The 461,373-nt window shown below is 60.3% G+C and carries 376 protein-coding genes, 4 tRNA genes, 1 other RNA gene and 7 pseudogenes (1 of these 388 only partly in view); 212 read left to right on the top strand and 176 right to left on the bottom strand.

Features of this window, described 5'->3' with window-relative positions:
* Positions 1-275 precede the first annotated feature (275 nt).
* The gene (gene hisC, locus ROSERS_RS19945) at positions 276-1,388 is read right to left on the bottom strand and encodes a histidinol-phosphate transaminase (protein WP_011958565.1); all 1,113 of its coding nucleotides are present in this window, start codon (positions 1,386-1,388) and stop codon (positions 276-278) included.
* A 90-nt stretch (positions 1,389-1,478) separates the two neighbouring features.
* Complete coding sequence (locus tag ROSERS_RS24410; RefSeq protein WP_011958564.1) at positions 1,479-4,958, bottom strand: LamG-like jellyroll fold domain-containing protein; 3,480 nt, start codon at positions 4,956-4,958, stop codon at positions 1,479-1,481.
* A 316-nt stretch (positions 4,959-5,274) separates the two neighbouring features.
* On the opposite strand from ROSERS_RS24410, the gene ROSERS_RS19935 reads away from it, so the two are divergent.
* The 5 genes from ROSERS_RS19935 (at position 5,275) to ROSERS_RS19915 (ending at position 11,613) form a co-directional block, all read left to right on the top strand.
* Positions 5,275-6,048 (top strand): glycosyltransferase family 2 protein, encoded by a 774-nt coding sequence (locus ROSERS_RS19935; RefSeq protein WP_011958563.1) that lies wholly within the window; start codon positions 5,275-5,277, stop codon positions 6,046-6,048.
* 45 nt (positions 6,049-6,093) lie between these two features.
* Positions 6,094-7,101: an NAD-dependent epimerase/dehydratase family protein gene (locus tag ROSERS_RS19930; RefSeq protein ID WP_011958562.1), complete on the top strand. Its 1,008-nt coding sequence runs from the start codon at positions 6,094-6,096 to the stop codon at positions 7,099-7,101.
* 31 nt (positions 7,102-7,132) lie between these two features.
* The gene (locus tag ROSERS_RS19925) at positions 7,133-8,251 is read left to right on the top strand and encodes a DegT/DnrJ/EryC1/StrS family aminotransferase (protein ID WP_011958561.1); all 1,119 of its coding nucleotides are present in this window, start codon (positions 7,133-7,135) and stop codon (positions 8,249-8,251) included.
* A 16-nt stretch (positions 8,252-8,267) separates the two neighbouring features.
* The gene (locus ROSERS_RS19920; RefSeq protein ID WP_157041166.1) at positions 8,268-10,463 is read left to right on the top strand and encodes a glycosyltransferase family 87 protein; all 2,196 of its coding nucleotides are present in this window, start codon (positions 8,268-8,270) and stop codon (positions 10,461-10,463) included.
* 622 nt (positions 10,464-11,085) lie between these two features.
* Positions 11,086-11,613, top strand: coding sequence for an OsmC family protein (locus ROSERS_RS19915; RefSeq protein ID WP_011958558.1), 528 nt, complete (start codon positions 11,086-11,088; stop codon positions 11,611-11,613).
* A 179-nt stretch (positions 11,614-11,792) separates the two neighbouring features.
* Here ROSERS_RS19915 and ROSERS_RS19910 read toward each other — a convergent pair whose 3' ends face one another.
* Complete coding sequence (locus ROSERS_RS19910) at positions 11,793-12,842, bottom strand: D-TA family PLP-dependent enzyme (protein WP_011958557.1); 1,050 nt, start codon at positions 12,840-12,842, stop codon at positions 11,793-11,795.
* Between the two features lie 267 nt (positions 12,843-13,109).
* Here ROSERS_RS19910 and ROSERS_RS19905 point away from each other — a divergent pair, with 267 nt between their 5' ends.
* Positions 13,110-18,236 carry a LamG-like jellyroll fold domain-containing protein gene (locus tag ROSERS_RS19905; protein WP_011958556.1) on the top strand — a complete coding sequence of 1,709 codons (5,127 nt, stop codon included), beginning with the start codon at positions 13,110-13,112 and terminating at the stop codon, positions 18,234-18,236.
* Between the two features lie 60 nt (positions 18,237-18,296).
* Here the strand turns inward: ROSERS_RS19905 and ROSERS_RS19900 are convergent, their stop codons facing one another.
* Genes ROSERS_RS19900 through ROSERS_RS19890 form a run of 3 tightly spaced genes read right to left on the bottom strand, consistent with a single transcriptional unit; the run spans position 18,297 to position 20,799 of the window.
* Positions 18,297-19,100, bottom strand: a complete 804-nt coding sequence (locus ROSERS_RS19900; protein ID WP_011958555.1) for a TlyA family RNA methyltransferase — start codon at positions 19,098-19,100, stop codon at positions 18,297-18,299.
* Positions 19,100-19,588, bottom strand: a complete 489-nt coding sequence (locus tag ROSERS_RS19895) for a hypothetical protein (protein WP_011958554.1) — start codon at positions 19,586-19,588, stop codon at positions 19,100-19,102. Before ROSERS_RS19895 ends, ROSERS_RS19900 begins: the two co-directional genes overlap by 1 nt.
* A 20-nt stretch (positions 19,589-19,608) precedes the next feature.
* A complete protein-coding gene (locus tag ROSERS_RS19890; RefSeq protein ID WP_011958553.1) occupies positions 19,609-20,799 on the bottom strand; it encodes a CaiB/BaiF CoA transferase family protein in 1,191 nt (396 codons plus the stop codon).
* Positions 20,800-20,938: 139 nt separating this feature from the next.
* Between ROSERS_RS19890 and ROSERS_RS19885 the strand changes: the two genes are divergently transcribed.
* From ROSERS_RS19885 to ROSERS_RS19875, 3 genes are all read left to right on the top strand, one after another.
* Entirely contained in the window at positions 20,939-22,453 is a 1,515-nt protein-coding gene (locus tag ROSERS_RS19885) for an acyl-CoA synthetase (RefSeq protein WP_011958552.1), read from the top strand.
* A 108-nt stretch (positions 22,454-22,561) separates the two neighbouring features.
* Complete coding sequence (locus ROSERS_RS19880) at positions 22,562-25,498, top strand: FAD-binding and (Fe-S)-binding domain-containing protein (RefSeq protein ID WP_011958551.1); 2,937 nt, start codon at positions 22,562-22,564, stop codon at positions 25,496-25,498.
* 266 nt (positions 25,499-25,764) lie between these two features.
* Complete coding sequence (locus ROSERS_RS19875) at positions 25,765-27,609, top strand: APC family permease (RefSeq protein WP_011958550.1); 1,845 nt, start codon at positions 25,765-25,767, stop codon at positions 27,607-27,609.
* Positions 27,610-28,184: 575 nt separating this feature from the next.
* On the opposite strand, the gene ROSERS_RS19870 is transcribed toward ROSERS_RS19875, so the two are convergent.
* Both ROSERS_RS19870 and ROSERS_RS19865 read right to left on the bottom strand, forming a co-directional pair.
* The gene (locus ROSERS_RS19870; protein WP_011958549.1) at positions 28,185-28,478 is read right to left on the bottom strand and encodes a hypothetical protein; all 294 of its coding nucleotides are present in this window, start codon (positions 28,476-28,478) and stop codon (positions 28,185-28,187) included.
* Positions 28,479-28,483: 5 nt separating this feature from the next.
* Positions 28,484-29,554, bottom strand: a complete 1,071-nt coding sequence (locus ROSERS_RS19865) for an SPFH domain-containing protein (RefSeq protein ID WP_157041165.1) — start codon at positions 29,552-29,554, stop codon at positions 28,484-28,486.
* Between the two features lie 365 nt (positions 29,555-29,919).
* Between ROSERS_RS19865 and ROSERS_RS19860 the strand changes: the two genes are divergently transcribed.
* From ROSERS_RS19860 to uvrA, 7 genes and pseudogenes are all read left to right on the top strand, one after another.
* A complete protein-coding gene (locus ROSERS_RS19860; RefSeq protein ID WP_011958547.1) occupies positions 29,920-31,506 on the top strand; it encodes a proton-conducting transporter transmembrane domain-containing protein in 1,587 nt (528 codons plus the stop codon).
* A gap of 37 nt (positions 31,507-31,543) precedes the next feature.
* The gene (locus tag ROSERS_RS19855) at positions 31,544-34,054 is read left to right on the top strand and encodes a YbcC family protein (RefSeq protein ID WP_083763382.1); all 2,511 of its coding nucleotides are present in this window, start codon (positions 31,544-31,546) and stop codon (positions 34,052-34,054) included.
* A gap of 6 nt (positions 34,055-34,060) precedes the next feature.
* Positions 34,061-34,432: a DsrE family protein gene (locus tag ROSERS_RS19850; protein WP_011958545.1), complete on the top strand. Its 372-nt coding sequence runs from the start codon at positions 34,061-34,063 to the stop codon at positions 34,430-34,432.
* A gap of 75 nt (positions 34,433-34,507) precedes the next feature.
* A complete protein-coding gene (locus ROSERS_RS19845; protein ID WP_232282685.1) occupies positions 34,508-35,863 on the top strand; it encodes a winged helix-turn-helix domain-containing protein in 1,356 nt (451 codons plus the stop codon).
* A 105-nt stretch (positions 35,864-35,968) separates the two neighbouring features.
* Positions 35,969-37,002, top strand: a pseudogene (locus ROSERS_RS19840) (sodium-dependent bicarbonate transport family permease).
* A 36-nt stretch (positions 37,003-37,038) separates the two neighbouring features.
* Positions 37,039-37,341, top strand: coding sequence for a P-II family nitrogen regulator (locus ROSERS_RS19835; RefSeq protein WP_011958543.1), 303 nt, complete (start codon positions 37,039-37,041; stop codon positions 37,339-37,341).
* Positions 37,342-37,410: 69 nt separating this feature from the next.
* Positions 37,411-40,338, top strand: a complete 2,928-nt coding sequence (gene uvrA, locus ROSERS_RS19830) for an excinuclease ABC subunit UvrA (protein ID WP_011958542.1) — start codon at positions 37,411-37,413, stop codon at positions 40,336-40,338.
* Between the two features lie 38 nt (positions 40,339-40,376).
* Here uvrA and ROSERS_RS19825 read toward each other — a convergent pair whose 3' ends face one another.
* A complete protein-coding gene (locus ROSERS_RS19825) occupies positions 40,377-40,760 on the bottom strand; it encodes a HEPN domain-containing protein (protein ID WP_011958541.1) in 384 nt (127 codons plus the stop codon).
* Positions 40,747-41,112, bottom strand: a complete 366-nt coding sequence (locus ROSERS_RS19820) for a nucleotidyltransferase domain-containing protein (RefSeq protein WP_011958540.1) — start codon at positions 41,110-41,112, stop codon at positions 40,747-40,749. The genes ROSERS_RS19825 and ROSERS_RS19820 overlap by 14 nt, the downstream gene beginning before the upstream one ends.
* 120 nt (positions 41,113-41,232) lie before the next feature.
* Here ROSERS_RS19820 and ROSERS_RS19815 point away from each other — a divergent pair, with 120 nt between their 5' ends.
* From ROSERS_RS19815 to ROSERS_RS19795, 6 genes are all read left to right on the top strand, one after another.
* The gene (locus ROSERS_RS19815) at positions 41,233-42,828 is read left to right on the top strand and encodes a serine/threonine-protein kinase (protein ID WP_011958539.1); all 1,596 of its coding nucleotides are present in this window, start codon (positions 41,233-41,235) and stop codon (positions 42,826-42,828) included.
* A 9-nt stretch (positions 42,829-42,837) separates the two neighbouring features.
* Positions 42,838-44,169, top strand: coding sequence for an FtsW/RodA/SpoVE family cell cycle protein (locus ROSERS_RS19810; RefSeq protein ID WP_011958538.1), 1,332 nt, complete (start codon positions 42,838-42,840; stop codon positions 44,167-44,169).
* A 676-nt stretch (positions 44,170-44,845) separates the two neighbouring features.
* Positions 44,846-45,229, top strand: a complete 384-nt coding sequence (locus ROSERS_RS25290; RefSeq protein ID WP_011958536.1) for a nucleotidyltransferase domain-containing protein — start codon at positions 44,846-44,848, stop codon at positions 45,227-45,229.
* Complete coding sequence (locus ROSERS_RS19805) at positions 45,174-45,584, top strand: HEPN domain-containing protein (RefSeq protein ID WP_041334151.1); 411 nt, start codon at positions 45,174-45,176, stop codon at positions 45,582-45,584. The genes ROSERS_RS25290 and ROSERS_RS19805 overlap by 56 nt, the downstream gene beginning before the upstream one ends.
* Before the next feature lie 559 nt (positions 45,585-46,143).
* Positions 46,144-47,877, top strand: a complete 1,734-nt coding sequence (locus tag ROSERS_RS19800) for a peptidoglycan D,D-transpeptidase FtsI family protein (RefSeq protein WP_011958534.1) — start codon at positions 46,144-46,146, stop codon at positions 47,875-47,877.
* Positions 47,874-48,854: a tetratricopeptide repeat protein gene (locus tag ROSERS_RS19795; RefSeq protein WP_011958533.1), complete on the top strand. Its 981-nt coding sequence runs from the start codon at positions 47,874-47,876 to the stop codon at positions 48,852-48,854. Before ROSERS_RS19800 ends, ROSERS_RS19795 begins: the two co-directional genes overlap by 4 nt.
* Positions 48,855-48,895: 41 nt before the next feature.
* Here the strand turns inward: ROSERS_RS19795 and ROSERS_RS19790 are convergent, their stop codons facing one another.
* Together ROSERS_RS19790 and ROSERS_RS19785 are read right to left on the bottom strand one after the other, a co-directional pair.
* On the bottom strand, positions 48,896-49,705 hold the full coding sequence (locus ROSERS_RS19790) for a GNAT family N-acetyltransferase (protein WP_011958532.1): 810 nt from the start codon (positions 49,703-49,705) through the stop codon (positions 48,896-48,898).
* 141 nt (positions 49,706-49,846) lie between these two features.
* Complete coding sequence (locus ROSERS_RS19785) at positions 49,847-50,347, bottom strand: GNAT family N-acetyltransferase (protein WP_011958531.1); 501 nt, start codon at positions 50,345-50,347, stop codon at positions 49,847-49,849.
* Between the two features lie 427 nt (positions 50,348-50,774).
* On the opposite strand from ROSERS_RS19785, the gene phnX reads away from it, so the two are divergent.
* The 3 genes from phnX to ROSERS_RS19770 all read left to right on the top strand — a co-directional run bounded on the left by phnX (position 50,775) and on the right by ROSERS_RS19770 (position 52,814).
* The gene (phnX, locus tag ROSERS_RS19780) at positions 50,775-51,608 is read left to right on the top strand and encodes a phosphonoacetaldehyde hydrolase (protein WP_011958530.1); all 834 of its coding nucleotides are present in this window, start codon (positions 50,775-50,777) and stop codon (positions 51,606-51,608) included.
* A 345-nt stretch (positions 51,609-51,953) separates the two neighbouring features.
* Positions 51,954-52,160, top strand: coding sequence for a hypothetical protein (locus tag ROSERS_RS19775; protein ID WP_011958529.1), 207 nt, complete (start codon positions 51,954-51,956; stop codon positions 52,158-52,160).
* Between the two features lie 3 nt (positions 52,161-52,163).
* Positions 52,164-52,814: a TetR/AcrR family transcriptional regulator gene (locus tag ROSERS_RS19770; protein WP_011958528.1), complete on the top strand. Its 651-nt coding sequence runs from the start codon at positions 52,164-52,166 to the stop codon at positions 52,812-52,814.
* Positions 52,815-52,827: 13 nt separating this feature from the next.
* Here the strand turns inward: ROSERS_RS19770 and ROSERS_RS25285 are convergent.
* Positions 52,828-53,885, bottom strand: a protein-coding gene (locus ROSERS_RS25285; RefSeq protein ID WP_085979421.1) for an IS5-like element ISRfsp3 family transposase whose coding sequence is annotated in 2 segments (ribosomal slippage) — positions 52,828-53,354 and positions 53,354-53,885 — 1,059 coding nt in all. Because the reading frame shifts where the segments join, the coding sequence is not laid out codon by codon here.
* Positions 53,886-53,946: 61 nt separating this feature from the next.
* On the opposite strand from ROSERS_RS25285, the gene ROSERS_RS19755 reads away from it, so the two are divergent.
* The 8 genes from ROSERS_RS19755 to ROSERS_RS19720 are packed head-to-tail and all read left to right on the top strand — an operon-like array spanning position 53,947 to position 60,931.
* Positions 53,947-54,798 carry an ABC transporter ATP-binding protein gene (locus tag ROSERS_RS19755; protein WP_011958527.1) on the top strand — a complete coding sequence of 284 codons (852 nt, stop codon included), beginning with the start codon at positions 53,947-53,949 and terminating at the stop codon, positions 54,796-54,798.
* Positions 54,795-55,505 (top strand): ABC transporter permease, encoded by a 711-nt coding sequence (locus ROSERS_RS19750; RefSeq protein WP_011958526.1) that lies wholly within the window; start codon positions 54,795-54,797, stop codon positions 55,503-55,505. The genes ROSERS_RS19755 and ROSERS_RS19750 overlap by 4 nt, the downstream gene beginning before the upstream one ends.
* Positions 55,502-56,242 (top strand): hypothetical protein, encoded by a 741-nt coding sequence (locus tag ROSERS_RS19745; protein WP_011958525.1) that lies wholly within the window; start codon positions 55,502-55,504, stop codon positions 56,240-56,242. The genes ROSERS_RS19750 and ROSERS_RS19745 overlap by 4 nt, the downstream gene beginning before the upstream one ends.
* A 4-nt stretch (positions 56,243-56,246) precedes the next feature.
* A complete protein-coding gene (locus ROSERS_RS19740) occupies positions 56,247-56,834 on the top strand; it encodes an HD domain-containing protein (RefSeq protein ID WP_011958524.1) in 588 nt (195 codons plus the stop codon).
* 34 nt (positions 56,835-56,868) lie between these two features.
* Positions 56,869-57,894 (top strand): galactose-1-phosphate uridylyltransferase, encoded by a 1,026-nt coding sequence (locus ROSERS_RS19735; RefSeq protein WP_011958523.1) that lies wholly within the window; start codon positions 56,869-56,871, stop codon positions 57,892-57,894.
* Entirely contained in the window at positions 57,881-59,488 is a 1,608-nt protein-coding gene (locus ROSERS_RS19730) for a carboxyl transferase domain-containing protein (RefSeq protein WP_011958522.1), read from the top strand. Before ROSERS_RS19735 ends, ROSERS_RS19730 begins: the two co-directional genes overlap by 14 nt.
* Positions 59,489-59,498: 10 nt before the next feature.
* The gene (locus ROSERS_RS19725) at positions 59,499-60,164 is read left to right on the top strand and encodes a hypothetical protein (protein WP_011958521.1); all 666 of its coding nucleotides are present in this window, start codon (positions 59,499-59,501) and stop codon (positions 60,162-60,164) included.
* On the top strand, positions 60,161-60,931 hold the full coding sequence (locus ROSERS_RS19720; RefSeq protein ID WP_011958520.1) for an enoyl-CoA hydratase-related protein: 771 nt from the start codon (positions 60,161-60,163) through the stop codon (positions 60,929-60,931). Before ROSERS_RS19725 ends, ROSERS_RS19720 begins: the two co-directional genes overlap by 4 nt.
* A gap of 238 nt (positions 60,932-61,169) precedes the next feature.
* Here ROSERS_RS19720 and ROSERS_RS19715 read toward each other — a convergent pair whose 3' ends face one another.
* The gene (locus ROSERS_RS19715; protein WP_011958519.1) at positions 61,170-61,409 is read right to left on the bottom strand and encodes a DUF2283 domain-containing protein; all 240 of its coding nucleotides are present in this window, start codon (positions 61,407-61,409) and stop codon (positions 61,170-61,172) included.
* Positions 61,410-61,806: 397 nt separating this feature from the next.
* Here ROSERS_RS19715 and ROSERS_RS19710 point away from each other — a divergent pair, with 397 nt between their 5' ends.
* Positions 61,807-62,682, top strand: coding sequence for an alpha/beta fold hydrolase (locus ROSERS_RS19710; protein ID WP_011958517.1), 876 nt, complete (start codon positions 61,807-61,809; stop codon positions 62,680-62,682).
* Between the two features lie 8 nt (positions 62,683-62,690).
* On the opposite strand, the gene ROSERS_RS19705 is transcribed toward ROSERS_RS19710, so the two are convergent.
* Both ROSERS_RS19705 and ROSERS_RS19700 read right to left on the bottom strand, forming a co-directional pair.
* Complete coding sequence (locus ROSERS_RS19705; protein ID WP_011958516.1) at positions 62,691-65,552, bottom strand: hypothetical protein; 2,862 nt, start codon at positions 65,550-65,552, stop codon at positions 62,691-62,693.
* 164 nt (positions 65,553-65,716) lie between these two features.
* Complete coding sequence (locus tag ROSERS_RS19700) at positions 65,717-67,954, bottom strand: cellulose biosynthesis cyclic di-GMP-binding regulatory protein BcsB (RefSeq protein WP_011958515.1); 2,238 nt, start codon at positions 67,952-67,954, stop codon at positions 65,717-65,719.
* 234 nt (positions 67,955-68,188) lie between these two features.
* Here ROSERS_RS19700 and galK point away from each other — a divergent pair, with 234 nt between their 5' ends.
* From galK to ROSERS_RS19680, 4 genes are all read left to right on the top strand, one after another.
* Positions 68,189-69,364 carry a galactokinase gene (galK, locus tag ROSERS_RS19695; RefSeq protein ID WP_011958514.1) on the top strand — a complete coding sequence of 392 codons (1,176 nt, stop codon included), beginning with the start codon at positions 68,189-68,191 and terminating at the stop codon, positions 69,362-69,364.
* 95 nt (positions 69,365-69,459) lie between these two features.
* Positions 69,460-70,146 carry a response regulator transcription factor gene (locus ROSERS_RS19690; RefSeq protein ID WP_041334149.1) on the top strand — a complete coding sequence of 229 codons (687 nt, stop codon included), beginning with the start codon at positions 69,460-69,462 and terminating at the stop codon, positions 70,144-70,146.
* Between the two features lie 32 nt (positions 70,147-70,178).
* Complete coding sequence (locus ROSERS_RS19685) at positions 70,179-71,357, top strand: sensor histidine kinase (RefSeq protein ID WP_011958512.1); 1,179 nt, start codon at positions 70,179-70,181, stop codon at positions 71,355-71,357.
* 89 nt (positions 71,358-71,446) lie between these two features.
* Positions 71,447-73,840 carry a sensor domain-containing diguanylate cyclase gene (locus ROSERS_RS19680; RefSeq protein WP_011958511.1) on the top strand — a complete coding sequence of 798 codons (2,394 nt, stop codon included), beginning with the start codon at positions 71,447-71,449 and terminating at the stop codon, positions 73,838-73,840.
* Between the two features lie 536 nt (positions 73,841-74,376).
* On the opposite strand, the gene lon is transcribed toward ROSERS_RS19680, so the two are convergent.
* Positions 74,377-76,728 (bottom strand): endopeptidase La, encoded by a 2,352-nt coding sequence (lon, locus tag ROSERS_RS19675; RefSeq protein WP_011958510.1) that lies wholly within the window; start codon positions 76,726-76,728, stop codon positions 74,377-74,379.
* Between the two features lie 358 nt (positions 76,729-77,086).
* On the opposite strand from lon, the gene ROSERS_RS19670 reads away from it, so the two are divergent.
* Positions 77,087-77,470, top strand: a complete 384-nt coding sequence (locus ROSERS_RS19670; RefSeq protein ID WP_011958509.1) for a response regulator transcription factor — start codon at positions 77,087-77,089, stop codon at positions 77,468-77,470.
* 1,375 nt (positions 77,471-78,845) lie between these two features.
* Here ROSERS_RS19670 and tpiA read toward each other — a convergent pair.
* Genes tpiA through ROSERS_RS19655 form a run of 3 tightly spaced genes read right to left on the bottom strand, consistent with a single transcriptional unit; the run spans position 78,846 to position 80,976 of the window.
* Positions 78,846-79,610, bottom strand: a complete 765-nt coding sequence (gene tpiA / locus ROSERS_RS19665) for a triose-phosphate isomerase (RefSeq protein ID WP_011958508.1) — start codon at positions 79,608-79,610, stop codon at positions 78,846-78,848.
* A gap of 10 nt (positions 79,611-79,620) precedes the next feature.
* On the bottom strand, positions 79,621-80,295 hold the full coding sequence (locus ROSERS_RS19660) for a site-2 protease family protein (protein ID WP_011958507.1): 675 nt from the start codon (positions 80,293-80,295) through the stop codon (positions 79,621-79,623).
* 24 nt (positions 80,296-80,319) lie between these two features.
* Positions 80,320-80,976: a protein-L-isoaspartate(D-aspartate) O-methyltransferase gene (locus ROSERS_RS19655; RefSeq protein ID WP_011958506.1), complete on the bottom strand. Its 657-nt coding sequence runs from the start codon at positions 80,974-80,976 to the stop codon at positions 80,320-80,322.
* 141 nt (positions 80,977-81,117) lie between these two features.
* Here ROSERS_RS19655 and ROSERS_RS19650 point away from each other — a divergent pair, with 141 nt between their 5' ends.
* Together ROSERS_RS19650 and plsY are read left to right on the top strand one after the other, a co-directional pair.
* Positions 81,118-81,684, top strand: coding sequence for a sigma-70 family RNA polymerase sigma factor (locus tag ROSERS_RS19650; RefSeq protein ID WP_011958505.1), 567 nt, complete (start codon positions 81,118-81,120; stop codon positions 81,682-81,684).
* A 315-nt stretch (positions 81,685-81,999) separates the two neighbouring features.
* Positions 82,000-82,611 (top strand): glycerol-3-phosphate 1-O-acyltransferase PlsY, encoded by a 612-nt coding sequence (gene plsY, locus ROSERS_RS19645; protein WP_011958504.1) that lies wholly within the window; start codon positions 82,000-82,002, stop codon positions 82,609-82,611.
* On the opposite strand, the gene ROSERS_RS19640 is transcribed toward plsY, so the two are convergent.
* The 3 genes from ROSERS_RS19640 to ROSERS_RS19630 form a co-directional block, all read right to left on the bottom strand.
* Positions 82,608-83,765 carry an NAD(P)/FAD-dependent oxidoreductase gene (locus ROSERS_RS19640; protein ID WP_011958503.1) on the bottom strand — a complete coding sequence of 386 codons (1,158 nt, stop codon included), beginning with the start codon at positions 83,763-83,765 and terminating at the stop codon, positions 82,608-82,610. The two genes, plsY and ROSERS_RS19640, sit on opposite strands and share 4 nt — an antisense overlap.
* Before the next feature lie 24 nt (positions 83,766-83,789).
* Positions 83,790-85,307, bottom strand: a complete 1,518-nt coding sequence (locus ROSERS_RS19635; protein ID WP_011958502.1) for a replication-associated recombination protein A — start codon at positions 85,305-85,307, stop codon at positions 83,790-83,792.
* Positions 85,308-86,142: 835 nt separating this feature from the next.
* Positions 86,143-86,403, bottom strand: coding sequence for a GlsB/YeaQ/YmgE family stress response membrane protein (locus ROSERS_RS19630; protein WP_011958501.1), 261 nt, complete (start codon positions 86,401-86,403; stop codon positions 86,143-86,145).
* A gap of 79 nt (positions 86,404-86,482) precedes the next feature.
* On the opposite strand from ROSERS_RS19630, the gene ROSERS_RS19625 reads away from it, so the two are divergent.
* A complete protein-coding gene (locus tag ROSERS_RS19625; protein ID WP_011958500.1) occupies positions 86,483-87,523 on the top strand; it encodes a histone deacetylase family protein in 1,041 nt (346 codons plus the stop codon).
* Positions 87,524-87,528: 5 nt separating this feature from the next.
* Positions 87,529-88,110: a thymidine kinase gene (locus ROSERS_RS19620; RefSeq protein ID WP_011958499.1), complete on the top strand. Its 582-nt coding sequence runs from the start codon at positions 87,529-87,531 to the stop codon at positions 88,108-88,110.
* Between the two features lie 38 nt (positions 88,111-88,148).
* Here the strand turns inward: ROSERS_RS19620 and ROSERS_RS19615 are convergent, their stop codons facing one another.
* On the bottom strand, positions 88,149-89,111 hold the full coding sequence (locus tag ROSERS_RS19615) for an IS110-like element ISRfsp2 family transposase (protein WP_011954873.1): 963 nt from the start codon (positions 89,109-89,111) through the stop codon (positions 88,149-88,151).
* A 435-nt stretch (positions 89,112-89,546) separates the two neighbouring features.
* On the opposite strand from ROSERS_RS19615, the gene ROSERS_RS19610 reads away from it, so the two are divergent.
* Both ROSERS_RS19610 and ROSERS_RS19605 read left to right on the top strand, forming a co-directional pair.
* A complete protein-coding gene (locus ROSERS_RS19610) occupies positions 89,547-90,608 on the top strand; it encodes a type I phosphomannose isomerase catalytic subunit (RefSeq protein WP_011958498.1) in 1,062 nt (353 codons plus the stop codon).
* A gap of 190 nt (positions 90,609-90,798) precedes the next feature.
* On the top strand, positions 90,799-91,767 hold the full coding sequence (locus tag ROSERS_RS19605; protein WP_011958497.1) for a stage II sporulation protein M: 969 nt from the start codon (positions 90,799-90,801) through the stop codon (positions 91,765-91,767).
* Here ROSERS_RS19605 and ROSERS_RS24400 read toward each other — a convergent pair.
* The gene (locus ROSERS_RS24400; protein ID WP_011958496.1) at positions 91,764-93,056 is read right to left on the bottom strand and encodes a PAS domain S-box protein; all 1,293 of its coding nucleotides are present in this window, start codon (positions 93,054-93,056) and stop codon (positions 91,764-91,766) included. The genes ROSERS_RS19605 and ROSERS_RS24400 overlap by 4 nt on opposite strands.
* Before the next feature lie 243 nt (positions 93,057-93,299).
* Between ROSERS_RS24400 and ROSERS_RS19595 the strand changes: the two genes are divergently transcribed.
* Together ROSERS_RS19595 and ROSERS_RS19590 are read left to right on the top strand one after the other, a co-directional pair.
* Positions 93,300-94,094 carry a DUF4058 family protein gene (locus tag ROSERS_RS19595; protein WP_011958495.1) on the top strand — a complete coding sequence of 265 codons (795 nt, stop codon included), beginning with the start codon at positions 93,300-93,302 and terminating at the stop codon, positions 94,092-94,094.
* A 261-nt stretch (positions 94,095-94,355) separates the two neighbouring features.
* Entirely contained in the window at positions 94,356-95,150 is a 795-nt protein-coding gene (locus ROSERS_RS19590; RefSeq protein ID WP_011958494.1) for a DUF4058 family protein, read from the top strand.
* 102 nt (positions 95,151-95,252) lie between these two features.
* Here ROSERS_RS19590 and ROSERS_RS19585 read toward each other — a convergent pair whose 3' ends face one another.
* Positions 95,253-96,638: an MFS transporter gene (locus ROSERS_RS19585; protein ID WP_011958493.1), complete on the bottom strand. Its 1,386-nt coding sequence runs from the start codon at positions 96,636-96,638 to the stop codon at positions 95,253-95,255.
* Positions 96,639-96,835: 197 nt separating this feature from the next.
* Between ROSERS_RS19585 and ROSERS_RS19580 the strand changes: the two genes are divergently transcribed.
* The gene (locus ROSERS_RS19580; RefSeq protein WP_011958492.1) at positions 96,836-99,403 is read left to right on the top strand and encodes an eCIS core domain-containing protein; all 2,568 of its coding nucleotides are present in this window, start codon (positions 96,836-96,838) and stop codon (positions 99,401-99,403) included.
* 276 nt (positions 99,404-99,679) lie between these two features.
* Positions 99,680-100,432 carry a type I methionyl aminopeptidase gene (gene map, locus ROSERS_RS19575; RefSeq protein ID WP_011958491.1) on the top strand — a complete coding sequence of 251 codons (753 nt, stop codon included), beginning with the start codon at positions 99,680-99,682 and terminating at the stop codon, positions 100,430-100,432.
* 4 nt (positions 100,433-100,436) lie between these two features.
* On the opposite strand, the gene ftsZ is transcribed toward map, so the two are convergent.
* The 18 genes from ftsZ to mraZ all read right to left on the bottom strand — a co-directional run bounded on the left by ftsZ (position 100,437) and on the right by mraZ (position 120,381).
* The gene (gene ftsZ, locus ROSERS_RS19570) at positions 100,437-101,612 is read right to left on the bottom strand and encodes a cell division protein FtsZ (protein ID WP_011958490.1); all 1,176 of its coding nucleotides are present in this window, start codon (positions 101,610-101,612) and stop codon (positions 100,437-100,439) included.
* 26 nt (positions 101,613-101,638) lie between these two features.
* The gene (ftsA, locus tag ROSERS_RS19565) at positions 101,639-102,886 is read right to left on the bottom strand and encodes a cell division protein FtsA (protein WP_011958489.1); all 1,248 of its coding nucleotides are present in this window, start codon (positions 102,884-102,886) and stop codon (positions 101,639-101,641) included.
* A 2-nt stretch (positions 102,887-102,888) separates the two neighbouring features.
* Positions 102,889-103,722: a cell division protein FtsQ/DivIB gene (locus tag ROSERS_RS19560; protein ID WP_011958488.1), complete on the bottom strand. Its 834-nt coding sequence runs from the start codon at positions 103,720-103,722 to the stop codon at positions 102,889-102,891.
* The gene (locus ROSERS_RS19555) at positions 103,719-104,831 is read right to left on the bottom strand and encodes a D-alanine--D-alanine ligase family protein (RefSeq protein ID WP_011958487.1); all 1,113 of its coding nucleotides are present in this window, start codon (positions 104,829-104,831) and stop codon (positions 103,719-103,721) included. The genes ROSERS_RS19560 and ROSERS_RS19555 overlap by 4 nt, the downstream gene beginning before the upstream one ends.
* Positions 104,832-104,862: 31 nt before the next feature.
* Positions 104,863-105,750 carry a UDP-N-acetylmuramate dehydrogenase gene (gene murB, locus ROSERS_RS19550; protein ID WP_011958486.1) on the bottom strand — a complete coding sequence of 296 codons (888 nt, stop codon included), beginning with the start codon at positions 105,748-105,750 and terminating at the stop codon, positions 104,863-104,865.
* 4 nt (positions 105,751-105,754) lie between these two features.
* Positions 105,755-107,032 (bottom strand): tetratricopeptide repeat protein, encoded by a 1,278-nt coding sequence (locus ROSERS_RS19545; protein ID WP_011958485.1) that lies wholly within the window; start codon positions 107,030-107,032, stop codon positions 105,755-105,757.
* A gap of 7 nt (positions 107,033-107,039) precedes the next feature.
* Complete coding sequence (gene murC / locus ROSERS_RS19540; protein ID WP_011958484.1) at positions 107,040-108,446, bottom strand: UDP-N-acetylmuramate--L-alanine ligase; 1,407 nt, start codon at positions 108,444-108,446, stop codon at positions 107,040-107,042.
* A gap of 18 nt (positions 108,447-108,464) precedes the next feature.
* Positions 108,465-109,127 carry a hypothetical protein gene (locus tag ROSERS_RS19535; RefSeq protein WP_011958483.1) on the bottom strand — a complete coding sequence of 221 codons (663 nt, stop codon included), beginning with the start codon at positions 109,125-109,127 and terminating at the stop codon, positions 108,465-108,467.
* Positions 109,124-110,407: a glycosyltransferase gene (locus ROSERS_RS19530; protein ID WP_083763381.1), complete on the bottom strand. Its 1,284-nt coding sequence runs from the start codon at positions 110,405-110,407 to the stop codon at positions 109,124-109,126. Before ROSERS_RS19530 ends, ROSERS_RS19535 begins: the two co-directional genes overlap by 4 nt.
* Positions 110,295-111,566 (bottom strand): putative lipid II flippase FtsW, encoded by a 1,272-nt coding sequence (gene ftsW, locus ROSERS_RS25275; RefSeq protein WP_011958481.1) that lies wholly within the window; start codon positions 111,564-111,566, stop codon positions 110,295-110,297. Before ftsW ends, ROSERS_RS19530 begins: the two co-directional genes overlap by 113 nt.
* 83 nt (positions 111,567-111,649) lie before the next feature.
* A complete protein-coding gene (locus ROSERS_RS19520) occupies positions 111,650-112,501 on the bottom strand; it encodes a rhomboid family intramembrane serine protease (protein WP_011958480.1) in 852 nt (283 codons plus the stop codon).
* A complete protein-coding gene (gene murD, locus ROSERS_RS19515; protein ID WP_011958479.1) occupies positions 112,498-113,898 on the bottom strand; it encodes a UDP-N-acetylmuramoyl-L-alanine--D-glutamate ligase in 1,401 nt (466 codons plus the stop codon). The genes ROSERS_RS19520 and murD overlap by 4 nt, the downstream gene beginning before the upstream one ends.
* A gap of 6 nt (positions 113,899-113,904) precedes the next feature.
* Positions 113,905-114,960, bottom strand: coding sequence for a phospho-N-acetylmuramoyl-pentapeptide-transferase (gene mraY, locus ROSERS_RS19510; protein ID WP_232282859.1), 1,056 nt, complete (start codon positions 114,958-114,960; stop codon positions 113,905-113,907).
* 101 nt (positions 114,961-115,061) lie between these two features.
* Positions 115,062-116,519, bottom strand: a complete 1,458-nt coding sequence (locus tag ROSERS_RS19505) for a UDP-N-acetylmuramoyl-tripeptide--D-alanyl-D-alanine ligase (RefSeq protein ID WP_041335844.1) — start codon at positions 116,517-116,519, stop codon at positions 115,062-115,064.
* Between the two features lie 94 nt (positions 116,520-116,613).
* Positions 116,614-118,470, bottom strand: coding sequence for a peptidoglycan D,D-transpeptidase FtsI family protein (locus ROSERS_RS19500; protein ID WP_011958476.1), 1,857 nt, complete (start codon positions 118,468-118,470; stop codon positions 116,614-116,616).
* Positions 118,471-118,482: 12 nt separating this feature from the next.
* A complete protein-coding gene (locus tag ROSERS_RS19495; RefSeq protein WP_198136326.1) occupies positions 118,483-118,881 on the bottom strand; it encodes a hypothetical protein in 399 nt (132 codons plus the stop codon).
* Between the two features lie 51 nt (positions 118,882-118,932).
* A complete protein-coding gene (gene rsmH / locus ROSERS_RS19490; protein WP_041335841.1) occupies positions 118,933-119,820 on the bottom strand; it encodes a 16S rRNA (cytosine(1402)-N(4))-methyltransferase RsmH in 888 nt (295 codons plus the stop codon).
* Positions 119,821-119,949: 129 nt separating this feature from the next.
* On the bottom strand, positions 119,950-120,381 hold the full coding sequence (gene mraZ, locus ROSERS_RS19485; protein ID WP_011958473.1) for a division/cell wall cluster transcriptional repressor MraZ: 432 nt from the start codon (positions 120,379-120,381) through the stop codon (positions 119,950-119,952).
* Between the two features lie 518 nt (positions 120,382-120,899).
* Here mraZ and ROSERS_RS24395 point away from each other — a divergent pair.
* Positions 120,900-122,564 (top strand): S1 family peptidase, encoded by a 1,665-nt coding sequence (locus ROSERS_RS24395; protein ID WP_011958472.1) that lies wholly within the window; start codon positions 120,900-120,902, stop codon positions 122,562-122,564.
* A 92-nt stretch (positions 122,565-122,656) separates the two neighbouring features.
* Here the strand turns inward: ROSERS_RS24395 and ROSERS_RS19475 are convergent, their stop codons facing one another.
* Positions 122,657-123,823 carry an acyl-CoA dehydrogenase family protein gene (locus tag ROSERS_RS19475; RefSeq protein WP_011958471.1) on the bottom strand — a complete coding sequence of 389 codons (1,167 nt, stop codon included), beginning with the start codon at positions 123,821-123,823 and terminating at the stop codon, positions 122,657-122,659.
* Between the two features lie 156 nt (positions 123,824-123,979).
* Between ROSERS_RS19475 and ROSERS_RS19470 the strand changes: the two genes are divergently transcribed.
* The 12 genes from ROSERS_RS19470 (at position 123,980) to ROSERS_RS26230 (ending at position 139,219) form a co-directional block, all read left to right on the top strand.
* Complete coding sequence (locus tag ROSERS_RS19470) at positions 123,980-126,637, top strand: heavy metal translocating P-type ATPase (protein WP_011958470.1); 2,658 nt, start codon at positions 123,980-123,982, stop codon at positions 126,635-126,637.
* Positions 126,638-126,683: 46 nt separating this feature from the next.
* Entirely contained in the window at positions 126,684-127,169 is a 486-nt protein-coding gene (locus tag ROSERS_RS19465; protein WP_011958469.1) for an NUDIX domain-containing protein, read from the top strand.
* Complete coding sequence (gene ruvA / locus ROSERS_RS19460) at positions 127,166-127,759, top strand: Holliday junction branch migration protein RuvA (RefSeq protein WP_011958468.1); 594 nt, start codon at positions 127,166-127,168, stop codon at positions 127,757-127,759. Before ROSERS_RS19465 ends, ruvA begins: the two co-directional genes overlap by 4 nt.
* A 157-nt stretch (positions 127,760-127,916) precedes the next feature.
* A complete protein-coding gene (locus ROSERS_RS19455; RefSeq protein WP_011958467.1) occupies positions 127,917-131,036 on the top strand; it encodes a PAS domain S-box protein in 3,120 nt (1,039 codons plus the stop codon).
* Positions 131,029-132,204: a PP2C family protein-serine/threonine phosphatase gene (locus tag ROSERS_RS19450; protein WP_011958466.1), complete on the top strand. Its 1,176-nt coding sequence runs from the start codon at positions 131,029-131,031 to the stop codon at positions 132,202-132,204. Before ROSERS_RS19455 ends, ROSERS_RS19450 begins: the two co-directional genes overlap by 8 nt.
* 60 nt (positions 132,205-132,264) lie before the next feature.
* Positions 132,265-134,421 (top strand): cellulose biosynthesis cyclic di-GMP-binding regulatory protein BcsB, encoded by a 2,157-nt coding sequence (locus ROSERS_RS19445; RefSeq protein ID WP_011958465.1) that lies wholly within the window; start codon positions 132,265-132,267, stop codon positions 134,419-134,421.
* Positions 134,418-136,451 (top strand): glycosyltransferase, encoded by a 2,034-nt coding sequence (locus ROSERS_RS19440; protein ID WP_011958464.1) that lies wholly within the window; start codon positions 134,418-134,420, stop codon positions 136,449-136,451. The genes ROSERS_RS19445 and ROSERS_RS19440 overlap by 4 nt, the downstream gene beginning before the upstream one ends.
* A gap of 128 nt (positions 136,452-136,579) precedes the next feature.
* The gene (locus ROSERS_RS19435; protein WP_011958463.1) at positions 136,580-136,933 is read left to right on the top strand and encodes an STAS domain-containing protein; all 354 of its coding nucleotides are present in this window, start codon (positions 136,580-136,582) and stop codon (positions 136,931-136,933) included.
* A 22-nt stretch (positions 136,934-136,955) separates the two neighbouring features.
* A complete protein-coding gene (locus ROSERS_RS19430) occupies positions 136,956-137,375 on the top strand; it encodes an ATP-binding protein (protein ID WP_232282682.1) in 420 nt (139 codons plus the stop codon).
* A gap of 133 nt (positions 137,376-137,508) precedes the next feature.
* Positions 137,509-138,291, top strand: a complete 783-nt coding sequence (locus ROSERS_RS19425) for a hypothetical protein (protein ID WP_011958461.1) — start codon at positions 137,509-137,511, stop codon at positions 138,289-138,291.
* On the top strand, positions 138,288-138,986 hold the full coding sequence (locus ROSERS_RS19420) for an HAD family hydrolase (RefSeq protein ID WP_011958460.1): 699 nt from the start codon (positions 138,288-138,290) through the stop codon (positions 138,984-138,986). Before ROSERS_RS19425 ends, ROSERS_RS19420 begins: the two co-directional genes overlap by 4 nt.
* A gap of 14 nt (positions 138,987-139,000) precedes the next feature.
* On the top strand, positions 139,001-139,219 hold the full coding sequence (locus ROSERS_RS26230) for a hypothetical protein (RefSeq protein WP_157041164.1): 219 nt from the start codon (positions 139,001-139,003) through the stop codon (positions 139,217-139,219).
* A 1,596-nt stretch (positions 139,220-140,815) separates the two neighbouring features.
* Here ROSERS_RS26230 and ROSERS_RS19410 read toward each other — a convergent pair.
* The 3 genes from ROSERS_RS19410 to ROSERS_RS19400 form a co-directional block, all read right to left on the bottom strand.
* Entirely contained in the window at positions 140,816-140,974 is a 159-nt protein-coding gene (locus tag ROSERS_RS19410) for a Flp family type IVb pilin (RefSeq protein WP_041334137.1), read from the bottom strand.
* Positions 140,975-141,235: 261 nt separating this feature from the next.
* Positions 141,236-142,306 carry a sensor histidine kinase gene (locus tag ROSERS_RS19405; protein ID WP_041335822.1) on the bottom strand — a complete coding sequence of 357 codons (1,071 nt, stop codon included), beginning with the start codon at positions 142,304-142,306 and terminating at the stop codon, positions 141,236-141,238.
* Positions 142,307-142,387: 81 nt separating this feature from the next.
* Positions 142,388-143,143, bottom strand: coding sequence for a polyprenol monophosphomannose synthase (locus tag ROSERS_RS19400; RefSeq protein ID WP_011958457.1), 756 nt, complete (start codon positions 143,141-143,143; stop codon positions 142,388-142,390).
* A gap of 229 nt (positions 143,144-143,372) precedes the next feature.
* Between ROSERS_RS19400 and ROSERS_RS19395 the strand changes: the two genes are divergently transcribed.
* The 3 genes from ROSERS_RS19395 to ROSERS_RS19385 all read left to right on the top strand — a co-directional run bounded on the left by ROSERS_RS19395 (position 143,373) and on the right by ROSERS_RS19385 (position 146,783).
* On the top strand, positions 143,373-144,890 hold the full coding sequence (locus ROSERS_RS19395) for a hypothetical protein (protein ID WP_198136325.1): 1,518 nt from the start codon (positions 143,373-143,375) through the stop codon (positions 144,888-144,890).
* Positions 144,891-144,900: 10 nt separating this feature from the next.
* The gene (locus tag ROSERS_RS19390) at positions 144,901-146,400 is read left to right on the top strand and encodes a hypothetical protein (protein WP_011958455.1); all 1,500 of its coding nucleotides are present in this window, start codon (positions 144,901-144,903) and stop codon (positions 146,398-146,400) included.
* A gap of 74 nt (positions 146,401-146,474) precedes the next feature.
* Positions 146,475-146,783 carry a hypothetical protein gene (locus ROSERS_RS19385; protein WP_157041163.1) on the top strand — a complete coding sequence of 103 codons (309 nt, stop codon included), beginning with the start codon at positions 146,475-146,477 and terminating at the stop codon, positions 146,781-146,783.
* A 496-nt stretch (positions 146,784-147,279) separates the two neighbouring features.
* Here ROSERS_RS19385 and ROSERS_RS19380 read toward each other — a convergent pair whose 3' ends face one another.
* The 10 genes from ROSERS_RS19380 to ROSERS_RS19335 form a co-directional block, all read right to left on the bottom strand.
* Entirely contained in the window at positions 147,280-148,524 is a 1,245-nt protein-coding gene (locus tag ROSERS_RS19380) for an ABC transporter permease (protein WP_011958453.1), read from the bottom strand.
* Between the two features lie 24 nt (positions 148,525-148,548).
* Complete coding sequence (locus ROSERS_RS19375; protein WP_011958452.1) at positions 148,549-149,481, bottom strand: bifunctional riboflavin kinase/FAD synthetase; 933 nt, start codon at positions 149,479-149,481, stop codon at positions 148,549-148,551.
* Positions 149,478-150,380 (bottom strand): tRNA pseudouridine(55) synthase TruB, encoded by a 903-nt coding sequence (truB, locus tag ROSERS_RS19370; RefSeq protein ID WP_011958451.1) that lies wholly within the window; start codon positions 150,378-150,380, stop codon positions 149,478-149,480. Before truB ends, ROSERS_RS19375 begins: the two co-directional genes overlap by 4 nt.
* 14 nt (positions 150,381-150,394) lie before the next feature.
* Positions 150,395-151,396: a DHH family phosphoesterase gene (locus ROSERS_RS19365; protein WP_011958450.1), complete on the bottom strand. Its 1,002-nt coding sequence runs from the start codon at positions 151,394-151,396 to the stop codon at positions 150,395-150,397.
* Positions 151,393-151,989: a class I SAM-dependent methyltransferase gene (locus ROSERS_RS19360; RefSeq protein WP_011958449.1), complete on the bottom strand. Its 597-nt coding sequence runs from the start codon at positions 151,987-151,989 to the stop codon at positions 151,393-151,395. Before ROSERS_RS19360 ends, ROSERS_RS19365 begins: the two co-directional genes overlap by 4 nt.
* 42 nt (positions 151,990-152,031) lie before the next feature.
* Entirely contained in the window at positions 152,032-152,424 is a 393-nt protein-coding gene (gene rbfA, locus ROSERS_RS19355; protein WP_011958448.1) for a 30S ribosome-binding factor RbfA, read from the bottom strand.
* The gene (infB, locus tag ROSERS_RS19350) at positions 152,421-154,601 is read right to left on the bottom strand and encodes a translation initiation factor IF-2 (RefSeq protein WP_442969657.1); all 2,181 of its coding nucleotides are present in this window, start codon (positions 154,599-154,601) and stop codon (positions 152,421-152,423) included. Before infB ends, rbfA begins: the two co-directional genes overlap by 4 nt.
* Before the next feature lie 109 nt (positions 154,602-154,710).
* Positions 154,711-155,031 (bottom strand): RNase P modulator RnpM, encoded by a 321-nt coding sequence (rnpM, locus tag ROSERS_RS19345; RefSeq protein ID WP_041335816.1) that lies wholly within the window; start codon positions 155,029-155,031, stop codon positions 154,711-154,713.
* A 48-nt stretch (positions 155,032-155,079) separates the two neighbouring features.
* Complete coding sequence (gene nusA, locus ROSERS_RS19340) at positions 155,080-156,408, bottom strand: transcription termination factor NusA (protein WP_011958445.1); 1,329 nt, start codon at positions 156,406-156,408, stop codon at positions 155,080-155,082.
* Between the two features lie 154 nt (positions 156,409-156,562).
* Positions 156,563-156,745: a hypothetical protein gene (locus tag ROSERS_RS19335; protein WP_157041162.1), complete on the bottom strand. Its 183-nt coding sequence runs from the start codon at positions 156,743-156,745 to the stop codon at positions 156,563-156,565.
* A gap of 182 nt (positions 156,746-156,927) precedes the next feature.
* Here ROSERS_RS19335 and ROSERS_RS19330 point away from each other — a divergent pair, with 182 nt between their 5' ends.
* Positions 156,928-158,445, top strand: coding sequence for a YifB family Mg chelatase-like AAA ATPase (locus tag ROSERS_RS19330; protein ID WP_011958444.1), 1,518 nt, complete (start codon positions 156,928-156,930; stop codon positions 158,443-158,445).
* A gap of 55 nt (positions 158,446-158,500) precedes the next feature.
* Here ROSERS_RS19330 and ROSERS_RS19325 read toward each other — a convergent pair whose 3' ends face one another.
* The 5 genes from ROSERS_RS19325 to purF all read right to left on the bottom strand — a co-directional run bounded on the left by ROSERS_RS19325 (position 158,501) and on the right by purF (position 164,087).
* Positions 158,501-159,166, bottom strand: coding sequence for a type II CAAX endopeptidase family protein (locus ROSERS_RS19325; RefSeq protein WP_011958443.1), 666 nt, complete (start codon positions 159,164-159,166; stop codon positions 158,501-158,503).
* Between the two features lie 340 nt (positions 159,167-159,506).
* Positions 159,507-160,472, bottom strand: coding sequence for a Uma2 family endonuclease (locus ROSERS_RS19320; protein ID WP_011958442.1), 966 nt, complete (start codon positions 160,470-160,472; stop codon positions 159,507-159,509).
* A gap of 33 nt (positions 160,473-160,505) precedes the next feature.
* Positions 160,506-161,495 carry an NAD(P)H-quinone oxidoreductase gene (locus ROSERS_RS19315; protein WP_011958441.1) on the bottom strand — a complete coding sequence of 330 codons (990 nt, stop codon included), beginning with the start codon at positions 161,493-161,495 and terminating at the stop codon, positions 160,506-160,508.
* Positions 161,492-162,508 (bottom strand): small ribosomal subunit Rsm22 family protein, encoded by a 1,017-nt coding sequence (locus ROSERS_RS19310; protein WP_011958440.1) that lies wholly within the window; start codon positions 162,506-162,508, stop codon positions 161,492-161,494. The genes ROSERS_RS19315 and ROSERS_RS19310 overlap by 4 nt, the downstream gene beginning before the upstream one ends.
* Positions 162,509-162,686: 178 nt before the next feature.
* A complete protein-coding gene (gene purF / locus ROSERS_RS19305) occupies positions 162,687-164,087 on the bottom strand; it encodes an amidophosphoribosyltransferase (RefSeq protein ID WP_011958439.1) in 1,401 nt (466 codons plus the stop codon).
* 237 nt (positions 164,088-164,324) lie between these two features.
* Between purF and ROSERS_RS19300 the strand changes: the two genes are divergently transcribed.
* The 3 genes from ROSERS_RS19300 (at position 164,325) to ROSERS_RS19290 (ending at position 167,757) form a co-directional block, all read left to right on the top strand.
* On the top strand, positions 164,325-165,347 hold the full coding sequence (locus ROSERS_RS19300; RefSeq protein WP_232282681.1) for an ABC transporter ATP-binding protein: 1,023 nt from the start codon (positions 164,325-164,327) through the stop codon (positions 165,345-165,347).
* The gene (locus ROSERS_RS19295; RefSeq protein ID WP_011958437.1) at positions 165,340-166,911 is read left to right on the top strand and encodes an ABC transporter permease; all 1,572 of its coding nucleotides are present in this window, start codon (positions 165,340-165,342) and stop codon (positions 166,909-166,911) included. Before ROSERS_RS19300 ends, ROSERS_RS19295 begins: the two co-directional genes overlap by 8 nt.
* Before the next feature lie 153 nt (positions 166,912-167,064).
* A complete protein-coding gene (locus ROSERS_RS19290; RefSeq protein ID WP_011958436.1) occupies positions 167,065-167,757 on the top strand; it encodes a zinc metallopeptidase in 693 nt (230 codons plus the stop codon).
* Positions 167,758-167,813: 56 nt separating this feature from the next.
* Here the strand turns inward: ROSERS_RS19290 and ROSERS_RS19285 are convergent, their stop codons facing one another.
* A complete protein-coding gene (locus tag ROSERS_RS19285) occupies positions 167,814-170,132 on the bottom strand; it encodes a putative bifunctional diguanylate cyclase/phosphodiesterase (protein ID WP_232282680.1) in 2,319 nt (772 codons plus the stop codon).
* Positions 170,133-170,409: 277 nt separating this feature from the next.
* Positions 170,410-170,485, bottom strand: a tRNA-Arg gene (locus tag ROSERS_RS19280).
* A 169-nt stretch (positions 170,486-170,654) separates the two neighbouring features.
* Here ROSERS_RS19280 and ROSERS_RS19275 point away from each other — a divergent pair.
* The 4 genes from ROSERS_RS19275 to ROSERS_RS19260 all read left to right on the top strand — a co-directional run bounded on the left by ROSERS_RS19275 (position 170,655) and on the right by ROSERS_RS19260 (position 173,884).
* Positions 170,655-171,215, top strand: a complete 561-nt coding sequence (locus tag ROSERS_RS19275) for a hypothetical protein (protein ID WP_011958434.1) — start codon at positions 170,655-170,657, stop codon at positions 171,213-171,215.
* A gap of 155 nt (positions 171,216-171,370) precedes the next feature.
* Positions 171,371-172,066: a response regulator transcription factor gene (locus ROSERS_RS19270; protein ID WP_011958433.1), complete on the top strand. Its 696-nt coding sequence runs from the start codon at positions 171,371-171,373 to the stop codon at positions 172,064-172,066.
* Positions 172,063-173,514, top strand: a complete 1,452-nt coding sequence (locus tag ROSERS_RS19265; protein ID WP_011958432.1) for a sensor histidine kinase — start codon at positions 172,063-172,065, stop codon at positions 173,512-173,514. Before ROSERS_RS19270 ends, ROSERS_RS19265 begins: the two co-directional genes overlap by 4 nt.
* A 28-nt stretch (positions 173,515-173,542) precedes the next feature.
* Positions 173,543-173,884, top strand: a complete 342-nt coding sequence (locus ROSERS_RS19260; RefSeq protein ID WP_011958431.1) for a rhodanese-like domain-containing protein — start codon at positions 173,543-173,545, stop codon at positions 173,882-173,884.
* 247 nt (positions 173,885-174,131) lie between these two features.
* Here ROSERS_RS19260 and ROSERS_RS19255 read toward each other — a convergent pair whose 3' ends face one another.
* The 4 genes from ROSERS_RS19255 to ROSERS_RS19240 are packed head-to-tail and all read right to left on the bottom strand — an operon-like array spanning position 174,132 to position 178,068.
* Positions 174,132-175,667 carry a glycoside hydrolase family 57 protein gene (locus tag ROSERS_RS19255; protein WP_011958430.1) on the bottom strand — a complete coding sequence of 512 codons (1,536 nt, stop codon included), beginning with the start codon at positions 175,665-175,667 and terminating at the stop codon, positions 174,132-174,134.
* Positions 175,664-176,659 (bottom strand): phosphotransferase, encoded by a 996-nt coding sequence (locus tag ROSERS_RS19250; RefSeq protein ID WP_011958429.1) that lies wholly within the window; start codon positions 176,657-176,659, stop codon positions 175,664-175,666. The genes ROSERS_RS19255 and ROSERS_RS19250 overlap by 4 nt, the downstream gene beginning before the upstream one ends.
* A gap of 35 nt (positions 176,660-176,694) precedes the next feature.
* Positions 176,695-177,552 (bottom strand): amidohydrolase family protein, encoded by an 858-nt coding sequence (locus ROSERS_RS19245; protein ID WP_011958428.1) that lies wholly within the window; start codon positions 177,550-177,552, stop codon positions 176,695-176,697.
* Positions 177,553-177,564: 12 nt separating this feature from the next.
* A complete protein-coding gene (locus ROSERS_RS19240; protein ID WP_011958427.1) occupies positions 177,565-178,068 on the bottom strand; it encodes a hypothetical protein in 504 nt (167 codons plus the stop codon).
* A 146-nt stretch (positions 178,069-178,214) separates the two neighbouring features.
* Here ROSERS_RS19240 and ggt point away from each other — a divergent pair, with 146 nt between their 5' ends.
* Positions 178,215-179,843, top strand: coding sequence for a gamma-glutamyltransferase (ggt, locus tag ROSERS_RS19235; RefSeq protein ID WP_011958426.1), 1,629 nt, complete (start codon positions 178,215-178,217; stop codon positions 179,841-179,843).
* A 24-nt stretch (positions 179,844-179,867) separates the two neighbouring features.
* On the opposite strand, the gene ROSERS_RS19230 is transcribed toward ggt, so the two are convergent.
* On the bottom strand, positions 179,868-181,049 hold the full coding sequence (locus ROSERS_RS19230; protein WP_011958425.1) for a putative DNA modification/repair radical SAM protein: 1,182 nt from the start codon (positions 181,047-181,049) through the stop codon (positions 179,868-179,870).
* 251 nt (positions 181,050-181,300) lie between these two features.
* Between ROSERS_RS19230 and ROSERS_RS19225 the strand changes: the two genes are divergently transcribed.
* A complete protein-coding gene (locus ROSERS_RS19225) occupies positions 181,301-182,035 on the top strand; it encodes a class F sortase (protein ID WP_011958424.1) in 735 nt (244 codons plus the stop codon).
* 190 nt (positions 182,036-182,225) lie between these two features.
* On the opposite strand, the gene ROSERS_RS19220 is transcribed toward ROSERS_RS19225, so the two are convergent.
* Positions 182,226-182,729, bottom strand: coding sequence for a Crp/Fnr family transcriptional regulator (locus tag ROSERS_RS19220; protein ID WP_011958423.1), 504 nt, complete (start codon positions 182,727-182,729; stop codon positions 182,226-182,228).
* 161 nt (positions 182,730-182,890) lie between these two features.
* On the opposite strand from ROSERS_RS19220, the gene ROSERS_RS19215 reads away from it, so the two are divergent.
* Positions 182,891-183,466 (top strand): hypothetical protein, encoded by a 576-nt coding sequence (locus ROSERS_RS19215; RefSeq protein ID WP_011958422.1) that lies wholly within the window; start codon positions 182,891-182,893, stop codon positions 183,464-183,466.
* A 3-nt stretch (positions 183,467-183,469) separates the two neighbouring features.
* On the opposite strand, the gene ROSERS_RS19210 is transcribed toward ROSERS_RS19215, so the two are convergent.
* The 3 genes from ROSERS_RS19210 to ROSERS_RS19200 all read right to left on the bottom strand — a co-directional run bounded on the left by ROSERS_RS19210 (position 183,470) and on the right by ROSERS_RS19200 (position 186,127).
* Entirely contained in the window at positions 183,470-184,081 is a 612-nt protein-coding gene (locus ROSERS_RS19210) for a hypothetical protein (protein WP_011958421.1), read from the bottom strand.
* A gap of 102 nt (positions 184,082-184,183) precedes the next feature.
* The gene (locus ROSERS_RS19205) at positions 184,184-185,053 is read right to left on the bottom strand and encodes a hypothetical protein (RefSeq protein WP_011958420.1); all 870 of its coding nucleotides are present in this window, start codon (positions 185,051-185,053) and stop codon (positions 184,184-184,186) included.
* Positions 185,054-185,293: 240 nt separating this feature from the next.
* The gene (locus ROSERS_RS19200; protein WP_011958419.1) at positions 185,294-186,127 is read right to left on the bottom strand and encodes an SDR family oxidoreductase; all 834 of its coding nucleotides are present in this window, start codon (positions 186,125-186,127) and stop codon (positions 185,294-185,296) included.
* A gap of 211 nt (positions 186,128-186,338) precedes the next feature.
* On the opposite strand from ROSERS_RS19200, the gene ROSERS_RS19195 reads away from it, so the two are divergent.
* The 5 genes from ROSERS_RS19195 to ROSERS_RS19175 all read left to right on the top strand — a co-directional run bounded on the left by ROSERS_RS19195 (position 186,339) and on the right by ROSERS_RS19175 (position 190,814).
* The gene (locus ROSERS_RS19195; RefSeq protein WP_011958418.1) at positions 186,339-188,279 is read left to right on the top strand and encodes an alpha-amylase family glycosyl hydrolase; all 1,941 of its coding nucleotides are present in this window, start codon (positions 186,339-186,341) and stop codon (positions 188,277-188,279) included.
* An 8-nt stretch (positions 188,280-188,287) separates the two neighbouring features.
* Complete coding sequence (locus tag ROSERS_RS19190; protein WP_041334126.1) at positions 188,288-188,683, top strand: HEAT repeat domain-containing protein; 396 nt, start codon at positions 188,288-188,290, stop codon at positions 188,681-188,683.
* Between the two features lie 103 nt (positions 188,684-188,786).
* Positions 188,787-189,278: a peptidylprolyl isomerase gene (locus ROSERS_RS19185; protein ID WP_011958416.1), complete on the top strand. Its 492-nt coding sequence runs from the start codon at positions 188,787-188,789 to the stop codon at positions 189,276-189,278.
* A gap of 60 nt (positions 189,279-189,338) precedes the next feature.
* Positions 189,339-189,914: an acyltransferase gene (locus ROSERS_RS19180; RefSeq protein WP_011958415.1), complete on the top strand. Its 576-nt coding sequence runs from the start codon at positions 189,339-189,341 to the stop codon at positions 189,912-189,914.
* Between the two features lie 273 nt (positions 189,915-190,187).
* Complete coding sequence (locus ROSERS_RS19175; RefSeq protein WP_011958414.1) at positions 190,188-190,814, top strand: DUF1405 domain-containing protein; 627 nt, start codon at positions 190,188-190,190, stop codon at positions 190,812-190,814.
* A 628-nt stretch (positions 190,815-191,442) separates the two neighbouring features.
* On the opposite strand, the gene ROSERS_RS19170 is transcribed toward ROSERS_RS19175, so the two are convergent.
* Together ROSERS_RS19170 and ROSERS_RS19165 are read right to left on the bottom strand one after the other, a co-directional pair.
* Positions 191,443-191,532 (bottom strand) — tRNA-Ser (locus tag ROSERS_RS19170).
* A gap of 58 nt (positions 191,533-191,590) precedes the next feature.
* Positions 191,591-191,667: transfer RNA gene (locus ROSERS_RS19165), tRNA-Arg, on the bottom strand.
* Between the two features lie 307 nt (positions 191,668-191,974).
* On the opposite strand from ROSERS_RS19165, the gene ppk1 reads away from it, so the two are divergent.
* The 9 genes from ppk1 to ROSERS_RS19120 all read left to right on the top strand — a co-directional run bounded on the left by ppk1 (position 191,975) and on the right by ROSERS_RS19120 (position 204,736).
* Positions 191,975-194,101 carry a polyphosphate kinase 1 gene (ppk1, locus tag ROSERS_RS19160; protein WP_011958413.1) on the top strand — a complete coding sequence of 709 codons (2,127 nt, stop codon included), beginning with the start codon at positions 191,975-191,977 and terminating at the stop codon, positions 194,099-194,101.
* A 266-nt stretch (positions 194,102-194,367) separates the two neighbouring features.
* The gene (gene thpR / locus ROSERS_RS19155) at positions 194,368-194,964 is read left to right on the top strand and encodes an RNA 2',3'-cyclic phosphodiesterase (protein ID WP_232282679.1); all 597 of its coding nucleotides are present in this window, start codon (positions 194,368-194,370) and stop codon (positions 194,962-194,964) included.
* An 89-nt stretch (positions 194,965-195,053) separates the two neighbouring features.
* Entirely contained in the window at positions 195,054-196,292 is a 1,239-nt protein-coding gene (locus ROSERS_RS19150; protein WP_011958411.1) for an AI-2E family transporter, read from the top strand.
* A 196-nt stretch (positions 196,293-196,488) separates the two neighbouring features.
* On the top strand, positions 196,489-197,673 hold the full coding sequence (locus ROSERS_RS19145; protein ID WP_232282678.1) for a S1C family serine protease: 1,185 nt from the start codon (positions 196,489-196,491) through the stop codon (positions 197,671-197,673).
* Between the two features lie 132 nt (positions 197,674-197,805).
* The gene (locus tag ROSERS_RS19140; protein WP_011958409.1) at positions 197,806-199,611 is read left to right on the top strand and encodes a cellulase family glycosylhydrolase; all 1,806 of its coding nucleotides are present in this window, start codon (positions 197,806-197,808) and stop codon (positions 199,609-199,611) included.
* 145 nt (positions 199,612-199,756) lie between these two features.
* Complete coding sequence (locus ROSERS_RS19135) at positions 199,757-201,550, top strand: cellulase family glycosylhydrolase (protein WP_011958408.1); 1,794 nt, start codon at positions 199,757-199,759, stop codon at positions 201,548-201,550.
* Between the two features lie 73 nt (positions 201,551-201,623).
* Positions 201,624-202,622: a Uma2 family endonuclease gene (locus ROSERS_RS19130; protein ID WP_011958407.1), complete on the top strand. Its 999-nt coding sequence runs from the start codon at positions 201,624-201,626 to the stop codon at positions 202,620-202,622.
* Between the two features lie 94 nt (positions 202,623-202,716).
* Entirely contained in the window at positions 202,717-203,709 is a 993-nt protein-coding gene (locus ROSERS_RS19125; protein ID WP_011958406.1) for a Uma2 family endonuclease, read from the top strand.
* Between the two features lie 67 nt (positions 203,710-203,776).
* Positions 203,777-204,736, top strand: coding sequence for a Uma2 family endonuclease (locus ROSERS_RS19120; protein ID WP_011958405.1), 960 nt, complete (start codon positions 203,777-203,779; stop codon positions 204,734-204,736).
* 25 nt (positions 204,737-204,761) lie between these two features.
* On the opposite strand, the gene ygfZ is transcribed toward ROSERS_RS19120, so the two are convergent.
* Positions 204,762-205,724: a CAF17-like 4Fe-4S cluster assembly/insertion protein YgfZ gene (ygfZ, locus tag ROSERS_RS19115; RefSeq protein ID WP_157041161.1), complete on the bottom strand. Its 963-nt coding sequence runs from the start codon at positions 205,722-205,724 to the stop codon at positions 204,762-204,764.
* A gap of 129 nt (positions 205,725-205,853) precedes the next feature.
* Between ygfZ and ROSERS_RS19110 the strand changes: the two genes are divergently transcribed.
* Complete coding sequence (locus ROSERS_RS19110) at positions 205,854-206,333, top strand: methyltransferase family protein (protein ID WP_011958403.1); 480 nt, start codon at positions 205,854-205,856, stop codon at positions 206,331-206,333.
* 6 nt (positions 206,334-206,339) lie between these two features.
* Here ROSERS_RS19110 and mutS read toward each other — a convergent pair whose 3' ends face one another.
* Positions 206,340-209,597 carry a DNA mismatch repair protein MutS gene (mutS, locus tag ROSERS_RS19105; protein WP_011958402.1) on the bottom strand — a complete coding sequence of 1,086 codons (3,258 nt, stop codon included), beginning with the start codon at positions 209,595-209,597 and terminating at the stop codon, positions 206,340-206,342.
* A gap of 1,615 nt (positions 209,598-211,212) precedes the next feature.
* Between mutS and uvrB the strand changes: the two genes are divergently transcribed.
* Both uvrB and ROSERS_RS19095 read left to right on the top strand, forming a co-directional pair.
* Positions 211,213-213,225, top strand: coding sequence for an excinuclease ABC subunit UvrB (uvrB, locus tag ROSERS_RS19100; RefSeq protein ID WP_011958401.1), 2,013 nt, complete (start codon positions 211,213-211,215; stop codon positions 213,223-213,225).
* A 129-nt stretch (positions 213,226-213,354) separates the two neighbouring features.
* Complete coding sequence (locus tag ROSERS_RS19095; RefSeq protein WP_011958400.1) at positions 213,355-215,079, top strand: NAD-dependent malic enzyme; 1,725 nt, start codon at positions 213,355-213,357, stop codon at positions 215,077-215,079.
* 114 nt (positions 215,080-215,193) lie between these two features.
* Here ROSERS_RS19095 and ROSERS_RS19090 read toward each other — a convergent pair whose 3' ends face one another.
* From ROSERS_RS19090 to ROSERS_RS19080, 3 genes are all read right to left on the bottom strand, one after another.
* Positions 215,194-216,156: an IS110-like element ISRfsp2 family transposase gene (locus ROSERS_RS19090; protein WP_011958399.1), complete on the bottom strand. Its 963-nt coding sequence runs from the start codon at positions 216,154-216,156 to the stop codon at positions 215,194-215,196.
* Positions 216,157-217,425: 1,269 nt separating this feature from the next.
* Positions 217,426-217,758, bottom strand: a complete 333-nt coding sequence (locus ROSERS_RS26225; RefSeq protein WP_232282677.1) for a hypothetical protein — start codon at positions 217,756-217,758, stop codon at positions 217,426-217,428.
* 330 nt (positions 217,759-218,088) lie between these two features.
* Positions 218,089-219,492 (bottom strand): DEAD/DEAH box helicase, encoded by a 1,404-nt coding sequence (locus tag ROSERS_RS19080; protein ID WP_011958398.1) that lies wholly within the window; start codon positions 219,490-219,492, stop codon positions 218,089-218,091.
* A 169-nt stretch (positions 219,493-219,661) separates the two neighbouring features.
* Between ROSERS_RS19080 and hisN the strand changes: the two genes are divergently transcribed.
* The 4 genes from hisN (at position 219,662) to ROSERS_RS19060 (ending at position 223,662) form a co-directional block, all read left to right on the top strand.
* Positions 219,662-220,438 carry a histidinol-phosphatase gene (gene hisN, locus ROSERS_RS19075; protein WP_011958397.1) on the top strand — a complete coding sequence of 259 codons (777 nt, stop codon included), beginning with the start codon at positions 219,662-219,664 and terminating at the stop codon, positions 220,436-220,438.
* A gap of 171 nt (positions 220,439-220,609) precedes the next feature.
* Entirely contained in the window at positions 220,610-221,863 is a 1,254-nt protein-coding gene (locus ROSERS_RS19070) for a glucose-1-phosphate adenylyltransferase (RefSeq protein WP_011958396.1), read from the top strand.
* A gap of 8 nt (positions 221,864-221,871) precedes the next feature.
* On the top strand, positions 221,872-223,119 hold the full coding sequence (locus ROSERS_RS19065) for a glucose-1-phosphate adenylyltransferase family protein (RefSeq protein ID WP_011958395.1): 1,248 nt from the start codon (positions 221,872-221,874) through the stop codon (positions 223,117-223,119).
* 18 nt (positions 223,120-223,137) lie between these two features.
* Positions 223,138-223,662, top strand: coding sequence for a PH domain-containing protein (locus tag ROSERS_RS19060; RefSeq protein ID WP_011958394.1), 525 nt, complete (start codon positions 223,138-223,140; stop codon positions 223,660-223,662).
* A gap of 46 nt (positions 223,663-223,708) precedes the next feature.
* Here the strand turns inward: ROSERS_RS19060 and ROSERS_RS19055 are convergent, their stop codons facing one another.
* A complete protein-coding gene (locus ROSERS_RS19055) occupies positions 223,709-224,614 on the bottom strand; it encodes a sugar kinase (protein WP_011958393.1) in 906 nt (301 codons plus the stop codon).
* A 135-nt stretch (positions 224,615-224,749) separates the two neighbouring features.
* On the opposite strand from ROSERS_RS19055, the gene ROSERS_RS19050 reads away from it, so the two are divergent.
* From ROSERS_RS19050 to ROSERS_RS19010, 8 genes are all read left to right on the top strand, one after another.
* Entirely contained in the window at positions 224,750-226,366 is a 1,617-nt protein-coding gene (locus ROSERS_RS19050) for an acyl-CoA carboxylase subunit beta (protein WP_011958392.1), read from the top strand.
* Between the two features lie 138 nt (positions 226,367-226,504).
* Positions 226,505-226,849 carry an OadG family protein gene (locus ROSERS_RS19045; RefSeq protein ID WP_011958391.1) on the top strand — a complete coding sequence of 115 codons (345 nt, stop codon included), beginning with the start codon at positions 226,505-226,507 and terminating at the stop codon, positions 226,847-226,849.
* Entirely contained in the window at positions 226,846-227,307 is a 462-nt protein-coding gene (locus ROSERS_RS19040; protein ID WP_011958390.1) for a biotin/lipoyl-containing protein, read from the top strand. The genes ROSERS_RS19045 and ROSERS_RS19040 overlap by 4 nt, the downstream gene beginning before the upstream one ends.
* A gap of 15 nt (positions 227,308-227,322) precedes the next feature.
* Positions 227,323-228,453, top strand: coding sequence for a sodium ion-translocating decarboxylase subunit beta (locus ROSERS_RS19035; protein ID WP_011958389.1), 1,131 nt, complete (start codon positions 227,323-227,325; stop codon positions 228,451-228,453).
* Positions 228,454-229,206: 753 nt separating this feature from the next.
* A complete protein-coding gene (locus ROSERS_RS19025) occupies positions 229,207-230,067 on the top strand; it encodes a DNA methyltransferase (RefSeq protein ID WP_232282676.1) in 861 nt (286 codons plus the stop codon).
* 36 nt (positions 230,068-230,103) lie between these two features.
* Complete coding sequence (locus ROSERS_RS19020) at positions 230,104-230,928, top strand: IS5 family transposase (protein WP_011958387.1); 825 nt, start codon at positions 230,104-230,106, stop codon at positions 230,926-230,928.
* A gap of 78 nt (positions 230,929-231,006) precedes the next feature.
* Complete coding sequence (locus tag ROSERS_RS19015) at positions 231,007-231,345, top strand: HepT-like ribonuclease domain-containing protein (protein WP_157041159.1); 339 nt, start codon at positions 231,007-231,009, stop codon at positions 231,343-231,345.
* A gap of 570 nt (positions 231,346-231,915) precedes the next feature.
* Positions 231,916-232,146: a type II toxin-antitoxin system HicB family antitoxin gene (locus ROSERS_RS19010; protein ID WP_011958385.1), complete on the top strand. Its 231-nt coding sequence runs from the start codon at positions 231,916-231,918 to the stop codon at positions 232,144-232,146.
* A gap of 276 nt (positions 232,147-232,422) precedes the next feature.
* Here the strand turns inward: ROSERS_RS19010 and ROSERS_RS19005 are convergent, their stop codons facing one another.
* Entirely contained in the window at positions 232,423-232,920 is a 498-nt protein-coding gene (locus ROSERS_RS19005) for a beta-class carbonic anhydrase (protein ID WP_041334119.1), read from the bottom strand.
* A gap of 137 nt (positions 232,921-233,057) precedes the next feature.
* On the opposite strand from ROSERS_RS19005, the gene trmD reads away from it, so the two are divergent.
* From trmD to ROSERS_RS18990, 3 genes are all read left to right on the top strand, one after another.
* Positions 233,058-233,849 (top strand): tRNA (guanosine(37)-N1)-methyltransferase TrmD, encoded by a 792-nt coding sequence (gene trmD / locus ROSERS_RS19000; RefSeq protein ID WP_041334117.1) that lies wholly within the window; start codon positions 233,058-233,060, stop codon positions 233,847-233,849.
* A gap of 134 nt (positions 233,850-233,983) precedes the next feature.
* Complete coding sequence (locus ROSERS_RS18995) at positions 233,984-234,415, top strand: bactofilin family protein (RefSeq protein WP_011958382.1); 432 nt, start codon at positions 233,984-233,986, stop codon at positions 234,413-234,415.
* 90 nt (positions 234,416-234,505) lie between these two features.
* Positions 234,506-234,952, top strand: a complete 447-nt coding sequence (locus ROSERS_RS18990; protein WP_011958381.1) for an FtsB family cell division protein — start codon at positions 234,506-234,508, stop codon at positions 234,950-234,952.
* A 57-nt stretch (positions 234,953-235,009) separates the two neighbouring features.
* Here the strand turns inward: ROSERS_RS18990 and ROSERS_RS18985 are convergent, their stop codons facing one another.
* On the bottom strand, positions 235,010-235,468 hold the full coding sequence (locus tag ROSERS_RS18985; protein WP_011958380.1) for a hypothetical protein: 459 nt from the start codon (positions 235,466-235,468) through the stop codon (positions 235,010-235,012).
* Between the two features lie 81 nt (positions 235,469-235,549).
* Here ROSERS_RS18985 and ROSERS_RS18980 point away from each other — a divergent pair, with 81 nt between their 5' ends.
* The 11 genes from ROSERS_RS18980 (at position 235,550) to ROSERS_RS18930 (ending at position 245,814) form a co-directional block, all read left to right on the top strand.
* On the top strand, positions 235,550-236,542 hold the full coding sequence (locus tag ROSERS_RS18980) for a glycosyltransferase family 2 protein (protein ID WP_011958379.1): 993 nt from the start codon (positions 235,550-235,552) through the stop codon (positions 236,540-236,542).
* Positions 236,543-236,619: 77 nt separating this feature from the next.
* Positions 236,620-237,390 carry a hypothetical protein gene (locus ROSERS_RS18975; RefSeq protein ID WP_011958378.1) on the top strand — a complete coding sequence of 257 codons (771 nt, stop codon included), beginning with the start codon at positions 236,620-236,622 and terminating at the stop codon, positions 237,388-237,390.
* Positions 237,391-237,423: 33 nt separating this feature from the next.
* The gene (locus ROSERS_RS18970; RefSeq protein ID WP_011958377.1) at positions 237,424-238,680 is read left to right on the top strand and encodes an LPXTG cell wall anchor domain-containing protein; all 1,257 of its coding nucleotides are present in this window, start codon (positions 237,424-237,426) and stop codon (positions 238,678-238,680) included.
* A gap of 1 nt (position 238,681) precedes the next feature.
* Positions 238,682-239,209 carry a methylated-DNA--[protein]-cysteine S-methyltransferase gene (locus tag ROSERS_RS18965; RefSeq protein ID WP_011958376.1) on the top strand — a complete coding sequence of 176 codons (528 nt, stop codon included), beginning with the start codon at positions 238,682-238,684 and terminating at the stop codon, positions 239,207-239,209.
* 115 nt (positions 239,210-239,324) lie between these two features.
* Entirely contained in the window at positions 239,325-239,681 is a 357-nt protein-coding gene (locus tag ROSERS_RS18960; RefSeq protein ID WP_011958375.1) for an NADH-quinone oxidoreductase subunit A, read from the top strand.
* Positions 239,672-240,175, top strand: a complete 504-nt coding sequence (locus ROSERS_RS18955; protein WP_011958374.1) for an NADH-quinone oxidoreductase subunit B — start codon at positions 239,672-239,674, stop codon at positions 240,173-240,175. The genes ROSERS_RS18960 and ROSERS_RS18955 overlap by 10 nt, the downstream gene beginning before the upstream one ends.
* Before the next feature lie 38 nt (positions 240,176-240,213).
* Positions 240,214-240,738 (top strand): NADH-quinone oxidoreductase subunit C, encoded by a 525-nt coding sequence (locus ROSERS_RS18950; RefSeq protein WP_011958373.1) that lies wholly within the window; start codon positions 240,214-240,216, stop codon positions 240,736-240,738.
* Between the two features lie 6 nt (positions 240,739-240,744).
* On the top strand, positions 240,745-241,998 hold the full coding sequence (gene nuoD, locus ROSERS_RS18945; RefSeq protein WP_011958372.1) for an NADH dehydrogenase (quinone) subunit D: 1,254 nt from the start codon (positions 240,745-240,747) through the stop codon (positions 241,996-241,998).
* Between the two features lie 18 nt (positions 241,999-242,016).
* Positions 242,017-242,541, top strand: a complete 525-nt coding sequence (locus ROSERS_RS18940; protein ID WP_011958371.1) for a complex I 24 kDa subunit family protein — start codon at positions 242,017-242,019, stop codon at positions 242,539-242,541.
* A gap of 19 nt (positions 242,542-242,560) precedes the next feature.
* Positions 242,561-245,350, top strand: a complete 2,790-nt coding sequence (locus ROSERS_RS18935) for a cation-translocating P-type ATPase (RefSeq protein ID WP_011958370.1) — start codon at positions 242,561-242,563, stop codon at positions 245,348-245,350.
* 17 nt (positions 245,351-245,367) lie between these two features.
* The gene (locus ROSERS_RS18930; RefSeq protein ID WP_011958369.1) at positions 245,368-245,814 is read left to right on the top strand and encodes a universal stress protein; all 447 of its coding nucleotides are present in this window, start codon (positions 245,368-245,370) and stop codon (positions 245,812-245,814) included.
* Positions 245,815-246,024: 210 nt separating this feature from the next.
* Here ROSERS_RS18930 and ROSERS_RS18925 read toward each other — a convergent pair whose 3' ends face one another.
* From ROSERS_RS18925 to ssrA, 3 genes are all read right to left on the bottom strand, one after another.
* Positions 246,025-247,539, bottom strand: a complete 1,515-nt coding sequence (locus tag ROSERS_RS18925; protein ID WP_011958368.1) for a Swt1 family HEPN domain-containing protein — start codon at positions 247,537-247,539, stop codon at positions 246,025-246,027.
* 7 nt (positions 247,540-247,546) lie between these two features.
* Positions 247,547-252,214, bottom strand: a complete 4,668-nt coding sequence (locus ROSERS_RS18920) for a tetratricopeptide repeat protein (protein ID WP_011958367.1) — start codon at positions 252,212-252,214, stop codon at positions 247,547-247,549.
* Positions 252,215-252,830: 616 nt separating this feature from the next.
* Positions 252,831-253,198, bottom strand: a transfer-messenger RNA (tmRNA) gene (gene ssrA, locus ROSERS_RS25260).
* Positions 253,199-253,439: 241 nt separating this feature from the next.
* Between ssrA and ROSERS_RS26220 the strand changes: the two genes are divergently transcribed.
* From ROSERS_RS26220 to ROSERS_RS27440, 7 genes and pseudogenes are all read left to right on the top strand, one after another.
* Positions 253,440-253,592 (top strand): hypothetical protein, encoded by a 153-nt coding sequence (locus tag ROSERS_RS26220; protein ID WP_157041158.1) that lies wholly within the window; start codon positions 253,440-253,442, stop codon positions 253,590-253,592.
* A 99-nt stretch (positions 253,593-253,691) separates the two neighbouring features.
* Positions 253,692-254,210 carry a UbiA family prenyltransferase gene (locus tag ROSERS_RS18915; RefSeq protein WP_232282674.1) on the top strand — a complete coding sequence of 173 codons (519 nt, stop codon included), beginning with the start codon at positions 253,692-253,694 and terminating at the stop codon, positions 254,208-254,210.
* A 21-nt stretch (positions 254,211-254,231) separates the two neighbouring features.
* On the top strand, positions 254,232-254,741 hold the full coding sequence (locus ROSERS_RS18910; protein WP_011958365.1) for an MGMT family protein: 510 nt from the start codon (positions 254,232-254,234) through the stop codon (positions 254,739-254,741).
* A gap of 432 nt (positions 254,742-255,173) precedes the next feature.
* The gene (locus ROSERS_RS18905) at positions 255,174-255,866 is read left to right on the top strand and encodes a hypothetical protein (protein ID WP_011958364.1); all 693 of its coding nucleotides are present in this window, start codon (positions 255,174-255,176) and stop codon (positions 255,864-255,866) included.
* A complete protein-coding gene (locus ROSERS_RS18900; protein WP_157041157.1) occupies positions 255,832-256,533 on the top strand; it encodes a CPBP family intramembrane glutamic endopeptidase in 702 nt (233 codons plus the stop codon). Before ROSERS_RS18905 ends, ROSERS_RS18900 begins: the two co-directional genes overlap by 35 nt.
* 28 nt (positions 256,534-256,561) lie before the next feature.
* Positions 256,562-257,635, top strand: a complete 1,074-nt coding sequence (locus ROSERS_RS18895; protein ID WP_011958362.1) for a serine hydrolase domain-containing protein — start codon at positions 256,562-256,564, stop codon at positions 257,633-257,635.
* Positions 257,636-257,909: 274 nt separating this feature from the next.
* Positions 257,910-258,005 (top strand): annotated as a pseudogene (locus tag ROSERS_RS27440) (transcriptional regulator); the annotation flags it as partial.
* A 1,661-nt stretch (positions 258,006-259,666) separates the two neighbouring features.
* Here ROSERS_RS27440 and mtnP read toward each other — a convergent pair.
* The 4 genes from mtnP to tig are packed head-to-tail and all read right to left on the bottom strand — an operon-like array spanning position 259,667 to position 264,193.
* On the bottom strand, positions 259,667-260,563 hold the full coding sequence (gene mtnP / locus ROSERS_RS18885; protein WP_011958361.1) for an S-methyl-5'-thioadenosine phosphorylase: 897 nt from the start codon (positions 260,561-260,563) through the stop codon (positions 259,667-259,669).
* Between the two features lie 18 nt (positions 260,564-260,581).
* Positions 260,582-261,892, bottom strand: coding sequence for an ATP-dependent Clp protease ATP-binding subunit ClpX (clpX, locus tag ROSERS_RS18880; RefSeq protein WP_011958360.1), 1,311 nt, complete (start codon positions 261,890-261,892; stop codon positions 260,582-260,584).
* Between the two features lie 18 nt (positions 261,893-261,910).
* Positions 261,911-262,570, bottom strand: a complete 660-nt coding sequence (locus tag ROSERS_RS18875; protein ID WP_011958359.1) for an ATP-dependent Clp protease proteolytic subunit — start codon at positions 262,568-262,570, stop codon at positions 261,911-261,913.
* A 3-nt stretch (positions 262,571-262,573) separates the two neighbouring features.
* Positions 262,574-264,193 (bottom strand): trigger factor, encoded by a 1,620-nt coding sequence (gene tig, locus ROSERS_RS18870; protein WP_011958358.1) that lies wholly within the window; start codon positions 264,191-264,193, stop codon positions 262,574-262,576.
* A 244-nt stretch (positions 264,194-264,437) separates the two neighbouring features.
* On the opposite strand from tig, the gene mfd reads away from it, so the two are divergent.
* Positions 264,438-268,235, top strand: coding sequence for a transcription-repair coupling factor (gene mfd, locus ROSERS_RS18865; RefSeq protein ID WP_011958357.1), 3,798 nt, complete (start codon positions 264,438-264,440; stop codon positions 268,233-268,235).
* A 30-nt stretch (positions 268,236-268,265) separates the two neighbouring features.
* Here mfd and ROSERS_RS27200 read toward each other — a convergent pair whose 3' ends face one another.
* Positions 268,266-270,065 carry a serine/threonine-protein kinase gene (locus tag ROSERS_RS27200; RefSeq protein WP_011958356.1) on the bottom strand — a complete coding sequence of 600 codons (1,800 nt, stop codon included), beginning with the start codon at positions 270,063-270,065 and terminating at the stop codon, positions 268,266-268,268.
* Positions 270,066-270,232: 167 nt separating this feature from the next.
* On the opposite strand from ROSERS_RS27200, the gene ROSERS_RS18855 reads away from it, so the two are divergent.
* The 3 genes from ROSERS_RS18855 (at position 270,233) to ROSERS_RS24390 (ending at position 272,815) form a co-directional block, all read left to right on the top strand.
* Positions 270,233-270,895: a winged helix-turn-helix domain-containing protein gene (locus ROSERS_RS18855; RefSeq protein WP_011958355.1), complete on the top strand. Its 663-nt coding sequence runs from the start codon at positions 270,233-270,235 to the stop codon at positions 270,893-270,895.
* Positions 270,896-270,922: 27 nt separating this feature from the next.
* On the top strand, positions 270,923-272,224 hold the full coding sequence (aroA, locus tag ROSERS_RS18850; RefSeq protein ID WP_011958354.1) for a 3-phosphoshikimate 1-carboxyvinyltransferase: 1,302 nt from the start codon (positions 270,923-270,925) through the stop codon (positions 272,222-272,224).
* Between the two features lie 231 nt (positions 272,225-272,455).
* Positions 272,456-272,815, top strand: a complete 360-nt coding sequence (locus ROSERS_RS24390) for a hypothetical protein (protein ID WP_011958353.1) — start codon at positions 272,456-272,458, stop codon at positions 272,813-272,815.
* 776 nt (positions 272,816-273,591) lie between these two features.
* Here ROSERS_RS24390 and ROSERS_RS18835 read toward each other — a convergent pair.
* From ROSERS_RS18835 to ROSERS_RS26210, 21 genes are all read right to left on the bottom strand, one after another.
* The gene (locus ROSERS_RS18835) at positions 273,592-274,557 is read right to left on the bottom strand and encodes a GDP-mannose 4,6-dehydratase (protein ID WP_011958352.1); all 966 of its coding nucleotides are present in this window, start codon (positions 274,555-274,557) and stop codon (positions 273,592-273,594) included.
* A gap of 383 nt (positions 274,558-274,940) precedes the next feature.
* Positions 274,941-276,911, bottom strand: a complete 1,971-nt coding sequence (locus ROSERS_RS18830; protein ID WP_011958351.1) for a polysaccharide biosynthesis protein — start codon at positions 276,909-276,911, stop codon at positions 274,941-274,943.
* Positions 276,912-276,954: 43 nt separating this feature from the next.
* Positions 276,955-277,530 carry a YdcF family protein gene (locus tag ROSERS_RS18825; protein ID WP_011958350.1) on the bottom strand — a complete coding sequence of 192 codons (576 nt, stop codon included), beginning with the start codon at positions 277,528-277,530 and terminating at the stop codon, positions 276,955-276,957.
* A 92-nt stretch (positions 277,531-277,622) separates the two neighbouring features.
* Positions 277,623-278,834 (bottom strand): DegT/DnrJ/EryC1/StrS family aminotransferase, encoded by a 1,212-nt coding sequence (locus ROSERS_RS18820; protein ID WP_011958349.1) that lies wholly within the window; start codon positions 278,832-278,834, stop codon positions 277,623-277,625.
* A gap of 86 nt (positions 278,835-278,920) precedes the next feature.
* Positions 278,921-280,012: a lipid II:glycine glycyltransferase FemX gene (locus ROSERS_RS18815; RefSeq protein ID WP_011958348.1), complete on the bottom strand. Its 1,092-nt coding sequence runs from the start codon at positions 280,010-280,012 to the stop codon at positions 278,921-278,923.
* Positions 280,009-281,046: an NAD(+) synthase gene (gene nadE / locus ROSERS_RS18810; protein ID WP_011958347.1), complete on the bottom strand. Its 1,038-nt coding sequence runs from the start codon at positions 281,044-281,046 to the stop codon at positions 280,009-280,011. Before nadE ends, ROSERS_RS18815 begins: the two co-directional genes overlap by 4 nt.
* The gene (gene asnB, locus ROSERS_RS18805; protein ID WP_011958346.1) at positions 281,043-283,037 is read right to left on the bottom strand and encodes an asparagine synthase (glutamine-hydrolyzing); all 1,995 of its coding nucleotides are present in this window, start codon (positions 283,035-283,037) and stop codon (positions 281,043-281,045) included. The genes nadE and asnB overlap by 4 nt, the downstream gene beginning before the upstream one ends.
* Before the next feature lie 13 nt (positions 283,038-283,050).
* Complete coding sequence (locus ROSERS_RS18800; RefSeq protein ID WP_011958345.1) at positions 283,051-284,610, bottom strand: class I adenylate-forming enzyme family protein; 1,560 nt, start codon at positions 284,608-284,610, stop codon at positions 283,051-283,053.
* Positions 284,597-284,920: an acyl carrier protein gene (locus ROSERS_RS18795; RefSeq protein WP_011958344.1), complete on the bottom strand. Its 324-nt coding sequence runs from the start codon at positions 284,918-284,920 to the stop codon at positions 284,597-284,599. Before ROSERS_RS18795 ends, ROSERS_RS18800 begins: the two co-directional genes overlap by 14 nt.
* A gap of 15 nt (positions 284,921-284,935) precedes the next feature.
* Positions 284,936-285,601, bottom strand: a complete 666-nt coding sequence (locus ROSERS_RS18790; protein WP_011958343.1) for a PIG-L deacetylase family protein — start codon at positions 285,599-285,601, stop codon at positions 284,936-284,938.
* A gap of 19 nt (positions 285,602-285,620) precedes the next feature.
* Positions 285,621-286,517 (bottom strand): GNAT family N-acetyltransferase, encoded by an 897-nt coding sequence (locus tag ROSERS_RS18785; RefSeq protein WP_011958342.1) that lies wholly within the window; start codon positions 286,515-286,517, stop codon positions 285,621-285,623.
* A 2-nt stretch (positions 286,518-286,519) separates the two neighbouring features.
* Positions 286,520-287,173: a sugar transferase gene (locus ROSERS_RS18780; RefSeq protein WP_011958341.1), complete on the bottom strand. Its 654-nt coding sequence runs from the start codon at positions 287,171-287,173 to the stop codon at positions 286,520-286,522.
* 13 nt (positions 287,174-287,186) lie between these two features.
* On the bottom strand, positions 287,187-288,350 hold the full coding sequence (locus ROSERS_RS18775) for a glycosyltransferase (RefSeq protein ID WP_011958340.1): 1,164 nt from the start codon (positions 288,348-288,350) through the stop codon (positions 287,187-287,189).
* Between the two features lie 3 nt (positions 288,351-288,353).
* Positions 288,354-289,589: a glycosyltransferase gene (locus tag ROSERS_RS18770; RefSeq protein ID WP_011958339.1), complete on the bottom strand. Its 1,236-nt coding sequence runs from the start codon at positions 289,587-289,589 to the stop codon at positions 288,354-288,356.
* A 25-nt stretch (positions 289,590-289,614) separates the two neighbouring features.
* Entirely contained in the window at positions 289,615-291,111 is a 1,497-nt protein-coding gene (locus tag ROSERS_RS18765) for a hypothetical protein (protein WP_011958338.1), read from the bottom strand.
* Between the two features lie 10 nt (positions 291,112-291,121).
* Positions 291,122-292,444 (bottom strand): lipopolysaccharide biosynthesis protein, encoded by a 1,323-nt coding sequence (locus ROSERS_RS18760; protein ID WP_011958337.1) that lies wholly within the window; start codon positions 292,442-292,444, stop codon positions 291,122-291,124.
* Between the two features lie 27 nt (positions 292,445-292,471).
* The gene (locus ROSERS_RS18755) at positions 292,472-295,021 is read right to left on the bottom strand and encodes a hypothetical protein (protein WP_232282672.1); all 2,550 of its coding nucleotides are present in this window, start codon (positions 295,019-295,021) and stop codon (positions 292,472-292,474) included.
* A gap of 138 nt (positions 295,022-295,159) precedes the next feature.
* Positions 295,160-296,671: an HlyD family secretion protein gene (locus tag ROSERS_RS18750; RefSeq protein ID WP_011958335.1), complete on the bottom strand. Its 1,512-nt coding sequence runs from the start codon at positions 296,669-296,671 to the stop codon at positions 295,160-295,162.
* 91 nt (positions 296,672-296,762) lie between these two features.
* Positions 296,763-298,205, bottom strand: coding sequence for a polysaccharide biosynthesis tyrosine autokinase (locus ROSERS_RS18745; protein ID WP_011958334.1), 1,443 nt, complete (start codon positions 298,203-298,205; stop codon positions 296,763-296,765).
* A gap of 828 nt (positions 298,206-299,033) precedes the next feature.
* The gene (locus tag ROSERS_RS26215) at positions 299,034-299,171 is read right to left on the bottom strand and encodes a hypothetical protein (RefSeq protein ID WP_157040978.1); all 138 of its coding nucleotides are present in this window, start codon (positions 299,169-299,171) and stop codon (positions 299,034-299,036) included.
* Positions 299,172-299,293: 122 nt separating this feature from the next.
* A complete protein-coding gene (locus ROSERS_RS26210) occupies positions 299,294-299,431 on the bottom strand; it encodes a hypothetical protein (protein WP_157041140.1) in 138 nt (45 codons plus the stop codon).
* Between the two features lie 186 nt (positions 299,432-299,617).
* Between ROSERS_RS26210 and ROSERS_RS18740 the strand changes: the two genes are divergently transcribed.
* Positions 299,618-301,405, top strand: a complete 1,788-nt coding sequence (locus ROSERS_RS18740; RefSeq protein WP_011958333.1) for a hypothetical protein — start codon at positions 299,618-299,620, stop codon at positions 301,403-301,405.
* Positions 301,405-302,475 (top strand): hypothetical protein, encoded by a 1,071-nt coding sequence (locus ROSERS_RS18735; RefSeq protein WP_011958332.1) that lies wholly within the window; start codon positions 301,405-301,407, stop codon positions 302,473-302,475. Before ROSERS_RS18740 ends, ROSERS_RS18735 begins: the two co-directional genes overlap by 1 nt.
* On the opposite strand, the gene ROSERS_RS18730 is transcribed toward ROSERS_RS18735, so the two are convergent.
* Complete coding sequence (locus ROSERS_RS18730) at positions 302,381-303,175, bottom strand: CBS domain-containing protein (protein WP_041334106.1); 795 nt, start codon at positions 303,173-303,175, stop codon at positions 302,381-302,383. The genes ROSERS_RS18735 and ROSERS_RS18730 overlap by 95 nt on opposite strands.
* A 796-nt stretch (positions 303,176-303,971) precedes the next feature.
* Between ROSERS_RS18730 and ROSERS_RS18720 the strand changes: the two genes are divergently transcribed.
* The gene (locus ROSERS_RS18720) at positions 303,972-304,934 is read left to right on the top strand and encodes an IS110 family transposase (RefSeq protein ID WP_011958330.1); all 963 of its coding nucleotides are present in this window, start codon (positions 303,972-303,974) and stop codon (positions 304,932-304,934) included.
* 281 nt (positions 304,935-305,215) lie between these two features.
* Here ROSERS_RS18720 and ROSERS_RS18715 read toward each other — a convergent pair whose 3' ends face one another.
* Positions 305,216-305,614, bottom strand: coding sequence for a VOC family protein (locus ROSERS_RS18715; protein WP_011958329.1), 399 nt, complete (start codon positions 305,612-305,614; stop codon positions 305,216-305,218).
* Positions 305,615-305,852: 238 nt separating this feature from the next.
* Here ROSERS_RS18715 and ROSERS_RS18710 point away from each other — a divergent pair, with 238 nt between their 5' ends.
* Together ROSERS_RS18710 and ROSERS_RS18705 are read left to right on the top strand one after the other, a co-directional pair.
* Positions 305,853-306,977, top strand: coding sequence for a cytochrome c peroxidase (locus tag ROSERS_RS18710; RefSeq protein WP_232282671.1), 1,125 nt, complete (start codon positions 305,853-305,855; stop codon positions 306,975-306,977).
* Between the two features lie 23 nt (positions 306,978-307,000).
* Positions 307,001-309,823 carry an SdrD B-like domain-containing protein gene (locus ROSERS_RS18705; RefSeq protein WP_011958327.1) on the top strand — a complete coding sequence of 941 codons (2,823 nt, stop codon included), beginning with the start codon at positions 307,001-307,003 and terminating at the stop codon, positions 309,821-309,823.
* 327 nt (positions 309,824-310,150) lie between these two features.
* Here ROSERS_RS18705 and ROSERS_RS18700 read toward each other — a convergent pair whose 3' ends face one another.
* Positions 310,151-310,363 carry a DUF433 domain-containing protein gene (locus ROSERS_RS18700; RefSeq protein ID WP_049767546.1) on the bottom strand — a complete coding sequence of 71 codons (213 nt, stop codon included), beginning with the start codon at positions 310,361-310,363 and terminating at the stop codon, positions 310,151-310,153.
* 83 nt (positions 310,364-310,446) lie between these two features.
* Here ROSERS_RS18700 and ROSERS_RS18695 point away from each other — a divergent pair, with 83 nt between their 5' ends.
* Positions 310,447-311,064 (top strand): glucosaminidase domain-containing protein, encoded by a 618-nt coding sequence (locus ROSERS_RS18695; RefSeq protein WP_011958325.1) that lies wholly within the window; start codon positions 310,447-310,449, stop codon positions 311,062-311,064.
* Here the strand turns inward: ROSERS_RS18695 and ROSERS_RS18690 are convergent, their stop codons facing one another.
* The gene (locus ROSERS_RS18690; RefSeq protein WP_041334102.1) at positions 311,065-313,872 is read right to left on the bottom strand and encodes a transglycosylase domain-containing protein; all 2,808 of its coding nucleotides are present in this window, start codon (positions 313,870-313,872) and stop codon (positions 311,065-311,067) included.
* Between the two features lie 52 nt (positions 313,873-313,924).
* Between ROSERS_RS18690 and ROSERS_RS18685 the strand changes: the two genes are divergently transcribed.
* From ROSERS_RS18685 to ROSERS_RS18620, 14 genes are all read left to right on the top strand, one after another.
* Complete coding sequence (locus ROSERS_RS18685) at positions 313,925-315,835, top strand: mannosyltransferase family protein (RefSeq protein ID WP_011958323.1); 1,911 nt, start codon at positions 313,925-313,927, stop codon at positions 315,833-315,835.
* A 10-nt stretch (positions 315,836-315,845) separates the two neighbouring features.
* Positions 315,846-317,843: a serine/threonine-protein kinase gene (locus ROSERS_RS18680; RefSeq protein WP_011958322.1), complete on the top strand. Its 1,998-nt coding sequence runs from the start codon at positions 315,846-315,848 to the stop codon at positions 317,841-317,843.
* 21 nt (positions 317,844-317,864) lie between these two features.
* The gene (locus ROSERS_RS18675; RefSeq protein ID WP_011958321.1) at positions 317,865-318,179 is read left to right on the top strand and encodes an MGMT family protein; all 315 of its coding nucleotides are present in this window, start codon (positions 317,865-317,867) and stop codon (positions 318,177-318,179) included.
* Between the two features lie 73 nt (positions 318,180-318,252).
* Entirely contained in the window at positions 318,253-319,260 is a 1,008-nt protein-coding gene (locus ROSERS_RS18670; RefSeq protein ID WP_011958320.1) for a LacI family DNA-binding transcriptional regulator, read from the top strand.
* 151 nt (positions 319,261-319,411) lie between these two features.
* Positions 319,412-320,680 carry an outer membrane protein assembly factor BamB family protein gene (locus ROSERS_RS18665; RefSeq protein ID WP_011958319.1) on the top strand — a complete coding sequence of 423 codons (1,269 nt, stop codon included), beginning with the start codon at positions 319,412-319,414 and terminating at the stop codon, positions 320,678-320,680.
* 64 nt (positions 320,681-320,744) lie between these two features.
* Positions 320,745-321,752, top strand: a complete 1,008-nt coding sequence (locus tag ROSERS_RS18660) for a carbohydrate ABC transporter permease (RefSeq protein ID WP_011958318.1) — start codon at positions 320,745-320,747, stop codon at positions 321,750-321,752.
* A gap of 39 nt (positions 321,753-321,791) precedes the next feature.
* Positions 321,792-322,700 (top strand): carbohydrate ABC transporter permease, encoded by a 909-nt coding sequence (locus ROSERS_RS18655; protein ID WP_011958317.1) that lies wholly within the window; start codon positions 321,792-321,794, stop codon positions 322,698-322,700.
* A gap of 302 nt (positions 322,701-323,002) precedes the next feature.
* Positions 323,003-324,469, top strand: a complete 1,467-nt coding sequence (locus ROSERS_RS18650; protein WP_011958316.1) for an ABC transporter substrate-binding protein — start codon at positions 323,003-323,005, stop codon at positions 324,467-324,469.
* Between the two features lie 147 nt (positions 324,470-324,616).
* Complete coding sequence (locus ROSERS_RS18645) at positions 324,617-327,124, top strand: fused MFS/spermidine synthase (protein WP_011958315.1); 2,508 nt, start codon at positions 324,617-324,619, stop codon at positions 327,122-327,124.
* Positions 327,125-327,399: 275 nt separating this feature from the next.
* Positions 327,400-328,440, top strand: a complete 1,041-nt coding sequence (locus ROSERS_RS18640; RefSeq protein WP_011958314.1) for a Gfo/Idh/MocA family protein — start codon at positions 327,400-327,402, stop codon at positions 328,438-328,440.
* Between the two features lie 72 nt (positions 328,441-328,512).
* Positions 328,513-330,372 (top strand): glycoside hydrolase family 20 zincin-like fold domain-containing protein, encoded by a 1,860-nt coding sequence (locus ROSERS_RS18635; protein WP_011958313.1) that lies wholly within the window; start codon positions 328,513-328,515, stop codon positions 330,370-330,372.
* The gene (locus ROSERS_RS18630) at positions 330,369-331,622 is read left to right on the top strand and encodes a Gfo/Idh/MocA family protein (protein WP_011958312.1); all 1,254 of its coding nucleotides are present in this window, start codon (positions 330,369-330,371) and stop codon (positions 331,620-331,622) included. The genes ROSERS_RS18635 and ROSERS_RS18630 overlap by 4 nt, the downstream gene beginning before the upstream one ends.
* Positions 331,623-331,672: 50 nt before the next feature.
* Positions 331,673-333,019 carry a GH1 family beta-glucosidase gene (locus ROSERS_RS18625; RefSeq protein WP_011958311.1) on the top strand — a complete coding sequence of 449 codons (1,347 nt, stop codon included), beginning with the start codon at positions 331,673-331,675 and terminating at the stop codon, positions 333,017-333,019.
* A 419-nt stretch (positions 333,020-333,438) separates the two neighbouring features.
* On the top strand, positions 333,439-333,702 hold the full coding sequence (locus tag ROSERS_RS18620; RefSeq protein ID WP_011958310.1) for a hypothetical protein: 264 nt from the start codon (positions 333,439-333,441) through the stop codon (positions 333,700-333,702).
* A gap of 94 nt (positions 333,703-333,796) precedes the next feature.
* Here the strand turns inward: ROSERS_RS18620 and ROSERS_RS18615 are convergent, their stop codons facing one another.
* The 4 genes from ROSERS_RS18615 to ROSERS_RS18600 form a co-directional block, all read right to left on the bottom strand.
* Positions 333,797-334,183, bottom strand: a complete 387-nt coding sequence (locus ROSERS_RS18615; protein WP_011958309.1) for a response regulator — start codon at positions 334,181-334,183, stop codon at positions 333,797-333,799.
* A gap of 13 nt (positions 334,184-334,196) precedes the next feature.
* The gene (locus tag ROSERS_RS18610) at positions 334,197-335,930 is read right to left on the bottom strand and encodes a sensor histidine kinase (RefSeq protein WP_011958308.1); all 1,734 of its coding nucleotides are present in this window, start codon (positions 335,928-335,930) and stop codon (positions 334,197-334,199) included.
* On the bottom strand, positions 335,927-337,057 hold the full coding sequence (locus ROSERS_RS18605; RefSeq protein ID WP_011958307.1) for a PstS family phosphate ABC transporter substrate-binding protein: 1,131 nt from the start codon (positions 337,055-337,057) through the stop codon (positions 335,927-335,929). Before ROSERS_RS18605 ends, ROSERS_RS18610 begins: the two co-directional genes overlap by 4 nt.
* Before the next feature lie 291 nt (positions 337,058-337,348).
* Positions 337,349-338,359: a sodium:calcium antiporter gene (locus tag ROSERS_RS18600; RefSeq protein WP_011958306.1), complete on the bottom strand. Its 1,011-nt coding sequence runs from the start codon at positions 338,357-338,359 to the stop codon at positions 337,349-337,351.
* Positions 338,360-338,845: 486 nt separating this feature from the next.
* On the opposite strand from ROSERS_RS18600, the gene ROSERS_RS18595 reads away from it, so the two are divergent.
* The 4 genes from ROSERS_RS18595 (at position 338,846) to ROSERS_RS18580 (ending at position 343,225) form a co-directional block, all read left to right on the top strand.
* The gene (locus ROSERS_RS18595) at positions 338,846-339,529 is read left to right on the top strand and encodes a response regulator transcription factor (protein ID WP_011958305.1); all 684 of its coding nucleotides are present in this window, start codon (positions 338,846-338,848) and stop codon (positions 339,527-339,529) included.
* Positions 339,530-339,881: 352 nt separating this feature from the next.
* The gene (locus ROSERS_RS18590; protein WP_011958304.1) at positions 339,882-341,219 is read left to right on the top strand and encodes a (Fe-S)-binding protein; all 1,338 of its coding nucleotides are present in this window, start codon (positions 339,882-339,884) and stop codon (positions 341,217-341,219) included.
* 51 nt (positions 341,220-341,270) lie between these two features.
* Positions 341,271-341,987: an HAD family hydrolase gene (locus ROSERS_RS18585; protein ID WP_011958303.1), complete on the top strand. Its 717-nt coding sequence runs from the start codon at positions 341,271-341,273 to the stop codon at positions 341,985-341,987.
* A 20-nt stretch (positions 341,988-342,007) separates the two neighbouring features.
* Complete coding sequence (locus tag ROSERS_RS18580) at positions 342,008-343,225, top strand: glycosyltransferase family 4 protein (RefSeq protein WP_011958302.1); 1,218 nt, start codon at positions 342,008-342,010, stop codon at positions 343,223-343,225.
* Between the two features lie 708 nt (positions 343,226-343,933).
* On the opposite strand, the gene ROSERS_RS18575 is transcribed toward ROSERS_RS18580, so the two are convergent.
* Genes ROSERS_RS18575 through ROSERS_RS18565 form a run of 3 tightly spaced genes read right to left on the bottom strand, consistent with a single transcriptional unit; the run spans position 343,934 to position 346,880 of the window.
* Complete coding sequence (locus ROSERS_RS18575) at positions 343,934-344,812, bottom strand: dihydrodipicolinate synthase family protein (RefSeq protein WP_011958301.1); 879 nt, start codon at positions 344,810-344,812, stop codon at positions 343,934-343,936.
* Between the two features lie 7 nt (positions 344,813-344,819).
* Positions 344,820-346,592, bottom strand: coding sequence for an acetyl-CoA carboxylase biotin carboxylase subunit (gene accC, locus ROSERS_RS18570; protein WP_011958300.1), 1,773 nt, complete (start codon positions 346,590-346,592; stop codon positions 344,820-344,822).
* A 21-nt stretch (positions 346,593-346,613) separates the two neighbouring features.
* On the bottom strand, positions 346,614-346,880 hold the full coding sequence (locus ROSERS_RS18565) for a hypothetical protein (RefSeq protein ID WP_011958299.1): 267 nt from the start codon (positions 346,878-346,880) through the stop codon (positions 346,614-346,616).
* 489 nt (positions 346,881-347,369) lie between these two features.
* Here ROSERS_RS18565 and ROSERS_RS18560 point away from each other — a divergent pair, with 489 nt between their 5' ends.
* Positions 347,370-347,600, top strand: a complete 231-nt coding sequence (locus tag ROSERS_RS18560) for a hypothetical protein (protein WP_011958298.1) — start codon at positions 347,370-347,372, stop codon at positions 347,598-347,600.
* Positions 347,601-347,683: 83 nt separating this feature from the next.
* Here ROSERS_RS18560 and ROSERS_RS18555 read toward each other — a convergent pair whose 3' ends face one another.
* A complete protein-coding gene (locus ROSERS_RS18555; protein ID WP_011958297.1) occupies positions 347,684-349,435 on the bottom strand; it encodes an Rqc2 family fibronectin-binding protein in 1,752 nt (583 codons plus the stop codon).
* A gap of 42 nt (positions 349,436-349,477) precedes the next feature.
* Here ROSERS_RS18555 and ROSERS_RS18550 point away from each other — a divergent pair, with 42 nt between their 5' ends.
* The 7 genes from ROSERS_RS18550 to ROSERS_RS18520 all read left to right on the top strand — a co-directional run bounded on the left by ROSERS_RS18550 (position 349,478) and on the right by ROSERS_RS18520 (position 356,763).
* Complete coding sequence (locus ROSERS_RS18550) at positions 349,478-350,110, top strand: guanylate kinase (protein WP_011958296.1); 633 nt, start codon at positions 349,478-349,480, stop codon at positions 350,108-350,110.
* A 31-nt stretch (positions 350,111-350,141) separates the two neighbouring features.
* Positions 350,142-350,663 carry a GatB/YqeY domain-containing protein gene (locus tag ROSERS_RS18545; RefSeq protein ID WP_011958295.1) on the top strand — a complete coding sequence of 174 codons (522 nt, stop codon included), beginning with the start codon at positions 350,142-350,144 and terminating at the stop codon, positions 350,661-350,663.
* A gap of 33 nt (positions 350,664-350,696) precedes the next feature.
* Positions 350,697-352,898, top strand: coding sequence for an HD family phosphohydrolase (locus tag ROSERS_RS18540; RefSeq protein WP_011958294.1), 2,202 nt, complete (start codon positions 350,697-350,699; stop codon positions 352,896-352,898).
* A gap of 223 nt (positions 352,899-353,121) precedes the next feature.
* The gene (ybeY, locus tag ROSERS_RS18535) at positions 353,122-353,604 is read left to right on the top strand and encodes an rRNA maturation RNase YbeY (protein WP_011958293.1); all 483 of its coding nucleotides are present in this window, start codon (positions 353,122-353,124) and stop codon (positions 353,602-353,604) included.
* A 2-nt stretch (positions 353,605-353,606) separates the two neighbouring features.
* Positions 353,607-354,092 carry a diacylglycerol kinase family protein gene (locus tag ROSERS_RS18530; protein WP_232282670.1) on the top strand — a complete coding sequence of 162 codons (486 nt, stop codon included), beginning with the start codon at positions 353,607-353,609 and terminating at the stop codon, positions 354,090-354,092.
* 8 nt (positions 354,093-354,100) lie between these two features.
* Entirely contained in the window at positions 354,101-355,366 is a 1,266-nt protein-coding gene (locus ROSERS_RS18525; RefSeq protein WP_011958291.1) for a glycosyltransferase family 4 protein, read from the top strand.
* A gap of 335 nt (positions 355,367-355,701) precedes the next feature.
* Positions 355,702-356,763 carry a phospholipase D-like domain-containing protein gene (locus ROSERS_RS18520; RefSeq protein ID WP_232282669.1) on the top strand — a complete coding sequence of 354 codons (1,062 nt, stop codon included), beginning with the start codon at positions 355,702-355,704 and terminating at the stop codon, positions 356,761-356,763.
* On the opposite strand, the gene ROSERS_RS18515 is transcribed toward ROSERS_RS18520, so the two are convergent.
* Positions 356,760-357,146, bottom strand: coding sequence for a hypothetical protein (locus ROSERS_RS18515; protein ID WP_011958289.1), 387 nt, complete (start codon positions 357,144-357,146; stop codon positions 356,760-356,762). The genes ROSERS_RS18520 and ROSERS_RS18515 overlap by 4 nt on opposite strands.
* A gap of 493 nt (positions 357,147-357,639) precedes the next feature.
* Here ROSERS_RS18515 and ROSERS_RS18510 point away from each other — a divergent pair, with 493 nt between their 5' ends.
* Positions 357,640-358,500, top strand: coding sequence for an undecaprenyl-diphosphate phosphatase (locus ROSERS_RS18510; RefSeq protein WP_011958288.1), 861 nt, complete (start codon positions 357,640-357,642; stop codon positions 358,498-358,500).
* Between the two features lie 41 nt (positions 358,501-358,541).
* Positions 358,542-359,981, top strand: a complete 1,440-nt coding sequence (fabF, locus tag ROSERS_RS18505) for a beta-ketoacyl-ACP synthase II (RefSeq protein ID WP_011958287.1) — start codon at positions 358,542-358,544, stop codon at positions 359,979-359,981.
* A gap of 350 nt (positions 359,982-360,331) precedes the next feature.
* Here the strand turns inward: fabF and ROSERS_RS18500 are convergent, their stop codons facing one another.
* Positions 360,332-360,712 (bottom strand): response regulator, encoded by a 381-nt coding sequence (locus tag ROSERS_RS18500; protein WP_011958286.1) that lies wholly within the window; start codon positions 360,710-360,712, stop codon positions 360,332-360,334.
* 80 nt (positions 360,713-360,792) lie between these two features.
* Between ROSERS_RS18500 and holB the strand changes: the two genes are divergently transcribed.
* From holB to ROSERS_RS26205, 3 genes and pseudogenes are all read left to right on the top strand, one after another.
* The gene (holB, locus tag ROSERS_RS18495; RefSeq protein WP_011958285.1) at positions 360,793-361,848 is read left to right on the top strand and encodes a DNA polymerase III subunit delta'; all 1,056 of its coding nucleotides are present in this window, start codon (positions 360,793-360,795) and stop codon (positions 361,846-361,848) included.
* Positions 361,733-362,371 (top strand): annotated as a pseudogene (locus ROSERS_RS25255) (tetratricopeptide repeat protein); the annotation flags it as partial. The gene holB and the pseudogene ROSERS_RS25255, both read left to right, overlap by 116 nt.
* A gap of 85 nt (positions 362,372-362,456) precedes the next feature.
* A complete protein-coding gene (locus ROSERS_RS26205; protein ID WP_011958284.1) occupies positions 362,457-362,840 on the top strand; it encodes a hypothetical protein in 384 nt (127 codons plus the stop codon).
* A 372-nt stretch (positions 362,841-363,212) separates the two neighbouring features.
* On the opposite strand, the gene ROSERS_RS18480 is transcribed toward ROSERS_RS26205, so the two are convergent.
* From ROSERS_RS18480 to tatA, 10 genes are all read right to left on the bottom strand, one after another.
* On the bottom strand, positions 363,213-364,697 hold the full coding sequence (locus tag ROSERS_RS18480; RefSeq protein ID WP_011958283.1) for a gluconokinase: 1,485 nt from the start codon (positions 364,695-364,697) through the stop codon (positions 363,213-363,215).
* Between the two features lie 23 nt (positions 364,698-364,720).
* The gene (locus tag ROSERS_RS18475; protein WP_041334089.1) at positions 364,721-365,350 is read right to left on the bottom strand and encodes a phosphatase PAP2 family protein; all 630 of its coding nucleotides are present in this window, start codon (positions 365,348-365,350) and stop codon (positions 364,721-364,723) included.
* Positions 365,289-366,515: a glycosyltransferase family 4 protein gene (locus ROSERS_RS18470; RefSeq protein ID WP_011958281.1), complete on the bottom strand. Its 1,227-nt coding sequence runs from the start codon at positions 366,513-366,515 to the stop codon at positions 365,289-365,291. Before ROSERS_RS18470 ends, ROSERS_RS18475 begins: the two co-directional genes overlap by 62 nt.
* Before the next feature lie 17 nt (positions 366,516-366,532).
* Positions 366,533-367,606, bottom strand: a complete 1,074-nt coding sequence (locus tag ROSERS_RS18465) for a lysylphosphatidylglycerol synthase transmembrane domain-containing protein (RefSeq protein ID WP_041334086.1) — start codon at positions 367,604-367,606, stop codon at positions 366,533-366,535.
* Positions 367,607-367,658: 52 nt separating this feature from the next.
* Positions 367,659-368,612: an NAD-dependent epimerase/dehydratase family protein gene (locus ROSERS_RS18460; RefSeq protein ID WP_011958279.1), complete on the bottom strand. Its 954-nt coding sequence runs from the start codon at positions 368,610-368,612 to the stop codon at positions 367,659-367,661.
* Positions 368,564-370,057, bottom strand: coding sequence for an O-antigen ligase family protein (locus ROSERS_RS18455; RefSeq protein WP_232282668.1), 1,494 nt, complete (start codon positions 370,055-370,057; stop codon positions 368,564-368,566). The genes ROSERS_RS18460 and ROSERS_RS18455 overlap by 49 nt, the downstream gene beginning before the upstream one ends.
* A gap of 65 nt (positions 370,058-370,122) precedes the next feature.
* Positions 370,123-371,076, bottom strand: coding sequence for a UDP-glucuronic acid decarboxylase family protein (locus ROSERS_RS18450; RefSeq protein ID WP_011958277.1), 954 nt, complete (start codon positions 371,074-371,076; stop codon positions 370,123-370,125).
* 142 nt (positions 371,077-371,218) lie between these two features.
* Positions 371,219-372,727, bottom strand: a complete 1,509-nt coding sequence (locus ROSERS_RS18445) for a sugar transferase (protein WP_232282666.1) — start codon at positions 372,725-372,727, stop codon at positions 371,219-371,221.
* Positions 372,728-372,790: 63 nt separating this feature from the next.
* Positions 372,791-374,110: a GTPase ObgE gene (gene obgE / locus ROSERS_RS18440; RefSeq protein WP_011958275.1), complete on the bottom strand. Its 1,320-nt coding sequence runs from the start codon at positions 374,108-374,110 to the stop codon at positions 372,791-372,793.
* A 120-nt stretch (positions 374,111-374,230) separates the two neighbouring features.
* The gene (gene tatA, locus ROSERS_RS18435; RefSeq protein WP_011958274.1) at positions 374,231-374,434 is read right to left on the bottom strand and encodes a twin-arginine translocase TatA/TatE family subunit; all 204 of its coding nucleotides are present in this window, start codon (positions 374,432-374,434) and stop codon (positions 374,231-374,233) included.
* A 195-nt stretch (positions 374,435-374,629) separates the two neighbouring features.
* Here tatA and ROSERS_RS26965 point away from each other — a divergent pair, with 195 nt between their 5' ends.
* Together ROSERS_RS26965 and ROSERS_RS24380 are read left to right on the top strand one after the other, a co-directional pair.
* Positions 374,630-375,214, top strand: coding sequence for a cytochrome P450 (locus ROSERS_RS26965; protein ID WP_232282665.1), 585 nt, complete (start codon positions 374,630-374,632; stop codon positions 375,212-375,214).
* The gene (locus ROSERS_RS24380) at positions 375,121-375,819 is read left to right on the top strand and encodes a cytochrome P450 (protein ID WP_083763322.1); all 699 of its coding nucleotides are present in this window, start codon (positions 375,121-375,123) and stop codon (positions 375,817-375,819) included. Before ROSERS_RS26965 ends, ROSERS_RS24380 begins: the two co-directional genes overlap by 94 nt.
* A 1-nt stretch (position 375,820) precedes the next feature.
* On the opposite strand, the gene ROSERS_RS18425 is transcribed toward ROSERS_RS24380, so the two are convergent.
* The 20 genes and pseudogenes from ROSERS_RS18425 to ROSERS_RS26950 all read right to left on the bottom strand — a co-directional run.
* Entirely contained in the window at positions 375,821-376,540 is a 720-nt protein-coding gene (locus ROSERS_RS18425) for a metal-dependent transcriptional regulator (RefSeq protein ID WP_011958273.1), read from the bottom strand.
* 3 nt (positions 376,541-376,543) lie between these two features.
* Positions 376,544-377,059 carry a hypothetical protein gene (locus ROSERS_RS18420; RefSeq protein WP_157041149.1) on the bottom strand — a complete coding sequence of 172 codons (516 nt, stop codon included), beginning with the start codon at positions 377,057-377,059 and terminating at the stop codon, positions 376,544-376,546.
* A 2-nt stretch (positions 377,060-377,061) separates the two neighbouring features.
* Entirely contained in the window at positions 377,062-377,445 is a 384-nt protein-coding gene (locus tag ROSERS_RS18415) for a hypothetical protein (protein WP_011958271.1), read from the bottom strand.
* A 100-nt stretch (positions 377,446-377,545) separates the two neighbouring features.
* Complete coding sequence (locus ROSERS_RS18410) at positions 377,546-378,505, bottom strand: iron chelate uptake ABC transporter family permease subunit (RefSeq protein ID WP_011958270.1); 960 nt, start codon at positions 378,503-378,505, stop codon at positions 377,546-377,548.
* Between the two features lie 44 nt (positions 378,506-378,549).
* Entirely contained in the window at positions 378,550-378,909 is a 360-nt protein-coding gene (locus tag ROSERS_RS18405; protein ID WP_011958269.1) for an antibiotic biosynthesis monooxygenase family protein, read from the bottom strand.
* On the bottom strand, positions 378,906-379,253 hold the full coding sequence (locus ROSERS_RS18400; RefSeq protein ID WP_011958268.1) for a hypothetical protein: 348 nt from the start codon (positions 379,251-379,253) through the stop codon (positions 378,906-378,908). Before ROSERS_RS18400 ends, ROSERS_RS18405 begins: the two co-directional genes overlap by 4 nt.
* On the bottom strand, positions 379,250-380,215 hold the full coding sequence (locus ROSERS_RS18395) for a cytochrome c biogenesis protein (RefSeq protein WP_011958267.1): 966 nt from the start codon (positions 380,213-380,215) through the stop codon (positions 379,250-379,252). Before ROSERS_RS18395 ends, ROSERS_RS18400 begins: the two co-directional genes overlap by 4 nt.
* Before the next feature lie 24 nt (positions 380,216-380,239).
* On the bottom strand, positions 380,240-380,611 hold the full coding sequence (locus ROSERS_RS18390; RefSeq protein ID WP_232282664.1) for a hypothetical protein: 372 nt from the start codon (positions 380,609-380,611) through the stop codon (positions 380,240-380,242).
* A 28-nt stretch (positions 380,612-380,639) separates the two neighbouring features.
* Positions 380,640-381,704: a FecCD family ABC transporter permease gene (locus ROSERS_RS18385; RefSeq protein WP_011958265.1), complete on the bottom strand. Its 1,065-nt coding sequence runs from the start codon at positions 381,702-381,704 to the stop codon at positions 380,640-380,642.
* The gene (locus ROSERS_RS18380; protein WP_011958264.1) at positions 381,701-382,783 is read right to left on the bottom strand and encodes a heme/hemin ABC transporter substrate-binding protein; all 1,083 of its coding nucleotides are present in this window, start codon (positions 382,781-382,783) and stop codon (positions 381,701-381,703) included. The genes ROSERS_RS18385 and ROSERS_RS18380 overlap by 4 nt, the downstream gene beginning before the upstream one ends.
* Positions 382,764-383,588 carry a heme ABC transporter ATP-binding protein gene (locus ROSERS_RS18375; protein ID WP_011958263.1) on the bottom strand — a complete coding sequence of 275 codons (825 nt, stop codon included), beginning with the start codon at positions 383,586-383,588 and terminating at the stop codon, positions 382,764-382,766. The genes ROSERS_RS18380 and ROSERS_RS18375 overlap by 20 nt, the downstream gene beginning before the upstream one ends.
* A gap of 1,076 nt (positions 383,589-384,664) precedes the next feature.
* The gene (locus ROSERS_RS18370) at positions 384,665-388,033 is read right to left on the bottom strand and encodes a Swt1 family HEPN domain-containing protein (RefSeq protein ID WP_011958262.1); all 3,369 of its coding nucleotides are present in this window, start codon (positions 388,031-388,033) and stop codon (positions 384,665-384,667) included.
* Between the two features lie 505 nt (positions 388,034-388,538).
* Positions 388,539-389,903: pseudogene (locus tag ROSERS_RS18365) on the bottom strand (DUF1156 domain-containing protein); the annotation flags it as partial.
* Positions 389,904-389,936: 33 nt separating this feature from the next.
* Positions 389,937-390,762: pseudogene (locus ROSERS_RS27435) on the bottom strand (IS5 family transposase).
* Positions 390,763-390,873: 111 nt separating this feature from the next.
* Positions 390,874-391,371: a hypothetical protein gene (locus ROSERS_RS18355; RefSeq protein WP_157041148.1), complete on the bottom strand. Its 498-nt coding sequence runs from the start codon at positions 391,369-391,371 to the stop codon at positions 390,874-390,876.
* Positions 391,359-391,796, bottom strand: coding sequence for a hypothetical protein (locus tag ROSERS_RS18350; protein WP_011958258.1), 438 nt, complete (start codon positions 391,794-391,796; stop codon positions 391,359-391,361). The genes ROSERS_RS18355 and ROSERS_RS18350 overlap by 13 nt, the downstream gene beginning before the upstream one ends.
* Complete coding sequence (locus tag ROSERS_RS18345) at positions 391,793-392,146, bottom strand: HepT-like ribonuclease domain-containing protein (RefSeq protein ID WP_011958257.1); 354 nt, start codon at positions 392,144-392,146, stop codon at positions 391,793-391,795. Before ROSERS_RS18345 ends, ROSERS_RS18350 begins: the two co-directional genes overlap by 4 nt.
* A complete protein-coding gene (locus ROSERS_RS26510; RefSeq protein WP_198136322.1) occupies positions 392,143-392,946 on the bottom strand; it encodes a nucleotidyltransferase family protein in 804 nt (267 codons plus the stop codon). Before ROSERS_RS26510 ends, ROSERS_RS18345 begins: the two co-directional genes overlap by 4 nt.
* A 242-nt stretch (positions 392,947-393,188) precedes the next feature.
* Positions 393,189-393,770, bottom strand: coding sequence for a hypothetical protein (locus ROSERS_RS18335; RefSeq protein ID WP_011958255.1), 582 nt, complete (start codon positions 393,768-393,770; stop codon positions 393,189-393,191).
* Between the two features lie 43 nt (positions 393,771-393,813).
* Positions 393,814-393,935: pseudogene (locus ROSERS_RS26950) on the bottom strand (IS5-like element ISRfsp3 family transposase); the annotation flags it as partial.
* A gap of 748 nt (positions 393,936-394,683) precedes the next feature.
* Between ROSERS_RS26950 and bcp the strand changes: the two are divergent.
* Complete coding sequence (gene bcp, locus ROSERS_RS18330; protein ID WP_011958254.1) at positions 394,684-395,160, top strand: thioredoxin-dependent thiol peroxidase; 477 nt, start codon at positions 394,684-394,686, stop codon at positions 395,158-395,160.
* A 450-nt stretch (positions 395,161-395,610) separates the two neighbouring features.
* Here bcp and ROSERS_RS18325 read toward each other — a convergent pair whose 3' ends face one another.
* The 5 genes and pseudogenes from ROSERS_RS18325 to ROSERS_RS18310 form a co-directional block, all read right to left on the bottom strand.
* Entirely contained in the window at positions 395,611-396,222 is a 612-nt protein-coding gene (locus tag ROSERS_RS18325) for a Uma2 family endonuclease (protein ID WP_011958253.1), read from the bottom strand.
* A gap of 56 nt (positions 396,223-396,278) precedes the next feature.
* Entirely contained in the window at positions 396,279-396,890 is a 612-nt protein-coding gene (locus tag ROSERS_RS18320) for a Uma2 family endonuclease (RefSeq protein WP_041335739.1), read from the bottom strand.
* A 41-nt stretch (positions 396,891-396,931) separates the two neighbouring features.
* Positions 396,932-397,249, bottom strand: a complete 318-nt coding sequence (locus tag ROSERS_RS18315) for a nucleotidyltransferase domain-containing protein (protein ID WP_049767540.1) — start codon at positions 397,247-397,249, stop codon at positions 396,932-396,934.
* A 176-nt stretch (positions 397,250-397,425) separates the two neighbouring features.
* Positions 397,426-397,551: pseudogene (locus tag ROSERS_RS26200) on the bottom strand (Uma2 family endonuclease); the annotation flags it as partial.
* Between the two features lie 96 nt (positions 397,552-397,647).
* Entirely contained in the window at positions 397,648-398,586 is a 939-nt protein-coding gene (locus tag ROSERS_RS18310) for an acetamidase/formamidase family protein (protein WP_011958251.1), read from the bottom strand.
* A 391-nt stretch (positions 398,587-398,977) separates the two neighbouring features.
* On the opposite strand from ROSERS_RS18310, the gene ROSERS_RS18305 reads away from it, so the two are divergent.
* Complete coding sequence (locus ROSERS_RS18305; protein WP_011958250.1) at positions 398,978-400,225, top strand: NAD(P)/FAD-dependent oxidoreductase; 1,248 nt, start codon at positions 398,978-398,980, stop codon at positions 400,223-400,225.
* On the opposite strand, the gene pdeM is transcribed toward ROSERS_RS18305, so the two are convergent.
* Positions 400,146-400,862 (bottom strand): ligase-associated DNA damage response endonuclease PdeM, encoded by a 717-nt coding sequence (gene pdeM, locus ROSERS_RS18300; RefSeq protein ID WP_157041376.1) that lies wholly within the window; start codon positions 400,860-400,862, stop codon positions 400,146-400,148. The two genes, ROSERS_RS18305 and pdeM, sit on opposite strands and share 80 nt — an antisense overlap.
* 128 nt (positions 400,863-400,990) lie before the next feature.
* Here pdeM and ROSERS_RS18295 point away from each other — a divergent pair, with 128 nt between their 5' ends.
* From ROSERS_RS18295 to ROSERS_RS18280, 4 genes are all read left to right on the top strand, one after another.
* Positions 400,991-401,557, top strand: coding sequence for a Uma2 family endonuclease (locus tag ROSERS_RS18295; protein ID WP_011958248.1), 567 nt, complete (start codon positions 400,991-400,993; stop codon positions 401,555-401,557).
* Positions 401,554-401,994, top strand: coding sequence for a phage holin family protein (locus ROSERS_RS18290; RefSeq protein WP_011958247.1), 441 nt, complete (start codon positions 401,554-401,556; stop codon positions 401,992-401,994). Before ROSERS_RS18295 ends, ROSERS_RS18290 begins: the two co-directional genes overlap by 4 nt.
* Positions 401,995-402,069: 75 nt before the next feature.
* Entirely contained in the window at positions 402,070-402,780 is a 711-nt protein-coding gene (locus ROSERS_RS18285) for a VOC family protein (protein WP_011958246.1), read from the top strand.
* Positions 402,781-403,086: 306 nt separating this feature from the next.
* The gene (locus ROSERS_RS18280; RefSeq protein WP_011958245.1) at positions 403,087-405,078 is read left to right on the top strand and encodes a beta-L-arabinofuranosidase domain-containing protein; all 1,992 of its coding nucleotides are present in this window, start codon (positions 403,087-403,089) and stop codon (positions 405,076-405,078) included.
* A gap of 18 nt (positions 405,079-405,096) precedes the next feature.
* Here ROSERS_RS18280 and ROSERS_RS18275 read toward each other — a convergent pair whose 3' ends face one another.
* Positions 405,097-407,997 carry a VWA domain-containing protein gene (locus ROSERS_RS18275; RefSeq protein ID WP_011958244.1) on the bottom strand — a complete coding sequence of 967 codons (2,901 nt, stop codon included), beginning with the start codon at positions 407,995-407,997 and terminating at the stop codon, positions 405,097-405,099.
* Positions 407,998-408,145: 148 nt separating this feature from the next.
* Between ROSERS_RS18275 and hoxE the strand changes: the two genes are divergently transcribed.
* The 9 genes from hoxE to ROSERS_RS18230 all read left to right on the top strand — a co-directional run bounded on the left by hoxE (position 408,146) and on the right by ROSERS_RS18230 (position 418,212).
* Complete coding sequence (gene hoxE / locus ROSERS_RS18270; RefSeq protein ID WP_011958243.1) at positions 408,146-408,682, top strand: bidirectional hydrogenase complex protein HoxE; 537 nt, start codon at positions 408,146-408,148, stop codon at positions 408,680-408,682.
* A gap of 232 nt (positions 408,683-408,914) precedes the next feature.
* Positions 408,915-410,528 (top strand): NADH-quinone oxidoreductase subunit NuoF, encoded by a 1,614-nt coding sequence (gene nuoF / locus ROSERS_RS18265; RefSeq protein ID WP_011958242.1) that lies wholly within the window; start codon positions 408,915-408,917, stop codon positions 410,526-410,528.
* Between the two features lie 20 nt (positions 410,529-410,548).
* Positions 410,549-411,256, top strand: coding sequence for a bidirectional hydrogenase complex protein HoxU (gene hoxU / locus ROSERS_RS18260; protein WP_011958241.1), 708 nt, complete (start codon positions 410,549-410,551; stop codon positions 411,254-411,256).
* A gap of 15 nt (positions 411,257-411,271) precedes the next feature.
* The gene (locus tag ROSERS_RS18255) at positions 411,272-411,817 is read left to right on the top strand and encodes an oxidoreductase (RefSeq protein WP_011958240.1); all 546 of its coding nucleotides are present in this window, start codon (positions 411,272-411,274) and stop codon (positions 411,815-411,817) included.
* Positions 411,818-411,834: 17 nt separating this feature from the next.
* Positions 411,835-413,259 carry a Ni/Fe hydrogenase subunit alpha gene (locus ROSERS_RS18250; RefSeq protein WP_011958239.1) on the top strand — a complete coding sequence of 475 codons (1,425 nt, stop codon included), beginning with the start codon at positions 411,835-411,837 and terminating at the stop codon, positions 413,257-413,259.
* A gap of 57 nt (positions 413,260-413,316) precedes the next feature.
* Positions 413,317-413,775, top strand: a complete 459-nt coding sequence (locus ROSERS_RS18245; protein WP_011958238.1) for a hydrogenase maturation protease — start codon at positions 413,317-413,319, stop codon at positions 413,773-413,775.
* Between the two features lie 97 nt (positions 413,776-413,872).
* Complete coding sequence (locus ROSERS_RS24365; RefSeq protein ID WP_157041147.1) at positions 413,873-414,673, top strand: DsbA family protein; 801 nt, start codon at positions 413,873-413,875, stop codon at positions 414,671-414,673.
* 204 nt (positions 414,674-414,877) lie between these two features.
* The gene (locus ROSERS_RS18235) at positions 414,878-416,839 is read left to right on the top strand and encodes a PAS domain S-box protein (protein ID WP_011958236.1); all 1,962 of its coding nucleotides are present in this window, start codon (positions 414,878-414,880) and stop codon (positions 416,837-416,839) included.
* A gap of 1,151 nt (positions 416,840-417,990) precedes the next feature.
* Positions 417,991-418,212, top strand: coding sequence for a DUF2905 domain-containing protein (locus tag ROSERS_RS18230; RefSeq protein ID WP_011958235.1), 222 nt, complete (start codon positions 417,991-417,993; stop codon positions 418,210-418,212).
* A gap of 393 nt (positions 418,213-418,605) precedes the next feature.
* Here the strand turns inward: ROSERS_RS18230 and ROSERS_RS18225 are convergent.
* Positions 418,606-418,681, bottom strand: a tRNA-Thr gene (locus ROSERS_RS18225).
* Between the two features lie 98 nt (positions 418,682-418,779).
* Between ROSERS_RS18225 and ROSERS_RS18220 the strand changes: the two genes are divergently transcribed.
* From ROSERS_RS18220 to ROSERS_RS18170, 11 genes are all read left to right on the top strand, one after another.
* Positions 418,780-419,121: a hypothetical protein gene (locus ROSERS_RS18220; protein ID WP_011958234.1), complete on the top strand. Its 342-nt coding sequence runs from the start codon at positions 418,780-418,782 to the stop codon at positions 419,119-419,121.
* 102 nt (positions 419,122-419,223) lie between these two features.
* Positions 419,224-421,317 carry a S9 family peptidase gene (locus tag ROSERS_RS18215; RefSeq protein ID WP_011958233.1) on the top strand — a complete coding sequence of 698 codons (2,094 nt, stop codon included), beginning with the start codon at positions 419,224-419,226 and terminating at the stop codon, positions 421,315-421,317.
* Positions 421,310-421,570, top strand: a complete 261-nt coding sequence (locus ROSERS_RS18210; protein ID WP_041334078.1) for a hypothetical protein — start codon at positions 421,310-421,312, stop codon at positions 421,568-421,570. Before ROSERS_RS18215 ends, ROSERS_RS18210 begins: the two co-directional genes overlap by 8 nt.
* Before the next feature lie 12 nt (positions 421,571-421,582).
* Positions 421,583-423,340 carry a dynamin family protein gene (locus ROSERS_RS18205; RefSeq protein WP_011958231.1) on the top strand — a complete coding sequence of 586 codons (1,758 nt, stop codon included), beginning with the start codon at positions 421,583-421,585 and terminating at the stop codon, positions 423,338-423,340.
* A gap of 11 nt (positions 423,341-423,351) precedes the next feature.
* A complete protein-coding gene (locus ROSERS_RS18200) occupies positions 423,352-424,182 on the top strand; it encodes an SAM hydrolase/SAM-dependent halogenase family protein (protein ID WP_011958230.1) in 831 nt (276 codons plus the stop codon).
* A 349-nt stretch (positions 424,183-424,531) separates the two neighbouring features.
* Positions 424,532-426,610, top strand: a complete 2,079-nt coding sequence (locus ROSERS_RS18195; protein WP_011958229.1) for a PrkA family serine protein kinase — start codon at positions 424,532-424,534, stop codon at positions 426,608-426,610.
* 131 nt (positions 426,611-426,741) lie between these two features.
* Entirely contained in the window at positions 426,742-427,851 is a 1,110-nt protein-coding gene (locus ROSERS_RS18190) for a DUF444 family protein (RefSeq protein WP_011958228.1), read from the top strand.
* 26 nt (positions 427,852-427,877) lie between these two features.
* Complete coding sequence (locus ROSERS_RS18185) at positions 427,878-429,374, top strand: SpoVR family protein (protein ID WP_041334072.1); 1,497 nt, start codon at positions 427,878-427,880, stop codon at positions 429,372-429,374.
* Positions 429,375-429,391: 17 nt separating this feature from the next.
* Positions 429,392-429,928, top strand: a complete 537-nt coding sequence (locus ROSERS_RS18180) for a hypothetical protein (protein WP_232282661.1) — start codon at positions 429,392-429,394, stop codon at positions 429,926-429,928.
* Positions 429,929-429,930: 2 nt separating this feature from the next.
* A complete protein-coding gene (gene prmC, locus ROSERS_RS18175) occupies positions 429,931-430,788 on the top strand; it encodes a peptide chain release factor N(5)-glutamine methyltransferase (RefSeq protein ID WP_011958225.1) in 858 nt (285 codons plus the stop codon).
* The gene (locus ROSERS_RS18170) at positions 430,773-431,588 is read left to right on the top strand and encodes a Cof-type HAD-IIB family hydrolase (RefSeq protein WP_011958224.1); all 816 of its coding nucleotides are present in this window, start codon (positions 430,773-430,775) and stop codon (positions 431,586-431,588) included. The genes prmC and ROSERS_RS18170 overlap by 16 nt, the downstream gene beginning before the upstream one ends.
* A gap of 100 nt (positions 431,589-431,688) precedes the next feature.
* On the opposite strand, the gene ROSERS_RS18165 is transcribed toward ROSERS_RS18170, so the two are convergent.
* Positions 431,689-431,895 carry a large ribosomal subunit protein bL28 gene (locus tag ROSERS_RS18165; RefSeq protein ID WP_011958223.1) on the bottom strand — a complete coding sequence of 69 codons (207 nt, stop codon included), beginning with the start codon at positions 431,893-431,895 and terminating at the stop codon, positions 431,689-431,691.
* Between the two features lie 117 nt (positions 431,896-432,012).
* On the opposite strand from ROSERS_RS18165, the gene ROSERS_RS18160 reads away from it, so the two are divergent.
* The 15 genes from ROSERS_RS18160 (at position 432,013) to ROSERS_RS24360 (ending at position 449,217) form a co-directional block, all read left to right on the top strand.
* Positions 432,013-432,369, top strand: coding sequence for an Asp23/Gls24 family envelope stress response protein (locus ROSERS_RS18160; RefSeq protein ID WP_041334069.1), 357 nt, complete (start codon positions 432,013-432,015; stop codon positions 432,367-432,369).
* Entirely contained in the window at positions 432,366-433,919 is a 1,554-nt protein-coding gene (locus ROSERS_RS18155) for a DAK2 domain-containing protein (protein WP_011958221.1), read from the top strand. Before ROSERS_RS18160 ends, ROSERS_RS18155 begins: the two co-directional genes overlap by 4 nt.
* Positions 433,920-433,967: 48 nt before the next feature.
* On the top strand, positions 433,968-434,816 hold the full coding sequence (locus tag ROSERS_RS18150; protein WP_011958220.1) for a DegV family protein: 849 nt from the start codon (positions 433,968-433,970) through the stop codon (positions 434,814-434,816).
* A gap of 3 nt (positions 434,817-434,819) precedes the next feature.
* Positions 434,820-435,665, top strand: a complete 846-nt coding sequence (locus ROSERS_RS18145) for a DegV family protein (RefSeq protein WP_011958219.1) — start codon at positions 434,820-434,822, stop codon at positions 435,663-435,665.
* A 12-nt stretch (positions 435,666-435,677) separates the two neighbouring features.
* Positions 435,678-438,206, top strand: a complete 2,529-nt coding sequence (gene recG / locus ROSERS_RS18140; RefSeq protein WP_011958218.1) for an ATP-dependent DNA helicase RecG — start codon at positions 435,678-435,680, stop codon at positions 438,204-438,206.
* Between the two features lie 218 nt (positions 438,207-438,424).
* A complete protein-coding gene (locus ROSERS_RS18135) occupies positions 438,425-438,805 on the top strand; it encodes a nucleotidyltransferase family protein (protein ID WP_011958217.1) in 381 nt (126 codons plus the stop codon).
* Positions 438,806-438,808: 3 nt separating this feature from the next.
* A complete protein-coding gene (locus ROSERS_RS18130) occupies positions 438,809-439,315 on the top strand; it encodes a hypothetical protein (RefSeq protein ID WP_011958216.1) in 507 nt (168 codons plus the stop codon).
* A gap of 93 nt (positions 439,316-439,408) precedes the next feature.
* On the top strand, positions 439,409-440,083 hold the full coding sequence (locus ROSERS_RS18125; protein WP_011958215.1) for a haloacid dehalogenase type II: 675 nt from the start codon (positions 439,409-439,411) through the stop codon (positions 440,081-440,083).
* 405 nt (positions 440,084-440,488) lie between these two features.
* Positions 440,489-441,988, top strand: coding sequence for an alpha-N-arabinofuranosidase (locus tag ROSERS_RS18120; protein ID WP_011958214.1), 1,500 nt, complete (start codon positions 440,489-440,491; stop codon positions 441,986-441,988).
* A 705-nt stretch (positions 441,989-442,693) separates the two neighbouring features.
* Complete coding sequence (locus ROSERS_RS18115) at positions 442,694-443,083, top strand: hypothetical protein (protein ID WP_041334067.1); 390 nt, start codon at positions 442,694-442,696, stop codon at positions 443,081-443,083.
* Positions 443,084-443,561: 478 nt separating this feature from the next.
* Positions 443,562-444,812, top strand: coding sequence for a hypothetical protein (locus ROSERS_RS18110; protein ID WP_041334064.1), 1,251 nt, complete (start codon positions 443,562-443,564; stop codon positions 444,810-444,812).
* A gap of 162 nt (positions 444,813-444,974) precedes the next feature.
* Positions 444,975-446,069, top strand: a complete 1,095-nt coding sequence (locus tag ROSERS_RS18105; RefSeq protein WP_011958211.1) for a serine hydrolase domain-containing protein — start codon at positions 444,975-444,977, stop codon at positions 446,067-446,069.
* 195 nt (positions 446,070-446,264) lie between these two features.
* Positions 446,265-447,113 carry an SAM-dependent methyltransferase gene (locus ROSERS_RS18100; protein WP_011958210.1) on the top strand — a complete coding sequence of 283 codons (849 nt, stop codon included), beginning with the start codon at positions 446,265-446,267 and terminating at the stop codon, positions 447,111-447,113.
* Positions 447,114-447,144: 31 nt separating this feature from the next.
* On the top strand, positions 447,145-448,125 hold the full coding sequence (locus ROSERS_RS18095; protein WP_011958209.1) for a terpene synthase family protein: 981 nt from the start codon (positions 447,145-447,147) through the stop codon (positions 448,123-448,125).
* A gap of 12 nt (positions 448,126-448,137) precedes the next feature.
* Positions 448,138-449,217: an STAS domain-containing protein gene (locus tag ROSERS_RS24360; RefSeq protein ID WP_011958208.1), complete on the top strand. Its 1,080-nt coding sequence runs from the start codon at positions 448,138-448,140 to the stop codon at positions 449,215-449,217.
* A 377-nt stretch (positions 449,218-449,594) separates the two neighbouring features.
* Here ROSERS_RS24360 and ROSERS_RS18085 read toward each other — a convergent pair whose 3' ends face one another.
* The gene (locus tag ROSERS_RS18085; protein WP_011958207.1) at positions 449,595-450,629 is read right to left on the bottom strand and encodes a DMT family transporter; all 1,035 of its coding nucleotides are present in this window, start codon (positions 450,627-450,629) and stop codon (positions 449,595-449,597) included.
* A gap of 217 nt (positions 450,630-450,846) precedes the next feature.
* On the opposite strand from ROSERS_RS18085, the gene ROSERS_RS18080 reads away from it, so the two are divergent.
* Positions 450,847-451,272: a nucleotidyltransferase substrate binding protein gene (locus ROSERS_RS18080; RefSeq protein WP_011958206.1), complete on the top strand. Its 426-nt coding sequence runs from the start codon at positions 450,847-450,849 to the stop codon at positions 451,270-451,272.
* Positions 451,265-451,612, top strand: coding sequence for a nucleotidyltransferase family protein (locus tag ROSERS_RS18075; protein ID WP_011958205.1), 348 nt, complete (start codon positions 451,265-451,267; stop codon positions 451,610-451,612). Before ROSERS_RS18080 ends, ROSERS_RS18075 begins: the two co-directional genes overlap by 8 nt.
* A 55-nt stretch (positions 451,613-451,667) precedes the next feature.
* Here ROSERS_RS18075 and ROSERS_RS18070 read toward each other — a convergent pair whose 3' ends face one another.
* The 9 genes from ROSERS_RS18070 to ROSERS_RS18030 form a co-directional block, all read right to left on the bottom strand.
* Entirely contained in the window at positions 451,668-452,663 is a 996-nt protein-coding gene (locus ROSERS_RS18070; protein ID WP_011958204.1) for a CAP domain-containing protein, read from the bottom strand.
* A gap of 92 nt (positions 452,664-452,755) precedes the next feature.
* Entirely contained in the window at positions 452,756-453,013 is a 258-nt protein-coding gene (locus ROSERS_RS18065) for a hypothetical protein (RefSeq protein ID WP_157041146.1), read from the bottom strand.
* Between the two features lie 201 nt (positions 453,014-453,214).
* Complete coding sequence (locus ROSERS_RS18060) at positions 453,215-454,054, bottom strand: WXG100 family type VII secretion target (RefSeq protein WP_011958202.1); 840 nt, start codon at positions 454,052-454,054, stop codon at positions 453,215-453,217.
* 54 nt (positions 454,055-454,108) lie between these two features.
* Positions 454,109-455,143 carry a WXG100 family type VII secretion target gene (locus tag ROSERS_RS18055; protein WP_011958201.1) on the bottom strand — a complete coding sequence of 345 codons (1,035 nt, stop codon included), beginning with the start codon at positions 455,141-455,143 and terminating at the stop codon, positions 454,109-454,111.
* Positions 455,144-455,196: 53 nt separating this feature from the next.
* The gene (locus tag ROSERS_RS18050) at positions 455,197-456,501 is read right to left on the bottom strand and encodes a hypothetical protein (RefSeq protein WP_011958200.1); all 1,305 of its coding nucleotides are present in this window, start codon (positions 456,499-456,501) and stop codon (positions 455,197-455,199) included.
* A gap of 49 nt (positions 456,502-456,550) precedes the next feature.
* Positions 456,551-458,302, bottom strand: coding sequence for a protein phosphatase 2C domain-containing protein (locus ROSERS_RS18045; RefSeq protein WP_011958199.1), 1,752 nt, complete (start codon positions 458,300-458,302; stop codon positions 456,551-456,553).
* Positions 458,303-458,326: 24 nt separating this feature from the next.
* A complete protein-coding gene (locus ROSERS_RS18040) occupies positions 458,327-459,706 on the bottom strand; it encodes a serine/threonine protein kinase (protein ID WP_011958198.1) in 1,380 nt (459 codons plus the stop codon).
* Between the two features lie 16 nt (positions 459,707-459,722).
* Positions 459,723-460,949 (bottom strand): vWA domain-containing protein, encoded by a 1,227-nt coding sequence (locus ROSERS_RS18035; protein ID WP_011958197.1) that lies wholly within the window; start codon positions 460,947-460,949, stop codon positions 459,723-459,725.
* Positions 460,946-461,373, bottom strand: the 3' portion of a protein-coding gene (locus ROSERS_RS18030) for an FHA domain-containing protein (RefSeq protein WP_011958196.1). The gene runs 424 nt beyond the window's last position; the window shows 428 of its 852 coding nt (coding positions 425-852); the start codon falls outside the window, past its right edge; its stop codon occupies positions 460,946-460,948. Before ROSERS_RS18030 ends, ROSERS_RS18035 begins: the two co-directional genes overlap by 4 nt.

The following is a 461,373-nucleotide window of genomic DNA, read 5'->3' as shown; positions in this document are numbered from 1 at the left end:
CGCAGCGCCGCGCCCCATCACCGGAGCGCAAGCGCGACGCCCTCTCGTCGTTCTATAGCGATTCTCACGGATGACCGAAATAATGGAGATTGAGAATTTATTCCGCTATACCGCGCTAGCCGTGGGGCTGAAGCCCTCGGCTAGCCAAGGCGAAGCCCGCCTGCGCGGGCTGTAGCGGATTATTTCTTCAAAGACCATAATTTCGGTCTACCCTCCGCTGAACGCGCGCGTCGCGCCCGCACGCAGCGCTGCGCCCCAGGAGCGCGGGCGCAACGCTACACCAGTTCCCTCAGAGCGTGCAACAGCGCATCGTTCTGCTCAGGACGCCCGACGCTGATACGAATACAATCATCGAGACCAGGGCGATTGAAGTAGCGAATGAGAATACCGCGCTGCGCCAGACCGTCGCAAATGGTGCGCGCACGCGCAGCGCCGCCCGTTATCCGGCAGAGCAGAAAATTCGCGGCGCTGGGATAGACGCGAAAGCCAGGCAGCGCCGCAAGCGCCGCCGCCAGACGCTCGCGTTCGGCGACAATGCGCGCAACGGTCGCCATGCGCTCCTCCAGGTCGTCGAGCGAGGCGATCGCAGCAACTTCGGCAGCGACATTCACATTGTACGGTTGTTTGATCTTCCATACATATGCAGCCACATCCTCATGCATCGCCGCGTAGCCGATGCGCAGCCCCGCAAGCCCGGCCCATTTGCTGAAGGTGCGCAGAACGACCAGGTTCGGGCAGGCGCCAACCATATCGACAACGCTCGTTCCGGCAAACTCGGCATACGCTTCATCAATCGCCAGGATGATCGGCAGGTCGAGCAGGCGCTCGACATCACTTCGCGCAAGCGGCGTACCGGTCGGATTGTTCGGCGCCGCCAGGAAGAGCAGTTTCGCACCCTCGCGCTCGACCGCCTCCGCTACCCCTTCGATATCGACATCGAACTGGTCGGTGCGCGGAACCGGAACCACCCGCGCGCCGTACAACGCAGCGTCGAAACTGTACATCGCAAAGGTTGGCGGGCAATCGATCATCGTGTCTCCAGGGCGAAGCGTCGCACGCATGAGCAGGTCGATCAACTCATCGGATCCTGCGCCGCAGATGATCCGCTCTGGCGGTTGACCGATGTACCGGCTGAGCGCCGCCCGCAGACGGACGTGATCCGGGTCGGGGTAGATGGCGTAGCGATGCGGCGCGTCACGCTCGACGGCGGCAAGCGCCGCGAGCGCGTGCGGAGATGGACCATACGGATTCTCGTTAGCATCGAGTTTGATGATGCGTTCGACCGGCAACCCCAGGCGTTCGGCGAGGGTCTCAAGCGGCACAATTGGCGTGTACGGCTCGAGCGCGGCAATGTCGGGGCGCAGTAACCCGGTGATCGATGCTGGCATGTCTCTCTTCCCAATCGTCCTGAACGTGGATTGTCTTGCCTGCTATCGTACCACACTTCGCCTGCGCTCTGCGGCAAACATATGCTGCTTTTATCTGCCCGGCGCACTCGATACAACGCGCTGCGGATCGGCGCTGTCCACGCCAGCGCTTCGTCCAAGCGTCAGATGATACCCGTTCCCCGACGCATCATACGCCGTCTGCCCGCTCCCTTCATCGAAGAGGTAGAGCGCGATAGTATTGGCATCCGCTGGCAGCGGCATCGATGGTGGTGTGAAGCTGCCCGTGTACCGCACGATCCGCGAGATGCGGACGTCGTCGATCTGACCGGCAAAGAAGCCGTAGCTAGTCAATCCGCCCAGGCGCAGGACCGGCATGTGACTCACTGCGCCAACCGTCCCTGATGTTCCCGCAACGCCGTTGACAAACACGCGCGCATTGCCGTTTTCATACGTTGCTGCAATGTGGTACCACTGATTGGCTTGCAACACGACACTATCATTGCGAACAAACGACCAGGCGCCTGCGTTGTTTGCAACCCACAGTGTTGCACGACCATCGTTGAGTTCCAGTGACCAGCCGCGTGACCCATCACCGGTGACGATCACAATCGAGTTCTGATTGCCGCTCGAAGGACGCACCCAGGCTTCGACCGTAAATCCGCCGCTCATCGAAAATGCCGTGTTGCCCGCTTCGTCATCGACGCCGTCAAACGCCAGTGCACCGTTGGCGCTGGCAGTGGGCGACGGTGTGGAGGTTGCAGTCGGTGATGCCGGGGTCTGTGTCGCCGTTGGCGGCACGGGAGTGTTCGTCGCCGTTGGCGGAACGGACGTGCTCGTTGGCGTTGCAGTTGGCGACACAGGACCGAAGGCAAAATCGTCAGCGTACACCGTTGCATTCAGGCTGGACACATTCATTTCGACCCGCGCCTGCACGGCGCCAGCTGGCGCAGTATAGACGCCGCGTGCCATCTCCCATCCACTGATGCTGCCAGTGAAACTGCGCGCTGTATCGGTGCGAATGATCGTACTGTCGGACCGCAGCCAGCGCACACGCACATTGAACGTGAACGTGTCACTGGTGGGGGGAATGGTGACGTAACCGACAAGGACGTAGTTCGTCCCCGCAGTTACGCCCGCAACGGTCTGCGAAATAGTATAGTTTGCGTTATCAGTCGCGTAGTGCCGCATGGCATAACTGCCGCTACGCACCACTGCTGCGCTTCTGGTCACGCGCGTATTCGACGTCCAGTTATCGGGGCGTGTATCGCCGTTGGCGTCGAGTTCGAATCCGCCGTTCCGCAACAGATTTTCTGCCGGACCTTCGCCTGTGGGTGTTAGCGTGGGCGTCGGCGGCACAGGCGTGTTGGTCGCCGTCGGCAGTGGCGTACTGGTCGCCGTCGGCAGCACGGGCGTATTGGTCGCCGTCGGCGGCACAGGCGTGTTGGTCGCCGTCGGCGGCACGGGCGTATTGGTCGCCGTCGGCAGCGACGTATTGGTCGCCGTCGGCGGCACAGGCGTGTTGGTCGCCGTCGGCGGCACGGGCGTATTGGTCGCCGTCGGCAGTGGCGTATTGGTCGCCGTCGGCGGCGGCGCAATCGGTGCGGTTGACGCCACCCACGTCGGATCGGCGCTGTCAGCATTCACCGTTGTGCCGAGGGTCAGGTGATACCCGTTCCCCGAAGCATCTGCTGTGGTTTGCCCGCTCCCTTCATCAAGCCGGTAAAGCGCGCGCGTGTTCGCATCCGCCGGATGTGCTGTTGAAGGCGGTGTAAACGTGCTGGTGTAGCGCACGACATTCGAGATGCGCACGTCATCGATGTCGCCGTTGAAGAAGCCGTACCCTGCCAGCCCACCGATACGCAGGAACGGTCCCTGCGTGATCGCGCCGATGGTCACCGCCGACCCGGATGAACCATTAACGAACACCCGCGCGGTTGCGCCGTCGTAGGTCACGGCGATGTGGTACCAGGTATTGGCGAGCAGCGCCGTCGGGTGTTGCGCCGCGCGCCAGCCGGCGGTCGAAGCGACCCACCAGGTGGCGCGACCGCCGTTCAGTTCCAGCGCCCAACCAGAATCGTCGTCGCCATGGGCGATGATGACGCTATCCTGCCCGCCGGTCGCCGGACGCACCCAGAGTTCGATGGTCTGCACGCCGCCCAGTCCGGCGAGCAGTCCGCCGCGCACCTCATCATTCGCCCCGTCGAAGCGCAGCGCATTGTTTGACGGCAGCAGCGGCGTGTTCGTCGCCGTCGGCAGCGGCGTATTGGTCGCCGTCGGCGGCACAGGCGTATTCGTCGCCGTCGGCGGCACGGGCGTGTTCGTCGCCGTCGGCAGCGGCGTATTGGTCGCCGTCGGCGGCACGGGCGTGTTCGTCGCCGTTGGCAGCGGTGTATGCGTTGCCGTGGGAGGAACCGGCGTGGCAGTGGGCGTATTCGTCACTGTTGGCGGCACGGGCGTATTTGTCGCCGTCGGCGGCACAGGCGTATCGGTCGCCGTCGGCGGCACGGGCGTGTTCGTCGCCGTTGGCGGCACGGGCGTGTTCGTCGCCATCGGCGGCACAGGCGTATTCGTCGCCATCGGCGGCACAGGCGTATTCGTCGCCGTCGGCGGCACGGGCGTGTTCGTCGCCGTCGGCACGGGCGTATCGGTCGCCGTCGGTGCGGGCGTGCTGGTTGGTGGATTTCCTGTCCAGGGTGGCGTTTCTGCAGACCATGCAGGACCGCCTGACAGTGGATCAACAAAGAGAGTTCCGTTGGCAGGTCCATCAACCGCGCCGGATGTATCATTGACAATCAATCCGGCGCCTTCATCGAAATGGTAGAGTGCAGCCGTCAACGCATCGGGTGTAAACGGTTGCGTTGGACGGGCAAATGATACAGTATATCGCAGCGTATTTGAAATGCGCACCTCGTCGATCCAGCCATTGAATGATGGATAGGCGACGCGGTCGTAGTCATGTTTTTCGGCGCCGATGACCAGGTACGGCTCATTGGGCCATTGCGCGGCGCGTCCATCCCGGTAACTGATATTGCCAACCGGACCGGGCGCCTGTCCATCAAGTACTCCATCCACAAAAATGCTCAACTGTCCATCGCTGGAGCGCCGTGTTACGGCAATATGATGCCATTGCCCATCGGCGACATTCGTCGCACCACAGATTGTCCGGCTCGCAGTCGATGTCGCAACGCCGAACGCGATGCGCCCGCCATAGAGTGAAATGCCATAGTCTCCGTAATCGCCTGTGCCGAAGATATCACGGTCGAACATGATGTTGCCGTTGATCCACGTGTCCTGTCCGGCAACGCAGGGACCGCTGGCATTGGCGCCCGGCAGCGCTCGCATCCAGAACTCGACTGTAAAATCAGTCGCACCAACATCGACAGAACGATGCGGGGCGTCCAGCGGAATCTTGACACGATCCACATCGCGAGCGCCGGTTCCGTAGAAACGCAGCGAGTATCCCTGCTGCGCCGCAACGTTGCCCGGCAGCAGCAACGTCACACCTATGAGGGATGCAATGGCGACGACCAGCACGATGACTGAGGCAACTGGCAACCTTACGAAGCGCATAGGTTCGTTCTCCAGAACGCTCCGACGGATAACGAAGACGGGCGAAAACGCTCTCGATACTTATCACGACACTCCTGGCAGAACGCGCGACGTTGCCGCATCACTCGAGGTACGCACTACGCTGAGTATAGGCGAAGGAACGATCCGACTCCAATTACGATCTTTTCACACGTGTGCACATTGATGCTATCGGTTATCGTAGTGTGACCCGAACGCGACGCACCGATCGCAGCGAAGGCGCCATCGGCGCCTGAGAATCGATATGCTATAATTTCCCGGCTTTCACTCGCGCGCACGGAATACGACAAGGAAAGCAATGAGACAGGAGCAGCGACGACCTAGCATCTCGGCATTCTTTCCGGCGTACAACGACGGCGGCACCATCGGAAGTCTGGTTGTCACCACAATTCGCACGCTCGAAGAACTGACCGACGATTATGAAGTGATTGTGGTGGAAAACGGCAGCACCGATTACACTGTCGAGGTGCTGGAAGAGTTGGCGCGGCGGTTTGATCGCTTTCGCTACTATTCCTACCGTGAGCCGCTTGGCTACGGCGGGGCGCTGCGCGCCGGATTCGCCGCCTGCACCAAAGACCTGATCTTCTACACCGACGGCGATGCGCAGTATGATCCGCGCGAACTCAAACTGTTGCTCCCTGCGATGGAAGATCATGTCGATATTGTCAACGGCTGGAAAATCGACCGGAGTGATCCGCTGCACCGCAAGATCATCGGGCGGATCTACCATCACACGGTTAAGTTTCTCTTCGGCTTCAAACTGCGTGATGTCGATTGTGATTTTCGCCTGATCCGGCGGCATGTGTTCGATACGATCGACCTGGAATCCGACAGCGGCACCATTTGCCTGGAACTGGTGAAGAAATTACAGGACGCTGGCTACCGCTTCGCCGAAGTGCCGGTTCATCACTACCATCGCACCTATGGGAAGAGCCAGTTCTTCAATTTTCCCCGCCTCTGGCGCACCGGTATTCAACTGCTCGGTCTCTGGTGGAAACTGGTGGTCAGACGCGACCATATGCGGCGGATCAAGATACGGCGCAAGCAGCAGGAACTGCCGGTCGAACACTGAACGGCGGGATGTGATGCGGACATGCAGGCAAGGAGGGCATTGCGCATGCCGGGCATACAGGAGTACGCTGGCGCATATCGCGGATCACGGGTGCTGATCACCGGTGGCATGGGATTCATCGGCTCGAACCTGGCGCATCGCCTGGTTGAACTCGACGCTCAGGTGACGCTCGTCGATTCGCTGATCCCAATCTATGGCGGCAACCAGCGCAACATTGCCGGCATCGAGCATCGTGTGCGCGTCAATATCGCCGATGTGCGCGACGAATATTCGATGAACTATCTGGTGCAGGGGCAGGATTATCTCTTCAACCTCGCCGGTCAGACCTCGCACCTCGACTCGATGACCGATCCCTACACCGATCTGGAGATCAACTGCCGGGCGCAACTGTCGATCCTGGAAGCCTGCCGCAAGCATAATCCCAACCTGAAACTGGTGTACGCCTCAACGCGCCAGATCTACGGCAAACCGGATTATCTGCCGGTCGATGAGCGCCACCTGCTCCATCCGGTTGATGTCAATGGCGTCAACAAGATGGCGGGTGAGTGGTACCACATTCTCTACAACAATGTCTACGGCATTCGCGCCTGCGCGCTGCGCCTGACCAACACCTACGGTCCGCGTATGCGCGTGAAGGATGCCCGTCAAACCTTCCTCGGCATCTGGATCAAACGCCTGATTGACGAGGAACCTATCCAGGTCTTCGGCGACGGTTCGCAGATCCGTGATTTCAACTATGTAGACGATGTGGTTGAGGCGTTGCTGCTGGCAGGCGCTTCGTCGGCGGCAGACGGCGGCATCTTCAACCTGGGCAGCGATGAGACGATCAATCTGCGTGATCTGGCAGCATTACTGATTGACATCAACGGCGGCGGCAGTTTTGAGATCGTGCCGTTCCCGCCGGATCGGAAAGCGATTGATATTGGCGATTACTACGCTGACTATCGTCTGATCCAGGGGCGGCTGGGATGGCGACCGAAAGTGCCATTGCGCGAGGGATTGCGCCGCACGCTTGAGTTCTACCGGCGCGAGCGCGAATACTACTGGTCATGAGTGTGTCCGATCACGAGAAATGAGGTGAACGATGCACCTGCACGTTCCATTTGGCGACCTGAAACGTCAGCATGACACTATCCGCGCCGAACTCGATGCGGCAGTCACCCGCGTGATCGACAGTGGTTGGTATATCCTGGGACCAGAAGTGTGCGCTTTCGAGGAGGCGTTTGCTGCATTCTGCGCTGCGCGCTACTGCATCGGCGTCGCCAACGGCACCGAGGCGCTGCAACTGGCGCTTACTGCGCTTGGCGTCGGTCCTGGCGACGAGGTGATCACCGTTGCGAATGCCAGCGTGTATCAGGCAATCACGATTATGGCGGTCGGGGCGCGTCCCGTTTTTGTGGACGTAGACGAGCGCAGCCATACGATGGATCCGGCGGCGCTTGCGGCGGCGATCACACCGCGTACCAGGGCAATTATGCCAGTGCATCTCTACGGTCGTATGGCGGATATGGACGCGATTATGGCGGTTGCCGACCGCTACGGCATTCCGGTCATCGAAGACTGCGCTCAGGCGCATGGGGCGACCTGGCGTGGAAAGCCTGCCGGTAGCATCGGCGCACTGGGGTGCTTCAGTTTCTACCCCACCAAGAACCTCGGTGCTCTTGGCGATGGCGGCGCGATCACCACAAACGACGAGACGCTGGCGGAGAAGGTTCGGCGGTTGCGGCAGTATGGCTGGGAACGCAAATACTATACCCGCGACGCAGGGGGACTCAACTCGCGCCTCGATGAACTTCAGGCGGCGATCCTGACAGTCAAACTGCGGCATCTGCCCGCCTGGAATGCCCGCCGCCGCACGATTGCCGGGATGTACAACGACCTCCTGGCGGACACCGGACTTATGCTGCCCGAAGCGCCGCCGGAAGGTGATCACGTGTTTCACCTGTATGTCATTCGCACTGCAGAGCGTGATGCGGTTCAGACGCACTTGCGCGAACAGGGCATCGGAACCGATATTCACTATCCGCTGCCAACCCACCGGCAACCGGTCTATGCCCCATTTGCGCCACCCGGCGGTCTCCCCACAACCGAACGCCTGGCGCAGGAAATCCTCTCGCTGCCGATGTTCCCTGAGTTGACCGATGATGAGGTGCGCGCGGTTGCAACGGCGGTGAGACGCGCGACGCGAGGGAGGGAAGGTTGAAGGTTGAATGCTTCAGATGAATCATAATCGTCTCTATCGCGATGTCGCACACGCTCTGGTTGCAGCGCTCTGCGCCCTTCTGACGATAAGTATCGCCAACGCGTCCGTCTGGCCCCTGGTTATCGATATCGGCGGGCGTGATGCACGCTTTGCGCATGGCTTCCATGACCCGGAAACCGACGTCGATGCAGCAATACGCTTTCGCTGGAGCGATGGCGACTCGACGGTTGCTCTGCCACGACCACCGGCGCTGACGCCTTCGTCACTGATCCTTCGACTGCCAAATGGTCGTCCAACCGATGCTCCGCTTCCTCACGTAACATTGACAACCGATGGGCGTGAACTGGTCTCCTTCACTCCTCCTGATTATCGTCCCCGCATCTACCGTCTGATCCTTCCACCCGATGAACACCTCGACTGGGCGCTACGGATCGGGATGATCAGTGACGCGATCAGCACGCCGACCGATACACGTGCATTGGGGATCGTCGTCGATACCGTCATACTGGCGCCGTTGCGAACACCTGTGATCCTGCCTTCCCTGTGGGTTGCGCTCTGTGCATTATTCATCGGCGGGCTGGGATATACACAGCCGCGTGTTCTTGGTCTGGCATGGCGTAGCGCCCTGGCTGTCAGTCTGGGGCTTTCAGCGCTGATTGCGCTTATCATAGTCCTTCGCCCTCTTGAAACACTCCCCTTCCTGCAGCGTTTCGCATTTATACTGGCTGCCGGATGCACCGGCGGATTGCTGCTCCACCTGTTTATTCCGCTCACCAACGAGCGTGACCAGAGCGCCCCGCGCCTCTCTGGCGCCCATATCCCGACTCTCCTGGCGACCGCGTGGTGGATGCTGCCGCTGGCGCAGGGTTTGATCAGCAATGATGGCGCACCGCTTATCTTTCCGCCACGACCGGTGATATGGATCGGGGCTGGAACAATCGTAATGCTGCTGATCGTCCACCTCGTTATGCACCAACGCCCACGGGACCACGTATATGCCGCTGTTCTTATCGTTCTCTCGCTCGGCGCCTTTGCACATCTCATGTACAGTATTTCGTTCGCCTACACCCGCCAGGCGCCCGACTTCTGGATCCTGTTCCGCGGTGCGCGTGAGTGGACCCGCGGTGGCTCGATGTACGACATCGAAGCGGTGCTGACCAACCACTTTGGTCATGTCTTCAAGGTGCCGCCCTTCTACGGTATGCTGTTCGTTCCTTTTGTGACGATGGACGGGTTGACGGTGCTCCTGGGGCACCGGATCATGAATACGCTCCTGATCGTTGCCACTGCGCTGATCTGGCTGCGGATGTGGCGTATACCCTTCGTATCGCTGAGCGCCGCCGGTCTGCTGATCGTGTTCAATTTTCGTCCGCTGGCGGATACGCTGGCGTATGGGCAGATCGATCTGGTGTTGCTGTTCCTGCTCACGCTGGCGTTGTGGGCATTGCGCAGCGGGCGCGATACCGCCGCTGGCGCGCTGGTGGCGCTGGGAACACTGTTCAAGATTTATCCGATCCTGCTGCTGGCGTTCTTTGTGGTGAAGGGACACTGGCGCGCGCTCATTGGCTTTGTCGTGGGGATGGCAGTGTGCAACAGCATTGCTGTCGCCGTCATTGGCTGGGATGAACATCTGACCTACCTGACCCGGGTGCTGCCGAACATCGGCGGTACGACTTCGTGGGTCGAAAACCAGACCATTTCCGGGTTTCTTGCGCGCCTGACCGACTCACCGCGTAGCGCAACCATTTATCAGAATGAAATGGTGCGGTTGCTGGGAACATTCCTCTCTGCTGTTGTATCGCTCGCGGTCTGTATGCTGGCGCTGCGTCCGACATCGCGCGACAGCACCGGATATGCGCTCCAGTACAGTATGTTCCTGCTCCTCATGGTGCTGGCATCACCGGCTGCCTGGATGCACTATGAGACACTCCTGGTTGTGCCATTCGGCGCGCTGGTTCTCCATCTGCACGAACGCAGCGTGTCACTACCGTATGCCACGCTGCTGGCGCTCAGTTTTGCGCTCATCGCCTATGGCAACCAGTGGAGTTTTTACGATGGCACGATCCACGGCATTCTGACGATTGCGGGCGTATCGTACAAGTTCTACGGCATGCTGCTGCTCGGCGGCGTGCTGGCATTTGAAGCGCTGCGCGAGCCTGCGCCAGCTCTCCTGCCGCACCTGGCGCGGTTGATCGCCCGATCCGGGCAGTAATGCAATGAGGCGAGAGGGGTGAGGCGAGAGGGGAGGGGCGCGAGGGGTTGAAGGTTGGAAGGTTGAACATTGAACGTCGCCTGTAGAAACGTTGCATTGCACCGTCTTGAATGGTTGCCCGTACAGGTGTCAGGTGCGAGGGGAGAGGGGCGAGGCGAGCGGCGACGGAGGGGCGCAGCGGCGCTGCGCCTGTACCGGGGCAGGGTCTATGGCGGGGGCGCGCGGCGCGCGGCGCGAGGGGTTGAAGGTTGGGAGGTTGAACGTTGAACGTCGCCCGTAGCAACGTTGCATCGCACCGTCTCGAATGGTTGCCCGTACAGGTGTCAGGTGCGAGGGGAGAGGGGCGAGGCGAGCGGCGACGGAGGGGCGCAGCGGCGCTGCGCCTGTACCAGGGCAGGGTCTATGGCGGGGGCGCGCGGCGCGCGGCGCGAGGGGTTGAAGGTTGGGAGGTTGAACGTTGAACGTCGCCCGTAGAAACGTTGCATCGCACCGTCTCGAATGGTTGCCCGTACAGATGTCAGGTGCGAGGGGAGAGGGGCGCGGCGAGCGGCGACGTAGGCGCAGCGTTGCGGCGCCCGGACCGGCTGACAAGAACCGGTATCCTGGATCAAACGGAGGATCTATGACAACCCTTCCCGAGTATTTGAACTTCAAGGCGCAACGGATGGCCGCGCTGCGCGAGAAGCTGGCAGCGCCCGATGCTGCACCCGCACCGCTGCGCGCAGTGGCGCGCGTCGCTGGCGGTTCAGGGGTACGCCCGGTGAGTATCCGCGAGTTTACCATCGTCACCGACTCGGCGCCGGCGCTGGCAGGGTACAATCTGGGACCAACCGCACCGGAACTGTTGCTCGCATCACTGGCGAGTTGCCTGGCGCATACGTATCTGATCGTCGCTGCCAATCGCGGAGCGCAGTTTGAAACGCTCGAAGTCGAAGTCACCGCGCAGATCGACTTCCGAGGCGTTCTGGAAGTCACCCCCGACGCACCGATTGCCCCATCCGGTCTGGCGTATGTCGCCCGGGTGTCGGGAGATGTGTCCGACGACGCCTTGCACCAGATCCGGGCGGAAGTGGAGCGCCTCTGCCCTGTGTTCCGCGCACTGGTCGAGCCTGTGCCGGTCAGCGGGTGCGTGGAACGAACTGCGTCATGAGGAGATAGCTGGCAAAGAGCGGGCGCTGCATTATTCGAAAGACGATGCTTCCTCGCTTTTGCGTGCAGGACGGGCGTAGCGCGCATTGAGCGGCGCTTCGACTCGGATCATCGGCGTCCTACAGCGCTTCGAGCCGCGCACCATTGTGAGCGTGCCACGCAGCGACCTGCATCCCCGTCCTACCGCACCATTCCCCGCGCTGCGACGCGCCAGATGACTTCGACCTCGCCGCGTCGGACACCAACCATCTCATCGAACAGATTACTCACCACGCAACAGTGATTCGGGATCACGCTCACCCGCTCGCCCACCGCCGGGCGTTGCGCGCACCGGCTGAAATCGACGACGCCGTGTTCTTCCGAGAGACTGACAATGCGCGCGTCCGGGTACTCCAGGATCAAACCGTACCCCTCCAGCCCCAGCAGATCGGAGGAAAATGTTTTACTCCCGCCGTCGATAACCCCGCGATCCGGCGTCGGGCGACTGACGACGGTGGTGATGATGGTCAATGCGCACTCCTCCAATTGCATCGCGCCCGCGCGCAGGGTATATCGGTCGCCATAGATGTACATACCGGCGCGGTATTCGGTGATCTGCGGGTGCTCGTGGGCGCGCCACATCCCCGCAGTTCCGCCGCCGCTGACCCGTTCGACGGCGATCCCCCGATCACGCAGGAGACGCACGGCTTCGTGCATAAACGGACCGATCTCCGGGCTTGAGGGGTAGGTCATCAAGCCGCCAAACCGCAGACCCGGCGTCCGTGTGATGAGCAGCGCCAGTTCAACAGCCTCGGCGGGAGTCTGCACTCCGCAACGCCCCATGCCGGTATCACATTCAACCAGCACCGTCAGTTCAAGACCGGTTCCAGCCATGGCGTTCCCCAACCCGGTAATGACAGCAACCGAGTCGGCTGCAACGCTCAACCGCACCCGACGGGCAAGGGCGGTCAGGCGCTCCAGTTTGGCGGCGCCGATGATGTTGTACGGGATGAAGATGTCGTCGATACCGGCATCCGCCATCACTTCCGCCTCGCCGAGTTTCTGGCACGTGATGCCAACTGCGCCGGCAGCCATCTGCATCCGGGCGATCTGCGGGATTTTATGGGTTTTGATGTGCGGGCGATTGGCGATGCCGTGCTGGCTGAGGTATGTCTGAAACCGTGCAATGTTCCTCTCCAGGCGATCAAGATCAATGATGGCTACAGGAGTGTCAAGATCGTCAATGCGCATCGTCGGTGCCTTTCTTGCGGGAAGGTGAGCGACACTATTGTATCAGACCGCTGCGCCGGGGATGCAGGGCGTTGCAACGCCTGCGTCTGGCTATGCGCTACCTGATAAGTTGTGTACCTGCACGCACCTTTCCTGTCATCACTTCGTCATAATTGCAACCTATACTCTCTATCAGAAAGCGTCCTGTCCTGCCTGTCCCATTGCACTTCTCTCGCGCGCCGGGCAGCATGCCTGTATGTGTGCCATAACGTTCAGGATTGGTGAACCATGCGGATTCAGATGTGGGTTGGCGGGATCTTTGGCGTGCTGATTGTGCTGATTGCGCTGGCAGCGCCATCTGCGAGTCAGGCGACGATCCCCAATCGCCAGACATGGGCGCATTCGCCGGGAACGTGCGGACCGGCGCTGGAAGGAGCGGTGTTCGGGCGTGCCGGAGACAACTGCGGCGGAGGTGGCACAACATTCGATAGCAACAACGTCGAAGGTCCGGTCATTCTGCGCGACATCGCCACGGCTGCGGCACCCTGTCCCGGCATCGCCGAAGGGGCGACGTGTTATCGCATGTGGTATACCGGCTTCGACACCGGCGGCGTCCGGCGCATCGGATACGCCGTTTCGCCAGATGGAACAACCTGGACGCGCGTGCCGGGAAGCGCCGGCGGTGGTGCAGTCCTCGGTCTGGGACCGGCGGGGAACTTCGATAGCGCCGGGGTATCGTTCCCCTATGTCGTCCGCAACGGCGCGACCTTCGAAATGTGGTACAACGGCTTCAACGGCTCGGTCTTTACGATTGGCTTCGCCACCTCGACCGATGGGCTGAACTGGACGCGCGTGACAGGACCGTTGTCCCAGGGCGCGGTGCTGCGTCCAACCGGCGCAGCCACGTTCGACCAGTCGATTGTCGCTGCTCCCAGCGTGATCCGCGATGAATCCTCTGCGCAACTCCCCTGCGAAAATGGACGCACCACCGGCATCTGTTACCGCATGTGGTATCAGGGAACCGATGCGGCGAATGTCTTTCGCATCGGGTATGCACTCTCGCCGGATGGCGTGAACTGGACGCGCGCCGCTGGCGGTAACGCAGTGCTCGGCACAGGCGCTGGCGGCACATGGGATGCCGGCAGCGTCGGCGCACCGGTGGTGGTGAAGGATGGCGCACTGTTCCGCATGTGGTACAACAGCCAGGCATCCAACCAGAGCATCGGGCATGTCGTCTCGACCGATGGGGTGACGTGGGTGCGGCCTGAGCCAAACCAGGCAGTGTACCGCGGCGCTGACGACCCCGGCGCCCTTTCACCCGACAACGTGTGGACGCCGTTCGTCATCAAGGAAGGCGCTTCCTTCCGCATGTGGTACACCATCAGCAGCCGCCCCAATGCCATACGCATCGGGCATGCGACCATGACCCCCGGAACGCTGCTGCCTGCGCCTGGATTGACCCGTAATCTCGGCGAATACACCCTCTCGCTGACGACCCAGGCGATTCCGGCAGGCGGCAGTGTCTTGCTGACATTGCCGGCCAGCATTCCATTCACCGAAGTGACAGCAGGCGCGATTGACGGCTTTGGCGCAAATGCGACATTCGCGGCTGAAGCGACGGCGTTGACCGATGCTGCGGCGCAGGGGACGGCGCGCGGCGCGCTCGTCATCCGGTTGCCTGACGGCGCTCCCGCTGGTCCGAAGACGATCACCTTCACCCTGGCAAACCCGCCATCGAGTGCGGCGCTGATGACCGTGCAGACTTTCGATATACGCGAAGTGCTGGAATATGCAACGGTTGATCTGTCGCAGGCAACGGATGTCGGACCGACTCCGACGCCGACGCCCGTTCCGCCCTCGCCCACGCCGGTGACGCCCACCCCGACCGCCACCGAAGGTCCGACGGCGACGCCAACGCCCGTTCCGCCGTCTCCCACGCCGGTGACGCCCACCCCGACCGCCACCGAAGGTCCGACGGCGACGCCGACAAATACGCCACAGCCGCCAACGGCAACCAGTACGCCAACGGCAACCAGTACACCCCAACCGCCGACGGCAACCAGTACGCCGACGGCAACGAGTGCGCCAACTGCGACGCCTGCACTAACTGCCGATCCGTCGAACCGCCAACCGTGGTTGCACATTCCCGGAACCTGCCCGGCATCTGCCCAGGGCGCAGTATTTACGATTGCCGGGCAGAACTGCGGCGGTGCGGGAACGAGTTTTGACACGTCGGAGATCTTCCCGCCGATGGTGCTGCGCGATAACGCCACCCCATCGCTGCCGTGCGAGAATGGGCGCACCAGCGGCATCTGCTACCGCATGTGGTACGTTGGTGTGGACGGCAGCGGCACGCGCCGTATCGGGCATGCCCTGTCGCCGGACGGCATCACCTGGACGCGCTACATCGGCTCAGGAGTCGGCGGAAGCGTCTTCGGACCGTCGGGCGTTGCCGGCGACTTCGATAGCAATGGCGTCACGACGATGTATGTCGTGCGTGACGGGAATACGTTCCGCATGTGGTACAGCGGCTTCAGCAACACCGGTGCGATTGAGGGCATCGGGTATGCAACGTCGCCGGATGGCATCACCTGGACGCGGGTGCCGGGCACTGCCGGAACCGCTCCGCCGAACCGCAACGCCGTTCTCGTCGAACGCGGCGGCGCCGGTGATTTCGATCAGGATTACATTGTCGCGCCCTCCGTGCTGATCGATGAAGCAACCCCGGCCCTGCCCTGCGAAAATGGGCGCACCAGCGGTCGCTGCTACCGGATGTGGTACGAGGGTGTCAATAATGTTGGCGCCTATACGTTCGCCATCGGGTATGCCGTGTCGCCCGACGGGATCAACTGGACGCGGGTGCCCGGCAGCAGTGGCGGCGGCGCCGTCTTTGCGCGCATCAACAACTTCACCGACTTCGACAGCAACAGTGTCGGCGTTCCTACCGTGATCAAGGACGGCGCGTTCTTCCGCATGTGGTATGAGGCGAAATCATACGCGAGGCCCGATTTCTCGACCGGGTATGTTGTCTCAACCGATGGCATCAACTGGGTGCGCCCGATACCGAACGATCCGGTCTTCACCGGCGCCAATGATCCCGGCACATTCTCGCCGGACGGCGTGTGGGCGGCACGGGCGCTCAAACTGGGCAGCAGTTACCGTAAGTATTACACGGTCAGCACACGACCGAACGCTCAACGCTTTGGGCTGGCGCAAATGACCCCCGGCGCGCCGCTTGGCTCGATTGCGCTGAATGCGTCTGGCGATCTGTATACGCTCAGTTTTACGACCGCATCCTTCATTCCGGCTGGCGGCAGCGTTCTGATCACCCTCCCCCCGGAGGTCGATTTCGCACAGGTGACTCCTGGTGCAATCAGCGGTTTCGGTGCGGGCGCAACGCTGGAGGCGGACCCGGCGGCAGTCACCGATGCGGCATCCGGCGGCGCGGCGCGCGGTGCGCTCCTCGTTCGCCTGCCCAACGGCGCGCCTGTGGGTCCAAAGACGGTGCAGTTCAGCCTCACCACGCCGCCTCCTTCGACCGCGCCGCTGCTGGTGCAGACGTTCGATCTGCGTGAGGTGCTGGAGTATGGCGAGGTGATGATGAACGGCACGCCGCCGCCTGCCACCCCAACCGCCACGCCGCTGCCGCCCACCAGCACCCCGACCGCCACGCCGGTCCCGCCCACCAGCACGCCGGTCTCGCCGTCGGCGACCGCAGGATCAACCGCCACGCCGGTCCCGCCTACCAGCACGCCGACTGCCACGCCGGTCCCGCCCACCAGCACCCCGACCGCCACGCCGGTCCCGCCGTCGAACAGCGCGCTGCGCTTCGACGGGGCGAATGATGAGGTGCGCGGCGGGCAGATCGCCGGATTGGGCGGCGCGCAGACCATCGAACTCTGGGTGCGTCCGGCGACCGGCGGGCAGGATAGCGTCATCCTCGCCACCACCGATGATGTCATCGGCTGGGCGCTGGAACTGAACGGCGGGCGCGCCACCTGGTGGGTCGCGTCGACCGCTGGCTGGCGCGCGGCGCAACACCCGACGGCGCTGCTCGCCAATACCTGGCACCACGTCGCCGTGACCTACGACGGGACAACCGCGCGGGTGTTCGTCAACGGCGCCCCCGGACCGGCGGCGACCATCGGCGCGATCACCCAGGGACCGTCCTTCCGCATCGGCGGCTTTCCCGGCTACGGCTTCTTCAACGGCGATGTCGATGATGTGCGCATCTCGAATATCGTGCGCTACACCAGCACGTTTACGCCGCCATCAGCAGCACACCCGACGGACGCAAATACGCGCGCGCTTTATCGGTTGGACGAAGGGAGCGGGCAGACAACGGCGGACGCTTCCGGGAATGGCTACAACCTGACGCTCGGCACAACGGCGAATGCTGACAGCGCCGACCCGCAGTGGGTGGCGTCGACCGCGCCGATTGCGCCGCCGCCGACGGCAACGCCAACGGCAGTCCCGCCCACCAGCACCCCAACCGCCACGCCAGCGCCGCCCACCAATACGCCAACCGCCACGCCGGTCCCGCCCACCAGCACGCCGGTCCCGCCGTCGGCGACCACGGAACCAACCGCCACGCCGCTTCCGCCGACCAGTACGCCGACCGCAGGACCAACCGCCACGCCAGCGCCGCCCACCAGTACGCCGACCGCCACGCCGGTCCCGCCCACCAGCACGCCGACTGCCACGCCGGTCCCGCCCACCAGTACACCGACTGCCACGCCGGTCCCGCCCACCAGCACCCCGACCGCCACGCCGGTCCCGCCGTCGAACAGCGCGCTGCGCTTTGACGGGGCGAATGATGAGGTGCGCGGCGGGCAGATCGCCGGATTGGGCGGCGCGCAGACCATCGAACTCTGGGTGCGCCCGACGACCGGCGGGCAGGATAGCGTCATCCTCGCCACCACCGATGATGTCATCGGCTGGGCGCTGGAACTGAACGGCGGGCGCGCCACCTGGTGGGTCGCCTCGACCGCTGGCTGGCGCGCGGCGCAACACCCGACGGCGCTGCTCGCCAATACCTGGCACCACGTCGCCGTGACCTACGACGGGACAACCGCGCGGGTGTTCGTCAACGGCGCCCCCGGACCGGCGGCGACCATCGGCGCGATCACCCAGGGACCGTCCTTCCGCATCGGCGGCTTTCCCGGCTACGGCTTCTTCAACGGCGATGTCGATGATGTGCGCATCTCGAATATCGTGCGCTACACCAGCACGTTTACGCCACCGTCGTCTACAAGCCTGACGACTGACGCAAATACGCGCGCGTTCTACCGCTTCAACGAGGGGAGCGGGCAGACCACGGTTGATGCTTCCGGGAATGGCTACAACCTGACGCTTGGCACGACGGCGAACGCCGACAGCGCCGATCCGACGTGGGTGGCGTCAACCGCGCCATAAGCACATTCACGCTCCCGCAGATGCGGCAATCTACGGGAGCGTGTTCGTCATTTCGACAGGTTATGGTTTCTCAAGCACTGCTGCAATCGCTCGCTCGATATCGAGGTCTGGTCCTGTACCGCCAAGCCACGCCAGAAACTCGACGTTCCCTGCCGGTCCCAGGATGGGTGAGCGCGTGAGACCATGCGGTTGCACGCCAATCGCAGCAGAGAACGTCAACACCTGACGCAGCACGTCGGCATGCACCGATGGATCGCGCACGACGCCGCCCTTCCCGACCTGCGCCGGTCCTGCTTCGAACTGCGGTTTGATCAGTGCGACGATCCAGGCATCCGGGCGGATCAGGCGCTGCACAGCGGGGAGTACCAGTTTCAGTGAGATGAACGATACATCGATTGTGGCACAATCGGCGAAGACCGGGTCAGACGAGCCTTCGAGGGGGGGTAACGCTTCCAGGTAGCGAATGTTGGTGCGTTCGATCACAACCACCCGCGGATCCTGGCGTAACCGCACATCGATCAAGCCATACCCGACATCCACTGCATACACACGCGCCGCGCCGCGCTGCAACAGCACATCGGTGAAGCCGCCGGTCGAAGCGCCGACGTCGAGTGCAGTGAAATTCGCCGGAGAAAGATTAAAGGCATCGAGCGCGTGCGCCAGTTTGTACCCGCCGCGACTGACATACGGCAGTTTGCCAGCAAGTTCAATCCCGGCATCCTCAGGTACGAGTTCGCCGGCCTTAAGGCGGACGACGCCATCTACCCGCACCTCACCGGCAAGGATCAACGCCTGCGCGCGGGCGCGCGTCTCTGCCAGCCCACGTTGCACCAGCAGATGATCAAGCCGGACCTTCTTTGCCACTACGCCTCACGCTCCAGACGACGCAGTTCCGCCTCCATTTGCGCAATGTAGGCGTGCAACCAGGCAGGCGCATCCTTCCCGGCTTCGTCCCGCCGGGCTTTCAGGCGCGCAAGATCCGCGCGGCGCTTCGCCAGGTCCGCCTTGGGGCGGGGCGGCGGCGGCGCAGGCGGCGGCACGGGCAGGGTTGCCAGGTGATCGGCGACGATGCGCGAAACCAGCGCGGAAAGTGTGGTTTTATGCGTGGCAAGGTAGGTCTCGAATGCCTGCCGCTGTTCGGGAGTGAGATAGATGCGCATATGGATCGGTTCTCCATCCGCGCCGTCCGTATCCGACGACAACTGCGAGAGGGGGTGTTCCGCGAGGATCTGCGAAACAACATCGGGGGGATTGCTGCGACGCTCCCGCACCAGGTGTTCCAGGCGCGCCCGATTCTCAGGCGAAAGGTACAGGCTGGTCTGCACGGTGAACAGTCCCTGTCGCTCGGTCATCGTCCTCTCCTTTCGATACGCTATGCGACCACGCCGATCGAACGGAGCGTCGCAATCTCGTGCTGTTCGTAGCCAATTTCCGCCAGGATCTCGTCGGTATGCTGCCCCAACAGCGGCGGCGGACGACGGATCGCAGGCGGGGTCGCTGAGAAGTGGTAAGGTGGAGCAACGACCCGGATCGCGCCAGCGGTCGGGTGCTCGATGGTCACGACGCTCCCCAGCGCCTGCACCTGCGGGTCGGTGAACACCTGCGCCAGGTCGTGCACCGCGCCGCACGGCACACCGGCGGCATTCAATCTTTGCTCGATGTCGGCAACGCGCAACGACGCAAACACCGGTTCGAGCAGCGCATTCAGTTCGGCGCGATGCGCCAGGCGCGCCACATTCGTGCGGAAACGGGGATGATCACGCAGGTCGGCAAGATCGAGCGCATCACAGAAGCGCAGCCACAGATCATCGGTGCCGACGCCGAGCGTAAAATAGCCATCGGCGGCGCGATACACCCCATACGGCACGATCGATGGATGCTGATTGCCCGGTCGTTCCGGTGCGCGACCGGTGGCGAAATAGTTGCCCGCCTGATAGGTCAGCATCGCCAGTTGCCCTTCCAGGAGCGACGTATCCACCCGTTGCCCTTCGCCGGTGCGCGCGCGGTGGTAGAGCGCCGCCAGAATGGCATATGCCGCGAACATTCCTGCCATAATATCGGTGATTGCAATCCCAACCCGCATCGGCGGTCCTCCGGGTTCACCGATCAGGCTCATCAGGCCGCCCAACCCCTGCGCAATCTGATCATACGCGGCGCGCTCTCGGTCCGGTCCGACCTGACCGAAACCGGAGATCGAGCAGTACACCAGATCAGGACGAATGGCGCGGCACGCATCGTAACCGAACCCGCGCCGGTCCAGTGTGCCGGGAACGAAGTTTTCCAGCAGCACGTCACTGCTGGCGATCAGGCGGCGAAGAACTGCAGCGCCGCGCTCGTCGCGAAAGTCGAGCGCCAGACTGCGCTTGTTGCGATTGACACTGAGAAAGTAGGTGCTCTCACCGCCTTCGAATGGCGGTCCCCAGGCGCGTGTGTGGTCGCCGATACCCGGTTGTTCGACTTTGATCACATCGGCGCCAAGGTCGCCGAGCATCATGGAACAGAAAGGACCCGCAAGTGCGCGGCTCAGATCGAGGACGCGCAATCCTTCGAGCGGCAGGGGCATATGTTCCCCACAAGCGCAACCATGGCGCAGTTTCTGGCGATGTCTCTTGTTGCGTAGTATTATACCATGCCGCATGGTACGCAACCTGACAGTCCGTTCACGGACACCCGGAACCTGATCGTTTCAGCGCGAGTGGTGTATGACAGAAATCTTAACAACCATCGCGGCGTTGCAACGGGCGGTGGCGCATGCGCCGCACCGTCCATTTCTGCTGTTTGAAGGGCGCGCTTACCCCTATGCTACCGTTGCCGCAGCCGCTTCCCGCTGGGCGACCCGCCTGCGCGCCGCTGGGGTTGAACGCGGTGACCGCGTCGCACTCTACCTGGAGAACAGCCCGGCGTTCGTGGCTGCATACCTGGGCGCTCATATGATCGGCGCAATTGTGGTATTGATCAACACGCAGTATCGTCACACCGAACTGCGCCATATCCTGAGCGACTCCCAGGCGCGCGTGATCATTGTCGGCGATCAGGCCCACGCCGATCTGGTCTGCCAGGCGCAGGAAAACGCCCAAACCATTCGCGCCGACGCGGTTGTGCTGGAGGAAACGGGCGATATGCCGGATTGGGCGTCTGCGCCCGCACCGCACGATATTGCGCTCCTTGGGTATACATCGGGCACAACCGGACGATCCAAGGGAGCGATGCTCACCCACGCCAACCTGATGGCGAATAGTGCGGCGGTTACACGCGCCTGGCATTGGACCGAACAGGATCGGCTGCTGCTGACACTGCCACTGTTCCACATTCATGGTCTTGGGGTGGGGTTGAACGGCGCCCTCTTCACTGCCAGCACGGTCGATCTGCGGCGCGGTTTCGATGCGACCGACGTGATCGACACCCTGACGCGCGGCGAAACGACCATGTTCTTTGGCGTACCGACCATGTATACCCGCCTGATCGCCGAGGCGCGGCGGCGACTGGCAGAAGGAGCGCCGTTTCGCGTCGATACGGTTCGCCTGTTCGTCTCCGGTTCGGCGCCGCTCACCCCGCAAACCTTCGCCGAATTCGAGGAACTGTTCGGTCAACGCATCCTGGAACGCTACGGGATGACCGAAACCATTATGAATCTGACCAACCCCTACGATGGCGAACGTCGCCCCGGAACAGTCGGCATGCCGTTTCCGGGTCAGGAAGCGCGGATTGTCGATGTGCGCACCCGTCAACCGATCCCCGATGGCGTCATTGGCGAAATTCAGGTGCGCGGTCCGAATGTGTTCGCCGGATACTGGCGCAACCCGCAGGCGACCGCCGAAGCGTTCGATGCCGATGGGTGGTTCAACACCGGCGACCTGGGCTGGCGAGGCGCCGATGGCTATTTTGTCATCACCGGGCGCGCCCGTGAACTGATCATCAGTGGCGGGTACAATATCTATCCGCGCGAGGTCGAGGAAGTGCTGCTCGACCACCCCGCCGTCGCCGAAGTCGCCGTTGTCGGGTTGCCCGACCCGGAGTTTGGTGAACAGGTGGTGGCGGTGGTTGTGCCGACAGCGCAACCGCGCGACGGGCTGGAACAGGAGTTGATCGACTGGTGCCGCGCGCGCCTGGCGAGTTACAAAAAACCGCGTCGGGTCATTTTTGCTGCAACGCTGCCGCGCAACGCACTTGGCAAGGTGCAAAAACATCTTCTGCAACAGCAACTTCAGGAAGCGTGATGCGTCGATGCACGCTCGCCGCGCACAGCGCGGCACATCTGTCGCCCCATCGACGCCTCTGGCGATCCTGAACAGTTTGCCGGGCATAACCGGAAAGGATGCTCCCTGATGAATTACGCCGATCTGGCTGCTGAATTGCGTGAATGCGTCAAGGGTGATGTGCACACCGATGCGATCTCGCGCGCTATCTATGCGACCGATGCCAGCATCTATCAGATCGAGCCGCTGGGGGTGGTGCTACCCAGGGACGAAGAGGACGTTGCAGCGGTCGTGCGCCTGGCGCGCCTCCGTCGCCTCCCGATCCTGCCGCGCGGCGGCGGTACGAGCCTGGCGGGGCAGGCGGTGGGGCGCGCCATCCACCTCGATTTTACTCGCTATATGAACCGCCTGCTGGAGGTCAACGTCGCCGAACAGTGGGCTTGGGTCGAGCCGGGGATCATCCTCGATCAGTTGAATGCAGAAGTGGCGCCGCACGGTTTGATGTTTGCACCCGATGTTTCGCCGTCGAACCGCGCAACCATCGGCGGGATGATCGCCAACAACTCGTCCGGTATGTATTCACTCGTCTACGGCAAAACCATCGACCACGTGCTGGAACTGAAGGTGATGCTGTCCGATGGCAGTATCACCACCTTCCGACCGCTCGATGAAACGGAATTGCGTGCCAGGCTGAGCAACCCCGAACTCGAAGGACGGATCTACCGCGCAGTTGCGCGTCTGGCGCACGACCATGCCGACGAGATTGCGCGTCGCTATCCCAAAGTGCTGCGGCGCGTCGGCGGCTACAATCTCGATGCGTTCGTGCCAGTCGTCGAAGAGGGACAGACCCGCTACGGTATTATGTTCGGTTCGCGTTCCCCCGACCGACGGTTCAACATGGCGAACATGATCGTCGGCTCGGAGGGCACGCTGGCAATCGTGCTGGCGGCGCGGCTGCGCCTCGTTCCCCGTCCCAAACATACCGCGATTGCGATTCTGGAGTTTGCCACGCTCGACGCTGCGCTCGATGCAGTGGTTCCCTGCCTGGAGTGCGAACCTGCCGCCGTCGAATTGATGGACGATATTCTGCTCGACCTGACGCGCAAGTCGCACGAATACGCGCAGTATCTGGCGATGTTCGTGCAGGGAACGCCGGGTGCGCTGTTGCAGGTGGAGTTCTTCGGCGAGACCGGCGATGACGTGCGCGCGCATCTGGATCGCCTGGAACAGCGTCTGCGGGGGCATTACCAGGCAATGACCCCTGTGCTCACTGCTGAGCGCAAACGCGCAGTACTGGCAGTGCGCAAGGCGGGGCTGCCGCTGCTCCAGTCGCTCTCACCCGACCTGAAACCCGAAACGTTTGTCGAAGACTCCGCGGTTCCGCCAGAGAGATTGAACATCTACCTGCGCCGGTTCCGCGACATCTGCCACGCGCACGGGGTGCGGGTCGCCTTTTACGGGCACGCCAGCGTTGGCGTCATTCACGCCCGCCCGCTCCTCAACCTGAAGGACGCGGGGGATGTGCGCAAGATGCGCGCAATTGCCGAACAGATCAAAGACCTGGTGATCGAATTCGGCGGGGCGCTCTCCGGCGAGCATGGCGACGGGATGCTGCGGGCTGAGTTCAACCGCGAGTTATTCGGCGATACCCTCTACGAAGCCTTTCGCGAGATCAAGCATACGTTCGACCCTTACGACATTCTCAACCCCGGCAAGATCGTCGAAGCGCCGCCGATGGATGCCAGCCTGCGGTATGGCGCATCGTATCATCCGATCCAGTTGCATACCCACTTTCGCTTCAGCGACACCGGCGGCATTGTCGGTGCGGTCGAGTTGTGCAACGGCAACGGTCTGTGCCGCAAAGTGGCGGGTGGCACGATGTGCCCCAGTTACATGGTGACGCGCGACGAAGAACACTCGACCCGCGGGCGTGCCAACGCGCTGCGGATGGTCTTCTCCGGAGCGCTTCCGCTCGATGCGCTCACCAGCGCACGCATGAAAGAAGTGATGGACCTGTGTCTGGAGTGCAAAGGGTGCACCGGCGAATGCCCGTCACGGGTCAATATGACCCGTCTGAAGTCCGAGTGGCTCTCGATCTACTATGATCGCCACGGCATTCCGCTGCGATCACGACTGTTCGGCAGCATTCGCACCATCAATGAACTCGGCAGTCGGATTGCGCCGCTGGCGAACCGCGCACTGGCGCTGCCATTCGTCCCCTGGCTCACCGAACGGCTGATCGGCGTCAGCCGCCACCGTCGTCTGCCGCCATTCGCCGATCAGCCGTTCCATCGCTGGTTCGAGAAACGACCGACGCCGGTCGGCGCCGATCGTCCTTCGGTCGTCCTCTTCCCTGACACATTCGCCGACTATAACGACCCGCACGTTGCGCAGGCTGCGGTGCACGTGCTGGAGGCGGCAGGGTACCGCGTACTCCTGCCGACGCGCCGCGTCTGCTGCGGGCGTCCGCAGATCTCGAAGGGGTTGCTGAAGGAAGCACGGGCGCTGGCGCAGCGTCAGATCGACGCCCTGGGACCGTATGCCGCCGCCGGGATTCCGATCATCGGTCTTGAACCGAGTTGCATCCTGACCTTCCGCGATGAGTATCCCGACCTGCTGGACGATCCCCGCACTGCAACACTGGCGCAGATGTCGTTCCTGTTCGACGAATTCCTGGCGCGTGAGGTTCGCACCGGTCGCGCGACGCTGCGTTTCAAGCAACCGGATCAGGCGCCGCGCCGGTATCTGTTCCACGGTCATTGCCACCAAAAGGCGTTGATCGGCAGCCAGCACGCGCTGGCGCTCCTCCGCATGATCCCCGGCGCGGAGGTGCATGAAGTCGATAGCGGATGCTGCGGCATGGCGGGTTCATTCGGCTACGAAGTGGAACATTACGTCATTTCACAGAAGATCGGCGAGCGCGCGCTCTTCCCGGCTATCCGTTCGCTGCCTGCCGACGCGACGATTGTGGCGATGGGAACCAGTTGCCGCCAGCAGATCGCCGATGGAACCGGAAGACGCGCCGATCACCTTGCCGGGGTGTTGGCTGACGTTCTCGAAGAGTAGCGATACCAACACTGCGCAGGATCTGTTTCCACTCTTGATAGGGAGCGTCCTGCGTGCTATGATTCTGGCGCTATCATAAAACATTGAAGCGAGGAAGCAACCTTCGGCGTCCCTGACGCCCAAACCAGTATTCGGAAAGTAAACAGCGCGGTCGGCGCGCGGTGATCGGCGACGATAGATCCCCGCAGCGCAGACCGTTTTTATTTGACAACTCACGTCGGAACCCAATCCCATCGCACTCCGTAGCGAAGGGCAACAAAAAGTATATGATTGCCGAACTCAAACGTCTGGTCGTTGGCCAGCCGCTCGCCAACGAACAGTTAGTCCACGAACGATTGCCCAAGCGCCTGGCGCTTGCGGTTTTCTCTTCCGATGCGCTCTCATCGACGGCATACGCCACCGAAGCGATCCTGATCGTGCTTTCGGCGGCCGGTGCAGCCGCGCTCTGGCTTGCCACACCGATTGCGCTCGGCATTGCCGTCCTGCTGATGACGGTCGCATTTTCCTACATGCAGACGATCAAAGCGTACCCGCAGGGAGGCGGCACCTACATCGTCGCGCGTGAGAACCTGGGAACGATCCCGTCGCTCACCGCAGCCTCGGCGCTCCTGATCGACTATATTCTCACCGTCGCAGTGAGTATGTCGGCGGGCGTGGCGGCGATTACATCAGCCTGGCCCATGCTTGAACCATACCGCGTCGAACTGGCAGTCGGACTGATCGGACTGGTCAGCCTGGCAAACCTGCGCGGCGTCAAGGAATCGGGCGCGATGTTCGCCATTCCGACATACACCTTCGTTGCCAGCATGTTCCTTCTGATTGGCACAGGGCTGTTCAACATCGTCACCGGGCATGTGACCCCCGCGCCGCCGCCAGCGACGCCGCACCTGGCTGACGGCGTCGGAGCGCTCTCCCTGTTTCTGATACTGCGCGCATTTGCCGCCGGATGCACGGCGCTGACCGGCATTGAAGCCATTGCCGACGGCGTCCCTGCCTTCAAAAAACCAGAAGCGCGCAACGCTGCGATCACCCTTGCAATCATGGCGGCGCTGCTGATCGCTATGTTTCTCGGCATCACCGTGCTGGCGAATGCGTACCACATCATTCCCGACGGCAGCAGCGAGCCGGAAACGGCAAACTCGCAACTGGCGCGCGCAATCTTCGGCGCCGGCTCTCCGTTCTACTTCCTGCTCCAGATCGCAACCATGGCGATCCTGGTGCTGGCGTCGAACACCGCATTCGCCGATTTCCCGCGGCTGGCATACTTCCTTGCCCGTGATCGCTACTTCCCGCGCCAGTTCACCCAGCGCGGCGACCGACTGGTCTTCTCCAACGGCATCGTTGTGCTTGGACTGATCGCATCGATCCTGGTAGTCGCATTCCACGCGCGCGAACAGGCTTTGTTGCCGCTCTACGCCGTCGGCGTGTTTATTTCCTTCACCATCTCACAAACAGGCATGGTGCGCCGCTGGTGGCGACTCCGGACGCCAGGCTGGCGCCGCAGCGCGCTGATCAACGGCGCTGGCGCCGTGATGACCGGCATCGTGATGCTGGTGCTGGCAATCACGAAGTTCCGCGAAGGCGCCTGGGCAGTGCTGCTGCTGATCCCGCTGATGGTGACAGTGCTGCTGAACATTCACCAACACTATCAGGCGGTCGCCCGGCAACTCTCGCTGGCGGACGCGCCCCGTCCATCGCCGGTACGCCGTCACACCGCGCTGGTGCTCATCAGCGGCGTCCATCGCGGCATGCTTCCGGCGCTCCAGTACGCGCTGTCGATCGCGCCCGACAATGTGACGGCGGTGTATGTCGATCTCGATCCCGAAAACACCGAAAAAATCAGGCGCAAGTGGAACGAGTGGGGATGCGGCATTCCGCTGGTCATTCTGCCATCGCCGTACCGCTCACTGATGCAACCGCTGCTCCAGTACATCGATGAGGTTGAGGCGCGCTACGACGACGATGTGCTGACGATCATCCTGCCGGAATTCGTACCGTCGAAATGGTGGCAGTACATCCTGCACAATCAAACCGGGCTACAACTCAAAGCTGCGCTCTTCTTCAGCCGAGGCAAGGTTGTGACCAGCGTGCCCTACCATCTGGAGCACTGACGCCGCGCGAAGGAGCGGGCTGATGGAGATTGAGCATTTATAGCAATTATGCGCCTTTTGCCGTCGGGCTAAAGCCCTCGGCTATCCAGGGCGAAGCCCGCCTGCGCGGGCTATGACGGATTATTTCTGCAAAGACCATAAGCCCTCTTCCAGGCGAGGCACAGCCTGCCTGCGCGTAATGCGAACTCCAACGGTGACCCTATCGCCCATCGCCTATCGCCTGTGCCTATCGCCTACGATAAGCCCTCGGCTATCCAGGGCGAAGCCCGCTTGCCGTGTCGCGCGAGGCGCCCGTTTCCGGCAGAGCGTAGACCGACATTCATTTCGGTCGCTGTGGGGGGAGCGCGATTCTGGGAGCGTTCAACCTTGTCCAATTGGTTCAACCTCTGTGGGAACTGCTCTAAATATGAGACACACCGCATCCTTTCGATAGGACACGATGACTAAGCTTTGTCGAACATGTCGGGGCACGGCATGACGTGCCCCGACTCTGTCTGATTCGTCATCGAAACAACGATATCACTCTGGATCGTGCTCAAGAAATGGACGGCAGCATGCACATCACCAGCACCCAATCAATCATCAGGCGTGGGCGGGTTGCCTCGCCCCACCCGCCGACTCACAGCGCCTGACTGCGCCTGACTCATCAGGACGAAGAGCGACGCGCCGATGACTGCACCCAGAGCGCCCGGCAGCGTCACCGTATGATCGGCGTGGACGATGCCGCTGCCGATGATGCCGCCGAGGAGTGCGCCAAAGACGCCTGCCAGCGTCGATGGAGCGATGTTCCCGTACATAGAGTGCGACAGCGCCGCGCCGAGCAGCGCCGCCACCAGCACGCCTGTGATTGTCCAGATCAGATATGCCATGGCACTTACGGCGTCGTCGCTGGCGCCGATGGTTGCTCAGGCGACGCTGGCTGGGATGGCGTCGGTTGCGGCGAGGTGCGCTGCCCCGACGACGGGTTGGGCACGACTGTTGTGCCGGTCGCCATCTGATTCAGCAACAGGGTGAGGTTGGTATTCGGGTCGATGAACCAGACATTGCCGCTCTTCAACATTTCGACCATCAATTCACGGATGCGCAGTTCAAACAGTTCTGGATTCTCGCGCCAGTAGCGTCCCTGGATCGCGCGCACCTGCGCCTCGCGGTTCGCCTCCTCGAGTGCGGCTGCCGTCTTTCCCTTCTCGCGGGTCAGCGCCACCCGCGCTTCCTGCTCGGCCTGGAACAGATTGTTCGCCTGTTCCGCCTCGATCTGCTGGCGACGACGCTCCTCAGTTTCGATCTTCACCTCCAGATTCGCCTTTTCGGAAAGCAGACGGGCGTACTCCTCACTGACCTTGATATCGAGCACCTTGACTGCCTCGATCACAACGAACAGTTGATCGGCAGGACTCTCCTGCCCCGGACCCGGCGGCGTCGTCAGATTGGCGCGAATGCGCTGCGCAAAACCGCCACGGTCAGAGAGCGCCTGGTCGAGCGAGAACTGCGTGCTGGCGCTCTTGAGCGCATCGGCGATGAATCCGTCGAGTTGTGTCCGGAGCAGGTCGTCGCTGGTGCCGATCCGTGCATACATCTGCCGCAGCAACGCCGGATCGGTTTTGCGGCTGTAATCGACCTGGATGTCGATATCGTACAACTGTTTGTCGCTACTGGCGACATTCTGGCTCAGTGTCACCGTCTGACGACGGACATTGACAATTTCGACACGGGTGAAGGGCGCAAAGGGACGGAAAAAGATCCCTGGCTCCTGTATCCCCTCAACGGCGCCGCTGGTCACGATGATGCCACGCTGCCCTTCGTCAACCTGCACAAACCGCGCGGTTGCCGCACCCAACCCGGCGATGATCAGCAGCACAAACACGATAGCAACAGTTCGTCCTGCGATGTTCACTCCTGTTCCTCCTTGTGTTGGCGGCTGGCTCTGACGCTTTCGATCAGACATATCGACGCTCCGGCGCGATGCGCCCTGCATATTCCTTCGTCCCATTATACGAAGAGATGTACGGGTTGTCACTACGCACGTAGAACATTACTCATCGCTCCCACGAACGCCACCCTTGCGAAGAGGGGACGTTCCCCGCCATAGGTCGGGGAACATCCGCCAAAAAAAGAGTTTTTTGGATGTCAATATGTCTTTATATTGACATTTACGATAATTTCTGATATTTTCATCTCCAGACTGTTGAGCGCAATGCACCTCTCGCAGATCACGCCACAGGAACACACCCGGCGACTTCCGCCAGGGAGCGCCGTTTCGTTTCAGGCTACCGACAAGAGTGAAAAGACAGGAGGGAGGGACTACTTCGTATGGACGGTTTGATGATCGGCAATCTGGCGCTTATCGCGTATCTTGCGCCGCTATCACTGTTCGTGGTGGCGCTCATGGCTTCGATCAACCTGGTACGGTCGGTTGATCTGACCTTCCAACTCGGGCGTGCTGTCAGCGCAGGTTCGTTCTTGCTGTTGATTGCAATCGGGATCGTTGTTTTCACGTCCGGTCCAATTGTCAGCCCGCTGATCGGCGTCGGCGAAGCGGGCATTGCGCTGCGCCTGGATGCGCTGAGTGTCATGATGTCGTGGCTGGTGACATTGCTGGGAACATTGCTGATCCAGTTCAGCCGCAACTATCTTGATGGCGATCCGCGCCAGAAACTCTTTTTCATCCGCCTCTACCTGACCGTCGGCGCCGTCCTGCTGATGGTGTTGTCCGGCAATCTCTGGCAATTAGTGCTGGCGTGGATCGGCATGAGCCTCGCGCTGCACGAACTCCTGGTGTTCTATCCTGAGCGCCCGCGTGCGATCCGGGCCGCCCGCAAGAAGTTTATCGCCGCCCGGATTGGCGATGCATGTCTGATCGTCGCTGCGGTGTTGCTGGTGCAGGCATTTGGCACTGCCGATCTGGGCATGATCCGTGCAGCAGCGGCTGCAGCGCTTGCGGATGGAAACGTTCCCGCCAGCGTTGCTGCTGCCGCAATACTGATCGTGGTGACCGCTTCACTGAAATCGGCGATGTTCCCATTTCACGGCTGGTTGCTCGAAGTGATGGAAACGCCAACCCCGGTGTCGGCGCTGCTACACGCCGGTCTGCTCAACGCAGGCATCTTTCTGGTGGTGCGGTTCGGCGAACTGGTCTTTCTGTCGACCCCGGCGCTGATCATGCTGATTGTGATCGGCGGTTTCACTGCCATCTTCGCCTCGTCATCAATGATCACCCAGAGCAGCGTCAAAGTCTCGCTTGCCTATTCGAGCGCTGCGCACATGGGTTTTATGTTGATGTTGTGCGGGTTCGGCGCGCACACGGTCGCCATGATGCATCTCATCGCCCATTCCTGCTACAAGGCGCACGCCTTCCTGTCATCCGGCAGCATCATCGAGTATGTGCGGAATACCGGCGCCCAGAAACTGGACACACCGCCGCATCCGCTCAGTTTCCTGGTGAATATGGCGGCAGCGGTCGCGATCTTTCTGGCAGTTGCGACTGCGCTCGGCATCGACATCACCAAGCGTCCGGGTGAGACTGCGATGATCACGATATTCATGATCGCTGTCGCCTATTTGCTGGTGAAGGGCAACACTGCCAGGGCGCCTCTTCCTGTGATCGGTCGCACGATGCTGATGGCGGCGCTGGTGACCCTCGCCTTCTTCGCCCTTGAAGTGACCGCAGAAGCGTTGCTCGGCGGAGCAGTGGCGGTCTACCCGCCGCTCAATATGGCAACGATGATCGCAATCGTGGTGGCAGTCGTCATCTTCGGCATCGTGATGGCGTTCAGCGCCTGGCTGCCCGCGCTGGTCAACCGCCCCGTCTGGCAGGCGCTCTATGTTCACCTTAAGAACGGCTTCTACGCCAACGCTCTGTTCGACCGGTTCATGGACGCAGTTCGACTGGCTCGCTGATTGATGAAATGATTATCTGGAGGAAGCACCCATGAATATGCAAATGGCTGACGTTCAGACCCGACCTGCACGCACCGCGCCGACATACGCTCCGGCTATTGACACGATCAAAGAGGCGGTGCGGCGCGCCGAACAACGCATCGCTCCCCTGTGGCCCCTGCGCTATTTTGTCGCCGTCAATCCATACCTGGGATTGATCGATCATTCCTTCGAGTCTGCCGCTTACATCCTGGCACGGCGGGCGGGTGCGCGGATGACGGCCCCGCGCTCCTTCTACGCGCAGGCGATCCGGAGCGGCCGCATCACCGATGCGGATCTCGAAGCGGCATTAGCCGGGGGAAGCCCATTTCCCGGCGCTCCCGCAAACGTGGCGGCGCTCAAGGCGTTCGCCCTGGGCGATGAGCCGGAGCCGACGTTCCCGATCCTGCCGACGGTCGCCGATGCAGCCCGCAAGGTGACCGGCATCAACTGGGCTGATGTCGTAACCGACCTGATCTCAACCTGGGCTGGCGCTTATTTCGACCTGGGTCAGTCCTACTGGCGGTCGCCGTGGAAACATCTGCCGCCGTATGCTGCGTGGCGCGCCGAGGCTGCGCACGACCGCACACCACAGACGCGCGGCGTGCATGGCTTTCGTCAGGCGTTGCGCGAAATGCCGGAATCGGCAATGGAGACCATTGTCGCCGCAGTGGAGAAGTTGAACATTCCGATCAATGGGCTTGAAGCATATCTGCACCGACTCCTGTTGAGCATTCACGGATGGGCGGCGTATGCCCGCTATCTTCGCTGGGACGCCGAACTCTACGGCGGTGAAGACCACACGCTGACCGATCTGCTGGCGATCCGGCTGGTCTGGGAAGTGGCGCTCTGGCACAGCTTCGCGCGCAAGGGAGTGGCTGACGTATGGCGCTCAATGGCAGGCGAATATGTCAACGATCGCCCTGACCCGGCGCTCCAGCGCGCGCTCGCCGGTGATCTCCTGCTCCAGCGAGCCTTTGAGAAAGCCTATCAGCGTCAGTTTTTTGCACAGCTCGGCGCAACGACGCCGGCCAGAGTCGCTGCACGCAAGCGGGTGCAGGCGGCATTTTGCATCGATGTGCGCTCTGAAATTTTCCGGCGCGCGCTTGAGACGGTGACCGACGAGATTGAGACGATCGGTTTCGCAGGGTTCTTCGGCTTCCCGATCGAGTATGTGCCGCTGGCAGAGACCCGCGGCGGCGCGCAGTGCCCGGTTCTGTTGACGCCGCAGTTCGTTATTGCCGAATCGGTCGACGGCGCGTCTGAGCGCGACGTGAACGCCGCTATCGAGAAACGCGCACAGAACCAGCGGGTTGCCAAAGCCTGGCGAATGTTCAAGTTCGCACCAATCTCCTGCTTCGGGTTCGTCGGTCCGGTCGGTCTGGCATACGTGCGGAAGCTGGCGCTGGATACGTTGGGGATCACCCGTCCTGTGCCACATCCGGCAACGTTTGGGCTGGATGCGCACACGCGCGAGCGCGTCGCGCCCAGTCTCGAACCGCGTACCCTTGGAGGGCGCACAACCGGCATGACGCTGGAACAGCGGGTGGCAGCCGCCGAAGGGGCGCTCAAAGCGATGTCGCTGACGAACAACTTCGCACGTCTGGTGTTGCTGACCGGGCATGGCTCAACGACCGTCAACAACCCCCATGCAACCGGTCTGGACTGCGGTGCATGCGGCGGACATACCGGCGAGGCGAATGTGCGGGTGGCGGTGCGGATTCTGAACGATCCCGCCGTGCGTGCCGGCTTGAAAGAGCGTGGTCTCATCATCCCCGATGACACCGTGTTCCTGGCCGGTCTGCACGACACCACCACCGATGATGTGACGATTTTCGACAAAGCCCATATTCCGGCGAGTCATACTGCCGACCTCAAGCGGCTCGAAGCTGATCTTGCCGCAGCCGGACGGCTGGCGCGCGCGGAGCGATCAATGCTCTTGAAAATCGGCACAAAGACGGATATCGATAGCGCGGTTCGTCGCCGGAGCAAAGACTGGTCGCAGGTGCGCCCGGAATGGGGGCTGGCAGGGTGTGCAGCGTTTATCGTCGCCCCGCGCGATCGTAATGCAGGGGTGGTGATGAATGGACGTTCCTTCCTGCATTCCTACGAATGGCGGCAGGACGAAGGCTTCGGCGTGCTGGAACTCATCATGACGGCGCCGATGATCGTCGCCAGCTGGATCAATCTCCAGTACTACGGTTCGACGGTGGATAACCGGGTCTTCGGCAGCGGCAACAAGACGCTGCACAATGTCGTCGGAACGCTCGGCGTGCTCGAAGGCAACGCTGGCGATCTGCGCGTCGGACTGCCGTGGCAATCGGTGCACGACGGCGAAAAGTATGTGCACGAGCCGATGCGGCTGCACGTTATGATCGAAGCGCCGATCGACGCTATGACCGCAATTATTGCCAGGCACGAGCAGGTGCGGCAGTTGCTCGACAACGGCTGGCTCTACCTGTTTGCGCTCGACGCGAGCGGTAAGGTGACGCACAGGTATATTGGCGGTTTGCAATGGGAGGAATGCTGATCCGATATGACGACCGCGCCGCGACTGGTCATCATCATCACCCATGCCGGGCGTGATCCCGGCGCCGTCACCCTGGGATTTCTGACGGCAAGCGCCGCGCTGACTGCTGGACGTCACGCAGCAGTACTACTGCGCGGTGAAGGAGTGTTGTGTGCAACGGCGGAAGGTTGGGCTGCCACTCTGCACGAAGCAGGATACCCGCCGTTGCGCGAAGTGCGCGATGCGTATCGTAAAGCAGGCGGAACGTTGTACCTGTCGCAGCCATGCCTCCAGCGCTACTGGCTCAGCGTCGATCAGGGTCTGCTCCCAGGCGTGCGTGTGCTGAGCATCGCAGAAATGGCGGATTTCTGCATCGGCGCAACAACGCTGGTCTTCTGAAGTCGATATATCGACACGCCTGCGTGAAGTGTGGTATAGTTATTGTCAGCAATGTCGCAGAACGCAGGCGTGCGTATGAACCCATTCGGCAACCGCAAACCGGTGATCGATCCTCGTCTCTTTATCGGGCGGCGCAGTCTCATCGACGCAGTCTGCGAGCGTCTGACGGCTGCGCCGCCGCAGTGCTGCGCCGTGGTTGGCGATGCGCGGAGCGGGAAGACTTCGCTGCTCTACTACCTGCGCAGTTCGACGGCAGCACGCCCAATCTGCGCCGACGCGACACGGTTTGTCTTCCCCTACGTCAACGCGGGTCCCTATGCCGATCTCGGCGCTTCTCAGAGCCACGGCGCCCTCTATTTCTGGCGTGATCTGGCGCGCGCCACAGCGCAGGCGCTCGCCCTGCCCGACGATCTCCCCACCCTTCCCGATCAGGGCATCGCCGAAGCGGCCATTGTTGATACGGTGTATGCTCTTAAGTGCACGGTCGAAGACATCATCCGTCGCACGGGGGATCACACCTTCATTTTCCTGATTGACAATGTGGAAGGCATCGCGCGCCTGCCGCGCCACACGGCAAGTTTCCTGCGCTCGCTGACGCAGGACCCCGACATTGGCGATCGTGTCGCTTATGTCGTCACTTCCAGTACACCATTGAGTCGTCTCTACCCGGTGAGCGAGTTACGCGAGCCGTCCTCCTTCTGGGGGTTGTTCGCCAGCGAGCTGTTCATTGGGGGGCTTGATGACGCCGACATTGCTGCGCTGCTCGGACGTGCGCCAGAGTTGAATGACGCTGATCGCGCCTGGATCCGACGGCTTGGCGGCGCCAATCTGACGTTGATCCTGATCGCCGCCGCGCACGTGTACGAGTGGCGGCTCCATCCGACCGGCAGCCCCGATGACGTCGAACGCGCCGCCATCGAAGAGGCGCGCCCGCTCTGCCGCTCCTGGTGGCGCGAGTTGACCGAGACGCATACAGCGTCCGTCGACGCGCGCCAGTCGCTGATCGATCAGAACCGTGCGCCAACCCCCGACGAGGCTGCGATCTTCGAGGCGCTCCACGCCCGTGGGCTGGCGCAGCGCGACCGGCACGGCTGGCGTATCGCTTCGACCATCTTCGCCCAGGCGCTGTCGGATCAACCGGACAGGCCCTCGACGTCGCTTCCACCGCCGCCCGCCGCAGCGCCGGCAACGCCGCCCGCCTTTACCCACCTCGAAGGGGAGGTCTATGCGTTCCTGCGCGAAAACGCCGGGCGCGTCTGCACCCGCGATGAAGTCAAACGCGCTATCTGGCCCGTCTCCCCGCCGTCTGACAGTGCGCTGCAGAAGATTATCGAGCGCATCCGCGACAAGATCGAACCCGACCCCAAACATCCCCGCAAATTGATCGCCGTGCGTGGCCAGGGATATATGCTGCGCCGCGATACCGATTGATGCCTCCCCGTCATTCGATGGAACCTGATCCGTTAAAGGTATAGTCTTTTTATATCTTTGTAATCTCTATATTGACGCAAATAGCGCTTTTTGATATATTCTGAGATGTCCGTTTTATCTTTATATATCTTTGAGGGGAGTATGGATACGGTCGAGATCATCCGCAGCAACCTGCTGTCGCCGCTGGTGCTGGCATTCGTGTTGGGCATTGTTGCAACGCTGATCAGGAGCGAAGTCGAGATTCCCGAACCGGTCATCAAGGCCATTTCGGTCTATCTCCTGTTCTCAATCGGCTTGAATGGCGGTGTCGAACTGGCAGGAACACCGCTGTCCGCGTTCATCCTGCCAGCGCTGGCAACGATCGCTCTGGCAATCGCCGTGCCGACCTGGTGCTTCTGATCCTGCGCGGTCCCGGCAGGTTCGACATTCCCAACGCCGCCGGCATTGCAGCGCATTACGGTTCGGTCTCATCGGTCACCTTTGTTGCTGGAATCTCGTTTGTCGAGCGTCTGCCGGAAGGGCAGAACACATTCGAGGCGTTCATCCCGGCGCTGGCGGCGCTGATGGAGTGGGGCATCATTGTGGCGCTCTTCATCGGCCGCTGGCGCCTGGGGGTGAGTCAGGCGCAACAGAGCGATCTTGGTCGGGTCATCCGTGATACGCTCACCGGGCGCAGTGTGGTGTTGCTGCTTGGCGGGCTGCTGATCGGCATGATTATCGGCGAGCAGGGGTTTGCGCGCATCAAGCCGCTCTACGGCGATCTCTTCCGCGGTGTGCTGGTCTTCTTCCTGATCGAAATGGGCATGCTCGCCGGTCGGCAGTTGCGCGATTTTGTCAAAGTCGGTCCGTTTATGGCGGTCTTTGGAACGGTCATGCCGCTGATCCACGGTATTATCGGCGTGTCGCTCGGTCTGCTTGCGGGGCTTTCTCCTAACGGCGCCTTCATTCTGGGAGTCATTACCGCAAGTTCATCGTACATCGACGCTCCAGCCGCCGTGCGCGCCACGTTCCCGCAGGCGAATCCGAGCATTTATCTGACATCATCGCTTGGCATTACCCTCCCGGTGAATCTCATTCTTGGCTTGCCGTTGTATTATGAATATGCACGCTGGCTGGGCGCGACGCTCGGACGGATGTGATGCGGCACGATGGAGTGCATTGAAAGGAGCGAGTGTATGAAACTGACGACAGTACGATTGGTGACGATCATCGCCGAACCGGTGCTGAAGGATCGGTTGATCCACGAAATCCATGCGCTTGGCGCGCATGGCTACACCATCTCCGAGGTGCACGGCGAGGGTACGCGCGGGATTCACGCCAGTCAGTGGCAGGGCGGCAATATCAAGATCGAAACGCTGGTCTCGCCTGAAGTCGCCGACCGCATTATGGATGCGATGGCAGACCATTATTTTCCCAACTATGCCGTCATTGCCTATGTAAGCGATGTGCAGGTGGTGCGTGGCGAAAAGTTCGCCTAGGCGGCATTGATCGCTGCGCGGTTCCGTGCTACCATCCCACGTCTGATCCTGTGTCTTGGCGCGAGTGCTATGTCTGCTGATCGGATCGTGGTGCGCGGGGCGCGCGTCCATAATCTTAAGAATATCACGGTCGCCATGCCGCGCAATGCGCTGGTGGTGATCACCGGTCTCTCCGGCTCCGGCAAGTCGTCGCTGGCGTTCGATACGATTTTTGCCGAAGGTCAGCGTCGCTATGTCGAATCGCTTTCCGCCTATGCCCGCCAGTTCCTTGGTCAGATCGACAAGCCGGACGTTGACGCCATCGAAGGATTGTCGCCTGCCATTGCCATCGATCAGAAAGGGCTGGCGCGCAATCCGCGCTCAACCGTCGGCACCATTACCGAAATCTACGATTATCTGCGACTGCTGTTTGCCCGGATTGGACGACCGCACTGCATCCACTGCGGTCGTCCGCTCACGCGCCAGTCGGCGCAACAGATGATCGATACGATCCTCGGTCTGCCGGGTGGCAGCCGCGTGCTGCTGCTTGCGCCCCTCGTTCGCGATCAGAAGGGCGACCATCAGACCCTCTTCGATCAGGTGCGCAAGCAGGGGTTCGTCCGTGTGCGCGTCGATGGCGAGGTGCGCGATCTTGGCGACGACCTGCGCCTTGACCGTCATCGTCCGCATACGATCGAGGTCGTTGTGGACCGGCTGGTCATTCCATCAGCCGATCCCTCGCAGCAACAGACGCAGTTTCGCGTGCGCGTCGCCGATTCGGTCGAAACGGCGCTGCGGGTCGGCGGCGGCGTGGTGATCGTCCAGATCGTCGGCGGTGATGAACTCACTCTGTCGCAGCGTTACGCCTGCCCGGTGCACGGACCGGCTTCCATCGGGGCGCTCGAACCGCGCGATTTTTCATTCAACAATCCATCGGGCGCCTGCCCTGCCTGTGATGGTCTGGGAAGCGTGCTGGAGTTCGACCCTGAACTGGTGATCCCCGACCGATCCCGTTCACTTGCGGAAGGCGCCGTCGCGCCCTGGTCGAACGTCAGTCGCGCGCAGCGCCGCTACTTCGACGATCTGCTGACATCACTCGCCGGGCACCTCGGTTTTTCACTGCACACACCAGTGCGCGATCTGCGCCCGGAGGTGATCGCTACGCTGCTCTACGGTTCTAACGGCGATGTGATGCCACTCCGTTACCACATACGCGGCGAAGAGCGCATGGTTGAGGCGCCGTTCGAGGGGGTTATCCCCGGTCTGCGCCGTCGTCTGGCGGAATGCACCGATGAAACCGAACGCGCACAGATTGAGCAGTTTATGACCCCGCGCACATGCCCGGCATGCAACGGCGCGCGACTGCGTCCCGAACTGCTCGCCGTCACCGTCGCCGGATACACGATTGCGCAGGTGGCGGCGCTCCCTGTCGCTGAAGCGTGGTCGTGGGCGAAAACACTGGCTGCCGACGTTGACGAGGTGGTCGCCCGCTGGCGTGAGACGCGCGAAAGCGACCTGCGCTCGTCCATCTATGCTCTTACGGTGCGCGAATGTCAGATCGCGGCGCCAATCCTGAATGACATCTGCGCCCGACTCCGGTTTCTAAATGAAGTCGGGCTGGGGTATCTCACGCTTGACCGCACTGCGACGACCCTTGCTGGCGGCGAGGCGCAGCGCATTCGCCTGGCGACGCAGATCGGCGCCGGGCTGAGCGGTGCGCTCTATGTGCTGGACGAGCCGAGCATCGGGTTACACCCACGTGATACGGCGCGCCTGCTCAACACGTTGCGTCAACTGCGCGACCTGGGCAACAGCGTGCTGGTTGTTGAACACGACGAAGAGATCATTCGCGCAGCCGACTGGATCGTTGACATTGGTCCCGGTGCGGGAGAGCGCGGCGGCGAGGTGATCGTCAGCGGTCCGCTCGATGCAGTGCTGGCAGAGCCGCGCTCACTTACCGGACAGTACCTCTCCGGCAAACGCACGATTGCCGTGCCACGCCGCCGACGACCCGGCAACGGCGCATTCCTGATGATCAGGGGAGCGCGCGAGCACAACCTGAAGAACATCGACGTCGCCATCCCGCTGGGATGTCTGGTGGCAGTCACCGGCGTCAGCGGGTCTGGCAAATCGACCCTGATCAACGACACCCTCTACCCGCGGCTGGCGCAGGCGCTCCATGGCGCGCGCGCGCGCCCCGGCGCCCACGACGCAATCTATGGCATCGAACAGATCGATAAGGTGATCGACATCGACCAGTCGCCCATCGGGCGCACGCCACGCTCCAACCCGGTCACCTACACCAAGGCGTTCGACCCGATCCGCAAATTGTTCGCGCAAACGCCTGAAGCGCGCGCGCGCGGCTATGATGCCAGTCGTTTCTCGTTCAACATTCCCGGAGGACGGTGCGAGCACTGCAACGGCGAAGGATTGATGCAGATCGAAATGCAGTTCCTTCCCGATCTGTACGTCACCTGCGATGTCTGTCACGGCGCGCGCTACAACCGTGAAACGCTCGACATTCGTTACCGGGGCAAGAACATCGCCGAAGTGCTCGACATGACGGTTGAAGAAGCGGCGGCATTTTTCGAGCGTGTCCCATCCATCGCCGAAAAGTTGCAAACCCTGATCGACGTCGGGTTAGGGTATATTCGCCTGGGTCAACCTGCGACCACCCTCTCCGGCGGTGAGGCGCAACGCATCAAACTGGCGACCGAACTGAGTCGGCGCGCCACCGGGCGCACCCTCTACATCCTCGATGAACCGACGACCGGCCTGCACGTCGCTGATGTTGACCGGTTGCTGCGCGTCTTGCAGCGCCTGGTGGACGCGGGAAACACCGTTCTGGTGATCGAACACCATCTCGATGTGATCAAATGCGCCGATTGGGTGATCGACCTGGGACCGGAGGGAGGCGAGGAGGGCGGGCGTGTTGTCGCCGTCGGCACGCCTGAACAGGTCGCGCGAACGCCAGGATCGTACACCGGTCAGTGCCTGGCGCGGGTGGTTGAAGGTTGAACGTTCAACGTTCAACCTTCAACGTTCAACGTTGTATATTATTTCACCCCCAACCGGCGGCGCGCGAATGCACGAACGCTTCTGGCGATGGCAATGGCTTCGCGAGCCTCTTCGAACGAGGGTTCCCTGCCTGGATAACGCGCAAGCACAGCAAATCCCGAGAGAAATTCGAGCTGTTGTGCATCAAAATTGGTCGAAACGCCATTACTCAAGCAAAGATGATTCAAGATGATCAAGTCGTGTGTTCGCGGAAATGCAACACCTCCGGCGACTAACAGAGCTTTGAAATACTTTTCAGCGCATTGTTGCGCGTGGAACACTGCCGCATCGGTGCGTTTGATCTTGCCGCGCAATGCACGACGCGCCATATCGAGGTCACTTTCAGCCTTCGCCGCCCAATCCAGCGGGTTACTTTCGTTCATACAGACAGATTCCCCGCGTGTAAATCTCTTGCAGGAAAGGAGAACATGTTTGCAACGCTTCGTCGATCTCCTCCGGCGTCTTTACGATCAGATCGAGAGGAAAAAGGCGCGGATATAGCGCCATTGCTACGCGCATATAGCGTGTACGATATGGTTCATCGGATCGCACAACAACCAGCAGGTCTACGTCGCTATCGGGCGTGGGGCGACCATACGCATACGAACCGAACAGAATGATCTTCTCCGGGTTGATCTCACGAATCAGTCGCTCAATCGCGGGCGGCAACGTCTCCGCCACCGGCGGAAGACCACGCGGCGCAACGTCGGTTGGAAGCGAGAAGACGGCACGCACCGGCGCGCTCCTTTCGTGCTTAACCAAAGCGTATCAAAATTGTAACAGAAGCGCAGCGCTGTGTCGTTCTTTCCATGGTAAAGTGAGAGCGTACAGGCGCATTTCATCATGTCGTAATGTATGACCACACCGCTCGACCTGATCGGAACAACCATCGGCAACTATGAGATTCAGGCGCTGATCGGCAGAGGCGGGATGGCGACCGTCTACCGTGGGATCGATCACAACCTGGGGCGCGCTGTAGCGATCAAAATCCTGTCGGAAGAGGCGCGCGCCCATCCTGGCTTCGTTGAGCGGTTCCGGCAGGAAGCGCGCCTGATCGCCAATCTGCGCCACCCCAATATCGTCCAGATCTACGATTTTGGCGTCCACAGCGGAACACCGTACATGGTTCAGGAACTGTTGCCGGGACCGACGCTCGAACAGCGGATCGTTGACGCTGTGCGCAGCGGTCAACCTCTTCCGCCCGACGACGTGGTTGCAATCACCCGTCAACTCGCCGCTGCCCTGGACGCTGCGCATGCCGCCGGGGTCATCCACCGCGATGTAAAGCCTGCCAACGCCATGTGGAACGCGCTTGGAGCACTGGTATTGACCGATTTCGGCATTGCCCGCAGCACCCTGGCGCCGTCTCAACAGACGCAGGTCGGGATGGTCGTGGGCACGCCGGGGTATCTGTCGCCTGAACAGGCGCAGGGGTTGCCGGTGACGCCCGCCAGCGATCTGTACAGCCTGGGGGTGGTGGTGTTCGAGATGCTGGCGGGGCGGCTTCCGTTCGATGGCGATACGCCAATGAGTATCGCTATCCAGCATATTCAGACGCCGCCGCCGCCCCTGCGCGCGCTGCGTCCCGACATCCCGCCCGCCGTCGAAGCGGTGGTGCTGCGCGCGCTGGCGAAAGACCCGACGGCGCGGTTCGAGCGGGCGGAGCAGTTCGCCAATGCACTGGAACGCGCATTCGCGAGCGCAAATGCAGCAGCGCTGCGCTCTTCACCGGTTGCCACCACCGACATCCATCGCCAGGCAACGGTTGCGTGGCAACCCGGCGCTGCAACGCCGCAACCTGCATCCGGGTCGCACCACGACGATCCGCTGCTGCCGGATTCTACCGGCGCATCTGGGAAAGCAACGCGCGGTCGCAGCATATCGCTGCTGCCGCTGCTGGGCGGGCTGTTCGCGTTCCTGCTGATCGTCGGCGCCATCCTGGCGATGCGCAGCGGCGCATCTCCCGCCGGGCAGGACGGCGTCGCCGCGCCGATGACGCCTGTTGTCGCCGCGACGCCATCCGCCGCAGGTGATGAGAGCGCCGCGCTCCCCGCGCCGACAGCCGCCCCTGCTACCGCCATAGCGCCGACGGAAGCGCCTCCGATAGCCCCGCCGACCGCACCCGCCCCCACCGACGCGCCGCCGCCGCCGCCACCAGCGCCGCCAGCAGCTACAGGCGATGCACTCGTCAACCTGCGCGCCCTGCTGCAACCGATGACGGGTGACCGACGCACCGGAAAAGATGCACAGAAGTGGCTCCGCACCCTGGACGAGTTCGAACGCGAGATCGGCAAAGGCAACAGTCGGCGCGCGCGCGACAAATTGCGCGAACTTCGGCGCGATCTGACCGAAGCGGAACGGAGCGGCAAACTGCCATCGGAGTTGACTCGTGAGGCGCTGCGACAGATCGACGCAATTGCAGCCGCCTACGGCATTGAACTGGAGAGATAGGGACCGGCAATGGCGACGATCACACGCCTGCGCACGCGGCTCGGCAGTCGGGTGCGCGAACTCGAACTCCTGATCACCGCATTTCTATTCGTTGCGGTCAGCCTGGGCGCACTGATCGCAACCGCCAGCGGTCGGGTGCGCTGGGTCGATCTGACGATCATCTGCGCTTTCGCCGGTCTTTTTCTCACCATCAGTCTGGCGCTTGCGCTGCGCGACTGGGGCGAGGATCAGATGGTCTTGCCGATCGCTGCACTGCTGGCAGGCATCGGCATGATCATGGCGCGTCGCCTGGAACCGGACCTGGTACAGCGCTACGGCGAGGTGTACAGCGGCATTGCCCTCAAACAGGTGATCTGGATCTTTGGCGGCGCAGCCGTGCTCACGCTGGCAAGTTTCGTTCCCTGGCGCCTGCAATGGCTCAAGCACTACCGCTACACCTGGCTCTTCCTGGGTCTGGCGCTGGTGGCGATCACTGCGCTCTTCGGCGTGGAACGCAACGGCGCGCGTCTCTGGCTCAGCCTGGGGTTCTTCCAGTTGCAACCGGTTGAATTGCTGAAGGTGCTGCTGGTGATCTACCTGGCCACCTACCTCGATGACCACCGCGAACTGATCGGGCGCGGCGTCTACTGGCTTGGTCCGCTGAAACTGCCGCCACTCCCGTACCTGGCGCCAATTGTGATCATGTGGGGGGCGACGATTGGTTTGATCATCGTCCAGAAGGACCTGGGCGCAGCGCTGCTCTTCTTCGTGATCTTTCTGGCGATGCTCTACGTCGTCAGCGGACAGGCGCGCTACGCCGCTGTCGGACTGTTCGCATTCGCGCTTGGGGCAGCAGCGCTCTACCCGCTCTTCAGTCATGTGCGCGTGCGTCTGAATGCCTGGATCGATCCCTGGTCCGATCCGTTCGGCATCGGTTTCCAGATGGTGCGCGCGTTGCACGCGCTGGCGAACGGCGGTTGGGCGGGAACTGGCATCGGCGCGGGCGACCCGACCATGGTTCCTGAGAGTCACACCGACTTTGTTTTTGTGGCAATCGGCGAGGAATTGGGGCTGGCGGGCACATTCGCCCTGACGGTGTGCTACGCGATCTTCGCGCTCAAAGGGTACCTGATCGCAATGCAGGCGCGTGATGGGTTCCAGCAACTGCTTGCCGTTGGACTGACGACCGCCATCGCTGCACAGGCGTTCATCATCATGGCCGGCGCGACGCACCTTATTCCGCTCACCGGCATTACGTTGCCGTTCGTCAGTTACGGCGGCTCATCGACGCTGATCAACTTTGCGATGGTCGGGCTGCTGCTGCGTATTTCCGCCGCGCGAAAACCTCCGCAGACGTTGTGACGTTGAGGGTGAAGGCGGAAGACATACCCGTAGCGCAACAAAGGGGTGAACCCACGAACGACTTTTCCCATCCCCAGGCATAACCGGCATCTGGCAACGTCTGCGCACATATGTCAGGAAGCCAGACCTCGCGGAAGCCCGCGTGGCGATTCTGCGCGTATCAACCGCATACCGTTCAACCGGGTGCATGGCGCAGGGCATGCAGACGACCCGGCGGCAGGATCGCCTGATCCTTTGCATCTCTGCCCTGGCGCGTGATGAGGTGATGCTGGTCACCGCCAAACGCCACAGGCGTCGCTTCGGCGAGCGGAGCGCGCTGTTTCGGTGCGGATCGAGGAGAGGTTGCAGCGGAGCGCGCTGCACATCTGATCGGGTTTGGCGACTGACTGGGGGTGACATATGTGGAAATCCCTTGACATCACCTGTGAGTTGGGATATGCTCCCTTATCACCAGAGACTGCGCGACTCCCGCAAAAGATGTGGTCTCGTCACACCCAATGCTTCAGAACATGCGGTGTCACGGTCTCAACCCGTCCCGGCGATCACTGGCGGACAACGGAACGCGGAACACGCCACGGCGTGATACCCGGAGTGAGCTGTCCGTCTCTCATAGCACAGGCAGGAATGGGCGGACAACGATCCGTTTACTATGGCACACGCGGGAAGATGCGGACAAATGGCGGTCGAACCCTTGAGAACAATAAACGAAGATTTACTCCAAGAGATAACACGACGACTGGTTGAACTGTTTCAACCGGAGCAGGTCATCCTGTTTGGGTCATATGTCTGGGGAACGCCAACAGCAGACAGTGACGTGGACGTGATGGTGATTGTCACACAGAGCGACTTGTCGGACTACGAACGCGCTGTGCTGGGACACCGCTGCTTGAGTGGACTCAATATCGCCAAAGACGTTATCGTGAAGACTCGGGCCGAGTTCGATTTCTTACGAGATGTACGCGCTTCTTTGGAATACAAAATCGCTCGTCAAGGAAAGGTCCTGTATGACCGACGCCAAAGCTCAACTCGTGCGGGGTTGGCTCACCAAAGCGCAGCATGACCTGGCTTCGGCGCGTGTCCTGGCAGCGAATGCCCCGCCTTTGCTGGACACCGCGATTTATCACTGTCAGCAAGCAGCGGAGAAAGCTGTCAAAGGCTATCTGGTTTTCTGTGACCAGGAGTTTGAGCGTGTCCATGACATCGAAATGTTGATACGGGCTGCGATGTCGTGTGCTCCTGAGTTTGTAGATTGGATTGACGCGGGAATAGAATTGACGCCGTATGCTCGCATCTATCGTTACCCTGGACACGCCACAGAGCCAAGCCGAGAGCAGTTTGACCAGGCGCTGTCAGCGGCAGAGGGGCTGTACAGGTTTGTCGTTTCGTTGTTGCCGCCAGAAATGCGACTTGAATGAACGCTGCTTTGCCGAGCCGGACATTGGCGCCCAACCCGCGCATCCACCTGACGCCGTTCTGCACAATGTGCGCTCGGGCAGGTAAGTGATGAGCGGCATATGCCTGTGCTTGAGCGCATGCCAGCCAGCGACCGATGTACAGGTTTTGAGCGCTATGATCTGGAACACGCTTTCCAGGTCGCCCGCGAACGCAAAGCTCTTGAACCCCGATGCATGAATAACGAATACGTTCTCACAACCGGCACATGCCGCCTATTCGTTGAGCGTTCCCGCTCTCAGTTCTCAGTTCTCGGTTCTCGGCTCTCAGTTCTCAGTTCTCAGTTCTTGGTTCTCGGTTCCTGGTTCTCGGTTCTCAGTTCTCGGCTCTCAGTTCTCGGTTCTCAGTTCTTGGTTCTCGGTTCCTGGTTCTCAGTTCTCGGCTCTCAGTTCTCGGTTCTCAGTTCCCGGCTCTCGGTTCTCGGTTCCTGGTTCTCGGTTCCTGGTTCTCAGTTCTCAGTTCTCGGTTCTCGGTTCTCAGTTCTCAGTTCTTGGTTCTTGGTTCTTAGTTCTCGGTTCTACTATGCCTGATCGGGTTCGCACCATCATAGCCTGGATCGCTGGCGTCCTGGGCATCATCGTGATCGGCAGCGGTCTGTTCATTCCCGACGCCAATCTCTGGCGGTTGCACCTCCTGACCGGACTCTGGTTGATCTCGCTGCCGGTACGCCGCGTGATGAAGAACCAGGGCGACATATCCGCTCGCACCCTGCGCGGACTGATGCTGATCGCGGTTCTCGGCTTTGCCGCCGTTGGGTTGCACCTGGTTCGCTATCAGGTGACGCAGGCGGAAGCAACCCGGCGCGCCGTGGCGTCGCTGACGCAGCCCGGTGCGCAACAACCAACTCCCGTCATCGCCGAGCCTGATCCTGCCGAACGCACCTCGTTGGGGAGCGGGCGTACATTCCCGGTGGCGATCAGTCCCGGCGTGCGTGGGCGCATCCTCGACCGCAACGGCGCCGTGCTTGCGGAAACGGTCGATGGACGGCGCACCTATCCCAACCCAGAGATCGGCAACCTGATCGGCTTCCAGAGCCGTCTCTACGGCACAACCGGGCTGGAAGCGCGCTTCGACGCGCAACTATCGGGCGTGGCTACCCTCTCGCCGACCGCCATTCTCGAAGCGCGCCTGTTGGGATTGCCGGTTGAGCAAACCCCCGCCGACCTGATCCTCACCCTGGATAGTCGCCTGCAAGCAGCGGCGCAGCAGGCCCTCGGCGAGCGCGCGGGCGCCGTGGTGCTGATCGACGTGCCAACCGGCGCGATCCTGGCGATGGTTACCTACCCGCGCTTCGATCCCAATCAGCTGGTGCTTCCCGAACCGGCGACACAGGCGGATGTTGAGCGGGTGCAGGCTGCATGGGCTGAATTGAGTACGCGTTCGGATGCCCCTTTGCTCAACCGGGCGACCCAGGGACGCTACCCGCCTGGATCGGTGATCAAAACGTTGACCGCCGCCGCTGCACTCGATAGCGGCGTGCTGGGGGACCCATCGGCGACCGTCACCTGCCCAAACCTGCTGCCGACCGAAGCGGGCGCGCCGCCGGTGCGCAATGCCGTGGACAATCTCTTCCGGCGCACCGGTGACCCCTCCGATCTGGTGCGCGTCTACGCCTTCTCGTGCAATACCGCATTCGCGCAGATCGGGCTGGCGCTGGGCGCCGACCGCTTCCTTGAGTATGCACGCCGTTTCGGGTTGCAGACGACCGACACGCGCTCAGGGACCCCCGATCTCCGTGATATTCCGGCAGAAATTGGCACAATTGCGAATGAAGCGGCGTTTTTGCAACGTCCTGCGGCACTGGCGGACACCGCATTCGGTCAGGGGCAGGCGCTCGTCACCCCGCTCGACATGGCGCAACTCGCAGCCTCGATTGCAAACGAAGGACGCCTGATGCGTCCGTACCTGGTCGCGGAGGCGCGCACCGGCGACCGCATCATCTATCAGGCGCAACCGGAGATGGTGCGCCAGGTCGTTTCGCCGGAAACCTCCCGGCGCATGCTCGACATCATGCGCACATCGGTCGAAATCGGGTATGCGCAGCCGATTGCGCTGCCGGGAGTTGCTGTTGGCGCAAAGACCGGCACTGCCGAAACACCGCGCGGCGTGCCGCACTCCTGGATCATGGCGGTTGCGCCGACGGATCAACCACGATATGCGATTGCCGTCATTGTGGAATACGGCGGCGAGGGGAGCCGGTCGGCGTTGCCGGTGGCGCGCCAGGTGCTGGCTGCGGCATTGGAGGTGACGCCGTGAACGGTCGTGTGATCAGGCGGGTGTCGGTAGCGAAGCGGGTCGTGGCATGCGTGGCGCTCGCCATACTCCTCACGGCATGCGCCGAACCGCTGGTCGAACCGCGTCCGCCGCGCACGCCGACAGCGGTGATCGACCGGTACAACGCCATCGTTGCGACTGCTGAGGCGGGCGATGATCTGTTGGCGCGCGCCACAGCCTACTATGAGCGCGGCAACGTCTGGTTCGATCAGCAGAACTACACCGCCGCCATTGCCGACTACGATCGGGCGCTCGCGCTCGACCCCTCTCTGTCGCGCGCTGTTCACAATCGTGGTCTGGCGTATGCACTGTTGGGGGACGACAACGCCGCGCTGCGGGATTATGCCGAGGCTATTCGTCTCGATCCCGCCTACCGGCGCGCCTACGAGAATCGGGTGCGCCTGCTGGAACAACTTGTCGTTGAGAGGACAGACGAGACGCTGCTGCAACAACTGGCGGACGACTACGGCAAACTCGCGGAACTGATACCTGAAGCAGAAGCGATGTACCGGTATCGACAGGGGGTAATCCTGGCGCGGCTGGGTGACCGATTGGCGGCGCGTGAAGCGTTCGACGCTGCACTCCGCGCCCGACCGCAGCACGTCGATGCGCTCTACGAACGCGCACTGTTGCACTACGCCGACGGCGACCTGAATGCCGCCCTCGCTGACCTCGACGCCGCGCTGCGTCTGAGTCCCCGCGCTGCCAACGCCTACTATGTGCGCGGATTGATCCGCCACGCTCAGGGAGACATACGCAGCGCAATCGCCGATTTCGGTCAGGCGCTGGTGCTCCAGCCCGAATACCCCGAAGCGCTCATTGCACGGGCAGCGGCATACGCGGCGCAGGGCAACACCGCTGCCGCCCGCGCCGACCTCCAGCGCCTCGATGGATTGACGCTTGACCCGACGCTTCAGCAGGCACGCGAGGCGCTGCGGGTGCAGACAGATTCGCCCTGACCCAACACTGGAGGAAATTGATCTGCGCTTTGATATGATTTTCAACAATTACCAGAGAATGGCTTCAAGCGCACCATGTATTCCTCATATTCGGCGACAAACGCAAACCCCAGACGCCGGTAGCAGGCAATCGCAGCGACATTATCGGCGCGAACGTTCAACCCGATCAGATCAACCGTTTGCAGCAACGACCGGCAGAGCGCCGCTGTGGCTACAGTCGCCAGCCCACGCCCACGCGCGGCAGGCGCAGTCGTGATATTGCCCAGAGCGGCGACCCGCTGCTCCGCAGAGTACACATGCACGCCAGCAACGCTCAGAAGATTGCCGTTTTCGCCACGAATCCCCACATACTGCCCCGTTTCGACCATCCGCGGATCGAACCAGTTGCCCGGATAACTATGCGCATAGAACGCCAGCAACTCATCGGTTGCAGCCGGCGTCAATCGTTCGACCCCTGAAATATCGATATCATTGAGCCGCCCCGGATCACGCAGCGCCATTTTGAAGTGCAGCCCACGCGGTTCCAGCAGACAGGCAGCGGCAAGTGCGTCACGCGCTTCAGGGGAGAGGTGGGCATAAAAGCGCTGCGGCAGCAGATGCACTGTTCTGCTGAGCAGGGTCGCAAGTGCAGTCGCCGGCTGGCGCGCCGTTGCCAGGAGCGTCGGCAGATCGCCGCCTGTGTAGAGCAACGCGACCGCCAGAAGGTTCTCGCCTTCCTTCAAACCATACCAGACCGTCGAGGACCAGAAGAAATCGTCGAGATCGCCAATAGCGTACAGGTGAAGCGCAGGATCACGCCACAGATAGGCGCCGATCTCTTGTTTATCGTGAAGAATGGCAACGTTGCTCATCAACATCTTCCCAGCACTGAAACGCTTTTGCGCTACGAAAGAAAGACAGCCCGGGCATCACTGCCAGCATCGCCGCATGTCTCGCCGCTTAATACAGAACAGCGCGCCTGGCATCGCCCCGCCGAACCCGCCTCATTCGTTCTAACGCGCGAGCCGCTGCACCAATCGCCGATCCAGCGCCTCCAGCGCGATCGAGCAGAAGAAACGACGGTGACGCTCAAAACCGAGACGCTCATACCACGTCCGGGCGCGATCATTCTCCCAGCCGACTTCCAGTTCGACCACGCGGCAATGATGGGATTGCGCATACGGGATCAGACTCGCAAGCAGCGCGCGCGCCAGACCTTGCCCACGCCACGCAGGCGAGACGTACAGCTCATCGACCAGCAAAAACCGCCCGCCGGCCTCAATCGAAAGCCCCAGCGAACCGACAATATAGCCAGCGATGGTTTCCCCAACCACAGCGACATGGACAACCCCATACTCCGGGTGACTCAGCACCAATTGCAGGGCATCGACGGTGCGTTGCGGATCGAACGGATCGCCATCGCCGGTGTGCAACGCCTCAACCAGCGGCAACAGCGCATCAAGATCATCCAGCGTCAAAGGGCGAACCACAAAAGCGTCAGTCTGCATCGTCATTTACCACACAAGTGTGCTTTCTTCACAGAGCGGAGACGTTTACGTCGGTCATCATACCACAGCAGGATGCTTACAAGAGCGACGTGGAGAATTATCGAACCGCATGCGCACCTGGTGCGCGGGCGTCCCCGCCCGCATGGGCGCACTTATAGCAGTTCCCATAGAGATTGAACCAATTGGACAAGGTTGAACACTCCCAGTATTGTGCTCCCCACATAGTGACCGAAATGAATTTCGGTCTACGCTCTGCCGCAAGCGGGCGCCTCGCGCGACACGGCAGACCCGGACAAGGGTCAACATATCTGAGAACTGCTATAAATTACAGCTCCAGAACATCCGGCAGACCGGATAACAACCCACCCAGGGTGTGGTATCATTACACCCGATACCGTCCAGACCACAACTGCCGCACCAGGAGATACCAGCATTGCCCACTATCGCTCGCCGCTATCGTGGCGCCATTGGCGCCATCATTCTCGACTGGGCAGGCACTGCCGTCGATTACGGCTCGTTTGCGCCGATCGCAGTGTTTCTACGCCTGTTTGCCGGTCATGGTGTTGTGATAACACCGGAAGATGCGCGGGCAGGCATGGGATTGATGAAAAAAGACCACCTGCGCACCATCCTCGCCCGCCCGACGGTCAGATCTGCGTGGCAATCGGTGCATGGCGCACCACCCTCGGAACCTGACATCGATGGACTGTTCGAACAGTTTATTCCGCTGCAAACATCGGTCCTGAAAGAGTACGCCGAACCAATCCCCGGCATGATCGAAGCCACAGTAGAATTGCGCAAACGCGGAATCAAGATCGGCTCGACAACCGGCTACCTGCGCGTCATGATGGCGACCCTCGCCCCGATTGCTGCTGCGCACGGCTATCACCCCGATTGCATCGTCTGCCCCGATGATGTTCCTGCCGGACGCCCTGCGCCATGGATGTGCTTTATGAACGCCATGCGCCTGGGAGTGTACCCCATGGCTGCGCTGATCAAGGTCGGCGATACGCCTGTGGACATCGAAGAGGGATTGAACGCAGGAATGTGGACGGTAGGAGTGACGCTCACCGGGAGTCTGTTGGGAAAGACGCGCTCCGATGTGGAAGCGCTCTCCCCGCAGCAACGAGCGAGTATCCATGCGCAGATCGGTGAGCAACTCCTGGCAGCCGGAGCGCACCTGGTGATCGAAGGCGTTTGGGATCTGCCCTGTGCCGTGCAACAGATCGAAGAGCGCATGCTGCATGGGGAAACGCCGCTGGCGTGACCATCGCCATTGCGCGCTGGCGACCGCCTCGACAGCGCGCCTGCCGATCAAGTATTGTTCCTGATGTGAATTCAGGCTTGTTTTCTCCAGTCAGCCCCAGAATCTCCCCGCCGTCCTATCGTGTTCACTGGTAGCGCATACGTGAATATATTGCCAATATTCTGCGACACCACTCCGAATCGAGGACCTCTTGCGATAACTCCGACGCTTGACTGCACCTGTGAGCGCCATAATGCCCGAACCGCATCTCGAAAGAATGGCAGTTGACATGTCTGGAAAGCGGAGTATAATCATGACCGAATGGTCATATGACCATTCGGTCACTTTAGAAGAAAGGCGCCACGAATGAACGCGCTGCATATCTTTGCCGCCATTCTGATCCTGTACGGTCTCCTGTGCCTGGCAACGGCGCTGGCAAAACCCGTCGCCATCTGGCGCACGGGCAAACTGCAAGGTTTTGTGCAACTCCTCGGCGAGCGCGGCACAGTCATCCTGCTAAACGCGGCAGGTCTCATCGCCCTGGTTGCCGGGATCATGCTGCTGTTGAGGTAGCCGATGCCAACCGAAACATTTTTCAACCTGCCAGAGGAGAAGCGATCTCGTTTGCTCGACGTGCTGCTCGACGAATTTTCGCAGAACGACTACGACAATGTTTCTATTGCACGGATCACCGAACGCGCCGGGATCGCCAAAGGCAGTTTCTACCAGTACTTTGCCGATAAGAAAGATTGCTATCTGTACCTCATGCAACTGGCAATCGAGGAAAAGACCAACTTCCTGCGTCAACCGCCGCCTGAACCGCCTGTTGACACGTTTGCGCATCTGCGCTGGCTGGTAGACGCGGGGATGCAATTTCAGTTCCATAATCCGCGACTGGCGCACATCGCGTACAAAGCTCTGTTCGATGATGTACCCCTGCCGGAGGAGACGCTGACCATGATCCGACGTGGAGGTTATGCCTACTTCCGGGATCTGGTGCAATCCGGCATCGTCGACGGAACATTCGATCCTCAGATCGATGTCGATACTGCTGCGTTTGTGCTCAATGCCGTCTTCACGGAACTTGGCCAATACCTGATGCAGCGGTTTGACATCTCTCCGTCACAACTGCTCGCCAGAGGTGCGGATGCTCTCAACCAGGACGAAATTCGTCAGATCATCCTTCAGGTCATCACGATCCTGGAAACAGGACTGCGAAAGAAGTAACCTATAGACTTCATCAAGATTCGTTTTGATTTTTGGACTGCTTTTTGCGTTTCAGCCAAATTCGGAAGTTATGCAGCCCGCAACATGTTTCCATGACCATATCCCGAAATTCGGAACAACTGAAGCGGATAATGTCGTGAATGATTCGATACCGCTTGATATCGCCGATAACATGTTCAATACGAACGCGAACGGATGAGATACGCCGGTTTTCCTCCTTTTCCTGCGGCGTGAGGGTTCCATTGCGCGGCTTCTTCTTTGGCTGCATAATCTGGACGCCAGGCAGGGTAAATCCTTGAAATCCGGCGTCTTGATAGAGAATGCTCGCGTTTGGAAGGGTGTATCCCGCTTCATCCGCAATACATTTATCGTGGACCCTTCCTTCGTAGGTGTCACTCAAAAAGTGAATAGAGCCAAACTCATCAATGATGAGAACGTTCTTAAGCGTATGTCGTTTCTTCTTACCGCTGTAATACAACTCCCGGTCGACTTTGTCGCTTGGACGGCGAATGGGACGTTCTACGCCGTCATGGATAAAAAGGGGGGCGCTTTTGTCGCATGCGACGGTTCTTCACACGACGGTTCTTCACACGACGGTTCTTCACACGACGGTTCTTCACACGACGGTTCTTCACACGACGGTTCTTCACACGACGGTTCTTCACACGACGGTTCTTCCTGCAATCGCCTCGCCAGGTCGTCGGCAGTGCGCGCAGGCAGGAGATTTTGCTGTGAAAGCGCATAGTTCAGCGCTCCGTGCAAAAGATGCACCCATTTGCTTACGTTTGATTGGCTCATTTGAAAGAGGTGTCCGTGCATCACTTGCGTTGGGTTTTGTTTTAAGTAGGTCAAAATAAAGAGCAATTTATCTTCTGTTGTCGGAAGCGGCGAGTTTGCATACGAGACGTAGCGACGACAATATCGGACGCGGCCATCAATCGTGCGACGTTTCATATACGCTTCAAATGCGGCGTGGAAGATCGGAACCAGCGCGTGGAACTCTTCAACGGTCAGTCCGGTCATAGAGCGTAATTTCTCCGGATTTTCGATAATGGATCGATACTTACACATCGTTTTTCTCCATTTTCAGATTGTACAAAAATAGTATATCACTAAATCTTGATGATGTCTTATGATCACCGTCGAACATCTGAGTTTCACCTACACCGGCGCTGACACGCCCGCCATTCGAGATCTGAGTTTTGACGTTCAGGCAGGCGAGATCTTCGGTTTTCTCGGACCCAGTGGCGCGGGAAAATCCACAACGCAGAAGATTCTCATCCGCCTGTTGCGCAACTTTTCGGGCAGGGTTGACGTTCTCGGACGAGACCTGCGCACCTGGAACAATGATTTCTACGAGTATGTCGGCGTCAGCTTCGAACTGCCCAACCACTATGGCAAATTGACCGCACTCGAAAATCTGCGGTATTTTAGCCGTCTCTATCGTAATCCGACCGTTCCGCCAGAACAATTGCTGGAGATGGTGGGATTGGAAGAAGATGGCAACCTGCTGGTCTCACAGTTTTCCAAGGGCATGAAAATCCGTCTGAACCTGGCGCGGGCGCTGCTGCACAATCCGAAACTCCTCTTTCTCGATGAGCCGACCGCCGGTCTCGATCCGGTCAACGCTCGCCGCATCAAAGACCTGATCAAGGCGCAGCAGGCCGCCGGGCGAACGATCTTCCTGACAACGCACGATATGGCGATTGCCGATGAACTGTGTGACCGGGTGGCATTCATCGTAGACGGGCGCATTAGCCTGATCGATTCGCCGCGCGCCCTCAAACTGCGCTACGGGCGCAAAGAGGTGCGGGTGGAATATCTGGTGAACGGTCGCACTGCAACCTGTGATTTTCCCATCGATGGGTTGGCGGATAACCCCGATTTCCTCGCCACCCTGCGTTGTCCGGTGCAGACGATTCATACCCAGGAGGCGACCCTGGAGCATATCTTCATTCAGGTGACGGGACGGAGTCTCGCATGAAACGCTTCGCTCATACCCTGTACTGGGACATGGTTCGCCAGTACCGTAACGGCTTCTATCTGGTCTCGGCTTTTGTCGTGGTACTGATGGCGCTTGTGTTGCGTCAAATCGGTGAAGTGGACTGGTCGATCTGGTGGCCGCCCCTTCTGCTTGAAAACCTGGTGATCAACGCCTTCTACTTTATGGCAGGCATCGTTCTGCTCGAAAAAAGTGAAGGCGTGCTCGAAGCCCAAATTGTGACCCCTCTGCGCGATCAGGAGTACCTGCTTGCCAAAGTCGTCAGTCTGTTCGTGCTTTCGGTGATTGAGTCGCTGGCGCTGATCCTGATCGTCAGCGGACCCGCGTTCAACTGGTTCTGGATGCTGCTGGGTATTGCCGGTTTCGTGGCGCTCTATGCGTTCTACGGCTTTTTCGTCGTCTCACGCTACGACTCCATCACGGAATTCTTGATGCCTTCCGCGCTGTGGACGCTGGGATTCTCGCTGCCCCTGCTCTCCTATTTCGATCTGTGGCGACACTGGAGTCTCTATCTGCACCCGTTGCAGGCGCCGCTGTTGCTGATCCACGCCGCCTATACGCCCCTGCCTGCCTGGCAGATGGCGTATGCTATCCTGTACACTGCTCTATGGGTCGGCATTGGCGCTATTGCCGGTCAGCGCGCTTTTTATCGCTTCGTGATAGCGAAGGAAGGAGTTCGAAAACCATGAGCATCATTCAGACATTGCGCGCTCTGGGTCCGATAGATACGCGCGGCGTGCGCCGCGATGGTCTTCTATCGTGGATGATCGTCATACCGATGATCGGGGCGCTTGTGTTGCGCTGGGGGTTGCCGCCCCTCACTGCGCGCCTGATCGAGCGATATGCCTTCGATCTGACGCTGTACTACCCGGCGCTGCTGGCGTATTTCTTCGTTGTGATGACACCGGTTATCTTCGGCACGGTGATCGGATTTTTGCTGCTCGACGAAAAAGACGATCAGACGCTGATCGCTCTCCAGGTGACTCCGCTCTCCACAAACCAGTATCTCGCCTACCGCATCGCTATCCCGGTTGTGTTAACGTCCGTCATGATCCTCGTGATCTTCCCGCTTTCCGGGTTGAGCGCGCTGCCGCTGACGCATATCCTGATCATCGGCATCGTTGCCGCCCCGCTTGCACCGTTGTTCGCCCTCTATCTGGCGGCATTCGCCCAGAACAAGGTTCAAGGCTTTGCGCTGATCAAACTTTCCGGCATTGTGCTGCTGCTCCCGACCTTCGCCTTTTTCATTCAGTCGCCCTGGGAACTGGCATTTGGGTTGCTTCCGACCTACTGGCTCATGAAAGTCTACTGGCTTCTAGAGTCCGGACAGTCTGACGTGTGGATGTACGCGCTGGTCGCCTTGATCTATCAGTCAGTCGGCATCGGGGCGCTGGTGCGCCGGTTCGACGCGGTGATGCACCGGTAAGGCTATGAGTAGTGCCGCCTTTTCCCCAAAGTACGAACAGGCGCTCCAGTTCGCCGCCCTTGCCCACCGACAGCAGGTGCGCAAAGGGACCGATATTCCCTACATCGTGCACGCGGTGCACGTTTCGGTCATTCTGCTGCGTCATGGATTCGACGAAGACGTGGTGATCGCCGGATTGCTGCACGATGTGATCGAGGATTGCGGCGTCTCACCCCAACAACTGGAGACATTGTTTGGCACAGAGGTGGCGCGCCTGGTCGAAGCAGTCTCGGAGCGAAAGCGGATCGGCGGCGTCGAACGCTCGTGGGAAGAACGCAAGACCGAAGCAATCGCTCATCTCCAGACCGGCGGACCACACGTTGCCGCGCTCAAAGCGGCGGATGCGCTGCACAATATCCGGTCGATCAGCGCCGATCTTGCGCTGGTTGGTCCGGCGGTCTGGCAACGCTTCAAGCGCGGTCCCGATCCGACGTTGTGGTACTACCGCGAAATCCTTGCCGCTGTGACGATCAGCCTGGGCGATCATCCGATCGTCGTGGAACTTGCCCGTGCATTGTCTGATCTCGAACGCCGGGTTCAAGGGTATAATTGATGCGAGCAAGCGATGTTCGGTCGCAGGGAGCGTCATGCCCGAGATCCGACAGAATCTGGCAACACGCGAGTGGGTTATCATTGCGACTGAGCGGGCACGTCGGCCAGAACAGTTCATTTTGCCATCACGCGGGAGCATCCTCGACCGTCCCGAACACGATCCGAACTGTCCGTTCTGCCCCGGCAATGAAGAACTGGACCTTGAGCGGTTCCGTATGCCAGCCACTGGCGACTGGCAGGTGCGCGTGGTGCGCAACCGCTATCCGGCGCTGCTGGAGAATGACCGGTATCAGCGTCACTTTCACGGCATCAATCGGGCGCTGGCGGGGTTCGGCTATCACGACATTGTGGTCGAATCACGCCGCCATAACACCTGCGCCGCGCTGGAACCGGTCGAGGGGTTGATCAATACGCTCGTCGCGTTTCAAATGTGCGCTACGATCTATCGCGGCGACCCGCGCATCGAGCACATCGTGTTCTTCAAGAACCACGGCGCGACGGCTGGCACCTCCCTGCTCCACCCCCACGCGCAGGCAGTCGCGTTGCCGGTCGTCCCGCACGACATCCGGGTGCGCAACGAAGAGGCGCGGCGCTACTTCGACGATTACGGCGAGTGCGTCCTCTGCCGTATGCGCGAAGACGAGGAGCAGCAACAGGATCGGGTGATCGTCTCCAGCCGGCACTTTACCGCCTTCATTCCATACGCTGCCTATTCGCCCTTCCACCTCTGGATCGTGCCGCGCCGTCACGCCACCCACTTCCTCGATGCCACCATCGAAGAGATCGAAGACCTGGCGCATGTCCTGCGCGATGTGTTGCGCCGTATCTACTACGGGTTGAACGATCCAGACTATAATTACATTGTTCGTTCGGCGCCGGAGAGTGAGCGTATGGCGCGCCATCTCCACTGGTATGTGACGGTCATCCCGCGGGTGACGCAGACCGCCGGGTTCGAGATGGGCACCGGCATGTTCATCAATACGGCGCTGCCTGAAGAAAGCGCGCGCTTCCTGCGTAACGTCGTTTTGCCCGACGAGTCGACCAACCATGACAGTGATTAAGTCGTTCGTTGATACCCGCTCGCCGACCTTTCGCGCCAACGCTGAGGCATATGCCGTACTGCTCGATGATCTGCGCGCCCGCCTGGAACAGGCGCGCGCTGGCGGTCCTCCAGAAGCGCGGGAGCGTCACGTTTCACGTGGCAAATTGCTGGTGCGCGAACGGATTGAACGCCTGATCGATCCGGCGACCCCCTTTCTCGAAATTGGCGCCCTGGCGGCGCACGAGGTCTACGATGAACCGGTTCCTTCCGCTGGCATCGTCACCGGCATCGGGCGCGTCGCCGGGCGCGAGGTCATGATCGTCGCCAATGATGCAACGGTCAAAGGCGGCACATACTATCCGTTGACGGTGAAAAAGCACCTGCGCGCTCAGGAAATCGCCGAACAGAACCATCTCCCCTGCATCTATCTGGTCGATAGCGGCGGCGCGTTCCTGCCGCTCCAGGCGGACGTCTTCCCCGACCGCGACCACTTCGGGCGCATTTTTTACAATCAGGCGCGGATGTCTGCCAAAGGCATTACTCAGATTGCGGCGGTGATGGGATCGTGCACGGCTGGCGGCGCGTATGTGCCAGCGATGAGTGACGAGGTGGTGATCGTTCGCGGCGCCGGCACAATCTTTCTCGGTGGTCCGCCGCTGGTCAAGGCAGCGACCGGGGAAGAAGTCAGCGCCGAGGAACTCGGCGGCGCCGTGGTGCACACCCATACCTCCGGCGTTGCCGACTACCTGGCAGAGAATGATCTTCACGCTCTGGCAATTGTGCGCTCGATCGTGGCGAACCTTGGTCCGCGGCGTCCCGCGCCGTGGGAGTGGCGCGAACCGGAAGAACCGCTCTACGATCCGCGCGAATTGTACGGCATTATTCCACACGACCCGCGCGCCAGTTACGATGTGCGCGAAGTGATTGCCCGCATTGTCGATGGCAGCCGCATGCACGAGTTCAAGCCAACCTACGGCGAGACGCTGGTGTGTGGCTTTGCCCATATCGCCGGTGCACCGGTGGGGATTATTGCCAACAATGGCGTGCTGTTCTCCGAAAGCGCCCTCAAGGGAACGCACTTTATCGAGTTGTGTTGCGCGCGCGGCATTCCGCTCGTCTTCCTGCAAAACATTACTGGCTTCATGGTCGGCAAAGAGTACGAACAGCGCGGCATCGCCAAGGATGGCGCCAAAATGGTCATGGCGGTGGCAAATGCGCGTGTGCCGAAGTTCACCGTCGTGATCGGCGGATCATTCGGCGCCGGAAATTATGCCATGTGCGGGCGCGCCTATGAGCCGCGACAACTCTGGATGTGGCCCAACGCTCGCATCTCGGTGATGGGCGGGCAGCAGGCAGCCAGCGTGCTGCTGACGGTGCGCCTCGATGCGTTGCGCGCACGCGGCATCGATATGAGCAGCGCCGAGCGCGAGGCGTTTGTGGCGCCAATCCTGGCAACCTATGAACGCGAAGGCAGCCCCTACTACGCCACGGCGCGCTTGTGGGACGATGGGGTGATCGACCCCGCCGACACGCGCACGGTGCTGGCGCTTGGTCTTGCCGCCGCAGCCAACGCCCCGGTTGAAACAACACAGTTTGGCGTGTTCCGCATGTGACAGGTGCAGCATGACAGACGCACATCCGATACCGCATGATGCCGTCCAATCCGCGCTGACGCAGTTGACCGGACTGGCAGACCGTGCAGATCTGCCCGCACTGGTCGAGCGCGCACCGATCATTCTCAGCGATGATTTCTTTGCCGCTGCTCAGGCAGCCGCCGCCGATCCCGCCGCCGCCATCCTGCGTGAGCGCCTGCAATGGCTGGCAGAACTCCGTCAGCAGGCAGAGCAGGATGTCCCGGCTGCACTCCAGGCAGTAGTGGCAGCGACCACTCTTGACGAATTGCGGCAGGTTGTCGATCACTGGCCACTGACGCTGACCGACGCCTTTGCCGAAGCGGTTGAACATCTGGCGCAACAGTTCGCCGACGCCGGGCACGCAGAGATTGCTGATGGATTGCGTCAGCGCCTGGTCGGTCTGGCGCAACTGCGCGTCTACCGCGAAACGTGGACCGAAACGCCGCAGGGGAAGGCGATCTTTGCGTTTCTGAACGCCGAAGATGACGCAGCAGCGTTGAGCGTCTTCCACACCCACCGCGATCTGCTTGACCACCCCGAAGCGCAACGAACCCTCGATGACGTCTTGCACGGCGGCGACCCGGAAAGCCAGCAGCGACTGGAGCGGCGTCGTGCGTTGCTGCGCTACCTGCGCGGCGAGGAGCAACCACAATGACCCTTCACATCACGCATAACGGACCGATCGCTACGGTCACGCTTGATCGTCCTGAAGTACATAACGCCTTCGATGCCGCCATGATCGTGGAGATGCGGGCAGCGTTCGACGCCCTCTCCGGTGACGAACATGTGCGTGTCATCGTCCTGACCGGCGCAGGCGAGTCGTTCTGCGCTGGCGGCGATATGCGCTGGATGCAGAGCGCGATGGAGCTGACCTTCGAGGACAATATGGCGGACGCCAGCGCGCTGGCGGCGATGTTCGAGACTATCTGGACATGCCCGAAGGTGGTGCTTGGTCGGATCAACGGTGCCGCCATCGGCGGCGGCGCAGGACTGGCCGCCTGCTGCGACCTGGCGATAGCCGCCGACACGGCGCGTTTCGGTTTCGGCGAAGTCAAAATCGGACTGGTACCGGCGGTCATCGCGCAGTACGTTGTTCCCAAGATCGGCGTCAGCCAGGCGCGCGCGCTCTTCGTCTCCGGCGAACGCTTCAGCGCCGAACGCGCCTTCGAGATCGGGTTGATCCACGGCGTCGTGCCGCCGGAAGAACTCGACGCCACGGTGATGGAGATCGCACAGCGCTGCCTGACGAGCGCACCCGACGCCATCACAACCATCAAGCGGGTGGTAGACGTGGTATGGGAGAGCGAACGCCTTGCCGCACAGCGTTTCGTCGTCGAAATGCTGGCACGGGTGCGCACCGGCAACGAGGCACGCGAGGGAATCGCCGCCTTCAAAGCGCGGCGGCGACCGCCGTGGGCGTGAGAGATGCGTCGCGGCGCTTAGCATGACACGAGGGGCTGTCACTCCGGGCGACGCGAAGGGTCTCAACGCGGACAAGACGTGGCATTGCGCTCAGCATAAGGAGAAGCGGTTCTGAACTACGAAGTTCAGATACTGACGACGAACACGACGGCATGAAGATCATATTCGACCAGGGGACGCCTGTTCTGTTGCAGCGCTACGTGCGCAGACACACCATGACGACCGTGTATGAGCAATGTCAAGCAGTCGGCGCTCTGGACAGTTGCAGCAACTTCGCCTGCACCGTCTCGAGGATGACATCCCGCAGAAATGCGCGGGCATTCATGATTTCAATGCCGATCAACTCACCCTGTTCATTGAGTTCTGCGGTGATGTGCGGACTGATTTCGACGCATCCAGCTTCTGGCTCTGCCGAAAGCGTCAGGTGCAGAATATCCTCCTGCTCGAAATACACCATGCGTAGAAGGTTATTGTTCATAGACGAATCTCCCTGTTCTGAGACGGAAATTGATTTGCTGACGAGTAGTAGTATGGACTGTGATGGGTGTTATTGTGCTTTCGCTCATTTCGTACGGCACTATAACCAGTAGATGATCGTGGCGTCCCACCGCAACCCGACGACCGGTGGCGATATCGAAGTATTGTTCTGGGGAATGCCTCACGATGTCTTCAATCCTGGCAAGATCAAAACCGCGCAGTCCGGCTCTGTATCGCATGTACTCTGTCCATACGATGGTGCGCGATGTCGCCATGAACTGACGTTCCCGTGCATACTGTCCGCTTGTACGGCGCAGTGTGCCGCACACGCCATTCACCTGCCAGTATACATCATGCCGTATATTGCGCAACATCCAGGCAGTAGTCCGGGATGAAATATGTTTCACGGTTTTCAACCCTTCCGTATTCAGACGCAGGGTGCGACGATCAACGGCGTGCACGGCGGCTCTGGTCCGCCGCTCCTGCTCCTCCACGGATATCCGCAGACCCATCTGATGTGGCGGGCGGTTGCGCCCCGACTGGCTGACGAGTTCACTATCGTCGCCGCCGATCTACGCGGCTACGGCGACAGCAGCAAGCCTCCTGGCGGCGATGATCACGCGGCGTACAGCAAGCGCGCAATGGCGCAGGATATGGTCGAGGTGATGCAGACGCTCGGCTTCCCACGCTTCATGGTCGCCGGACATGATCGCGGCGCACGCGTTGTGCATCGACTCTGCCGCGATCACCCACACGCCGTCATCCGCGCAGCCGTGCTCGACATCGCACCAACGCATTACATGTACGCCACCACGGATCGCATCTTTGCCGAGGCGTACTACCACTGGTTCTTGCTCATTCAGCCCTGCGATCTACCAGAGCGATTGATCGGCGCCGACCCGGAGTATTACCTGCGCAAGAAACTTGCCCACTGGGGGCGCACGTCGTCAGCTTTCGAGCCGGAAGTGATTGCGGAATATGTGCGTTGCTTCAGTAACCCGGAGACAATTCACGCGACCTGCGAAGATTATCGGGCGGCAGCCAGCATCGATCTGCAGCATGATGAAGCCGATCAGCACACGCCGATCACCTGCCCGCTGCTGGTGCTCTGGGGAGCGCAGGGATTCGTGGGGCGGCACTACGATCTGCTGACAGTCTGGCGACAGTACGCGGTCGATGTGCGCGGACACGTGGTTCCCGGCGGACATTTTCTTCCCGAAGAGGCGCCGGACGAAACATACGCCGCGTTACGGGCGTTTTTCGCTGGCGCGTAGCACTCCACTCAACGCCCAACCCCCAACGCATCCGGCGTCGCGCCCTGCCCGATCACTTCGATTTCGCTGAGCGCCGCCGACGCCGGTGCGCCACGCTGCGTCCCGCGCACCGCAGTGACGGTGAACTCGACCCGGTCGGCAGCGATGGGTTGCGCCAGACGCATAAGCGTTCCGCCACGCGAGAGGGGCGCAACCGCCTCGACGGTTCTGGCGGCGACGGCGACTTCCTGCCCGCGCAGGTAGAAACGCAGTTCGCCGCTGACCTGGTAGTCATCGCTGCGTCCTTCCTGACCCGGTTCCGCTCCCACCAGACGAACTTCGAGGATCGCCATCGGGAATTGCCATTCTAACCGGATCCACTGCCCCGCCCCGCCCTTCGCCGTCCACGGCGGCGTCCGGTCGATCAAGGTTCCATTCGGCGCGGCAACATACCCGCGACGGTCGTTGATCCGTGTCGGACTGCCATTCTCCACTGATGAAGAGGCGGCAATGGATGCCGCCGGAGCAATGTTCGTCCAGCCCAGTTCCGCGAGTTGCCGGTTGACAATCGAGCCGCTGGCGTGCCCCATGTGACAGCCGACACAGAACATCGGCTGTCCGGGACGCCCGGCTGAGTTGCCCTGGGCGATGCTGAGGGTATGGCGGTTGCCGCCGCGCACAATGCGCCCGTTCCGGTCGCGCAGCACAATGAAGGTGGGCACATCGGCGGGCGCAGAGGCGATAAACGACCCGTCCGGGTTCACCGGCACCGTCAACCATTTGACCGCGCGCGCCTGGTCGTCCGGGTTCGGCGCGCGCGACGTCGCCCCGCCGAACTGATTGGCATCGATATAGATATCGGCGAACGCCACGCTTCCCGGCGGCGGCGAATTATTGATAAACGGGAATTCAAGCGGTGGATTGGCGTAGACATTCGCATTGCGCACCGCAACCAGTTCCACGCTCTGGATGCTGCGGCGGCTCCAGGTGTACGCCGGGTTGCCAGACGTGTCGAGCAACCCAAACGGCACATTACTCTGCAACGGATCGTCGCTGACCGGCGGCGGTGTACCACGCGGTAGTCGCCACATGCCGGGTCCGTCTCCCACCGGACGCACAACAATTGGTCTGGCTTCCATGGCGTCATACTCATCGGATAGTCCGGGGAGCGGCACGCTCTCGTTCTGTGCGCCGTTGGGGTAGATGGTGCGCAATTCGTAGCGCAGTGACGACGATTGCAACCGCAGGGTGATGGTGCGACCATTGCGAGTCTCTGTGTAGACGCCGGTGCGTGCAGGCGCCGTCGTTGCCGCCGTCTGCGAGAAGATGATCCGACCGTCGGGCAATCCGGCGGGCGCAAGCGCATAGGGCGGGCGAAAACTGGTTCCGTCATCCCAGCGATACCCGGCGATCGACTCGGTCGTGTTCAGCGCCATGTTCTCGATACCGGGGCGTGCGACACGGATGCCGGTGTACAACGTCGAATGCGCCATCGTCTGATCGCGCTGCGTGGTGTACGCCACCAGCAATTCACCACCGAACTGCACCACCGCCGGTTGCACTGCATTGTACGTATCAAGACCGCCATCATTCGTCAGCGCCGATGGGTAGCGCGGCGTCCAGGCAAAACGGCTCATGCCGCTGCCATCGGCTTCAACCGCCATCAGATGCCAGGTGTTGGGCGCGTCGCGGATGGGGAAGCCATCCGCCAGACGCCCACGCGCCGGGTTGAAGGTCGCATTCGTGTTCGAATAGACCAGCGTGCCATCCGGCAGGCGATACCCGGTAACCGGTTGCTCAACGATAATCGTGCGACTTGCGCCACCCTGCGACGCAGGAACGGGCGTCGCGGTCGGGCGGACGCGCGGCGTTGGCGTTGGCGGTGCCGGCGTTTTGGTCAGGCGAACGATGCTGCCGGTCGCCGGGTCGATCTTTTCGACAAAGGAAGGCAAACGCATGGTTGGTGTCGGCGGGGGTGCAGCAGGTTGCGGCGGTTGTGCCGGTTGCGCTGTTGCAGTGACCTGGATGCGCCGTTCGACAACAATCGGACGCCCGCTCTGATCCCGGGCGATTTCATTGCCGGCGCGATTGTCGATCCGGTTATAGATGCCGCGTTCGCTGGGCTGGTTGAAGTTGACCCACCAGCGACTGAACACGATCCTGCCATCGGGGAGCGGCGCCGGATGGAATGCAGCGGTGCGTTCGGTCGTGAGACGCCGCATATTGCCGCCATCCCCGTCGATGATGTACAGATTGAACGCCCGTCGACCGTCGTAGGGGGAACGCGCCGGATAGCGCGACGAACTGAACACGATCCTGCCGTCTGCCAGATATGCCGGGAAAAGATCATCGTAGAACGCATACGCCTCGGCGTTCCCCGGACCATCAGGGATGGTGATCTCGCGGTCGGAGCGAGTCAACTGGCGCAGACCGCGACCATCGACGCCGATCTCGAACAATCGCCACGAATAGGCGGGACGACCATTGGGCTGATTGCGGAACGTTTCTGGTCCGAACGTTCCCGCGAAGACGACGCGGCGCGCATCGAACGACACATCGGGCGACTGAACATCACGCAGTCCCAGCGGGTTCAGCGGATCGCCAGCCGGTCGCGCGGTATCGACGAGCACGCGCAATTGCCCGCTCTGATCGCGGATGAGCAATTTCGAGCCGGGAGCGAATTTTGTGATACCGGTAATCATGTGCCCCGCCGGACCGACATCGCGGGGGAAGAGGTAATCGCCGGTCGCCAGACGACTACGCGCCACAAACACCAGCGGCGGGAGCGGGGTCTGCGCCTGCGCCGATTGCACTGCCAGCACAGGCGCGAGGAGCAGCATTAGGCTCAGAATAAACTGCAAGACTCTGGCAAACGCGCGACGCATCAGCATAGCCAAGAGTATACGCCAGAATCGGCGGTATTGTCCATAGCATGTAATCAGAAACGATGCACTCAATGGGTCTCCTGCAAACAGGAATGCAGAAAACCGCTCATTTCCTCCGGAACTCTTCCACCGAGAGGCGAGCCTGACCACGCCGACTGCCGATCACACGCTCAGGTTCCTGGCGGACGTCGCCATGGTGCGCGCCAAAGGATCAACGCGCTCGCACCGATGACAGCAACAATAATAACAACCGGCACAAGCCACGAGTTGTTCGACGACGCATTCCTGGAGGGTGCAGGCGTTGGTTGAACCGTCTGCGGCGTCGGTTGCGTCGGTTGAACGGCAACCGGCGTGACTGTCGCAACCGGCGTCGGCGCAGATCCCGTGAGAACCGCGCGACCGTTGCCCAGGGTCACCCGCTGCTGCGGATCGACAATCGCCAGCGTCCCGGTCAGACGCGCACGTTGACGCGGATCGATCAGCATAGTTGTCGCCTGTTCAATACCCGAATCATCGCTCCCCAGCGCAGCAACAACCACCCGCTCTGGATTCCACGGCGCAGCGACCATTTGCAGATAGGCGACGCTGGCGTCAGGCGGCACGCGATACACAACGGGCGTATCAACTGATCGCGGCACATCGCTGCCAGCATCGAACGGCGCTGGCAGCGCATCGCCGAGTTCGACCAGAATCGGCAGGGTGCCCGGTCGTCCGATCACCAGCAGATGATACGATTCGCGCACATCCGTCGGTACATTGTCGGCGAAAACTGCAAGCGGTTGCAGGATGGCATCACGGGTCTGCCGTCCCATCTGGAAGGCCAGTAAAGCAGCGGCATTCCAGGCGGCAGGAGCGCGTTGTGGAACGACGAATGCAGTCGTGGCGAGCGATGGATTCAGGGTAAATGGCAGCGGGTAACTGCTGAGATTGAAGGTGCGACGCGGTTCGGCAGTCACCGGTTTCATCGGCAGATGCAGCGCCGACTCGGGCCAGATCGTCACCCACAGGTCGGTATTGCGAACATCGGTGCACAACGAGCGCGGCACAAGGTTCGTCTGAATTGTTAGCACATTCGCACCAGAACGGGTTGCGGAAGGCGGAATAGTGATCCGACCGGTTGTCACGCGCGTCGTTTCGTCGCTAAAGCGCACGCTGCCAATCGGGATGCCGTTCAACCCGACCGAGAGACTTGACTGACCGAAATCGACCGTTGCGGCATGGTTGAATGTCAGATCAAAGTACGCTCCCTCATCGATTTGCTGCCCCGGCGGAAGGGTGAACCTCAGATCGAATGTTCCCGTGCGATCCCGAATGACGCGTGGTTCCAATCCCAGATCGCTCAGGCGTTGATCGATTGCCAGCGCCACATCCGCTGGCGCCTCCGGCAGGTCACGAACCACCGCGACATTCGGGCGATTGTTAATCCGCACAGGCACGGCGCTCAACGCGCGAGCCGCCTTCACAACCGCCGCCTCCGATGCACCGCTCACCACCAGAACGACACGCTCCGAGTTCCAGGGCGATACGATCATCTGGAGAATGCCGTCGTCGGGTGTGGCGCCGGGAGCAGCAAAACCATTCTCCCGTAGCGTTGCGGGCAGATCCAGATTGCGCGCCAGCGGTGCAAGCCCCGTGTGACTGCCAACCAGAATGAGATGACGGCCGGTGCGCGCCTGTGGCGACAGCCGCTGCACGGTCGTCAGATCGATCTGCAAACGCCCTTCGGTCAACCGCCCAAAACTGGCGGCAACGGTCAGCGCTGCCTGAAGATCGCTGATCGACGGAGTATCAGGGATGACGATCGTCGCCTGATCGGGTTCGAATGAACCCTGAAAAATGGGGCGCGGCAGATTGCGCAGATCGGTATCGAGCGGCGCCAGCGTGTGCGGCAGAACAAAGCGCGATGTCGAACGGATGACAACTGCCGTGCGCTCACTTGGAGCAACATCACACCCCGTTGGATTGTCCAACGCCACTTCAAACTCATGACGACCATCGCTGCGTACCGGTGTGAGCGCCCGATCAGGAATATCAAAGACAACACGCCGGTCACCCGGTTGGGTCAGTTCAACCGTGCCGATCAACACCCGATTGAAGCGCGCTTCCAGAAATCCCCCCAACCGTTGCTGTGCACTGCCCACCGGAAAGAAAACTGACAGATCGAGTTGCGCCTGCGCCCCCGATGCCAGTCGCCAGTTCGCAGGAATGTTGAACAGATAACGTGTTCCGTCAAAGACGCCGCTCAGCGTCTGATCGGTTACTCCCAGGCGTTCAAACGCAACAACATTTTGATCATCCGGTTGTGGCGGCTCAGTACTCTGCGCATGCGCCACACCCATGCTTCCGATCATCAGCGTGACCACCAGCGCCCAGGAAAACAGACGCGCAAACAATATCATCAGATGCATAACGACACATTCTCCTCGCAATCCTCATCATTCATCATAGCACAACGATGGGCGATAGCACGGGACTCTCGAAAGGAACCGCTGCAACCGGACAAAAGTCACGTTACTCGCAGCACCCCTTATAGAACAACGTGCCAGCGGAGCATGTTTACCATTTGAGGGAACGCTCCCACATGGTATAATGCCGGGCGGCGACATTGCGATACGACCAACACGGGAGTCAACGGGCCACGTATGCTTGATACCGGAGAACTGCGCGAGCGTTTTCAGCAGCATTACGGGATACATCCGCATGTCATCGTTCGTGCGCCAGGGCGCGTTAACCTCATTGGCGAACATACTGATTACAATGACGGGTTTGTGTTTCCGGTCGCTATTGATCGCGCCACCTGCGTCGCGGCCCGTCCGCGCACTGATCGAATAGTGCGCGTCATGGCGGCGGATCTCCATGATGAGGATCTCTTTTCAATCGACCAGATCGAACGCAGCAACCGGGCATGGCACAACTATATTCGTGGCGTCGTGCTGGCGCTGCGCACCGCGGGGCATACGCTGTCGGGCGCCGACATGTTGATCGCCAGCGATGTGCCGCGCGGCGCCGGGCTTTCGTCATCGGCAGCGCTTGAGGTGGCCGTCGCATACACGTTTCAGGTGCTCAACCGGCTCAACATTCTCGGCGAAGAACTGGCGCTGCTGGCGCAGGGCGCCGAAAATACCTTCGTCGGTGTGCAGTGCGGCATTATGGATCAGTTGATCGCTGTGTTCGGGCGCGCCGATCATGCGTTGCTGATCGATTGCCGCGACCTGACGTATCGCGCAGTTCCTCTGCCGCCATCGGTTGCAGTCGTTGTCTGTGACAGTCATATCGCGCGAACGCTGGCGGCATCGGCGTACAATCAGCGCCGTCAGGAGTGCGATGCCGCAGTTCGGGCGCTGCAACAGTGGTATCCCGGCATCCGCGCGCTGCGTGACGTGAGCGAAGATCAACTGGCAGCGCATCAGCACGAACTTCCTGAACCACTGCGCGCTCGCGCACGGCACGTCGTCAGCGAAAACCGGCGCGCGCTCCAGGGCGCTGCGGCGCTCGAAGCCGGCGACATAGCCACATTTGGGCGACTGATGAATGAATCACACGCCAGCCTGCGTGATGATTATCAGGTCAGCCTGCCAGACATTGATTTTCTCGTTACAACAGCGCAGAGTCTGGCAGGATGTTACGGATCGCGGTTGACCGGCGCCGGGTTTGGCGGATGCACTGTCAGCCTGGTCGAGCGGAGCAGTGTGGAAACGTTTCGCCACGACCTGGCACAGGCTTACCACGATGCGACCGGTCGAACGGCAACCATCTATGTATGTCGCGCCAGCGACGGAGTTGGGCGCGTCATGGACAATGCACGTCCACAGGAATGAGAGCATGGCATGCCAGATGCATTCAGCATATCATCTTCTTCTGACATGCCAACAATTGCGCACGGAGCTTCTGAACTGTGAGTAACGACATGCATATGTCCACCATTCTGCTGGTAGAGGATGATCCGATCCTTTCAGAAACGTTACGCTACAATCTGGAACGGGAAGGGTACGCGGTCATCAACGCTCCTGACGGCGTTGTCGGTCTGGAACGGGCGCGACGCGATCAACCCGATATGGTCATTCTCGATGTGATGCTCCCCCGTCTGGATGGATTTTCCGTCTGTCGCATTCTGCGCCAGGAGAGCGAAGTTCCCATCCTGATCCTGACGGCGCGACAGGACGAGATTGATCGCATCGCAGGGCTGGAGTTGGGCGCCGATGATTACGTTGCCAAGCCATTCAGCCTCGGAGAACTGCTGGCGCGGGTGCGGGCGATTATGCGCCGCTCAGATCGCCGCATCAGTGCGCTGCGTGAGGTGCTCGACGCTGGCGCGATCCGGTTGGATACCGGCTCACGGCGCGCCTGGCGCGATGATGTCGAACTGAACCTGTCCCAGAAAGAGTTCGATCTGCTGGCATGCCTGATGCGCAACCGCGGCATCGCGTTGTCGCGTGATGTCCTGCTCGAGCGCGTCTGGGGGTACGACTTCCTCGGCGATAGCCGGACGGTCGATGTGCACATTCGCTGGTTGCGCGAGAAGGTTGAACCCGACCCCGGCAAGCCGACCTATATTCAGACGGTTCGCGGCATTGGCTATCGTTTCGAGGCGCCAGACTGATGATCCGGCGCTGAGCAAGGGCGAGCGCTTCGATGGAATGGATCATTGCCACCCTCGTGATTGCGCTCGGACTGTCGATCGTCTGGGGATGGCGTCAGCGGCAGATTGCATTACAATCGCCGCCGCCCCCTCCACAGCATGATTCATTTTCTCCGCTTTTTCACGCCGCCGCCCATGCGTTCGATGATGGAGTTGTGCTGGTCGATGCAGATCGTCGCGTTCGCTACATTAACCGGCAGGCCGAAGAATTGTTGAACCTCAGTCATACCATCAGCATCGGGCAGGGACTGATCACGCTTGCGCGTGATTACCAGGTCGATGCTATGGTCGAAGAGGCGATTGCGTCCGCCGAACCCCGCGAAAGTATCTTTCAACCGCTTGGGCGCCAGCGAACGCTGCGCCTGCGCGCAATTCCGCTCGACGACGGCGCACGCGGCGCGTTGCTGCTGGTGCGCGATGTGACGCAACTGAGCCTGCTGGAACGCGCGCGGCGCGATCTGGTCGCCAACGTCTCTCACGAACTCCGCACACCGCTGGCGTCGATGAAACTCCTGGTCGAAACGCTGCAATCAGACCCGCCGCCGCCGGTGGCGAAACGCATGCTGGATCAGATCGCGCAGGAAGTTGATGCCATTACCCAACTTGTCGAGGAGCTGCACGAACTGGCGCAGATCGAGTCAGGGCGCGTGGCACTCCAGTTAGTACCCGCGCCGCTGGCACCGCTGGTAGCGCGCACCATTGAGCGCATCCGCCCGCAAATGGACCGAAAACATTTACAGATGACGACGGATGTCCCTGATGATCTGCCCCAGGCGCTGATCGATTGCAATCGTGTTGGTCAGGTGCTGCTCAATCTGCTTCACAACGCCTCGAAATTCACCCCCGAAGGCGGGTGCGTATCGATTGCCGCCCGAGTGATTACGGTCGGCGACGGTTCCCCCCCGCCGCCTGGACTACCACCATCGCATGCCCCAGGTCAGTGGCTGCTCCTGTCAGTCACCGATAACGGCATCGGCATTCCAGCAACCGACCTCTCGCGGATTTTCGAGCGCTTCTACAAGGTTGATCGTGCGCGAACGCGCAATGCTGGCGGCACAGGGTTAGGACTGGCAATCGCCAAACATCTGGTCGAAGGGCACGGCGGGCGCATCTGGGCGACCAGCATCGAAGGCGAGGGCAGCACGTTTTACCTGACATTGCCGGTTGCATAGCCGTGTCACTGTTTCGTGTATGATAACAGGTAGCGTGTTGTGCGCATTCCCAGGCGAATGCCGGAAAGCCAGTTGTGTGGCCGCATAATATGACGTTCCTCGCGCATGATGAACACACCGTTGCACTGCTGCAAGCCGTGATCGAGACGACCTCCGAAGCTGTGCTGGTCACCGATGGCACAGGAAAGATCCTGCTGCTGAATCAACGATTCGAGGATCTGTGGCGATTGACGCCAGGGTGGTTGGAGACGATCACCTCGCGTGACCGCATGCAGCATCTGGCAACCCTGGTCAGCGATGGAGAACAGTTTCTCGTCCGCGTCGAAGAACTGTACGCCGATCCCAATCTCGAGGTGATTGACTGGCTGACGTTACGCGACGGTCGGATCATCGAGCGCTACACCTGCGGAATGCGCCTCGATCCGCAACGCACCGTCCGGATCTGGCTGTTTCGCGACATCACCTCACGGGAGCGCGCGCAACACGAACTCAAGGTGATGAAGAGCGTCCTTGAGGCGCTCAATCGGATCATTGAACCGCAGCGTCAATTACAGGCTGGATTACGTGCGTTGGTTCGAGAAACGGGCGCGCGCGCGGCGTGGCTCTGGGGAGTGGAGGGAAGCGATTCTGCCCGCCTGCTGGCGCACGAGGGCGCACGTGAACTCCAGATCGACCTCACGCCGCGCGCCCCCGGCGATCCGTGCGAGTGTCTGCAGCGCCTGATCCATCACGAGTTCCCTTCGGCTGCCCATCCGATCACCTGCCCTCGTCTCGCGCATCTGCACGACGCAGATCAGGAACCTGCGCAGCATATCAGCATCCCGATCTATAGCCGTGATCGCCCACTGGCGATACTGAACCTGGTCATGCCTGCTGGCAGTTCGTTTGGGGTTGTTGAGCAACGCATGTTTGCCGCCATCGCCAATCAATTCAGCGTGGCGATCGAGCGCGCGCGCCTCTTCGAGTCGGTGCGTGAAGAACAGCGCACCGCCGAGGTGTTGCGGCAGGCATCGGCAACACTGAGCGCTCTGCTGGATGTCGAACAGGTGCTCGATCACGTCCTCGATCAGATCGTCGCCCTCATGCCGTGTGATGGCGCCTCGGTCATGCTGGTCGAAGGAATGCAGGCGCGTGTGGTGCGGGTGTATGGCTACGAAAAACTGAGCGATGAGACAGGACGCGCGCTCCACCAGGTGACCTTCGAGATTGCGCGTACACCAACACTGCGACGTCTGATCGAGACCGGTCAGCCCTGGATCATCCACGAAACGCTCAATAATCCAGCCTGGGTGCGTATCGAGCAGGCATTCCCGATCCGTTCATGGCTCGGCGCGCCGGTCATTGTACGCCAGCAGACCGTCGCCTTCATTTGCGTCGATAGTTTTACCCCTTATTCCTTCCGCCCTGAACACGCGCGTCGATTGGCGACGCTGGCATCGGGCGTTTCGCTTGCGCTGCAAAACGCACAGTTGTACGCCCAGGCGTACGAGGCGCTGGAACGTGAGCGTCGTCTGGGCGATCTGACGCGCACAATCAGCAGTGCGCTCGACATCGACGTCATTCTCGATAGTGTTGTGCGTTTGTCGGTTGAACTGGTCGGCGCCGATGCCGCCGCGCTGGGGTTGCTCTCCCCAGATCACCGAATCCTTGCCAGAACACACACCTTCAACATGCCAGAGGCGTTGATGACGCTCAAGCAAGGTATCGAGCCGGTATGGGAAGCAATCGAGCGGCAGCGGATCATCATCCGGCATCGTGTGGTTTATGCGCATGCCGGTGAAATCAAATCGATCCCGTCCGTTCTGGGAGCGCCGGTCGTTGCTGGCGACCGGATGCTCGGCGTGCTGGCAGTCTATCATCTGCACGACCACAGCCACTTTAGCGAACGAGACGGCGCTATGCTCGAGATCGTCGGGCGTCAGACCGGGATTGCCATCACGAACGCGCAACTTTTTACCGAAACGCAGCGCCTGGCAACCACCGATCAACTCACCGGTCTGTTCAATCGCTACCACTTCTTTGCACTTGCGCCGCGCGAGTTGGAACGGGCGCGGCGCTACCGGCACGATGTCGCGCTGCTGATCATCGATGTCGATCATTTCAAAACCATCAACGACACCTACGGGCATGTCGCTGGCGATACGGTGTTGCAGCACATCGCCGATCACATGCGGCGTGAACTGCGTGACGCCGACATTCTGGCGCGCTTCGGCGGCGAGGAATTCATCGCACTTCTGCCCGAAACGAACCTGACCGGTGCGTTGCGGGTCGCCGGGAGGTTACGCGCAACAATCGAAGCCAACCCTGTGCCTTTGAACGGGCAATCCATTCGTGCGACCATCAGCGTCGGATGCGCTTCGCTCCATCCTGCCACCAGAGATGAACATCTGGATACGCTAATCCAGCGCGCCGATCGCGCACTCTACACCGCCAAAGCGGGTGGTCGGAATCAGGTGGCGTCAGATGCGTCATATGGAGATTGAGAAATAAATCCGGTATACCGCGCTAGCCGTGGGGCTGATGGAGATTGAAAATTAAATCCGCTATACTGCGCTAGCCGTGGGGCTGAAGCCCTCGGCTAGCCAAGGCGAAGCCCGCCTGCGCGGGCTATACCGGATTATTTCTTCAAAGACCATAAGCCCTCGGCTATGCAAGGCGAAGCCCGCCTGCGCGGGCTCTACCAGAATAATTATTCAAAGACCATGTAACGCCGGAATGAAGTGACATAGGGAATAATCGAGCCACATGCATGCCGGGTGCATGGGCGTTATACGCGCACGCTACGAGCGTTCCCGCCGGTGTATAGCAGTTCTCACAAAGGTTGGACCTGTATTGATATGCGTCGCTACGCTACGCTACGCCAGAAACAGCGAAGCCATCTCCCTTCCAGGGGATGGCTTCGCTTCTCAGAACGATCCTGGCGCATGATGCAGGGGAAGGCGCCTGCCGTATCTGCTCTGAACGTGCCCGTATACCGTGCGAATGACTGCCAGCGCAACCGGCAGGCGCAACCGTGGCGCTAGTGCGCGAGTGCAATCTTCAGCACCTCGTCCATCGACGAAACCGGGATCAACTGCAACTCCTCGCGCACCTTCTTCGGCAACTCGGCGATATCCTTGGCATTATCCTTCGGCAGAATGAAGGTGCGAATACCGGCGCGATGCGCCGCCAGCGTCTTTTCCTTCAAGCCGCCAATAGGCAACACCTTGCCGCGCAGCGTAATTTCACCGGTCATCGCCACATCCCGCCGAACCGGTTTACCGGTCATCGCCGAGATCAGGGCGGTCGTCAAGGTGATCCCGGCGGACGGACCATCCTTCGGCACCGCTCCTTCCGGCACGTGAATATGGATGTTATGCTCGTCGAAGTAACTTGGATCGATGCCAAACTGCTCAGCGCGGAAACGCGCATAACTCATCGCAGCCTGAGCGCTCTCCTTCATCACCTCGCCGAGTTGTCCGGTCAACTGGAGACCGCCTTTGCCCCGCACCGGCAGCACCTCAATCGAGAGCACATCCCCACCAGTCGGCGACCAGGTCACGCCAGTCGCCACGCCCACCTCGTCCTTTTCCTCCGCCAGACCGAAAGTGTACCGTTCAGGACCGAGGTAGTTCGGGATGTCGGGCGCATCAATGACAATCGGGAACTCAATCGGCTCGCCATCGCTGGCTGCCGCCACTTTACGCGCCGTCTTACGGCACAGGCTGGCGATTTCGCGCTCCAGGTTGCGCACACCGGCTTCGCGCGTGTACTCGCGCACCAGTTTGATAATCGCATCGTCGGTGATTATCAACTGATCCGGCGTCAACCCGTGGAACTCACGCTGCTTGCGCACCAGGAACCCCTGCGCAATACCCAGTTTCTCGTCCTCCGTATACCCGCCAATCTCAATAATCTCCATACGGTCGCGCAACGGACTGGGGATCGTATCGAGTTGGTTGGCGGTTGCGATAAACACCACCTGCGAGAGATCGAACGGAATCTCCAGGTAGTGATCGGAGAACGCATTATTCTGCTCAGGATCGAGCACCTCCAGCAGCGCCGAGGTCGGATCGCCGCGGAAATCCTGCCCGACCTTATCGATCTCATCGAGCACATATACCGGGTAGCGCGACTTTGCCGTCTTCATCCCCTGAATAATTCGACCCGGCAACGCCCCAATATAGGTGCGGCGGTGACCGCGGATCTCAGCCTCGTCACGAATGCCGCCCAGGCTGGTGCGTACAAACTTGCGTCCCAGGGCGCGCGCAATCGAGCGACCGAGCGATGTCTTCCCGACGCCAGGCGGACCGACGAAGCACAGGATGGGGGAACGCATCCGATTCCCGGCAAGTTTGCGCACTGCCAGGTACTCCAGGATGCGCTCCTTCACCTTCTCAAGCCCGTAGTGATCCTCATCGAGCACCTTTTGCGCTTCGTGGAGGCTGATCTCAGGCAACTCCTCCTCCGCCCAGGGCAGGTTCAGGATCCAGTCGAGGTACGTGCGGATGACCCCTGCCTCCGGGCTATTCATCCCCTGCTGCGCCAGGCGCTTCAATTCGTGCATCGCCTGTTCTTTGACATAGTCCGGCGCGTCGAGTTGCGCAATCTTGCGCTTCAACTCATCGATGGGATCATCGATATCGTCGTCTTCGCCTAACTCGCGGCGAATCACGCGCATCTGCTCACGCAAGAAGTACTCGCGCTGACTCTGATCCAGCACCTCTTTAGTATCCTGCTGGATCTTCTGGCGCAGCTTCAGCAACTCGAGCTGGCGCGCCAGCAGGCGATGCGCACGCCGCAACCGCTCAACCGGGTCGAGTTCGTTCAAAATATCCAGGCGCTCTTCAAACTCAAATGCCGGCGCCCACGTCACAATATCCGCCAAATGCCCCGGCCTGTCGATGCGATGGACGAACGCAACAGCGTCCTGCGGCACTTCACCCAGATGATCGACAAACTCATCGATCTGCTGTTTGACCGAGTCCATCAAGGCTTCGATCTCGATTCCCTTTGGCTCCGGGTCGCTGATCGCATGGCAGCGTACCCGATAGAACGGCTCACTCTGCAACAACGTCTGCACCAGCGCGCGGCTGATGCCTTCCAGAATAATGCGCGCCGTACCGTCGGGCAACCTCACAAACTCTTCCAGACGCGCGATCACGCCGACCGGCGGCAACTGCTGCGGCTGGCTGCTCTTGTAGGTCTCGATCTCGCTTTCAGATACAAAAATCAATAAGACGAGATGGTCGCGATCCCATGCATGCTCCATCGCACGGTACGACTTTCCCTGCCCCACCTGCAGCGGCACCGTCATGTGCGGCATGATCACCATCTCTCCCAGAATGACCAGCGGGAGGTCATAATCGGAGGTCTCAATCGTTTTTCCCATAGGTCTTTCCTCAATCTGTCCGCAAATGTTATTCTGCGGGACTGACGCACTTCTGCGCCGCTCAAGATATGTTATGTGCGCTTCAAGGCGCACGCTCGACTATTTCTCGTTTGCATTCATGGTACCACAAATCCTACCACATGGTATATGAACGGTGACTGAGAGTCAGACGGACGAACCCTGGAGGCTTATCCATAGTATACAACGAATGAATCCCTTCGAAGTTGCGCCTGCACTGTCTTCTGTTACAGATACGCCAACATTTCGATCACATCTTGCATGCCACGATTCGCCATTCAGCGGGTATGATCGTCTCACGGAAAGGCGGCGCCGCCGCCCCAGCGATAAGCAGGCATGCATGATGGCGCAACACACCATTCTCATCGTCGATGATGAAGCCAATCAGCGACTCATGCTCACACAGGCGCTGCGAACGAACGATGAGCGTGAGATTGCTACTGCTGCTTCAGTATCAGAAGCAGTCGAGTGGCTCGATACACACAACGCCGATCTGATCATCACCGATTACAACATGCCGTCGGCAAACGGACTGGCGCTGATTGCGCATGTGCGTCAACGGGCTCTGCCCGCACGCATTATTTTGATTACGGCATATTATTCGCCGGAGTTACAGGAAGCAGCGCAGAACCTGGGGGTCGATCATTTTCTGACCAAGCCTGTTCCGCTGTCGCTGTTGCGTCGCCTGGCGAACGACCTGGGCAATCCCTCCGCCAGTTCATAATCTTCTCCGCATCGCTCGATAATCGTGTGAAACCGGCGCCAGGATTGCGCGGAGAACAGAAGGCTACAGCGCTGCCGGTCGATAGGCGCTGCAGCAGTGTGTCATTGAAATGGCATTGCACGAGAGGCGAGAGGTGAGAGGTGAGAGGCGAGAGGCGAGAGGGTCATCGTTGGAGTTCGCGCTACGCGCAGGCGGGCTTCGCATTCCATAGCCGATAGCTGATAGCCGATAGCCAATAACCGATAAGAGAGCTTGCCGTGGGGCTGAGGAATAGCCGATAGACAATAACCCATAGGAGAACGCCTCCGGCGGGCTGATGGTCTTCGAACAAATAATCCGCTCTCGCCCGCGCAGGCGGGCGTCGCCTCGCATAGCCGAGGGTGTATGGTCTTTGAATACATAATCCGCTCTCGCCCGCGCAGGCGAGCGTCGCCTCGCATAGCCGAGGGTGTATGGTCTTTGAATACATAATCCGCCATAGCCTGCGCAGGCGAGCGTCGCCTCGCATAGCCGAGGGTGTATGGTCTTTGAATACATAATCCGCCATAGCCTGCGCAGGCGGGCGTCGCCTCGCATAGCCGAGGGTGTATGGTCTTTGAATACATAATCCGCCATAGCCCGCGCAGGCGGGCGTCGCCTCGCATAGCCGAGGGTGTATGGTCTTTGAATACATAATCCGCCATAGCCCGCGCAGGCGGGCTTTGCCCTGGTTAGCCGAGGGCTTTAGCCCGACGGCTAGCGCAGTATAGCGGATTTAATTTTCAATCTCCATCAGCCCCACGGCTAGCGCGGCATAGCGGAATAAATTCTCAATCTCCATCAGCCCCACGGCAAGGGCGCATACCGGATTATATTCTCAATCTCCGTTAGCCCGCACGAGCAGAGTCGCGCCCGACGACGGATGATGGCGGATGGCTTCTCTCCGACCGCCACGCACGGCGGTCGCCGCATTGAGAGGGAGAGCGTGACTGCGCTTGTCTGAGGAGGTTCAACCTCTATGAGAACCGCTATAATGCTCAATCTCCATCAGCCCCACGGCAAGGGCGAATACCGGTTTATACTCCTGACCTTTATATGTTTCAGGCTTCAGGACGCCCAAACTCCCCCTTCTCCCCTTGTGGGAAAAGGGGGTTGCTCACAGGGGTAGATGTTTTGGCAAGCCCCTGCGTGCCATCTCCCGTTTCAGCCATCAGAACACCCCATCTCTTCCTTCTCCCCTTGTGGGAAAAGGGGGTTGGGGGGATGAGGGGTAAAAGCGCACGAGAACACAAAACACTCAGCACGCTCTTCGCGCTGGTGTCATTTCAGTTCTTGGGGATGAGGGCACAAGCGCACGGGAACTCAGAATACTGTTGATTTCACCCTTGCACGGGTCTCATCCCTGGATCGGGAGAAAATGGACGATGCGCAGGAAACTGTCGGCTTTGAGGGAAGCGCCGCCAACCAGTGCTCCATCGATATCGGGTTGCGCCATCAGGTCATCGATATTGTCGGGCTTGACACTGCCGCCGTACAGGATGTTGATCGCATCCGCCACATCGGACCCTGCCAGTTCGCCAAGCGTCTGCCGGATCGTCACATGCATCGCCTGTGCATCGGCAGGAGTGGCAGTATCGCCGGTGCCGATCGCCCAGACCGGCTCATAGGCAATGACAATTCGAGCGATCTGATCCGGTGTCATACCGGCAAGCGCCGCGCGCACCTGCGCCACAACGATTGTCTCGGCTTCACCGGCGTCACGCTGCGGTTTGGTCTCGCCGACACACAGGATGGGCGTGAGATCATGCGCCAGCGCGGCGCGGACCTTCTTTCCGATCAGTTCGTCACCTTCGCCAAAAATGGCGCGTCGTTCACTGTGACCGACAATCACATACGTGCATCCAAGATCGCGCAGCATCACCGGTGAAATCGCGCCGGTAAAGGCGCCCTGCGGCTCGATGTAGACATCCTGCGCCCCCAGAGCAATCGGCGTGCCCTGCACCAGATCACGCACCGTGTGCAGCGCAGTGAACGGCGGGCAAACCAGGACCTTTCGGTCGCTGACATCACCAAGCCCGTGCAACAATCCCTCGACCAGTTCGCGTGCCTCACCGGTTGTTTTGTACATCTTCCAGTTGCCTGCAAGGAGTGGCGTGCGCATGGAACCTCCTCTAGCTGCCGAGCAGCCTCAAAACAAAGAGCCAGATAGTGAGCAGATTACCGGGGAGCACAAATGCCAGCAGAATACCGATGCCGACAGTCACGCCAAAAACGACTGGACTCCACGCCAGTACTTTTGCGCCGTCAAATGGACCGGCGGGGATCATGTTGAACAGCCCCAACCAGGCGTTGAGCGCAACACCGGTGTAGAACAGTCCAACAATCCAGTTGTCGCGCAAACCGACGAGGAACACGAACGGCGCTGCAATCAGGAAGATCACCGCAAGCGCCATGTTGGTCGCTGGTCCGGCGAGTGCGATCAGCCCGCTCTGGCGCGGCGTCAGGTAGCCGCGATGCCAGACGGCGCCAGGCGCGGCGAAGAACAAACCAAGCGGCAGAAATGCAACCACAATAGAGATCGCCAGCATCTGCACATTGGCGACGAAATGCGCCTGCGCGCCAAATCGCCGCGCCACGATACGGTGCGCCAGTTCGTGCAGCACAAACCCCAGACCGCACACCACCGCAGCAATGAACAGGTTGACCAGAAACCGACTGCTCGCCAGATTGGCGGCGCCGGTTTGAAAGACCGCAAAGGCGACGGTTGTGCCGCCCCATGCCTTGAGCAACTCGATTGTATCGTTGCTGCGCCCCGCAAAAATACCTTCATCGGGCGTCGAAAACATACAGACTCCATCTCGCACAACAGGTCAACGTTCAGGGTACCGCTCCGCCGTCCAGGCGTGCCCGCCAATCAACGGCACAAAGCGCACATCGCAGAGTCGTTCGGTGCGCAATGTATCGCCTTCGCGCCGCAAGCGCAGCAGGATCTGCGCCTGACGCCCGCCGACCGGGATCACCAGGCGACCTGATGATGCCAGTTGCTCACGGAGTGGCGCTGGCACCCAGGGTGAGGCCGCCGATACCAGAATCGCATCGAACGGTGCATAATCCGGCAACCCCTGCGTCCCATCACCAATGTGGACGGTGATATTGGTATACCCCAGCGCCTGGATCAGTGCAACTGCACGCTCCGCCAGCGCCTCACGACATTCGACAGTATGAACCTTTGCGACAATCCGGCTCAATACTGCCGCCGCATAACCGGAACCGGCGCCGACTTCCAGAACGCGATCGGTCGGAGCAAGCTGGAGCGCCTCGACCATCAGCGCCACCATGTAGGGCTGAGATATTGTCTGCCCTTCTCCTATCGGCAGCGCCTGATCGCTGTAGGCAAACGATCGCTCGTTCTCCGGCACAAACGCATGACGCGGCACCTGCGCCATTGCATCCAGAACTCGCCGGTCGCGAATGCCGCGTTGCACCAGGAGATCGATCATGGCACGGCGCTCGTTGGCAAAATCCATGATTGCCGCTCCTTTCCGCCCTTATTATACCCGTTTTCACACGGTCGGGCACACTGGTTATGCCATGGTAGCAGGCGCCTGATACACTGCATCCGGGTTGATTGACGGCGCGGTCACGCGCGATGCACAGGAAGCACGACCATGCACGCTTCTCCCGATCCCAATCCGGCATCCTCCGACCGTGAACTGATTGAACGCGCCCGCAATGGCGATCATGCGGCATTCGCGCAGATCTATGATCGCTATGCAAAGCCGCTGTACCGTTACATCTACTTTCGGGTCGGCGACGCCGATCTTGCCGAAGATTTGCGGTCCGAAGTGTTTCTGCGCGCCCTGGAAAGCCTTGATCGCTATGAAGATCGCGGATGGCCCTTCTCTGCCTGGCTCTACCGGATTGCACGCGACCGGACAATCGATATGCTGCGCCGTCGCCGCTTCCGACAGACCGTGCCGCTGGAGAGTTGGAGCGGCGCCTGTGAAGGTCCTGATCGCGAAGTCGCAGCGCGCCTCGATTGCGAAGAATTGCGTCGCCATTTGTGCAATCTTACCGACGATCAACGGCAGGTGATCTATCTGCGGTTTATGGCTGACCTCTCGGTGCAGGAAGTGGCGCTGCGGCTTGGGCGTTCTGAAGGCGCAGTGAAAGCGCTGCAACATCGCGGATTGCAGTCGCTGGCGCGGCGTCTTGCCGTCTGTGAGTGCGTATAACACGCTGCTCTGGCGAATCAGAGGGCGTGATGCTGCACTGGTAACTGTTCACGCATGGGGTAATACACGCGCCTGAGAGCAAGGGCGTTCCACCCTCGTCGCGTCTACGAGGGCGAGATACCCTCGCTCCCAGGAGACATGTGAACACGTACTCCACCGCGTGTTTCACCGAGAGTCGTTTCTCCATCCAGATACTTCCTCTCTGATCCATATCCGGCGTTTCCTGCACCGGAGTGCTGGACGAGCAATCTGCGCTTTCCGGGCGGGTTCACCTGTGGTACGATGGTCGGCACAGTCATTGTTGACGGAGGACCAATGATGCCGACGATCGCGTCTATCGCCCTTGTGCTTCTCGCCTATCTGTCCGGTTCGATCCCCTTCAGTCTGCTGGTTGCGCGCGCCTGGGGCGTCGATCTGCGCGTGTCCGGCAGCGGCAATGTCGGCGCTGCGAATGTCTGGCGCACCTGCGGATTCAGCGCATTTGCACTTGCCATGGGCGGCGACATGCTGAAAGGCGCTCTGCCAACCATTGCTGCACAGGCGCTCGGTCTTTCACCGCTTGCGGTGGTGATCGTCGGCACGGCGGCAATGCTGGGTCACACGCGCTCGATCTTTCTGGGTTTTCGCGGAGGTAAAGCGGTGGCAACTGGCGGTGGCGTGGTGCTGACACTGGCGCCACTCGTGGCGCTGCCCGGTCTGGCAGCGTGGGCGGTAACGTTTGGCATCACGCGCATTTCGGCGGTCGCGTCGCTGACGGCAGCTGCAGTGTGCGGCATTGCTGCTGCCGTGCTGCTGGCGCTGGGCATGCTACCGCCTGCATATGCCATCTTTGTGTGGGGAGCGGTTGCTGCAATCGTGTTTCTGCATCGCTCGAATATTCATCGCCTGCGCACCGGAACCGAGAATCGCTTCGAGAAACTGTTCTAGATGACATTCAATTCGCGCTTGAGGACGCCGCGAAAACGGTTGATGCGCAACGGATCGATATCAATCGTATGGGCGCGACCATCGAGGATCTCTTCGGCGATAAGCAAACCGGTGGCCGGTGCGTGCATAACGCCATGACCGCTAAACCCGCTGGCATCAACATACCCTTCCAGTTCAGGATGCCGTCCCAGGATGGGCATGTGGTCCGGCGTAATCTCATACGCACCTGCCCAGCAGAGCTTTTCCGCCAGACCGGCGCGCTCCAGGATCGGGAAGCGTCGCAACCCCGCTTCGAGAACAACATCGAGCCACTCCCAATCGACCGCCAGGTTGTACCCCGGCGGTTCGGCATAGTTCGATTTGCCAAACAACACATTCTCGTGCTCCTTGCGCATATAGAACCCCGTGCCTACATCGACGGTCAGCGGAATAGGACCGGGGATCAGCGGGAATGGTTCTGTGACATAGACGCAGCGGCGGTATGGACGCACCGGAATCTCCAGTCCGGCAAGCATGCCGACCTCGCCAGCCCAGGGACCGGCGGCGTTGACCACAACCGGGCAGTTGATCACCCCAACCGGCGTCTCGACGCCTGCCACATGATCCCCGACGACCCGGATGCCAACGACGGGCGTGGCGCGCTCCAGGCGGACACCCAGGTCACGCGCGCGGTTCAGATACCCGATGGCGATGCCGTGTGGATCGCAAAACCCATCGTCGGGACCGAACGTGGCGCCGATCAGGTCATCGATGCGCATACCGGGAATGAACTGCGCGGCGTCTTCAGGCGCGAGAAGTTCGACGCGCACGCCGAGACTGCGCTGCAAGGCAACATTTGCGCGATAGGTTTCCCAGTCAGCCTGATTGTCGATCAGGAAAAGATAGCCGCTCTGTTGCAACCCGGCATGGCCGCCGACCTCTTCGTGAAAACGTTTCAGGCGCTCGATGCTGTAGAGCGAGAGACGAATGTTGACTTCGGTGGAGAACTGATGGCGCACCCCTGCTACCGACCGGGCAGTCGAGCCGCTGATCTCGGTCTCTTCTTTCTCCAGTATCACGACATTGGTGCACCCACGCACTGCCAGGTGGTACGCGATCGAAGCGCCGATGATCCCGGCGCCGATAATCACAACATCAGCGGTTTGCGGTAGCATATGTGTGTCTCGCTGTCTCAGATATTATTTTGATCGACGACGTGACGGCGGACGGGCGACCTGAGATATTTCGGCGGCATCGTCTGCCGGAATCTGCGGTTCTTCGCCGGCAAGCGCCTGTGGATCAATTGCCGGGGATGCGTTGCCCTGCGGCGTATCTGTACTGCTGCGCGCACTTCCCATGACCCTCGACGCGCGCGGATCGGATGAACGGGTATCACGCCAGGCGAGACGCTCGCGCACCGTTGCTTCGAAGCCACGCCCGGTTGGCTCATAGTAGCGCCTTCCTTGCAGATTGGGCGGGAAGTGTTCCTGATCCACCCGCGCATCGTCGTCATCGTGCGCATACTGATAGCCGCGCCCATACCCAAGCCCTTTCATCAATGGCGTGGGCGCATTGCGCAGATGGAGCGGCACCGGCTCATTGCGCGTTTCTGCCACGTCCTTCAGTGCTGCTGCGTATGCGGTATAGACCGCATTGCTCTTCGGCGCCTGCGCCAGATACACAACCGCCTGCGCCAGCGCCAGATCGCCTTCGGGTTGACCCAGAAAATGAACCGCCTGCTGCGCCGCAATTGTCAACGGCAGGGCCTGCGGGTCGGCCAGTCCAATATCTTCGATTGCCATGCGCACCACTCGTCGCGCAATATAGAGCGGATCCTCACCGCCGTCGAGCATGCGACCAAGCCAGTAGAGCGCTGCATCGGGATCACTGTCACGGACGCTCTTATGAAGCGCGGAGATCGCATCATAGTGCAGTTCGCCATTCTTATCATACCGCACTGCGCGACTCTGGAGCGCGTCACGAATATCCTCGACGGTGATCAGACGTTTCCCGCCGACGCCGGGCGGCTTGGCAAGCGCTGCGGCTTCCAGTGCGTTAAGCGCCGTGCGCGCGTCGCCATTCGACATATTGATCAGATAGCCGCGTGCATCGGCGGCGAGCAGCACGTTGAGCTCGCCAAGCCCACGTTCTGTGTCGCTCAACGCCCGATCAACAATGACGCCGATCTGATCGTCGGTCAGCGCTTCGAGAACAAATACCCGCGCACGCGAGCGCAATGCCGGGTTCACCTCAAACGACGGGTTTTCGGTCGTCGCGCCGATCAGGATGATTGTTCCATCTTCGACATACGGCAGAATCGCGTCCTGTTGGGCTTTGTTGAATCGATGAATCTCATCGATAAACACAATCGTGCGCTGCTGGAACATGCCGAGACGATCCTGCGCCTCCTTCACCACCCGCCGCAGGTCGGCAACCCCGGCGGAGACGGCGGAGAGTTGCTCAAAGTGAGCATTGGTTGTGTCGGCGATAATCCGCGCCAGTGTCGTCTTGCCGGAGCCGGGCGGTCCCCAGAGGATGATCGAAAAGAGCGCATCGTTGCTGATAGCGCGTCGCAGGACCTTCCCCTCGCCGATAATATGATCCTGCCCGACAAATTCATCGAGGGTGCGCGGACGCATGCGCGCGGCGAGCGGCGCCTGTCGGTTCAACGCCTCTTCGCGCTGCGTGTCGAACAGAGTTTTCTGGTTCCTGGGCATCGAGAACAGTGTGGGTGTTGTCCATTCGGTTTGCGTGCATGATACCAGAAAATTGACGGTCGGATGAGCCGTGCCTCCAGTACGCTGGCAGAGTATAGTCATTCTAAATATGTTTGCGCCATCTCTCTCACTCTGATCCCGTGCCCAGGGTCGGGGCACGGCATGCCGTGCCCCGACCTCGATGGCTCCGTTGCGGCGCGGCTCCCCGTGCTCCGACCTCGATGGCTCCGCTGCGGCGCGGCATGCCGTGCCCCGACGTTTCCGCTGCGGCACGGCATGCCGTGCCCCGACCTCTCCGCTGCGGCGCGGCATGCCGCGCCCCGACGTCTCCGCTGCGGCAGCGCGATCATTGCCCGGGGTCGGGGCGTAGCATGCCGTGCCCCGACGTTTCCACTGCGGCAGCGCGATCATTGCCCGGGGTCGGGGCGTAGCATGCCGTGCCCCGACGTTTCCGCTGCGGCACGGCAACGGGTTTTATGCGTTCGTCGAAATGCCTATATCTATGTGCTGTGGCGCTCTTCGCCGAACAGAAAATCGGCGGGCAGGTCATCCTTTCCTCTGGTACTTCGACGCCAAAAGGGGCATATGCAAATGGGATGTTGGTGCTATTGCAGCGACCCTCGCCATCGCGTATGCTTAGAAGCAGAAAAGGTGCTGTCCAGAGGAAACATACCGGCTCCCTTCCCTGGTACTCTTCCCGTTTACTTCCTCTGGTTCCTCCAAATCCCTCTCGCTTCCTCTGGTGTGCGAGCCGGGGCGCTGGACAGAAACCTGGGTCTAAAGACGGAGGCAGGCGATACACCGCCTGCCTCCGGTTCTTTAATCCAACTCGTTGTCAACGCCGTTGCTTGCGCGTGCGCCCGGTAATTGCTAAAAGCACAATTGCGCCAAGTACTGCCACACCAAAACTGCGCACATCCCATCCAAAATTCGTCCCGCCGAAGCCCAGCAGATCCATGATCAAGCCGCCAACAAACGCCCCCAGAATGCCGATGATGATGTTCATCAGGCATCCCTGCCGTTCCTCAACGCCAACCAGCAGACTTGCCACCCAACCCGCCAGTGCGCCGAATATGATCCATGAAATCGGTCCCATCGCCTCGCTTCCTTTCCGATCTGAAACAGGGCACGCTTCGTCCGTATGGTATGCTATACTTCGCTGCCAGGAAATGCGTATGATCGTTATTGCTTCCGACACCCACCTGCAGCACAATCCGCCGCACGAGTTTCTCGATGGCGCGCTGGTTCCGATCTTCGAGACACCCGCACGCGTTGCGATTATTCGCGCTGCGCTCGAACGTGCCGCCATCGGACCGATCGTTGCACCGCGATCGTTCGGGATCGAACCGGTGCGCGCCGTTCACGACGACGGATATCTGACCTATCTTGAGACGATCTACGACCGCTGGGTTGTTGCAGGCGGCGCGCCTGAGGCCGTCATTCCCGGCACACTGGCGGTGCGCTGGATGACCCGACCGCATACTCATCCGCTTGCTGCTCCGGGGTATTATACGTTCGATACATGCGCGCCAATCGTGGCGGGCACCTATGCAGCAGCACGCGCTGCGGCGGATATCGCGCTCACCGGCGCCGATCGATTGCTGGCAGGAGAACGTTGCGTGTATGCGCTCTGCCGCCCACCGGGGCACCATGCCGGACGCGATCTCTGCGGCGGGTACTGTTTTCTGAACAATGCCGCAATTGCTGCCGAATATCTCATCCGCAACGCCGCAGGCGCAACCTGTGCGATCCTCGATATCGATGTTCACCACGGCAATGGCACCCAGCAGATCTTTTACGAACGCAACGATGTGCTGTTCGTGTCGATCCATGCGTCGCCGGATTACCAGTACCCCTTTTTCCTGGGCTATGCTGACGAGCGCGGTGCAGGCGCTGGAGAGGGGTATAATCTGAACCTGCCACTGGCGGCTGGCGTGGGTAACCGCGAGTATCTGTTGGCGCTCGACCAGGCGTTGCGCGCGATTGCGGATTTTGCACCACGTTTCCTGGTGCTCTCGGCAGGGTTCGATACCTTTGCAGGCGATCCGGTCGCCGGGCACGGCGGCGGCTTTGCGCTCAGTATGGCAGTGTATCCGCAGATCGGGCGCCACATCGCTGCGCTCAACCTGCCGACGCTGGTCGTTCAGGAGGGAGGGTACGCTATTGAAGCGCTCGGCGACAACGTCGTCGGGCTGTTGCAGGGTCTTGAGGAGTGATCCGTATGACACGCCTGTTGGGGGGCCGCATTGAGGTGATCTGCGGCTGTATGTTCAGCGGTAAGACCGAAGAACTGATCCGCCGTCTCAACCATGTCCGGCTTGCACGTCAGCGCCTGATCGCCTTTACGCCACGCCGCGATACGCGCTACCGGCTCGGCAGCCTGGTGAGTCACAATGGTCTCTCGGTCGAAGCGCGCGTGATCGACTCGATCCGCGATATTCCGGCGTACCTTGATAGCGATGTCGATGTGGTGGCGGTCGATGAACTGCACCTGCTCGATGATCCGCCCGATGCGGCGCGCGAGGTCTGCCAGCAACTGGCAGACCGTGGCTTGCGGGTCATCGTCGCCGGGCTGGATCAGGACTTTCGCGCGCAGCCGTTCCCGGCAATGGCACAGTTGATGGCAGTGGCTGAACAGGTCGACAAGTTGTACGCAATCTGCGTGCGGTGCGGCGCCTATGCGACCCGTTCCCAACGCCTGATCGACGGCAAACCGGCGCCTGCCGACGCGCCGACGATTGTTGTCGGCGGGCAGGAACTGTACGAAGCGCGCTGCCGTGCCTGCTACGAACCGGCACAGTAAAAATACACCGCAGAGTCGCCGAGTAACTGTGTTGCTTGTCAAGGGGCGCTCGTATGCACAGCCGGATCCCAGGGCTTTTGCTGACGCAATATTGCGCCGAGAATAGTCAGCAGCTTGCGCATCGCAGCGACGATGGCGACCTTGCGCGGCTTGCCAGCTTGACACAGGCGCTGATCGAAGGCGCGCCTGACCAGACGGCGCCGCGTGGCCGCCAGGGTCGCCATGTACAACACGCTGCGCACATCCCTCCTGCCGCCGGAGATATGCCGGGGTTTGTGCTGTGCGCCGCTCTGATTGGCATACGGCGCAACGCCCACAAAGGCCGCCGCTTCCTTGCGATTGATGGTCCCCAGTTCGGGCAGGCGGAGCAGCAGGTTCAGTGCGGTGATCGCGCCGATGCCGGGCACGCTTTCGAGCAGCTCCCGTTTCCGGCGCACCTCGTCGGTGCGCTCCGCCTCGTTGTCGCGTTCCTGCTCAAGCGCACGGATCTCCTGATCCAGCCAATCAATATGCTGCTGGATGCCCGGGCGGAGGTTCGGCGCGGCAGCCGTCAACCGATTGATCTCAGCCGTCCGCATCTGAATCACCTGCTCCCGCCGGACCAGCAGGTCGCGCAAGGATGCGCGCTGCTCGTCCGTCGCTTGGTGGTGCGGCGGGCGCACCCGTTCGGCAAAGCGGGCGAGCAACCGGGCATCCAGGCGGTCGGTCTTCGCCTGGCGTCCTTCCGCGTGCGCCAGGGCGCGCACGCGGCGTGGCTGCACCCGCGCCGTCGGCAAGCCAGCCTGGAGCAGTTGGGCGAACACCATGCGCTCCAGCCCGCCGGTCGCCTCCAGCACAATCAGGGTCGGCTGCAGGCGCTGGAGTCGCGTGACCAGGAGCTGGACACCTTCGTCGGTAGACGGTATCGTCTCGCGTGGCGCGTGCGGGTCGGCGCCAAACGCCACATCCAGCGTCTGTTTGGAGACATCAATGCCGATAAAGAGCGACTCACGGGAAGCCATACACAGAACCTCCTGAGGAAAACGGCGCCAGCCTTGCTAGCATATGCGGGTTTGAGGGCCCAGATAACTGTTCGGCTTGGTCGCGTTGAAGGACACGGCTACCCAACACTCCGCGGCGATCTCGTGAACCTGGCGCAGAACGGTATACCGTGTCCCGTTAGATTATACTAGAGCGCAGAGAACTCCAAAAACCAGGCTGGACGCGATGCGCGGTGAAGAGTACGTTTTGGCAAACCAATCTTTCTCGCTGCGGTGAAATATGTGTGGCAGTCTCAATGTATACTGTATCTCAGCCCCAGTGCTTGCTTTTGCAATGGGTGCATCGGGCAACCCATTGCTAACCGCCACCGACTATCGCCTATCGGCTATCCTGCGAAAGTGTGCAATGTGTGCGTCGGGCAACCCATCGCTGACCAGTATTCAGAAGGTGCTGCTGTGTCACAAACCCACCTGTATCCGCTCATCACCCGTCCGCGCTTTGCGCATCCGATCTGGGGCGGAACGTTCCTTGCCGAATGGCTCGACCTGCCGCCGCCACGCCCCGAACGCCTGGGTGAGATCTGGCTGGTGTACGATACGAATCCGATCATCGAGGGACCGCTGGCAGGGAAGACGCTGGCACAGGTGACCGATACCTTTGGAGCGGCGCTGGTCGGCGAACGCACCATGGCGAGGTATGGCGCCGATTTTCCGCTGCTCGCCAAGTTCATTGATGCAGCGGATCGCCTTTCCATTCAGGTGCATCCTGACGACGCCTATGCGCACACATACGAAGCCGCCACCGGTTTTCACGGCAAAACTGAAGCCTGGCACATCCTGCACGCCACGCAAGGCGCCGATGTTGTGTACGGTCTGGCGCGCTTCAGCAACCGTGCGGAACTCGCTGCGGCGATTGCTGCCGGAGAACTGGAGCCGTTGTTGCACCGATTGCCGGTTGCGCCTGGCGATACCGTCTTCGTGCCAGCGGGGACGTTGCACGCAATCAATGCCGGGATCGTGCTATTCGAGATTCAGCAAAAATCGGATCTCACGTACCGGGTGTACGATTATGGACGAATCGACGCCACAACGGGTCAACCGCGCGCATTGCACATCGACAAAGCGCTCGACGTGACCGACTACGCGCCTGCGCTGCGCGGCGTTGTGCCGCCATTGTCACTGGCAGAAGGGCGCGATCTGCTGGTCGCGTGCGCTTCCTTCGCGCTCGAACGCCTGACGATCGCGGCGCCGGTCGACTATCTGGTCGATCCAGCGACGTTCGAGATTCTGACGATCATTGAGGGGTCCACGACGCTGCGCTGGGATAGCGGCGCCCGCGCTTTGCGGCGTGGTGAGGCAGTTGTCATCCCGGCGTGTCTGGGTGGATACGCCCTCTTGCCGACGGATGACGTGCGGATACTGCGGGCATACGTGCCAGACCTGGATGCGCTACGATACGAATTTGCGCAGCGCGGCGTGGACGCAGGACGAGTGGCGCAGACGGTGGTTGAATGTTGAAGAGGCGAGAGGTGAGGGTTGAACGTTGAACGTTGCGGGTTGAAGGTTGAGGGTGGTAAGGATGAAGGTTGAAAGGTTGAAGGTTGAAGGTTGGAGCGTTGAACGTTGAACGTTGATCGTTGAACCCGGTTCTCAGTTCTCGGTTCTCAGTTCTCAGTTCTCGGTTCTTGGTTCTTGGTTCTCAACGATTATGCTCGTCGAAGATTTCATCAATCGGAGAAAAGCGTCGTGGGAACGCCTGAGCACAATCATTGAACGTTCGCGTCGTGGCGGGTTGGCGGCGCTTGAAGATGAAGAGATCGCCGAGTTAGGACGCCTGTACCGCAGCGCGACGTCGGATCTGGCGATCGCGCGCCGCGATTTTTCCGGGCATCGTGTGGTGGATTACCTCAACGGTCTGGTGGCGCGTGCTCACGCAGAAGTGTATCAGCGACGCGCGGATCGCAGCAGCGGGCTGGTGCGCTACTTCGCCACCGATCTGCCGCGGACATTCCGGGAAACGTGGGTTTACTCGCTTGCGTCGCTGTTGATGTTTTTGATACCGGCGCTGATCGGCTTTTTTGTCACCCTGAACGATCCGCCCTCTGGATCATTGCTGATTCCCGGCGTCGAAGAAGTCATCAACGACATTCGTGCCGGGCGCGAGTGGTGGAAGTCGATCAACGACGACGGGCGCGCCGCATCGGCAGCGCTGATCACCACCAACAACATCCGTGTAGCCATCCTGGCGTTTGCTGGCGGGGTATTGCTCGGTATACTCACGTTGTTCGTGCTGGCGCAGAATGGACTGCTTCTGGGAGTTGTGGCAGGAGCGGCGCAGGCATACGGATTCAGCAGCAATCTGTGGGGATTCGTCGCAGCGCACGGGGTGATCGAACTGAGCGTGATCATCATCGCAGGCGGCGCAGGATTGCAACTCGGGTGGGCAGTCGCCCGTCCAGGATTGATCACCCGGCGCACGGCGCTCGTACTGGCAGCGCGCCGGGCAGTACGTCTGATACTCGGTTGTGCGCTGCTATTGGTCGTTGCAGGTGTGATCGAGGGGTTCATCTCACCGTCGGATTTGCCGCTGACGGTCAAACTGGCGGTCGCGGTTCTCAGCGGGGCGGCGCTGTACGCATACCTCTTGCTGGCAGGACGGGAGCGCAAAAGAGATTAGCGTCCGGCGCCCTTTCGCCGGATGGCATCGTGATCCAGCGCCAGACGTATGCCGGTCTGGAGCGACCCGGTGGTGCGGATGCCTTCCAGACTGACCCCCAACTGCACCAGCGTCTGCGCCACCTGCGGCTTGATGCCGGTCAGGATCACCTGCGCCCCCAGCAGCCGCACCGCCTGTGCGGCGCGCACCAGCGCACTGGCGACCTGCGTATCGACCACCTGCACCCCGGTGATGTCAACAATCGCCACGTCCGCGCGATGGGCGGCGACCCCTTCGAGCAGGGTGTCGATGATCTGCTGCGCCCGCGCGCTGTCGATGGCGCCGACCAGCGGCATAATCACCGCCGTCTCACTGATCGGAATGAGCGGGGTGGAGAGTTCGCGGATGGCGGCGCGCTGCGCCTCGATCACCTGCTGCTGGAGCGCGAAGCGTTCCGCCTCGGCGCGTTTCTGGTCGCTGATGTCGCGCAGGAAGCCGATGAGCCACACCTCGTCGCGCGGAGATCGCTGCGCATACATCGCTGCCGACACCGGCGCAATGCCGCCGTCCCTGCGCTGGATGCGAATGTCGAGCACAACTGCGTTATTGTCCTCCAGACGCGCCAGCGCTGTGCGCACTGCCTGGCGATCATGTTCTACGATGCCATCGAAGGCATTCATGCCGATGAGCTGGTCGCCACAGCCGGTCAACGTCTGATACGCAGTGTTGGCGTAGATAACATTGCCCCTGACATTAGCGACGCCGATGGCATCGGGGGCGTTTTCGACCAGCGCCTCGAACAGGCGCAGCCGCTCCTCACGCCGGAGTTCTTCGGTCAGATCCTCGACAATGACGGTTATCGCCGCCGGTTGTCCGGCATCATCACAGATGAGAAAAGCGTCGATATGCACCGGGATAGCAGCGCCATCGCTGCGGCGCAACGAGATGTTGTCCTGCCAGATGCCATCGTACCTGACTTTCTGCAAGCCCCTGTCCAGCAATGGGAGATCGTACTCGAAATAGAGCGTGCTTATATGCCTGCCGACAAGTGCATGATAGCCAGTCAATGCACAAAATGCAGAATTGACATAGGTGATGACGCCTTCGAGATGAACGATCACAATGCCCTGTGATGCACGCTCGACCGTAGTACGAAATCCTTGAAACTCATTGAAGGCGCCGGTGTGACCGGTTGTACGGAGCATGGCGTTGCCCGTGTGATACGCTTCGAGGCGCATTTCCAATTCGTTGATACGCTGACGCAACGCGGCGTTTTCAGCTTCAAGCCTGGTTATAGTTTCGGATGACATGTTTGTCCCACGTAGTATAAAAATGCCGTTACCGGCATTCACCTGAATACCCCCATCCAGCGATTGAGAAACGTTCCTTCGGCAGGATTGAAGTTCTTTTGTATCATATACAAAGAGAGCACCAGAATGTTACCGGTTCAGTACGAAGTGCAGCATGACGCGTTCGGCTGCAACGGTTTCACTCTTATGAACAACGTGGTATCATCCCCTGAGCGCCACGAGCACGTGAAGGGAGCAACCCGCATGCCAGGACCATTTCCCGGAATGGATCCCTACCTGGAACGCCGCGACCTCTGGCCCGACGTCCATCAGAGCCTGATAACGTATAGCAGAGATGCGCTCCAGCCGCAGATCCGTCCCCGCTATCACGCGCGCATCGGGGAGCGCCTCTATGTCATCCCGCCGCACCGGTCTATCTATCCGGATGTGACCGTCACGCAGCGTCCGCTGGCAGAAGCGCCGGGAGAAGGACGCGACGTGGCGGTGCTGACGGCTGATGCGCCGGTGGTCATCGCCGTCGCGCCGGAAGAGGTGCGCGAGCCGTTCATCGAGATTCTCGACCTGACCCGGGGCGGGCGCGTCGTCACGGTGATCGAGGTGCTCAGCCCCGCCAACAAAACGCCTGGCGAAGGGCACGAAGCGTATCGCCGCAAGCAGGAAGAGACGCTCGCCAGCGACACCCATCTGGTGGAGATCGACCTGTTGCGCCAGGGACTGCCCACGGTGGCGATTCCGCCGCACTATCTGATCCCCTATCAACCGTGGCACTACGTCATCTGCATCAGCCGGGCGGGGCGCCGCGAGCGGTTCGAGGTGTATGTGCGCACGATCCGGCAGCGCCTGCCGCGGATTGCCATTCCGCTGCACCCGCCGGACCCGGACGCCGTCTTAGACGTGCAGGCGGTGTTGGAGCGCTGCTACGAGCACGGCGCCTACAGCGACCTGATCGATTATCGTCTCGATCCCGACGTCGCGCTGCCCGCCGAAGAGGTCGCCTGGGTGGATGCACATCTGCGCCAGCAGGGGCTTCGCCCGTAGCACGGATCTAAAACCTGGACACGACTCGTGGAACCGTGATGATACCTTCGTCACAGCACTGAGGAACAGAAGACTATCAAGGGCGCGTCCCGCCTTCCATCTTCACCGTTCCACGCGCCACGCGGTCAAAACGGCGATGCCGGTGACGACGATCATCAGTACGAAGTGCAGCATGACGCGTTCGGCTGCAACGGTTTCACTCTTATGAACAACGTGGTATCATCCCCTGAGCGCCACGAGCACGTGAAGGGAGCAACCCGCATGCCAGGACCATTTCCCGGAATGGATCCCTACCTGGAACGCCGCGACCTCTGGCCCGACGTCCATCAGCGGCTGATAACGTATAGCGCGGATGCGCTCCAGCCGCAGATCCGTCCCCGCTATCACGCGCGCATCGGGGAGCGCCTCTATGTCATCCCGCCGCACCGGTCTATCTATCCGGATGTGACCGTCACGCAGCGTCCGCTGGCAGAAGCGCCGGGAGAAGGGCGCGACGTGGCGGTGCTGACGGCTGATGCGCCGGTGGTCATCGCCGTCGCGCCGGAAGAGGTGCGCGAGCCGTTCATCGAGATTCTCGACCTGACCCGGGGCGGGCGCGTCGTCACGGTGATCGAGGTGCTCAGCCCCGCCAACAAAACGCCTGGCGAAGGGCACGAAGCGTATCGCCGCAAGCAGGAAGAGACGCTCGCCAGCGACACCCATCTGGTGGAGATCGACCTGTTGCGCCAGGGACTGCCCACGGTGGCGATTCCGCCGCACTATCTGATCCCCTATCAACCGTGGCACTACGTCATCTGCATCAGCCGGGCGGGGCGCCGCGAGCGGTTCGAGGTGTATGTGCGCACGATCCGGCAGCGCCTGCCGCGGATTGCCATTCCGCTGCACCCGCCGGACCCGGACGCCGTCTTAGACGTGCAGGCGGTGTTGGAGCGCTGCTACGAGCACGGCGCCTACAGCGACCTGATCGATTATCGTCTCGATCCCGACGTCGCGCTGCCCGCCGAAGAGGTCGCCTGGGTGGATGCACATCTGCGCCAGCAGGGGCTTCGCCCGTAGCACGGATCTAAAACCTGGACACGACTCGTGGAACCGTGATGATACCTTCGTCACAGCACTGAGGAACAGAAGACTATCAAGGGCGCGTCCCGCCTTCCATCTTCACCGTTCCACGCGCCACGCGGTCAAAACGGCGATGCCGGTGACGACGATCATCAGTACGAAGTGCAGCATGACGCGTTCGGCTGCAACGGTTATGCCGCTTCCTCCTGAGCCGATGATCACGCCGCCAATGCCTGCGCCGAGCGCAGTTCCAAGTTGACTGGCAATCTGCAACGCTGATGATGCGCGGCCCTCGTGACCCTGCGTTGCATTCTGAAGCACCGCAAGGGAAAGAGCCGAGTACGCCAGACCGATGCCGCATCCGGCGATACCCCACGTACCAATACTGAGGAGTGCTGGCATTACTGGAGCGACTGTGGCCGTCGTGGCGCTTATACCGATCAGCATCACCAGCAAGCCGAGGACAGCAATCGAGCCAGGTGGCATGCGTCTGGCGAGACGCGCCTGCATCCATGCGCCAGCAGTCCACGTCAGGGTGGCAGCGGTCAGCGCCAGCCCGGCGGTAACGATGCTCAACCCACGCACGGTCGTAAGCGCCAGCGGGACGAATGCATCGACGCCGAAGAATGCCAGGTTGAGCAGCCCCATTGCCGCGATGGCGGCTGGAAGTCCGGGTGCGGCACGGAGCGTTCCTGCGGGCAGCACCTGACGTAGCGCAATGATTGTCGCAACTGCGCCGAGGGAGAGGAGCGCCACGCCCGTCGGCGGCGCAGCGCTCATCCACCCCAGTCCGCCGATGACCATTCCTGCGCCTGTGGCGAGCACAAGCGCCAGCCTGATCTCACGGTTACGTTGATGATTGCCAGACGTACTATGCTGCGCTGGCGCCAGACGACGCAACGACGGCAGCGCCATGCATGCCGCCAGGATCGGTAGCGGGATCAAGCCGAGAAAGACCCAGCGCCAGCCGATGGTTTCGGTAATAATTCCCGCCACTCCTGGACTAACCATGCCCGGCACAACCCAGGCGCTCGAAATGATCGCCAGCATGCGCGGACGCGCATCCGTCTCATAGCCACGTCCCACGATGATGTAGACCACCGCGCCAATGATGCCGCTACCCAGCCCCTGCACGGCGCGCCCGACAATCAGCAGCGGCATGGTGGGGGCAAGACCGGCGATCAGCAAACCGCCAACAAACAGGCATGTGCCGGCGATAAATGGCGTCGCAATCCCCCGGCGATCCGCCTCTGGTCCCGCGACGGTCGCTGCAACCATGTTTGCCAGCATGAACGCACTGAATGCCCAACCATACCACGCCAGTCCACCCAGGTCTTGCGCCGTGGCCGGCATCGTTGCAGCGACCGCCAGCATCTCGAAGGCGGTTGCGATGATGATCAGCGTCAGACCAACAGTGAGCATACGTCGTCCGGCAACCCAGATGCCTGCCGGTTGCGCGGTCATGGCGTCTTCGATCATGGACATATCGACTCTTTCGATGGCTTGATGATGACCGGCTTCGACTTCAGAGACGTCGCCTGCCGCAATTGCGCCAGTTTGCTTAAACAGAATCGTTCTTTACCGGTGAAGGACAGATGAAGTATACTCTTCCTTGCATTGCGCTGCAATCCGGCTGTTGCTCCCTACAGGTCCTCCCATCTGGAAAAAGAAAGGGTGGGTGCATGAGATCAACGAACCGCCTTTCTCAACGAAAACCGCCAGCATTCGACGCCGCTCCATTATCGCGTATTTCTCGACAGACCGCTTCCCACGCAGCCGCCAGCAACGAACGCGCAGATGCCGCCGATCAGAGCGCCGCCTTCCCAGCCGGTCACTCTTTTGAGTCGTTGCAGATCGAAAGCGATGCGCGTCAGCGCACGGCGCCAGACGAACCGTCTCTCATTGCACCTCTGGTTCTGCCGCGCAATCCAGAGGATGATCTGCGGGAGCGCGCCTCGCGCGCGACGAACTACGACCTGAGTCACGCTGCGATCCATCGCAATAGTCCGCTTGCTGCTGCCAGCGGCGTGGAAGCGTTCGCTCTGTCGCAGGAGATCCACGTTGCGCCGGGGCGGTATCAACCGGAGACGCCCCATGGCGCCCATGTGCTGCTGCACGAACTGGCGCACGTGGCGCAGCAGGGAAACGATAGCGCACGCAATGCAGCCGATCCGCACGAGTATGACACCCTCGAACAGCAAGCCGAAGCCGTGGCGCATCGCGCTGCCGGTCTCGCTCCCTCCGCCTCTTCGACTCATCTGCGCGCACTGTCGCCGCCAACGCCAACATTATTCCCGCAGGCGTTCGACCCGCGGTACCACCGGCAGGCAACGGTTCACGGGCTTGTCGGAACCGGCTTTTCGGCGGAAGAGATCGGTCAGATCTACGCGGCCAACTGGGAACGTGACTTCTCACAGGCGCATCCGGCGCTTGCGAATATCGTGCTGACGTGGAAAGCGATCAAACTGGCAGCCTTCAACCGCGAATCGCTCGATCCGGCAATCGACCGGTTCAACCGGGCAGTCGGCGCGTTGCTTGACATGATCCCCGGTCGCGTCAGCGAACTGGCAAATACTCAATCATACGGGGGATACAATTTCTACGAGCACATGGATAATCCCGCCAGTGAAGCGGCTCTCCAGGGTGATCGCGGGGAAGCCAGGGTGAACCGTGAAGATCTCCTGGTGATCCCGGAGGGCGAACGCATTCCGAAGTACATGATCGACTCGCGGGAATACATCAAGGCGCAACTCTTCCGCGCCGCTCAGTCGTACCGTGGCGATATGCATGGACAGAAAACAGGGCAAACTGCGGAGGCGTTTCGCGATCGCGCAGCCGAACTGGAAGAGCGCATGCCGGGACCGCCTGTGGCGCGCGGAGCGCTGCGTACCACAGCGGTGGCGCAGGAAACCGCGATCCAGGTTGAACATACTCCATTTCAGGAGATCACGTTCGAAGAGGAGGTTATCACTGCACCACGGGGGACCGGCAATGGCGCAGGCGCAGAAGCCGATCTATCGACCAGCGGACCGGCTTTCAACGCCGAGGTGGATCGGCGCTTTTGGGCGCAGACGAACTACAAAGTCAATCAGCGCCTCGATCCGAGCCTGCCGGAGGATCAACCATACATCCAGATATGGTTGCGTATTCGGAATCAGGTGCGCGCCGAGCGTCAGGCGGCGCTGCGTGAGCGCGAAGCGCGGACGATCACCATGCCGGCTGAGACGATTCGGGGTACGGTTCCTCGCGGACCGACCGGACACTGGGGACCTGATGTCGCCGATGCCATGGGGCGGGCGGGTCATGCGCTCGAAGACTTCTTTGCTCACTCGAACTTCGTTGAGTTAGCCATTGGGCAACCGGCGCCGACCCTTCTCTATAATCCCGCGACGGGGAAGGTCGAGCCAGTCCAGGGTCAACTGGGCACAGGGGCGTTCGGCGACAACGACAAACTGCATTCATTGGCGCACAAAATACGGGCAATCGCCGATGAGATCGAAAGCGAAATGCCCCTGGTCAACCGTGTGGCAGGACGCACCACCGTCGATCCAACCCCCGATCAGGTGCATGTCGGGAGCGAGGCGCCGCCTGTGGCACACAGCCACGATGAGCACGAACACGAAGGAGCGCCGGGGTTTCTCGATTGGGTCAGGGCTGTGGGAGGCACGGGGTTGCGGGCGGCAGGTCGCATCATTGGCGGCGGGGTGCTGGGAGGCGCAGCGGCGGGAGCGGTTATCGGAGCGGCGCTTGGAGGCCTGCTCGGCGGTCTTGCGGGAGGGGTCATCGGCGGCATTGCAGGGTTCTTCGCCAGCGGCGGAATGGAAGGGTTGCGCACCCGCATCCGGGAAACATTCCGGGATGTGATTGCCACCCCTCAAGGGATTGCGATGTTGCGGCGGATTGCCGACGTGATTGAACGCATGACCCGTGCCAACGAAGAGGCCGGTTCACACACGGCGCTGGCAAAGGATCAACCCGGTCACGATGACTCGCCGTCGGGACGATTGCGCACCATCAAGTTTGAACTGGCGCAGGAACTTGCCGCTGCTGCGGATCGCATGATCCTGGGCGGGATGCGGGCAGTCTTCGATGTGCCGTCTCCAAAGTCGGCGAATGATCTGCTGAATGATATCTACACGCAACTCGACGCTCTGATCGCGCCGCCGGGCAATCACCCGCTCGATCATCTGATTGAGCATCGCCGGGAGGAGGCGATCCAGGCGCTCGAAGAGTATCAGAGGCACTTGTAAATGGGTGATTTCCCACTCCCATCATCCAGCGAACGCCACGTATAAACGCATCCTTCGGATGCACACCGGTGCGAAGAGGCGCGAAGCACCCAGAGAATACAGCCCCGCGTTGCACGTTCGCGCCTCTGTGCCGGGATCAACAACGGTGTGCAGGCATTGTGCTATAATGTACAATCAATTGATCCATATTGCCGATAGCAATCGGCGACGCCGGACGGAAGCGCTATTTTGTGTCTCACAGCAAGCGCCAATCCAGGCAACAGGAACATCCAGCATATGTCGGTCATACTACGTTCACGGCAGCAGATCGCGCTGATGCGCGCTGCAGGACGGTTGGTGGCAGCGACGTTCGACGCATTGCGTGAGCACGTGCGCCCCGGTGTAACGACCAGAGAACTCGACCGGATAGCAGAACAGTTTGTGCGGAAACACGGCGCGATCCCGGCGTACAAAGGGTATCGCGGCTTTCCTGCCACAATCTGCGTTGCCGTGAACAATGTCATCTGTCACGGCATTCCGGGAAACCAGCGACTGAAGGAAGGGGACATCGTCGGTATCGATATTGGGGTGCGGCTCAATGGCTGGTACGGCGATGCGTGCATCACTCTGCCGGTCGGAACGATCTCCCCTGAAGCGCAGCGGTTGCTTGAGGTCGCCGAAGAAGCGATGTGGCGCGGTATTCGCGCAGCGCGCGGCGGCGCGCACCTGGGGGATATTGGCGCGGCAATCCAGACCTATGCCGAAGCCAACGGCTTTTCGGTGGTGCGTGAATGGACCGGGCACGGCGTCGGGCAACTGTTGCACGAGGAACCGACCGTGCTGCACTATGGCAAACCCGGCTCAGGAATGCGGTTGCGCCCCGGTATGACGTTCACCATCGAGCCGATGATCAACGCTGGCGGTCCGGAAGCAGTGCTGGATAAGACCGATGGATGGACGGTACGCACTGCCGATGGCTCGCTCTCGGCGCAATTCGAGCATACGATTGCGATCACCGAGGGCGAGCCGGAAATTCTGACGCTGCCATAGGCGCTTACCCGTTCTTGCGGCGGTTGCGCAGGAATGGCGGGATGTCCAGGTCGTCGGGGTTGATGCTGGCGCTCTGCGGACGTGCCGGTTGTTGCGGTTGCGGACGCGCCGCTGCGGGCGGTTGTGATTCCGCATACGCCATGTCGCGTTTCGGTTGGGTGGGTTGCTGCTGCGCACCAGACATGTAGATGCGCTTGCGCGCCTCTGCCGGACGGTTGGCGTCGAAACCGGTTGCGATCAGCGTGATCTTCACCTGTCCAGGCGGGAAGGTCGGATCGATCACCGCGCCGAAGATGATGTTCGCTTCCGGGTCAACCGCCTTCGCCACAATGTCCGCCGCTTCGTACACCTCCAGGATGCCCAGGTCTTCGCCGCCGGTGACGTTGAACAGCACGCCCTTCGCCCCGTCGATCGAGACTTCGAGCAGGGGTGAGGCAATCGCTTCGTTGACCGCATCAACCATGCGATTATCGCCGCTGCCGATGCCAAGCGCCATCAGCGCTGACCCCTGACGCGCCATGATGGTTTTCACGTCGGCAAAATCAACGTTGATCAACCCGCGCTGCGTAATCAGGTCCGAAATGCCCTGAATGCCCTGGCGCAGCACGTTGTCTGCCATCTGGAATGCCTGAAGCATTGACGTGTTCTTGCTCGCCGTTTGCAACAGGCGGTCGTTGGGAATGACGATCAGCGTATCGACCATTGGGCGCAGTTGCTCGATCCCCTGTTCGGCAGTCTTGCGGCGGTGGTTGCCCTCGAAACTGAACGGCTTCGTCACCACGCCAACCGTGAGCATCCCCAGGTCCTGCGCGATGCTGGCGATCACCGGCGAGGCGCCGGTGCCCGTACCGCCGCCCATGCCAGCCGTGATGAAGACCATATCGGCGCCCTTGAGCGCCTCGTAGATCTCCTCGGTCGTCTCTTCGGCGGCTTTCTGCCCGATGACCGGGTTGCCACCTGAACCAAGCCCCTTGGTGAGTTTGTCGCCAATGCGAATGCGGGTCGGCGCGCGCGAATGCAGCAATGCCTGCGCATCAGTGTTGATCGTGATAAACTCAACACCGGTCACGCCTTCGTCTACCATGCGATCAACGGCATTCGAACCGCCGCCGCCGACACCAACCACTTTGATGACCGCGAAGTTCTCTGCGGCCTGGCTCAGACTCGCATAATCGATCATTGAATCCTCTCCTTGCATATGGTGATTTATGGCAGAAACTCTTTCAGCCATCGTTTGAATCGTTCGTAGGTCGAGACCCATCCGCCATGCTCAGGCGGTGCGCCGCCGGAATGCAACCCGCTCGCACCGTGGCGCATGCCCCAGCGCAACAATCCGATAGCCGTCGCATACGCCGGGCTGTTGAGCGTATCCGCCAGACCGGTCAGATCGGCGGGTGTGCCGATCCGCACCGGAATGCCGAGCATATCGCGCATCAGTTCGTCGAGGCGCGGCAACTGTGCCGTTCCGCCGGTCAGGACGATGCCCGCCGGCAGGAGACCTTCGTAGCCGCTGCGTCGGATTTCGTTGTAGATCAGTTCGGTCAATTCTTCGGCACGCGCCTGAAGAACCTGGTTCAGCATGCGACGACTGATCTGCTGTCGTTCACCAGGCGCGAAACCTTCCACGTCGATCACGTCATCCGACTCCTCCTCCGTTTCTCCGGCGATCGCGGCGCCGTACTTCAGTTTCAGGTATTCGGCAGTGTTGTGCGGCGTCTGTTGAACGATGACGATATCGTTGGTGAAATGGTTGCCGCCAACAGGAATCACGCTGGTATGCCAGATGCCGCCCTGGGCAAAGACGGCGATATCGGTTGTGCCGCCGCCAATGTCCACCAGTACCACACCGCGGTCTTTGTCATCGGCGCTCAAGACGGCTTCGCCAGCCGCCAGCGGCTGCAGCACCAGATCGTCGATCTCAACGCCGGTCTTCTGCACACTCTTGATCAGGTTCTGGATCGCCATCACTTCGCCGGTGATGATGTGCGTTTCCACCTCGAGGCGAAAGCCAGACATGCCGATCGGATCGCGGATGCCCTCGTTGCCATCGACCACATAGGCGCGCGGAATCACATGAATGACCTCGCGCTGGGTAGGGATCGCCACCGCCTGCGCCGCTTCGACTGCCCGCGCAACATCGTGACGGGTAATTTCATGATCGCTGCGCGCTACTGCAACGACGCCGCGACTGTTGAGCGACTGGATGTGCCGACCAGCAATGCCCACGAATGCAGCATTGATTCGATAGCCGGAGAGTCGTTCGGCTTTCTCGACGCTGGTTGCAATTGCATTGACCGCGTCGTCGATATTGACGACAACTCCTTTATCCAGTCCTTTCGACGGCGTCAGACCGACTCCGAGCACATTGATGCGCCCATTGTCGTAGACCTGCCCCACGATGGTGCAGACCTTGGTCGTGCCGACGTCGATTCCGACGATTGTGCGGTGTGCCATAATCAGCCTCGTTGTGCCTGCGGTTGTGGCGGCGCATCGTTACGATAGTACGGCGTCGCCGGACGCAAATCGAGCCAGGTGTACTCCGTAGGTTCTTGAAGCGTCAGGAAGCGCAGAATCTGTATTTTTTCCTCCAGATGGTCTTTGCGTCCAAAGATAATCGTTCGACCATCGATGGTTGTGATCGTCACGCCGTGTTCCACATCCCAACTGATGCCGGATGGCGTCACGCCAGCTTCCTCTGGCAGGCGCAGCGCCAGGGCGCGAACCAGGTACAGGATGTCGGGATCAATCCGGTCGTTTGGACTGATCGTCCGTCCGCTGCGGTCTTCAATGACCAGCGTTTCGGTCAGGAATGTGGATGCATCAGGTCCCAGCACGCGCCCTTCGGCATCGACGAGATAGCGTGTCTCGCCAACCTGCCAGCGTACATCGGGCTGCCGCTCGTCCAGGTCGATGACCAGCATGTCGGGAAGGATCAGCGTCGCCTGGACGCGCTCGACATAGGCGTTCCGGGCAATACGCGCCTCAACATCATCGGTTTGCACCAGCCAGATCGATGCGCCGGTCACGCCTGCCAGTTCCTCGACATCGGCGGCATCGAGCACCCGGATTCCATTGATCTGCACCGTGCGCACAACGAACTGCGGTGAGACGGCGATGGCAACCAATCCGCCGAGCGATGCCAGAAACAGCACCAGGCTGGCAATCCGACCACTCGCCAGCCAGTCGCCGAACGCGCGGCGCGGTCCTGGCAGTGCGCTGCGCCGGCGATTGCGGCGTGCAGCAATGCGGGCGCGCGTGTTCGGTTGGTTGTACTGAATGTCGTTTCTCATGCCCGCCCTTTCGCGTGTCGTTCGAGCGCCAGATCGATCAGGCGATCCAGGAGATGTGTGTAAGGGAGACCACTCGCATCCCACATCATGGCATACATGCTGACCGGTGTAAAACCGGGCATGGTGTTGATTTCGTTCAGGTACAGATCGCCGGTTTCACGATTGAGCAGAAAATCCACCCGCGCCAGACCCGCGCCGTCGATTGCTTTGAATGCCTGAACGGCAAGCGTGCGCACCTGCGCTGCCAGTTCGAGTGTGATCGGCGCTGGAATGAGAATCTGCGACGATCCGCTCAGATATTTTGCTGCGTAGTCGTACCACTCGCCGGACGGAATGACTTCTCCGGGAACGCTGGCTTCCGGTTCGTCGTTGCCCAGGACACTGACTTCGATCTCGCGCGCGGGGATGCCCTGTTCGACGATAATCCGCCGGTCGTAGGAAGCGGCTTCGGCGATGCCCTGTTCCAGCGTCGCGCGATCGGTCACTTTGCTGACCCCGACGCTTGATCCCAGGTTGGCTGGCTTGACGAACATAGGATAATGCAACCGACTCTCAATCCAGTCGAGCACCCGTTGCGGTTCGTGTTCCCATTCGCGGCGCCGGACGAGCAACCAGGGCAATACCGGCAACCCGGCGCCGGAGAAGGCAACCTTCGTCATCGCCTTGTCCATGCCGACTGCCGATGCCAGGACGCCGCAGCCGACATACGGGACGCCTATCAATTCCAGCAAACCCTGCACCGTTCCATCTTCACCCATCGGACCGTGCAGAACCGGGAAGATCACATCGAGTGTTTTGAGCGGTGAATATTCACCGGCAACGATCAGCGTTCCCGGATCGGTCGTCTCCTGATCGCCGACCCCGGCTGACGCCGTTGTCGTTGCGCTGATCGAACCGCCCGGCAACTTCGACGGATCCGCCTGTACCAGCAGGCGCGCATGCGCATCGGCGGCGATGATCCAGCGCCCCTGTTTGGTGATGCCAATCGGTATGATGTCGTATTTCTCGGGATCGAGACCGTCCATGATCGCGCGCGCCGAGACCAGCGAGACCTCGTGTTCGCCAGACTGACCGCCGAACAGCACGCCAACTCGCACTTTGTGCGTCATCTCTGGTCTTCTCCGTATCAGCACATCGGTTTCATCCAACGATCTGAATTTCCAGTTCGAGTTCAATGCCGCTGATCGCCAGCACCCGTTCGCGCGCCAGGTCGATCAACCGCAGCACATCATCACTCGACGCTCCGCCCAGGTTGATGATATAGTTCGCATGACGCAACGCGATTTCTGCGTTGCCGATGCGCGTTCCTTTCAACCCCGCAGCTTCGATCAGGCGCCCCGCACTGTCACCCGGAGGATTTTTGAACACACTGCCGCAACTCGCGCCCCAGGGCGTCTTGCTGCGCCGCTCGTTCGATGTGCGCTCCATGCGTTGCGCCAGCGCCGTCAGATCATCACGGTGGAGGCGAAATGCCGCCGCCAGCACGATCGGTTGATCCTGCCACCGGATGCCAGCGGCGCGCATTTGCTTAAGGACGCTCGTCCGATAGCCGAAGGCGAAGCGATCAACCGACCACTCCTGGGTTTCGCCACGTACCAGCACCCAGGCGCGGTCGAGGGAGGTCGCAATATCGCTGCCGTAACATCCGGCATTGCCATAGAGCGCACCGCCGATGGTTCCCGGCAACCCTTCCGCCCATTCAAGCCCGGACCACCCCTGACGCGCCAGCCGGCGCGCTGTGCCAGCCATAGGCGCACCGGCTTCGACAATAACGCTCGCTGTGTCGCCATTGGCTTCCAGGCGCACCTCATGCCCGCGAACGCGAATGACCAGCCCATCAAACCCACTATCGCGAACCAGGATATTCGAGCCGCCGCCAAGGATGAAAACAGGCAGGTTGCGCTGTTCCGCCCAGGCGAGGGCGGAAGCCAGATCAGCAGCGCCTGTCGCCTGCACAAAGTATCGCGCTGGTCCGCCAATCCGCCAGGATGTATACGGTGCAAGCGGTTCGTTTTCGAGATAACGCATACGTTTATGCCGTCGTCTGTAGTGAACGAATGCGCATGCGCAGCGCTGCCGCTTCATCAACGTGGCGCAGAGTCTCGCGGATGTGGAGCGCCTCGTTCCAGCGTGCCAGCGCCTGCGTGCGATCTTCCTGAGCGGCATGCAGGTCGCCGAGACGTTCAAGCGCGCGCGTAATGCCAATCCAGTCGCGGTCACGACGCGCCAGGACAAGCGCACGTTCGTAATGTGCAATTGCAATTTGCGGTTGACGCAGTGCGCGTGCGGCATCGCCAAGATGGATGAGCGCAATGCACTGACCGCGCGGATTCTGCGTCAGTTCCTGCAATTCACAGGCGCGCTTGTACGACTCCATCGCCTGTTCGTGACGCCCAAGCCGGCTCAGCACCGCGCCAATAACGGTATACGAGCGCGCCTGACCGACAATATCGTTGATCCGCCGACGTAGTTCGAGACTCTCTTCCGCCGACGCCAGCGCATCGGCAGCTCTGTTTTGATCGAGTAACGTCAGGGCGAGTTTATCCTTCAGTATCGCCTGCCCGATCAGGCTGCCGCGCCCCTGCTCCAGCGCCAGAGCGCGGGTGTAGAACGTGAACGCCTCACGACTCGATCCCAACACCCGATAGACATCACCAATACTGGTGAGCACCCGCGCCAGTTTGAGTTTGTCGTCGCCGGTTTCGTGCTCCTCGCGCGCCAGTTGCAGTTCCTGCAACGCTTCCAGATGCCGCCCCTGCAACTGACGCACCTTCGCCAGATGCAAGCGGGCTTCGGCTTCCAGATCGCTCAGATCGTCGCGGGCAGCGCGATCACGTGCAAGGTTCAGCGCCGCCTCTGCCTGCGTCAGTTGCCCCAATTCCCGATGCATGCGACCGATCCCCAGCAGCGCGCGCGCTTCCGCCTCGGCATTCTTGAGACGTTGCGCCGCCCGCAGCATGCGACGGGCGTATTCGAGACCTTCGCGATACTGACCGCCAAATTCGAGCACCGCAAGCGCCAGGGCGCAGGCGCGCAGTTCGTAGGAGCGCTGCTCCGCAACATCGAGACGCTCGATCAACGCCAGTACCCGCTCGGTCCAGCGGCGCGCACCGCTGAAATCGAGACGCGCAATACGCGTCTCGGCAACCGCCATTGCCGTTTCGACGGCGGCAGCATAGACACCCGCCTGTTCCCAGTGCCAGGTTTGTATCTCGCGCCAGCCTTCGGGTGCGCGTTCGTCGTCGCCATAGCGTGCAGCCAGTTCTTCGGCAACACGACGGTGAAATGCACTTGTGCTTTCGTCTGTCACGCCATGCTCAATTCTGCTGTCGAAGAGTGTCGATGATCAATTCTCCCACGCGATACCCATCGCCGGCGCCCAGGGTCAGCAGCACGTCTCCGGGACGCAAGAGCCCGCCAATGGTTGCCGCTGCCTCGACGACATTCCCCACTGCCTGAACATCGTTGTGCCTGATGCATCCGGCAAGCGCATGGGCAACAGTGCGCGGATCTCCGGTCTCGCGCGCCGGGTACACATCGCCGATCCGCACGACATCTGCGTGATCGAATGCATCTGCCCAGGCATCACGTAACGCCTGTGTGCGCGAGAAGGTATGCGGTTGCAGATAGACGACGAGCCGGCGTTGTGGAAAACGCGCTCGCGCCGCTGCCAGGGTTGCACGCGCTTCTGTCGGATGATGCGCGTAGTCGTCGATGATCGTGATACCGTTCGCCTCGCCTTTGATGTCGAAACGCCGACGTGCTCCACGATAGGCGGCAAGCGCATCCGCAATTGCGTCACGCTCAACCCCCAGAAGGGTTGCGACTGCAATTGCTGCCAGTGCGTTGCGCACATTGTGATCACCGACCAGGCGCATGGTATATGTGCCGTCGAGCCGGGCGCCAAACGTGCGCCGGTCATACCGCCAGAGATCGAAATTGGTCATCGCTCCGTCGTAGCGCACATTCGCCGCCATCCAGTCCATTGGCGCCAGGCGACACGAAGCCGGGTTGCGGGCAATCGCTTCTTCAATGCCATACTGCTGCGCATCAGGGTGATTGGCGACACGCAACGCGCCCGGATCATCGCCACACACGATCAGGCGCTGCGGCTGCGCCACACGTCTGGTAAATAAACGAAATGCCGCTTCGTAATTGTCGGGTGATGGATAGATATCGACGTGATCCCATTCGACATTGGTCATCACCGCCACATCTGGCGTCAGCGCCAGAAACGTTCGGTCGTACTCATCGGCTTCGACCACGAGCGGCGCTGCCGGATCGCCCCACCGCGCGTGTATGCCGAGATCGGGCGTCTCCCCGCCGATCAGAAAACCGGGATTGCCGCCCGCCTGCGTCAACATCAGCGCAATCAGCGCCGTTGTTGTGGTTTTCCCGTGCGTGCCGGCGACTGCCACCACGCGCCGCTGCTGCGACCACTCGCGCCACAGGTCGGCGCGTCGCAGCACCGGGATGCCGCGCGCACGCGCCGCTGACAGTTCGACGTGATCATCCCGCACGGCGGAGGTTGCCACGAGCGCATCGGCGCCTGCGATCCAGGCGGGGTCGTGCCCATCGTGGATCAGCGCGCCGCGTTGTTCGAGTGCTTCGGTGAGCGCGTTGCGCTGCACATCCGACCCGCTGACCGTGTGCCCCTGATCCAGAAGGATATGCGCGATTGCGCTCATTCCCGCGCCAGCAATGCCAATAATGTGATAATGCATGGTTTTCTGCTCAACCGGTTATTTTTTTGGTCCGCCGCCGCCGCCGCCGCCACCGCCGCCGCCGCCGCCATCAACCGCCCAGACACGGTTGAAGCGGATCACCGTCACAATCAGCAGCGTGATAACGAATGCGGTGATGGTCGAAGGAATGATGCCGGTCCAGGTTGGCAAACTATTCAATGCTGTTGCGACAGTTGGCGAAACTTCCACGGTTGGCGCAAACTCTCGCCAGAAGATCGATACGGCGCTGGTCAGCAGAACGGCGGTATACAGACCCGTCAACGCCCCCAGAATACGCAGCGGTCGTTTGCCGCCCCATCCGCCGAGCGGTTTGCCTTTCCATGGGAACGAATATCCGATACCGATGGCAACCAGCGCGATGAAAAGCAGTACCCGCAGCAGGAGTGGCGCTTCGAGATTTTCTGGGATGATCGGACCGAGCGGCGCAACATCGGCAGTACTGCCGCCGGTCAGAAAGGCAGCCAGGCGCGGCAGGTTGCTGTACGTTCGATTGATCAGGTCAACGATGAAATTGCCGCCCTGGACTGACACCACATAGGCAATTGTGGTCAGCAACCCCAGGCTGACAATGTACCGAAACCCCCAGATCCAACCGAGGATGCCAAGCGTCGCAAGGATCGAATAGGTAACGAACGGACCGCTCAGATCGATCGTTATCATGCCGTTTGTCTCCTGATCACCAGCGTCTCCAGCAGGAACGCGAGCTTCTGTGCTGCGTCCGGTTGCGCCAGCGCCCGCGCGCGTTCCGCCATTGCACGACGCTCTTCTGGACAGTTGAGGAGCCGGTAAATTGCGCGAAACAGCGATCCTTTTTCCGTCGTGTCCGCCAATGCTGCATCGCTTACCTTCACCGCCGCGCCGCGCTGCACCAGGTAATCGGCATTCTCGTCCTGGTGAACGTAAGGGTACGGCGCCAGCACTGCCGGTAAGCCGACCGCTGGCAATTCTCCAAGTATCGATGCGCCGCTGCGACAGACCGCGAGATCGGCGGCGACCAGCGCGGCGATCATCGTCGGTGTTGAAGGCAAACCCTCCTGCCCTGATATGTCGGGCGCGCTATGCAAATACTCAAAGAGATGATACCGCTTTTGCAGGTTCTCTGGCAATACCCTGATCGCCGCGCGCAGAAATGTCGCGTCGCCTTCACGACCGCACACATGAATGATTTCCATCAATGGTAACAGCGATGGTAGCAGGGCGGCAATAGCGCGATTGATGCTGCGCGCCCCGCGACTGCCGCCAGCGACGAGCAGTGTCGGCAGGTCGTCGCTCAACCCAAACACCGCGCGGCACGCGCGCCGGTCGGCGTGAAACAATTCCTGCCGCACCGGATAACCGGTCACGATCAGGCGGACTGTCCGGTTCTGCGTTTCCAGTTGGGGCACGGCACGCTCAAAATCCACCGGGGTCAACCCCAGATAGCGCCCGGAGTCCGCCACGCTACAGGCGACCAGGTTTGCCAGGCGCGCCAGCAAACGTACAGCCAGCCCAGGAACAACATCAGGCTGGTAGATCACCGTTGGCACGCACGCCAGCCGCGCTGCGAGAAAGACCGGTACGCACACATATCCACCCGTTCCCAGGATTGCCGCAGGGCGATCACGGGCAATCAGACGGTGCGCTGCTCCGGTTCCACGCGCCAGGGTTATCAGGTTGCGCACCATGGTCAACGGATTCCGCCCCCGCACCGCAGCCGCCGGCAGCGCGTGGAATGGCAGGGCGCTCTCACGCGCCACCAGCGCGGCTTCCATGCCGCCGACACTGCCGACATACAGCGCCGACCAGCGGGTGTGGCGCGACATCGCCCGGTTGCGTCCACCGTCTGTATCAGCGACGACGAATTGCGCCCCATGCGCGTTGAGTGCTGCGGCGACGGCTAACGCCGGATACACGTGCCCGCCCGTTCCGCCACCAACCAGCCAGGCGCGCAAAGGAGGCAGCCCGTCTGGATCGCGCGGTATCCGTGACTGTTTCATCGATCTCACCAGGAGATGGGTTGCCAGCATAACGCGAAATGTTCAGCAGTATGCCAACCGCCGTCATACATACGGTCAATGACGTTCCGCCGTAACTGATGAAGGGCAGGGTCAACCCCGTAAACGGAATAAGGGTCGTCACCACGGCAATGTTGATCAATGCCTGAAAGACCAGCCAGGCGGTGATGCCGGTTGCGAGCAGCGCCGCAAAGGGATCGGACGATCGTCCGGCAATGCGCATCCCGCGGTAGGCGATCACCAGAAAGCAGGTGACGACGAACAGGGTTCCGATCAGACCGAACTCTTCGCCGATAATGGCAAAGATGGCGTCGGTGTGCGCTTCGGGCAACCAGAAGAACTTCTGGCGCGCCTGTCCGATGCCGACGCCGAACAGTCCGCCGCTCGCCAGGGCGTAGAGTGCATGCACCGGTTGATACCCCGCGCCCTGGTAGTGCGCAAACGGATCGATCCAGGCGGCGATCCGCTCCTGCCGGTATGCCGCAATATTGATCAATCCCCAGAATGCGCCACCCGCGACGACTGCCGCTCCAATGACATGGAGCAGGTTTGCACCAGCGGCAAAGTACACAATCCCGGCAATGATCACCAGCACAATCGTCGTTCCGAGGTCGCGCCCCAGCATCACCAGCCCGCACACCACGCCGAGCATCAGCGCAAACGGAACCAGTCCGTAGGTGACGTTGGTCAGTTTCTCGCCACGGCGCGATAGCCAGTCGGCGAAGTAGATCACCAGCGCCAGTTTGGCGATCTCCGATGGTTGCATACTGAACGCACCAATGCGGATCCAGCTGCGTGCGCCGTTGGCTTCGGTCATCGATGCTGGCAGGATCAGCGTCAACAGGAGGAGGAAGAGCGCACCCGCCATCAGATGCACCGAGAAGCGCCGCCAGACGCGGTAATCGACGCATTGCGCCGCAAGTAAGCCAGCCGTGCCGATCAGCGCAGCGATCATCTGCCGCCAGGTGTAGTAGAGTTGATCGCCGGTATCAGCATACGCGCGCATAAACGATGCGCTGTAGACCATGACCAGTCCAAGCGGGATCAGTACCCCGACTGCCGTCAGCAGGGGGTAGTCCGGTTTGCGTTGAAGCATGACTGCCATATGCCACCAGGTATGAATGGGGAACGCCGTGTGACCGCGTTCCTGCGCTACTCCAGATTACAGGAAGACATGGAGGACTGCATCTACGGCGAGAGCGTTTGCAGCGGCGGCGTGATGATCAGCGCCAGCACGACCAGCACCGCCAGCACTGCCATTGTCAGGGGCCATCCAGCGCGCAGACCCAATCGCACGACTGTCGGCGGATAGGAACGCGGGTCGAGCGCAAAACGCGGCGCCAGCAACCATCCGATCACCGCACCGGTCAGCAACCCGCCGATATGTGCATTGTTGTCGATGTAGGGCGATGTAAATCCGAGCGCCAGATTGATCATCACCACGAATATCAGGCTGCCGAGTTGCTGGCGTGCGATGCCGCCCAGCACCGAACGCGCAACGACGTAAAAGGCGATCAACGCGCCAATCAGCCCGAAAATCGCCCCCGACGCGCCAACTGAGGGGTTGGGATTGAACGCATACGACATCACTCCGCCGCCCAGACCGGCAATCAGGTAGAGCGCCAGGAAGCGTTGCGAGCCGAAGATGCGTTCGGCTTCGAAGCCCAGCGAATAGAGCGCAAACGAGTTGAAGAACAGGTGCGCAATGCTGCCATGAAGAAACATTGCGGTCAGAAAACGGTAGTACTGCCCGCCGATAGAAATCGCGGCATTTTCTTTCGCGCCCCAGATCAGAGTCAGTTCGTACACACTCACGACGCCGGCAATACGGATGCCGATCACGTCCAGCAACCAGGGACCAACGAAGACAAGAATGTTGATCGTCAGCAGGATGCGCGCCGCCCAGGGCGTAAACAGCGGAACACGCACGCGCAGCGATGCTGCTTCAGCCTGTTCTGCGGGCGCCGGTTCTTCCGGAGGGCGCCCCGCTGCTTCGAGGTTGCGCAGGATACGCTGATAATCGTTATCGTTATCGCTCACGTGAAACTCTCGACGATGCGGCGAAATGCTTCACCGCGATGAAATTCGTTGCGGAACATGCCAAAACTGGCGCATCCTGGCGAAAGCAGCACAATGTCGCCGGGTGCAGCAATGTGACGGGCTGCGATAACCGCTCGCTCAAAGTCGTCGAATGGTCCGCACACGTCAACCGACGGATCAACCAGACGCAGAGCCCGTTGCAACTTCGGGGTGGCGGTTCCGTCCACCAGCACAACTGCTTTGACGCGCCCGGCAATCTCACGCGCAAGATCATCGAAGGGCAACTGTTTGTCAGCGCCGCCAGCGATCAACACGATTGGATCATCGAAGGTGCGCAGGGCGGCTATCGCTGCTTCGGGCGCTGTTGCTGCGGTGTCGTTGACATAACGCACACCATCAAGTTCACGCACCAGCTCTAACCGATGTTCGACGCCGGGAAACGTCTGCACGGCGCGTCGAATATGATCTGGCGCAACGCCAAAGGAACAGGCTGCCGCAGTTGCCGCAGCAATGTTCCCCAGATTGTGCGTGCCGCGGAGTTGCACGTCGTCGCGGGTGCAGATGACGTGCCTTCCGCCACGATGATCACGCCAGACCAACTCGTCTCCCTGCCAGAAGGCTGCCCGCCCTGCGTGTGCCAGCGCCGGATGGGCGGCGCTGGCGAACCACACAACATCGTCAGGGCGCTGTTCAACCACCGCCATCGCGCGGATGATCGGCGAGTCGGCATTCAGCGCCACCGCATCGCCGGGTCGTTGATGTCGCCAGATCTGCTCCTTTGCCAGAATGTACGCTTCCATCGTCCCGTGCCGGTCCAGGTGATCTGGCGCAATGGTGGTGATACAGGCAATCTTCGGGCTTAGCCCGGCTTCACCCAACCCTTCGAGCGCAAACGACGAGAGTTCCAGCACCACGGGGGTCGTGGCGGTGATCGTGGGCAGCTGTTCGAGCGCCGAAATGCGCAGATTGCCAGCGATCACGGTATCCGGAAACTGCTCGCGCAGCATAGCGCCGAGCAGGAGGGTTGTTGTCGTTTTGCCCTTGGTGCCGGTAACGCCGAGGATGGGTCCGGGGCAGAGCCGGAAGAAGATGGTCATCTCCATTTCGATAGTTGCGCCAGCCGCCCGCGCAATCTGGAGGTAGCGGGAGTTGGGCGGCACTGCCGGGTTGCGGACTACAATCTCCGCCCGGCGAAAATCATCGTCACGGTGTTCGCCCAACACGAAACGGATTGGCAGACCGGCGAGCGCATCGAGCGACGCGCGCAGGTCATCGGGTCCGCGCAGATCGGTGACCGTCACATCGGCGCCTTGCAAGGCGAGGAATCGTGCCACGCCTGTTCCGCCGCCGTGAACGCCAAGCCCCATAACCAGCGCGCGCTTGCCTGCCAGTTGCATACTGTTTTACCGCTCCACCGTCACCGCCGGACGTTCGACCGTCATCCGCGCCCGTTGCGCATCATTGATCGTCAGCGCCAGCGATATGCCGACCAGCGCCGCCACCATGCCTACCAGCACGAAGCGCTGCATCACCTGCGTTTCGCTCCAGCCGAGCAGTTCAAAGTGGTTGTGCAGCGGCGACATTTTGAACACCCGACGTCCAACGCCGGTGCGCCGTTTCGTCCATTTGAAATAGCCAACCTGGATGATGACCGAGAGCGCTTCGGCGACGAACACCAGACCGACGACCGGCAACAGCAGCCACTGCTGCGACTGAAGGGCAATCACGCCCAGCACCGCCCCCAGTGAGAGCGAACCCAGATCACCCATGAACACCTGCGCCGGATGCGCGTTGTACCACAGAAATGCCGCACACGCACCGACGAGCGTGAAGCAGAACGCCATCAGGTTGATGAACTCGCCGTTCAGGAAGGTGATCACCCCATAGGCAGCGAATGCCAGCGTCAGATTCCAGCCTGCCAGACTATCGAGACCATCGGTAAGGTTCACCGCATTGCTCGTACCGACAATGATCAGCATGGCAAACGGAATGAACCACAGACCGATGTCGAACTGCCCGACAAACGGAACGCGCACCTGCCCAAAGTTTGCCAGACCGAACGGCGGCGGCAGGTAGAGCGCCAGCGCAGCGCCAAAGGAGATCAGCAGCATCAACGCCATTTTGGTGTGCGGCGTAAACCCATAGGTCTTCGATCGACTCCCAACCAGCGACATATAATCATCAATTGCGCCGAGGATGGCAAACGCAACCAGGACTGCAAGCGGCAGCAGGATCGACCAGCGATCGATCAGGTTGAACGCCACGGTCAGAACGATGACCGGCAGCAGGATGATGATCCCGCCCATCGTTGGCGTACCGGTTTTGACCAGGTGACTCTGCGGTCCTTCGAGGCGAATCTGCTTACCAATCCGATGGCGGCGCAGGAAGCGGATCCAGTATCCGCCCGTTGCGAGGGTCAGGATAAAGGCGGCTGCCGCCAGCAGCAGCGCTCGTGCCATATCCTGCACCAGTAATGCCTGGAGCGTTTCGCGCACGTGTGTCTCCTCTACGTCATTGCTCTCCGGGATGATGGATATCGACCCAACAGAGCGATGGAGCGTCACGGACGACGCTGCTGCAATCGCGCCACAATACTCTCCATCAGCATACCGCGCGACCCCTTGATCAACACGATATCGCCGGGCGCCAGGCAGGACATCGCCAGGTCTGCCGCTTCATCGTTATCGTCCACGCTCCACACCTGGTCGGGCGCCATACCTGCCTGAAGCGCCTCATCGGCGATCCAGCGCGCCCGCCGTCCAACCGTGATCAGAAACCGGGCAACTTCGGCAACACGCGCTCCAACCCTGCGGTGTGCCTCTTCTTCGACGCTTCCCAATTCGAGCATATCGCCCAGAATGGCGATGCGCCGCCCTTCGAGTTCCGCCAGCAGGTTGAGCGCCGCCAGCATCGAGGCTGGCGATGCATTGTATGTATCGTCGATCAGCGTTGTCTGATTGACGCCGGGCACAGCCAGAAGCCTGAGTTGGGCGCTTTCGTCGCGCAGCCCGGCAATAATCGCTTCCCACTCCATGCCGAGCAGCAACCCGGCGGACGCCGCAGCGAGCGCCGTATGAACGCTGTGCCGTCCCAGCAACGGGAGCGTCAGATAGAAAGCGTCACCCTGATAATGCACCCGAAAACTGATCCCCTGCAACCCACGACTTTCGATCGAATCCGCCCAGAGATCCGCTGCCGGGTCGAGACCATAGAAGAATGGGCGGGCGCGCGTCACCTCCGCCATTGCGCGCACCCGCAGGTCATCGATGTTGAGGATTGCAAACCCATCGTCGGGCAGCGCCTGCGGCAACTCGCTTTTGGCGCGTTGGATCGCTTCGATGCTCCCCATCCGCTCAAGGTGCGAAGGTCCGACATTGGTCACGATTCCGAGGCGTGGCCGGGCAAGAGCCGCCAGATGCGCGATCTCACCCGGACCGTACATGCCCATTTCCAGCACTGCCACCTGATGGTCGGCGGTCAGTTTGAGCAGCACGATGGGCAATGACGCCTCGCTGTTGTAACTTCTTGGACTTTTTAAGGTGCGAAAGCTGCGCTGGAGCACGCTGGCAGTCACCTCTTTCGTCGAGGTTTTACCCACGCTTCCGGTGACGCCGATCACGACGGGGTGATACTTCCCCCGGTGATAGGCTGCCAGTCGGTTCAGCGCCGCCTGCGGATCATCGACAGCGATCAGCAGCACACTATCGGGTGTCGCCTGTTCGAGTCCTTCTCCGGTGACCGGATCGATCACCGCATAAGGACGTTCGAGCGACAGGTTCGACAGTTTGTCGCGGCGCACCAGGGCGCCGCGTGCACCACGCGCTGCCGCGTCCGCCAGAAACTCGTGGCCATCGACCCGCTCGCCGCGCAGGGCGACGAACAGGCACTCCGACGTCGCCTGCCGCGAATCGATCACCGCTTCGCTGAAGGCGACCTGCATCAGTGCGGGCGGCAGCGACGGCTTGCGCCGATCCGCTTCCGCCTGCACGCCACGCAGCACTTCGTCCAGTTGCAACACCGCCGTGCCCTTCATTGATCACAGGAACCAATCCGGCGGCATTGTAACATAACCTGATTCGACCGGAAACAACGGCGCAGCATGCTTCCTGCGCCTACCGGTTGAGACGCCCGCCCACCGTCTGCCCTGGATCGACCAGTCCCATATCGGGGGCGATCCGTGCATACTGGAGCAGTTGCGTCGCTATCGACTGGAAGAGCGGGATCGCGGTGCGCACCGCCCAGTAATCATCGCGCGGGCGGTCAACTTTCACCAGAATGGCGAAACGTGCATGCTCGGCTGGCGCAAGCCCGGCGACCGATCCAATCGTCGCATCGGCGACATACCCGCCGCGTCCGTCCGGGATCGACGATGTGCCGGTCTTGGCGCATACTTCATAGCCGGGCACGAGCCATGTATCACGGTAGTGACCGGTCATGCCCGCCCAGACAACCGGTGCATAATGGTTGGCGGATTTCACCAGCATGCGGCGCACCGTCCATGCCACTCCCGGCTCGATCGGTTGCCCGATCTGTTTGGGCTGGGTAATGACGCAATCATCGCCGCGACAGCGCCGTTCGACCACGTATGGGCGCATGAGTTTGCCATCGTTGCCGATCGCAGCCACCATGCGCACCAGTTGAAGCGGCGTCACGGCAATCCCCTGACCATATCCGTTGGTATCGAGCACCAGCGGACTCCAGCCCTGTCGCGCTGGCGTCTGCACCATGCCCGCCGCTTCACCGGCAATGTCGATACCGGTGGGACGTCCAAAACCGAACTCGTTCAGCATCGCGTAGAAGCGATCGGCGCCGATCAGTTCCGCGAGTTGCAGCGCACCGACATTGCTCGAGTAGTAGAGCACCTTTTCCGGGTTGACAGGACCGTTCCCCGCCCCGTTCCAGTTCGACAGCCGCCATCCATAGCGATAGACGCTACCGGGATCATCGACGACCGTATCAGCGGTAAACGCGCGCGTCTGCAACCCGGCGGCAACCGTAAAGATCTTGAAGGTCGAACCCGGCTCGTACTGCGTCCCGACAGCCGGGTTCAGGTTGTACATTTCCGGTGCGTACTCGACATAGCGGTTCGGATCGAATGTCGGATAACTGGCCATGCCAAGGATCGCGCCGGTGCGCGGGTCCATCACGATCACCACGCCGCCGTCGGCGTTGTGGTCATCGACCGCTTTTTTCAGTTCGGTCTCGATAATGTGCTGCACGGTGGGATCGATGGTCAACTGGAGATCGACGCCCGGTGTAGCCGGTTGAACTTCCTGCGGCGCGATCCAGATCGGGTTGCGCTGCGAGTCGACTTCCGCCGTAATGACGCCGGTGCTGCCGCGCAGCAGGGTATCGTAGTACCCTTCGATGCCGCTGATGCCGACATGCTCGAAATTGACTGCGCCGACCACGTGGGCGGCGAAGGTCTGTTGCGGGTAGACGCGGCGCGGTTCGTACTGGAGCAGCAGTCCAGGTTCGTCGAGCGCTATGATGCGTTCGGCGATCTCCGGTTCGAGCCAGCGTTTGATACGCACCTGATAGCGCGATGTGTTCTGCATCGCTGCCAGAATGTCGGGCGACGGAACGCCCAGCAGACCGGAAAGGGTCAGCGCCAGGCGCGGCGCCTGCTTCTGATCGATCAGCGACGGTACGACATACAGACTCTGGAGATCGACATCGAGCGCCAGGACGTTTCCTTTGCTGTCGCGAATAACGCCGCGCGGCGCAGGGATCGGCAGGCTTTGGTACACCTCGGCGCGCGCCATCTCTGCCAGCGTGCGTCCGCCAACCCGCACCTGCCCGGTCTGAATGCTGCCCAGATGCACCGCCACGCGCACAATGATCAGCACAGCGATCAGCAGGATCAGGTTCAGCCGCCAGCGACTGATCGTGATCGGACGGATCGGTGTGGCGCTGCGTCGCGCTGGCGTGCGATTGACAACCGTGCTGCGCGTGGTGCGGACAGCCATACGACGTTCCTTCTATGGGTTCAGCAGCACGCCATCATGCAACGGCGATTCACGGTCAGCGGTTGTGCCGATGGTGATATACCGCGCCTGTTCCGGTCGCATCGGGCGAAGGTTCATCCGGAGCGCACGGCGCTCGATGTCGGCGAGCGACTGAGCGCGCGCCAGACGCAAACGCAGATTACTCTGCTCGCGCAGCAACAGCGTTTGCTGACGCTGCAACTGAGCGACTGCGTGCCCCTGGGTCGCCAGATGCCCGGTTTGCGCAAGCGTCAACCCGCTCATCAACGCCAGCCACAGTGCGGCGGCGATCAACCGTCGCCCGCCGTCGAGCCGTAGATAGCGCGCGAGTTCAATGCGCCGCTCTTTCGCTTCGCGGATCGTTGGATAGAGCGGTTTGAGTGTGACAGCCATCGACATCCCCTCTTTCCCTCAATCGTGCACCGGAACAGCATGCATTCTGTGTTACGACACCCGTTCCGCTACTCGCAACCTGGCGCTGCGACTGCGCGGGTTGGCGCGTTGTTCTTCAATACTGGCTTCGACCGGCTTGCGTGTGATGATATGCAGACGCCCGGCTTGCGCTTCGGCGCGCAGCGTGTGCTTCACAATCCGATCCTCCAGCGAGTGAAATGCAATGATTGCCATTCTCCCGCCTGGCGCCAGCAGGTCGATAATCTGCGGCAATGCCGCTTCCAGGCTTGCCAGTTCGTTGTTGACCGCAATCCGCAACGCCTGAAATGTGCGCGTCGCCGGATGAATTCTGCCGCGCTGCCCGCCCAGCGCCCGAGTGACGATCGCCGCCAGTTCATCGGTGGTCGTCACCGGTTTGCGCTGCCGCGCTTCGACAATTGCGCGTGCGATGCGGCGCGAACCGCGTTCCTCGCCATAGCGAAAGATCAGGTCGGCAAGTTCCTGTTCCGGCAGGTTGTTGACCAGATGCGCTGCCGTCACCGGCGCGTCGGGATCAAGCCGCATGTCGAGCGGAGCGTGCGCCTGAAACGAAAATCCCCGCTCTGGCGTGTCGAGTTGATACGATGAGACCCCCAGATCGAGCACCACACCCTCCACCTGCACAAAACCGGATGTCGCTGCCAGTTGTCCGATCTCCCGAAAGCTGCCGCGCACAAGCGTCACCCGATCACCGTATGGCGCCAGTCGCGCCGCTGCCGCAGCCAGCGCCGCCGGGTCACAGTCAATCCCCAGCAGACGACCGTCGGGCGACGATGCCTCCAGGATCGCCGCAGCATGACCGCCGCCGCCGACCGTTCCATCGATATATCGACCGCCAGGGCGCGGCAACAGCCCGGCGACCACCTCTGCAAGCAATACTGGTGTGTGATGGTATTCCAAGAACCAGGAACCAGGAACCGAGAACTGAGAACTAAAACCAGGTTCAACGTTCAAAACTCAACCTTCAACCCTCAACCTTCAACGCTTCAACCTTCACCTTCTAACGTTCAACCTTCAACCTTCAACCCTTCAAAACCGCAACTCCGCCAGTTTCTGCGCGAACAGGCTCGCATTTGCATCCATAGCGCTCAACACATTCTGCCAGCGACGCGGCGCCCAGATCTCGAAGTGCCGGTTCAGACCGGCGATGATCGCCTGATCGCCGAGTTCGGCAAACTCACGCAGGTTCTGCGGAATAAGAATGCGTCCCTGCCGGTCGAGCGTCATGTCGGCGGCGCCCGAAAACAACATGCGCTGCAACTGGCGTGTCTCTTCGCTGCCAATCGGCAGACTGCTCACCTGGCGCGCCAGTTCTTCCCAGACGCTGCGCGGGAATCCCATCAAACATTTATCAAAACCGCGCGTGATTACCACCCCCTCGTTGAGTGCATCTCGAAACCGGGCCGGTATCGCCAGACGACCCTTGTCATCGATGGTATGTTCATATTCACCCAGAAACACAATTGTTCGCCTGAACTAACCGGTTGATGATGCGATTAGCCTGCCAATCGTGCTGCACGTCGTGAATTGCACTCAAGCACATTTCAAAATAGAACATTTGTTTTCAATCCACAACCCACGGAACATCACATTTCCCCACTTTGCCCCACATTTCCCCACCTGACGGTGATTATATACCACTTATTCCCACATATCAAGCAGAATATGCACGATCTGCAAAACTTCGTCGCCTACGATCGCATGTCGTTATCGGTGTTGTTCGCCAGAACGCGGCGGCGCCCTGACCACCTCGTGCTTTACCAATGCCGGGTCTGGACCTGCAGGTCGGCGCGCAATTCATCCAGGTCTGTCTGGCGATTGAAGCAGTGTCTGGACTGTTCCGGGTGTATCTCCGGCTTGACAGGCGCACCAGTTTGAGTTATTATCAAAAGCGATAACGATATTAATCCAGCAAACGTCGGAAAGGGAAAGATCGAAAACGCCCATACCGACACGCAACATCAGTCATCGAGGCATCTATGCACACACGTCTTCAACACATCATCCTCATCATTGGTCTGTTCTCGCTGTCTGGTTTTGTTTTGTCCGCCATAGGGGCGCGCGCTGCAGAACCGCCATCCACCATTCCGCCGAATGTCGTCGGCGGCACACCGGTTGCACCGGGGGATTACCCATGGCTCGTCGGGTTGCTCAATGCCAGCGTGCAGGATGAGGCTGCCGTCTTCTGCGGCGGTGCGCTGATCGACGACGGCGCTCCGACCGCCAGTTCCCAATGGGTGCTTACGGCAGCGCACTGTCTGGTTATTAACGGTGAGGTTGTGTCGCCGTCAGCGATCGAGGTGCTTGCCGGTCAGCCTGATTTGACGCAGGTTCAGCCGGAACAACGGCATCCGGTTGCAGACATTATTGTGCATCCGCTTTATATCTACGGATATGCGCCTGTCAACGATATTGCGTTGCTCCGCCTGGCTGCACCGGTGAACGTGGGGAACACCCTGCCTGTCGCCACTCCCGCTGATGCTGCATTCTTTGCACCCGGCGTCGATGCGCAGATCGCCGGGTGGGGCAATCTCCTGCCGCAGACCGGCGTTCAGCAACCGGACATTGCACACAAGGCGGTCGTCAAGATCGTGGATGACGCCACATGCAATGCGCGGTATGATCGCGCGCTGGGTAGTGAGCATCTCTGCGCGGGCAATATGCCGGATGGCGGCGTTGACACCTGTCAGGGCGACAGCGGCGGTCCGCTTATGGTAGTGAAAGGCAGCACCCTGATCCACGCCGGTATTGTCAGTTTTGGTCAGGGGTGCGCCTGGCCCCATTTCCCCGGCGTTTATGCGCGCACAGCAACCTATGCTGGCTGGATCAATGCGGTCATCAACGACCAACCGCACGTTGATGTCATACAGGAGGGTCCGTATCCTATCTGGCCCGGTGAGGATGTTCCCGACCCCACGTTGTTCCATATCTCGACTGCTGCGCCAGGCGAGCCGTTTACGTATACGCTACGGGTCGCCAACACCGGTATGCAGGTCCTCGATACGCTGACCATTACTGCCACATTGCCCGGCGGCGCCAGTCTGATCGCCATTAACGACGGTGGAATCGTCGCAGATCCTGTTATCACCTGGACTGCGACCGATCTGGCGCCCGGCGAGGTGATCGAGCGCTCGTATGTCGTCTCTGCCACCACAAGCGTCACGACCGGTCCGTATGGGGTGATGGCGATCAGCGGCTCAACAACGGTAACGTCGTCCGGGCGTTTGCCGATCACGACGCTGATCAATACACCGCGGCTGCACCTTCGCACATTTGCTGAATCAGAGGTGGAAGTCGGATCGGTCTTTGGACAACTCTTCCTGCTGGTCAATTTTGGGCAGGGTAATGGAGCGGGCGTGACAACGCCCATAGATGTGCGCGCAAAGATTCCCCCTGGCGCCGGCATTGTGGCTATCAATAGTGGATCGATCGTTGGCGACGAGGCGCGCTGGCAGATTTCAGGGTTAAGCGGGGGGGGTTCCGTGTTTCTGGGTATGGATGTGCGCGCCGGAGCTGTTGGCAGCGTCTTCCGCATCACCGATTACCGGGCGCAGATCGGCAGTGCGACACCCACTCTCGGCGCAACCGCAAGCCAGACAGTCGTCAACGAAGCACGCCGTTATCTCCCCCTGATAGCCCGCTGAACCTGGCGGTGACAGAGCGGCGCTGCAAACCAGCGCCGCTCCATGTCATCGTGCTATTCGAGAGTGGTGCGGGCAATCGGGGCGGAGACAGCTCAGTACAGGCGCACCTTGTAACCCACCGTCTTCAGCAGTTCGCTGGCAATGACATACCGCTGAATTTCGTTGGTGCCTTCGTAGATGCGGAAGACGCGCGCATCGCGGTACATGCGCTCAAGCGGCAGTTCGCGCGAGAAGCCCATGCCGCCGTGGATCTGGATGGCTTCGTCGAGGATCCATGCCAGCGAGTCGGTGCAGTACAGTTTGACGATGCTTGACTCGAGTCGCGCGGTTTCGCCGCGATCCACCTTCTTCGCGCAATCGTACACGATCTGCTCCATCGTGTAGATTTTTACCGCCATGTCGGCCAGTTTGAACTGGATCGCCTGAAAATCGGCGATTGGGCGACCAAACTGCTGCCGTTCGACAGCGTACTTGAGCGACAGTTCATACGCTTCCTTCGCTGCGCCAAGACAGGCGGCGCCCAACCCACAGCGCCCGATGTCGAGCGTCTGGAGCGCGAGCGCATACCCGCGCCCGACTTCGCCGAGCACGTTTGACGCCGGCACGCGACAATCTTCGAAGAAGATCGAAGCGGTATGCGATGCGCGCAATCCCATCTTCGGCTCGACTTTGCCGACCTTGAAACCGGGGAAGTCCTTCTCAACAATGAACGCGGTAATGCCGCGCGGACCGGCGCCCGGATCGGTGCTGGCAAAGACAACGATCACATCAGCGAACGAGCCGTTGGTGATCCACATCTTGCTGCCGTTGAGCACCCAGAAATCGCCATCGCGCACGGCGGTGGTGCGAATATGGGCGGCGTCGCTGCCAGCGTTCGGTTCGGTCAATGCCCACGCGCCCCACTTGCGACCTTCGATCAGCGGGCGCAGGTAGCGCTCCTTCTGGTCTGGCGTCCCCGCGAGATGGATCGACATCGAACAGAGCTGGACATGCGCACCCAGGATCGTTCCTGTCGATGCGCATTTGCGGTTTATTTCTTCGAGCAGGACGCAGTACCCCGTAATCCCGGCATCGGAACCGCCGTATGCTTCGGGAAAGGGAACGCCAAGCAGACCAAGATCGGCGGCTTTACGCAACATCTCGAACGGAACCCGCTCTTCTTCGTCGATCTCGCGGGCGATCGGGGCGATCTCCTTGTTGGCAAACTCGCGGACGGTCTGTCGCAACAACCGGAGATCTTCGGGAAGTTCATACTCCATCGTGTGGTCTCCCTTCTACCTGTGCCTTTTTTTCATTATAACACGTTGCAGCATGGGGATGCCTGCGCCAGCGCTCCTTCTGCTTTTGCCCATACTGCGATCTTCAGGGTACAATAATCATTCAGTCATGTTCATTGACGAAAGAAGATAGATCATATGCCCGATCAACAGATTCATCTTGCAGTCACCGGCATGACCTGCGCATCCTGTTCGGCGCGCGTCGCAAAGGCGCTGAAGAAGGCGCCTGGCGTTACTGAAGCGACGGTCAACCTGGCGAGCGAACAGGCGGAAGTGCGCTTCGACCCGGCGTTGGTGACGCCGGATCGCCTGGTTGCAGCAGTTGAGGAAGCCGGGTACGGGGTGATTACCGAGCACATCGATATTCCAATCACTGGTATGACCTGCGCATCGTGCGCGGCGCGGATCGAGAAGGCGCTGCGCAGGGTTCCCGGCGTGATCGAGGCAACGGTCAATCTGGCGAGTGAACGCGCAACGGTGCTGTTCTCGCCGTCCGATGCGGGATGGAGCGACCTGGTTGCCGCCATCGAACGCGCCGGTTATGGCGTGATCGATGAACGCAGCACAGCCGCATCCGGTGAAGACAGCGAAGCCGCAGCGCGCGCGCGCGAACTGGCAGTGCGTCGCCGCACGCTCACGGTCGCAGTGGTGTTGACCACCCCGCTCTTCCTGCTGTCGATGGGGCGCGATTTTGGACTGATCGCTCCCTGGTTGATCGGCGCGGGGGCGGACATGGCGCGCTCGATGAGCGGACCGATCCACGCGATGATGGAACACATCGCTGCGCGCGACGATCTGCTCAACTGGCTGTTTCTTTTCCTTGCCACGCCGGTGCAGTTCTATGCCGGGCGCGATTTCTATATCCATGCCTGGAAGGCGTTGAAGAACCGCACCGCGACGATGGACACCCTGATCGCGGTCGGATCGTCGGCGGCATACTTCTACAGCCTGGCGCTCATGCTCACCGGTCTGGCGGGGCATGTCTACTTCGAGACGGCAGCCGTCATCATCACCCTGATCCTGGTCGGCAAATATCTGGAAGCGCGTGCAAAGAGTCAGACCGGTGCGGCGATCAGGGCGCTGATCGGGTTGCAACCGAAGACGGCGCGCGTGGTGCGTGGCGGACAGGAAGTGGACATCCCTGCCGCCGATGTGCGTCGCGGCGAGATCGTCATCGTGCGTCCCGGCGAGAAGATACCGGTCGATGGGATTGTCATCTCCGGCGCGTCTGCGGTTGACGAAAGTATGATCACCGGGGAGAGCATGCCGGTGGAAAAGCGCGAAGGCGATACCGTCATCGGCGCGACGCTGAATCGCAGCGGGAGTTTCCAGATGCGCGCAACGCGCGTCGGCAAAGAGACGGCGCTGGCGCAGATCATTGCGCTGGTGCAGCAGGCGCAGGGAAGCCGCGCGCCGGTGCAGCGCCTGGTCGATCAGGTGTCTGCCGTCTTTGTGCCTGTTGTTCTGGTGATTGCGCTGGTCACATTTCTCGCCTGGTTCTTTATCGGCGGGACGGGCTTTACCCAGGCGATGATCTTTGCCGTGGCAGTGCTGGTGATTGCCTGCCCCTGCGCGCTGGGGCTGGCGACGCCGACTGCCATTATGGTGGGAGTAGGCACAGGCGCCGCGCACGGCATTCTGATCAAAAATGCCGAAAGCCTGGAGCGCGCCGGGAAGGTTCAGGCAGTTGCGCTCGATAAAACCGGAACGATCACGGTCGGAAAGCCGTCGGTTACCGACGTTCTACCGCTTTCGGGTGCGACGGTTGCCAGCAACGCACCGGCACTCCGATTGAATGCAAGTGATCGCCAGGAAACGCTGCGTCCGGTTCCGTTCAACCACGGCGCAGACCCGGCTTCGTTCGCCACCAACGGCGACCCTCTTCCGACAGACGATGCACAGCGCAACGATCTGCTGCGATGGGCGGCAAGCGCCGAGGTGCGCAGCGAACATCCGCTTGGCGAGGCAATCGTTCGTGCGGCACGGGAAGCCGGTATCCCGCTGGCTCAACCCCAACGCTTCGAAGCCGTTGCAGGGCAGGGAGTGATTGCCACCGTTGAAGGGCGCAGCGTGGCAGTCGGCAACCTGGCGCTTCTGCGCGAACGCGGCATCGATCCATCGACATTCGACAGCGACGTGACACGCCTGCAAGACGAGGGAAAAACCGTCATGCTCGTCGCCATCGATGGCGTGGTACAGGGGATCATTGCCGTCGCCGATACGATCAAGCCGACCTCGCACGCAGCAGTCGAGGCATTGCACCGTCAGGGGATTGATATGTGGCTGATCACCGGCGACAATCGCCGGACAGCGGAAGCGATCGCCCGTCAGGCAGGCATCGATCCGTCGCGGATCTACGCCGGGGTACGCCCGGAAGACAAGGCGCGCATCGTTCATGAATTACAGCAAGGACGCCGGATTGTGGCGATGGTTGGTGATGGCATCAACGACGCACCGGCGCTGGCGCAGGCTGATGTTGGCATTGCGATCGGCAGCGGCGCCGATGTGGCGATGGAGACTGCTGACATTACGCTTATGCACGGTGATCTGCGCGGTGTGGCGCAGGCAATCGATCTCAGCAAACGCACCTTGCGCACGATTCGCTGGAACCTGTTCTGGGCGTTCATATATAACATCGCCCTGATCCCGATTGCTGCCGGCGCGCTCTACCCGCTGACCGGGTGGCAACTGAGTCCCATGCTGGCTGCTGCCGCAATGGCGTGCAGTTCGGTCTTCGTGGTGACCAACTCGCTCAGGCTGCGGCGGGCGCTGGGGGTTGTAAGGGTTGAACGTTGAAGGATGGGAGAAGGCAAGTTCATTCTACGAGTAAGGAAAATACAGATTGACCCGCAACGCGGAATCGCTCATTCACCATCAACCGATCCATGCGGTTGGCGCAGTCGCCTACCGGTATGACGCGCGGAATCGTCTTCAAATCCTGTTGATCAAGAAACGTCGGGGCTACTGGACATTACCGAAGGGCAAGGTCGCTCCAACTGAAGACGATGCTTCTGCGTTGCTGCGCGAACTATGGGAAGAGACCGATCTAACGGGCGTCGTCGAGGATCAGGTGGCGCAGGTCATGTATATCACGCCACGACGACGGTTGCCACGGCGTAAAATTGTGACATACTATCTCGTGCAGGTGGCGCCGGACGCCATCGCCACACCAGGAGGGCGCTCCGGCGAGATCATTGAGCGTGTGCGCTGGGTTACCCCCGCGGCAGCGCTCCGCCGGGTCAAACGAAAGCGCATTCGTGACATCATCGCCTGCGCTCGAAATGTGCTGCGCAGGCGTTCGCAGAATCACGGAGCAGCAGATCGATGATCGCATCGATTCGCGGAATACTCATCGCAGTCGCAGCGGATCATGTCGTTGTGGAGACCGGCGGCATCGGATGGATGATCTACGCGCCGCGCCCGGTGATCGCTGCGCTTGGTGACATCGGCGCTACGGTACGCCTGTTCACCTATCTACTGGTGCGCGAAGATTCGCTCACCCTCTATGGCTTTGAAACTGTCGAACAACGGCAGTTATTCGAGACACTGCTCAGTGTGACCGGCGTTGGTCCACAGGCGGCGCTCAACCTTCTCTCGTCGGGAACCACCGATGAACTGCGGTTGGCGATTGCAACCGGCGATGTGACGCGGCTGGCGCGCACGCCGCGCATCGGCAAGAAACTGGCAGAGCGGTTGGTGCTGGAGTTGAAAGGGAAAATCAACGTCAAGGGGCTGCCGACCGGCGCCGCAGTCACTCCGGCAGTCGCGGCGGCGAACGCCGAGTTGAGCGAGGCGCTGATCAGTCTGGGATTTACCGACGCAGAAGCGGCAGCCGCGATTGCAGCGCTCCCATCGGACGCCCCGCCTGACCTTGAAGAGCGTGTGCGGCTGGCATTGCGCTATTTTAGCGCATCATAAAATGACCCTGGATGACGAGATGTCATCGTGTGACGCAGGACTGAAGAAGGATTGACCCTCCTTTCCGCGTTCGCTACAATACTCGACCGGATAACGAAACACGACAGTGCGCACGAAATCCAGACTGGAAATTCGTCACTCCACTCCGGGCACTGCAATGAATGCTGCTGATCCCCCGCAATCGACGCACGTTGTACGGCGCATCATACTCAGTTTCACCCTGACAATCGGCCTGATCGCCGTCATTGCATTGATCTCCTACGGCTGGACACAACTCCTCTTTGCCGCTGAACGGGAGCGTGTGGATCTGGTTGTCGCCAGCACGCGACAACACGCCCTGTCACAGCGTATCGCACTGTCGGCTGAGCGCCTGATGGATACGTCTGACCCGGAAGATACTGCCCGGGCGCGCGTGGCGCTGAGCGAAGCAATCGATGAGATGACGCAGCAGCATCAGAACCTGATCCGCGCTGTCGCATCGCTGCCGTCTGATGACCCACATGCACAGGCGATCCGTCGTCTCTATTTCGATCCGCCGACGGCGCTCGACGCGCGCGTGCAGGAGTATCTGGAGCATGCGCAGCGCCTGCACGACGATCAGAACCCGCAACGCTCCGATCTGCTGGCGATCCGGCAGGCAGCGCTGAACGATCTGCCGCACCTCTTCGACACGGCAACCCGTCTGTACAGCGACGAGCGTCGCACCCTTTTGTCCACAATGGATGCCATGCATGCCGTCGTCTTTGGCATCGTGCTGATAGTGCTGATGCTGGAAGGCGTCTTCATCGTGCGACCGATGGTGCGACAGACGCAGCAGTACATCGCGCAGCGCGACGAAAGTGAAGCGCGCCTGCGCGCGCGCGAAAAAGTGACGCGCGCCCTGTACGATATAACCTCAACCACGCAGATGGATCATCTTCAGAAGGTGCAGGCGTTGCTTGCCATGGGATGCGACTACTTCCGCATGACTACCGGCATGCTCACCCGGATCGACGGTGAAGAACTGGAGGTCGTTGCAGCGCATCAACCTCCTGAGCACCTGGCGCCCGGTCAGCGCTTTGCGCGCGCCGACAGTTACTGCACCGCCGTTCTGGAATCCTGCACGCCGGTTGGCATCAACCACGCCGGACAATCTGCCTGGCGCGATCATCGCTGCTACGCGCTTCAGCGCATGGAAGCATACATCGGCGCACCGGTGCGGATGCGGGGCGTGACGGTCGGCACCCTTTGCTTTGCCAGCGCCACATCCCGTCAGACGCCATTCACGGATGGAGACTACGATCTGATTCGCCTTATGGCGCAATGGATCGGTAGTGAACAAGAACGCTTGCAAACCGAAGCCGCGCTGCGCGAGAGCGAGGAGCGCTTCGCTCTGCTTGCAAGCGTCACCACCGAAGGGGTTATTATCAGTGAGCAGGGGATCATTGTTGACGCAAACGCGGCTGCCAGCACGCTGCTCGGTTGCCCGCTCGAACAACTGCGCGGCAGATCGGTGTTCGAATTCACAACTCCTGAAGGGCGAGAAAAAGTCGCTCACGCGCTTGCCACCGGCTATGATTGTCCCTATGAGGTGCTTGCCCGCCGCATTGATGGAACCCTCTTTCCCGCCGAGGTAACCGGACGGAACATCCCCTACCATGGACGGACGGCGCGCGTGACGACTATCCGCGACATGTCGCGGCAGCGTCTGGCGGAAGCCGCTCTGCGCGCCAGTGAAGAACGCTTCCGCCAGTTAGCAGAGAATGTCAACCAGGTCTTCTGGATCTGTACCCCGGCGCTTGATCAGATTCTGTATGTCAATCCAGCGTATGAACGCATCTGGGGACGATCCTGCGACAGTCTGTATGCGCAACCGGCGTCGTTGTTCGAGGCGATTGTTCTGGAGGATCGCGAGCGCGTTCTTGCACTCCACAATGCAGAATATCACCGTGGATACAGTATCGAATTCCAGATTCGGCGGGATGATGGTCAGCCACGCTGGATTCTGACCCGCGCTTTCCCGGTGATGAACGAAGCAGGGGTCATCTATCGCATTGCAGCTATCTCGGAGGATGTGACCGGGCGCAGGCAGGCGGAGGAAGAACTGCGTGCGACACTGGCAGCGCTCGAAGCGCAATACCAGGCAGCAGATCGCGCCCAGAGCGAGATGCGCGCAATTCTCGACGCTTCCAGCGAAGCGATCGCACTGCTGGCGCCTGATGGTACGTTCCTGACGGTCAATCGCCGTTTCTTCGACATGTTCGGCACGACCGCAGAACAGGCGCTCGGACATCGCCTGTCAGATATGCGCGCTGCCATCCGGTGGATCTTTGACGATGCCGACGAATTGTACGTTCGCATGTGCCACGCCCTTCAGGACACTCAGACTATCTTCCGCGAACGGGTGTCGCAGCGCAAACCACAGCAGCGCGAACTGGCGATCTTTTCTTCGCCGGTGTGGACGGCCAACCAGACGCACCTTGGACGCCTTTTCGTCTTTCGCGATGTCACGCACGAACGCGCTGTCGAGCGGATGAAATCTGAATTCGTGGCGATGGTGTCGCACGAGTTGCGCACACCGCTGACCTCGATCAAAGGGTATGTGGATATGCTGCTCGACGGCGATGCCGGACCGCTTGCCGATGAGCACCAGGAACTTCTGCGCATTGTCAAATCGAACGCCGATAGACTGCTGCTGCTGATCAACGATCTGCTCGACATGTCGCGGATCGAAGCAGGGAAACTGTCGCTCCACCGCATCCCGCTCGATCTCCGCCCGCTCATCCGACAGGTCGCCGCCACGATGCGACCACATCTCGACGCGAAACAGCAACGCCTGACCCTCGATCTGCCGGAGACTCCACCGGATGGTTCAGCTCCGCTCATCGCAGGCGATGCAGCGCGTTTCCATCAGATTCTGACCAATCTTCTCTCCAACGCAATCAAGTATACTCCTCCAAATGGCGAGATGACGATCCGCCTGACGGCAGAACCACCCTGGCTCTGCATCACCGTCCAGGATACCGGCATCGGCATGACGCCCGAAGAACAGGACCATATTTTCGACCGCTTCTACCGCGCACGCAACCGCGCAACTCGTGAAACCGGCGGAACAGGACTCGGTCTGGCAATCACCCGTTCTCTCGTTGAACTGCATGATGGGCGCATCACCGTCGAAAGCCAGCCGGGGAAAGGTTCGACATTCCGTGTCTATGTTCCGCTGTTGGAGTATGCGGATCAGCACGACAACGCCCTGACGGCAGCGTGGACCGATGGAGAGGAAGAGCGTGATGGATGAACCGTTGCTATGGGTTGATACCGGCGCGCAACCGGTGCGACGCATCCTGGTGGTTGATGATGACCCGGACATCAATCGTCTGCTGCGCGCTCGCCTGACAGCGCGCGGGTATGAGGTGTCCACGGCTGCGAGCGGTGAAGAGGCGCTGGAACTCCTGTCAGAAACACCTGCCGATATTGTGTTTCTCGATATTTCCCTGCCCGGCATCAGCGGTTTGCACACACTGGAAGAAGTGCGTCGGCGCGGATTGGATACCGCCGTCATTATGACTACCGCCTTTGGCTCGGAGCAGATCGCAGTCGAGGCATTGCGTCAGGGCGCCAACGACTATCTGCGCAAACCGTTCGAGTCAGACGAGTTTCGCCGCGTGCTGGAACGCACCGTGCAGCGGCTCGAACTTGAGCGCCAGAACCGGGTGCTGCGCCAGCACCTGGAAGCGCATCACCGCCGTTTGAAGAGCGAACTGGCGCGCGCCGCCGAGGTGCAGGCGCGGTTATTGCCGCAAACAGCGCCAGCATTGTCCGGGTTTCAACTTGCCGCCGAATGCATCCCCGCCCGTGATGTCGGCGGCGACTTTTACGACTGGCAGCAACCTCAGCCGCATCTGCTCAGTTTCTGGCTCTGTGATGTTATGGGGAAGGGGCTTGATGCTGCGCTCCTCATGGCGACGGTGCGCGCTGTTATGCGCGCAGTTGTGCGCCATAGCCCGCCCGCCGAGGCAATGCGTTACGTGACCCATGCGCTCATCGATGACCTGGTGCAGTCAGGACGATTCGTCACCCTCTTCCTGGCGCAACTCGATACCCGCAGCGGACGCCTCGCCTCGATCGATGCCGGGCACGGGTTAGCCTTTGTGCGACGCGCTGACGGAACGGTCGAGACGCTCGATGACCGGCGAGGTCTGCCGCTTGGCGTACTTCCCGATGAGCAGTATGATCAGCGCGAAACAGTGCTCGCTCCGGGGGATGCTCTGATCGTCTACAGTGATGGGCTGGTCGATGCGCGCGTCGATCTCGATCTGACGCCGCATGTTCTTGCGCGTCATCTCCACGGCGCAACCAGTGCACTTGCGATGCTCGACCGCCTGGTGACGCTGCTGGCGCCGGTGCAGACGCCGCCCGACGATATGACACTGCTGGTAGTGTATCGGAAAACTGATCAGGGATGAGACGCTTCGCTTATTAACTACAACGTCACGACGTACCTTCGGTATAAATACGAGAAACCAATGTACTTCTCCTGTTACCATCACCGCATCTGTACACGCGTGAGCCTGGCATGGGCGCTTCTGTTCCTGGGCGCCCTTGTGATGAGCGCTGATCCCTCCAGCGCTGCGGCTGCGGCACGATTGCCGTCTGAACCAGGGACGTATCGCTTCACCGATCTCGGTTACGGCGACCGGACGGCGCGAACGATGTATGGCGGTCTGGATTATTTCTTTCCGGTTCCCGCCGGTGAAGAACCGCTCGAAGGCGCGCGCCTGGAACTGATCTACAGCCACTCGCCGCTGCTGCTGCCGGAACGCTCGACCATGACCATCATCGTCAATGGTCTGTCGGTGCAGAGCGTCCGACTGACGCCAGAAACCCGGACGAGGGCATCATTGACCGTGCCGCTGCCGCCAGACATGTTCGGCGGCGAGGGGTTCTTTGTGCAGGTACGTTTTCAGATGCGCCTGACCCGCGACGAGTGTGAGGAGACCCGCAATCCGGCGTTGTGGGCGACCATCCACGGCGACTCGCTCCTCGTGCTGCCGACGCGACCGGTCAGGACATACCGCCTGGAGCATCTTGACCGCCTGTTCCGCCCCCCGCCCGATGATCGTCCACCGCTGACGCTGGTTATCCCGCCATCACCATCGCCTGAAGAACTGGAAGCCGCAGGGCTGATTGCGTTTCAGTTGGGACGCTGGGCGGCTGCCGTTCGCGCCGACCCGCGTCTCGTCGTTGCGACGACCGTGACCGATACAGCCAGCATCGTTGTTGGAAGTGCGCCTGCACTGGCAGGGATGCTGCCATGGGGCGCCATCGATTGGAACGGAACTGCGGTGACTATCAACGGTATTGCCATCCCGACAGATCACGGCGCCCTTGCGCTGGCGAACGACGGAACGCCGCGCCTCCTCGTCACCGGCGCAACCCCGGCGGCAGTCCGCCTTGCTGCACGTACTCTCGTCGCGCCGGAACGACGCGCCCTGCTGGATGGTGCGTATGTAGCAATCACCGACGCGCCCGTCTCTACAGCGACGCCGGCGCCCTGGGTGAATGGCGCGGCCAGTTTCGCTCAACTCAATGTCCCGGAGCGGGTTGTGAACGGTCCTGGTGAGCACCGCATCGACCTGGCGTTCACCCGCCCCGCCGGGTGGCGTTTACGCGACGGCAGCACTCTGACGCTCGACATGGAAGTGACCCCGGCAGTGCGCCGTGAAACGTCCTGGATTGCCGCCAGCGTCAATGGCATCGATCTGGGAGCGCAGCCGCTGCGGTTCGACACGGATCGCCCTCAGCGGTATTCGTTCGCCCTGCCCGCCGATCTGCTCACCACAACCCTCGACGGCAGACCGATACGCACCCTCGACCTGACTGTGCGCCTGTTCCTCGATCCGCCAGAGGAGGGGTGCGTTGTCGTCGATGGCAATAGTCTGCGCGCGACGTTGCTCCCCACCTCGGCGTGGCGTCTGCCGCACGATGTCATTTCGACGCTCGATCTCGGTCGGTTTCCCACACCCATGCTGAGCATCGATTCCCGTCTGCCGCTGACCGTGGTGTTGCCGCAACAACCCAACACAGCGGAGTATGCCACAGCGTTGCGCCTGATAGCGGCATCAGGTCGATGGGCGGACACCGACAGCGTTCCGGCGCCACGACTGATCACCGCTGATCGTCTGGAAGAGCGCAATGGGCGGCATCTCGTCCTGATCGGCAGCGCGGAACGCAATCCTATCAGCGCCGAAGCGATAGCCCGCCAACCGGATCGTCTGGCGCCACCCCAGGCAGTCGTCTACCGTCCCGACGACAACCGGCAATGTCGCCTGCTACTCACCTCTTCGCCCTGGCAACGCGACGCTGCGTTGCTCCTGATCGACGGTGCAACGCCGGACGATCTGATCATCGGGATTGCTGCATTTGAACGCCGTGAAACCATCGAGCGTCTGCGCGGTCCGCTTGCGCTGATCCGCACCGATGCGCCGCCCCAGAACAGCGCTGGCGCATCAGATATCGCTCCCCCGCCGATCAGTCTCACGCCGCAGATCGAAACACCGCTGCTGGAGCGCTTGCCCGGCTGGCAGATCGCAGGCGCCGTGTTGCTCGGCGCGTTTTTGAGCGCACTTGGTATTCTGCTGACTATTCAGGTGCGGCGACGAATCCGACGGAAAACGCCATGAATCGTTTCGTCCAGAAACTGCTGCCTGAAGACCCCGATCTGCGCGCAGAATTGCGCCTGGGGTTGCTGCGCGTGCTCGTTGCCGCCAATCTGCTCCTCGGCTTCCTGTATCTGAGCTGGCGCTACACCGCAACGATCAATTGGGCCGCCTGGCCCATCGCCATCGGTCTGGTGATTGCCGAAACATACAGTTATATCGACGCATGGCTGTTTGGGCTGACCCTCTGGAAACTGAAGCAGCGCGGCGAACCGCCGCCACCGCCGCCCAACGCAACCGTCGATGTCTTCATCACCTGCTACAACGAACCGGTCGAGATCGTGCGCGAAACGGCGATCGCTGCACGCGATATTCGTTACCCGCACCGCACCTACCTGCTCGACGACGGCAATTCGCCAGCGATGCGGGCAATGGCAAAAGAGATCGGCATCGGGTATCTGGTGCGCTCCGAGGAATGGAAAGGAAAACAGCGTCACGCCAAGGCAGGCAACCTGAATAACGCCCTCTGCCACACCAATGGCGAATTCGTGCTGGTGCTGGACGCCGATCAGATTCCATCACCCCATATCCTTGATCGCACGCTTGGATACTTTGCTGATGAGCGTGTGGCGCTGGTGCAAACACCCCAATGGTTCTACAACGTTCCCCCGGACGACCCGCTCGGCAGTCAGGCGCCGCTCTTCTATGGTCCGATCATGCAGGGGAAAGATGGCTGGAACGCTGCGTTCTTCTGCGGATCGAACGCCGTCCTGCGCCGCGAGGCGCTCATGCAGATCGGCATCGCCAATTATGTGCGTGACCTGGAACTGCGGGTGCAGCGCGCCCTGCGCACCGCCGATACCCTGCTGCACAAGGCTGCGCAGCAGGTGAAAACCAACGGGAACCAGGCGCTTCAGGCGGCCATTGACGAATTGCATGCCGCGGTGCGCACGAGTCGTCGCATGTTGCGTGAGGGACACCCCATCCAGGAAGTCACCTGGTACTTCCAGCAACGCGCCGCCGCCGCCGCGCGCCCGATCGTCGCCGACGACCTGGCGCGCCTGCGCGACGAACTGACGACCATTCCAGGACTCGAAGGGGATGATGATCTCACGACCACGCTGAGCCGATCGCTCGACGACGAAGCGATCCTGCACACGCTGACGACGCGCGAACGCTCGCCGCTGGCAGCCATCGCCACCGTGCGCGAGTTGCTGCTGGCAGTCGATATCGACCGCGCCGATGAAGCGCAACCGGTGATGCCGCTGGCAACGATCTCGGTGACCGAAGACATGGCGACGGCGATGCGCCTGCACGCCGCAGGGTGGCGTTCCGTCTACCATCACGAAATCCTGGCGCGCGGTCTGGCGCCGGAGGATCTCCGCTCGGCGCTTCAGCAACGTCTCCGCTGGGCGCAGGGAACGATCCAGGTGATGCTGCGCGAAAATCCGCTTTTCATACCGGGATTGCGCTGGGGACAGCGCCTGATGTACTTTGCCACCATGTGGAGTTATCTTTCCGGTTTTTTCAGCGTCATCTACCTGTCCGCGCCGATCTTCTACCTGATCTTTGGCATGCTGCCGGTGCGCACGCAGGCGGACGAGTTTTTCTGGCGCCTCGTGCCCTACCTGATCACAAACGAACTGGTCTTCGCAGCGGCTGGCTGGAAACTGCCCACCTGGCGCGGAAGGCAGTACAGTCTGGCGCTCTTCCCACTCTGGATCCAGGCGGTCATCAGCGCCATCGGCAATGTGTACGCCGGACGACCGCTTGGTTTTGTGGTGACGCCGAAAGTGCGACAGGGAGGCGCACCGCTCTGGGGCGTATTGCGCCTGGTGCGGATCCAGCTCATCACCATGGCGCTCCTGGCGCTGGCTGCCGTCTGGGGATTGACGCGACTGGCGTTGGGCTGGCAGATTGAAGGCGTTCCAACACTGGTCAATGTCTTCTGGATCGGGTATGATTTGCTTATGTTGAGCGTGGTGATCGACGCGGCGCTCTATCAACCGGACGAACAGGAACAATCGATGCCGGTGGCTGCGTCGGCAGCATAGCGGTGCCTGATATGGCGGATTCCTCTCATAATCGGTGCTGGGGGTAACGTGATGAAAACCAGCCGTAGAGATTTTTTCTCTGTGAGCTCTACGCCTTTGCGGTGAAATATTTGCAGGAGACCCGAATCATGATACTCCAGAGCGAACAGGGCGATGATGGGGTCACAATCGTGCGTATGGAAGGTCGCCTGGATCTGCTGACAGCTGCCGATGTCAAGCGTGATCTCGCCGACCTGGTTGCCGATGGTCGGCGACGGCTGATTTTCGACCTGGAACGGGTCAGTTTTGTGGACAGTTCCGGGCTTGGCGCGCTGATCAGCGGCTTGAAGGCTGCGCGACAGGTGGGCGGCGATCTGCGGATCGCGCGCGCCAATGAGCAGATTCGCACATTGCTGAAATTGACGACCCTTGAGCGGGTGTTGCGACCCTACGAAACTATCGAGGAGGCTCGCGCTGGCTACACCTCGATCGCTGCTGATTGAAGCACAGGTTGCCACACAGACGATGGCAGAGGGTCTCGATGCCATGCACCATCTGCTGGCACGCTTCTGGGAAGACGCAGCACGCATCGACTGTCTGCCCTCTGAAACGTGGCGACACCTGTTCACGACGGCGCTGGCGGAGGTTGTGGCGAATGGTTTGCGCCATGCGTATGCCCCCGAGACGCCTGAGCGCCCGTTGCGGTTGCGGCTGCGCCTTTTTCCGGATCGCGTCGAGGCGCTCCTGATCGATCAGGGCGAGCCGTACCGTTCAGCGCCCTGCACCACGAACCTGCCCGATGATAGTGTTGACATCGCCGACCTGCCGGAGAGCGGGTACGGATTGAGCATCGCGTATGCAGCGCTCGATGTAGTACGCTACCATCGCACGCGCGGCGGGTACAACTGCTGGAAACTGGTCAAAAAGTTGCAGCAGAAGCAGTAAGGCGATGGCTTTATTGCGACACGGCGGCAGGTGAGGCATCCTGAATCTTGATTTACCACACACAGTGGTATATACTTGCGACGGTATGCGTTTGCGCCACCGTCACGATCATGCACACAAAGGAGGCTTCCAGATGGCTAACACGCAGACCCGTCGCGCCGCTTCAGACTCTCGTCCGCCAGACTCATCGTCCACTGCGATCGCCGCACCGCACCGATCCAGAAGTTTGTTTGGCGGGTGGAGCCGTCAGGTTCGTTCGCAGGCAGAGAGCAAGCCGCAGTCGCGCGGTTCGCGTCTGACGTCCTTCTGGAAGGCATTGATCATCACATCATTTGTGATCAACATTGTGCTGCTGGCAGTGGTGCTGTTGCTCGTCGGGTTCATTGTGCAATGGCGACAGCAGATCACATCGACCGCCGTGCTCGGACAGGGGTTTGCCGCCGATAATGTCGCCGAACTGCGCAGCATCGTCGCCGGATTGCAGGGCGCGACGATTCGCACCACAATCCCGCTCGATCAACCGCTGCCGTTGAAAGGCGCCGGCGTGATCGTGCCGGTCGATCAGCAGACGACGGTAACCCTGGTCGAACCGGTACCGTTGCAGTTGAGCGGCGCCGACATCGATCTTGGCAACGGCAACCGGCTGCGCGCCAACAATATCCGTCTGACGCTGCCTGCGGGCACGCCGCTGCGCATTGCGCTGAAGATGGATATTCCGCTCGATGACGTCACCATTCCGGTGCGCCTCAACGTACCGGTTGAAATACCGCTCAAGGACACCGAACTCGGTCCACAATTCCAGCGTCTGGGATGGCTGGTGGATCGCCTGGTCGGTCCCCTTGCGCCGGTGTTGGGACTCGACCCGATTCCGCCTGCGCCGCCAGCGCCACGCTATCAACCATCATCGCAACCATGACGGCACATAAACTTGTTCTCTGGGATATTGACGGCACGCTGCTCTACAGTGGCGGCGTTGCAGGCGAAGCGATGCGCGCCGCAATGACGCGCGTCTATGGTCGTCCATCCGACAATGAACGGCGCTCCTACGCTGGCAAAACGGATCAGCAGATCATCCTTGAGACCTTCCCGGAACGTTCACCGGAGGAACTGCTCAGTCGGCTTGATGAGTTTACCGCCGCCTACCTGGACATTCTGAGCGCGTGGGAAGACGCATTTCGCACCCGTGGGCGCGTCCTGGAGGGCGCAATTGAAATCTTGCAACAACTGCGTGCCGGGGGGGTTGTCCAGTCATTGCTGACCGGGAATCTTGCGCCGGTAGCGCGCCTCAAACTGCGCATGATGAGTCTGGTTGAGTTTTTCGACTTCGAGAGCGGCGCATACGGCAGCGACAGTCCGCGCCGCACGGATCTTCCCTTGATCGCGGCAGAGCGCGCTGCCCGACGCTATGGACGTGTCTTCGCCGGACCCGACATTGTTATTGTTGGAGACACGCCAAACGACATTGCATGCGCGCGCGCTGTCGGTGCGCGCGCCGTGGCGGTTGCAACCGGTCCGTTTGGCGTCGAAGAACTGCGCACGCACGCCCCCGATGTGGTGCTCCCCGATCTCACCGATACCGGCGCTGCGCTGACAGCCATACTTGCTCAGTGAAGCAACGGCTTCAGGTGCATTTCCGGCTGACGCTGCGGCAGCGCAATCATTGCCCGGAGTCGGGGCACGGCATGCCGTGCCCCGACATCTCCATCGCTACGGCGGCGGGGCATGCCGTGCCCCGACATCTCCATCGCTACAGCGGCGGGGCATTGCCGCAATCCGGCGCCGCAGCGATCACGATGCGATCCCGTCATGCCGCATCCGGGTGCACCGGCGCACCGCCGCGTTAGCATCACGAACGGGAGCGCCGACGGCGCGGCAGCGGGTTGCATGGCCTGTCTCGATGACCATCCCCTGGGGTGCGGCCCAGGGACGTCGGCGCGCAGCAAGCCCCGCAGGGGCTTCCTCTCAAATGTAGAGTTTTTGGGAGAGGTGAGCGATGTTCTGCATTCCCGTGCGCCTTTGCCCCTCATCCCCCCTGCCCCCTTCTCCCACAAGGGGAGAAGGGGGAGTTTGGGCGTCCTGATGGCTGAAACAAGAGATGGCACGCAGGGGCTTGCCGAAAAATCTACCCCTGTGAGGCAGAGGCTTCCCCGTCCTCAGGGAGGGCTGATGGTCTTTGAGGAAATAATCCGCCATAGCCCGCGCAGGCGGGCTTTGCATTCCATAGCCGAGGGCTTCAGCCCCACGGCAAGGGCGCATACCAGATGTATTTCTCAATCTCCATGAGCCCGACAGCGCGCGGCGCATACCGGATTTATAGCAATTCTCAGATATGTTGACCCTTGTCCGGGTCTGCCGCATCGCGCGAGGCGCCCGCTTCCGGCAGAGCGTAGACCGAAATGTATTTCGGTCACCGTGTTGGGAGCGCGATTCTGGGAGTGTTCAACCCTGTCCAATTGGTTCAACCTCTATGGGAACTGCTATAGTTCTCAATCTCCATGAGCTCGACGACAAGGGCGAATACCGGATTACAGCAAGGGCGAATACCGGATTACAGCATTTCTCAGATACATTGACACCGTTCATATCTGCCGTGTCGCGCGCGACGCCCGTTTCCGGCAGAGCGTAGACCGAAATTCATTTCGGTCGCCTTGTGGGGTGCGCTATTCCCAGGAGCGTTTAACCTGTCCATCAGGTTCAAACTTTGTGAGAACTGCTATAAATGCTCAATCTCCATGGGCCCGACGGATAGTGCAGTATACCGGGTTTATAGCAGTTCTCAGATACGCTGAACCCTTGACTGGATTTCTGGAGCGTTCCATCTTCGCCTCCGGCGGGCTGATGGACTTTGAATAAATAATCCGGTATAGCCCGCGCAGGCGGGCTTTGCCCTGGTTAGCCGAGGGCTTCAGCCCCACGGCTAGCGCAGTATAGCGGATTTAATTTTCAATCTCCATAATCCCTGGCTGAGGTCGGGCAAGCCCTGCGGGCTGGATCAACCCCGGTCCCCCCGGAATACGGCAAGGATAACCGAAACGCCAGCCCCACAGGGGCTTCTATGCGCTCAGGGAGGGCTTGAGCCCGCACGTGCCGCAGTCGTCTGAGGAGGTTCAACCTCTATGAGAACTGCTATAATGCTCAATCTCCATGAGCCCCACGGCAAGAGGCAAATACCGGTCTATATTCTCAATCTTTCTTTATAAGCCCCGCTGTAGCCCAAGAAAGCTCTGCGGGACAGCATCGTCATTCCACATCCGCGTGCGCTGGCGCGCAGCCTGTTCAGCAGATAACGGCTCTGCATCATGTTTCATTCTCAATCGAAACGACTATGCCGGATTCGGTATGGCAGTCACCCGATGGGCGCAGGCGGCGACCTCGAACCAACAACGAAACCGCCCCCCTGGATACCCAGAGGGGCGGCGACCGACGAGAACGAACCGATACTAGCGGGTCAGACCACTGTTGATCTGGCTGAAGACCTGGCTGACGCGGCTGCCGAGCAGGGTGAGAATACCGATGACGACGATGGCGATCAGCACGAGGATGAGCGCGTACTCAACCAGACCCTGGCCTTCTTCCCTGGCGAAGAAACTGCGAACCATTGCGAAACCTCCTTAGAAATTGGGTCGAACTAAATGAACCACGTCTATAGTATAGATATTCGATCCCTGATTCTCAATAGGCTATCAGTCCCAAAAAAAAGACGGTACTCTGTGAATACTTTCTTAGGAAACGGCTAGGACTTTTGGGCAATACGATAACGGGTAGAAGCGATAACAGGCAGAACCTGGCAAAACGATCAGAAGACCACACGGCATGGACAGTCCGCTGGCTTCAAGGCGATGTTCTTTTCTCTGGCATTCCTACATCGGCAGGGGAATCAACGCTTCGACGCGCGTACCACGCCCGATGGCGCTTTCGATGCCGAACTCGCCGCGGAGCAGCGTTTCGACCTGTTGACGGAGCGTGGCGATTCCCATGTTGCGCCGTCCGCTGTCATCAGCCAGCACGTCGCTGACGTGGAATCCGCTGCCGTCATCCTCGACCGATACGTGGATCATGCGCGTTCCACCGACATCATCGCGCACGCTGACGAGCACACGCGCCTGGGTGGCATTGGCGTGCTTGATGACATTGTTGAGCGCCTCTTGAATGAAGCGAAAAATGGCGACTTCGTAGTGGGAAGGCAGGCGCATATCAAGATTCTGCACCATCAGGTTGATGTCGAGTTTGTTCTTTTCGCTCACCTGCTGAACATAGCGCCGTAACGTCGGCGCAAGACCGAGATCATCAAGGATCATGGGGCGGAGATCGAAGATGAAGCGGCGCGTGTCCTGGAGGGTGGCATTGATGGCATTTTTGAGGGCGCCAAGTTCGGCGCGCGCCATCTCAACATCGCGATCGAGCAGACGCTGGCAGATTTCGGCGCGCAGCACAAGGTTGCTCATCGATTGCGCCGGACCGTCGTGCATCTGAAGCGAAATGCGCAAGCGTTCTTTTTCCTGCGCCTGAATAATATCGGCAATCAACTGGTCGCTTCCGATCATGCCGGGAGCGCCGCCGGCAGGTGCAGCAACACCCAGCAACGGTTCGAGCGCGGTGATCAGTTCAAACACCTGACTCTGCCGTTGCCTGGCGGCCTGCTGACGGTATTGCAACTGCTCAAGCTGGCTGCGCATCGTCAGGAGACGCATTTGCACCTCCTGCGCCGAAGCATAAAAATTCTTAATGTCCGCCTTGCTGTACCGATCAACATTGACATCCAGATCGCGCAGGCGATTCGAGACGGTGAGTTCGCGCTGCTGGAGTTTTTCGACCTCGTTGGATGTCTGCCGCAGAAGCGCTTCGATCTCGATCAGTTCCCGGCGCGTTTTTTCCAGATCGGCATTCAATTTATCGTAGAGTTCTTTGAGGGATGGCGCAGTATCATTCACCGTCACAACAGCCTCCAGAGCGCAGTTTTGGCAGAACAAAAGGGCAATCGTCGGGTATTATACCACCCTCGACGCCTGCCGTCATAGGGAGCGGAACCGAAGCCGCCAGACGTTGATCAGCGCTTCGAGGACGATACGCTTCGACATCTTCGAACGCCCGACGCGCCGGTCTGGAAAGATGATCGGCAGTTCGCCAATACGAAAACCGGCGCGCATGGTGCGATAGACCAGTTCGATCTGGAAAGCGTACCCGTTCGACTGAATATCATCAAGATTGATGGTTTCCAGCACCCGACGCCGATAGCAGCGAAAACCGCCGGTTGCATCCATGACCGGCAATCCCAGGATCGCGCGGGCGTAGAGGTTGCCGCCGCGACTGATCATCTGCCGGACGATCCCCCAGTCGGTCGTGCCGCCGCCAGGGACATAGCGGGAGCCAAGCGCCAGGTCGTAGCGCGTTTCGGCAGCTGCCAGCAACTGCGGCAGGTATGCCGGATCATGTGAGAAATCGGCGTCCATTTCACAGATGTACGCTGCGCCTTCGGCAAGCGCGCGGCGAAAACCGGCAACATAGGCGCTGCCTAATCCGCGCTTCTCCGGTCGGAGCAACAGTCCGACGCGCGGTTCATCGGCAGCCATATCCGCCACGATGCCAGCGGTTCCATCGGGCGAATTGTCATCGACGACCAGCACCCGGAAGCGCGACATCTCCAGGATGCGCTGGATGAGTTCCGCGATGTTCTCGCGTTCGTTGTACGTCGGAATAACAACCGTGCAGTCAGCCAGTGCGACATCCACGGACGCTCGTTTTTGCGTGATCGGTTGCGGCAACGTCATGCGATCTCCTTGCCAGCGCACAAAGACCCGGAACCGGCGCGGTTGATCTACCAGCGCCTGTCCATTATACTCGTCACATCGCTTCCTGCGCGATCACAATCGTGACGCGAGAAGGTAGCAAAATGGCAACAAAATGTCTGCCGGGAAGCGCTCCTCGCTGGTTTCGGGGCGCACTCGGCATGGACCCAGAGCAACGATTGATACGGTTGTGCGTCGCGCGAACACGTCTGTGCTTCATGCCGTCGGGGGACTCGTGCGCAATGCGCCGTTCCCTGCGCTCATTCATCTGTATGGCTTGATCCCCCTGGCTGTGGTGGCAGCGCTGATCGCGCTGGCGCCAACCGATCCGCACGATTTCTGGTGGCATCTGCGGGTGGGGCGGCTTGTGTCCGAAACGGGTGTGCCGCGCACCAACATGTTTGCCTGGACTGTTCCGCCCGATCAGCCGTTCGTCTATGCTGCCTGGCTCAGCGACTGGCTCTTCTATCAGATGTATCTCCTCTGCGGGTTGCAGGGTCCGGTGCTGGCGCGCAATATCCTGGGAACGCTCGCGTTTGCGCTGGTATTGCTGGAAGCCTGGCGACGCAGCGGTTCGTGGCGCCTGGCCGGGCTGGCGGTTTTCCTGGCAGGGATGATGACGATTAACAATCTGACGACGCGCCCGCAAAACTGGGCATGGGCGCCGTTTATGGCGTATGCGATCATTCTTGGCGCATATGCGACAAAGCAGGTGGGATGGCGTGCGCTGCTGGCGTTGCCACCGCTGATGGTTTTCTGGGTGAATGCGCACGGCTCATTCGTGTTGGGGCTGGCGCTGCTGGCGCTGTACGGCATCGGCGAGGGGACGCGAGCGCTCTTGCGACAACCGGATGCGCCCGATCTCGGCCGCCTGGCAGCACTTGCGGCAGCGGCGCTGGCAACCCTGGCCGCCACGCTCGTCAATCCGATCGGCGTCGATATTTTCGCATATGTAGTGAAATTATTGACCGATCCGCCGAGCCAGGGGTTGGTGAACGAGTGGCAACCGCCGACCGTGCGGAGCCTGGCAGGTCAGGCGTTCTTTCTGGCGACGTTACTGCTGATCGCTGCGCTGGCGCTTGGTCGGCGGCGTTTGAACCTGACCGATACGTTGCTGTTGTGCGCCTTCCTGTGGCTGGCGTGGAGCGGCATGCGCTATGTGGTCTGGTTCGGCATGCTGGCGATGCCGATGCTGGCGCAGTGTCTGGCGCGTCCTGCGCCGCGAGTCGCTGCGCAACGCGGAGACCTGTTCGCCGCAATCATGGCGCTTGCCCTGATCCTTGGGATCGGCGCGCTGCAACCACCGTTCAAGTCGTCACTCAACCTGCCGGACTCCTACCGGGGTTTGTTCGCCGATGTGCCCGGCGCGCCGCTGATCTACAGCGCCGATACGCCGATCGGCGCGGCGGCATACCTGCGTGATCATCCCGGCGGTCGGCTGTTCAACGATATGGCGTATGGTTCGTACCTGATCTGGGCGCTTCCTGCGCCACAGGTGTTCGTCGATACGCGCGTCGAACTTTACCCGCTGGCGCTGTGGGAAGATTACCTGGCGCTCGGCGAAGCGCGTGCGTATCGCACGCTGATCGAACAGTACGGCATTGATCGGGCGCTGCTCAGTCGATCACGGCAGGCGCCGCTCGTCGCTGCACTGGCTGCCGATCCTTCCTGGGTTATCGAGTACGAGGATCGGTATAGTATTCTGTACCGACGTGTCGGAGAAAGGTAGCACTCTGACTATGACCTCGCCTTCAACGCTTGACGCCGTCGCAAAACAGCAGACCCGCCTGCGCCCGACGCTCGATCAGGTCTACATCATAGCTGCGTTGATGCTGATTGTGCTGCGCCCCCTGTTGACCCCTATTCCGCCGCACGACTTCTGGTGGCACATGGCGACCGGGCGCGTGATCCTGGAGACCGGAACGATCCCGCAGAACGATCTTTTCTCCTATACCCGCGCTGGCGAGCCGTTTTTCAATCAGGGATGGCTGGCGCAACTGCTGATGGCGCTGATCCATCGGATCGGCGGATTGCCGTTGATCATCGTGGTGCAGGCGCTGGTGCTGGCGCTGGCATATGGGCTGCTGCTTCGTCTCTGCATCCTGCGCACCAATCGGATTCGGGCGTGCGTGGCGATCCTGTTGCTGGTGACCATGCCACTGTCGTTCGATAACTGGACGGTCCGCCCGCAAACGTATGTATTCCCGCTGTTTGCCGGGTTTCTAACAGTGCTGACCGGGTATCGTCTTGGAATGGCGCGTCGCCTGTGGTTGCTGCCGATCCTCATGGCGTTGTGGGTGAATATGCATGGCTCGTTTGTGCTCGGTTTAGGACTGATCGGCATCGTCTTCGCCGGCGAAACCATCAAGCGCTGGCGTGGCGCGCCGGGTCCCCGTCTGGATGTACCGCTCATCGTGTGGGGGGCGGCAACCGCAGCCGCAACGCTCCTCAACCCGCGCGGCGTTGAGGTGCTGGGGTATGTGACAAACCTGATCGGCAGCAGTCAGGTGACCGATCTGGTCACAGAGTGGTCGCCGCCGACTGTTCGGGACATCAACGGCGCCATCTTCTTCCTGTTTCTGATCGTCGCCGCTCTCACACTGATCTATGCGCGCACCCGACCCGACCTGACCGATCTGGTGCTGTTTGGCGCGTTTCTCTGGCTGGCACTCGGCGCCACGCGCAATATCGTGTGGCTGGGATTTGTGGCGACGCCGCTCCTGGCGGTTCAGGCGACGACATTGCTGCCACCGCCGCCACAACGCCGGTTCCAGGGCGTCCCGGCAATGAATGCTGCGCTCATCGGTCTGCTGGCGCTGCTCCTGCTGATCGGCTCGCCGTGGGTCAAGCCTGCCCTCTTGCCGCCGGAAACCGGCGCCTTGATTGCAAAGGGCACGCCGGTTGCGGCGACACGTGCGCTCCAGGAATTGCCGCAACGCCCGCAGCGACTGTTTCATGCCATGAGTTACGGTTCGTACCTGATCTGGGCAGCGCCGGAACAGAAGGTCTTTATCGATCCGCGCATCGAGCTCTATCCGTTCGAGCAGTGGCGCGACTACATCTTGCTGGGGCAGGGGGTTGAAGTTGAGGCGCTGCTGGCAAAATACCGCATTGACGGCATGATGCTGAGCATCGAAGAACAGGCGCCGCTGCTGGAATACGCCCGCACCCGCGCCGACGTGTGGCGCGAAGTGTACGCAGACGAGGAGACGGTGGTGCTGGTGCGATCAGGGGGATAAACGTGACCTGTTGTGCGCTTCTTGTGCTAGAATAGAAAGTGACGAAGATATGAAAGGTACGCGCAGCAATGACAATGTATGTGCTGATTGAGAACAAACCGACAGGCAGAGTCACTGCCTCATTAATTGGTTGGCCCTCGATGACGGTTCAGGGCAATACAGAAGTCGAAGCGATGAATGCATTGCGTCAATTGATCGCGTCGCACCTCAAAGACGCCAGAATTGTCCCTCTTGACATTGAAACAGAGCGAACGTGGCTTCAAACTGCTGGAGTATTCAAGGATGACCCCTTTGCCGCTGAATTTGACGAACTTATGTCCGGGTATCGGCGTGAGCACGACGATGAAGACTCTCCGGAATTACCTCAGGATCATGCTGCATGACGCTTTACATCCTCGACACCGATCACATTTCGCTCCAGCAACGTGCTCATCCGGTGATCATGCAACGCCTTATGGAGATTGAGAAATAAATCCGCTATCCCGCGCTAGCCGTGGGGCTGATGGAGATTGAGAAATAAATCCGCTATCCCGCGCTAGCCGTGGGGCTGAAGCCCTCGGCTAGCCAAGGCAAAGCCCGCCTGCGCGGGCTATACCGGATTATTTCTTCAAAGACCATAAGCCCTCGGCTAGCCAGGGCGAAGCCCGCCTGCGCGGGCTATAGCGGAATAATTACTCAAAGACCATAAGCCCTTGGCCAGGCAAGGCGAAGCCCGCCTGCGCGGGCTATAGCGGAATAATTACTCAAAGACCATCAGGCACTTGGTAACGACGACAGCGTAGCAGTGACGATCATCACTGTGGAAGAGCAGATCCGTGGTCGTTTGGAAATGATTCGCCGATACTGCGGATCACCGCTCCAGGTTGCTGCATTTGAGCGTTATTCATACCGCAGCGCATCGATCGGGTTGAGCCGCGAAGCGCGAATAGCGGGATAGATACCAAAGATCAACCCGACAATAATCGATGTGAGCGTCGCAAGCAGGATCGCATCGAGTTGCACGCGCGCCTCGGCGCCTTCCGCCACCCCCCGCAGAAAGACCGTTCCCAGCGCCGAGAGCGCATACCCCAGCGCGATCCCAAGCAATCCGCCAAGCAGACTCAGGGTTGTCGCTTCGACAACGAACTGAAAACGAATGTCGCGCCGCCGCGCCCCGACCGCCTTGCGCAACCCGATTTCGCGGGTGCGTTCGGTGACCGAAACGAGCATGATATTCATAATGCCGATCCCGCCGACCAGCAGTGAAATTGCTGCAATTGCGCCGAGAAACGCCGTCAATGCACCGGTGATCGTCCCAAACGAGGCGATCAGGTCCTGCTGCGTCACGATCGTGAAATTGTTGTCCTGATAGGTCAATCCATTCCGGCGACGCAGAACGTCGGTGACCTGATCGATCACTGCATCGATGCTGCGTTCATCGATTGCCTGAATGTAGACCACGCTCACATCAATCCGACTCACAGATCCTGACGGCGGCGGAAACAGGCGCGTTTGCGCAGTCGTGATCGGCACAAACACCAGATTATCTTCACTGGGACCAAAATTGCCGCCACGCGGCGCCATTTCGCCGATCACCTCAAAACTGACATCGTTGATGCGGATGCGTTTCCCGATCGGGTCTTCGTTGGGGAAGAGCGATGTGCGCACATCCGCACCAATCACTGCCACCCGTGATCGCAGGTCGGTCTCCGTCTGATCGAAGAAGCGCCCGCTCATCACTCTGGCGTTGCGCACCTGCGGATAGTTTGGTGTCACCCCCGCGACACGTCCATCGAAACTGGCGCCGGCATAGACGATCAGCGCACCACGGGTCAACTGGGGCGCCACCGCTGCGGCTGCCGGAACATTGAGCGGATCGGCGAGCGCAGCAACATCTTCATTCGTCAGGCGCGGCGGAACACGCCGGTTCTGTTCAGGATCGTTGGTGCCGGGAAACAGGAAAACCAGGTTCGACCCCAACCCCTGCAACTCGCGGGTGACCAGCGTCTGAATGGCGCCGCCGAGCGCCAGCAGCGTAATGACTGCGCCGACGCCGATGATGATCCCAAGCATCGTCAGCACAGAGCGCAACTTGTTGGCTGCCAGGCTGTTCAGCGCGATTCGGATGGTTTCGAGCAGGTTCATGGTTGTTGTGCCGTTGGCATCAGGTCAGCCGATATCGTGTACCTGCAACCAGTCGCGCGCAGCCGCGACATCGCGGCTGATCTGCGCCACCAGCGCTGCAATGCCATCGAATTTTTGCTCACCGCGCAGACGGTGCAGGAACATCAATCGCAATTCTTCGCCGTACACCTCATCGCTGAAATCGAGCAGATACGCCTCAACCGTTCGCCGCGATCCATCGAAGGTCGGGCGCACGCCGACGTTGGTTACTGCGCCATAGGTGACGCCGCCAAGCAGCGCACGACAGACATACACCCCGTGCGCTGGCAGCATACGCCGCGGATCGACATGGATGTTGGCAGTTGGGAAACCGATCGTTCGCCCGCGCCGATCACCTTCGACGATCGGACCACGCAGACTGTACGGGTAGCCGAGCAGTCGATTGGCGGCAGCAATGTCACCATCACCGAGCGCAGCGCGAATGCGCGTTGAACTGACCGTCTCGCCATCGAGCAGAAACGGCTCAACGCGATGCACCGTATAGCCGAAGGTCTGTCCGATTGTCGCCAGACGCTCAGCATTGCCCTCCCGACCACGACCGAGTGCAAAGTCCCAGCCAATACAGAGTTCGCGGATTGCCAGCGCTCCGCACAGGCGAGCCATAAACTCGTGCGCAGTCAGCGCCATCAGTTCTCTCGTGAACGGTATGATGACCATCAGATCAACGCCAAGCGCAGCGATCAATTCCGCCCGCTCGACGACGGTCGTAAGCGTGGGACGCTCTTTCCCCGGACGAACAACAACATCCGGATGCGGATCGAAGGTCAGCACCGCCGCCTGACGCCCCAACGCACGCGCGCGTTGCACGGTCGTGCTGATCAGGTGGGCATGCCCGCGATGCACGCCATCGAACGCGCCAATGGTCAGCACGGTCGGTCGTTCGTTGATCGGTTGTGGAAGGCCGTAAACAATATTCATGCGTCAGTCCAATCGAATACTTTTATCGGACGCCAGTATGTGCCATCAAAACGCAGAATCGCGATCAGCGTCCCATCAGGAGCGTGAGCGCGTGCGCGTGGCGCTGCGCCGGATGGTGCGACGAGCGGCATGCCGTGCCGGAGGCGTCGGGCGCTCGCTTCATCGACCTGGACGGCATACCAGTCGGCGACGGCAATGTCAGGCGGCAGAAGATGTCGGCGCACGATGTCGCTTGTCGGAAGCGCTTCGGCTTGCGCCTCCTCTTCCAGAACCCTCAGCGGTAGTGCGTCTTCGATACGGAACGTGCCGACTGCGGTGCGGCGAAGCGCAGCGAGATGCGCGCCACACCCCAGCGCCGCCCCCAGGTCGCGCGCCAGTGCGCGAATGTACGTTCCACTGCCGCACACCACATCGAGCGTCAGCAGCGGCGGATCGAACGCGACCAGGTCGAGACGCTCAATATGCACCTGTCGCGGCGGCGTTTCGACCGTCACACCGGCGCGCGCCAGTTCATACAGTCGTCGTCCCTCATGGTGCAGCGCCGCATACATGGGCGGCGTCTGCCAGATCGTTCCACGCAACGGCGCCAGTGCGCGTTCGACCGTTTCCCGGTCCAGCGGCGGAAGCGGATGCCGGGCAATAATCTCGCCGTCTGCATCATCGGTTGTCGTGGTCACACCCAGGCACACGGTCGCCCGATACTGTTTCAGCGTCTGATGCTGAACATACTCAATCAACCGGGTTGCCCCGCCGAGCGCAACAACCAGCACTCCGGTCGCTGCCGGATCGAGCGTGCCTGCATGCCCGACGCGCCGTTGCCCGCTCAGGCGACGAATCCGGGCGACGACATCGTGCGATGTCATACCGGCGGGTTTATCAATGTTAAGAAATCCGTGCATGTTGATAACCCGGGTCAGGGCAGATCGCGCGCAGCCAGCGCCTTGAGCAGCGGAACCACGGCATCGGCGGCATCTGCTGGCGTCATTGGGATATTGGCGCCCGCTGCCTGCGCGTGCCCGCCACCCCCCCAGCGCTGCGCAATATCCGCCACATTCAGCGGCGCACGCGCCCGCAGGCTCACCTTCGTCGTGCCATCGTGACGTTCTTTGAACAGCGCCATCACCCGCGCCTCGCCGATGCGTTGCAGCACGCGAATGACTTCGTCCGCCGCTTCCTCCTCAGCGCCGGTCGCCGCGAACATCTCCCTGCTCACCGTCACCCAGGCGACGCCATCCTCACAGCGTAATCCGGCGAGCGCACGTCCCATCAACGCCGCGCTGCTTGCGGGCAACCCATAGTACACCGCCCGAATGATCTGCGCATGGTCGGCGCCGGCTTCGAGCAGCGCAGCCGCAGCGCGCAGCGACGCCGGACGGGTGGCGTTCGTCTGGAAACTTTGGGTATCGGTCGTCAGCCCGAGCAGCAGACAGGTGGCGATTGTCCTGTCGATATCCACTCCCATGGCGCAGAACAGCCGATAGAGCAGGTCACAGGTGGAGGCGGAGTCCGGGTCGATCAGGTTGAACGTCGCACTGCCATCATTCGTTACGTGGTGATCGATCACCACAACCGGCAGTGTTGCCAGGAACGCCGCATGCTCATCGTAGATCGATCCGATGCGGGTCAGATGCGCTGTATCGACAAGGATCGCCAGGTCGACCGGCGGGAGCGCCATCCCTGACTGATAGAGAATGATCTGATCGACGCCGGGGAGCCACTGCGTATACCCCGGCACAGGCGGCATGAGGATCGCCGTGCGCTGTTTGCCGAGGGCGCCAAGCGCGTGCCACATGCCCAGCGTCGCCCCGACCGCATCACCGTCGGGGTTGATATGCGTCAGAATGAGAATGTGCTGCGCGGCAGCGATACGTTCAGCAAGCGGCGCTGCTGCAAGAGCTGGATCGTTGTAGATCATGCAGGCACCCTGTGGATGTGATAAACCGTATGTCCGGCACGCTTCTTGACTTCTTTCAGGCGCAGGTTGTGGCGACGCCCCAGCGCCGGTATCAGGCGGTTGAGTCCGCTGACCACCACAAACCAGTAGTCGCCGCCGGGACGGAGATGGTCGAGCGGATCGAGAATGAACTCGCGTTCGATGGCCTCATCGCCAATTTTTGCCGGGATGTTGGAGACGATCAGATCGAAGGGAAGCGCGGGAATATGCTCGAACCCGACGCTGCCGATCACCTCGACATTGGGGGTCTGATTGAGTGCAGCATTATGACGGGCATAACGCACCGCCAGGAGATCGCGGTCGGCTAAAATAACGCGCGCCTGCGGGAACCAGCGCGCCAGAACGATCCCGATCACACCGCACCCACATCCCAGATCGAGGATCGTCTGCGGTGAGTCTGGCGCAATCGTGCGCAGAAACAAATCAGTCCCCTCATCGACCTGATAGGACGAAAAAAGCGTGTGCGCCACATCGAACGCGAACGTCTGTCCCCGACAGGTGTACGGAATCCGCTTTTTGTAATACACATCGACCGGGGTCGCAACCGTCGTCATTGCGCATCCATTTCCAGACGCAGGCAATCGCAAACCAACCCGCTACTCCGCCGGTTTGTCATCTTCAGGTTGCTGGGGAGGGGAGTCGGCGCGCTCTTCAGCGGCGCGCCGAAGCAGTTCATCGATATGCAGACTGTAATCAACAGACGTATCGAGGATCAACCGCAATTCTGGCACGAAGCGCAGATAGTTCAGTTCTTCCGCCAGGCGCCGGCGCAGGAAGCCTCTGGCGCGTTCAAGCGCCGCCATCGTTTCCCGCCGCTCATCTGGCGTTCCCATCACCGAGATCCGCACCCGCGCGATCTGCAGATCGGCAGTCACCTCAACCCCCACAACCGTCGCAAACCCAACCCGCGGGTCCTTCAGTTCATACTGAATGACCTCTCCCAGGATCCGCTGGATCTCGTGACCAAGTTGTTCGGTGCGCTTACTCATACTGTTCGTTCCACACGCTCCCTGCGATAGAACTCCATCGTATCGCCGGGCGTAATATCGTTGAACCCTTCAACGATCAAGCCGCACTCATAGCCCGCCTGCACTTCGCGCACATCATCCTTGAAGCGCTTCAGACTGGCGATCTTCCCGTCGTGCAGAACAACGCCGTTCCGCAGAACACGCACATTGTACTGGCGCGAAATCTTCCCCTCGGTCACATACAGACCCGCCACAATCTCACGGGTTGGGAGGCGGAAGGTATTGCGCACCTCAGCGAATCCTTCGGTCACCTCACGATACTCCGGTTCCAGCATACCGATCATTGCCTTTTTGATGTCTTCGGTCAACTGGTAGATGATATTGTAGAACCGGATATCGACGCCGTACTGTTCAGCCTGCCGGCGCGCCGCCGGATCGGGGCGGGCATTGAAGCCGATGATGATCGCATGGGAGGCAATCGCCAGGTTCACATCGCTCTCGGTGATCGTCCCGGTGCCGCGATGAATAATCCTGATCTGCACCTCATCGGTGTTGAGCTGGCTCAGGGCATGTTCGATTGCGCCAATCGACCCCTGGACATCCGCCTTGAGGATGATGTTCAGTTCTTTGATTTTTCCCTGCTGGATGGAACTGAACAGTCCATCGAGGCTGACGCCGCGCGAGGTTGCCATGGCTTCGAGGCGCTGCTTGCGTTGTCGTTGCAGCGCAATCTCGCGCGCCACCGCCAGATCGGGCATGACCTGCAAAATATCGCCCGCCTGCGGCACATCATGCAGACCAAGAATGACCACCGGCGTTGCCGGTTCGGCGAAACGCAGACGCTTTCCCGCATCGTTGAACATTGTGCGGATCGTGCCGGTCGTACTTCCAACCAGCACATTATCTTCCAGGCGCAGTGTCCCGTTCTGCACCAGCACGGTCGCCACCGGACCGCGCGTGCGATCCATTTCGGCTTCGATAATCGTTCCGACTGCTGGCGCGTTGGGGTTCGCCTTGTACTCATTCAGGTCGGCGACGAGCAGAATGATCTCGAGCAACCCATCGATATTCTTCTTCAGTTTGGCAGATACCTCAACCGATGGAACATCGCCGCCGAACTGCTCGACAATCACACCGGCGTTGGCGAGTTGCTGGCGGACGCGATCCGGATTGGCGTTGGGCGCATCAATTTTATTGATCGCCACGATCATCGGCACGCCCGCCGCTTTCACGTGTGAAATCGCCTCCAGCGTCTGCGGCATCACCCCGTCGTCGGCAGCAACCACGAGCACCACGATATCGGTCACCTGGGCGCCGCGCGCGCGCATTGCAGTGAACGCTTCGTGCCCTGGCGTATCAAGGAAGGTGATTTTCCGTCCGTGCAATTCAACCTGATAGGCGCCGATATGCTGCGTGATGCCGCCAGCCTCGCTCTCCGCCACCCGTGTTGAACGGATCGCGTCGAGCAGTTTCGTCTTCCCGTGGTCAACGTGACCCATAATGGTGACAACCGGCGGGCGCGGTTTCATATCCTTCGGATCTTGTGCAGCCAGCACATCGCGGATATTCTCAACGACCCCTTCCAGTTGCGGCGGCACATATTCGACCGTCTCGATGCCGAAATCGGCAGCAATCACCGCAGCGGTTTCATAGTCGATCTGCTGATTGATATTAGCGACCACGCCAGCCTTGAGGAGCGCCTTCAAAATCTCAGAAGCGCCGACGCCGGTCGCCTCCGAGAACTCGCGCACCGTCATTGTCACTGGCAGCGCGATCGGTCCTTTCGGGCGCACAGGCGCGCGCACAGTGGTTGTCGGACGCGCCAATCCGCCCGGAGTACGCGCGGTTGTCGCGGTGCTGGTCGTACGTCCGCTCCGATTGCCGCGCCCCCCTTCATTTTCAACAAAACTCTCATCACGGCGGCGACCGTCGCCGCCGCGCCCACCGCCGCGCCCGCCGCCTGGACCACGCCCGCCACCCGGATTGCCCGGACCGCGCCCGCCACCCGGACTGCCCGGACCGCGCCCGCCGCCTGGACTGCCCGGACCGCGCCCGCCGCCTGGACTGCCCGGACCGCGCCCGCCGCCCGGATTGCCCGGACCGCGCCCGCCACCCGGATTGCCCGGACCGCGCCCGCCGCCAGCGAACTGGATATAATGCCGCGCATTAATAGCGCTCTGATAACCGGAGATTTGCATGTCACTCATTGTCGTTCCTCCTCACTACAGGCCAGGCCCGCGGTTGGTACGCTCTGTTGTACTCTATCAGCAGTGCTTCGCTCTGGCTCTGGCGGAGGAAGCAACCGACCTACTTCACACCCGTCACCGACGGCAGGGTTCGTGCGTATGCCTCAAGCGCCGCCAGATCATCAGGATGCAGTGCACTTACCCGCAGTGCACGTTCCAGTGCATGACGTCGGAGCGCCTGATCCCAGCACGCCGGATCGTTGCACAGATAAGCGCCACGCCCATTTCGTTTTCCTGTCGGATCGATATGCACCCGAGCGTCAGCGTCGCGCACCAGACGAATCAGCGTGCGCTTGGCATCGGTATGGCGACAGGCAACGCATGTACGCTGCGGCACATGCTTCTGACGCGGTCCTTTCTTCTTTTTTGCCGTCTGCGTCACTGCTGTACTCCGATCAGGGCGCGATGCACCCTTCACGACTATCAGCCACTACTCCTCGTCTTCATCCTCTTCGTCGTCGTCTTCTTCAACCAGAATATAGGAGGCCACGAGGCGGTCACCGCGATAGATGTACAGTTTCTGCGGCGTCGCGCGCAACTGAACCGTTTCACCGACCAGATCATCGCCGAGCGGACCATAGCGGTGCTTGCGATAGACGATCGTGCCATCGGCATAGACTTTGCGCGTCTCGACTTTCGCCGTCGCCAGCGCTGCTTCAGTCGCCAGCGCCTCGGCTTCCGCAGCATCGCGTGCTTCGGCAGCAGCGCGCTCTTCATCGAGCAACGCCGATGCACTCTTGATATCGATGCGCCATCCGGTCAATTTTGCTGCCAGGCGCACATTCTGCCCCTCTTTGCCGATCGCCAGCGAAAGTTGCTTATCCGGCACAATCACCGTCGCCGCGTGTTCATCATCGCGCAGTTGCACCTCAACCACCTGCGCTGGCGACAGTGCATTGGCAATGAACTCTTTCGGATTGGACGACCACTGAACCACATCGATTTTCTCGCCATTTAGTTCATTGACAATGTTCTGGATCCGGATCCCGCGCATACCGACGCAAGAGCCGACCGGGTCGATTCCCTCCTGGCGCGCGGCGACTGCCACTTTTGTGCGGATGCCCGGCTCGCGCGCTATCGACTTAATCTCAACCGCGCCATTATAAATCTCCGGCACCTCCATCTCGAACAGGCGCGTGATCAGATTTTTGTGCGCACGCGACGCGATCAATTTCGGACCGCGATCCTCACGCCGGATTTCCATCAGATAGACTTTCAGGCGCTGCCCGTGGTAGTACCGATCGGTCTCGACCTGCTCTTTCGGCGGCAGAATAGCCTCGGCTTTCCCCATTTCGAGGATGACGTTGCCCTTCGCTATCCGCTGCACCGTCGCGGTCACCAGTTCGCCCTCGCGATCCATATACTCGCCGTAGATATGCTCGCGCTCGACTTCTTTGATTCCCTGAAGAATGACCTGCTTCGCCGTTTGTGCGGCAATCCGCCCGAAATCCCTGGGCGTTGCCTCGACCACAACCGACTCGCCTAATTCGACGTCGGGCTTGATCTTGCGCGCGCTCTCCAGGTCGATCTCGAAGCGCTCATCGAAGACATCGTCGACGACCTGTTTTTCGGCATAGACACGCGCCATACCGGTGACAGGGTCGAGCCGGACCGAGATCTCCATTGGCGGCGGGTTCGGTCCCAGTGTCCGACGATAGGCAGTCGCCAGCGCTTTTTCCATCACTTCGACGATGGCTTCCTTTGGAATACCGCGTTCGGAGGCAATCTGAGAGATTGCCGCATAAAAGTCGCTTTTCATCGTATCCTCAGCGTCGTGCTTGCGCGGTCGCTCAACCGCCCGATGATCGCGCTAACAACAAGAAAAGTGGGGGACGCCCACTTTTCGACGCAACCGCGAACTCGTGGTTTATAGTATACCATTTTCGCGGAATGGGCGCAAACTCCGTTCGTTATTACGGCGACGGATAGGGATACGACGAGCCTGGCGCGGTCGCAGTTGGAATCACCGGCGGCGCCGGCGCCACCGGGCGCGGAACAGGTGTGCCGGGCTTACGCCCGCCCTCAACCGTCTCGCAGGCAGCCAACAGCGCCACACCGATCAACAGAGCAAAGATCCATCGAAAAGCCGGCATCATATCACGCATACCTCATCGCTGATCCAGGCTCAGTATACCAGAAACATTGCCGTCAGCTTCACCATAGACGCACAGAATCGTCATTCTGGCGAGATTTTCTTCCTGTTCCCAATCCCTGACCCGATCCGCATCTGTCACCGGCGCGGTATACCTGTGAAGCCGTGGCAGATGGGAGGCATGGCATGCTGGCGAAGGTCTACAGCAGCGCTGTTATTGGTCTCGAGGGGGTGCTGGTCGAGGTCGAAGTGGATATTGCCCAGGGATTGCCGGCTTTTACCATTGTCGGACTGGGCGATACTGCCGTGCAGGAGAGTCGCGAACGGGTGCGTGCAGCGGTGCGCAACAGCGGGTATTCATTTCCGATGAAGCGGATCACGGTCAATCTGGCGCCGGCAGACCTGCGCAAAGCAGGTCCAGCGTATGATCTACCGATTGCCATCGGCTTGTTGCTTGCATCAGAACAGATCCAGGGCGATGCGAGCGATGCAGTCTTCATTGGCGAATTGGGACTCGATGGCGCAGTACGCCACACCGATGGCGTCTTGCCAATGGTCGCCGTAGCGCACGAGCGTGGTATCCGGCAGGTCTTCGTGCCGAAGGAAGATGCTGCCGAGGCGTCGCTTATCAACGGCGTGCGGATTGTGCCGGTGGAGCGCCTCGAAGATCTGACGGCGCATCTGAGCGGCGCACGACAGTTGCCGGAGTATACCGGTGCACCCGTACACACCGAACTTGTACCTGAATATCCGGTTGATTTCAGCGTCGTACGCGGACAGGAACACGTCAAGCGCGCCCTGGAGGTCGCTGCAGCCGGTGGACACAATGTGCTGATGACCGGCAGTCCGGGCGCGGGGAAAACCCTCATGGCACGCGCCTTGATCTCGATCCTGCCACCCCTCACGATGAGCGAAGCCATCGAAGTAACAAAAATCTACAGTGTCGCCGGGCAGTTGCCCAAAGACACGCCGCTGATCCGCCAGCGACCGTTCTGCGCACCGCACCACACCACCTCGCTCGCCGGGCTGGTTGGCGGCGGCGGCGTGCGGGTCAAACCCGGCATGGTGTCACTGGCGCACCGGGGTGTGCTGTTCCTGGATGAATTGCCGGAATTCGGCAGCAAACTCGACGTGCTGCGCCAGCCGCTGGAAGATCGGGTGGTGACGTTGAGCCGCGCCGTCGGCAGCATTACCTACCCGGCATCCTTCATGCTGGTCGCCGCTCAAAACCCCTGCGTGTGCGGCTGGTACGGCGATCCGGAGCGTCCATGCACCTGCACAGCATCCGCCGTTGCGCGCTACCAGCGGCGCGTGAGCGGACCGCTGCTCGACCGGTTCGATATTTTTGTCACCGTGCCACGTGTGCCCTTCGAGAAATTGAACAGCCTGCAACCTGGCGAGGGATCAACAACGATCCGCGAGCGGGTCATCGCCGCCCGGCAGATCCAGGAGCGCCGTTTTCGCGGCACACGCGCGCTCACCAACAGCGATATGGGACCTGCGGAGGTGCATCGGTACTGTGTGCTCGACAATAAGAGTCAACTGGTGTTACAGAGCGCAATGCGGCAGCTCGACCTGTCGGCGCGCGGGTATCACCGGGTATTGAAACTGGCGCGCACCATTGCCGATCTCGCCGGCGCTGAGCGAATCACTGCGCAACATATTGCCGAGGCGCTCCAGTACCGCTTCCACCAGATGGAGTGAAGCACAGTGACGGACTCTGCGCACAAAAACCTGCGCCCACCGATCGCGCGCAGGATCATCGTGATGCAGCAACGAGGATGAGAAACGTTGCCACGAACCAGTGAACGAGGAAGGGCCAGACGAACGACTTCGTGCGCCACGCCAGCCAGCCGAAGCCAAACCCGCCAATGATTGTGAAGAAGGTCTCCAGTTCCGGCTTACCGATATGCACCAGGACGAACGGAACAGACTGGAGCCACAGCGCTTCGGGACCGAATCGACGCGCGTAGCCGAACAGGATCCATCCACGGAACAGAAACTCCCAGCCGATCAGATCAAGCAGGGTTGTCCACGGCAAACCCGTCGTTAGCCCGCGATAGTAGGCGTTGAGCGCCGGATCGTGCCGCCCGAAGACGTACAGAAGCGGCGTCATGACGCCAATGCCGAGCAGCGTGAGAACAATGCCAGCTTTCCAGTCGCCAACGGTAAAGCCGTAAATGCGTGGGTGTTCGCGACAGATAATGATGATGACGAACAGTGGCACAAACAGGTAGAGGATGACCCGATCCCAGTACTTATACGGCGTCATGCTGTAATATCTGTCAAATACCAGCAGTGAGACGCTGACAACGCTGATCGCAACGATATTCCAGTCGAACGACAATGATTCGCCCAGCAGCCAGTTCACCGGATCGGTGCGCGGCTTCGAGGTTCGTCGTTCACCGGGTATCTGGCGCTGCATATCGTTCACGTTGCATTGACCGCGTTCAGTTCGTTGTCGAGCCGTTCACCATCCGCGACATTCGCCACGGAGCGAAGGCATCCTGCCCTTGCAGGGCGATCAAGGGCGGGATGTCCTCGATCCTATGAATAGGTCACACTGCTGCATGCAGGCGAGAAGCTGACGCTTTCAGGCAGTGCAGGGACGTGCAATGTTCCGGCGCGCCTGGAAGAGTGTTTGCCCGTGCGCTGACACCTCTGTCAAGCCGCGTGTAGCATGTCTGATGACGTTCTGAGGTTTTGGTATCTCTCGATCAGGAACGAGTATCTCTTTCCAGCAGGAAGACGCCATTGCCTTTGGACTATAATTCATCCTCCGGTTCAATCCCCAGCGCTCGCAGACGCTCACGTAGCACGCGCAGACGCGCTTCGGCTTCCGCCCGCGCCCGCGCTTCGGCTTCCCGCGCTGCCGCTTCACGCTGCGCACGCTCTTCCGCCTCCATCCGCGCGCGCGCTTCGGCTTCCCGCGCCGCCGCTTCTTGCCGCGCGCGCTCCTCCGCTTCGGCACGCGCTGCTGCTTCGCGCCGCGCCCGTGCTGCCGCTTCTTTCGCCCGTGCCTCCGCCTTCGCCGCCTGCCGCACCACCGTCACATAGTCCCCGATCTCCCGCCCCGTCGCATCATAGCAGACCACGTGGTCGCGTCGTATTCCGAGCCATACGTCGGCAATCGCCAGATGCACCCGCCCGTCGGCGTCCGGTTCCTGCAACCGGTATGCCGTACCTTCCAGACGATAGTCGAGCAGGCGCAACCGCCGCACCCCGCCGCGCCCCGTATCGTCCACAATCACGTACTGCGCCACCCCCGCCCGCGCGTAATGCTCCACTTTGATCACCACATCGTTCTCGCGCGCATCCGGCGAGACGATCTCAATGATCAGCGCCGGGCGCGCTCGCTCGACCACGACCTCGAACGTGCTCCAGTTGCGCCGTTTGCGCACGCCGGGGATGACCATCACGTCCGGTCCGTGCGCGCGCAGATCGGGGATGTCCCAGGCGATACGCACATCGCTGAGCACAATCGCCCGACGGGACGGCTCCAGGCGCGCGCGCAGCACGGCGGTGAGATACATCCGGTCGGTCTCGTGGAAATCGCTGTGCACGATGAAGTCTCCCACTTCAGGATGGAGCACGTCGTCGAGGGTGAGCGGAACCTGTTCGAAGTGATGGGGATTATCGGGGGTGGGACGCGGCACGAGGCGCCACCCGTAGCGGAACGGGTCGGCGTCATCGTCGGTGAGGGGAACCGGTTGTGGCGTCGCGGTTGTCATAGGGAATAGTATAGCACAGCGCGTATCGTCACGTTACGGTTGGGTAACCGACTCTTCCACGCGCAGGACGAGTTTTCCAGCGTTGCGGTTCGCTTCCATGACACGATGCGCTTCTGCAGCCTGGTGCAACGGGTAGACGGTATCGATAACCGGACGCAACTCGCCGCTCGCCAGGCGATCATGGGCGAATGCGACGAAATCAGCGGTGAGAGCGGTTTTCTGCGGCAAAGGCATACGACGCAGGGTTGTGCCGGTCACATGCAATCGTTTTGCCAGGATCGGTCCCAGGTCGATCTGCCCCGCCGATCCTCCCAGAAATCCGATCAACTGCAATCGTCCATCGAGCGCCAACGCCGCAGTATTCTGCTGCCAGTAGGGAGCGCCAACGAAATCCAGCACCAGATCAACGCCGCGACCGCCGGTTGCATCGAGTGCTCGCGCCGCGAACGACTCTTCGCGGTAATTGATTGTCAGCTCTGCGCCGAGTTCACGACAGAGCGCGCATTTTTCCGGTGAGCCGGCAGTGGCAAAGACACGTGCGCCGGCAACACGCGCCAGCTGGATGGCTGCGGTTCCGACGCCGCTGGCGCCAGCATGGATCAGCACCGTCTCCCCCGCCTGCAACCGCCCTAGCGTGAACAGGTTGAGAAACGCAGTCAGGAAGGCTTCCGGAATGGCGCCCGCTTCCTCAAACGAAAGGGAATCCGGTATACGCATGACCATGCCGACGGGCACGACCGCCAGTTCGGCGTAGCCGCCGCCAGTTACCACAGCCATCACCCGATCACCGACGCGCCAAGGACCGGCAGGCGTCAGCACCTCGCCGGCGAGTTCCAGCCCAAGAATGGGTGACGCACCCGGAGGCGGTGCATACACCCCGCGTCGCTGGAGCAGATCGGCGCGATTAACCGCCGTGGCGCGCACCCGCACCAACACCTCGTCAGCGCCGGGGGTCGGGTCAGGCGCATCGTCATACCGTAAAACTTCCGGGCTGCCGGGAGCATCGAACAGAATAGCTTTCATGGCTTCTCCTCAAGTGTCTGTCCCCATTCAAGATGTTTAACCCATCGAAAGGCGTCCCGATCACGTTTGAGTGCGCGATGACGCACAATGCCGTCGCGTGACGAGATCAGGACTTCGGCATAGGCTTTGTTGAAGGACGGCTCAAGAATGACGCGCCCCCAGATTGGTCGTTCGGGAGGAAAACGAGCAAGTGCGGCATAACTGTACTTTGCGTCCTCCCACGGCGACGGCGCGCCGCGCGCGCGCCGCTGGAACTCAGGGCGGCGCAATCGTTGCGGGAAGTGACACCAGTCATCGTTGAGCGGACAGGGGAGATTGTGGGCGCACGGCGCAATGGTGACAGCGCCATCGGCAAGCAACCGGTCGCGCGCGGCGCGCACAACGCTGAACCCGCCAGGCGTACCGGGTTCGACGATCAGCAGCATACCGCGCGCCATACGCCAGGCGGATGTGACCACGGCGCCACGTTCTTCTGGCGGAATCTCGCCAAGAACATGTCCGAGAACAACCAGATCGAACGTGATCCCGCGTTCGATGGGAGCACTCAGATTCCGTTGAACCCAGTGCGCATGGCGCAACGCAGGATTCGCACTCGCGCGCGCAAGATCGCGCCCCAGGGCGATCAGCATCGGTTCGCGCTCCCAGGCGGTGAGGTCGTGGAGCGATTGCCAGCACACGATCGCCGCCCACAATGCCGTGCCAGGACCGCTCCCCATATCGAGCATGGTCTTCGGTTGCCATGACGGCACAAGCGCAGCAGCGGCGTGCATTGCGCCATACAGTTGCGCATACGTAGCCGGCATAAGCAGAGCGGCATAGCCAAGCGCATCGAGGCGGGTGCGCACGATTGGAGCGGCGTCGGCGCTCTGGAGATTGCGGTACTGCTCGCTCAACGCCCGCGCAGCGTTCAACCAGCGCGTTTCCGGTACGGTATTGAGCGCCTGCGCTATGGCATTGCGCAGTTCGGTGGGGAGCGCAATCATGCGTGGATCTGGCGGTAGACGTTCGATCATGCCTGGATGTGATGGAGGTGCGCGACTGTTTCACATATGATCGGCTCGTGCGGCGCTTATATGGTCTTTGAATAAATAATCCGGTATAGCCCGCGCAGGCGGGCTTTGCCCTGGATAGCCGAGGGCTTCAGCCCCACGGCTAGCGCAGTATAGCGGATTTAATTTTCAATCTCCATATTTACGCCTCAAATGCTTCTTTTTCGAGGAAGTGCACATCAACGGGGTATTTACCGGTGAAACACCCATGACAGAACCCCTTGTTGACGCTTCCTGTTGCGCGAACGAGGCCCTCCAGGCTGAGATATGCCAGACTATCGACCCCCAGATGATCGCGAATCTGCGGCAACGTCATCCGATGGGCGATCAACTCTGGATACGTCGCCATATCGACACCGAGGAAACAGGGATGGCGGATCGGCGGCGATGAGACGCGCATATGCACCTCGATCGCACCGGCATCGCGCAGCAGGCGCACGATCGGACCCGACGTATTTCCGCGCACAATACTATCATCCACCAGCACGACGCGCTTCCCCGCCAGGCTATCACTCAGCGGATTGAACTTCAACTGCACGCCCAGTTTGCGCAGGCGGTCGTCCGGTTGAATAAAGGTGCGCCCGATATAGCGGTTCTTGATCAACCCTTCCTGGTACGGAATGCCCGACTCCTGCGCATAGCCGATTGCAGCAGGAACCGCGCTATCCGGAACCGGAATGACAATATCGGCGTCGGCAGGCGCTTCGCGCGCCAGTTCGCGTCCGGCAGCCACACGCGCGGCATGCAGTGTCTGACCATCGATGACGCTGTCGGGGCGGGCAAAGTAGATATACTCGAAGAGGCACATCGCCCGTTGCGGCGCAGGTGAATGCGCAATCGTGCGCGGACCGCGCTCATCGAACGCCATAATCTCGCCGGGCGCAAGTTCACGTTCCAGGGTAGCGCCAATGGTTGCCAGCGCGCAACTCTCCGACGCCACCACCCATCCGCCATTTCCGAGATACCCGTAGCAGAGCGGGTGCAGCCCCCATGGGTCACGCACGGCATAGAGGGTGTCGCGCGTCAAAACAGTGAGACAGTAGGCGCCTTCGGCACGGATCATGAAGACGCGCAGTTTCTCTTCCCACGTGCGACCCTCGCCGCCAGCCAGCATCTGGATAATCACTTCGCTGTCGCTCGACGAGGTCAACCCAACGCCCCGTTGCAACAATTCGCGCCGCAATTGCGGCGCATTTGTCAGATTCCCGTTATGACCGACCGCCAGAGGACCCAGGGCGCTCTCGACAACGAAAGGTTGCGCATTTTGCAGGCGTGAAGAGCCGGTTGTGGAATAGCGGGTATGCCCGATGGCAATATGCCCCTTGAGCGGGCGCAGTTTCTCTTCGTTGAACACCTGCGCAACCAGACCCATCTCCTTATGGAGATGAATGCGTCGTCCGTCGGATACAGCGATGCCGGCGCTCTCCTGACCCCGATGTTGCAACGCATAGAGACCGAAAAATGTCAGGCGCGCCACGTCCTCGTGCGGCGCGTAAATGCCAAAGATGCCGCACTCGTGCTCTGGCCTGTCGCCCCTTGCCATGAGAATGACTCCTGATGCTGGCTTCCCCGGCGGTTGTGGTTTGAACGATGGAGCGCCGACGCGGACCGGAACGTCGCGCCGGGGGTGTGTATCGCCGCGACCTGCGCACAGGTATTATACCGCAATACCCGCGAGAACATACGATCCGGGGCGGTTTGTGATGGAGCAATACTGCGTTCTTTGCCGCATTCGCCATCCTGTACAATAGACAGGGGGTGTGCCACCGTGCAGGAGCGTATGATGACATCGACGCACGCGAATGCTATCGAAGCCACGAATGTCAGTCTGGTTTTTGGTGAGCATGCTGGCGTCTTCGATCAGACGTACCGTGTGCCTGAAGGAACGATCCTCGGCTTGATTGGACCGAGTGGCTGCGGCAAAACCACGACCGTTCGCCTGGCGTTGGGTCTCTACCGACCGCGGAAGGGAACCATTCGCGTCCTTGGCGCCGACCCGGCGACATTCCGTGCCGAACATCGGGCACGCATCGGCTACATCCCGCAACAGTTCGTGCTCTACCCCAATCTGAGCGTTGCGGAAAATGCAGAGTTCATCGCATCCCTGTACGGCATGCGCAGTCATCAGATCCGCAGGCGACTCGATGAACTGCTCGAATTCGTTGATCTCGCTGCTGCACGCAACCGTCTGGGACGTCAGCTATCGGGCGGAATGCAGCGCCGTTTGATGCTGGTTGGCGCGTTGATGCACAACCCCGATCTGCTGTTTGCCGATGAACCGACGGCAGGCATCGACCCGGTGCTGCGCGGGCGATTCTGGGAGTATTTCCGCACCCTGCGTGACGAAGGGCGCACCCTGCTGATTACAACCCAGATCGTTAGCGAAGCGATGTACTGCGACTATGTCGCTGTCATGCGGCAAGGGCGCCTGCTTGCGATTGATACGCCCCAGAACCTCAAACGACGCGCATTAGGCGGCGAGATCATCCACCTGACGCTGGCGAATCCGGCGAATCTGGCAAAGGCGATTGGGGCGCTACGCCGTTATCCACACGTCAAAGAAGTGCGGCATGTGCCAGATTCGGATCGTGAACTCTACGTCACCGTTGATGATGCTGGCGACTGGCTTCCGGAGGTGCTCAATGTGCTGGAAGACCCGCAGGGTCCCAATATCGTCGTCGAAAGCGCCGAAGAACTGGCATTGACATTCGATGATGTCTTCATCCGCATCATTCGACAGTGGGAAGCGCAACCGGAGGATCAAACCGCAGATGCGATCATCGGGGGAGAACAGCATGGATAGTGCATCGCCGGTACGACCAACACAACGTTCTCATACCACATCGCGTCCATCCGACGGGTTATCGCAGTGGTTCATTCGCATCCGCGCCTGCTTTCTGAAAGAAATCCGCGAAATCCGGCGTCAACCGCTCCTGATCATCAGCCTGATCGCCGGTCCCCTGCTGGTGCTGGTTCTGTTTGGCATCGGGTTTGTCAACAGCAATCCGGTGCTGCGGACGGCGCTCATCATGCCGGATGATCTGCCGGACGATGTGCGCACCCGACTGGTGAGCCTGATCGGTCTCAACTTTCAGATCACCAACCGCGCCTACACGTTATCCGAGGCGCGCACTGCCCTGGAGCAGGGCGATCTCGATGTGGTGCAGGTGATTCCCGATGATATATCTGGCAAACTGCAGCGCGGCGAACACCCAACGATCCTGGTCTACTCCAACGCTATCAATCCACTGGTCGAGGGATGGGTTCAGTACCTGGCATACGCGCAGGTCAACGAGATCAACAAAGCGTTGCTCACCGAGCAGACCCGTCTGGCGCAACAACAGGCGCGCGAAGTAGGGGTGCGCATTGCGCTTGGAGCGAACCGTCTGACCGAACTCGAACGCGAGGTGAGTCGCGCCGAACAGGAAGCGATTCGTCAGGAATTGCGCGCCCTGCGCGCATTCCTGGTGCAGTTTCGCGCAACGATACCGCCGGAGAACCTGTTTGCCGGTCGGAGCGAGGATATCGAACAGGTGCGCACGCGCACCGACGATGCGATCCGCGCGCTCGACGACGTTGACGCAGTCCTGGCGTCGGGAAACATCGAAGAGGGACTGAAGGAACTGCGCGACTCAAAGGAATTGTTGACCCTGCTCAACCAGCAGATCACGATTTTTATCAGCATCGCGCCTGAGACGATCGTCTCGCCTGTGCAACAGCGGTATCAGAACATTCGCACCGAAGCGAGCGGTGAGGCAAGCGGCGCTTATCCGGCAGTGGTATACTATGCACCAGGCGTCCTGGCGCTCCTGGTGCAGCACACGGCAGTGTCGCTCGGTGCGCTGGCGCTTGTGCGCGAACGAATGATGGGAGCGTTCGAGTTGTTCCGCGTTTCGCCCGCCAATATGGTGCAACTGCTGATCGGCAAATATCTCGGCTATACCGTCTTTATCGCCCTTGCATCAGTTGCGCTCGCGGCAGCAATGCGTCTGCTGGGAGTGCCGCTCCTGGGGAACTGGTTCCTGTTTGCGCTCCTGCTCCTGTTGCTCACTATTGCATCGTTGGGGGTTGGGTTTCTCATCTCGACCGTCGCCGGATCGGATAGCCAGGCGATCCAGTTTGCGATGATCAGTCTGCTGTTATCGATCTTCTTTAGCGGGTTCTTCATCAGTCGCGACAGTTTTGCGGCATGGGTTGCGCCGATCATCGCACTCATTCCGATGAGCCATGGGGTTGAAGGATTCCAGGATGTGATGCTCCGCGGCATTCCGCCCGATCCGGAGGTCTGGATTGAATTGGGGATCATTGCGGCAGCAACGTTTGGATTGGTGACCTTCCTGACGCAGCGACAGTTCCGTCGCGCATAATGTCCACATGGATCGATTTCTGAAAACAACCCGCGTCCACGCACGATGAAGAGTCGCCAGTCAGGTCGTCACCTTATCGTCGCCGATTCTGCGACAGGAGAACAGGAAGCCGGTTGCAATCAACAGGCAAAATAACGCTAGAAGGAAACGAATATGTTCAGCCCGCTCTATCTGATTGTTATGCTGCTGGGCGCAGGCATCACGCTATGGGCGCAGTGGAAGGTACAGTCCACGTACAAGAAATATGCGCAGGTGCGCAATGTGCGCAACATGACCGGTCTCGACGTGGCGCGCGTGCTGATGCGCAATGAAGGTCTCGATCATGTGCGCATCGAGCAGATCGGCGGCGAATTGACCGATCATTACGACCCTCGCGCGAAAGTGATGCGTCTCTCTGCCGGTTCAATCGCCCACCCTTCCGTTGCGGCGATGGCGGTCGTCGCCCACGAGTTGGGGCACGCGCTCCAGGATCAGCAGGGGTATGCCTGGTTGCGGGTACGCTCCGGCATCGTGGGCATTGTCAATGCTGGCTCACAACTCGGCGGTCTGCTCCTGATTGCCGGGTTGGTGCTCGGCACATTTTCGCGGGCAGGGCTGGCAATTGCGTGGATCGGCGTGCTGCTGATGAGCAGCGGCGCCATTTTCAGCCTGGTGACGCTGCCGGTGGAGTTCGACGCCAGCGCCCGCGCGCGCGCAATGCTTGAACGGTATGGTCTGGTTACCCGACAGGAAGCGGAAGGTGTCAAAGCGGTGCTCGACGCGGCTGCGCTGACGTATGTTGCTGCTGCCGCCACTGCTATCCTGCAAATGCTGTACTACGTTTCGCTCCTTATGCGGCGGCGTTAGCACGTGTTACGGCGTGGATGGAGCGCCGTCTGGCAGCGTCCGATCCGGCAGCCGGTTCATCCAACGCATGACCGTGACATATGTGGTCGCGCCGCCAGCACTCTGGTCATCGTATCGGCATCGGCGGCGCGACCGAACAACCATCCCTGAGCATACGGACACCTGAGCTGGAGGAGCGCTGCGCGTTGCTCTTCGGTTTCCACCCCCTCGGCGACCACGTTCAACTGCAACTCCCGGGCAAGCGTGATAACAGCGCGCACGATCGTCGCCGCGTGCGGATCGTGCATCATCGACTGGACAAACGACCGATCGATCTTGCCCCCGTCCACCGGCAGACGCGCCAGATGGCTGAGCGACGAATACCCGGTGCCAAAATCGTCCAGCATCACACGCACACCCAGCGCCTTGAGCGGAAGCAACTGTGACAGAACCAGATCGAGATCGTTCAGCGCCGCCTTCTCGGTGATTTCGATGGTCAACGCCGCACCGGGCAGATTCTGCTGACGCAACACCTGTTCGACCTGCGCAAACAGATCCGCCTGATCAAGGTGCTGGCTGTGGATATTGACGCTGATCGGCACATCGGCGGCTGCGCCAAACCGGTCGCGCCAGCGGCGCGCCTGACGGCAGACTTCGGCGATGCTCCAGTTGCCAAGCGTCGGGATGATGCCGGCTTCCTCCGCAATCGGCAAGAAACTATCGGGGAACAGCAGTCCGTGGGACGGGTGTTGCCAGCGCATAAGCGCTTCGAAGCCGTACAACTCACCACTGCACAGATCGACAATCGGTTGATAGTGCATCTCCAGCGTCTGATGCTGTACGGCCTGGCGCAACTCGATCTCGAGTTGCAACTGCCGTGCAGCCTCCGTGTGCATCGCTTCCTCGAACATGACAATCCGTGACCGTCCACGCGCTTTCGCCTGATGCAATGCCGTATCAGCATTGTGCAGCAGCGTCATCGCATCCTTCGCCCGACCATCATCGACCGCAATGCCAATACTGACGCCGACGGTCAATGAATGATCCTGCACCGTGACCGGATGGTTCAGCGTGTGTTGAACGCGCTTCGCAACACGCCAGATATCCTCTACCGATCCCGGCGAGTCGATCACCACCGCGAACTCATCGCCACCAAAGCGCGCCACGGTATCACCTGGTCGGGTAATGTGCTTCAATCGTCCTGCAACGGCAATCAACACCTCATCGCCAACGGCGTGCCCCAGACTATCGTTGATCTGTTTGAAACGATCCAGATTGATCAGCAGGACGCCGCACGGTAACGACCGCTCCCGATTCCGCCGATCTAACGCCTGTTGCAACCGGTCGAGCAGCAACGTCCGGTTTGCCAGACCGGTGAGCGGATCGTGTGATGAAAGATACGCCAGGCGCGCTTCGGTCAACTTTCGCTGCGTCACATCGGTATGCACAGCGATCAGAGCAATCGCCCGCCCTGAGGGATCCAGCACCGGATCGAGATTCACATGCACATTGAGCGCATTGCCACGATGATCAATCAGGCGCATCTCGCCACGGTACGACTGACCGTTGCGCACCGCTGCCAGCGCCGCGCGCGCCACGCCGGGATCACGATACAGGCGCTGCAAACCGCCAGCCGCTCGCAGATCATCGAGCGTCAGGCCGACCATGGCTTGAAAAGCGGGATTCTGATAGTGCGGGATTCCGTCGAGATCGGCAATGACGATGCCATCGCTGGTGCTGGAAATGGCGGCCATCATCAGGCGCAGATCGACATCGAGGCGATGCTGCCGCGACGCGGCGCGCAAGATCGCCAGGTAGGCATCGTCCGAATGCTCATCGAGCACATGGAGCAAAAACAGCTCTGCCGTAATCGGCGCACCGTTGCGCTGCGGAATCTCGATTGTGGTCACCAGGTTCGAGACGATTGGCGTCCCAAACGGCTCGCCGATCAACTGCCCGGTCAGATCGCCGAACAGGGTGACTGCCGCCGGGTTCGCCTGCGTAATCCGCCCGTCACGATTGATCAGCAGCGCTGGATTGCTGCTCCGCAGCACCAACTCCTTGAGTGAAACCGGTTGATCTCGATGCACGTCCAGATGATGCGCCACCGCGCTGCGCAGGCGGCTGACCAGCACACTGGCTGCAGCGTCAGACCTGATCACATCATGTGCACCGGCAGCCAGCGCCGCTGATGCACGCGAATCAACATCGTCGACCACCAGCGCCAGAATTGGCACGTGGGGGGCAACCGCTACAATCGAGGCGATCAGTTCCAGGGGAACTTCGGGAAACGGGCTGATGTCGAGCAGGGTTGCATCGGTGCGGGAGACGAGCAATGTTTGCAACGCCTGTTCGGGAGAGACGTGTTCGAGCGTGATCGCAAGATCACCGAACACTGACCGTATCCTGCCTGCAACATCATCATTCTGGGCAATCAACAGCACTCTGAGGGGCGTCTCATCATTCATAGCGCCTCGTATTCGTCAGAAAGAAGGGCATGGGTCACAGCGACAACGGACGCCTTCTCGTGATACCAGCGCTGCAAGCGCGATGTTGCCTGCATGCATAGCCCTGTCTTGCTGCCGGGGTTGCAGGCAGGGTTGGTTTGTGCAAGAACATCTGCTGCAATGAATTGCAGGAACGAGCATCATCGGCGATGAGGCATAAATAAAGTGGCGGTCCAGGAGGGACTCGAACCCCCAACACCCAGTTCCGAAGACTGGTGCTCTATCCATTGAGCTACTGGACCGTACAGCAACTTTAGTGTATCACAGAGAGTTACATTATGCAACGTTTCATTAACCTGCTGCGCTGCTTCAACAATGTTTGCAAGGTTTCTCCATCGGTTCTCCATCTCTGCCTGCTACACTTCAGATGCGATCAACAGCAAGCACGTTTCTCGAAAGGAGCATAAAGCCATGACATCACGGATCTTCATGTTCATTGTTGGTGCGTTGGCCGTCGGAGCGTTAATGTTCGGCATCCCGACCGTTGCAGCGCAGAACGGTCCCGGTTCTCCGGGGAATTGTCCATTCGGCGGCGTGTGTCCCATGGGGACGCCGCTGGCGCTCCGCACAGGCAGCGGCATGCCGGTGCAGGGGCGCAATGGCGGACTGATCGGCGTGGCTGCCGATGTGTTAGACATGTCGCGACAGGACCTGCTGGTCGAGCTGCAAAGCGGAAAGACCATTGCGGATGTCGCGCAGGCGAAGAAGGTTGATCCACTGAAGATCGTCGATACCTTTGTTGCACCACAGTTCGTCCGCATCGACGCACTGGTCAAGAGCGGCGTGATCACGCAGCAACAGGCTGATGAGGCAAAGACGAGCATGCGCACTCACATTACTGTGCTGGTCAGTTCACCCATCGACAGCTGGGTGCGCCAGGCGCACGATCCGATCATTGGACAACGGCCAGCGCATGCGGGATTGGGACCGACCACGCAACCCGGCGGGCGCGGTCCGCGGTGGAACCGGTGAGCATATGCGTATATTCTTCCGATCACGCACACCCAAGGTTTCGTGACCAATGACCCCTGGCGGGCTCGCCTGCCAGAACCGCCGAAGCAAGCCTCACAACGACGTGGGGCTTGCTTCTGGTACAATCGGTTCAAGTCGGACAGTGAGGGAATGGTATGCCTCAGCGTATTCTGGTCGTTGATGACGACCGTCAGATCGTGCGATTGGTCAGCGCCTATCTGGAGCATGCCGGATTTCAGACCCTGACCGCGTATGATGGCGCGGCGGCGCTCCGCCTGGCGCGCACCGAGCGCCCCGATCTGATGGTGCTCGATCTCATGCTGCCGGATGTTGATGGCGCCGATCTGACCCGCACGATCCGCGCCGATCCCCACCTTGCCTCCATGCCGATTATTATGCTGACAGCGCGGGTCGATGATACTGACCGGATTGTTGGTCTCGAACTCGGCGCCGATGATTACATCACCAAACCGTTCAACCCGCGCGAGGTGGTGGCGCGGGTGCGGGCTGTTCTGCGACGCACCGGCGGCGGATCACCGGTGCCGCCGGTCATCCTCGAAGCCGGACGATTACGTCTCGACCTCGACCGGCACGAAGCACGGGTGGCGGATCGGACGATCAACCTGACACCGACCGAATTCGAGCTGCTGCGCATCTTGTTGAGTCATCCGGGGCATGCGTTCACACGGCGAGAACTGATCGAACAGGGTCCCGGATACGATTATGAAGGCATGGAACGCACTATTGACAGTCATATCAAAAACCTGCGCCGGAAACTCGATGCCGCCGGTGCTGGCGTCAGGATCGAGACCGTCTACGGCGTGGGGTATCGTCTGGCGGTGGTTGTATGATCCGGCGTCTCTGGTTCCAACTCGTTCTGGCATTTGCGCTTGTGACGATCGTGAGCGTGCTGACGGCAGCGCTCGTGGTGAATATGCGCGCCGGTGATGAGTTTCGCACGTTCGTGGCGCAGAACCAGGTGCAGCAACTCGACCTGATACCGCGTCTTGCCGAATATTATGCGGCTCATCAAGACTGGAGCGGCGTCGAAACCGTGTTTGCCAGCATTCGCGGGATGGGACCGGGTGGGATGGGACCGGGGGGACCGGGGATGATGCGCGGACCGCTTGCGTTGATCCTTACCGATGCTGATGGCCGGATTGTCTATCGCAGCACCACGGCGAACATGACGCAGGGTAGCCTCGGCAGCGCCGAATTGCGCCGCGCCATGCCGGTGATGGTTCAGGGTGCACCAGTTGGATATCTGGTAGCGCAACTTCAACGCGACACTGCACTTTCATCCGCTGCTCACCTCTTCCTCGATCAGTTCAATCAGGCATTGATCCAGGCAGGTTTGATTGCAGGAGCGCTTGGGTTGATTTCCGGGATCATCGTGGCACGCAGGCTGGCTGCGCCGCTCAATCGCCTGGCATATGTTGCGCAACGCCTGGCTGAAGGGGATCTGACCCAACGCGCACCGGTCGCAGGACCGTCAGAGGTTGCCAGCGTCGCCGAAGCGTTCAACACGATGGCGGCCAGCCTTGAGCAGGCGGAACAGGCGCGTCGTCGGTTGATTGCCGACATTGCGCACGAACTACGGACACCGCTCAGTGTTATCCAGGGGAATCTGCGCGCTCTGCTCGATGATGTCTTTCCGCTCGAAAAAAAAGAAATTGCGACCATTTACGATGAAACGCTGTTGCTCAGTCGCCTGGTTGCCGATCTGCGTGAACTGACGCTGGCTGAAGCCGGGCAGCTGCACCTGTATCGAACACCGGTCGATGTGACTGCGATCATCGCCCGGAGTGTGACGCTGTTCGCTGCGCATGCCGATGAAAAACGGGTGACGCTTCAGATGGACTGTGCGCCGGACCTGCCGCCTGTTCTGGCTGATGCTGACCGGATTGCCCAGGTGCTCAACAATCTCCTGTCGAACGCGCTGCGCCACACGCCCGCCGATGGCATCGTTCGCATCGTCGCTTCACACGCACAGCAGGCAGGCTGCGCCACGTCGGATACTGATATGATCTGCACTCGCGTGATCGATACCGGTCCCGGCATTCCTGCCGACGACCTGCCGCATGTGTTCGACCGGTTCTGGCGCGCTGACCGCGGACGCGCGCGGGCGCAGGGCGGCGCAGGACTGGGACTGGCAATCGCGCGGCAACTTGTGCTGGCGCACGGGGGCGCAATCGGTGTCGAAAGCGAACCGGGCAAAGGGGCTTGCTTCTGGTTCACCCTCCCGGTGGCGCGGGCGCCTGTAACCTCGACGCCGCTCGATGCATCATATTCCTGGTGAAGATCGGAACAAAGAATAAAGGAGAACCATGTTCAACTTTTTTCGAGCGCAGCCCAAACAGGACGAAATCACCCCGGTCGAGGTGCAGCAGCGTCTCGCGCAGGGGGAACGACTCTACCTGCTCGATGTGCGTGAACGGGAAGAGTACGCCGAAGCGCACATTCCCGACAGTGTGCTCATTCCGTTGGGGCAACTATCGCGCAAACTGAGCAGCATTCCCAAAGATGCGACGATCATCGCTATCTGTCGCTCCGGCAATCGCAGCGGCGTCGCCGCCGATCTGCTGCGCCGCGCCGGATATAGCAATGTGCTCAACCTGCGCGGCGGGATCATTGCATGGGCGCGGGCGGGACTGCCGCTGGTTATGTGATATCCCATCTGGTAGAACCCTGTGTGCGGTCCGCAAGTGTTCGTTTCCACTGTGCGCTGTTCGCCACGGAGCGAGGGCGGCCGAGGACAAGGCGCCCGCACTCCCGCGATGGGTCGCATTGCTGTAGGCACACGGGCGAGACTGGGCGAGAACCACCGAAAGCCGTCGTCGTCGATATACCGCTGCACGCAGGCGGGCGAGACGCCCGCGCACCCAGGCCATGCAGCGATGCGCACCGTATCTGGTGTCAGGCGGTTTCCGCCGTCAACACACGGTAGTTCAGATACGCAAACGGGTTATCAATCTCTTCGATTGTAGCCAGTGTCGACTGATCGGCGTCATCGAGCATATCGCGCTCCGCCAGTTCGCACATGTGCCAGCATCGCGTCAGGTGCATCCACGCACGGTACGCTTCGCCGGGATCGTTTCGTCCAGTTAACAGCAACCAGTCGCTCGACTGCGCCAGCATCAATTCGCGCACAGCCTGGTTGAGCGCGCGTTCCCTATCACCATGGGCATCAGGAAAGCGACGCACAACTTCGACCACCAGATTCTCCGCCTCAGCGACAGCAGCACGAAGGCGGTCACTTGCCGGAGTGCTCCAGGCTGAGTGATCGCCTTCAGGTCCCCACGATCCATCCCGCAACACGACAGTCTGACGCGGACGAAACGCGCGCAGGTATGGTGAAGGGGTTGTCAATGCAAATGGCTGTCGTTCAAGCACCGTCTCGAACAATGCGCGCAACCAGGCGGGTCCCTCAAACCACCGTCGCCCAAGCACATCGGCGTCGAGCGGCACGACGACAATGCCGGGGCGATCGTGACGGGATGCAAACTCATGCAGTTCCGCTGTCACCCATTCGACGAAATGGACGGCATGCTCCTGTGCACGCCGAAAGGCGTGATACGGATCATAAGGCTCGATGATGGCATCCCCCATGCCGTTGCGCCAGATCGGCAGATGGGTGGAGCGCTCGCGTCGGGTTGCCAGGTAGAGCGGATCGCCGACATACCCGATGCCGGGTGAAACGATCTGGAGTGATGCATCGACTGCGCGCAGGAAGACGATCAGACGGCGGGAAGCAACCCAGCGGGGACGCAGGTGCGTCACGGAAGCACCGGATGCCACGCTCGCCGGATCGATGATAAAGTAGCGCGCACCGTTGAAACGCAGTGCGTGTTCCACTCCAACCCGAAATCCGCATTCCGGCAACCAGATGCCGCGTGGACGACGACCGAGCAATCGCGTGATTGTGAGTGTGCCCGCGCCGAGTTGCGCCCGCACCGACTCCTCGTGTGCAAGCAGTGGCAGATAGGCATGCGTTGCGGCGCCTCCCAATGGCTCGACGGTTCCATCCGCACACAGTTCGCGCAGCGCTGCCACCAGGTTGCGCCCGTAGCGCTCAGTAAAACTGCGGAGGATGCCCTGTCCCCAATCAAGATAGAAGCGCGCCAGGTACGCATGATGTCCCTGTCGCTGACGCTGCCAGCGTCGCAGCGCCGCTTCACACCGTGCCAGCCAGCGCTCCATCCAGACCACGAAATGCTTCTGGACAACAATATCTGCCAGTTGTTCGAGCAAGATCGGCGAATATGCCAGCGAGACAGCGGGGCGCATACCGCTTTCGCGCAGATCGTACAACACATTCATCACCGGCACGATCGAAAACGCAATCATCTCGTGCAGCGGGTCTTCGCCGTCGGGACGGCGACCGGCTGCACGCAGGTATGGCATATGCCCGACGAGAATGAGCGCCAGACCGCCTGTAAACGATGTCGTCATTGACTGACCGTCGCTCTGTTCACAATACCCTCACCCAGCGCCTCCAGACGCGCCATAACCGCAGCAGGAAGACCGGCAAGCACTGCCGGATCGCCCTCCTCGAGCGCCTGCGCCACATCGATCAGCAGACGCAAACGATCAATCCGCGTATGCTGTTCTGCGGTCAGCGTTCCCGCCATTTCATACCCTTCCATAACTCCCCGCCGAAACGCAGCCGACTGACGCGAAGCGAGGGCATATGCCAGATCGAACAGGGGATCGCCGCCTACTGGTTGAGCAGGTTGAACCAGACCTTCGAGTTGCACCGATTCGCCCACGGTGACAACGATGCGCGCAGGCTCGACGGCGCCATGCAGAACACGTGGTTGGGTGCAGGCAAGGGTGGGATGATCGAGCGTGGCAGCCCGAAGAGCAGAGGTGATATCGGCGCCCAGCACCGCTTCTGCCCGGTCATCGAAACTGCGTTGCTCAAGCCAGCCTGCCAGCGCTTCGCGCCACGTTCGCGCCGACCAGCGACCGGTTGGTGTTGGCGCGCCATAGCCGGGTGCCTCGATACGATGCACCCGCCGAAGCATTCGTCCAGTCTGTCGCCCGGCGATGCGCATAAGCGTTGCATCGTTGATACGATCAAGCGTCAGACTGCCGGGATAGGTTTCGATCGCATAGGTAAAAGGAACGTTCACGCAACTCAGATCATACGCAATCAGACGCGGCGCCGGCAGGTCGTATGCTGCCAGTGAGCGCAGGAAAAAGACCTCGTGCGCCAGATCTGCTTCAGGCGCAATGACCAGCAGCAGATGACGGGTCGCAGTCGTCAGGCGCACCTCGATGCGCTGGTTCGTGGCACGCACGAGGGTTGCATCGATCAGGCGCGCCTTGAGCGGTTCAACGATCAAGGCGGCATAATCACCCAGACGCGCCATAACACGACGCAAAGGGTCGGAATATGCCGGATCTTCCGGATCGAGATGGAGATTCAGATGCGCCCACATAGGCGCAAGATACCACGGAGTTCGCCAGTGCGCAACTACGGGGACAAACGGTAGATGCGACGAGCGTTCTCGACCCAAAGTTTGCGCTGCGCCTCCGGCGTCAGATCCGCCGTAAGCGTCGCCAGGGTTTCGACCCAGCGGCGATAACTGGTTGCCAGGAGCGCCACGGGCCAGTCGCCGCCGAACAACACGCGATCTTCGCCGAATACCTCGAGTGCGTGACGGATGTAGGGCGCCAGGTCATCGACCGTCCAGCGTTGATGGTCTGCTTCGGTTGCCACGCCGCTGATTTTGCACGCCACATTCGGTAAACGCGCTAGCGTCTCCATATGCAAACGCCACGGATCGAGCGTGCCACTGCGAATATCCGGTTTCGCCAGATGGTCGAGAACGAAACTGACATCCGGGCAGGCGCGCACCAGTTCAATGACCGCTGGCAACTGATAATGATAGATGCAGATATCGAACGACAAGCCGTACTCTGCCAGCATCTCAACGCCATGCACGAATGAAGGACGCAGGCAGTGTGCAGGGTCTGGCTCACCCTGCAGAATACGCCGCACCCCCTTGATCAACGGACTGATCTCAACCAGTGCATCGAGGAACGAGCGTGCACAGGCGCCATCGTCGAGCGGCGCCCATGCCACAATACCCTGAAGGCGCGGCTCGTCTGCCGCTATCTGCGCAATATGCCGCGCCTCCAGCAGTGCATATGCAGGGGCGACATCCACCTGCACATACACCATTGCCGTGATGTTCAGACCTGCCGTATGTTCCTGGAACACGCGCAGGTCGTACACCCGATTGAGCAGATCATTGCCATCAAGCCAGGGGATGCGAAACCGTGTCGGATCCCACAAATGGAGGTGTGCATCGATGATGGCATCGTTCATGGCAACACCGGACTATCTGCGACGTTCCCATAACGGCTTCGGTGCGCCGATACCGAACGCTTTCCATGCAGTGAGGAGGTACGCCACGGTAGCAACCTCGAGAACCAGAAGCCCCAGCGTAAACCAGGCAAAACTGGTTGCCACCAGCGGATGCACAGCGACAGGAAGACCGCGCACCAGCAGGCCAATGATACCATTGCGCCACATAAATGCTGCCCCCAGTCCGACAATTGCCAGCGGACCGCCAAGGACATGCGACCACCACGCACTCTGCATGACGTCCCACAAACCCCAATAGAACCAGACGATGGTGAACGGCACAAGAATTGCGAGCGTTATTTCGACGATCTGCACCGCAAGCGGGATCCCAAGCGACGCCTTGTACGCAATCAACGCCATCGCCAGCACGGTCAGCGCCAGACCACACACCACGCCTGTACCAGACAGCAGCGCCAACCCGATTGGACGTCGCAGTTGCACTGCGGATCTGGCGACACGAATACTGGAGCGACTCATATGATACCCCCCTCAGGAGACGCTGGCGGGGCAGAACCGATGCATTGAGACGGAGATGCAACTTGCCGTTTGGGAACTTACGAACTATTATAGCAAAAGGCAGAGCAAGGCTGTCAAGTTTAAGTTTTGTCATCAAAGGAGAATTCGTGTCTCATCTCAATCTCCCTCCCATCACCGGCGAACGCTTTCGCTCGCGTCGTTCAGTCGTGATGACCAGCCGGGGCGTGGTAGCAACCAGTCAACCGCTGGCAGCGCAGGCAGGGTTGAGAATGCTGCTTGCAGGCGGAAGCGCAGCCGACGCGGTCATTGCCGCTGCTGCGGTGCTCAACGTCGTCGAGCCGATGAGCACCGGCATCGGCGGCGATGCGTTCGCGCTGGTGTACGATGCGCAGACCCGCACCGTGCGGGCATTGAACGGCAGCGGGCGAGCGCCTGCGGCGTTGTCGCGTGAACTCTTTGTTGAGCGTGGATTGACCAGCATTCCGTTGACCGGTATGCTGCCTGTGACCGTCCCCGGTGCGGTGGATGCGTGGGTTGAACTGTTATCGGCATATGGACGGTTGCCGCTGGCGCAGGTTCTCGCGCCAGCTATCGAGTATGCCGACTATGGATTCCCTGTAAGCGAGATCATTGCGCGCAGCTGGACACTGGCAGAACCAAAACTGGCTGCTCACCCCGACACGGCGCGCACCTACCTGCCGCAGGGTCGCGCACCGCGTGCCGGTGAACTGTTCCGCCAGCCAGGACTGGCACGCTCGTTGCGGTTGATTGCTGAAGGTGGGCGCGACGCCTTTTACCGCGGCGCCATTGCCGCCGCAATCGCTGCAACCAGCGCCCGCGATGGCGGCGTGTTGACCCTGGAAGACCTGGCGGCGCATCACTCGACATGGGACACGCCGATCAGTGTGACATATCGCGGTTACACCGTCTATGAGTGTCCGCCGAATGGTCAGGGCATCACTGCGCTAATGGCGCTGAATATCCTCGAAGGGTTCGACCTGTCAGCATATACGCCAGCTTCGCCAGAAGCGTTGCATCTCCAGATCGAAGCGTTACGCCTGGCATTTGCTGATGCAGCGGCATATGTCGCCGATCCGGCGCATGCGCATGTGCCGACCACGTGGTTGCTTTCCGGCGTCTATGCCGCCGAACGCCGCGCACAGATCGATCCGCAGCGCGCTCTGCCTCATGTTCATGCCAGCACGCTCCCCGGCGGGCACGATACCGTCTATGTTACGGCGGTCGATGCCGATGGCAACGCGGTCTCGTTCATCAACAGCCTCTACATGGGCTTCGGCTCCGGGGTGGTGGCGGGAGACACCGGCATCTGCCTGCAGAATCGCGGCGCCGGGTTTGTGCTCGATCCGCAGCATCCCAACTGTGTCGTTCCTGGCAAACGACCGTACCATACGATTATTCCGTGCATGGTGACGTGCGGTGACCGGCTGTGGGCGAGTTTTGGCGTGATGGGCGGTTTCATGCAACCCCAGGGGCATGTGCAGATGCTGGTGAACATGATCGACTTCGGGATGAATCCGCAGGAGGCGCTTGATGCGCCGCGCTTTGAGTTGATCGATCCCTATCTCAACCAGGATGCCGTCGCGCTGGAGCACGACCAGGCAGTAGCGGAAGCGCTCCGGGAGTGTGGGCACTCCATTGTAGATCGTCAGGGCATGTTCGGCTTTGGCGGCGGGCAGATTATTGTTGTCGATGAAGCCGGAGTGCGCCATGCCGGTTCTGATCCGCGCAAAGACGGATGCGCGGTTGCTTACTGAGTCTCGCCTGCCGGTTGCACCGTTCTACCACAGCGTTAACTGTTCGGCGATCGGCGACCGGCGCGCATAGTGTCGCAGGCGATCACGTTCATTGCGTCCGAAAAAGCGCCCATCGAGCGTAATAAAGTCACGCGCGCGCGCGAGCGCCCCACCCAGCGCTGCAAGATGATCCGGATAGCGGAAACGCCCTTCGCGGCGCAGGCGGAGAATGCGCGCCACGCTTACCGGACCCAACCCCGGTACGCGCAGAAGTTCGTCCCGGTCGGCACGGTTCAGTTCGACCGGGAAGCGTTCCGGATGCGCCAGCGCCCACGCCAGTTTCGGGTCGAGGTGTAACGGCAGGTTGCCATCAGGATCATACGGGAGTTCCTGCTGCTCGAAGCCATAGCGTCGCAGCAACCAGTCTGCTTCACGGAGACGCTGCTCGCGCACAAACGGCGTCGGCGGACGACTCTCCAGCGGTGTGCCGGTCACCGGTCGGAATGCGCCAAAATAGACCCGACGCAGCGCCAGGTCGCGGTAGAGCCAGGTGGTCGTCACCAGCAGATCGCGGTCGCTCTCTCCGGCTGCACCCACAACGAACTGCGTCGCAAGCCCTGCACCGATCGCGCCCGTTCGACTCCAGTCACGCGCCAGCGCCAGCGGTGCGATCAGGTCGCGCAGCCAGTCGCGTTCGGGCGAAATACGCGCCAGATGCGCCGCAGTCGGCGCTTCCAGGTTGAGACTGATGCGGTTGGCAAGGCGCGCAGCACGCTCGATTTCAGCGGCTGGCGCGCCGGGCAGCAGTTTCAGATGCACATACCCGCTGTAGCCGTAGCGCGTGCGCAGCATCTCGACAGCATCGAGCATCCGACCGGTCGCAACCGCCGGATTGCCATCGACGCCGGTGGAGAGGAGCAACCCCTGCACTGCACCACGTTCGACGCGGGGAAGAAAGACGCGCGCCAGTTCATCGGGCGTCAGCGCCGCGCGTGGTATGTCGTTTCCGGAGCGCAGCGGACAGTAGGCGCAATTCCATTCGCAGCGATTGCTCAGCAACAGGCGGAAGACTGGCAGCGCACGCCCCGCGTTGTCGGTATCGGCAGCAACTGCACGATCGTCCCACAGCACCGTGCGCGGCGTGGCGCGCCGCTTCCCCAGGAAGCGATCACACGCATCAAAACGCGCCGCTGGCGACAGGATGGCAAGTTTGTCGTCAAGGTCCATGCAGTTCTCACCTGCGCTGATGCTCGCCTGGGATTGAACCCATTATACACAGTCATCCAGCCCTGCACGAGCGTATCCAGAAGTTCGCCGCGACGTCAGAGTTTAAAGGTTTCTCGCTACGTTCCAGTATAATCTCGGCAGTGAGGTGATGATCGCACCACGGAGGATCCGAGAGCGCAACGTCTGCATCACACCAGACACAGAGGTCGTACAGGAACTTTTATTCAACGACGCAAGGGGGAGAAGATTGCATGACACACGTTATTCGATGGATATTGGTGATGCTGATGGGAGTGCTCATCGCCGGTTGTGGCGCGCCGCCTGCGCAGATGTCGTCCGCGTCCAATATGCGCGCTGCATCTCCAGCAGCCCTGTTGCCCACCGCGTCGGCGCCGCCGGTTGCTGCGACGCCCCTGCCAACCCTGGCGCCAACCGCAACCACTGTACCGACTGCAATTCCAACTGCTACCCCCGCACCGACGCTGCCACCAACCACGGCGCCCTCCCCGGTTCCAACTGCCCGCCCGCAAGCCGTGCCGCCTGCGCGTTTAGTCATCAATGCCATTGATCTGGATCGCGTCCTGATCCCGGTAGGTCTCGATGCGAACCGTGTCCCGGTGGTGCCCGATCACGATGTGGGATGGTACCGACTCGGCGCAATGCCGGGACAGGGTGATAATATCGTGCTTTGGGGACACGTATTGCGCTTCCGCAAGACGCCGCATATCCCTGCGCCATTCGCGCGTCTGAGGGAGTTGAGTCCTGGAGCGACCGTGATTCTGATCGACGAACGCGGTGTCGAACATCGCTATACCGTGACACGCCAGGTATGGGCCACGCCGGACGAGGTTCACTACATGCTGCCGCAGGGACGCGAGATGGTGACCATGATTTCGTGCATTGGCGACAAGATCATTGCCGATGGCAGCATTGAAATGACCCATCGCCTGATTACGATTGCGGAGCCGGAGATTGTTGCACGCTGAAGGTTGTAAGGTTGAACGTTGCAGGCGGGAAGGTGAAGCGAGGCGAGAGGTGAGAGGGGATGAGGCGGGATGGACCAGAGGCGCGAGGGTTGGAGGACGCAGGCGGGAAGGTTGAAGGTGGACTCTACGTCCTCTATGGCGCCGTAGTGCATGCCTCGCAGGTTCGCATAGACGAGGGTACAGGGAGGCGTTACCCGCCCATCCGCTTTCCCAATTCATCGCCACGCCAGCGGATGTTGCCACGCAACAGCAGGTTGGACGCATTGAGTTTATACGCCAGGTCGCGCGCCAGATTGCGCATCACAACGAAGCCGATCCGCGGGCTGCGTTCCGCCAGCGCATCAAAATCCAGCGCCCGAATAACGATCAGCACCGTCGGTTCATTCGTCATCACCGTTGCGGTGCGCGCTGCACCGCCGAGCAATGCCTGCTCGCCAAAACACTGACCCGGATACAGGGTGTTGATCGTCGATGGCGCTACCGTCCCATCCGACAGGCGCGTTGTGATCATGACGCGCACCGTACCTTCGTGCACGATGTACAACTCGTCGCCGGTGTCGCCTTCATTGAAAACCGTCTGGCTCGCAGGCGTGCGGATCGCTCTGCACACTCCCGCAACCTGCATCAGTTCATCGTCGCTCAAACCGGCAAAGATCTCGACTTTACGCAGATTTTCGAGCACGCGCGGGTTCATTCGCGTCTCCCGGCAGGCATGCTGCCTTTTATCAAGTTTCGGGTACAATACAGTATAGCACGCCATTATCCGACACAGGTGCATACTGATGCATGCCGATCACTCCTGTCATTCCGATGAGAAATCGATTCAGAACCGTTTGAAAGAGGAGCAATTCCGCCATGGGCAAGCAATCACGCATCAAGCGCGAACGCCGCGAACATGCAACATATCTGGCAACAGTCAGCAATTGCGAGGGGACATGGCTCGAGCGTCCGCCAGACGCCGACGAGCAGGCGAAGATCGACTCCGCTGGCAAAATCCTGCGCCGCTTCCGTATGCAGGCGCTGCAACTCGGCGCCGACCGTGATGCGTTCAACCGGTTCAGTCTCGAAATCTTTCGTGATGAACGCTTTGCGCCGCTGCACTTCAGCGACGACATGATCGAGATGATCCTGGAAGAGATTGGTGAGCCGCCGGTCGTTGAGGATGACAGCGATCCATCGTTCACCAACTATTTGCTGCGAGCGCTGGGAGTCGTCGCTTCTGCGCGCGTGCGACGCACCATGGCGGAACAGGCGCGCCGCTTCCTGCCGCAGTATGTGGCTGCCGGGCAGTATAAAGAAGCGCTGGCAATCGAACACAACTGCTATATGACGGTGATGAGCGATGCAGCGACGCCGTTGCTGGTGCAGATGCTCGTCAGCGGGCTGGCGCGCTATTACGAGGAGCACGAACCGGACGAAACGGTGGCATAGCCATCAGAGCGACGGCGGCTCTTCAGTAATTGCGGCAATACGCCATCCTTCCGGCGTGTTGATCACCACCACGTAGAGTTGATTAGACCCGCGCTTCCAGCGCGTCGGCAGGTCGGGAACCGGCTCAGCATCAACCGTGACGCCGTAGATCAATCGCCCGTCGGCGGCGACGACCGAATCGATCCGGGTCAGGGTGAGCGACTGCACCGCCTGGGTTGTGCTCTCGAACATGTCGAGGGGGGTGATTGCCTGCATGGCGGGCGTCAGCAACGCCCAGGCTTCCGCTGCGCGCCGCCCGCCGAATGCAGCAAAGTAGGCGCGCACCGTTTGCTCGGCGGCAGCAATGTTCGCCGCCGGAGCGCCTTCGGACGTCGCCTGTACGAGCGCTTCCGGGGTTGCAGTCACGTCGCCGATGCTGCCAGACTGTCCAGCAGTTGCCGGTTCGATCCGCACCTCAACCCCTTCTGCAACCGATGTCAGCACGACCGCTGCCGTAGCACGCGCGGGCGCCAGCGGGGTGCTGGTTGTCTGGACGCTGAGCGGCGCCGCTTGTCCGCATCCAACCAGCAACCCGACCAGAATCCCTCCTGCGATCCAGTTACGTCGGCGCGGCATACGTCCCCCGATCATTAAGCCTCATATCATGGTAAACAGTATACCACTCCCTTCCACCCTGCGTCTCTCTGGAATGCGGACGACTTCCCCGATATTTCCGGCTCAACGTCCATACCGCCACCAGTAGTAGTGCTGCCCGACATTTCCCATCTCGACGCGGAACGCGGGCGGATTCGCCGGGTTGTAGGTCAGCACGCGCCGCTCGAAGACCTGGAACAGGATCGGTCGCTCAACGCCGCCAACCCTGACTTTGACCCAGTATGCACCGGTGACCGGCAACCCGAAGACATACAGCGGATCGTACACTTTCGCCGTCACATAGCGCCCATTCTCATATACCAGACCAGACTGGTTCATGAAGTCCAGGAATGCGCGCGCAACGCCGTGATTATTATCGCCGGGCAGCAGCACCGTCGCCGGATCGTTCACGTAGTCGTTGAAGCCGGTGATACTGCCGTCCGGGTTGATAAATCCGGTCGCCGGACGATACAGGTCATTGGGATTGACCGCGCCGGGATTCTGATAGAAGCGGAGCAGATCGGCATAGGTCGGGAACTGATCCGGATCGCCGACAGCGCTGATCCGGGCTGGCAGACGCCACTCGAACAGATTGTACCCGACCTGCATACGCCCGGTCATCAACTCGATGGGCAGGAGACCATTGGTGACGTACCAGGGCGAAAATGGGTTCGCAGTTGGATCGTTGATCTCCATACGGCTCTTGTCGAAGTACTGCACCACGCGCATACCCTCATACCCTTCCAGCAACGGTTCACGCAGCGCCGGAGTGTTCGGCGCCGGTCCCCACGTCCACGACCGACCACTGATCTGTTCCGCGACCGGACGATCCTGGCGCTCCCAGACTCGACGGAATGCGTCATTGCCGAAGGGTGGCGCCGAAGCTGAGACGGGCATTGCTGCCGCCAGTATTGCAATGATCAGAAGGGGAGTGAGAAACACTATGCGTCGCATCGTAGCGTCCTTTCTGCGCATCATCGCGCTGTGCGCCGGCGGATAGCGGATGAAGATGGAAGCAGGCGAGGCGATGTTCGAGGTCCGGCGCAATTGTCTCCCGGCTGACCACGAGGACTGTCAGCCGCCATCTCTGGAGGAAAATCGTTCCTTCCAGACAGAAGTATAGTTCATGTTTCTCGAACAGAGAGAGAAGAAGTTACTACACGCGGGGAACGAACCTGCCCCGATTGGACGATGTCACACGCCGCTGAACGCTGAAAAGCCGCCGTCCACCGGTATGACGGCGCCGTTGACGAATGCCGCACCCGGGCTACAGAGCCAGATCAGGGTTGCGATCAGGTCTTCCGGGACGCCAAGGCGCCCGGCGGGCGTATGCGCGAGAATGTGCTCACCACGCGCGGTGAGCGACCCATCAGGATTGAGCAACAACGCACGGTTCTGTTCACCGATGAAAAAGCCGGGTGCAATGGCATTAACCCGCAATCCAGAACCGTACCGCCGCGCCAGTTCAATCGCCATCCAGCGCGTCAGGTTTTCGACGGCAGCTTTGGCGGCGCTGTAGCCGGCGATCCGCGTCAGTGGACGCTGCGCTGCCATTGATGAGATGTTGATGATCGTTCCCTGCCCCGGCGCAGTAATGATTGTCGCACCAAACACAAGTGACGGCAGCAGCACACCGATCAGGTTCAGATCGACGACGGCGCGAAACGCCTCAGGGTCGAGATCAAGTAATGAAGCCTCAGGCGCCAGCGTCGCGCCAGGCATATTGCCGCCAGCGGCATTGACCAGGATATCGACCCGTTCCCAGCGATCAACGATGGTGGCACACGCGCGTTCGACCTGGGCGCGCTCACGCACATCGGCGCTGAGCGCCAGCGCCGTGCCGCCACCCGTTTCGATGGCGGCGACGATTGCGGTCACCGGTTCGATCCGTCGGGCAAGAACGGCGACGCGCGCACCGGCTTGCGCCAGACCTTTCGCCATCGCCGCACCCAGCGCACCGCTTCCGCCGGTGACCACGGCAACTTTCCCCTCCAGGCTGAACAGGGAGTGAAGAAATGGCTCAGACATTGCGCGCGCTCCTGTCGGCTGCCGGGTATGGTACCATAGACGCACATTCCCATCGCAGGAAGCATAGATGCGCGAGGGCTATCACAACGGGCATCATTTCGGCAGGGAAGAGACGTGGGAAACCTGCATCCGCAGAAAACGATAGCCGCAGCGCACATCATCACCGGTTCCGCGCCCAGGAATGGCGCGATTCATCAGGGAAGGACATGCCATGACGTTCGTCCGCGATATGTTAAGCCGACCACGCCCGCCACGCATCAGGCATGATGTTCAGTTGCCGCGTCGGGTTGCATACTACCCGTCACCGGTCGACTGGCGTGACGAGGTGATCTACTTTTTGATGGTTGATCGCTTCAGCGATGGACAGGAAGATACCCGCCCGTTGCTCGACCGGCGCTACCTGGCGGCAGCGCGACCGGCGCTGCCCAACGGCGACCCCTGGCGCTGGGATCGCTGGGCGTTGTCGGGCGGTGAACGATTTCAGGGCGGCACGTTGCGTGGAATCATATCGAAACTCGGCTATCTGCAGCGGCTCGGCATCACCACCCTGTGGCTCAGCCCGGTCTGCAAACAGCGCGTCCACCTCGACACCTATCACGGCTATGCCATTCAGGATTTTCTGGATGTCGATCCGCGCTTCGGCACGCGCCAGGACCTGGTCGATCTGGTGAGCGCTGCGCATGAGCGTGGCATGCGGGTATTGCTCGACATCGTGTTCCAGCACACCGGTCCCAACTGGCGCTACCCGCCCGATGTTCCCGGTGGCGCAGACATGCCGCGCTATACGAGCGGGCGCTACCCGTTCGGCAGTTGGGTCGATGCTGCGGGTGCGCCGCTCGTGGGCATTCCTGATGTGAACGATGCTGCCTGGCCCGAAGAGATGCGCACGATCGACTATTATACGCGCGCTGGCGCCGGCGATCTGGGCGCTGGCGCTATCGATGATCCGGATGCCGAGCATAAACGGTCGGACTTTTTCACGCTGCGCGACATCAATCTCGATGCGCCGGGCGCGCTCACCGATCTGGCGCTGTGCTACAAATACTGGATTGCGTTGACCGACTGCGATGGGTTTCGAATCGATACGCTCAAACATGTCTCATTCGAGCAGGCGCGCAATTTCTGCGGCACGATCAAGGAGTTCGCCGCCAACCTGGGCAAAGCGAACTTCTTCCTGGTCGGCGAAGTCGCCGGGGGCGATTTTGCCGCAACACGCTACCTCGACGCGCTGGAGCGCAACCTGAATGCCGCACTCGATATCGGCGAAATGCGCCTGGCGCTCGGAGATGTTGCAAAGGGGCTGGCGCCAGCGCGCGCCTATTTCGACGGGTTCGTGCCGGGGCTGGCAATCATGGGGTCGCACCGCAATCTCGGCAGTCGCCATATCTCAATCCTCGACGATCACGACCACGTTTTTGGAACAAAACTCCGTTTCTCAACCGATGTGATGTCGCAGCATCATGCGGCGGCAGCAGTCGCACTGCAACTCTTCACGCTCGGCATTCCATGCATCTATTACGGCACCGAACAGGCGCTCGGCGGTCCTGAACCATCGGAGCGACAGTGGTTGCCGGAGTGGGGACGCGCCGACCGCTACCTGCGCGAGGCGATGTTCGGTCCACTCCACCCGCGCGCGTCCGGTCGCGCCGGGATCGACCCCCAGGCGCTCGATACATCGTTGCCAGGATTTGGACCTTTTGGCACTGCCGGGCATCACTGCTTCGACGAGCGCTTTCCAGTCTACCTGCGCATCGCGGCGCTGGCAGCCCTGCGCGCCGCCTTCCCGGTGTTACGCCACGGTCGCCAGTATCTGCGCCCGATTTCAAACTTCAACCAGCCATTCGCATTCCCGCCAGCCGGAGAAATCGTCGCCTGGTCGCGCATCCTCGATGACGAGGAGGCGTTGTGCGTGATCAATCCGAATGGTCTGGCGGCACGTGGCGGCGATGTAGTGGTCGATGCCGCACTGAACCGCCCCGGTGATACCATGACGGTCATCCTGAATACCGCCCAGGCCGCTGATCCAGACGGCTATGACGGTCTGTATCCCAAAGGACGGCAATTGACGGTTAGAGAGCGGAATGGAACGTCGTATGTTGAAATTCGCAACCTGCCGCCAGCCGAGACGCTGGTGCTGACAAACCGACCATAGTATGGAGCGTGAGCACTGCCGTGCAGTTCTACTGTCCTGTCTGTTTTGCCGAGGTCGCGGCTGATGAGCGTGATGCGCCGTGCCGCGTCTGCGGCGCTCGCGCGGAGGAGTGGCAGCGCCGCGACTATACCGAACGCCTCATCCATGCGCTCCGACATCCTAACCCGGAAGTGCGCATGGGCGCGATTATTTCGCTGGGTAACCGGCGCGACCCGCGGGCTGCGCTTCCGCTTGCCGAATGCGCCCTGGCGCATCCCATCGATGTCGTGCAAGCGCTCGCCATTGTCAGGGCGCTGCATGCAATCCTCCCGGCGCCGGAGCGGGAGACGGCGCTGGACATGCTTGCCGCTCATCCGGCGCGCGCGGTTCGTCGCGCAGTTGCGCGCATGCGCAGTGAACCATAATACCATTCCGATCACAGTGACCTGTGCTATAATTTTTTCTGCCACCACGTACATCAGCAGCAAGATGATCGCCATTTCTTTCGATTGAACAAGGAACAGAATCATGCCGCCAAAACAATGGGCATCCCCTCCACCGATGCAGATCGACCCGAACCGCCAGTACCGTGCACGGATGATGACCTCCAAAGGCGAAATCGTCATCGACCTGGCTGCCCGGTATGCGCCGAAGACGGTCAATAATTTCGTCTTTCTGGCAAACGAGGGGTTCTATAACGGCGTCGTCTTCCACCGTGTCATCAGCAACTTCGTCATTCAGGGCGGCGACCCGACCGGTACAGGGCGCGGCGGGCCCGGCTATACGTTCGAGGATGAGGTCGATCCGAAGAAAAACCTGCTGAAACACGAGGCCGGGGTGTTATCGATGGCGAATGCCGGACCAAACACGAACGGCAGCCAGTTTTTCATCACCCACTCGCCGCAACCACACCTCAATGGAAAGCACACTGTCTTCGGCAAAGTCACCAGCGGGATGGACGTTGTCAACGCTATCCGCCAGGGGGACCAGATCCTGAATGTAACCATCGAGGTTCTGTAGCCGCGCATGGACGAATCGTTCGACATTGCCGGACAAACATCCGCCCTGCCACACCCGATCATGCCGCCTCTGACGCCAGTCGCTGGCATCAACGCGCCGTCGCTCCCGGCGCCCGGTCCCGATGGATTGGGAAGCAGTGCGGCGCGTAAGGCGCGATTGCACATCGCACCATCGCCAGGACCGCACAACGCGCTCTGGTATTTTCCGCGCGTCACCGGCGGTCACCTGCGCGTCGCGCGTAATGCGCTGATCATTCAGATCGCCCGATACACGCCATCACTGGCGCTCAAGAACGCACTCTACCGCCTGATCGGTATGCGGGTCGGCAGCCACGTCTCGGTTGGTCTGATGGTTATGTTCGATATCTTTTTCCCGCAGGATGTCACCCTTGGCGACAACTGCATCATCGGCTACAATTCAACCATCCTCTGTCACGAATTCACCCGTCATGAATGGCGCCGCGGACCGGTCTGGATCGGACGGGACGTAACCATCGGCGCAAACACGACGATCCTGCCGGGTGTCGTGATCGGTGATGGCGCGACGGTCTCGGCGATGAGCCTGGTGAACCGTGATGTGCCGCCGGGAGCGTTTGTCGGCGGAGTGCCGGTGCGAATGTTGAACGGTGGACGTTGAAGGTTGAAGGTTGAAGGTTGAAGGTTGAAGGTTGAAGGTTGAAGGTTGTGGGTTGAAAGTTGAAGGTTGAAGGTTGAAGGTTGAAGGTTGAAGGTTGTGGGTTGAAAGTTGAAGGTTGAAGGTTGAAGGTTGTGGGTTGAAGGTTGTGGGTTGAAAGTTGAAGGTTGAAGGTTGAAGGTTGTGGGTTGAAGGTTGAAGGTTGTGGGTTGAAAGTTGAACGCCTGCCCTGGGCGCAGCGCGGGAGTTGAGTTCTGACTTCAAGGGTTCATCACAATGATACGCCTGACACACTGGCTCTTCGAGTTCATTCTGCGCACGCCGATTATCTTCTGGTGCTGCGTCGTCGCTAACCTGATCGGCGCGGTGTGGGGCGCAGCGGTCTGGTATGGTCCGATGCTGGCGGCATCGCCGCTGTGGGCATGGCCCTTCATTCCCGATTGCCCACTCGCAGCGTTTCTCGGCACAATTGCGCTCTTTGGCATGCGTGCAGGACGACGCTGGACTCTCTTCTATACGCTGACAGCGTTCGCGTGCATACACTACGGCATCTGGACGCTGGTATTCTGGTTGCGTCAGTGGACAGGATCAGGCGTGATCGATCCGTTCGAGATGGTGCTGTTCGTCACCCATATTGGTTTGCTGTGCGAGGGGGTACTGTTCGCCACGCGCCTGGGCGATGTATCGTTTCCGCAACGACTCACTGTCATTGGCTGGTTTGTCCTGGCATTTGGCGTCGATTACGGGTTGGGGTATCACCCGCCGCTGGCGAGCCACGTGACGTTCGATTTCATCATGTGGTTAACGGTTGCGCTCACGGGCGGGTTGAGCATCGCGTTGCTGGCGCTGCCGCGCACCGTCGCACAACCGGCGCGCCTGTCGACCACGACGGTCGAGGGATAGTGGGAGAGGTTAGGGGGTTGAAGGTTGAAGGTTGGCACATTGGTTGAAGGTTGAACGTTGAACGTTGAACGTTGAAGGTGGGAACGTTGAAGGTGGAACGTTGAAGGTGGGAGCGTTGAAGGTGGAACGTTGAAGGTGGGAGCGTTGAAGGTGGAACGTTGAAGGTGGGAGCGTTGAAGGTGGAACGTTGAAGGCGGGAGCGTTGAACGTTGAAGGTTGAAGGTGGAGCGTTGAAGGTGGAACGTTGAACGTTGAAGGTGGGAGCGTTGAACGTTGAAGGTTGAAGGTGGAGCGTTGAAGGTGGGAGCGTTGAAGGTGGGAGCGTTGAAGGTGGAGCGTTGAAGGTGGAGCGTTGAAGGTGGAACGTTGAAGGCGGGAGCGTTGAAGGTGGAACGTTGAAGGTTGGAGCGTTGAACGTTGAAGGTTGAAGGTGGAGCATTGAAGGTTGAAGGTTAAACACAGAGGTCGAGGAAGTGAGGACTGTACAGGAAACGGGTTGCAGATTCCATCAAGCGATCTAACCCATAACCCCTGATCCTGTTCTCAGTTCTCAGTTCTCGGTTCTCAGTTCTCGCTTCTTGGTTCTTGGTTCTTGGTTCTTGGTTCTCAGTTCTCGGCTCTCGGTTCTTGGCGGGGAGGGTGGGATTCGAACCCACGTGGGCTTTCAGACCCAACTCGTTTTCGAGACGAGCACGTTCAACCGCTCCGTCACCTCCCCATCTTAAGGGCTAGATGAAGGGCGGCTCGCCAGCCGGCGCAGCCGCCCCTGTTTGTGCTGGCGACTCTGGGGCGATTCGAACGCCCGACCTCTTCCTCCGCAGGGAAGCGCTCTAATCCGCTGAGCTACAGAGTCATGTTCTGTACGCTGCTACTATACCACGAATCGGCGTCCTGTGCAACCGGGGATCACGTGGAAGCAGGGCAAACGAAGGGGTCGCCTTTGCCTGCCCTGCCGGGGGGCGCGTTGTTATGGCGTATTCCGCCACTTTGTTAATCTCACGGTTGCGCCCCTGCTATCCACAATGGTATACTGACACTATCGTGTTCCTCGAACAACGCGCCATACTGTTGAACTGGATCATCAAAACCTCAACGCCCAATGGCGACCGGATCGAGACGATTGCGTATCATTGAGAAGTATACGCAACAAGGATGTTGCGATGACGAGTGTTGCTTTTGAGACGATCGAGAATGATATGGCACTTCTGAGCGCTGCTTCGCCATACTTCAATCGTGAGCTCAGCTGGCTCGAATTCAACCGCCGGGTGCTGGAAGAAGCAATGGACGAGCGCCATCCGCTGTTGGAGCGCGTGAAGTTCCTTTCGATCTTCAGCACCAACCTCGATGAGTTCTTCATGATCCGTGTCGCGGGCTTGAAGCAACAGATCGCCGCCGGCGTCGCCAGTCGCTCACCGGACGGGCTGACCCCATCTGAACAATTGCACGCCATTCGCCGCGTCGTTATTCCGCTTCTTGAGCAGCATCGGTCCTGCTGGCTCGACGACATCAAGCCGAAGTTGCATGAGCAGGGCGTTCATGTGTTCGATTACCACGAACTGACGCCAGCGCAACGTGCAGCATGCGCCGAATACTTTGAGCGTGAGGTGTTTCCGGTTCTGACGCCGCTGGCCATCGATCCGGCGCATCCATTCCCGCATATCTCAAACCTGAGCCTGAATCTTGCAGTGGTGATCCACGATCCGGATGAGGGCGAACTCTTTGCGCGCGTCAAGGTGCCAGCAGTGCTGCCGCGCCTGGTGCCAATCGAAGGCGGTCTGTGCGATTCTCCGGATGATATTCCACCGGAACGACGCTACTGCTTCACCTGGCTCGAACAGATCATTACCGCCAATGTCGCATCGCTCTTCCCCGGCGAGGAGATCGTCGAATGCTATCTGTTCCGCATTACGCGCAACGCCGATATGGAAATCGAGGAAGAAGAGGCGGACGATCTGCTGCGCGTGATCGAAGAAGGGGTGCGTCAGCGACGATTTGGCGCCGTTGTGCGTCTGCAGGTGCAGCACTCGATGCCGGAACGGGTGCGCAATCTGTTGCTCACCAATCTGAAACTGACCCCCGACGACGTGTATGAGATGCGTGGACCGCTCGGTCTGTCGGATCTGATGCAGTTGACGAAAATTGACCGCCCCGACCTGAAAGATCCGCCGTTCTACCCGATACCCCCTGCGCCGTTGCAGAACGCGCGCAGCAGTGAGGAACTCTTCGCTGCGATTCGTCAACACGATATCCTGTTGCACCATCCATTTCACTCCTTCCAGCCGCTGGTATCGCTGATCCAGGCGGCTGCTGAGGACCCGAATGTGCTGGCGATCAAGCAGACGCTCTACCGCGTCGGGTCGAATTCGCCAATCGTGAAGGCGCTTATGCACGCGCGCGAGCAGGATAAGCAGGTGACCGTGCTGGTTGAGTTGAAGGCGCGCTTCGACGAGGAGAACAATATCATCTGGGCGAAACAACTCGAACGCGCGGGTGTGCACGTCGTGTATGGGTTGGTCGGGCTGAAAACGCATGCCAAACTGGCGCTGATCGTTCGCCGCGAGCACGATGGCTTGCGCCGTTATGTCCACCTCGGCACCGGCAACTATAATGCAACCACCGCTCGCATCTATACCGACCTTGGTCTGTTGACGGCGCGCCCCGATATTGCCGCCGATGTATCGGAACTGTTCAACCATCTCACCGGTTTCTCGCGTCAGCGGCACTATCGCAAACTGCTCGTCGCGCCGGTGAGCATGCGCGAATGTCTCGAAGCGTTGATCGAACGCGAGATCGCCCACGCGCAGGCGGGACGGCAGGGGCATCTGATTTTCAAATGCAACGCAATCGTCGATAAAAAGATTATCGATCTCCTCTATCGGGCTTCTCAGGCAGGCGTAACTATTGAGTTGATCGCGCGCGGCATCTGCTGCCTGCGCCCCGGAGTGCCAGGCTTGAGCGAACGCATCTCTGTGCGCAGTATCGTCGGGCGTTTCCTTGAGCACAGTCGCATCTACTACTTTGCGAACAACGGCAATCCAGATATCTACCTCGGCAGCGCCGACCTGATGGAACGTAACCTCGACCGCCGCGTCGAGACACTGTTCCCCATCGAGTCTGAGCCTTTGAAAGCGGAGATTCGTCAACTGCTCGATGTGTATTTGCGGGATACGTCGCGTGCACGCATTCTGATGCCCGATGGTTCATATGTGCGCGCCCGCCCGCCCGAAGGCGAGGCGCCGTTCGATAGTCAGGCGTTCCTCAGCCGCGATAATATGACGCCGCGGTAGGGGAGAACCAGGAACCAGGAACCGAGAACCAGGAACCAAGAACTGAGAGTGGGAGAGGCGCGAGGGGATGAGGCGCGAGAGGCAACGGGGCGCAGCGCTGCTGCGCCCGTATCGGCAGCAGGAGCAATGGCGGGGGTGGCGGCGAGAGGCAGCGGAGAGGCGCAGCGCTGCTGCGCCCGTGCCGGCAGCGGGAGCAGTGGCGGCGGCGGGAGGCGATCCGATCAACACCTCAATGCCTCAATGTCTCTGTTAGTACAACCATGAATATGGCGACATATCGTCTATTCATTGCTGTTGAACTGCCCGACACGCTCCGCGAGGAACTGGCAGATCTGCAAACGCGTCTTAAGCGCGATCAGCCGCCAGTGCGCTGGGTGAAACCTGAAGCGATGCACCTGACGCTCTGGTTCCTGGGGGATGTTCCAGGCGATCAGGTTTCGCATTTGAAGATTGCAATGATGTTGTCGTTCGCCGGGCAGCAGGCAGCGCACATCAGGCTTGGCGCTCCCGGCGCTTTCCCCAACCTGCAACGCCCACAGGTCATCTGGGTTGGGCTGGCGGAAGGCGAAGCGCACCTGCGCTCGTGGTATGATGCGCTGGCGCGTCGCCTGCCATCTCTCGGATTTCACCCTGACCCCCGACCGTTTCGACCGCATCTGACCCTGGGGCGAGTGCGCCACGAGGCGTCGGCGGAACAGCAGCAGCGGCTTGGCGCTGCGCTCCGCTCTCTGAAACTCTCTTCCAACCATACGTGGAATCTTCAGCGCGTGGTGCTGTTCCGCAGCGATCTGCGTCCCGAAGGACCACGCTATACGGCGCTGGCGGAAGTGGATTTACAGGGGCTAGAGGCTGCCAGCGGTTAGGGGTTCAACCTTCACTTCGACCTTCGACCTTCAACCTTCAACCTTCAACGTCCACCTTCCCAACTTGTCTCTGATGGTATAATAGGACCATGCTATCTGGACGACTCGCAACAGTAGCATTGTGGCTGCTGATCATTTGCGCTGCGGTTTTTCTGTTCGAGCGCGCAGTAGTTGTCGTTAGTTTTTTTGCTACGCCGCTCCTCCTTTTCGCCCTTGCCTGGCTGATCGCGGTCGTCCTGCAACCGCTGGTGTCACGCCTGACAGCGCTCGATCTCCCACCGATTACAATCCGCGCCCGTCGGGTTCCTCCACCACCGCGCCACCTTTCGCGCATGCTCTCGGTGGCGCTGATCTACCTGGCGCTGTTCGCCGCGCTGATCGTGGTGATCCTGTCGTTCGTACCGGCCATCACCCAGCAACTGACCACGCTGACCGGATCGGTGCCGACAACGGTCGAATCGATCGCCCGCTGGATCGGGCGACTGGATGAAAGTCTGGAACGCTTCGGATTTCGCGGCGATCTTACCGCAATTGTGCAACCTGAAGCGATCGCCCAGCAACTGACCGGCTTTGGCAGTGCAATGCTCCAGCAGTCGCTTGGTATTGCCGGCAGCATTGCCACCGTCCTGTTCAATATTTTTCTGGTGCTGATCCTCAGTTTCTATATCACGCTTGACGGTCCGCGCATGGGTAAGAGTTTCGTGGCTGTCCTGCCCCAATCCTGGCACGATGAAGTCGATAACCTTTTTGCCGTGATCGACCGGGTGTTTGGCGGGTTCATGCGGGCGCAGTTTGTGAACTCACTGTTGTACGGGGTTGCAAACGCGATTGTGATGGCGATGTTCGGTCTCGGCGATATTGCGCTTGCCAGTGTCGTCGCTGCCATACTTGTGTTCATTCCACTGGTAGGGGGGTTTTTCGCGCTGATCCCGCCGGCGCTTTTCGCCATTCTGTTTGCGCCTGATCGGTTGGGATGGCTGTTGCTGACGCTGCTCATCGTTCAGCAGGTGCAGTTCAATATTGTCATGCCGCGTCTGGTCGGGCAGGCAATCGGGTTGCATCCACTGCTCGTCTTTGCAGCACTGCTTCTCGGTGGAACAGTCGCCGGGGGCTGGGGCGTTCTGTTTGGCATCCCGGTCGCTGGCGTGATTGCCTCGATCACCCAGTTCTTCTATGAACGCGCCAGGCGCACAGCGATGATGCTTCCAACCGACGAGACATCTCCATCAGTCCCTCCCGCTGCTCCTGCATCGGTTGCCGATCCGGTCGCCGGTCATCCCTCGCCCGCCCCGGTTGTCGATCCGGTCTCCGGTCATCCCCCGTCGTAGCGCTTGACGCATCGGCAGCTCTCTTCTACAATACCGCTGTCGAGAAACGGTGTCGCACCTCAAATGCGACCTCGCCCTGTACACCTGAGAAGGCAGGGGCGTTGCGGTACAACGTCTCTCGTGTCGATCCGAATTTCCTTCCGCGCATTTCCGGGTTTGTGAGTGCAGAAACGGCGCCCTGGCTGGTTCGATACGTGTGCCACGCAGCATCATGGAAAACCGCTCCGGCGAGAAACGTTCCCCCTGTGTGATCTATGCGCTCCTTGGCGGATTGAGCCTGGTGAGCGGCGTTGTCGGCACACTTGTCGGCGGTGCGTTGATCTGGTTCTTTGTTGCGCGCCCGATTGCCGATCAAACAGCGCAGACGACCGTACCAGCCACGCTCCCCTCCACCCTTCTCCCATCTCCAACACCGCTGGTCGTCGCCACGGACGATCCGGTGCGCACGGCGCCGGCGCGTATCGCGCGCGAGGCAGGACCATCGGTGGTGACGGTGGTGTCGCAGTTGCCGCCGCAGGTCGGTTTCTTCGGCACATTCCAACCGCCGCCAGCGCGTGGTTCAGGAGTGATTATCGATCCGCGCGGGTACATTATCACCAACCACCACGTGGTTGAAGGCGCGCGGCAGTTGTACGTCATTCTTGCCGACGGACGACAGCGCCCGGCGCAATTGATCGGGAGCGACTACCCGTTCAGCGATCTGGCGCTGATCAAGATCGAAGGCGATACCTATCCCGCAGCCCGGTTGGGCGACTCTGACGCAGTCCAGGCAGGCGATTGGGTGGTTGCCATCGGCAGCGCCCTGGGCGACCTGCGCAACTCGGTAACGGTCGGTGTGGTCAGCGGGCTTGGACGGTCGCTGCAAACCCGCGACGTCGTACTGGACGACCTGATCCAGACGGATGCAACTATCAACCGCGGTAACTCTGGCGGTCCATTGTTGAACCTGGATGGCGAGGTGATCGGGATCAATACGGCGATCATACGCGGCGGCGCCGAACAGGCGGAAGGGATCGGGTTCGCCATTCCCAGTAACACCGTGCGCTATGTCGCCGATCAACTGATAACACGCGGCAGGGTGGCACGTCCATACCTGCCGATCGAATTCGTACCGATTACGCCGCGTCTGGCGGCGTGGTACAACCTGCCGGTCGATTACGGTCTCTTTATTCAGGCGGTCAGGCGTGGATCGGCGCTGGCGCAGGCTGGTGTGCAACCGGGTGATATCCTGTTATCACTCGGCGGTCAGCGCATCGATGAAGCCCATCCGTTGCTGCGTGTGCTGGCGCGACATCAGGTTGGCGAAGAGGTCGAGATCGAGATCTGGCGTGACAACGCCATACAGACAATACGGATCACGCTGGAAGAATTGCCCCGCTGAGGAACGTTGCCGTCGAGAGTCATGGATCGGTAATTTCCCCTTCAGGTGTGTGTCAGGAACCCATCAGTCGCTCCCGCTATACTTGCGGATAGCGACCGGTTGAAATCGTGTGATCGAGTGTAGAGGAGAGCCATGTTCCAGCAAATGAAGACCGCTATCCCCCGTCTCCTGTCGCTGTTGACGCTGATCGCCATCATCGTCGGCATCGTCGTCGCACCCCGCCAGAGTCGCGCCGCAGCGCGCAGCCCGGCTGAAGTCCCCGACACCTATCCGCCCTATCTCGCCCAGTACTATCCGCAGACCGGTCACTCCGCCGTCAATTCGTTCGAGCGCTTCTGGCGGAATACGCCCAACGCGCTCTTTGTGCTGGGCTATCCGATCTCTCGACCCTTTATTGAGGAAAGTTTCACCAATCCTGGCGAGTATTACCGCGTCCAGTACTTCGAGCGCGCGATCCTCGAGGAGCATCCGCAAAACTACGGCACGCCCTACTATATTCTGGGGCGATTGCTGGGAACGCAACTGGCAAAAGGACGCGAGAACGAACCGCCGTTCCAGCCGGTTCCCGATCCGCGCGACGGCACGTGGGATAGTGTGACGCGCCATACGCTGCGCAACTCGCCGGCGCCATTCCGCAGTTTCTGGCTCAACAATGGCGGGCTGGCGGTCTTCGGTCGCCCGATCTCCGAACAGTTCCAGGAAGTAAACAAGGCGGACGGCAAAACGTACTGGGTGCAATACTTCGAGCGCCAGCGGATGGAGTGGCACCCTGACGAGCCTGACCCGCGCTACCGCATTCTGCTCGGTCTGCTCGGCAATGAATACCGCGACGCCAATCATCGCAACAATCCGGCATTCACCCCCGCGCCCCGCGATGATGCACGCTCGCTGCCGCGCCCGTTCATCTACGGCTACAATGCGCATCTCTACCAGGATCGCGAACCCTGGCAGGATCGCAAGCGCGTGCTGCAACTGGTCAAGAACAGCGGCTTCGGTTGGGTGCGTCAGCAGGTGCGCTGGATGGATCTGCACGACCGTTCGGGTGCGATCTACTGGGAAGAACTCGACGACATCGTGCGCGATGCCAATGAGATGGGCGTGAAACTGTTCATCAGCGTCGTTGCCGCCCCCAGTTGGGCAACCGACAATGGACGCAACGGGTTGCCCAACCGCGCCAACATTGGTCAGTTCGCCTATTTTATGGGGGAAATGGCAAAACGCTACCGGGGCAGAGTCGGCGCGTATCAGATCTGGAACGAACAGAACCTGGCGGTCGAAAATGGCGGGCGGGTCGCTTCGGCGGCGCTCTACATGGACGTGCTGGTCGCCGGTGCGCGGGCGATCAAGGCGAATGACCCCTACGCGATTGTCGTATCGGGTCCGCCAGCAGCCACTGAAACGAACAACCCGAATATCGCCATCAGCGATCTGGCGTTCTTCCGGCAGATGTTCGCCGACCCGCGCTTCCGCGACGTCGTCGATGCGATTGGCGTCCACGCTGGCGGCACATCGAACCCGCCCGACAGCATGTGGCCCGACCGTCCCGGTCCCGGACCGAACTTTGTGACCAGTCGCGAGTTCTACTTCCGCCGCGTCGAGGATTACCGGGCGCTGGCGTTACAGTACGGTCTCGGCGACCGACAGATGTGGATCACGGAGTTCGGTTGGGCGACGCGCAACAATACGCCGGGGTACGAATTCGGCAACCAGATTTCGTTTGAACAGCAGGCAGAATGGATCGTGCGGGCGTTCCAGATCGGGCGGCGCGAATATGCGCCGTGGATGGGAGCGATGTTCCTGTGGAACCTGAACTTTGCCGTGCCGTGGGCGCAGCGCGAAGGCAACCCGCTCCACGAACAGGCATCGTTCGGCATCCTTAATGGCGACTGGAGTCCGCGCCCGGCATACCTTGCCCTGCAACGGATGCCGAAGGATTGAGAACATGTATCGGAATGGAGAGAAGGGGCGCGACGCCTGAAAAAGGCGAACGGCGCGCTCCTCTCCACAGGAACAACCGGCGCAAGATGCAAGACCAGCAGGCGCCGCATCGCTGACCGGTGGCAGAGATAGATGGAGAAGGTCTATGCGTTTCAAGCCATGGCTATCACTGGCCGTCCTGATCATGCTTGCTGGCGCCATGATCGTGCCGCTGCGCGCAACGGCGGCAGCGCGCAGTCCGGAGGAAGTGCCACCGACTCAACCGCCGTTCAAGGCGCGTTTGTTTGCTGAAACCGGGCACACTGCCGTCAATTCGTTTCTCTCCTTCTGGGAACGGACTCCCAACGCGCTCTTTGTGCTCGGCTATCCGATCTCGGCGCCGTTCATCGAAGAGAGTTTCACCAACCCCGGCGAGTATTACCGCGTTCAGTACTTTGAGCGGGCAGTCCTGGAGGAGCATCCTGAGAACTACGGCACCCCCTACTATATCCTGGGACGCCTGCTGGGGACGGAAATCGTCAAGGGGCGTGAGAATGAACCGCCGTTCCAGCCGGTTCCCGATCCGCGCGACGGCACGTGGGACAGCGTGACGCGCCATACGCTGCGCAACTCGCCGGCGCCGTTCCGCAATTTCTGGCTCAACAATGGCGGTCTTGCAGTGTTTGGGCGCCCGCTCTCCGAGCAGTTCCAGGAAGTAAACCAGGCGGACGGCAACGTCTACTGGGTGCAATACTTCGAGCGCCAGCGCATGGAGTGGCACCCCAACGAACCCGATCCGCGTTATCGCATTCTGCTTGGTTTGCTCGGCAACGAATACCGCGATGCGCACCACCAGGGGAATCCGGCGTTCAACCCTGGCGCCGTCGCGCCGGATCAACCGCCGCCCGCCCCATCGAACACATTTGCCTACGGCTACAATGTCATTCTGTATGGTCATGGATCGACATCGTGGCAGGATCGCCCACGCGCTCTGCGTCTGGTGAAGGAGAGCGGCTTCGGTTGGGTGCGCCAGCAGGTGCGCTGGATGGATCTGCACGACCGTTCCGGGGCGATCTACTGGGGCGAACTCGACGATATTGTGGAAGACTGTCATCGCGAAGGAGTAAAGGTGCTCTTGAGCGTCGTCGCTGCACCATCCTGGGCGACCCCCAACGGAAAGAACGGACTGCCGTCGCGCGAGCATTTCGGCACATTCGCCTATTTCATGGGTGAGATGGCGAAACGCTATCGCGGCAAAGTGCAGGCGTATGAGATCTGGAATGAACAGAACCTGGCGGTCGAAAACGGCGGACGTGTGCCGAATGCATCGTTCTACATGGATATGCTGGTGCAGGCGTCACAGGCGATCAAGGCGAACGATCCGGCGGCGCTCATCGTGTCGGGAGCGCCGTCGAGCACCGAGACGAATGCGCCAACCATCGCAGTCAGCGACCTGGTCTTCCTGCGCCAGATGTTCGCCGATCCGCGCTTCCGCGCCAACGTCGATATTGTTGGCGTGCACCCCGGTGGCGCCGCCAACCCGCCCGACACCTTCTGGCCCGATAATCCAGGACCGGGACCGGGATGGACCAACAGCCGCGAGTTCTACTTCCGTCGCGTCGAGGATGTGCGCGCGATCATGGTGCAATCGGGGTTGGGTGATATGCCAATGTGGGTAACGGAATTCGGATGGGCGACGCGCAACAATACGCCGGGGTACGGCTTTGGCAACCAGATCTCGTTCGAGAAGCAGGCGCAGTACATTGTGCGCGCCTACCAGATGGCGCGCACCAACTACGCCCCCTGGATGACCGGCATGTTCCTGTGGCAACTCAATTTCGCCGTTCCCTGGCGCGCGCAGGGCAACGAACTGCACGAACAGGCAAGTTATGGCGTTATCAACGGCGACTGGAGTCCACGCCCGGCGTACCTGGCGCTCAAGGCAATGCCGAAGGATTAAGAACGCAGTTCGACATCGGTGACAGACCCAGGGGATGCGGATGTGCCGCATCCCCTGTGGTATACTATAGGCTATGACCACCACCGCGTCACAAGCAGTTCCTGCGACCGCCGCTGACGCCGACCCGTTCCGCTACGGGTGGCGCATCGTGCGCCGCGACCTCGGCGACGGCTGCTTCGACGAAGAACTCGTCCCCCTGCGGCTCATCGACCTGCTGCACCCCGAGGAGGGCGACCAGGTGCTCTGCAATTACGACCACCAGCGGCGCGTCCGCTACCTCGCCAATGTCTTCCTTGCCCGCGTCGCCGACCGTCCCGACGCCGTCGTTCTCAGCGATGTGCGCATCGCCTGGGACATTCCTGACCTGCGCCCCCACGGTCCCGACCTGATGGTCATCTTCGGCGTCGCCGCCGTGCGCAACTGGAGCACCTTCGACGTGGCGCAGGAACAGGTGCGCCCGACCCTGATCGTCGAAGTGACCTCCCCCGAAACGCGCCGCTTCGACCTCTACGAGAAGGTCGACCACTACGACCTGGCGGGCGTGCCGTACTATGTGATTGTGGACGCCGTGGAGCGACGCGGGACGCCGACGGTGCGGGTGCTGGGGTATGAGCGCGCGGGCGCGGCGTACCGCGCGATGACGCCGGATGCGCGCGGGTGGCTGTGGCTGGAACCGCTGCGGGTCTGGATCGGGGTGCGCGACGGCGAGGTGTACTGCTTCGACGAACAGGGACGACAACTGGGAGATTACGCCGACCTGGTCACGCAGGTGATCGAGTCGGAGGAGCGGGTCGCCGAAGCGCTGGCGGAAGCCAAAGCGCAAGCGCAGGCGTGGATGAATGCCGAAGCGCGCGCTGCTGCAGCCGAAGCCCGCGCCGCCGCCGAAGCCCGCGCCCGCGCCGAAGCCGAGGAACAAGCGCGTCGTGAAGCCGAAGCTCGCGCAGCTGAGGCACGAGCGCGCGCCGAAGCCGAAGCCCGTGCCGAAGCCGAAGCCCGCGCCCGCGCCGAAGCCGAAGCCCGCTTGCGCGCGCTGGAAGCCGAACTGCGTCGTCTGCGCGGCGAGCAGCACTGACAGCGGCGGACATAGAGCGCAGATTGACGCCCGCGTCACGGCGAGGAGCATACGTGCGTTGCGCGCCTGTCGCTCTCGTGCTATACTGCACGCTATGACCACCGCTGCGTCACAACCGGCTCCTGCCGCTGCTGCCGACACCCCGCCCGATGACCCGTTCCGCTACGGGTGGCGCATCGTGCGCCGCGACCTCGGCGACGGCTGCTTCGACGAAGAACTCGTCCCCCTGCGGCTCATCGACCTGCTGCACCCCGAGGAGGGCGACCAGGTGCTCTGCAATTACGACCACCAGCGGCGCGTCCGCTACCTCGCCAACGTCTTCCTCGCCCGCGTCGCCGACCGTCCCGACGCCGTCGTTCTCAGCGATGTGCGCATCGCCTGGGACATTCCCGACCTGCGCCCCCACGGTCCCGACCTGATGGTCATCTTCGGCGTCGCCGCCGTGCGCAACTGGAGCACCTTCGACGTGGCGCAGGAACAGGTGCGCCCGACCCTGATCGTCGAAGTGACCTCCCCCGAAACGCGCCGCTTCGACCTCTACGAGAAGGTTGACCACTACGACCTGGCGGGCGTGCCGTACTATGTGATTGTGGACGCCGTGGAGCGACGCGGGACGCCGACGGTGCGGGTGCTGGGGTATGAGCGCGCGGGCGCGGCGTACCGCGCGATGACGCCGGATGCGCGCGGGTGGCTGTGGCTGGAACCGCTGCGGGTCTGGATCGGGGTGCGCGACGGCGAGGTGTACTGCTTCGACGAACAGGGACGACAACTGGGAGATTACGCCGACCTGGTCACGCAGGTGATCGAGTCGGAGGAGCGGGTCGCCGAAGCGCTGGCGGAAGCCAAAGCGCAAGCGCAGGCATGGATGAATGCCGAAGCGCGCGCTGCTGAAGCTGAAGCGCAGGCGCAGCGTGAAGCAGCCCGTGCCGAAGCCGAAGCCCGCGCCCGCGCCGAAGCCGAAGCGCAGGCGCAGCGTGAAGCAGCCCGTGCCGAAGCCGAAGCCCGCGCCCGTGCCGAAGTGGAAGCCCGGTTGCGCGCGTTGGAAGCGCATCTGCGCGCGCTGGGGGTCGATCCGGACAACGCATAGGACGGCACCGCAATGTCAGACGCTTGTCTGTGTCCCATACGCTCTCGATCTCTGCTATACTGAAACCATGACGACCGCAACGACCAGACCAACTCCCGCTGCCGACACCCCGCCCGATGACCCGTTCCGCTACGGGTGGCGCATCGTGCGCCGCGACCTCGGCGACGGCTGCTTCGACGAAGAACTCGTCCCCCTGCGGCTCATCGACCTGCTGCACCCCGAGGAGGGCGACCAGGTGCTCTGCAATTACGACCACCAGCGGCGCGTCCGCTACCTCGCCAACGTCTTCCTCGCCCGCGTCGCCGACCGTCCCGACGCCGTCGTCCTCAGCGACGTGCGCATCGCCTGGGACATTCCCGACCTGCGCCCCCACGGTCCCGACCTGATGGTCATCTTCGGCGTCGCCGCCGTGCGCAACTGGAGCACCTTCGACGTGGCGCAGGAACAGGTGCGCCCGACCCTGATCGTCGAAGTGACCTCCCCCGAAACGCGCCGCTTCGACCTCTACGAGAAGGTCGACCACTACGACCTGGCGGGCGTGCCGTACTATGTGATTGTGGACGCCGTGGAGCGACGCGGGACGTCGACGGTGCGGGTGCTGGGGTATGAGCGCGCGGGCGCGGCGTACCGCGCGATGACGCCGGATGCGCGCGGGTGGCTGTGGCTGGAACCGCTGCGGGTCTGGATCGGGGTGCGCGACGGCGAGGTGTACTGCTTCGACGAACAGGGACGACAACTGGGAGATTACGCCGACCTGGTCACGCAGGTGATCGAGTCGGAGGAGCGGGTCGCCGAAGCGCTGGCGGAAGCCAAAGCGCAAGCGCAGGCGTGGATGAATGCCGAAGCGCGCGCTGCTGCAGCCGAAGCCCGCGCCGCCGCCGAAGCCGAAGCTCGCGCAGCTGAGGCACGAGCGCGCGCCGAAGCCGAAGCCCGTGCCGAAGCCGAAGCCCGCGCCCGCGCCGAAGTGGAAGCCCGCTTGCGCGCGCTGGAAGCCGAACTGCGTCGTCTGCGCGGTGAAGAAGCGTAAGACTGCTGGATGGATGTCTCTGCCTTTACGCCGCAAACGGCAGTTCGACTACTCTGCCTGTTACTCCGGTCCCTTCCACTCCAACAACTGTTCCCGGTTCAGCATACACTGTACGCACATATGCCAGCGCGATGGGACCGAACCGTGGCGATACCGCAGCACTGGTGAGATCACCGGCATCTCTGCCGTCACAGACCAGTTTCGCGGGCGAGGCAACCGGTTGACTCAATTGGAGACCACACAGGCGCTTCGCCAGGCGACCGCGACTCTCCATCCGCGCGATGATTTCCTGACCGACGTAACATCCTTTGCTGAAACTGACTGCATCCAGCAAGCCGGTTTCCAGCGGAATATACTCCTGACTCAACTCGCGCCCGAATGCGCCGTATCCCCGTTCGATCCGCAGCACATCGAGCGTGTCGCCGTCGATCGGCGTTGCACCAGCGGCAAGGAGCGCAGCCTGGACGGCATCATACCCGTCGGACGGAACATACAGCGTAAAACTGTCACCGCCAATCGGCTTGCGGCGCGCTATCAGCAGACTGACCCCCGCAATGGCAGTTGTCGTGATACCATGGAGTGGCAGGTCAATGGCAGCACCGGTCAGTTCTGCAATCAGGCGAGCCGCCTGCGGTCCATACAACGCCAGTTGCGCGTGGGTGCGCCCGGCTGCGTCCAGGGTCACCTGGTCATTGAAAAAGATGTTGCGGCGCAAATGCCCGAACACCGGCGGTCCCTGATCGGGACTGGTCACGATCAGCAGCGCATCGTTCAATGCGTGGACGGTCAGCAGATCGATGATCCGCCCAATCGGGGTTGTGAGGACGGTCAGCGTCCCTTCACCCGGCTTCAGTCGTTCGATGTCGTTGGTTGAGAGGCGATGGAGCAGCGCCGCGCGGTCGCGTCCGCGCATAAAGATCCGTCCGGCAGTGCGCTCATCAGCGATAACAGCACGCTCCAATGCGCTGGCATACATATCTCGATCCATGCAGAGCTCCATACCGGCACTCACCCGGCGCTGCCGGTGCAGCAACGTGTTCAATCAAGGACGAAGACCGGCGACCATCACGGGTGTTTTGTTCTGACAACGCCTGACATGATACAGAAGGTGCGGATCATGATGCAAACATTCATCGAACGAGGCGGGTGGTGGGTCACCGCTCAGTTTGGTCTGCTGTTCGCGCTCGTGGCGGCGCCGCCGGAACTTCCGGGACTTCCGACGCTTGCGACGATCCTGGGACAGGGAGCGTTGATTGTCGGTGTAGTGCTGTGTGGATGCGGCGCAATGCTGGCAGGCGCCGGATTGTTGCATCTCGGCGCAAATCTGACCCCCTTTCCGCGCCCGCGCGACGATGGCAGGCTGGTGCAGCATGGCGCATATGCGATCGTGCGTCACCCGATCTATAGCGGGATCATTATCGGCGCATTCGGCTGGTCGCTGCTGCGCGGCAGCATCATCGCACTGGTATTGAGCGTTGCGTTGCTGGTCTTCTTCCACCTCAAATCGCGCCGTGAGGAACGCTGGCTGGTCGAGCGCTACCCGGAGTACGCCGACTACCAGAAGCGGGTGAAGAAGATCATCCCGTTCATCTGGTAACCTGTATCACCCGCCGCCAGCGCGCGCCAGTTTTTGCAGTTCATGCAATTTGTTGAGCGCCTCCAGCGGCGTCAACTGATTGATATCGATCCGGCGCAGCATCTCGATCACCGGTCCGGGTGCCAGGTCGAAGAGTGAGAGTTGCCCGTCGGGAAGCGTGCGACCCTGCTCGCCGCGCGCCGCGCCAGCACCGGACGATGACGCACGTCCCGCAGATCGGCGGTCGTCACCGCGTGCAGGAACCGTCGGCGGCGCACTGCGCGGCGCGCGGCGTTCCAGTTCCGCCAGTAACTCGCTCGCCCGACGAATGACCGATTGAGGGATGCCCGCCAGTTCCGCAACGTGAATGCCATACGAGCGGTCGGCGCCGCCGGGACGCAGTTCGTGGAGAAACACTACCCGCCCATCCTGCTCGGTTGCTGCCATGTGGTAGTTCTTGAGACGTGGCAGGGTGCGTTCCAGGTCGGTCAGTTCGTGGTAATGGGTTGCGAAGAGGGTGCGACACCCAAGACGCGGCTCGTTGTGAATGTACTCGATGACCGCCTGCGCAATTGCCATCCCGTCGTAGGTGCTGGTGCCGCGACCGACCTCGTCCAGGATGATCAGGCTGCGACGGGTGCTCTGCGCCAGTAATGCCGCAGTCTCGGTCATTTCGACCATAAACGTGCTACGACCGGTGGCAATATCGTCCTGAGCGCCGATGCGCGTGAAAATGCGATCAACCAGCCCGATCTCGGCGGCATCGGCGGGTACGAATGACCCAATCTGCGCCATCAGGGCGATGAGCGCCACCTGGCGCAACACCGTACTCTTGCCGCTCATATTGGGACCGGTGATCAGGCAGATCTGGCGCGTCTCCGTGTCCATCTCGATGTCGTTTGGAACGAACGTCTCATCGAGGGTCTGCTCGACGACCGGATGCCGCCCGCCGACGATCCGCAGGCGGGTATCGTCGTACAGTTCGGGGCGCACGTAACGCCCGCGTACTGCCGCTTCCGCCAGCGCTGCAAACACATCGATGGTTGCGATCATGCGCGCCGTGCGCAACAACCGCGCTCCGGCGCCGGTCACCACATCGCAGATTCGCGCAAAAGCGCGTCGTTCGAGATCGATCAAACGCTGCTGCGCCTGCTCAACGATCTCCTCATAGCGCTTGAGTTCATCGGTGAAATAGCGTTCGCCGGTTGTCAGCGTCTGTTTGCGGATGTAGTGTTTCGGCACCTGATCGGCGTAGGTTTTGGGCACTTCGATGTAATAGCCAAAGACGCGGTTATAATCGACGCGCAGCGACTTGATGCCGGTGCGCTCCCGCTCTTTCGGTTCAAGTTCGCTGATCCAGCGCTGTGCGTCACGGCTTGCCGCCACCACCTGATCGATCTCCGGTTCAAAACCGGGGCGGATAACGCGACGCGGCGGCTCGCCGTTCTCCCCTGCGCGCAGATAGTTGGACGCGCCAAGCAGCGCAGGCGGCTCGTCATCGATGGCGGTCTCCAGGAATGCCAGCATATCGGCGCACGGATCAAGCGCCAGCGTTTCGGTCGCCTGGTCGTCCACGAACGCTGTGACGGGAGAGGCTTCATCATCTGCCGATGGTTGTGTTCCGACGGCATGGTTCGACGACCCGACGGGCGGTGCGTTTTGCTCTTCCTCCCCAAACAGGTCTTCATCGGCGTAGCGCGCCGATACCCGCCGACGCGCCTCGCGCTGTGCGCGCAGACTGACCGCCGACGTCTGGTTCGGTTCGATGCGCTCATTGCCGTTTTCCGTCAGCGACACGGGATCGGTCGCTGCGGACGGCGGGAGGGTGCGCACACCAGTGAGATCGATCTCGCCCGGCGGCGGCGTCCAATCGCCGAGCGCGGCGACAAGTTCAGGGAGCGCACGCAACGCATCGCGCAACCGCGCCATATCGCGCGGCGTTGCCACCCCAACCCCCTGAATGATCCGGTTGACGACCCGTTCCATGTCGCCGACTCGTCGCAGGGTTTCGCGCACCGATGCGCGCAGGATGGCATCGGTGACAAAGCGTTCCACTGCGTCGTGGCGGGCATGCAGCCGCGTCAGATCGCACAGCGGCTGCGAAACCCAGCGGCGCAGCAGGCGCGCCCCCATTGGTGTGCGCGTCTGATCGAGCACACCGATCAACGAGCCGCGCGTCGTGCCGCTGGCGCCTTCCAGCAATTCGAGGTTCCGCTGAGTCTGCGGATCGAGGAACATCGCATCGCCGGGGGTGTAAGCGCGGATCGAGCGCAGATTTGCGACCACTCCCTGCTGCGTTTCGCGCGCGTACTGCACGATAGCGCCAGCGGCGCGGATCGCCAGCGGACGGTCTTCCAGCCCGAAACCGGCGAGCGAACGGACGCCGAACTGGTGGAGCAGCGTATCGTGCGCATTACGCAGATCCCAGCGTCGTTCGGGCCAGGCGGTCACGCGCCCGTGCGCCCAGCGCGCGTTGTTTTCACGCTCAACACGCCGCGCCACCCGTTCACCCGGAAGGAGCAGTTCGCGCTCTTCGCGGGTGAGGAACTCCAGGTCCTGCTCGAGGCGAGCGCTGGACGGCTCAAGACCGGGCAGGCGCAGGTCGGCGCGGTCGGGAACCAGGATTTCGGCGGCATTGAGGCGCGTCAGTTCTCCCTGCGCCTGTTGCGCCGCACGTTCGCCGCTGAACTCGACGGCAGCGAACTCACCGGTGCTCAGGTCGGCGTATGCCAGACCGATCCGCCCGTGATCGGCGATCAGAGCGGCAAGGTAGTTGTTGCGCTCGGCAGGGATCATGCCGCTTTCGATGATCGTGCCGGGCGTTATCACCCGTACCACCTTGCGCTCGACCATCCGGTTGCTGCCGGTGAGCGACGTTTGCTCAATGCCAGCGGCGAAGATCGAACGTGGGCGCGTATCGGTGCGACTGGAAGGGGTCTCAGTGATCTGCTCGGCGATAGCGACGCGATACCCGGCGCCGACGAGCCGCGCCACATACCCTTCGACCGCGTGGTACGGTATGCCTGCCATCGGGCAGCGCTGCTTCTGGTCGCGCCCCTTCTGGCTGGCGAATTCTTTGTAAGTCAGCGTCACTTCGAGCAGATCGGCGACCAGTTTGGCATCATCGTCGAACGTCTCGTAAAAATCGCCCAGACGGTAGAGCAGAATAGCGTCGGGGTGCGCAGCTTTGAGGCTGCGATACTGGCGATACCAGGCGTGCAACTCGAGACCGGGGAACTCTTGCTGCAACTGGCGCTCGAAGGCGCGGCGCTCGGCAGGGGTCATACGTTGCTCCACTCTGTTTGCACGTCGTTTCTCGTACCGATGTTCTATTATAGCATTGATTGGCGATCGGTTGATCGGTGCGCGGGAGTCAGTCGCCTGTATGCGCGCCGGAGGCGCGCGCTCCCAGGCACTGCCATCCCCTGGGTGCGCCAGCGTCCCCGCCCGCAGGCGCGCCGGAGGCGCGCGCTCCCAGGCACTGCCACCTTACAGGGGCAGGTTTTTTGGGGAAGCCCCTGCGCGCCATCTTCCGTTTCAGGCATCAAGACGCCCAAACGCCCCTTCTCCCCTTGTGGGAGAAGGGGGCAGGGGGGATGAGGGGCAACAGGGCGGGAATGCAGCACACCGCGCATTGCTCCTGAGAACTCTACCCTTGAGAAGGCACGACCACCTCGCGGGTGTGCGGGCGTCCCCGCCCGCAGGCGCGCCGGAGGCGCGCGCTCCCAGGCACTGCCACCTTACAGGGGCAGGTTTTTTGGGGAAGCCCCTGCGCGCCATCTTCCGTTTCAGGCATCAAGACGCCCAAACGCCCCCTTCTCCCCTCGTGTAGCAGTTCTCACAAAGGTTGAACCTGATAGACAGGTTGAACACTCCTGGGAATAGCGCGCCCCACACGGCGACCGAAATGAATTTCGGTCTACGCTCTGCCGGCAACGGGCGCCTCGCACAACATGGCAGACCAGGACAGGGGTCAACGTATCTGAGAACTGCTAGTGAGAGAAGGGGGCAGGGGGGATGAGGGGCAACAGGCGCGGGAATGCAGCACACCGCGCATTGCTCCTGAGAACTCTACCCTTGAGAAGGCACGACCACCTCGCGGGTGCGCGGGCGTCCCCGCCCGCAGACGCGCCGGAGGCGCGCGCTCCCAGGCATTGCCACCTTACAGGGGCAGGTTTTTTGGGGAAGCCCCTGCGCGCCATCTTCCGTTTCAGGCATCAAGACGCCCAAACGCCCCCTTCTCCCCTTGTGGGAGAAGGGGGTAGGGGGGATGAGGGGCAACAGGCGCGGGAATGCAGCACACCGCGCATTGCTCCTGAGAACTCTACCCTTGAGAAGGCACTGCCACCTCGCGGGTGTGCGGGCCTCCCCGCCCGCAGGCGCGCCGGAGGCGCGCTCCCAGGTATTGCCACCTTACAGGGGCAGGTTTTTTGGGGAAGCCCCTGCGCGCCATCTTCCGTTTCAGGCATCAAGACGCCCAAACGCCCCCTTCTCCCCTTGTGTAGCAGTTCTCACAAAGGTTGAACCTGATAGACAGGTTGAACACTCCTGGGAATAGCGCGCCCCACACGGCGACCGAAATGAATTTCGGTCTACGCTCTGCCGGCAACGGGCGCCTCGCACAACATGGCAGACCAGGACAGGGGTCAACGTATCTGAGAACTGCTAGTGAGAGAAGGGGGCAGGGGGATGAGGGGCAACAGGCGCGGGAATGCAGCAAAAAGAGTATAATGAAAAAGATACCCTGATGATGAGACACACGGTTCATCCTGCCGGGCGCTGGCGCGCTGTTGCTGCGGAAGAGGGGAAGCATATCGGTCTCATAGCTTCCGACGCTGCGACGTTGACGTCACGCCAGACGCGCATTGTCACCAGGATCAACCAGAGGAGACCCAGAGGCATGTCTTTTCGTATTGAAGCGCCCTTCCAGCCAGCGGGCGATCAACCCAAAGCGATTGCTCAACTGGTTGCGGGGATCCGCGCCGGATACAAGCATCAGACGCTGCTCGGCGCAACCGGCACCGGTAAAACGCTGACTATGGCGCATGTCTTCAGCCAGCTTGAACGACCGGCGCTGGTCATGGCGCACAACAAGACGCTGGTCAGCCAGTTGTACGCCGAGTTTCGCGAACTGCTGCCCGATGCAGCGGTTGAGATGTTTATTTCCTACTACGACATCTACACGCCTGAAGCGTATGTGCCCAGCAAAGACCTGTACATCGAAAAGGAAGCCGAGATCAACGAAGAGATCGACCGGCTACGCCACGCTGCCACCCAGGCGCTCTTCACCCGGCGCGATGTTCTGATCGTCGCGTCGGTGTCGGCGATCTACGGTCTCGGTTCGCCCCACGAGTATGGGCAGGTCGTCATTCCAATCCGCGTCGGCGAGGTGCGCAACCGCGACAAACTGCTGCGCCAGTTGCTCGACCTGCAATTCGAGCGCAACGATGTGGATTTTCACCGGGGTACGTTCCGTGTGCGCGGCGATACGCTCGACATCTTTCCCGCCAACCAGGAGATTGCGCTGCGGGTTGAGTTCTGGGGCGATGAAGTCGAGCGCATTACCGAGTTCGATCCGCTGACCGGCGAAGTGCTGCTCAATCGGACGGCGGTAGACATCTACCCGGCGAAACACTTCATCACAACCGCCGAAACGCTCAAACTTGCCATCGCCGACATTCAGGCGGAACTGGAAGCGCGTGTCGCCGAACTTGAACAGCAGGGCAAGTTTCTTGAAGCGGCGCGTCTCAAACAGCGCACCAACTACGATCTCGAAATGCTCTCCGAGGTCGGGTACTGCTCCGGCATCGAGAACTACTCGCGCCACCTCGACCGCCGCGCAGCCGGGCAAACACCCTGGACGTTGCTCGACTACTTCCCCGACGACTTCATCCTGTTCGTTGACGAGTCACACATCACGTTGCCGCAGATCCGCGGCATGTACGCTGGCGACCGGTCACGCAAAGAAACACTTGTCGAATACGGGTTCCGCCTGCCATCGGCGCTCGACAACCGTCCGCTGCGGTTCGATGAGTTCGAGCGGCATATTCACCAGGCGATCTACGTTTCGGCGACACCGGGACCCTACGAGTACGAACACTCGGCGCAGATCGTCGAACAGATCATCCGCCCGACGGGATTGCTCGACCCGATTGTCGAAGTGCGTCCGACCAGAGGGCAGATCGACGACCTGGTAGGGGAGATCAAGCGACGGGTGCAGAAAGGACAGCGCGCGCTGGTCACGACGCTGACCAAGCGGATGGCGGAAGACCTGGCGGATTATCTCAAGGAGATGGGCATCCGCACCAGCTACCTGCACTCCGATATCGAGACGCTGGAGCGGGTCGAGATCCTGCGCGATCTCCGACTCGGCGTGTACGATGTGGTGGTCGGCATCAACCTGCTGCGTGAAGGGCTTGATCTCCCGGAAGTATCGCTGGTCGCCATTCTCGACGCCGACAAAGAAGGGTATCTGCGCAGCGGCTCTTCGCTGATCCAGATCATCGGGCGCGCAGCGCGGCATATCGAGGGAACCGTGATCATGTACGCCGACACGATCACGCAATCGATGCGCACCGCGATTGATGAAACCAACCGGCGACGCGCCATTCAGGAAGCGTACAACCGCGAACACAACATCACCCCCGTCGGCATCTCCAAAGCCGTGCGCGACCTGACCGACCGGGTGCGCAAGGTTGCCGAGGAGCGCGGCGTCTATCAGGTCGCCGAAGCGCCAGCAGAACTACCGATCCCGAAGGATGAGATCGTCAAACTGATCAAGGAACTGGAGAAGCAGATGAAGCAGGCGGCGAAAGACCTGGCATTCGAGAAGGCGGCCGCACTGCGGGATCAGATCGTCGAACTGCGGCGCACCCTGGCGCTCGAAGAGGAATCGCAACCGCTGCGATCATAAATATTCTCTCTTCGTTTGCATCCCTTCACTCGCGCAGACCGATGAGCGGCGTATGATACCTTCGCCAGGCAGATCGCGAAGCGACGGCGCAACGCGCGCCGTCGTTCTTTTTGAAACTCGGAGGCCGCCATGATCCGCATCCGGTTCGCTGATGAAGGAAGAACCGTCGAGACCGACCGTACCGGACACGATGTACTCAACACGCCGGTGCTGAACAAGGGCAGCGCCTGGAGCGAAGAAGAGCGCATCGGGCTTGGTCTGCTGGGGCTGCTGCCGTACCACATCTCGACTATCGACGAGCAACTGGCGCGTGTCTACCGCAACTACCAGCAGCGCACCAACGACCTGGATCGGTACCTCTACCTGACCGATCTGCAAGACCGGAATGAGACGCTCTTCTACCGCCTGCTGCTTGAGCATATCACCGAAATGATGCCGATCATCTACACGCCAGAAGTCGGCGTCGCCTGCCAGCGCTACAGTCACCTGTTCCACCGCCCGCGCGGTCTGTTCATCAGCTATCCGCACCGCGATCAGATCGAAACGATGCTGCGCGCCTGGCCCTTCGCCGATCAGGTGCGCGTGATTGTGGTCACCGACGGTGAGCGCATCCTGGGCCTCGGCGACCAGGGAATGGGCGGCATCGGCATTCCAATCGGCAAGTTGACGCTCTACTCACTCTGCGCCGGAATCCATCCGGCAACCACACTCCCGATCGTGCTCGATGTCGGCACCAACAACCCCGCGCTGCTCAACGACCCGCTCTACCTGGGGTGGCGTCATGAGCGGGTGCGCGGCAGAGAGTACGACGACTTTATCGAGCAGTTCGTCACAGCAGTGGAGAAGGTTTTCCCGCACGCATTGCTGCAATGGGAAGATTTCGCCAAGGATAACGCGCGCAACCTGCTCGACCGCTACCGCGACCGGATTCTCAGTTTCAACGACGACATTCAGGGCACCGGTGCGGTGACACTGGCAGGGTGGCTTGCTGCAGTTGAGATCTCCGGCGTGCCGCTGGCGGATCAGCGCATTGTCATGCTGGGCGCAGGTTCGGCAGCGACCGGCATTGCTGAACAGATCGTGGCCGTCATGGTCGAAGCGGGCATCCCGCTCGAACAGGCGCGGCGGACGATCTGGCTGATCGACAGCCGCGATCTGGTTCACACCCGGCGTACCGGTCTCGAAGCGGTGAAAATGCTCTACGCCCAACCCTACGAGATGCTGGAGGGGTGGACGCGCGAAGGGAGCGAAGCATTCACCCTGTATGATGTTGTTTCAAATGTACGTCCGACGTGTCTGATCGGCACATCGGCGCAACCCGGCGCATTCGACGAGCGCACCATCCGTGAGATGGCGCGGCATGTCGAGCGTCCGGTCATCTTCCCGCTCTCCAACCCCACCTCAAAGAGCGAGGCTGTTCCGGCTGACCTGATCGCGTGGACGGAGGGACGCGCACTGGTTGCGACCGGCAGCCCCTTCGAGCCAGTGACCTACGGCGGTCGCACCTTCACGATCGGGCAATGCAACAACGTCTTTATCTTCCCCGGCGTCGGGCTGGGTGTCATCGCCGTTGGCGCGAAGCGCGTCACCGACGCAATGTTCATCGCCGCCGCGCGCGCACTCAGCGCCTTCTCACCGGCGCGCCAGGACCCGACGGCGTCACTCTACCCATCGCTCACCCAGGTGCGCGACGTTTCACGCGCCGTGGCGCAGGCAGTCGCTGCCGAGGCCGTGCGCTCCGGGCTGGCGGCGCCGCTCAGCGCCGAAGAGCAGACCGCGCGCATCAACGCAACAATGTGGACGCCGGCGTATCCGCAGGTGCGGCGAATGGAAGAGCACACCGTGCATCATTGACTTCACGGCACGCATGAACCGCAGCGACGTAGAGGACGCGGAGACGTTTCGCTCCGCGTCCGCCGCGTCGCTGCGGTGTGTTTATTTTTCACCGCAGAGTAACTGTGTTGCTTGTCAAGGGGCGCTCGTATGCACAGCCGGATCCCAGGGCTTTTGCTGACGCAATATTGCGCCGAGAATAGTCAGCAGCTTGCGCATCGCAGCGACGATGGCGACCTTGCGCGGCTTGCCAGCTTGACACAGGCGCTGATCGAAGGCGCGCCTGACCAGACGGCGCCGCGTGGCCGCCAGGGTCGCCATGTACAACACGCTGCGCACATCCCTCCTGCCGCCGGAGCTATGCCGGGGTTTGTGCTGTGCGCCGCTCTGATTGGCATACGGCGCAACGCCCACAAAGGCCGCCGCTTCCGTGCGATTGATGGTCCCCAGTTCGGGCAGGCGGAGCAGCAGGTTCAGTGCGGTGATCGCGCCGATGCCGGGCACGCTTTCGCGCAGCTCCCGTTTCCGGCGCACCTCGTCGGTGCGCTCCGCCTCGTTGTCGCGTTCCTGCTCAAGCGCACGGATCTCCTGATCCAGCCAATCAATATGCTGCTGGATGCCCGGGCGGAGGTTCGGCGCGGCAGCCGTCAACCGATTGATCTCAGCCGTCCGCATCTGAATCACCTGCTCCCGCCGGACCAGCAGGTCGCGCAAGGATGCGCGCTGCTCGTCCGTCGCTTGGTGGTGCGGCGGGCGCACCCGTTCGGCAAAGCGGGCGAGCAACCGGGCATCCAGGCGGTCGGTCTTCGCCTGGCGTCCTTCCGCGTGCGCCAGGGCGCGCACGCGGCGTGGCTGCACCCGCGCCGTCGGCAAGCCAGCCTGGAGCAGTTGGGCGAACACCATGCGCTCCAGCCCGCCGGTCGCCTCCAGCACAATCAGGGTCGGCTGCAGGCGCTGGAGTCGCGTGACCAGGAGCTGGACACCTTCGTCGGTAGACGGTATCGTCTCGCGTGGCGCGTGCGGGTCGGCGCCAAACGCCACATCCAGCGTCTGTTTGGAGACATCAATGCCGATAAAGAGCGACTCACGGGAAGCCATACACAGAACCTCCTGAGGAAAACGGCGCCAGCCTTGCTAGCATATGCGGGTTTGAGGGCCCAGATAACTGTTCGGCTTGGTCGCGTTGAAGGACACGGCTACCCAACACTCCGCGGCGATCTCGTGAACCTGGCGCAGAACGGTATACCGTGTCCCGTTAGATTATACTAGGCGCAGAGGGCGCGGAAAAAGATTTTTCACTCTGCTTTCTCAGCGTCGCTGCGGTGCATTTATTTTTCACCGCCGGGGCGCAGAGGGCGCAAAAAATATTCTTTACTTTGCGTTCTCAGCGTCGCTGCGGTGCATTTGCTTTTTCACCGCTAAGGCGCAGAGGGCGGAAAAAAGATTTTTCACTCAGCGTTCTCAGCGTCGCTGCGGTGCATTTATTTTTCACCGCCGGGGCGCAGAGGGCGGAAAAAAGATTTTTCACTCAGCGGCTCTGCGGCGCGTTTTACTACCGCACAGTATACTTCAAACCTCTTTCGCAAATGTGCCAGAACGTTAGCGGTTTCATGCCAGTTTTGTTACGGAACGATCACGACCGCACCGCCTGAAGGAAGCAGTGCGCTCCATCCCCCGTTTCAGGCATCAGAACGCCCAGAATCCCCCCTTCTCCCCTTGTGGGAGAAGGGGGCAGGGGGGATGAGGGGCAAAGGAAGGGGGCAGCGGCGCGCCCCCGCGTGCTATCCCCCGTTTCAGGCATCAGGACGCCCAAACTCCCCCTTCTCCCCGTGTGGGAGAAGGGGGCAGCGGCGCGCCCCCGCGTGCTATCCCCCGTTTCAGGCATCAGGACGCCCAAACTCCCCCTTCTCCCCGTGTGGGAGAAGGGGGCAGCGGCGCGCCCCCGCGTGCTATCCCCCGTTTCAGGCATCAGGACGCCCAAACTCCCCCTTCTCCCCGTGCGGAAGCAGAGGGCAGGGGGGATGAGGGGCAAAGGAAGGGGGCAGCGGCGCGCCCCCGCGTGCTATCCCCCGTTTCAGGCATCAGGACGCCCAAACTCCCCCTTCTCCCCGTGCGGAAGCAGAGGGCAGGGGGGATGAGGGGCAAAGGAAGGGGGCAGCGGCGCGCCCCCGCGTGCTATCCCCCGTTTCAGGCATCAGGACGCCCAAACTCCCCCTTCTCCCCGTGCGGAAGCAGAGGGCAGGGGGGATGAGGGGCAAAGGAAGGGGGCAGCGGCGCGCCCCCGCGTGCTATCCCCCGTTTCAGGCATCAGGACGCCCAGAATCCCCCTTCTCCCTGTGTGGGAGAAGGGGGTGAAAGGGGGGGGATTTAGGGCGATTTCAGGCATTGGGACGGGGTATACATATGCATGGTGATCCTGTCACCTCTTTTCGGCAACGGCTCCGGGCGCACCCACAACCGGACCCACCAACGCCTGTGCGCCAGCAACCAGCGCAGCTGGTGCTTCCCCCGCTGGAGCAGGCGGATCACCCGCTGCGCCACGCCGCTCGCGCGCTGGCGCGGCGGCGCGCCGGTCGTCGGCGGCGCCAGCGCCGGACCATTGGCGCTCCCCGCCAGGCAGGCGCCCATAACCCAGCGGGACAGGGCGCAGCACCAGCGCCGCAGCACGCGCGGGAAGCGGGGCTGGTGCTGCTGCTGCACGAGCCGTTCCGTGGACGTGCGGGCCATCCACTGCCCGCGTATTTGCCGTTCACGCGCCAGACAGCCGTTCCGTGGACGTGCGGGACATCCTCATCCTCCGTGACGTGCCATCCTTCCGTGATGATCATGCTACCGACGGATCGGCCCAGGTGTGCGGTGGAACGGAAACGGTTGACACACTGCCTGCGAATCCCCCCTTTCAACCCACACGGGGAGAAGAGGGCGTTTGGGCGTCCTGAAGCCCAAAACGAGCGAAGGAACACAGGGACTTCCAAAAACCCTGCCTCTGTAAGGGCAGGGGATAAAGGGCAACGGTGCATTGGAATAACATTACGGTCGTCGCCGCCCCGAAACCGTTCGATCAGAGCGATCGGCGCGGGTTGAACGCGCAGACGTATCGCGGGAGCGGGGTTTGTGGCGGTTCGGCGCGGCATCAGATCGCCACTCTTGCACATCGCGACGGCGCGGCGCGGTATCAGATCGCCGCTCTTGCGCATCGTGGCGGCGCGGCGCCCGATTGTCCCGCTCATCCTGGGAATGTGGCTCATAGTGGCGCGGCATTGCGTGGTGACGGGGTGCGTGATCAGACCGGGCATCGTGTGCCGGCGCTGCCGCGTGATAATCGAAGCCGGGCACGGTTTCGCGTTTCAACGGCTCGCCGATCAGGCGCTCGATAGCGCGCACCATTCCTGTATCGCTACGGGTTACCAGCGTAAATGCGTCCCCGGTGCGCGCTGCACGCCCGGTGCGCCCGATGCGATGGGTGTACGCCTCGGCGGTTTGCGGCATATCGTAGTTGATGACGTGCGAAATATGCGCCACATCGATGCCGCGCGCGGCAATATCAGTTGCGACCAGGATCTGATACCTGCCGCTGCGGAACCCGTCAAGCGCCGCCTGGCGACGGTTCTGCGACATATTGCCCTGCAATGCTGTCGCCCGGTACCCCATGCGCGCCAGTGTATCGCTGAGATGTTGCGCGCGGTGCTTCGTACGGGTGAAAATCAGCACCGATCCGGTGTCGGTGTGGCGCAGCAACTCGATCAACAGTGCCGTCTTCAGGTGCTCGGCAACCGGATAGATCGCGTGGGTGACAGTGGAAACCGGCGCACTGCGCCCGATCTGAATCGTCTGCGGTTCACGCAACGCCTCGCGCGCCAGTGCGCGAATCGCGTCGGGCATTGTCGCCGAGAAAAGCATCGTCTGACGCTGCGCCGGCGCAAGGCGCAGAATTCGGCGGACATCGGGCAAAAATCCCATATCGAACATCTGATCGGCTTCATCGAGGATCAGCATATCCAGATGCTCGAGCGTTAGCGTCCCACGTTCCAGATGGTCGAGCAAACGCCCCGGACAAACGACGGCAATCTCGACGCCGCGTCGCAGCCGCTGGATCTGCCCCTGATACCCGACGCCGCCGTACAGGGTGACGCTGCGAAGCCCGGTGTATTTGCCGAGCGCCTCGATCACCCCCTGAATCTGCTCCGCCAGTTCACGGGTCGGCGTGACGATCATGGCACGCACACGACCGCGCGGTCCCCGCATGAGGCGTTGCAGGATGGGCAGTACGAACGCTGCCGTCTTGCCGGTGCCGGTTTGCGCGATGCCAATGACATCACGCCCGTCCAGAGCGTGGGGAATAACCTGTTCCTGGATAGGAGTCGGCGTATGGTATCCGAGGTCGCGAATACCGGCGGTAATCTGCGGATGAAAGCGAAATGAGTCGAACGACACTGAGTGTCCTCCCTGGCTACGTTTGAGCCAAGTCGTCCACTCAGCTCAATCTCGATGATAACAACCTCGACATTATACCACACATTCGGGGCTTGCGACCGGATCAGCAAGATATCCTATAATGCAGAGGCTGGTGAGCAGAAAACCCGTGGTTCGCAGAGGAGAGCGCATGGCTTCTGAAACGCTTGACGCGCTGCGCGAATTCGCCGCCGACCTGGCGTGGCATGCCGGTCGGTTGACGCTGCGCTATTTTCAAACCGGTCTCACGCCGGATATCAAGGACGATCAGACGCCGGTGACTGTTGCCGATCGCGAGGCGGAGCGATTGATGCGTCGCATGATCGAGGATCGCTATCCACACCACAGTATTCTCGGCGAGGAGGAGGGCGAAACGCGCCCCGGCGCGTCGCACCGCTGGATCCTCGACCCGATTGACGGCACGAAATCGTTCGTTCAGGGCGTGCCGCTTTATGGTGTCCTGGTCGGGCTGGAGCGCGACGGCGAATCGGTGGTCGGTGCGGTATCCTTCCCCGCGCTCGGTGATTTTCTGACCGCAGCGAAAGGGCAGGGATGTCTGTGGAACGGCAGGCGTGCGCGCGTCTCACCGGTCAGCGAGTTGCGCCAGGCGACCCTTCTCTCCAGCGACGCCGAGAGCATGGCGCCGCATGGGCGCGAATCCGCCTACCGTCGTCTGGCAGGATCGGTGCGTCTGGTGCGCACCTGGGGCGATGCCTACGGCTACAGCCTGGTCGCAACCGGTCGCGCCGAGATCATGATTGACCCGGTGATGAGCGTCTGGGATTGCGCGGCGCTTTTTCCGATCGTGACCGAGGCGGGTGGCACATTCACCGACTGGAATGGTATTCCAACGATCCACGCTGGCGAAGCAATCGGAACCAATAGCGTCCTGTTGGAACAGGTGTTGCAGGCGATCCGGCAGGGTTGACGTTTGAAGGTGGAAAGACCCAAAAATGCGCCGGAAACGCTTTACAGCATACGCAGGAGTATGGTATAGTTTGAAATGGAAAGCAACTCATCAGGTCGCCCATCTGTACGTTCTGCAATACGCCTTCGGCAGCGCTCTTTTGCGCCTGTCGTCAGTGGCTGGAGGCCGACTGTGCGAGTCGTTGCCATGATCATGGCTGGCGGCGAGGGAACGCGGCTGAGTGTCCTTTCGGAGAAACGCGCCAAGCCCTCGGTGCCGTTTGCCGGGAAGTTCCGCATTATCGATTTTACCCTCTCGAACTGCGTCAACTCCGGCATCTTCGATGTCGCGGTACTGACGCAGTACCGTCCGCATTCGCTGAATGCTCACATCGGCAACGGCAAGCCGTGGGACCTTGATCGCGCCAACGGCGGTGTGCAGTTGCTGCAACCGTACCAGGGGCGTCGCGACGAAAGCTGGTACAAGGGCACGGCGGATGCGGTGTACCAGAACCTCAACTACATTCACGAGCGCCGCGCCGATCTGGTGCTGATCCTGAGCGGCGATCACATTTATAAAATGAACTATGCCGAAATGATCGAGTTTCATCAGCAAAAACGTGCTGATATGACCGTCGCGGTCATGCATGTGCCGCTCGAAGAGACGGATCGCTTCGGCATTATGACTGTCGATGAGAATCAGCGGGTGATTGAGTTCACCGAAAAGCCAAAGAACCGCGACAAGGGAACACTGGCCAGCATGGGGATTTACCTCTTCAATGTCGATACGCTGGTCAAACGTCTGAGCGAAAATGGCGAAGGATCGCCGCGCATCGACTTCGGCAAGCACGTCATTCCTGCGATGATCGGACGCGATGCGGTTTATGCGTTTCCCTTCCAGGGATACTGGGTCGATGTTGGAACGATCCAGTCGTACTGGGAAACGAGCATGGATCTGCTCAACCCGAACAATACCCTCAACCTGTACGATACCGAATGGGTCATCCATACGCGCAGCGAGGAGCGCCCACCCGCCAAGATGGGACCGCAGGCGCGCGTCAGTCGCAGTCTGATCTGCAACGGGTGCATCATTCGCGGCACGGTTGAGCATTCAGTGCTCTCGCCGGGTGTGTACGTCTCTCCCGGCGCAGTTGTGCGCGACAGCGTGGTCATGAACGATACCTGGATCGGTCCTGGCGCGGTGCTCGACCGGGTGATCGTGGACAAGAACGTGGTCGTTGGAGCGGGGGTGCGCCTGGGATGCGGCGATGATTTCACAACCCCGAACCGTGAGCAGCCCGATAAACTGATGACCGGCATTACCATTGTTGGCAAAGGCGCCCATATTCCGCCGCACATCCGGATCGGGCGCAACGTCATCATTAATGCCGACCGCGAGGAAGAAGATTTCCCGGCAGGCGATGTCAAGTCGGGTGAGACGATTTAGAGGCGCATATGCTTCGCACATACGCAATGATCCTGGCTGGCGGCGAAAGTCCGGCGTTGAGCGTCCTGACCGCCGAGCGTTCGGAAGCAGCGGTGCCGTTTGCCGGCAAGTACCGGATTATCGATTTTACCCTCTCGAACTGCGTCAACTCCGGCATTTACAACGTCGGCGTGTTGACCCAGTACCGCCCGCGGTCGCTCCACGAACACATCGGCGTCGGCAAGCCGTGGGACCTCGACCGGCGCATCGGGGGGGTGCGTGTGCTGCACCCGTATCTGACCAGCGAAGGCGGGGCGTGGCAGCGGGGCAATGCCGATGCGCTGCGCGCCAACCTCGACATCATCGCCGAACAGAAGGTCGATGCGGTGCTGGTGCTGGCTGGCGACCATGTGTACAAGATGGATTATCGCCCCATGCTTCAGTTGCACGAGGACCTCGATGCCGATCTCACCCTGGCGGTGCATAGCGTCAGCCCGCACGAAGCGCATCGCTACGGCATCGTTTCGGTCGATGCCGACGGTATTGTGACGCAGTTCGAGGAGAAGCCGCGTCGTCCGCGTTCGAGCCTGGCATCGATGGGGATCTACGTCTTCCGCAAAAACTTCCTGATGGAAGTGCTGGCGAGCGGCGATGAACAGAATATCGGGCGCGACCTGATGCCTAAACTGGTGCATCAGACGAGCGTCGTGTCGTACCATTTCCAGGGGTACTGGGCTGATGTCGGAACGGTGCAGGCGTACTATGAGGCAAATATGGCGCTGCTCGTCGAAACCCCGGCGCTCGATCTGCACGATCCCGAATGGGTGATCCACACGAAGAGCGAGGAGCGTCCGGCTGCTGAAATCGGCGAAAATGCGCGGGTCGATGGCAACCTGCTCTGTGATGGCTGCCGCATCTATGGCACGGTGGCACGCTCGATCATCGCTCCTGGAGTGGTCGTTGCCGAAGGTGCGACGGTGCGCGACTCGATCCTGCTGAGCGGCGCAGTCGTCGAAGCGGGCGCGGTGGTGGATCGCTGCATCGTTGATAAAGAAGTCGTGATCGGCAGTAACACAATTGTTGGCGATGGCGAGGATAACACCCCCAACCAGCGCGCTCCTGAACTGCTGAACACCGGTCTGACCCTCGTCGGGCGGAGTGCGCAGATACCGGCGAATGTGCGCATCGGCAGGAATGTCGTCATCCGTCCCCGCGTCACTGCGGCGTCGTTCGGCGGGCAGACGGTCGTTTCCAGCGGTGCGACGATCAATCGCTGAAACGACAAGGAGTGTCATATGACGCTTGAACAAAATCGCGCCCGCGTGGTCGCCGCCGTCTGGCAGGCGATCGCACAGAGCGGCGTCGATCTCTCGTCAGTACCGCGCGATCAGCAGGATCGTCTGGTGGCGGCAATCGCCGATACCCTGCTGCCGACCGTGAACCAGATGCTCGATGAGGTAGCGCCTCGGGTTTCTGCTGAGGTCTCCGGGGAGGAGCGTGTGTTGTGGGAAGGGCGTCCGTTCCTCTCGATCACCGAGCGCTATGTGCTGACAACCGAGCGCGTGCGCATCTATCGTGGGTTGATCGGACGCAATATCGACGATATCGAACTGGTGCGATTGCAGGATATCGATTTCACGCAGAACGCCGGTGAGCGCATATTCGGCATTGGCGATATCCACCTCCGTGGCGCAGATCCGTCGACGCCGGAAGTGACGCTGCGCAATGTGCATCAACCGGAAGAGGTACGCGAACTTATCCGGCGCGCCTGGCTCGATGCGCGCAAGCGGTACGGTGTGTCGTTCCGTGAGCAGATGTGATTTGGTGATACGGTGATCGCAGCGCCTTGTCTGAACGGTGCATCGTTCAGACGCGCGGATATCCGACGTAATCGCCCAATGTTTCGACCGCAGCCGCGCCGATGCGCGCTCCGAGCGCCAGCGAATCGGACATACTCCATCCGCGCAGCCATCCCGCAAGAAAACCGGCATCGAAGCCGTCACCAGCGCCGACCGGATCAACCACCTGGCGGACCGGGTAAGCTGGCGTCGTGACGTGCTGCCCGTTCGCCAGCGCACGTGCGCCGCGTTCGGCGCATTTCAGCACCACGACCTGTGCACCCAGCGCTGCCGCCGCCATCAGCGCGTCGTCGTCGTTGTCAACTTCCAGGAGCGCCTGCGCATCTTCATGCCCGATCAACAGGATATCGGCGGCGCGCATCAACGGCAGGAGCGTATCGCGCGCCTGTGATGCGCTCCATAATCGTGGACGGAAATTGGGGTCGAAGGAGATCAGCGCACCGGCAGCGCGCGCCAGTTCAATCGCGCGCTCGCAGGCGGCAGCGCAGGACGCGCTCAGCGCAGGCGTGATGCCGGTCAGGTGAACAATGCGCGCGCCGTTGAACTGTGCTGGCGTGAGATCGTCCGGCGTGATTCGACTCGCGGCTGAGTTGCGGCGATAATAGTAGACACGTCGCGCGCCATCGGCGAGCCATTCGCGGAAGAAGACCCCGGTTGGCGCTTCGGGATCGATCAGAAGCGCGGATGTATCGACTCCCTCGGTAGATAGCACAGCGCGCACCCGCCTCCCAAACGGATCATCGCCGACCCGACTGATGAAACGCGCGCTGTGACCGAGTCGGCAGAGCGCGATGGCAAGGTTCGCCTCCGCGCCGCCGATGTCGATCAGCAGGGTGCGGGCTTCGTCCAGCGAGACAGGATCGGGCGGGTACAGAACAGCCATGCACTCGCCGAGGGTAACGACATCAGACATAGGCGCATGCTCCTTGTTTGTATCGGCATTGTATCACGACCGAGACGGTGCCGATCCAGATGGCTGCACTATGGACGACAACCCGGCAGCGGAACGTCTTCGGGAAATGGGAGGCATATCAGGAGGAACGGAATAATGGCAGAGACCGATGGCGCTCCATCGCAGGAACATATCTCGACAGCACAGGCTATTGACGCGGGCGATCAATCACTGACCGGTGAGGACCCGCGGGTGCTGGAACTGCGCGCAATGCGCGAACGTGCGCGGCAGGGCGGCGGTCCAGAGCGCATCGCGCGCCACCACGCGCGCGGCAAACTGACGGCGCGTGAGCGACTTGATCTGCTCCTCGATCCCGGCAGTTTTCAGGAGTTGGAACCCTACACCACCGGCAGACCGGTCGATGGCGAAACGTTCTACGGCGATGGCGTCGTGACCGGCGCAGGCAGGATCGACGGGCGCACGGTATTTGTCTACTCGCAGGATTTCACTGTTCTCGGCGGGTCGCTTGGCGAAGCGCAGGCGCGCAAAATCTGTCGGGTGATGGACCTGGCATTCAGTGAAGGGGCGCCGATCATCGGGTTGATCGACTCGGGCGGCGCGCGCATTCAGGAGGGCGTCCACAGTCTTGGCGGCTACGGCGAAATCTTCCGCCGCAACACCAGATGTTCCGGCGTCGTACCGCAGATCAGCGTGATGCTCGGTCCGTGCGCCGGTGGTGCAGCCTATTCGCCCGCCGTCACCGATCTGATCATCATGGTCGAACGGCGATCCTTCATGTTCATCACCGGTCCCGACGTGATCAAGGAAGTCACCGGCGAAATCATCGACCTGGAAGGGCTTGGTGGTGCAAATGTGCATATGACCATCAGCGGTACGTGTCACCTGACCGCGCCGGACGATCAGACGGCGCTGGCGCTCTGTCGGCGCGCGCTTTCCTACCTGCCCTCGAACAACACCGAGAACCCGCCTGTTCTCCCGAATGACGATGACCCATTGCGTGCCGATGAAGAGTTGAACCGGATCATTCCTCTTGATCCAGGTCGGGCGTATCGCATGCACGATGTCATTGAGCGTGTCGTGGATCGCGGATCCTGGCTGGAATTGCAACCGATGTGGGCAATGAACGCTATCACCGGATGGGCGCGCATGGGCGGGCGCAGTGTCGGAATCGTCGCACAGGAGCCGGGCGTTATGGCTGGCGTGATCGATATCGACGCCTCCGACAAGATTGCACGGTTTGTGCGCACCTGCGACTGCTTCAACATTCCACTGGTGACTTTTGTCGATTCGCCCGGCTTTCTACCCGGCATCGACCAGGAGCATCGCGGCATCATCCGGCATGGCGCGAAAGTGCTCTATGCCTATGCCGAAGCGACCGTGCCGAAGATCAGCATTGTGACCCGCAAGGCGTATGGCGGGGCGTATATCGTGATGAGCAGCAAACCGCTGGGTGGCGACATCAACTTTGCCTGGCCCAGCGCCGAAGTGGCGGTGATGGGCGCCGATGGCGCAGTGAACCTGTTGTACCGCGATCAGATCGCCAGAGCGCCCGACCCCGCCGCCGAGCGCGCGCGTCTCGCGCGCGAATATGAACGGAAGTTCAACAATCCCTACCACGCGGCGGCGGCTGGCTTTTTCGATGATGTGATCGAACCGCGCGAGACGCGCGCGCGGGTGATCGCTGCGCTCGACGCGCTGCGCAACAAATCAGTTGCGCCGCCGCCGCGACGCCACGGGAATATGCCGGTGTAGTACGTGTTCACATTTCTTCCGGGAGCGAGGACATCGTGCCCTCGGAGACGCGACAGGGGCGGGATGCCCGCGATTCCAGGCGCGTGTGTTCCTCCAGGTGTGAACAGTGATCTGGGGTAGTGGCGGAGGAGTGACGCTATGATCGATAATCTCAACGTTGCCCTGCAGATCCTGGCGCTTGGCATGAGCATCACCTTTGGCGCGCTTTTTCTGCTGTGGGGGTTGATGGCGCTGCTCACGTTTCTGACGTCCGGGGGCGCCGGGGAAGAAACGACCGCCGCCCCATCGGTTGAGGCTGGCGTTTCGCTGCCGGATCAGGAAGCCATGCGCGAACGACGACGGCGTGCGGCAGCGGCGGCGGTTGCCGTTGCCCTGGCACGAGAGCAGATGGTACGCAGCAGCGTGTCGCCAACGTCAGCAGTCAGCCCATGGCAGGCGGCGACGCGCATGGTTCGCTTTGGGCGACCGGGACGGGAACCATGATGAAAGTGCGTGTCGTGATCGAAGGAACCGCATACGACGTTGAGATCGTCGATCTCAGTGCGCGTCCGGTGATTGCTATCGTCGAAGGAGAACGCTTCGAGGTCTGGCCTGAAGCGTCACCCGTGCTGGCTATCGGTTCGCTCGATGGCGGTCGGTTGCCGCCATCGGTCCCGCCGCCGGCGCCGGTGACATCGACACCGACGCCTGCTTCCATGCCAGCGAGGAGTGGATCTCCTGAGAGCGGCGCAGTGCTGGCGCCAATTCCCGGCATTATCGTTGCTGTCAAAGTCCAGCCCGGCGACCGGGTGACCGCAGGGCAGGAAGTGTGCGTGCTGGAAGCGATGAAAATGCAGAACAGCATTCGTGCGAAGCAGTCCGGTGTTGTTGCGATGGTGCACGTCAAAGCAGGGGATCAGGTCAAACACCATCAGGCGTTGCTGGTCATCACGCCGGATTAGCGAGAGACCTTCCATATGGATTTTTCGACGCTCATTCCCGAATTGACCAAAGGTCTGGCGAACTTCACCCCCGGCAACCTGGTGATGATCGCCGTTGCGGCAACGCTGATCGCCCTGGCGGTGGTGAAGCAGTACGAGCCGGTGTTGCTGCTGCCGATCGGCTTTGGTTGCCTGGTAGCGAACATTCCGTTGACCGGCATGACCGACGGCGAAGGGTTGTTTGGCATCCTCTACCGCGCCGGGATCAGCACCGAACTGTTTCCGTTGCTGATCTTCGTTGGCGTTGGAGCGATGATCGATTTCAGCCCGTTGCTGGCGATGCCGCGCATGGCGCTGCTCGGCGCCGCCGGTCAGTTTGGCATCTTCGGCACGTTGATCCTGGCGATGCTCCTCGGCTTCCCGCTGAATCAGGCGGCTTCGATCGGGGTCATCGGCGCTATCGACGGACCCACATCGATCTATGTCGCTTCGCAACTCGCGCCCGAACTGCTAGCGCCGATCGCGGTCGCCGCTTACTCATACATGAGCCTGGTGCCGATCATTCAACCGCCGCTGATGCGGTTGCTGACGTCGCGCCGCGAGCGGATCATCCGCATGGCATACGCACCGCGTCCGGTGTCGCGGCGGGCGCTGGTGCTGTTCCCAATCGTCGTGACTCTGACTATCGGGATGCTGGTGCCGGCGGCGACGCCGCTGATCAGTATGCTGATGCTGGGCAACCTGCTGCGTGAGAGTGGCGTGGTGGATCGGTTGAGCAAAGCGGCGCAGAACGAGATCATTAATATTGCCACCCTGTTCCTCGGATTGACCATTGGCTCGACGATGAGCGCCGATTCGTTTCTGAACCTGGTGACGCTGCAAGTGCTCGGATTGGGGTTGCTGGCGTTCATTCTGGACACCGTCGCCGGGCTGCTGTTCGGCAAGTTCCTGGCGCTGGTCAGCGGCGGGGCGATCAACCCGCTGATCGGTGCAGCCGGCATCTCCGCCTTCCCGATGGCAGGTCGTCTGGCAGCAAAAGTGGCGCTCGACGAAGATGCCGACAATTTCATTCTGATGCACGCGATGGGTGCCAACACCGCCGGGCAACTGGGCAGCGTCGTCGCTGGCGGCGTGTTGCTGGCGCTGGTGACAGGGGTGCTGGGGTGACGGCGAAGCGCAGCGGTAACTGTTCATCCCTGGGGTAACCCACGCGCCCGGGAGCGCGGGCGTCCCGCCCGCCTGCACGCCGGAGGCATATCCTCGCTGGCATGCGCGCCGGAGGCGCGCGCACCCAGGGCAGGCGCTGCTGATATGCGCGCCGGAGGCGCGCGCACCCAGGGCAGGCGCTGCTGATATGCGCGCCGGAGGCGCGCGCACCCAGGGCAGGCGCTGCTGATATGCGCGCCGGAGGCGCGCGCACCCATGAACCTGTACGGAGCGTGGGCGTCTCACCCGTGTGAACCTGAATGGAGCGCGGGCGTCTCGCCCGCGTGAACCTGAATGGCGCGCGGGCGTCTCGCGCGCGGGCGCGCCGGAGGCGCGCGCACCCAGGGCAGGCGCTGCTGATATGCGCGCCGGAGGCGCGCGCACCCAGGGCAGGCGCTGCTGATATGCGCGCCGGAGGCGCGCGCACCCAGGGCAGGCGCTGCTGATATGCGCGCCGGAGGCGCGCGCACCTATGAACCTGAACGGCGCGCGGGCGTCTCGCCCGCATCACGTCTCCGAGGGCACGATGCGCGTGCTCCCGGAAGAAATGTGAACACTTACGATTGACGCTGAGCGAATTCGAGGTGCTGTACAGCACCGACCCATGCTACGCTTTTCTCCACAATAAAACTCATGATACCACACAAACCCGGATTATCCTGCCACCTGACACACAAAGCAAACCTCAGGCAGACGCGTTACGGATGGTTGAGGTTGACTCCCGCATACTCGGTTCATCTGGTTCAAGAAATACTTTCTCACATAGCGCCACAGGATGCCATTGTCCTCGATCCTTTTTGCGGGACAGGGACAACTGCCCTTGTTTGTGCAGAAAAAGGCATCACTGTCGATACGACCGATATCAATCCCTTTCTCCTCTGGCTGACAAAAGTTAAGACTGCTCCATATAGTTCGGAAGATATTGCGGAACTTCAATCTGCCGCTCAGATTATTTCTGAATCTATCACTCTCTCCAATTCTGCTGGTGTCTGGATTCCGCCAATTCACCAGATTGAGCGATGGTGGGATAGTGATGTTCTTCAAATAATTGGTAACATGATGGGTATGATCAATAAAATGGGCGAGATTTACCCGGAAAAGGTTATAGATTTGCTCAAGATAGCGTTTTGCAGAGTTATAATCACACATTCGAGCGCCAGTTTCGATCACCAGTCGATGTCCTTCAAGCAAAAGATAAACGCGCCGCTTTTTTATGATGTCGCGGATGAGGTGAGGGCGACGTGGGAAGTTGCGGTCAGCGAGATCGTTTCGTCTGCCCGCAGCGACATACGTGCGACGCCTGGGATTTTTCTCTGCGATGCCAGAGACCTTTCAGCATTATTGCCACATCATTACTATACGTGTGTGATTACCTCACCGCCATACCCAAATCGAATGAGCTACATTCGCGAGTTGCGTCCGTACATGTACTGGCTCAGTTACCTCCGTGATGGTAGAGAAGCCGGCGAACTTGACTGGAAAGCCATCGGCGGCACCTGGGGAATCGCAACCAGCAGAGTCGGCAAGTGGTCTCCTTCAGAGGGCGATCAGAAAACCGGATTTGTGGTATCGTGATGGCGACCATGCCGTTCTGATAAGGAGCAATCTCGTATGCCACGACGTGCGCTTCGATCCTATCCAACCAAGGATGCAACTGATCTGACCGATGCGCAATGGGCCGCCATCGCGCCACTCGTCGTCACCCCGTCGCCCAACGGCGGGCGTCCGACCGACATCGATCGCCGCGCGATCGTCAACGCCCTGCTGTACAAACATCGCACGGGCTGTCAATGGCGCATGCTTCCGACGGATGTTCCGCCAATGAGCTCCGTTCGGTACTATTTTGACAAATGGAATCGTGATGGAACGTTCGTCAAAATGAATGATATGCTGCGGAAACTGGCGCGACAAGCGTTGGATCGTGACCCGGAGCCGTCCATCAGCGTCCTGGACTCCCAATCCGTCAAAACGACCGAAGCAGGCGGAGAACGCGGCTACGATGGGGAAAAAAAGGTCAATGGGCGCAAACGGCAATGCTGGGTTGATACAAAAGGGTTCTTGCTGCGCGTGCTCGTCCATCCGGCGGACATCTCTGATACCGAAGGCGCGGAGTGGCTTTTGGCCGCGCATCATCAATCGTTTCCTCGGATGCAAGAGATTCGGGTGGATGAAGGATACAAACAAGGGTTAAATGAATGGATGCAACAGAACACGACGATACGCCTGAATGTCATTGAAAAACCGCCTGGACAAAAGGGATTTGCCGTCATCCCGAAGCGATGGGTGGTGGAACGCTCGATTGCGTGGGCGGGACGCAATCGCTGGGAGCGGCGAATAATTATTCGCCGCAACAACCGCAATCCAGAATCAAGCGAAGCCTTTCTTTATCTTGGTTCTATTGCAATGCTCCTGAATCGGCTCTATCCGAGATGTTAGTTTTTGATCACGCTCTAAACGTTCCCTCCGCGAGGAAATTCGGGAAGAGGTGTTCAGAGAGATGACAGCGATATGAATATGAGAAACTATCGAGCCTACACGGAAGATGTTCTTCAGGCCATGGAGCGCATCGAGACCTTCGTTCACGGTATGACATTCGACGATTTTCTTGCTGATGATAAAACCACGAGCGCTGTCGTGCGGCAACTTGAGATCGTTGGCGAAGCCGCCAGGTTCATTCCCGATGATTTGCGCCGGAGACATCCCGAGATCCCCTGGCGAGAGATGGCTGGTATGAGAGACCGGCTTATTCACGGCTTTTTCGGCGTGGACTACCAGCTTGTGTGGCGAACGATCAAGGAGAGGATCCCCGCTGTCAAGCCGATTCTTAAGGAGATTCTGGAGAGCCAACCGTAGAAAACGACCCGCATGTACCTGCAAAAGATGGCGGATAACATCATTATTAACGACTTGCCCGTCACCCGGAATACGTTCGATCCCGACGTGTTCTCGCGCGAAGAGGTTGTGGGACTGCCAGCGCGAGGCAGTGGAGAAAGCCATCAAAACACTGCACGCCGTTCTGCCGCCCACCGCTGATGAGCGCCGACTGTTGAGCAGTCGGTAGATTCCATTCGCCAGAACGGACGTTCCAGAGAAGACCATCCCCTGTTACGCCATCATGCCGCTTTCGATCCCCGCCGCCTGTCATCCTCGCCGACACAACGACCTCCCGAAGTGATACTGCGGGAGGTCGTCGTGTGGCGGACGCTGGTGCGTGAATGATGGTATGCACCGTGCAGGCGCAGGGGCGACGAGTTGACCAGGGACGTTCATTATCTTATAATTGAAGTGCGCGAAAATGAGCATCGTGCATACAGCATAACCGCTGTCGCTATCCTCTTACACTGCTTACGGATGTAGCATCCACAACGTTTTTCGAGAGCAGCACCTGCTACTGAATACCGTCACGCGCTAAGGAAACGAAGAATGCCTCGCGCCTTTAACGTTATTATCGAACGCGACTCTGAAGGATACTACGTCGCCAGCGTCCCTGAACTGCGCGGATGTCATACACAGGCTAAATCGCTCGATACCCTGATGAAACGAATACGAGAAGCGATCGAATTGTGTCTGGAGGTTGAAGGGGAAACCATGCCATCTCAAGAGTTCATCGGCATTCAGCGTGTGTGGGTTGAAACGGCCTCCTCGCACTTCTGAAAAGTCGGTAGATCCCGTTCACCGGAACAGTTATTCCAAAACAGACCATCCCCTGTTACGCCGTCGTGCCGCTTTCGATCCTGCAGCCTGTCATCCTCGCCAACGCAACGACCTCCCGAAGTATATGGTCTTTGAGTAATTATTCTGGTATAGCCCGCGCAGGCGGGCTTCGCCTTGCTTAGCCGAGGGCTTCAGCCCCACGGCTAGCGCAGTATAGCGGATTTAATTTTCAATCTCCATTCACTTCGGGAGGTCGTCGTGTGGTGAACGCCGGTCTCAGGCGCGAACGACGGCATGCACCCTGCCGGTGCGCACATCGTAGATTGCGCCGCTGATCGGGATGTCCTTCGGAATCAGCGGCGAGTCGCGCAGGAAGGCGACATCGTCGCGCACACTCTGTTCAAGATCGGCGAATGGCAGAAAATCCTGTCCCTTCACATCCACGCCGAGATCAGCTTGAATCTTTGCCGCCAGTTGTTCGTTGGTGAACGTCAGCATACCGCAGTCGGTATGGTGGAGCACGACGATTTCGCGTGTGCCCAGTAATCGCTGCGAAATAACGAGCGAACGGAGAGCGTCCTGAGCGCGTCCGCCAGCATTGCGAATGACATGCGCATCGCCGATGTCGATTCCCAATACCTTCTCAGGATGCAGACGAGCGTCCATACAGGCGACAATAGCCACCTTGCGTGCCGGCGGCATTGGCAGATCACCTTTGGTGAAACTGGCAGCAAATGTTTCATTCGCCTTCAGAAATTCATCGAAGCGGGTCATGGATCTTGCTCCTTACGTTTCAAGCAACCGGTCCGACCATATGTTGCATTATTTGATTTATTTTGTCAAGATTATACGTGATCGGATTGTCACCCCGGAGGTGCAGCAATGCAACCGGTCTGTGCTACAATGCAGGCATGCGCTTCGATGTTCTGACATTATTCCCGGGCATGTTCGCCGGTCCGCTCAACGAGAGCATTCTCAAGCGGGCGATTCAAGCCGGGGTCATCAACGTCGTGCTGCACGACATTCGCGCCTATGCCACTGATCGTCACCGGACGACCGATGATGCGCCATACGGCGGCGGGGCGGGCATGGTGATGAAACCCGAACCGCTCGCTGCATGCATCCGCGCGGTGCTGTCGATGGCGCCTGAGACGGAAGAATCGCCGAAGCCGCCGGTCATTCTGATGACGCCCGATGGTGAGCCGTTCACACAACGGATCGCCGCCGAACTTGCGACCTATCCGCGACTGGTGCTGGTATGCGGGCGCTATGAAGGAGTGGACGAGCGTGTGCGCGAAGCGCTGATAGATCGCGAGATCTCGATCGGCGACTATGTGCTGACGGGGGGTGAACTGGCGGCAATGGTCATCATTGATGCGGTTGCACGCCTGGTTCCGGGGGTCATCGATGCTGAGTCAATCGCCGATGAGTCGTTCAGTGACGGGTTGCTGGAATATCCGCAGTACACCCGCCCTGCGGTATGGGAGGGGCGCGCAGTGCCGCCGGTGCTGGTCTCCGGTCACCACGGCGAGGTTGCGCAGTGGCGCCGGCGTGAACGATTGCGGCGCACCCTGGAACGCCGTCCCGACCTGCTGGCGCGCGCGGCGTTGACTGAGACGGATCGTGCATATCTGCGCACACTGGGATGGAACGATCCGACGGTAGGGGAGGGAGCGGAACACTCCGCTGCGACAAAAAGTTGATCGAAGGTCAAACGTCTTATATAATTGCCGCAGTCGCCGTTCTGGCGATCATTCTGGCGGTACTGGCCGCCGGGAGCGTCATCCGTAGCGCCCGGCGCCATCAAACGAGCAACACCGCCGTTAGAGGAGGAGCGATGTTCGGCAACAGAAAACAGTCTCAGGCTCTTCCCGCCGCGAATCTCAACGGCAAGCCCGAGACGGTGATTGGCGCCAACACCAGCATTGTCGGCACCCTCAAATCTGATGGCAATATCAGGATCGATGGCAGAGTCGAGGGTGATATCGAGATTCTGGGAAATCTGATCATCGGCGAAACAGGGCAGGTGATTGCAACGATCAAGGCGCAGAACGTTCACGTGTCCGGCGCGGTGAAGGGGGAAATCACCGCGATTGAACAACTCGAAATTTCGCCGACAGGCAAAGTCTGGGGTGATATTACTACATCTGCGTTGCACATCGAACCAGGCGGTCTGTTCCGTGGTCAGAGTTCGATGACGACCAATATCGATGAGCCGCTGCTCCTCGAAGCGCCACGTCCCGACCGGCGCGATGAGCATAAGGCGTGATTGGTCATCGCCAGAGCGTACCCAGACACAAGAACCTCATCCACGGCGCTCTGCGGTAACTGGTGTCTTTCTTTTTTGGAGTCGAGATTGATGCCCCGTCGCCGACACGTATCCGCGTCACGCAACCTCACATTGCGCGAACGCCTGAATCCAGGGCGCGCCGGAGTGCACGCGCTCACGCTGGCGATGGTGGTATTGTCGCTGTGGATGATGGCAAGTTTCGTCGGGCAGATCATGACCGGCGCGCAACTCGAGCAACGGCGTGAGGCGTTGCTTGCCGAGAATGCCCGCATTGAGGCGACAAACCGCGCGCTGCTCAGTCAGGTGGAGTATGCCGAGTCCCCCGCCTATGCCGAACAAATTGCGCGGGAGCAACTTGGACTCGCCGCTGAGGGTGATACGGTTGTTCTGCCAACCTTCGAGGATCGTCCTGCAAACCAGGCGACGCCGACGCCAGCGCCGCTCCCTGCGCCTGCACCTCAACTCAACTGGCGTGCGTGGATCCAGGCGTTGAGCGCGGTGCCGGGTGCACCATAGGAAACGACCCTGACGTCTGGCGTCAGGGTCGTTTCGTAGAACCGCTGGACGCTGCTATTACTCGCGCAGGCGTGTCGTTTCACCGGTAGCCGCGTGATCGGGCGATGTGACAGGCGCTTGCGGCGCAGCGCCAGAGTGAATGGTGATCGGGACGCTGGTCGACGACGCCGGAGGTGTATTCTGGCGCGGACGACGCAAGCTGCTGATACTGTGCTGGATCTGCGCGTCGATCCCGACTTCGCGCCCGCGGATCAGGAGGCTGACGCCAGCCAGGAACAGGATGCCGGGGAACAGAAAGTCAACCAGCAGCAGCAACCCAAGCCCGACACCCCACAAACCAACCTGGACGGCTTCAGAGGTTCGTAGCGCGCGCCGCTGGATGTATGCCGCCACTCCACCGGCAATCAATGCACCCGGCGGCAACAGCCACCACAGGTTTAGCCACCAGATGAAACCCAACAGGATCAGACCAATACCCACCACGACTGAACGTCGGTTATCATGCACAACGTTCATTGTTCTCTCCTTCAACCGCTTCGCTACATTCTATAACCTTGTACGCTCTTATGACCCGGTTTGTTGCATCGTGGACATCTCATGATCTCCGTCATCATTGTGACCTGGAACGGCAGACGATTCCTGGATGCCTGCCTGCGCGCGGTCACGGCGCAACTTCACCCCGACGATGAAATTATTGTCGTCGATAACGGTTCCATCGATGGCACCGCCGTGTGGCTACGGCATGCCTGGTCCGCTGTGCGTCTCGTGGCTCTGCCAGCAAATCTGGGGTTCGCTGGCGGCGTCAACGCCGGCTTGCGCGCCGCGCGTGGTGATCTGCTTCTGCTGCTGAATAATGACGCATTTGTCGAACCCGGATGCGTGCCAGCGCTTGTCGAGGCGCTGAGGGATCACCCGTGCTCTGGCGCGGTTGCTGGCGTGCTGACCTTCGATCATCGCCCTGATCTGGTGGCTTCTGCTGGTATCACCGCCTGTCGCAACGGTCTGGCGCTCGATCTGTGGACGGGGCGTGCCGTGCGATCGTTACCCGCTGCACCGCAACCGGTGATGGGGGCAAGCGGCGGGCTGGCGCTCTACCGGCGGACGATGCTCGACGACATCGGCTTGATGGCGCCGGATTTCTTCAACTATCTGGAAGATGTCGATCTGGCGTGGCGCGCACAACTGCGCGGATGGGAATGCCTGGTCGTTCCTGCGGCGCGGGCGCGGCACATCTACTCCGCCACCGGCGGTCAGGGATCACCGCTCAAGCAGCGATTGCTGGGACGCAACCGGTTGCGCGCGATCATTCGTTGTTTTCCTTCGGGTGTTCTGCGTTCCTGCCTGCCGGATATTCTGGCATACGATACCCTGGCGCTGGCATACGCTGCACTTGCCCGTCAGCCAGCAATGATCGCCGGGCGCATCGAGGCGCTGCACGACCGGGCGCAACTCTTGCGCGAACGCCGCGCGATCCAGGCGCGGCGCACCGTATCGGAAGAAGCGTTTGCCGCCTGGCTCGAACCATCACCAACGCCATGGCGAACCCTGCGAACAGCTCGCCGTCTCGACGCCCTGCTCCGCGACCGTTGAGAAAGGGTGTATCGTTCTGTGCAAAAGCCTGATACAATGGTGCCACATCGAAAGTATTCGCGCAATTATCTGGACATATGAACCCATTTCGCGTCTTCTGGCAATCAGCGCGCGACACCTTCGAGGACCTGCTGCCACTCACGCTGATCAGCGTGGTCTGGTTGCTGGTCACGCTTCCATTGCCGATCCTGGCAGCCGGCTTTGCGGTTGGTGGAGCGCCGTTCGGCGCTGCGGCATTGTTGCTGTTGACTACCCTGCCAATGGGAATGGCGAGCGCCGGGTTGACGGTGATCGCGCAACGGATCCACGAAGGGCGCACCGTTTCACTGAGCGACTTCATTGCAGGAGCACGACGGCACTATCGCTTTGGATGGCAAATATACGGCGCCTGGCTTGCGGGATTGCTCATCATCCTGGTGAATGTGGTCTTCTATGCACAGATAGACGCGCCGCCCGGCATCTACCTGATGATGCTGTTCGCGTATTTCCTGGCGGCGTGGGTCAGCCTGTTGATCTATCTCGGTCCACTGGCGTTGTTGCAGGAACGCCAGAGCCTGCTGCTTGCGTTTCGGAACGCACTGGTGCTGGCGTTTGGCAGACCGCTCTTCACTATCGTCACGCAGGCGCTGATGAGCGTTATTGTGTTTCTGGCAACCCTGCCGCCATTCTTTTTACTGCTCCTTATCGCGCCGGCGCTGCTGGCAGTGTGGGGATTCCGCGCAACCGTCGCCCTGATCGCGGATGCCGAGGCGCGCCGGGAAGCGCAGCAGGAACGCGAACGAGCAGCGATCACCAATCCTCCGGCTACCGAAAAGGGGCGTGGCGGGCAGGTTCGACCGCGCGAGTAGCGCACACGGCTCAGACAAGCACAGGAGGCGTGCATGACACCACCACCTGCGACATCAACCGGATGGCGCCCGTTCATTGCCGCAGTGATCGTTGCCGTCGCAACTGTTGCGATCTGCTACATCGCCGTGCCCTCCAATCTGGCAGCCGCCCCTTCAGCGCAGACCGGCACATTGAGCATGGAGATCTCAAAACGCCTGCAGGGTTCGGATGTCATTCAGGTTGGACAGGAGTTGACCTTCACCATCCGAATCACCAATACCGGAACGATCTCGATCACCACGCTGCCGCTGATCGATGAGTACGAGTCGAGCATTCTGCAACTCGAACGCACCATTCCGCTTTCGTCGACGAATATCGTGACGCCAGCAACCGGCGGAGGATTGATCACCTGGAGCGATCTGACGACCGATACGGTCTTTGGTCCGCTCAATCCGGGGCAATCGATCGAAATCATCACCGTGTTTCGCGCGATTGCGCCACGGGTCGCAACCGTGAACCGGGCGCGCATCGGCGCCGCCGTGGGGTTTGGCGGGCAGGAATATGCCGGCGACGAACGAAGCAGCACCGGCGATGCTATCGGCGGGCAGGTGATTGTGAGAAAAGAACTCGTGACCGATACGGTTGCCGCCAGCGGTCTCCCGCTCACATTCACGATCACGATCAGTAACGATGGCGCTGCCGATCTGACCCGCATTCCGCTGCGCGATACGTTCGACCTGACCTACCTCCAATTCGCAAGCGCCATACCAACGCCAACATTGACATCGACAGCGACGATCACAGAAGGCGTGCTGGAATGGGACAATGTCTTGACCGGTCTTGGACTGACCCGACTGCGACCCGGTGAAATCATTACTGTCACGACTGTCTTCACTGCGCTACGCTCAGTTGAGGCGGCATTCATCAACCGCGCCGAAGCGTCAGGCGTGCGCGACGAGTTCGACGACGAAGTCCAGGCGCCTCGCCAGGCGGAAGTTCCCATCCGCATCATTCCCGGACCGGCGGAAGCAACCCCGACATCCACTCCAACTCCAAGCCCGGTTCCGCGTGAGGAACCGCAACCGCGCGATACGCCTGTTCCGGCGACACCAACCCAAACGCCATCCCCAACCGTAGAGACCACAGCCACACCAACTCCCGAAGCAGCCGGGATCGCCGCAACGCCGACCGTGGCAGCACCAGCGACGCTGCCGCGCACCGGCGGTTCGGATCATCTCACATGGACGGTGATAGCGGCGCTGTTGCTGGCAGGCGCTGCGCTGGCGCTGCGGTTCAGACCAGGACTCTGACATGAATCATCCATGCACAATCACAGCAACAATCGCACCTTGCAGGTTCGGATACTTTCTCGTCGCAGCGACGGCGCACGGGGTCTGCGCTGTGACACTCGGTGATGACCCGGACATGTTGCAGGACGACCTGGAGCGCAGGTTCGGAACCGCGATCATCCGGCATACCGGGCATGTGAGCAACAACTTGACCGACACGATCCACAGCTACCTGAACGGCGTCCAGAAACGCCTCGACCTGCCGCTCGACGTGATGGCAACCCCGTTTCAGCGCCTGGTCTGGGAGGCGTTGCGCGCCATTCCATATGGCGCAACACAGACCTATCAGGAAGTGGCGCAACGATTGGGACGTCCGTATGCAGTGCGTGCCGTGGCGCGAGCATGCGCCAGCAATCCGGTGGCGCTGATCGTGCCATGCCATCGAGTCGTGCGCGCCGATGGCGCCCTGGGCGGGTATCGCTGGGGGATCGAACGGAAACGCGCGCTGCTGGCGCACGAGGCGGCGCATATTCAACTTTGTGCATCTTGACACAAATCTGGAAGGGCGTATAATGCCATGCATCCGGGCGCTGCTTCACGGGTGACGCCGCCATCCCGGGCACGCGCTTTGTTTGCTCCATTCGATACAGACGAAGGCGCCATCGATGCTGATCGACTATCTGCCCATTCTGACGCTGTTTCTGGTCGCAATGTTCATTGCGGTCTTCGTGATCGTCCTCTCACGCTACCTGGGACCGCAGCGCCCCAATCGGCGCAAATTGATGCCCTATGAGTCGGGCATGGAGCCGATTGGTCCCGCACAGCGTCGTTTTCCGATAAAATTCAATCTGGTGGCGATGCTGTTCATTCTGTTCGATATCGAGATCATCTTCCTGTTCCCGTATGCACTGGTCTATCGACAACTCGGCATTCCGGGGCTGGCGGCGATGGGGGTGTTCTTTGTGGTGTTGGTGATTGGACTGATCTATGAGTGGCGGCGAGGAGCACTGCGATGGGAATAGAGCAAAAAGCGGGCGATATGGGAATCGTCACTGCATCGCTCGAACAGCTGGTCAACTGGAGCCGATCGAGCGCGATGTGGCCCCTGCTGTTTGGTCTGGCGTGCTGCGCCATCGAGATGATGGGCGCGCAGGGCGCCAATTACGACCTGTCGCGTTTCGGGATGGAGATCAACCGGGCATCACCGCGTCAGGCGGATCTCATGATCGTCGCCGGGCGCGTCTCGCGGAAAATGGCGCCGGTCGTGCGCCGCCTGTACGATCAGATGGCAGACCCGAAATGGGTGATCGCCATGGGAGATTGTGCGGCGTGCGGCGGGGTGTTCAACAATTACGCGATCGTGCAGGGTGTCGATGAAATCGTTCCGGTCGATGTCTACGTCGCCGGGTGCCCGCCGCGTCCCGAAGCGCTGATCGATGGCATTATCCATCTGCACGAGAAGGTGAAGCGCATGCGTCTCGATGGCGAATTGCGCGAGCCGGTTCGCCTCTCGTAGCGGAATCACTGCCGAGCCTGTGCCAGGAGAGTTCAAACATGGCGCTCGACAATGCAACCGTGCTGGAGCGATTGCGTGCGGCATTGCCTGATGCAATCCTTGGATCGGCGGAGTTTCGCGGCGACCTGAGCGTGTACGTTCGCCCGGAACGGATCGTCGATGTCGCACGTTTTCTGCGCGACGACCCGGAATTGCGGTTCAATTTCCTCGAGAATCTGTGCGGCGTCGATTATCTCGGTCGTGAGCCGCGTTTCGAGGTTGTCTATCATCTGATATCATTTACCAATCGTAGCCGCATCTGCCTGAAAGTTGGCGTCGATGAGCATAACCCTTCCGTTCCATCCCTGACCGGACTCTGGCCCGGCGCCAACTACCACGAGCGCGAGACGTTTGATATGTTTGGTATCATTTTTACCGGTCATCCCTGTCTGGAACGCATTCTGATGCCGGAAGATTGGGAGGGGCATCCGCTGCGCAAAGATGTGCCGCTCGGCGCCGAAGAGGTGGCGTTCACCTTCAACCAGGATCGAATCTATGCGCATAAACCGTTTGCGAAGGAGTAAGCCTTTATGACCGTCGCCGAAATCCGCGCACGCAATCTGAGCATTCCCGCACCCAGTCAGATCACTCGTCCGGCGCTTGCCGGAGAGAAAGAGACCATGGTGCTGAATATGGGTCCCCACCACCCAAGCACCCACGGCGTGCTGCGACTGGTCGTTGAACTGGATGGCGAAACGGTTGTCGATGTTGCGCCAGACATCGGGTTCCTGCACACCGGCATCGAAAAAACGATGGAGAGCAAGACGTACCAGAAAGCGGTGGTGCTGACCGACCGCACCGATTATCTGGCGCCGCTCTCCAATAATCTGAGTTATGTGCTGGCAGTCGAAAAACTGCTCGGTTGCGAAGTTCCAGAGCGCGCTACCGTTGCACGGGTGCTGCTGGTGGAACTGCAACGGATCGCCAGCCATCTGGTATGGCTTGGCACCCATGCGCTCGATCTGGCGGCGATGAGCGTCTTCCTCTACGGTTTCCGTGAACGCGAACAGATCCTCGATATTTTCGAACTGGTCTCAGGCGCACGTATGATGACCAGTTACTTCCGGGTTGGAGGGCTGGCGTATGATCTGCCTGCCGGGTTCGATGCAGCCGTCGAGGCATTTCTGCAGATCATGCCGGGGCGGATCGATGAATACGAAGCTCTGTTGACCGACAATCCGCTGTGGATCGAGCGCACGCAGGGGATCGGCGCGATCGACAGCGAAGCGGCGATTGCCCTGGGATTGACCGGACCGGGCTTGCGCGCCACCGGAGTAGCGTGGGACCTGCGTAAAACGATGCCGTACTGCGGCTACGAAACCTATTCGTTCGCCATTCCGACCGCCACTCACGGCGATATTTATGACCGCTACCTGGTGCGGATGGCGGAGATGCGCGAAAGCGTCTCTATCTGCCGCCAGGCGTTGCAACGTCTGCGCGATATAGGTCCCGGACCCTACATGACGTCGGATCGCAAAATCGCGCCGCCGCCGAAGAGCGAAATCACGCAGAGCATGGAAGCGCTCATCCACCATTTCAAACTATGGACGGAAGGATTCAAACCGCCGCGCGGCGACGCACTGGCAGCAGTTGAATCACCGCGTGGAGAACTTGCAACCTACATCGTCAGCGATGGCAGCGCCAAACCCTACCGTGTCCACTTCCGTGCGCCTTCGTTCGTCAACCTGCAATCGCTGCCCCACATGGCGCGCGGTCATCTTGTCGCCGACCTGGTGGCGCTGATTGCATCCCTCGACCCGGTACTCGGAGAAGTTGATCGATAAACGTAAACGAGATTCAGTATGTCATTGATCGAAAAGCACGGCGCCGAGATCGAAGCGATCATTGCGCGCTATCCGCACAAGCCGAGTGCAGTGCTCCCATTGCTCTTCATCGCACAGGACGAATATGGCTACCTGACCGAAGCAGCCATGCGCGAAGTGGCCGAACTGCTTGACATGCCGCCAACTGACGTGTTCGAGGTCGCCGGGTTCTACTCGCTCCTGTACGAGCAACCGGTGGGCAAATGGGTGCTCCAGGTGTGTGATGATGTGCCATGTGCGTTCTGCGGCGCTGAAGACCTGATCGCCACGCTCCAGGCAAAACTCGGCATCGGCGTTGACCAGACGACGCCTGATGGCATGTTCACGCTGCAACGGGTCAAGTGCCTGGCAGACTGTGATCATGCGCCGGTGTTGCAGGCAAACCTGGAGTATTACCACGACCTGACAACGCCAGAGAAGGTTGAACAGGTACTGGCGATGCTCCGCCAGCGTGCAGAGTCTGGCGAGCAACTCAGCATTTCAGGGCGCTACGCAGACCGGTAATCTGTGCGCGAGGAGCGTCGTGTCGGACCACTCGCTGGATCAGCTTGCGGCAATGTCGCCGCTTGAGGTCTGCGCTGCGTTGCAGACCGCTCCCCATGGCATTGACGAAGCGGAGGCGCGCAAACGCCGTGAACGCTACGGTCCGAATGCGATTGCCGACACGCTGCCGGTTTCCACGTTTCGCCGTCTGGCGACCTCGTTCGTCAACTGGATCTCGTTGATCCTGCTGATCGCCGGGTTGCTGGCATTCCTCAGCGACACACCCGTGATCGGGTGGGTCATCCTCGTGGTTGCACTCCTCAACGGCATCTTCACAGCATGGCAGGAATATCTGGCTGAACGCGCTATCGCTGCACTCCGCCAGTTATTACCCGCAACCGCGTATGTGCGCCGTGCCGGGCAGGTACGCCAGATTCCAACGACGGATGTTGTCCCCGGCGATATTCTGCCGTTGAAGCCGGGAACGGTGGTTGTTGCCGACGGCTACCTGATCTCCAGCGAGGGGTTGCGGGTCAAGCAAACGGCATTGACCGGCAACGCGGCGCCGGTAACCAAGGTGGCCGGAGCGATGCCCGATCCGACGCTGGCGCTGGTGGAACGACCCAACATTCTGCTGGCGGGAACGGTCGTGTTCGAGGGGCAGGGCAGCCTGGTCGCCATTCATACCGGCATGCAAACTCTGCTCGGCACTATCGCGGAAAGCACGGCGGCGCTCCGCGCAGAGCCAAGCCCGCTGGGGCAGGCGTTGAACACGCTGGCTGCCACCATCACTCGCGTGGCGATTGTCGCCGGTCTTGGCGCCTTCCTGCTGACCGTTTTCGGGCAACAATTCACCATTCAAGCCGGCATCATCTTCGCTATTGGAATGATCGTCGCCTTCGTGCCGGAAGGATTGCTGCCGACGGTTACCCTGGCGCTGGCGCTGGCGCGCCGCCGCCTGGCGCGGTATGGGGTGCTGGTTCGACGACTGGCGGGCGTCGAAAGTTTGAGTTCGGCGACCGTGCTGTGCGCCGATCGCGTCGAGACGTTGACCAGCACAACCCTCACGGTCAGCGCTATCTGGGCTGGCGGGCGCGTCTACACGACAACCGGCAGCGACTACCGTCCAGAAGGCGCATTTCTGTACGAACGCGCTCTGGTACGGGTCGCATCCGAACCCGACCTGACCGCAGTTCTGCGCGCTGCGGTACTGTGCAACAACTCGCGTCTGATGCCGCCCGACGCAAGCCACCCCGACTGGTACATCGTCGGTGATCCGCTGGAAGGGGCGCTGCTGGCGACTGCGGCGCGCGGTGGCATCGATGAAGCATCACTCGGTCACCGCATCGTTCGTCTGCAGAGTTTCCCTTACGAACCGCGCCGGCAACTTGGCAGCGTGGTGGTTGCCATCGAACGCGATGGGAAACGCGAACTATCAGCGTATGTGCGCGGAACAGGTCGCGCCGTGCTTTCAATCTGCGTCCGCATCCAGTATCACGGTGTCGTTCGCGACCTGGACGACGCGATGAGGCAGGAGATCGAGGACGCCATCGATGAGTATGCCCGCAAGGGTCAGCGGGTCGTCGCTTTTGCCACACGCTCCGTCGAAGAGCCGCTCGAAGGGATCATGTGGCGCGCGCGAGATATTGAACACGATCTCACCTTTCTCGGATTTGCCACGCTCCAGGAGCCGCCGCAACCAGAAGTGGTGCAACTGATCGAGGGATGTCGCAAGGCTGGCATTCGCGTCATCATCGTGACCGGCGCATATGGACTGACCGCTGAAGCAATTGCGCGGCGAGTGGGGCTGATCGATGCGCCGCACGTCCAGATCGTCACCGGTGCGGATCTCGATGCCATGAGCAGCGCCAACCTCGGATTGATCCTCGCACCGCTGGAAGATGTCATTTTTGCGCAACTGGACGCAACACACAAGCGGCGAATCGTCGAAGCGCTGCAGCAACGCGGCGAAATCGTCGCTTTTTTAGGCGACAGCATCAATGATGCACCCGCACTGCGACAGGCGGAAATCGGCGTGGTTGTCAGCGCGTCGGGAACGGCGGTCGCCCTGGCTGCCGCTGATATTGTGCTCAACGCGCAACACCCTGCCGGTCTGCTGCTGGCCATCGAAGAAGGACGCGCCATTTTCGCCAATATCCAGAAACTCGCCGCTTACATTTTTGCGCACAATGTCGCCGAAGCCGCCGTCATCGTCGTGAGCGTCATTATCGGCGCCCCGCTGCCGCTGACCGTGCTCCAGGTGCTGGCGATCGATGTCGGCACCGAACTGCTGCCGTCGGTCGCCTTAAGCACCGAACCACCCGAACCGGGCATCCTGGAGCAACCACCCCGCCCACGCACCGCGCCGCTCCTTGACCGTGAGACATTGCTGCGCACATTTGCAATGCTCGGCATGCTGGAAGGCGCACTGGCGTTACTGGCGTTTTTCACCGTGTACTGGAGCGCCGGATGGCGACCCGGCATGCCGATGGAGAGCAGCGGCGAGATCTATGCCCAGGCGACAACCCTGACCTACATGGCGATCGTGATGGCGCAGGTGGGTGTGGCATTCGCCAGCCGGACGCGCCGGAGTTCAGTCTTCCGGATCGGTCTGTTCACAAACCGGGCGCTGGTGGTTGGAACATTGCTCTCGGTGGTCTTGATGCTGGCGCTGGTCTATATCGAACCTCTGGCGACGCTGTTCAACTTCGTGCCGCCGCAACCGGAGCATTGGGTAATGCTGGCATGCTTCCCGGTGATTATGCTGTTTGCCGACGAAATCTTCAAATGGTGGCGACGCCGCTATCAGGCGGTGCAGTTTGCATTTTGAAGCATGGTGTGTGATCTGTGACCGATCAACGTTCCGCGCCGGTGCGCATTCTGGTGTGCATCAGCGAAGAAGCGCAATCGCAGGCGGTTATCCGGTACGCAGCGCGCGTAGGGGTAGAACTTGGCGCCGAATTGCTGGCACTGCATGTTGAGCCGCCGGGGGCTGCCACACGACGTCCGGCGCGCGCTGCGCAGCAACTGGAGCGTAACCTGCGCCTGGCGCGCGACCTGGGAGCGCACGTCACCGTCATCGATAGTCACCGTGTCGTCGACTCGATCCTCCGCTATGCCCACGAGCATGGCGTACAGCGCATCATCGTCGGCAAACCGCGCCCACGCACCTGGCGGCACTGGATCAGCGGCGACATCGTCACCCGGCTGCTCCGCGACACCGATATTCCGATCGAGGTTGCGCCGCTAAGCAGCGGCGCGCCACGCGAAACGAAGCGGGGGGAGGAGGCATGATAGAGCAAAGCTCAGCATTATTGAACCACGCATGCGCAGGATACGTGGGCATCCTGTATACCCACGTGCACACTCAGTGTGCACGATGCTGGTGTTCCACCGGGCTGGATGCACGAACGTCCCTCCCGCATGTGCGCTCGCTGCACGATTCTGCAGTCGACTGTGCCGCAATTTCCTGTAAGCACAAAATACCCGCGTAGGCTGACAAAATCACGCATTACTTGCCGATCGATATTTTTCTAGCGCTGTGAGTATTTCTCCGCAATATCCTTCTGCTATCCGACGCTCATAGTCATAGAGTGCCATATCTCGATTGTGAGCCAGAGGATTTCGCACTTTTGACAATAACTGAGCACGCTGATCCCAGTAGTTTTTGTCTTTACCGAAAACATCCCTGAAAACCGACCATTCCGCAAATATGATATCAAACAAGCCTCTTGGGTACATAAAATCAACTAGATTGCGAGATGCCCTATCGCCGAAAGATCTTTCCTCTTGCTTTTGCGCCTCTTCACTCTTCTCAAATATTGTCCTTATCTTAGGCTTCTCCTTGCACAACCTCTCAATCCACTGCTCGCCGTAATGCTCTATCATCTTTTCCGTAATAACACGTCGTAACGCCATCTCTGTCTCCCGCCATAGGGGCCACAAATCAACATAGCGCTCTATTATCCTCAGATATGTCTGGAAATGCTCCGAAAAAGCGACATAAACATCCTCATCGTTGAGCTTTATAAGACCATACCTTTGCAACTCTTCAGCATCAGTTAGTTTCGCATCAATCACAGGACCAAACAGAATCTGCAACATCTTGTTAAGTTTTTCATCTTCCTTGAGCACTTCCAATGTATGCTCGTAATGATCAATAAAAGATTGCCCAACATCCTTAGTCGCCTGATCTACATCAACAATGCCTGTTTCACGAAACAGCTCCACTACTTCATAACCTAGCATTTCGAGCAGGTAAGGATGTCCATCACAGTAGAAAAAAAGCCTCTCTCTGACTTGCGGTGTTATTGTAATGCCTATCGATGATAATCGCTTGAAATACTCCTCAAGTGCATCTTCATCAAACATACCCAGGTAATGTTTATGAAAAGTGTGATCGAGGGTTGAGATGGCCGCAGTCTGTAACTCAATACTTTGCAACGACCTTCGAGATGTCGTAACGAAAGTCACGCGCCATTCAGGTCGATAAGACAGTTCACGCAATCCTTGAAATCCTGAAACATCTCCTTTGAATAGTTTACGTGCATGATCAAACTCATCAAGAATAAACAAAATACGTATGCCAGAGCGACGTACTTTCTCAAAGTAGCGCTGAATCCGCCCATACCCTTCGCTCCAGGAGACTTCATCCTGAAGCGCACGGGCAGCAGCGTTCTTGATATCATTAGAAAGCCATCCCAGATTATCCAATTCATCATAACTACTGGTAACAAGCGCACGAAAGAATAGAGATGGTTGATCAAAAGTTGCCAGGTTGATCCAAACAGGGAGTCGTCTTTCTTTCAGAAGATCATTCTTACGCTCCATAATAGACTGATATGCCAGGCTACTTTTACCGATCCGGTAATCACCAATGATTGCCAGATTACCCGGTTCTTTAGGACGAATGACGCGGTTCTCGACGGCGCGAATACTACTACAACGATCAATAAAACGATCGCCGTGTACTATATGTCCATAGTCACTGAATGGATTTATAAAATCGCGTTCCGACATTGCCGCCTCAACTATGAGCAAGCAGCCATTCTCTGAACAATCCGACACGAATGGAGTAGTAGTGACCCCGCTCACGTTCTATCACATCACGCCTGACAAGGTCTTCAAGAATCTCGTCGACGGGTATACTGGTCTCACAGGCAATACTGCTGCGACTGCAGGGACCGGTGCGACTGTTCTCGGCAATCGCAGTAAGCACCTTTAACGCATCTTCATCGCTGATTGCATCTTGTGATGTATCACCCGAATTGATCAAATTATCGAACTTATCTTTACCGAGAGCATTTACACCTCTTATCAGTTCATCTTTTACCTGTTCGACATCAGCTTCTGTCACAAGACTGGCACGCTTGCGGTTCATATACTCAACGAGACGATTGCATAATATCTGGATATAAAAAGGGCTTCCTGCGGTTAACTCCAAGATTCGCTCAATGGCTCTTTCACGATAACGACTCTCTCCATGGCGCCCACCAATCCTAATTGGTTCATCAATCAGTCTGATAGCGTCCTCTCGCCTGAGATAGGTCACTCTCTCGTCCTGAGTTGTCCCAAATTCATTCGGAAAACGTTGCTTAAACTTAGGCATGACGTCCTGTCCGACCAGAACGGCGTTAAAGAAGTTGTCTTGCAACATTGCCTTCCAGTTTTTCATGAACGTTTCTGGGATCATACCCTTCAAGATATATCCATAAATGTACGAGAACTCATCTATCAAAAGAATAACCCGCGTACCCCGCCAGTCAGGAAGTTTTTCAATCGATCGATGGAAACGGTCAAAAGTCTCCCTAAACAACAATAGGGGACTTTGATGTTGATAAAACTCCATACCAGAAGGAAACGATACATCCGGCGAGCTTCTACCCTCACTCAGCTTATCTTCAAGAGAATCCCTTAGTTTACTTAGAATAGTCCAAAGAATATGATACAAGAAGGGAATACGCGAGAATTCATCGAGAATTCCCCCGATATTACCTATATTCACAACGAGCAGATCTTCCTTTAATTTTAACTTTTCCTGCAAATGATAAAGAATAGATGACTTGCCGGCGCGCTTTTGACCATATATCACAACGCACTTGCTCTGCGCCCTGGATGTATCCAATGCATTTGACACATTGGCGATTAGTTCATCACGCCCATAAAACATCGCAGACTCACCCACAATACCACCCTCTGCATATGGGGTATAGGGGTTCTCGATTTCTTCAAATTCTGCGCTCAATCGAATCGAGAAGTTGTTAACTGGCGTCTGCTGAGTTTCTCCTGACCGTGTACGGTAACGAGCGTAGATGGGCAGCGAAAATGCCTGAGCGGACAGAGCTTCTTCACTGAGTTGAACAGGGACTTTCAATATGCGCTGTTCGCCACCGCGTAAAGACCCTTCTAACCTAATAGCAGAGGTCTCTTCATACTGCTGAATAACCAGTTCTACTGCCTCGGCCGGGCTACATCCCACTCGGTTGCTAATCCCAACCTGTGCCTCTATTAATCGGTTATTTCCGGGCATGTAAGTTTCAAGAGGCAATCGTATGGTTAACTGTGGTGTTGATGTTTCATATAGTTGTGTCAAATAGGCGTTTATCTTGCTCTGAATGCCTTTAACAAGAGGGTACATGTCCTCTACTGAAATCTTTGTGGGGCTTATCTCAATCTCGTTGAGCAGGTCCTGGCAACGATTCTCAATTTGAATACAAAGTCGCTCCTTTTCTTCAAAAGCGTTCTGATTACACAACTCAAGAGCAGTTTCCAATACCTTTTGAATTTGTATCACTCTTTGCCGATCGAGTTCGAAGAATAACCTTCCAGTAATTTTCTTTATTCTTTCCACTCCATGTTCGAGGGAGGCAGTAGTAAGTTCAACTCGATTCAGTATACGAAATTCGTTCAATAGAGAGCGGTTTTCGTCTAGTATTTTCCTGACCAAACCGTTCCACAGCCTGAAAAAGTCATCAAAGCGCTTTACTATACCGATAGATACACCTGCCGACTTCAAATACTCTAATGCCATTGCTTGTAGAGACGACTTGTCGTAGATTCGGTTGAGCAAACGATTAGCCGCGTACCGGCTACGAAAAACGAGATAGGCAATTGCATCGAAGGCTTTATTGCGATCAGGATGACGTGTTAGAACAAATTCCAGAGTTTCATCAATAGTGGGGATACTTGGTTTAATAGGGATTTGTGATTGTCCCATTGTTGAAAACAAAAATCTGACCAAGGCATTGACTGCATCCTGTTCATCTCTGCTTCGGCTTCGATCTCCGTCATATACACTTAGCGCTTCACAGTAATACTCTCGCGCTGCATCTAATGGCCTGTTTTCAACAACGATCGCGTCGCCAGACGAAGCGAAACTACGACAAAGATACTTATAAAACTGATTCGGATCCTCATCTTCTAGCAAAGAAGTTATTTTGGCTGCAGATAGGTAATAACTAGCGCGTTCGCGCGGACGAATAGTTCGAGAACGTGTAGCTAACTGTTCTAGAGTCGAAATATCACTGCGATCAAAACTCTTTGTCTGGATGTGATCCGCTCGAACCCCCTGATAATCACAGCGATCCAGGTAAAACCTGGCAAATCCGCTAATTTCTCTAGGAATGTCTGATAATGCTGTCTCAACAATTATTTCATTTATAGAAATCACCTGACCAACCTGTGCTTGTCTAATTGCTTCCAGCAACTCTGCCGCTTGGGGGTCAGGTGTAGTTAATAAAATACCATCCAGTATTTTCCGTGCCTCTTCATAACGTTCTTGTTTAAAAAGACAGAGAGCGATATTTCTTTGTATGGACTTGTTGTCAGGCTGCGCTCGTCGCAATTCCTGGAAAGTCTGCTCGGCTCGAACATAGTCTTCTTTTCTGAGGTATCCTATTGCAATCTGCCATAGAATCTGTGCTTTTTTGGTTTCTGTGTTGGCTTGCTGGAGCTGCTTGTGAAGTAGTGAAATCGCTTTATCGTGTTGACCAGCATTTTGATAAAAGTTGATCAGCATATTATCCACAGACTGCTGGTTGGAAATACGACTCCTGTTTTTTTCCAGCACTTGAATGGCTTCATCTGGTCTCCCCAGTTGAACCAGCAATGCTGCCAGGTCTTTGACAGCACTTTCGACATTATCGCCTTGCCTGATGGCATCACGAAGCAGCTGGGCTGCTCGCTCAAGATCTTTCTCAACTAGTTGAACACGCTTGGCTCGCGCATAGGGATTTGAGCCTTTGGGAATACCACTAACTCTGGCATACTCACGCCACTTTTCATAGGAATCCTGTGCAGATGGAAAATTGGGTCTGGCATCCAGTACCTTCTTTACAAAAGCAATCGCTTTCGAATAGTCACCATCATTGGCATACTCAACAGCCTTTGCAAACATCTCTTCAAGAGTACGGTACAGCGCAACCCTTACCGCGATAGGACCCTTCTGTCCCTCACTTGATTCGAAGATCACCGGTATCCTTTTGCCAGATGTGAAATCACGAAGTTGTGCAAGCAAGTCGTCATCAGATACAGCAGTGATATGGAAAAAGTAATTTCTTCCATCTTTACCTTCGAGAAAACCAAAGTTACGGTCCCTCCTGTATGAGAAAATAAAACCTTGTGGATTATCGAGACTCATTTGGACAGATTCAGGTGATTTTTCCTCTAAAAAACCTGATACTCTTTCATGGTATGCTGCATCCTTTTGCTCTTGAAAATGGTCAAAAACCTCGATCACTAAATCTTCGAGAGCATGGTCTTTTATCCAGCGTTGGACAGTATTCGTGGCGATCTGTCCGCGTCCAGTGGCAGTTAAGAGGTAGATCCCTGTCTCCAATAGCAAAACAATCTCGTCCTTCGATGCAATCTTTACTCTTTTTCTGGCTATCTCTTTAATTGTTTGATAGTCGGAGAATTTCCTGATCAGGCCAGCGTAGATATACCAGGTGTCCAATTCATCTGTGATGGGATTCACTTTGAAGAAATTCCCAAAACAGTAACAAGCCAGCGCTTCATCGCCCTTTGCTAATGCCTTCGCTGCCAGGTTATACCAATCCAGGGCATTATTTGAAATGGAAGCTGATTCCTGATACAAAGCCAGAGACTTTTGGTTATCGCCCGCAAGGTGATAAAAATACGCAAGGTGCCGCTTCACGGAAGAAGAACGCGGAAATTGCTCTGATAGAGAAGCAAGCTCTCCTACTAAAGACTGTATTCTACCAAATTTAGCGCTCAGTTCATTTATTTTTTCTGCGTATTCGTACTTGTTCTTAACGCGATTCCAGATTGTCAGTGCATTAGCGCTTTGCTTACCCTGCATCTCATTCGCCGGAAAAACAAAATCTGGCACCTTTATCTGAATGAAAGAAACCTGTTGCCTGACCTGAAAGCGTGCTTCAATTTCCAGGAGTCTCTTGATGGTTTCCTGATCGGCAAGGTCTGGAGGTGATAATGGAGGTGGAGAAGCGGATGACGGCTCTGGCATCGGTGTGTGCTCCAGTGGCTCTAGGCTCCTGGAAACGCGCCAGGTACCGATCATTTCTAGCAGGATGGTCACCGAATATCCGGCATTTTCCAGGGTGACGTGGTCGCGTCCGATTTCTACCAGGATTCCGCTTACATCTTGCCCATCCTTCAGGGAAAAGATAACAGTGCTACCTATTGGAATCTGACGTTGGATTATCTGCGAGAGCATCGTACTTATGCTTTGGCAATGTCTGACTTTCAATCTGAAGAAAGTAAACAGATCACCTCTTTTACTGCTTGCGCCACGTAAGACAAATCATTGTTCGCATCTTCCTGCACTGTACAGTATTCATCGGCTATTAGTTCGCCGCTTCCAGGATATGCTCTGGAAGGCGGATAGTTCTCTCCAACGCACACCACCTCTCACTCCACTGCCAACCGTCCAGCAGTAACCGCATAGACGGGTTAGAATTAGCAAGGGGGGGTACTTCCAGACCGCGAAGTAGTATGCACCCTTCGACTCTGGCACGCGGTCTACTGTCAAGAAAAAGTATACTTCAACACACGCTTGATGTAAAGAGTTTCACGTTATTCTCTTCTGGCTAATTACTCAACTTGTCTGGGGTGACAGGGGTGTAAGATCTTGCCTGCCCGATTGACTGATCAGAGTCGACACCGGTCAGTTGCAAACTAATGGCGCGCCGATGCATCAAAGCAATGCTGTAAACCACTTGTCAATGTACTACAAGGTATTGGTCGCAACGATGACGCACCGCTCCAGCCCTCCTCACCGCTTGCTTTCAACGAAATACAAAACGCCCGGAGGAACCTCCGGGCGTTGCGGTTGGTGGAGATGGGGGGAGTCGAACCCCCGTCCAGAAAAGTTAGACTCAGGCGTCTACAAGCTTAGTTCATCGTTTGCTGTCGCTCGCGGTCGCACGATGAACAGAGCGACCTTTGAGCCATCCTGCTGATCTTAGCCCGACGCCGCAGGCATTCGCCGGGAGCGCCCCGACTTGCTGACGCTCGAACTTACTCCATCGGGGTGAGAGCAAGGGAGCGGGCTGCTGTTTGTTTAGGCAGCCAGAGCCATCGCCGGCTTGAAGGCGACGACTTTGTTGGTGTTGGCAGTTATGCCGTTGCCCCTTTAACGAGACTGGGCGGCTCGGCTTGCAACCTGAGACATCCTTCCCTGTCGAGACCAGTCATCCCCTTGTGGAGTATATTGTAACCGATCATGAGTGGTACGTAAAGACTTGTTCGTTAGAACATTGTTAAGGGTAGAGAGCACAATAATCTTCCCCCAGCGTAACGATCTCTTCTCTCCCGCAGGCATCTTTGCGGCATATACTTGGTACTGCGGAGCATACCCCTGTTTGAGCACATATTTCGTGATCGTTCACCACGCTCAGACCCTCCACCAACACCTTCGCAATTGTTGAAGCAGTTGATGGATGCGCGCATATGACTCAGAGTTCGCCATGAACCGCACGCAACTGAACATCTCGCGCTTCATCATCGATACCCTGCCAGTGAAGATGGCGACCCTGCTATTTGTCTCTGGTGACGAATCTGTTGTAACTGCCGGAGATCATGCGCGTGCCTGACACGATCATCGTTTCAGTCAGGCAGCGACCGTCATAAACCCTTTTACCTTTTACCTTTCTATGCAACCGCCAGTCAGCATCGCCAGGAAAGCCCGGGGCGTGATCCAGATCTTCCGTCCCGAGTTGCCTATCGCGGCAGGCGTGTGCGTCCTGCTTGGGGAGGTGCTGGCACTGGGCGCTGTTCCCCCGTTGCCCGTCCTTGGGACTGGCTTTGCCTGCGGCTTCTTGCTGTCCGGCTCGGCGCTGATCACCAATGACTACTTTGACCTGGAAGTAGATCGGATTAACGCGCCACACCGTCCCTTGCCCGCCGGTGTCCTCACCCCGGCCGAGGTGATGACGCTCGGTCTGGTCACGGCGCTGCTCGGGCTTGTCGCCGCCGCGACCTTCAGTCCGCTGGCCCTCGGGCTCAGCCTGATCATCTGGCTGCTTGGCTTCCTGTACAACTGGCGGCTCAAGGCGGCGGGGCTGTGGGGCAACCTCATCGTGGCCATCTCAGTGGGCATCACCTTTGTCCTTGGCGGGATTGCCGTGGGCCGACCCTGGAGCCCCATCGTCTGGACTTTTGCGCTGATTGTGCTGGTCTTTGATCTGGAGGTGTGCATATGTCCTGGCTGAACGCCGTGAATGACCACTCACATGGCATCAAGACGTAAAACCTGGCAGGAGAAGATGGCGGACAAGGAAGGTCTGCCGAAGATTCTGCCCCTGGAAGAACGATTTCCCTGCTACAACGCCCTGCACAGCATAGGCGTGGAGGCCGGCGACCCGGTTGTGCTGGTGAACTCTGGCGAGGTGGTGGCGTTGATGCGGCAGATGCCTTACGGCCATCTCACCACGATCATCGAAATCTGTCAGGCCCTTGCCCGGCACTACCAGGTCAGGGGCTGCTGCACGCTGACCACCGGCATCGTTATCATGACGGCTGCTAACGCCGCCGTCGAGGCGGGCGGCGCGCCGCCGGAGCTGGACATCCCGTACTGGCGCACCCTGAAGGCTGACGGCTTCTTGAACGAGAAATTCCCCGGCGGCGCGGAGGCGCACAGGGCGCTGCTGGAACAAGAAGGCTTCACCATCGCCCGCAAAGGCAGGCGCTATGTTGTGGCAGATTACCGCCGCTATCTCTTCACAGACTTTTCCTTCAGTTGAGGAACCCGCCTGATGCGCGTGTTTCGCACCTGGCCTGTCTCTCACCGTTGGTTGGGGACGGTTGACCCTGGCGACGCGCCGAGACTTCTCGGCGCGTGGCATCGCAAACAGAGACTGTAATGGTATCCGAGCCGGTTTTTCCTCCAAATATCGAAACTGACCAGCCAGAGGGCCATCAGCAGAAGTCGGCCATCCTTAAACTGCTCTTAAGGAGGACACGTTACACTCAGGCTGCGTTCGCCAGATCGTTATCCAGGGAGGCGTCTCCATGGTCACCACATCCGCTAAGGCCGCCGACGAACCTGTCGAGTTATCGGATCGTGCGATCTCCTGAGCATACACCACGAACACGCTTGGGAAACCACGGCAAGCCGCTCGCCCCGCGCAACCATCGAGCACTGATGTTCACCCCAAAACGAAGGAGTTTCTACAATGGATCTTACTGCTATCCTCTTCCTGATCGGTTTCATAGTCGTATTTGGCTGGTTTCTTTACACATTTACTCAATCGAGCCGTAAGGAGAAGGAAACTAAACAACTGCTTACCCAAAGCCTGGGTTTCTCCTCATTCGAGGCAGATAGATCTCTTGCCGGGAAAATATCCAGCCTGTACCAGCGACCAGGGTCGAAAAACAATTATCAGTTGCGACATGTTTCCCGGCGTCTCATCCCGGATGGAACAATGTTCCTGTTCGATCTGGTGGATAGATCCGGAAATGATGACAGTTGGGTCGAGCGACAGGCAGTGGCAATCATTTCCCCATCGCTGAAATTACCGCCGTTTGCGCTCTTTCCGAAATCTAACCCAAAATACGCCCTGAGCGGATTGGCCAATCAGGTTGTGGAATGGGGCATGTCGAAAATCGGCGAACCGGTGGCATTTCCCCAATACCCGGCGTTGGGTGAGCGATATGTCGTTACCTCGCAAGACCCGGAAGGGTTGCGCGTGTTTATGGATGATTCGCTGGCGCGTTTTTTCGGTCAGACTGAAATGTATACGATCCATGCCGCCGGGGATATGTTTACGTTCGCCGAGATAGATCCCAATTTCAAGACCGCCGATATCCAAAGCATGACCCGCCGCGTCAACCGTGCCATGGAAATCTTCCACGCATTGCAAAAATAAAACCTTGAATATGAGACGTCAGATTTCCAGTGCCTCCTTGCTGTTCGGATTACCCTTCCTGATCCTGCCAGTCATGGTCGGAATTTTCACTTTATTTGCCCACTGGCTCGGCGATCAGGCGGGTTATCTGCTTGGCTTCGGCTTCTACTGGCTGCTTTGGTGCCTGATGATACCCCGCATTCTGTTGGGCAAAGCGGAATTTGCCACGATATTGCATGACCGCGCTCCCCTGTTCAGCCGGGCGAACTGGCCTGCGGCACTGCTCTGGCTAACGGTCACACTGGTTGCCGTTTTCATGTACACCGGGGAGTTCGTCCGCGCCCCGCCGATCCTGATTCTGATCGCCGTACCGCTGGCAACCCTGAACGGCTGCTGTGAAGAGATTCTCTGGCGCGGATTGTACGTGCGTTGTTTTCCGCACAATCCCTGGCTGGCAATTCTGTACCCTGCGGTCGGGTTTGCCCTCTGGCATGTCGCTCCGCAGATGATTTTTCCCGCCGAAAACATGTTCGGCTTCGTTCTTTCGACGTTCTTCCTGGCTCTGCCCTATGGTTACATCGCCTGGCGCACCGGTTCAGCCAGGTGGACGGCGATTTCACATAGTCTGAGCGAAATCCTGGCCCTGAGCGGTTCCCTCGCGCCGACCATGCTGGCGTTGTTCCCATGATGTCGATGGCAACGAGTAAGGAAAAACCATGACCGACAAAACCAGAAAACTTCAATCCCTGCTGACGGCACAGGTTGGCAAAGGCGGACTGCACAACATCGTCGCTGCGGTGCAGTCTTTCGACCGACGCCTGGATTTCGTCGGCGCGGCAGGGGTGGCCGACCCCGGTAGCGGCGCGATGATGCAGCCTGACACGCCCTACTTCATCGCCAGCATCACCAAAATGTATACTGCCGCGATTATCATGCAACTTTACGAGCAACAACGCCTCGACCTCGCCGCGCCAGTTTCAGACTATCTGCCAGCTGATCTGCTGGATGGCATTCACAACTACAAAGGTGCCGATTACAGTCGCCAGATCAAGGTGTTCCAGCTGGTCAACCAGACGTCCGGCCTGGCCGATTTCGAGACAGATAAACCCCGCGGCGGAAAAAGTGTCCTCGAGGAATTGATAGCCGGTCACGATCGCGCTATCGACACTGCCGAAGCGCTCACGATCACCCGCCGACTGGCGCCTCATTTCCCGCCAGGAACACCCGGCAAAGCCTATTACTCCAATCTCAACTATCGCCTGCTTGGCGAGATTATCGAAGCCCTTACTGGAAAGCCGATGACGGTCAATTTCGAGGAGCGCATCTGCGCACCACTTGGCTTGCAGCACACCTACCTCTACGATTGGACAAAGCCTCGCCCCGGTAAGCCACCCGCAACGCTGTATCTGAACAACGCCCCGGTCAATGTCACCAAATACCTTTCTTCCAACGTGTCGGACGGCGGCCTGGTTTCGACTGCTGCTGAATGTATGACGTTCCTGCGCGCCTTTTTCGAGGGGCGCCTGTTCGACCAGACCCTCCTGCAGCGAATGACGCAGTGGAATGCGCTGTTCTTTCCGCTACGCTACGGCTACGGGTTGATGTACTATCAATTGCCGCGTTACTTCTGGATTACCCCGCTCCCTGAATTCGTCGGCCATTCCGGCTCGACCGGGTCCTTCGCCTTCGCCTGCCCGTCGCGGTCGCTCTATATCACCGGAACCCTGAACGTGATTGCCCCGGCACGGCCATTTTTCTTCATGATGGATCTGGTTCGCACTGCACGTTGAGCGGGCTGGCGGATGGCGCAACCATCAGCACAGGAATGATTCACGCTGGTACGGATTTCAACCACATTCGATGGTGCGGCTGAACAATTCTGGGATGCGATCAACCGCCCGGACTCGATGCTTTGTCTCCGCATCGCTCCTGCGCTTCGAGCCGGTGGTTCCTGGCGAACCCGATGACGAGTGGGTCGGTGGTGAAACATATGCCTTGCGTGTACTTGCAATGCCACTGTAGAACGATTAAGGGCGCGGCTTCTTGATCCCATTGCGGGATCATGTTACGCTTGAGATGATTCGGAAGTTACACCAGGGCTTAGGGGCGCCGGCTGAGGTCTTGATCCAGCCCTATGACCTGCAACGCCGGGCTGCGTGAGCAGTGCTATCAAAGTTCATCACCAACGTCCCGATGTTCTACCGCGTTCCCGACCTCCCGGTGGCGGCGCTTGCAGACGTGTTATGGACGTTATGTCCTCAGCAGGTAACTACTCAGGCTGCCTGGCGTTCAGCGATTGAAATCGCCTCTGGAAAGCTTTTAGCCGGGCGTCCACCTGCGTGGACGCTGCCACAGCGACCTCATAGGCGGTCGCCTGGCGCGAAGCGTCCGCTCAGGCGCGGTTTCAACCGCATGCCTGAGCAGTTACCTCAGTTCAGCGATTGAAATCGCCTCTGGAAGGCTTTTCGCCGGGCGTCCACCTGCGTGGACGCTGCCACGGCGACCGCATAGGCGGTCGCCCGGCGCGAAGCGTCCGCTCAGGCGCGGTTTCAACCGCATGCCTGAGCAGTTACCTCAGTTCAGCGATTGAAATCGCCTCTGGAAGGCTTTTCGCCGGGCGTCCACCTGCGTGGACGCTGCCACGGCGACCGCATAGGCGGTCGCCCGGCGCGAAGCGTCCGCTCAGGCGCGGTTTCAACCGCATGCCTGAGCGGTTACCTCAGTTCAGCGATTGAAATCGCCTCTGGAAGGCTTTTCGCCGGGCGTCCACCTGCGTGGACGCCACCACGGCGACCGCCTAGGCGGTCGCCCGGCGCGAAGCGTCCGCTCAGGCGCGGTTTCAACCGCATGCCTGAGCAGTTACCTCAGTTCAGCGCTTGCAATCGCCTCTGGAAGGCTTTTCGCCGGGCGTCCACCTGCGTGGACGCTGCCACGGCGACCGCCTAGGCGGTCGCCCGGCGCGAAGCGTCCTCCTAGCGGTTTCAACCGCATGCCTGAGCTCAGGCTGCCTGGCGTTCAGCGATTGAAATCGCCTCTGGAAGGCTTTTCGCCGGGCGTCCACCTGCGTGGACGCCACCACGGCGACCGCCTAGGCGGTCGCCCGGCGCGAAGCGTCCGCTCAGGCGCGGCTTCAACCGCATGCCTGAGCTCAGGCTGCCTGGCGTTCAGCGATTGAAATCGCCTCTGGAAGGCTTTTCGCCGGGCGTCCACCTGCGTGGACGCTGCCACGGCGACCGCCTAGGCGGTCGCCCGGCGCGAAGCGTCCGCTCAGGCGCGGTTTATGGTCTTTGAATAAATAATCCGGTATAGCCCGCGCAGGCGGGCTTTGCCCTGGTTAGCCGAGGGCTTCAGCCCCACGGCTAGCGCGGTATAGCGGAATAAATTCTCAATCTCCATCAACCGCGTGCCTGAGCTGTGGGATCCGGCGACCGGGCAGGAGGTGCGGCGGTTTGTTGGCCATACGGGAACGATTGGCCTCGCGGGGGCGATCGCCTTCATCCCCGATGACAAGCGCGTGCTCACCACCAGCACCGATGGCGCCGCACGCCTGTGGGACGTCGAGATCGCCGATACGGTCGCCGATCTCTGTTCTCGCCTGCAGCGTGACTTCACCCCGAGGAGCGTGCGCAGTACGGCATTCCCGACGATGGACCGACCTGTGCGGAGCAGGCAGGGCGATAATTCGCACGCCGCGTCCCAGACTCGCCGGACAGATGCCCCCGGTTGCGCCTGTTGGCACCGTGTGCGTCCGCTGGCAAGAGGGCGCTGGCGCCAGAAAGGGAGCGATTCCCGGTTAGAATCATCGATATCGCAGAAGAAAACTACGCATCCCTGCGCATATACTGCCCGACCAGCAGCTCAACCTGCGCCAGTTTTTCGGGCGGCACAACGGCGGGGTCGGTAATGATCGCGGTCGCCAGCGCGCGGTGCGCCGGGCTATCGAAGCCATCGCCGATCAGGGGGATCACGCGCTGCACCACGTCCTGCGCCAGGCGCGCATTGGCGCGCAGCACCTGCACGACCATTTCGACGGTCACGGCATCGTGCCCGGGATGCCAGCAGTCGTAATCGGTCACCATCGCCAGCATCGCATAGGCGATCTCCGCCTCGCGCGCCAGTTTGGCTTCGGGCAGCGCGGTCATGCCGATCAGGTCATGCCCGCGACGCCGGTTCTCTTCACTTTCTGCGAGCGTGCTGAACTGTGGACCCTCCATCACCACCAGCGTCCCGCCGCGATGCACCGTCGCGCCGGCAGCGCGCGCCGCCTGCTCCAGACGATCAGAAAGCCCGGCGTCGAACGGGCGGTCGAACTGCACATGCACCACAAGCCCCCCGCCGAAAAACGTGTCGGGGCGATGTCCTTTGGTGCGGTCGTACAACTGGTCAGGGATGACGATGTGCCCGGGGGCATACTCTTCGCGCAGGCTGCCGACGGCGCTCACGGCGATCAGGTAGCGAACGCCGAGCATGCGGAAACCATAGATATTGGCGCGATTCGGAACTTCGCTCGGCGAAAAGCGGTGACCGACGCCGTGACGCGGCAAAAACGCGACACGACGCCCGGCGATGGTTCCAATGACATACGCGTCGCTCGGCGCGCCAAACGGGGTCTCCAGCGTCACACGCTCGACGTCGGCAAGCCCCTCCATGGCGTACAATCCGCTCCCGCCAATGACGCCGATTGTCGCGCGCGGTTCCGTGGGTTGCGGCGCGGTCATAGGTTTCTCCAGGGAACGTTACACAGCCTCGTCCATGCGTCGGCGGTACTCCTGCCGTTCAGCGGAGCGCGGCACCAGGATCGGGTGCCCGCGCCCTTCGACCACTTCGGCGTTGATGATGCAACGCCCGATGTGCTCCTGCGAAGGCACTTCGTACATCACGTCGAGCAGGATCTCCTCAACGATCGTGCGCAGCGCGCGCGCGCCCGTCTTTGATCTGAGCGCCCGCTCCGCAATCGCTTCAAGCGCGTCGGGCGTGACCTCGAGTTCAACGTGGTCGAGGGCGAGCATCTTCTGGTACTGCTTGATGATCGCATTGCGCGGCTCGGTCAGAATGCGGATCATTGCCTGCTTATCGAGCGGATCGAGCGCCGCGACAACCGGAAGCCGCCCGACGAATTCGGGGATGAAACCGTAGCGCAGCAGGTCATCCGGCGTGACCTGCGACAGCAACGATGCCGGAGCATCGGAAGACTCGCCAGCGTGGAAGCCGATGCTGCGCTTGCCGCCGATGCGCTGGCTGATGATTTTGTCGAGACCCTCGAAGGCGCCGCCGCAGATGAAGAGCACGTGGGTCGTATCGAACGAAATATACTCCTGCTGCGGATGTTTGCGACCGGGAACCGGCGGCACATGCGCCACGCACCCTTCGAGAATCTTCAGCAACGCCTGTTGCACCCCTTCGCCCGACACATCGCGCGTAATCGACGGATTATCACTCTTGCGCGCAATTTTATCGATCTCATCGATGTAGATGATCCCGGTCTGCGCGCGTTCGATATCACCTTCGGCAGCCTGGATCAACCGCAGGAGAATGTTTTCGACATCCTCGCCGACGTACCCTGCCTCGGTCAGCGCGGTGGCATCGGCGATAGCGAAGGGAACATCGAGCACTCGCGCCAGCGTCTGCGCCAGCAACGTCTTTCCGCTGCCGGTCGGACCGATCAGCAAAATATTGCTCTTGCCGATCTCGACATCATCAGCATTCTGCCCGGCGCGGAGGCGCTTGTAGTGGTTATAGACCGCCACCGATAGCACCACTTTTGCGCGATCCTGCCCGATGACATACTGATCGAGCCATTCGCGCAGGCGGCGCGGCGTGGGCAGGCGCGCCGGCAGGCTGGCGGAGGAACGTCGGGTCGACGGGCGTGTCCCGGTTTCTTCGGCGATGATCGCGCTGCACAGCGCGACGCACTCATCGCAGATAAACACATTGCCGGGACCGGCGATCAGGCGCTGCACCTCTTCCTGTCCCCGTCCACAGAACGAACAGAGGTATGCACCGCGATTATTCGACGAATTTGCGTTACCGCTGCGTGTGCGAGACATACGCGCTCCTGTAGCCGTTCAGCGGCGCTCGCCGGCAGCCGGCAGATCTTCACGGGTCAAAATCTCGTCGATGATACCATACTCTTTTGCCTGTTGCGGATCCATGAACAGGTCGCGGTCGAAGTCGCGCGCGATGCGTTCGAGCGGCTGACCGGTATCCTTCGCCAGCAGTTCGCGGATCAACTGTTGCTCGCGCAGCAACTCGCGCGCCATAATCTCGACGTCGGGCGCGTAACCGCGCGCACCGCCACCCGCCGGATGCATATGGATCGTCGAATGCGGCAGGCTGTAGCGCTTGCCTTTCGCGCCGCCAGCCAGGATCGGCGTCGCCATGCTGCCCGCCATGCCGACGCAAACCGTCGCCACATCGGGGCGAATGACCTGCATGGTGTCGTAGATCGCCAGACCGGCCGTGATCGAACCGCCGGGGCTGTTGATGTAGAGCCAGATATCGCGATCCGGGTCTTCGTGTTCGAGGAACAGCAACTGCGCGACGATCAGGTTGGCGATCTGATCATCGATCGGCGTACCAAGCAGAATCACGCGCTCTTTCAGCAACCGTGAGTAGATATCGTATGCGCGCTCGCCGCGATTGGTGCTCTCGACCACCATCGGGATGAGTGCATCCACGCGCGGCGACGTCCAGTCAATCCGATGATTCGTTTGCCAGATGCCCATAGGTTACTCCGTTCTTGCTTCGGGCGTCGCCACATCGACGACGCTCTGGTTCTCGACCGACTCTCCGTTCTCTTCCTGCGACACGATGGGCGTCTCAGTGGAAACGTCATCGACAGGTGCGCTATTGATATGCGTATCAACCGTTTGCGCCTCACCACCGTCAGCGCTCTCTGGCTCGCTGGCGGCTTCGGGGGACGCTGCCTGCTTAGTGGAAACGTCATCGACAGGCGCGCTATCGATATGCGTATCAACCGTTTGCGCCTCACCACCGTCAGCGCTCTCCGGCTCGCTGGCGGCTTCGGGGGACGCTGCCTGCTCAAACGACGGATCGCCGGTTGCAATGGCAAGAATGCGACGCCGCAGTTTGCGATCAACAATCCCGGCTACGACGAAGGGACGCAACTCTGTTTCCAGCAGGGTGCGCGCACTGTCACGCCGCTCCTCCTCCATACTTGCGACAATGTCTTCAACCTCGCGCGCAATCTCTGATTCGTCCGGCGCAAGACCTTCGGCTTTTGCGATCTCGCGCAATACCAGGCCGCGTTTGGCGCGTTCTTCAGCAACCGGTTTCAACTCCTCGATCAGGTCGTCGCGCTTCTTCCCCTGCGCTGCGTAGATCTGCTCGGCACTGATGCCGTATCGCTCGAACTCTGCCTCGCGCTCGCGCAGGATGCTGTCCGCCTCCCGAACAATCAGGGCATCGGGCAGATCGAAGGTGGTTGCGGCGATTACCTGACGCACATACTCGACAAACACATCATCCTCGGCATTCTTGCGCGCCGCCTCGATCAGTTCATTGCGGGTTTTTTCGCGCAGTTCGTCAAGCGTGCCCTCAAAGTTTTCCAGCGCAGGCAGTTCATCCCATTCCGGCAGAAGTCGCTCCTGAACATCCAGTACGTTGACAACGAAGCGCACGTCCCTGCCGCGAACCCGTTCGTTTTCGTGGTCATCCGACATGCGGACGGTCACATCCACCATAGTGTTGGGCGATACGCCAACCAACGCTTCGTACAGGCCGGGCACGATGCGCTCAGGATCGAGCACCAGGGTGGACTGTGGTATATCCTCGCCCTCGGCGCGTGGATTGAGCGGCTCACCGTCCACAAATGTTTCAATCTGAACGGTCAACTGATCGCCGGGCTGCGCCGGGCGAGGTTCATCGAGCGCCCGCAACACGACATGCCGGTCACGGCGGATCTCCATCGCGTGATTAACCGTTTCGTCGGTCACCTCTTCGATTTCGAGCGGCACGTGGATGGCGCGATAATCGGGCAAAACAACGGTTGGCGCGACCGGTACTTCAACGGTAAAACGGTACGGCGCTTCGGTCAGGTTGACATCGGTCAGGTGCGCCTGGGCATACGGCTCGATCCCTTCCTGCTTGAGCGCATCCTGGAACGCCTTCTGGATCAGGTCGTCGGACGCCTCTTCGAGCAGCGCTTCTCGACCGAAGTAGTTTTCAACGATGAAACGAGGCGCTTTGCCTTTACGAAAGCCAGGGATGTTGTATTTTTGCGACATGCGCCGTGCCGCGCGATCCAGCGCCTTCTCGATCTGTTGTTTGTCCAGTTCAACGGTGAGTTCGAGAATGCTGCGCGGTTTCTTTTCGGTTGTGACCTTCACCGATAGTACTCCAGGGGCTAGAAAAGTAAAGCAATTCTTGTGTATTATAGCACGAAGGAGCGTGCGCGCAACGTTGCGGCTTTGCGCTGCGGCGCGCTTCATGGTATAACACCTTCAGCATCGCTGCGCAGGGCTGAAGCGGTTCTTTCCAGGTTTCTACGCCCCCCAGCCTGCGAACGGATGTGACATTTTCCGTAGGGAGCCGGTCACGCGACTGCGCTCCGTTTCTGTGTTGGTGTCCGTGATGTCAGTGACCACCTGTGCTACTGTGCTTGCAGAAATCACCGCCATTGCGCCAGTGCAGGACCTGATTGCAACGCTGCACGCTCATCGGGGGGCGCGCCTGCATATCGCGCCGACGCCAGGCGCAGCGCGGACGCCGCTGGTTGCCGCCTTTACCCTCCAGGGCGTTGCGCCGCTGCTGTACCTTGTGGGCACAACCGATGCGGCGCTGCGCGCGCATGAAGATCTGCGGCAGTGGATCGGCACAGATCGGGTATTCCTGTTTCCGGCGAGCGATGCGCTTCCGTATGAGCATATGTCAACCGGCGCCGACATTCTGACGGCGCGGTTGCGTGTGCTGCATCGCCTGGCGGCGTTCAACGCCGGCGATGTGGATGTGGCGCCGTTCGTGATCGTCGCTCCGGTCAAAGCGTTGATGCAGCCATCGCTGACGCCCGATGAACTGCGCGATGCCAGTGTGCGCCTGGAGCGGGGCATGGCGTATGCGCTCGATGATCTGATCGAACGGTTGATCGCTATGGGGTATCGGTACGCGCCGACGGTCGAGGAGCCGGGCGAAGTCAACCGGCGCGGCGGCATCATCGATGTGTTTTCGCCGGGGGATGATCTTCCGCTGCGGATTGAGTTCTTTGGCGATGAGATCGATAGTCTGCGGCGGTTCGATCCGCTGACGCAGCGCAGCGAGGCGCAGATCCGCGCTGCGATCATCGGTCCGCCGCACGAGTTCCCGCTGTGGCGACGCGATGTTGCGCTGGAACGAATGCGCGCTATCGATACGTCGATGCTGCGGCACGAAGCGCTCGATGAGTGGTTGCAGGCGTTCGATCACATCAGGAATGGGGAGCGCTTCGAGGGGCGCGCGCTGTTTGCACCATTCTTCCGCGATAACCCGCAGGCGCCGGGTACACTGCTGCACCATCTGCCGCCAGGGGCGCCGGTGGTTCTCAGCGAGGCGCTGCTGCTGGCGCAGCACGCAACCGAACTTGATCAGCAGGCGGAAACGCGCCGCCGTCAGCAGATCGATGCTGGCGAATTGCCAGCAGCCTTCCCGCGCCCCTATCTCCGCTGGCACGAACTGATGGCTCTGGCGGAAGCGCACACGCTGGTGAATCTCAGCAACAACGAACATCCGTTCTGGGATGTACTGCTGTCCGATCCTGCACCGCTTCCACCATCCTTTTCATTCGGGGAACAGAACGGCAATCCTGCGCCATTGACCGACACCCGCAACGTACACCCCTCCGAAGACCGCTTCCGGGTTCATCTCCTGCCAGAACGCCTGTTTGCGCCTGCCGAACTGTTCGGCGGACAGATCCGGCGATTGGTTGACGATGTCGTCGAGCGACTGCGCGCCGGTGAGCGGGTGGTTCTCATCACGCCTCAGGCGGCGCGGTTGCAGGAACTCGTCACAGAAGCGTTGCAGCGCGATGCATCGGATGGTGTGGAGAACGTTGTATCCGGGTTGACTGTTCTCCACGGTACGCTTGACGAAGGCTTCCGTATGCCAGCGCTCAACCTGACCCTCTACAGCGACACCGAGATTTTCGGTTGGCGGCAGCGACGCATCATTGCCGATCGTCGCCGTCGCCATGATCGCCGCGCAGAAGACCGCGCCGCCTTTCTGCGCGGATTGAAACCGGGCGATTATGTGGTGCATATCGAGCATGGCATTGCCGTCTATGAAGGATTGATACGACGAAGCGTCGGCGGCATCGAGCGCGACTACCTGAATCTGCGGTATGCCGAAGGCGACCGGCTCTACGTGCCGGTCGATCAGATCGATCGCGTGTCGCGCTACATTGGCGCGGGCGATGTCGAACCGCAACTCACCCGCCTGGGCACGCAGGACTGGGAACGCGCCAAGCGCAAGGCGCGCGCGGCTGTGCAGGATCTGGCGGAAGAGTTGATCACCCTCTATGCGCAACGTCAACTGGCGGAGGGGCACGCCTTCAGCCCGGATACCGAATGGCAACGCGAACTCGAAGCCAGTTTCCCCTATGTCGAAACGCCCGACCAGCTCAAAGCGATCATCGATGTCAAACGCGATATGGAGCAGCCGCAACCGATGGATCGTCTGGTCTGCGGCGATGTCGGGTTTGGTAAGACGGAAGTGGCGCTGCGGGCGGCGTTCAAAGCGGTGCAGGACGGTAAACAGGTGGCAGTGCTGGCGCCAACCACCGTGCTGGTGCAGCAGCACTACGACACCTTCAGCCGGCGCATGGCGGCATTCCCGGTCAGGATCGATATGATTTCCCGCTTTCGTTCGGCAAAGGAGCAGAGCGAGATTGTCCAGCGCCTGGCGCGCGGCGAAATCGACATCATTATCGGCACCCACCGTCTGCTCTCGAAAGATGTGGTCTTCAAAGACCTGGGACTGCTGGTGATCGACGAGGAGCAGCGCTTCGGCGTGCGCCACAAAGAGCGTATCAAACAGTTGCGCACCAATGTGGATGTTCTGACCCTGACGGCAACGCCGATCCCGCGCACGCTCCACATGGCGCTGGCAGGCATCCGCGATCTCAGCATCATCGATACGCCGCCGGAGGACCGTATTCCGATCAAAACCTACGTGTTGCCCTACGACGAACGCCTGATCCGTGAAGCCATTCTGCGTGAACTCGACCGCGGCGGACAGGTCTACTTCGTGCACAATCGGGTGCAGAGCATCTACTATGTTGCCGACCGGCTGCGCCGGTTAGTGCCGGAAGCCCGGATTGCCGTCGGGCACGGGCAACTTGAGGAACATCAACTGGAACGGGTGATGCTCGACTTTTTCACCGGCAGAGATGATGTGCTGGTCTGCACGACGATCATCGAGAGCGGATTGGACGTGCCCAACGCCAACACGATTATCATCGACGACGCCACCAATTTTGGTCTGGCGCAGTTGTACCAGTTGCGCGGTCGGGTCGGGCGGAGCACCCAGCGCGCCTATGCATATCTATTCTACAAGTCGGAACGTCCTTCGACGCCGGAGGCGCAGGAGCGATTACGGGCAATTCAGGAAGCGACCGAACTCGGCGCAGGGTTCCGTATCGCCATGCGCGATCTTGAGATTCGCGGCGCAGGAAACCTGCTGGGTGCTGAGCAGAGCGGACATATCGCCGCAGTTGGCTTTGATCTCTACTCGCGTCTGCTTGAGCAGGCGGTGCGCACGCTGAAACAGCGGTTGATCGCAACGAACTTTATCACCGGCACAGACGCAATGCGCACATCCCCAGGCGCGCCAGCGCAACCTTCCGACGGGCAGACGCCGCCGCCTGCACGTTCGTCCGTTCCCTCCAGACGACCGGCGGTACGGGTGGATGAAAAGGTGCTGATCTCGCCGCTGGTCACGCTCGATCTCCCGCTCGACGCTTACCTGCCGGTCGATTACATTCCTGATGATCGGGTGCGGCTGGCGGTGTACCAGCGTATGGCGGAAGCGCAAACGCCAGAAGCAGTGCGCGACCTGCGCCAGGAACTGCGTGACCGGTTCGGAGAACTGCCAGAGCCAGCAGATCAACTGCTGATCTGGTTGCGCATCAAGGCGCTGGCGCTGGCTGCCGGTGTGACATCGGTCGTCACCACCGATGCCGAGTTTATCATTCGCCTGCCGGAAGGGAACGATCAGGCGCGATCAAGACTGGAGCGGCGCTTCGCCCGCGCCAGAGGCATACGTATCGGACCGCAGTTTGTGCGTCTTGACCGGCGTGTGCATAACGCAGGCGGCGATCCGGCGTGGATCGAGGTTATGTGTGATGTGCTGGCGGTATTGGGGGAAGGGAAGACGGTTGAAGGTCAGGGGGTTGAACGTTGAACGTTCGCCTCGCAAAGCAGACGCCGATCATCAACCGGGTGGCGGTGAAGCGGTTGGCGATGCTTCCGGCGAAGGCGAAGGAACGGTCGGCGATGCTTCCGGCGTGGACGAAGGTGTTGGCGAAGCAGTGACGTCCGCTGGCGGCGTCCCGGTAGTCGCCGAACCAGTCGTGACGGTCGGCGTGACACCGGATGTTGGCGTAACCGTGACGGTCGGCGTGAGATCTGAACCCGGCGTTGTCGTTGCGCCGGGAGTCGGAGTTGCGGTAGCGCCAGGCGTCGCCGTTGGCGTGGCAGTGCCCGCTGTGGCAGTGACCGTCGACGTCGCTTCGGGCGTACCGGTTGCCGATGGTGTCGCCTGTGTCGGTGTCGCCGTTGGTGGTTCAGGAGTATCCGTCGGCGTCTCCGTTGGCGTCTCCGTCGGCGGTTCGGGGGTTGCCGTCGGCGGAGGCGGGGGCGGGGGCGGGGGTGGCGGCGGAGGCACGAACACCGGCGCCTGGGTTGGCGGTACAGGAGTTGGCGGTTCCGGCGTGGGGGTATCGGTTGGCGCCGGTGTTGGCGTAAAGGTGGGCGAGGGCGCTGGCGTCCAGGTTGGCGGCAGCGGCGGCGTTTCGGTCAGCATGACCGTCACCGGCGGCGGAGCAGGTTGCGCCTGCCCGGAAGCGCCGAACACCCCTGCGCCAAAGAGCGCTGCGATCAGCGCCACAACGATAACCCCGGCGCTCATTGGAGCGACGATTGACCAGCGGATGCCACGTTGTTCGGGCAGAGGACGCAACGACGTCCCTGATGATACGCCGCGATCCGGGGTGAAACGGAGCGGCGGACGTTGGGGCGGAGCGCCGATCGGCGTCTGATCGCCTCGCAGTGACACAACCTGATCCACCCTGCCGGATACCGGGCGCACAGCCGGACCGTTGATGGTTGCCGACGACGGCGCCGCGCGGTGCGGAACAGCGCGTGGCAGTGCCAGATCGGCGATTTCCTGCTGCAACGCGGGTGCAACGTTATGACGTCGGGCAACGATCCGCAATGCTTCGACAAACGCCGCGCCACTGCCAAAACGCTGTTCGGGGCGCTTCGCAAGCGCGCGCGCCAGCACCAGATCGAGTTCCGGCGGCTCCTGGGGCGCAATCGACGAGGGGGGCGGCGGCGGCGATTGCACATGCGCCATGATCAACTGCGGCGTTGCGCCGGAGAAGGGCACAACGCCGGTGATCATCTCATAGGTGACAATTGCCAGCGAATAGAGGTCGCTCCGTCCATCGACGCGCTGCGCCGACGCCTGTTCCGGCGAAATATACTCCGGCGTTCCCATAAAAATGCCGGTGCGCGTGAGACGCTCGCCATCCGGCGCCTGCGCAATGCCGAAGTCGGTCAGCAGCACGCGCCCTTCAATATCGATCAGGATGTTGTGCGGCTTGACATCGCGATGCACCGCTCCCTGGGCATGCGCATGGTCGAGCGCATCGGCGACCGGAGCGATAATGCTGATAGCGATTGCCAGCCCCAGAGCGCCACGCTCGCGGATGATCGCGTGCAACGTTCGCCCGCGCACATATTCCATTGCGATGTAGCGTAAACCATTCGCTTCACCGATGTCGTACACGGTAACGATGTTGGGGTGGCGGAGGTTGGCAACTGTTATCGCTTCGCGTTCAAAACGCCGCTCGAACTCCGGGTCGAGCGCGAGATGCGGCGCCAGGACCTTGAGCGCAACGGTGCGCTTCAGCGAGGTGTCGAAAGCGCGATAGACGCGCGCCATGCCGCCGCGCCCGATCTCTTCCTGCACCAGATAGCGACCAAGGTGTTGACCGATGAGACGGGTCATTGCCGCTCCCGCACCGTGCCGACGCGCGCCCGAAATCCGCCCTTCGCTCGTCTTGTCACTGTTTCGCCGTCAATGGTATAATCGCTTACAGTACCCGACGATGATTGTACCACATCACGCGCCGGTGGCACAGATGGCGTCAATGTGACGGAATTCGGAGGCTATCCATGCAGTCGGGACCTGTACCGATCCTGGTTATCAGGCGTCAGGATGCTGCAACCATTCAGATCGAATGGGATCGTCCGATCCTCACGCTGGGTCGTGACCCGGCAAATGATATTGTGATCGATCACCCGCTCGCATCGCGCCGCCATGCGCGTCTTGAGCGTGATGAAAGCGGATATCTGATCCGCGACCTTGATAGCACAAATGGAACCTATGTCAATGGCGAGCGTATTGAGGGCGTCCAGACGTTGCACAACCAGGATCGCATCTGGATCGCCGATGCTGAGATTGTGTTCAACGACCCCGAAGCGACCCAGAAAGGTCCACTGCCGCTAGAGATTCTTAAGCGGGTACGCTCGCACGAAGAGGCGCTGCGCGTCGATAGTCGCGCCAAGGAGGTCTATATTCACGGCAAACTCCTCGATCCGCCGCTGACGGTGAAGGAGTTCCAGTTGCTCGAATTGCTCTACACCCATAAAGGTCAGGTGTTGAGCAAGGACGAGATCGCCAGGAATGTGTGGGATTATGAAGTGTACGATTACAATGCCATCGATGCGCTGGTCTACCGCCTGCGCCAGCGGATCGAATCCGATCCCGGCAATCCGCGCTTTGTTGTGACCGTCCGTGGGTTCGGGTATAAACTGGTCACTCAGCCAGACCAGTGATGAGTTACGATCCGAACGTGGCAAGCAATGATGATATACAGCATCACTCCTCCGCATCGATTACGCGGCATTATTGATCTCCCAGGCGATAAGTCGATCTCGCATCGGGCGATTCTGTTGAATGCAGTTGCTGCTGGCAGCGCTGAGATTACGAATTTTCTCACCGGCGCGGATTGCCTCTCGACCATTGCCTGTGTTCAGGCGCTCGGCGTGCACATCGAACGCCAGGGAACCACGGTGCGCGTCGATGGCGCGGGGTTGCGCGGTCTCCGCGAGCCGGTCGATGTGCTGGACTGCGGCAACTCCGGCACGACGCTGCGCCTGCTGGCGGGCATGATCGCCGGGCAGGAGGGCATGTTTGCCGTGCTCACCGGCGACTCGTCGCTCCGCTCACGTCCGCAGCAGCGCATTGTTGCGCCGCTGCGCGCCCTCGGCGCCAGCCTCGACGGTCGGCAGCAGGGCAACTGCGCGCCGCTGGCGGTACGCGGCGCACACCTGCACGGCGGCGCATACGAACTGCCAATTGCGTCGGCACAGGTCAAGAGCGCGCTGCTGCTGGCAGCGCTGTTCGGCGATGCGCCGCTGACGCTGACTGGTCGTACCGATGGGCGGGACCATACCGAGCGTATGCTGGCAGCGATGGGAGTTGAGATCACGGTCAATACGCCGGTCATCCGTCTGACGCCGCCAGCACACTCCGATGCACTGCGTCCGCTATCGCTCCGGGCGCCGGGTGATCCGTCATCGGCGGCTTTCTGGTGGGTCGCGGCAGCCATCCACCCCGACGCCGAATTGACAACCACCGGCGTCTGTCTCAACCCGACGCGCACCGGCGCGCTTGACGCACTACGCGCTATGGGTGCGCAGATCGAGGTGACGAATCAGCGCATCGAGGGGAGTGAACCGGTCGGAGATGTGACCGTGCGTTCGTCACAGTTGCGTGGCATCACCATTGAAGGCGCGCTAATCCCGCGTCTGATCGATGAACTGCCGGTTCTGGCGCTCGCTGCAGCGTGCGCAGAAGGTGAAACGATCATTCGTGACGCCCAGGAACTGCGTGTCAAAGAGACTGATCGCATTGCAACGGCGGCGTCGGGTCTGACGGCGCTCGGTGCAACGGTGGAGCCAACCAGTGATGGCATGGTCATTTCAGGGGGCGCGCGTCTACGCGGCGCTTCGCTCGACAGCCATGGCGATCATCGCCTGGCGATGACATGGGCTATCGCCGGGCTTGTGGCATCTGGCGAAACGACGCTGCGCGGCGCCGGGGCGGTCGATGTGTCGTATCCGGAGTTCTGGGGCGTCCTGGCGCGCGTTGCAGAACGATAGTGATGTGCGAGGCGCAATCTGACACCGCTCTATACCCATCAGATCGAGATCTACACCACCAGCCTGGTCATTGCAGGGGCATATGATCTCACCATCTATCGGCGCGTCAGTGACGCGATCAACGGTGAACAGCGCCGCTACCTCACCCTGCGTGACGCGACGATCGTACCGCTGGGGCATCATCCCACAACACAGCGCCTGCCGCAACTCCTCTGCGACCGATCAGAGGCGGTGCTGGTCGCAACCCTGACAGAAGCGCCGCCGCCACCCGATTACCCGCTGGAAGAACAACGCCGGGAGGTTGTACCGTTGACAGTGATGTTCTTCACGACTGCCTTCGTCGTTCGCGGGACGTGTTATGTCCGTCCGGGTCTGACGCTGACCGAGGCGCTTGAGCGACTCATGGAGGATTTTCTGCCGCTGCGCAGTGTGCAGATCTTCCCGATCGCCGGCGGCACGCCGATACCACGCGATTTTGCCGCCTTAGCGCGGGACAAAATTGTCGCCTTCTACCAGATCGCAGCGCTTCCGACGCCTGCCCCGCCAGCTGCCGCAGAACCGGAGGAGCCAGTCTCCGCACCGCAGGGATAAACCTCGCGCCTCCGTGTGGGTACGCCAGCGTCGCGCCCGCATGCCGGGTGCGCGGGCGTCGCGCCCGCATACAGCGATGCGACCTATAGAGTCATTTAGAGCAGTTCTCACAGAGGCTGAACCGATTGGACAAAGTTGAGCACTCTCCAGACGACCGCAACGAACATCGCGCCCCCACGCGGCGACCGAAATATAAACCGGTATTCGCCATTGCCGTGGGGCTGATGGAGATTGAGCATTAAGTCCGGTATGCGCCTCTCGCCGTCGGGCTGAAGCCCTCGGCCAGGCAAGGCGAAGCCCGCCTGCATGGGCTATAGCGGAATAATTACTCAACGACCATAATTTCGGTCTACACTCCGCTGGACGCGGGCATCTCGTGCGACACGGCATGGCGCATCGCGGCAGAGTCGTCGGGGTACGGCATGCCGCGTCGCGGCAGAGTCGTCGGGGCACGGCATGCCGTGCCCCGACCCCGACACCTCACCCTTTCAAGGGTAGAGTTCTTGGGAGAGATGTGCGGTTTGCTGCATTCCCACGCCTTTTGCCCCTCATCCCCCCAACCCCCTTCTCCCACAAGGGGAGAAGGGGGAGTTTGGGCGTCAGGACAACCAAAACGAGAGAAGGAACGCAGGGTCTTCCTAAAAACCTACCCCTGTAAGCATCCCCCCTGCCCCCTTCTCCCACAAGGGGAGAAGGGGGAGTTTGGGCGTCCTGATGCCTGAAACGGGAGATGGCACGCAAGGGCTTCCCCAAAAACCTACCCCCGTGAGGACACCTCACCCCCCCGTAGCGATCCGCTCCCGCCAGTACGCCATCAACTCCTCCACCATCATTGGCACATCGATCTGGGGCGCCCATCCCGTCGCCTGCCGCAGTTTCGTATTGTCGCCCACGAGCAGCGGCTCATCCGACGGGCGCAGGCGCGACGGATCGATGCGGACTTCCGTTGCAACGCGACCAGACCGTTGCACCAGCGCAACAATATCGCCGATGCGCGTTGCCACACCTGAGCAGAGATTGTAGATTTCACCTGACACGCTATGGTCGAGCAACAGCCAGAGCGCGTGCGCCACATCGCGCGTATGGGTAAAATCACGCCGCGCCTCCAGATTGCCGACGTATATGACCGGTTCCTGACGATCATGCTCGATCAGCGCCATCTGACGGCAGAATGTCTGAATGGCGCACCGGTCGCCCTGGTGCGGACCAACGTGATTGAATGAACGGGTGACGACAACGTGTAAACCGTAGTTGGCAGCGTACTGCAAGCCGCTCAATCCGGCTGCGACCTTGCTCACGCCATAGGGACTGAGGGGACGGGTGGGATGCGTTTCGCGGATCGGCGTCTCTTCTGGACGTACCCAGCCGTACTCGGCGCTGGTGCCGGCGATATGCACCCGCGCGCGTGGCGCATAACGGCGCACCGCCTCCAGCAGGTTGATCGTTCCCTCGACATTGGTGCGCATGGTAACAACCGGCGCATCCCACGACTCGCTGGGATAACTCTGCGCTGCCAGATGGTACACGCGCTCCGGCGCCGCCCGTTCCACCGCACGCGCCACCGAGTACGGATCTTCGATGTCTCCCTCGTGCACCGTGATCCGTCCAAGCAGATGCGCAATCGGGCGCGTATCGCTACGCCAGCGTTTGAAAGCGTGCACCTCGACGCCGGGTAATGTCACCAGATAGTCGGCAAGCGCGCTGCCAACCGGACCCGTAATGCCAGTAATGAAAACGCGCACGAATCTGCCTCCCCATGCCTGCGCCGTCTCCAGGTTCTCTAGCGTACCGCGACTCACCGGTTTTGTCCAACTCCAGAGACGGTGTAACTGTTCACACCTGGAGGAACACACACGCCCGGGAGCGAGGGCGTCCCGCCCTCGTCGCGTCTACGAGGGCAAGATACCCTCGCTCCCAGGAGAAATGTGGACACTGACGAGATATTCCGCACCGGCGTTGGGTGCGATCTGATGCCCTGAACTGCGGCAGCACAGGAAGCGACTCCATGCCAGCGTACTGGAGCGCAGCAAGCGACGCACGCTCTCCACAGCGCGGAACACTGCGCCATCCAGAAGCATGCGTCACCCGCAGGAAGGATCATCGTGCGCCGTGGGCGTTCGACCCGCTACGACCCACCCACTGCGAGCGCGCGCAGGCTGGCAGGCTCGAGCGTATGATCGCCGTGCACATCCTCGTGTGGCGTCGATTGACTGCGCTGAACGATGAGACGGAGCAACCGGACGGTGCGTGACGTATCGTCCGACAGAGCCGCCTCTTCAAGATCGGCGATCAGCGCGAGCACATCGGCGGGGACAAGCCGGCTGGCATTCCTGGCAATGAAAATCTTCTCGTGGCTTGTGCGGTCGTACTGCTCGCCGGGCAGGAACAGTTCCTCAAAGAGTTTCTCGCCTGGGCGCAACCCTACAAAGGCGATATCGATGTCGCGCCCTACCTGCAACCCGGAGAGTTCGATCATATCGCGCGCCAGATCGAGAATCTTGACCGGCTCACCCATGTCCAGCGTAAACACCTCGCCGCCCCGACCAAGCGCCGCCGCCTGCAACACCAGTTGCACCGCTTCGGGGATGGTCATGAAATAACGGCGCATCTCTGGATGGGTTACTGTCACCGGTCCGCCGGCGGCAATCTGCTGCTTGAACGTCCACACAACACTGCCGCGACTGCCCAGGACGTTGCCGAAACGCACTGCCATGAACGCCCGACCGCTGACCTTCGCTGCGTGATGCACCAGCAGTTCGGCGGCACGCTTGCTGCTGCCCATGATGCTGGTGGGGTTGACCGCCTTATCGGTCGAGATCATGACGAAGCGTTCAACGCCGGTGACAATTGCGGCATCGAGCAGATTGCGCGTGCCAAGCACATTGTTGGTCACCGCTTCGACGGGGTTGGCTTCCATCAGCGGAACGTGCTTGTGCGCTGCGGCATGGAACACGATCTCCGGACGATACCGCTCGAACACCGCGTGAATGCGCTCGGAGAAGCGAATATCGGCAATCACCGTATGCAGCGTTGGCGTGCGGTATGACCGGCATTGTCCATCACCGTCTACGCTATCCGACTCTCCGCGTGGCGTGTTCAACCACCGGTACAACTCGTTGTGGATGGCGAATACACTGTTTTCACCGTGCCCCAGAATGATCAGGTCAGACGGTTCGTACCGCAGCACGTGGCGACAGATTTCGCTCCCGATCGATCCGCCCCCGCCGGTGACCAGCACGCGCCGCCCACGGATCAGGCGCCCTACCGCCTGCATATCGGTTTGTATCGGCGCGCGGCGGAGCAGGTCTTCGATCTGCACATCGCGGATATGATTGACGCTGAACCGACCATCGACCAGTTCGGCTATTCCGGGGATGATGCGAGCGCGCACACCGGCACGTTCACAGATCGCAACAATCTCACGGATGGTTTTGCCCGGCGCACTCGGCATGGCGATGATCACCTCGTTGATCTGATACTCTGCCGCCAGACGCGGAATATCGTGACGATCACCGAGCACCGGCGCGCCATTGATGCGCACGCCTCGCTTGTGCGGGTTATCATCGACAAAGCCCACAATAACATTATTCTGCCGGGCAAGACGCATACTCTGCACAATCATTGCGCCGGCTTCACCGGCGCCCATGATCAGCGCACGATTACCGCTCTGTCGATGCCAGCGCCGGGGGGAAGGTTGAAATCGCGCGTGCATCATCAGGCGCGGCAATGCGGTCAGTGTCAGCGCGGATAAGACGAAGATCGGCGGGATCGACAACGGGACAACCGGTATCGCTGGAAACAGGGCGCGCCCGATCAGCACCATGCCTTCCAGAACGATCCCGGCGCACACAAGCGCCCACGCCAGCAGACTGAACTCGTGGAACGATGCATAGCGCCAGTACTGGGCATAGACCCGTGTCATCCCAAAGAGCATCAGCACAACAACCGGCGCTGCTCCGGCAAACAGCACGAACGACCGCCAGTGCTCACCCAGATCGAGACGCTCGAGACGTAGTGCATAACTGGCGAACGCCGCAATAGTCAACATCAACACATCGATTGTGCAGAGATGTCCGGCAGGCAATGATCGTGACATATCCTCCTCCTGTTCCACTCCGCGCCGTTGCGCAGCGGAATGCTCAACATGCCCAGGGAGTCACGCCGAATCGCAACAGGTAGTAGATCGTCTTGAGCATTTCACCAGACACGATCCGGCGACCTTCGGGATCACGCCACCAGTTGGACGGCGTGTAGGGCGGATGGCGCGGACCATCGTAGAACGCGACGACGCCGGTACCGGCAAGGTGACGATTAATCACGCACATAGCGCGCCGACTGTGGGGCCACTCGGTAACGATGAGCAGGCGTTGGGCGTGGCGCTCCTGCGCCATGCGAGCAATTTCGCGCCCATCCGCCCAGGTGCTATCGGTCGCCACCGGCACGAATGCTGTTTCGGGAACCCCCTGCTGGAGTGCCAGTCGGCGCGCCTTCTGTAACACGACCGAGCCGCCGGGCAGATCGCCGGTGCGCCAGATCTCCCGCGCCCATCCCTCACGGTAGAGATCGATCGCGTGCTGGTCACGCAACGGGAACCCGCCGCCAAGCACGACAATCGCATCGGCGTGCGCCGGTCGTCCTTCCAGCGCCAGCAGACCGCCCAGCGCTGGCAACCACCACCCGGCGCTGACCGTCAGAGCAGCGATAGTCAAAAGCATTGCGTATCCCAGGCGGGCGGATCGGTGTGACCATTGCAGACGTGTGATTATGCGCAATTGTGATATTCGTTTTTGATCTGTCATCTCACGACTCACGCCACGCCTACCGTATCTTCCGACTGGATCGATTGCACCAGACTGCGGCGCAACTGTTCACACACCATATCGACCTGCGATTCGGTCATCACGCTGGAAAACGGCAGCGCCAGCGACGTATCCCCCAGGCGTTCGGTCACCGGGAAATCGCCCCGGCGGAAACCGAACCGTTTGCGGTAGAACGGTTGCAGATGGATCGGTGTAAAGTACGGACGACTCGGAATACCGCTGGCTGCCAGCAGGCGCATCACTCCATCGCGTCGGGCGGGCGGCTTGATCCGCACTACATAGACGAACCAGCTCATCACCGTGGTCGTATCGCTGATCAGCGGACGTTCGACCAGTTCGAGATCGGCGAGCCGTTCGTTGTACCATGCCGCCACTCGCGCGCGTTTTGCCAGCAACTCGTGGATGCGCTGCATTTGCACACACCCCAGCGCGGCGCTCAACTCGTCGAGCCGATAGTTGAAGCCAAGCCGGGTATGGTTCAACCAGGCGTCGAACACATCACGACCCTGGTTGCGCAGACTGCGCAGCAACACAGCCCATTCTTCGTTGTTGGTGACAATCATGCCCCCTTCGCCGGTGGTGATCTGTTTGTTCGGGTAGAAGGCAAAGACAGCCAGATCGCCCAACGTCCCCGCCGGATGACCGCGATACTCCGAACCAAGCGCCTCGCAGGCATCTTCGATGACCACCAGATTCCGCCGCCGCGCAAGTGCGACGATCGGCGTCATATCCGCTGGTTGACCAAACGCATGCACTGCAAGAATGGCTTTCACCCGACCATAACGACCGTTGCGCAGAGCGGGCGGCAACCAGCGCCGCGCCGCCATCCCGCCGCGCGAGAGATCGCTTATCGCAGCATGCACCTGTTCCGGATCGATATTCCCCGTCAGCGGATCGACATCGACGAAGATCGGGATGCCGCGTTCGTACAGAATGCAGTTTGCCGATGCGATAAACGAAAACGGCGTCGTGACGACCAGATCATATTCGGTAACGCCAGCAGCGATGACGCTCAGATGCAGACCGCTCGTGCCAGAGTTGACTGCAACCCCGTAACGAGCGCCAACAAACGCCGACAGACGTTGCTCGAACTGTTGAACATACGGTCCGATGCTCAAAACCGGCGTGTGCAACGCTTTCATGACAACTTCCCGCTCAGCATCGGTCACATCCGGCGATGACATGGGCACTCTGTCCATATTCTGCTCCCTGGCATGCTCTGCCTTTGTGGACGTTCCGACATGTTCAGACCAAAGAACCCGCTTCGCCCCCATACGGGGCGCATCTAACCGCCAACCTCGCGCGCCAATCCTGCATCCTGCGGCGGGATCATGCGATACGCCGGGAAATACGTTGCGTCCTGCGGCAGAGCGCATCCGTAGTACTCCGTCCATGCCTGGCAGAGATCGGCATACAGCGTCGGATGGCGCACCCGTCGATACGTTGAGAAACGTGCGCGCAGCGGAGAGAAACTTGCCTTGAACTGATAGATCCCATCGTTCTGCTGATACCCTCCCCCCAGAATGAGCCGACGCTTCCCACGGCGTCGCCCCCACTGAATAGCAGCATAAATGACGGCGTTCGCCGGACGCAGTCGCTTATGCTCCTCTTCCATGCCGCCGAGAAAATCGTGCATCTCTTCATCATCATAGAGATACAGGTGCGCCGCAATCGCCCGATCACGATACACGGCGAACAGAAACAGCGTGTTATCGGGCAATTCGTCGCGAAACGCCAGAAAATAGTCGAGCGAGAAAAAGTAGCGTTTGTGCGCCTGACGACGCTCCATCGTCATCGTATAGATGCGGTGGAACTCGCGCACATCGGCATCAGTTCGCCCTTCGACAACGCGCACCTGATCGCGGTGTGCGCGCTGAATGTTCTTGCGGCAGGAGAGCGAGAAGGAATGGCGCCACAGATTCTCCTCCGGAAGCGTCAGATCGACAACGACGATCTCGCGATTGAACTGCACGTGCGCGGAGTCCAGCAGGTCGGCGGCGCGCTCCGATGGATGCAGGTGGGCAAATTCCGCCACAACCCCCTGTTCTTCACAGAACCGGTTCCAGCGTTCGTCGAAGAAATACCTGAGCAGGGGCGTCACCTCACCCCATGCCATCGGACCGGTATACTCAGGGGTGAGGGTATCCCAGAACGGCGCATACTGTTGCGCAAATGGCAGATTCGCCACTGGACGCAGAAAGAAAGGGTAAACGATCCGCCCTGTGCCGGACGACACAACAAACAAGCGGGCAGGATAGCCGATGTGACGCTGCACAATGCAGGCGTAGCCGATACTGCCAAATACACTGATGTGCGTCGGCATCGCCTCCTCCCAGGCATCCCGATCCTCGATGGTAAACAACTGCTCCTGTATCACGTGTGTGCTCCTTCGTTCCTGCGAAACTCCACAGATTTCAGCGGCTCGCCGTTCTGATCCGCGCTGCGCAGTTCCAGCACAGGCATGCGCAGATATGCGGTCGTGCGTTGCTTACGGGCAAAATCGTTGAAGGCGCGCTGCACCTGCACCGGCGTCAACCCCAATGCCTGCGCCGCATCGTCGGGCGATACGTTATGTTCCTGCGCATACCAGAGCAGATCCATCGTCTCAAAGGGAAGGCGAAAGAAGAATTCCTGCTGCGTGGTCGGTGCGCTGTAGGTATCCGACGTTGGCGGGCGACGCTGGATGACCTCCGGCACCTCAAGATAGCGCGCCAGTTGATAGACCTGTGTTTTGTACAGATGCACAATTGGACGCAGATCGGCGCCGCCGTCACCGTACTTGACGAAGAAACCCTGGTCGTGCTCATTCTTGTTCGGCGTGCCGACGACTGCGTAATTGCGCACCTCGGCGTGGTAGTACAGCATCGCCATGCGGGTGCGTTGCTTGAAATTCGAGGCGGCGACAATCTGCGCATACTCGCGCGGCGGTAAGCGTTTGCTTTTGACTTCGCCATCGGGCGTGACAATTTCGAGCGAGAAGACGTTCAGCGTATCGGCATCGAGCAGATTCTGCGGCAGCACAATGCGCATTTTGTAGCCGCGTTCAGCGTTGTACTCCGGGAAGATGCGACGCACCGCCTCATCACGACGACGGTAGCATCCAAATCCTTCGAGCACCGGCGTAATATCCTCCAGGATCGGCTCGACGCCATAGTGCCGCGCAACCATCTCCGAGAGATGCAGCGTTTCCGGGTCGGAGTCGCGCTCCGGCATCATCAACGCAACCACGCGCTGCGGACCGAAGGCGCGCACACAGAGCGCCAGCGCCACCGATGAGTCGATGCCGCCGCTGATCCCCAGCGCAACCCCCTGACGGTGGAAGGTTCTGATGACGTGGCGCTGCAACCAGGCAATGATGCGCTCCGTCTCGGCAGCGGCATCGATCTGTAACACATGTGTCCCGAATGTCATCGGTCTCCTCCTGCTGCCACGCCGCTTCGTATGCACACCCTGACATCATCCGCATCCGAGAGCGGCTGCGGCATACGCATGTCACGAATGAACTGCTCAACCAGCAGGTGTGTCGAGAGAATCCCCACCAGCGCCATATCCTCGGTTTCGCTCAGACGCACCCCGGAGAGCGCTTTCTTCCTCAAATGCGCAACAGCCATGGGGCGGAACAGACCCGTCGCCTGGATGTATTCCGGCGCGAGCAGATGATCGACATAGCCCGGACGCGCATCGTTGAAGAAACTCCGGTGGATCGGCGCGCGATACGGTTGCTTCGCGCGCTGCCAGATCGCGTCCGGGAGCCAGCGACGGCTGACCTGGCGCAGAATGTACTTTTCGGTCAGACCGCGCAGTTTCAGACGTGACGGCAGTCGGCTGGCAAACTCGATCACCCGATGATCGAGGAAGGGGAAGCGCCCCTCGACGGCGTGCGCCATGAGCATCCGATCGCCCTGGGCTGCGAGCAGGTACTGCGAGAGAAAGGTGGTGATTTCCAGGTACTGCGCCTGCTGCAATGGATCCCACGTGCTGAACGCTTCCGGGTAGAACGGTGCGCGATCCTCCGGCTGCGCCAGTGCATCGGCAGCCTGACGCACCTCGTCGCTGAAGAATCGTCGGATCCGACTGGTGGTGCGCCAGCGTGGACGATGGGAATAGTCCGGCGCCTGCGTATCCATCAATCCTTCGCTAAAAAATGCCGACAGATAGGCTGTGTTGCTGCTGGCAAACCCGGCGATCCATGGATAGAGCCGGCGAAACAGGAGCGGTCGCAGGCGCGATGTCGGTTGACGCGCCCAGAAGCGTCGCACTTTCGCTTCCTTGAAAATGTCGTACCCTGCCAGGAATTCGTCGGCGCCTTCACCGGTCAGCACCACACGATAGTTCCGGTCGCGCACCAGCTGCGAGAGGAGGAAGAGCGGCGCGGGTGAGGTGCGCAGGATTGGCGTTTCAGTATGCCAGATCACCTCCGGGAAGACGCGCCCGATGTCGGCATGGGTGACAAACGCCACCTGATGGTCGGTTCCGAGGAATTGCGCCATCTGGCGCTGAAAAGAACTCTCGTCGAATTCGGGATCGCTGAACGCAATCGAAAAGGTGTCGAGCTGAACTCCGGCGGCGCTGCGCACGATTGCCGCCACCGTCGAGGAGTCGAGTCCGCCGCTCAGGTACGCGCCAACCGGCACATCAGCCCGCAGGCGGATCCGCGTTGCATCGATCAGCAGTTCGCGCAATTCCTCGATATATTCATCTTCACTGCGCTCACGCACCGGCAGACCGAAATCGAGACGCCAGTAGGGTCGGATGTCGATCTGTCCCTGGCGCGCGATCAGATAGTGTCCGGGCGGAAGATCGACAATGTTGCGAAAGATCGTTCGTGGCGAGAGGGTGCTCCAGAAGGTGAAAATCTGCTCCAGCGCCACCGGATCGATCGCTCGCGGCACGCGCGGATCCGCCAGGATTGCTTTTATTTCGGAACCGAAGATCAGTGCGCCATCGACGATAGTGTAGAACAACGGCAGAATGCCAACCCGATCACGCGCCAGGAAGAGTGTCTGTTCACGCGCATCCCAGAGAGCGATGGCGAATTGACCGTTGAGCAGGGAGAGACACGCCGGTCCATGATCTTCGTACAGGTGCAGGATCACCTCGGTGTCGGTACTGGTGGTGAAGCGATGTCCACGCGCTTCCAGGTCGGAGCGCAGTTCCACATAGTTGAAAATCTCACCGTTGAAGACGATCCAGAGCGTTTCGTCTTCATTGGCAATCGGTTGTTGACCGCCGTGCAGATCGATAATGCTCAAACGCGCATTGCCCAGACCAGCCTGATCGTCGAGATAGATGCCAAACTGATCGGGTCCGCGGTGCCGGATCATTGCCAGCATCCGGCGGAGCGTCTCTTCGTGGATCGGTTGATCACCCTGGATATTGACGATACCCACAATCCCGCACATGGATACACTCCTGTCAGGTTGAACGGTCAGCGTTCAACGCCTGTGTCAATTCTCGCCGGGCAATTTTTCCTGACGTGTTGACCGGCAGTTCATCGCGGAACTCGACGTACCGCGGCACCATGAAATCTTCCAGTCGCGAACGGCAGTGCGCCAGAACCTGCATCTCTGTCAGATCGGCATTCTTTGTGACAACGAATGCCTTAATTGCCTGCCCCAGGATCGGGTCGGGGACACCCACCACTGCGACCGCCACCACGCCCGGCAGTTCGTAAATGACGTTTTCGACTTCTTTGGGTGCGACTTTTTCACCACGACTTTTGATGATGTCGTCCTTACGCCCGACGAAGTACAGAAACCCATCGGCATCCATGCGAAACAGGTCGCCGGTGTAGCACACACGCTCACCCGGCAGCGGACCGGGGCGGAAACGCTGTGCCGTGGCTTCTGGCGCTTCCCAGTAGCCGCGCATCACGTGCCGTCCACGCACCACCAGTTCGCCAACCTCACCCGGTCCGAGGCGGTTCCCCTGTTCATCTTCGATCCAGACCTCGGTACCCGGAATGGCAATGCCAACCGAACCGGGGCGACGCTCCACTTCTTCGGGCGGCAGGTAGAGCGTGCGTTTGGTTTCGGTCAGACCGTACATCGAGTAGAGGCGCGCCCAGTGAAAGGTTCGACGCAGTTCCAGCACGTGGCTGGGGGGCAACGCGGCAGCAGTGTTCGTGAGATACCGGATGCTCGACAGATCGTAGCGGCTCAGATCCATCTGCAGGAGAAGGGCATAGATCGTCGGAACGCCGGGAAAACCGGTGACACGCTCTTCCTCGATGCGCCTGAGGATCGCCGCAGGATATGCAAACGAGCGTTCGAGCACCAGTCTGCCGCCGAAACGGAAGGTCATGAGCAGCTGGTAGAGACCATAATCGAAGGAAAGCGGCAGCATGTTGATGACGACATCATCTTCGACATTCTGCACATAGGTGATGATCGACTCGCTGGCAAAGACGACATTGCTGTGATCGCTCATGACCCCCTTCGGTTCCCCGGTGCTGCCCGAAGTGTAGATCAGGCACGCCAGGTCGAGATCGATAGTGACGCGCGGGAGCGGCGCAGCGTCGTACTGTGCCTGCACAGCGTCGAAATCGATGAAACGTGGATGGGTGATACGGGCAGCAGCGCCTTGATTGCACAGCACGCCAACCCTGAGCGATGGCGCATCGTGGAGCAGCGCCGACAAATGTACGTCTCTGATCTGCGCATCGGCAATCAGCGCAGCGGCGCGACAGTTGTTCAGAATGGCGGTTAGTTTGTCCTGTTTGGTCGTATGGTTGATGACCACGAAGACGCCGCCCGCCTTGAGCGCAGCAAAAATCCCGACCACCGCTTCGACCGAGTTGGGCATGAAGATCGCCACCCGATCACCGCGCCCGACGCCATGCTCCACGAGCGCGCGCGCCAGGCGATTGGTCATCAGATCGAGGTCGCGGTAGGTCATCCGGTGTCCATCGCACACCAGCGCAACCTTATCCGGCAATCGCGCGGCGCTGTTGATCAGAAAGTCATGGACCAGCATAGGCTTCCCCCAGATCAAATGACGAGCGTGGCGCTTCTGCAAGCGTTGCCGTCTCAAGTTTGCGCGCCACATACTCCGCAAGGTTCTTCACCGAGTCGAAGTTTTCGGGTATCAGTTCGTGATCGGCGACGCTGATGCCAAACTGTGCTTCCAGGAAGGTCACCAGTTCGATCACGCCGAGCGAGTCCACAATCCCTCGTTCGAGAAACGAGTCCTCATCGCTGTAGATCAGACTTTCGTCGCCGAACAACAGGTTGTGCGTGATGTAGGTGCGAATCTGAGCGGGAATGTCCAGCGCTGTGACCTGCATACCGTGCTCCTTTGTTCAATCGATGATTTCACGAACCAGCATGAATGCTTCTGCCGCCATCAGACCTGCCGTGCTGCCGCGGACTCGCGCCAGCGCCTCGATTGCGCGCAACGAACGGGGATGGGGCGGCTGTTTCAGTTCGTTGCGAAAACAGGCAAGCGCCTGAAGTTTGCGTTCCAGAACGTTACTGATGTCCACAAAAACGGTTGGCTTGAAGGCGCCATCGTCCAGCGGCGACGCCCAATCGGTCTCCGAGAGGGTTTCGTAACAGAGGAGCCGCCGGACCGGACAGTGGTTGACCGGGCGCGATGCAACCAGGGTCGCCAGGTAGGTGGCTTTGTGATCAGTGTGCAGATCGCCGCCGAACGGGGTATAGACCACGTCGGCGTTGACCGAGAAGATCACCTCACGGAGCGCGTCCGCCAGTTCGTGCCCCGGCACTGTATCGAGACGCGGCGCCGGAAAGTCGAGAAAGAAGATCCCCGCGCCGCCGAGTATCTCGTGCGCTTCACGCGCATGCTGGCGATCCTCTTCGTCGATCTCCGGCGAAAAGATCTCAGGGAAACCACGGGTGACCACCACCACATAGACCCGGTCGCCGCGTTCAACGTGACGCACCGTGACTCCGCCGCACCCCAGGACTTCATCATCCGGATGCGCAGCCACAATCAGGACGTTCATGCATCTACTCCTTCATTCGTCAGAACACATCGCTCAACAGCAAACTGAAACGCAACGGCGGCGGATCCGCCGTGATCGGGGCATAGCACATGCGCAACCGGTAATCGGTGTGTCGCTCCATGATCGACGGATCGAGACCGATCATCCGGGCATGCACGCCGGTCATGCGCACCTGGCGCGCGCCGGTGTATGTCAGCAATGCCGCCAGATCATCCGCCGCGTGATGCGTGTCATCGGTCAATGCGTCGAGTAGGGTGAGCGTTCCGTCGCGCTCGATCTTGTAGATGACGGCAAGCCGCCCATTGACCCGTTCGGCATAATAGGGAAGTTCCAGGCTGCGCCACTGGCGGTATGTTTCATCGCAGGGCGGACCTGCCTCGTCCGTCAGGCGCAGGTGCGGCAATGGTGTGACGCTCCGTGGCGGACCGGTTGGCGTGGCAGAATGCCAGTTGTACAGTTCAGTTTCCAGCAGCGTTTTCCATCCGAAGGCGCGCTGGAAGAGCGCGTAGGAATTGCCGTTCGGAAACCCCAGAATGAACGGCGCACCCTCCTGTCGCGCCACTGCTGTCGTCGTCGCCACCAGGCGATGAAATGCCGGGAAACCACGATGATCGGGGTGCAGCATGAGACTCATCGCCAGGTAATAGCGGTATTCCCGTCCATGCCCATCGGTAATTGCGTGCGGTACGAGCGCCTGATGCCCGACCAGAAGGTCACCGCTCCAGCCAAGCGCAACAATCGCATCACCATACGGATTGACGAAGTAAAAGCGCGCCCATGCCCTCCGGTCCAGACGATAGCCAAAGACGCGCTGGAACAGACGCTCCACGTCATCGAAGACTGCTTCCGCGTCACGAGCCGAGCGAATAAGCGTTACCTTCATCGCTTTCACCTGTTCGAGATAGCGAACGTCCACGTTTACGAACCTCCGGCTGGCGGCGCGTCCGACGCACTGCCCGGTTGCCGGGCGAGTACGCCGAGAAACTCTGGAATCTGGCCGTTCGCACTGCGCTCGACCCCTTCGCGTGTCAGCACCACGCGCACGGTTCCGATCAGAATGCGCAGGTCAGTCCAGAGACTGATGTGATCGACATACCAGACATCGTGCGCCAGGATTTGATCCCACGTCTGGTTGCTCCGCCCGTGGAGCACTGCCTGGCACGTTATCCCCGGCAGCACCTCCAGCCGACGACGTTGATCCTGGGTGTACCGGTCGATGTATTTCACCAGCAACGGGCGCGGTCCCACCAGGCTCATGTCGCCGCGCAGAACATTGAATAACTGTGGCAGTTCATCCAGGCTCGTGCTGCGCAGAAACTTGCCGAACGGCGTGAGACGTTGCTCGTCGGGCAGCAGGTTGCCCTGTGCATCGCGCGCATTGGTCATGCTGCGGAATTTGTAGAGCCTGAAGGGTTTCCCATCCTTCCCGGCGCGCTCCTGCGTGAAGATAACCGGCGATCCCATTGCAATCCGGATCAGCACTGCAAGGATCGCCATCACCGGCGCCAACACGATCAGCGCCGGCACAACCAGCACAAGATCGAAGGCGCGTTTTCCATAGTTCCTGTACACAGGCGGACCTCCTCTACGATATTGGCGCATATGCATGTCGCTTGCTCAACGCTGCCGCATACAACTGATCGTGCAGCGCGATGATACGCTGCAGGTCGTACCGCTGCGCCTGTTCCAGACCACGTTCCGCCATTGCGCGCGCCGCGGCGCGATCATCGATGACGCGAGCCATGGCATGCGCCAGTGCTTCGATGTCGCCAACCGGCACGAGCATGCCGGCGCCGTCTGCCAGCAGGTCGCGCACACCACGGATGTCTGAGCCGATCACGGGCACACCCATTGCCATCGCCTCCAGAATGCTGCGCGGCAACCCTTCCTGCCGCGATGGCAGGATCATCACGGTTGCAGCCCTGAGGAGCGCTGGCACATCGCTGCGATACCCCAGAAAATGGGTCTGTCCGGCAATGCCGAGGTCGACCGCCAGACGACGCATCGGTTCCAGCAACGGTCCGGTTCCCGCCAGCGCCAGGTGAGTGTCGCGTCGTCCAAGCTGCGCAAACGCGCGCAACACATCGGTGTGGCGCTTACGCGGAATAAACTCGGCAATCATCAGCACGAGCGCTTCATCGGGGGCGACGCCTATCTCCCGACGCACCGCTTCCGCCTCCGCGTCGGGGATACTGTCGGGGCAATAGTGGGTCAGATCGACGCCGATGCCCGGCATGTACCAGACCCGATCCGGCGGTGCGAGACGGTAGCGAATGGCTGCCAGTTCATCGGTGCGGTTGATCACCACCTGATAATCCATCCAGGCGCTTGCCAGTTTTTCCAGCGTCAGAAACGCCAGATTTTTGTGCCACGGCATACTCTGGTCGAAATTGAACCCGTGCGCGGTGTAGATCACGCACACCCCAAGGCGCCGCCGGAGATCGCGGAGAGCGTAGCGTGTCACAAACGCGGCAACAGACGTATGCACATGGACGATGTCATACCGCTCGCGTTCGACAATCCGCCGGATGCGCTGCGGCGTTCCGATGAGATTGGACGGGTTGACCGGATGACGCGACCAGGGCAGCGTCCAGACATGATCGAAGGCTGAATGGATATCGGGAGTGATCGGCTCGCTGCGCGTCATCGCATCGACCTGCCACCCACACGCGCGGTAATGCCGGGCAAATGGCAGCAGGAATGCCGACAGCGTTGCCGGAATTGTTGTGACGATCAATAACCGTGGCATAAGTCACCTTCCTGTTGCCGAATGGCGCTTTGCCTGCACTGGTGTTGATGAGCGTTGAGCAGCGAGCCAGGTCTCAGTCTGCTCACGCACATGCCGGAAGAAGGCGAGCCGTTGCGTGCGTAGCCTGGATTCGGTGAATGAGCGCGCGCGTTCCAGGTTACGCGCCGAGGCGTGCGCCATCCGTTCGGGATCGGATGTCATTGCGCGGATCGCACGCGCCAGCGCCAGCGCATCGCCAGGAGGCACAAGGTCTTCGGGCGGCAACAGTTCCGGGATGCCGCCGACCGTCGAGCCAATACAGGGAAGCGCACGCGCCATCGCTTCGATCATGGCGCGCGGCATCCCCTCCTGTCGCGACGGCAGCACGAACAGGTCTGCTGCATCCAGTTCGGCGCGCACTGCTGCACCTGCCGTCACCCACCCGCGAAAGACCACCCGATCGGCGATACCAAGCTGACGCGCACGCGCTTCCAATTCTGGTCGATGCTTCCCGTCGCCGACCAGGGTTAGCGTCAGATCGACGCCATCGCGCGCGCATGCCGCCACTGCGTCGATCAGCACATCCGGCGCCTTGTACAACTGCCCCAGTGTGCCGACGAAGATGAGGCGATGGGCAGCGGCATGCGCGCGCAGCGGACGTGGTGCAGCGACGATCGCATCGTCGGGCAGCTCGACATCCGACGCGGACACCGAGAACAATGGGCATGGGTACCGGCGCTGTAGCGCCTGCGCGGTGACGTAGCATGCGGCTGCTGCGTTGGCGCAGTGCTGCCGCAGGCGATATGGGAATAACCAGCGAAAGAATGGGCGCAGCGGGTGCCTGACCGAACCGGGCGCAAACACATCATATGGGTCGCTGACAACCTCGACGCCATACGGACGCGCCTGGCGCCGGAGCAACGGATAGATCACATCGGCGATCTGCGAACTGACACGCAGAATCACAGCATCCTCCGCGCCGATTGCGCCACGCGCAGCCGTGCGCACCTGACGGATGCGCATCAGATACTGGCGCGGTCCCAGGTAATCGGGAATGGCGGCAAATGAGACTGAACGCCCATCGGCGCGCTGCCAGTCGGGCGCAGCTTTGCGCACATCACGCACCCGCGCAACGACCTGCACCTGGTCGAACACCTCCAGATAGCGTTGCCAGAAACGGTACGGGAATTGTGTCTGTGTCCAGACAACGCCGTCTGGCGTGCGATCAAAGTGATGTTCGAGCGATACGACAACCCGCATAAGACTTCCCTCTTTCAGATAACCCTCATCCACGGCGGACCGATGATAGTGAGAGCAGCGTGATGGCCAGCGGAACGGCAACGTTCTTGATAATGTCGAAAACCAGGTTCTCCAGATCGCAGGCGAGCATGTAGAAGCAGAAGAGCGCGAGAAACGGATAGAACAGCAGACGCGCATCTCCTGGAGTCAAACCGAAGAGCCAGCGCCGCACCGAGCAGTTTGCCAGCCCGAAGAAGATGAACGAAATGGGTGCGGCAGCAAACCCAAAGTTGAGCATTGCCTCGCCAGCGATGCCGTAGAGTTGCGACGCCTCGAAATCGACAGGGATGTACGATCCTTTGCCGTAGAGCGCTTCGGTGCCTTCAAGCGTCTTGCTCGGCATGCGCTCGACCAGAGAGCGCGGAATGAGCACGGCAAATGCGGCGACATAGGTGCGCCCGAACGCATAGTCGTAATCGCTGTCGGGGCGGGCCAGTTGATAGAGCACGAACGCCTGCACATCGCTGCGCCCAAGATCGCCCAGCAGCAGCGTGGGAAGATCGCGGCGGGTTTCGCGCTCCAGTTCGACGCGCACGGACGGGTCTTCAAACAGGCGCAATGCATCCAGACCGGCATTCTTATAAAACCCGTAGACATACATGAATGCGATCAGAAAACCCAATCCGATCAGCGCGACTTTGCGCGTCACGGGGCGCAACCAGAAGTGGATCAGTCCGACCGCCCAGAATAATCCCCAGATTGTGTTGTTCCGACTGCCGCGCAACCCGCCAAAGAAGAGTTTCAGACCGAAATAGATCAGCAACACGATGCAGATAACCAGCCATGAACGATACACGGGCGATTTCTGGTGATACGCATAGATGATGAACATCATCAGAGCAATGATCGGAAAGCTCTCCGAAACCATGAAAATCTGCCCAAAACCCTGAAGACTCAGTCGAATAGCGCGTTGATCGGTTGCTTCCTGGATAAATCCCTGAATTCCGCCCATACTGAGGTAGACGTAGATTTGAAGAAAAGCGGTGACTGCCAGCCCCAGAGCGCCCAGAACATAGAATCGCTTCTGATCGATCTTCCAGAATGTATGTATGCTGCGTTCGCGCTGGAAGTAGATCAATCGAATGCCGCGATAGATCATCAAGCCCAATAGATTGAGCAACGCCATCCATCCCAGCCAATCACGCCGCTCTGCTGGCGGATCGACGTAGATCAGCCAGTAGTTGATCGCCACGGTCAGCAACGGCGCAAAGAAGAAGAAAAACCAGCCAAATGCGCCTGATAGACCGATCGGATCGAACAGGTCCATCTTTCCCCGCGCCCAGTCCACCGCGTCGATGCCGATCAGAACACCCGCCATCAGCACCGGAATAACAAACCAGTGCCAGAACTGATCCGACAGCGCCACAAAGATCGCCAGCGTCAACGCACAGACGTAGACCGAGATGACAAAACTATCGATGGGACGACCGGAGGCGCGTGATGCCTGATGAACCGGTACGGCGTTCTGGATGGCGCGATCCATTGGTTTCCTCTCATCTGCGGTACGAAACGCCGCCTGTCAATGAGCGACCGGCACGCATGTCCGACTCCAGGGAACGCAGCGCGTGTTCGACGATCAGGAACCCGCCGATTGCGTGGATCACCGATGTGACCATCGTCGCCACGGCTGCGCCGGTCAGACCAAACAGCGGGATCAGCCAGGCGCACGCGCCGATCGTTGCCGCCGTCATGCCAAGAAAGAGCAACGCCTGCGCCCGTAGGCGACGAACCGCAGTCATCGCATCTCCGACGAACCATCCGACATATCCGATACCGGCAGCGACCATCACCAGCACGAACACATGGTTGTACGCGCCATACTCCGGTCGGTAGATCAGGGTCAGCACCCAACCGCCAATCAGCCAGGCGATCAGCACTCCAGCGCCGCCCAGCGCCAGCGCAATCGCCGCCAGTTTGAACAGCAACCCGCGAAAGGCGTGTATCTCACCGAAGGCGTAGTGCTGCGCCAGACGCGGATTGGCAGCAGCCGCGAGCGCGCCGACGACGGTTGTTCCGGCGACCTGAATGTAGGCGATTGCTGCAAAGATGCCCAGACTCTCCTCGCCCAGAATGCGCTCGACGAAATAGCGCGGGATCGCGGTACTCAGCGAAACCAGCATGATCCCGACACCGAGCGGGAGTGCCATCCACGCCAGGCGGGTCGCAACCGCCACACGTTGCGGCGGTGAGGATCGCTCGCGGATCGGCTGCGTCTGTCGCAATGCCTGCAACCCATTCGGCACATCGTAGAATGCCAGCACCACCGCCCACACAGCGGTCAACCCAACCACGCCCCAGAAGGCGGAACCGGTCAGAGAAACGCCAGTTGCCAGGGCAACCAGCGACACGATGCCCTTCAGCATCATCCCGGCGGCGATGCGATCCATTCGTTCCAGTCGCTGAAGCAGCCCATAAAAAATGTCGCTGATCGACTCGCACGCCTTGGCGCATCCAACCGCCAGGATGACCGCCGCGGTCTCCCAGGCGTACCCAACGAGCACAACAATCGCTGCCACAACCAGCAACGCCAGCGCCGTCGTCGCCAGGCGCACGCTGAGATAGTCGCGAAACTGATACTGTTGCCGCGCATCGGTCGCCTGGATGGTGCGCAGATGCAGGTTGGCGAACATGAACACCGGCGCAGTAATTGCCAGACCAAGCGCAAACATGCCAACCATTGCAGGTGAGCCAAGTTTTGCCAGCGCCATCAGCATCCCCCACTGACACGCGGCGTACACCACATTCCCGACGAATGTCCAGGAAAAATTGGCGCGCAGTGAGAGCCGGGCAAACGATCGATCACGATCCATCAACATATGCGTCCCGTTCTGTCAGATAGGCGCTTACGGCGCAACCACGAGCGGCAGCAGAACCGTCCCGACCTTCGTATCCCTGATCCGAACGATGCGTGCAGCCAGCCCGTCGAGCGCCAGCGCATCGATGGTCATGCTGTCACCGGACACGCGAAAGGGCAGTTCCGTTCCTGTGTCGAAATCGACGATGCGAGACGGCGGCGCATTCAGTCCGATAGCGCGCCAGTTGATGGCGACGGTTGCCGTTCGCGGTCGCTCGTCAGGGTTGTAGAAGGTCAGGTAGTCCTGCCCGAACCGTTCGACCAGAATGCCCTCACTCGCAGTGGCATACGGAACTGGTTGCCATCCGGCGACGTTCAGCGCATGTACGGCGTGCAAATGCTGCCGGTAGGCGCGCAACACGTCCTGGCTGGATGGCGGATCGCTCCAGAAATAGCGCTCTGGATCATTGCCATAGCGATCAATGTTGACGTAGATCCCTTTTGCAGTGTAGAGCGGCAGATAACGTCGAATCTGTTCCAGAAAAGCGCGATCGCTGGTGGCGCGCTCGAAACGAACACTGAACGTGATTGGGCGCTGATTGGCGCCCATACGGATCCGGTTGATCAGGCGCAGTTTGTTTGGCTGCGTTTCGTCGTACAATTCGTCGATCAATCGACCGTTGCGCTCGATCTTGACGAACTCCTCGAGGATATAATCCGCTTCCTGGAACAGAATCCCGCCGATCGGAGCGCCACTCGATGCAATTGGGGCATCCGACGGGATCGATGCCCGCAATGCCCGCAAAAATGCCAGCGTCGTCAGATGTTCCAGTGCGACCACACGCCCGGTGACACGGTCATAACTGAGCGGCAGCGAAGCCACCCGCAGCGCGCGCGGGTTGAAATCGGGACGTAAATAGACCCCGACCGTATCGACGGCGACCCCGTGGTAGAGGGTTGTTCCTTCGTCGGGATGGGTATCGAGGTAACCAGGACCGTACAACCCATGCGCGCGTTTGACCACTTCCAGATTCAACTCACCAAAATTGCTCACGATCGTGGGCGCAGGTGCAGAACGCGGTTCATTCGACAGCGCCACATTCACTCCCGGATCGGGATTGATGCCGTCGAAAATACAGCGGCGAACGCCCGGCTCCCAGGGAATTTCGGTGATCATCGAAGCAAAACTCATCGCATTCAGCCAGCGTCCGTCGGCATCCTGCAAAAGCGATGCGACAAATGGCGCTGGCAGGCGGAATTGCCCGATCAGGAAGTTCGGTCCGTTGCTGACCGTCATCTGGTACGCTTCGGCGCGCCGCCATCCGCTGCCCCTATCGCGCTCGAAGACCGGTCCGTAGATCTGTCCGCGTTCTCTTTGCCTGGTGCAGGTTGCAAATGGGTACGAACCGGTGCATGTTTCGGCGAAAGGCGCCCTGCCCTGATCGATGTCTTCGTACAGTGCAAAACAGGCGGCGATATCCGCTTCCCATGTCTGAACGCTCCCCGCTGATGACGGCTGAACTTTCAGGCGCATCCCACGATCGTAATAACCATGGGGCCAGATGTAGACCAGGTCGTCGACCCCGAAACGCCGGTTTTGCGCCTTGTAGCGCCCCCAGACAGCGCCGATCCGGTACTCGAGCGGGTTGGGAAATGCGCTGTAACTGTACTCTTCCAGCACGACCATGGTTGTTTTGCGCGGCAATCTGCCTTTGTGCGATTGCGGATAGATCGCAATGTATTTTGCGTATGCTGAACGTAATCCCCATGGAGGCTCGTCCGGCACGAAAAGCGAAAGTGCAAAGGAAACACGGTTGCCGAAGCGAATATGCTCGTTGTAAATGCCAAGATGGAAGCAAGCGTCATATGAGAGACGTTGCGGGTCATAACGAACATAGTAGGTCGCAGGTTGTTCAGGGTTGATTGATATCGCCAGACCGAACTCATTGTTGCCGATCAGGTTGAGACCATTCAAGTTGATGTCCAGATCGGTTTTCAGGTGGAAACTTCCATCACCAAACGTCCCGATGTCTATCAGTCGCTGAAGAACGGTTTTATACGGTTCGCTGCGATTTGTGATGATTTCCCGATCCTCAAAATGGTGGTACCAGTATGCGTTGACCAGATCGAGCGGAAGTTGTAAACACGCTTCAATAGCACGAGATGGCGTCGAAGAGTCGGTATTGACGATGGTGGTTTCAAGATCGATCCGGTTGGCATGCGCCGTCCATTTTTCAACCGTCTGTACGTTTGTCATGCGCTGTTCGCGAGAAATGATCAGGTCATCGCCTATGCGCTCCACCCGTGTAGCAGGGGTAGAACGCAGGTCGAGCAGGGAATTTCCCCGCGCATCGAAGAGGTACACCCCCAGATCACGTCCGGTGGTCAGTGCGAATGCCCTCGTCTGCACATCCACGCGCGTAAACCTGCCGCTCTGCCGGTCAAAAACGAAGGTCAACCCATCGCGGGTTCGCAGCGTCACCTCTTTGGTCGTGTCCGTCTCGGGTGTCGTGCTATGATCCGCTGATGCGACGGGAACGGCGGTTGGATCAGGCGGCGCGCCTTCCACTGTTGCGCGTGGAGTATGTCCTGAATCCATCGTTGACTCGACAGGAACAGGGCTGCCCGACCCGCAAAAGGAGAGCATTGAGAGCGTCAGTGACAGGAGAACAGCGCATCTTGCCATGGTTTTCGGAAATAGCGCGTGCATACCTTCTCTCTCACTCATCTGCCAGAACTAACGCCCCGGTGTAATCTGCACCATTGCGGTCATATTCCAGCGCAACCGCTCATCCAGTCGATCAGGAGTGATAATCACGGTGTAGAGTGTCACATCACCTTCCTGACCGGCGCCCAGTGGTTTGATACTGGTCACCCTGCCGGGAATTTCGAGGTCCGGGATCGCATTCAGACGGATGATCGCCGGGTCGCCCTCGCGCAGGCGCGTCACATTCAGTTCGCTCAGATTGGTGGTTTCGATACGCCATCCGCGCACATCCGCCAGCCTGGCGGCAACGAGATGGGGGTCTGCGACTTCGCCGGGGCGGATATTGAGCGCTGCGACCACTCCGGTTATCGGAGCGCGAAGTGTGGCGCGTTCCAGCGCGAGTTCCGCCTGCTGAAGCGCCGCGCGCGCTTCCTCGACACGTGCGCGCGCAATCGCCGCCTCCGCCGGGCGCGCTCCAGCCAGCAAGCGCTCCAGTTCGGCTTCGGCGATTGCCACCTCCATTCGGGCGATCTCGACGAGCGCCGCACGGCGTTCGTCCTGAAGGCGCGCCAGATCGTCTTCCGCCTGCGCGACCGCTGCGCGCGCTGCGGCGATCTGATCCGCATCGGCGCCTGCCAGGATGCGATCCAGGCGCGCTTTCACAGCTTCGACACGCGCCTCGGCAGCGGCGATGCCGGTTCGTTCCGCCTGGAGCGCAGCTTCATACGCCACGCGCGCCTGTTCGAGCGCCTTCTCGGCATTTTCCATCGCCAGTCGCGCGCTGGCTTCCCGTACACGCTGATCGGCTGTCAGCGGCTCGGTTCGCGCCTGGTTCTCGTCGCGGATGCGCGCATACTCCGTCTGACGATCGCGCAGGACATTGGCTGCCTGTTCCATCTGCAGACGCAGCGTGGTCTTTTCGAGCGACAGGCGATCGTGCGTCGCCCGCAATTCCGCTTCCGCCTGGCGCAGTTCGGCACGCAGGGCGCGCACATCCGCCGGATTCGGACCTTCTTCGAGACGCGCCAGCGCCACACGCGCGGCTTCGAGTCGCGCCTGCGCCGCCCGTCGAGCAGTCGGGGTGACCGCGCCGCTCACTTCGCGTAGATGCGCCCGGGCACGTGCCAGCACCGCCTGGGCGCGTTGAATATCGGCTGGCGCCACCGGACCGGCCAGCAGTTCATACTGCGCCTGAGCTGCCGATAGTTGCGCGCGCACCTGAGCGCATCGCAGTTCCAGGTCGCTTGTGTCGAGACGCAGGATCGGATCGCCAGCCTGAACGACATCTCCTTCGCGCACCAGCACATCCCGCACGATCCCACCGGTCTCGAAGCGCAGATCGACGTGCGTTGCCGGCGCCACAATGCCGTTCGCCACGATCGGTTGCGTACCGGGCGCAACAACCGGTGGCGGCGGCGCAGAGTCAGGCGCTGACTGCGTGGCAGGCAAAACACCTGTGCGACCGGATGCCATCAGCACAGCGCCGATCAGCAGAACAACTGCCAGCATTCCAATGGCGACTCTGAGTATGGGAAGGGACATCGTACACCTCCCTCGCACATGTCAGCGACCATATTCACTGTGAGAAGTCGTCGTCGATATGCGGATTGGAACTGTCGGAAATGAAGGAAGCCTATGCGTCCGACGCGCGTGATGAAGTCGAGGATGTCGGCGGCGCCACACCACGCAGCGCATGTTTTCCTCCCGTTCCCAACCCCAGGCGCTGGCGGGTCACAGGGGATCCAATATCCGCCGGATCGCCGCTCCAGGAGGCGAGCGGTTCATCGACCGCGCCGGTCAGGACGACTCCTGCCATCCGGATCGACGCCCGATCCAGCATCGCGCGGGCGGCAACGGTGGCAGCAGCGCCGGTCGATTCGGCGCGCACGACGAGCAGAGCAGCGTCTGCCGTTTTCGCAAGCAGCAGCGTATCGGCGAAGGCGAGCAGCGCCGGACCGACCATGATCACCAGTTCGGCGTGCTGGTGCAGTTCCGCAACAATGTCATGCAGCCGTGATGAGTCGAGCAGGATCATCGGATTCGCCGTCGGCTCGCCGCCGGGTAGCAGCATCAGGTGGGCAAACGACGTCGGGCGCAGGTAGCGGTAGACCGGCAGCGACTGAGCGCATTCCAGCGCTTCTTTCAATCCAGGAACACCCGCCAGGTCAAAAAAGGAGTGAAGCATCGGTTGCCGCAGATCGCCATCCACCAGAATGACCCGTTGACCAATCCGGGCAGAGACCGCTGCCAGATATGCAGCCACTGTGCGGGCATCTTCCAACGGTTCCGCGCTGGTAACGATCAGCGTAGACGCGCGCTGATCGTGCAGCACGGTGCGCAGATGCACCGCAAGCATACGGTAGGCTTCCGGTGTGTGATCGTCGATGGCAAATGACCGTTGCGCAGCGCCGGAAGCGCCCCGGATAACCCCAAGAACAGGCGCATTGGTCAATCGTGCGGCGTCATCGCTGGTCTTGACCGTCTCATCGATGTACTCACGCACCACGGCAATGCCGAACATGCCCAACAGACCGAAGATCACGCCCAGCAACACATCACGTGCGATCTTTGGACTGAACGGGACTGGATCGGGCCACGCCGGTTCAACCACGCTCAGTCCTCTTTCTCCTCCCGCATACGCGCCCGCGAGCAATTGACGATCCTGCTCACGGAGAAGACGCACCAGTTCGTTCGCAATTTCTGCGGCGCGTTGGGGGGAGCGGTCGCGCACCGACACAACGATCAACTGCGTATCGCGAATGGTAGACACCCGGACGTTGCGCATTAACCGCTCCGGTGTCGTTTCGAGATTCAGACTGGCAATCACCCCCTCGTAGAGCGGTCGCTTCTTCAAAAGTTCCGCATAGGTGCGCGTCAGTTGTTGACTCATCAGCACCGATTCATAACTCGGCGCCGTCATGCCCCGATTCTGGTTGACGAGGAGGGTCGCCGACGCCTGGTAGACCGGCGGTTGAAGCAGATCGACGATCAGTGTCAGCACCCCGACGATGATTGTTCCTGCCAGGATTGAACGCCATCGCCGCCGCATCAATCGCCGAAATGCTCGTGTATCCATTGCCATGGTCCTCCGAACCACTGCTGCCAGCACCAACCACAGCCGGGCGCTGTGTCTGCGAGCATAAACACACCCACCGCCAGAGAACTGGCGTCATAAGCTGGCGTGACGAAGACCCGATCACGAGGATCGTCCATCACACCCAATTATCTGAAGATGTGCTACGCTGTTCGTGCCTGATGGGGGTGGAGTGATAGGTGGAAAGGGGGAAGGTTGTTGCTTTCTTCGCAACCCACTCTAGCAACCGAAGATGAACAACCGCCAACCAACTATGATCACTATTATGACATTTTTATCATCAGATACGTGATGCGGTGATTCCAGAAGGTAAACAAGAGGTATATTATGTGCACATATGAGCAAGAATTTTGAGGAGATAAGCCATTGGATCAGGCGCTCAAACACAAACAATGAACATCCTCGCATCTAAGTCATGCTTTATTTTCAAGTAGAATACCGATCTTTGGAAGATTACTGTCAAGTCTTTTAGAAATGACAAACAATTCATCTCAGGTGTATAAATATGGTTGTCAGTTCTTCTCTCAAGGACATGACCAGCACTATCACAGAGCGCAGACAGATTGCTTCCTGCTCCCCGAGGCATCCTGCCGGGCGCCTGTTTGCACCAGGGGCAACGCACGCGCCTGGGGGCGAGGGAGTCCCGTCCGTGTCGCGTCTGCGAGGGCAAGATGCCCTCGCTCCCAGGAGAAATGTGAACACTTAGAGCCTATCCGAACAACTGGAACCTTTTCGCCTGCGGCGTGATCGCCGTGCGCGCCGCCGGGTTCTTCGGATAGGCGCTAAGACGTGGAAGTCCGACGGGCCTGGCTACGGGCGAGCGGGATGCGCCCCCGCAAGCCCGCGCAGGCGGGCTTCCCGCCTGCCAGCCGCGACTTCAGTCGCCAGGCGGCGAGCGGAACCACCCTGTCGCACAAGGTTCGTCGTTCCGCCACGCGAAACCGTCATGCGACTCGGTGTGCTCAGCGCCTATCCGAACAACGGTAACCGTTTCGCCTGCGGCGTGATCGCCGTGCGCGCCGCCGGGTTCTTCGGATAGGCGCTAAGACGTGGAAGTCCGACGGGCCTGGCTACGGACGAGCGGGATGCGCTCCCTCACGCCCGCGCAGGCGGGCTTCCCGCCTGCCAGCCGCGACTTCAGTCGCCAGGCGGCGAGCGGAACCACCCTGTCGCACCAGGTTCGTCGTTCCGCCACGCGAAACCGTCATGCAACCCGGTGTGCTCAGCGCCTATCCGAACCACTGGAACCTTTTCGCCTGCGGCGTGATCGCCGTGCGCGCCGCCGGGTTCTTCGGATAGGCTCTTACTCCGCCGGTTCCATTCGCCAGAGCCAGACGACTCGTGGTACTATGAACCGGTGATACCGCTTGTTCCTGCGTATGCACGGGGCGCCCATGAAGCGTGTCTTGACGATCATCTTTCTGATCTTTCTGATTGCCTGTGGTCAACCTGCAGCGTCACCTCCACCCACATCTGTACCCCAACGCACGCCGATTGTCCGCCCGATGACGCCGCCAGCCGATCCGGGGCGTCTTGCGCCTCGCGCCACGCCGCCGCCGTCAGCGGCGCCATTGCTGGCAGAACGTCGCGCGCAGGTTGAGCAGGCGCTGGCGCGCGCTGAACCACTGATGCTGCTCGATGGACTCGACGCAGCACAGCAGGCAGCCTGGCGGATAGCCGTCGCCGATGAGCGCGTGCGTCAGGCGCTGGCGACGGCGGATGGACGCCTGGTGCGATCCGAGGTCTTCGGCATCTATCCGCTCGGTCCGGCGGATGATGCGCTGGCGGGGGATGTCTGTCGTAACCGGACGTGCTACCGGGTCGAACTGTACGACTACGCGCGCGATCGCACGGTGCTTGCGGTTGTCGATCCGCAGGCGGGGCGAGTCCATCGCGTCACATCGCTCGATGATACACAACCGACAATTGTGCCGCGCCATCTGCTGGATCTGGCGGCGCAGATTGCGCTGGCAGCGCCCGAAGTGCGCGCAGAACTGGGGTTGCCTCCCGATCAGCAGATGATCCAGCAACCGCAGATGAAAGTGCAGTTCCAGGCGACCGTCTGCGAACGATCCCGTCACCTGTGTACGGCGCCGATCTTTGTCTGGGGCGAACGGGCGCTGTGGGTGATCGTCGATCTGGTCGATTACACAATTGTCGGTCTGCGCTGGACCGACCTGGGTGTATCGAGTCGTCGTCCGGTCACCGAGCAGCGGTTGCAGGACGACGTGGTGACGGCGCAGTACTGTGATCGGGCGACCGATGTGCGCCGCGATGGGTGGTCGCTCCATTATCTGCTGACCAGTACCGACGGGTTGCGCATCGAAGATGTGCGCTTCAATGATCGTCCGGTGCTCCGTAGCGCCAAACTGGTCGATGTCCACATCAGTTATTCGCAACAGGAAGGGTTTGGCTACAGCGATGCACTCGGATGTCCGGCATTTTCGGCAGCTGCAGTGGTGGCATGGGATGGACCTCAGATCGAGCCGATCCGTGCGGCAAATGGCGTTGACGGGTTTGCACTGGTGCAACGCTTCCGCAGCGAGTTCTGGCCCACGCCATGCAACTATGCGTACCGTCAACGCTATGAGTTCTACCAGGATGGCAGTTTTCGCATCGTATTCGTGAGCGAAGGACGCGGTTGCGGCAATGATGGCATGTATCGTCCGGTTATGCGGATTGCACTGGCGGAAGACCGATATACCTTCGCCGAATGGACCGGCGCTGGCTGGCGGGACTGGAAGACCGAGGGATGGCAGGTGCAGCGTGATACGACCGCGTATACGCCGGAGGGGTATCAGTATCGGGTGACGAACGTCAGCCGACACGGATGGTATATTGCACCGGGGCGTGGTCAGTTCAACGATGGCGGACGCGGCGACAACGCCTATCTCTATGCTGTGCGCGGCGACGTTGAGCGCGACGAGGGGGAGAGCGATCTGCCAACGCTTGGCGATTGTTGCAATACCGATGAACGTCAGGGACCGGAGCGCTTCCTGACACCGCCGGAGTCGCTGGAGTATGCACCGCTGGTCATCTGGTACGTCCCGCAGTTGAAAAACTCGGACACCCCTGGCGCCGAATACTGTTGGGCCGACTCGATCCTGCAAGATGGCGTTTTTGTGCCCCGTGTCTGGCCCTGCGCCGCCGGTCCACTGTTCGTACCAATCGGAGGCAACTGATGGGGAAACGGCGTCAGACGGCGACATTGCGAAGGCGCCGCACGACCGCATCTGCACCACCGAATGCTACTCGCGGATTCCTGTTGCTGGCGGTGGGGGTCATCGTGCTGCTGGCAGTAGCAGGCGCGGGGTGGTGGATGACGCGCCGCGCGGAACAGGCATCGCAGGCGCCGACGCAATCTTCCGGGGTCATCGGCGGCGTCACCGGTTGTCGCAGTATTCCGCGTTTCGCCGCACGATTGGGGTATGCCGACCGCCTCGGCATCAGCACCAGTGAGCGCCTGTACCGCGGTCTGGTGATCTTCGACGGGCGCGTGCCGGTCACTGCCGATCCTGCGCTGCGCGACATTCATCAGGAGCCGTCATGGGACGATGCCGGAACGCTTGGACCATTCGTCATCGACCGCGATGGGCATATCTATACCGCTGCCGTGCCACGCACCGCCGTGAGTGACAACCCGCCGGGAAGCCTGAATGTGATTTACCGGATCGATAGCGACACGGCAGAATTGCAGCCGTTCGTCACCCTGCCGGGCGCGCCAGCCGGTTCGAGCGATAATCCGTTCGGGATACTGGGAATGACATACGACTGCGACACCCACGCGCTCTATGTCAGCACGGTCGCCGGTTCGACCCGGCAGTCGGAAGAGGGGCGGATCGTGCGGATCGACCTGGCGAGCAGGGAGATCAGTGATGAGGTGATCGGCATCGATGCCATCGGGCTGGCAGTGTTTCAGGGGCGTACAGGGAAGCGTCTGTACGTCGGGCTGGCGCGCAGCGCCGACGTTGGCTCGGTTGAACTGGACGCCGCCGGTCACGCCACCGGCGAGTTTCGCATCGATCTGACTCTCGACGAGCAGGTGACGACGTTTGCCGATCCGCGTGTGCGCCGGATCAGTTTCGATCAGACGAACATGACCCTCTTCATCGTGCCGTTCACCTTCAACCTGCGCGCCGTCTCCGAACAACAGCAGGTTACGCTGCGGTACGGCTACGACGCCGAACGCGACTCCTGGGTTCCCTTCCCCGCGAGCATCCCTGCATCCGATAGAGCACATCTGCATGGGTGATGATGCCGGGCGGCGCTTTATCGGGCAAACCGCCCGGCGTGACCGGACACGCAATCACCCCGCTGCGCGTCAACGCTTCCGCCACATCCTCACGCGGCGTGTCTGGCGCAATGCACACCACGCGATCAAGAGCGTCTGGCGGCAATACATCGGCAACCGTCAGATCGGCGAAACGCCGATTCGCCCGCTCAGCAAGCGCCTGTGTCGCCACAAGATCGCGCTCCGTCAACAATCCGACAATCCGGCGATCATCGCTCAACACCGGCAACCGTCCATAGCCGCTGCGAATCAGCAGGTCATGCGCCAGCGACTCCGTCTGATCGATAGTGCGAACGGCGCGCGTCATCAACTCTTCGGCGGTTGGAGCGCTGCGCTTGAGGAGGAACTCGATGAACTCGATCAGCCCGGCAACCAGATCGAGAGAGGTCTGCAACCCGCAGGAATGCGCCAGACAGTTGCGCACCTGCGTATAAGCGTCGATGCGCTCGATAAGGTCTTCATCGAGCGCGTCTCGTCCGCGGAGAAAGTTTGCATAGCGCCCCAGGCTTCCATCGCCGACATAGCCGTAGCGGTACGTCAGGCGTTCGAGATACTCTTCGAGCAATTTGAGCGCCTGATCGCCTGCGCTGGCGCTGTCGTCGCACAGCATGGCACGCAACGCCAGCGCCCGGCGCGCAAAACCCTCGGTGGGAGCAGTCATGCATTGACAAGAAGGTGAGCGCTCCGCATGCGTATCCCCCGGCGTGCGGGCGGGGCGGCGCCCGTCGTTCGCCCAGCCCGCCGGTTCAGTGTCGGGCGGGGCGGCGCCCGTCGTTCGCCCGGCCCGCCGGTTCAGTGTCGGGCGGGGCGGCGCGGTTGGTTCCGCAGCATGCGCATGCACGAGGGCGCGCAACGCCCGCGCGGACGTGAACGCCCGCGCTGCGCGCACGAAGCCCCGCTGGCGCGGGGCTGGCGCGGAGCATCCGCACGCGCCAGCGCGGGTGCGGCAGCGCCCTTCGTGCGCGCAGCCCGACGCTTATGGTCTTTGAATAAATAATCCGGTATAGCCCGCGCAGGCGGGCTTTGCCCTGGTTAGCCGAGGGCTTCAGCCCCACGGCTAGCGCAGTATAGCGGATTTATAGCAGTTCTCAAATACGTTGACCCTCGTCCGGGTCTGCCGCGTTGCGCGAGGCGCCCACTTCCAGCGACGGGTGTGGGGGCACGGCATGCCGTGCCCCCCACGGCGCCGCCTCGAGGCGGCGCGTGAAGCGCTCGTTTCCAGCGACGGGTGCAGCCCCGTCTGACAGACCTTGCAAGACCTGCGCGCGCTCTCCGCGCCTCTGCGCCTAGTATAATCTAACGGGACACGGTATACCGTTCTGCGCCAGGTTCACGAGATCGCCGCGGAGTGTTGGGTAGCCGTGTCCTTCAACGCGACCAAGCCGAACAGTTATCTGGGCCCTCAAACCCGCATATGCTAGCAAGGCTGGCGCCGTTTTCCTCAGGAGGTTCTGTGTATGGCTTCCCGTGAGTCGCTCTTTATCGGCATTGATGTCTCCAAACAGACGCTGGATGTGGCGTTTGGCGCCGACCCGCACGCGCCACTCGAGACGATACCGTATACCGACGAAGGTGTCCAGCTCCTGGTCACGCGACTCCAGCGCCTGCAGCCGACCCTGATTGTGCTGGAGGCGACCGGCGGGCTGGAGCGCATGGTGTTCGCCCAACTGCTCCAGGCTGGCGTGCCGACGGCGCGGGTGCAGCCACGCCGCGTGCGCGCCCTGGCGCACGCGGAAGGACGCCAGGCGAAGACCGACCGCCTGGATGCCCGGTTGCTCGCCCGCTTTGCCGAACGGGTGCGCCCGCCGCACCACCAAGCGACGGACGAGCAGCGCGCATCCTTGCGCGACCTGCTGGTCCGGCGGGAGCAGGTGATTCAGATGCGGACGGCTGAGATCAATCGGTTGACGGCTGCCGCGCCGAACCTCCGCCCGGGCATCCAGAAGCATATTGATTGGCTGGATCAGGAGATCCGTGCGCTTGAGCAGGAACGCGACAACGAGGCGGAGCGCACCGACGAGGTGCGCCGGAAACGGGAGCTGCGCGACAGCGTGCCCGGCATCGGCGCGATCACCGCACTGAACCTGCTGCTCCGCCTGCCCGAACTGGGGACCATCAAGCGCACGGAAGCGGCGGCCGTTGTGGGCGTTGCGCCGTATGCCAATCAGAGCGGCGCACAGCACAAACCCCGGCATATCTCCGGCGGCAGGAGGGATGTGCGCAGCGTGTTGTACATGGCGACCCTGGCGGCCACGCGGCGCCGTCTGGTCAGGCGCGCCTTCTATCAGCGCCTGTGTCAAGCTGGCAAGCCGCGCAAGGTCGCCATCGTCGCTGCGATGCGCAAGCTGCTGACTATTCTCGGCGCAATATTGCGTCAGCAAAAGCCCTGGGATCCGGCTGTGCATACGAGCGCCCCTTGACAAGCAACACAGTTACTCCGCGTGAGCCGGTCTGATGCACAGAGACGCGGAGCACGCGAAGGGATGGCACACAAGGCGTCTGCTTTCGATGGCGGGTGCAACCCTGCCCAACAAGACCAATCTTTGTGAGAACTGCTATAATTTTCAATCTCCATGAGCATCGGGCGGGGCGGCGGACGGCCGCCTGACAACTCATGCTCGCACCCACCCTCGGTTGGTGGCAGACGTTGCCGTTTGTGCAGGTGTCGTCGTGGCATCGACAATCGTTACCGGTGTGACTGTCAGGACGCTGGTTGCAAGAGCGGCGTCTTCCGTTGCGCAAGCTGGATCGCGATCTGCCACGGATCACGCAGAAACGTGAGCCGATCTCCAGCAGGCGTTACATCAATGGGTGCGACGTGCGTCGCGCCTGCGGCGACCAGACGGGCAATATCGGCTTCCATATCGCTGGTGCTGAACGCCAGGTGCAGCGCCAGCGGCGAGAAGGCGGCGTAGTCGGGCACAGGCGCGGCAGGATTATGATAGATCTCGATCACGCTCATGCGCGCCGAGTCTGCCAGGAAATAGGTGGCGTTGGGGGTCGGAATATGACGCACGATCTGCATCCCCAGATGAGACGTATACCAGCGCGCCATGGCGTCTGGATCGGCAACATTCAAAGCAATGTGTTCGAGTCGCATCGTCACTCCTTTCGTAGGACAACCAGATTGTAACAAGTATACGCCAGACACTGCAATAATGACAATTTTTATCCAATATCTAACCTCTTTTGACAAATTTGACGATTGATCCGCGCCGTTTTGCGTGTTAGGATAGTACGACCAGCATTCATCAATACCGACACGTTCTGACCTGCTGGCATCGCCCTGGATGGGGGGTACTGGCGCCGCCATACTCCGCATGCAGTTTTGCTTTGTCATGATGCTACGTCCAAAGGTGCACGCTGTTCGTCTGCCGCTTGCAATTGCCCTGGGTGGTGCAGCGCTGCTGATTGTGGCGTTTGTCGGTGGAATACAACGGTTGACGCCGGGCGCCGCAACGCCAGCATCCGCCGGTTCGCCTCGCGCGATGATCGAACTTGGTCGCTGGCTCTTTTATGACCGGCGCCTCTCGGCAAATGAACGCATCGCCTGCGCCACCTGTCACCGCCAGGAACTGGGGTTTAGCGACGGGCGTGTCGTTTCGATTGGCGCTACCGACGTACCGCTGCGCCGAAATACGCCGGGATTGTTGAATAGCGGTGAATTGACGGCGCTCACCTGGGCGAATCCACAGGTTCGCACCCTGGAACACCAGATAGCGCGCGCGCTCTTCGCCGCCGATCCGCCCGAAATGGGGGTGGCAGGCAATGAGCAACGTGTGATCGACAGGCTTCGCGCAGACCCGGATTATCGCCAGCGATTCGCTGCTGCGTTCCCCGCAGATGACGATCCATTCACCTGGGATCGTGTGATCGAAGCGCTGGCAGCTTTTACCCGTTCGCTGCACGGGCGGAACACCCCGTATGACCGGTATATTTACCACGGGGAGACCACAGCCCTCACCGAAAGCGCTCGACGCGGCATGGCACTCTTCTTTTCGCCAGGTCTGGCATGCGGTCACTGCCACGTCGATCTGGTTCCACCCAATCGCGCCGCGCCGCCACGCTGGTCCGACCTGGCGTATGTGGCGACAGGCACCGGGCGTAGCGCCGATCGCGGGCTGGCAGAGCATACCGGCGCTGCAACCGATGCATACCGGTTCCGCGTGCCGCCGCTGCGCAACGTGGCAGTAACGGCGCCCTACATGCACGACGGCAGCCTGCCAACCCTCGATGCGGTCATCCGCTTCTACGAATCGGGGGGACAACTGGACGCGGGTTCTGAGCTGGAGCGCCGCGCTGCGCGCCACCCGCTCGTTGCCGGTTTTGTGCTGAGCGACGATGAACGCCGCGACCTGATCGTATTCCTCGAATCGCTGACCGACGCCGACGCATTGCAATCGCTGGCATTTGCCAATCCGTTCAATGGACCCCGTCTGTCCATCGCAGATCCAGGCAGGTAACTATGTTCAAAAGGAACACACCCATGAAACTCTTTCTCACCATCAAACAGCACTCGCTGGCGTTGACCGTCGGAGCGCTCATCACGGCGCTGGTTATCGCAACGCTTCCCTTGCCCGCAAGCGTTCAGGCAGCTGGCGTCATCAGTGGCGCTGTCTTCCGCGATTTCGACGGCGATGGCGTGCGTGACGCAAATGAGCCTGGGGTCGGTGGCATCACGGTCACCGCCTATGACCCATCCGGCGCAAGTGCAGGCGTGGCTGTCAGTTTCGCCACGCTGTGTCTCGGTTCCGGGAATCCGATCCCGGAATGTACGGCGCTCAATGCGCCTGCGATCGGCAGTTATACCCTCAATGCCACCGGTGTGGGACCATACCGCATCGAGTTTAGCGGGTGGCCCTCCCATATGCGCCCGGCAGCGCAGGGTGGCGGTAACAACACGAGTGTGCAATTCGTGCCGGACGGCAACTCTTCGAATATCGACTTCGCGCTCCACAATCCGGCAGAGTACTGCCAGCAAGACCCGGATCTGGTCACCAGTTGCTACACTAACGGCGATCCGCAGGGTGGCGGTTCCACCGCTACGCGATCGGCAATCGTGCAGGTGCCCTTCACGCCAGCAACCACCGGTCCGGATGAGAACGTGTATCTGGCAACCGGTCAGCAGGTTGGCGCTACGTGGGGGCTTGCCTACCAGCGTTCCAGTCGGACGTTGCTGGCATCGGCGGTTGTGAAACGTCACACCGGCTTTGGTGCGGGCGGGATCGGCGCTATCTATCGCATTGATCGCGATCGCGTCACCGCCCCCAGCGTGTTGATCGATCTGAATGCCGCAGGATACCCGCCTGGCGTCGCGGTTGGCACCAGTCCGCGCGCTCCCGGCGATCTGAGCATCAACGAAGGTGATCCCAACCGCGACCCGGCAGTGTTTGATGCAGTCGGCAAAATCGGGATTGGCGGCATTTCGCTCTCGGAGGATGAAGAGACCCTCTGGGTCGTCAATCTGACCGCGCGCACCCTGCTGGAGATCCGCATCGGCGTTCCGCCGGTTACACCAACTGCGGCGGACATCACCGTCCATCCCCTGCCGACACCTGCCTGCCGCAATGGGGAGTTCCGCCCCTGGGCAGTGAAGACGTATGCCGGGCAGGTCTATGTCGGCGGCGTCTGTTCAGGCGAACGACCCTATGCGGGAAAAAATGTCGATTCGAGCGATCTGACGGCGCATATCTATCGCCACGATCCGACCGGCGCGGTCGGTAATTTCACCGAAGTCTTTTCGTTCCCGCTCAATTACCCGCGCGGTCGCATCTCGAACGGCGGCGTCGGCAATCGGCCATCAGCTGCGTGGTTGCCCTGGATCGACGAGTGGAGCGACATCGGTCCGCCTATGCCGTTGCCTGGCGACGGTCCATTCGGGCAGACGATGTACCCGCAACCGATGCTCACGTCGATCGACTTCGACGTTGACGGCGCCATCATCGTGGCGCTCAACGACCGTGCGGGCATGCAGTTGGGCAATCGCAACTACAGCCCCATCGCCGCCGATACAAACGAGTATGCTGGCGTTGCCGCCGGCGATCTGTTGCGCGTCTGTGTTAATCCAGCGACTCCCACCGGTTACAGCCTTGAAAACGCTGGCGTGTGTCCCGGCGGTCTCGTCGGCGGTTCGACCGGCAACCGACAGGGACCGGGCAACGGCGAGTTCTACAGCCGCGACGAGTATGGCTCAGCCCACGATGAAGTGACGATTGGCGGCATGGCGTTGTACTATAGTCAACGGCAGATTATTGTCACGGCCTACGACGCGCTGCCAGCAGACCAGAACGGTCCGGTTCGCTCTGGCGGTTTGCGCTGGTTCAACGCCGCCAACGGCGCGCTGACCGATGCCTACGTCATCTTTGGGCGGGATCAACCGATTGGCTCGCCGCCGGGAACAGAAGTGCGACGCGCGACCTTCGGGAAATCCGCCGGGCTTGGCGATCTCGAAACGTTTTGCAATCAGGCGCCGCTCGAAATTGGCAACCGTGTCTGGCTCGACAGAAATCGGAACGGCGTGCAGGACCCGGACGAACCGCCGATCCCTGGGGTAACGGTCGAACTGTGGCGCAACGGCGTGCGCATTGGCGTTGCCGTGACCGACGCCGCAGGAACGTACTACTTCCGCAGCGGAACGAACAGCACGGATGACAACCTGCAGGACAACATCATCCACGATGGCGGCATCGGCATTCGCCCCCGCACCGGAACGCCGGGAGGCGCGTCGGAGTATGAGGTTCGCATTCCCAACATCACCGGTCCGAACCGCCAACCGGCACTGACCAACCTGACCCTGACCGTCAACGACAATGATAGCAGTCCCAATGGCGATAGCCGCGACTCAGATGGCGAGACGGTCGGCAACAACGCAGTCTTCGTCATTCCCTACAACAACCACGCCGCAGCCGGGACGAACAATCACACCTACGACTTTGGCTTCTTCGAGGGTGTTCCAACCGCGATTGCGCTCATGTCTTTCACCGCCGGTTGGGAAGGCGATGCAGTGATGATCCGCTGGGTCACAGCAATGGAACTCGATACCGCCGGATTCCGCCTGCTGCGCAGCGCCACGGGGCGGATCGACGACGCGATCATCGTCACGCCGACGCTCATCCGCGCGCGCGGCGGACCCGGCTACGGCGCGACGTATGAATGGCGCGACACGACAGCACAACCAGGCGCTGCGTATACGTATTGGCTAGAGGAGGTCGAAACCACCGGGCGCGTCAACCGGTACGGACCGGCAATGGCGCGGGTGCAGACGACATCGCCGCCGTATCTGGTGACGCTGCCGCTGGTAATCCGGTAAATATCCGCGATAGATGGAGATTGAGAATTTATTCCGCTATACTGCGCTAGCCGTGGGGCTGATGGAGATTGAGAATTAAATCCGGTATACGTCCTTGCCGTGGGGCTGAAGCCCTCGGCTATGGAAGGCGAAGCCCGCCTGCGCGGGCTATACCGGATTATTTCTTCAAAGACCATAAGCCCTCGGCTAGCCAAGGCAAAGCCCGCCTGCGCGGGCTATAGCGGACTATTTACTCAAAGACCATGAATCGCAGATGATCGCTGTTGAGGCATACCGACAGGCGCTTTATTAATCGCTGTGCGAAGCGCCTGTCAGGCAGGCGCTCACTCATCTGGACGCGCAAAACGAACCTGCCTTCAACGGCAGAAACACGGTGTTCGCCAGAGACGTTGAGGCAAACAGCAGGCACGCTTGAATATCTTCAGGCGTCAGATCCTGGTATTCTTCAAGAATCTCTGCAACTGTCGCGCCATGAGCCAGCAAACGAAGAACATATTCCACGGTCAAACGTGTTCCCTTGATAACCGGCTTGCCAACCATATTTTTGCAGTAGAATAACACCTGCCAGCCAGCATCGCACCATCTGCTTCACCACCTCCACCCATCGAACGGAGAAGCGATCGATGTTCAGCGAACAAACGCCAATTCTGGGCAGACCTACCGCCGGTGTCGCCCAAATCGCTGCTTTCATCCTGGCACGACCGCATGGCGAATACACCACCCACGATATTGAAGCGGTCATCGTGCCGGTCTACTGGCAACTCTGTGCAGAAGTCGGAATCGATCCAACGCTGGCGGTGGCGCAGATGATCCACGAAACCGGCAACCTGACCAGTTTCTGGGCGGCGCGTCCGCAGCGCAACCCGGCAGGAATTGGCGTTACCGGTCAAAAGCAGGCGACCCCGCCGCCAGACACGAACGGTTGGGCGTTCAATCCACAACGGCAACAGTGGGAAGCGGGCGTCAGCTTCGCCACCTGGGAGCACGACGCGATACCGGCGCATGTCGGGCGGTTGCTGGCGTATGCGCTGCCCATCGGCGCCGAGAACCCGGTGCAACGCGCCGCCATTGAACGTGCCTTGCGCTACCGGGCGCTGCCAGCGCGCATGCGCGGCTCAGCGCCGATCCTTAAACAACTCGGCAGGGTGCATAACCCCACCGGACAGGGATGGGCGAGTCCAGGCATCGATTATGGGGCAAAGATTGCGGCAATTGCCACCCGCATCGTCACCGGCAGGTAGTTACGGCGCGCGCACTCCCAGCACGACAGTCGCATTCGGGTCGATCCATTCACCGGGCGCAGGCAGTGTGCTGACCACGGCATAGGGAGCATACTCATCGTACACATCAGGAATGCGGTCGCGCGTCTGGTAATCGACGTAGACATTGAAAATACCGAGCGCTGCCAGTTGCTCTTTTGCCTGATTTTCGCCAAAGCGCCGCAGATCCGGCATCCGCACCGCTCCGGGAGTCGGCGGTGTGGAGGGGATCAGCATATCTGCCGTGCAGGCAGGAATAGCTGCGGCGACGATCGGTGCAACGGTTCGGTTGCCGAGCGTGTTGCTCATACCTTCCCAGGTATAGACGATCTGTTCGTCCGGGTCGGGCGGCGGCACGTTCCACGCCAGGATCGTCGTCACCTGATCCGGCGCAATCCTCTGATCTTCCCCAGGTGTGCAGTACCATTGCCCGGCAATCGCAGTGTCAGTGATCAGGGCGGTCGCCTCGATCGGGCTGTCGCTCAACTGCACCACCGGAACCTCGGTAAAAATGTTCTGGCAGAGTTGAGTCGTATCAGAGACAGGGATCGCGTTCGATGCGAGCATGTCTGGTGCGAACAGTTCTTCGCGGTAGGCATTGTACGGTCCAGGCAACGGACAGATCGGTCGGCGCACCAGCCACGAAGGTTTCGTGAAGTCGATCGGCAGCCGTCCATCGGGATACGGCTCGGCGAGCAACCGCTGGAACTTTGGATTGGCAAACAACTCCTCCATAATGTTGTGCCAGATGACCCCGCCACCGGTCAGGCTTTCGACTTTTTTCGTCGGTTCATTGTTGTTATTGCCGGTCCACACGCCGACGGTCACATACGGCGTGTAGCCCACCGCCCAGGCGTCGCGCCAGTCGTTTGACGTTCCGGTCTTGACCGCAGCCGGACGCGAGAGTTTCAATTTGCTGTTCAATCCCCAGACTGGCGCGCGCGCTGCGTCGTCACTCAGTATGTCGGTAATAATCGCCACATGATCCGGATTGAGCGTCTGCGGGCGGATCGTCGGGCGAAACTCCTGGAGCGTTCGTCCGTTTGCATCGACGACTTTGAGAATGGCGACCGGTGGATAGTACCGTCCACCGCTCGCCAGCGTATTGTAGGCAGCGGTTAATTCCAGCGGCGTCACTTCGCCGCCGCCCAGGGTCAGCGCCAGCCCGTAAAAGCCGCTGCCACGCCGCAGGGTGGTGATACCGGCGCGGCGCAACAATCCAATCGTCTGGTCGATGCCGGCAAACTTCAACGCTTTGACCGCTGGCATATTCAGCGAGTTGGCAAGCGCCGCGCGCATGCGCACCGGTCCGTTCCAGCGACCATTGTAGTTCTGCGGCTCGTACCACTCATTCATCCCGGCCAGCAAAGGAAACTTCGTCGGCACGTCCCAAATCACGGTTTCCGGGGTCATACCGCGTTCCATCGCCGCCAGATAGGTAAACGGCTTCAGCGCCGATCCTGGCTGACGCTCGCGCACCGCAACGTTCACCTGACCATCGAGCACATTGCCGGTTTCACCCGGCGTTTTCGTCGGGATCGTCCTGTTGTAATCGATGCTGCCGACCATCGCCAGGATCTGGCCCGTGTTCGGTTGAAGAATAACGACCGCCGCATTGTGGATATTGCGCGCTTCGAGTTCCTGGATGCGTTCGGCGGCCTTCTCCTGCGCCATGCGTTGCAGATCCAGGTCAATCGTCGTGTAGATCGACAGACCCATATTGGCGAACTGCGGTCCGTACTCCTCTTCCAGCAGACGACGAACGTAGAAAACGAAGTGTGGGGCGTTGAGCGGCACTTCCTGGCTGGCGAATCGCAGATCGACGGCTGCAGCACGACGCGCCACCTGATCGGTGATCATCCCTTCGTCCACCATCTGCCGCAGCACAGCAACCTGCCGCCACTTGGGCGGCGGCGTTCCGGTCGGCAGCCGATACGCCGGACTCAGCCAGCCATCCTCCAGGCGAACCCCCTTGAGTACGCCGCCATCAAGATAGTTGAACGGATCGTAGACGCCGGGCAACTGCGGCAACCCTGCCAGCAATGCCGCCTGCGGCAGATTCAAATCTTTCGCCGGGATGTCGAAATAGACATTGGCAGCCGCTTCGACGCCATACGCCAGATTGCCGTAGTAGATTTCGTTCAGGTACAACTCGAGGATATCGTTCTTCGAATACTGCTCCGAAAGTTCCTGCGCCAGAATTATCTCGATCAGTTTCCGTTGATACCTGTTCTCGTACCGTCGCTCTTCATCACTGAGCACAACGTTTTTGATCAGTTGTTGCGTAATCGTCGAAGCGCCGCCGGTCTCTTCACCGGCTTGCAGACTGGAGAACAGCGTGCGTGCAATGCCCAGATAATCCACGCCGCGATTCTCGAAAAAGGTGCGATCTTCGATGGCAACCGTCGCGCTGATCAGGTAGGTCGATATCTGATCGAGCGGAACGCGGGTGCGCTTCCCGGCGCCGAAGAATTCGTAGAGGAGTTGACCGTTACGGTCGTACAACCGCGTCGTCTCGAAACTTTCACGGTTTTCGATCGCTGCCAGTCGCGGCTTGAGCGATGCCGCCAGATCGCTGTAGGCGCTGTAGGCTGTTCCGGCGACACCCAGCGCTACCACGCCTGCCAGCGCCAGGAATGCCAGCATAAGGCGCGCCAGTATCCCGCCAAAACGCATCTCTGTTTCGACTGCGCGCCCGCGCCGCAACATGCCCGGCGTCAGCGGCGCACGTCCCGGCAGTCGCCTGCCTGCCAGTAAACGACTGCGCCGATTGCGTCGAATGTTGTCCATACCCCGATTGTACCACATTGCGCCCATCGGCTCAGATGCTATAATCGGGCCTATGCAAACAATCGCTCCTGCGGTGCTGGATCAACAACGCAGCCAGAACACGGTCTTCACCAGAGGATCGCTGGTCGTCGCGATTGCAACGCTGGCGATCATAATCCTGATCCATACAGTTCCCATGCGTGTTGCATACGATGTCGGGAGTCAACCGGCGCCGATCTCGCGTCTCTTCGACGCCGAACGGAGCGCGTCGATGTCGTATGCCTACTCGCAGGGGGAGTCACTGATCCTTGAACCCATGATCGGTATTGGTTCATATGAGGTTCGTGTGCGCATGGGTGGTCCAGGGGTCCGCGACCCGCTTCCCACGACGATCATAGTTGGCGGAGAAGATATCGCGATTGGCGAAGTCGGTGTGATGCGTGTCTATCGCTTCCTCGCGCCCACTGATGCGCGTGGAGCGCTGGCGGTAATCGTGAGGAGCACGACGATACAACCGCCTGGGGATACCCGGCGTTTGGGAGTGCTGTTCGATGATCTGGAGATCCGCTCGACCGGATGGACGCTCCCCTCCATGCTGACGCTGATCGTGGCGGTCGTTGCGTTCGGCAGCGGCTGGATGACGATTGCCCTGCTCAGCGATAGAAAAGCCTGGAGTGTCGCACTTCTGGCGCCTGTATCCATTCTGACTGGCGGCATTGCCTGGCTGTTGCGCAGTCAGAACGAATCGCTGGAACTCTGGCTTCTCGCCGGAATGACAATGACGGCATTTGGTGCACTTGTGGTTCGTCCGCCATCCTGGCTGGTGCGCCGGACGCTGCTCGCAGCGGCGCTGCTGGTCGGGGTATGGCGTGTGGCACTCTGGATCGTCGCATGGGCCGCCCTGCATACGAGCGAGCGGCTGTTCCCGCTGGCGCAACATATCGTCAGTTCAACCGATGGCAAGGTTCGCGCACCTGTAACCTTCATGCAGGTCGTCAGCACCACCTGGTCGCACTGGGACTCGCGGCTGTACCTGAGCATCGTTACGCCTGGGTATCAGCATCCGCCAGAAGAGCACGCAAATATGGCATTTCTGCCGTTCTATCCCCTACTCATCCGTGCTCTTCTGCCATTAACCGGAGGAGATGCCGTTCTTGCAGGGATGATCGTTGCGCACTGCGCGCTGATCGCTGCCGTTCTGCTGTTTGCCGACGTGGTTGCACGCGATTTTGGAGCGCAGGTCGCCTATCGTGCAGTTGCAACGCTGTTGTGCTTTCCCACGTCTTTCTTTCTGGGAGCAGTGTACGCCGAGTCGGTGGCGCTGGCATTGCTGGCGCTTGCATTGTGGGGATTGCGTCGCCAGCGCTGGATGCTGGCGGGTATCGCCGGTTTCTTCCTGAGTCTGACCCGTCTGCCGGGCGTACTGATCGCACCGGTTCTGGCGCTGGCGGTGCTGGAGCATGCCGGGTGGCGACTGCTGCCGCTGACACGGGCGTATCTGGCGCCACTGCTTCCGGCGCTGGGGATCGGTCTGTTCATGGCATATCAGTGGCAACAGTTCGGATCACCACTGATTTTCCTGCAAACTCAACGCGACATCTGGGATCAGCAATTGAGTCCGCCGTGGGTACAATTGTTCATAATGATCGACACGATTGCAACCGGCTCGACACACTGGAGCGGTCACTGGCCCACACGCGCCTTTCAACTGGCGGTCTGGCTGTCGTTCGCCGGACTCGCCGCAGTCGCGCTGCGCCGTCTGCCGCTGGCATACAGTCTGACAGCAGTGATGATGCTTTTGCCCGCCTATCTGACGAATGTATCGCATTCACTCCCGCGCTACGTGCTGCTGGCGCTCCCGGCGTTTCTGATGATGGCGCTGCTCATCGAACGGCGCCCGGCGCTGCTGGCGACGATACCGGCGGCGCTCGTCCTGCTGGGGTGGACGACGGCGCTCTTTGTCAATGGTTTTCTTGTTGGTTGACAGGAGATCTATGCGCCTCGAAGACATGGTGGGGCAGACGATCGGTCGCTACCACGTTCTTGCGTTGCTCGGTCAGGGCGGGATGGCCGCAGTCTACCGCGCGCGTGATACGGTGCTGCAACGCGATGTGGCGCTCAAAGTGCTCTATCCGCAGTTTCTCAGCGACGCCACCCTGGTCGAACGCTTCCGGCGCGAAGCGGTGCTTGCAGCGCGTCTCGACCATCCCGGCATTGTACCGATCTACGACATTGGCGAGACTGATGGGACAGCGTTCATTGCGATGCGCCTGCTCGACGGTCCTTCGCTCGCCGATGTGCTGCGCGTGCGTCAGCGTCTGACCATCGATGAAACGATAGCGCTGCTCGATCAGCTTGCCGCAGCACTCGACTATGCGCACGCGAATGGCGTCATCCACCGCGATATCAAACCGGCGAACATCATTCTGGAGGGGCTGGGAACGCTGTGGAACCGGAGCAATCCCGATCTGCTGGAACAGGTGCGACTGACCGTTCCGACCATGCGGGCGATCCTGACCGACTTCGGGATTGCAAAGGCGCTGGATGCGCCGGGGACGACTACCACCGGCGTCCTGATCGGGACGCCGGAGTACATGGCGCCGGAACAGATCCGCGGCGATGTGCGCATTGACGGGCGCGCTGATGTGTACGCGCTGGGAGTGCTGACATTTCGCTGCCTCACCGGGCGCAGTCCATTCGAGGGAACGACCCAGGAAGTGCTGCTTGGGCATCTCGAAGGCGCCATCGTTGATCCGTCGGCGCTCGACCCAACCATTCCGCAACCGATCGGCGCTGCCATCCGCCTGGCGCTGGCGCGCCGACCGGCGGATCGCTACCGCACCGCCGGGGAATTCGTCCGTGCACTGCGCTCGGCAGCCCGGATGGAAGCGCCGCTGCGCCCGATTGCCAGCACACCACGACCGGCGCCGGACATGGTGCGTGTCGCTGCTGATGCACCTACCGGCATCGGCGACGTGCGCCCGCCTTCGGCACGGCACGAAGCGCCACTGCCGCCGCCACCACCAACGACCGGCGCTGCTGTTCCACCGCGTCGTCCACTGCATCCCGCATTGATCGCACTCCTGGCGCTCGGTGCATTGATCCTTGGCGGCGGCGGAGCGGTCCTGGCGGGGAGATTGCTGTTCGCTCCGACGCCGACGTCCACAGCGTTGCTGGTGATCGACACAGCCACGCCAACGCCAACGTTCACCACAACACCGACAGCAACACCAACGCCAACCGCGCTTCCAAGCCCGACACCGGCGCCGACCGAAACGCCAACCGCGACGCCATCGCCCACCGCCACCGCCACACCGGTTCCGCCGACGCCAACGCCGCGCCCGACGAACACACCATCCGCAACACCCACTTCAGCGCCGACTGAGACGCCGACTGCGACACCATCGCCATCGCCATCGATCACGCCAACGCCGTCATCGACACCGACGGCAACGAATACTGCCACGCCAACTGCGACACTCACGCCAACTCCCTGCCCGATTGCGCCCATCCGCGGGTTCGGCGAGGTGTGGAACAAGAACCCAACTGTAGCGCGCCGTCTCGGTTGCCCGACCGACATCGAGCGCGGCGGCAGCAACACATTGATCGAGCAACGCTTCGAGAGCGGCAGCATGATCTCGTTCCTCCCAATTGGCGACATTTATGTGCTGATCGGCTTCACCCGCGGCGAGTGGCAACGCTTCCCGTACCCGGCGCCGCCGCCGCCCGACACACCGGCGACTCCCACACCTCCGGCGGGGTTGCAAACACCGGTGGACATTTTTGGAACCGTCTGGGCGACCAATCCGGGCGTGCGCCAGAACCTCGGCTTTGCGCTCCGCCCGCAGAGCGCGACAATCGAGGGGGCGTATCAACCGTTCACCGGAGGAGTGATGATCTACAGCAGTGAAGGACTGGGGCGCGGGAAAACAATCTATGTTCTGTACGATGATGGCACCTTCGAGCGCTACGACGACACGTTTACCCCATAACCAGGCGAAGAGAGGCGATGCATGGCCGGTTATTACGATGATGTCTACGCAATCGTCTGCCGTATTCCGCCGGGTCGGGTTTCGACATATGGGCGCATTGCGGCAATGACCGCAGTGCCGCGCGGCGCACGTGGCGTCGGATGGGCGTTGCACGCGCTTGGTCCGGCGCAGGCGCGCCACGTACCCTGGTGGCGCGTGATCAACGCAGCAGGACGGATCAGCAACGAGTATTACGCCGACCTGCAACGGGCGCTCCTGGAAGCCGAAGGAGTTGTGTTCAACGAACACGGCTACGTCGATCTGCACAGGTACCTGTGGGACGGAAAACTCTCTTGACAATGACGTACATTATGGTATAGTGTGACCGATCACAAAGCATACTGAAACGTTCCGTGCGCAGGGTGAGATTATGCGGCGAAGCACCATCCGCGAAGTGGCATTACGTGCTGGCGTGTCGTATCAAACCGTCTCGCGCGTGATCAACAACAGCCCCGACGTGGCGGAGGCAACACGCGAACACGTCCTGCGGGTGATCGCCGAACTCGACTACCACCCCAATGCGCAGGCAGTCAGCCTCTCCCGCAACCGCACCGACATCGTCGGCATTATTGTCGATACAGTGACATCCACCTTTTTTGCACAAACTATCGATGGCGTGGCGAAAGCGCTCCGTCGTCGCGGTCGTTTTATGTTGCTGGCGACTGTCGAAGATGCCACCCAATTCGATGTCATCGACACATTGCAGCGGAGTCGGCGCATCGATGGGTTGATCATCGTGCTGCCGCTGGCGAACAGCCTGAGTCTGAGCCGCCTGACACCGAGCCGCGTCCCCATCGTGCATGTCGATCTGCAGTACGATATGGATGTCTACGGCATTACGGTGGATAACTATCACGGCGCCTATCTGGCAACCGAACATCTGATCAGCCTGGGGCATCGCCGTATCGGCATCATTACCGGACGCAGCGATATACCGGTCGGGCAACTCCGACTCGATGGCTACACAGCAGCATTACGCGACTATGGCATACCGTTCAACCAGGCGCTGGCAGCGCGCGGCGATTTCAGTTTTGCCAGCGGCATTGCAGGCGCGGAGCAATTGCTTGCGCTCGATCCACGCCCAACAGCCATTTTTGCCTGCAATGATTTGATGGCAATCGGGACGCTGCATGTCGCCGCACGCAACGGATTACGCATCCCGGCGGATCTGTCGGTCATCGGGTTCGACGACACCCCCGAAGCGGCGCTGGCGTGTCCGCCCCTGACAACAATGCGACAACCGCTGCACGCGATGGGTGAAATGGCTGCCGATCTGGTCTGCCGTCTGATCGATGGTGAACAACCGGAACACATGCGCACGACAGTCAAGACCGAACTGATCGTTCGTTCATCAACCGGGCGCGTTCCAAACGATTGACATGTACTGGTTGCCGGTTCTATAATGCCCGAACCGGCGCCGCAAGGAGCGAGTAGACGTACAGCGCGGTACATCATCGCTACATGCGCGGTTCCTGCACCCTTCTCCGCACATTCGATGATCGCCGCCTGCTATCACGACGGAGCATGGCATGAGCGCCACCGGGCAACGCAGCGTGTGGATGGTCGCCGTTATCGCTCTCCTCGGAGCGATTGGCTATGTGGCATTGCGCCCGCCGTCGCAACCTTCCCCTGCGTCCACGCCATATGCTCCAACCGCCGTATCGAATGTGAACGTCCCCGTGGTTCCTGATAATCCTTTCGCTCCCTCCAATCCTGCACGCATCACCCCTGACGGAGCAGGTGATTGGGCGATGGAAGGGTTGAACCCGGCACGCACCCGCGCCGTTGAAACACCCATCGCGCCACCGCTCGATCAGCAACGAGTGGTCGTCGCCGCCTCGTTTGAAGAGGGAGTCTCCCCGCCAGTCATTGCCCGTGGCTTGATACTGCTGGAGACGAAAGACGCCCTGAGCGCCATCGATCTGCGCACCGGGCGACAACGCTGGGCGTACCGGCAGAAAGGCGCCTATATCTCGCCCGCCGTCGCTGGCGATACGGTGTACTTTCGCGCGGAACAGGCAAATCAGGGGCAACTGGTAGCGCTGGAGTTGAGCAGCGGTCGGCAGCGCTGGACATTCACCCCCAAACGATTGAGTTCTTCCACCAATAATTATTTCGGTGGACACCTGACGTCACCGGTCGTCGTCGATGGCGTCGTATACGTTGGCGCTGGCAAAGAACTCTATGCGCTGGATGCGGTAACCGGCAAAGTACGCTGGGAGTTCAGCGCGCAGGATTTCGTCACCTCATCGGCTGCCGTAGCTGACGGGCGCGTATTCGTCTCCGATTTTTCCTATTTCTACGCGATTGATCAACACACTGGCGCTCTGATCTGGTCTTACCCGGCATACTCCGCTGTCTATTTCTCGTCGGTGGCGACGGGCGATATGGTGTTGATCAGCAGTGGTCAGAGCATGATTGCGCTCGATGCAGGTGATGGCGCAAAACGCTGGGAGAAGAATATTCCTGGCAAGGCGCTCATCCCGGCTGGTGCACAGGGCGACATCGTATTTGTCAAAACGACGAATGAACTGTTTGCGCTGGATCGCTCCAACGGACGGGAGTTATGGTCGTTCCGGGATGTCAACTATGTCTCTCTCCCTGCGCTGACACAGCAGTACGTCTTTGTTGTCAACGGCATGGGCGCCAGCGCAACCGTTGAGGCAATTGACATCGCTACCGGCGCCAGCGTCTGGTCGCAGCCGGTGCCACGACTGGCGACGACGGCGCCGGTCATTGCGGGGCGCGCGATCTATGTGCGCACCACCGATGGCAGAGTCATCGAACTGCTGAGTTGATCGGACATCAGGAACGCCCAAAACACAATGGTGTGATGGTGCACAAGAACAGAGGGGGTGCAGTATGGCGGTGCAAACGGCGCAAGTTCCAGCCCGGCACAAACGAAAGCCAGCATTGTTTGGCTTGATCCCGGCTGGAAAAATCGAGCGGCGTGAAGCGCTCTGGTTCTGGATCTTCATTTCTCCATGGGTCATCGGGTTTCTGGCGTTTACCTTCTACCCGATTGTTATGTCCGCCTACTACAGCATGACGGTGTTCAATGTGGCAAGTCCGCCGGTCTGGGTAGGCTTCGACAATTACATCAATCTGTTCAATGATCGGGTGTACTGGAAATCGCTCCAGGTCACCAGTTACTACACGTTGTTGAGTGTGCCGCTGGGCATCTTCTTCGGCTTGATGCTGGCAGTGCTGCTCAATCAACGTGTCCCGGCGCTCGGCGTCTTCCGCACGCTCTACTACCTGCCCGCACTCCTGGGCGGCAGCGTCGCCGTTGCATTGCTCTTCTCCTGGTTGCTCAACCCGCAGTTTGGCGCTATCAACCTGATCATCCGCACTCTGGTCGGACCCAATGGTCTGATCCCGCTGGGCATCACCGGACCGCGCTGGTTGCAGGACCCGAACTGGGTCATTCCTTCATTCACGCTCATGTCGCTCTGGGGCTTCGGCGGCACCATGCTGATCTATCTCTCGGCGCTTCAAGGCGTGCCTACGGCGCTGTACGAAGCCGCTGAAATCGACGGCGCCAACCGCATTCAGCAGTTCTTCCACGTCACCGTTCCGATGATTTCGCCGGTCATTCTGTTTACGTTCATTACCGGCGTTATCGGCGCAATGCAGCAGTTTACCGCAGCATATGTCATTTCGGGCGGTATGAACCTCGGTGCGCCCGCCTATTCGTCGATGTTCTACAACCTGTATCTCTTCTTGAATGCGTTCCGTCGCTATCGAATGGGGCTGGCATCGGCGCAGGCGTGGATCTTGCTGATCGTCATCCTGTTGCTGACGCTGGCGATGTTCTGGGCGTCGCGCCGCTATGTTCACTATGAGTCGGACGAAGAAGGAGCGATCTGACCGGGCTGCACGGTCGTGAATGAACAGGAGGAATGAGCGATGGCAACACAAACGACATCACCCAACGTGCGCCCGGCAACTCCGCTGATCCGGCGCGGTCTCTGGGCGAGCAAGCGACGACGCGAACAGTTCATTACGTTCCTTTCAACGACCATTGTGGCGCTGGGGTTGATCGTTATTCTGTTCCCGCTGGTGTGGATGTTTTCCACATCGTTGAAAACCCGCGCGGAAGTGGCGAAATTCCCGCCGGTCTGGATCCCGGCGATTCCGCAGTGGGATAATTATCGCGCGGCTCTGACCGGCGAAAACCGTTTCGATATCTACTTCAAGAACACGATGATCTACGCTGGCGGCGCAGCGCTCGGCGAGACACTGTCGTGCGCGCTGGTGGCGTATGGCTTTGCGCGCCTGCGCGCTCCGGGCAAGAATGCGCTGTTTGTGCTTGTGCTTGCGACAATGATGTTGCCCTTCTGGGTGACGTTGATTCCACAGTACATCATTTTTGCCCGCCTGGGATGGATCGACACCTATCTTCCCCTCCTCGTGCCAAAATTCTTCGGCAGCGCCTATCTGATCTTCCTGCTCCGCCAGTTCTACAAGACGCTGCCGAAAGATTATGAGGAAGCCGCACTGATCGATGGCGCCGGATACTTTGGCATCTGGTGGCGCATTATCGTGCCGCTGTCGCTCCCGGCGGTCGGCGCGGTTGCGATTATGAGTTTTATGTTTCACTACCAGGATTTCATGGGTCCGCTGCTCTATATCAATTCGCAGTACAACTATCCGGTGTCGATTGGCTTGCAGCAGTTCCGTGCACCGTTTGGCGGCACTGCGTTCCATCTGTTGATGGCGGCGTCGCTGGTAACGTTGATCCCGCCGATGGTGCTTTTCTTCCTGGCGCAACGCTACTTCATTCAGGGCATTGTGGTGACCGGTGTGAAGGGGTAAACCGAACTCATCCGCAACGTGGAATGCTTTCCTCGCTGCCACGTCTGCACTGCTGGCAGCGCTGAGTGAGATGTGACCTGGCGGGGTGAACTGTCGGACTGTGTCCTTGCGGCAGGGGATCTGGAGTCCGTGCGCCCTCCAGAGGCGCTCGTTCCGAGGCGACGCGCACCACGACGTGCGCTTCCTGTCTGGATGCAGAGACACCCGGCTTCACTCCCGTCCCATATCCTGGAAAGGAGGTGACGCAGAACCAGAGACTCTTTCGCACGGCATACCCTTGCAACGATGAAGGAGACGCAACTATGAGACTGAGACAATACCCCTGGATTCTCTTGCTCGGTGCGTTGATGCTGGTGCTGGCTGCCTGTGGCGGACAACAGACAGCTTCACCGACCGCCGCGCCGGGGCAGGCGCCAACCACTGCGCCAGTTACCGACCTGCCGACTCCCACGCCGGTTCTTGAGTTTGCGCAGCAACCTCAACCCGGTCAGAAGGTGCTGGTATGGATGGTGCGCATCAACGCCACCGAGAACCGCTGGGAGCGCGATGTCGTCCTTCCTGCCTACCAGCAGGTCGCCCCGGATGTATTCGTAAAGGTGCTCAATATCAACCAGGACGATATTGCGGTCAAGCGTGAGGCAATGATCGCCGCGAAGGAGCCGCTGCACGTCTGGTCGTCCAACTGGGGCGGTGATGGCTTCGCCAGCGACCGTTTCCGCGGGCTGCTGGCAGATCTGACCCCCTTGATCGAACGTGATAAGTGGGACACCAGCGACTTCATTCCTGAAGTGTTCGCCATCTACAATGTCGAGGGCAAGCAGTACGGCATTCCGTTCCTCACGACTGGCAGTTATGTGTACTACAACATGAAACTGTTCGACGAGGCTGGCGTGCCCTATCCTCCGAGCGACTGGAACGACAAGTCGTGGACATGGGATGCGTTCCTCGAAACCGCCAAAAAACTGACAAAGAACCCGGATGATCCGAGCACGGCTGTGTATGGCGGCGTCAACGGGCTGTGGCCGCCATTCGATAGCATTCCCATGATCTGGGGGAAGGATCCGTTCACGAAGGAAGCGCTGGAGAGCGGGTTCTCCGATCCGATCAAACTCGATGAACAGACAGCGGCAGCCTTCCAGGCAATCCACGACCTGGTCTACGTCCATAAGGTCGCTCCCGACCAGGCAGCTTCCCAGGCGCTTGATCAACTTGGCGGCGCGTTCCTCTCCGGTCGCGTGGCCATGTTCATGACCGGCGGTTGGGGACACTGGAACTACAAGGAAATTATCGATGATCCGAATGGGTTCTGCTGGGGCGCAGCGCCAATTCCCTGGGGCTCCCCTGATGCGAACATCCGCGCAACGATCTTCACCGACCCATGGGTCATCACTGCTGGAATGGACGCTGAAAATACCGATCTTGCCTGGAACTTCGTGAAGTTCCTGGCGTCGGCGGAACAGCAGCGCGCCTACACGCTGGCAACCGGCACCCCGCCTGTGCGTCAGAGCCTGCTCAACGACTACTACAAGCAGTATGAGAAGTGTGTCCCGGCGGAAAAAACCAAAGAGTCCTTCCAGGGCGCCTTCTCTCACGGGCGCGAGTCATCGAACCACCTGCTGGTCAAGTTTGATGAACTCAGCCAGACGTGGGATAACCTGCTGAGTCCGTTCTGGAATGATCCAAATGCAAAGGCGACCGACCTCATGCCGATCCTTGAAGCGGATGTGAATGCCGCGTTGGAGCGCATCCGCAAAGAAGCAGGCAGGTAATTCGGATTGTGCGCCGGTGTGGGTTTGCCCGTTCCGGTGCGCAATAGCGCAGGAGGTCGGACAGGGCGCTTCGTGTGACGCCTGTGCGTTGCGCGAAGCGCCCTATTCACGGCGCAGACCTTCATTATGTTGTGTCAGGGGTGATATGTGAAGCAGGCGCAGCAGACAGGGCTGGTACTTGCTATCTTTTTTGTGAGTGGCGCGAGCGGTCTGATCTACGAAGTTGCCTGGTTCCGCCTGCTCAGCCTCAGTTTCGGCGTCAGCGTCTACGCCGCCAGTGCAGTGTTGACCGCGTTCATGGGCGGGCTGGCACTGGGGAGTTGGGTGTTTGGGAAGATCACAGCGCACTGGCAGCAGAACGATCCCTCTAAACGACGCTCGACTGCGGCATCACTTCTGCGTCTCTTTGCGCTGATCGAGATTGGTGTTGCGCTCTTCGCGTTCGCTACACCGCCTCTTTTCGCCGGATTGACCAGCCTCTATGTCTGGATCGCACGTGAGGCGCGTCCTGACCCATTTGTTTACAACGCTGTGCGTACCGCACTGGCAACACTGGCGCTTGTGCCGCCAACCTTTCTGATGGGCGGCACATTGCCGGTGCTGGCGCATCTCCTGGCGGCGCAAGAACAGGATCGCGGTCAACGGCTCGGTCTGCTCTATGCCATCAATACGTTCGGCGGCGTGCTGGGCGCCCTTACCGCCGGTCTGCTCCTGATCCCATCACTTGGCGTGAACGGGTCGCTCTACCTTGGCGGTGCGCTGGATCTGGCGATTGCCGGTCTATCGTTCTGGCTGGCGCGTCACTGGCAGACGGAACGTGATGTTCCTGCACCGGTAGCGCCTCCCGCTCCATCGCAACCTGCGCCGCAGTCGCGTCGGACGACGCGCACGGCGTCGGCGCGTGCATCGGGAGGGCGAACCATCGTGACGACGAATATCAGCATGCGCCTTGCACATAATGGCGCCGTTCCTGGACTTCAGATTCAATCTGCTGTGAATCGCTCCGCCTCCATCCTGAAACCGACGCAACTGGCACTGATCGGGTATGCGCTGTCTGGATTCGCAGCGCTCGGTTACCAGGTGGTGTGGACGCGCACCCTGGCAATTTTCAGTCTGAATGCGGTGTATTCGTTCACCATCATGCTGGTGACGTTCCTGATCGGTCTGGCGGCAGGCAGCGCCTGGATGGGGCGCAGGATCGATCGCCATCCGCAACCGCTCGCGCTCTTTGGCTGGTTGCAGATCGGGATCGGGATGTGCGCCGTGATTGCGCTCTATGCCTTTGCGCGTATGCCGACCCTGCTGGATATGTTCACTGCCCGCACCAGTTTCCTTGCCAGTTTGTGGGCGGAATTCTTCGCTGCCGCCGTGATCATGATTGTCCCGACTATCCTCATGGGTGCGGTCTTTCCGGTTGTAGCGCGACTGTATACCGCACCCTCTCCAACGGACGCCTCCGTGGCGACTGTACCGGATCAGAAAGGAGTGGGGTCACGCATCGGACGGCTCTATGCGCTCAATACGGTTGGCGCGACGCTTGGCGCATGTATGGCAGGCTTTGTCTTCATTCCGCTGATCGGGCTGCAACGCTCCTCTCTCCTGCTTGTGGCGCTTAACCTGATCATTGGCGCAGTGGCAGTGCTGATGGCTTCGCCAGCATCAGGGGAACGGCTGCGTCTGGCGGGGGTGGCAGGGGCGACGATGCTGGCAGTGGCATTGCTACCCCCTGGCGTCTACCTGGGTTTCCGCGAAGGTGTCATCCCGGAACTGGTGTACTACCGTGAAGGGGTGGATGCGACCGTTGCGGTATTCAAGGTTAAGTATCCGCCGCTCAAAATGTCGTTCGTCAATGGGCGCAGCGAGGTGCCAACCGACAAACATAGTATGCGTGCGTTCCATCTGCTTGGGCATCTGCCAGCGCTGATCCGACCAGACGCGCACAATGCGCTGATGATCAGTTTTGGCAATGGAATCGCTTCTGGCGCAATGGCAACCCATCCGATCCCGCGCATCCATGCGGTTGAACTGGTCGCCGAACAGGTCGAGGCAGCACGTCTCTATGAAGTCGAAAATCGTGGAGTGCTGGATCGCTCTGGCTTCCAGATCACCATCGAAGATGGGCGCAATTACCTGCTCCGCAGCACAGAACGCTACGACATCATCACTGCTGACGCCACTCATCCGATCAACAGCAGCAGTTGGGCGTTGTTCACTCAAGAGTTCTACACGATGGTTCGAGATCATCTTGCCGATAATGGTGTGTTTATCCAGTGGTTGCCGTTTCACGATCTGTCGGAGCGCGATTACCGCGATATTATTCATACCTTCCAGAGCGTTTTTCCACATACGACGCTCTGGTACACCGGCGCCACGCATAGTTTTCTGGTCGCCACACCCTATCCGTTAACGCGCGATCAGATCCTGGCGCTCGATGCACAACTACGGGGATCGGCAGCCGGTGCGGATCTCGGCGACAGCCGGTTGCTGGCAGCAGACCTGATTATGCACGCGGATGAGGTTGCCGCATTCGCTGCACATGGACGGATCGTGCACGACGACCGCGCGTTCTTCATTCCGGCAATGGACCGTGATCGCATTCTTGCGGCGCTGGAACCGTATGCACGGGCGGCTGCACGCGAAGCAGGGGGATCGTAGCGGAGCGCAGGCACTCCCGTACTACGATGGGTCCTTCGCTGCTTGCATGGGCGCGGGGACACAGGATGATGGAGATTGAGAATTTAATCCGGTATACCGGACTAGCCGTGGGGCTAAAGCCCTCGGCCAGGCAAGGCGAAGCCCGCCTGCGCGGGCTATACCGGATTATTTATTCAAAGACCATCATCCTGTGCTACACTCCCCGCGTGAGAGGCGGCGTTCTCACGGCGTGACAGCAGATAGAGACAGGCTTGCAACGGAAGGAGCACCATTCCATGGCGGACAAAGTGCGGGTCGGCGTATTGGGGTTGACGCACGACCACGTGTGGAAGGAACTGCGCGATCTGGCAACCTGCGACGCAGGTGTGCTGGTTGCCGCAGCAGACCCCAACCCCGCCCTGCGGGAACACATCCGATCATTCGGATGCGAGCAGGTCTTCGATGACTACAGCGATATGCTGGACGCAGTTGAACTCGACGCAGTATATGTGTTCAGCGATAACCTGCGCGGCGCGGAGTTGACCGAAATGGCTGCGGCGCGCGGTTTGCACGTCATGGTCGAAAAGCCAATGGCGGCGACCTATGCCGACGCGGTGCGGATGCGTGGCGCTGCATACACCGCAGGAGTGCAGTTGATGATCAACTGGCCCATCATGTGGTGGCCCACGGTGCAGCACGCCCTGAACCTGATCGCAGCCGGGCGCATCGGTTCGGTCTGGCAGGTCAACTATCGCGCGGCGCACGCCGGACCGCGCGAACTCGGCTGTTCGCCCTTCTTCTGCGAATGGCTGTACGACCCACGGCGCAACGGCGCTGGCGCGTTGATGGATTACTGCTGCTACGGCGCGGCGCTGACCTGTGCGCTTCTGGGGTTGCCTTCCCGCGTTACAGCGCTGACGGGACGCCTGTGGAAGCCCGACCTGCTGGCGGAAGACAACGCTGTGATCGTCATGCAGCATGCGCGCGCCATCAGCACTGCTACCGCATCGTGGACGCAGATCGGCGATATGACCAGTTATGAGCCGATGATCTACGGCAGCGAAGGAACTATTCATATTCGTGAACATGGCAGGGAACTGTGGCTTGCCGATCGTGAACACCGCGACGGCATTCGTCTCGACGTTCCTGAGCCGCCAGTCGGGATGCGTAACAGCGCTGAGTATTTTCTCGGGCATATTCGCTCCGGCGAACCGATCACCGGACTGTGTAGCGCCGAGGTTGGCGTGATGGCGCAGGAGGTGCTGGAGGCTGCTATCATCTCAGCCGCTGAGGGACGTGTCGTATCGTTGCCGCTACCGATGACACTGATCGCCTGACATCCCGTATGCCTCGCTCCACCAACCCGATGGATTGAGGAGCGAGGCGCAATATCCACAGGAGCCTCGTGCATGGATCATCTCTCGCTTCTCCCGATGCCGCAGTCGCTGACGTTCTTGCCGGGCGCCTATGTTGCCAGTTCGGCGCGCCGCATCCTGTTGCAGGGAACAGCGCCGGGAGCGCTCCTCTTCGCAGCGCGGCGTTTGCAGAGCGCATTACGCGCCCACGCTGGCGTCGAGTGGGAACTGACCGCCACACCCGAAGGACCGCCGGGCGAAATCGGCGCCACGCTGCGGGTGATCGCTGATAGCGCCAGCCATCCGCAGGGGTACGTGCTTACGATCAAGGACGGCGGCATCATTATCGAAGCGTCAGCCCCCGCTGGCATCTTCTATGGCGTCTGCACGCTGATCCAGATCGTCGAGCAGACCGGTCGCACCCTTCCCTGCCTGCACATCAGCGACTATCCCGATTTTGCCGCACGCGGAGTGATGATCGATATCAGCCGCGATAAAGTCCCAACAATGGAAACCCTGTTCATGCTGGTCGATATGCTGGCAGGGTGGAAGATCAACCAGGTGCAACTCTACACCGAGCATACCTTCGCGTATCGCAATCACCCCGATGTGTGGGCGCGCGCATCGCCGATGACCGGCGAGGAAATCCTGACGCTCGATGCGTACTGCAAAGAACGCCATATCGACCTGGTTCCCAACCAGAACTCGTTTGGGCATATGCACCGCTGGTTGATCCATCCGCGCTATGCCGCGCTCGCCGAGACCCACGACGCATTCCAGGCGCCCTGGGGAGTGATGCAGGGACCGTTCAGCCTGGCGCCGGACGATCCCGGCAGCCTGGAACTGGTGCGCAGCCTGTATGATGAACTGCTGCCGCACTTTTCGAGCCGGTTGTTCAACGTCGGCTGCGATGAGACGGTCGATCTTGGACAGGGACGCAGTAAAGACATCTGTGCACAGCGTGGCGTCGGTCGGGTCTACCTCGATTTTCTGCTCAAACTCTACGATGCTGTGAAGCAGCACGGGCGCACGATGATGTTCTGGGGCGATATTGTCAACAATCACCCGGAATTGATCGGCGAACTGCCACGCGATGTAATTGCGCTCGAATGGGGATATGAAGCCGATCACCCCTTTGATCGCAATTGCGCGCGCTATGCCGAAGCAGGGATCCCCTTCTATGTCTGCCCCGGCACGTCGTCGTGGCAAAGCATCGCCGGGCGCACCGACAATGCGCTGGGCAATCTGCACAATGCAGCCGAGCACGGGTTGAAGCACGGCGCTATCGGCTATCTGATCACCGATTGGGGCGACATGGGGCACTGGCAGGCGCTGCCGATCAGTTTTCCGGGATTCGCGGTCGGCGCGGCGTTTGCCTGGGCATACGCTGCAAACCGCACCATCAATGTTCCGGCAGCGGTCAGCCGCCATGCGTTCACCGACCCGACTGGCGCGATGGGACAGGTTGCATACGACCTGGGGAATGTGTATCGCGCCGTCGGCTACGAGCCGCCCAACTCGTCGGTGCTGTTCTGGGTGTTGCAGGCGCCGGACACCGATGCGCGCAACCTGCCGCCGCTCGACTTCGACCGCGCGCTCGATGCGATCGATGCTGCAATCCAGCCGATTGCCACAGAACGCATGACGCGCGCCGATGCCCCGCTCATCCTGCAAGAGTTCGATAACACGGTGCGATTACTGCGCCACGCCTGCCGTCTGGGACAGTTGCTGGTTCAACCCGATGGACCCGGCGCGTTGCCGCGGCGCCGGTTGCTGAACAACGACATGCGCGAGATCATTCGCGAGTACGAACGTCTCTGGCTGGCGCGCAACCGCCTCGGCGGGCTGTCCGACAGCGTCGCCCGGTTGGAGCGTGTGCGCGCCCGCTATACTTCTCAGGAGCAGCACGCATGATCCGTATCGGTATCGTTGGTTGCGGTCGCATTTTGAATGCCCATCTGCAAGGGTACCTGCAACTCCGTCGGTTGGGGATCGACACCTTTCGCATCACGGCGCTCTGCGCGCGCAAGGTTGACGATGCGCTCATGTTCCGCAAACGCGGCGAAGGACCGCCGCCCCGTGCGCCGGTGCTCGACCCATCCACGGGTGATCCGCTTGCCGCACCGCACACTTATGTCTCCGACATCCACGATGATGTCGAAGTCGCTATCTACACCGACTACCGCGACCTGATCGCTTCGGGCAGGGTGGATGCCATCAACGACCTGACGACGCTGGCGATGCACCATCAGGTGGGGCTTGCCGCCATCGACGCCGGGTTGCACCTGTTGACGCAGAAGCCGCTGGCGATCTCGGTTCGCGCTGCGAAGCGCATGGTGGCTGCCGCCAGAGCGCGCGGGATCACATTCGGCGTCTTCGAGAATGTGCGTCAGGCGCGCAGCGTGCGCGCCATGGCGTGGGCTGTGCGGCAGGGGTTGATCGGAGAACCGCAGATCTCGGTCATGGGGTTCCTCGGCGGTCTCTGGTCGCCGGATCGTGTCGTTGCCGAAACGCCGTGGCGTCACCAGAAATTGCTCGGCGGCGGGGGTGGCAGTATTGATATCGGTGTGCACCAGATGCACGTCCAGCGCTATGTCATCGGTGAGATCGCCGCCATCAGCGCCGTTGCGCGCACGTTCGCACCGGTGCGTTATCTGCGCGATACGCAGGGCAATGTCGTTGATCAGGTGCAGGCGGATGTTGATGACACCTATATGGCAACGCTCCAGTTCGAGCGCGGCGCCATCGGGCAGTTGTGGTGGAGTTGGGCCGGGTCGCCAGAAGAACTGACAATCAGTGGCGCACCGGCGATTATCGGCAGCCACGGGGTTATCCGCGATGGACAGATTATCACGGCAAACGGCGAGCGCCTGCCGCTGGAAGACACCTTTGAACAGCAGATGACGCCATCCGAACGCGAGCAGTTCTTTCCACTCGGACTGACCGACCCGTGCGCCATCCAGAACCTCGACTGGCTGCGCGCCATTGAGCGCGGCGCAGACCCGGAGACCAGCGGCGCGGAAGGACTGCGCGACCTGGCATGCGCCTTCGCCATCCTCGAATCGTCGGTTCTGGGGCGTGCTGTGACACTGCACGAGGCGCTCGATGGTGCGGTCGATACCTATCAGCGCGACATCGACGAGTATTATGGACTTCTTCCCTGACAGCGCGCCGTCTGGAGGTGTAACGCTTCAGACCCGCAAAGGAACGCATCATGACAACGCGACGCTTTCCGCAAGGATTTCTGTGGGGTTCTGCGACGGCTGCTTTTCAGATCGAAGGCGCGACACGTGAAGATGGACGCGGCGAATCGATCTGGGATCGGTTCTGCGCAACGCCGGGCAAAGTGCTCAATGGCGACACCGGCGATCCGGCATGCGACCATTACCACCGCTGGCGCGACGACATCACCCTGATGAAGTCGCTCGGCTTGCAGGCGTACCGCTTTTCAATCGCCTGGCCCCGCATCATTCCCCAGGGCAGGGGGCAGGTCAATCCCGCCGGTCTCGATTTTTACGATCGCCTTGTTGATGGTTTGCTGGACGCTGGCATTCGTCCATTTGTGACACTGTACCACTGGGATCTGCCGCAGGCGCTCGAAGACGCTGGCGGATGGCCCGCACGCGACACCGCTTCTGCATTCGCCGACTACGCCGATGTCGTCGTGCGCCGCCTGGGGGATCGCGTCAAACACTGGATCACGCTCAACGAACCGTGGTGCTCCGCGTTTCTCGGATACTGGACCGGCGATCACGCGCCGGGGGTCAGGGAAGGACCGGTACTCGCAGCAGCGCATCATCTGCTGCTGGGGCACGGACTGGCACTCGCCGCTCTTCGTGCTGCATATCCCGACGTTCAGGCAGGCATCACCCTCAACTTCTCACCCGCCGACCCGGCGAGCGATAGCGACGCGGATCGCGCAGCCGCATGGCGGTACGACGGCTTCTTCAACCGCTGGTACCTCGACCCGCTCTATCGGGGTACGTACCCTGAAGATATGCTGCAACTTTACGCCCGTCTGGGGCAAACGCCACCGGTGCAACCGGACGATATGCGGATTATCGCAGTGCCGATGGACTTTCTGGGGGTGAACTACTACTCACGCGCCGTCATTCGTGACGACCCGCAGGCTGGCGGTCTCCGGTACGCCCATGAACGACCCGAAGGCGAGTACACCCACATGGACTGGGAAGTCCACCCCGACTCGCTGCGCCGTCTGCTCGAACGACTCCATGCGGAATACGCCCCCGGCGTTCTGTACATCACCGAAAACGGCGCCGCATACCCCGATGAAATCGCCCCCGACGGCGGTGTTCACGACCCGGATCGCATCCGCTACATTGCACGCCATCTCGTCGCCTGTCACGACGCGATCACCGCCGGGGTCCCGCTGCGCGGATACTTCGTCTGGTCGTTGATGGACAACTTCGAGTGGGCATTCGGGTACAGCCGCAGGTTCGGCATTATCTACGTCGATTACGCAACGCAGCGCCGTATTTTGAAGGACTCGGCGCTATTCATGCGCCAGGTGATCGCTGCGAATGCCGTCGAGGAAGGGTGACGGTAAACCACAGACGCCCGGCGACACGACGAGAAGGTGCGCCATCAAGTGCTAAACCGGAATGCGTTTTGTCTTATGCTTTGGGCGTATTATTGATTCGCATCAGGATACATTCCTCTCTCCTTGAGCGTGTACCGGTTCATCGTGCGAGGTTTAGTGGTATACTGGACACTAAACCATACAATGTGCGCAGGTGTATATGAGCCGCAGCGAAGTCCAGACTCGCCATGAATTGATCGATCCTAAACTGCTTCGATGTTCCGGCGGTACGCCAGGACAGCGGCTCTAAAGCCTTGCTGCACCTGTCCTTATCGCTGGAGCAGTTGATCCAGGAGACCAAAACCAGATTGCTGACGCTATGAACGGCAGTCCGGGTCGCAGACCCCCTGCAAGCACATAGGATACGAGGAGAGGTCAAGATGGAGGCAATCAGACGCGAGGAAGTGATTGTCAAGGATGGACAGATCCATCTCACCGGTTTACCTTACAGGCGCGGCGATAGGGTTGAAATCATCGTCCTGCCCCAGGCTGACAAGACTAGAACGCACATCCGTCTCACCGTGCGTCAGTTGCGTCAATCCGGGCTGATCGGCCTGTGGAGAGACCGGAGTGACATTGAAGATAGCAGCGCCTATGCCCGGCGCTTACGCGAGCAGGCTCAACAACGCGGGGAGGTCCAATGATCTTGCTGGATACCGACGTGATGATTGACCTCCTGCGCCAGTATCCTCCTGCGGTGACGTGGTTTGACACTCTGGATGAGGATGCAGCGCTATCTTATGAAACCTGCCCGTCACGACCATTCTGCAGGAGCGCGGTCACTTTTCCGACCAGCATCTCGAAATCGATCGGCTTTGCCACATAATCGACGCATCCTGCGTCGATTGCACGCTGAATCTCGTGCGGAGTCACATGACCCGTGACCGCCAGCACCGGCACGTGGCGCAATTCATCGAGCGCCTTGATCCGGGATGTCGCTTCCCAGCCATCCATCACCGGCATCGACAGATCCATCAGAATAATATCGGGGCGATGAGCCAGCGCCATCTGAATTGCTTCCTCGCCATTCGCGGCGCTGACCGTCCGATACCCGATCAGTTGCAGCATCCGACACAAAATATCGCGATTCTCGAGAAAGTCATCCGCGACCAGCACAGTAGCCATGTATTCCTCCACACTACGCGCTTATTGACGTGGTCGTATGCAACGATGACGTCGTAGTGATCCGGTATTCATCAGGGATGCCATAGTGCGCACTGTGCGCAAAATCGAGGCGCACATCAGCCGTGTGCGCTGCATCGATGCATGCCGGCAGACGCACGGTAAAGACCGATCCTCTCCCAACTTCACTCGTCACACGAATATCTCCGCCAAGCAACCGACATAACTGCCGGCTCAGCGCCAACCCCAGACCGGTACCGCCATAATTGCGCGATCTGTTCTGGTGAACCTGATAAAACGGCTGAAAGAGATGCGCCATCTGTTCCGGCGCAATGCCGATTCCGGTATCGGCAACACTGAATTGCACCCAATCGCCATCCGGGTGGCGCTCACGTTCCACGGTCAGTGTGACCGTTCCTTCTTCGGTGAATTTGACTGCATTGCTCAGCAGGTTGAAGAGAATCTGACGCACTTTGCCAGCGTCGGACTGCATCATACCGGCATCCGGCGGACAAACGAGGTTCAGCGTATTCTTTCGATTGCGCGCCAGCGGATCGATGATCCCGATCACTTCACGGGCAACCGTATCCACACTGAAGGGGTTGATCTCGACATTCATCTTCCCCTGCTCGATCTTGGAGAAATCCAGAATGTTGCTGATAATCGTCAGCAAGTGCTTCCCGGCTGAGCGGATGCGTTCTAGATCGGGAAGCATCTCAGATCGACCGCGCATGTGAGCTTCAAGATGCAATAATTGCACATACCCCAGGATGGCGTTGAGCGGTGTGCGCAGTTCGTGGCTCATGGTTGCCAGGAACATACTTTTCGCGTGACTGGCCGCCTCTGCCGCCGCCTGCGCGCGATGTGCCGCTTCTTCCGCCTGCTTCCGCTGTACCAGATCGTCCATCAGTTTGCGCTGCGCCTCCAGGCTCGCCGAAAGTTCGGCGTTGCGCTCCTCCAGCAGAACGCGCTGCTGACGCAAACTGGCAACCATCAGGTTGAAGTTGTTCGCCAGCAAGACCAGTTCGTCACTGCCGCGCAGTGCCACCCGTTGATCCAGGTCTCCCTGCGCAACCGCAACGGTCGCATCGCGCAAGGTGCGAATGCGGCGCGCAATGTTGCCCGAAAGGGTCAACCCGATCACGGCAGAAACCACCAGCGTCAGGAAGGTCTCACTGACGATTACGAAACGCGACGTGGCATATGCCGTTTCGACGCTGACGCGCGCCGCCTCAGCACGCGCCTGACTCTGTTCCCGCACCTTCTGAATATTGGTTTGCAGGCTGCCGTACAACGGCGACAGGCGACCGAATGAGGGATGGACATTACCGGTGTTACTGTTACGGTTCGCGGGAATAAACTGGGTATGCGTCAGATGCACATACCGCTCCCAATCCTTTTGCACCTGCTCAAACACCGCACGTTCCGTCTGATCCGGCTGGTAACTGGCGTTGTACCGCCGAAACATATCGTCCATGCGCTGTTCAAGGTCCAGCAACTCTTTTTCGATCCGCTGCTTGTCAGCTGGAGCGGCATTGAGGATATACTCCATCTGGCGCGTGCGATAATTCAGGATAATGTCGTTCATCGCGTTGACCAGATCGATCGACAGGATTGTCTGATTAACGACGAAATCCGCTTTCTGGTTCATAGTGCTCATCTGATGCAGAGCAAAACTTCCCAGAACCAGCATCAGGAGCAGGTCGACGCCCAGAGCCGCCAGAAGCTTGGTACGAATCGATAGTTTCACTTGTCCTCCAGCATCAGCAATGTTTCAATCGAAACGCCTACCTGAATTCCTTCGCTAAAGACCGAACCGGTTGTTCGTTTGGCGACTCGCTGCCCAACCAGTTCATAGACGCGTGGCGGTAATGGAATATACCGCGCCGCTTGAACCAGATCGGCGGCATTTTCGAGATAAAACGTCACAAACGCCTCCACTTCCGGTCGGTCGAGCCGATCATTGCGTACATAAATAAAGAGCGGGCGCGCAAGCGGAGTGTATGTTCCATTTGTAATTGTTTCAATGGAGGGCGAGACGCATCCATTTCCTGCATCAATAGCGACGACGCCTACTTTGTCGGTATACTCCTGATAGTAGGCAAAACCTACATACGCGATACCGTTCTTTTCCTCGATCACCCGTTGCATCAGAATATAGTCGTCCTCACTGCCAATATAGTCGTTGCGGCTGGCGTCTTCTTTGCCAACAATCGCAGCAGTAAAATAATCGTGCGTACCGGAGTCGATGCCGGGTGCGTAGAGTTTGAACGGTTGATCGGGCCACTCCGCGCGTATCTGCTTCCAGGTGACAACCTTCCCTTCCGAATCCGGCGCCCACATCTGCTTCAGTTCATCGACGGTCATACACTGCACCCACCGATTTTCCGGATTGACAATCACCGAGATACCGTCGAACGCTACCGGTATCTCGACAAACTCGATGCCGTTGGCACGACAGATCTCGCTTTCGTCCGGCTTGATCGGTCGTGATGCATCCGAAATGTCGGTGATGCCGGCGCAGAACTTTTTGAACCCGCCTCCCGTACCGCTGACCCCCAATTGAATGCGTACATTGGGTGCAATTTCGGCAAACTGCTGCATAGCAAGTTCGGTAATCGGATAGACCGTGCTCGAACCGTCGATCACGATATCACCACTAAGATCGGGACGCACTGTCGGTTTGGCAACAGGCGTGCTTGTTGGTTGCACAACCACAACAGACGGCGTGACATCCACGACAGACGGTGTGACGTCTGGCGTCGAGGCTGGCACAGGGGACGGCGAACCGACTGAAGGGGGAGAAGCAACGCCAGCACATGCTGAAGCAAGCAGAGTGATGACGACCACACTGCCGCGAAGAAGCCTGATAAACACAATCCCCTCCTGCAACGCTGGATACGAACGCGCGACGGTCAAATTTTTGCGCCGGGATATGGTCAGGCGAACCGGAAGAGACAGTCCCCGAAAGGGTTTGCATCGCTATGCACAGCGCTGTGCGATTGGTGACATAGAGGGCATGTGCCCGATAATGTAATGTATCAGATTTGTATTAATTCCAGGTATCACTGATATTAAGAACTGGTTTAAGAACGTTCGATGGTACGACAGCCCATCATACCGTATCTGCGAACCCGACACGACCATTCACGACGATCAGTGCCAGCATCATGCGCTTCCCATCAGATAGAGCGCTGCGCTCGCCAGGGCATAGACGACCACGATGCCCAGCGCATCCCAGGCGATGAACAGGCGCTTGCTCCCACTCCGATAGGTCAACCCAACCACGGCAATTGCTGTCATCACCATCGCCCCAAGCACAGCCACGATATGCGATAGTTCGACCGACGCCAGCAGCGGTCCTGGCGTGTAGAACAGATCATCGAGCGCCAGAATGCCGACATTGAACAGATTGCTGCCAAAGATATTGCCCACTGCCATATCGATGGCGCCGATGCGCAGCGCCGCAATCGAAACAACCACCTCGGGCAGCGATGTCGAAAGCGCCACAAAGATCGTTCCGAAAAACGTCTGCCCCAGACCCGTCGTCTCCGCCAGCGTTTCAGCCAGGCCGGGCAGATAGAGCGCCGCACCGACGATCAGCACCGCGTTGAGCGCAAACAAGCCATAAACGCGCACAGGCGATGGATGACGCACTTCCGCTTCGGTGGCCATCTCGGCAACAAACTCTTCGACAAGACGACGCTGTTCGTAGGTAAAGATGATGCGCATTGCCAGCAGGTAGATTCCCACGAAGAACACGCTCGACACGCTCACCCATCCGATCACGGGAAGCATCTCGTCCAGGATGAGGCTCAGACTGACCAGCCCCAGCAAGAGGATGCCAAAGGAAGCGGACAGCACCTGCCCCTGATGCACCCGTGCCGAAATTGGCGCAGGACTGTGCAGTGCATCGAGCATGGCGATGATCAACAGGTTGAACATGCAACTCCCGGCGATATCCCCCATGGCAATATCCGGCACACGGAAGATTGCGGTTGAACTGAACCCCGTGATCAGTTCCGGCAGCGACGTGACCGACGCCAGCAGCACGACGCCGATCCAGGTGCGCCCCAGACCGGTCATATCGGCGATAACATCGCCATACCGCGAGAGTTGTGTTCCAGCAACCAGGATCACTGCCGCACACAGAATGAAGAGGGACCACGTCAGCAGCATTGCGAAGCCTCTCCGTACTCAAAATGCGCATTTGGACGTTCCATGCGCTCGATGCGCTATTGTACCAGGAGTGGCATGCTCGACTGCATCGTGCGCTGGCTGAGAACCAGGAACCAGGAACCAGGAACCAGGAACCGAGAACCGAGAACCAGGAACTGAGAACCAGGAACTGAGAACTGACTTCTCCCAGACGGATGACGAACAACGAGCATGGTATTGCACAAAAAGATGAGATAAGATTCCAATCAAATTTGAGAACACAAAAACGTGAGACAAAAACACAAAAGAAGTCAGCAATACGATCCTGTACCGTATCGGGAGTGCTGCACCGATAAGCCCTGAACGCAACATGTCGAGCGATATGAGCAGAAGATGAGCAGCATACCATAGACGCTACCGAACCAGATATGGTAAAAACGCGGTTGTACATCGTGCGCACGATATTCACGCTATTCGCGCTACACGTTCAGGAGGAGTTCTGGCTCTATGCCTCACATTCATCTGGTGGATAGCGACAGCACATCATTAGCCGTCACTGCTGCACTTTTTGAGCGCGCGCACTACCACGTCAGTTCTTCAAGCGGCGGTCGCGATGCGCTGCGCGCCGTCTTCGGCGGTATGCCTGATATGGTGATCCTCGAGGCAGAACTGAACGACTACGACGGGTTCGAGGTGTTGCGCCGCATTCGACGCAGCCTGGATACGCCGGTCGTCTTCTACAGTCATCGGGCGCGCGCCGAAGACCGCATCATGGGGTTGCGCCTCGGCGCCGATGATTATATCGCCAAGTACACCCCTTCATCCGAATTCATCGCCCGCGTCGGCGCTGTGCTGCGCCGCTGCCAGCAGGCTCGTCGCCCACCCATGGAGCGATTGAGTTGCGGTGGATGGGTCCTTGATCCGGCAGGACAGATCTGCGTGGCATCTGACCGCCCGGCGGTCGAATTGACCCCGCGCGAGGTGCACCTGCTATCGTTCTTGATGAAACGTAGCGGGCAGGTCTGCACAACCAGCCAGATCATCCAGCATATCTGGGGCTATACGACCCGTCAGTCGCGCAGCATTGTTGCGACCTCGGTCTGGCGGCTGCGCGCCAAACTCGAACGCGACGCCGATCAACCACGACATATTCTGACCGTGCGCAACATCGGGTATACGTTCGTTCCCTGAGACGGCACGAAGGGGGATAGGGTTTCAGGACGTTCCCTCCTGTCCCCTCTTCGGATAATTTCAGGTCACGTCTCGCTGACCTCGCGGAAGTATTGACGACGCTTCGAATGGTCGTCGCAGGACATCCCTCTGCCCCAACTGCCGGAACAACCTGATGGTTTTTGAAGAAATAATAATGCTCAATCTCCATTGAGACGTTGCTGCACAACCTCATCTTCTCACCCGCTCCGTTTGCACATGATGCAAGACGGTTGTATCATACGGGCGTTTGCCCCCCAGGAGCGGCGTCCAGTGATGAAGTGATGTCGCTCCAGTATCGTCCAGAGATTTGAAGCCTTGATCCGGACTCGCCATGATCGCCGAACACGAGATAACTGCCAGAGTGCCGTTTGCCGGTCCCGACATTCCCAGTGATACAGTTATCAACTCTTGCGTCCATTGCGGGTTGTGTCTCCCGGCATGCCCGACCTATCGCGAAACCGGACTTGAACAGTTTTCACCGCGTGGACGCATCTACCTGATGAAAGCCGTCGCCGACGGGCGCATCGGTATGGAGAGTGAGGTCTTCCAGGAGCAGATGAGCGCCTGTCTCAATTGCCGCGCATGCGAAGCTGTCTGCCCGAGCGGTGTGCTGTACGGGCAGATCCTCGAGGCGTCACGGACGCAGATTGAACAGGCAAAGGGCGATGGACGGCTTCCACCGCATCCGTGGCTTGTGCGCCTGCTGCGCTTTGGCGCATTTGGTCTGCTCTTCCGTCGTCCGCCGCTGTTTCGCCTCTTCTCACGCCTGATGTGGCTCTATCAGAAGAGCGGTGCGCAAATGCTGGCGCGGCGCAGCGGATTGCTCCGCGCGCTGAAACTCGATGAGACCGAGGCGCTCCTGCCACCCATCAGCGATCGCTTCACCGTGCCGGAAGGACAGGTTCTCCCGGCGGAAGGAGAGGAACGGTTCGTTGTTGCACTGCTGACCGGTTGCATTATGGCGACGGCATTCGCCGATGTGCACGATGCCACGATCAGGGTACTGCGCAAGAATGGTTGCACGGTTTTCCTGCCGCCTGAGCAGGGATGTTGCGGCGCGCTCCACGCCCACGGCGGCGACCTGGCAGGCGCGCGTGATCTGGCGCGACGCAATATCACGGCATTCGAGGGGTTGGGTCTCGATGCGATCATTGTCAATGCCGCCGGGTGCGGCTCGACGCTCAAAGAGTACGGTCACCTGCTCCACGACGATCCACACTGGGCGGAACGCGCTCATCGCTTTTCGGCAAAAGTGAAGGACGTGACCGAGTTCCTCGCCGTGCTCGACCTGAATACCGCCGATATGCGACCGCTCAACCTGACGGTGACCTACCAGGAACCCTGCCATCTGGCGCACGCGCAGCGCATCAGCGCCCAACCGCGCAAGCTTCTCCGCGCCATTCCCGGCGTGACCCTGCGCGAAATGCAGGAGTCGTCACTCTGCTGCGGCTCCGCAGGTATCTACAACGTGACTCAACCTGCAATGGCAACCCGCCTCGGCGAACGAAAATTGAACCACGCGGAAGCCACCGGTGCAGACATCATCGTGACCGCCAACCCCGGCTGTCATCTGCAACTCGAAAGCGGGCTGCGCCGACGCGGCTCGAAGATGCGGGTGCGCCACGTCGTCGAGGTGCTGGCAGAGGCATATGAGCAGGGAAGAGGTTGAAGGTTGAAGGTTGAACGTTTCTCGGTTCTCAGTTCTCAGTTCTTGGTTCCTATGATCACCACCATCGCATTCGATGCCGACGATACATTGTGGCACAATGAGACGCTCTACTCCATAACCCAGGAGAAGTTCAAACGCCTGCTTGCCCCCTTTCAGGACGTCGCAACGATCGACCGTCGACTCTACGAAACCGAGATGCGGAATCTGAAGTTCTTCGGGTATGGCATCAAAGGGTTCACCCTCTCCATGATCGAGACCGCAATCGAGGTGACCGATGGTCGAATTGGCGCACAGGAGATTCATCAGATCATCGACTTTGCGCGCGATATGCTGCGCGCACCGGTCGAACTGCTGCCCGGCGTGCGCGAAACGATTGCGTCGCTGCGCGAAACCTACCGATTGATGATCATTACCAAGGGAGACCTGTTCGATCAGGAGAGTAAAATTGCGCGCTCCGGCATCGCCGAGTATTTTCAGCATATCGAGATCGTGAGCGATAAGACGCCAGCGACGTATACAGCACTTATGACACGCTTCGGCATCCGACCAGACGAGTTCTTAATGGTTGGCAATTCGCTGAAATCTGATATTCTACCGGTTATCGCAGCAGGCGGGCGAGCGGTCTATATTCCGTATCACCTGACCTGGGATCACGAAAAGGTGACCGACGACGAGGCGGCAACCGACGGGTATGTGCAGTTGTCGCATATTGGCGAACTGCCGGGCTATCTGCGCAACTCCATATGCGCGGCGCCGTTGTCGCACTGAGCACATCAGCAGGATCATCTGTGCCTTACACGATACTGATGCTGGCTTCGACCAGTTTTTTTTCGGATTACGGCAACCACGTTCGCATCTGGGAGGAAGCGAAAGCCGTTCAACAACTCGGTCATCGCCTGGTACTGGCAACGTACCACAACGGCGACGATATGCCCGGTCTCGACATTCGTCGCTCGTGGGACGTTCCCTGGATCCGACGCGCCGTTGTCGGTTCGTCGCGCCATAAACTGTACCTGGATGTCGGTCTGGCATGGCGCAGCCTGCGCGTCGCGCTGGAGATCCGTCCAACGATCATTCATGCCCACACCCACGAGGCAGCCTTTATCGGTCTGGCGCTGAAACGCTTGATCGGCATTCCGCTCATCCTGGATTATCAGGGCAGCATGACCAGCGAAATGCTCGATCACGGGTTCATCAAGCGCACCAACCCGCTGTTTCCGCTGTTGACGCGATTGGAGCGCTGGATCAACCGCAATGCTGATGCGGTGATCACCTCGACGACCAATGCAGCGAATCTGCTGCGCCGCGATGGTTCTGTTCACCCCGACAGGCTCTACACTGTCATCGATAGCGTCAACACTCACCGTTTCCGCCCGTTCGACGGGTCGCCGGAGTGGGAGGCGCAACGTTGCGAGTTACGGCGACAACTCGGCATTCCGGCAGACCGCCGCATCGTGGTGTATATCGGGTTGCTGGCGCCATACCAGGGTACCCACCATCTTATCCAGGCAGCACGGATTGTGACCTCACATCGCGCAGATGTGCATTTCCTGATCATGGGGCATCCTGATCCTGCCAGTTATCGCGCTTATGCGGAGTCGCTCGGCGTCGGCGATCATGTCACGCTGCCAGGACGCATCTTTTACCGTGACCTGCACGCCTATCTGGCGCTTGGCGACGTGGCGGTGGCGCCAAAGATGAGCCGCACCGAAGGAAACGGGAAGATCGGCAATTATATGGCGATGGGGTTGCCGGTGGTCGCCTTCGATACGCCAGTCGCGCGCGAGTTTTTGGGGGACTGCGGCATCTATGCCGCCTATGGCAGCGTCGAGGACCTGGCTGCTGGTATCGAACTCGCGCTCGACAGACCGGAATGGGCGCAGGAACTGGGACGACGCCTGCGCGAACGCGCGGTGCGTGACCTCTCGTGGGAGCGAGCAGCACACCAGATCGAGGAGATCTACCACACGGTCGTCAACCGGCAGTGCCGGTCATCCCGCTTGTGAGATCAGGGTATGGTGTTCTGTCTTCCGTCGCAGGCAGCAGTTCGCCCAATTCCCCTTCGCCATGTGTGGAAGAAGTTCACGCTGAGCGCCGCTCATGAGTTTTTAGAATTGATCCGGCATAGCCCGTGCAGATGGGCTTCGCACCGCAGAGCCGAGGGGTTGACCCCGACGGTTGAGCCGTCGCCCTGAAGGGCTCGGCTACCAGGACGAAGGCCGCTGACGCGGCCTGTCAATCCAGCCCGCGCGGGCGGGCTTCGCATTCCATAGCCGAGGGCTTTAGCCCCACGGCAAGAGCGAATACCGGATTATAGCAGTTCTCAGATACGTTGACCCCGGTCTGGGCCTGCCGTGTCGCGCGAGGCGCCCGCGTCCAGCAGAGTGTAGACCGAAATGTATTTCGGTCATCGCGTGGGTCGCGCCATTTCCAGGAGTGTTCAACCTCGTCCAATAGATTCAACCTTTGTGAGAACTGCTCTACATTTCGGCGTATTTCTCTCGGAGATCACAAACGCGCCACCTGGACGCCGGGCGCATCGCATTATCCACTCTTCTGTGAGAACGACGCTATGCCGAAATAAATTTCGGCGTATTTCTCCCGTAGACCGACATTCATTTCGGTAGCCGCGTGAGGCGCGCAATTCTGGGAGTGTTCAACTTCGTCCGTTGGGTTCAACCTCTGTGAGAATCGCCGCCTCCCCAGACAGACGCTCACAACGACCGGACTGCCGCCCAGAGTGCATCTGCCTGTTCGTCGGTGAGATCAACGAGCGGAAAACGAGACGATGTGCGCGGGAAATCTGCCATACACGCCAGCAACGCCTTGAGCGCTGGCGGATTCCCGTATGGTTTCAGCACCGCGCTCAACGCCGTCACCCGTTGCTGAGCGGTTTCGACATCGCCTCCGCTGAGGTGCGCTGTCATCACCGCGCGCATCTCGCGAGGAAAGACGTTGCTCAGCGCAAAGATGCCGCCGGTTGCACCCTCGCGGAGCGCCTGCGCCAGCAGTGCCGCACTGCCGACATACACGCGCAACTCCGGGAAGCGCTGCCGGAGCATCGATAGATAGGCGAGATCGCCGCCACTATCCTTCAAACCATACACCATGTGCGGATGACTTTGATAGAGTCCTGCAATCACCGCTGGCGTGATTGGAATCTGGCTCATCGGCGGGATATGATAGAGGATTAACCGCGCGCTTGAGGGCAACGCATCGCACAGAGCGCGATAGTAGCCGAGCAAACCATCATCGCTCAGGTTCTTGAAATAGAAGGGCGGCAGCACCAGTGCTGCGTCGGCGCCACGCTCGATCGCATAGCGCGTCAGCGCAATCGTGTCGCTCAACGCGGCGCATCCCGTCCCCGCAAACACCCGCAACTGCCCGCGATGGTGCAGCACTGTATCGAAGATTGCCATCCGTTCGGCAACGCTCAACGATTGCCCCTCGCCGGTGGTGCCGCAGGGCACGACACCATCGACACCCTGCGCTTCCAGCCAGCGCAGATGCCTGACGATCCACCCATGATCCACAGCGCCCGCTGGTGCGGTAAACGGTGTGACGCTGGCGACGAAGAGTTCTGGCGTGTTCATACGTCTCTCACGATGCTGCAAGTTCCCCGGCGGCACGGTACGTTGCCAAAACCGTTCCGGGTTCGACCGTCTGCCCGACCTGCACCCGCACTTCGCCGATGACCCCCTTGCGCGGTGCAGTAATTTCGTTCTCCATTTTCATCGCCTCAATAACAAAGACGACCTGACCTGCCTCAACCTCCTGACCGGGGGATACCACCACTGCCGAAACAATGCCCTGCAACGAACTGGCAACTCCATCAGCAACGGGATGGAGGGCGCGGTGTGCCGCACGATCCTGCCTGATACGCCGTTCAGTCCGTTCCGACCGGGTCTCAGCTTCCGCCACTCGCACGGTAAAGAGCCGACCGTTGACTTCCACCTCGAAGATACGCGCCGGTCCGCTCACCACACTGCCGACTGATACCGTGCTGATCGGACCCTGCGACAGCGTACTGAGATGATCGGCGAGATGATGCGGAATGAAATTGATCGTCGCTCTCCCCTCCTGAAAGACCGGATGCGCCATGGTCGCCAGATGGAACGGAATAGTATGCGCCACGCCGACGATGCGATAATCCGCCAGCGCACGCCGCATACGCGCAATGGCTTCAGCGCGGTCATCTCCCCAGCAGATCAACTTGGCGATCAATGAATCGTAATGCTGCGGAATAGTATACCCTTTGTGCACGCCACTGTCGACACGCACACCAAAGCCGTAGGGTTCACTGTACTCAACGAGCGTGCCAAGCGACGGACGAAAGTTGTTGGCGGGGTCTTCCGCGTTGATCCGGCATTCGATCGCGTGCCCGCGGATCATAATATCATCCTGGGTCAACCAGAGCCGCTCGCCACGGGCGATCCGGATCTGCGCCTTGACCAGATCGACGCCGGTGACCATCTCGGTCACCGTGTGCTCAACCTGGATGCGGGTGTTCATTTCGAGGAAGTAGAACTCCCCGTCCTGATAAATAAACTCAAGCGTGCCGGCGCTCACGTAGCCTACCTGTTTTGCAAGACGCACCGCCGATTCACCCATGCGTTGACGCACATCGGGCGTGATCACCGGTGAAGGGCTTTCTTCGATCAGTTTCTGATGGCGACGCTGGATTGAGCATTCGCGCTCCCCAAGGTGGAGTACGTTTCCATATGTATCCGCCAGCACCTGGATTTCGATATGGCGCGGATCGGTCAGATACTTCTCGACGTACACATCCGCATTGCCGAAACCGATCTCCGCCTCGCGGCGTGCGCTCTCGAACGCATGACGCAACTCGCTCTCCTCGAACACCACGCGAAACCCGCGTCCGCCGCCGCCGGCAACCGCTTTGATAGCGATCGGATAGCCGTATTCAAGGGCGCACGCGCGCAACTCTTCGAGCGTGCCAACGGGGTACATCGTTCCGGGGACAACCGGCACCCCTGCCGCCCTGGCTTCACGCCGCGCCGCCACCTTCCCGCCCATACGTTCCATCACCTCAGCCGGCGGACCGATGAACACCAGACCGGCAAGGGTGACTGCACGCGCAAACGATGGGTTTTCCGCCAGAAAGCCGTACCCTGGATGCACAGCGCCAGCGCCTGACTCGCGCGCGACTTCGATGATCCGCTCGATGTTCAAATAACTCTGCGCTGCAGACGCCGGGCCTACCAGGTAGGCGGCATCCGCATACGCCACATGTGGCGCATGCCGATCAGCTTCGCTGTAAATTGCGACCGTGCGCAGCCCCAGTTCCTTGCAGGCGCGCATCACTCGTAGTGCAATCTCGCCACGGTTGGCGACCAGAACAGTATCAAACATAGTGCCCCTCACTGCGCACAATCAATCGAACATCCCCAAAATGCCAGCGCTCCAGTGCGCTGCGCGACCGACACGGTCGGCGGTTCTCCAGGCAGCGGCGATGCCGCTGCGCGCGGGCGTCCCTCCCTGCGCTGCGATCAGCGCCGCCGTTTGCCATGAACTGCGCGATGGCGCCTCTTCGATAGCGTCCGCCTGCTCCGCTTCCAGATACAGGCAAACGGCGGCGAGCGCCGCAGCCACGAGATCATCATCAATGCGAAGCGGGCGTACTGAAGGAAGATTGGTCATAGCGATACGTATTTCCGAAGTTTGATACTATGACTTCGCTGCAAAAACGCACCGCTGAGACGCCAGGCGCACAGAGAGTAAAAAAGAACTATGATGGATGCACAGCGAAGCATACGGGTGCGTGACGTGATACGGAAGCCACCGCTGCGAACGCTGCGTCTCTGCGGTGACATGCCCTTTTTGCAGTGGAGTCATAACTATAAGAAACGGCTCTATTATACGGAGAACGGTTACAGGTGATATTTCTGTAAGCTCGAAACAGACATCGCAGAACAATGATCCATCTGCATACCACGAACGATGGTACCGGTGTTACAGGTACTGTCGGGCTATTGCAGGGGTTGATATAATCTTAACGACAGGGTGTGCCGTCGGTGGCGGCGTTCGCAGTTCTCGGGTCAGCGGCGCAAGTTCTTGCTCATTCGTGACCACCCGCTGTCACTACCTCGAACATCAGACTCTACATGACCGTAAAGGAGGTGAGAACGTATGGAACGGCAGCACTCGTCATGGTACGCTGCCATCGATGATGCGCTCTGCCGACTTGTGGCGCGCGTACACACATGGCGTCTTCTGTACAACGAAGGACAGGGATTGGTAGAATACTCGCTCTTGCTGGCACTCATTGCGCTGGTCGTGATCGGTATTGTGGCTGTGATGGGGCAAACTGTAAGCGGTCTGTGGTATCAACGTATTCTTGATCGCTGGCCCACCTCGTAAGCAGGTGTGGTTGTCGTCGCGCAATTGTTTCTTTTGTTCTCTGGCGTCCGCAGTATCGCGGACGCTTTCTTGTTTCTCGCGCCCTACCACGGCGGGCGTGGCGTCACACGCACTGCCCGCTCGGCCTGATAGGTCACCAGGCCCTGCGGTCCGCCACGCACTTTCCGCACGTGGCGTCGCCGTGCAATTTCAACCTCGACGCTGGCAGAGGCGCGCTGACTGCTGTAGTACGCTGCCAGCGCTGCTGCTTCTTCGATGGTGCGCTCCGGGACGTCACGCTGACCGGCTTTGATAATCACGTGCGCACCAGGTGCGCCGCGCACGTGCAGCCAGAGATCATCAGGTGCGCCGAGGCGAAAGGTGACATGTTCGTTCTGCTGTGCAGTGCGTCCAACATAGATGGTCAAGCCGTCGCTTGATTCGAGGCGTAACGGCGGCGCAGGGCGATCAGGACGCTTGCGGGTGCGACCTGTTTCAGGTCCGAGATAGCCTTCCGCCTCTGCCTCACGTGCAATTGCCTCGATAGCGTCGTATCCTTCCGCCAGTTCCAGTAGCGCCAGCGTTTCATCCAGACCTGCCAGACGCAACTCGACGGCGCGCAATCGTTCGGGAACGCCAGCAAGCGCACCTTTGGCTTTCTCATAGGCGCGGAAACGATCCTGCGCACACTCGACCGGCGACTTGCGCGGATCGAGCGCGATACGTCGCCCGTCCACCTCCAGATGATCCTGTCCTGGCGCCAGTTCGTGAAGGAACGCAAAGATCATTTCTCCTTCCCAGCGCAACCGCTCAAGATCGGAAGCGCGCTCCAGTTCGGCGCGGAGGGCGGAACGTTGCCGCTCCAGACGCTCACGCATGGCGTTCAACCGCTCACGCAGAGCGTCGCGCCGTTGATGATGGGCGGTAAGGCGCTCGCGCGTTGCATAGTATGCGTCCAGCGCAGCGCTCATCGATGGACAGGGACGCGCCCCCGGCAGATGGGTCAGTTCGTATGGCGCGAATGCGACCGGTTCGCCATCATCAATCACAATATGCGGCGTCCAGGGAGGCTGACACAACTGCCGCAACGCACCGGCAAGCGCTTCCCATGGCAGATCGGCGCCGGTTGGCACAATGGTGCGCCCCATCACACGATAGACCACCTCACGCGCAGCAAGCGGCGACAGCCCACGGTAGGCGCTCACCAGCGCGCGCGCCAGATCGGGTTGACCATCCGGCACGGCAGCGCGCATCTCGACTGCTGTCGTCTGGCGCGGATCGTGCCTGGACTGGGGCGGCGGCAGTTCGTATGGTTCACGCGGCAACACCGGACGCCGGCTCATACGTGGCGTCACATGCCGTGCTGCCGCCAGAATCACGTTATCGTCGCCCACCAGCACGATATTACTGCGGCGTTCCATGATTTCAACAATCAATTCGCACCGGAGTGTTTCATTCTCCGGTGATGTGGTGTCTGGTCGATCCTCATCATCGCTATCGAGTTCAGGTTCGTCATCAGAGTTGCGCAGGAGCGGCCGTTTGGCTATACTTAGCAGCAACACACGCTCCAGATCCGGTTGCTCGATAGCGGTGATCCGACCACGATTGACATACTTGCGCAGCAACAGCAGCAGTGGCGGCGTCGCATCCGTGCCACGCGAGATGCGCACCGGGCTGAGGTGAACGCGCGCGAATTGCGGATGGGCGGAAAGTACGAGATAATAGCGCCGACCGGCGTAGATTTCGAGAGCGACGCTCAACTCTCCCGGCAACAGGACATGCTGGACACGACCACCGACAAGAGTGGCGCGTAACTCATCGACAACGGCGGCAAGCGTCAACGCATCGAAATACATCGCACACACGATTATAGCACGCAGCAACGCCAAAGGAGGAATATGCCCGTCGTTGATCGCAACCCGTTACTCGACGGTCTGCCAGCGTACCCGCTCCTGATCGTCATCTCCGGTCCGTCTGGCGTTGGCAAAGACTCCATCCTGAACCGGATGCGTGAACTGAAGGTACCGTTCCATTTTGTGGTCACCGCCACCGACCGCCCGATGCGCGAGGGGGAACGGAATGGGTACGATTATCATTTCGTCACAACCGAGCGCTTCCGCGAGATGATCAGTCAGGGCGAGTTGATCGAGTGGGCGCGGGTCTACGGGCACTACAAAGGAATTCCAGCATTCGAGGTGCGCGATGCGCTGGCTTCAGGGCGTGATGTGGTGCTGCGGCTCGATGTCCAGGGCGCCGCAACGGTGCGCCGCCTGGCGCCCGATTCGGTGCTGATCTTTGTGGCGCCGGGAAGTATGGACGAACTCCGTACACGCCTCGAGCAGCGCCGCACGGAGAGCAGTGCGGAGATCGACCGCCGCCTGAGCGTGGCGCAACGCGAAATGGAGGCGCTTGAAGCGTTCGATTATATTGTGATCAATCGCGCCGACCGCCTGGATGAAGCAGTGGCGCAGATCCAGGCGATTGTCACGGCGGAGAAGTTGCGTGTGCATCCACGGCGCGTCGCGCTGTAGGTTGAACGCGCCAATCCTGCGGAGAATGGCTATGGCATTGCTCGAACAATTGCAAAACGATCTCAAAACAGCCATGAAGAGCGGCGACCGGTTGCGCGTGGATACGATCCGGATGGCAATCGATGCATTGAAGAAGGCGCAAATGGCGCAGGTGAAGGCTGCCTTTGATGCAGCCGGGGGCGAGTCGGCTGATGCTGCTGCGCTGGCAGCTATCGACCGCGACCAGACTCTGACCGAGGCGGCGGAGCAGGAAACGCTGGCGAAAGAGGTCAAGCGCCGGCGCGAAGCCGCCGAACTCTACCGCAAAGGCGGGCGTATCGATCTGGCAGAAAAAGAGGAAGCGGAAGCGGCTATCCTTCAGTCGTACCTGCCACAGCAACTTTCGGCGGAAGAGTTGCGTCCCATGGTCCAGGCGATCATCCATGAGATTGGCGCAACCGGTCCTGCCGATATGAGCAAAGTGATGCCGGTGTTAATGCAACGTCTCAAAGGTCGCGCCGATGGTCGCCTGATCAACCAGGTTGCGCGTGAACTTTTGAGCCAGGCGCAGTAACCGGGCGCTCCAACGCGAAGGCTCACCTTCAGCATGAACATGGTACGCTGGTTTCAACGATCGACCGATCAGCCAGCATCCTCTGGGGATGGATCGGCGCAGCGATCGCCGGAGCGCACCTGGCGACGCCTGACTGTCGGGTTGAGCCTGGGGCTTGCGCTGGTTATCTGGTCAGCGCTGGCATGGCAACCGGTTATTGCCCCAGACTTGCAACTTGGGCGACCGAGTCCGCGCGATATTCAGGCGGATCGCACCGTCACCTATGAGAGCGAGTGGCGCACCGAGCAGGAACGCGCGCGCGCCGAGAGTTCCGCCGACACGGTCGTTTACTCGCGCGATATGAGCATCCCTATTCAGCAACGCGCCGAACTCAAGAACCTGTTGCAGACCATCACCCAGATCCGTGACGATCCGACGCTGACCAAGGCGCAGGAACGCGAGCGCCTGACCAGCCTGCCGAACAGTACGCTGATCATCTCACCCGAACTGGCAAGCGCCATTGCCGGTCAGACCGACGAGTCATGGGCGTTGATCAGCTCCCTCTCGCTTGAACTGTACGACCGGGCGCTGAGCGAAAACAGGTACATGCTCAACGATCAGAAGATCGCCGAACTGCGCTCGTTCTCGCTGCCATACTGGGCTTCCCTCCAGGCAGAGACGGAAGCACAGGCAGAGTTGATCGCACTGTTCAGCGGTTCGTTCCTGAAAACCAACCAGTTTATCGACGAAGAAGCAACTCAGCGCCGCAAACAGGAAGTACGTGAGGCAGTGCGTCCGGTGACTGTCCGGATTCTGGAGGGTGAGAGCATTGTGCGCCAGGGTGATGTGGTGACCCCTGATGTTCTGGAGAAACTCGAAGCGCTGGGCGCGCTGCGAACCAAAACCAACTGGATGGCGCTGGGGGGCAAGGCGCTACTGGCGTTGCTGATCGCTGGCATCTTTGGCGCATATGTGGCAGTCGCTCAACACGAGACGCTCAAAGAAACTCGACCATTGCTGCTCGTGTTCAGCCTGATGGCATTGACGGTCATTGCTGCGCGACTGGTCATCCCATTTGGCATTCAGTGGACCTATGCATTCCCGCTGGCGTTGATCGCGTTGCTGCTGGCAGCCCTGTTCAACGTCGGGCTATCGCTTATGAGCGTGGGAATACTGAGTGTCATTATCGCCAGTTTGAGCGATAAGCAACTGGCGACTGCTCTGATCCTCTTTCTGGGAAGCATTACTGGAGCATTCCTGATTGGACGCGGTGAACGCTCGCTGCTGTTCTTTATCAGCGGCGTGACTATTTTTTTCGTCACCGCCCTGGCTCAGTTCGCCTTTCATCTGATTGGCGGTGCGTTGCCAGTTCTGGATCAGGCGATGGCAATCCTGGCAGTCAGCGGAATCAACGGCGCACTCTCGGCAATTCTGGCGCTGGGGCTGTATAACCTGACCGGACAGATCGCTGGCATCGTGACTCCGCTCCGTCTGATGGAACTGGCGCATCCGGCGCAACCACTGCTGCGCCGCCTGATCCGCGAAGCGCCTGGAACGTACTATCACAGCGTCGCGGTTGGCAATCTGGCAGAAAGCGCTGCCGAAGCGATCGGCGCCGATGCCCTTCTGCTGCGGGTCGCATCGTACTACCACGATATCGGAAAAACAATCCGCCCATTTTTCTTTACCGACAATCAGAGCGATCGCGAGAATGTCCACGATGAACTCGATCCGCTGACCAGCGCCCAGATCATTGCTGACCATGTGCGTGAGGGGCGAAAAATGGCTATCGCCGCCGGTCTGCCATCGCAGATTGTCGATTTTATCAGCACCCACCACGGCACCAGCGTGATCAAATATTTCTACCAGCGCGCGCTCCAGCAGCACGATACGGTCAACATTGAGGATTATCGTTACCCCGGTCCACGTCCGCGCACCCGTGAACAGGGGATCATGATGCTCGCCGATACCGTCGAAGCGACGGTGCGCTCAAAATTTCAGGCTGGCAGCGTGATTTCCAACCGCGAAGGGAACAATGGCGATGCCCGATCGCGTGAACAGGGGAAGACCCTTGAGGAACTGGTGACCGCGATTATCGATGAACGGGTACGGAGCGGTCAACTCGATGAATGCCCGCTGACGCTGAGCGATCTGGCGCGTATTCGCCAGGCATTTATCACCACGCTCCAGGGCATTTATCATCCGCGAGTCGACTATACGCCGAAAACTGTTGCGTCATCCGACTGGCAGTCGTGAGCGATTGCACATCGTGAGTCACGTACAAGCGGACGCGCGAGCGATTGATGGAAACCTCTGCGCGCCCGGCGTCTCGGCGATGCGTTTTTGCGGTGGAGTCGATAGAGAAGAGCATTGTGTCGCCCGGAACGTGCGCATATACGAAAGAATCTGACAGTTGCACACCGGCGACTCTGCGCTACAATAGCATTGTTTTTGTCGTCGAGCCAGGTGTCGTGTTCGTATGAGCGATTCTGAGAGAACCGTCGATATCCAGGTTGTTCCTCCGTATGCGGCGTATGTCGATAGCGCACTGATCGAACAGGCTGTCGAATGCACGTTGCAGATGGAACAGGTTGCAGGACCGGTGGAAGTCGGCATCCTGATCACCGATGACGCCGGGTTGCAGCGATTGAATCAGGCATACCGCGGCGTCGATGCGCCGACCGATGTGCTTTCCTTCGCCGAAGCGGACGACGACAGCGCATTTGTCCGTCCTCCCGATGCGCCGCGCTATCTGGGAGATATTGCGATCTCGTGGGAGCGGGTCGTTGCCCAGGCAGCAGAGTATGGTCATTCGCGCGAACGAGAACTTGCGTTTCTGGTAGTACACGGCATGCTCCACCTCTTGGGCTACGATCACGAACGAAGTCCAGCCGACGAAGCCGATATGCGCGCACGCGAGGAGGAGATCCTGCGTGCGCTTGGATTGAGCCGTGAGGAGTGATCATGGCGACCAATCACCAACCTTCGACTGATCGCCCGGTTGTCGTTGATTATCGCTCCCATCGTCTGCACGTCGAGGCGATGCGGCGCAATCAGACGGTTGGCTGGGTGCGCAAGCGCCTGCGATCCTTTCCATTCGCTTTCGCAGGGCTTGGACATCTGTTGCGCACCCAGGGGAATGCGCAGATCCACGTGGCAGTCGGAAGTGTAGCGATCATCCTCGGTTTTCTGTTCAACATCGAACGCGGCGAATGGCTGGCGCTGGCGCTGACCATCACGCTGGTGCTGGCTGCCGAGGGGGTGAATACTGCCGTCGAGGCGGTTGTCGATCTGGTGACGCCCGGCTTTCATCCGCTTGCTAAAATCGCCAAGGATGTGGCTGCCGGTACCGTGCTGCTGACCGCCATTGGCGCCGTCGTGGTCGGGGTGATCATCTTCCTGCCGCGTCTCTGGACGCTCGCCGCGCCATGGGTGATCGGCGCGCTCTGAGCGGATGCATGAAGATTCTGCTGCTCTCCCCGTATCCGCCATACCCGCCGCGCGGTGGCGGTGCAATGCGCATATACCAGATCATCCGCGGTCTGGCGCAGCGCCATTCCCTGACGTGCCTCACCTTCGTGCCCGATGCTGCGGCAGAACAGGCGCTCGCGCCATTGCGCGACCTGTGCCGGTTGATCACAGTGCGCGGTCCTGCGCCACGCTCGTTGCTCCGGCGCGCGTGGACGACCCTGGCATCGCCGTTCCCCGATATGGCGCTACGGAACGCATCACCTGCCTTCCGCGCCCTCCTCTGCGACCTGGTTGCACGCGAGCACGTTGACATCGTCCAGGCAGAAAGTATCGAGATGGCGTCGTATCTCATCGAACTGGCGCGCAACGCCGGGGCGTCATCGTCGATCGTCCAGCGACCGTTGCTGGCGCTCGATCAGTTCAACGCCGAATATGTGCTTCAGAAGCGCGCAGCAATCACCGATCTGCGCGCTGCATTCACGCTCGCCGACCCGGTGCGTCGCGGCGCAGGCGGCGTCTATTCGTTGATCCAGTGGATCAAACTGGCGCACTACGAACGCCGCATCCTGCAGATATGCGATGCCGTCATTGTCGTTTCAGAAGAGGATCGTAAAGCGCTGGAACGTCTCGGCGGAACGTGTCGTGCAGTCGTGCCGAACGGCGTGGACACCACATTCTTCAGCCGGGAGACGCTCACCGGCGATCATCGGACGCCGCTGTCGTATGCAGCACCGGTGATGGTATTCAGCGGAACGCTCGATTTTCGTCCCAATATCGACGCGATCGTCTGGTTCATCGAAGCAGTCCTGCCCCGCATTCACGCCCGACGCCCCGACGTCCAACTGCTCGTCGTCGGGCGGCGCCCCGCGCCGATCCTGCGCCGCCTCGCCGAACAGGGACGGCTCATTCTGACCGGTGAAGTCAGCGATGTGCGCCCATTCCTGGCTGGCGCTGCGGTCTACATCGTGCCCATGAGGATTGGCGGCGGCATACGCCTGAAAGTGCTCGAAGCATTCGCACTCGAAGCGCCGGTTGTCAGCACAACCCTGGGAGTTGAAGGGATCGCCGGGTTGCGCGACGGCGTCCACTGCCTGCTGGCAGACACGCCGCAGCAGTTCGCCGATGCTGTCGTGCGTCTGCTGGATGATCCGGCGTTAAGGCGAATACTCGGCGCTGCCGGACGGCGACTGGCACGTGCGGAGTACGACTGGAAAGCGATCATTCCCCGCCTGGAAGCGGTCTATCAGCGTTGAAGGTTGAAGGTTGAAGGTTGAAGGTTGAAGGTTGAAGGTTGGGCGTTGAACATTGCCTGGCAAATGCGCGCTCAGCGGAGTGTCACAGGCGTATCGCGGCGAGGACGTGCGCGGTTTAAGAAACGTTATGGACCACACCCACAGATGCCTGCGATGCGGGTTGGTCATAAACTATTATCGCAACGCAGCGCGCAACCTCCTGCACCGGGGACTCTATGTTCTGCGATCAAAGCGAAACACGGAACAAGCGTGGGGCAAAACACGCCAACGCCCAATTCTGCGGGGATGGGCGCCGCTGCAGGCGACGTTTTGAGGTATGGCAGGTCCTTCTGGCGTTGCTGATCCTGGGTGTATGCTACGTACTGACAACGCCCGGTTCCGTCGAACCGCCCCGATCTGACGACCGCACCGCCACCGATCAGGTGCGCGTATTTTTCACCACACCGACGTTACGCTACCCGGACGCCCCCAACCGACGCGCCGCATCGCCGGTGCTGCACGGACTGATCGACGACATCGCCTATGCCCGCACTTCGGTTGACGTGGCTGCCTTCGACCTCGACCTGCCGCAACTGATCGATGCACTGATCCAGGCCAGGCGTCGCGGCGTTGCCGTGCGCGCCGTCATCGACAGCGAAAACCTGGTCGACCCGGCGGTTGCCATGCTCACCGGGCGCCTGCAAGACCGACAGGTTCCGATCACATTCGACCGGCGGGCGCCATTTATGCACAATAAGTTTGTTGTGATCGACGATGCTATTGTATGGACTGGTTCGTGGAATCTGACCGAAAACTGCACATTTCGCAACAACAACAACGCGATACGCATCAAAAGTCGGCAAATCGCTGCCGCTTACCGGCGTGAATTCGATCAGATGCACGCAGGCGCCTTCGGAACCGCTAAACGCAGCGATGTGCTGCGTTCCGCAACACGCATCGACAATGGGATGATCGAAATCTACTTCTCGCCACAAGACAAAGCGCTCCCCTTTATTCTCGAACAGATCGAACAGACCCGCAGCACCCTCATCTTCATGGCATTTTCGTTCACCTCGGCGCCGATCGCAGACGCATTGATCGATGCAGCAGCACGCGGAGTACATGTCGAGGGAGTCATCGAAAAACGCAACGCCGGAGGAACAGGGTCAGTATTCGCACTTTTGCGTGAGCGGGGGATTGACGTTCGAGAAGACGGCAACTGCTACATCATGCACCACAAGGTGATGATCATCGACAACCACACCGTCATCACCGGTTCATACAACTTCACCGACAACGCAGAAAACACGAATGATGAAAACCTGGCAATCATCCGCAGTGCAGCGATTGCCAGGCTTTTTCTCGAAGAATACGCACGTATTGAACATCAGGCCGCAGAGCCGATGCGCTGCAACTAGGTGTTTGATACACTAATCGGGTACTTGCGCGGTCGCCCCGGTCTTCTACGAGGAAGTCCTTCCGATGCCAGGTTTGTAGAAGATGCAACAGAAGCCGACGGTTCGAGCGCCTCTGGAATCAGTTCAACGATTTTGAATGGAATTGTCGATCCGCGCGTGCGGAAGAACAGAATGTCGAACCCCCGGCGTCTTGCGGCAGCACGCAGGCGATTACGGACGGTTGTGCGCCTTTCGTCCGGTTCAAGCTCCACCTCACCATAATCGCCGATGGTATAGTCTTCCAGAAATTGATCGTACTCTGCCGCGATCAGCGCTCTCATGCCTTTACCTTTGTTTTCGAGGACGAGTACCTCTTCCTTTGTGAGTTTGCGAACCTTGGGCATAGCGGCATCCTTTCTATAGTTCTGCCAGACACTGAATGAAAATCCCTGACGGGCAAATGATAAGCAATCAAGGAGAGGATTGAGATCTGATTACTCCTTCAACTATTGTATACCACTTCTTTATTCTACGCAAGCGGATTTTCGGCTCTGTCCACTCAAATAGCATATCTTTCACCTCGTTCCGCGCGATCTCTTGCTTCCAGGATGGCGCAAGACGAGTGTCAAATGTCATTACGCGGTCGAATTGCCCCATAACGCGCATGTGGAGATCAATGCTGTGTCACCCAAATGCGCTACCGCGACCCCGCCAATCTCGAACGTTCCACTACGTCTGGTATAATGCACCGGTACACACTGATACGCCCGGTTGCGCTAATACTGGTTGATCGCAGGGTCAAACACCACTTCGAATCATTTGGAAAGCGAAAGCTGCATGCACTCTTCTGAACTTGCACCGGTCGATCAAGCGCGTTCGCGCAAAACTTTCGTGCTGATGCTGGTTGCCCTGGCATTGCTCGGAATCGCGCTATTGATCGCGGTTCCGACCGCCAGCGACTGGTGGAAAGCCGCGGTGCTGGGCATCGTTGAGGGATTGACCGAGTTTCTCCCGATCTCATCGACAGGTCATCTGCTGATTGTGTCGAACCTGCTGAGTTTCGAGGGGAGCATCGGAGGAACCTTCGAGATTTTCATTCAGCTCGGCGCGGTTCTTGCTGTCGTGGGGTACTATGCGTCCGACCTGCTCCGCCAGGCGCGTATGGCGCCGCGCGATCCGCACACGCGACGATTCTGGATCGCAATCGGTGTCGCATTCCTTCCGGCAGCGATCATCGGACTTGCGCTGCACGGATGGATCAAGGCAGTGCTCTTTTCGCCGGTGGTCATCGGCACAGCCCTGATCGTCGGCGGCATCGTCCTGATCATCGTCGAGCGATTGCCCCGGCGCACTGCGACTGTCCACGATGCCACCCGATTATCACTCCGCCAGGCGCTTGGCATCGGTATCGCCCAGGTCCTGGCGCTGACGCCGGGGGTCTCGCGTTCGGCGGCGTCAATCATCGGCGGAATGGTCGTCGGTCTCGACCGACGGGCAGCGACGACGTTTTCGTTCTACCTGGCGATTCCGACGCTCGGCGCGGCAACGGTCGTCGATCTGCTGACCAGCCTGGAACAGGTGACTCCGGGAGACGTGGGACGGCTCTTCCTGGGGCTGGTGGTCTCACTGATTGTGGCGTGGCTGAGCATTGACTGGTTGCTGCGCTATGTCGCCAATCACAGTTTTGTGGCGTTTGGCATCTATCGTATTATGGCCGGATCGATTGTACTGGCGCTTGTCGCTGCAGGACGATTATAATAGTGTTTTGTTCCAGTATTGTACAGAGAGGAGCGAGCGCAATGTCGCCTGTCTCTCACAACACGCCGTCACGGCGCGTGCAGGTGCGTGAACGCATTCTTGCAGCATTGACCGAAAGCGCAACGCTCGCCGATCACGAGACGCTTGCGCTGCGTATCGATCAACTGCTGGCGGAGGTGTTCGAGGACGAGCCAGCGCTGCAACCGCAACCTGCCCTGATCGATCAGGGAAATGAAGACAGTCGCGTGGTTGTCACCGGTATCGGGGTGGTCACGCCACTCGGCAACGATCTGGAGACGTTCTGGCAGGGGCTGGCGGAAGGACGCAGCGGCGTCGGTCCGATCACACTGTGCGATCCGGGTGATGCCACCACCACGATTGCTGCTGAGGTGCGCAATTTCGACGCGCGCGATTACATGGACGCAAAAGAGGCGCGGCGCGTCTCACGCGGAACACAGTTCGCCATTGCTGCGGCGCGCATGGCGCTCGATGACGCCCGGTTCACGATCGATGACAGCAACCGGTACGATACCGGCGCGTTGATCGCCTGTGGCAGCACGTCGCCGCCTGACACCGAAGCGGCGGCGAAGATTCTCTTCGAGCGTGGCGCGTCACGGATCAGCCCGTTCTACATCACCAGCGCCCTGCCCAACATGCCGTCGTGCCAGGTTGCCATCCACCTCGGATTGATGGGGTACAACACGACCATCGCCACCGCCTGTGCTGCGAGTGCGCAGGCCATCGGCGAAGCTGCCGAAGTCATCCGGCGCGGCGATGCCACGGTGATGCTGGCAGGCGGAACCGAAGCGCCGATCTGCCGCCTGACCCTCGCCAGTTTTGGTGCGATCCGTGCGCTCTCGACGCGCAACCACGACCCGGCGGGGGCATCTCGCCCGTTCGATGCCGAACGTGATGGCTTCGTGCTCGGCGAGGGGGCGGGCGTGCTGGTGCTTGAGTCGCTTGCCCATGCGCGACGACGCGGCGCCCGCATCTATGCCGAGATCATCGGCTATGCGTCAACCTGTGATGCGCACCACGTAACTGCGCCACATCCAAACGGCGATGGCGCAGCGCGCGCAATCGTGCGCGCCATGGCGCGAGCGCGGATCACACCGCAGCAGGTTGATTACATCAATGCTCATGCCACCGGTACGCCGACCGGCGACGTTGCCGAAACGCTGGCGATCAAGACCGCCTTTGGCGAGTATGCCTCCAGCGTACCTATCAGCGCCACCAAGTCGATGATCGGGCACCTGACGAGCGCCGCTGGCGTGGTGGAGGCGGCGGCAACCCTCCTTGCGATGCAGCATCAGTTCATCCCGCCAACAATCAACCTGACGAATCCTGACCCGCAGTGCGACCTTGATTACGTTCCGCAGCACGGGCGGCCCGCCGCCATCCGAATCGCAATGTCGAATTCGTTTGGCTTTGGCGGGATCAACAGCGTCCTGGTGTTGCAGCGAGCGGATTATATCCAGTGAGTCTTCAGGATCAGCGCATAGAGAACAGCGCCGTTGCGCCATTTAGCAGTTCTCACAGAGGTTAAACCTGTTGGACAGGGTTGAACACGCCTCGGACGACCACAATTACCATCGCGCCCCACGCGGCGACCGAAATGATGGAGATTGAGAATTTAATCCGCTATACCGAACGAGCCGTGGGGCTGAAGCCCTCGGCTATGCAAGGCGAAGCCCGCCTGCGCGGGCTACACCGGATTATTTATTCAAAGACCATAATTTCGGTCTACACTCTGCCGGAAGCGGGCGCCTCGTGCGACGCCGCAGATAGGAACGATGTCAACGTATCTGAGAAATGCTGTAATTCATGCGTGCTATGCCGACATCGGCGCAGCCGACAACAGAGCTGTCACACGCTCAACCAGCCTGTCCAGATCGAACGGTTTTTCAACATAATCGATGCAACCAATCGCCTGTGCTGACGAACGCTTGATGAGTGTGGTATAGACGGTCGAACCGAGCACGGGAACCGTCGTAAGTTCAGGAAGGGTGCGTAGTTGTCGTGCCGTTTCCCAAAGGAGTTGACCTGGAAGAGAGAGCGAACAGAGAATCAGATCGGGTCGTCTGACGGAAGCCTGGTCGAATGCGCTGGAAGGGGTCGCTTCGATGACCGCGTACCCGTATGATCGAAGCAATCGAGCCAGAATATCACGGTGCTCCGGTTCATTGTCGATGATCAGAATGGTGGAGCGCACTATCTACATCCTCGCAGATCACAACGTTTCTACAGAGTTATAATCGGCTCGAACAACAAAAAGATACGGATTGTCACACCATGAATGCACAGCCGGAAAACTGGGGCATCATCGGGCACGAATGGGCAGTCGAATTCCTGCGACGCTCGATAGCCGGAAACCGCATTGCGCATGCGTATCTGATTGGCGGTCCGGAGGGAGTGGGGAAAGCGTTGCTGGCGTTACGCCTGGCGCAGGCGCTTAACTGCGAACAGGGGACGCCCGATCCCTGCCTGCGTTGCCGCTCTTGCCAGCGGATCGAACGTGGCAATCACCCGGATGTACGCCTGACCGGGATGGCGATGCAGGCTGCGGGCGCCAAAGCCGACGAAGCTGCCCGCCAGAAAGAGGTCAAGATCGACACGGTGCGCGAATGGCAGCGCGATATGATGCTGAAGCCCTATGAAGGACGGCGGCGCGTTTTTATTCTGCACGATGCCGAAAAGTTGAGCGAGGCGGCGTCGAATGCGATGCTGAAGACGCTGGAAGAGCCGCCGCCGTATGCGACGCTCATTCTGGTAGCGCATACGGCGGGCAGCCTGCTGCCGACGGTGGTTTCACGCTGCCAGTTGCTGCGGTTGCGTCCGTTGCCGCGGGCGCAGGTGGCTGCCGCGCTGCGCCAACAGTGCAATCTTGCCGCCGAAGATGCCGAACTCCTGGCGGCGTGGAGCGGCGGACGGATCGGATGGGCGCTCCGCATGGTTGCAGACCCCAACCAACTGGCAGCGCGCCAGGAACAGTTCAGCGAACTCCTTGCCCTTACCGACCAACCGCTGGCAGCCAGGCTGCGCTGGGCGGAAGAGCGCGCAAAAGCATACCGTGCCGGTGAGCAGGCGGCAGTGTTCGAGATGCTCGACTTGTGGCAGAGCTGGTGGCGTGATGTGTTGTTGACGGCTGCCGGTTGTCCACAGGCGGTCGTCCATATTGACCGCCGTGATGATCTGGCAGCAGTGGCGACTCAGTATGCCCTTCCCGACCTGCATGCCTTTGTTGCGAGCATCAACCTGGCGGCGCAGCGTTTGCGCGATAATGTCAACCCACAACTCGCGCTTGAAGGCGTGCTGCTGTCGATGCCGGAACGTCGGGCAGCGCGATAGACACATAGACACTGGAGTTGTTCTTCCAATGGACCCCTTGTTTTACCAGGCGTTTCTCGCCTTCGATAGCGGCAGGTACGATGAAGCCGGGCGCTTCTACGCACTGGCTTTAGCGAAATATCCGGTCTCCCGGTATGAGCAATACAAACAGGCAGCCCACGGACTGGCGTTCACCTGCTGCTTCCAGAACAAATTCGATCAGGCGCGCGAGATATATACGAATCTGTATCGTGTCGTGCAAGATGCGCACGATCTCCAATGGCAGGCTATCGTTCTGCATCAACAGGGCGTTGTCGAGCGAATGGCGGGCAACTTCTGCGAAGCTCAGACCATGTTTCAGAAAGAATATGATTTTCGTGTATCGCACCTTCCTGACGACTTCGCTGGCTTTGCGGCGAATCTCTATGAACAGGGACATATTCTTCTGAAATTGGGAGATACAGCACAGGCTCTCACCATAATGCACCGTTCGCTGGATATGGCACAGCAGGCAAACGACGCCATGTGTCTGGGATGCGCTTATCGTGGTCTGGGAGAAATTTATGCCGCTCTGGATGAGCATGATCGAGCCAGAACCTGCTTCTCATTGAGTGGACAGGCGTTCGAGCATGCCGGTGATCAGGTTGCAGCGGAAGAAGTTCGGAGGTTTGAAATGGCGCTCGGATGTACGGGCAGAGGCGCTGGCGGCGCTGCCCCCCTACCTGCCGCCGGAGTTGCTGGGCGAGGCGCTGGCGGCAGCACGGGACATCGCGGATGCAGAGGCGCGGGCGAAGGCGCTGGCGGCACTGGGTCCCCATCTGGCTGACTGTCTCGTGCTCGATGATCAATTCCCGCCGACCCTGCGTGTCCTGGCACAAAACGGGCGCCCGGCACTGCTCCGCGATCTTGTAGCGCTGATGCCGTGGCTGACGGCGCTGGCTGAGCGCCGTCAGCCTGCATTGTGGGCGGCGCTGTTCGCTGCTATCATCGAGACAGCGCAGTGCTGGCCATGATGGGGTATAGGGGAAGCCTGCATAACCGTCGGTCTGATCTGGACGTTGGCGGGCGAGACGCCCGCGCTCCCAGGGGATGCCTGATATGGTCTTTATAGAAATAATCCGCTATAGCCCGCGCAGGCGGGCTTCGCCCTGGATAGCCGAGGGCTTTAGCCCGACGGCAAGAGGCGCATACCGGATTTATAGCAGTTCCCACAGAGGTTGAACCAATTGGACAGGGTTGAACACTCCCAGAATCGCGCGACCAACACGGTGACCGAAATGAATTTCGGTCTACGCTCTGCCGGAAACGGGCGCCTCGCACGGCACGGCAGACCCGGACAGGGGTCAACGTATCTGAGAACCGCTATAATTCTCAATCTCTATCTGTTAGATCATCCGCCGGTACAGCGCCTGCTGGCGAGCGATTGCGGCGCGATAGCGGCTGTAATTGTCGGGGTTGGGGACAAAACCAACAGCGCCTGTTGCAGTGTCGCGCTCATCCACTGCCACTCCGAGCGCATCGAGCGCCAGGATTGCCGCGCCTCTGGCGCTGACTTCGGGTTCTGCGGCGATGATGAGCGGTCGCCCAAGTACGTCGGCAATGATCTGCATCCAGGCGGGCGACGCCAGCAGTGCGCCACCTCCGGCGATAAAAGCCGAAGGGGTGACGCCAGCCTGCTCGATCTGCTCCAGAATCAGTGCAAACCGGTACGCGACAGATTCCATGCCAGCGCGCAGGATTTCGAGCGCCGTTACTCCCAACGACAGACCGGTGATCGCAGCTCGAACATCGCCACTCCAGCCAGGGCTGCGTTCGCCCGCCCAAAACGGCAGGATGGTCAACCCGTGACCATCGGGCGGAAGCGCGGACAGCGCCCGATCAAGCACATCCGGGTCTTCATCGATCCGCAGGGTATCCCGCAGCCAGGCAACGACATTGCCGCCCTCACTCGTCGCGCCGCCAAGCAGTGCGCGGTGACGATCAATGCGATAGCACCAGAGACCGGCGGGCACATGCGCTACAGTTGGCAGCGTGATGCGCAATGCTCCGGTGGTGCCAACCGTCAGCGCAGCGCGGGTTGGTCCGCTGCATCCGCTGCCGATACTGGCGGCCGCGCCATCACCAATGGCGGGAAACCACGGCACGTCTGCCAGTTCCGCCCAGCGCGCCGTATGTTCAGGGAGCAGCCCCTGGATAGGAACATCCCGATCCACGAGTGACGCCAGCTGTCCGGGGCGAAGCCCCAGTTCGCCAAGCAATCGCAGATCCCACGACAGGAGCATCCGGTCGAGCAGCCCGGTCCAGGAAGCGACGGAATAACTGATACGCCGTCGTCCGAAGAGGCGCAACTCCAGGTAGTCGCCAAATGTCGCCCAGAATGCAGCCTGGCGGAAGACCGCCGGGCGTGTGCGTCGCAGCCAGGCAAGTTGCGCAGGCCAGTAACTGGTGCGCAGGAGGCACCCGGTGCGCTGATGGATCTCGCGTTCGTCGAGACGCGCTTGCAGTGCGGCTGCGTCCTGCGCGCAGCGCGTCTCGGCATAGGTAAAGACCGGTGTCAGTGGAACGCCGTCACGGTCGAGCGCCACGAGGGTGGGCGCCAGGGTTGTCACGGCAACGCCAGCGATGGCATTCGGCGGAAGAAGATCGACCGACTGCGCAAGCGCACCATCGAGGCACCGCGCCACGGCATCGAACAGTTCCGCCGCATCGATCTCCGCAGCGCCATCGGACGACACGCGCACTGCCAGCGGTTCGCGCGCACCAATGCCGCTTATTCGCCTTCCCCGCGCATCAAACACGAATGCGCGCACCGAAGAGGTGCCAATATCGAGCGAGAGAACGAACGGTAGCGCAGCGTCTTTCGATGTCATAAGCACAACGGTTGCGAGATAACTCACCCCAGCGTCAGGAACGCGAGAGCGATCACCAGTGCGGCAACTGCCAGACCGGCGATAACCTGACCCGGCGTGTGGTTGCGGGTGCGCACCCGCGCCCAGGCGACAGCCGCGGCGCACACCCAGCACACGATTCCCAAAATGTTCGAGTACATGAGCGCCAGGGTGGCGAGTGCGCCGATTGCCGCCCCGTGCATACTGATCTTCCACGTCAGATTGATCAGACCGCAGATGACGCCGATGCCAAGCATGCCAACCGTCAGCGCCAGAAAAGGACGCGGCGCGCCAAACGTCAACAGCAGCCCGATCGTCAGCAGCACGGATACGATGCCGAAAAGGTACAATTCGTTGCGCTCGTGTCGCACCGACACATCGGCATCGCTGAACCCGCCCTGGCGCAAACGCACCAGGTAGTACAGCAATGATGGTACCGTCTGGACAGCGATAATACCGCCAGCCCATGCCAGACCAGACTCGTGCAGGATATGAAAACCGACCAGAACGTAGGCGGCAATCGTGACGAAGACCGGATTGAAGATCTGCGACAACAATCTGGCAAGTGTGAGACTACGGCTCTCCATCTCGTCGGAGTCGAGCGCTTCGCCGGAGAGCTCCGGTTGTTGCCTCATGCGATGCTCCCGTTGACAACGTATGATAGTGTTCGATAATCTGTCGGGCAGACGCTTCCCAACGAAACCGTCGCACCTGTTCCAGACCCGCCTGACGCAACCGATCCCGCAGCGCCACGTCTTTCAACAGGCGGATCATCCCCTCCGAAAGCGCCTCCACATCATCGGCGCGCGCCAGGAGAGCGGCATTGCCCACCACCTCCGGGAGACTCGAATTGTCAGATGTCACCACCGGCGTACCGCACGCCAGCGCTTCGAGCGGTGGTAAGCCGAACCCCTCGTACAGTGAGGGATACACGAATACCTGTGCAAGATTATACACTACCGGCAGGTCAGAATCCGCCACAAAATCGAGCAGTTGGACACGATCATGTAAATTCAACCGGTCAATGGCCGCGAACACCGGTTGATACATCCATCCACGGCGACCGGCGAGTACCAGGAAGAGGTCCTCCCCGCCCGTCGTCGGGTCGATGCGGGCAAACGCTTCCAGCAACCGCACGAGGTTCTTCCGCGGTTCGATGGTGCCTACAAACAGAATGAAACGGCGTGGCAGGTTCAACCGACACCGCACCGGTTCGCATACGTCCGGCGGCAACGGGCGGAAACGCGCATCGACCCCTGGATAGACCACCGTCACACGGTCGAGGGCGATGTTCAACAGTCGATGCAGATCGCGCCTGGTCGACTCCGAATCGGCAATAATGATACTGGCTTGCTTCAAGGCGCGCGGCACGGCATCGCGCAGATAAGCGGCGACTCCCGGAACTGCGCACTCGGGATGCACCATGTACGAGAGATCGTGGATGGTGACGAGGGTGCGAGCGCGGGTTGGCGGCGGCACGAAATCAGGCGCGTGCAGAATATCGAGCGGACCGGTCAGCCATTCGATCGGCAGCGGAATGCGCAACCGATGCCAGATCTGCGTCAGGCGACGCGGCGGCAGCGGGATCGGGACGGCGCGGGTATGCGGATGTGAGGCGCAGAGGCGATGCACCTCAGGCAGATAGGGCGGAGAATCAGCGCCTGGAAAGCCAGCGGCGTAGAACAGCGTGAAGCGAAGATCAGGACTCTGAGCAAGAACGGCGCCGATCAGTTCGCGTGTGTACCGCCCAATGCCGGCCCCCTGCCAGACGCCAGCCGTAAAATCGATACCGACATGCATGAACTACTGGCTCGCTGTTACCGACGCTTGCTGACCACGTACAGGACAAACCCGATCACCACAATACTCCAGAAATTGATGACCCGGTCGAGGATGGTCACCGCACCGCCCAGACTCGTCCCAACCTTGAAGAACGTCAGCACGCCGGTGATCACCGTTTCGACCACGCCCAGACCAGCCGGAGTAAATGGAATGGCGGTCAACAGCGACGATGCCAGCGCGACGAAGATGATCGCCGACAACGGCAACGCCAGCCCCTCGTGGCTGAGCGCCTGAATCACGAAATAGAGTCGCATCCCTTCCAGCAGCCAGACAGCGGAGGTCAGCACAATCAACCGCGGCAGAATGCCCGGACGGAATGAGCGCAGCGCGGCATGCTCAAAGTTGCCGTAGACCCCGATCAGGCGTTTGGGAATGAATCGCCGGATGACCGGACTCAACCAGCGCATGCCAGCCAGACCGCTGACGATCGCCACCACGAGCAGCGCGCCGAACCCGAAGACAATGCGCGTGCTTTCCGGCATCTGTGCGCCGAACGTGAACCACGCCGACAGCACCAGCAAGCCGAACAGACCCAGCATATCCAGCAGACGCTCGGCGAAAATGGTGCCGAATGTCGCAGAGAAGGACACCCGTCCATTCTGCTTGAGCAGATAGCCGCGGTAGGCGTCGCCAAGTTTGGCAGGCACCACGCAGTTGGCAAACCACGAGAGGTAGATATATTCCATCAGCGCCGGCAGTGACGCCCAACTCTTCCGTCCCTCATTCACCGGCACATGTGCATTTTCCAGCAACATGCGCCAGCGCAGCGCGCGAAGTGGAAACGTCAGATAAAAGATACCGAAGCCAGCCAGGAGCAGCCATCCATTCGCGCCGCGGATGTACTGCCAGGTCTGTTGCACATCGATGTCAAAGCCGCGCACCGCAAAGACAACAATGGCAATCGCAAGCGCAAATGAAATCAGCGTGCGCGGGCTGCGCAACGCCTTCGCCAGAGAGAACCCCTGGCGCTCGACTTCCTGAATCTCCGGCGTTTCCGGCAACACAGCAGGATGCTCGGCGCCTGCATCGCCGATTCGTTCGTTGATCATCGGTGAACCATCCTCTCGCGGATCTCGTGAGATGCTCATATATTCCGGGCGCTCATACGCCATATTCACCCCGGTACCACTCCCAAAACCGCGCCAGCCCTTCCTCAAGCGACGTGCGTGGCTGAAAACCGAGCATCTGCGTCGCTTTGTCGATCCGTGCAAACGTCACCGGCGGATCTGCCGCCGGCAGTGGTTGTGCAACAATCCCGGCGCGCAATCCGGTGACCTCTTCCAGGGTGCGCACGAAATCGATCAACTGCACCGGACTCGAATGCCCCAGATTGAATATCTCGAATGCAGCGTCCATATCGAGCGCTGCAATGACCCCTGCCACAATGTCGGCAATGTAGGTCCAATCGCGATAGACCCCGATGCCGCCGTTGAAGAGGGTGATCGCCTTCCCGGCAACCATCGCATCGACAAACAGGTGCGGCGTCATATCCGGGCGCCCGCGCGGACCGTAGACGGTGAAGAACCGCACGATGCGGATCGGAATGCCGTGGCGCCGGTGCGCTGTGTATGCCAGCACTTCCGCCGCCTTCTTGGTGGCGGCATAGAACGACAACGGGCGGTCGGTCGGCGACTCTTCCGACCATGGCGTCGGCGATAGACCGTAGACCGAGGATGTCGATGCCAGCACCAGACCATCAACCTGATAGCGCGCTGCCGTCTCCAGCACGATCAGCGTCCCACGCACATTGACATCTTCGTAGAGCGCAGGATTCTGCATCGAGGGGCGCGGACCCGCCATCGCGCCAATATGCGCCACACGTTGCGGTCGGTAGTGCGCAAAGATACGATCCATCGCGTCTGCATCGCGGAAATCCGCTTCGACCAGCGTATAGCCGGGGTTCGTCAGCGCGCGGGCGATATTGCGCCGCTTTCGCGCCGGATCGTAATAGTCGTTAAAGTTGTCGATGCACACCACCTGATCGCCACGCGCCAGCAGCGCATCGCTCAGATGGCTGCCGATGAAGCCGGCGCCGCCTGTAATGAGGTATCGCATATCGATGGTTGAAAGCGTGCTGGACGTTGCGCAATCGCGCCCATGATCGCCCACATCACCGCCAGTTGAATGCCAAAATTGAGCACGTGCAGATTCTCAAACAGGTTATGCCCTGCGACTGCTGCGATGATACCACATCCACCTACCGCTGTGCTACGCAAAACAGGATCGGTTACGCGTCGAAGCGCGCAGACTGTCTGCTGCACCACCACGCCGATGAGTAACAGATACGCCAGCAGACCGATCATCCCGGCTTCCGCCGCCATGTGCAGGTAGTAGTTGTGGGCATGCCCACGCCCGGCATACCATGCACCAACTGCAAACGACGGATAGGCAACGGCGTAATTGCCCGGTCCCACACCCAGCAGCGGCGCAGCGCGCACCATTTCCCAACCCGCCTGAAGATGCGCCATGCGCTCGACGACGGCGAAGTTCGCCGGGGTAACGGCGACAGTTGCAGCGTCGAACCATGCCAGGCTCTGCCAGATGCTGACCAGACGCGCGGTCAATGCTTCGGGAAGAGCGCCCGTCGCCACTGCCGCCACGCCCGCCGTTATCAACCCCAAGACCGCCGGTACCGCGCGCCTTCCCAGGCTCAACGCCATCGCCAGCGCTCCGATTGCCGCACCGATCCAGGCGCCGCGCGAGAACGATGCAATCAGCGCCGCCAGCACGACACCACTCGCCCCCCATAACGCAACCGTCGGCAACCAGACCCCGGCGGCAGTCAGACGCTGCAACGCGCGCATCCGCCAGGCGTGTGCAACACCAGCAACCGCCAGCGCAAGCGCCAGGGGCCACGCCATGTTCAGGTATCCCGCAAACGAGTTCGGTTGCCCGATTGTGCCATATGCACGCACATACGGCAGATCAGGCGCGATACGAAAGGTCGGCGGACCATCGCCTGTGACAAACTGAACCAGTCCAATACCGGCGCATACGGCAGGCGCCGTAACCAGGCAGACCAGCAGGTAGATGATGTGCCAGCGTCGTGTTATCGTACTTGCCGCCACCATCCAGACACTCGCCGCAACCACCCAGCGCAGCGTCTCGCGCAGGGCTTCTGTGCGCGAATACGGCGTTGCTCCGGCGGACAGCAGCAGAGCACAGAATAGCGCTCCCCATGCTGCCACCATCCCAAACGGCAACGCTCCCTGCTCAGCCTGCGCCAGTGTGTGAACCAGCCCACTTCCGATCATCAGCAGCACCGCTGCCTGGGTGACCGAAAGACCACCCGGCAGCGCCACCAGGTCCTGCACCGGCACCGACAGCACCGCCATGCCAACAGCCAGAACGGGATGCACCAGCGCCAGAACGACGACCAGTCCCGTTCCTGCCACCAGCGCAAGATCATCGAAAGGAACGAGCGCCAGCGCTATCCCCAGCGCTGCGGCAACGAGCCAGAGAACGGCAGTTCGCGGTGGAACGCGAACCTTCCTGAACAAAATCAGTACGTCACCCGTCAAAGCATCACCCGGTGATCATCGATGTGACCATCGCACGCATCGTTTCAGGGTATTTCCCCACGTTTGCGCAACTCTTCCCGAAACCAGGGAATAGTGCGGCGCAATCCTTCTTCGAGGCTGATCTGCGGCTCCCAACCGAGAATCCTGCGCGCCTTGGAGATATCCGGTTGGCGCACCTGCGGATCATCCTGGGTGCGCAGATCTTTGTACACCACACCGGCTGTGTTGCCGGTGAGTGTGTTGACCAGTTCGGCAAACGCCTTGATCGTGAACTCGCCGGGATTCCCGATATTGACCGGTTCGACCTCATCGGAGAAGAGCAGGCGATAGACCCCTTCAACCAGATCATCGACATACTGAAACGAGCGGGTTTGTGAACCATCGCCATAAATCGTCAGCGGTTCGCCGCGCAGCGCCTGCTGGATAAAATTCGGCACCACCCGCCCGTCGCGGAGTCGCATACGCGGACCATACGTGTTGAAGATACGCACAATGCGCGTCTCGACGCCGTGGTAGCGATGGTATGCCATCGTCATCGCTTCGGCGAACCGTTTGGCTTCGTCGTAGACGCCGCGCGGACCGATGGGATTGACATGCCCGTAGTAACTTTCGGGCTGCGGATGAATCTGCGGGTCACCGTACACCTCCGATGTGGACGCCAGGAGGAAGCGCGCCTTTTTATCCTTCGCCAGACCCAACGCCTTGTGCGTTCCCAGCGCGCCGACCTTCAACGTCTGAATGGGCAATTCCAGATAATCGACCGGCGATGCTGGCGATGCAAAGTGCAAGATGGCGTCGAGCGGACCTTCGACGAAAATATAGTTCGTCACGTCATGCTTGATGAAACTGAAGCGCGGATGACCGGCGAGATGGGCGATGTTGTCGGTGCTGCCGGTTATCAGGTTGTCCATTGCAACGACAGTGTGACCTTCAGCAAGGAACCGGTCGCACAGATGTGATCCGAGAAAACCTGCACCGCCGGTGATCAGGATACGCATGGGCATACAACCTCTTCATTATTCATCTCTGGCATGGTACTGCCATCTGGTGAAACTTCCGTGATCCGGTCGGTGTTGACCGTGAACAAGCCGTTATATATGCGCCTGCAACGCCTGACCTTCAACCTTCCCGCCGCTGATCTCAATATGCCCCGCGCCCGGAGATAACCACGGGGATCGTTTGCAGCAGAATACGCAGATCCATGCCGGGGGTCCAGTTTTCGGTGTAGAAAATATCGAGGCGCACCGTTTCGTCGAATGAAATATCGCTGCGCCCCAACACCTGCGACAGACCGGTCAATCCAGGCACAACCGTCAGGCGGCGATAGTGCCAGTCTTCGTACTGTGCAACTTCCTCCGGAGTTGCCGGACGTGGACCAACCCAACTCATATCGCCGCGCAGGATGTTCCACAGTTGCGGCAGTTCGTCCAGACTATAACGCCGCAAAAACCGCCCGACGCGGGTCATCCGCGGGTCGTTGCGGATTTTGAAGAGCGGACCATCGGCTTCGTTCAGGGCAGCCAGTTCAGCCTTCCGTTCCTCTGCATCGACCACCATCGTGCGGAACTTGTAACAGATGAAGGGGCGCCCATCACGCCCGATCCGGCGCTGCCGGAAAATCGCCGGTCCTGGCGAGTCGAGCCGCACAATGATCGCCAGCATCACGCCCAGCGGGAACACGATGGGCAACGCCAGCAATGTCAGCGCCAGGTCCATCGTCCGTTTGACGACCAGGTTCCAGCCACGCAGCGAGACTTCTTTCAAGCCGATCAACGGAATGCCGCTCAGGTTGCCGATATCGATCCGGTCAAAACTCAACTGGTACAGATCGGGCACAACCCGGAACTCGACGCCCGCATAGCGACATATGTCGACCAGTTCCGGCAGGCGATGATGTTCCCAGAACGGGAGCGCCAGGATTACCAGATCGATATCGCCACCGCGCAGACATACGTCAAGATCGCTGATCGGACCAAGGCGCCGAAAGTGAACCGTGCGACGGTTGAGCGGTGTCTCACGATCATCGAGAAAGCCCACGAGCGCATACCCCAGATCGGGTTGCGCCACCAGGCTTTCCATCACCTCACGCCCCAGACCGGTGTTGCCGACGACCAGCACCCGTTCACGGTCGATGCCGCGTACCCAGCGCCAGCGGCGCAGACCGATCAGCACTGCGCGCCCGCCGACCAGCAGTGTGCTGATCGACACCAGCGCAAAAGCAAAGATCAGGCGCGAGTAGAACTCCGATGGCTTATAGAGAAAGACAACTACAATCAGAATCGCAATGCCGGTCGTCGTCGATCCGACGATGATGCTGGCATGGTCGAGCACTCCGGCGGTACGCGGCATGCGGTACAGCCCCCGCATGGCGAACTGAACGATCAGCAACGCGGTCAGGAGGATGGCGAAGGGAGCGAATGCGCTGAGCGGCACAAAGTTTTGCGCCTGAACTTCGCGCACCAGCTGGTCGAATGGCGGGGGCCAGTCGATGACATAGCGCATCCAGTACGCAAGAGCAAACCCAAGCAAGATAAGGCAGGTATCGACTATTGCCATCAGCACGCCTGAAGGCGCGATCCGGCGACGACGGATCGGGAGCGGAGGGTGAGCGACGGATGGAGTTGTCGTCGCTTCTGTTGATTTGTTCACCGTCGGCTCCTTGTGAACGACGCGGTTCATCCGATCACAATTGGCGCTTCGTGACACTCCGGGTCATCTGACGCCCGGCATCAGGTAGGTTATTTCGCCATCTTCCCACTCGAACGCTGCTTTTTCGATATACACCGTATCTCCATTCTGAATGCCGGCTTCCTGCAACGCAGCGCTGATGCCACTGGCTTCGAGCACGCGCTGAATGCGCATGATCGCATCCGGTTGGGCAAAGTTGGTCATCGAAATCAGGCGCTCGATCTTGCGCCCCCGCACACGCCAGCCATCGGAGGTGCGCTCAATCGTGTACTGGCGCTCATCGACGTCGGGCACGGGCCAGGTCAGGGTCTCATCGCGCGGTACGCGGTGGGGCGCTGGCATTTCTTTCAGGCGCCCGGCGACGCGCTGCAACAGAGCGTCCACACCTTCGCGCGTTGCCGCTGAAATGACGAATACGTCATGGTCGGGCAGCGGAAGAGCATGGCGCAGACGGCTCAGGTTCGCCTGCGCTTCCGGCAGGTCAGCCTTGTTCAGGGCGACGATTTGTGGGCGCTGCGCCAGTTCGGGCTGATAGAGGCGCAGTTCTTCATTAATCGCGTGGAAGTCGCCGACCGGATCACGCCCATCGACGCCGGCCGCATCGATAATGTGGATGAGCAGGCGCGTGCGCTCAATGTGGCGGAGAAAACTGAACCCTAACCCGACGCCGCGATGCGCGCCTTCGATCAGACCCGGAATGTCGGCAACCACGAATGAGTAGTCTCCAACCTCGACAACCCCCAGGTTCGGCTGCAAGGTTGTGAACGGGTATGGCGCAATTTTGGGGCGCGCCGCGCTGATCACCGACAAGAGCGTCGATTTGCCCGCATTCGGAAACCCCACCAACCCGACATCCGCCAGGAGTTTGAGTTCCAGTTCAATCTCGCGGCGCTCACCCGGTTCGCCAAGTTCGGCGATGCGCGGCACCTGATAACTCGATGTGGCAAAGTGAACATTCCCCAGACCGCCGCGCCCGCCGCGTGCAGCGAGCAACTGGAGACCGGGAGCATCAAGATCGACGGTGTACGTCTCGCCATCGATGATCGTGCGCGCTACCGTACCGACCGGCACACGGATGAAAACATCGCGCCCGTTGCGCCCGTGTTTGCGTGATCGTCCACCATTGCCGCCGCGTTCCGCCACGAAGCGCGTGCGTTCACGGAACGGCAAAAGCGTATTGAGACCTGGATCGGCGACCAGATAGATGTGCCCGCCCCGCCCGCCGTCACCGCCATCCGGACCGCCGCGCGGCACATACTTTTCACGGCGAAAGGTTGCAGCGCCATCACCGCCATCGCCAGCCTGCACGAAGATTCGCGCATAATCGTAAAAATCGCCTGCCATAGATCGTACCAACACAACGACGCCAGCCACAGAGCGAAATCATCACACTGCGGCTGGCGCCGGCCTGTCTGCGCGCGGGCCGCATCTATCGCGCAGCGCCACCATCACAGCAACGACGCTTTAGACGTTCGTTTCGACTTTTTTATCGGTCGACTCAGCCGGTTCGCTCTTGCTGGCGGGAACGTCATCGTCGCGAACCGCCTTGCGGAATGCCTTGATGCTGCCTCCCAATGCACTGGCGACGCCGGTGATGCGCGAGGCGCCAAACAGCAACAGGACAATGATCAAAATGATAAGCAGTTCGCCCATTCCAAGCTGTGGCATGACAAGTCTCCTTCGTCCACGTGTCGCGCGTATGCGCGATAGATGCCATATTCTGCCGCAAAAAATCTGTGCTTTCAGCATTATACTACACTGGCAGGGAGTGTCAAACCCGGCAGCAGCGCTCACCTCTGGCGAACCGTCGCCGACAGGCGTATAATGCAGCATGCACATTGTGGCATTGAAGCAGCAGACGATATGACGCCCACCATTGTCGCCAGACTGGCAAGCCCTGAGTTTCTCGCCGATCCGTATCCTGTGTACCGGCAGTTGATCGAGCAGACGCCGGTGTTCTGGTTGCCGCACGCGAATGCACCAGGCGGGATGTGGTGCATTGCGCGGTACGACGACATCGCTTTTGTGCTCAGAGAAGCGCCGATATTCAAAGACACCAGCCGCATTGCGCCGCCGGACACATTGACGCCGCTGGACCGGGCAATGCTTCAACGCGACCCTCCCGATCACACGCGCCTGCGGCGACTGGCAAGCCATGCGTTCACGCCACGTCGGGTACACGATCTGATGCCGCGCATCGAGCAGATCAGTCTGGACCTGATCGAACGCATCGGCGCACGCGGCGAGGCAGATTTCATCGCCGATTACGCCCGCTGCCGATCATCGTTATCGCCGAACTGCTCGGCGTGCCATTCGAGGATCACGAACAGTTCAGCACATGGTCGGATCAGATTATGGCGGGGAGCGACTCGGTGCTTGGCGGTGAAGAAGCAGCCCGTCAATCACACCAGGCGATGGCGTCGCTGGTCGATTATTTTACGACGCTGATCCGGCAGCGCCGGCACTCCCCACGCGACGATCTGATCAGTGCGCTGATCGCCGCGCACGACGCTGGTGATAGCCTGAGCGAAGATGAACTGCTGGGAATGTGCGTCCTGCTCCTGATCGCCGGGCACGAAACAACCGTCAACCTGATCGGCAACGGTCTGCTTACCCTGCTGCGCCACCCCGATCAACTGAACCTGCTCCGCCGACAATCAGAGTATCTGACATCAGCAATTGAGGAAATGCTGCGCTACGAAAGCCCGGTGCAGCGCTCGACGCCCCGTTTTGCAGCGGAACCCTTCGTCATCGGCGGAGAACAGATCGAAGCCGGGCAGCAGATCAGTCTGATGTTCGGCGCGGCTAACCGCGATCCGGCGCATTTTTCCGATCCGGATCGTTTCGATATCACCCGCCAGCCGAATCCGCACCTGGGGTTCGGGATGGGCATCCACTACTGTCTTGGCGCTCCGCTGGCGCGCATCGAAGCGCGCGTCGCGTTTACGCACATCCTTGAGCGCCTGCCAGCGATCCGGCTGGCAACCGACACGCCGGCATGGAAACCGGTTACCTGGCTGCGCGGGTTGAAAAGCCTGCCGGTGCTCGTCTGAGTCACCCCTCGGAGCGTTTGCTGCGTCCCCACAGAAAGTGCGCCATCCGCCGCGACAGCACGATCCGACGGTCGGCGCGCTGCACCACCAGTCCATCGCAGGCGTCGGGACGACGCACGAGCGGGACGCCGGGGCGCAGTCCGCGCGTCCAGAGAAACTGAAGCGCGCAACTGTCTTCGCCTGCCTCTTCGTCGATACGCGTTACCACGAACCAGGCGTTGATCGGCGCTGTGACGAGCACACACTCGTCAGGCGATACGTCGCTGCGTCCCGGAACCGGATTACCGTAAGGGCAGGTGGTCGCATCAGCAGTCAGCGCCTCGATCCGCGCCTCCATCACCGCTGAAAGGAGAGGTTCGAGGTGTTTCGCCTCGCGGTACACCTCGTGCCACGGAACCTTGAGCGTATCGAAGAGAAAGCGTTCGAGAAGACGACGGCGGCGAAGGATGCGCATACCGGCCACGTGTCCCTCATCGGTCAAACCGATCATACCGGTGTCATCGCAGGTGATCAGACGCTTCTGTTCCAGGCGACGCAGGGCGAGAACGAGCGACGGTGGAGCGAACTGCTTCCGCATCCGGTTGATCACATGCGTGGTCATCACCGGCTCGCGCCGTTCACTCAACCCGGCGATCACCTCCAGACAGGCGCGTTCAATCCCGGCTACTTCATCGCCGTCAGTCCGGTCGGCGCCCGTCAGATACACGATGCGCGATGTCATGCACTACCCTTCAAGCATCCGTTCGATCCGCGCGCGCATTGCGGCATCGGCATGCCCGCCTTCACGCGTGCCGATGCACAGACAATACACACCGCTCCCTGCATCGCAGTGCACCTCAATCCAATATGTTCCGGCGGAAGGCAGGGGCGGCACATAACTCTGGATCAGACGATAGGTGCGCCCGGCAATCGTCAGCGGCGTGAAATGCGTTGTTGGAAACAGCCGACCTGATGGCAGACCCGGACCGACAAGCGCAAAACGCGCCATGAAACCGGACTGACAGTCGCGCGATGGAATGAGCAGCATAACGCGCACGCCGATCGCATCGGGAACGGTGAACGTGTAATAGGCGACCGGCGCTGCCGGGCTGAGCCGCCCGTAGATTGCCTGCGCTATCGTCGGGTCGGCGATGACGAAGGGAGCGGAAGGATCGTGGGCGCCGTCTTCATTGGCGATGCCGAGGTGCAACCGCGCCAACGCCATCCATCCGGCAATCAGCGTTAGAATACGCAGCATCATGCTTATGAGACCAGACGCCATACATCGTAGAGAAAAGAGCCGACAATGATCGCCAGGATGGCCGCTGAAAGCGGCAACATATCAAAGCGGTGCGGGTGGCGTGTCTGCCACAGATAGCGCAACCCCGAAATCAGCAACCATAACGCCACCAGGTCCAGCGCCATCGCAATGATCAGCGAGAAACCGCTGGCGAGACCGATAAGCGGCAGCACGACGGGCAGAATGAGATACTGCAAGGTGCACCGCACCCCGGAAATGACGAGCGCCAGACCGATCGTGCGCCCTTCCTTCGCTTCTTCCGGCATTACCTCTTCATCGGCTGGGGGCGGCGGCGTTACGAACAACACCCGCGCCATCACACGATCGACAGCATCAGCCAATGCCATTGCGTTTTCCTCCTCCAGGCCCCGGCACAGGCAAATATGTAAACAACGACATCATAGTGTGCGTGGATTGATTATAGCATGTCACCGGTCGCAGGACGCTTCAGGCACGATGGCTGCGGGAACGCACGCGATCATGCACGTATGCCGCCCCACTGATCACGATCAGCAGCGCACCCAACGGCAGTTCTCCGATCAGACCGGGGGATGGCAGCAGCGCCGTCACCCCGCGCGCAGCAAGGTCGATCCCGACGACCAGCAGCGCACCCCACAATCCTGCCAGAACGATGCGACGGACGGGCGATCCGTCGGAAGCCTGCGCCCGGCGCGCCGCCGTGCTCCCGATCCATCCGAGCGCACCGGCAGCAACGGTTGCCGCCGCAGTCGCCACAGTTGCACTCACGTATCGGCGCCAGCGGTGCGCTGATGGACGATACTCCGCCGCAACCACCAGCAACACGCCGGTCAGTAGAATGGGCCAGGCAGTGTTCCAGGCCTGCCAGTCGCGCTGCTCCAGGCTGCCAAGACACCAGCGCACCCATGTGGCAATCCGCACCTCGCCGATCAGCAACCCAAATGCGCATACCGGTGCAACCAGCGCCACGACGAAGCCAATGATCCGGCGCTGCCGCCAGCGCTGCGTTGCAGCATACAATGCGACACCTGCGCCGCACCCGACCAGCGCTCCCATCACACTCCACCACGGACTTCCGGTAGAGACGGTCAGCGCTATGACAGCGCCGAGCGCACCCAGCGGCATCATTCCGCTCCATCCCGGATCCGGCGCTGCTCCCTGCTCATGCGGTGCAAGCAGCAGCGCCGCCATCGCCGTGAGTGCGCCCGCACAGCATGCCAGCAGCACCCTGGGCAGGCGAACGTTGAACACAATCGCCGCAGCAACCGGATCGGCGTCAGGCATCGTGAGCGCGGTAAGGAAGCGGGCTGGCGTCAGCGCGACCGAACCAAGCGCAAGACTCATCGTCATCATGACGAGCAGCGCCCCCAGACTCACGATCAGATGCCACGAGAGCGTACTGCCCGACCATCGAAGCAAACGTGTCATTCCTCACCTGTGCGCCACACTCACACATCGTCCTCGCCTGATGTCTATCCGTGCGCCCGAAACGGCTTGCCCCGCGGTTCGGGTATCAGATCGGGACGACTGGTGTCGAGAATAATTTCGTGTAACTCAAGTTTACTGGGAGCGCTGAACGTCTCCGGCGGGAGACTGCTCGAACGGGCATGCCCCAGGCGGAACTCGTCGGAACGCACCCAGTTCTCAAAATGCGCCCGACTCTCCCAGACGGTCAAAACGATATATGGGTCACCGGGATTGACCGGGCGCAGCAACTGGTTGCTGACGAAACCAGGCATTCTATCGACCAGACCGGCGCGATTGCGGAAGTTCTCCTCGAACAGATCAGCGTATTCGGGGTTGACGAAGATACGATTGGCAGTTGTGATCATACGAACTTCTCCTGATAGCCGATATTCCGCCGCCGCCCAACCACTTTTGGGGCGCGACGCGACCTGTCCAAAAGCCTGAGGGTGTCAATGCAACCATACCACAGCGCAGCATACCATGCCATCCAGGTCCACTGGTCGGCAGTGACGGACGGAGGTTCGGTTGCAACATCTGGTGCTGCATCGGCTGTTCCCGATGCAGGTCTGTTTCCCGGTGAGCCTCCATTCAGATCGCGCTTCAACGAACGCAACCGCGAACTGACCTGCATCAGATAGACGGCGATAGTCACCCACACCAGCAGCACGGTTGCCATCGAAATGTAGATTGCGGATGTACTCTCACTCATGCCAGCGCCACCTTTCGCTGCGCTATCTGCACTTCGAGACTCAACACCTGCGAACGAACCAGGAACATCCAGATAAAGAGCAGGGTGAAGCCGATATTGGCAGCCAGGAATACCCAGAGCGTGCGCTGGTTCTCCAGCAGGCCGCTGCCGGGCGCTTCCATGTTGATGCGCGCCTCCCCGCGCTCCAGATCAACCGCTTCGAGCGCCAGCGTGAAGCGTTGACCGGGGAAGGTCGGTCGGTCGGTGTAACTGCGCGTGGTCAGATCATAACCGGGCAGCAGAACCGCTTCGCTCTCCAGACCAGGCGTGCTGACTTTGACCTGCGCAACAACAGTATCGCCCTGCTGTTCCAAACCCAGCAACTGCACCTTCTGATCACCGAGCAACCCGACATGCCCGATCTTCAACGTAATCCCCTCACAGTCGCTCCCCTTGATGAAGGCGCAGTTGGGATGCAGTGTGCTTTCCGCCATACGCGGCGCGACGAACATCAGAAACGGCATAGTGACGAACGCAAACAGACTGTAGACTGCCGCCATCCGGCGCCTTCGCTCAGGGTCGTCGATGGCGCTGCGCAACGCGAAGAGCGCCGCATAGATCAGCAACAGCACCAGGATCGTCACCTGTCGCGGATCCCAGTTCCAGAATACTCCCCAGGCGACCTGCGAGAAGACCATGCCGGTCAGCGTTGCCAGCAGGGTGAAGATCAACCCGCCTTCAGCGGCAGCGGTCGCCTTCGCATCATCGGTCAGTCGTCGGCGACGGAGATAGAGTGCACTGTAGACTGCCGATATGGTGAAAGCAATAACCGCAACCCAGGCAGTGGGAACATGAACGATCACGATACGCCCCGCGTCGCCAAGCCCCTGGTAGGGCGGGATGATGACAAACGTCGCAATCGTGACGCCTGCCAGCCATACCCCAACGAGCAGTCTGCTGATCGAGCCGAGTCGCTGAGCCATAAGCCTCGTTCCTTTCCGTGATGACTAATTCAAGTTGCCTTCCAGTGGCAAAGTTATTGGTGTCAGAGAAAGCTTCTGACTTGCTTCACGACACAGTTGCACAAATATGAGCAGTTCCTGGGGCATAAAACGGAGAACCACACTATCGAACGCCAGGAGCAGCGCGCCGTACTGCGGGTCGATCCAGATGCTGCGTTCGGCGCCGGCATGCGCCACACAACCGGCAGTCGCCGAACTATGCTGCGTGGCAGCCTCAACGAGACCGTGCAGCAAACCGAAGGCATCCTGATGCAGCGCCATCGCAAACGGTCCAAAGTCGAGCTGCAACCGTCCATCGCTCAGGAGCAGAATGTACCAGTTCCGCCCATTTTGAGCCAGAACACGATAGGGCGCCATACGAAAATTCATCGGACGCTCCCGGATATCATCCCCATCCATACTGTCGCCTCGCACGCAGGATCAGTGCCAGAAAAAATGGTCCACCGGCACATGCGGTTATCAATCCCACCGGAACCTCGGCTGGCGCCGCCATAGTGCGTGCAACGAGATCCGCCAGCACCAGCAGGCTGGCGCCGCCAAGCGCACAGGCGGGCAAAAGCAGTCGATGGTCAGGACCGGCGATCAGGCGCACAATGTGCGGTACGATCAGACCGATGAAGCCAATAGGACCGACAAGCGCCACGGCAGTCCCGGTCGCAAGCGCGGATAGCAGAATGGCAGCCCGCTTGACCTGCTCGACCTCGATACCCAGATGGCGCGCTTCCGTTTCGCCAAGCGCAAACAGGTTGAGCGCCCGCCCCAATCGCGGCGCCAGCGCCAGGGAAACGGCGATCCAGGGCGCAGCGACGAGCACCGTTTCCCAGAGCGCGCCGCCCAACCCGCCCATCGTCCAGAAGACGATTGATCGCAGTTGCGCATCGTCTGCCAGGTACGTCAGCAATCCGGTTGCAGCGCCAGCCATCGCGTTGAGCGCCAGACCAACCAGCAGGAGAGTTGCCACGTCGGTACGCCCGTGACGCTGCGCCAGGCGGTAGACAAAGAATGTCGTTGCGGTTCCGGTAAGGAAAGCCGCCAGCGGCAGCGTCATCAACCCGAGCGACGAGATACCGAGCACAATGACCGCCACGGCGCCAAGCGCAGCGCCGCTGCTCACCCCGATCAAACCCGGATCAGCCAGCGGATTGCGAAACACACCCTGAAGCAGTGCACCGCTGACAGCCAGCGCAGCGCCTGCCAGAACACCCAGCGCCACACGCGGCAGGCGGATCGTCCAGAAAATCGCTTCCTGCTGCATGCTGACCGGCACATCGAGCAGGATGCCGGTTTTGCGCAACAGGATAGCCAGCATAACGTCAGGCGGAACAACAACCGGACCGATGCCCGCGCCGAGCGCCACAGCCACCGCCAGCGCCAGGATCAGCGCAGGGAGCAGTCCTGTTCGCCGCCATCCGGCAATCCGTTGCAACGTGATCGTCATTGCGGCGCTCATGGACGACTCCCCTGAGCAGCATCGTAGAAGGCAATGGTCAGATCGGTGAGCGCCTGACCGGTGCGAGGACCCATGCCGAGCAGATAGAGATCGTCGAGAGCGATAATCCGGCGCTGCCTGCCGGCAGGCGTGTCGGCGAGACCTGGTATCTTCAATAGACCATCGACGCCGCCGACCGATTCCAGCCCCTTGTCAAGAACCAGCAGAACGTCTGGTTGCGCCGCGATCACGACTTCGGGACTCAACGGCTTGAACTCCACGATACCCGCATCAGCCGCAGCATTGATGCCGCCGGCAGCAGCGATCATCACGTCAACGGCGGTATTGCGTCCGGCAACCTGCTGGACATCTGTGCCGCGCAGGTAGAGAAACAAAACGTGGGGCGGGTTGGTAATCCGCCGCGCCAGATCGCGCGCAGCGGCGATTTCGGCTTCAACCTGCGCTGCCAGGCGTTCGCCGCGTTGTGGGATGCCCAGCGCCTGCGCGACAAAACGGATCTTCTGTTGCGGCGCATCGAGCGACGGCGGATCGGCAGTGATTGCCAGCGGCACGCCAGCAGCGCGGATCTGCGCAAGCGTCTCAGGCGGTCCAGCTGCTTCATCACCAATAACCAGCGTTGGATTGAGCGACAGGATGCCCTCGGCGCTCAGGCGACGCTGATAACCAATGTTCGGCAGCATCTTCGTGCGCTCAGGGGGATAGGTCGCGCTGCTATCGACGCCGACCACATACTCCCCCATGCCAAGCGCAAAAATGATTTCGGTTATATCACCATTCAGGCTGACGATGCGTTCGATTGACGTGATCGTAACCTGTTCTCCCTGATAATCGACGACTGTGGCTGGAAGTTGCGGTTCCGCCTCGCCCGGCGCCATCTCCGCGCCGCTCGCCAGGCTCGCCGGCGCAGCGGAAGGCGACGTTGGCGCAGGGAGTGCAGTTGGAGACGACACGCCGCCGGAGGACGACGTTGTCCCACACGCGGCGAGCAGTACTGCGACTGCCAGGCTGAACAGGAGAAGAGTCTGACGCAGACGACCAGTAGCCGCGACTGAACGGTGATCAGGCTTCCAGGACTTCATAGACGCCTCCTTGTCCTGACGAAGGAACATCGGGAAGGGTGAGCAACAGCGGGGCGCCTGTGTGCGGGTGCGGGTGAACGACGATCGGAATACCGTACACAGCGCTCAACAATTCCGGGCGCAGCACATCCCATGGCGCGCCAATCGCAACCAATCGCCCTTCGTGCAGAATGCCGATCCGGTCAGCATACCCGGCTGCCAGGTTGAGGTCGTGCAGGACGATCACGGCGGCGCCGCCGCTGGCAGCTACTGCGCGCGCCAGGCGCAGCGCCGCATGCTGATGACGCAGATCGAGCGCAGCGGTCGGTTCATCGAGCAACACAAGCGGCGCCTGCTGCGCCAGCACGCGCGCAAGGCTGGCACGGGTCTGTTCACCCCCGGAGAGGGTTGGAAACAGCCGTTCCGCAAACGGCGCCATCCCGGTACGGTTCAGGGCGTTCTGAACAATAACGACATCCTCTCGCCCCTCGGATCGTCCGCGAAGGTGCGGTGTGCGCCCCATGAGCACCACCTCGAAGGTGGTAAAGGGCAACGCCACATGAATTCGCTGACGGAGAACTGATCGCCGTAGCGCCTGATCACCGGCGCGCATCCGTTCCAGCGGGATGCCTCCGAGCAGCACACGACCGGCGGTCGGAGGGAGATCACCGGCAAGCAGACTGATCAATGTACTCTTCCCGGCGCCGTTCGGACCGACGATTGCCACAACTTCGCCACCATTGACCGTCAGTGACACGGCATCGAGCAGGCAGCGATCACCGGCGTAATAACTGAGCGCACACGCTTCGATCAGAGGAGCGGACACCAAACCCCCGAATCCAGGCGCGCAATCACGGCGCACACGCACAACGGTTGATATGCCAGAACAGAGCAGGAGTAGAACGCTAACCTCGTTGGTTAGTATAGTCTAATAAATACTATTTGTCAACCATAAACAAAGAAAACAGCGCAAAGTTGGGAAAGGTCGTGGGGGGAGGAGGGTGCGGAGGGTAGACCGAAATTATGGCGATTGAGAATTTATTCCGCTATCCCCGCTAGCCGTGGGGCTGATGGAGATTGAAAATTAAATCCGCTATACTGCGCTAGCCGTGGGGCTGAAGCCCTCGGCTAGCCAGGGCGAAGCCCGCCTGCGCGGGCTGTAGCGGATTATTTACTCAAAGACCATAAGCCCTCGGCTAACCAGGGCAAAGCCCGCCTGCGCGGGCTATACCGGATTATTTGTTCAAAGACCATCATTTCGGTCGCCGCGTGAGGCGCGAGGCGCCCGTTTCCAGCAGAGGGTAGACCGAAATTCATTTCGGTCGCCGCGTGAGGCGCGCGATGGTGATTGCGGTCGTCCGAGGAGGGTTCAACCTTGTCCAACAGGTTCAACGGAAGGGGTCGCATTGCGCCTGGGAGCGAGGGCATCGTGCCCTCGGAGACGCGACGCGGACCGAGACGCCCGCGCGCCGTCCAGGTTCACGCGAACCGGGACGTCCGCAGGGTCTGCCCCTCTCAAGTGTAGAGTTTTTGCAGTTCCAGCCAAGCGTCGGCGACCCAATGCGTCTGCCCCTCTCAAGTGTAGAGTTTTTGGGAGAGATGAGCGATGTTCTGCATTCCTATGCGCCTTTGCCCCTCATCCCCCAACCCCCTTCTCCCACAAGGGGAGAAGGGGGAGTTTGGGCGTCCTGATGCCTGAAACGGGAGATGGCGCGCAGGGGTTTTCCAAAAACCTACCCTTGTAAAGGGTCAGCCCCGGGTGCGCGCGCCTCCGGCGCGCATGCGCGCGAGACGCCCGCACGCCGTCCGGGTGTAGCAGTCGCATTGCGCCTGGGAGCGAGGGCATCGTGCCCTCGGAGACGCGACGCACACGAGACGCCCGCGCTCTGTCCAGATTGAATATCACTCCTCGAACTCACAATTCCTGAACTTGAGCGTCCGACCATTCTCGATGACGATGCGCACAATGTTGTCAGAAAAGCCGTCTGGCAACCTGGCTTCAATTTCGAGCGTCACCGTTACCTGTGCACCGGGCTGACCAATCAGGTGCGCGATCACTTCCTCGGCGATGCGACCGGCATCACGACCAACCCGGTTGGGATCAAGGTGTACGGCGCCGTAGAACCGGCGCGGCGTGGCATGAGGAGTGAGCGGAGAGGAGTGAGGAGTGAGCGGAGAGGAGTGAGGAGTGAGCGGAGAGGAGTGAGGAGTGAGCGGAGAGGAGTGAGGAGCGCCCGGGTTCGTCGCTCCCTTCTCGCTGCTCACTGCTGGGCGCGCTTCTCTCGCATCGGCTTCCAGTTGCCTCTGCGCGACATCGGGTTTGACCAATACGCCGCCGCCATCTACGGTGAGCGTGATTCGTTCGCCAGCCTGCAGCCCCGCATACCGCCCTGTCTGTTCGTCGTAGCGTTCGGCATAGGCAAAGGTTTCGTCTGCCCAGGTGAGCATGGCGATCCCGTCGCAGATCGCCCGGATCAGCACGCCTGGTTCTGCCAGACGCGGCAGGTACAAGTATTTGGCAAAGTCTTCCACAAGCTGCCGCACCTCCACGTGATCGCCTCGCCAGAGCGGTATCCGGTCCAGGTAGGAGCGCAGGATCGTTGCGCCCAGACTGTTCAGGAGCAGTTCCTCACTCTGGAGCTTCTTGCCGGCCCGGACAGCCAGAGCATCGGTTCCGGTCAGGCGGAGCGCCTGCCATGTCATAGGGGATTGCGGCTTCTCTTGCGCTGGAACCAGCAGCCAGCAGTAGGTTTCCGGCAACCGGGCATCCACAGTCTGGTTGGCGCTCCGGTGCTGGGTTTCGGCCTGCCTGACCTGAAACGGTGAGAGGTTGAGCGTCTCGCGTTCGCTCAGGATCGAGTCCCAGGCCAGAAACGTGCGCAGCGCCTCGTCGAGGTCCTGGAGCCGCACCCGGTCGGCCGCCAGAAAGACCAGCGTGTTGCGATAGTGACGCGGAACATTGCCGCGCGATTCGAGGATGGCGCGCGCCGCCTTCTCGGCGGCATTGTCCGCCTCTTTGCTGTATGGATGTTCATGCGGCAGCACGACCAGGCGGGTTTCGAGGTCGTCTGGAACATCGGCGCCCGAACGCGGCAGGGGATGCACCCGTGAAAAGCCGCCTGAGTTGCGCAGGTTCGTGCGCAGGCGCTTTTCCAGCTCCATCGCCACCCGGTCTGGATCGCGGCGGAGTTGTTCGGCGCGATCTTCAGCCAGTTTGGTGACCGTGGGTTGGGTGTCGTACCAGAAGTGGCTGCCGTCCTGGTACAGATAGGTCGCGGTTGCAGCCAGTCGGCGCAGGGCGTCGCCAAACACGGACGGCGACTCGCCCGGCATGACGCAGCCGAGTTTGATGCGGCGATCTTCTAATCCCCGCCGCGCCGCCGCCTTCGGCGCCGAGCCGAGATAGACGGTGCGCGCCACGCGCCGCGTTGCCGATAGCTTGCCGACATTCGGCGTCTCGCCGTCGATCTTGAGCGGCAGTGAGTTGGGCCCGTCTACATCCTTCTGAATAATCGGCGCCCAGTTGTCGGAAAGGTAGCGGGTCAGCTCAAACTGCACCCGTGGATCGTCGATCGGAATGGTTGAAGGGAGGATCAACGGACTGCGGTCACCCTTTTCCCACAGGCAGTGGATCACCGCCGCCATCAACCGCAACACGCCACGGGTGCGCTGGAACGTGACCAGCGTTGACCAGTCTTCGTAGAGGCGGTCGAAGATCTCCGGGTGGATCGGGTAGGCTGCCTGAATGCGTCGTTCATAGTCGGTGGCGCGACACTCCGGCGGGAACTCGGCGGCATGGTTGGCGTACAATTCAGCAAACGCCCGCGCCGTCACGTCACGATACTTGAAGGCCTCCGGACCGGTGATCGGCTGGAACAGCCGACGCCGCACGATCTCGAACCCCTCTTCAGCGGTCGCCGGACGCCACGACGACTCGACGCGACCAACGACGTTGCGCAGCCGGTCCAGTGCCTCACGGCCACGGAGGCCGCCAACTTCTACATCATCCGCCTGAGCGTGGGGCGAGGTTGCCGTATCGGAGGCTGGCAGCGAGATGACCAGCAGACAGCGATCCGCCAGTTTCGCCGACTCGGTGAGCGCCTGGGCAAAGGAGAACTGGGTCTCGAAACTGCCGCCCGGCAGGTCGCTCTGGTCGTGGAGCTGGCGGGCATAGGCGACCCATTCGTCGATCAGGATGAGGCAGGGACCGTAGGTGTTGAACAGCTCACGCAGTCGGTCACCGGGGCTGGTGGCGTGTTCGTCGTCGCTGGCAATGCGGGCATAGGCGGCGGCGCCGCCAAGCTGGTATGCCAGTTCGCCCCACAGGGTGCGCACCACTGTGCCATCGGGCTTGACCATCGGGTTGCCGGGCGAGAGTTTGTTGCCGACCAGCACCACCCGCTTCACCATCGGCAGGCTCGTCACGCTCGCTTCGGCCAGCACTGTATCCACGCCGGGCAATGCAGCAGGGCTATGACCGGAAAACAAATGGTACAGCGCCAGCATCGAGTGGGTCTTGCCGCCGCCGAAGTTGGTCTGCAACTGCACCACCGGATCGCCGCCCTGTCCGGAGAGTCGCTTGACCGCACCCACCAGCAATCGCTTCAGGCTCTCCGTCAGGTAGGTGCGGCGGAAGAACTCCACCGGATCGCGGTACTCGTCACTCCCTTCACCGAGATGCACCTGCCACAGATCGGCAGCGAATTCAGCCTGCTGGTAGCGACCGCTGGCCACGTCGGGATGCGGCGTCACCACCTCGCGCCAGGGCTTGAGCATCCCACTGGCCGCCGCCTCGATCAGCGAGCCGCCCGCTTTGCGCTTCTCGCCACGCACCTGCTCGTCGAAGCGCACGCGCAGCAACTCGATCTTCATCCGCTCGATCTCATCGGCCTGCGCCGGAGCGGACACGGCATTGAGCAGTCGGGCCGCCGAATCGAGCACCCGGTAGGTGTCATCGGTCGAGAATGACTCCTGGTGCGCCCATTTGTTGCGCCACTCACGCAACTCACTGACCAGGCTGCGTTCGGTAAAGCCCAGGGTCTTGCGGAACACGTCGTTCCACTGCTCCCACATGATTTTGAGCAGCGCAGCACTATCGAGATGCGGCGTATCATCGTCGCGCCACGTCAACTCATTGCGCCAGGAGCCGGTGACGTTCGTCACCCAATATTTGCCATAGTGATTCTGCAACTCGCGCTCGATGAAGGGTTGCAACCCCTGGCGCAGCAGGTCAAGCGCTTTCCCGATCCGTTCCTGGTTGGTGATGGCCATGCGGTCCTCCTTGTGAGAAGCGAGTGGAGAGGAGTGAGAGATGAGCAGTGAGCAACGAGTGATGAGCAGTGATACCAAATCGTGATCGATCGGAGGCTTTCCTGCTGAGGCGCCACACGGTCGTTCCGAGATATTCCCAGTGCGCTGGAACGGTGCGCATCCCCGCCCTGCACAACCTGGGTGCGCGGGCGTCTCGCCCGCGTACAGCGATGTGACCAATCACGGGAGCGCAGGCAGCGTGCCCCTGGCTGTCCTGCGAGAGCGGGACGCCCACGCTCCGGAGCATCAATGTCGGCTTGCGTTTGTCGTTCATACTCAGGTCCTGCCAGAGCAGAACACCCACGCTCCGGGGTATCCCACAAGAGCGGGACGCCCACGCTCTGGGGCATCAATGTCGGCTTGCGTTTATCGTTCATACTTACGCACAAGATCCTGCAAGAGCGGGACACCCGTGCTCCAGGGTGCAAAGAATAGAGCACGTTCCTCACTCCTCACTTCTCACTCCTCACTCTTCAAAACTCATCTGAACCGGCGCATCACTGCGCCGCTCCCACGCCAGCCGCGCAATCTCCCCCCAGCTCTGCACCAGGGCGTTGTAGGCAAAGGCTTCATCCGGGCGCTTCTTGCGCTCGCAGATGGTGTAGAGCCGGTACGCCAGCTCGCGGGCCACATCAGCCCGACTGCCCAGCTTCGCCGCCAGATCCGCCGCCTGCATTTCACCGCCGGTCTCCAGCACCCGGATCAGGTGATGGACCGCTTCCCAATGCGTGACCCGGCTATCACCGGCCGGGTCCCAGGCGGCCGGGAGTTCCGCCGGTGTGAGCAGGCGCACCTTGCCCCGTTTCGCTTCGACCATCCCGGCGGCGACCAGCCCCTCGACGCTCGTATTCCTGGCTTTCGAGAGCGTCTCGGCCACGCCGTACTCGCCTTCGGCAAAGCCATACTGCTCGAACCAGGCCAGCGCCCAACGGGTGTCGGCGTCGAAATCACCCTCTTGCTCACTCAGCGCCTCGTCGAGCACCTGATTGATCAGCGCCAGCGCCTCGCGCACCCGCACCGGATTGCCCTGCGCGTCCACCACGCGGGCATAGCGGGTATAGACCGCCATCCCCGGACCGATCGCCGCCTGCGCCAGGTCGACCGGCGCGATGTTAGCGCGTTGCAACGCCGCCAGCGCCGCCGGCAGTTCGGCTTTGAGCGCGGCGACAAACTCGCGGCGGGTGGCGATGGGGGCATCTGCCGGGCGTGGTCGGCAGACCAGCACGATGCTGGAGGCGAGGGCGTTGGCGCCTTGCCCAAGGATACGGTTTCCCAACTCCGTGCGCATGGGCCAGGTGCCGGTGATAGCGAAGCCGGCCTGGATGACCGCTTCCAGGAAGGTTTCCCAGCCGGTGGAGGAGTGAGTGGAGAGGAGTGAGGAGTGAGAGAAGTGAGTGGAGAGGAGTGAGGAGTGAGAGTCGGGATTACGCGGTTCGCCCGTCGCTCTCTCTTCTCTTTTCTCTTCTCTCTCTTCTCTCTTCTCTTCCCTCACTTCTTGCTGCTTGAAGGCGTAGTAGATGGTGACCGGAAAGGCGGGGTGGGCCTGTACAGCCAGGTTGTGCAGCGCGCGGGTCATGCCTTCCATGAAGAAACGCTCGGCGGCCTGTTTGCTGCCGTGACGGTAGGGGGTCGCGACCAGCTCCTCAGCCTTGGGGGTGGACAGGGTGACGTAGAGGTCGGGAAAGATCGGTCTGAGCGTGCGGCGCAGCCAGACGTAGAAGAAGTCCGACAGGTCGGCATAGCCGATGTTGTCGTAGTAGGGCGGGTCGGTGGAGATGAGTTTGTTCGCGCTGATGGTCTGGGTTTGGGCATCGGCTTGTAGGGCAAATCCCATTTGTTCGGCGGGTAAGAGCGTGATCAAAAACTAACATCTCGGATAGAGCCGATTCAGGAGCATTGCAATAGAACCGAGATAAAGAAAGGCTTCGCTTGATTCTGGATTGCGGTTGTTGCGGCGAATAATTATTCGCCGCTCCCAGCGATTGCGTCCCGCCCACGCAATCGAGCGTTCCACCACCCATCGCTTCGGGATGACGGCAAATCCCTTTTGTCCAGGCGGTTTTTCAATGACATTCAGGCGTATCGTCGTGTTCTGTTGCATCCATTCATTTAACCCTTGTTTGTATCCTTCATCCACCCGAATCTCTTGCATCCGAGGAAACGATTGATGATGCGCGGCCAAAAGCCACTCCGCGCCTTCGGTATCAGAGATGTCCGCCGGATGGACGAGCACGCGCAGCAAGAACCCTTTTGTATCAACCCAGCATTGCCGTTTGCGCCCATTGACCTTTTTTTCCCCCATCGTAGCCGCGTTCTCCGCCTGCTTCGGTCGTTTTGACGGATTGGGAGTCCAGGACGCTGATGGACGGCTCCGGGTCACGGTCCAGCGCTTGTCGCGCCAGTTTCCGCAGCATATCATTCATTTTGACGAACGTTCCATCACGATTCCATTTGTCAAAATAGTACCGAACGGAGCTCATTGGCGGAACATCCGTCGGACGCATGCGCCATTGACAGCCCGTGCGATGTTTGTACAGCAGGGCGTTGACGATCGCGCGGCGATCGATGTCGGTCGGACGCCCGCCGTTGGGCGACGGGGTGACGACGAGTGGCGCGATGGCGGCCCATTGCGCATCGGTCAGATCGGTCGCATCCTTGGTTGGATAGGATCGAAGTGCACGTCGTGGCATACGAGATTGCTCCTCATCAGAACGGCATGGTCGCCATCACGATACCACAAATCTGGTTTTCTGATCGCCCTCTAAGCTCACCTCCATATCAGCAGCCTGTCCGCTTCCAGTCTAGGTTCGTTGTGTCCGCCGCCTCGCCGTCGTCAAACTCAACGGAATCGGCGGTAATCCGCGTGGGCGGTGGCGCCGGAGCTGGCGAATTGCTCTCTGATACCGGAATAGCATCACGTAGTACAGAATTTCACGGAATGATGTAGCGCAGGACTCCGTTTCTCTTGTACCCCAGGCGTGCGAATGCTCCGGTTCAGCCGCGTCGCGCTGCTGCAACACGCCGGTAAGCATCTCCTCCACGTTATCAAACCAGTACATTCTGTACTTAGCAGGCAGGCCATCTTTATCGGCAGTGTGCAAGAAGGCGAACACCTTTACCATTTTGCCATTATAGTTAAAATCCTTCTTTTCGCTGCTTGCTTTCTCGAAGATAGCCGAGTAACCATCAATCTTTCGCTGGTGGACGTGCTGCTTCAGTTGCTCGATCAGGTCATCACGACAACTCAACACCAGGATGTCATGCGGCGGAATTTCCCCACGCTGGATCAGCTCTCGCAACACCTCTTTACCAGCACCAGCGTCTTGCCAATGCCCATCGCCATCCAGAAACAGGCGCGGTTGATGAACTGCCTGTAGGCAACCTTCCCGTCCGCTGCTGTGTAGTACTCGCGCAAAAGATGCGCCAGCCGATGACTCTTCGCCAGTGAGATATCGAGCGCCTCGCTCAAGCCGTTGTCCTGATACCACCGGAAGAATTTCCGCTTGCGCTCGCGGTTCGTTTCGGCGTTCTCATCCGGTTGGTAGTTATGAACATTCTCGTAATACTTCCACAGCGTTTTGATAGCGTTCTCCACCGCCTTGCGCTGGTAGTCCCACAGCTTCTTCGTGCGCGAGAAGGCGCTGAGATCGAACGTATTCCATGTGACGGGCAGGCAGTCAAACCGTATGTTGTCTACCATTTCTTGCAGGTAAAGGCGAGTCATGTTCCCTGATCCTCCAGATCGCGCACGATCTGTTCGATCAGTGGCTGCAAGGAGGGGATGCGCTCCTTGACCACGAGCCAGACCGTTTCGTTATCTACGCTGAAATAGAGGTGGATTACCTTATCCCGCATCCCTGCCATTTCTTTCCAGGGGATTTGGGGATATTGAGCGCGAACATCATCAGGGACGCGTTTAGCCGCCTCACCAATGACTTCGATGGATCGCAAGATGGCATTCACGGTCTTCTTGTCAGCCACAAACTGCTCGTAGGTCATTCCCTGAATGAACTGCTCAGCATCCCGCATGTTCTGGAGGATGTCTTTGATATAGACGAGGACGTTCCGGCTCATAGGGCGACAGCCTCTTTGAGAATGGACTCACGCAATTCAGCGCGCACATCGCGTTTCGGCACAAGGTCCGCTTTCACACCCAGAACTTCACTGAGGTAAATTTCCGCCCCAACAAGTTCCAGAAGGCTGATCGGGCGGAGAAACTCCACCAACAGGTCAAGATCACTCTCCCCCACCTGTTCACCCCGCGCATATGATCCGAAAATGGCGACTACTGCTACGCCATATTTGTCCGCGAGAATGTCGCTCTGCTGTCTGATAATGTTTCGGATTTCGGTCAGCGTTTTCATGTTCACCACCATATGAGCAGCTTGATCCGCTTCCAGTCCAGGTTCGCCGTGTCTGCTAACCTTGCCGTCTTCCTTGACGGAATCGGCGGTGATCCGCTCGATCCACTCGCCGGTCAGATTGGATAGCGTCCCGGCAATATCAATGCCGTCGTAAAGCCTGCTCAGGTCCACCTTAACGGTGTTCTCTTCAGTGTTCACCTCCAGCGCCTCCAGCATCTTCAGGTCGCGCCGGAAAACGTACCGGTGGCAGGGGTCGTTGTCAGCGTCGTCGAACAGGTCGGCATCGGCATACCTGGCGCGGCGCCTGGTGTTTTCGTATTGCTCCAGGTGGTCGTATGTGCAGAAATGGCTGATGGTCTTTGAGTAAGTATTCCGGTATAGCCCGCGCAGGCGAGCTTCGCCTCGTAGAGCCGAGGGCGTATGGTCTTTGAGTACATAATCCGCCGTAGCCCGCGCAGGCGGGCTTTGCATTCCATAGCCGAGGGCTTCAGCCCCACGGCAAGGGCGCATACCAGATGTATTTCTCAATCTCCATCAGCCCGACGGCACGAGGCGCATACCGGATTAAATGCTCAATCTCCATAAGCCCTGCCCTCCCTGCGCCTTGCCGTCCTTCCATTTGTCTGAGAAGACACCTTTCACTGCCACAGACATTCTGGGTGCTCTCGACTTCGGGGAAAGCATCACCCAGATCACGCACGATCCATTGCAGCACCCGTTTAGGTGGTTTCAGACGTTGTTGCTGCCGTCGCTCATATTCCTGGATAATATTGCTTTCCCGCAAGCCAGAGAAATTTATCGATGTCTTTCAATGCGACATCCTCAAGTTGGTAATGGGAGCGAAATGCATTGATAACCTCCATAAACCGTGGATACCACCGCAGCTCTTCCTGGCGAAACTGAGCAAACCGATCTTGCTTCTGGTATCCCCAAAGCATTTGGTCAACAAATCTATCATAGATAGCGTAGGCCGTTGGATTGTGCCAGGCGCAGTACTTGGTTGCGAATGAGTAGTTATTCCGCTCTTTCTCACCCAACGTGATATGGGCGATCCGATGCACGATCTCCGGCGCACCGGCCTGAATCGCATCATCAACCTGAAGTCTGAAAATGTGCTCGGCAACTTGATAGGTTGCAAGAATACCGGTTCGATACAAATCGTTGAGCGTGACGACCTTTAAGAGTACGTCTTCGAATGTTCTGTTTTCTGGGCAACATCGGATGAGTTTGCCAAGCGCATTCTCGACCACATTCTGTACGTCGTTATATTGCTGAATATATGAGGTCACCAAATCTCGGGTTGGAGTTGGTAGGTGGACATTCGTGGCTGCCATCCTAGAACCTCTCTATATAGATTACCAGGGTTTATTTTGATTTTTAGAATACTATTTTTAATCGAATTCGGAAGTTATACAATCTGCTGCACGCCTCCATCACCTTATCCCGAAATGCGGAACAACTGGAACGTAGACATCATGGATGATCCGATACCGCTTTACCACTAAACCTTGATTGTGTCTATGATGCAGCCTCCGTCTTTGCAACCTGCCCAGGAGGGGTCTATGGCATCCGTATATTCCTCCCTGACGTTGACCTTGGCGGCATTAGTTCCTGAAATGATACAAGGATCAACCACGTCAAGTTCTCGTATAACGAGGGTTGCGGCAGCGACTGTACGTACAACGCTCGTCTCGCACGTTTGAATGATACGATCATAAATGTCCCTGGTCAACTTCTTCGCTCCTGGTATGGTCTTTGAGTAAATAATCCGCTACAGCCCGCGCAGGCGGGCTTCGCCCTGGCTAGCCGAGGGCTTCAGCCCCAAGGCTAGCGCGGTGGAGCGGAATAAATTCTCAATCTCCATGTAAGTGTTCACATTTCTCCTGGGATCGAGGGCATCTTGTCCTCGCGGATGCGACGAGGGCGGGACGCCCTCGCTCCGAGCGCATAGATGCGACGAGGGCGGGACGCTCTCGCTCCGAGCGCATGTATTACCCCAGGTGTGAACAGTTACTGCCCCCGCGCGCCCCCACAGTACACGCCATCTTCACGCACCGGCGTCCGCCACACAACGACCTTTCGCCGTATCGCTCTGGGAAGTCGTCGCACTGGTGAGGATCGCAGGTTGTGCAGCGGGGTTATGGTAGGATGGACAGCGACATGTTTCCTGACGCGGCATCCGCCTGGGGCGTGGTTGCGTTAGAACGATTGGTGAAGCAGGCATGATCTGGTTGTGGAGGCAAATGCATGGCTGAGCGACCGCTCAACGTTGGCGATCAGGCGCCGGATTTTACGGCGTTAACCGATACCGGTGCGACGGTCAAACTGTCCGATTTTCGTGGAAAGCGGGTGATCCTCTATTTTTATCCCAAGGATGATACGTCGGGTTGTACGACGCAGGCGTGTGGTTTTCGTGATGCATACCCGCAGATCGAGGAAAAGAACGCCGTTGTGCTCGGCGTCAGTCCCGACGGTGTGAAGTCGCACCAGAAGTTTAAGACCAAACATAACCTGCCGTTCACATTGCTGGTCGATGAGGATCACGCGATTGCGGAGGCATATGGCGTCTGGGTTGAGAAGTCGATGTACGGCAAGAAGTATTGGGGGATCGAACGCAGTCACTTCGTCATCGACGAGAACGGCGCAATTGTTGAAGCAGCGGTGAAAGTCAAGCCCGAAGAGAGCGTCAAACGTGCAGTTGCGGCGCTGGGTATCGAACGCTAGCGCGACGTTCAACACCAGGCGCTGGGGTCGTGTGCATCGTGCACCCATGCGGGCAGGACGCCCGCGCACCCATGCGGGCAAGATGCCCGCGCACCCATGCGGGCGGGACGCCCGTGCGCCCATGCGGGCAGGACGCCCGTGCGCCCATGCGGGCAAGATGCCCGCGCACTCATGCGGGCAGGATGCCCGCGCACCCATGCGGGCAAGATGCCCGCGCACCCCTGCGGGCAGGACGCCCGCGCACCCCTGCGGGCAGGATGCCCGTGCGCCCATGCGGGCAGCATGCCCGCGCACTCATGCGGGCAAGATGCCCGCGCACCCTGGCTGCACGTGGTTCAATCATGCTGAACTGTGCTATGTGCGACGTGCTGTTTGGATGGCGGGTTGCGCCAGAGGCGTCGTGCACTGACACCGAAGGATGCGTGTTTCAGAGCACAGGCGACTCCGGCACTACAGCGTCGTATCCGGCGCTCCGGCGAAGAGGTCGGCGACGCGGAAGGTGATGTCGGGCAGGCAGGCGAAGGCAACCTGGTCTGTTGCATCGGCGATGACCGGCGCTGCGTAGCGTCCGGGGGCTTCGAGCAGGTGGCGGCGCACCTGGCGCGTTTCCGGGTCTACCATTGCATACTCCGGCACGCCAGCCGCTGCATATGCTACCAGTTTCACCCGCTCATCATACGCGCGCGTCCCCGGCGACAGCACCTCGATGATCAGGTCGGGAACGCCGTAGATTCGCCCATTGCGGAACAGGTCGGCGCGCGATTGCAGCACGACAACATAGTCGGGTTGAACCGGATCGCAGCCGGGCATAATGACTCCAACCGGTGCAGGAAAGCAGTAAGCCGGCCCCGCATCTTCCGTCGCGATGCCGATAAAGCGCTCCAGACGCCGGATAATCCACTGGTGAAAACTGTGTGGCGCAGTCGTCATATAGAGCACTCCATCGATGATCTCATAGCGGTTGCCGTCATCCGGGAGCGCCTCCCAATCCGCCAGCGTCCAGTGTCCCTGGAGCGGACCGGCGACGACCGGCGAGTCGGTTTTGATCACGAGTGCGGTCATGGTTCCCCCTCTGGCGAAAGCGTCACTTTGTGACGAACGTGACCGGATCGATTGCTCTACATTGTCGTATCCGGTGCACCGGCGAAGAGGTCGGCGACGCGGAAGGTAATGTCCGGCAGGCAGGCGAAGGCAACCTGGTCTGTTGCGTCGGCGACGATCGGCGCTGCGTAGCGTCCGGGGGCTTCGAGCAGGTGGCGGCGCACCTGGCGCGTTTCCGGGTCTACCATTGCATACTCCGGCACGCCAGCCGCCGCATATGCCGCCAGTTTGACCCGCTCATCATACGCGCGCGTCCCCGGCGATAACACCTCGATGATCAGGTCGGGAACGCCGTAGATTCGCCCGTTCCGGATGATCTCTGCGTTTGCAGCACGAATGAAGATTACGTCCGGTTGAACTGGATCACATCCAGGCATAATGACGCCGATCGGCGCCATAAACATATAGCCAAGCCCCCGTTCCTTCGCTGGCAACCCGACGAACTGGATCAGCGAGAGAATGATCCACTGGTGAAAACTATGTGGCGCAGTCGTCATATAGAGCACTCCATCGATGATCTCATAGCGGTTGCCGTCATTTGGGAGCGCCTCCCAATCCGCCAGCGTCCAGTGTCCCTGGAGCGGACCGGCGACGACCGGCGAGTCGGTTTTGATCACGAGTGTGGTCATTATTCCCTCCTCAGCAGCGATTTCCAGTTCGCGGTCCGACGTCATACAAATATGCCTTCCCGTTTTGCGTTTCGATAGAGTTGAATACTTCCGCGCTCAAATTCTTCCAGAGAAACAGGTCTGGCAGAGATAAGCCGCTCCGACTCTAATTGGATGGGATACAGCACATCTATAACTTGACGAAGTTCTGAAAAATAGTCGAAAGGTTGGCCTAACAAAATGAGCAAATCAATGTCACTCATTGAGTCAGCCTGATTGCGCGCGGTGGATCCATAGAGAATCACGCCCTTGAGTTGGGTGCCATAGTGGCTTTCAAGAGCCATTTTGCATTTCTTTACCACTTCGTTTACGGTTGCCATGGGCGTCACTATCCTTCCTTAATTCTTGCTGCGTTGCGACAGGATGGCTGACACCCTGCGCGTCACCTGCGGTGAGCCGGGCGCAGCAAAACGGCGTCAAGAGCAGGTGCGTGTCAGGCGTCCTTTCGTTATTGCCTTATCGCGCGTTATCATCACGTATAATTGCTGGTTCATTGTACTCCATCGATGATCTCATAGCGGTTGCCGTCATTCGGGAGCGCCTCCCAATCTGCCAGCGTCCAGTGTCCCTGGAGCGGACCGGCGACGACCGGCGAGTCGGTTTTGATCACGAGTGCGGTCATCATTCCCTCCTCAGTGGAAGCGGATGAGCGTCTGGGTGAGGACATACGGCGCCCGCATGGCACAGGCGCCGCGTGCCAGCACAGACGCACTGCCGCTCAGCGGAACACGCTCAGCGCCATGTAGAACGATACACACCAGTTTGGCGCATCCACGATCTGACTGATCCGCAGGTCGCCCGCCAGACTGCACAGGATGTAAGCGTCTTCACGGCTCAATCCCTTCTCACGTCCCAGCCAGTCGATCATATCACGCACTGCGTTCTGTGCGTTCACCATCAAATCCGGTCCGATCGCCGTGGTAACGAAATATCCCTTCTCGTCATACGCTGGCTGGATCGGTCCTGGCGGTGTGAAGAATTGATAACTCCACGGGCGCAGACTCCGCCCTTTGATGACATTGAACCGCAGACTGAACTGCATCGGGCATTCGATGCCGGTGACGCACACTTCGCCGTCACCCTGCGCCGCATGGCAGTCGCCCGCCGAAAAAAGCGCCCCTGGCACGAAGACCGGCAGGTACAGTTTTGCGCCGACATTCAGATGGCGCGTGTCGATGTTCCCGCCCGCCTTGCCGCACGGCAGCACGTCGAATGCGCCCGGTTCGTCGAGTGCAACACCCATCGTGCCGCAGAAGGGCTGGATCGGAATATGGATGTCGTCACGCAGTGGCGCCGTGACGCCGTTGCTCAGGTCGAAATGGCGAATGTATGGCGCGGTGAAATCATTCGCCAGCAGCCCCAATCCCGGAATGATGCCCGTCCATCCCCAATCGAGCGTCTGCATACGCAGGATCTCGACTTCGAGAATATCGCCCGGTTCGGCGCCTTTGACGAAGATCGGTCCTGCCAGCGGGTAGAGCTGGTCGAAATCGAGGTTCGTCAGCACTGACGCATCGCAACCGGGTGTCACCTGGTTGTTCGTCACCTCAGCGGTTTCACAGTGCACGATGTCGCCTGGTTCGATCTCGATGGCTGGCGGCAGGCTGTTGTCCCATTTGTGGTGAATCTGGTCGGGGCGAAGCGTGTGTTCTGCCATGGGATGCTCCTTCCTGGTCGTGACACGATGGTTCGGGGGGAAAATCATGATACCACATGACGCTCCCAACGGCTCGTGAGACCCGACATATGAGGACGCGCCAGACCGTCGGCGCGCTGCACAGTGACCCGGTTCTGCGCCCCGACATCGATCACAGTAAATGTTCACATCGCTCCTGGGAGCGAGGGCATCTTGCCCTCGTAGACGCGACAAAGTCAGTGGTCACATTGCTCCTGGGAGCGAGGGCATCTTGCCTTCGTAGACGCGACAAGGGCAGGACGTTCTCGCTCCCGGGCGCGTGTGCTCCTCCATGGGTGAAACAATGACCAATCACAGGACTCCTGGTATACTACGACCTGTGATTCCGCCCGTCTTCCCAGAGGATCAGACCATGAGCGTCTTCCACGATGCCCCGTCGTACTGGCAGGCGACCGCGCCAGCGCCGGTCATGTCAACCGACCTCCCCGCGACTGCGCAGATCGTTGTTGTGGGTGGCGGTTTCTTCGGAGCGGCAACGGCATATTTCCTGGCGCGCGCTGGCGCCGCGCCGCTGGTGATCGAGCAGGTTGCGCCAGCATACGGCGCGACCGGACGCAACGGCGGTTTTCACGTCGTCGGAACGGCGGAAGGGTATGCCGATGCGGTTGCGCGGTTGGGGCGCGACACGGCGCGTGCCGTGATGCAGATCACCCTCGATAGTCGTGCGTTGCTGCGCCAGGTAATCGCCGAAGAGCAGATTGCCTGCGACTACCGTGAACCCGGACATCTGAATCTGGCGTTGGGCGATGCACAGTACGCCGATCTGCGCTGCCACGTGGCGGCGCTGCGCGCCGACGGTTTTGCCGCTGACCTGCTGGATCGCCATCAGACGCAGGAGTTGATCGATACGCCCCTGAGCGACGAGATTACGGGGGCGCTGTACGGTGCGGAAGATGCGCTGCTCCATTCAGCTCGCCTGGTGTATGGGTTGATCGCGGCGGCGCAGCATCACGGCGCACGTGTGGCAATTGCGCGTGTCGAGCATCTGGCGCCACAGAACGGTTGTGTGCGCGTGATTACCAATCGTGGTGTGCTGGAGGCTGGTTCAGTCGTGGTGACGGTCAATGCCTGGACGCGCGATCTGATCCCGGCGCTGCACGGGGTCATAACGCCGGTTCGTGGTCAGGCGCTGGCGTATGCGCCGACTCGCCGCGTCTTTCGCGCTGGCATCGGCGCAGCGGTGACCCCCACCGGCGAATACTGGCATCAAACGCCGGAAGGGGCGATTGTGATCGGCGGGTGTCGCGCCTGTGCGCCGGGGCGTGATGTGGGAGTGACGGAAATGGTTCCAACCCCGGCAGTGACGGCGGCAATCGAACAGATCCTGCCGCGCCTGTTTCCGCGCCTCGACGGTCTGACGGTCACCCGGCGCTGGGCAGGGTTGATGGCATTCACCGCCGATTATGTGCCGGTCGCCGACGCAGCGCTGGAGATGCCGGGAGTGTGGGTGGCGGGCGGATTCTGCGGTCACGGCATGCCGTTCGGCATGCGCTTCGGGCAGTTGCTGGCGGAAGCGGCGCTTACCGGCGCGACGCCGTCGGCGCTGATGCCGTTCCGCCTGGCGCGCCCGACACTGCAACCACCGCATCTTCAGCGATGACGAATACCTGATCGCCTGGGTCAGGGGCGATGACCTTTGTGCCGGTAAAACTGCCGAATGCTGGCAGGACGCCAACCTGAGCGCCGAACCAGAAACAGGGCAGGGTCAGACGTTGCTTTCCTGCGCCGATCAGTCGTGCCGCCGGATGGAGATGCCCGGCAAGCGTGTAGCCTGCCACAGACGACTCCGGGTGATGGCGCAGCGTGAACGGCGCCATGTCCCATGGTTCGTCAACACACATCACCCGCCAGGAGTACGGCGGGTCTCCGGCGCGCGTATCGTGATTGCCGCGCACCAGCACAATGTCGAGACTGCTGTGACGGGTGCGCCATTCCTCAACAGCGCTCATGGTCGCAGCGGTGCGTCCACTTCGCGCATGCAACAGATCGCCGAGCACAATGAGCCGTTGCGCACCGCAACGCCGTATCGCCGTACTGAGTCGTTCAAGGTCGGCGATGGTCGTTCCCTCCGGAGTTGCAATCGCTGCTGCACGGAATGCACCCGGCTTGCCAATGTGCGGGTCGGCGATGATCAGTGTGGCGGGGCGCTTCCAGAAAAGCGCACGCTCCGGGAGCAACCATACGTCCTCCCCCGCGAGCGAGCAGTATAGTCCAGAAATTGTCTGATCGTCCAACACAGGCAGCATGCGCGCTTGAGAGAACGTCAAAGTCGCGCCGTTCACTCTGCACGGAATCATCCGCGCGACCTTCCCGGCATGGTATCATACGCACGCAGGTGATGAACAGGTGTGGAAGAGCGCTCACAATGACGACAGTAGCAGTCACCCGTCACCGGTTCACGGTCGAAGCATACGCTCGTATGCGTGAAGCCGGTCTTCTGCACGAAGATGACCGGGTTGAGTTGCTCGACGGCGAGATTTACCAGATGAGTCCGATTGGCGCGCGGCACGTGAGCCTGGTGAACCGACTCACTGCTTTACTGGTGCATCTTGCCGGTGATGCAGCCATCGTCAGCGTGCAAAACCCGATCCGACTGGATGACTACAATGAACCTCAGCCCGATCTGGCGCTTTTGCGTCCGCGCGATGATCACTATGTCGATGCGCTCGCAACGCCTGGCGATGTGCTGCTTGTGATCGAAGTCGCAGATACGTCGCTCGTGTACGACCGGCAGGAAAAACTGCCGCGCTACGCTCGCGCCGGCATCGCCGAGGTCTGGCTTGTCGATGCCGGCAGGCAGGTCATTGAGCAGCATACGATGCCCGTGGCGGACGAGTATACGCTGCTCCAGAAGATTCTGCCGGGTTACCGGATTACTGCTGTTATGCTGCCACAGATCAGTTTTACGACAGATACACTCTTCTCACAATGACCGAATCGCCGCCACAACCACCTTCTCACTGGCAGATGGCGCGCAGCCTGGTGCTGCGCTGGCTGGTGACCTCGCTGGCGATCTTCGCCGCCATCCAGATTGTGCCCGGCATCGAATTTGTCGGTCCTGGCTGGGAGATCGGGGTGGTCGCGCTGGTGTTTGGTCTGGTGAATATCGCCCTGCGCCCGATTCTGACGCTGCTGACGTGTCCGCTGGTGATCCTGACGCTGGGATTGTTCACGCTGGTCATCAATGCGCTCTTGCTCTTATTGACCGCCTCGATTGCCAGCAGTCTGGGGGTGCAGTTTCGCGTCGATAGTTTCTGGTCGGCGTTGCTTGGCGGTCTGGTGATTGCGATTGTCAGCACCCTGCTCCTCTGGCTTGCCGGTGAAATGCCGGTACGTGTCATCATCCATACCAATCGACCGGATCGGTAGTGTTTGCTGTGAGGTCAGAAGTGTGTCTTCGGCAGGCACAGAAGTCAGGTTACTCAACAGGCAGGAGGCGTCATCGTGGATGAACAGGGTTACCAGGAGTTTCTCTCCGCCGAAGGCGTCGCTGACTGGGTTGTTCTGCATGGAGGCGCAACGGCTGTCTTTCGTGTCGGATCGCTTGGTGAAGCGGCGCGCCTGGCAGGGTCGGTGGCGAACATTCCCGGTCTCGAAGGCACAGGGGTGTTGTTGACGGTAGGGGATGGTTTTCTTGCTGTTCGTCTGACGCGCGACCTCTGGCAATTGGCGCCACGACACATCGATCTCGCACGGGCGATCTCGGCGGTCGCGCGAGCATCCAATGCAGTCGCTGATCGTTCAGCAGTCCAGGAGGTGCAGGTTGCAATCGCGGCGAAGCGTGACGAGATAGACGTTGACTTCTGGCGCGCCGTGCTCGGTTACCTGCCGATGGCGGATGACAATGCGGTTGACCCGCTCGGACATGGATCAACGGTCTGGATGCAGGAGATCGACGCGGGCAAGTCGTTGCGGCATGCGATGCACATCGACGTGTCGGTCGCGCGCGAGCAGGCGGCGGTACGGCTCCAGGCAGCGCTTGCTGCGGGCGGACGCATCGTCGATGACTCCCGCGCACCGGCGTACTGGACGCTCGCCGACCGCGCCGGCAACCGTGTCTGTATTGTCGCGTGGCCCGATGGTTCTGATCGGAAACTGCCGGAAGACGTAAGTGTTCACATTTCTCCTGGGAGCGATGGCATCTTACCGTCGTAGACGCGACGAGGGCGGGACGTCCTCCATCGTGGTTCGTTTTTTACTCTCTGTGCGCCCGGCGTCTCAGCGGTGCGTTTTTGCAGCGAAGTCATATCTGAATGAAAGAGGAAACCGGTCGTCTGACGACGACCGGTGAGGATGAGAGAGGACGAAAGGGGGCGGCGTTGAGAGGGTGTCCGGTTGGGCGTCTGTACGCCCTGGAGACGACCGCCGCTATCGTCTTGCGCTTGCACTAGTATAACGTGCAGCCCGTTCAGAAAGTTGCACTGTTTCGTGAGTTTCTGCTGAGAAACAGATGAAATCCAGATGAAATCATCGCTCCTCGCTTCCCTGATGTTCACCCCGCTCCCGCCCGGCATTATCCGTCCACGCGGCTGGTTGTATCGCCAGTTGCGCTTGCAGGCGGACGGTCTGAGCGGGCATCTCGATCAGTTCTGGCCCGATGTGGCGAACAGCGCCTGGATCGGCGGCAGCGCGGAGGGTTGGGAGCGTGGACCGTACTGGCTCGATGGCATGGTTCCGCTGGCGTATGCCCTTGATGATGCCGTTCTGATCGCCAGAGTCACCCGCTGGGTCGATCATATTCTCGAACGACAGCGCGATGATGGCTGGCTCGGACCGGTGCACGACACCAGCGACACTCGCCGCAAGCCTTTCGATCCCTGGCCCGTGTTCGTTCTGTTCAAGGCGTTGAGTCAGTTTTACGAGGCAACCGGCGATCAGCGAGTGTTGCCAGCAATGGTGCGTTTTTTGCACCGCCTTGATGCGCTGCTCGATGAACAGCCCCTCTTCGATTGGGGGCGCTACCGCTGGGCGGATCTGGTGGTGACGATCCACTGGCTCTATGAGCGTATCGGCGAACCGTGGCTGCTGACCCTGGCGAGCAAGGTGCATCGCCAGGGGTTCGACTGGCGCGCCCATTTCGAGCGCTTCCCTTATACGTCCCGTCAGCGGCGCGAGGACATCTATCCGCCTGAGCCGCTGCCGGGGTGCACCTTTCGTCTCGATATGGCGTCGCATGTCGTCAACAACGCCATGGCGATCAAGACACCCGGCGTCTGGTTTCGGCAGTCGGGCGATCCGCGTGACCGTGATGCTGTCTGGCGGATCATCAGTGTGCTTGATGCGTTCCATGGTCAGGCGAATGGCGTCTTTAGCGGCGATGAGCATCTTGCCGGTCTCAACCCATCGCAGGGAACAGAGTTGTGCGCCGTGGTTGAGTATCAGTATTCGCTCGAAGTGTTGATCGCTATCCTCGGCGATGCACGCCTGGCGGATCGCCTGGAGCGAATGACATTCAACGCTCTGCCCGCCGCTTTTGCGCCCGATATGTGGTCGCATCAGTACGTGCAGCAGGTCAACCAGATTCGCTGCGCCATTCTCGAAGACAACATCTACACCAACAATCGCGCCGATGCCAACACCTTCGGTCTGGAGCCAAACTATGGCTGTTGTACGGCGAATATGCATCAGGGTTGGGCAAAATTTGCCACCCACCTCTGGATGCGCACGCCGGACGATGGACTGGTCGCTGTATCATACGCTCCCTGCGAACTGACGACGTCCGTGGGAGGTGCGGCGGTTCGAGCGACTGTTGAAACAGATTACCCGTTTCGTGAAGCAGTACGGATTGTCGTCGCGTGTCAGTCTGCAACTCGCTTTCCGCTGCTTCTGCGCATTCCTGCGTGGGCTGATGGGGCATTGCTGACCGTGGACGGTATGAGTACGACGCCCCTTCCCGGAACATTTCATCGTATTGAGCGTGTTTGGGAAGGAACCACGGTGATCGATCTGCATCTACCGATGCGTCCGGCGGTGATACGTCGCCCCTCTGGCGGTGCGGTCATCAGTGGTGGTCCACTGGTCTTCGCACTTCCGATTGGCGAAGTCTGGCAGCGCATCATTCCCGATCCACAGGGACGGTACGCCGCCGGAGAGCGGTTGCGTCCTTTCTGCCCGCCGCCGATTGCCGATTGTCTGGGGGATTGGGAAGTGTTGCCGGTGACGGCATGGAACTATGGTCTGGAACTGGATGACGTGCATCCTGAACAATCGATCCGCATTGAGTATCACCCTGTTGGCGAGCGTCCTTTCGCCCCTGAAGGCGCACCTGTCGTGGCATATGCGCCCGGTCGTCGTATTCCGGGGTGGATTGAAGAACACGGTGCAGCAGCGTCGCTCCCGTCACCGGTCATTTCTGACGCACCGGTCGAAGAACTGCGCCTCATTCCGTATGGATGCACCAACCTGCGCATTGCCGAATTTCCGCTCGTGAAGCCTCGAGCGCCTGTGGGGTAGCCCGACAGACCGGGCAGGTCAGCGATCCTCGGATTTGCGCCGCGCGCGCTGTTTTGCTGCCAGCAACCGGGCGAACTGCTCTTCCGCCGCTTCCGGGCGGGTTGCGGTCGGTCTGGCGCGCTGTTCGGTCGTCTGCGGCGGCGGCGCAGGGGCGCGCCCCTGGGAGGCCTGATCGGTGGGAACGACGGTTTGTGGCACCGTCGGTGCGTCGATTCCAGAACGTTCCACACTGATCGACGACGGACGCGCCGCAGTTGCGCGCCGTTTCGCTGTGCCAAGCCGCGTCATCGTCGCCGATGCTTCTGGCGCAGCGACGACGGAGGGACGCCTTCGGCGAAGCCGTTCCAGCCAGGGGGCGACATCCTCCAAACGCAACATCACGCGCCGCGCGGCAATGTCGAGGGGCCACAGGATCAGCGCCAGCCAGAGGAGCGGAAATCCGATCTCACGCACCGAACCGACCTCCTGGTTGGGTGAGGCGAACGCTGTCTCCGGCGACGGGTTGATCCGTCCTCTGCTGATGCTGGCAACCTCTGTCAGAAGTGGCAGGTTCTCGCGCTGTGCACTGTACTCGAGCGAGTAACTGACGACGATGCCGGTTACCGCAACGCCAATCTGACGCCCTTCTGCATCGGATGCTGCAACCTGCGCCAGGTAGACCCCCGGTGACGGCGTATCCACTGCGGCGCGGTATCTGCCCGGACCAATCTGCTGGAACTGCACCGTCGCTCCCTGATTCTGCGGATCGACGGCGCGCCCGGCGATTGCCAGGTTGTTGAGCGGACGTCCCTGTTCGTCCTGCGCAATCAGTTCCAGAAATGCGCGTGGACCGGCGGCGGTTGCCCGGAGTTCGAGCAAACCGCTCTCACGAGGCGGGAGCAGCAGGTCTGCCAGACCGCCAGCGAACTGTGGAAACCGATCCCAGGCGATCCAGTCACGCGCCCAGCGTCCCTGGGTATCGCTCGTCCAGGCGACCACCCGCCCCAAACCATACTGCCACTGCGCCAGCAACGGTTTACCATCCGGCGTGAGGAGCAGGGTGCGCGCCGCCTCGCGCACCTCTGTGCCATTATAGCCGTAGAGCGGCGGCAATCCCCCCAGGCTGCGGATGATCGGCGAAGATAGACCCAACTGCGGTTCGATTGGCTGTTCGATGATGTCACGCCCGGCGGCGATAATCGTCTCCTGCAAGAAAATGCGCGGCACTTCATCGATGCTGGTCACGCGATAGGAACGCCCGCCGCCAGCGTTCGCTACATCGACCAGATTAGGGTTGGCATCCAGACCGACTGCAACGGTGGAAATGGTAATGCCGGACGCGCGCATTTGAGCAATCAGATCGCTATAATTACTCTCCGCAATACCATCGGTCAGCAGGAGGACATGCTTGATCTTCGCGTCGGTGGATGCCAGCGCCAGCGCCGCCTGTTCGATGCCGGGCCGAATATTCGTGCCGCCGCCGATGCCAAATGAACCGAGCGCCCGCTCGATTTCGACCATCGACGGCAACGGTTGTAACTGAAGCACCCAGTTTGCCGTATCGTCGAAGACAACCAGCCCGACCTGGTCGATGGGGGTCAAACCGAGACTTGCCTGGTACACTGCTTCTTTGGCGAGATCGAGTTTATTCCGCCTGCCGCCTGCCACCGGTTCAGCCATACTGCCACTCCGGTCGATCACCATCACCAGCGCCAGATCGGGTTGTTGTTTCGTGTCCAGCGGGTCGAGCAGCACCGGCAGCATGGGTTCCAGCGGTGTACGCCGGTAGCCGCCAGCGCCAAACGAGTCGACGCCGCCGACCATCGCCAGGCCGCGCCCAAGTTCGCGCACATATGCTGGCAATGCCTCAAGCAGCGTGCGCGGCATCTCACGTGCCGGGGTATCGACGATCATGACGCCAGCGTAGGCGCCAAGTTGAGCGAGCGTGGCTGGCGCCTGACTGGGGGGAAGCAGATCGACGCGCACCCCGGCGGCGAGCAACGCATTGCGCAGGTTTGCCGCGCGTGATTCGTCGGAGGCGATCAGCAACAGGCGTGGCGGTCCCTGCACTTCGGTGAACGCTGCCCCTCGATTGTTCTGCGGCTCGGTATCGCCGTCGGCATCAAGCCGGACTTCGAGACGCCGGAATCCGGTTTCACCCGATGGCACACGGATATCAACTGTGCTCGATCCTTCAGGGATGGAGAGTTCCTGTTCGCCGATCAGTTGCCCGTCAACGAAGGTTTGCAGACGCCCGCCGGTGGCATAGTTGGACGATATATTCGCCTGCACGATGATGTCCTGCCCTTCGCGCACAACCGCAGGCGCGCTCAGACCGGCGACGATGACGTCAGGACCACGTTCACCGGGCAGATACACCACATCGATCGGCACCTTGCGAATCGAAGCCAGTTGCGCCGCATCCGCCACTCTTCCGGCATTTTCGCCCCCGTCCGAGATGAGCACCAACCGCTTCTGCGTCTCGGCAGGGAACAGCGCCAGCCCCAGTTGCACCGCCTCCTGGAGATTGGTGCGGGTGGTCATCGGCGTCGATGACAGACGACCCAGTGCGCCAATAGGACCGGGGGCGCGCTCCACCAGCGCATTTTCACCGAACACCACCACGGCGGCACGATCACCGGCTGGCATGGCAGCCAGTGCGTCGTTGACATATTGCAAAGCGCGTTCACGTTGCGCTGGGGTCATCGAGTCCGACACATCGATTAAAAAAACGGTGGTCACCTCACGCACCGGCAGCACAATCTGCGCACCGGCGATCGCCAGCACGAGCGCAGCAAGAATGACGCTGCGCAGCGCCAGACTCGACCAGAAACGCCACGGAGCGAGGCGGCGCGGCGTCAACAGGGTGAACGCCCACAACGCCGGAAGCAGCGTCAGGAGAATGAGTGCAAGCGGTGTGATGAACGAGAGGCGAATCATGGTTCCAGTATACCATGCCAGGTCGGTCGATGGAGGGTTGTCGCCTGTTTCTTTTCGATAATCAAACCTTTCTTAACAGTCTGTATGAGATGTGATATAGTGACCAGGCGGGTAAAGACCCACCATACGTATCGACGAGGATACAACTATGGCTGCCACGCGCTTTCAGCCCCCTGCCCCCGATCAGACGCTGCACCCCAGTGGTGATAACCGCTTCAAACTGCTCGAAGCCACGATGAAGAAGCACCAGTATCGTCCCGACGCGCTGATCGAAGTGCTGCATCGCGCGCAGGAACTGTTTGGCTATCTCTCGACCGATCTGCTGCTCTTCATCGCCAACAGCCTGCATCTTCCGCCGAGCCGGGTGTACGGTGTCGCCACGTTCTATCATTTCTTCTCACTCGCGCCAAAGGGTGAGCATTCTTGCGTCGTCTGTCTTGGAACGGCATGCTACGTCCGTGGCGCTGCCGCAATCCTGGCAGCGGCGGAACAAATGCTGGGCATCAAAGCCGGGCACACGACTCCCGACGGACGTTTGTCGCTGGAAACGGCGCGCTGCCTGGGAGCGTGCGGCATTGCACCGACTGTCGTCTTCGATGGCACGGTCACCGGTCACCAGACTCCGGAGCAGGTGCAGGTCTGGCTTGAACGTCTGACGGGGGAGGGGTTGAAGGCGAAAGGTTGAAGGTTGAAGGTTGAGGGTTGAAGGCGAAAGGTTGAAGGTTGAAGGTTGAGGGTTGAAGGTTGAACGTGCCGCGCTTTCTGTGACCGGGGGCTGGTTAGTGGCGGATTCAGTTCTCGGTTCCTGGTTCTTGATTCCTGGTTCTTGGTTCCTGGTTCTCAGTTCTTAGATCTCGGTTCCTGGTTCTTGGTTCTCAGTTCTTAGTTCTCAGTTCTTAGTTCTCGGTTCTTCAACTATGGATCTGAATGAACTGCTGGCAATTGCCGAACACGAAAACGCGATGCGTCGATCGATCTGCATTCGCTGCTGCACCGCGCTCGGATGTCAATCGGCAGGCTCGCTATCGCTCAAGCAGCGGCTCGAAGAGGCGGTTGCCGAGGTGGATCGCACCGACATCGAGGTGATGGGAGTTGGATGCATGGGTTTGTGTGGTCACGGTCCACTGGTGCGGGTTGACCCGGAAGGCACGCTCTATGAGCATGTGCGCGCTGCGGATGCGCCATCAATCGTGGCGGCGCTCGACGGCGGCGAGGCAACCGCGCCGAAGGGCGATCCACACCATCCCTTTTTCACCTTACAGAAGCGCATTGTCCTGGAAAACAGCGGCATCATCGATCCGGAGCGCATCGAGTCATACATTGCGGCTGGCGGTTACCAGGCGCTCTATCATGCGTTGCACGAAATGACCCCGGCAGAAGTGATCGATGTCGTAACCCGCAGCGGGCTGCGCGGACGCGGCGGCGCTGGATACCCGACAGGACTGAAGTGGGCGACCGTCGCCAAGAGTCACGGTGATCGCAAGTATGTCGTCTGCAATGCCGATGAGGGCGATCCCGGCGCGTTTATGGATCGCAGCATCATCGAAAGCGACCCGCACAAGGTGCTCGAAGGCATGGCGATTGCAGCGTATGCCGTTGGTGCAGACCAGGGGTACGTCTATGTTCGTGCTGAATACCCGCTGGCGATCCAGCGGTTGCAGCGGGCAATTGCGCAGGCGCGGCGGCATGGCTTGCTCGGTGCGCAGATTTTCGACTCGGGGTTCACCTTCCGAATCGATATTCGCGTCGGTGCTGGCGCATTTGTGTGCGGTGAAGAAACGGCGCTCATGGCGTCGATCGAGGGGCGGCGCGGGCAACCGCGTCCCCGCCCGCCCTACCCCGCCGAAAGCGGACTGTGGGGTAGACCAACGCTCATCAATAATGTCGAAACCTTCGCCAACATTCCGCCGATTATCCGCAACGGAGCGGAATGGTTCGCTGCAATCGGCGCGGAGACCAGCAAAGGCACGAAAGTTTTCGCACTGACCGGCAAGATTCGCCACACCGGTTTGATCGAAGTGCCGATGGGCGTCACGTTGCGCCAGATTGTTGAAGAAATGGGTGGTGGCGTGCCCGATGGCAGGGTTAAGGCAGTGCAGACCGGCGGACCGTCCGGCGGATGCATTCCGGCTGCCCTGCTCGATACGCCGGTCGATTACGAATCGCTCCAGCGGGTTGGTTCGATTATGGGGTCGGGTGGCATGGTGGTGATGGACGACGCCACCAACATGGTGGATGTAGCGCACTTCTACATGGAGTTCTGCAAAGACGAATCATGCGGCAAGTGTATTCCGTGTCGGGCTGGTACAGCGCAAATGTTGCATATGCTCGATCTCATTCGTGCCGGGCAGGCGACCATAGCCGACCTCGAGCAACTCGAGCAACTCTGCGTGATGGTGAAGGAAACCAGTCTGTGCGGTCTCGGTCAGTCTGCACCGAATCCGGTTCTGAGCACGATGAGGTATTTCCGCCAGGAATATGAGGCGCTGCTGGCGGATCGCGACAGAACCGGCGAGTCGACGGACGGATAGCTTGTCTGGAAGGAACAGCGATGGCAGCGCGAACGTTTACCATCGACGGTCAACTGATCAGTGCGCGGGAGGGTGAAACGATCCTTCAGGCGGCGCGTGATCATGGCATCTTTATCCCGACGCTCTGCCACCTTGATGGGGTGAGCGATGTCGGCGCGTGTCGGCTCTGTCTTGTCGAGATCGAAGGCAGTCGCATGTTGCGCCCGGCATGTGTGACACCGGTGGTGGAAGAAATGGTTGTGCGAACCGACACCGTGCGCCTGCGCGAATATCGCCGTATGATCATCGAACTGCTGTTCGCCGAGCGCAACCATGTCTGCGCGGTGTGCGTCGCCAATGGTCACTGTGAACTGCAAGACCTGGCTGTCGCCGTCGGGATGGATCATGTGCGCTTCGATTATGCCTTCCCACACTGCGACGTCGATATTTCCCATCCGCTCTTCGGCGTCGATCACAATCGGTGCGTACTCTGCACACGCTGCGTGCGCGTTTGTGATGAGGTGGAAGGAGTGCATACGTGGGATGTAGCGGGGCGCGGCGCCGATGCGCGGGTGATTACCGATATGCGTCAGCCGTGGGGTGAGTCGCGCAGTTGCACGTCGTGTGGCAAGTGCGTGCTCGCCTGCCCTACCGGCGCCATCTTCCGTCGCGGCGCCACGGTTGGTGAGATGGAACGCGACCGAAACAAAATTGCGTATATCGTCGCAGCGCGCGATCAGCGCTGGTAATGGCGAGGTTGAACCGTGAACAAACTGCGTCTGGCGACAGTCTGGCTTGGCGGATGTTCGGGATGCCACATGTCATTTCTCGATCTCGACGAGTGGCTCTTCGAACTGGCGCACCGTGTCGATCTGGTCTACAGTCCGCTCGCCGATGTGAAGGAATATCCGGATCGTGTCGATGTCGCGCTGGTGGAAGGCGCTGTCGCCAATGAGGACAACCTGCATCTGATCCGTCAGGTGCGCGAGCGGACGCGACTGGTGATCGCATTTGGCGATTGCGCAGTCACCGGGAATGTTACCGCGTTGCGTAACGTGCTCGGCGACCCTGAGACGCTTCTGCACACCATCTATGTCGAGCGCGCCGACACTGCCGGTCAGATGCCGCTTGCTCCCGGTATCGTGCCACGGTTGCTCGACAGGGTCTATCCGGTGCATAAGGTTGTTCCGGTCGATGTCTATCTGCCGGGGTGTCCGCCACCGGCTCAGCGCATTCGTGCACTGCTGGAACAGATACTTGCCGGTGGCGACATTCATCTGACCGGACGCGAGATGATCAAGTTCGGCTGAAAAGGTTCAGGACGCCTATGACCCGTCACATCCTGATCGATCCGGTCACCCGGATCGAAGGACACGCGAAAATCAGCATCCATCTGGACGACGACGGAAACGTGGCAGAGGCGCGTTTCCATGTGACTGAGTTTCGCGGGTTTGAGCGCTTTTGCGAGGGACGACCATTCTGGGAAATGCCCGGCATTACGGCGCGCATCTGCGGGATCTGCCCGGTCAGCCATCTGCTGGCATCGGCGAAGGCAGGTGACGCGATCCTCTCGGTAGTGATCCCGCCAGCAGCGGAGAAACTGCGCCGCCTGATGAACCTGGGGCAGATCGTGCAATCGCACGCGCTGAGTTTCTTTCATCTCAGTGCGCCCGATCTGCTGCTCGGTTTCGACAGCGATCCCGCCACGCGCAATGTCTTTGGATTGATGGCTGCCGATCCGACGCTGGCGCGTGCCGGAATACGGCTTCGCCAGCTGGGGCAGGACATTATTGCTCTGCTCGGCGGCAGCAAAATCCATCCGGCGTGGGCTGTGCCGGGCGGTGTCCGCTCTGCGCCGACCGCCGCACAACGCGCCGGGATCATTGAGCGCTTGCCCGAAGCGCGCGCCACGGTGCTCGATGCACTACGTCGGTTCAAGGCGTTGCTCGACACCCACGCCGACGAAGTTGCGACATTTGGCAATTTCCCGTCACTTTTCCTGGGATTGGTAGGACCAAACGGTGAATGGGAGCACTACGATGGGCGTTTGCGTGTGGTTGATTCGGGTGGCGCCATCATCGCCGATCAGGTTGATCCATCGCGCTATCGCGACATTATCGCCGAAGCGATCGAGCCGTGGTCATACCTGAAGATGCCGTACTACCGACCACGTGGCTACCCTGGCGGCATGTACCGCGTCGGTCCGCTGGCGCGTCTCAATATCTGCACCCGCATCGGCACCCTGCTGGCAGACGCCGAACTGGGGGAGATGCGCCAGCGTGCAGGGGGTATCGCTACATCGTCGTTCTACTACCACTACGCGCGCCTGATCGAGATTCTGGCGGCGCTGGAGCGCATTTCGTTGATCCTCGACGATCCTGATCTCGATTCGCCCCGCCTCCGCGCCGAAGCGGGAGTCAACCGGTTTGAGGGCGTCGGCGTGAGCGAAGCGCCACGCGGAACCCTCTTCCACCACTACACCGTCGATGCGCACGGCTTGATCCAGCGCGTCAATCTGATTATCGCCACGGGACACAACAATCTGGCGATGAACCGGACGATTGCCCAAATCGCGCGGCACTTTGTGCACGGCGATCGGATCGGCGAAGGGGCGTTGAACCGGGTGGAGGCAGGCATCCGCGCCTACGATCCGTGTCTCAGTTGTTCGACGCATGCCGCTGGAACGATGCCGCTGACGCTCACACTGGTCGCCGCTGATGGTACGGTGCTCGATGAGGTGCGGCGGGGGTGAGCAAGGTTGCAGGTTGCAGGTTGGAAGGTTGCAGGTTGGAAGGTTGAAGGTTGAAGCATGCACTACCTCATCATTGGCTACGGCAACGACCTGCGCGGTGATGATGCAGCCGGGCGGGTCGCGGCGGACACGATAGCCGCGCTTCATCTGCCGGATGTCACTGTGCTTTCGGTGCACCAGTTGACGCCGGAACTCGCGCCGATCCTGGCGCAGGCACATGAGGCGGTCTTTCTCGATGCCGATGTGAGCGGGTGTCAGGTGGTGCGCGTGACCCACGTCCTGCCTCGAACTGATGGTCAGTATGCCGGTCACGTTGCCACACCCGGGGCATTGCTCGCACTCGCCAGAGCAGTCTACGGTCGGTCGCCGGATGCCTGGCTCATCAGCATTCCGGCAATCGATTTCACCCTCGGCGCGCCACTCTCGCCACAGGCGCACGATGGCGTCGTTCAGGCGGTAGACATTGTGCACCACATGCTGGCGAGCGCTGACAGAGCATCTGCCGCAGAACCATAAAGGCGATCCTTGCGGTTCTGGTACAATAGTACCGAACGTGTGCATGCCACACGCTGCACATGACGTCTATTCTCCGGTCGCCAGGATAAGGTGGGGCATGAAGAGACAACGCTGGCATGCTGTTGTTGCATTCCTCATGTGCCTGCTCGCCGTCATCCCGCTGGCGCAGGGTGTGGCGCAGGCGCAGAGCGACGTCGATCCGCGTGGACTCGGCGATCCCAGGGCGCCGCTGGTCATCATCGAGTACAGCGACTATGAATGCCCGGCATGCGCCTCCTTCGTCCGCGATACCAAACCGCAACTGATTGCAGAATACATCGAGACCGGCAAAGTCTACTATCTCTACCGCGATAACCCGCTGCCACAGCATCCAGCAGGGCGTGTCGCCGCCGCGTATGCGCACTGCGCTGCGCAACAGGGGCAGTTCTGGTCGATGCATCAACGTTTATTTCAGGGGTACATCGATGGTGAATGGGGCGGCAATCCATCGTCATCGGAGCGCGTCTTTCAGCGGTATGGCGATGAACTCGGTCTGGATGGCAATGCTCTTCAGCAATGTGTACGCAACCCTGCAACTGATCGCGCGATTGCTGCTGATGTGGAAGAGGCGCGCAATCGCGGATTGCGGGGTACGCCCGCCTACATTCTGCGCTGGCCCGGCGGTCCAGAGCGCGGCGATGTGCTGACCGGAGCGCAGAGTTTCGGAACCTGGCGCTACCTGCTCGATGAGCGCCTCAACCGACAACCTGAGCCATCTGCTTCGACGCTGGTGTCACAGGAATCGATGTCAGTGGTGTTCTATCTGGCGCTGGGGGCGGCTGGCGGTCTTGGCGTGCTGGTTGTTGGCGGCAGTGTGCTCTGGTGGCTTGCTGCGCGCAATCGTCGCCCGCGTATGTAGAAGACGCATATCATACGTAGACCCAGGTTGCCTGAGCAACCCTCCTCTGCTATACTCGTATCTGTTCCCGCCTGCCCCGGGTGCAGGCAGGTCCCCGGAGCGCCACGTCGCCCTTTGCCCTGGCAGGTTGTGTGTTCAGCCGCGCTGCCTCGCAATGATCATCGCACATGCGTCAACATAGTCATAGCCACACAGGAGCAAGTTATGAGCACCGACACAACCTCCGATCTGACGGCGCTGCTGGCGGAGCATGAGCGTCTGCGCGAACAGGTGGCGCAACTGGATCGCAATCTGGCGCGCTTCCGCGCTATCGTTGAGGATACCGATCTGCTCATCACCGAAGTGGACGCAAATGGTCTCTTCACGTATGTGAATCCTGTGGCGCAACGGGTCTTCGGATACGCGCCGGAGGAGTGCATTGGCAGGTCATCACTCGAATTCGTGCACCCAGACGATCTCGAATACACGCAGAAGGCATTCATCGATTGGGTGCAACGACACGAACGTGCAGTGACCATCGAGAACCGTGTGGTGCATCGCAACGGCCAGGTTTTTCATATGCTCTGGTCGATCACCCTGCATTACGATGAGCAGGGACAGGTTCAGCGCGCAACATCGATCGCATACGATATTGGCACACTTCATCAGTTGCGCAGTGAACTACGCGAGAGTCGCACCATGTTGCAACTGGTGATCGACAACCTGCCGCAGGCTGTGTTCTGGAAGGATCACGAGTTGCGTTTCCTGGGGTGTAACCACCGTTTTCTCGTCGATGCCGGACTGTCCTCGGTTGACGAAGTAATCGGCAAGACCGACTTTGAGATGCCGTGGAAAGCACAGGCAGCCGGGTATCAGGAAGATGATCGCGCCGTGATCACCCACGGACCCAGATTCAATATCGAAGAACAATTGACGCGTAGTGATGGTTCGACAATCTGGCTGCGCACCAACAAAGTACCGCTGCGCCGCGATGGCGAGGTTATCGGCGTTCTGGGCATGTACGAGGATATTACCGCACTGAAGCGGCAGGAAGAAGAACTGCGCACCTTCAAGTTGCTGGTGGAAAATGCCCCTGACGGGATCGGCATCGCAAATACCGATCTGGTGTTGACGTATGCCAACCCTGCTTTTGCTACCATGCTTGGATACTCTAGTCTGATCGGGATGAAGGTGCCGGAAATCACGCATCCTGATGATCTGGATCTATTGAGCACCATTGCCCAACAGGTGATCCAGGGTGGCGCGCCACGCGAGATGATCCGCTATCTGCGCAGCGATGGTTCGATCGTCACCGTGCAGGCGTCGGCGCTGGCATTGCACGATGGGCATGGCAACCTGATCGGCTTCGCGTCGATCAACCGTGACATCACCGAACAGTTACAGGCAGAGGAGAGCCTGCGCGCCAGCGAGCAGCGCAACCGCGCGTTGCTCAACGCCATTCCCGATCTGATGTTCCTGCTCACTCCCGATGGCGTCTTCCTGGACTACAAAGCAGACAGCAGCGGCGATCTCATTCTCCCGCCTGAAGCATTCCTTAACCGGAATGTTTCTGAAGTCCTGCCGCCGCATCTGGCGGAACAGGTCATCACGAATATGGAGGCGCTCAAACGCACCCACGAGATGCAGACCTATGAATATCAGGTTTTGATCAACGATCAGATCCGTGATTTTGAAGCGCGCATGGTGCTGAGCAACAACGATGTTCTCGTGTTGTCGCGCGATATGACAAAGCAGCGGCGCGCTGAGCGCGAGCGTCAGGCGATGCAGGAGCAGATCATTCAGGCGCAGCAGGCGGCATTGCGCGAATTGAGCACGCCGCTCATGCCGATCGCCGACGGGGTGGTTGCCATGCCGATCATCGGCACGATCGATACCATGCGCGCGCAGCAGATTATGGAGGCGCTTCTCCAGGGGATTGCTGAGCACGGCGCCGATATTGCCATCCTCGACATTACCGGTGTGAAGGTGGTGGATACTCAGGTTGCCGGCGCGTTGATCCGTGCGGCGCAGGCGGCGCGCATGCTTGGTGCACAGGTCGTGCTGACGGGTATCAGCCCGGAGATCGCGCAGACCCTCGTCCACATCGGTGCTGAAATGCGCGAAATGGTGGCAAAACCAACCCTTCAGCAAGGGATTGCCTATGCCCTGAGTCGGCGCGTGTCGTGACGCTGTAGGGGTAACAGCTGGACAGACCGGACACGATTGAACATCCCACCGGAAGTAAGTGGTCACATTTCTCCTCTACGAGGGCAAGATGCCCTCGTAGACGCAACGATGGCAGGATGCCCTCGTTCCCAGGTGCGTGTGTTATCTCAGGTGTGAACAGTGTGACCCACCGGAAGCATGCACCTCGTGCGACATGGCAGACACCAACGATAGTCAAGGTACACGACAAACGCCGCACGCCTCCCTACCAGGAGCATCCCTGCTAATGGTTGTTGAGCGATAACCTGCTCTCGCCCGCACAGGCGGGCTTTGCCCTGGATAGCCGAGAGCTTTAGCCCGACGGCAAGGGCGAATACCGGATTATAGCAGTTCTCAGATACGTTGAACCCTTGACTGGATTTCTGGAACGTTCCGTCTTCGCCTCCGGCGGGCTGATGGTCTTTGAGTAATTATTCCGCTACAGCCCGCGCAGGCGGGCTTCGCATTCCATAGCCGAGGGCTTCAGCCCCACGGCAAGAGGCGCATACCGGATTTATTTCTCAATCTTCATAAGCCCTGGCTAAGGTCGGGCAAGCCCTATGGGCTAGATCAACCCAGGTCCTGCCAGCGTATGGCAAGGATGACTGAAACGCCAGCCCCGCAGGGGCTTCCATGCGCTCAGGGAGGGCTTATGGTCTTTGAGTAATTATTCCGCTACAGCCCGCGCAGGCGGGCTTCGCATTCCATAGCCGAGGGCTTCAGCCCCACGGCTGGTTCGGTATAGCGGATTAAATTCTCAATCTCCATCAGCCCGCACAAGCGGAGTCACGTCCGACGACGGACGATGTCGGATTGCTTCTCTCGTAGACCGAAATTATGGTCTTTGAAGAAATAATCCGGTATAGCCCGCGCAGGCGGGCTTTGCCCTGGTTAGCCGAGGGCTTCAGCCCCACGGCTAGCGCGGTAGAGCGGATTTAATTTTCAATCTCCATCATTTCGGTCGCCGTGTGAGGCGCGCGATTCTGGGAGCGTTCAACCTTGTCCAAATTGGTTCAACCTCTATGGGAACTGCTATAAGTGCTCAATCTTCATGAGCATGTTGCACCCCGACGCATAACCCGTATCATGAATGTTGGTCTGTAACCTGTGCAACGCAATGGGGGAGGTGCGTGATGGGTGATATCGGACGCCTCCTGATAGGGATGGGTGTGCTGCTGATCGTGGTCGGCGTGGTGTTTCTTGTGGCGGGTCGGGTGACGTGGTTGGGACGCCTGCCGGGTGATATTCTGATCGAGCGCGAAAACGTGCGGATCTTTATCCCGATCGGAACGATGCTGATCCTCAGCCTGCTGCTGACGGTGATCGTCAACCTGATCGCACGCTTCTGGCGCTGACCGCGCCTTCCACGTCATGCCAGCATCCCTCTGCGTGATCTGCGGCGCCGCGTGCATCGGATATGCTCACGCGGAGGAGCGGAGGCGCGGAGAGGTGGAGCGCAGTTCTCAAGAAGATGCAAGGCAGGCGCCTTTTTCACCAATCTGGACAGGAGGCGCGGAGAGGTGGAGCACAGTTCTCAAGAAGATGGGTTCTGTTGGATAGGGTTGAATGCTCCGCCGGAAGTGGGCGCCTCGTGTGACACGGTGACACGGTGGTACGTTTTTGCATCGGGGTCGTATCAGGCATTGTCATGGTTGAGTGCGGCATAGTAGTCGCCTCCGGCAGTATCGGGGCAGACGCGCAATTGCGAAATACAAAACCCCTGAGATTCCTCAGGGGTTCCGCTTACGTGGAGCCGGCGGCGGGATTCGAACCCGCGACCTACTGTTTACAAGACAGTTGCTCTGCCAGCTGAGCTACGCCGGCGCACCCCTATTGTAGCACGAGCGCGCCATGCGCGTCAATCGACGCAGCAGAGTGGTATAATGGTTCCGCCAACACGATGATGGTGTGGGAGAACATGTATGTCTGCTTTGCTCGCATCGCGCAATGGCCTGCCGTCGAGCATCGAGCCGCCGACACCGGAGGAAAGTTTGAACGATGCACGGCAGCGCATGGCGCGCACCTTTCGCCGCGATGAATTTGTCTGGATTATTAACGAACGGTATGATGAACACGCCGCTGCCTGGCTGATCGATGTGCTGCGTCAGGGAGCAGAGGGGCGCTGGATGCGTCAGCGCTATCGCTACGACGTTCCGGCAGGCGTTCTCTACTTCCTGGGCGAAAGCGCGGTTGACCGCCAGACATTTCGCTCATTGCGCCGCTCCTCCACGCCGTTCGATGTCCCTGCGTGGCAGGATCGCTAATGTCTATCGGGTGCATACCTGCGCTTTGGGTGCGGCGACATCGCGGTTCACGTCGGCGCCCGAAATGGGAATTGAACGATTGACCTGCTACAGGGAGCATCCGTGCTAAACACTGCCTCTCCGTTTACTGTCGAAGATCTTTATCGCCTGGGTTGGCTGGAAGACCCGCAGGTGTGTCCGGATGGCCGTGTGGTTGCGTTTGTGCGCGTCACCATCGATCGTCCGGCAAACGCCAACCGTCGTGCGATCTGGATTGCGCCCACCGATGGAGGTCCTCCGCGCCGGTTTACGTCCGGGGTGAATGACACGTCGCCGCGCTGGAGTCCTGATGGCCGCTGGCTGGCGTTCGTTAGAGGACGTGGAGATCAGACGCCACAACTGTATGTCATTCGCCGCGATGGAGGCGAGTCGCGCTGCCTGACTTCGCTGCCGCAAGGGGTCAGCCATCCGGCGTGGAGTCCCGATGGGCGCTGGATCGCCTTTCTTTCCCGATTGAATGCCGCTGAACGTGCGCGTGAAGATGCAGGCGAGTCGGAGCCGACGCCGCCCGATGAGTTTACCCGCAAGCAGATCGCCGAGCGCCGTAAGTACGAAGAGGAGCGCCGCTTCGACCCGCGCGTGGTGCGTCGCCTGCCCTACCGTGCCGGAGTCGATTTTTTCGACGACCGGTATGCGCAGATCTATCTGATCGACGTGCCGGAGGACGATGATGATCCGGCGCCGCAGCCACGCCGCATCACCGATGCTGACCTCGATTTCGGCGCGCCGGTGTGGATGCCCGATGGGCAGGCGCTCCTCACGACGGCGACGCGCAATCCGGAAGGAGACTCGCAATTCTTCTTCTTTGATGTGCTCCGTGTGCCGGTGATGCCCGAAGGGCGCGCTGAACCACAGCGCCTGACCGCTCCTGGCTTCACGTACTGGAACCCGCGTCCCTCGCCGGATGGACGATTGATTGCGTGTCTGCGCGCGCCGGAGGGACAGCCGTTCTCGGCTGGAACATTACTGGCGGTAATGGATGCATCCGGCGGCGCGCTGCGCGATCTGACCGCTGCGACCGACCTGAGCATCGAAGCTTTCGACTGGTTGCCGGACGGTGATGGGTTGCTGTGCCTTGCTGCGTACCGCGGTGCGCAACCTTTGTGGCGGGTTGCGCTGGATGGCAGTGGATGTCAGCGCCTTGATCAGATGCCTGGCGACCGTCTGATCGCCGAATGTGATGTCGGTACAGATGGAACGGTCGCTTTCGTGGCCGGTGATGCCGCCAATCCGTGTGAGTTGTATGTCCATGATCCGGTTGGGGTTGAACGGCGGTTGACGGCGTTCAACGCACCATTGCTGGAGGAACGGATCGTTGCGCCGTATGAAGAACTGATCTACGCCGCGCCCGATGGTCAGAAGGTTCAGGGATGGGTGATCCATCCGTCCGACTTTGATCCCGCGCGTCCGGGCGGGTATCCGCTTGCCGTTTACATCCATGGCGGTCCGCATCTGATGTGGGGACCGGGGGTGCGCAGCATGTGGCATGAATGGCAGGTTGCCGCTGCCCGTGGGTATGTCGTATTCTTCTGCAATCCGCGTGGCTCGGATGGGTACGGCAACGCCTGGCGTCTTGCCACGCAGTCGAACTGGGGGTTTGCCGATGCCCCCGACATCCATGCCGGCATTGATGCACTGCTTGCGCGCGGCTATATCGACCCGCGTCGCATTGCCGTCACCGGCGGTTCGTATGGCGGGTACATGACGGTCTGGTTGATTGCGCACAGTGATCGCTTCGCCTGCGCTGCGGCGGCGCGCGGGGTGTACAACCTGCTGACGCAGCACAGCACCAGTGATGCGCACGAACTGGTCGAACTGACATTTGAAGGCTTCCCGTGGGAGAACCATGCGTTGCTCTGGCGGCATTCGCCGCTGGCATACGCCCATCGCATCACGACGCCGCTGCTCATCCTGCATGCCGAACGCGACTATCGCGTGCCGATCAGTGAGGCGGAGCAGTTGTTCGCATTTCTGCGTCGGCGGAAGCAGGTCGTTGAGTTTGTGCGCTACCCGCGCGAGGGGCACGAACTCACGCGCACCGGCGAGCCAGACCATCGTGCCGATCACATGCGTCGCATCCTGGAATGGTTCGATCAGTTCTGCCAGATGCCTGCCGACAACCGCGCGTCGTCTCGTGGGGAGAAAACCGATGACTGAGCATCATCAGGCGTCTGATACGCATCCCTGGGCTGATTTGACCACAACGCAGACGCTGGCGCTCCTGCTGCACGAACTGTACACACCGGTCAGCGCCCTCGGCGATCAGGTGAGTCGGCTGGCAGCCGATTCTCTCGATGAGCGTGAGCGCGCCGTGATTATCGGGCACATGCGTGCCCGGATCGACGATCTGAGCCGCCTGGTCGTGCTGCTCAAGCGGTACCTTGATGAGCAGCCGGCGCCCGATGCATAAGTGAGCACCGGTATGACGCCATTCCTTACCCGCCGCACCTTGCTGACCGAGCGCCAGGAAGCGTTGCTCGAAGAGATCCGTGCGGCGCTAGCAGCGTTACGCACTGCACTGCACCGCTTTGGGGTCGATGTGGCGCCGGGCGATATGCGTATTCTGGACGATACGATCACCCATCTGGATGAACTCTTTTTGCTGGTGGTGGCGGGCGAATACAACTCCGGCAAGTCGAGTTTCATCAATGCGCTGCTTGGCGCGCCAGTGGTGGCGGAGGGTGTCACGCCCACCACCGACCGGATCACCATCCTGCGTTACGGCGATACGCCAGGTGAAACGGTGAGCAGTGCGTTTCTGGTGGAGCATCGCTTCCCGGCTGAGGTGCTGCGCCGTATGGCAATTGTCGATACGCCCGGTACGAATGCCATCATCCGACGCCACGAAGAACTGACGCACAATTTCATCCCGCGCGCCGACCTGGTGCTGTTCGTAACGTCTGCCGGTCAACCGTTTTCCGCCAGCGAACGCGCCTTTCTGGAACTCATCCGCGATTGGGGGAAGAAGGTGGTGCTGATTATCAACAAAGCTGACCTGCTCGACGATGCCGGTCTGGCGGAGGTCGTCGCATTTGTTGGCAGGCACGCTGAGGATTTGTTCGGCATGCGCCCCCGGATATTTCCGGTCTCGGCGCGTCTGGCGCGTCAGGCGCGCGACACTGATGATCAGGCGCTGTGGGAAGCCAGTCGGTTTCCGGCTGTCGAGCAGTACATTGTCACCACCCTTGATGAAGAGGAGCGGGTGCGGTTGAAACTTCTCTCGCCGCTGGGTGTGGCGCGTCGGCTGGCAGAGCGATACCTGCTCGCCGTCGAGGATCGTCTATCCGCGTTGCGTGAGGATGTGGCTGCCATCGACAACATCGAGCGACAACTCGACCTGTTCCGGCGCGATCTGACCGAAGATTTCGAGCGTCACCGGGCTGAAGTCGCCAACATTCTCAACGAGTTCGAGTTGCGCGGCATACGATTCTTCGACGAGACCATCCGCGTCAGCAACCTGTTCAACCTGGTGCGCCATCAGCAAGAGATCAGCGAGGCGTTTGCGCGCGACATCGTCGCCGACGTGCCGCAGCAGATCGAAGCGCGTTTACAGGCGCTGATCGACTGGATGGTGGAAAAGAATCTGCGCATGTGGCAGGGAGTGATGGATTATCTGCGGCGGGAACGGGCGGTGCAACAACGCAGCGGATTGATCGGCGAGATTGGCGCAACATTCGAGTACAATCGAGCCGCGCTGATCGAATCGGTCGCTCGTGAGGCGGAAAAGGTCATTGCCACCTACGACCGCGAGGCTGAGGCGCAGGCGTTGACGGCGGAAGTGCAGGCGGCAATCGCTGGCTCGACGCTGGTTGGGGCAGGCGCGGTGGGGATTGGAACGCTGCTCGTGCTGCTGTTGCACGGCGCGATGCTCGATGTCACGGGTGTGCTGGTTGCCGGGTTGCTGGCAGTTGGCGGGTTGTACCTGATTCCTAACAAACGTCGCCAGATCAAGCGGCAGTTCCATCAGCGCGTCGCCGACCTGCACGAGACGCTCGCCGAAACAATGGAACGCCAGTTCAACACCGAATGCGATCGTATGATCACACGCATCCGCGATGCCATTGAACCCTACACCCGTTTCGTGTATGCACAGCACGAGCTCCTGTTGACGACTCAACGCGATCTTTCTGACACGGAAGCGGAGATCAGTCGATTACAGGCGGAGATCGAACGCCGTTGATGAGGTGGGATATGCAGCCATCGGGGATCATTACATTAACAACCGACTTCGGGCTGTCCGATAGTTATGTCGGCATTATGAAGGGAGTTATTCTGGGAATTGCGCGCAACGTAACGATTGTGGACATCACGCATCAGATCGCACCGCAGGACATCCATCAGGCGGCGTATATCGTTCAGACGTTCGGGGCGTTTTTTCCGCCGGGAACGATTCACGTGGTGGTGGTCGATCCGGGGGTGGGAAGCAAACGACGACGCATCATTCTCACGACGCCGAATGCCGTGTACGTGGCGCCGGACAACGGCGTCCTGACGTATGTATGGCGCGAAGCGATCTCGCAGTGGGGCACGGAGCACTGCGCCGTCTACGATCTGACCGAGCCGCGCTACTGGTTGCCCTACGTCAGCAGCACCTTCCACGGGCGTGATGTCTTTGCACCGGTGGCGGCGCATCTGGCGCTTGGGGTTCCGCCAGCACAGTTTGGTGAGCGGCGTGCGGAGATTGTCGAAGCTGCACTCGAACAACCGTCGCGCGGACGGCATGGCGAGCTGGTGGGTCGCATCATTCATATCGACCATTTTGGCAACTGTATTACCAACATCACACTCAAGCATTTGCAGGAGGCGGGCATTGGCGAGCGCATGACCGCCCAGTTGATCGGGCAGCGCATCGAGGGGTTGTACCGGACCTACGCCGATGTCGCGATTGGCGCGCTGGTCGCACTGATCGGCAGCAGCGATCATCTGGAGATCGCGGTGCGCAACGGCAGCGCGGCGCAAACGCTGGGCGCCGGGATCGGCGATATTGTGCGAGTGTTCCCCGCTTCGCATCAGGCAGCGTAGCAGGCTGGCGAAAATTTGTTTTGCGATCCGCCAATTTTCCTGTTCTCATCCCTTGACGCTCGATAGACGGATTGCTATAATGATCAACACCTGGAAAACCAGGCCTCCTACCCGCCCCCTGAGATGTCTAGCTGTACAGGTGCAGCAGCCAGCGGGTGCAAATATCTGCGGTTAGCCGCATCTCTTCGTCGGGGCAGCGCACCATATCTACAGTTTGGAAGTCAATGCACGTTATCAGGACCACAGATACCCGACCGGCGGCAATAGCACACACTATTGCATTCGGTCCATTGTGCCGCAGGCATTCGCGGGCGACGCGAAGAGCGGCATCAAACCAGGAGGATCATTCATGACAATCCAGAGCGGCGTTTCGTTGCTGCAGCGGGTGGTCGAGCTCCAGGATCTCAAAAAGTTCCGTGAACTGAACTGGACCGGCACCTTCGGCGATTATCTGGATATCGTTGCCCGGAACCCGAAGGTGACGCGCAATGCATTCCAGCGTATCTACGACATGATCATGTCGTATGGGTACGAAGAGTTTATCGATGCCAAGAAGAAGTTGATCCGGTATCACTTCTTCAGCGATCCGTCGTTCGATATTGATGATGCGATCTTCGGTCTCGAAATCCCGCTGATGCGCCTGGTCAACTTTTTCAAAGCAGCGGCGCAGGGGTATGGCACCGAGAAGCGCGTCTTGCTGCTCCACGGTCCGGTTGGTTCGTCAAAGTCCACCATTGTCCGGCGTCTGAAGCGCGGGCTTGAGCACTACTCGAAGACGGAAGCCGGCGCGCTCTATACGTTCGACTGGTACATGGGGACGATCGACTCCGAGAACTGGGACTGGCGCCAGGTGCCGGAGTCGGAGTGGGAAAAGTGCCCGATGCACGAGGAGCCGCTGCGTCTCATTCCGGCAGAGGCGCGCGAGCGCTTCATTGAAGAGTTGACCGATGGGTACAACGGCGAATATCCTATCCGCATCGAGGGAGATCTCTGCCCGGCGTGCCGCTTCAACTTCCGTGACCTGATGCTGCGCTACCAGGGTGATTGGAGTCAGGTGATCCGCCACGTTCGGGTGCGGCGCCTGGTGTTCAGCGAGCAGGATCGCATCGGGATCGGCACCTTCCAGCCCAAGGACGAGAAGAACCAGGACTCGACCGAACTGACGGGCGATATCAACTATCGCAAGATTGCGATCTACGGATCGGACTCCGACCCGCGCGCGTTCAACTTCGACGGCGAGTTCAACATCGCCAACCGCGGCATCATCGAGTTCATCGAGATGCTCAAGCTCGATGTCGCCTTTCTCTATGATCTGCTCGGCGCGTCGCAGGAGCACAAGATCAAGTCGAAGAAGTTCGCACAGACCGATATCGATGAGGTGATCATCGGGCACACGAACTCACCGGAGTATCGACGCCTCGAAAACAACGAGTTCATGGAGGCGCTCAAGGATCGTACCGTTCGCATCGATATTCCCTACATCACCCGCCTGCGCGATGAGATTAAAATCTACGAGCGCGATTTTAATAAGAAGCGAGTCAAGGTGCATATCGCGCCGCACACACTCGAAGTGGCGGCGATGTGGGCGGTGTTGACGCGCCTGGAAGAACCAAAGAAGCCGAACCTGACCCTGTTGCAGAAGCTCAAACTCTACAACGGGCGCACCCTGCCGGGCTTCACCGAGGACAACATCAAAGAACTGCGCAAGGAAGCGCCCAATGAGGGCATGCAGGGCATCAGCCCACGCTATATCCAGGATAAAATCTCGAACGCGCTGGTCAATTACCAGGCGGACGGGTATATCAACCCGTTCATGGTGCTGAACGAACTGGAGAATGGTCTGAAGAACCATGCGCTTATCACCTCGGAGGAGGATCGCAAACGCTACCGCGACCTGCTCTCGGTGGTAAAAGAGGAGTATACCGAGATCGTGAAGAACGAAGTGCAGCGCGCCATCAGCGCCGACGAGGAAGCGATCAAGCGTCTCTGCGCCAACTATATCGACAACATCAAAGCCTATACGCAGCGCGAGCGCGTGCGCAACAAGTTTACCGGGCAGTTCGAGGAACCTGATGAGCGGTTGATGCGGTCGATCGAGGAAAAGATCGATATTCCCGAGAGCCGCAAAGATGACTTCCGCCGCGAGATCATGAACTACATCGGTGCGCTGGCGGTCGAGGGCAAGACGTTCGATTACAAGACGAACGAGCGGCTCCACAAGGCGCTCGAACTCAAACTGTTCGAGGACCAGAAAGACTCGATCAAACTCACATCGCTCGTCTCACGGGTGATCGATAAGGATACCCAGGAAAAGATCGATGTCGTCAAGGCGCGCCTGATCCGCGATTTCGGCTACAATGAGCAGAGTGCGACCGATGTGCTCAACTATGTAGCGAGCATCTTCGCACGTGGCGATGTGAAACGTTGAACGAAGCCAGGACGGGCGCCGGAAAACGGTCGTGATGGCGTCTGGCAGGGCGTCAGCGGTTGTCCTGGGGATCAGGGGGGCTGCCTGGAGCAGTTCCTTCCTGATCCAGTCTCTCCAAAAAGGTGCATGCTATGTCGATACACCGCGTTGAGCGCGATCTGAACCGCTTTCGCCAGATTGTGCGCGGCAAGATCAAAAAAGACCTGCGAAAATACATGTCGCAGGGCGAAATGATCGGTCGCCAGGGGCGTAAGTATGTCTCGATCCCGCTGCCGCAGATCGATCTGCCGCAGTTTCGCTACGGCACGCGCCAGGGCGGTGGCGTCGGTCAGGGCGATGGGAATGTCGGCGACCCGATCGCGCAGGGCGATGGGCAGTCGGGTCAGGGTGAGGCCGGATCCGAACCAGGGCAGCATATCATCGAGGTTGATGTCACCCTGGAGGAATTGGCGCAGATCCTCGGCGAGGAACTGCAATTACCCAACATTCAGCCGAAAGGCAAAAAGAACATCATTTCGCAGAAAGACCGCTACTCCGGCATTCGTCGCGTCGGACCGGACTCGCTGCGGCATTTCAAGCGCACGTACCGCGAGGCGCTCAAACGTCAGATTTCGTCGGGCGAATACAACATCGCCGATCCGATTGTGGTGCCGATCCGACAGGATATGCGCTTCCGTTCCTGGAAGGAAACGCTCCAACCCGAGTCGAATGCCGTCATCATCTATATGATGGACGTCAGCGGCTCGATGGGCGCCGAGCAGAAGGAACTGGTGCGCATCACGGCATTCTGGATCGAAACCTGGCTGCGCTCGCAGTACAAAGCGATCGATATTCGCTACATCGTGCACGACGCTGCGGCGAAGGAGGTCGATCAGGAGACGTTCTACCATATTCGTGAGGGGGGCGGCACGAAGATCAGTTCGGCGTACAAACTGTGCAACAAACTGATCGATGAGCGCTATCCCGCCGATGAGTGGAACATCTATCCCTTCCACTTCTCCGACGGCGACAACTGGGGCGGGGGCGATACCCGCGAATGTATTGAATTGCTGCGCACCCAACTCCTTCCCAAAGTCAACCAGTTCTGCTATGGTCAGGTGCGTTCGCTGTATGGATCCGGTCGCTTCGCCCATGACCTGGAGGAGCACCTGGGCAAGCACGATGGGCTGGTGATCTCGGAGATCGCCGATCGCGACGATATCTACGACGCGATCAAGGACTTTCTCGGCAAGGGAAGGTAGTGCAGATCAGGACACACAAAACATCTATGAAGAGTACTCGTCTTCCACCAGAGTTGCAGGCAGCGTGGGAGGAGATCGAAGCCTATGCGAAAGAGTATGGGCTTGATTTCTTCCCCATCATTTATGAGGTGCTCGACTACCGCACGCTCTACGAGACGGCGGCGTTGGGAGGGTTTCCCATCCGCTATCCCCACTGGCGCTTCGGGATGGAGTATGACCAGCTCATAAAGGGCCACGTCTGGCTTGGCTCGACGATCTATGAGATGGTGATCAATACCAATCCGTCGTATGCGTACCTGCTCGAAGGCAACGAGATGGTGACGCAGAAGATGGTCATGGCGCATGTTGCGGCGCATGTCGATTTCTTCAAGAACAATATGTGGTTCGCGCATACGAATCGCAAGATGCTTGACGAAATGGCGAACCACGCCGCCCGCGTGCAGCGCATGATCGATCGCTACGGCTATGAGACGGTCGAAGAGTTTATCGATATCTGTCTCTCGCTCGAAAATCTGATCGACTATCACGCGCCGTATATCAAACGCCCCGAAGCGCAGACCCATCAGTCGGTGCTGGCGGAAGATGAGCCGCCGGTGGTGGAGGGGTTGCCGGTTGAGCGTAGTTACATGCGCGATTATATCAACCCGCCGGAGTTCCTCGAACAGCAGCGGAAACGTCTCGAAGCGGAGCGCGCCCGCCATAAGAAGTTCCCGGAACATCCGCAGAAGGACGTGCTCCTCTTCCTTATGAATTATGCGCCGCTGGAACGCTGGCAGCATTCCATCCTCGAAATTGTGCGCGATGAAGCATATTACTTCGCCCCCCAGGGGATGACGAAGATACTCAACGAGGGTTGGGCCAGTTACTGGCACTCGGAGATTATGACGCGCCGGGCGCTGCGCGATGATGAACTGATCGATTTTGCCGACCATCATTCCGGCGTGGTGGCGGTGCACCCCGGTCGTCTCAATCCATATAAGCTCGGTCTTGAATTGCTGCGCGATATCGAGCATCGCTGGAATACCGGACGCTTCGGGAAGGAGTATGAGGAGTGTGAAGACCTGGCTGAGAAACTGAACTGGGATAAGCAACTCGGTTTGGGGCGGCAGAAACTGTTCGAGATACGTCGCCTCTACAACGATGTGACGTTCATTGATGAGTTCCTGACTCCTGAGTTCGTGATGCAGCAGAAGCTCTTTACATTCCGCTACAATCGTGATACAGATATGTATGAGATCGCGTCGCGCGAGTTCAAGGAGATCAAGGAGAAACTCCTGTTCCGCCTGACGAATTTCGGTCAACCGTTCATCTATGTCGAGGATGGCAATTACAATAATCGCGGTGAACTCTATCTGCGCCATCGCTATGAGGGGGTCGAGTTGAAGATGGATTATGCCCGTGATACGATGCGCAATATCCAGCGTATCTGGACGCGCCCGGTGCACCTCGAGACGGTGGTGGACGAGAAGCGGCGGTTGATTACGTTCGACGGACGCGATTTCTCGGAACGGAAGATGGATTGATGACCTGGAGAGGAACCATGATGTCCGGTAAACAAACGGTTGATGCCTTGAAGCGCCTGGCAAGCGAGGGTCCGCACGCGGTGAGTGCGCTTTCCTGGACCGATGATGGTCTCAAAGTCATAGGGGTGTCCACCGGGTCGGTCGATGTGCGCATCGATCTTGCCGATCTGGATCGCTTCAGCGTTGCGTTGTGCGAACTTGCGACGACCTGCCGCACTGCGCCGGTCATCGATGATGCACGCGCCTGGCTCAGCGACCATGCAGCCGTAGCGATCCGGTCGTTGGGGTTCCTCGAGGAGCCGCTGGCGGTCTGGGAACTCGATGGTGATGAGGGTATCGCGCAGTTGCGCTCGTCGCCGCCGCTGCGCGAAGGTGACGATGTGACCTACTGGGAAGTCGTGATCCGCTGCGATGATCGCCCTTCCGCCACGATTGCCCGCTACCACTGGGCGCCAGGTTTGCCTGAACGCGAACGGGTGATCTATCCGGCGACTTTTGCGCAGATCGGGCGTATGGTTGCCGCTCTCGAGCAGGCGTTGACCTGTGAGGAGTAGCGGTGACAGGTTCTGCCCTTCGCGTCACGCTTGCCGACGCTATTGTCTGGGCGGTCGAAACGCTGCGTGACGCGAGTGAGACGCCGCGCCTGGACGCTGAGGTGCTGCTGGCGCATACGCTGGGATGGTCACGCGCACGGGTGCTGTCCAGGCTTGAGGAACCCTTTACCGACGAATCGCTCCATCAGTTTCGCACGCTGATACTGCGCCGCGCCGCGCGTGAACCGGTCGCCTACCTGGTTGGGCGGAAAGAGTTCTATGGTCTTGAGTTTGTCGTAGACCGGCGCGTGCTCGTGCCGCGCCCCGAAACCGAAACGCTGGTCGATGCGGCGCTGGAATGGGCAAAACACCGCCCCGCCCCGCTCGTGATCGCAGATATCGGTACGGGGAGCGGATGTATCGCTGTCGCGCTGGCAGTTCACCTTCCTCAGGCGCATATTTATGCCATCGATCTTTCCCGCGATGCGCTGGCGGTTGCCCGGCAGAATGTCATACGTCATCACGTTGACGCCAGCGTGACGCTTCTGAACGGCGACTTGCTGGCGCCGTTGCCGCAACCGGTCGATCTGCTGGTCAGTAATCCTCCGTATACCGTTCTCAACGAGGTTGATCCCGGTGTACGCATGCACGAACCGCACCTGGCGCTCGACGGCGGGAGTGATGGTCTTGCGGTCTATCGTCGTTTGTTTGCGGCAGCGCCGTCAGCGCTGCGACCCGGCGGTGCACTGATGCTGGAGATTGGCGCAACCCAGGCGCGTGCGGTCGTCGATCTGGCGCGGCAGGCGTTTCCCGAAGCAGTCATTCGCGTCCGACAAGACCTTGCCGGACGTGATCGAGTGGTGATATGCTTTTCCGATTAATCGCCCTTGATCTCGATGGCACCGTGATTGACCGTGATCTGGTCATTCACCCCGATGTGCGTGAAACGATTGCCGCAGTTCAGGCGCGCGGCATTCATGTGACCCTGGCGACCGGGCGTATGTTTAACGCAGCGATGCCGTTTGCGCGCGAACTCGACATCCGTGCGCCGATCATCTGCTACCAGGGTGCGCTGGTGCGCCATCCGCTCACCGGTGAGACGCTGTACCACGCGACGATGCCTGCCGATCTCGCTGCTGCGGCAGTGCACGCGCTGCTCGATGCCGATATCTTCGTGATCGCCTATATTCACGATGTTCACTACATCGCTGCGCATCGATCTGAACTCGAAGCGTACCTGGCGTTCCACCCGGAGGAGAACGAGATTGTCGTCGCACCCGATCTGGAGCGTCTGGTTGCACGAATGGCGCCGACCAAACTCCTGTTTGTGGCAGAGCCGCAGGTTGTCGAACGTGAGCTGGCGCGACTGAGCGACCGGTTTGGCGAGGCGCTGGCGATTATTCGTTCACATGCCATCTTTGGCGAACTCACAGCGCCGCACGTCAGCAAAGGGCAGGCGCTGGCGACGCTGGCGGAGTCACTGGGTGTTGCGCGCGAAGAGGTGATGGCGATCGGTGATCAGGAGAACGATCTTTCGATGATCACCTGGGCCGGGTTGGGTCTGGCAATGGGCAATGCCGTTCCTGCCGTGCGCGCGCAGGCGCACGCCGTTCTGCCGCCGGTCGGCGAGGCAGGCGTTGCCTGCGCTTTGCGGCGCTACGTGCTGAATTGCACGTCCTGACCCTATCCGCTATAATGGCGGGCGTTTTCATTCCAGCCCGGCAACGAAAAAGGCTGGCATCGCAGCGCGACGCCAGCCTGAGCGGTCAGTCGAACAATATTCAGCGCGCCCGGTACATTGTGCGCAGGCACCTGGTGCAAACCTTGATCTGTACTTTCTCGCCATCGACCATGATCGTTGTTTTCTGCACATTCGGCTTGAAGGTGCGATTGGTCTTCGGCGCGCGCCGTGCCCAGCCACCCGACGCTTTGTGCCGGATGTTTCGTCCAAAACTGACGCTCTTGTTGCAAACCATGCACTTTGCCATACCAGCAATCACTCCCCCGGCTGCGCCAGGAACTTCTTGATGTCATTGACACACTGGTGGGAGACTATACCATATTCCGAAGGAAGACGCAACCTTTGCATTAAGGATGCCAGCGCTATGCACAATCGATCCGCAACCATCACCATTCCGGCCGGACGCGCAACCGTTGCCCCGCGTGCTATCGCCTCGATTGCCGCTGCTGCTGCTCTACGGTGTGATGGCGTTGCAGGGCTGAGCGATCCGCAGGGTCCGCCGATCATCCTGCCGCCAGGCGACGCACGGCGCGGCATTGAGGTGCACCTGCACCAGAACTCACTCGCCGTCGATGTGTATCTGATTGTGCAGGCAGGCAAACCGATTGCCGATGTGGCGCATGCTGCACAGTCTGCGGTGCGCGCGGCGTTGTCCTTTGCGCTTGATCTCCCTGAGCCGATGGTCAACATTCGCGTGCAGGGGGTGGGAGGACGATCATGACCGGCGCGTGGAATGGTGAACATCTGCTGGAAGCGCTGCGCGCAGCCGCGCACGATCTTGAGCGCCACGCTGCGTCGCTCAATGCGCTGAATGTGTTTCCGGTTCCCGACGGCGATACCGGCACGAATATGGCGCTGACGCTCAGTGGGGCGTTGCGCGACATTGCGCCAGACCCATCGTGCGGTGTGGTGGCGGAACGGGTCGGGTACTGGGCAACACTGCGCGGGCGCGGTAATTCGGGCATCATTCTGTCGCAGATGCTGCGCGGTGTCGCCGCTGCTCTCGCCGGGCATCACCTGATGAGCGGGCGCGAAATGGCAGCAGCGCTGGCGCACGGAAGCGCGCGCGCCTATGAAGCGGTGCTGCGCCCGGTGGAAGGCACGATGCTGACCGTCATTCGCTGCGCCGGTGAAGCGGCACAGCGTGCAATTGCGGCTGGCGAGGCGTCGCTTGGCGCTGTACTCGATGCGGCGGTGCGTGAAGCGCGTGCAGCGGTGGCACGAACGCCGCAACTGCTGGCGACCCTGCGCGAGGCAGGGGTGGTCGATGCCGGTGGTCAGGGCATGCTGGTGCTGCTCGAAGCGCTACTGCGCTACGCGCGCGGCGAAACAGGCGGGTCGTTCACACCGCCGGTCACAGCGCCAGCGCTCGTCACGGATCATGCAGATGCAGTCGGCTACTGCACCAGTTTCGTGATCCATCGGGTGACGGTATCGCTGGACACGCTCCGGCGTGTGTTTGCAACGCTCGGCGACTCACTGGTGGTCGCGGGGGATCAGGCGCTGGTGAAAATTCATCTCCACACCCTGCGACCGGGTGATGCGCTCAACCAGGCGCTGGAGTATGGCGCACTCGACCAGGTCGAAGTCGTCAACATGGATCTGCAACGTGCTGCATTGCACTCCAGCGCACCGGTTCCGGTCGAACAGGCGGACATTGCCGCAGCGCCCGAAGCGGTCGGGATCATTGCCCTGGCGCCGGGCGCTGGTTTTGCAGCAATCCTGCGCGACCTGGGCGCCAGCCTGGTGGAGGAAACCGTAGCGACGCCGACGGTCGATGAATGGCTGGCGCTCTTTGAGCGTGTGGCGGAGCGCAGCATGATCGTTCTGCCCAACGATCCGCAGGCGCTGGAGACCGCGCGCAGTGCAGCGCAACAGGTCAACCGACGCATCGATGTCGTACCGGCAATGTCGTCGCCCCAGGGGATTGCCGCGCTGCTGGCGCTGAACTTTCAAGCCGGGATTGATCAGAACCTCCAGATGATGAAGGCGGCAGCGGAGCGCGTGCAGGTGATTACATTCGAGGTGCAACAGGACGGCGAACGACACGTGCCTGCAGAAGCGCCGCAAGATGCGTATAATGTGTGCCATGCACTGCGCCAGCACGGGGCTGACGCTGCTGAGATCGCAACGCTGTACTATAGTCGGGGGGGCGATGTTGCCCGGGCTGAAATGCTGGCGGAAGCGATTCGCGCCGCTTTCCCCGCGCTGCATGTCGAAATACACGCTGGCGGGCAACCCGGCGACAGCATGATCATTGCGCTCGAATAGATGCCGCCGGAAGTCCCGCAATCCTTGCGCATGTGAAATGAGAAACGTATGGCAAGCATCAAAATCGTGACCGATAGTTCCTGCGACATCCCGTTGAGTGTTGCCCATGAACTAGGCATCGAGATTGTACCGATGCAGATCGTCATCGGTAATCAGAGTTACCGGGCTGGTCTCGACATTACTGCAGAGCAGTTCTATCAGGCCTTGCAGGAGAATCGGACTCAGGTGACCGTGCAACCTCCGCCGATGACGGCGTTCGAGCAACTCTACCGGCGTTTGACTGTGGAGTATGAACATATCTTCTCACTCCATCTTTCCGGTCGTCTCGTGCCAGCCTACCACGTGGCGCAGCAGGCGCGCAACCGTTTGCCGGCATCGTCGAGCCGGGTCGAAGTTATCGACAGTAAACTCCTCTCGATGGCACTGGGCATGGTCGTGGTGCACGCGGCGCGAGCGGCGCGCGATGGTGCAACTCCCGAAGAGACAGCGCACCTGATCAACCTCCTGATTCAACATTGCCATCTTGTCTTCTTTGTCGATACCATCGAGTATCTCGAACATAGCGGGCGCCTGGCGCTGGCAACGACCGTTCTCGGATCGATGCAGCGCATCAAGCCGCTCCTCCTGCTCGATGATGGCGAAATTGTGCCCTACGAACGCACCCGCACCCGCGCCAAAGCCATCGAAGGGTTATACACCTTTATTGAGGATTTTCCGCGCGTCCGTGAGGTGACGGCGTTGTACGCCACAACGCCGGAAGATGTCGAGAAATTGCTGGAAAAGGTCGATCCGATCTTCCCGCGTGATCGGGTGCAGACGATGCAGTTTGGACCGAGCGTTGGTGCGTTTCTTGGACCAGGCGCGATGGGTGTGGCGGTGTTTGAGGGAATTGATTGACGTATGCCATCAGTCCATATTGTTGTCGATTCGACAGCCGACATACCTGCCGATGCCCGTGCTGCATACCACATTCATGTGGTGCCGGTGCTGCTGCATCGTCAGGGTGAAACGCTGCGCGACGATATCGATATCAGCCGTGATGAGTACTATCGCTGGATCGCCGAACACAACGAACTTCCGACCACCTCGGCGCCATCGGTTGGCATGTTCGAGGAAGTGTTCCGCGAGTTGACGCGCGACGGCGGCGCAGTGCTGTCGATCAGCGTTGCGGCTGGCTTGAGCGCCACATACAACGCCGCCGTGCAGGCGGCGCGGCTTGTCGAGGATGCGCGCATCGTCTGCGTCGATAGCCATTCGATTGCCATGCCTGTTGCCTATCTGGCGCTTGCTGCTGCGCGTCGCCTGGCGCAGGGCGCAACGCTGGAAGAAGCAGTTGCCCTGGTTGAAACGTTGCGTGAGCAGACGGTGGCGTATGTGGCGCTTCAAACACTGCGCTATCTGGAGCGAGGCGGGCGGATCAGTCGCACGCGGGCGTTGCTCGGCACACTGCTCGATGTGAAGCCCATTCTGGAGGTGCGCGACTCGCAGGTATTGCCGGTTGAACGGGTGCGCACCTGGCGGCGTGTTCCCGCACGGCTGCTCGAACTGGTGCAGGCGCGGGGCGCATACCAGGAATTGAGCGTCGTGTATACAACCAGCCGCGCCGAAGCGGAGTCGCTGGCAGATGCATGCGCTGCCGCAGGGCTGCTTGCGCGCGACCGCATCCGCACAGTGCAGATCGGCGCTGTGCTGGGAACCCACATGGGACCCGGCGCACTGGGGATTACAGGGTTGTTGAATGCGTGACCCTGACAGCGTATGGACGAGAAAGAGCAGATCATTCGTCTTGGCAGATTGCTGGCGGAGGAAGAGCGTCGCGGGTGTGACAACAGCACCGTTGCAGGCGGGTTGGAGCGTTTTCTGACGACATGGCGTATGGAAGCCGGGGATGCGCTGCGCTACGAGCCGGTGCAGCAGGCGCTTGAACTGCTTGCCGGATACGCCGTGCTCGATCAGCCAACCCGGCGCGCGCGCGTCGGCATCGCACTCGAAAACCTTCGCTCGTTGTTTCGCGCTCAACCGACGTCGCATTCCTCAGCAGCGCCCAAGGTCACGATGCCGACGCGCGCGCCGGTGCGCCGTCCTTCCCGTCCGGCGCCAGCGTCAGCGCGCCCGCTCACACCCGACTCACCGCTTGAGGATGTGCCGGGCATCACCCGGATCATGGCGCAGTCGTTCCGGCGTCTTGGCGTGCGTACCGTGCGCGATCTGCTCTACCATTTTCCCCATCGCTACGATGATTTCACCTCGCACCGCACCATCGCCGAACTGCAACCTGGCGCGGTCGAAACGATCGTTGCCGAGGTGCTGGACGCGCGCACCGTACCGATGAAGAGCGGCGGCACGCGGCTTGATGTGCTGGTAGGCGACGAAACCGGCACGCTGAAAGTCGTCTTCTTCCGTCAACCCTGGCTGGCACAGCGCTTCACCGTGGGCACAAAGGTGGTATTGAGCGGCAAGATCGGCATCTACGACGGGTTGCGCCAGATGGCATCACCCGAATGGCAACCGTTCACCGACGATGACCTGATCCACGTCGGTCGTCTGGTGCCGGTGCATCCGCTGACCCGCGGGCTGGTCGAGCGCAGCGCGCGCACCCTGATCAAACACGTGGTCGATAGGTGCGCCCCGATGCTGGAAGACCATCTTCCCCCGGCGGTGCTCGAACGCACCGGCTTGATGCCGTTGTCCCAGGCGATCGCGCAGATCCATTTCCCCGAAAGTCACGAGATGCTCGAACGGGCGCGCCGTCGCCTGGGATTCGACGAATTCCTCTTCATTCAGCTTGGCGTCCTTCAGCGCAGAGTGATCTGGCAGGCGCAGCAAGGGTATGCCATTACGCGTCGCGATGATGTGCATGAAGCGTTTCTCAGGCAGTTGCCGTTCGAACTGACCGGCGCACAGGTGCGCGCGCTGGAAGAGATCTTCGCCGATATGGAGCGCCCTGTGCCGATGGCGCGCCTGTTGCAGGGAGATGTGGGCAGCGGTAAAACCGTCGTCGCAGCCGCAGCCGCGCTTCAGGTCATCGCTGCGGGTTTCCAGGCGGCGATCATGGCGCCGACCGAAATCCTGGCGGAGCAGCACTACCGCAGTTTGCGATCGCTGCTCGGCAAAGTTCCTGTGCCGCGCGATGATCGGCACGCCCCGATGGATGACCTCGATCCCGAACAGCGGGAACGTCTGGAAGAGATCAGGCGCATCCTGGGCATGAGCGGCGATGACGATCTGGACGGACGTGGCGTGCGGGTAGCGTTGCTCACCGGCAGTCTCGGCGCAAAAGAGCGACGCCGCGTGCTGGAAGGGATCGCGCGCGGTGATATTGACCTGATCGTCGGGACGCATGCCCTGATCTCCGAAGGGGTGCAGTATGCTGCGTTGGGTCTGGCAGTCATCGATGAGCAGCATCGCTTCGGCGTCGAACAGCGTCAACGCCTGAAGGACAAAGGGTACAATCCGCATATGTTGGTGATGACAGCGACGCCGATCCCGCGCACGCTGACGTTGACCATCTACGGCGACCTCGATGTATCGATACTCGACGAACTGCCGCCAGGACGCCAGGAGATCAAGACCCGCTGGATCACCACCGTCGAGCGCGAAAAAGCCTATCGCCACATCCGGCGCGAAGTCGCAAAAGGGCGTCAGGCGTTCGTCATCTGCCCGCTGGTCGACGAGAGCGAGAAGGTCGATCTCCCATCCGCCGAGGAAATGCATGCAACGCTGTCGCGTGATGTCTTCCCCGACCTGCGCATTGCCCTGATCCACGGCAAAATGCCGCCCCGCGAGAAGGATGCGGTGATGATCGCCTTCCGCAACCACGAATATGACATCCTCGTCGCCACTGCCGTGATCGAGGTCGGGATCGACGTTCCGAACGCCACCACGATCCTGATCGAGGGAGCAGAACGGTTTGGTCTGGCGCAGTTGCACCAGTTCCGCGGGCGCGTTGGACGGGGCATTCATCAGAGTTACTGTATTCTCGTCTGCGACAAAGATCAGAACGAGGTCACGCGCCAGCGCATGGCAGCGATGGAGCAGATCAGCGACGGCTTCCGCCTGGCGGAGATCGACCTGCAACTGCGCGGACCGGGAGAGTTCTTCGGCACCCGTCAGAGCGGCACGCCTGATCTCAAAGTGGCGCAACTGGCGGATACGCGCCTGCTGCACACTGCGTACCGAGAAGCGCAAAAAATTCTCGCCGATGATCCGCGCCTCGAACGCCCGGAACACACGCTGCTGCGCGCTAAAATGGACGAATTCTGGGTCGATACGGTTCAGGCAGGGTGACAGAACCTGATATGTCTGCCACGGAGCGAAGGGTGTCACGCCCCTGCAGGTTGGCGGAGGGCAGGATGATCTCGCTCCCGTACCGGAATGTTGAACAATCACTGTTCGGGGGTGCTGTTGAGATTTCGTTGAAACTGGTGTAATATGGTGGTACACACACCCTGAGCCAGCTACATCATCCCGCCGCCGCATACCTCGATGTTCAGAGGCATCTGTCAATGAGCGCGACGACCGACATTCCGGGCATGGATCGCCCAATCGAAGCGTATGTCGAACGCTGGCGAAAGCGTCAGGAAGCTGCGTATGCGTACAACCGGCGTCTGGCGCAGCAGGCGCGGCAGGATGTCGAACATATTGCAGCGATGCTGCGGCAGAAGTTTGGAGTTACCCGGATTCTTCTCTTCGGATCACTGATGACCGATCGTTTCTCCGCCGAATCGGACATCGATCTGGCTGTTGCCGATCTCGCGCCTGCCGATTACTTCCCTGCGCTGGCAGAAGCCGGAAAACTCACCGATTTTCCCGTCGATCTGAAGCCGCTCGAAGCGCTGGCTCCGCATGTTCGGGATCGTATTCTGGAACGTGGAGAAGATGTATAAGCGATGCAATCAGTCTCCCCGGAACGTTTGCGCGGCATTGCTGCCGATATCCAGATCGAACTGAAGCGTTTGCAGCGTCTGGCGGACGATATTGCTTTCGTGCGGGGAGAAATCACGCGCGATCCGGGTCATGCCCGGCTGTTCTATGAGAACCTTGCGCTCAAACTGCACAATTTCTACACCGGGTGCGAGCGCATCTTTCAAACGATAGCAACCGAACTTAACGGCGCGCCGCCAGGCGGTTTTGACTGGCATCGTCGCCTGCTGGAACGCATGGGAATGGATTGGGGGGATCGTCCTGCAGTTCTGTCGTCAACAAGTATAGAGGGGTTGCGCGAATACCTGGCATTTCGCCACGTTGTACGACATCTTTACGGCTTCGAACTTGATGAGGAACGGTTGGAACGGCTAGTGACCCGATACCCTCTGGTATGGCAACAGGTCGAAGCCGATCTTCAGCGATTTGTCGCCTGGCTGGAAACGCTTGCCGAACAGTTGTCGTCGGTCTGATCCGCATCATTGCTGTACATTTTCGCTGCGTCGTGCCTGTCCGTTGTCCGAATCTGATTGTCGAGTCACGCATTGTAATGTCAGGAGGAGATGATGCCGCGGGTGATCGTTTTCGATGTGAATGAGACGTTGCTCGATATGCGCGCGCTTGATCCACTGTTTACACGCATATTCGGTGTAGCAAGCGCGCGCCAGTCCTGGTTCGGTCAGGTGCTTCAATCCGCGTTTGTGACCACAATTACCGGAAGGTATGAGAACTTCTCACGGATCTGGGCGGCGGCGCTTGAGATGACAGCAGTGCGCTATGGCGTATCTCTCGCGCCGGATGATCGCACCGCCATCCTTGCCGGTATGCGCACCCTGCCGCCCCACCCGGATGTTCCGGCATCGCTTGAGCGTCTGCGCTCCGCCGGGCTACGGCTGGCTGCTCTGACCAATTCGACCGAGGAAGTGGCAATCGCGCAGTTGACCAATGCCGGCATCGATCACTTTTTCGAGAACATTTTTTCCGCCGATATTGTACGACGTCTGAAGCCGGCGCCAGAACCTTACGAATATGCCGCCGTTCGCCTCGGTGTTCCCATAGGACGCATCCGCATGGTTGCAGCGCATGCGTGGGATATTGCCGGTGCGGTATGTGCCGGTTGCGCCGCAGCATTCGTCGCGCGTCCCGGCACGGCGCTCGATCCGCTCTTCCCCCGTCCTGACATCACCGGCGCCGATATGATGGAGGTCGCTGAGCAGATTCTGGCGTGTGAAAGCCCGTAACCGCGTGGCGCCCCTGTCGTTCTTCTGGCTGATCGTCCTATTGTGACGGTCATGGTGAAGCGTCAACAGCATCGTAGCGTTCCTCCGCCTGTCCGGGGGATCGCTGCGCGGCGCTGGCTGTGTCGTCCACCGCGTCCTATCCCCAACCGATGCGGTCTCGATCACGCTGCTGACCGGTTATAGCGGTTCTCAGATACGTTGACCCCTGTCCGGGTCTGCCGTGTCGTGCGAGGCGCCCGTTTCCGGCAGAGCGTAGACCGAAATTCATTTCGGTCGCCGTGTTGGGAGCGCGATTCTGGGAGTGTTCAATCCTGTCCAATTGGTTCAACCTCTATGGGAACTGCTATAATTGCCGGGATCGTGTAGAATAGCGGCGTTTTCCGTATCTCATCGTGAGAGGACGCTATGAATGCCGGACGTTCTGCACGGATCGCTATTGACGAAGAGCGGGTGATCGGGCGCATCTCGCCGCTCTTGTTCGGCGGCTTTATCGAGCACATGGGGCGCTGCGTCTATCGGGGGATATTCGACCCTGGATCGGCATTGGCGGATGAGCATGGTTTGCGCATCGATGTCGTGGCGGCGCTGCGCGAACTGAATCCGCGGATCATTCGCTATCCAGGAGGAAACTTTCTCTCCGGCTACCACTGGCGAGATGGCGTGGGTCCGGTCGCGCAGCGCCCGCGCCGCCGTGAACTGGCGTGGCAGTCCATCGAAACAAACCATTTTGGCACGCATGAGTTCATCACCCTCTGCCGCATGCTCGGCGCCGAACCGATGCTCGGCGTCAACCTGGGGACCGGAACCATCGAGGAGGCGGGCGCATATGTTGAATACTGCAACGCACCGGCTGGCACGCTCGAAGCCGATCGGCGCGTCGCCAATGGCGCGCCAGAGCCGTTTGGCGTGCGCTACTGGTGCCTGGGCAATGAGATGGATGGTCCCTGGCAGATCGGGCATATGGACGCAACCGCTTATGCGGTGAAAGCCCGTGAAGCGGCAAAACTGATGAAGTGGCATGATCCGTCGATCAGGCTGACCCTCTGCGGTTCGTCGAGCAGTCATATGCCCACCTATCCAGAATGGGACCGGATCGCTCTTGAGATCTGCTGGGAGTATGTCGATTACCTTTCGCTCCACTTCTATGCGGGCAATCGGGATGACGACACCGACAGTTATCTGGCGCTGGCGCGGCAATTTGAAGATCATCTCGATGCGCTCGCCGGAACGCTGCGCTATGTGAAAGCGAAACTGCGCTCACGTCACGATGTATACCTGAGTTGGGACGAATGGAATGTCTGGTACAAAGACCAGACAATGCAGGGGGGATGGCAGGAAGCGCCGCACCTGATCGAAGAGGTGTACAATCTGGAGGATGCCCTGGTCGTGGCGCAGTGGTTGAATGTCTTTCTACGACGTTGCGACGTATTGAAGATGGCGTGCCTGGCGCAACTGGTCAACGTCATTGCGCCGATCCTCACCCGTCCTGATGGCATCCTGCGACAGTCGATCTTCTACCCCTTTGCGCTGTTCAGTCGTTACGCCTCCGGCGACTCGCTGGATCTGCTGGTGCAGGCGCCAACATACGCCACACGCATGTTCGGCGAACAACCGCTGATCGATGCTGCTGCGAGTTACGATGCCGGACAAGGCAAGGGCGCGATCTTCATCGTGCATCGCGGGCGCACTGAACCGCTGACGCTCGACCTGGAGTGGCAGGGGCGCGCACCATATCGGGTTGCCAGTATCTATCAGGTCTCCGGGAGCGATCCAAAAGCCGCCAATACGTTCGATACCCCTGATGTGATCGGTATCCGCCCCCTGCCCGGAGCGCCGGTCGTTGACGGTCGATTTCGTCTCCAGGTTCCGCCACTCTCATTGACCGTGGCAGTCGTCGAGCGGTGAGGGGGCAGGCGGCGACGGCGCCGTCGCCCACCCGGACGGTTCTGGCTTACAGATGGAGGGTTTTCTGGCGTCTCCTGGTCTTGCACTCTCCAGGTGGGGCATCAGGAGTGCCGATTTCCCTCTCTCCCGCGCGTGAGAGGAGGAGGTGGGAGCTTACAGGGGTAGGTTTCCTGGAAAATCCCTGCGTTCCTTCTCTCGTTTTGGTCATCAGTCCGTCCAGACCCCCCCTTCTCCCCTTGCAGGTTGAAAGGGGGTTGTGGGGATGCTCACAGGGGTAGGTTTTTTGGCACGCCCCTGCGTGCCATCGCCCGTTTCAGCCATCAGGACGCCCAAACTCCCCCTTCTTCCCGTGTGGAAGAAGGGAGTTGAGGGGATGCTCACAGGGGTAGATGTTTTGGCACGCCCCTGCGTGCCATCGCCCGTTTCAGCCATCAGGACGCCCAAACTCCCCCTTCTCCCCGTGTGGGAGAAGGGGGCAGGGGGGATGAGGGGCAACGGCGCACGGGAATAGTGATTGACCGCTCGTTGTGTTCTGCTGACTCACTCCTGAAACCTTCACCATGATGGGAATATCGCTCCTCTTGACAGATGTCTCTACCCCGATTAGTATATTCTACACAATCAGTAATCTTCCTGATTGTTGTTTTTGCACAAACCAGTCGAATGGCTGCACGATGAGGTGCAACTCAACGAGGAGGGGGGCAGATGAGTTACCGGGAACATGCGCCATACGGCTCCGTTGTTGTCTGCGACTGTTGCGGCAAAGTAGGCGCAATCGGCGATCGCGACTGGCGTCAGGTGCGCGGGAGCAGTGTCCATGACGCCATGCATTTGTGCCGGGCGTGCTGGCGGCGCGCGGTATGGTGTGACGTGCATCAAACCTACCACCTGCCGGAAGCGTTCCATCGCCGACCATGCGCTGCGTGCGGCGGGTTGTTTACGGCGCAGGTGGCGTGGAACCTCGACTACTGCCCGTCGTGTCGGCGTGAACGCGGGATCGTTGTCTCTGCGCCGGCGTCGGCGAACGGCGGAGGCGCCGGGCGGCGCGTGTGGTCCTGGCGCTTCCCCTGGCGCCTGCTGCAACGACGCCGCTAGACTAGAGCGTTGCTCGTAAAGGTTGATTCGATGCTGTAGCAGTTCTCAGATACATTGACCATCGTTCCTATCCGCCGTGTTGCGTGAGACGCCCGCTTCCAGCAAAGCGTTCGATCTCCGTAAGAACTGCCATATGCCGAAATAAATTTCGGCGTACTTCTCTCGTAGACCGAAATTCATTTCGGTCGCTGCGTGGGGACGCGATTCCGGGAGTGTTCGACCTCGTCCACCAGGTTCAACCCCTGTGAGAACTACCAGAGATCGTGCGTGTTTCCCTCTTCCCTGGATCCGCACGGGTGGAAAACGCGAAGAACATCCGTGCCTCCTGCCAGACCCCCTCTTCCATTGTTGCAACAGATGATCATTACGGCGATCCGATGCCCGATTCTTCTTTCGACCATCGTTCTTTTGCATGGTGTCTGTGAAAGGCGCCACATCTGTTGTTGAGGAAACGTATTATCACGCGAGGGAGGTTCCATTGAGATCACGACTTTTACCGCCAACCGTCCTGATTATCGGCGCCCTTCTGCTCAACGGCTGTGGCAACCTGCCGTTCATCGGACAGGGCAGCGCGCAACCGACAGCACAACCAACGGCGCCGTCGGGCGGTTCATCCGGCGCTGCTCCGACACGGGCGCCACAGCCAACGCCTGCCGCCGCGCAACCGACCGCCGCGCCGTCAGGCGGAGGAACGCAGCCAGCGCCTGCGCCTCCAGCGTCAGGCGGCGGTGGAGCGCAACCGATGCCCATGCCGCAAACGCCGTCAGGCGGAGGAACGCAACCAGCGCCTGCGCCTCCGGCGTCAGGCGGCGGGGAGAACGTATCGGTGCCCGGAAGCCAGGCGAACCTGTCGCAACTTGAGAGTTACCGCGTCATCATCGCGTGGAAGCTCACGGGCAAAACGACAGACGGCAAGAATGTTGAAGAGCAGACGACGTATACCCAGGCGCTGCATCGACCGAGCAACACCAGTTACACACTGGTCGTCGAAAACAAACCGGGCGCGCAGGGTACACGTTCTGAGATCTACAGCGTTGGTGATACACTGTACATCTACGAACAAGCCAGTGGGGCATGCCAGCCCGCCATAATGGCCGGGATGGGGGATATGCTGCGTGGCATTACCGACGCGATGACCGCACCGCTTCGGACTGGTGATGCAAAACTGGTCAATCGCGGCGAGACGATCAACGGTGTTCTCACCGATCGCTATACGCTCGACGAGGCCTCGGCGAGTCAGTTTGGCGCCGTTGTCGAAAAAGCCGATCTGTGGGTTGCCCGCGAAGGCGGGTATCTGGTCAAGTATGACCTGACGATCAAAGTGGCGCCCGGCTCGATGAACCCGGCAAATATACCCGCCGATGTTGCAACGTTCTCCGAGGGAACCATTGCCTATAACTGGACGCTCGAAGATATCAACAAAACTACCATTACGATCCCGTCGGTGTGCAGTTCACAGACGATAGGCGTCGATCTGCCGCTGCCGCCTGGTACGCAGGTCGATATGGCAATGGGCAATCTAACGATGGGTAAAGTCAGTGCCAGTATGGACTCGGTTCTGGCGTTCTTCAAGACCGAATATCCAAAACTGGGCTATCAACTGACGTATGAGACGGGCGATGCGCAGAGTGGCTATATCCTCGAATTTGCGAAGAGTGGTCAAAAAGTCACCGTCCAGTTCTCAACCTCGTCGGATGGGTCAGTAGGCATTACATTGATGCGCGAATGAGCGCCTGATCAGGGTGTCAGCACCCAGAAGCGAGCCTGGCTGCGTCTTTCGCCGGAAGCGCAACCAGGCTCAGTTCATCTTCTGGTATGATACCGGACACAGATCGTGCGCCTGGGGAGATGGTATGCGGTTCAGGCGCGGTGAAAGAGAGTTGACCATTGTATGACCATTGATCCAGAACGTCTGCAACGCGCCTTTCGAATCCTCCAGGGGTGGCTTGATGAGGGAACAGTGACCGCCGTGGCGTCGGTTGTTCTGCACCATGGTCGGGTGGCAGGTGAGTTTTATGGCGGGGTTGTTTCACCGGCGCCAGAGGCGCCAGCGGTCAACGGCAGCAGCCTGTTCCATATTGCATCGATTGGGAAACCGATGACGGCGCTCGCGGTGATGCTCCTGGTCGAATCCGGTTGCATCGCACTCGACGATCCGGTTGGCGATATCTTGCCCGGATTCCGGGGCGCGGGGCGCGACGCCATCAGTGTGCGTCAGTTACTGACCCATACGTCCGGTTTGCCGCAAGACCCCGATCTCAGTCAGTTGCCGCCCGATGTCAGCACATTCGACGAACTGCGCACGTATATCCACGCGCTGCCAGTGGTTCCGCCTGGTAGCAAAGTGGAGTACAGCAATGTGGGGTATGGTCTGCTCGGTTTGATTATTGAAACGGTCAGCCAGCAACCATGTGCCACATTCATGCGTGAGCATGTCTTCGCGCCGTCCGGTCTGGACGACACCTGGCTTGCGCCGCCGGATCATCTTTTCCCCCGTATCGTGCGTGTGGATGGAACGTTTGATCGCGGCAGTTCAACCGAACGTTTCAATTCCACGTATGCGCGGCGGCGGACGCATCCGGCGGGGAGTGTCATCGCTACGGCGCGTGATGTTGCGCGCTTCTTCCAGATGTTTCTCGACAACGGCGTCGTTGAAGGACGACAAGTTATTTCCCCCGCCACTGCGCGCCTGATGATTACCAATCATACCGCCGGACTGCGGGGCGGTATCGAGGGCTTCATGACGTGGGACGACTGCGCCTGGGGGTTGGGGTTTGATCTACGCGGTAACAAACGCCCCCACTTCTCCGGCGAATATACCTCGCCGCACACCTTTGGTCACACCGGAGTGTCCGGCGTCTTTGCCTGGGCGGATCCGGAAATCGATCTGGTGTGCGTGATGCTGGCGAACCGCACCCTCTTCGACGCCTGGAACACCTCGCGCTGGTCGCGCTTCTCGACGGCGGTTGTCGCCTCGCTCCGCTGATGCGCGAGCGCGACATCATCGGGACCTACACCGCTGACGTCGCAGAATCCCCGGCTGCGCTGCTCGTCACCTTCTCGTTGCGCTTCCGGGCATGATCTCCGCAATGTTTGCAATTTTAATACCATTTTGACGATATACTGTGTCGCCGATAAAGTATCGCGGCAGATATACTCACATTGTCATTGGAGGATCGTGATGACCGGGTATAAGCAGGTTCATCCCACTCCGGAAGAGGTCGGTGCGTACTACGATCTGATGGGTCCGTTCTACGCCACGTTGTGGGGGGACAACTTTCACGTCGGGTACTGGACGGGACCTGACGATACGAGTTCGAATGTCGAGGCGCAGGATCGTCTGACCGATCTGCTGATCAACAAAGTCAATCTTGCTCCAGGACAGACATTGCTCGATATCGGATGCGGCGTCGGTCGTCCGGCGGTTCGGTTGAGCCAGCAAACCGGTGCTGCAGTCGTTGGCATTACCGTCAGTGCGGATCAGGTAGCGCGTGCAACAGCGCTGGCAGAGCGGAGCGGTGTTGCAGATCGAGTCCGTTTTCAGCGCGCCGATGCGATGGCGCTCCCGTTCGATGATGCGTCATTTGATGCAGTGTGGGCATTCGAGTCGTTGCTGCATATGCCGGATCGGGCGCATGTATTGCGCGAAGTCTGGCGTGTGTTACGTCCTGGCGGGCGGTTCATTCTGACAGATGTCACTGAAGAACGCCCGCTCTCTGCTGAGCAGCGTGCACTGCTTTACGGGAGTTTTCTACTGCGTTCACTGGAAACGATCGAACGTTATCCGATGCTGGTGACAGCAACGGGATTTATTGTCGATGACGTCATTGACATCAGCGCCCAAACGAAGCGAACGCTCCAGTATGTCAGTGACGCATTGATGGAGAAGCGCGAAACGATTCGAACGTTGTACGGCGCCGAATTGCTCGCAACACTTGAACAGGTCTGGCCAATCCTTGCGACAATTCAGCGCGATTATCTCGGCTACATTGTGCTGGCAGCGCACAAGCCGCTTTCTAGCGTACTTTGAGTGTTCTGCTGACATGAAAGGAGATCCGTCTGTGGATCGGGTCGATGGCGCACAGATCGTCTACCCGTTTACCGGTGCGATAAGCCCCTATGCTGGCGATGTCGATCAGGCAACACTTATCTGGGCAGAGGCGTCTGGACTTCTTACCGATGGGTTGCGCCAGAAAAGTCAGCGTCTCCAGTATGGAGTACTGGCTGCGCGCGCCTATCCACAGGCAGATCGTGATACGCTGCAAATTGCTGCCGATTGGATAGCCTGGCTGTTTTTCATGGACGATCAGTGTGATGAGGCTGGCATTGGTCGCGATCCGCAGCGCCTGGCTGCGCTGCACGAACGATTCCTCGCAGTGCTCGAAGGAGACCCACCTGATAGTGGCGACTGGAATCTGACCCGCGCTCTCGCCGATATTCGCCGTCGGCTGGCCGCGCGCGCAACCGATGATTGGTTGCGCCGATTCGGAGAGCACGTGCGTCTCTACTTTACGGCGAATCGCTGGGAAGCGGCAAACCGATGCCAGAGCATCGTTCCAAACGTGGCGACCTATTGTGCTGCGCGCCTGTTTTCAGGCGCAGTCTATGCCTGCTTTGACCTGATAGAACTGGCAGCAGGGATCGATCTTCCCTTTTATGCACGTTATCATGCTGCCGTTCAACAACTCGAGCGGACGGCAAACAATATCATTTGCTGGTGCAATGATATGTTGTCGTACCCCAAAGAGATGCAGCACGGTGATGTGCACAATCTGGTACTGGCTATCCGGCAGGAATATCAATGTTCGTTGAGTGAGGCGCTGCAGCAGGCGCTTCTGCTCCACGACCGGGAGACGGACACGTTTATGAAAACACAGAAGCAACTGCCGCGCTTCAATCCCGCCGTTGATATGGCGCTTGAGCGCTATATTGATGGTTTACAGTACTGGATATGCGCCAACCGTGACTGGTCATTGACAGCAATGCGCTATGCTTTGTCCGGAACCGAACCCGTACTTCGGACGAGGTTTGCACATTCGTGAGAGGACTGGAATATGACGACCGATAGTATGCCGGAAACGACCCTTCAGGCGCAGACCACTCGCCTGCGTCAGTTTTTATCCGCCTATATGCCGACCGCGTTTCTCTTTGGGATCGTGTTTCTGGTTCTGGCGCTCGTCTTCCGTGACCTGGCGACGGGTATCAGCGGCGCGGCGGTCGCACTGAATGGCGCTATCCTCCTCTACGCGCTCCATAGCGTTCGACAGGGAAATATCCAGTCCGCTGTTGTGACCACAAGTGTCGGTTTGCTGGTCGGCGGGTTGATCATTCTGCTGGTGCAGCCCTTCTTTTTTGCGACCCTGACCCTCACGCCGTTGCTGGTGATTATTCTGGGGTTGCAGTATCTGACGCTGCAACCGCTCAAGCGCCTGATCGCCGCCAGCGGGGCGTGCAGTCTGATTGCGATCATTGTCGGGCATCTCTTGCCCCAGGGGGTGCTGCCTTCCAATCTGCCGGAATGGTTCCGCGAGACGCTTCAGATTGGAGCTGCCGCCGCCACGGGTGTGTTTGTGATGGTGCTGCTCTGGCACTTCAGCGTCTTGTTGAACGATATGCTGGCATCGCTGCGCAGCGCGAACCGCGAAATGGAAATCCAGCAAACCAGGCTGGTTCGCACGAATGAGCAACTTCAGCAACAACTCGCCTCGGAGCGCGAACTGCTCAAACTGGTCAGCGCGCTGGAAACGCCGGTTGTTTCACTGGCTGAGGGCATCTTGCTTGCGCCGATTGTCGGGCACATCGACTCGCGCCGCGCCGATACGTTGCGGTCGCACTTGCTGGAAGCCGTTCACGTCAACCGCACGAAACTGATGATCCTGGATATCACCGGCGTGACGACCATCGATACCTCGGTGGCGCAGGCGCTGATGATGACCATTCAGGCGTTGCGGTTGCTCGGTTGCAACGTGATTGTCAGCGGCATCTCGGCAACGGTGGCGCTGACGCTGACCCATCTCGGGATCGATATGAGCAACGTCGAGACGGTGCGTAGTCCGGAAGAGGCTTTGCAGCGCCTGCGCGCCGGTGAACGTCTGGCGCATCTTCCGATGGTGACGAATGGGGTTAAGGGTTGAAGGTTGGGGGTTGAAGGTTGAGGGTTGAGGGTTGAGGGTTGAAGGTTATAGCAGTTCTCAGATACGTTGAACCCTTGACTGGATTTCTGGAACGTTCCATCTTCGCCTCCGGCGGGCTGAAGCCCTATCTGAGGTCGGACAAGCCCTGCGGGCTGGATCAACCTGGCGACCCCTCGGCATAAAGAAGGGTGATTGGACGCGCCAGCCCCGCAGGGGCTTCCACGCGCTCAGGGAGGGCTTGAGCCCGCACGCGCTGCGGTCGTCCGAGGAGGTTCAATCTCTATGAGAACTGCTATAAACGTTGAACGTTGTTCTCGGTTCCTGGTTCCCGGTTCCTGGTTCCTGGTTCCTGGTTCCTGGTTTCTGGTTCCTGGTTCTCAGTTCTCGGTTCTCAGTTCCTGGTTCCTGGTTCCTGGTTCTCGGTTCTCGGTTCTCAGTTCCTGGTTCTCAGTTCTCAGTCTTCCCACAAACGGGCGCGCCTGACGCCACAGATAACCGGTAATCGTTATCATCACCATCACGGCGCCGAGCGCCTGCCACCACGAATCGAGGCGTTCACCGAGCAGGATCGCTGCAAGCGCCAGGGTTGCAATCAGACGCCACGCCATGACACTGCTGACCAGCGGCGCACCCAATTGTCGCAGCGAAACGATCTGCCCCAGGTTTGCGCCGAGCAGCACCCCGAATACAAATGCCGCAAAAGCGGCCCAATCGCCTGACGTGAGCGTTGTGAAACGCTCCCATTCGTCACCGACCAGAAGACTGATGCCTGTGCTCGTTACCGTCAGCGTCGTCAACTGCATCAGCAGAACCGCTTCTCCCGGCACGGCGTGCCTGACCGTCCGCGGCACCAGGATCATGTAGATCGCCAGGCAGAGCGCCGATGCCGCCGCCAGCGCGATCCCGATCCAGTCAGATGCTGTGAGCGCCAGCGACACCCCAGACGCGCCGATCTCCCCGCTCATCATCAGCAGCGCCCCGACAAGCGACAAACCGATAGCCGTCCATGTCCCCGGCGGCAGCGGCTCACGGAACAGCCCTGCACTCAACAACGCCACGAACAGCGGCGTCATCAGCGTGATAGTCTGAATGTAGATTGCCAGCGTGAAGCGCGCCGCCAGCAGATTGGTGATCGAACGCAGCACAACCACCAGCGCAAACCCCCAGATGAGCGCGGAACGCAGGATGCGCCCGTCGATGCGACGCCAGATGAACGGCAGATAGACCAGGAGTGCGATCAGATTCCCCAGACCGAGCAACGCCATACCCGGCAGATCGCTCACCGTCTGGAGATACCGCGCCAGAACCGGATACGCGCCCCAGCCGGTATGCGCCAGCAGTGCGATCCCGATGCCGCTCCACGAGGGTGCAGGGCGTCGTTCCGGGGAGGATGATGTCGATGAAGCCTGCATGAAACCCGCGTGCCGTCACAAAACGTCGCCGATCATACCATCGTCGCTTGTGGGCTGCAAGCGAGCGACCCGACAGCAAAACACACGCTGCTGGCGATGTCTCTGGTATACTGAAACCACAATCGCAGCGGACGCGCATGCGGGCAGGACGCCCGCGCACCTGGGACGCACGTAGTTCACTCATGCTGCCCGTCGCTATAGGGGGCAGGAACGCACAATGAATCTTGATCTTTCGTCACTGTCGCAAGCAATTCAATCGCTCGACGCTGCGCTGCGCGTCGTGGATGATCGCTCATGGTTCGACGCGCAACGCAGTGACGTGCAACAAACGCTGATTGCTGGAGTGGTGCAGAACTTTGAGTTCGTCTATGAACTATGTATCAAAATGATCCGTCGACGGCTCGAGATCGATGCCGCTTCTCCATCGGAGATCGACTTCATCAATTTTCGCGACATGATGCGCACAGCAGCGGAAAAGGGACTGATTGCCGATGTGGACGCCTGGTTCGGTTATCGCCAGTTGCGAAACATGACGGCTCATACGTATGACGCTGCAAAGGCGCAGAGCGTGTGTCAGCGCGCGCACGACTTGCTTACCGACGCGCAGGCTGTGCTCAGAGCATTGGAAATGCGCAATGTCTGAACGAACCCTGGACATCCAGCCGGACCACCTGGCTATTGTGCGCGATATTCTGCGTCGGCACGTGCCGCAGTACGATGTCTGGGCATTTGGATCACGCACTCAGGGGCGCGCCAGATCGTACTCTGATCTCGATCTCGTCATCATGACCGATGAACCTCTCCCGCTGCGAGTCCTGGCGGCACTGGTAGAGGATTTCGCCGAGTCCGATCTTCCCTGGAAGGTCGATATTGTCGATTGGGCTTCGACAGGCGCTCCATTTCGGTCGATCATCGAATGCGACAGAGTCCTGGTGCAGCGTGGTGTGCGTCAGGACTCCGTTGAGGCGCAGGGAACGCGTTGATCGTCGGACAGCAACCGCGTTTGTCACATCTACTCTTGCGCTCCCTTTTCCCCCTTTAGCTTCCGCCCGTTCGGAACTGCCAGGTGAACGAGAACGGCTGCCCCTTGTACGTGCCGGTCACCGTCACTTCAATCGTCGCATTCGCCGGAAGATTCTGGTCGGGGGTAATAGCGATGCCTCTGTGCCCGACCGATAGCTCGGTTGTCGCGGTATGTGCCAGGGTCGTCTCCGGCAATACGCGCAGTGCTGTACCGGTCAGACTCGGCTTCTGATCGAAATAGGGCCAGAGGAGCGTAATCGGGTAGCGTGTCGCCGGAATGTCAGTTTGATCCGGCGCGGGGTAGCGCACGGGCCAGCCGGAATATGCGGCATCATCGGAGAACCTGGCGCGCGACAGCACATCCAGACCGGCGGCGCTGCGCTGAGAGTTCTGGTAGAAGCCGAACCCGAAGGTCGGCGTTGTCGGGTAGAGGAGCCAGAGACGATGCCCGACCGACCCCATCCAGCTGTCGATCGCATTGCGCGGTTGCCAGGCGGCTCCCCATCCCAGCCAGGCATTCCCCTTTTGCGCACAGATCTGCCCTTCGGGTGAGGCATACGGCAGCGACGGGTTTTGATTGTGGGTGATGTGGTCGTTTTCCGCCATATACCGGGCGTGCTGGAAACAGTTGTCGTTCAGCGTCGCGTCTTCGGTGACCGGAGGCACGCCTGCGCGCGCGCGGTACCCATTGACCCGCCCCAGCCAGTCGTCGGGGAGGGGAGGAATTGGACGAACGATGAGCGGCAGAAAGACCCGCTGCGACAGTGGCTCATCGGCAATAGAAGGCGTATCGGCGACCTGCACCGGCAACGCATCGCCAGGAGGCGGGGTGTCCGGCAGCTGCGGCTCGCCGGTTGAGGGCGACTCCGGTTCACCATCAGAGAGCGTGACCGGCGCTGCCAGGGTGCGTTCATCGAACCACGGCTTGTGGGTGAGGAGGTGCGCCGATGGCAGGAGCGCCATCAGCAGGGCAAGGATTCCGAGGCGGGCGATGGGTGAGTGTTGAAACATGAGCAATCTCCATCGTCAGACAGGTTGACTTTGCGATTAAGTCGGGCTCCTAACACCTCATTTCCGCGCGTTGATTGCACGGCGCCGCGCTTTCATGTACGGTTGCGTTCGAACCATTGCACGGTGATTTCTCGACCATCGACAAAGTTCAGCGTCACAGGGGTGATAGGAAAGCCAAAGACAGGCAAGCCGCCATTCTGTTCCCAGAACTCACGAATCCGCCCACTGATGCAGAACCCGGTTTCTGCGAAACAACGCTCCCCAGTGCGCGCTTGAGTCACGCCAGGTTGAGTCGCAATGGCGAACAAAATGGCGCTGATCATCAGGTATGAACAGAGAGAAGATTGCATTGGCGTCACCTTCTTGAGCTGATCAGACCAGCAACTGTTCTGGAGCGTTGCCTTGGAGTTGACTGCCGGGATCGCGCACACCGGGCGCGCATGCGGTCGGGTATGCCCGCGCGCCCGGTACGCACATCGTTCAATCATGCTGCGCTTCGCCAGGGAATGACACCTGCCTGCGCATGTGCAGTACACATTTGTCCTGGTGACTCACACCTTTTTGCCATAGATGAAACTGACGTTTACCGGATTCCCGCGACTGTCGGTCAGGGTGCCGTCACCGTTTTGACGGAACACAATCTCGCGTCTGGTGGGCGGTGTGTGGGTTCCCCACACCACAGCGCCGTTTTGATACACGACATTGGCTTCGCTGATGGTAACCTTGAATGTGCCGTCGCGGTTCTGTACGACATCTTCGACATACGCCACGTGACCCGCCTGTCTATCTGCCCCCATCACTCCTGGCTCAAATACGATGACTGACCCGCTCTTTGGTTTGACGCCGACCGCGTAGCCAGCATTGGTCGCCGCCTCGTTCCATTCGAGTGCGTTGGGCCAGCGTTTCATATCGTTCAGGTTGAGCCTGCGCAGCACGTAATTGGTGCAACCGGCGGTGTTTGCCAGAACTCCCGGCACGGTTGTCGGTCCGGGCGGAATCGGCGCGTGGGGAGGAAAGCCGCCAGTACCTGCATCAGGGTTGCCTGGAGATGGAGTATGCGGTTGAGGAGATTTTGACGGCGCTTCGGCGCCGGGAGGCGGTATGCTGGCGCCGTTGTTAAACTGTCGCCCGGCCTCTTCAAGTGCGTTGGTGAAACGCTCGGTGCGGTTCGCAATCTGGTTCAATGCCTCGATGGTGGGCGCAAACTGCGCCTGCAGGCGCGTCCACACCTCTTCCGCCTGCTGCTGGTGATTGCCGGACCAGCGACTGTTCTGGAGCGTCGCCATCGCCTGCGCCGCCTGCTGGAGGGCGTTCTCGATGGCGCTGCTTCCCTGCCGCATTGCGGCAATAGTTGCGCGTAACGCATCGGTGTCGGCTTTGATCTGGCTCATGGGGTTACCTCTGTTTCTTGTCTATCAATCAGGCGTGTCTGGAATGAACGTGTGCTATGCGTGAATGAAGTAGCGCGGTCTGAATGCGCTACCCAACCCGGCATCACCCAGTCGGACATTATTCAGATTTCGCGCTCCTGCCTGGGCAATGCGCAAATCTGCAACCGAATTGGCCTGTTGCCCGGGTCTGATAACGGCTACGTGACCTTCATCCGCTGCAAGCGCCGGTTTACCGGCGTTGACATGTTCCTGCAATAGTCGGAGTCCTTCAGGCGTGTTCGGATTCACTTCGCGCCATCCCTGGGCGCCTGCGTTGGTTGTTAACCAGCGGTACAACGCCTGCGTGCCCACCGTCGCGCGGTCACCCTTGCTTATGCCCAGGTCTGATTTGGTTGGCAGCGGCGCTCCCATTGCCCGCACGACATCTCCTGCGAACGTGTTACAGTACGTATACTGGTCGGGAGCATAGCGCGGGTTGCCTTCTACGCCAAACTGGTGGATAACGGCAGCATAGAGGTCTGGATCGCGATTTTCCGGCGTGCTGGTAATCACTGCGTTCAACGGCAGTTGTCCAGGTTTACCGTAGATGCTATCCATGCCAGCCACCGGTGTTCGCCCGTCGAGGTGTGCAACCAGAACTTCGGCGCCGTTATTCAAGCGCACCTTCTGGTTCAGTATCGCTGACCGGTTGGGCGGAGGCGGCGGCGGCGTTGTGTTTGGTGGCGGGGGCGCAGGGGTCTCGGTTCCCTTTGATGGTGCAGTAGCTCCGTCAGATGGATGTGTGTGGGGAGGAGGAAGGTGCGCCGTTCCATCCCCAAACACCCGCCCAGCCTCTTCGAGCGCGTTGGTGAAGCGCTCGGTGCGGGCTGCAATCTGGTTCAGCGCCTCGATCGTGGGCGCAAACTGCGCCTGCAGGCGCGTCCACACCTCTTCCGCCTGCTGCCGGTGATTGCCGGACCAGCGACTGTTCTGGAGCGTCGCCATCGCCTGCGCCGCCTGCTGGAGGGCATTCTCGATGGCGCTGCTTCCCTGCCGCATCGCGGCAATAGTTGCGCGTAACGCATCAGTGTCGGCTTTGATCTGGCTCATCGGGTTACCTCTGCCACTGTTTCAAGAAGTCTTCACGTAACGGGTGTCGCCTGTCAGTTCCGTTGCCAGGTTCCGAGCATAATGTCGCGTCCTTTAGCAGGCACGCCTCTGCCGCCGGGAACCACCCTGCCGCGCTGGTCGCGCACGCTGATCGTCACCTCCTGATCGGGACCCAGCCCGCACAGTCGGGCATTACCGGCATTGTCAAACCGTCCGGCCAGGTTCATCCCATCGACGCCGAAACTCCATCCCCGGGTGTTGATCCCGGTGATGCGCATAGAGATACATCCTGGTTCATCATCCTCGTTCAATTTGCGCACCCACAGTTTCCCTGCATCTGGAACCGGAGTTGGCGGCGGCGGCACATTCTGATCGGTAATGAGCCACGCGGGCAGGTAGCCGGTCGCGCCGATAACTTTCGGATCGGCGGGATCAAGCGCATTGGTGATGATGCGCACCTGCGCAATGCCGTTGTTCTGACTCAGAATCGCCACCCTGTCGCCGTTGCTGACGACGATGTCGCCCCGGCTGGCCGGCGCCTTCGTTTGTAGACCGGAGTCACTCCAGAGGTATGCGCCGAAGCTGGTGCGCCCCTGGAAGAAGAGCCGGTTGTCCCGGTTGAGGTACTCGCGTTTGACACCGGCAACGCTGGCTTCTTCGGCGCCAGCCGGAAGCAAGACGGCAACCGTGTTTCCTGGCGATGCCAGAGTCGCGGTGGGCAATGCCGTCGTCAGTTGCGGTATCGACGCCAGCGTCGCAGTCGGCAATCCCGTCATCGGTTGTGGCGTTGACGCCAGCGTCGCTGTCGGAGGCGCTGACTGGGGCGTGTTCTGGCGCGTCGGCGCCGGCGCCAGCGTTGCCGTGGGATTGGAACGTTGCGTGGCGCCTTGCGCCGGTTGCTGCGCCAGGGCGGACGTTTGCGCAGCCGTCCCCGTCCTTCCTGAAAAGATAGTAAATAGCAGGACGCCGCCGATAACCACCATCAGCGCAACGGCAGCGCCGATGCCAACCAGCGCATAGGGAATGCGACGGGCGTTTGGTGCGGGTGGATCGTCGCCGAAGCGCCGGGTGACGGCGGGAATGCCTTCCCACCACGGCGCATAGATATTCGCCAGATAGAGGTCGCCACCCTGATCGTAGCCTGCCTGCCTCAGCGTCATCTCATTGCTCAACCGGCGGATCTGCCCCGCGTAGAGGGCATAGGTGATGGGTTGTCCGTACTGATCGACCACCGGCAGGCCGTGCTCAATCACCAGGCGCTCGACGATCCGGTAGAGCGGTTCATCAGTGCGCAGCGTAACGGTAGTTACCTGATTGGCGCCCAGGTAAAGGCGATATGTCTGTTGATGAAGTGTCATGCTCTGCTATCCTTCTGGCGCATACGCAACGGTGTGATGTCGTCTATGCTCAAGGATTGGTTCCACCGGAGCCGCCGGAGCCGCCAGAACCACCGCCGGAGCCGTCGGAACCGCTGCCGGAGCCGCCAGAACCGCCGCCGGAGCCGCCAGAACCGCCGCCGGAGCCGTCGGAGCCGCCGCCGGAGCCGCCGGAGCCGCCGCCGGAGCCGCCGGAGCCACCGCCGGAGCCGCCGGAGCCGCCGCCGGAGCCGCCGGAACCGCCGGAACCGCCGGATTCAGAGGTCGACGTTGGTAACGGTGTCGCGGTCGGCTCCGGTGTCGGTGGCGCAGTTGGCACAACAGGACCAGACATCTGCGGTGTTGGTGTTGCCGGCAGCGGGTCATTTGCCGGTGGCGGCGGGTTATTCGCCGGTGGCGGGTTATTCGCCGGTGGCGGGTTATTCACCGGTGGCGGCGGGTTATTCGCCGGAGGTGGCGTCGGGTTTTGCCTGACTTTTATCTTTATGGGGTTGCCCGGAACGATCTTCGCTTCTGCCGGTGGATCGGTTGCGACGATGTGACCGGGAGGAATATCGTCGCTTCCCGGAACGACTTCGGTGATGTATTGCACGCCCAGCGTCTTGAGGATATTCTCCGCCTCCTGCAGCGGCTTGCGGATCAGGTCTGGCATGATCGTCCTGTCGTCAGGAGTCGGCGTGCTGGTCGGAACAACAATCTCACTCGTTGACAGAACCGGAGTGCTGCTGACCGGTGACGGTTGTGCAGTCGGGCGAGCGGTAGGGGGGCGCCGGGTTGCTGTTGGCGGTACCGGCGTGTCGGTCGGTGTTGGCAGCGCGCCGAGGGTTGACGTCGGAAGTCCGCCGGGGATGGTCGTGTGACTGCCACTGCCGAAAAGCGGGGTTGAGAACGATGTGCCGGACTGTTGCGATGATCCTTGAGGCAAGATTGGAGCAGCGTTTAGCAAAGGAAGCGCCAGTAGCGCCACTCCGAGCAGCCCGGCCACTCCCAGGGCTGCCACTGCCATGAGCACTCGCCGACCGGCGAAGGGAGCGACGCCTTTTGGCGGCGGTGCGTTGCGTACCACAATCGCGCTGATGTTATCGTGCCCGCCACGGCGGTTCGCCAGCGCAATAAGCGTGCGAGTGGCGTCGCCAGCCATTCGAGTCGACACAATCCCGGCGATTTCGTCGGGTTGCACCAGGTCGGTCAATCCGTCGGAACAGAGCACCACCGCGTCGCCTTCCTCCAGCGGCATGGAGAAGATCGATGGAACGACCTGCTGATCACCCATCGCCTGCGCCAGCGATGTGCCGCCATCGGCTTCACGACGCACATGCGCCTTGGTGAGCAGTTTAGGCGTCTGTCCCGGACGGCAGAGCAACGCCGGACTGTCACCCACATTTGCGATGGTCAGTGTGCTGTCATGGATGAGCGCAGCGACGATTGTCGATGCCATGTTGTTATGGCGCCGGTGCGCTTCAGCGTGAATAACGCTCGTGACGAACTCGATGGCGGCGCGCAGACGTTCGACCGGTTCTTCGGGCAGTCGGGTGTCGTAGTAAAATGCCTGCATAACCTCATCGACAACCATACGGCTGGCGTCCGCGCCGTCGGCATTGCCGCCGACGCCATCGGCGACGATGTAGAGGCGTCCGTACCGTTCTCTCAGACTGCGCTCGATCGGTTGACCATCGCGGTTTTTCCATCGATCGGCGCGCCCGATGCTATCCTGATTGTTCGAGCGCTGGCGCCCGCGGTCGGTGCGCGCATCAATATCGAAACTGGCGGTGCTCGTGCCCATACAGCGCCCCCTTATGTGTTGCGTCTACGGTTTGCAGGAGATGTTGCGACACCAGCCGATCTTGCCGTCGTACTGCACTTCGTACCATACCAGTGAGCCGTTCCGCTGTTCGTTGCCGGTTCGACTGGCCTGCGCCCCGTCCGGCATCCATGCCAGGATGTTGCTTTCGGTTGATGGTTGAGCACGGAGCGGTTCGCGGTTGATGATTGTGACCGATCCCGCTGCCCCTGCCGCCCCCGCCGGAACGAGGATGCTCTGAATTGCAGGTACAGGCGTTGCCTGGGAGGATGTCGGCTTTGCTGTCACTGCCGCCAGGGTTGCGGTTGCCGCTGACACGACGGGTGCTGTAGGGACGGCCTGTTCGCCGCTTGCTGGCGCGGCCACTGCCAGGATCAGCATCAGCAGCGCAATCGCCACGACGATACCCATGCCGATCCAGCCAAGAATGAACGGCGAGAACGCAACGTGTCTGGTCGAATGCGGCATGGGAGATTGACCTCTTATGCGCTCTGGTTGTGCATATACATTCTCGCCGTCCTGCACCAGCGCGCGGCGCAACTGGTCGGCGAAAATCTCACAACTTTCGTAGCGCGCCGCCGGATCGTATGCCAGCGCGCGACGAAGCACATCGGCGGTATGGGTGCGGTTTCCCAGCAGACGAACGATCTCCTCATGCTTTGTGTCCCGCCAGCGTTCGATCTGTTTGAGCGACGAGGTGGCGCTGTTGGGTAATGGGCGGCGACCGGTCAGCATATGGAGTGCAATGACCGCCAGCGCGAACTGATCCGATGCTGGCACTTCCCGACCTTCGTACTGCTCCGGCGCCATGTAGCCGGGAGTTCCCAGATTTTTTTCATCGACCAGCGCATAGTGCGGGTGGCTGGCAATGCTGAAGTCGATCAGCACTGCGTTGCCATTTGAGTCGATCAGGATATTCGACGGCTTGACGTCGCGATGGATGATCGGGCTGTAGGTCGGATGACCGGCGTGCAGGTAATCGAGCGCGCTGGCGATCTGGGAAACAACGCGCACCACAAAGGAAGCCAGTTGCGGCTTGCCGCTTGCGGGCATCAATGGTCGGTCGCCGAGCATAGCGTCCAACCCGCGCGCGCCTTCCACCAGGCGCGTCGCCAGGTAGTACGGTGGTCGGTTGAGATTGCTGGTGAGATATTCGACGATGTGCGGGTGACGTCGGTGCTGTGCCACCTCGCGGAGCAACAGTTGTTCATTGGTGAAGTATCCGAACACCGTCGGGTTTTTGTGATGTCGCATGGCAAGCACCTTGAGCGCCACCATCGTGCCATCGTGGTAGCGCGCCTTGTAGACCTCGCCGCTCAGTCCGACGCCAATCAGGTCGAGTATCTCAAAATTGCCCAGCCGCGACGGAATTGGGATTTCGGGCATGATCCACCTCTGGCGCTCAGTGTCGTGTCTTTCCGCGTGTTATGCCGGACGAAGCGCTGCCTACCCAGAAAATGACGCCGCTCATCAGGGTCAGAACCAGTGAGAGCATGACGGCGATTGGAATGGCGAACATGAAATACTGCCGCAGCAGCACGTCTCCCAACGGCGCGAGCGTGATATTGGGTGACGGCACATTGGCGGTGAGCGGAAACGGATAGCTCAGCGTTCCAGAAGGAGTAACCACTTCTAGAACTACTGTGTGCGATTTTCCATCGTCGATGATCCGGGTATCGTAGCGCACGGTATAGATCGCAGCCGGTTGTGATTGCACCACGAGCTGGAAAGCGCTGCCGACGCTGTTCGCATCCGGTCGTTCAAGATAGATGCCACCGGTCGCTTCGGCGAGTTGTTTCAGCCGAAACCCGTTATTCTGCAGCGCTTTATCCGTTCCGATGCCGAACGCCACAATCTTCACCTGTTTTTGCGACGCCTGGCTGATCAAACTATTGAACGAGTCGCCGGTTAGCGCGTCGCCACCGTCACTCACCACCAGCACCACTGCTTTGCCGCCGTTTTCCTGCGCATCGCGAGCAGTGGCGTCGATGGCGGCCTGAATGGCGGCATTCAGGCTGGTTTTCCCCTGACGGACCGGCAGGTTCTGACGCAGGGTATTGATCACCGCATACCGATCCTGGGTGAATCCCGGCAACCCGTCTGGCTGCAACGCCTGCGCCGGCTGATCCGCCGGAATGAAGAGCGCGACGCGCTCCATATTGCCCGGCGATCGGGTGCGCGGCGGCGGCGGATCGCCTGGCTCAAGGAGAAACGCTTCGATAGCGGCGCGTGCCGCGCCGAGATGATCGCCTGCACCGGCGCCAGTGCCGTTGAGCAGTTGCGAAGCGTCGAACACAATCCCGATACTCGCGCCGGTCGTCACCAGCGTGAATGTGCCACCGTTCACCAGGGGCACGGTTTGAACCGGTTGTCCGTCGTGCGCTGTCTGCGATTCCAGGGTGAAACTGGTGATCGGAGTTCCGTCTTCAATGATGCGGACGGCGCTCCTGTCCAGCGTGGTGATCCGGTTCCATTGTGCGTCACAGACGCTGAACTGAATGGCGACGGTTGGAAACGTGAGTTGCGCAGCATGAACCTCTAACCCCTGGCAGGCGGGACTTTGCGCGTGTGCCGGAGCAACCAGGAGCAGGGCAACGAGAAGGGTTGTGATGATACCGATCCGCTTCATGACTGTCCTCCTGATAGGGTGCGCTCATACCGCAACTCAACCGATTCCGGTTCTGAGGGCGAGCCGAGATAAATGATGTCGCCATGGCGCAATTCAAACGGATCGCCGTTGAGTTCCTCGTCGCGCTGGTTGCGCCGGACATAGGTTCCATTTGTGCTGTTCATATCGATCAAAAAGACCGAGTCGTTACGGATTTCAAAACGCGCGTGACGGCGTGACACGATATCGTCAGTAATGACCATTGTCGCGTCGCTCTTGCCGATGATTGCGCCGTTGGTCACGCCGAACTGCGCGCCCTGTTGCGCACCAGCGCGCATGACCTTGATGATGCCGTACTTCGAGCTGGCGGCGACCCGCGCTGTCCGCGGCGGTCCGAAGGCGCGCGTCATTGCCTTAGAGAAACTCTGTGACAGTGACTGGACGG

The organism is Roseiflexus sp. RS-1 (assembly GCF_000016665.1).
In the GTDB taxonomy this organism is placed as follows: domain Bacteria; phylum Chloroflexota; class Chloroflexia; order Chloroflexales; family Roseiflexaceae; genus Roseiflexus.
Note: the sequence above shows the minus strand (reverse complement) of the source record. Positions and strands in the feature narration are given on the sequence as shown.

Bases quoted from the DNA above. Each gene is read 5' to 3' on its own strand.
- ROSERS_RS19850 (WP_011958545.1), top strand. From the start codon at position 34,061: ATGACGACCGCGCCGCGACTGGTCATCATCATCACCCATGCCGGGCGT.
- ROSERS_RS18310 (WP_011958251.1), bottom strand. From the start codon at position 398,586: ATGGCAGAACACACGCTTCGCCCCGACCAGATTCACCACAAATGGGAC.
- galK (WP_011958514.1), top strand. From the start codon at position 68,189: ATGCTTGATACCGGAGAACTGCGCGAGCGTTTTCAGCAGCATTACGGG.
- ROSERS_RS19845 (WP_232282685.1), top strand. From the start codon at position 34,508: ATGAACCCATTCGGCAACCGCAAACCGGTGATCGATCCTCGTCTCTTT.
- ROSERS_RS18370 (WP_011958262.1), bottom strand. From the start codon at position 388,033: ATGGCCATCACCAACCAGGAACGGATCGGGAAAGCGCTTGACCTGCTG.
- ROSERS_RS19500 (WP_011958476.1), bottom strand. From the start codon at position 118,470: ATGGCTGTCCGCACCACGCGCAGCACGGTTGTCAATCGCACGCCAGCG.
- uvrB (WP_011958401.1), top strand. From the start codon at position 211,213: ATGTCTTTTCGTATTGAAGCGCCCTTCCAGCCAGCGGGCGATCAACCC.
- ROSERS_RS19640 (WP_011958503.1), bottom strand. From the start codon at position 83,765: ATGCTACCGCAAACCGCTGATGTTGTGATTATCGGCGCCGGGATCATC.
- ROSERS_RS19250 (WP_011958429.1), bottom strand. From the start codon at position 176,659: ATGTGGGCGCATCTGAATCTCCATCTCGATCCGGAAGATCCGGCATAT.
- ROSERS_RS18475 (WP_041334089.1), bottom strand. From the start codon at position 365,350: ATGAGGCAACAACCGGAGCTCTCCGGCGAAGCGCTCGACTCCGACGAG.
- aroA (WP_011958354.1), top strand. From the start codon at position 270,923: ATGATGATATACAGCATCACTCCTCCGCATCGATTACGCGGCATTATT.
- ROSERS_RS19175 (WP_011958414.1), top strand. From the start codon at position 190,188: ATGATACGCCTGACACACTGGCTCTTCGAGTTCATTCTGCGCACGCCG.
- ROSERS_RS19810 (WP_011958538.1), top strand. From the start codon at position 42,838: ATGGCGACGATCACACGCCTGCGCACGCGGCTCGGCAGTCGGGTGCGC.
- ROSERS_RS18600 (WP_011958306.1), bottom strand. From the start codon at position 338,359: ATGCTGCTGACGTGGTCCCTCTTCATTCTGTGTGCGGCAGTGATCCTG.
- ROSERS_RS24395 (WP_011958472.1), top strand. From the start codon at position 120,900: ATGCACACACGTCTTCAACACATCATCCTCATCATTGGTCTGTTCTCG.
- ROSERS_RS19825 (WP_011958541.1), bottom strand. From the start codon at position 40,760: ATGAACGAAAGTAACCCGCTGGATTGGGCGGCGAAGGCTGAAAGTGAC.
- tpiA (WP_011958508.1), bottom strand. From the start codon at position 79,610: ATGCGCACGCCACTCCTTGCAGGCAACTGGAAGATGTACAAAACAACC.
- trmD (WP_041334117.1), top strand. From the start codon at position 233,058: ATGCGCTTCGATGTTCTGACATTATTCCCGGGCATGTTCGCCGGTCCG.
- ROSERS_RS19320 (WP_011958442.1), bottom strand. From the start codon at position 160,472: ATGACAACCGCGACGCCACAACCGGTTCCCCTCACCGACGATGACGCC.
- ROSERS_RS18590 (WP_011958304.1), top strand. From the start codon at position 339,882: ATGATCGCCGAACACGAGATAACTGCCAGAGTGCCGTTTGCCGGTCCC.
- ROSERS_RS18470 (WP_011958281.1), bottom strand. From the start codon at position 366,515: ATGCATGTCGGTATCGATTTTACGGCTGGCGTCTGGCAGGGGGCCGGC.
- ROSERS_RS26215 (WP_157040978.1), bottom strand. From the start codon at position 299,171: ATGACGGTTTCGCGTGGCGGAACGACGAACCTTGTGCGACAGGGTGGT.
- ROSERS_RS18620 (WP_011958310.1), top strand. From the start codon at position 333,439: ATGGAGGCAATCAGACGCGAGGAAGTGATTGTCAAGGATGGACAGATC.
- ROSERS_RS19010 (WP_011958385.1), top strand. From the start codon at position 231,916: ATGCCTCGCGCCTTTAACGTTATTATCGAACGCGACTCTGAAGGATAC.
- ROSERS_RS19590 (WP_011958494.1), top strand. From the start codon at position 94,356: ATGCCAGGACCATTTCCCGGAATGGATCCCTACCTGGAACGCCGCGAC.
- ROSERS_RS19220 (WP_011958423.1), bottom strand. From the start codon at position 182,729: ATGAACCCGCGCGTGCTCGAAAATCTGCGTAAAGTCGAGATCTTTGCC.
- asnB (WP_011958346.1), bottom strand. From the start codon at position 283,037: ATGTGCGGGATTGTGGGTATCGTCAATATCCAGGGTGATCAACCGATC.
- ROSERS_RS18385 (WP_011958265.1), bottom strand. From the start codon at position 381,704: ATGAGCGCCGCAATGACGATCACGTTGCAACGGATTGCCGGATGGCGG.
- ROSERS_RS19195 (WP_011958418.1), top strand. From the start codon at position 186,339: ATGACGTTCGTCCGCGATATGTTAAGCCGACCACGCCCGCCACGCATC.
- ROSERS_RS19885 (WP_011958552.1), top strand. From the start codon at position 20,939: ATGACAGAAATCTTAACAACCATCGCGGCGTTGCAACGGGCGGTGGCG.
- ROSERS_RS19560 (WP_011958488.1), bottom strand. From the start codon at position 103,722: ATGAGAAACGACATTCAGTACAACCAACCGAACACGCGCGCCCGCATT.
- ROSERS_RS18905 (WP_011958364.1), top strand. From the start codon at position 255,174: ATGGATCTTACTGCTATCCTCTTCCTGATCGGTTTCATAGTCGTATTT.
- ROSERS_RS19625 (WP_011958500.1), top strand. From the start codon at position 86,483: ATGATCGTTATTGCTTCCGACACCCACCTGCAGCACAATCCGCCGCAC.
- ruvA (WP_011958468.1), top strand. From the start codon at position 127,166: ATGATCGCATCGATTCGCGGAATACTCATCGCAGTCGCAGCGGATCAT.
- ROSERS_RS19605 (WP_011958497.1), top strand. From the start codon at position 90,799: ATGCTCGTCGAAGATTTCATCAATCGGAGAAAAGCGTCGTGGGAACGC.
- ROSERS_RS19130 (WP_011958407.1), top strand. From the start codon at position 201,624: ATGACCACCACCGCGTCACAAGCAGTTCCTGCGACCGCCGCTGACGCC.
- ROSERS_RS18105 (WP_011958211.1), top strand. From the start codon at position 444,975: ATGACCATTGATCCAGAACGTCTGCAACGCGCCTTTCGAATCCTCCAG.
- ROSERS_RS19690 (WP_041334149.1), top strand. From the start codon at position 69,460: ATGTCCACCATTCTGCTGGTAGAGGATGATCCGATCCTTTCAGAAACG.
- ROSERS_RS19275 (WP_011958434.1), top strand. From the start codon at position 170,655: ATGACATCACGGATCTTCATGTTCATTGTTGGTGCGTTGGCCGTCGGA.
- recG (WP_011958218.1), top strand. From the start codon at position 435,678: ATGGACGAGAAAGAGCAGATCATTCGTCTTGGCAGATTGCTGGCGGAG.
- ftsW (WP_011958481.1), bottom strand. From the start codon at position 111,566: ATGGCAGTCATGCTTCAACGCAAACCGGACTACCCCCTGCTGACGGCA.
- ROSERS_RS19815 (WP_011958539.1), top strand. From the start codon at position 41,233: ATGACCACACCGCTCGACCTGATCGGAACAACCATCGGCAACTATGAG.
- ROSERS_RS18185 (WP_041334072.1), top strand. From the start codon at position 427,878: ATGAAGAGTACTCGTCTTCCACCAGAGTTGCAGGCAGCGTGGGAGGAG.
- ROSERS_RS19095 (WP_011958400.1), top strand. From the start codon at position 213,355: ATGATCCGCATCCGGTTCGCTGATGAAGGAAGAACCGTCGAGACCGAC.
- ROSERS_RS18135 (WP_011958217.1), top strand. From the start codon at position 438,425: ATGAGCGCGACGACCGACATTCCGGGCATGGATCGCCCAATCGAAGCG.
- ROSERS_RS19050 (WP_011958392.1), top strand. From the start codon at position 224,750: ATGGCAGAGACCGATGGCGCTCCATCGCAGGAACATATCTCGACAGCA.
- ROSERS_RS19125 (WP_011958406.1), top strand. From the start codon at position 202,717: ATGACCACCGCTGCGTCACAACCGGCTCCTGCCGCTGCTGCCGACACC.
- ROSERS_RS19860 (WP_011958547.1), top strand. From the start codon at position 29,920: ATGGACGGTTTGATGATCGGCAATCTGGCGCTTATCGCGTATCTTGCG.
- ROSERS_RS19650 (WP_011958505.1), top strand. From the start codon at position 81,118: ATGCACGCTTCTCCCGATCCCAATCCGGCATCCTCCGACCGTGAACTG.
- ROSERS_RS19750 (WP_011958526.1), top strand. From the start codon at position 54,795: ATGAAACGCTTCGCTCATACCCTGTACTGGGACATGGTTCGCCAGTAC.
- ROSERS_RS18625 (WP_011958311.1), top strand. From the start codon at position 331,673: ATGACAACGCGACGCTTTCCGCAAGGATTTCTGTGGGGTTCTGCGACG.
- ROSERS_RS19185 (WP_011958416.1), top strand. From the start codon at position 188,787: ATGCCGCCAAAACAATGGGCATCCCCTCCACCGATGCAGATCGACCCG.
- ROSERS_RS18325 (WP_011958253.1), bottom strand. From the start codon at position 396,222: ATGACCGCACTCGTGATCAAAACCGACTCGCCGGTCGTCGCCGGTCCG.
- ROSERS_RS18525 (WP_011958291.1), top strand. From the start codon at position 354,101: ATGAAGATTCTGCTGCTCTCCCCGTATCCGCCATACCCGCCGCGCGGT.
- ppk1 (WP_011958413.1), top strand. From the start codon at position 191,975: ATGACGAGTGTTGCTTTTGAGACGATCGAGAATGATATGGCACTTCTG.
- fabF (WP_011958287.1), top strand. From the start codon at position 358,542: ATGTCGCCTGTCTCTCACAACACGCCGTCACGGCGCGTGCAGGTGCGT.
- ROSERS_RS19265 (WP_011958432.1), top strand. From the start codon at position 172,063: ATGATCCGGCGTCTCTGGTTCCAACTCGTTCTGGCATTTGCGCTTGTG.
- ROSERS_RS18660 (WP_011958318.1), top strand. From the start codon at position 320,745: ATGGCGGTGCAAACGGCGCAAGTTCCAGCCCGGCACAAACGAAAGCCA.
- ROSERS_RS18960 (WP_011958375.1), top strand. From the start codon at position 239,325: ATGCTGATCGACTATCTGCCCATTCTGACGCTGTTTCTGGTCGCAATG.
- ROSERS_RS19775 (WP_011958529.1), top strand. From the start codon at position 51,954: ATGAACGCGCTGCATATCTTTGCCGCCATTCTGATCCTGTACGGTCTC.
- ROSERS_RS19420 (WP_011958460.1), top strand. From the start codon at position 138,288: ATGACGGCACATAAACTTGTTCTCTGGGATATTGACGGCACGCTGCTC.
- ROSERS_RS18540 (WP_011958294.1), top strand. From the start codon at position 350,697: ATGAACATGGTACGCTGGTTTCAACGATCGACCGATCAGCCAGCATCC.
- ROSERS_RS19360 (WP_011958449.1), bottom strand. From the start codon at position 151,989: ATGACGACGGTTGCGACCCCGGTCGATGTGTATTACAAAAAGCGGATT.
- ROSERS_RS18635 (WP_011958313.1), top strand. From the start codon at position 328,513: ATGGATCATCTCTCGCTTCTCCCGATGCCGCAGTCGCTGACGTTCTTG.
- ROSERS_RS19685 (WP_011958512.1), top strand. From the start codon at position 70,179: ATGGAATGGATCATTGCCACCCTCGTGATTGCGCTCGGACTGTCGATC.
- ROSERS_RS18555 (WP_011958297.1), bottom strand. From the start codon at position 349,435: ATGTATTTCGATGCGTTGACGCTTGCCGCCGTTGTCGATGAGTTACGC.
- ROSERS_RS26205 (WP_011958284.1), top strand. From the start codon at position 362,457: ATGCCGGTGATCAGGTTGCAGCGGAAGAAGTTCGGAGGTTTGAAATGG.
- ROSERS_RS18190 (WP_011958228.1), top strand. From the start codon at position 426,742: ATGTCGATACACCGCGTTGAGCGCGATCTGAACCGCTTTCGCCAGATT.
- ROSERS_RS18210 (WP_041334078.1), top strand. From the start codon at position 421,310: ATGACTGAGCATCATCAGGCGTCTGATACGCATCCCTGGGCTGATTTG.
- ROSERS_RS19400 (WP_011958457.1), bottom strand. From the start codon at position 143,143: ATGACGTTGCCGCAACCGATCACGCAAAAACGAGCGTCCGTGGATGTC.
- ROSERS_RS18730 (WP_041334106.1), bottom strand. From the start codon at position 303,175: ATGACTGCTCCCACCGAGGGTTTTGCGCGCCGGGCGCTGGCGTTGCGT.
- ROSERS_RS18790 (WP_011958343.1), bottom strand. From the start codon at position 285,601: ATGAACGTCCTGATTGTGGCTGCGCATCCGGATGATGAAGTCCTGGGG.
- nadE (WP_011958347.1), bottom strand. From the start codon at position 281,046: ATGACATTCGGGACACATGTGTTACAGATCGATGCCGCTGCCGAGACG.
- ROSERS_RS18305 (WP_011958250.1), top strand. From the start codon at position 398,978: ATGAGCGTCTTCCACGATGCCCCGTCGTACTGGCAGGCGACCGCGCCA.
- ROSERS_RS18245 (WP_011958238.1), top strand. From the start codon at position 413,317: ATGCACTACCTCATCATTGGCTACGGCAACGACCTGCGCGGTGATGAT.
- ROSERS_RS18315 (WP_049767540.1), bottom strand. From the start codon at position 397,249: ATGGCAACCGTAAACGAAGTGGTAAAGAAATGCAAAATGGCTCTTGAA.
- ROSERS_RS18985 (WP_011958380.1), bottom strand. From the start codon at position 235,468: ATGAACGTTGTGCATGATAACCGACGTTCAGTCGTGGTGGGTATTGGT.
- ROSERS_RS18875 (WP_011958359.1), bottom strand. From the start codon at position 262,570: ATGGGCATCTGGCAAACGAATCATCGGATTGACTGGACGTCGCCGCGC.
- ROSERS_RS18755 (WP_232282672.1), bottom strand. From the start codon at position 295,021: ATGGATTCAGGACATACTCCACGCGCAACAGTGGAAGGCGCGCCGCCT.
- ROSERS_RS18955 (WP_011958374.1), top strand. From the start codon at position 239,672: ATGGGAATAGAGCAAAAAGCGGGCGATATGGGAATCGTCACTGCATCG.
- ROSERS_RS19805 (WP_041334151.1), top strand. From the start codon at position 45,174: ATGACCGACGCCAAAGCTCAACTCGTGCGGGGTTGGCTCACCAAAGCG.
- ROSERS_RS18480 (WP_011958283.1), bottom strand. From the start codon at position 364,697: ATGACATCGAAAGACGCTGCGCTACCGTTCGTTCTCTCGCTCGATATT.
- ROSERS_RS19060 (WP_011958394.1), top strand. From the start codon at position 223,138: ATGACGCTTGAACAAAATCGCGCCCGCGTGGTCGCCGCCGTCTGGCAG.
- ROSERS_RS18100 (WP_011958210.1), top strand. From the start codon at position 446,265: ATGACCGGGTATAAGCAGGTTCATCCCACTCCGGAAGAGGTCGGTGCG.
- ROSERS_RS19800 (WP_011958534.1), top strand. From the start codon at position 46,144: ATGCCTGATCGGGTTCGCACCATCATAGCCTGGATCGCTGGCGTCCTG.
- ROSERS_RS18390 (WP_232282664.1), bottom strand. From the start codon at position 380,611: ATGGCGCCCTATCGTGTTCTGGCTCAAAATGGGCGGAACTGGTACATT.
- ROSERS_RS18395 (WP_011958267.1), bottom strand. From the start codon at position 380,215: ATGGCTCAGCGACTCGGCTCGATCAGCAGACTGCTCGTTGGGGTATGG.
- ROSERS_RS18695 (WP_011958325.1), top strand. From the start codon at position 310,447: ATGTTCAGCGAACAAACGCCAATTCTGGGCAGACCTACCGCCGGTGTC.
- ROSERS_RS19390 (WP_011958455.1), top strand. From the start codon at position 144,901: ATGACCTCGCCTTCAACGCTTGACGCCGTCGCAAAACAGCAGACCCGC.
- ROSERS_RS19745 (WP_011958525.1), top strand. From the start codon at position 55,502: ATGAGCATCATTCAGACATTGCGCGCTCTGGGTCCGATAGATACGCGC.
- ygfZ (WP_157041161.1), bottom strand. From the start codon at position 205,724: ATGGATCGAGATATGTATGCCAGCGCATTGGAGCGTGCTGTTATCGCT.
- ROSERS_RS18650 (WP_011958316.1), top strand. From the start codon at position 323,003: ATGAGACTGAGACAATACCCCTGGATTCTCTTGCTCGGTGCGTTGATG.
- ROSERS_RS19870 (WP_011958549.1), bottom strand. From the start codon at position 28,478: ATGGCATATCTGATCTGGACAATCACAGGCGTGCTGGTGGCGGCGCTG.
- mtnP (WP_011958361.1), bottom strand. From the start codon at position 260,563: ATGACCGCGCCGCAACCCACGGAACCGCGCGCGACAATCGGCGTCATT.
- ROSERS_RS18120 (WP_011958214.1), top strand. From the start codon at position 440,489: ATGAATGCCGGACGTTCTGCACGGATCGCTATTGACGAAGAGCGGGTG.
- ROSERS_RS18460 (WP_011958279.1), bottom strand. From the start codon at position 368,612: ATGCGATACCTCATTACAGGCGGCGCCGGCTTCATCGGCAGCCATCTG.
- nuoD (WP_011958372.1), top strand. From the start codon at position 240,745: ATGACCGTCGCCGAAATCCGCGCACGCAATCTGAGCATTCCCGCACCC.
- mfd (WP_011958357.1), top strand. From the start codon at position 264,438: ATGTCAGTGACCACCTGTGCTACTGTGCTTGCAGAAATCACCGCCATT.
- murB (WP_011958486.1), bottom strand. From the start codon at position 105,750: ATGCGTTATCTCGAAAACGAACCGCTTGCACCGTATACATCCTGGCGG.
- ROSERS_RS19555 (WP_011958487.1), bottom strand. From the start codon at position 104,831: ATGACGCACAAAGTGCGAGTTGGCGTGCTGTTCGGCGGTCAGTCTGGC.
- hisN (WP_011958397.1), top strand. From the start codon at position 219,662: ATGGCTTCTGAAACGCTTGACGCGCTGCGCGAATTCGCCGCCGACCTG.
- ROSERS_RS18465 (WP_041334086.1), bottom strand. From the start codon at position 367,606: ATGATCAACGAACGAATCGGCGATGCAGGCGCCGAGCATCCTGCTGTG.
- ROSERS_RS26510 (WP_198136322.1), bottom strand. From the start codon at position 392,946: ATGCGCCCTTGCCGTGGGGCTGAAGCCCTCGGCTATGGAATGCAAAGC.
- ROSERS_RS19535 (WP_011958483.1), bottom strand. From the start codon at position 109,127: ATGATAACGATCGATCTGAGCGGTCCGTTCGTTACCTATTCGATCCTT.
- ROSERS_RS19300 (WP_232282681.1), top strand. From the start codon at position 164,325: ATGATGACATCGACGCACGCGAATGCTATCGAAGCCACGAATGTCAGT.
- ROSERS_RS19730 (WP_011958522.1), top strand. From the start codon at position 57,881: ATGACAGTGATTAAGTCGTTCGTTGATACCCGCTCGCCGACCTTTCGC.
- ROSERS_RS18450 (WP_011958277.1), bottom strand. From the start codon at position 371,076: ATGCGTATCCTGATCACCGGCGGTGCAGGTTTTCTCGGATCACATCTG.
- mutS (WP_011958402.1), bottom strand. From the start codon at position 209,597: ATGACCCCTGCCGAGCGCCGCGCCTTCGAGCGCCAGTTGCAGCAAGAG.
- ROSERS_RS18295 (WP_011958248.1), top strand. From the start codon at position 400,991: ATGACGACAGTAGCAGTCACCCGTCACCGGTTCACGGTCGAAGCATAC.
- ROSERS_RS18055 (WP_011958201.1), bottom strand. From the start codon at position 455,143: ATGAGCCAGATCAAAGCCGACACTGATGCGTTACGCGCAACTATTGCC.
- clpX (WP_011958360.1), bottom strand. From the start codon at position 261,892: ATGTCTCGCACACGCAGCGGTAACGCAAATTCGTCGAATAATCGCGGT.
- ROSERS_RS18165 (WP_011958223.1), bottom strand. From the start codon at position 431,895: ATGGCAAAGTGCATGGTTTGCAACAAGAGCGTCAGTTTTGGACGAAAC.
- uvrA (WP_011958542.1), top strand. From the start codon at position 37,411: ATGTCTGCTGATCGGATCGTGGTGCGCGGGGCGCGCGTCCATAATCTT.
- ROSERS_RS19135 (WP_011958408.1), top strand. From the start codon at position 199,757: ATGCGTTTCAAGCCATGGCTATCACTGGCCGTCCTGATCATGCTTGCT.
- ROSERS_RS18320 (WP_041335739.1), bottom strand. From the start codon at position 396,890: ATGACCACACTCGTGATCAAAACCGACTCGCCGGTCGTCGCCGGTCCG.
- ROSERS_RS18235 (WP_011958236.1), top strand. From the start codon at position 414,878: ATGAGCACCGACACAACCTCCGATCTGACGGCGCTGCTGGCGGAGCAT.
- ROSERS_RS18685 (WP_011958323.1), top strand. From the start codon at position 313,925: ATGCAAACAATCGCTCCTGCGGTGCTGGATCAACAACGCAGCCAGAAC.
- hoxE (WP_011958243.1), top strand. From the start codon at position 408,146: ATGGCTGCCACGCGCTTTCAGCCCCCTGCCCCCGATCAGACGCTGCAC.
- ROSERS_RS19835 (WP_011958543.1), top strand. From the start codon at position 37,039: ATGAAACTGACGACAGTACGATTGGTGACGATCATCGCCGAACCGGTG.
- ROSERS_RS19120 (WP_011958405.1), top strand. From the start codon at position 203,777: ATGACGACCGCAACGACCAGACCAACTCCCGCTGCCGACACCCCGCCC.
- ROSERS_RS25290 (WP_011958536.1), top strand. From the start codon at position 44,846: ATGGCGGTCGAACCCTTGAGAACAATAAACGAAGATTTACTCCAAGAG.
- ROSERS_RS18220 (WP_011958234.1), top strand. From the start codon at position 418,780: ATGTCTGCTTTGCTCGCATCGCGCAATGGCCTGCCGTCGAGCATCGAG.
- ROSERS_RS18550 (WP_011958296.1), top strand. From the start codon at position 349,478: ATGCCCGTCGTTGATCGCAACCCGTTACTCGACGGTCTGCCAGCGTAC.
- ROSERS_RS19580 (WP_011958492.1), top strand. From the start codon at position 96,836: ATGAGATCAACGAACCGCCTTTCTCAACGAAAACCGCCAGCATTCGAC.
- ROSERS_RS19725 (WP_011958521.1), top strand. From the start codon at position 59,499: ATGACAGACGCACATCCGATACCGCATGATGCCGTCCAATCCGCGCTG.
- ROSERS_RS18575 (WP_011958301.1), bottom strand. From the start codon at position 344,812: ATGAACACGCCAGAACTCTTCGTCGCCAGCGTCACACCGTTTACCGCA.
- ROSERS_RS19380 (WP_011958453.1), bottom strand. From the start codon at position 148,524: ATGAACCTGCTCGAAACCATCCGAATCGCGCTGAACAGCCTGGCAGCC.
- ROSERS_RS24410 (WP_011958564.1), bottom strand. From the start codon at position 4,958: ATGCGCTTCGTAAGGTTGCCAGTTGCCTCAGTCATCGTGCTGGTCGTC.
- ROSERS_RS18950 (WP_011958373.1), top strand. From the start codon at position 240,214: ATGGCGCTCGACAATGCAACCGTGCTGGAGCGATTGCGTGCGGCATTG.
- ROSERS_RS18050 (WP_011958200.1), bottom strand. From the start codon at position 456,501: ATGACACTTCATCAACAGACATATCGCCTTTACCTGGGCGCCAATCAG.
- ROSERS_RS19040 (WP_011958390.1), top strand. From the start codon at position 226,846: ATGATGAAAGTGCGTGTCGTGATCGAAGGAACCGCATACGACGTTGAG.
- ROSERS_RS19880 (WP_011958551.1), top strand. From the start codon at position 22,562: ATGAATTACGCCGATCTGGCTGCTGAATTGCGTGAATGCGTCAAGGGT.
- ROSERS_RS18770 (WP_011958339.1), bottom strand. From the start codon at position 289,589: ATGCGGGTTGTCGTATCGCTCGAACATCACTTTGATCGCACGCCAGAC.
- ROSERS_RS19270 (WP_011958433.1), top strand. From the start codon at position 171,371: ATGCCTCAGCGTATTCTGGTCGTTGATGACGACCGTCAGATCGTGCGA.
- ROSERS_RS19020 (WP_011958387.1), top strand. From the start codon at position 230,104: ATGCCACGACGTGCGCTTCGATCCTATCCAACCAAGGATGCAACTGAT.
- ROSERS_RS18350 (WP_011958258.1), bottom strand. From the start codon at position 391,796: ATGACTCGCCTTTACCTGCAAGAAATGGTAGACAACATACGGTTTGAC.
- ROSERS_RS19435 (WP_011958463.1), top strand. From the start codon at position 136,580: ATGATACTCCAGAGCGAACAGGGCGATGATGGGGTCACAATCGTGCGT.
- ROSERS_RS19855 (WP_083763382.1), top strand. From the start codon at position 31,544: ATGCAAATGGCTGACGTTCAGACCCGACCTGCACGCACCGCGCCGACA.
- accC (WP_011958300.1), bottom strand. From the start codon at position 346,592: ATGTTTGATACTGTTCTGGTCGCCAACCGTGGCGAGATTGCACTACGA.
- ROSERS_RS19240 (WP_011958427.1), bottom strand. From the start codon at position 178,068: ATGAGTCGCTCCAGTATTCGTGTCGCCAGATCCGCAGTGCAACTGCGA.
- ROSERS_RS19005 (WP_041334119.1), bottom strand. From the start codon at position 232,920: ATGACCCGCTTCGATGAATTTCTGAAGGCGAATGAAACATTTGCTGCC.
- ROSERS_RS19655 (WP_011958506.1), bottom strand. From the start codon at position 80,976: ATGGATTTTGCCAACGAGCGCCGTGCCATGATCGATCTCCTGGTGCAA.
- murC (WP_011958484.1), bottom strand. From the start codon at position 108,446: ATGCATTATCACATTATTGGCATTGCTGGCGCGGGAATGAGCGCAATC.
- nuoF (WP_011958242.1), top strand. From the start codon at position 408,915: ATGGATCTGAATGAACTGCTGGCAATTGCCGAACACGAAAACGCGATG.
- ROSERS_RS19310 (WP_011958440.1), bottom strand. From the start codon at position 162,508: ATGATCGAACGTCTACCGCCAGATCCACGCATGATTGCGCTCCCCACC.
- ROSERS_RS19770 (WP_011958528.1), top strand. From the start codon at position 52,164: ATGCCAACCGAAACATTTTTCAACCTGCCAGAGGAGAAGCGATCTCGT.
- ROSERS_RS18700 (WP_049767546.1), bottom strand. From the start codon at position 310,363: ATGGTTGGCAAGCCGGTTATCAAGGGAACACGTTTGACCGTGGAATAT.
- ROSERS_RS19905 (WP_011958556.1), top strand. From the start codon at position 13,110: ATGCGGATTCAGATGTGGGTTGGCGGGATCTTTGGCGTGCTGATTGTG.
- ROSERS_RS19635 (WP_011958502.1), bottom strand. From the start codon at position 85,307: ATGCCCAGGAACCAGAAAACTCTGTTCGACACGCAGCGCGAAGAGGCG.
- ROSERS_RS18160 (WP_041334069.1), top strand. From the start codon at position 432,013: ATGCACAATCGATCCGCAACCATCACCATTCCGGCCGGACGCGCAACC.
- truB (WP_011958451.1), bottom strand. From the start codon at position 150,380: ATGCACGGATTTCTTAACATTGATAAACCCGCCGGTATGACATCGCAC.
- mraY (WP_232282859.1), bottom strand. From the start codon at position 114,960: ATGGCACGAGCGCTGCTGCTGGCGGCAGCCGCCTTTATCCTGACCCTC.
- ROSERS_RS19180 (WP_011958415.1), top strand. From the start codon at position 189,339: ATGCCGCCTCTGACGCCAGTCGCTGGCATCAACGCGCCGTCGCTCCCG.
- ROSERS_RS18180 (WP_232282661.1), top strand. From the start codon at position 429,392: ATGATGTCCGGTAAACAAACGGTTGATGCCTTGAAGCGCCTGGCAAGC.
- ROSERS_RS18515 (WP_011958289.1), bottom strand. From the start codon at position 357,146: ATGCCCAAGGTTCGCAAACTCACAAAGGAAGAGGTACTCGTCCTCGAA.
- ROSERS_RS18170 (WP_011958224.1), top strand. From the start codon at position 430,773: ATGCTTTTCCGATTAATCGCCCTTGATCTCGATGGCACCGTGATTGAC.
- ROSERS_RS18400 (WP_011958268.1), bottom strand. From the start codon at position 379,253: ATGAGTGAGAGTACATCCGCAATCTACATTTCGATGGCAACCGTGCTG.
- ROSERS_RS19245 (WP_011958428.1), bottom strand. From the start codon at position 177,552: ATGAACGATGCCATCATCGATGCACACCTCCATTTGTGGGATCCGACA.
- map (WP_011958491.1), top strand. From the start codon at position 99,680: ATGTCGGTCATACTACGTTCACGGCAGCAGATCGCGCTGATGCGCGCT.
- ROSERS_RS18415 (WP_011958271.1), bottom strand. From the start codon at position 377,445: ATGGCATTGGCTGATGCTGTCGATCGTGTGATGGCGCGGGTGTTGTTC.
- ROSERS_RS19260 (WP_011958431.1), top strand. From the start codon at position 173,543: ATGTTCAACTTTTTTCGAGCGCAGCCCAAACAGGACGAAATCACCCCG.
- ROSERS_RS18765 (WP_011958338.1), bottom strand. From the start codon at position 291,111: ATGGATCGCGCCATCCAGAACGCCGTACCGGTTCATCAGGCATCACGC.
- ROSERS_RS18130 (WP_011958216.1), top strand. From the start codon at position 438,809: ATGCAATCAGTCTCCCCGGAACGTTTGCGCGGCATTGCTGCCGATATC.
- ROSERS_RS19205 (WP_011958420.1), bottom strand. From the start codon at position 185,053: ATGCGACGCATAGTGTTTCTCACTCCCCTTCTGATCATTGCAATACTG.
- ROSERS_RS18720 (WP_011958330.1), top strand. From the start codon at position 303,972: ATGGCTTCCCGTGAGTCGCTCTTTATCGGCATTGATGTCTCCAAACAG.
- obgE (WP_011958275.1), bottom strand. From the start codon at position 374,110: ATGGCAGGCGATTTTTACGATTATGCGCGAATCTTCGTGCAGGCTGGC.
- ROSERS_RS19615 (WP_011954873.1), bottom strand. From the start codon at position 89,111: ATGGCTTCCCGTGAGTCGCTCTTTATCGGCATTGATGTCTCCAAACAG.
- ROSERS_RS18035 (WP_011958197.1), bottom strand. From the start codon at position 460,949: ATGAAGCGGATCGGTATCATCACAACCCTTCTCGTTGCCCTGCTCCTG.
- ROSERS_RS19585 (WP_011958493.1), bottom strand. From the start codon at position 96,638: ATGTCCATGATCGAAGACGCCATGACCGCGCAACCGGCAGGCATCTGG.
- ROSERS_RS18980 (WP_011958379.1), top strand. From the start codon at position 235,550: ATGATCTCCGTCATCATTGTGACCTGGAACGGCAGACGATTCCTGGAT.
- ROSERS_RS18195 (WP_011958229.1), top strand. From the start codon at position 424,532: ATGACAATCCAGAGCGGCGTTTCGTTGCTGCAGCGGGTGGTCGAGCTC.
- thpR (WP_232282679.1), top strand. From the start codon at position 194,368: ATGGCGACATATCGTCTATTCATTGCTGTTGAACTGCCCGACACGCTC.
- ROSERS_RS18145 (WP_011958219.1), top strand. From the start codon at position 434,820: ATGCCATCAGTCCATATTGTTGTCGATTCGACAGCCGACATACCTGCC.
- ROSERS_RS18150 (WP_011958220.1), top strand. From the start codon at position 433,968: ATGGCAAGCATCAAAATCGTGACCGATAGTTCCTGCGACATCCCGTTG.
- ROSERS_RS19385 (WP_157041163.1), top strand. From the start codon at position 146,475: ATGTATGTGCTGATTGAGAACAAACCGACAGGCAGAGTCACTGCCTCA.
- holB (WP_011958285.1), top strand. From the start codon at position 360,793: ATGAATGCACAGCCGGAAAACTGGGGCATCATCGGGCACGAATGGGCA.
- ROSERS_RS18710 (WP_232282671.1), top strand. From the start codon at position 305,853: ATGATGCTACGTCCAAAGGTGCACGCTGTTCGTCTGCCGCTTGCAATT.
- ROSERS_RS19715 (WP_011958519.1), bottom strand. From the start codon at position 61,409: ATGAACAATAACCTTCTACGCATGGTGTATTTCGAGCAGGAGGATATT.
- ROSERS_RS19150 (WP_011958411.1), top strand. From the start codon at position 195,054: ATGCTATCTGGACGACTCGCAACAGTAGCATTGTGGCTGCTGATCATT.
- ROSERS_RS18565 (WP_011958299.1), bottom strand. From the start codon at position 346,880: ATGACCAATCTTCCTTCAGTACGCCCGCTTCGCATTGATGATGATCTC.
- ROSERS_RS18655 (WP_011958317.1), top strand. From the start codon at position 321,792: ATGGCAACACAAACGACATCACCCAACGTGCGCCCGGCAACTCCGCTG.
- ROSERS_RS18640 (WP_011958314.1), top strand. From the start codon at position 327,400: ATGGCGGACAAAGTGCGGGTCGGCGTATTGGGGTTGACGCACGACCAC.
- ROSERS_RS24400 (WP_011958496.1), bottom strand. From the start codon at position 93,056: ATGTCATCCGAAACTATAACCAGGCTTGAAGCTGAAAACGCCGCGTTG.
- ROSERS_RS19740 (WP_011958524.1), top strand. From the start codon at position 56,247: ATGAGTAGTGCCGCCTTTTCCCCAAAGTACGAACAGGCGCTCCAGTTC.
- ROSERS_RS19930 (WP_011958562.1), top strand. From the start codon at position 6,094: ATGCCGGGCATACAGGAGTACGCTGGCGCATATCGCGGATCACGGGTG.
- ROSERS_RS18560 (WP_011958298.1), top strand. From the start codon at position 347,370: ATGGAACGGCAGCACTCGTCATGGTACGCTGCCATCGATGATGCGCTC.
- ROSERS_RS19425 (WP_011958461.1), top strand. From the start codon at position 137,509: ATGGCTAACACGCAGACCCGTCGCGCCGCTTCAGACTCTCGTCCGCCA.
- ROSERS_RS18200 (WP_011958230.1), top strand. From the start codon at position 423,352: ATGCAGCCATCGGGGATCATTACATTAACAACCGACTTCGGGCTGTCC.
- ROSERS_RS18965 (WP_011958376.1), top strand. From the start codon at position 238,682: ATGAATCATCCATGCACAATCACAGCAACAATCGCACCTTGCAGGTTC.
- ROSERS_RS26220 (WP_157041158.1), top strand. From the start codon at position 253,440: ATGCGCGCATATGACTCAGAGTTCGCCATGAACCGCACGCAACTGAAC.
- ROSERS_RS19315 (WP_011958441.1), bottom strand. From the start codon at position 161,495: ATGAAAGCTATTCTGTTCGATGCTCCCGGCAGCCCGGAAGTTTTACGG.
- ROSERS_RS19595 (WP_011958495.1), top strand. From the start codon at position 93,300: ATGCCAGGACCATTTCCCGGAATGGATCCCTACCTGGAACGCCGCGAC.
- ROSERS_RS19430 (WP_232282682.1), top strand. From the start codon at position 136,956: ATGGCAGAGGGTCTCGATGCCATGCACCATCTGCTGGCACGCTTCTGG.
- ROSERS_RS18825 (WP_011958350.1), bottom strand. From the start codon at position 277,530: ATGCTTTTGACTATCGCTGCTCTGACGGTCAGCGCCGGGTGGTGGTTG.
- ROSERS_RS18920 (WP_011958367.1), bottom strand. From the start codon at position 252,214: ATGCTCTCGCAGATAATCCAACGTCAGATTCCAATAGGTAGCACTGTT.
- ROSERS_RS18895 (WP_011958362.1), top strand. From the start codon at position 256,562: ATGACCGACAAAACCAGAAAACTTCAATCCCTGCTGACGGCACAGGTT.
- ROSERS_RS19785 (WP_011958531.1), bottom strand. From the start codon at position 50,347: ATGACGATGCAGACTGACGCTTTTGTGGTTCGCCCTTTGACGCTGGAT.
- ROSERS_RS19710 (WP_011958517.1), top strand. From the start codon at position 61,807: ATGTTTCACGGTTTTCAACCCTTCCGTATTCAGACGCAGGGTGCGACG.
- ROSERS_RS18405 (WP_011958269.1), bottom strand. From the start codon at position 378,909: ATGATCACAACTGCCAATCGTATCTTCGTCAACCCCGAATACGCTGAT.
- ROSERS_RS18940 (WP_011958371.1), top strand. From the start codon at position 242,017: ATGTCATTGATCGAAAAGCACGGCGCCGAGATCGAAGCGATCATTGCG.
- ROSERS_RS19915 (WP_011958558.1), top strand. From the start codon at position 11,086: ATGACAACCCTTCCCGAGTATTTGAACTTCAAGGCGCAACGGATGGCC.
- ROSERS_RS18995 (WP_011958382.1), top strand. From the start codon at position 233,984: ATGTTCGGCAACAGAAAACAGTCTCAGGCTCTTCCCGCCGCGAATCTC.
- ROSERS_RS18585 (WP_011958303.1), top strand. From the start codon at position 341,271: ATGATCACCACCATCGCATTCGATGCCGACGATACATTGTGGCACAAT.
- ROSERS_RS18675 (WP_011958321.1), top strand. From the start codon at position 317,865: ATGGCCGGTTATTACGATGATGTCTACGCAATCGTCTGCCGTATTCCG.
- ROSERS_RS19680 (WP_011958511.1), top strand. From the start codon at position 71,447: ATGACGTTCCTCGCGCATGATGAACACACCGTTGCACTGCTGCAAGCC.
- ROSERS_RS19335 (WP_157041162.1), bottom strand. From the start codon at position 156,745: ATGATGCCGGCTTTTCGATGGATCTTTGCTCTGTTGATCGGTGTGGCG.
- ROSERS_RS18595 (WP_011958305.1), top strand. From the start codon at position 338,846: ATGCCTCACATTCATCTGGTGGATAGCGACAGCACATCATTAGCCGTC.
- ROSERS_RS18410 (WP_011958270.1), bottom strand. From the start codon at position 378,505: ATGACACGTTTGCTTCGATGGTCGGGCAGTACGCTCTCGTGGCATCTG.
- ROSERS_RS19445 (WP_011958465.1), top strand. From the start codon at position 132,265: ATGTACTTCTCCTGTTACCATCACCGCATCTGTACACGCGTGAGCCTG.
- ROSERS_RS18060 (WP_011958202.1), bottom strand. From the start codon at position 454,054: ATGAGCCAGATCAAAGCCGACACCGATGCGTTACGCGCAACTATTGCC.
- ROSERS_RS18510 (WP_011958288.1), top strand. From the start codon at position 357,640: ATGCTGGTTGCCCTGGCATTGCTCGGAATCGCGCTATTGATCGCGGTT.
- ROSERS_RS19065 (WP_011958395.1), top strand. From the start codon at position 221,872: ATGCTTCGCACATACGCAATGATCCTGGCTGGCGGCGAAAGTCCGGCG.
- ROSERS_RS18830 (WP_011958351.1), bottom strand. From the start codon at position 276,911: ATGTCACGATCATTGCCTGCCGGACATCTCTGCACAATCGATGTGTTG.
- ROSERS_RS26965 (WP_232282665.1), top strand. From the start codon at position 374,630: ATGACGCCCACCATTGTCGCCAGACTGGCAAGCCCTGAGTTTCTCGCC.
- ROSERS_RS18425 (WP_011958273.1), bottom strand. From the start codon at position 376,540: ATGACATCGCGCATCGTGTATCTGACGGGCGCCGACCGGACTGACGGC.
- ROSERS_RS18380 (WP_011958264.1), bottom strand. From the start codon at position 382,783: ATGAAGTCCTGGAAGCCTGATCACCGTTCAGTCGCGGCTACTGGTCGT.
- ROSERS_RS18820 (WP_011958349.1), bottom strand. From the start codon at position 278,834: ATGGACAGAGTGCCCATGTCATCGCCGGATGTGACCGATGCTGAGCGG.
- plsY (WP_011958504.1), top strand. From the start codon at position 82,000: ATGATGCCGACGATCGCGTCTATCGCCCTTGTGCTTCTCGCCTATCTG.
- ROSERS_RS18705 (WP_011958327.1), top strand. From the start codon at position 307,001: ATGAAACTCTTTCTCACCATCAAACAGCACTCGCTGGCGTTGACCGTC.
- ROSERS_RS19200 (WP_011958419.1), bottom strand. From the start codon at position 186,127: ATGTCTGAGCCATTTCTTCACTCCCTGTTCAGCCTGGAGGGGAAAGTT.
- ROSERS_RS19215 (WP_011958422.1), top strand. From the start codon at position 182,891: ATGGGCAAGCAATCACGCATCAAGCGCGAACGCCGCGAACATGCAACA.
- ROSERS_RS19410 (WP_041334137.1), bottom strand. From the start codon at position 140,974: ATGGTTCGCAGTTTCTTCGCCAGGGAAGAAGGCCAGGGTCTGGTTGAG.
- ROSERS_RS19440 (WP_011958464.1), top strand. From the start codon at position 134,418: ATGAATCGTTTCGTCCAGAAACTGCTGCCTGAAGACCCCGATCTGCGC.
- ROSERS_RS18290 (WP_011958247.1), top strand. From the start codon at position 401,554: ATGACCGAATCGCCGCCACAACCACCTTCTCACTGGCAGATGGCGCGC.
- ROSERS_RS19720 (WP_011958520.1), top strand. From the start codon at position 60,161: ATGACCCTTCACATCACGCATAACGGACCGATCGCTACGGTCACGCTT.
- ROSERS_RS18925 (WP_011958368.1), bottom strand. From the start codon at position 247,539: ATGTCGGAACGCGATTTTATAAATCCATTCAGTGACTATGGACATATA.
- ROSERS_RS19455 (WP_011958467.1), top strand. From the start codon at position 127,917: ATGAATGCTGCTGATCCCCCGCAATCGACGCACGTTGTACGGCGCATC.
- ROSERS_RS18230 (WP_011958235.1), top strand. From the start codon at position 417,991: ATGGGTGATATCGGACGCCTCCTGATAGGGATGGGTGTGCTGCTGATC.
- nusA (WP_011958445.1), bottom strand. From the start codon at position 156,408: ATGAAAAGCGACTTTTATGCGGCAATCTCTCAGATTGCCTCCGAACGC.
- infB (WP_442969657.1), bottom strand. From the start codon at position 154,601: ATGCAAATCTCCGGTTATCAGAGCGCTATTAATGCGCGGCATTATATC.
- ROSERS_RS18335 (WP_011958255.1), bottom strand. From the start codon at position 393,770: ATGGCAGCCACGAATGTCCACCTACCAACTCCAACCCGAGATTTGGTG.
- ROSERS_RS19090 (WP_011958399.1), bottom strand. From the start codon at position 216,156: ATGGCTTCCCGTGAGTCGCTCTTTATCGGCATTGATGTCTCCAAACAG.
- ROSERS_RS27200 (WP_011958356.1), bottom strand. From the start codon at position 270,065: ATGACCCGTCTCATCGGTCAACACCTTGGTCGCTATCTGGTGCAGGAA.
- ROSERS_RS24360 (WP_011958208.1), top strand. From the start codon at position 448,138: ATGACGACCGATAGTATGCCGGAAACGACCCTTCAGGCGCAGACCACT.
- ROSERS_RS19670 (WP_011958509.1), top strand. From the start codon at position 77,087: ATGATGGCGCAACACACCATTCTCATCGTCGATGATGAAGCCAATCAG.
- ROSERS_RS19495 (WP_198136326.1), bottom strand. From the start codon at position 118,881: ATGGCTGTCACACTCAAACCGCTCTATCCAACGATCCGCGAAGCGAAA.
- ROSERS_RS19330 (WP_011958444.1), top strand. From the start codon at position 156,928: ATGCTGGCGAAGGTCTACAGCAGCGCTGTTATTGGTCTCGAGGGGGTG.
- ROSERS_RS18975 (WP_011958378.1), top strand. From the start codon at position 236,620: ATGAACCCATTTCGCGTCTTCTGGCAATCAGCGCGCGACACCTTCGAG.
- ROSERS_RS19705 (WP_011958516.1), bottom strand. From the start codon at position 65,552: ATGCTGATGCGTCGCGCGTTTGCCAGAGTCTTGCAGTTTATTCTGAGC.
- ROSERS_RS19450 (WP_011958466.1), top strand. From the start codon at position 131,029: ATGGATGAACCGTTGCTATGGGTTGATACCGGCGCGCAACCGGTGCGA.
- ROSERS_RS18115 (WP_041334067.1), top strand. From the start codon at position 442,694: ATGAGTTACCGGGAACATGCGCCATACGGCTCCGTTGTTGTCTGCGAC.
- ROSERS_RS18125 (WP_011958215.1), top strand. From the start codon at position 439,409: ATGCCGCGGGTGATCGTTTTCGATGTGAATGAGACGTTGCTCGATATG.
- ROSERS_RS19045 (WP_011958391.1), top strand. From the start codon at position 226,505: ATGATCGATAATCTCAACGTTGCCCTGCAGATCCTGGCGCTTGGCATG.
- ROSERS_RS18545 (WP_011958295.1), top strand. From the start codon at position 350,142: ATGGCATTGCTCGAACAATTGCAAAACGATCTCAAAACAGCCATGAAG.
- ROSERS_RS18080 (WP_011958206.1), top strand. From the start codon at position 450,847: ATGAATCTTGATCTTTCGTCACTGTCGCAAGCAATTCAATCGCTCGAC.
- ROSERS_RS18745 (WP_011958334.1), bottom strand. From the start codon at position 298,205: ATGGATACACGAGCATTTCGGCGATTGATGCGGCGGCGATGGCGTTCA.
- ROSERS_RS18275 (WP_011958244.1), bottom strand. From the start codon at position 407,997: ATGATTCGCCTCTCGTTCATCACACCGCTTGCACTCATTCTCCTGACG.
- ROSERS_RS18690 (WP_041334102.1), bottom strand. From the start codon at position 313,872: ATGGACAACATTCGACGCAATCGGCGCAGTCGTTTACTGGCAGGCAGG.
- ROSERS_RS19890 (WP_011958553.1), bottom strand. From the start codon at position 20,799: ATGCCCCTGCCGCTCGAAGGATTGCGCGTCCTCGATCTGAGCCGCGCA.
- ROSERS_RS18735 (WP_011958332.1), top strand. From the start codon at position 301,405: ATGGGGAAACGGCGTCAGACGGCGACATTGCGAAGGCGCCGCACGACC.
- ROSERS_RS19935 (WP_011958563.1), top strand. From the start codon at position 5,275: ATGAGACAGGAGCAGCGACGACCTAGCATCTCGGCATTCTTTCCGGCG.
- ROSERS_RS19630 (WP_011958501.1), bottom strand. From the start codon at position 86,403: ATGGGACCGATTTCATGGATCATATTCGGCGCACTGGCGGGTTGGGTG.
- ROSERS_RS18530 (WP_232282670.1), top strand. From the start codon at position 353,607: ATGGCGACCAATCACCAACCTTCGACTGATCGCCCGGTTGTCGTTGAT.
- ROSERS_RS19470 (WP_011958470.1), top strand. From the start codon at position 123,980: ATGCCCGATCAACAGATTCATCTTGCAGTCACCGGCATGACCTGCGCA.
- ROSERS_RS19055 (WP_011958393.1), bottom strand. From the start codon at position 224,614: ATGTCTGATGTCGTTACCCTCGGCGAGTGCATGGCTGTTCTGTACCCG.
- ROSERS_RS19035 (WP_011958389.1), top strand. From the start codon at position 227,323: ATGGATTTTTCGACGCTCATTCCCGAATTGACCAAAGGTCTGGCGAAC.
- ROSERS_RS18155 (WP_011958221.1), top strand. From the start codon at position 432,366: ATGACCGGCGCGTGGAATGGTGAACATCTGCTGGAAGCGCTGCGCGCA.
- ROSERS_RS19375 (WP_011958452.1), bottom strand. From the start codon at position 149,481: ATGAATATTGTTTACGGCCTTCCACAACCGATCAACGAACGACCGACC.
- ROSERS_RS26210 (WP_157041140.1), bottom strand. From the start codon at position 299,431: ATGACGGTTTCGCGTGGCGGAACGACGAACCTGGTGCGACAGGGTGGT.
- rbfA (WP_011958448.1), bottom strand. From the start codon at position 152,424: ATGAGTAAGCGCACCGAACAACTTGGTCACGAGATCCAGCGGATCCTG.
- ROSERS_RS18040 (WP_011958198.1), bottom strand. From the start codon at position 459,706: ATGCCCGAAATCCCAATTCCGTCGCGGCTGGGCAATTTTGAGATACTC.
- lon (WP_011958510.1), bottom strand. From the start codon at position 76,728: ATGGGAAAAACGATTGAGACCTCCGATTATGACCTCCCGCTGGTCATT.
- ROSERS_RS19660 (WP_011958507.1), bottom strand. From the start codon at position 80,295: ATGTTTTCGACGCCCGATGAAGGTATTTTTGCGGGGCGCAGCAACGAT.
- ROSERS_RS18065 (WP_157041146.1), bottom strand. From the start codon at position 453,013: ATGCAATCTTCTCTCTGTTCATACCTGATGATCAGCGCCATTTTGTTC.
- ROSERS_RS19920 (WP_157041166.1), top strand. From the start codon at position 8,268: ATGAATCATAATCGTCTCTATCGCGATGTCGCACACGCTCTGGTTGCA.
- ROSERS_RS18795 (WP_011958344.1), bottom strand. From the start codon at position 284,920: ATGCAGGTCACAGCGCTGGACATTCCCGCTCAGATTCGCACCTACATC.
- ROSERS_RS18775 (WP_011958340.1), bottom strand. From the start codon at position 288,350: ATGCCACGGTTATTGATCGTCACAACAATTCCGGCAACGCTGTCGGCA.
- ROSERS_RS19140 (WP_011958409.1), top strand. From the start codon at position 197,806: ATGTTCCAGCAAATGAAGACCGCTATCCCCCGTCTCCTGTCGCTGTTG.
- ROSERS_RS18750 (WP_011958335.1), bottom strand. From the start codon at position 296,671: ATGTCCCTTCCCATACTCAGAGTCGCCATTGGAATGCTGGCAGTTGTT.
- ROSERS_RS19110 (WP_011958403.1), top strand. From the start codon at position 205,854: ATGATGCAAACATTCATCGAACGAGGCGGGTGGTGGGTCACCGCTCAG.
- ROSERS_RS18910 (WP_011958365.1), top strand. From the start codon at position 254,232: ATGGCATCAAGACGTAAAACCTGGCAGGAGAAGATGGCGGACAAGGAA.
- ROSERS_RS24365 (WP_157041147.1), top strand. From the start codon at position 413,873: ATGAAGAGACAACGCTGGCATGCTGTTGTTGCATTCCTCATGTGCCTG.
- ROSERS_RS24380 (WP_083763322.1), top strand. From the start codon at position 375,121: ATGGCGGGGAGCGACTCGGTGCTTGGCGGTGAAGAAGCAGCCCGTCAA.
- ROSERS_RS19365 (WP_011958450.1), bottom strand. From the start codon at position 151,396: ATGATCTACAACGATCCAGCTCTTGCAGCAGCGCCGCTTGCTGAACGT.
- ROSERS_RS18420 (WP_157041149.1), bottom strand. From the start codon at position 377,059: ATGATGCTGCGTATTCTAACGCTGATTGCCGGATGGATGGCGTTGGCG.
- ROSERS_RS18085 (WP_011958207.1), bottom strand. From the start codon at position 450,629: ATGCAGGCTTCATCGACATCATCCTCCCCGGAACGACGCCCTGCACCC.
- ROSERS_RS19475 (WP_011958471.1), bottom strand. From the start codon at position 123,823: ATGGAGTATGAACTTCCCGAAGATCTCCGGTTGTTGCGACAGACCGTC.
- ROSERS_RS18280 (WP_011958245.1), top strand. From the start codon at position 403,087: ATGAAATCATCGCTCCTCGCTTCCCTGATGTTCACCCCGCTCCCGCCC.
- ROSERS_RS18345 (WP_011958257.1), bottom strand. From the start codon at position 392,146: ATGAGCCGGAACGTCCTCGTCTATATCAAAGACATCCTCCAGAACATG.
- purF (WP_011958439.1), bottom strand. From the start codon at position 164,087: ATGGCAAGGGGCGACAGGCCAGAGCACGAGTGCGGCATCTTTGGCATT.
- ROSERS_RS18855 (WP_011958355.1), top strand. From the start codon at position 270,233: ATGCAGTCGGGACCTGTACCGATCCTGGTTATCAGGCGTCAGGATGCT.
- ftsA (WP_011958489.1), bottom strand. From the start codon at position 102,886: ATGGCACACCGCACAATCGTCGGAATCGACGTCGGCACGACCAAGGTC.
- ROSERS_RS19295 (WP_011958437.1), top strand. From the start codon at position 165,340: ATGGATAGTGCATCGCCGGTACGACCAACACAACGTTCTCATACCACA.
- hoxU (WP_011958241.1), top strand. From the start codon at position 410,549: ATGGCAGCGCGAACGTTTACCATCGACGGTCAACTGATCAGTGCGCGG.
- ROSERS_RS19700 (WP_011958515.1), bottom strand. From the start codon at position 67,954: ATGCATCTGATGATATTGTTTGCGCGTCTGTTTTCCTGGGCGCTGGTG.
- ROSERS_RS18740 (WP_011958333.1), top strand. From the start codon at position 299,618: ATGAAGCGTGTCTTGACGATCATCTTTCTGATCTTTCTGATTGCCTGT.
- ROSERS_RS19225 (WP_011958424.1), top strand. From the start codon at position 181,301: ATGACACACGTTATTCGATGGATATTGGTGATGCTGATGGGAGTGCTC.
- murD (WP_011958479.1), bottom strand. From the start codon at position 113,898: ATGCAACTGGCAGGCAAGCGCGCGCTGGTTATGGGGCTTGGCGTTCAC.
- ROSERS_RS18615 (WP_011958309.1), bottom strand. From the start codon at position 334,183: ATGGCTACTGTGCTGGTCGCGGATGACTTTCTCGAGAATCGCGATATT.
- ftsZ (WP_011958490.1), bottom strand. From the start codon at position 101,612: ATGATCGATTATGCGAGTCTGAGCCAGGCCGCAGAGAACTTCGCGGTC.
- ROSERS_RS19925 (WP_011958561.1), top strand. From the start codon at position 7,133: ATGCACCTGCACGTTCCATTTGGCGACCTGAAACGTCAGCATGACACT.
- tatA (WP_011958274.1), bottom strand. From the start codon at position 374,434: ATGCCACAGCTTGGAATGGGCGAACTGCTTATCATTTTGATCATTGTC.
- ROSERS_RS18800 (WP_011958345.1), bottom strand. From the start codon at position 284,610: ATGCTGGTCCATGACTTTCTGATCAACAGCGCCGCGCGATTGCCGGAT.
- ROSERS_RS18680 (WP_011958322.1), top strand. From the start codon at position 315,846: ATGCGCCTCGAAGACATGGTGGGGCAGACGATCGGTCGCTACCACGTT.
- ROSERS_RS18665 (WP_011958319.1), top strand. From the start codon at position 319,412: ATGAGCGCCACCGGGCAACGCAGCGTGTGGATGGTCGCCGTTATCGCT.
- ybeY (WP_011958293.1), top strand. From the start codon at position 353,122: ATGAGCGATTCTGAGAGAACCGTCGATATCCAGGTTGTTCCTCCGTAT.
- ROSERS_RS18715 (WP_011958329.1), bottom strand. From the start codon at position 305,614: ATGCGACTCGAACACATTGCTTTGAATGTTGCCGATCCAGACGCCATG.
- hisC (WP_011958565.1), bottom strand. From the start codon at position 1,388: ATGCCAGCATCGATCACCGGGTTACTGCGCCCCGACATTGCCGCGCTC.
- ROSERS_RS19325 (WP_011958443.1), bottom strand. From the start codon at position 159,166: ATGCAGCGCCAGATACCCGGTGAACGACGAACCTCGAAGCCGCGCACC.
- ROSERS_RS18205 (WP_011958231.1), top strand. From the start codon at position 421,583: ATGACGCCATTCCTTACCCGCCGCACCTTGCTGACCGAGCGCCAGGAA.
- ROSERS_RS19230 (WP_011958425.1), bottom strand. From the start codon at position 181,049: ATGGACCTTGACGACAAACTTGCCATCCTGTCGCCAGCGGCGCGTTTT.
- ROSERS_RS18760 (WP_011958337.1), bottom strand. From the start codon at position 292,444: ATGTTGATGGATCGTGATCGATCGTTTGCCCGGCTCTCACTGCGCGCC.
- ROSERS_RS18630 (WP_011958312.1), top strand. From the start codon at position 330,369: ATGATCCGTATCGGTATCGTTGGTTGCGGTCGCATTTTGAATGCCCAT.
- ROSERS_RS19895 (WP_011958554.1), bottom strand. From the start codon at position 19,588: ATGACCGAGCGACAGGGACTGTTCACCGTGCAGACCAGCCTGTACCTT.
- bcp (WP_011958254.1), top strand. From the start codon at position 394,684: ATGGCTGAGCGACCGCTCAACGTTGGCGATCAGGCGCCGGATTTTACG.
- ROSERS_RS18990 (WP_011958381.1), top strand. From the start codon at position 234,506: ATGCCCCGTCGCCGACACGTATCCGCGTCACGCAACCTCACATTGCGC.
- ROSERS_RS19790 (WP_011958532.1), bottom strand. From the start codon at position 49,705: ATGAGCAACGTTGCCATTCTTCACGATAAACAAGAGATCGGCGCCTAT.
- ROSERS_RS19290 (WP_011958436.1), top strand. From the start codon at position 167,065: ATGTTCAGCCCGCTCTATCTGATTGTTATGCTGCTGGGCGCAGGCATC.
- ROSERS_RS18070 (WP_011958204.1), bottom strand. From the start codon at position 452,663: ATGTTTCAACACTCACCCATCGCCCGCCTCGGAATCCTTGCCCTGCTG.
- ROSERS_RS19875 (WP_011958550.1), top strand. From the start codon at position 25,765: ATGATTGCCGAACTCAAACGTCTGGTCGTTGGCCAGCCGCTCGCCAAC.
- ROSERS_RS18045 (WP_011958199.1), bottom strand. From the start codon at position 458,302: ATGGGCACGAGCACCGCCAGTTTCGATATTGATGCGCGCACCGACCGC.
- ROSERS_RS18670 (WP_011958320.1), top strand. From the start codon at position 318,253: ATGCGGCGAAGCACCATCCGCGAAGTGGCATTACGTGCTGGCGTGTCG.
- ROSERS_RS19210 (WP_011958421.1), bottom strand. From the start codon at position 184,081: ATGCCGCGCCGACGTAACTGGATCGCAGGAGGGATTCTGGTCGGGTTG.
- ROSERS_RS19910 (WP_011958557.1), bottom strand. From the start codon at position 12,842: ATGCGCATTGACGATCTTGACACTCCTGTAGCCATCATTGATCTTGAT.
- ROSERS_RS18075 (WP_011958205.1), top strand. From the start codon at position 451,265: ATGTCTGAACGAACCCTGGACATCCAGCCGGACCACCTGGCTATTGTG.
- ROSERS_RS19620 (WP_011958499.1), top strand. From the start codon at position 87,529: ATGACACGCCTGTTGGGGGGCCGCATTGAGGTGATCTGCGGCTGTATG.
- ROSERS_RS19015 (WP_157041159.1), top strand. From the start codon at position 231,007: ATGAGAAACTATCGAGCCTACACGGAAGATGTTCTTCAGGCCATGGAG.
- ROSERS_RS18970 (WP_011958377.1), top strand. From the start codon at position 237,424: ATGACACCACCACCTGCGACATCAACCGGATGGCGCCCGTTCATTGCC.
- ROSERS_RS18250 (WP_011958239.1), top strand. From the start codon at position 411,835: ATGACCCGTCACATCCTGATCGATCCGGTCACCCGGATCGAAGGACAC.
- ROSERS_RS19755 (WP_011958527.1), top strand. From the start codon at position 53,947: ATGATCACCGTCGAACATCTGAGTTTCACCTACACCGGCGCTGACACG.
- ROSERS_RS19865 (WP_157041165.1), bottom strand. From the start codon at position 29,554: ATGTCTGATCGAAAGCGTCAGAGCCAGCCGCCAACACAAGGAGGAACA.
- ROSERS_RS19735 (WP_011958523.1), top strand. From the start codon at position 56,869: ATGCCCGAGATCCGACAGAATCTGGCAACACGCGAGTGGGTTATCATT.
- ROSERS_RS19255 (WP_011958430.1), bottom strand. From the start codon at position 175,667: ATGACGACATCGTTTACAGGCGGTCTGGCGCTCATTCTCGTCGGGCAT.